Origin of the sequence: Pseudomonas sp. SAR267 (assembly GCF_052077595.1) — a bacterium.
GTDB lineage: Bacteria > Pseudomonadota > Gammaproteobacteria > Pseudomonadales > Pseudomonadaceae > Aquipseudomonas > Aquipseudomonas vlassakiae.
In genome coordinates this window covers 4,664,108-5,052,500 of the sequence record NZ_JBQIHU010000001.1, presented here as the reverse complement: position 1 = coordinate 5,052,500, position 388,393 = coordinate 4,664,108, and the positions used below count along the sequence as shown (strand labels likewise).

At 63.6% G+C, this 388,393-nt stretch carries 311 protein-coding genes, 6 tRNA genes, 1 rRNA gene, 1 other RNA gene and 2 pseudogenes (2 of these 321 cut by a window edge); 109 read left to right on the top strand and 212 right to left on the bottom strand.

Features of this window, described 5'->3' with window-relative positions:
• A 16S ribosomal RNA gene (locus tag ACTORR_RS23595) occupies positions 1 to 694 on the bottom strand; it reaches 843 nt to the left of the window's first position.
• Between the two features lie 586 nt (positions 695 to 1,280).
• On the opposite strand from ACTORR_RS23595, the gene rhtA reads away from it, so the two are divergent.
• Both rhtA and ACTORR_RS23585 read left to right on the top strand, forming a co-directional pair.
• Positions 1,281 to 2,168 carry a threonine/homoserine exporter RhtA gene (gene rhtA / locus ACTORR_RS23590; protein WP_054883984.1) on the top strand — a complete coding sequence of 296 codons (888 nt, stop codon included), beginning with the start codon at positions 1,281 to 1,283 and terminating at the stop codon, positions 2,166 to 2,168.
• A gap of 190 nt (positions 2,169 to 2,358) precedes the next feature.
• Positions 2,359 to 2,640: a hypothetical protein gene (locus ACTORR_RS23585; protein WP_054883985.1), complete on the top strand. Its 282-nt coding sequence runs from the start codon at positions 2,359 to 2,361 to the stop codon at positions 2,638 to 2,640.
• A 54-nt stretch (positions 2,641 to 2,694) separates the two neighbouring features.
• On the opposite strand, the gene ACTORR_RS23580 is transcribed toward ACTORR_RS23585, so the two are convergent.
• On the bottom strand, positions 2,695 to 4,503 hold the full coding sequence (locus ACTORR_RS23580; RefSeq protein ID WP_054883986.1) for an aminopeptidase P family protein: 1,809 nt from the start codon (positions 4,501 to 4,503) through the stop codon (positions 2,695 to 2,697).
• A 202-nt stretch (positions 4,504 to 4,705) separates the two neighbouring features.
• On the opposite strand from ACTORR_RS23580, the gene ACTORR_RS23575 reads away from it, so the two are divergent.
• On the top strand, positions 4,706 to 5,824 hold the full coding sequence (locus ACTORR_RS23575) for a DUF3182 family protein (protein WP_441343919.1): 1,119 nt from the start codon (positions 4,706 to 4,708) through the stop codon (positions 5,822 to 5,824).
• Entirely contained in the window at positions 5,808 to 6,578 is a 771-nt protein-coding gene (locus ACTORR_RS23570) for an alpha/beta hydrolase family protein (RefSeq protein WP_313364975.1), read from the top strand. Before ACTORR_RS23575 ends, ACTORR_RS23570 begins: the two co-directional genes overlap by 17 nt.
• On the opposite strand, the gene ACTORR_RS23565 is transcribed toward ACTORR_RS23570, so the two are convergent.
• A complete protein-coding gene (locus ACTORR_RS23565; protein ID WP_054883989.1) occupies positions 6,557 to 6,937 on the bottom strand; it encodes a hypothetical protein in 381 nt (126 codons plus the stop codon). The two genes, ACTORR_RS23570 and ACTORR_RS23565, sit on opposite strands and share 22 nt — an antisense overlap.
• Positions 6,938 to 7,023: 86 nt before the next feature.
• On the opposite strand from ACTORR_RS23565, the gene soxR reads away from it, so the two are divergent.
• Positions 7,024 to 7,476 (top strand): redox-sensitive transcriptional activator SoxR, encoded by a 453-nt coding sequence (gene soxR, locus ACTORR_RS23560; protein WP_054883990.1) that lies wholly within the window; start codon positions 7,024 to 7,026, stop codon positions 7,474 to 7,476.
• Here soxR and ACTORR_RS23555 read toward each other — a convergent pair.
• Positions 7,468 to 8,457 (bottom strand): GlxA family transcriptional regulator, encoded by a 990-nt coding sequence (locus ACTORR_RS23555; RefSeq protein WP_054883991.1) that lies wholly within the window; start codon positions 8,455 to 8,457, stop codon positions 7,468 to 7,470. The genes soxR and ACTORR_RS23555 overlap by 9 nt on opposite strands.
• 82 nt (positions 8,458 to 8,539) lie before the next feature.
• On the opposite strand from ACTORR_RS23555, the gene ACTORR_RS23550 reads away from it, so the two are divergent.
• Positions 8,540 to 9,088 carry a cysteine hydrolase family protein gene (locus ACTORR_RS23550; RefSeq protein ID WP_054883992.1) on the top strand — a complete coding sequence of 183 codons (549 nt, stop codon included), beginning with the start codon at positions 8,540 to 8,542 and terminating at the stop codon, positions 9,086 to 9,088.
• A gap of 12 nt (positions 9,089 to 9,100) precedes the next feature.
• On the opposite strand, the gene ACTORR_RS23545 is transcribed toward ACTORR_RS23550, so the two are convergent.
• Positions 9,101 to 9,664 (bottom strand): helix-turn-helix domain-containing protein, encoded by a 564-nt coding sequence (locus ACTORR_RS23545; protein WP_054883993.1) that lies wholly within the window; start codon positions 9,662 to 9,664, stop codon positions 9,101 to 9,103.
• Between the two features lie 84 nt (positions 9,665 to 9,748).
• Between ACTORR_RS23545 and ACTORR_RS23540 the strand changes: the two genes are divergently transcribed.
• The 7 genes from ACTORR_RS23540 to ACTORR_RS23510 all read left to right on the top strand — a co-directional run bounded on the left by ACTORR_RS23540 (position 9,749) and on the right by ACTORR_RS23510 (position 16,900).
• On the top strand, positions 9,749 to 10,699 hold the full coding sequence (locus tag ACTORR_RS23540) for a DMT family transporter (RefSeq protein ID WP_054883994.1): 951 nt from the start codon (positions 9,749 to 9,751) through the stop codon (positions 10,697 to 10,699).
• A gap of 149 nt (positions 10,700 to 10,848) precedes the next feature.
• Positions 10,849 to 13,758, top strand: a complete 2,910-nt coding sequence (locus tag ACTORR_RS23535; RefSeq protein ID WP_313364974.1) for a monovalent cation/H+ antiporter subunit A — start codon at positions 10,849 to 10,851, stop codon at positions 13,756 to 13,758.
• Positions 13,758 to 14,102, top strand: a complete 345-nt coding sequence (locus ACTORR_RS23530; protein ID WP_012315281.1) for a Na+/H+ antiporter subunit C — start codon at positions 13,758 to 13,760, stop codon at positions 14,100 to 14,102. The genes ACTORR_RS23535 and ACTORR_RS23530 overlap by 1 nt, the downstream gene beginning before the upstream one ends.
• Positions 14,099 to 15,778, top strand: a complete 1,680-nt coding sequence (locus ACTORR_RS23525; RefSeq protein WP_054883996.1) for a monovalent cation/H+ antiporter subunit D — start codon at positions 14,099 to 14,101, stop codon at positions 15,776 to 15,778. The genes ACTORR_RS23530 and ACTORR_RS23525 overlap by 4 nt, the downstream gene beginning before the upstream one ends.
• Positions 15,775 to 16,263: a Na+/H+ antiporter subunit E gene (locus ACTORR_RS23520; RefSeq protein WP_262110038.1), complete on the top strand. Its 489-nt coding sequence runs from the start codon at positions 15,775 to 15,777 to the stop codon at positions 16,261 to 16,263. The genes ACTORR_RS23525 and ACTORR_RS23520 overlap by 4 nt, the downstream gene beginning before the upstream one ends.
• Entirely contained in the window at positions 16,260 to 16,538 is a 279-nt protein-coding gene (locus tag ACTORR_RS23515) for a K+/H+ antiporter subunit F (RefSeq protein WP_054883998.1), read from the top strand. The genes ACTORR_RS23520 and ACTORR_RS23515 overlap by 4 nt, the downstream gene beginning before the upstream one ends.
• Entirely contained in the window at positions 16,535 to 16,900 is a 366-nt protein-coding gene (locus tag ACTORR_RS23510) for a Na+/H+ antiporter subunit G (RefSeq protein WP_054883999.1), read from the top strand. The genes ACTORR_RS23515 and ACTORR_RS23510 overlap by 4 nt, the downstream gene beginning before the upstream one ends.
• 11 nt (positions 16,901 to 16,911) lie before the next feature.
• Here ACTORR_RS23510 and ACTORR_RS23505 read toward each other — a convergent pair whose 3' ends face one another.
• Complete coding sequence (locus ACTORR_RS23505) at positions 16,912 to 17,124, bottom strand: hypothetical protein (RefSeq protein ID WP_054884000.1); 213 nt, start codon at positions 17,122 to 17,124, stop codon at positions 16,912 to 16,914.
• On the bottom strand, positions 17,121 to 17,591 hold the full coding sequence (locus ACTORR_RS23500) for a hypothetical protein (RefSeq protein WP_054884001.1): 471 nt from the start codon (positions 17,589 to 17,591) through the stop codon (positions 17,121 to 17,123). Before ACTORR_RS23500 ends, ACTORR_RS23505 begins: the two co-directional genes overlap by 4 nt.
• Before the next feature lie 308 nt (positions 17,592 to 17,899).
• On the opposite strand from ACTORR_RS23500, the gene ACTORR_RS23495 reads away from it, so the two are divergent.
• The gene (locus ACTORR_RS23495) at positions 17,900 to 18,097 is read left to right on the top strand and encodes a hypothetical protein (protein ID WP_082433444.1); all 198 of its coding nucleotides are present in this window, start codon (positions 17,900 to 17,902) and stop codon (positions 18,095 to 18,097) included.
• Between the two features lie 6 nt (positions 18,098 to 18,103).
• Here the strand turns inward: ACTORR_RS23495 and ACTORR_RS23490 are convergent, their stop codons facing one another.
• The 13 genes from ACTORR_RS23490 to ACTORR_RS23430 all read right to left on the bottom strand — a co-directional run bounded on the left by ACTORR_RS23490 (position 18,104) and on the right by ACTORR_RS23430 (position 35,864).
• Positions 18,104 to 18,298 carry a hypothetical protein gene (locus ACTORR_RS23490; protein WP_054884003.1) on the bottom strand — a complete coding sequence of 65 codons (195 nt, stop codon included), beginning with the start codon at positions 18,296 to 18,298 and terminating at the stop codon, positions 18,104 to 18,106.
• A gap of 186 nt (positions 18,299 to 18,484) precedes the next feature.
• A complete protein-coding gene (locus ACTORR_RS23485; protein WP_003259022.1) occupies positions 18,485 to 18,889 on the bottom strand; it encodes a TraR/DksA family transcriptional regulator in 405 nt (134 codons plus the stop codon).
• 288 nt (positions 18,890 to 19,177) lie between these two features.
• Positions 19,178 to 19,951: an enoyl-CoA hydratase gene (locus ACTORR_RS23480; protein WP_054884004.1), complete on the bottom strand. Its 774-nt coding sequence runs from the start codon at positions 19,949 to 19,951 to the stop codon at positions 19,178 to 19,180.
• A gap of 13 nt (positions 19,952 to 19,964) precedes the next feature.
• Positions 19,965 to 21,092, bottom strand: a complete 1,128-nt coding sequence (locus ACTORR_RS23475; RefSeq protein ID WP_054884005.1) for an acyl-CoA dehydrogenase — start codon at positions 21,090 to 21,092, stop codon at positions 19,965 to 19,967.
• 8 nt (positions 21,093 to 21,100) lie between these two features.
• On the bottom strand, positions 21,101 to 22,294 hold the full coding sequence (locus tag ACTORR_RS23470; RefSeq protein WP_054884006.1) for an acetyl-CoA C-acyltransferase: 1,194 nt from the start codon (positions 22,292 to 22,294) through the stop codon (positions 21,101 to 21,103).
• The gene (locus tag ACTORR_RS23465) at positions 22,291 to 23,073 is read right to left on the bottom strand and encodes an SDR family NAD(P)-dependent oxidoreductase (RefSeq protein ID WP_441343918.1); all 783 of its coding nucleotides are present in this window, start codon (positions 23,071 to 23,073) and stop codon (positions 22,291 to 22,293) included. The genes ACTORR_RS23470 and ACTORR_RS23465 overlap by 4 nt, the downstream gene beginning before the upstream one ends.
• An 11-nt stretch (positions 23,074 to 23,084) precedes the next feature.
• Positions 23,085 to 24,734, bottom strand: a complete 1,650-nt coding sequence (locus tag ACTORR_RS23460; protein ID WP_441343917.1) for an AMP-binding protein — start codon at positions 24,732 to 24,734, stop codon at positions 23,085 to 23,087.
• Positions 24,735 to 24,858: 124 nt separating this feature from the next.
• Positions 24,859 to 25,416 carry an NEL-type E3 ubiquitin ligase domain-containing protein gene (locus tag ACTORR_RS23455; RefSeq protein WP_313365822.1) on the bottom strand — a complete coding sequence of 186 codons (558 nt, stop codon included), beginning with the start codon at positions 25,414 to 25,416 and terminating at the stop codon, positions 24,859 to 24,861.
• A 53-nt stretch (positions 25,417 to 25,469) separates the two neighbouring features.
• Positions 25,470 to 26,318: an NEL-type E3 ubiquitin ligase domain-containing protein gene (locus tag ACTORR_RS23450; RefSeq protein ID WP_313365821.1), complete on the bottom strand. Its 849-nt coding sequence runs from the start codon at positions 26,316 to 26,318 to the stop codon at positions 25,470 to 25,472.
• A 17-nt stretch (positions 26,319 to 26,335) separates the two neighbouring features.
• Positions 26,336 to 29,344, bottom strand: a complete 3,009-nt coding sequence (locus ACTORR_RS23445) for a dermonecrotic toxin domain-containing protein (RefSeq protein ID WP_313365820.1) — start codon at positions 29,342 to 29,344, stop codon at positions 26,336 to 26,338.
• A complete protein-coding gene (locus ACTORR_RS23440) occupies positions 29,341 to 33,840 on the bottom strand; it encodes an NEL-type E3 ubiquitin ligase domain-containing protein (RefSeq protein WP_441343916.1) in 4,500 nt (1,499 codons plus the stop codon). The genes ACTORR_RS23445 and ACTORR_RS23440 overlap by 4 nt, the downstream gene beginning before the upstream one ends.
• A 47-nt stretch (positions 33,841 to 33,887) precedes the next feature.
• Positions 33,888 to 34,937: an AraC family transcriptional regulator gene (locus ACTORR_RS23435; RefSeq protein ID WP_054884011.1), complete on the bottom strand. Its 1,050-nt coding sequence runs from the start codon at positions 34,935 to 34,937 to the stop codon at positions 33,888 to 33,890.
• Positions 34,938 to 35,000: 63 nt separating this feature from the next.
• The gene (locus tag ACTORR_RS23430) at positions 35,001 to 35,864 is read right to left on the bottom strand and encodes a LysR substrate-binding domain-containing protein (protein WP_313364961.1); all 864 of its coding nucleotides are present in this window, start codon (positions 35,862 to 35,864) and stop codon (positions 35,001 to 35,003) included.
• A 112-nt stretch (positions 35,865 to 35,976) separates the two neighbouring features.
• Between ACTORR_RS23430 and ACTORR_RS23425 the strand changes: the two genes are divergently transcribed.
• Both ACTORR_RS23425 and phnX read left to right on the top strand, forming a co-directional pair.
• On the top strand, positions 35,977 to 37,083 hold the full coding sequence (locus tag ACTORR_RS23425; protein ID WP_054884013.1) for a 2-aminoethylphosphonate--pyruvate transaminase: 1,107 nt from the start codon (positions 35,977 to 35,979) through the stop codon (positions 37,081 to 37,083).
• Positions 37,084 to 37,117: 34 nt separating this feature from the next.
• Positions 37,118 to 37,945: a phosphonoacetaldehyde hydrolase gene (gene phnX, locus ACTORR_RS23420; protein WP_099814125.1), complete on the top strand. Its 828-nt coding sequence runs from the start codon at positions 37,118 to 37,120 to the stop codon at positions 37,943 to 37,945.
• A 107-nt stretch (positions 37,946 to 38,052) separates the two neighbouring features.
• On the opposite strand, the gene ACTORR_RS23415 is transcribed toward phnX, so the two are convergent.
• Complete coding sequence (locus ACTORR_RS23415; protein ID WP_054884015.1) at positions 38,053 to 38,613, bottom strand: NADPH-dependent FMN reductase; 561 nt, start codon at positions 38,611 to 38,613, stop codon at positions 38,053 to 38,055.
• A gap of 158 nt (positions 38,614 to 38,771) precedes the next feature.
• Between ACTORR_RS23415 and ACTORR_RS23410 the strand changes: the two genes are divergently transcribed.
• Positions 38,772 to 38,990 carry a hypothetical protein gene (locus ACTORR_RS23410; RefSeq protein ID WP_027919089.1) on the top strand — a complete coding sequence of 73 codons (219 nt, stop codon included), beginning with the start codon at positions 38,772 to 38,774 and terminating at the stop codon, positions 38,988 to 38,990.
• Here ACTORR_RS23410 and ACTORR_RS23405 read toward each other — a convergent pair.
• From ACTORR_RS23405 to ACTORR_RS23390, 4 genes are all read right to left on the bottom strand, one after another.
• Positions 38,974 to 41,223: an Orn/Lys/Arg decarboxylase N-terminal domain-containing protein gene (locus tag ACTORR_RS23405; RefSeq protein ID WP_313364959.1), complete on the bottom strand. Its 2,250-nt coding sequence runs from the start codon at positions 41,221 to 41,223 to the stop codon at positions 38,974 to 38,976. The two genes, ACTORR_RS23410 and ACTORR_RS23405, sit on opposite strands and share 17 nt — an antisense overlap.
• Positions 41,224 to 41,294: 71 nt before the next feature.
• The gene (gene dnaQ, locus ACTORR_RS23400) at positions 41,295 to 42,053 is read right to left on the bottom strand and encodes a DNA polymerase III subunit epsilon (RefSeq protein WP_262110024.1); all 759 of its coding nucleotides are present in this window, start codon (positions 42,051 to 42,053) and stop codon (positions 41,295 to 41,297) included.
• Positions 42,054 to 42,104: 51 nt separating this feature from the next.
• A complete protein-coding gene (gene rnhA / locus ACTORR_RS23395; RefSeq protein WP_054884018.1) occupies positions 42,105 to 42,551 on the bottom strand; it encodes a ribonuclease HI in 447 nt (148 codons plus the stop codon).
• A gap of 13 nt (positions 42,552 to 42,564) precedes the next feature.
• Positions 42,565 to 43,338 carry a class I SAM-dependent methyltransferase gene (locus tag ACTORR_RS23390; RefSeq protein ID WP_054884019.1) on the bottom strand — a complete coding sequence of 258 codons (774 nt, stop codon included), beginning with the start codon at positions 43,336 to 43,338 and terminating at the stop codon, positions 42,565 to 42,567.
• A gap of 85 nt (positions 43,339 to 43,423) precedes the next feature.
• Here ACTORR_RS23390 and gloB point away from each other — a divergent pair, with 85 nt between their 5' ends.
• The 7 genes from gloB to ACTORR_RS23355 all read left to right on the top strand — a co-directional run bounded on the left by gloB (position 43,424) and on the right by ACTORR_RS23355 (position 53,302).
• The gene (gloB, locus tag ACTORR_RS23385) at positions 43,424 to 44,203 is read left to right on the top strand and encodes a hydroxyacylglutathione hydrolase (protein ID WP_054884020.1); all 780 of its coding nucleotides are present in this window, start codon (positions 43,424 to 43,426) and stop codon (positions 44,201 to 44,203) included.
• Positions 44,204 to 44,303: 100 nt separating this feature from the next.
• Complete coding sequence (locus ACTORR_RS23380; RefSeq protein WP_054884021.1) at positions 44,304 to 45,728, top strand: lytic transglycosylase domain-containing protein; 1,425 nt, start codon at positions 44,304 to 44,306, stop codon at positions 45,726 to 45,728.
• A gap of 279 nt (positions 45,729 to 46,007) precedes the next feature.
• Entirely contained in the window at positions 46,008 to 47,780 is a 1,773-nt protein-coding gene (locus ACTORR_RS23375) for an extracellular solute-binding protein (protein WP_262110039.1), read from the top strand.
• Positions 47,777 to 49,603, top strand: a complete 1,827-nt coding sequence (locus ACTORR_RS23370; protein WP_313364958.1) for an extracellular solute-binding protein — start codon at positions 47,777 to 47,779, stop codon at positions 49,601 to 49,603. Before ACTORR_RS23375 ends, ACTORR_RS23370 begins: the two co-directional genes overlap by 4 nt.
• A 1-nt stretch (position 49,604) precedes the next feature.
• Entirely contained in the window at positions 49,605 to 50,678 is a 1,074-nt protein-coding gene (locus ACTORR_RS23365; protein ID WP_027919080.1) for a microcin C ABC transporter permease YejB, read from the top strand.
• Between the two features lies 1 nt (position 50,679).
• Positions 50,680 to 51,699, top strand: coding sequence for an ABC transporter permease (locus ACTORR_RS23360; RefSeq protein ID WP_054884024.1), 1,020 nt, complete (start codon positions 50,680 to 50,682; stop codon positions 51,697 to 51,699).
• A gap of 1 nt (position 51,700) precedes the next feature.
• Entirely contained in the window at positions 51,701 to 53,302 is a 1,602-nt protein-coding gene (locus ACTORR_RS23355; RefSeq protein ID WP_441343915.1) for an ABC transporter ATP-binding protein, read from the top strand.
• A 206-nt stretch (positions 53,303 to 53,508) separates the two neighbouring features.
• Here ACTORR_RS23355 and ACTORR_RS23350 read toward each other — a convergent pair whose 3' ends face one another.
• Positions 53,509 to 55,686, bottom strand: a complete 2,178-nt coding sequence (locus tag ACTORR_RS23350) for a TonB-dependent receptor (RefSeq protein ID WP_313365984.1) — start codon at positions 55,684 to 55,686, stop codon at positions 53,509 to 53,511.
• A gap of 192 nt (positions 55,687 to 55,878) precedes the next feature.
• Here ACTORR_RS23350 and ACTORR_RS23345 point away from each other — a divergent pair, with 192 nt between their 5' ends.
• Both ACTORR_RS23345 and ACTORR_RS23340 read left to right on the top strand, forming a co-directional pair.
• Positions 55,879 to 58,809 (top strand): aminotransferase, encoded by a 2,931-nt coding sequence (locus tag ACTORR_RS23345; protein WP_441343914.1) that lies wholly within the window; start codon positions 55,879 to 55,881, stop codon positions 58,807 to 58,809.
• 61 nt (positions 58,810 to 58,870) lie between these two features.
• On the top strand, positions 58,871 to 59,776 hold the full coding sequence (locus ACTORR_RS23340; protein ID WP_054884028.1) for a LysR family transcriptional regulator: 906 nt from the start codon (positions 58,871 to 58,873) through the stop codon (positions 59,774 to 59,776).
• 107 nt (positions 59,777 to 59,883) lie between these two features.
• On the opposite strand, the gene ACTORR_RS23335 is transcribed toward ACTORR_RS23340, so the two are convergent.
• From ACTORR_RS23335 to ACTORR_RS23270, 14 genes are all read right to left on the bottom strand, one after another.
• Positions 59,884 to 60,579 carry a response regulator gene (locus tag ACTORR_RS23335; protein WP_054884029.1) on the bottom strand — a complete coding sequence of 232 codons (696 nt, stop codon included), beginning with the start codon at positions 60,577 to 60,579 and terminating at the stop codon, positions 59,884 to 59,886.
• The gene (locus ACTORR_RS23330; RefSeq protein WP_313365068.1) at positions 60,576 to 63,230 is read right to left on the bottom strand and encodes a sensor histidine kinase KdpD; all 2,655 of its coding nucleotides are present in this window, start codon (positions 63,228 to 63,230) and stop codon (positions 60,576 to 60,578) included. The genes ACTORR_RS23335 and ACTORR_RS23330 overlap by 4 nt, the downstream gene beginning before the upstream one ends.
• A 158-nt stretch (positions 63,231 to 63,388) precedes the next feature.
• The gene (gene kdpC, locus ACTORR_RS23325; RefSeq protein WP_313365067.1) at positions 63,389 to 63,934 is read right to left on the bottom strand and encodes a potassium-transporting ATPase subunit KdpC; all 546 of its coding nucleotides are present in this window, start codon (positions 63,932 to 63,934) and stop codon (positions 63,389 to 63,391) included.
• Between the two features lie 10 nt (positions 63,935 to 63,944).
• Positions 63,945 to 65,999 (bottom strand): potassium-transporting ATPase subunit KdpB, encoded by a 2,055-nt coding sequence (gene kdpB, locus ACTORR_RS23320; RefSeq protein ID WP_441343913.1) that lies wholly within the window; start codon positions 65,997 to 65,999, stop codon positions 63,945 to 63,947.
• Between the two features lie 10 nt (positions 66,000 to 66,009).
• Entirely contained in the window at positions 66,010 to 67,704 is a 1,695-nt protein-coding gene (kdpA, locus tag ACTORR_RS23315; protein ID WP_099814134.1) for a potassium-transporting ATPase subunit KdpA, read from the bottom strand.
• Positions 67,705 to 67,713: 9 nt separating this feature from the next.
• The gene (gene kdpF, locus ACTORR_RS23310; RefSeq protein WP_033696222.1) at positions 67,714 to 67,803 is read right to left on the bottom strand and encodes a K(+)-transporting ATPase subunit F; all 90 of its coding nucleotides are present in this window, start codon (positions 67,801 to 67,803) and stop codon (positions 67,714 to 67,716) included.
• Between the two features lie 216 nt (positions 67,804 to 68,019).
• Positions 68,020 to 69,066 (bottom strand): AI-2E family transporter, encoded by a 1,047-nt coding sequence (locus tag ACTORR_RS23305; RefSeq protein ID WP_313365065.1) that lies wholly within the window; start codon positions 69,064 to 69,066, stop codon positions 68,020 to 68,022.
• Positions 69,067 to 69,078: 12 nt separating this feature from the next.
• Positions 69,079 to 69,873, bottom strand: coding sequence for a DUF4892 domain-containing protein (locus ACTORR_RS23300; protein WP_054884034.1), 795 nt, complete (start codon positions 69,871 to 69,873; stop codon positions 69,079 to 69,081).
• A gap of 109 nt (positions 69,874 to 69,982) precedes the next feature.
• Positions 69,983 to 70,837: an alpha/beta hydrolase gene (locus tag ACTORR_RS23295; RefSeq protein ID WP_313365064.1), complete on the bottom strand. Its 855-nt coding sequence runs from the start codon at positions 70,835 to 70,837 to the stop codon at positions 69,983 to 69,985.
• Complete coding sequence (locus ACTORR_RS23290) at positions 70,834 to 71,622, bottom strand: alpha/beta fold hydrolase (protein ID WP_054884036.1); 789 nt, start codon at positions 71,620 to 71,622, stop codon at positions 70,834 to 70,836. The genes ACTORR_RS23295 and ACTORR_RS23290 overlap by 4 nt, the downstream gene beginning before the upstream one ends.
• Positions 71,623 to 71,713: 91 nt before the next feature.
• Positions 71,714 to 72,088 carry a hypothetical protein gene (locus ACTORR_RS23285; protein WP_313365063.1) on the bottom strand — a complete coding sequence of 125 codons (375 nt, stop codon included), beginning with the start codon at positions 72,086 to 72,088 and terminating at the stop codon, positions 71,714 to 71,716.
• 110 nt (positions 72,089 to 72,198) lie between these two features.
• Positions 72,199 to 72,657 (bottom strand): phosphohistidine phosphatase SixA, encoded by a 459-nt coding sequence (gene sixA, locus ACTORR_RS23280; protein WP_313365062.1) that lies wholly within the window; start codon positions 72,655 to 72,657, stop codon positions 72,199 to 72,201.
• Positions 72,654 to 73,001, bottom strand: a complete 348-nt coding sequence (locus ACTORR_RS23275; RefSeq protein ID WP_313365061.1) for a DUF4389 domain-containing protein — start codon at positions 72,999 to 73,001, stop codon at positions 72,654 to 72,656. The genes sixA and ACTORR_RS23275 overlap by 4 nt, the downstream gene beginning before the upstream one ends.
• A gap of 15 nt (positions 73,002 to 73,016) precedes the next feature.
• Positions 73,017 to 74,042 carry an NAD(P)H-dependent glycerol-3-phosphate dehydrogenase gene (locus ACTORR_RS23270; RefSeq protein ID WP_054884039.1) on the bottom strand — a complete coding sequence of 342 codons (1,026 nt, stop codon included), beginning with the start codon at positions 74,040 to 74,042 and terminating at the stop codon, positions 73,017 to 73,019.
• 501 nt (positions 74,043 to 74,543) lie between these two features.
• Between ACTORR_RS23270 and ACTORR_RS23265 the strand changes: the two genes are divergently transcribed.
• From ACTORR_RS23265 to fabB, 5 genes are all read left to right on the top strand, one after another.
• Positions 74,544 to 76,691, top strand: a complete 2,148-nt coding sequence (locus ACTORR_RS23265; RefSeq protein WP_441343912.1) for a TonB-dependent receptor plug domain-containing protein — start codon at positions 74,544 to 74,546, stop codon at positions 76,689 to 76,691.
• The gene (locus ACTORR_RS23260) at positions 76,691 to 77,581 is read left to right on the top strand and encodes an ABC transporter substrate-binding protein (protein WP_262110060.1); all 891 of its coding nucleotides are present in this window, start codon (positions 76,691 to 76,693) and stop codon (positions 77,579 to 77,581) included. The genes ACTORR_RS23265 and ACTORR_RS23260 overlap by 1 nt, the downstream gene beginning before the upstream one ends.
• Positions 77,578 to 79,521, top strand: a complete 1,944-nt coding sequence (locus ACTORR_RS23255) for an ATP-binding protein (protein WP_313365166.1) — start codon at positions 77,578 to 77,580, stop codon at positions 79,519 to 79,521. The genes ACTORR_RS23260 and ACTORR_RS23255 overlap by 4 nt, the downstream gene beginning before the upstream one ends.
• A gap of 200 nt (positions 79,522 to 79,721) precedes the next feature.
• Positions 79,722 to 80,237: a 3-hydroxyacyl-[acyl-carrier-protein] dehydratase FabA gene (gene fabA, locus ACTORR_RS23250; protein WP_054884043.1), complete on the top strand. Its 516-nt coding sequence runs from the start codon at positions 79,722 to 79,724 to the stop codon at positions 80,235 to 80,237.
• 11 nt (positions 80,238 to 80,248) lie between these two features.
• Positions 80,249 to 81,466, top strand: coding sequence for a beta-ketoacyl-ACP synthase I (gene fabB / locus ACTORR_RS23245; protein ID WP_054884044.1), 1,218 nt, complete (start codon positions 80,249 to 80,251; stop codon positions 81,464 to 81,466).
• A 145-nt stretch (positions 81,467 to 81,611) separates the two neighbouring features.
• Here the strand turns inward: fabB and ACTORR_RS23240 are convergent, their stop codons facing one another.
• Positions 81,612 to 82,619, bottom strand: a complete 1,008-nt coding sequence (locus ACTORR_RS23240) for an amidohydrolase family protein (protein ID WP_054884045.1) — start codon at positions 82,617 to 82,619, stop codon at positions 81,612 to 81,614.
• Positions 82,620 to 82,734: 115 nt separating this feature from the next.
• Here ACTORR_RS23240 and ACTORR_RS23235 point away from each other — a divergent pair, with 115 nt between their 5' ends.
• Positions 82,735 to 83,598, top strand: a complete 864-nt coding sequence (locus ACTORR_RS23235; protein ID WP_313365165.1) for a pirin family protein — start codon at positions 82,735 to 82,737, stop codon at positions 83,596 to 83,598.
• A gap of 116 nt (positions 83,599 to 83,714) precedes the next feature.
• On the opposite strand, the gene ACTORR_RS23230 is transcribed toward ACTORR_RS23235, so the two are convergent.
• The 4 genes from ACTORR_RS23230 to ACTORR_RS23215 form a co-directional block, all read right to left on the bottom strand.
• Positions 83,715 to 84,440, bottom strand: a complete 726-nt coding sequence (locus ACTORR_RS23230; RefSeq protein WP_054884047.1) for a dienelactone hydrolase family protein — start codon at positions 84,438 to 84,440, stop codon at positions 83,715 to 83,717.
• Positions 84,441 to 84,503: 63 nt separating this feature from the next.
• The gene (gene htpG, locus ACTORR_RS23225) at positions 84,504 to 86,411 is read right to left on the bottom strand and encodes a molecular chaperone HtpG (protein ID WP_054884048.1); all 1,908 of its coding nucleotides are present in this window, start codon (positions 86,409 to 86,411) and stop codon (positions 84,504 to 84,506) included.
• Positions 86,412 to 86,480: 69 nt separating this feature from the next.
• The gene (locus tag ACTORR_RS23220; RefSeq protein WP_054884049.1) at positions 86,481 to 86,963 is read right to left on the bottom strand and encodes a PaaI family thioesterase; all 483 of its coding nucleotides are present in this window, start codon (positions 86,961 to 86,963) and stop codon (positions 86,481 to 86,483) included.
• Entirely contained in the window at positions 86,960 to 87,436 is a 477-nt protein-coding gene (locus tag ACTORR_RS23215; protein ID WP_054884050.1) for a PaaI family thioesterase, read from the bottom strand. Before ACTORR_RS23215 ends, ACTORR_RS23220 begins: the two co-directional genes overlap by 4 nt.
• A 153-nt stretch (positions 87,437 to 87,589) precedes the next feature.
• On the opposite strand from ACTORR_RS23215, the gene ACTORR_RS23210 reads away from it, so the two are divergent.
• Positions 87,590 to 87,865 carry a hypothetical protein gene (locus ACTORR_RS23210; protein ID WP_054884051.1) on the top strand — a complete coding sequence of 92 codons (276 nt, stop codon included), beginning with the start codon at positions 87,590 to 87,592 and terminating at the stop codon, positions 87,863 to 87,865.
• Positions 87,866 to 87,916: 51 nt separating this feature from the next.
• Here the strand turns inward: ACTORR_RS23210 and ACTORR_RS23205 are convergent, their stop codons facing one another.
• The 11 genes from ACTORR_RS23205 to sdhC form a co-directional block, all read right to left on the bottom strand.
• Positions 87,917 to 88,669 carry a DUF599 domain-containing protein gene (locus tag ACTORR_RS23205; RefSeq protein WP_054884052.1) on the bottom strand — a complete coding sequence of 251 codons (753 nt, stop codon included), beginning with the start codon at positions 88,667 to 88,669 and terminating at the stop codon, positions 87,917 to 87,919.
• A gap of 187 nt (positions 88,670 to 88,856) precedes the next feature.
• Positions 88,857 to 90,170, bottom strand: coding sequence for a branched-chain amino acid transport system II carrier protein (brnQ, locus tag ACTORR_RS23200; protein ID WP_054884053.1), 1,314 nt, complete (start codon positions 90,168 to 90,170; stop codon positions 88,857 to 88,859).
• 419 nt (positions 90,171 to 90,589) lie between these two features.
• Positions 90,590 to 91,474, bottom strand: coding sequence for a succinate--CoA ligase subunit alpha (sucD, locus tag ACTORR_RS23195; RefSeq protein WP_004376004.1), 885 nt, complete (start codon positions 91,472 to 91,474; stop codon positions 90,590 to 90,592).
• Positions 91,474 to 92,640, bottom strand: coding sequence for an ADP-forming succinate--CoA ligase subunit beta (gene sucC, locus ACTORR_RS23190; protein ID WP_054884054.1), 1,167 nt, complete (start codon positions 92,638 to 92,640; stop codon positions 91,474 to 91,476). The genes sucD and sucC overlap by 1 nt, the downstream gene beginning before the upstream one ends.
• A 172-nt stretch (positions 92,641 to 92,812) precedes the next feature.
• Positions 92,813 to 94,249, bottom strand: coding sequence for a dihydrolipoyl dehydrogenase (gene lpdA / locus ACTORR_RS23185; RefSeq protein ID WP_054884055.1), 1,437 nt, complete (start codon positions 94,247 to 94,249; stop codon positions 92,813 to 92,815).
• A gap of 93 nt (positions 94,250 to 94,342) precedes the next feature.
• Positions 94,343 to 95,569: a 2-oxoglutarate dehydrogenase complex dihydrolipoyllysine-residue succinyltransferase gene (gene odhB, locus ACTORR_RS23180; protein ID WP_441343911.1), complete on the bottom strand. Its 1,227-nt coding sequence runs from the start codon at positions 95,567 to 95,569 to the stop codon at positions 94,343 to 94,345.
• 42 nt (positions 95,570 to 95,611) lie between these two features.
• Positions 95,612 to 98,443: a 2-oxoglutarate dehydrogenase E1 component gene (locus ACTORR_RS23175; RefSeq protein ID WP_054884057.1), complete on the bottom strand. Its 2,832-nt coding sequence runs from the start codon at positions 98,441 to 98,443 to the stop codon at positions 95,612 to 95,614.
• 246 nt (positions 98,444 to 98,689) lie between these two features.
• A complete protein-coding gene (locus ACTORR_RS23170) occupies positions 98,690 to 99,394 on the bottom strand; it encodes a succinate dehydrogenase iron-sulfur subunit (RefSeq protein WP_012315348.1) in 705 nt (234 codons plus the stop codon).
• 11 nt (positions 99,395 to 99,405) lie between these two features.
• Positions 99,406 to 101,178: a succinate dehydrogenase flavoprotein subunit gene (gene sdhA / locus ACTORR_RS23165; protein ID WP_099814143.1), complete on the bottom strand. Its 1,773-nt coding sequence runs from the start codon at positions 101,176 to 101,178 to the stop codon at positions 99,406 to 99,408.
• A gap of 3 nt (positions 101,179 to 101,181) precedes the next feature.
• A complete protein-coding gene (sdhD, locus tag ACTORR_RS23160; RefSeq protein WP_027921320.1) occupies positions 101,182 to 101,550 on the bottom strand; it encodes a succinate dehydrogenase, hydrophobic membrane anchor protein in 369 nt (122 codons plus the stop codon).
• Complete coding sequence (gene sdhC, locus ACTORR_RS23155; protein WP_012315350.1) at positions 101,544 to 101,930, bottom strand: succinate dehydrogenase, cytochrome b556 subunit; 387 nt, start codon at positions 101,928 to 101,930, stop codon at positions 101,544 to 101,546. Before sdhC ends, sdhD begins: the two co-directional genes overlap by 7 nt.
• A gap of 350 nt (positions 101,931 to 102,280) precedes the next feature.
• On the opposite strand from sdhC, the gene gltA reads away from it, so the two are divergent.
• On the top strand, positions 102,281 to 103,570 hold the full coding sequence (gene gltA, locus ACTORR_RS23150; RefSeq protein ID WP_054884059.1) for a citrate synthase: 1,290 nt from the start codon (positions 102,281 to 102,283) through the stop codon (positions 103,568 to 103,570).
• 179 nt (positions 103,571 to 103,749) lie between these two features.
• On the opposite strand, the gene ACTORR_RS23145 is transcribed toward gltA, so the two are convergent.
• The 9 genes from ACTORR_RS23145 to ACTORR_RS23105 all read right to left on the bottom strand — a co-directional run bounded on the left by ACTORR_RS23145 (position 103,750) and on the right by ACTORR_RS23105 (position 110,696).
• Positions 103,750 to 104,355, bottom strand: a complete 606-nt coding sequence (locus tag ACTORR_RS23145; RefSeq protein WP_054884060.1) for an START domain-containing protein — start codon at positions 104,353 to 104,355, stop codon at positions 103,750 to 103,752.
• 33 nt (positions 104,356 to 104,388) lie between these two features.
• Positions 104,389 to 104,643 carry a YkgJ family cysteine cluster protein gene (locus tag ACTORR_RS23140; protein WP_054884061.1) on the bottom strand — a complete coding sequence of 85 codons (255 nt, stop codon included), beginning with the start codon at positions 104,641 to 104,643 and terminating at the stop codon, positions 104,389 to 104,391.
• Positions 104,644 to 104,767: 124 nt separating this feature from the next.
• Positions 104,768 to 105,232, bottom strand: a complete 465-nt coding sequence (locus ACTORR_RS23135; RefSeq protein WP_313365864.1) for a hypothetical protein — start codon at positions 105,230 to 105,232, stop codon at positions 104,768 to 104,770.
• A 67-nt stretch (positions 105,233 to 105,299) separates the two neighbouring features.
• On the bottom strand, positions 105,300 to 106,742 hold the full coding sequence (locus tag ACTORR_RS23130; RefSeq protein WP_054884063.1) for an aminotransferase-like domain-containing protein: 1,443 nt from the start codon (positions 106,740 to 106,742) through the stop codon (positions 105,300 to 105,302).
• A 201-nt stretch (positions 106,743 to 106,943) separates the two neighbouring features.
• Positions 106,944 to 107,756: an OmpA family protein gene (locus tag ACTORR_RS23125; RefSeq protein WP_054884064.1), complete on the bottom strand. Its 813-nt coding sequence runs from the start codon at positions 107,754 to 107,756 to the stop codon at positions 106,944 to 106,946.
• Positions 107,753 to 108,106, bottom strand: a complete 354-nt coding sequence (locus ACTORR_RS23120; RefSeq protein WP_054884065.1) for a DUF4398 domain-containing protein — start codon at positions 108,104 to 108,106, stop codon at positions 107,753 to 107,755. Before ACTORR_RS23120 ends, ACTORR_RS23125 begins: the two co-directional genes overlap by 4 nt.
• Positions 108,107 to 108,115: 9 nt before the next feature.
• Positions 108,116 to 108,937, bottom strand: coding sequence for a substrate-binding periplasmic protein (locus tag ACTORR_RS23115; protein ID WP_054884066.1), 822 nt, complete (start codon positions 108,935 to 108,937; stop codon positions 108,116 to 108,118).
• Between the two features lie 79 nt (positions 108,938 to 109,016).
• Complete coding sequence (locus ACTORR_RS23110) at positions 109,017 to 109,946, bottom strand: electron transfer flavoprotein subunit alpha/FixB family protein (RefSeq protein ID WP_054884067.1); 930 nt, start codon at positions 109,944 to 109,946, stop codon at positions 109,017 to 109,019.
• Positions 109,947 to 110,696, bottom strand: coding sequence for an electron transfer flavoprotein subunit beta/FixA family protein (locus ACTORR_RS23105; protein ID WP_054884068.1), 750 nt, complete (start codon positions 110,694 to 110,696; stop codon positions 109,947 to 109,949).
• A 531-nt stretch (positions 110,697 to 111,227) separates the two neighbouring features.
• Here ACTORR_RS23105 and ACTORR_RS23100 point away from each other — a divergent pair.
• Positions 111,228 to 112,910: an electron transfer flavoprotein-ubiquinone oxidoreductase gene (locus ACTORR_RS23100; RefSeq protein WP_099814148.1), complete on the top strand. Its 1,683-nt coding sequence runs from the start codon at positions 111,228 to 111,230 to the stop codon at positions 112,908 to 112,910.
• Positions 112,911 to 112,981: 71 nt separating this feature from the next.
• Here the strand turns inward: ACTORR_RS23100 and ACTORR_RS23095 are convergent, their stop codons facing one another.
• The 5 genes from ACTORR_RS23095 to ACTORR_RS23075 form a co-directional block, all read right to left on the bottom strand.
• The gene (locus ACTORR_RS23095; protein ID WP_054884070.1) at positions 112,982 to 113,383 is read right to left on the bottom strand and encodes a type II TA system antitoxin MqsA family protein; all 402 of its coding nucleotides are present in this window, start codon (positions 113,381 to 113,383) and stop codon (positions 112,982 to 112,984) included.
• Between the two features lies 1 nt (position 113,384).
• The gene (locus ACTORR_RS23090; protein WP_054884071.1) at positions 113,385 to 113,681 is read right to left on the bottom strand and encodes a type II toxin-antitoxin system MqsR family toxin; all 297 of its coding nucleotides are present in this window, start codon (positions 113,679 to 113,681) and stop codon (positions 113,385 to 113,387) included.
• A gap of 94 nt (positions 113,682 to 113,775) precedes the next feature.
• The gene (locus ACTORR_RS23085; RefSeq protein ID WP_313365204.1) at positions 113,776 to 115,101 is read right to left on the bottom strand and encodes an MFS transporter; all 1,326 of its coding nucleotides are present in this window, start codon (positions 115,099 to 115,101) and stop codon (positions 113,776 to 113,778) included.
• Positions 115,102 to 115,171: 70 nt separating this feature from the next.
• Positions 115,172 to 115,651, bottom strand: coding sequence for a response regulator (locus tag ACTORR_RS23080; RefSeq protein WP_054884073.1), 480 nt, complete (start codon positions 115,649 to 115,651; stop codon positions 115,172 to 115,174).
• A 171-nt stretch (positions 115,652 to 115,822) separates the two neighbouring features.
• Positions 115,823 to 116,299 carry a sigma-70 family RNA polymerase sigma factor gene (locus tag ACTORR_RS23075; protein ID WP_054884074.1) on the bottom strand — a complete coding sequence of 159 codons (477 nt, stop codon included), beginning with the start codon at positions 116,297 to 116,299 and terminating at the stop codon, positions 115,823 to 115,825.
• A 204-nt stretch (positions 116,300 to 116,503) separates the two neighbouring features.
• On the opposite strand from ACTORR_RS23075, the gene ACTORR_RS23070 reads away from it, so the two are divergent.
• Genes ACTORR_RS23070 through ACTORR_RS23060 form a run of 3 tightly spaced genes read left to right on the top strand, consistent with a single transcriptional unit; the run spans position 116,504 to position 121,045 of the window.
• Positions 116,504 to 117,661 carry an efflux RND transporter periplasmic adaptor subunit gene (locus ACTORR_RS23070; protein WP_054884075.1) on the top strand — a complete coding sequence of 386 codons (1,158 nt, stop codon included), beginning with the start codon at positions 116,504 to 116,506 and terminating at the stop codon, positions 117,659 to 117,661.
• Positions 117,662 to 119,626 (top strand): MacB family efflux pump subunit, encoded by a 1,965-nt coding sequence (locus ACTORR_RS23065; RefSeq protein ID WP_313365203.1) that lies wholly within the window; start codon positions 117,662 to 117,664, stop codon positions 119,624 to 119,626.
• A 3-nt stretch (positions 119,627 to 119,629) separates the two neighbouring features.
• Positions 119,630 to 121,045 carry an efflux transporter outer membrane subunit gene (locus ACTORR_RS23060; RefSeq protein ID WP_313365202.1) on the top strand — a complete coding sequence of 472 codons (1,416 nt, stop codon included), beginning with the start codon at positions 119,630 to 119,632 and terminating at the stop codon, positions 121,043 to 121,045.
• Between the two features lie 56 nt (positions 121,046 to 121,101).
• Here ACTORR_RS23060 and ACTORR_RS23055 read toward each other — a convergent pair whose 3' ends face one another.
• The 3 genes from ACTORR_RS23055 to ACTORR_RS23045 form a co-directional block, all read right to left on the bottom strand.
• Complete coding sequence (locus ACTORR_RS23055) at positions 121,102 to 122,493, bottom strand: aspartate aminotransferase family protein (RefSeq protein ID WP_441343910.1); 1,392 nt, start codon at positions 122,491 to 122,493, stop codon at positions 121,102 to 121,104.
• A gap of 216 nt (positions 122,494 to 122,709) precedes the next feature.
• Positions 122,710 to 124,032 (bottom strand): ATP-binding protein, encoded by a 1,323-nt coding sequence (locus tag ACTORR_RS23050; RefSeq protein WP_099814153.1) that lies wholly within the window; start codon positions 124,030 to 124,032, stop codon positions 122,710 to 122,712.
• Positions 124,029 to 124,724, bottom strand: a complete 696-nt coding sequence (locus ACTORR_RS23045) for a response regulator transcription factor (protein ID WP_313365200.1) — start codon at positions 124,722 to 124,724, stop codon at positions 124,029 to 124,031. Before ACTORR_RS23045 ends, ACTORR_RS23050 begins: the two co-directional genes overlap by 4 nt.
• Positions 124,725 to 124,997: 273 nt before the next feature.
• Between ACTORR_RS23045 and ACTORR_RS23040 the strand changes: the two are divergent.
• A pseudogene (locus tag ACTORR_RS23040) lies at positions 124,998 to 125,186 on the top strand (T6SS immunity protein Tdi1 domain-containing protein); the annotation flags it as partial.
• Positions 125,187 to 125,195: 9 nt separating this feature from the next.
• On the opposite strand, the gene ACTORR_RS23035 reads toward ACTORR_RS23040, so the two are convergent.
• From ACTORR_RS23035 to ACTORR_RS23015, 5 genes are read right to left on the bottom strand one after another with little or no spacing between them, the layout of a single operon-like run.
• The gene (locus ACTORR_RS23035; protein ID WP_313365747.1) at positions 125,196 to 125,762 is read right to left on the bottom strand and encodes a nucleotidyltransferase family protein; all 567 of its coding nucleotides are present in this window, start codon (positions 125,760 to 125,762) and stop codon (positions 125,196 to 125,198) included.
• The gene (locus ACTORR_RS23030; protein WP_313365748.1) at positions 125,759 to 126,730 is read right to left on the bottom strand and encodes an XdhC family protein; all 972 of its coding nucleotides are present in this window, start codon (positions 126,728 to 126,730) and stop codon (positions 125,759 to 125,761) included. The genes ACTORR_RS23035 and ACTORR_RS23030 overlap by 4 nt, the downstream gene beginning before the upstream one ends.
• Positions 126,731 to 126,733: 3 nt before the next feature.
• Positions 126,734 to 127,945: a cytochrome c gene (locus ACTORR_RS23025; protein WP_262110043.1), complete on the bottom strand. Its 1,212-nt coding sequence runs from the start codon at positions 127,943 to 127,945 to the stop codon at positions 126,734 to 126,736.
• 2 nt (positions 127,946 to 127,947) lie between these two features.
• On the bottom strand, positions 127,948 to 128,484 hold the full coding sequence (locus ACTORR_RS23020) for a (2Fe-2S)-binding protein (protein WP_013973477.1): 537 nt from the start codon (positions 128,482 to 128,484) through the stop codon (positions 127,948 to 127,950).
• Positions 128,477 to 131,308, bottom strand: a complete 2,832-nt coding sequence (locus ACTORR_RS23015; RefSeq protein WP_313365749.1) for a xanthine dehydrogenase family protein molybdopterin-binding subunit — start codon at positions 131,306 to 131,308, stop codon at positions 128,477 to 128,479. The genes ACTORR_RS23020 and ACTORR_RS23015 overlap by 8 nt, the downstream gene beginning before the upstream one ends.
• A gap of 623 nt (positions 131,309 to 131,931) precedes the next feature.
• Here ACTORR_RS23015 and dsbD point away from each other — a divergent pair.
• The 3 genes from dsbD to dsbG are packed head-to-tail and all read left to right on the top strand — an operon-like array spanning position 131,932 to position 135,240.
• The gene (gene dsbD, locus ACTORR_RS23010; RefSeq protein ID WP_313364679.1) at positions 131,932 to 133,644 is read left to right on the top strand and encodes a protein-disulfide reductase DsbD; all 1,713 of its coding nucleotides are present in this window, start codon (positions 131,932 to 131,934) and stop codon (positions 133,642 to 133,644) included.
• Positions 133,644 to 134,480, top strand: coding sequence for a prolipoprotein diacylglyceryl transferase family protein (locus ACTORR_RS23005; protein ID WP_313364680.1), 837 nt, complete (start codon positions 133,644 to 133,646; stop codon positions 134,478 to 134,480). Before dsbD ends, ACTORR_RS23005 begins: the two co-directional genes overlap by 1 nt.
• A gap of 1 nt (position 134,481) precedes the next feature.
• Positions 134,482 to 135,240 carry a thiol:disulfide interchange protein DsbG gene (gene dsbG, locus ACTORR_RS23000; RefSeq protein ID WP_054884085.1) on the top strand — a complete coding sequence of 253 codons (759 nt, stop codon included), beginning with the start codon at positions 134,482 to 134,484 and terminating at the stop codon, positions 135,238 to 135,240.
• A gap of 134 nt (positions 135,241 to 135,374) precedes the next feature.
• On the opposite strand, the gene ACTORR_RS22995 is transcribed toward dsbG, so the two are convergent.
• Entirely contained in the window at positions 135,375 to 148,316 is a 12,942-nt protein-coding gene (locus ACTORR_RS22995; protein ID WP_313364681.1) for a non-ribosomal peptide synthetase, read from the bottom strand.
• 289 nt (positions 148,317 to 148,605) lie between these two features.
• Here ACTORR_RS22995 and ACTORR_RS22990 point away from each other — a divergent pair, with 289 nt between their 5' ends.
• On the top strand, positions 148,606 to 149,136 hold the full coding sequence (locus tag ACTORR_RS22990) for an RNA polymerase factor sigma-70 (RefSeq protein WP_054884092.1): 531 nt from the start codon (positions 148,606 to 148,608) through the stop codon (positions 149,134 to 149,136).
• 128 nt (positions 149,137 to 149,264) lie between these two features.
• Here the strand turns inward: ACTORR_RS22990 and ACTORR_RS22985 are convergent, their stop codons facing one another.
• A complete protein-coding gene (locus ACTORR_RS22985; RefSeq protein ID WP_313364682.1) occupies positions 149,265 to 150,278 on the bottom strand; it encodes a GNAT family N-acetyltransferase in 1,014 nt (337 codons plus the stop codon).
• Positions 150,279 to 150,343: 65 nt separating this feature from the next.
• Positions 150,344 to 151,144: a substrate-binding periplasmic protein gene (locus ACTORR_RS22980; protein WP_441343909.1), complete on the bottom strand. Its 801-nt coding sequence runs from the start codon at positions 151,142 to 151,144 to the stop codon at positions 150,344 to 150,346.
• A 164-nt stretch (positions 151,145 to 151,308) separates the two neighbouring features.
• Here ACTORR_RS22980 and ACTORR_RS22975 point away from each other — a divergent pair, with 164 nt between their 5' ends.
• Positions 151,309 to 151,860 (top strand): exonuclease domain-containing protein, encoded by a 552-nt coding sequence (locus ACTORR_RS22975; protein WP_054884095.1) that lies wholly within the window; start codon positions 151,309 to 151,311, stop codon positions 151,858 to 151,860.
• Positions 151,861 to 151,934: 74 nt separating this feature from the next.
• A complete protein-coding gene (ppnP, locus tag ACTORR_RS22970) occupies positions 151,935 to 152,219 on the top strand; it encodes a pyrimidine/purine nucleoside phosphorylase (RefSeq protein ID WP_013973489.1) in 285 nt (94 codons plus the stop codon).
• A gap of 532 nt (positions 152,220 to 152,751) precedes the next feature.
• On the opposite strand, the gene ACTORR_RS22965 is transcribed toward ppnP, so the two are convergent.
• The 3 genes from ACTORR_RS22965 to ACTORR_RS22955 all read right to left on the bottom strand — a co-directional run bounded on the left by ACTORR_RS22965 (position 152,752) and on the right by ACTORR_RS22955 (position 157,279).
• Complete coding sequence (locus tag ACTORR_RS22965; RefSeq protein ID WP_082433454.1) at positions 152,752 to 153,798, bottom strand: formylglycine-generating enzyme family protein; 1,047 nt, start codon at positions 153,796 to 153,798, stop codon at positions 152,752 to 152,754.
• Positions 153,795 to 156,110: a hypothetical protein gene (locus ACTORR_RS22960; RefSeq protein ID WP_313364683.1), complete on the bottom strand. Its 2,316-nt coding sequence runs from the start codon at positions 156,108 to 156,110 to the stop codon at positions 153,795 to 153,797. The genes ACTORR_RS22965 and ACTORR_RS22960 overlap by 4 nt, the downstream gene beginning before the upstream one ends.
• A gap of 476 nt (positions 156,111 to 156,586) precedes the next feature.
• Complete coding sequence (locus ACTORR_RS22955) at positions 156,587 to 157,279, bottom strand: alpha/beta family hydrolase (protein ID WP_099814237.1); 693 nt, start codon at positions 157,277 to 157,279, stop codon at positions 156,587 to 156,589.
• Between the two features lie 49 nt (positions 157,280 to 157,328).
• Here ACTORR_RS22955 and ccoN (ACTORR_RS22950) point away from each other — a divergent pair, with 49 nt between their 5' ends.
• From ccoN (ACTORR_RS22950) to ACTORR_RS22875, 16 genes are all read left to right on the top strand, one after another.
• Positions 157,329 to 158,753 (top strand): cytochrome-c oxidase, cbb3-type subunit I, encoded by a 1,425-nt coding sequence (ccoN, locus tag ACTORR_RS22950; RefSeq protein WP_054884100.1) that lies wholly within the window; start codon positions 157,329 to 157,331, stop codon positions 158,751 to 158,753.
• A 13-nt stretch (positions 158,754 to 158,766) separates the two neighbouring features.
• Complete coding sequence (gene ccoO, locus ACTORR_RS22945) at positions 158,767 to 159,375, top strand: cytochrome-c oxidase, cbb3-type subunit II (RefSeq protein WP_054884101.1); 609 nt, start codon at positions 158,767 to 158,769, stop codon at positions 159,373 to 159,375.
• 6 nt (positions 159,376 to 159,381) lie between these two features.
• Entirely contained in the window at positions 159,382 to 159,588 is a 207-nt protein-coding gene (locus tag ACTORR_RS22940) for a cbb3-type cytochrome oxidase subunit 3 (protein ID WP_054884102.1), read from the top strand.
• Positions 159,585 to 160,526: a cytochrome-c oxidase, cbb3-type subunit III gene (gene ccoP / locus ACTORR_RS22935; RefSeq protein ID WP_054884103.1), complete on the top strand. Its 942-nt coding sequence runs from the start codon at positions 159,585 to 159,587 to the stop codon at positions 160,524 to 160,526. Before ACTORR_RS22940 ends, ccoP (ACTORR_RS22935) begins: the two co-directional genes overlap by 4 nt.
• Positions 160,527 to 160,970: 444 nt before the next feature.
• Positions 160,971 to 162,413: a cytochrome-c oxidase, cbb3-type subunit I gene (ccoN, locus tag ACTORR_RS22930; RefSeq protein ID WP_441343908.1), complete on the top strand. Its 1,443-nt coding sequence runs from the start codon at positions 160,971 to 160,973 to the stop codon at positions 162,411 to 162,413.
• Positions 162,413 to 163,021 (top strand): cytochrome-c oxidase, cbb3-type subunit II, encoded by a 609-nt coding sequence (gene ccoO, locus ACTORR_RS22925; protein WP_054884105.1) that lies wholly within the window; start codon positions 162,413 to 162,415, stop codon positions 163,019 to 163,021. The genes ccoN (ACTORR_RS22930) and ccoO (ACTORR_RS22925) overlap by 1 nt, the downstream gene beginning before the upstream one ends.
• 5 nt (positions 163,022 to 163,026) lie before the next feature.
• Positions 163,027 to 163,218 (top strand): CcoQ/FixQ family Cbb3-type cytochrome c oxidase assembly chaperone, encoded by a 192-nt coding sequence (locus ACTORR_RS22920; RefSeq protein ID WP_051101055.1) that lies wholly within the window; start codon positions 163,027 to 163,029, stop codon positions 163,216 to 163,218.
• A complete protein-coding gene (gene ccoP, locus ACTORR_RS22915) occupies positions 163,215 to 164,195 on the top strand; it encodes a cytochrome-c oxidase, cbb3-type subunit III (RefSeq protein WP_054884106.1) in 981 nt (326 codons plus the stop codon). Before ACTORR_RS22920 ends, ccoP (ACTORR_RS22915) begins: the two co-directional genes overlap by 4 nt.
• Before the next feature lie 309 nt (positions 164,196 to 164,504).
• Positions 164,505 to 165,920: a cytochrome c oxidase accessory protein CcoG gene (gene ccoG, locus ACTORR_RS22910; protein WP_313365408.1), complete on the top strand. Its 1,416-nt coding sequence runs from the start codon at positions 164,505 to 164,507 to the stop codon at positions 165,918 to 165,920.
• A gap of 17 nt (positions 165,921 to 165,937) precedes the next feature.
• A complete protein-coding gene (locus ACTORR_RS22905; protein WP_054884108.1) occupies positions 165,938 to 166,468 on the top strand; it encodes a FixH family protein in 531 nt (176 codons plus the stop codon).
• Between the two features lie 139 nt (positions 166,469 to 166,607).
• Complete coding sequence (locus ACTORR_RS22900) at positions 166,608 to 169,079, top strand: heavy metal translocating P-type ATPase (RefSeq protein WP_313365410.1); 2,472 nt, start codon at positions 166,608 to 166,610, stop codon at positions 169,077 to 169,079.
• Positions 169,061 to 169,276, top strand: coding sequence for a cbb3-type cytochrome oxidase assembly protein CcoS (gene ccoS, locus ACTORR_RS22895; protein ID WP_054884110.1), 216 nt, complete (start codon positions 169,061 to 169,063; stop codon positions 169,274 to 169,276). The genes ACTORR_RS22900 and ccoS overlap by 19 nt, the downstream gene beginning before the upstream one ends.
• The gene (locus tag ACTORR_RS22890) at positions 169,269 to 169,952 is read left to right on the top strand and encodes a sulfite exporter TauE/SafE family protein (protein WP_099814165.1); all 684 of its coding nucleotides are present in this window, start codon (positions 169,269 to 169,271) and stop codon (positions 169,950 to 169,952) included. Before ccoS ends, ACTORR_RS22890 begins: the two co-directional genes overlap by 8 nt.
• A gap of 82 nt (positions 169,953 to 170,034) precedes the next feature.
• Positions 170,035 to 171,417 (top strand): oxygen-independent coproporphyrinogen III oxidase, encoded by a 1,383-nt coding sequence (gene hemN, locus ACTORR_RS22885; protein WP_054884112.1) that lies wholly within the window; start codon positions 170,035 to 170,037, stop codon positions 171,415 to 171,417.
• Positions 171,418 to 171,603: 186 nt separating this feature from the next.
• The gene (fnrA, locus tag ACTORR_RS22880) at positions 171,604 to 172,338 is read left to right on the top strand and encodes a Crp/Fnr family transcriptional regulator FnrA (protein WP_054884113.1); all 735 of its coding nucleotides are present in this window, start codon (positions 171,604 to 171,606) and stop codon (positions 172,336 to 172,338) included.
• A gap of 55 nt (positions 172,339 to 172,393) precedes the next feature.
• Entirely contained in the window at positions 172,394 to 172,942 is a 549-nt protein-coding gene (locus ACTORR_RS22875; protein WP_054573138.1) for an adenine phosphoribosyltransferase, read from the top strand.
• A gap of 136 nt (positions 172,943 to 173,078) precedes the next feature.
• Here ACTORR_RS22875 and recR read toward each other — a convergent pair whose 3' ends face one another.
• The 3 genes from recR to dnaX form a co-directional block, all read right to left on the bottom strand.
• The gene (recR, locus tag ACTORR_RS22870) at positions 173,079 to 173,681 is read right to left on the bottom strand and encodes a recombination mediator RecR (protein WP_054884114.1); all 603 of its coding nucleotides are present in this window, start codon (positions 173,679 to 173,681) and stop codon (positions 173,079 to 173,081) included.
• Positions 173,682 to 173,829: 148 nt separating this feature from the next.
• On the bottom strand, positions 173,830 to 174,165 hold the full coding sequence (locus ACTORR_RS22865; protein ID WP_028692865.1) for a YbaB/EbfC family nucleoid-associated protein: 336 nt from the start codon (positions 174,163 to 174,165) through the stop codon (positions 173,830 to 173,832).
• Positions 174,166 to 174,228: 63 nt separating this feature from the next.
• Positions 174,229 to 176,250, bottom strand: a complete 2,022-nt coding sequence (dnaX, locus tag ACTORR_RS22860) for a DNA polymerase III subunit gamma/tau (RefSeq protein WP_313365970.1) — start codon at positions 176,248 to 176,250, stop codon at positions 174,229 to 174,231.
• A 123-nt stretch (positions 176,251 to 176,373) separates the two neighbouring features.
• On the opposite strand from dnaX, the gene ACTORR_RS22855 reads away from it, so the two are divergent.
• Both ACTORR_RS22855 and ACTORR_RS22850 read left to right on the top strand, forming a co-directional pair.
• Positions 176,374 to 177,141, top strand: a complete 768-nt coding sequence (locus ACTORR_RS22855) for a substrate-binding periplasmic protein (protein ID WP_099814169.1) — start codon at positions 176,374 to 176,376, stop codon at positions 177,139 to 177,141.
• Between the two features lie 367 nt (positions 177,142 to 177,508).
• Positions 177,509 to 178,863 (top strand): IS3 family transposase gene (locus ACTORR_RS22850; RefSeq protein WP_212632439.1). Its coding sequence is split into 2 segments (ribosomal slippage): positions 177,509 to 177,982 and positions 177,985 to 178,863, totalling 1,353 coding nucleotides; the frame shifts between segments, so codons are not numbered across the junction.
• A 162-nt stretch (positions 178,864 to 179,025) separates the two neighbouring features.
• Here ACTORR_RS22850 and ACTORR_RS22845 read toward each other — a convergent pair.
• The 6 genes from ACTORR_RS22845 to ACTORR_RS22820 all read right to left on the bottom strand — a co-directional run bounded on the left by ACTORR_RS22845 (position 179,026) and on the right by ACTORR_RS22820 (position 187,402).
• Entirely contained in the window at positions 179,026 to 179,205 is a 180-nt protein-coding gene (locus tag ACTORR_RS22845; protein WP_099814170.1) for a hypothetical protein, read from the bottom strand.
• Between the two features lie 167 nt (positions 179,206 to 179,372).
• An RNA gene (gene ffs / locus ACTORR_RS22840) (signal recognition particle sRNA small type) lies at positions 179,373 to 179,469 on the bottom strand.
• 262 nt (positions 179,470 to 179,731) lie between these two features.
• Positions 179,732 to 182,062 carry an NAD-dependent DNA ligase LigA gene (gene ligA / locus ACTORR_RS22835; protein ID WP_313365559.1) on the bottom strand — a complete coding sequence of 777 codons (2,331 nt, stop codon included), beginning with the start codon at positions 182,060 to 182,062 and terminating at the stop codon, positions 179,732 to 179,734.
• Positions 182,063 to 182,161: 99 nt separating this feature from the next.
• The gene (zipA, locus tag ACTORR_RS22830; protein ID WP_262109584.1) at positions 182,162 to 183,046 is read right to left on the bottom strand and encodes a cell division protein ZipA; all 885 of its coding nucleotides are present in this window, start codon (positions 183,044 to 183,046) and stop codon (positions 182,162 to 182,164) included.
• Positions 183,047 to 183,250: 204 nt separating this feature from the next.
• Entirely contained in the window at positions 183,251 to 186,739 is a 3,489-nt protein-coding gene (gene smc, locus ACTORR_RS22825) for a chromosome segregation protein SMC (RefSeq protein WP_441343907.1), read from the bottom strand.
• A gap of 3 nt (positions 186,740 to 186,742) precedes the next feature.
• Positions 186,743 to 187,402 (bottom strand): GntR family transcriptional regulator, encoded by a 660-nt coding sequence (locus ACTORR_RS22820; protein WP_054884122.1) that lies wholly within the window; start codon positions 187,400 to 187,402, stop codon positions 186,743 to 186,745.
• Positions 187,403 to 187,669: 267 nt separating this feature from the next.
• On the opposite strand from ACTORR_RS22820, the gene xdhA reads away from it, so the two are divergent.
• From xdhA to guaD, 4 genes are all read left to right on the top strand, one after another.
• Positions 187,670 to 189,124, top strand: coding sequence for a xanthine dehydrogenase small subunit (gene xdhA, locus ACTORR_RS22815; RefSeq protein ID WP_313365561.1), 1,455 nt, complete (start codon positions 187,670 to 187,672; stop codon positions 189,122 to 189,124).
• Positions 189,117 to 191,516 carry a xanthine dehydrogenase molybdopterin binding subunit gene (xdhB, locus tag ACTORR_RS22810; protein WP_441343906.1) on the top strand — a complete coding sequence of 800 codons (2,400 nt, stop codon included), beginning with the start codon at positions 189,117 to 189,119 and terminating at the stop codon, positions 191,514 to 191,516. The genes xdhA and xdhB overlap by 8 nt, the downstream gene beginning before the upstream one ends.
• Before the next feature lie 160 nt (positions 191,517 to 191,676).
• Positions 191,677 to 192,522 carry a xanthine dehydrogenase accessory protein XdhC gene (xdhC, locus tag ACTORR_RS22805; protein WP_262109588.1) on the top strand — a complete coding sequence of 282 codons (846 nt, stop codon included), beginning with the start codon at positions 191,677 to 191,679 and terminating at the stop codon, positions 192,520 to 192,522.
• Between the two features lie 10 nt (positions 192,523 to 192,532).
• Positions 192,533 to 193,837 (top strand): guanine deaminase, encoded by a 1,305-nt coding sequence (guaD, locus tag ACTORR_RS22800; protein ID WP_054884126.1) that lies wholly within the window; start codon positions 192,533 to 192,535, stop codon positions 193,835 to 193,837.
• Here guaD and aqpZ read toward each other — a convergent pair.
• Both aqpZ and ACTORR_RS22790 read right to left on the bottom strand, forming a co-directional pair.
• Positions 193,834 to 194,532 carry an aquaporin Z gene (gene aqpZ / locus ACTORR_RS22795; RefSeq protein WP_441343905.1) on the bottom strand — a complete coding sequence of 233 codons (699 nt, stop codon included), beginning with the start codon at positions 194,530 to 194,532 and terminating at the stop codon, positions 193,834 to 193,836. The genes guaD and aqpZ overlap by 4 nt on opposite strands.
• Positions 194,533 to 194,768: 236 nt before the next feature.
• Positions 194,769 to 195,524 carry a GntR family transcriptional regulator gene (locus tag ACTORR_RS22790; protein ID WP_054884128.1) on the bottom strand — a complete coding sequence of 252 codons (756 nt, stop codon included), beginning with the start codon at positions 195,522 to 195,524 and terminating at the stop codon, positions 194,769 to 194,771.
• Between the two features lie 285 nt (positions 195,525 to 195,809).
• On the opposite strand from ACTORR_RS22790, the gene ACTORR_RS22785 reads away from it, so the two are divergent.
• Positions 195,810 to 197,159 (top strand): NCS2 family permease, encoded by a 1,350-nt coding sequence (locus ACTORR_RS22785; protein ID WP_054884129.1) that lies wholly within the window; start codon positions 195,810 to 195,812, stop codon positions 197,157 to 197,159.
• A gap of 173 nt (positions 197,160 to 197,332) precedes the next feature.
• Here ACTORR_RS22785 and uraH read toward each other — a convergent pair whose 3' ends face one another.
• The gene (gene uraH, locus ACTORR_RS22780) at positions 197,333 to 197,686 is read right to left on the bottom strand and encodes a hydroxyisourate hydrolase (protein WP_054884130.1); all 354 of its coding nucleotides are present in this window, start codon (positions 197,684 to 197,686) and stop codon (positions 197,333 to 197,335) included.
• Positions 197,687 to 198,061: 375 nt separating this feature from the next.
• Between uraH and puuE the strand changes: the two genes are divergently transcribed.
• The 7 genes from puuE to ACTORR_RS22745 all read left to right on the top strand — a co-directional run bounded on the left by puuE (position 198,062) and on the right by ACTORR_RS22745 (position 205,045).
• Positions 198,062 to 198,988 carry an allantoinase PuuE gene (gene puuE / locus ACTORR_RS22775; RefSeq protein WP_054884131.1) on the top strand — a complete coding sequence of 309 codons (927 nt, stop codon included), beginning with the start codon at positions 198,062 to 198,064 and terminating at the stop codon, positions 198,986 to 198,988.
• Positions 198,988 to 199,503, top strand: coding sequence for a 2-oxo-4-hydroxy-4-carboxy-5-ureidoimidazoline decarboxylase (uraD, locus tag ACTORR_RS22770; protein WP_313365385.1), 516 nt, complete (start codon positions 198,988 to 198,990; stop codon positions 199,501 to 199,503). The genes puuE and uraD overlap by 1 nt, the downstream gene beginning before the upstream one ends.
• Before the next feature lie 50 nt (positions 199,504 to 199,553).
• The gene (locus ACTORR_RS22765; protein WP_054884133.1) at positions 199,554 to 200,057 is read left to right on the top strand and encodes an ureidoglycolate lyase; all 504 of its coding nucleotides are present in this window, start codon (positions 199,554 to 199,556) and stop codon (positions 200,055 to 200,057) included.
• A gap of 45 nt (positions 200,058 to 200,102) precedes the next feature.
• Complete coding sequence (locus ACTORR_RS22760; RefSeq protein WP_054884134.1) at positions 200,103 to 201,431, top strand: urate hydroxylase PuuD; 1,329 nt, start codon at positions 200,103 to 200,105, stop codon at positions 201,429 to 201,431.
• A gap of 195 nt (positions 201,432 to 201,626) precedes the next feature.
• Positions 201,627 to 202,982, top strand: coding sequence for a nucleobase:cation symporter-2 family protein (locus ACTORR_RS22755; protein WP_054884135.1), 1,356 nt, complete (start codon positions 201,627 to 201,629; stop codon positions 202,980 to 202,982).
• A 144-nt stretch (positions 202,983 to 203,126) separates the two neighbouring features.
• Positions 203,127 to 203,912: an outer membrane protein OmpK gene (locus tag ACTORR_RS22750; RefSeq protein ID WP_054884195.1), complete on the top strand. Its 786-nt coding sequence runs from the start codon at positions 203,127 to 203,129 to the stop codon at positions 203,910 to 203,912.
• A gap of 350 nt (positions 203,913 to 204,262) precedes the next feature.
• Complete coding sequence (locus ACTORR_RS22745) at positions 204,263 to 205,045, top strand: outer membrane protein OmpK (RefSeq protein WP_054884136.1); 783 nt, start codon at positions 204,263 to 204,265, stop codon at positions 205,043 to 205,045.
• Positions 205,046 to 205,133: 88 nt separating this feature from the next.
• On the opposite strand, the gene ACTORR_RS22740 is transcribed toward ACTORR_RS22745, so the two are convergent.
• Positions 205,134 to 205,424: a hypothetical protein gene (locus ACTORR_RS22740; RefSeq protein ID WP_313365382.1), complete on the bottom strand. Its 291-nt coding sequence runs from the start codon at positions 205,422 to 205,424 to the stop codon at positions 205,134 to 205,136.
• 149 nt (positions 205,425 to 205,573) lie between these two features.
• On the opposite strand from ACTORR_RS22740, the gene ACTORR_RS22735 reads away from it, so the two are divergent.
• Positions 205,574 to 207,517 carry an LTA synthase family protein gene (locus ACTORR_RS22735; protein WP_313365381.1) on the top strand — a complete coding sequence of 648 codons (1,944 nt, stop codon included), beginning with the start codon at positions 205,574 to 205,576 and terminating at the stop codon, positions 207,515 to 207,517.
• A gap of 139 nt (positions 207,518 to 207,656) precedes the next feature.
• Here the strand turns inward: ACTORR_RS22735 and ACTORR_RS22730 are convergent, their stop codons facing one another.
• The gene (locus ACTORR_RS22730) at positions 207,657 to 208,571 is read right to left on the bottom strand and encodes a DUF808 domain-containing protein (RefSeq protein WP_054884139.1); all 915 of its coding nucleotides are present in this window, start codon (positions 208,569 to 208,571) and stop codon (positions 207,657 to 207,659) included.
• Between the two features lie 132 nt (positions 208,572 to 208,703).
• On the opposite strand from ACTORR_RS22730, the gene ACTORR_RS22725 reads away from it, so the two are divergent.
• Positions 208,704 to 209,315: a TetR/AcrR family transcriptional regulator gene (locus ACTORR_RS22725; protein ID WP_054884140.1), complete on the top strand. Its 612-nt coding sequence runs from the start codon at positions 208,704 to 208,706 to the stop codon at positions 209,313 to 209,315.
• Positions 209,316 to 209,418: 103 nt separating this feature from the next.
• On the opposite strand, the gene ACTORR_RS22720 is transcribed toward ACTORR_RS22725, so the two are convergent.
• On the bottom strand, positions 209,419 to 209,859 hold the full coding sequence (locus tag ACTORR_RS22720) for a GlcG/HbpS family heme-binding protein (protein ID WP_054884141.1): 441 nt from the start codon (positions 209,857 to 209,859) through the stop codon (positions 209,419 to 209,421).
• Between the two features lie 257 nt (positions 209,860 to 210,116).
• On the opposite strand from ACTORR_RS22720, the pseudogene gcl reads away from it, so the two are divergent.
• From gcl to ACTORR_RS22690, 6 genes and pseudogenes are all read left to right on the top strand, one after another.
• Positions 210,117 to 211,893: pseudogene (gene gcl / locus ACTORR_RS22715) on the top strand (glyoxylate carboligase).
• A 54-nt stretch (positions 211,894 to 211,947) separates the two neighbouring features.
• Positions 211,948 to 212,730 carry a hydroxypyruvate isomerase gene (gene hyi / locus ACTORR_RS22710; RefSeq protein ID WP_313364519.1) on the top strand — a complete coding sequence of 261 codons (783 nt, stop codon included), beginning with the start codon at positions 211,948 to 211,950 and terminating at the stop codon, positions 212,728 to 212,730.
• 153 nt (positions 212,731 to 212,883) lie between these two features.
• Positions 212,884 to 213,777 carry a 2-hydroxy-3-oxopropionate reductase gene (locus ACTORR_RS22705; protein ID WP_099814181.1) on the top strand — a complete coding sequence of 298 codons (894 nt, stop codon included), beginning with the start codon at positions 212,884 to 212,886 and terminating at the stop codon, positions 213,775 to 213,777.
• A gap of 232 nt (positions 213,778 to 214,009) precedes the next feature.
• Positions 214,010 to 215,284: a glycerate kinase type-2 family protein gene (locus ACTORR_RS22700; RefSeq protein ID WP_313364517.1), complete on the top strand. Its 1,275-nt coding sequence runs from the start codon at positions 214,010 to 214,012 to the stop codon at positions 215,282 to 215,284.
• Positions 215,281 to 216,696: a pyruvate kinase gene (gene pyk, locus ACTORR_RS22695; protein WP_054884146.1), complete on the top strand. Its 1,416-nt coding sequence runs from the start codon at positions 215,281 to 215,283 to the stop codon at positions 216,694 to 216,696. Before ACTORR_RS22700 ends, pyk begins: the two co-directional genes overlap by 4 nt.
• 183 nt (positions 216,697 to 216,879) lie before the next feature.
• Entirely contained in the window at positions 216,880 to 217,755 is an 876-nt protein-coding gene (locus tag ACTORR_RS22690; RefSeq protein WP_054884147.1) for an urea transporter, read from the top strand.
• 7 nt (positions 217,756 to 217,762) lie between these two features.
• Here the strand turns inward: ACTORR_RS22690 and ACTORR_RS22685 are convergent, their stop codons facing one another.
• Positions 217,763 to 218,596, bottom strand: coding sequence for an RHS repeat-associated core domain-containing protein (locus ACTORR_RS22685; protein ID WP_262109594.1), 834 nt, complete (start codon positions 218,594 to 218,596; stop codon positions 217,763 to 217,765).
• 155 nt (positions 218,597 to 218,751) lie between these two features.
• On the opposite strand from ACTORR_RS22685, the gene ACTORR_RS22680 reads away from it, so the two are divergent.
• Complete coding sequence (locus ACTORR_RS22680; protein WP_313364516.1) at positions 218,752 to 219,573, top strand: ion transporter; 822 nt, start codon at positions 218,752 to 218,754, stop codon at positions 219,571 to 219,573.
• A gap of 208 nt (positions 219,574 to 219,781) precedes the next feature.
• Entirely contained in the window at positions 219,782 to 220,783 is a 1,002-nt protein-coding gene (locus tag ACTORR_RS22675) for a sulfate ABC transporter substrate-binding protein (RefSeq protein WP_186603284.1), read from the top strand.
• Between the two features lie 25 nt (positions 220,784 to 220,808).
• Here the strand turns inward: ACTORR_RS22675 and ACTORR_RS22670 are convergent, their stop codons facing one another.
• Positions 220,809 to 221,735 (bottom strand): class I SAM-dependent methyltransferase, encoded by a 927-nt coding sequence (locus ACTORR_RS22670; protein WP_313364515.1) that lies wholly within the window; start codon positions 221,733 to 221,735, stop codon positions 220,809 to 220,811.
• 33 nt (positions 221,736 to 221,768) lie between these two features.
• Complete coding sequence (locus ACTORR_RS22665) at positions 221,769 to 222,665, bottom strand: DMT family transporter (RefSeq protein WP_441343904.1); 897 nt, start codon at positions 222,663 to 222,665, stop codon at positions 221,769 to 221,771.
• 133 nt (positions 222,666 to 222,798) lie between these two features.
• Here ACTORR_RS22665 and ACTORR_RS22660 point away from each other — a divergent pair, with 133 nt between their 5' ends.
• From ACTORR_RS22660 to ACTORR_RS22650, 3 genes are all read left to right on the top strand, one after another.
• Entirely contained in the window at positions 222,799 to 223,236 is a 438-nt protein-coding gene (locus ACTORR_RS22660) for an Lrp/AsnC family transcriptional regulator (RefSeq protein ID WP_054884153.1), read from the top strand.
• A 457-nt stretch (positions 223,237 to 223,693) separates the two neighbouring features.
• Positions 223,694 to 225,226 (top strand): NCS1 family nucleobase:cation symporter-1, encoded by a 1,533-nt coding sequence (locus ACTORR_RS22655; RefSeq protein WP_313364514.1) that lies wholly within the window; start codon positions 223,694 to 223,696, stop codon positions 225,224 to 225,226.
• A 16-nt stretch (positions 225,227 to 225,242) separates the two neighbouring features.
• Positions 225,243 to 225,971 carry an aspartate/glutamate racemase family protein gene (locus tag ACTORR_RS22650; protein WP_054884155.1) on the top strand — a complete coding sequence of 243 codons (729 nt, stop codon included), beginning with the start codon at positions 225,243 to 225,245 and terminating at the stop codon, positions 225,969 to 225,971.
• 103 nt (positions 225,972 to 226,074) lie between these two features.
• On the opposite strand, the gene ACTORR_RS22645 is transcribed toward ACTORR_RS22650, so the two are convergent.
• From ACTORR_RS22645 to ccmA, 16 genes are all read right to left on the bottom strand, one after another.
• Positions 226,075 to 227,268: a D-amino acid dehydrogenase gene (locus ACTORR_RS22645; protein ID WP_313364513.1), complete on the bottom strand. Its 1,194-nt coding sequence runs from the start codon at positions 227,266 to 227,268 to the stop codon at positions 226,075 to 226,077.
• Positions 227,269 to 227,312: 44 nt separating this feature from the next.
• Entirely contained in the window at positions 227,313 to 227,975 is a 663-nt protein-coding gene (locus ACTORR_RS22640) for a histidine phosphatase family protein (RefSeq protein WP_099814188.1), read from the bottom strand.
• Between the two features lie 241 nt (positions 227,976 to 228,216).
• Positions 228,217 to 228,555, bottom strand: a complete 339-nt coding sequence (locus ACTORR_RS22635; protein ID WP_054884158.1) for an FKBP-type peptidyl-prolyl cis-trans isomerase — start codon at positions 228,553 to 228,555, stop codon at positions 228,217 to 228,219.
• Between the two features lie 80 nt (positions 228,556 to 228,635).
• Positions 228,636 to 229,043: a GFA family protein gene (locus ACTORR_RS22630; RefSeq protein ID WP_313364512.1), complete on the bottom strand. Its 408-nt coding sequence runs from the start codon at positions 229,041 to 229,043 to the stop codon at positions 228,636 to 228,638.
• A 76-nt stretch (positions 229,044 to 229,119) separates the two neighbouring features.
• Positions 229,120 to 229,908, bottom strand: a complete 789-nt coding sequence (locus ACTORR_RS22625; RefSeq protein WP_099814190.1) for a PhzF family phenazine biosynthesis protein — start codon at positions 229,906 to 229,908, stop codon at positions 229,120 to 229,122.
• A gap of 42 nt (positions 229,909 to 229,950) precedes the next feature.
• Positions 229,951 to 230,889, bottom strand: coding sequence for a 2-hydroxyacid dehydrogenase (locus ACTORR_RS22620; protein ID WP_054884161.1), 939 nt, complete (start codon positions 230,887 to 230,889; stop codon positions 229,951 to 229,953).
• 203 nt (positions 230,890 to 231,092) lie between these two features.
• Entirely contained in the window at positions 231,093 to 231,509 is a 417-nt protein-coding gene (locus ACTORR_RS22615) for a hypothetical protein (protein ID WP_313364511.1), read from the bottom strand.
• A gap of 12 nt (positions 231,510 to 231,521) precedes the next feature.
• On the bottom strand, positions 231,522 to 232,712 hold the full coding sequence (gene ccmI, locus ACTORR_RS22610) for a c-type cytochrome biogenesis protein CcmI (RefSeq protein WP_054884163.1): 1,191 nt from the start codon (positions 232,710 to 232,712) through the stop codon (positions 231,522 to 231,524).
• Positions 232,705 to 233,181 (bottom strand): cytochrome c-type biogenesis protein, encoded by a 477-nt coding sequence (locus ACTORR_RS22605; RefSeq protein ID WP_054884164.1) that lies wholly within the window; start codon positions 233,179 to 233,181, stop codon positions 232,705 to 232,707. The genes ccmI and ACTORR_RS22605 overlap by 8 nt, the downstream gene beginning before the upstream one ends.
• Complete coding sequence (locus ACTORR_RS22600) at positions 233,178 to 233,714, bottom strand: DsbE family thiol:disulfide interchange protein (protein WP_054884165.1); 537 nt, start codon at positions 233,712 to 233,714, stop codon at positions 233,178 to 233,180. The genes ACTORR_RS22605 and ACTORR_RS22600 overlap by 4 nt, the downstream gene beginning before the upstream one ends.
• Positions 233,711 to 235,684: a heme lyase CcmF/NrfE family subunit gene (locus ACTORR_RS22595; protein WP_313364520.1), complete on the bottom strand. Its 1,974-nt coding sequence runs from the start codon at positions 235,682 to 235,684 to the stop codon at positions 233,711 to 233,713. The genes ACTORR_RS22600 and ACTORR_RS22595 overlap by 4 nt, the downstream gene beginning before the upstream one ends.
• Before the next feature lie 11 nt (positions 235,685 to 235,695).
• Complete coding sequence (ccmE, locus tag ACTORR_RS22590; RefSeq protein WP_054884167.1) at positions 235,696 to 236,151, bottom strand: cytochrome c maturation protein CcmE; 456 nt, start codon at positions 236,149 to 236,151, stop codon at positions 235,696 to 235,698.
• A complete protein-coding gene (gene ccmD / locus ACTORR_RS22585; protein ID WP_054884168.1) occupies positions 236,148 to 236,324 on the bottom strand; it encodes a heme exporter protein CcmD in 177 nt (58 codons plus the stop codon). The genes ccmE and ccmD overlap by 4 nt, the downstream gene beginning before the upstream one ends.
• The gene (locus tag ACTORR_RS22580) at positions 236,321 to 237,088 is read right to left on the bottom strand and encodes a heme ABC transporter permease (RefSeq protein WP_054884196.1); all 768 of its coding nucleotides are present in this window, start codon (positions 237,086 to 237,088) and stop codon (positions 236,321 to 236,323) included. Before ACTORR_RS22580 ends, ccmD begins: the two co-directional genes overlap by 4 nt.
• A 45-nt stretch (positions 237,089 to 237,133) precedes the next feature.
• Positions 237,134 to 237,811 carry a heme exporter protein CcmB gene (gene ccmB / locus ACTORR_RS22575; RefSeq protein ID WP_371263234.1) on the bottom strand — a complete coding sequence of 226 codons (678 nt, stop codon included), beginning with the start codon at positions 237,809 to 237,811 and terminating at the stop codon, positions 237,134 to 237,136.
• A complete protein-coding gene (ccmA, locus tag ACTORR_RS22570) occupies positions 237,799 to 238,431 on the bottom strand; it encodes a cytochrome c biogenesis heme-transporting ATPase CcmA (protein ID WP_262109597.1) in 633 nt (210 codons plus the stop codon). The genes ccmB and ccmA overlap by 13 nt, the downstream gene beginning before the upstream one ends.
• A gap of 131 nt (positions 238,432 to 238,562) precedes the next feature.
• Between ccmA and fliK the strand changes: the two genes are divergently transcribed.
• The 3 genes from fliK to ACTORR_RS22555 are packed head-to-tail and all read left to right on the top strand — an operon-like array spanning position 238,563 to position 243,263.
• Positions 238,563 to 240,122 carry a flagellar hook-length control protein FliK gene (fliK, locus tag ACTORR_RS22565; protein ID WP_313364510.1) on the top strand — a complete coding sequence of 520 codons (1,560 nt, stop codon included), beginning with the start codon at positions 238,563 to 238,565 and terminating at the stop codon, positions 240,120 to 240,122.
• Positions 240,119 to 240,463, top strand: coding sequence for an EscU/YscU/HrcU family type III secretion system export apparatus switch protein (locus tag ACTORR_RS22560; RefSeq protein WP_054884171.1), 345 nt, complete (start codon positions 240,119 to 240,121; stop codon positions 240,461 to 240,463). Before fliK ends, ACTORR_RS22560 begins: the two co-directional genes overlap by 4 nt.
• Positions 240,464 to 240,521: 58 nt before the next feature.
• On the top strand, positions 240,522 to 243,263 hold the full coding sequence (locus tag ACTORR_RS22555) for a dermonecrotic toxin domain-containing protein (protein WP_313364509.1): 2,742 nt from the start codon (positions 240,522 to 240,524) through the stop codon (positions 243,261 to 243,263).
• A 97-nt stretch (positions 243,264 to 243,360) separates the two neighbouring features.
• Here the strand turns inward: ACTORR_RS22555 and ACTORR_RS22550 are convergent, their stop codons facing one another.
• The 64 genes from ACTORR_RS22550 to ACTORR_RS22235 form a co-directional block, all read right to left on the bottom strand.
• Entirely contained in the window at positions 243,361 to 243,756 is a 396-nt protein-coding gene (locus tag ACTORR_RS22550) for a DUF2802 domain-containing protein (RefSeq protein WP_054884173.1), read from the bottom strand.
• A 1-nt stretch (position 243,757) separates the two neighbouring features.
• Positions 243,758 to 244,237 carry a chemotaxis protein CheW gene (locus tag ACTORR_RS22545; protein ID WP_016393802.1) on the bottom strand — a complete coding sequence of 160 codons (480 nt, stop codon included), beginning with the start codon at positions 244,235 to 244,237 and terminating at the stop codon, positions 243,758 to 243,760.
• Between the two features lie 43 nt (positions 244,238 to 244,280).
• Complete coding sequence (locus ACTORR_RS22540) at positions 244,281 to 245,165, bottom strand: CheW domain-containing protein (RefSeq protein ID WP_262109599.1); 885 nt, start codon at positions 245,163 to 245,165, stop codon at positions 244,281 to 244,283.
• Positions 245,162 to 245,953: a ParA family protein gene (locus tag ACTORR_RS22535; protein ID WP_054884175.1), complete on the bottom strand. Its 792-nt coding sequence runs from the start codon at positions 245,951 to 245,953 to the stop codon at positions 245,162 to 245,164. Before ACTORR_RS22535 ends, ACTORR_RS22540 begins: the two co-directional genes overlap by 4 nt.
• 67 nt (positions 245,954 to 246,020) lie before the next feature.
• Complete coding sequence (motD, locus tag ACTORR_RS22530; protein ID WP_313365586.1) at positions 246,021 to 246,878, bottom strand: flagellar motor protein MotD; 858 nt, start codon at positions 246,876 to 246,878, stop codon at positions 246,021 to 246,023.
• Positions 246,879 to 246,881: 3 nt separating this feature from the next.
• Positions 246,882 to 247,622 (bottom strand): flagellar motor protein, encoded by a 741-nt coding sequence (locus ACTORR_RS22525; RefSeq protein ID WP_054884177.1) that lies wholly within the window; start codon positions 247,620 to 247,622, stop codon positions 246,882 to 246,884.
• Positions 247,622 to 248,752, bottom strand: a complete 1,131-nt coding sequence (locus tag ACTORR_RS22520) for a protein-glutamate methylesterase/protein-glutamine glutaminase (RefSeq protein WP_099814196.1) — start codon at positions 248,750 to 248,752, stop codon at positions 247,622 to 247,624. Before ACTORR_RS22520 ends, ACTORR_RS22525 begins: the two co-directional genes overlap by 1 nt.
• Before the next feature lie 47 nt (positions 248,753 to 248,799).
• Positions 248,800 to 251,019, bottom strand: a complete 2,220-nt coding sequence (locus ACTORR_RS22515; protein ID WP_054884179.1) for a chemotaxis protein CheA — start codon at positions 251,017 to 251,019, stop codon at positions 248,800 to 248,802.
• A gap of 12 nt (positions 251,020 to 251,031) precedes the next feature.
• The gene (locus ACTORR_RS22510; protein ID WP_313365583.1) at positions 251,032 to 251,820 is read right to left on the bottom strand and encodes a protein phosphatase CheZ; all 789 of its coding nucleotides are present in this window, start codon (positions 251,818 to 251,820) and stop codon (positions 251,032 to 251,034) included.
• Positions 251,821 to 251,839: 19 nt separating this feature from the next.
• On the bottom strand, positions 251,840 to 252,214 hold the full coding sequence (locus ACTORR_RS22505; protein WP_099814199.1) for a chemotaxis response regulator CheY: 375 nt from the start codon (positions 252,212 to 252,214) through the stop codon (positions 251,840 to 251,842).
• A gap of 107 nt (positions 252,215 to 252,321) precedes the next feature.
• Positions 252,322 to 253,062, bottom strand: a complete 741-nt coding sequence (gene fliA, locus ACTORR_RS22500; RefSeq protein ID WP_054884182.1) for an RNA polymerase sigma factor FliA — start codon at positions 253,060 to 253,062, stop codon at positions 252,322 to 252,324.
• A complete protein-coding gene (fleN, locus tag ACTORR_RS22495; RefSeq protein ID WP_054884183.1) occupies positions 253,059 to 253,892 on the bottom strand; it encodes a flagellar synthesis regulator FleN in 834 nt (277 codons plus the stop codon). The genes fliA and fleN overlap by 4 nt, the downstream gene beginning before the upstream one ends.
• Positions 253,893 to 253,985: 93 nt before the next feature.
• Complete coding sequence (gene flhF, locus ACTORR_RS22490; RefSeq protein ID WP_054884184.1) at positions 253,986 to 255,293, bottom strand: flagellar biosynthesis protein FlhF; 1,308 nt, start codon at positions 255,291 to 255,293, stop codon at positions 253,986 to 253,988.
• Between the two features lie 11 nt (positions 255,294 to 255,304).
• Positions 255,305 to 257,434 carry a flagellar biosynthesis protein FlhA gene (flhA, locus tag ACTORR_RS22485; RefSeq protein WP_054884185.1) on the bottom strand — a complete coding sequence of 710 codons (2,130 nt, stop codon included), beginning with the start codon at positions 257,432 to 257,434 and terminating at the stop codon, positions 255,305 to 255,307.
• Positions 257,435 to 257,647: 213 nt separating this feature from the next.
• On the bottom strand, positions 257,648 to 258,790 hold the full coding sequence (gene flhB / locus ACTORR_RS22480; RefSeq protein ID WP_054884186.1) for a flagellar biosynthesis protein FlhB: 1,143 nt from the start codon (positions 258,788 to 258,790) through the stop codon (positions 257,648 to 257,650).
• A gap of 2 nt (positions 258,791 to 258,792) precedes the next feature.
• Positions 258,793 to 259,569, bottom strand: coding sequence for a flagellar biosynthetic protein FliR (gene fliR / locus ACTORR_RS22475; RefSeq protein ID WP_313365924.1), 777 nt, complete (start codon positions 259,567 to 259,569; stop codon positions 258,793 to 258,795).
• A 7-nt stretch (positions 259,570 to 259,576) separates the two neighbouring features.
• Positions 259,577 to 259,846 carry a flagellar biosynthesis protein FliQ gene (fliQ, locus tag ACTORR_RS22470; protein WP_054884188.1) on the bottom strand — a complete coding sequence of 90 codons (270 nt, stop codon included), beginning with the start codon at positions 259,844 to 259,846 and terminating at the stop codon, positions 259,577 to 259,579.
• Positions 259,847 to 259,867: 21 nt separating this feature from the next.
• The gene (gene fliP, locus ACTORR_RS22465; RefSeq protein ID WP_054884189.1) at positions 259,868 to 260,635 is read right to left on the bottom strand and encodes a flagellar type III secretion system pore protein FliP; all 768 of its coding nucleotides are present in this window, start codon (positions 260,633 to 260,635) and stop codon (positions 259,868 to 259,870) included.
• Complete coding sequence (fliO, locus tag ACTORR_RS22460; protein WP_054884197.1) at positions 260,635 to 261,081, bottom strand: flagellar biosynthetic protein FliO; 447 nt, start codon at positions 261,079 to 261,081, stop codon at positions 260,635 to 260,637. Before fliO ends, fliP begins: the two co-directional genes overlap by 1 nt.
• Positions 261,082 to 261,093: 12 nt before the next feature.
• Entirely contained in the window at positions 261,094 to 261,558 is a 465-nt protein-coding gene (fliN, locus tag ACTORR_RS22455; protein ID WP_054884198.1) for a flagellar motor switch protein FliN, read from the bottom strand.
• A 47-nt stretch (positions 261,559 to 261,605) separates the two neighbouring features.
• Positions 261,606 to 262,574 carry a flagellar motor switch protein FliM gene (gene fliM / locus ACTORR_RS22450; protein WP_054884190.1) on the bottom strand — a complete coding sequence of 323 codons (969 nt, stop codon included), beginning with the start codon at positions 262,572 to 262,574 and terminating at the stop codon, positions 261,606 to 261,608.
• Between the two features lie 9 nt (positions 262,575 to 262,583).
• The gene (gene fliL / locus ACTORR_RS22445) at positions 262,584 to 263,081 is read right to left on the bottom strand and encodes a flagellar basal body-associated protein FliL (protein ID WP_054884191.1); all 498 of its coding nucleotides are present in this window, start codon (positions 263,079 to 263,081) and stop codon (positions 262,584 to 262,586) included.
• Positions 263,082 to 263,460: 379 nt separating this feature from the next.
• Positions 263,461 to 264,768, bottom strand: coding sequence for a flagellar hook-length control protein FliK (locus tag ACTORR_RS22440; RefSeq protein ID WP_099814202.1), 1,308 nt, complete (start codon positions 264,766 to 264,768; stop codon positions 263,461 to 263,463).
• Positions 264,769 to 264,839: 71 nt separating this feature from the next.
• Complete coding sequence (locus tag ACTORR_RS22435) at positions 264,840 to 265,187, bottom strand: Hpt domain-containing protein (RefSeq protein WP_054887150.1); 348 nt, start codon at positions 265,185 to 265,187, stop codon at positions 264,840 to 264,842.
• A gap of 60 nt (positions 265,188 to 265,247) precedes the next feature.
• On the bottom strand, positions 265,248 to 266,939 hold the full coding sequence (locus ACTORR_RS22430; RefSeq protein ID WP_099814203.1) for a fused response regulator/phosphatase: 1,692 nt from the start codon (positions 266,937 to 266,939) through the stop codon (positions 265,248 to 265,250).
• Positions 266,940 to 266,947: 8 nt separating this feature from the next.
• On the bottom strand, positions 266,948 to 267,253 hold the full coding sequence (locus ACTORR_RS22425) for an STAS domain-containing protein (RefSeq protein ID WP_054887152.1): 306 nt from the start codon (positions 267,251 to 267,253) through the stop codon (positions 266,948 to 266,950).
• Between the two features lie 122 nt (positions 267,254 to 267,375).
• Positions 267,376 to 267,828 carry a flagellar export protein FliJ gene (gene fliJ, locus ACTORR_RS22420; RefSeq protein WP_054887153.1) on the bottom strand — a complete coding sequence of 151 codons (453 nt, stop codon included), beginning with the start codon at positions 267,826 to 267,828 and terminating at the stop codon, positions 267,376 to 267,378.
• 6 nt (positions 267,829 to 267,834) lie between these two features.
• Entirely contained in the window at positions 267,835 to 269,193 is a 1,359-nt protein-coding gene (fliI, locus tag ACTORR_RS22415; protein ID WP_441343903.1) for a flagellar protein export ATPase FliI, read from the bottom strand.
• Positions 269,183 to 269,947 carry a flagellar assembly protein FliH gene (gene fliH, locus ACTORR_RS22410; RefSeq protein ID WP_054887155.1) on the bottom strand — a complete coding sequence of 255 codons (765 nt, stop codon included), beginning with the start codon at positions 269,945 to 269,947 and terminating at the stop codon, positions 269,183 to 269,185. The genes fliI and fliH overlap by 11 nt, the downstream gene beginning before the upstream one ends.
• Positions 269,948 to 270,080: 133 nt before the next feature.
• A complete protein-coding gene (fliG, locus tag ACTORR_RS22405) occupies positions 270,081 to 271,100 on the bottom strand; it encodes a flagellar motor switch protein FliG (RefSeq protein WP_054887156.1) in 1,020 nt (339 codons plus the stop codon).
• Positions 271,093 to 272,868 (bottom strand): flagellar basal-body MS-ring/collar protein FliF, encoded by a 1,776-nt coding sequence (fliF, locus tag ACTORR_RS22400; protein ID WP_313365816.1) that lies wholly within the window; start codon positions 272,866 to 272,868, stop codon positions 271,093 to 271,095. Before fliF ends, fliG begins: the two co-directional genes overlap by 8 nt.
• A 15-nt stretch (positions 272,869 to 272,883) precedes the next feature.
• A complete protein-coding gene (gene fliE / locus ACTORR_RS22395) occupies positions 272,884 to 273,216 on the bottom strand; it encodes a flagellar hook-basal body complex protein FliE (RefSeq protein ID WP_294335154.1) in 333 nt (110 codons plus the stop codon).
• A 106-nt stretch (positions 273,217 to 273,322) separates the two neighbouring features.
• Positions 273,323 to 274,699, bottom strand: a complete 1,377-nt coding sequence (locus tag ACTORR_RS22390; protein WP_313365815.1) for a sigma-54-dependent transcriptional regulator — start codon at positions 274,697 to 274,699, stop codon at positions 273,323 to 273,325.
• Positions 274,699 to 275,916, bottom strand: coding sequence for a sensor histidine kinase (locus ACTORR_RS22385; RefSeq protein WP_054887160.1), 1,218 nt, complete (start codon positions 275,914 to 275,916; stop codon positions 274,699 to 274,701). The genes ACTORR_RS22390 and ACTORR_RS22385 overlap by 1 nt, the downstream gene beginning before the upstream one ends.
• A gap of 413 nt (positions 275,917 to 276,329) precedes the next feature.
• Positions 276,330 to 277,805: a transcriptional regulator FleQ gene (gene fleQ / locus ACTORR_RS22380; protein ID WP_099814207.1), complete on the bottom strand. Its 1,476-nt coding sequence runs from the start codon at positions 277,803 to 277,805 to the stop codon at positions 276,330 to 276,332.
• A gap of 167 nt (positions 277,806 to 277,972) precedes the next feature.
• Entirely contained in the window at positions 277,973 to 278,269 is a 297-nt protein-coding gene (locus ACTORR_RS22375; RefSeq protein ID WP_054886303.1) for a flagellar protein FliT, read from the bottom strand.
• Positions 278,270 to 278,286: 17 nt separating this feature from the next.
• On the bottom strand, positions 278,287 to 278,682 hold the full coding sequence (gene fliS, locus ACTORR_RS22370) for a flagellar export chaperone FliS (RefSeq protein WP_054886304.1): 396 nt from the start codon (positions 278,680 to 278,682) through the stop codon (positions 278,287 to 278,289).
• 152 nt (positions 278,683 to 278,834) lie between these two features.
• Positions 278,835 to 280,244, bottom strand: coding sequence for a flagellar filament capping protein FliD (fliD, locus tag ACTORR_RS22365; protein WP_313364621.1), 1,410 nt, complete (start codon positions 280,242 to 280,244; stop codon positions 278,835 to 278,837).
• An 80-nt stretch (positions 280,245 to 280,324) separates the two neighbouring features.
• Positions 280,325 to 280,699, bottom strand: coding sequence for a flagellar protein FlaG (locus ACTORR_RS22360; RefSeq protein WP_054886306.1), 375 nt, complete (start codon positions 280,697 to 280,699; stop codon positions 280,325 to 280,327).
• Between the two features lie 72 nt (positions 280,700 to 280,771).
• A complete protein-coding gene (locus tag ACTORR_RS22355) occupies positions 280,772 to 281,623 on the bottom strand; it encodes a flagellin domain-containing protein (RefSeq protein ID WP_054886307.1) in 852 nt (283 codons plus the stop codon).
• A gap of 251 nt (positions 281,624 to 281,874) precedes the next feature.
• Positions 281,875 to 282,810: a ketoacyl-ACP synthase III gene (locus ACTORR_RS22350; protein ID WP_313364620.1), complete on the bottom strand. Its 936-nt coding sequence runs from the start codon at positions 282,808 to 282,810 to the stop codon at positions 281,875 to 281,877.
• Between the two features lie 260 nt (positions 282,811 to 283,070).
• Positions 283,071 to 285,968 carry a TIGR00180 family glycosyltransferase gene (locus ACTORR_RS22345; protein WP_313364619.1) on the bottom strand — a complete coding sequence of 966 codons (2,898 nt, stop codon included), beginning with the start codon at positions 285,966 to 285,968 and terminating at the stop codon, positions 283,071 to 283,073.
• A gap of 30 nt (positions 285,969 to 285,998) precedes the next feature.
• Positions 285,999 to 286,736: a cephalosporin hydroxylase family protein gene (locus ACTORR_RS22340; protein WP_054886344.1), complete on the bottom strand. Its 738-nt coding sequence runs from the start codon at positions 286,734 to 286,736 to the stop codon at positions 285,999 to 286,001.
• Between the two features lie 20 nt (positions 286,737 to 286,756).
• Positions 286,757 to 287,824, bottom strand: a complete 1,068-nt coding sequence (locus ACTORR_RS22335; RefSeq protein ID WP_054886310.1) for a class I SAM-dependent methyltransferase — start codon at positions 287,822 to 287,824, stop codon at positions 286,757 to 286,759.
• On the bottom strand, positions 287,814 to 288,692 hold the full coding sequence (locus ACTORR_RS22330) for an NAD-dependent epimerase/dehydratase family protein (RefSeq protein ID WP_262109873.1): 879 nt from the start codon (positions 288,690 to 288,692) through the stop codon (positions 287,814 to 287,816). Before ACTORR_RS22330 ends, ACTORR_RS22335 begins: the two co-directional genes overlap by 11 nt.
• On the bottom strand, positions 288,689 to 289,915 hold the full coding sequence (locus ACTORR_RS22325) for a class I SAM-dependent methyltransferase (RefSeq protein WP_054886312.1): 1,227 nt from the start codon (positions 289,913 to 289,915) through the stop codon (positions 288,689 to 288,691). The genes ACTORR_RS22330 and ACTORR_RS22325 overlap by 4 nt, the downstream gene beginning before the upstream one ends.
• Positions 289,912 to 290,472 (bottom strand): dTDP-4-dehydrorhamnose 3,5-epimerase family protein, encoded by a 561-nt coding sequence (locus ACTORR_RS22320; RefSeq protein ID WP_054886313.1) that lies wholly within the window; start codon positions 290,470 to 290,472, stop codon positions 289,912 to 289,914. Before ACTORR_RS22320 ends, ACTORR_RS22325 begins: the two co-directional genes overlap by 4 nt.
• On the bottom strand, positions 290,469 to 291,551 hold the full coding sequence (gene rfbG / locus ACTORR_RS22315) for a CDP-glucose 4,6-dehydratase (protein WP_313364618.1): 1,083 nt from the start codon (positions 291,549 to 291,551) through the stop codon (positions 290,469 to 290,471). The genes ACTORR_RS22320 and rfbG overlap by 4 nt, the downstream gene beginning before the upstream one ends.
• Positions 291,533 to 292,306 carry a glucose-1-phosphate cytidylyltransferase gene (gene rfbF / locus ACTORR_RS22310; RefSeq protein ID WP_313364617.1) on the bottom strand — a complete coding sequence of 258 codons (774 nt, stop codon included), beginning with the start codon at positions 292,304 to 292,306 and terminating at the stop codon, positions 291,533 to 291,535. The genes rfbG and rfbF overlap by 19 nt, the downstream gene beginning before the upstream one ends.
• Before the next feature lie 225 nt (positions 292,307 to 292,531).
• Positions 292,532 to 296,098, bottom strand: coding sequence for a glycosyltransferase (locus ACTORR_RS22305; RefSeq protein WP_313364616.1), 3,567 nt, complete (start codon positions 296,096 to 296,098; stop codon positions 292,532 to 292,534).
• A gap of 74 nt (positions 296,099 to 296,172) precedes the next feature.
• Positions 296,173 to 297,744 carry a flagellar hook-associated protein 3 gene (locus ACTORR_RS22300; protein ID WP_313364615.1) on the bottom strand — a complete coding sequence of 524 codons (1,572 nt, stop codon included), beginning with the start codon at positions 297,742 to 297,744 and terminating at the stop codon, positions 296,173 to 296,175.
• Between the two features lie 13 nt (positions 297,745 to 297,757).
• The gene (gene flgK / locus ACTORR_RS22295; RefSeq protein ID WP_054886318.1) at positions 297,758 to 299,806 is read right to left on the bottom strand and encodes a flagellar hook-associated protein FlgK; all 2,049 of its coding nucleotides are present in this window, start codon (positions 299,804 to 299,806) and stop codon (positions 297,758 to 297,760) included.
• A gap of 12 nt (positions 299,807 to 299,818) precedes the next feature.
• Entirely contained in the window at positions 299,819 to 300,985 is a 1,167-nt protein-coding gene (gene flgJ, locus ACTORR_RS22290) for a flagellar assembly peptidoglycan hydrolase FlgJ (protein WP_054886319.1), read from the bottom strand.
• An 11-nt stretch (positions 300,986 to 300,996) separates the two neighbouring features.
• Positions 300,997 to 302,106: a flagellar basal body P-ring protein FlgI gene (locus ACTORR_RS22285; protein ID WP_176508759.1), complete on the bottom strand. Its 1,110-nt coding sequence runs from the start codon at positions 302,104 to 302,106 to the stop codon at positions 300,997 to 300,999.
• Between the two features lie 12 nt (positions 302,107 to 302,118).
• Positions 302,119 to 302,814: a flagellar basal body L-ring protein FlgH gene (flgH, locus tag ACTORR_RS22280; RefSeq protein ID WP_027921149.1), complete on the bottom strand. Its 696-nt coding sequence runs from the start codon at positions 302,812 to 302,814 to the stop codon at positions 302,119 to 302,121.
• Between the two features lie 47 nt (positions 302,815 to 302,861).
• Positions 302,862 to 303,647, bottom strand: coding sequence for a flagellar basal-body rod protein FlgG (gene flgG, locus ACTORR_RS22275; protein WP_027921148.1), 786 nt, complete (start codon positions 303,645 to 303,647; stop codon positions 302,862 to 302,864).
• A gap of 47 nt (positions 303,648 to 303,694) precedes the next feature.
• Positions 303,695 to 304,435 (bottom strand): flagellar basal-body rod protein FlgF, encoded by a 741-nt coding sequence (gene flgF / locus ACTORR_RS22270; protein WP_085677753.1) that lies wholly within the window; start codon positions 304,433 to 304,435, stop codon positions 303,695 to 303,697.
• A 338-nt stretch (positions 304,436 to 304,773) separates the two neighbouring features.
• A complete protein-coding gene (locus tag ACTORR_RS22265; protein ID WP_054886321.1) occupies positions 304,774 to 304,959 on the bottom strand; it encodes a hypothetical protein in 186 nt (61 codons plus the stop codon).
• A 72-nt stretch (positions 304,960 to 305,031) separates the two neighbouring features.
• Positions 305,032 to 306,378, bottom strand: a complete 1,347-nt coding sequence (flgE, locus tag ACTORR_RS22260) for a flagellar hook protein FlgE (protein WP_054886322.1) — start codon at positions 306,376 to 306,378, stop codon at positions 305,032 to 305,034.
• Between the two features lie 27 nt (positions 306,379 to 306,405).
• On the bottom strand, positions 306,406 to 307,119 hold the full coding sequence (flgD, locus tag ACTORR_RS22255; protein WP_441343902.1) for a flagellar hook assembly protein FlgD: 714 nt from the start codon (positions 307,117 to 307,119) through the stop codon (positions 306,406 to 306,408).
• 15 nt (positions 307,120 to 307,134) lie between these two features.
• Complete coding sequence (gene flgC, locus ACTORR_RS22250; protein WP_027921143.1) at positions 307,135 to 307,578, bottom strand: flagellar basal body rod protein FlgC; 444 nt, start codon at positions 307,576 to 307,578, stop codon at positions 307,135 to 307,137.
• A gap of 3 nt (positions 307,579 to 307,581) precedes the next feature.
• Positions 307,582 to 307,989, bottom strand: a complete 408-nt coding sequence (flgB, locus tag ACTORR_RS22245; protein ID WP_441343901.1) for a flagellar basal body rod protein FlgB — start codon at positions 307,987 to 307,989, stop codon at positions 307,582 to 307,584.
• 360 nt (positions 307,990 to 308,349) lie between these two features.
• Positions 308,350 to 309,177: a protein-glutamate O-methyltransferase CheR gene (cheR, locus tag ACTORR_RS22240; RefSeq protein WP_441343900.1), complete on the bottom strand. Its 828-nt coding sequence runs from the start codon at positions 309,175 to 309,177 to the stop codon at positions 308,350 to 308,352.
• Positions 309,178 to 309,227: 50 nt separating this feature from the next.
• Positions 309,228 to 310,157, bottom strand: coding sequence for a chemotaxis protein CheV (locus ACTORR_RS22235; protein WP_441343899.1), 930 nt, complete (start codon positions 310,155 to 310,157; stop codon positions 309,228 to 309,230).
• Positions 310,158 to 310,235: 78 nt separating this feature from the next.
• On the opposite strand from ACTORR_RS22235, the gene flgA reads away from it, so the two are divergent.
• The 4 genes from flgA (at position 310,236) to ACTORR_RS22215 (ending at position 312,791) form a co-directional block, all read left to right on the top strand.
• Positions 310,236 to 310,988 (top strand): flagellar basal body P-ring formation chaperone FlgA, encoded by a 753-nt coding sequence (flgA, locus tag ACTORR_RS22230; RefSeq protein WP_054886327.1) that lies wholly within the window; start codon positions 310,236 to 310,238, stop codon positions 310,986 to 310,988.
• Between the two features lie 152 nt (positions 310,989 to 311,140).
• On the top strand, positions 311,141 to 311,449 hold the full coding sequence (gene flgM, locus ACTORR_RS22225) for a flagellar biosynthesis anti-sigma factor FlgM (protein WP_313365928.1): 309 nt from the start codon (positions 311,141 to 311,143) through the stop codon (positions 311,447 to 311,449).
• Between the two features lie 50 nt (positions 311,450 to 311,499).
• Positions 311,500 to 311,967, top strand: a complete 468-nt coding sequence (locus ACTORR_RS22220) for a flagella synthesis protein FlgN (RefSeq protein ID WP_054886329.1) — start codon at positions 311,500 to 311,502, stop codon at positions 311,965 to 311,967.
• Between the two features lie 80 nt (positions 311,968 to 312,047).
• Complete coding sequence (locus ACTORR_RS22215) at positions 312,048 to 312,791, top strand: flagellar brake protein (protein WP_054886330.1); 744 nt, start codon at positions 312,048 to 312,050, stop codon at positions 312,789 to 312,791.
• 170 nt (positions 312,792 to 312,961) lie between these two features.
• On the opposite strand, the gene ACTORR_RS22210 is transcribed toward ACTORR_RS22215, so the two are convergent.
• From ACTORR_RS22210 to bkdR, 3 genes are all read right to left on the bottom strand, one after another.
• Positions 312,962 to 314,305, bottom strand: coding sequence for an MFS transporter (locus ACTORR_RS22210; protein WP_054886331.1), 1,344 nt, complete (start codon positions 314,303 to 314,305; stop codon positions 312,962 to 312,964).
• Positions 314,306 to 314,435: 130 nt separating this feature from the next.
• Positions 314,436 to 315,677, bottom strand: coding sequence for a glutamine synthetase family protein (locus tag ACTORR_RS22205; RefSeq protein ID WP_178075559.1), 1,242 nt, complete (start codon positions 315,675 to 315,677; stop codon positions 314,436 to 314,438).
• Between the two features lie 294 nt (positions 315,678 to 315,971).
• Complete coding sequence (gene bkdR / locus ACTORR_RS22200; protein ID WP_012315571.1) at positions 315,972 to 316,457, bottom strand: Bkd operon transcriptional regulator BkdR; 486 nt, start codon at positions 316,455 to 316,457, stop codon at positions 315,972 to 315,974.
• A 197-nt stretch (positions 316,458 to 316,654) separates the two neighbouring features.
• On the opposite strand from bkdR, the gene ACTORR_RS22195 reads away from it, so the two are divergent.
• Genes ACTORR_RS22195 through lpdA (ACTORR_RS22180) form a run of 4 tightly spaced genes read left to right on the top strand, consistent with a single transcriptional unit; the run spans position 316,655 to position 321,607 of the window.
• Positions 316,655 to 317,887, top strand: coding sequence for a 3-methyl-2-oxobutanoate dehydrogenase (2-methylpropanoyl-transferring) subunit alpha (locus ACTORR_RS22195; RefSeq protein WP_054886333.1), 1,233 nt, complete (start codon positions 316,655 to 316,657; stop codon positions 317,885 to 317,887).
• Position 317,888: 1 nt separating this feature from the next.
• A complete protein-coding gene (locus tag ACTORR_RS22190; protein WP_313365398.1) occupies positions 317,889 to 318,947 on the top strand; it encodes an alpha-ketoacid dehydrogenase subunit beta in 1,059 nt (352 codons plus the stop codon).
• Positions 318,948 to 320,225, top strand: coding sequence for a dihydrolipoamide acetyltransferase family protein (locus tag ACTORR_RS22185; RefSeq protein WP_054886335.1), 1,278 nt, complete (start codon positions 318,948 to 318,950; stop codon positions 320,223 to 320,225).
• 2 nt (positions 320,226 to 320,227) lie between these two features.
• Positions 320,228 to 321,607 (top strand): dihydrolipoyl dehydrogenase, encoded by a 1,380-nt coding sequence (gene lpdA, locus ACTORR_RS22180; protein WP_099814223.1) that lies wholly within the window; start codon positions 320,228 to 320,230, stop codon positions 321,605 to 321,607.
• A 215-nt stretch (positions 321,608 to 321,822) separates the two neighbouring features.
• Here lpdA (ACTORR_RS22180) and ACTORR_RS22175 read toward each other — a convergent pair whose 3' ends face one another.
• On the bottom strand, positions 321,823 to 322,821 hold the full coding sequence (locus tag ACTORR_RS22175) for a sensor domain-containing diguanylate cyclase (protein ID WP_054886337.1): 999 nt from the start codon (positions 322,819 to 322,821) through the stop codon (positions 321,823 to 321,825).
• Positions 322,822 to 323,037: 216 nt separating this feature from the next.
• Between ACTORR_RS22175 and ACTORR_RS22170 the strand changes: the two genes are divergently transcribed.
• A complete protein-coding gene (locus ACTORR_RS22170) occupies positions 323,038 to 323,532 on the top strand; it encodes a hypothetical protein (RefSeq protein WP_313365399.1) in 495 nt (164 codons plus the stop codon).
• A gap of 33 nt (positions 323,533 to 323,565) precedes the next feature.
• Here the strand turns inward: ACTORR_RS22170 and ACTORR_RS22165 are convergent, their stop codons facing one another.
• Positions 323,566 to 324,444 carry a LysR family transcriptional regulator gene (locus ACTORR_RS22165; RefSeq protein ID WP_054886339.1) on the bottom strand — a complete coding sequence of 293 codons (879 nt, stop codon included), beginning with the start codon at positions 324,442 to 324,444 and terminating at the stop codon, positions 323,566 to 323,568.
• A 107-nt stretch (positions 324,445 to 324,551) separates the two neighbouring features.
• Here ACTORR_RS22165 and ACTORR_RS22160 point away from each other — a divergent pair, with 107 nt between their 5' ends.
• On the top strand, positions 324,552 to 325,271 hold the full coding sequence (locus ACTORR_RS22160; RefSeq protein WP_441343898.1) for an AzlC family ABC transporter permease: 720 nt from the start codon (positions 324,552 to 324,554) through the stop codon (positions 325,269 to 325,271).
• Entirely contained in the window at positions 325,268 to 325,594 is a 327-nt protein-coding gene (locus tag ACTORR_RS22155) for an AzlD domain-containing protein (RefSeq protein ID WP_054886341.1), read from the top strand. The genes ACTORR_RS22160 and ACTORR_RS22155 overlap by 4 nt, the downstream gene beginning before the upstream one ends.
• Before the next feature lie 395 nt (positions 325,595 to 325,989).
• Here the strand turns inward: ACTORR_RS22155 and ACTORR_RS22150 are convergent, their stop codons facing one another.
• A complete protein-coding gene (locus tag ACTORR_RS22150; RefSeq protein ID WP_313365974.1) occupies positions 325,990 to 327,828 on the bottom strand; it encodes a bifunctional diguanylate cyclase/phosphodiesterase in 1,839 nt (612 codons plus the stop codon).
• Positions 327,829 to 327,961: 133 nt separating this feature from the next.
• Here ACTORR_RS22150 and ACTORR_RS22145 point away from each other — a divergent pair, with 133 nt between their 5' ends.
• Positions 327,962 to 328,918 carry an endonuclease gene (locus ACTORR_RS22145; RefSeq protein ID WP_313365975.1) on the top strand — a complete coding sequence of 319 codons (957 nt, stop codon included), beginning with the start codon at positions 327,962 to 327,964 and terminating at the stop codon, positions 328,916 to 328,918.
• Positions 328,919 to 329,431: 513 nt separating this feature from the next.
• On the opposite strand, the gene pvdP is transcribed toward ACTORR_RS22145, so the two are convergent.
• A complete protein-coding gene (pvdP, locus tag ACTORR_RS22140; RefSeq protein ID WP_313364671.1) occupies positions 329,432 to 331,063 on the bottom strand; it encodes a pyoverdine maturation tyrosinase PvdP in 1,632 nt (543 codons plus the stop codon).
• A 177-nt stretch (positions 331,064 to 331,240) separates the two neighbouring features.
• Between pvdP and pvdM the strand changes: the two genes are divergently transcribed.
• The 5 genes from pvdM (at position 331,241) to ACTORR_RS22115 (ending at position 339,140) form a co-directional block, all read left to right on the top strand.
• Positions 331,241 to 332,599, top strand: a complete 1,359-nt coding sequence (gene pvdM, locus ACTORR_RS22135; RefSeq protein ID WP_441343897.1) for a pyoverdine-tailoring dipeptidase-like protein PvdM — start codon at positions 331,241 to 331,243, stop codon at positions 332,597 to 332,599.
• A complete protein-coding gene (gene pvdN / locus ACTORR_RS22130; protein ID WP_313364668.1) occupies positions 332,599 to 333,888 on the top strand; it encodes a pyoverdine-tailoring periplasmic protein PvdN in 1,290 nt (429 codons plus the stop codon). The genes pvdM and pvdN overlap by 1 nt, the downstream gene beginning before the upstream one ends.
• A gap of 25 nt (positions 333,889 to 333,913) precedes the next feature.
• Positions 333,914 to 334,768 (top strand): dihydropyoverdine dehydrogenase, encoded by an 855-nt coding sequence (gene pvdO, locus ACTORR_RS22125; protein ID WP_313364667.1) that lies wholly within the window; start codon positions 333,914 to 333,916, stop codon positions 334,766 to 334,768.
• A gap of 160 nt (positions 334,769 to 334,928) precedes the next feature.
• Complete coding sequence (locus ACTORR_RS22120; RefSeq protein WP_313364666.1) at positions 334,929 to 336,587, top strand: cyclic peptide export ABC transporter; 1,659 nt, start codon at positions 334,929 to 334,931, stop codon at positions 336,585 to 336,587.
• Positions 336,588 to 336,671: 84 nt separating this feature from the next.
• Entirely contained in the window at positions 336,672 to 339,140 is a 2,469-nt protein-coding gene (locus tag ACTORR_RS22115; RefSeq protein ID WP_313364665.1) for a TonB-dependent siderophore receptor, read from the top strand.
• Between the two features lie 163 nt (positions 339,141 to 339,303).
• Here ACTORR_RS22115 and ACTORR_RS22110 read toward each other — a convergent pair whose 3' ends face one another.
• The 9 genes from ACTORR_RS22110 to phnN all read right to left on the bottom strand — a co-directional run bounded on the left by ACTORR_RS22110 (position 339,304) and on the right by phnN (position 375,387).
• Positions 339,304 to 339,696, bottom strand: a complete 393-nt coding sequence (locus ACTORR_RS22110; protein ID WP_313364664.1) for a hypothetical protein — start codon at positions 339,694 to 339,696, stop codon at positions 339,304 to 339,306.
• 19 nt (positions 339,697 to 339,715) lie between these two features.
• Positions 339,716 to 356,122: a two-partner secretion domain-containing protein gene (locus ACTORR_RS22105; RefSeq protein WP_441343896.1), complete on the bottom strand. Its 16,407-nt coding sequence runs from the start codon at positions 356,120 to 356,122 to the stop codon at positions 339,716 to 339,718.
• Positions 356,123 to 356,152: 30 nt separating this feature from the next.
• Positions 356,153 to 357,856 (bottom strand): ShlB/FhaC/HecB family hemolysin secretion/activation protein, encoded by a 1,704-nt coding sequence (locus ACTORR_RS22100; protein WP_409521014.1) that lies wholly within the window; start codon positions 357,854 to 357,856, stop codon positions 356,153 to 356,155.
• 129 nt (positions 357,857 to 357,985) lie between these two features.
• Positions 357,986 to 362,113, bottom strand: a complete 4,128-nt coding sequence (locus ACTORR_RS22095; RefSeq protein WP_441343895.1) for an amino acid adenylation domain-containing protein — start codon at positions 362,111 to 362,113, stop codon at positions 357,986 to 357,988.
• Positions 362,106 to 369,872 carry a non-ribosomal peptide synthetase gene (locus tag ACTORR_RS22090; protein WP_313364880.1) on the bottom strand — a complete coding sequence of 2,589 codons (7,767 nt, stop codon included), beginning with the start codon at positions 369,870 to 369,872 and terminating at the stop codon, positions 362,106 to 362,108. Before ACTORR_RS22090 ends, ACTORR_RS22095 begins: the two co-directional genes overlap by 8 nt.
• A gap of 2 nt (positions 369,873 to 369,874) precedes the next feature.
• Positions 369,875 to 373,270 (bottom strand): amino acid adenylation domain-containing protein, encoded by a 3,396-nt coding sequence (locus tag ACTORR_RS22085; RefSeq protein WP_441343894.1) that lies wholly within the window; start codon positions 373,268 to 373,270, stop codon positions 369,875 to 369,877.
• Between the two features lie 144 nt (positions 373,271 to 373,414).
• Complete coding sequence (locus ACTORR_RS22080; protein WP_313364882.1) at positions 373,415 to 374,392, bottom strand: TauD/TfdA family dioxygenase; 978 nt, start codon at positions 374,390 to 374,392, stop codon at positions 373,415 to 373,417.
• A gap of 204 nt (positions 374,393 to 374,596) precedes the next feature.
• Positions 374,597 to 374,671: transfer RNA gene (locus ACTORR_RS22075), tRNA-Arg, on the bottom strand.
• Between the two features lie 128 nt (positions 374,672 to 374,799).
• Positions 374,800 to 375,387 (bottom strand): phosphonate metabolism protein/1,5-bisphosphokinase (PRPP-forming) PhnN, encoded by a 588-nt coding sequence (gene phnN, locus ACTORR_RS22070; RefSeq protein WP_054886202.1) that lies wholly within the window; start codon positions 375,385 to 375,387, stop codon positions 374,800 to 374,802.
• A 347-nt stretch (positions 375,388 to 375,734) separates the two neighbouring features.
• Here phnN and ACTORR_RS22065 point away from each other — a divergent pair, with 347 nt between their 5' ends.
• Positions 375,735 to 376,061 carry an Arc family DNA-binding protein gene (locus ACTORR_RS22065; RefSeq protein WP_003254499.1) on the top strand — a complete coding sequence of 109 codons (327 nt, stop codon included), beginning with the start codon at positions 375,735 to 375,737 and terminating at the stop codon, positions 376,059 to 376,061.
• Between the two features lie 92 nt (positions 376,062 to 376,153).
• Here ACTORR_RS22065 and mgtE read toward each other — a convergent pair whose 3' ends face one another.
• From mgtE to astA, 14 genes are all read right to left on the bottom strand, one after another.
• Positions 376,154 to 377,596, bottom strand: a complete 1,443-nt coding sequence (gene mgtE / locus ACTORR_RS22060) for a magnesium transporter (RefSeq protein ID WP_054886203.1) — start codon at positions 377,594 to 377,596, stop codon at positions 376,154 to 376,156.
• Positions 377,597 to 377,975: 379 nt separating this feature from the next.
• Positions 377,976 to 378,052, bottom strand: a tRNA-Arg gene (locus tag ACTORR_RS22055).
• A gap of 70 nt (positions 378,053 to 378,122) precedes the next feature.
• A tRNA-Arg gene (locus ACTORR_RS22050) sits at positions 378,123 to 378,199 on the bottom strand.
• Positions 378,200 to 378,271: 72 nt separating this feature from the next.
• A tRNA-Arg gene (locus ACTORR_RS22045) sits at positions 378,272 to 378,348 on the bottom strand.
• A 72-nt stretch (positions 378,349 to 378,420) separates the two neighbouring features.
• Positions 378,421 to 378,497: transfer RNA gene (locus ACTORR_RS22040), tRNA-Arg, on the bottom strand.
• Positions 378,498 to 378,603: 106 nt separating this feature from the next.
• Positions 378,604 to 378,694: transfer RNA gene (locus tag ACTORR_RS22035), tRNA-Ser, on the bottom strand.
• A 72-nt stretch (positions 378,695 to 378,766) separates the two neighbouring features.
• Positions 378,767 to 378,955, bottom strand: coding sequence for a carbon storage regulator CsrA (gene csrA, locus ACTORR_RS22030; protein ID WP_003254503.1), 189 nt, complete (start codon positions 378,953 to 378,955; stop codon positions 378,767 to 378,769).
• A 165-nt stretch (positions 378,956 to 379,120) separates the two neighbouring features.
• Positions 379,121 to 380,356: an aspartate kinase gene (locus tag ACTORR_RS22025; protein ID WP_099815407.1), complete on the bottom strand. Its 1,236-nt coding sequence runs from the start codon at positions 380,354 to 380,356 to the stop codon at positions 379,121 to 379,123.
• Between the two features lie 85 nt (positions 380,357 to 380,441).
• Positions 380,442 to 383,066, bottom strand: a complete 2,625-nt coding sequence (gene alaS, locus ACTORR_RS22020; protein WP_441343893.1) for an alanine--tRNA ligase — start codon at positions 383,064 to 383,066, stop codon at positions 380,442 to 380,444.
• Positions 383,067 to 383,372: 306 nt separating this feature from the next.
• Entirely contained in the window at positions 383,373 to 384,380 is a 1,008-nt protein-coding gene (gene astE, locus ACTORR_RS22015) for a succinylglutamate desuccinylase (RefSeq protein ID WP_054886206.1), read from the bottom strand.
• 10 nt (positions 384,381 to 384,390) lie between these two features.
• Positions 384,391 to 384,681 carry a hypothetical protein gene (locus ACTORR_RS22010; protein WP_054886207.1) on the bottom strand — a complete coding sequence of 97 codons (291 nt, stop codon included), beginning with the start codon at positions 384,679 to 384,681 and terminating at the stop codon, positions 384,391 to 384,393.
• A gap of 14 nt (positions 384,682 to 384,695) precedes the next feature.
• Positions 384,696 to 386,045 (bottom strand): N-succinylarginine dihydrolase, encoded by a 1,350-nt coding sequence (gene astB, locus ACTORR_RS22005; protein WP_054886208.1) that lies wholly within the window; start codon positions 386,043 to 386,045, stop codon positions 384,696 to 384,698.
• A 23-nt stretch (positions 386,046 to 386,068) separates the two neighbouring features.
• Positions 386,069 to 387,532 carry a succinylglutamate-semialdehyde dehydrogenase gene (gene astD / locus ACTORR_RS22000; RefSeq protein ID WP_313365810.1) on the bottom strand — a complete coding sequence of 488 codons (1,464 nt, stop codon included), beginning with the start codon at positions 387,530 to 387,532 and terminating at the stop codon, positions 386,069 to 386,071.
• Positions 387,533 to 388,393, bottom strand: the 3' portion of a protein-coding gene (gene astA / locus ACTORR_RS21995; RefSeq protein WP_313365811.1) for an arginine N-succinyltransferase. 168 nt of this gene lie beyond the right edge of the window; the window shows 861 of its 1,029 coding nt (coding positions 169-1,029); its start codon lies beyond the right edge, outside the window; it ends in the stop codon at positions 387,533 to 387,535. It abuts the gene before it with no gap.

The following is a 388,393-nucleotide window of genomic DNA, read 5'->3' as shown; positions in this document are numbered from 1 at the left end:
CGCATTTCACCGCTACACAGGAAATTCCACCACCCTCTACCGTACTCTAGCCTGCCAGTTTTGGATGCAGTTCCCAGGTTGAGCCCGGGGCTTTCACATCCAACTTAACAAACCACCTACGCGCGCTTTACGCCCAGTAATTCCGATTAACGCTTGCACCCTCTGTATTACCGCGGCTGCTGGCACAGAGTTAGCCGGTGCTTATTCTGTCGGTAACGTCAAAACAGCAAGGTATTAGCTTACTGCCCTTCCTCCCAACTTAAAGTGCTTTACAATCCGAAGACCTTCTTCACACACGCGGCATGGCTGGATCAGGCTTTCGCCCATTGTCCAATATTCCCCACTGCTGCCTCCCGTAGGAGTCTGGACCGTGTCTCAGTTCCAGTGTGACTGATCATCCTCTCAGACCAGTTACGGATCGTCGCCTTGGTGAGCCATTACCCCACCAACTAGCTAATCCGACCTAGGCTCATCTGATAGCGCAAGGCCCGAAGGTCCCCTGCTTTCTCCCGTAGGACGTATGCGGTATTAGCGTTCCTTTCGAAACGTTGTCCCCCACTACCAGGCAGATTCCTAGGCATTACTCACCCGTCCGCCGCTGAATCAAGGAGCAAGCTCCCGTCATCCGCTCGACTTGCATGTGTTAGGCCTGCCGCCAGCGTTCAATCTGAGCCATGATCAAACTCTTCAGTTCAATACTGCTTGGGTTTTTAAGAAACCCTAAACTTGGCTCAGCAATCTCAAATGACTATGTGATTTCTCGCATGGCCACTTGTGATGCTGATAATCTTTGTGACTATCAGTCCGTACTCACAAGCACCCACACGAATTGCTTGATTCGATTTGTTAAAGAACGTTTGGTCAAGAGCGTTTCGTCTCAACCGAGGCGCGCATTCTACGCTTTCCTCAAAGTCTGTCAAGCGTTTATTTTGAAGTTTTTTGCGAGAAACTCGTTTAGCTTCAAACACTTGGCTCGCTGCGATCTCTCGTAGCGGGAGGCGAATAATACAGCGTTTAAAACCGCTGTCAACCTTCATCTCAACCGCCATCGATCATTCGACCGAAGCGCCTCCAACCTCACCTCAACTACCTAACTCATTGAATTTCAAGGAGTTTGTCGTTCCGATGTCGCTGGAAGTGGGGCGCATTATAAGGGGATTCGAAACCCCGTCAAGCTAAATTTCAAGAAAAGCCGATCCCCTATCCCCTTGCACCCCACCCAAGCAATTGCGCACTATATTGCACACCCCCGTACACCTCCCAAGGATAGCCGCGCAGAAATGAACACCCAGCCCCGCAGCCTGGCCGCCACTCTCTTCCCGATCGGCCTGCTGCTGATTGCCATGGCCTCGATCCAGTCCGGCGCCTCATTGGCCAAAAGCATGTTCCCTATCATTGGCGCTCAAGGCACCACCACCCTGCGCCTGATCTTCGCCAGCATCATCATGCTGCTGATCCTGCGGCCATGGCGGGTCCGCCTGACCGCCAACACCCTGCGCAACGTGGTCATCTACGGCATGTCACTGGGCGGCATGAACTTCCTCTTCTATATGTCCCTGCAGACCACACCGCTGGGCATCGCTGTCGCCCTGGAGTTCACCGGCCCCCTGGCAGTAGCGCTGTTTGCCTCGCGGCGTGCGCTGGACTTCGTGTGGATTGCCCTGGCCGTCGCGGGTCTGTTGTTGCTGCTGCCGGTCGGGCACGGTGGTCAGCCGTTGGACCTGCAGGGTGCGGCCTATGCACTGGGCGCGGGTGTGTGCTGGGCACTGTATATTCTGTTTGGCCAACGTGCCGGCGCCGAGCATGGTATCCAGAGTGCGGCCCTCGGCGTGGTGGTCGCAGCGCTGTTTGTCGCGCCTGTCGGCATCGTACATGCCGGTAGTGCGCTGCTCACCCCCGCCGTTATCCCTCTGGCACTGGGTGTCGCCGTGCTTTCGACCGCCCTGCCCTACAGCCTGGAAATGGTCGCCCTGACCCGCATGCCGGCCCGCACCTTCGGCACGCTGATGAGTATCGAACCGGCGATTGGCGCGCTGTCAGGCCTGCTGTTCCTCGGCGAGGTACTCAGCACCACCCAGTGGCTGGCCATTCTTGCGATCATCGCAGCCTCCGTAGGCGCGACATTGTCCATGCGCCGTGAGACAAGTCCTGCAGTTGCAGCAGACTGATTTGAGAAGCATTTTCATTTGAGACAAGATTAATGATTGTCCCCGCTCGCCTCGCTGATTAAGCTGTCACAAAATCATAATCTTTACGCTATCTACTTGAGCGGACACGGAAGCCGAGGAAGGTTCAGGAAGACCGAAGCGATAACGACTGGGCCAGACAGCTGATCGGCCCGTGCATTTAAGGACAGGAATGAAACGTATTTTGCTCATCCTGGCCGTCTTGGCCATGGCCGGATGCGCCGCAACGGCCAAAACTGAGGTCAAAAAGGGGAAGAAAGGCCTGCATATCAATTGCTCTGGCCTGTCTTCGTCATGGGACAAGTGCTACAGCAAAGCGGCCACTTCCTGCAGCGCTCGCGGTTACAAGGTGATCGCCCGCTCCGGAGACACCGACGAGGAGCCCGGGGACTACCTGTTCGGCATCAACCCCGCCGGCTACACCAGCCGCAGCATGATCGTCATCTGTAAATAGAAAAGGGCAGCCTGCGAGCTGCCCTTCTTTATATGTACCGATTGCCAGCATCCGTCAAAGCGGCGCCGTGCGCGCCTTCAGCCAATCCAGCGCAGCACCTTGCAGCAAAGGAGCCAAGCGCTCGTGTACCGTGGCGTGATACTGGTTCAGCCAATCCCGCTCTTGCGTGGTCAGCATTTCGGGAAGCAAGCAGCGCGTATCGATAGGGCACAGCGTCAGCGTCTCGAAGCAGAGGAACTCGCCGAACGCGCTATTGCCCGCCTCGCGGTTCGCCACCAGGTTCTCGATGCGCACACCCCAGGCGCCCGGCCGGTAGGTCCCCGGCTCGATCGAGCTGATCATGCCCACCTGCATTGCCGTCTGAGGCGAGGTTGCCGCCTGGTAGGCAATCACCTGGGGACCTTCGTGCACGTTCATGAAGTAGCCAACACCATGCCCGGTACCGTGCCCATAGTCCACCTGGTCTGCCCAGATCGGCGCCCGTGCAATGGCATCGAGCAACGGTGACAGGATGCCGCGCGGGAAGCTGGCTCGCGACAAGGCAATCATGCCCTTGAGCACGCGCGTGCAGTCCTGCTTTTGCATGACGCTTGGCGTGCCTACCGGAACCATCCGCGTGATGTCGGTGGTGCCCCCCAGATACTGCCCACCGGAATCGATCAGCAGCAGGCCATCACCTTCGATGGTCGCGTGGGATTCCTCGGTAGCGCGGTAATGCGGCATCGCGCCATTGCCGTTGAACGCGGCAATGGTCGAAAAGCTCAGCGAGACGAAACCTGGTCGGCGAGCGCGCGCAGCGCTCAACTGCTCATCGACCGTCAGTTCGGTGATGGCCTCCTGGCCCTGATGCGCCTCAAACCAGGCGAAGAATTCGCACAAGGCCGCGCCATCCTGCTCCATGACCTGGCGGATGTGCACCAGCTCTTCTTCACCTTTGCGTGATTTGCTCAGGGTGGTCGGGTTCAGCCCTTCGATCAGCTGAACCTGGGCATCCAGATGCTTCAGCAAGCCGCAAGTCACGCGAGCCGGGTCGACCAGCAGTCGGCTATGCGGGGCCAGTTCAGCCAGCGCCTGCGCAACCTTGCTGTAATCGCGCACCTCGATGCCGTCGACCTCAAGTACATGGCGCAAGTGCTCATCAAGCTTTCCGGTGCCGACGAACAGGATCGCCTGGCCCTTGCCAACCAGTGCAAAGGACACGAAGACCGGGTTGTAGGACACATCACTGCCGCGCAGGTTGAACAGCCAGGCGATGTCGTCCAGCGTCGCGATGAAGTGCCAATCAGCGCCCCTCTCCTGCAGCGTTGCCCGCAGTTGGCGAAGCTTCTCGGCCCGGCTGACCGTGGCATAGGGCGGCAGGTGCTGATAGATCGGGTTGGCAGGCAGCGCCGGGCGGCCCTCCCACACCTCGGCGAGCAAGTCCCGATCGGTTGCCAAGTGCGCCTCGCGGGCCTTGAGTCGCTCCTCGAGCTGGCGGGCCGAAGCCAGCGCCATGACTGCACCATCTACGGCTACAGTACCTTTGAGCCGAACATTGTCACCCAGCCATTCCAGCGCACCCGGCTTGCCCGGCAGAAGCTTCATCAAGACGATGCCGCTACCGGCCAGCTCCTTCTCGGCTTGCTCCCAGTAACGGCTGTCGACCCACACCCCCGCGAAGTCTGCGGTCACCACCAATGTACCTACCGAACCGTCAAAGCCCGACAGCCACCGACGCCCTTGCCAATAGCCCGGCAGATACTCGGAGAGGTGTGGGTCGGCCGACGGCACCAACAGGGCATCGACCCCCTCCCGGGCCATGACTGCGCGCACGCGCGCCAAGCGCTCCGGCACACTTTGCTCAATCGTGGTCTGAACGTTCATGCGCACTCCTGCGGTCACATCGTGGTTGTTCCAGGGGGAGAATAATGGAACAGCTGCCACAGTCCCGCAATCGCGGCGGCCGACTCACGGCACGCTATGCCCATCCCGCCACCTGCAGCCGGGCCGGGACCGTCAGTCACATCCAGCTGAACTTACCGATGGCAGTGGCTTCACAACCTGTACATTCACTGCACACAGGCAGATGCCCATGCCCAGTGCCCGCCAGCCGAAGACCGCCGTGGTATTGCTCGACACTCGCGAGCACACCCCGGAACATGAACATGCCGTGCACATGAAACTGGCGGACCGCCTGGCCCGGCTGCTGGGTTGTCATGCCGTACTGCCGGGCGTGCCCGCAAAGGACGACCCGCACTACTATTACCTGCCTACCGAAACCCTGGTCGGCCCTGAGCGTTATGCCGCCATGGGCATTCGCAGCGAGCACGACCTGTTCGGCGGACTGGTCAGCCACCCTTACATGGCTACCAAGGCCATTTCCCACCCGATACCGGCCGATGCCCAATTCCCACCGGGCTGGACCGATGCCTTCGCCCGCCAGGCAAGCGATGCATTACTTCGCGGCTACACCGTTTTCAGCAAGACCGATGCCCGGCGCGCCACCCAATTGCTGCTGCTTGATGGTCCAGTCCGGGTCAAGCCGGTGCTGGCGAGTGCGGGCCGGGGCCAGCACGTCATCTTCGAGGCGGATCAGCTGGAACCGCTGTTGAGCAACATCGATGAACGGGACCTTGCCCTGTGGGGCCTGGTGCTGGAAGAAGACCTGAGCAGTGTCGAGACCTTCAGTGTCGGTCAGGTCCGCGTCGGCGGCTTGACCTGCAGTTATCACGGCACCCAGCAGCTGACCCGGGACCACCAAGGTACCGAAGTCTACGGCGGCTCCGAACTGGTCGTGGTGCGCGGTGACTACCTGGCCCTGCTGCAACGGCCTCTGGAAGACCACCTGCGCCTGGCAATTACCCAGGCCATGGCCTACGAGCAAGCCGCCGAGCAGCACTTCCCGGGCTTCATCGCATCGCGGCGCAACTACGATATCGCTCGCGGCATTACGGCCGACGGCCATGTGCGCAGCGGCGTGCTCGAACAATCGTGGCGTCTAGGGGGAGCCAGCAGCGCAGAGCTCCTGGCACTGCAGGCATTTGCCGACGACCCGGCACTACAGCAGGTATGCGCCTCAACCCATGAAGTGTTCGGCACGCCAGACTTGCCCGCTGACGCCACCCTCTTCTATCAAGGAAACGACAGTGAACTCGGACAACTCAGCAAATACGCACGGATTCGCCGGCATGAGCATTCAGAGTGAAACCGTGGAACTGCAGGTCGAGGATGACAGCATCGTCGGCACGCTGGTCAGCCCCGGCAGCAAGATGCCCGGCATTCTCTTCGTCCACGGCTGGGGCGGCAGCCAGCAGCGCGACCTGGCACGCGCACGGCACATTACGGGCCTGGGCTGCGTGTGCATGACCTTCGACCTGCGCGGCCACGCGAAAACCGAAAGCCAGCGCCTGACCGTCACGCGCGAGCAGAATCTCCAGGACCTGCTGGCTGCCTACGATCGGCTGGTCAGTCATCCGGCGGTGGACAGCAGCGCGATCGCCATCATTGGCAGCAGCTACGGTGGCTATCTGGCCACCTTGCTGACCTTGCAGCGGCCAGTGAAATGGCTGGCGTTGCGCGTGCCAGCGATGTACTGGGATGACGAATGGAACATGTCCAAACAGGCGCTCGACCGCCAGCGCCTGAACGATTACCGCTTGCGCCTGCTCGGCCCCTCCGACAACCGTGCGCTGGCGGCCTGTGCCGAGTTTTCCGGTGATGTGCTGCTGGTCGAATCGGAGCAGGATGACTACGTGCCCCACGCCACACTGATGAGCTACCGCTCGGCATTCGTCAGCGCTCATTCGCTGACCCATCGCATCGTCGACGGTGCCGATCACGCCCTATCGAGTGAGCAAAGCCAGAAGGCTTATAGCTCGATCCTGGCCGCATGGGTCAGCGAGATGGTGATCGGCGCACGCCTGGACCGCTACCCGCACTACGCACCCTGGTACGCCTGAAGGTCGGCAACCTGGCAATGCAGCCCGCCATCGGCCCCGCGTATCAGGCTGCGCATCGCCTGATACGCGGAAAAGTTGACACCACGCGCCTGATGGCGCCTAAGCAGTTCGAAAAAGGGCTCCTCGGCAAACAACTCCGCCGCTACCACCCAAGCCTGGCGTGATTGCCATTGCAGGTTTTGCAAGACCCGGCTGCCATCGTCACTGGTCTGGATGCTGACGCTTTGCAAACCTTGGCATCGCGCAGCCAACTCCTCGCTGCGCGCAACCAATGCCTCAGCCAGTGCCACCTGGCGGGAAGCGGGCACTTCATATTCGATCATCTGGGTGAACCACAGGGAATGCGTGGTGGCCGTCATCGCGTGTCTCCTTGCTGCGAGCGCTTGATTCGGAATCGCCAGAAGGGTAAAACCTCCAGTTAACTCAAGGTCAAGCGTTTTTTCCCATGCCCAAGCCATCCCCCACTGCCCCGGAAAAGCTGCTCAGCGTCGGCCAGTTGGCCGCGCGTAGCGGCGTGGCAGTGACTGCATTGCATTTCTACGAAACCAAGGGCCTGATCCAGAGCACCCGTAATGCGGGCAACCAAAGGCGCTACCCAAGGGCAATGCTGCGCCGGGTCGCGGTGATCAAGATGGCCCAGCGCCTGGGCATCGCGCTGGCCGAGATTGCCTCGGCGCTGGCCACTCTGCCCAACGACCAAACTCCGACCGCCGAAGACTGGCGGCGCCTATCGGCACGCTGGCGTGAGGATCTGAACCACAGGATCGACGAAATGGTCAGGCTGCGCGACCAGCTCGACGGCTGCATCGGCTGCGGTTGCATGTCGCTGAAGGAATGCCCGCTGCGCAATCGCCAGGATCATCTGGCGGATGAGGGGCCGGGGCCGCATCTACCCTGAGCCAGGCAAGGCCAAGCGCTGCCGATACTCGCTGGGAGTCAGCCCGGTAATGCGTTGGAACACCTTGCGAAACGCCCCCGGGTCCTGATAACCGACCCCCCAGGCAATCTGCTCGACCGTGCGCCGGGTGAACTCCAGCATTCGGCAGGCACGCCCCACCCTTACTTGCTGGCAGTACTCGGTAGGCTTGAGGCCGGTGGCCGCACGAAAGCGCCGGAGGAATGTGCGCACCTCTAGCCCGGCACAAGTGGCCATGCCGGCGAGGTCGGCGTCTTGCGCACCCGCTGCCTGCAACCAGTGCTGAACTTTCAGCACCGCCTCGTCGCCATGGTCCAGGCGCGGGCTGAACAGCGCCCCCGGCAATGGCCTGCTGACCGGCTCGACGGACAGGTAGCGCGCCGTCTCCCAGGCCACCGACGCGCCGAGATAGCGCTCCAGCAGGCGCAACCCCAGTTCGGTCCATGCCATCAGGCCAGCAGAAGTGATGATGTCGCCGTCATCCAGCAGCGGCAGATTGGCCTCCACATGGACCTTGGGGTAACGCTCGGCAAGGGTTTGCGCGTAATTCCAGTGAGAACTGGCTGCCCGCCCATCGAGCAGGCCACTGGCGGCAATGAAGAACACGCCGATACACACTGACGCCATCACCGTGCCTTGGCCATGCCATTGGCACAACGGCTGCCGGTGACGTTCGAGCAGATCCGGGGGCGGGGTCGCCTCCAGGCTCGGCGGGATGATCAACACACGCAGCGGCTGGCTCGCCGCGCCAAGGCCGTCCTCAATGCGCTGCAACAGCCCTGCCTCATCGAGCTGCCAGTGGCTGACCCGGATCTGCGGCAGCCCGACGGCGCCCAGCTCGGCGACCATGCGATTGGCCACGCTGAACACGTCGCTCAGGCCGTGCAACGCCGCGCGCTGCGCGCCCGGGTAGTGCAGCAGGCCGATCTCCAGGTTGCCGGGGCTGTCAGTTTTTGCCGCCATTGTGTCGATCGCGCCAATCCTCAAGTCGATGCCCACAGCCTATAACTATCGTCATCCAACTACTACTGCCACAGGAGGCAGCATGAGCAAGCAGGCCCTGATCATCATCGACATCCAGAACGACTATTTCCCCGGCGGCAAATGGACCCTCGAGGGGGCCGACCAGGCAGCTGACAACGCCGCACGCCTGCTCGCTGCAGCGCGCGCCAAGGGCGATCTGGTGGTGCATGTGAAGCATGAGTTCGAAAGCGCCGATGCGCCCTTCTTCGCGCCAGGCTCCGAGGGCGCAGCCATCCACGACAAGGTGGCCCCTGCAGCGGGCGAGCCGGTCGTGCTCAAGCACAAGGTCAACGCGTTCCTCGGGACCGATCTCAAGCAGACGCTGGACCGGCATCAGGTCAAGGCTGTGACCATCGTCGGCAGCATGAGCCACATGTGCATCGATGCCGCCTCCCGCGCCGCCGCCGACTTCGGCTTCGACGTCACCGTGGCCCACGATGCCTGCGCCACCTTGCCGCTGGAGTTCGAGGGCAAGCAGGTACCGGCCACCCATGTGCACGACTCGGCCATGGCGGCGTTGGCGTTCGCCTATGCCAAGGTGGTGAAGACCGACGAATTGCTCAACGATTGACCTTCAAAGGCATCAGATCACCACGTTACGCACAAAGCGCACGGGCACTGTCCCATCATTGCGATAGGCATAGCGGCAGTTGCTGGGAAATACATGGAACTGCCCGACCTGCAGGCAGTGCTCGGCGCCCTCGATAATAAGCGTCAACTGGCCTTCGGCCACATAGATCTGCTCACTCCAGCCCTCGGCATCAGCTTCGCTGGTGTAGTACTCGCCAGACGCGAGGGTCCATTCCCAGATTTCCACTTCGCGCCGGGCACTGCTGCTGGCCAGCAGCACGGCCTTGCTCTGCGGGTGCTTGCCCGTCCAGGCCAGTTCGTCGATGCGGCTGGGGTCGCGCTGACCGGGGGCCTGGATCAGGGTGCTGAAGGCGACACCCAGGGCTTCGGCAATCAGGTCGAGGGTCGTCAGGCTGACATTCTTCTCGCCCGCCTCGATCGCCACGAGCATTCGCCGGCTGACCCCGGAACGTTCGGCCAGGGCGCTCTGGCTCAGCCCGGTCGCATTGCGCAGGCTGCGGACATTAAGGCTGACATGCTGCAGCACCGAGGCACGGTGCGTCGAATCTTTGTGCACTATATTGCTCACTGGTAGGGATTTGCGCAGTATACTGCCCACTTTGCGGCGATTGTGCGCCGCTCCCTCCGAGTGCGCAAGACCATGAGCCGACCGACCAGCAGCCCACAAACCGCAGTCTCTTTTCGCCTGAGCAAGGCCGAAATGGTGCTGGTGTTCATCACCATGCTGTGGGGCGGTACCTTCCTGCTGGTGCACAACGTCATGACCGTGAGCGGCCCGATGTTCTTCGTCGGCCTGCGCTTCGCCGCAGCGGCGCTGTTTGTCGGCCTGGCATCGGCGCGTGCATTGCCCGGCCTGACCTTCACCGAATTGAAAGCCGGCGTGCTGATCGGCGTCTCCATCATGCTGGGCTACGGCCTGCAGACCATGGGCTTGCAAACCATCAGCAGCAGCCAGTCGGCCTTCATCACCGCGCTTTATGTGCCGTTCGTGCCATTGCTCCAGTGGCTGGTGCTGGGCCGCCGTCCAGGGCTGATGCCGAGCATCGGCATCTGCCTGGCGTTCGTCGGCCTGATGCTGCTGGCCGGCCCCGAAGGCGGCGCGCTGCACTTCAGCGAAGGTGAAGTGGTGACCCTGGTGAGCGCCGTGGCCATCGCCGCCGAGATCATCCTGATCAGCCGCTTCGCCGGCCAGGTCGATGTGCGCCGGGTCACCGTGGTGCAGTTGGCGACCGCTTCGCTGCTGGCGTTCCTGATGATCGTGCCTACCCAGGAGCGTCTGCCCGACTTTTCCTGGTTGCTGTTGCTCAGCGCGTTGGGCCTTGGCGCCATGAGCGCGGTGATCCAGGTGGCGATGAACTGGGCACAGAAGTCGGTTTCACCCACCCGCGCCACGCTGATCTACGCGGGCGAGCCGGTGTGGGCCGGCATCGTTGGGCGCATCGCTGGCGAGCGCTTGCCAGGCATCGCACTGATCGGCGGGTTGCTGATCGTCATTGCCGTGGTGGTGAGCGAACTGAAGATCCGGCGCAGCCGGGAAGGCAGCGATGCCCTCGAGGCACCAGCCGCGCGCGAAACTGAAGCCGGCCTGTGAAGCGCCCGGCAGCGTCTATGCTTTGTAAAAAACTGTTATAAAAAAACAGCTTGTCACAGCGCTTTTGTAGGATTCTGCGACAGCTTGCGTGTTGGTGATCAACGGCCCGGCACGTATGATCCTTGCAAACCTTTCCAGAATAGAACGCTATGTCATTGATAGTGCTACTGCTTCTGCCGTTCCTGGGCAGTTGCCTGGCAGCTGCGCTGCCGCACAACGCACGTAACGCAGAGTCCATCCTGGCTGGGCTCGTGGCCCTGGTCGGCACCGTCCAGGTAGCACTGCTGTACCCTCAGGTTGTCGATGGCGGGGTTATTCGCGAAGAACTGCTGTGGCTGCCCAGCCTGGGGCTGAACCTGGTCCTGCGCATGGACGGTTTCGCCTGGCTGTTCTCATTGCTGGTACTGGGTATCGGCGCGCTGGTGTCGCTGTATGCCCGGTACTACATGTCGCCGCAAGACCCGGTGCCACGCTTCTTCGCCTTTTTCCTGGCATTCATGGGTGCCATGCTCGGCCTGGTAATCTCCGGCAACCTGATCCAGCTGGTGTTCTTCTGGGAACTGACCAGCCTGTTCTCGTTCCTGCTGATCGGTTACTGGCATCACCGCGCCGACGCCCGCCGCGGCGCCTACATGGCCTTGATGGTCACCGGGGCCGGTGGCCTATGCCTGCTGGTCGGGGCCCTGCTGCTCGGCCATGTGGTCGGCAGCTACGACCTGGACAAGGTCCTGGCTGCCGGCGAAACCATACGCCAGCACGCCCTGTACCCGGTGTTGCTGCCCCTTGTCCTGATCGGCGCATTGAGCAAGAGTGCGCAATTCCCCTTCCAGTTCTGGCTGCCCCATGCCATGGCAGCACCCACTCCGGTTTCCGCCTACCTGCACTCGGCGACCATGGTCAAGGCCGGCGTGTTCCTGCTGGCACGCCTCTGGCCAGTGCTGTCGGGCACCGAAGAATGGTTCTGGATAGTGGGCGGCGCGGGTGCCATTACCCTGCTGCTGGGCGCCTTCGCCGCAATGTTCCAGAACGACCTCAAGGGCCTGCTGGCCTATTCGACCATCAGCCACCTGGGCCTGATCACGCTGCTGCTGGGCCTCAACAGTCCGCTGGCAGCGGTCGCCGCCGTGTTCCACATTCTCAATCACGCTACCTTCAAGGCCTCGTTGTTCATGGCCGCCGGCATCATCGACCATGAAAGCGGCACCCGTGACATCCGCCGCCTGAGCGGCCTGGTCCGCCTGGTGCCCTATACCGCGACCCTGGCCATGGTGGCCAGCGCCTCGATGGCCGGCGTGCCGCTGATGAACGGCTTCCTGTCCAAGGAAATGTTCTTCGCCGAAACCGTGTTCATCAGCTCAACCGCGTGGGTCGAAGCAATGCTGCCGGTGATCGCCACCCTCGCCGGGACCTTCAGCGTCGCCTATGCCCTGCGCTTCACTGTCGATGTATTTTTCGGGCCTACGGCAGAAGACCTGCCACACACGCCGCACGAACCACCTCGCTGGATGCGCGCACCGGTCGAACTGCTGGTCCTCACCTGCCTGGTAGTGGGCATATTCCCGGCCCAGTCGGTCGGCCCGCTGCTGGCCGCCGCTGCACTGCCGGTGGTGGGTGGCACGCTGCCAGAATACAGCCTGGCCATCTGGCACGGCTGGAATGCCCCGCTGATCATGAGCCTGATGGCCATGTGCGGCGGTATCGTGCTCTACCTGCTGTTGCGCAACCAGCTGCGTCTCGGGCGCTTCCCGTATCCACCGCTGATCGAGCGCCTCAACGGCAAGCGCCTGTTCGAGCACGGTCAGGTCCGGCTGATGCTGCTGGCACGGCGCATCGAGCGGTTGCTGACCAGCCGCCGCCTGCAGTCGCAACTGTTCATGCTGGTACTGGCCGCCTTCATCGCCGGCCTCTCGCCGATGCTGTACAGCGGCCTGAGCTGGGGTGACCGGCCGAAGATTCCGGGCTCCGGGGTGTTCGTCGCATTGTGGCTGATCGCTATCGCCTGTGCCATCGGGGCTGCCTATCAGGCCAAGTACCATCGCTTGGCCGCGCTGATCATGGTCGGTGTCTGCGGCCTGATGACCTGCATCACCTTCGTCTGGTTCTCCGCCCCTGATCTGGCCCTGACCCAACTCGTGGTCGAAGTGGTCACCACGGTACTGATCCTGCTTGGCCTGCGCTGGTTGCCACGGCGCATCGAAGGTGTGTCGCCGCTACCTGGCAGCCTCGACCGTGCCCGTGCCCGCCGCCTGCGCGACCTGCTGCTGGCGATACTGGTCGGCGGCGGCATGGCCGTGTTGTCCTACTCCATGCTGACCCGGCCGACACCCAACGACATCTCTTCGTTCTACCTCAGCCGCGCCCTGCCACAAGGCGGTGGCACCAATGTGGTCAACGTGATGCTGGTGGATTTCCGCGGCTTCGACACCCTCGGCGAGATCACCGTACTGGTGGCCGTGGCGCTGACTGTGTTCGCCCTGCTGCGGCGCTTCCGCCCGCCGAAAGAGAGCATGCAGTTACCCGCGCAGCAGCGTCAGCTGGCGCCGGACGTGGTCACCGACCTGATCAACCCGCGGCATGCCACCGACACCGCTCTGGGGTTCATGATGGTGCCGGCGGTGCTTGTGCGCCTGCTGCTGCCGATCGCCCTGCTGGTATCGATGTACCTGTTCATGCGTGGCCATAACCAGCCGGGCGGCGGTTTCGTCGCTGGCCTGGTGATGTCGGTGGCGTTCATCCTTCAGTACATGGTGGCCGGCACCCAGTGGGTCGAGGCGCAAATGAGCCTGCGGCCGCTGCGCTGGATGGGCACCGGGCTACTCTGTGCAACCCTGACCGGGGCTGGCGCCATGCTGCTCGGCTATCCGTTCCTCACCACCCATACCGCCCACCTGCCCCTGCTCGGCGATGTGCACGTGGCCAGCGCGCTGTTCTTCGACATCGGCGTGTTCACCGTGGTGGTCGGCTCGACGCTGCTGATCCTCACCGCCCTCGCGCACCAGTCGGTGCGCGCCTACCGCCCGGGCAGCCCATCGAAGCCCAGCCAAGCAGGAGCCGCCTGATGGAAGAAGTCATCGCAGTCGCCATCGGTGTACTGGCCGCCTCGGGGGTGTGGTTGATCCTGCGCCCTCGGACCTACCAGGTGATCATGGGCCTGTGCCTGCTGTCGTATGGGGTCAACCTGTTCATCTTCAGCATGGGCAGCCTGTTCATCGGCAAGGAGCCGATCATCAAGGAAGGCGTGACTCAGGACCTGCTGCACTACACCGATCCGCTGCCACAGGCGCTGGTGCTCACGGCCATTGTCATCAGCTTTGCCATGACCGCGCTGTTCCTGGTAGTGCTGCTGGCATCGCGTGGCCTGACCGGCACCGACCATGTGGATGGCCGGGAGCGTGACGAATGAGTGGCATGAGTCAACTGATCGTCGCCCCTATCCTGCTACCGCTGCTGACTGCCGCAGTGATGCTGCTGCTTGGCGAAAAGCATCGGCGGATCAAGGCGCGCCTGAACCTGCTGTCCACTTTCACCGGCCTGGCCATCGCCGTGAGCCTGCTGCTATGGGTACGCACCCAGGGGCAGGCCGAATCGATCGGCGTCTACCTCCCAGGCAACTGGCCCGCGCCCTTTGGCATCGTGCTGGTGGTGGATCATCTTTGCGCACTGCTGCTGACCCTGACGGGTGTCATCGGCATCAGCGCCCTGCTGTTCGCCCGCGCCCGCTGGGATGGTGCCGGCGCCAGCTTCCACGCGTTGTTCCAGATTCAGCTGATGGGCCTGTATGGCGCCTTCCTCACCGCCGACCTGTTCAATCTGTTCGTGTTCTTCGAAGTCTTGCTGGCCGCCTCCTACGGCCTGCTACTGCATGGCTCGGGCCGTGCCCGGGTGCGTGCCGGGCTGCATTACATAGCCATAAACCTGTTCGCCTCATCGCTGTTCCTCGTCGGGGCGGCGATGCTGTATGGCGTGACCGGCACCCTCAACATGGCCGACCTCGCCCTGAAGATCCCTCTGGTGCCGGAAGCCGACCGTGGCCTGTTGCATGCAGGTGCAGCGATCCTGGCCATGGCCTTCCTGGCCAAGGCCGGCATCTGGCCGCTGAATTTCTGGCTGGTGCCCGCCTACGCCTCGGCCAGTGCGCCAGTCGCAGCGCTGTTTGCGATCATGACCAAGGTCGGCCTGTACGCCGTACTGCGCCTGTGGACCCTGCTGTTCTCCGGGCAGGCAGGGGCCTCGGCGCACTTTGGCGGGCAATGGCTGATCTACGGCGGCCTGGCGACCCTCGCCGTGGCAGCGGTGTCGATACTGGCCGCACAGCGCCTGGAGCGCATGGCCGCACTGAGCATCCTGGTTTCCGCCGGCACCTTGCTCGGCGCGGTCGGTTTCGCCCAGCCGGCGCTTACCGGCGCCGCGCTGTTCTATCTGGTCAACTCGACCCTGGCGCTGTGCGCGCTGTTCCTGCTGGCCGAACTGGTCGAGCGCTCGCGCTCGGCCAACGAAGCGCCACTGGATGAAGAAGAAGATGCCATGCCTTCACCGCTCGAGTCGCTGCACCCACCCAAGGGCATCAACCTCGACGACGAGCAGAAAGTGGTCATCGGCCAGATCATCCCCTGGACCATGGCCTTCCTTGGCCTGAGCTTCATCGCCTGCGCCCTGCTGATCATCGGCATGCCGCCGCTATCCGGGTTCGTTGCCAAGCTCAACCTGATCAGCGCGCTGTTCAATCCACAAGGCCTGGGCATGCCCGCCGAACAACCGCTATCGGTGGCAGGCTGGGGGCTGGTGGCCTTGCTCATTCTCTCGGGCATGGCCTCGCTGATCGCCTTTGGTCGGGTCGGCATCCAGCGTTTCTGGAAGCCCGAAGAGCGCCCATCGCCCGTACTGCGCCGCTACGAGTGCCTGCCGATCGTGATCCTGCTCGGCCTGTGCATCATCCTCAGTTTCAGGGCCGAACCGCTGCTGCGCTATACCCAGGACACGGCGGCCAGCCTGCAGGCACCGCAAGCCTACATCGAAGCGGTGATGGCGGCCCGGCCCATTCCCGGCCCGACCACACTCGACGTACAGGTGCAGCCATGAGCCGACTGTTCCCCGCACCTCTGCTGTCCATGGCCTTGTTCGTGCTGTGGCTGCTGTTGAACCTGTCGGTCAGTCCCGGCAACCTGTTGCTGGGCGCAACGCTTGGCGTGCTGGCCCCGCTGCTGATGGCACCGTTGCGCCCGCAGTACGCGCATGTGCGCAAACCCTGGGTGGTGGCAAAGCTGATTGGCCGGGTCGGCATCGATGTCATCCACTCTAACCTGCTGGTGGCCATCGGCGTGCTGCGCGCCGGGCAACGCCCACCTCGCTCGGCATTCGTGCACATCCCACTGGACCTGCGCGACGCCCACGGCCTCGCAGCACTGTCGATGATCACCACGGTCGTACCCGGCACCGTATGGTCGGAGCTGGCCCTGGACCGCAGCGTACTGCTGCTGCATGTGTTCGACCTCGACGACGAAGCCGACTTCATCGAGCACTTCAAGCTCACCTACGAACGCCCGCTGATGGAGATTTTCGAATGACAGGCCTGCTCGCCAACGCAGTCCTCGCCAGCCTGTTCATCTTCGCCCTGGCCATGGGCCTGGCGTTGGTCCGGCTGTTCCGCGGCCCCTCCGCACAGGACCGGGTGCTGGCACTGGACTACCTGTACATCCTGGGCATGCTGACGATGCTGGTGCTGGGGATCCGCTATGCCAGTGACACCTATTTCGAAGGTGCACTGCTGATTGCCCTGTTCGGCTTTGTCGGGTCGTTCGCCTTGGCCAAGTTCCTGTTGCGTGGTGAGGTGATCGAATGACTGAAACCCTTGAACTGCCGTTCTGGCTTGAGCTGGTGACTGCCGCCCTGCTGCTGATCGGCAGCCTCTTCGCGCTGATCGGCGCCATTGGCCTGCTGCGCCTGAAAGACTACTTCCAGCGCATGCACCCACCGGCCCTGGCATCGACCATCGGCGCCTGGTGCGTGGCCCTGGCATCGATCATCTACTTTTCCTGGCTCAAGGATAGCCCGGTGCTCCACGCCTGGCTGATTCCGATCCTGCTGTCGATCACCGTGCCGGTCACTACCCTGTTGCTGGCCAGGGCGGCGCTGTTCCGCAAACGCATGGCGAACGAAGCCGTACCGGAAGAAGTCAGCAGCGGCCGGGATCGCGGCAACTGAAGCGGCTGTGCTCAGCCTTGGGTCAGGCGCTGCAACTCGCGCCGTACCATGGCGGCATAAGGCGCAGGGCTCAGCTGATACAACTGGGCCGCCACCCAGGTCAGCCAGCCCAAGCCCATCGCCTCTCGTTGCGCCAGCAGGCGCCGGGCCTCGGCCATGGCTTGCGCCTGGTATTGCCGATGAAACTCGGCACGCGTTCCTGGCGCTTCGTCACCTTCGTTCATTCACTGGCCTTGAAGGTGGTCAGCTCGCCTTTGCGCCACTTCGCGACCTTGCCGGTCACCGCCTTGAGCAGCTTGCCCAGCCCTTCCTGAACCTGTTGTTGCGCGGCGAACACCAGCATCACACCGTGGCCCTCGCGGAATACGATGCCCTCACCTTCCGGCACCGAAACAAATGCGTAGTCGCCTACACCGTAGACATTCAGCTTGATGTCGCGAAAGCGCATTTCCAGCTTGCCGCCTTCGCGGCTAGGCAACACTGCGGCACGAAAGTGATCGCCGACCTTCAGTTCCAGGCGTTGCTTGTCATCGACTACCAAGGCGCTCTCGGTATCGATCTCGGCCATGTAAAGGCCTTCGGGGTTCTGTTCGGTGACATAGATGAAACGGCCCTGAAACAGCTTGGCCAATTTGCCGCGCAAATCGCCCAGGGCAAACAAGGCGTGGGTATCCAGTGTACTGACTGCCAATGAAGTAATCCTCAAACCGGTGACATCCGCCCTCACTCGGAGTCGGTGAGGCGCGGCCATTTCAATTCGATAGGCGAAAAGAATAATAAAGTGATGCGCGAAACGTCTGTGCCTGCTGGCGATGTAGCTCGCAGGAAACTTTACTCCGGCTTGCCAGACGTGGCCTCAAAACGGGCTTTCGGCATATTCCCTGTCAGGGAAGCGTAATGTCTGACAACAAACCCGCCAGAAAAGATGCAATAGATAACTGCAAGCCCCTTGGCACAACGGGCTCAGCTATCCAATCAACGCATTACCGGGGAATGAATATGCACGAAAACACCGAAATCCGTCGAGAGGTAAAGAGCATTTCTTACCACGCATACGTCAGCAACAGGCCACGCTACGTCGTCATACCCGCAGGTATCGAATTCTTCCACGTGACCGAAAGTGCCACTGGCAGGGTCAAGGGTTTTCGCCGCCTGCACCGCGATGCCTGCGCACTGGCCCGCAGCCTGGAAGCCTGAATGACCTCAGGCGGCGTGGCCATCCTGCATGATCTGCAACCAGGCGGCTTGGCATTCCATGGCCTCGCGACGGGTGGCGAACGCGGTACCACGGCGCTCGCCATTGACCAGGACCACCCAACACACCCGCTTGCCTCGTGCCTGCAAACCTGCTGGCACACCTGAACCGATCATCACGGCGACATCGACTCGGCTGTTCATCATTTCCTCCGGCACTTTGATAGCACCCTAACGATGAGGTCATGATACGCCCGCCGACTGCCCTGAAACAGCACATCCCGGTACAGCAGTGTTACGTTCCGAGCAACAAAACCCGCAAGCGCCTTCGACGCAAAAAACGCAAAAAGCCCCAGGGATTACTCCATGGGGCTGGCGCAAGGCGGCCGGTCAGACCTGACGCTGGTGGCGGTCGAGCTGCTCGTGGCGCTCCTGGGCTTCGATGCAATACTTGGTGGTCGGGCTGATGAGCAGGCGCTTCAGGCCAATCGGCTCACCGCTATCATCACACCAGCCGAAGCTTTCGTCGGCGATGCGGTCCAGCGCCATTTCCAGCTGCGGCAGCAAGCGCTGATCGCGGTCGATGGCGTTCACCAGCCAGCTGCGCTCTTCCTCGACCGATGCCACGTCGGCAGGGTCCGACGGGGTGTCCAGGCCTTCGATGGTGGCACGGCTCAGCTCGATGCGCTCATGGGTTTCGACTTTCATCGCCTGCAGCAGGCCAGCAAAGAAAGCCAGCTGGTCAGCGTTCATGTAGTCATCGGCCGACATGGCCAGCAACTGTTCCTTGGTCATCGAATTCTCTATGAAAAAATGTGCATTTGGGCGATTCGGGTGCCGCCGACGCCTTCACATCGGCAGCGGAATTCTTCAAGCGCCAACCGGCACTCTTTTACAGGGGGCGGCAGTCTAAGGCGCCAAGCCGTCATGAGCAACAGCAATCAGGGGAGAAACGCCCGAAATGGCTTGGAATCCGCCCGCTGGCACCCTTGCCCGACATAAATACGAACGCGCCACGGTATCCCGAGGGACGCCGTGGCGACATGAAGCTCAACCTTGCAGCAGGACGATGCCCCGCCTCAGTCAACGGTCTTTGAACTGTGCCTCGCGTTTGGCGATGAAAGCCGCCATCCCTTCTTTCTGGTCTTCGGTGGCAAACGCAGCATGGAACACTCGACGTTCGAAGCGCACGCCTTCACTGAGGGTGACCTCGAAAGCTCGGTTGACGCTTTCCTTGACCATCATGCTGACCGGCACCGATTTGCTGGCGATGGTCGCTGCCACCTTCAATGCCTCGTCCACCAACTCGGCCTGCGGCACGATACGCGCCACCAAGCCGGCACGCTCGGCTTCCTCAGCCCCCATCAGGCGGCCGGTCAGGCACAGTTCCATGGCCTTGGCCTTGCCCACAGCCCGGGTCAGGCGCTGGGTGCCACCCATGCCTGGCAGCACGCCGAGGTTGATTTCCGGCTGGCCGAACTTGGCGTTGTCGGCTGCCAGGATGAAGTCACACATCATCGCCAGCTCACAGCCACCGCCCAAGGCAAACCCCGACACGGCAGCGATGATCGGCTTGCGACGGTTGGCGATGCGGTCCGAATCGCTGAACAGGTCCTCGACGTAAATCTGCGGATACTGCAGCTCGGCCATTTCCTTGATGTCGGCGCCAGCGGCAAAGGCCTTGGCGGAACCTGTCAGCACCACGCAGCCGATGTTCGGGTCGCGCTCGAGCTGGTCCAGGGCCTGGTTGATCTCGCTGACGATCTGCGCGTTGAGTGCGTTCAGCGCCTGCGGGCGGTTGAGGGTGATCAGGCCGACTTTGCCGTGGATGTCCAACAGGATGGTTTCGAATGCCATGCAGTCTGCTCCTTCAAAGATTACGCGCAATGACCATGCGCTGAATGTCGCTGGTGCCTTCGTAGATCTGGCAGACCCGAACGTCGCGGTAAATCCGCTCCAGCGGGAAGTCACTCAGATAGCCATATCCGCCCAGGGTCTGCAAGGCATCCGAACAGACCTTTTCGGCCATTTCCGAGGCGAAAAGCTTGGCCATCGACGCTTCCACCAGCGCCGGGCGCCCGGCATCGCGCAGTGCGGCGGCATGCAGCACCATCTGCCGGGCCACGGCAATCCTGGTCGCCATGTCGGCCAGGCGGAAGGCCACCGCCTGGTGTTCGATCAGCGGTTTGCCGAAGCTCTGTCGCTCATTGGCGTAGTCGCGTGCCACTTCGAAGGCCGCACGGGCCATGCCCACTGCCTGCGAAGCGATACCGATACGGCCACCTTCGAGGTTGGCCAGCGCGATCCTGTAGCCCTCGCCTTCGGCGCCCAGGCGGTTGGCCACCGGCACGCGCACGTTGTCGAAGACGATCTGGCAGGTGTCGGAGGCGTGCTGGCCGAGCTTGTCTTCGACCCTCGCCACCTGGTAGCCCGGCGAATCGGTAGGCACGATGAAGGCACTGATGCCGCGCTTGCCGGCATCCGGATCGGTCACGGCGAAGACGATCACGACACCGGCATTCTGCCCCGAGGTAATGAACTGCTTGCTGCCGTTGAGCACATAGTGCTCCCCCTCAAGCCTTGCCCGGGCCTTCAGGCTGCTGGCGTCGGAACCGGCTTGCGGTTCGGTCAGGGCGAAAGCGCCGAGCATCGAACCCATGGCCAGGGGCCTGAGGAACTGCTCCTTCTGCTGTTCGTTGCCAAAGCGCAGGATCGGCACGCAACCCACCGAGTTGTGCACGCTCATGATGGTCGAGCAAGCGCCATCACCCGCAGCGATCTCTTCCAGCGCCATGGCATACGCCACGTAACCGGTGTCACTGCCGCCCCACTGCTCCGGCACCAGCATGCCGAACAGACCGAGCCCGGCCATTTCCTCGATGGCCTCTTTCGGGAAACGGTGTTCCTTGTCCCATTGCTCGGCGAACGGCTTGAGGCGCTCCTGGGCAAAGGCGCGTACCGCATCGGCGATCTGTTGTTGCTCGTCAGTTACCAGCATGATTCACCTCAGTACAGGCATTCGACGGCCATGGCCGTGGCCTCGCCACCGCCGATGCAGATGGCCGCCACGCCGCGACGCAGGTTGTTCTGGCGCAAGGCCGACAGCAGGGTCACCAGGATGCGCGCGCCCGAAGCACCGATCGGATGGCCCAGGGCGCAGGCGCCGCCGTGGATGTTGACCTTGTCGTGCGCCAGGTCGAGGTGCTTCATGGCCGCCAGGGTAACCACGGCGAATGCTTCGTTGATCTCGAACAGGTCGACATCAGCAAGGTTCCAGCCCGTGCGCTTCATCAGCTTGTCGATGGCACCGATCGGCGCTGTCGGGAACAGCGCGGGAGTATCGGCGAAGGCAGCATGGCCGTGGATCACCGCCAGCGGCTTGAGGCCCCGCTTTTCAGCTTCGCAGCGGCGCATCAGCACCAGGGCTGCGGCACCGTCGGAGATGGAACTGGAGTTGGCGGCAGTCACCGTGCCACCCTCGCGGAAGGCCGGCTTGAGCTGCGCAATCTTGTCCAGGCGCGCCTTGGGCGGCTGCTCGTCGTCCTTGATGACGCGTTTCTCTTTGCCCTCGGTGACCTCCACCGGCACGATCTCGGCGGCGAAACGGCCGTTCTCGATCGCATCCTGGGCGCGGGTCAGCGAGGCGATGGCGAACTGGTCCTGCGCTTCGCGGCTGAAGGCGTTGGCCTGGGCGCAATCCTCGGCGAAGGTGCCCATTAGACGCCCCTTGTCGTAGGCGTCCTCCAGGCCATCCATGAACATATGGTCGATGATCTTGCCGTGGCCCATGCGGTAGCCGCCACGGGCCTTGTCCAGCAGGTAAGGCGCGTTGGTCATGCTTTCCATGCCGCCGGCCACTACCACGTCGGCAGAACCTGCCAGCAGCAGGTCATGGGCCATGATCGCCGCCTGCATGCCCGAGCCGCACATCTTGTTCAGGGTGGTGCAGGTGGTGTGCTTGTCCAGCCCGGCACCAAGTGCCGCCTGGCGGGCCGGGGCCTGGCCGAGGCCTGCGGGCAACACGCAGCCGAACAGCACCTGCTCGACACTGGCGGCATCGATCCCGGCACGCTCGACGGCAGCACGGATAGCGGCGCTGCCTAGCTGTGGCGCGGTCAGGCTCTTGAGGTCGCCCTGCAGGCCGCCCATGGGCGTGCGCACGGCGCTGACGATAACGATCGGGTCATTGGCGAGGGTCATGATCGGTCTCCTTTCTTGGCAGCCATGCGCAGTGCGCCGTCGAGGCGGATCACCTCGCCGTTGAGCATGCTGTTCTCGATAATGTGGCGGGCCAGAGCGGCATATTCCTGCGGACGACCCAGGCGCGGCGGAAACGGCACGCCAGCCGCCAGCGAGGCACGTACTTCTTCGGTCATGCCAGCCATCATCGGCGTTTCGAAAATGCCGGGGGCGATGGTCATCACACGGATACCGAAGCGCGCCAGTTCGCGGGCCGCCGGCAAGGTCAGGCTGGCGATGGCACCCTTGGAGGCGGCATAGGCAGCCTGGCCAATCTGGCCATCATAGGCGGCGATGGACGCGGTGTTGATGATCACCCCGCGCTCACCGCTGTCGTCCGCCTGGCCTTCGGCCATGGCCGCTGCCGCCAGCCGCAGCAGGTTGAAGCTGCCGATCAGGTTGACATTGATGACCTTGATGAAGCTGGCCAGCCCGTGCGGCCCCTGCTTGCCCAACACCTTCTCGGCACCGACGATGCCGGCACAGTTGACCAGGCCGTGGAGGCTGCCAAAGGCACTGACAGCAGCCTCGACCGCCGTCTGCGCGGCCTGTTCGTCGCTGATGTCAGCCACCGCGAAGCGGGCGTTGTCACCCAGTTCACGGGCCTTGGCCTCGACAGCCTGGGCATTGAGGTCAACCAGCATGACCTTGGCACCGGCCTCGATCAGCATCTGCGCGGTGGCAGCGCCCAGCCCGGAGGCACCGCCGCTGACGATGAAGTGTTTGTTGGCTATCTGCATGATCTCGTTCCTTAGCAGGCGCTGACAGGGGTGGCCTGTTGCGCATGTTGTCTGGCCACTTCCTGATTGCGCAGGATGAAGCGTTGCAGCTTGCCGCTCGGGGTCTTGGGCAGCTCGCTGACGAATTCGATTTCTCGGGGGTAGGCATGTGCGTAGAGGCGCTGACGCACGTGCTGACGCAGGGTTTCTTCCAGCTCGGCGCAGCCCTGGTAACCGCTGGCCAACACGACGAAGGCCTTGATCAGCTCGGTGCGCTCGGGGTCCGGCTTGCCGATCACCGCAGCTTCGATCACCGCCGGGTGTTCGATCAGGGCGCTTTCGACGTCGAAAGGCCCCACGCGGTAACCGGACGTGGTGATCACATCATCACTACGGCCGACAAAGCTGATACTGCCGTCCGGATTGAGTTCGACGGTGTCACCACTGAGGTAGTACTTGCCGACGAAGGCCTTGGTCGGCACGCCGTGGTAGCCGCCAAACCAGCACAGCGGCGATTGCTCGCGGTCCACCGCCAGGATGCCCGGCTGGCCAGCCGGCAATTCGTTGCCCTGCTCGCCCAGTACGACAATACGGTGACCGGGGATGGCGAAGCCGGCCGACCCCGGGTGCACAGGGTGCTGCAGGCCATGATGGTTGCACAGCACCATACCCAGTTCGGTCTGGCCGTAATGGTCGTGGATGGTGACCCCCAGTTCGTCGGCGAACCAGCGGATCACTTCCGGGTTGAGCGGCTCGCCAGCGCTGCTGACAACGCGCAGACGGCCTTTGATCGGTGTCGAGAAGTCTTTGCCAGCGGCGATCAGCAAACGGTACGCCGTGGGTGAACCGGCCAGATTGGTGATACCCAGCTTGTCGATTACCCGCGCGCAACTGTCGACGCTGAACGGGCCATCATAGAAGGTGGTGGCGTGGCCCAGGGCCAAGGGCCCGGTGACCGCGTAGTACAGACCGTAAGCCCAGCCCGGATCGGCCAGGTTCCAGAAGTGATCGCCAGGGCGCAAGTCAACGGCATCGCGCATGTAGCCCTGGAAGGCGACGATGGCACGCAGCGGCACTTCCAACGGTTTGGCCGGGCCGGTGGTGCCGGAGGTGAACATCAGCAGGAACGGGTCGTCCCCACAGCGCATCACCGGTTCGCAAACTTCGTCTGCTGCCTCCAGACACTGCCGAAAATCCAGTTCGCCACTGCGGGCCTCGACAGTGATGATCGTCGGGCAACCGTGCACTTCATCGAGCTTGGGGCGGTTTTGGGCGTCGGTGACCACCACACGAGCATGAGACTGTTCCAGACGATGCTCGATGGCCTTGGGGCCAAAGGCGGTGAACAACGGCTGGTATACCGCACCCACGCGCCAAGTGGCGAGGATCGTCACCAGCAGTTCGGCGGTGCGCGGCATCAGGCCGGCGACCCGATCTCCAGAACCCACGCCCTGCGCCTTGAGCACATTGGCGAAGCGGGCAGCCTGGCTCTTGAGCTGGTCAAAGCTGTAACGGGCTCCGTTGCCATCACGGTCTTCGTAGACCAGCGCCAGTTTACCGCCACCGGTATGGCGGTCACAGCATTCGACACAGGCATTGAGGGCAGCGAGATCGCCATGCAGCGCAGCAGCAGAGGCCTGGGCATGGTCGAAGGCACGAGCGGCCTCAGCGTAATCGCGCATCGTCGGACTCCTGGATTGTTGTTTTTGGAGTTGAACCATCGGTCCGAAGATGTTCGCGCTGCTCAAGGGCTCCGGCAATGGCCAAAGCTGTCAATCGCGATGACCGGTTTGGCCGCAGGCCGGTTTACCCTTGACCCCGTTCGCGCCCGAGCAGCAACTGCCGCGTCAGCTCCAGCGCCAGCATCTGGCGCTCCGCAGCCCGTTCGATGTCGAGGTTGTCAAGGTGATGCTGGTACTCGATGGCCGGCAGTTGCCCCTGTTGGGCCGCGAGCACCGCCCGGCGTTCGCTGATGAGCATTTCGAGCGCCGCAAATGCCTGCGGGTGACGTGCCTCGATAAATCGCTCCCAGAACACCCGCTGGCAAAGGCTGCGGGCCATCGCCTCGGGGGTCTCTGCGGCGCGTACGGCGCCAACGGCTGCTTCCAGCTGAGCATCGGTTACATTCGCCGCATCGGCGTAGCGCATCGTCCAGGCCTGGCAGGGCAAGCCCAGGCGCTGCCGAAGGTGCACGCGGTAGTACAGCCCCACGGCGATCTGGTCGACCCGATCGCGAGCAGCCAGGCGCCGCATGATGTCTTGCCGTGCGAAAAGTTCGACACGGTCCAGGCGGAAAAGCCCCTGGCCCAGCTGCAACAAGTCATTGCCCCGTTCCGGCGTGGCATTGCGTTCAGCGGCATCCATCGCTACCCGTAACTGCAATTCACTGAAACGATCCGCGACACTGTTGGCACAGCTCAGGGCAATTGCGCCAGGCTGTAGACACGTTGCCGCAGCCCGACGTTGCCACTGAGCGCGTCGAGCAGCGACCATACCCGGTCGGCCAGGTTGGCACTGGGCTCGTCGAAATCGCCAGTGTCCTCCAAGCGCCCAAGCAAGTTGAACAACCCCTGGCTTTCAGGCATTGCCGCCAGCCTGTCCCACAGCGCTTGCCGGCCTTCACGCGCCACCTCGTCGACTGTTGCGAGCCAGTGCTGACGGGTCGCTGTAGGGTCGGCCAGGCGGCGTGGTTCCGGCAGATGAAAATGCTCCTCAATGGTGTCCAGCGCATAAAGCCGCTGGATCTCCACGATGCCCATACGGTTGCGTTCGACCAGAAACCCACGCCGATAGACATGCGGCATCGCAAGAATTTCATCAGGAACCGGCCCCAGCTGGTTGTCACGCAGGTCGATACGCTCCAGACCCTCGCACAACTCCAGGCCCGACGGCCATTCACCCAGTTGGCAATGGCGCAGATTCAACTCGACCAGGTGCGGCAACTGGTTGTAGCGCAAATAGTAAGCGCCCAACGGGTTGTAGCTGAGGTCCAGGTGCCTGAGCCGGGGCAGGCCGTTCATGGCATTGAGCGCGCCCTCGTCCAGGCGGATGCGGTTGTGCGCCAGACGTATACTGCGAAGTTTGACCAGATGAGCAATACCTACAGGCACCTTAAGCAGGCGGTTGTTGCTCAGGCTCAGCTCTTGGAGGTTACTGAAACAGCGCAGGAAGTCAGTAGGCACGCCTGAGATAGGCAGGTCACGCAGTATCAGCTCCCGGATCTGGGGAAAGTCGATATGCGCCGGCAGCTCCGGCAGGCTGCTCACGTTCAGGTTGATCAGGCTCAGACGCTGCCCTCCCCCTCACCACCCAGCGGTTCACCCTGCAGGCGCCAGGCCCGACGCAAGCGTTCGGCCACCTGCTGGCGCAAGGCCAGGCGCGCGGGGTCGAACTCGAAGCTGGTCCAGCGGTTGAGATGCTGTTCCAGCTGGGCGAAATCGTCCTCGAGTTCCAGCAATGCGTCATAGGCCGAACCGGGTGCTGCCAACAGGCGTGCCAGTTGCGTGTTGATGGCTGCGTCGTCTAGCCCGGGGTACAGGTTTCGCAAGCGATCACGCAAGACGCTCTGCTGGCTACGCCGCCGCGGCAGCCGACCACTTAGGGGGTAGCCCACACGGCCATCGGCCATCCGTCGCCCAGGGTTGAACCAGCGTGCCTGCTGCGGCCAGCCGAGCAAGCGCCCGATCTCGCCATGCGTTGCCGGCAACTGCTCGACCACCCGCTTGCGCAGTAAGGCAGCCGGCTCACCGTCGTCGATGCCCAGCTCTCGGTATTCTGCGGGGTTGACCAACGTCAGCAGCGCCTCGAACAGATCGGCCGACTCGGCAATCATGGTGCTGACGCCATCGGCCGTCTCTTCACGGAGCTGGAAATAGCCATCATTGCGCACCAATTTCCACACAGGCGCTGCGTCATGCGGGAGGTCGAGAGACGCCAAACAACGCCCGCCATACGGCTCACTCCAGAGTTGCAGATTGATCGCTGGCCAGGCATGCAGACGAGACAACAACGCCAGGACCAGCTCACCGGTTTCATTGCAGTAAGCACTCTGCAGGTACAATCCACAAACCGCTCGGTTCAGCCGTGCCAGACGCAATAGAGAGGCCCCCTGCTGCAGGCAGCGCAAGGGCAATTTGCCCTCGCTCAAGGCCAGGCTACGCTCGATAGCGCCGGTATCGGCCGACAGCACCCGTGCGTAACGCTCGGGAAGCTCCGGAAAGTCGTGTCTGATCACCCTCAGCAACGGGTCGTCACCAGGCTCGGTATGGTTCAGGTGGTCGAACAGGCGCTCCCGCAGACGAGGGGCGTGATCAAGCAGATACTCGCGCATGGGCTCGCCCATTGGCGGCACCCCCGGTTGTGCCAGGCACCATTGCAGCACTGGTATGTCGTCGGACGGTATCGCGCCGGCGTCCAACCTGGCGAAGAACCTTTCGATACGCGCATCGGCCTGAAAACGTTCGAGAGCATCACGCAGACTGACCGGGACGGCACGGTTTTCAACGTCCAAACCGCGCAATGCCTCGCCATCGACATCCGCCGCCAACAACACCTGCGTGGTGCGTGCCGCATCCAAGGGAGGGTCGTGCGGCCACAAATCAGCAATCAGGGTCTGCAGGTCGTCAATTTCCAGCGGCCGGGCATCATACAGCCGCCAACCACGCTCGCCATTGAACTCAAGCCTTGGCGCGTAACCTTCCGGGCGCTGCGAATGGCGCAACCGCCAAGGACCATCGGCTTTTGGCCGTTGAACCGGGAAGTAGCGCTGCCCTGCACGCAACCAGCGCTGTCCTTCCCCGTGATAAAGCCCGTCCGCTGCCAATTGCGGGTTCTCGGGCACTGCCGCGTAGGCTGCAAGGTCATTGAACCACAGCCGCGCCCCCCGCTCACCCACTGCCACCGGTTCGAGGGCTTCGACAAAATCACTGGCTACAACCCCCCGGGCCACAACGCTGACACCCGCGCCAACGGCAACCGTGACTGCGAGGTTTTCGGCAACCCCCAGCATGTGCTCCAGCGCTTCGTGCTGATGACCATGAAACCAGTCCGCAGCACCCTCGAATACTTCCGCCAGCGTTTGCACCACAAGTGCCCCCAGCAGTATCGCCCCGACCCCAGGAATGAACAGCCCGGCCAGGTTTGCCAGGCCAAGCCCGACACTGCGCCAGCGCTGGCGTCGCTGCTCCGAAGCCTGCTGATCGACCCGCGCGGTTGGCACCAACAATACGCGTGCGTCTTCCTTGACCCGCTGTACCTGCAGGGCAACCCACTGCGCGTACAGGTCACCGGAATGGGTTACCCCTTCCAGTTGCAGATCCGGTTGCGGATCACTAAGCCGTTTGCCGAGCGTGTCGAGAAATGCTGCGCGCTCGTTCACGCCCACCAATTGGCTGAAGTAGTTACGGTAGTCCGCCTTTTGCAAGGCGCTCACCAGGTGCGCATTCATCTGTGCAGTCGACGCAAAGTAGCGCAACGCCCTGGCGGGTTCGCTAGGCAGATACAGAATAACCCCCTGATCGTTGCCTGAGGCATCGCGCAACTGAATCAACAACGCGTCGGACAACGCGTGGCCCAGGACATTCAGCATCCCCGGATAACCCTGCAATCCGAGACTCGCTTCAGTTCCAGGCATCGCTACCGCCAGCAGGGCAATCTGCTGATGTACCGAAATGTCGCCCCGCAGCGCAGCAATATCCGTGGCCAGGACGAGGCCGGCACGTTTGTCCTGCTTCAGGATTTCGCAGGTCGTATCGGTAAATACCTCTTCCAGCAGACGCTGGTAAATGCCACCTGCATCCCGGCGGCGGCAGGCTTCCACCAACGCTTCGAGGTCTGCGGTCAGCGGTACGCTGCTGCCCGACACCACCAGGCCGGTGCCTACGTAGAAGGTTGCGCCCTCATCAAAGTTCTGCATGAACCGCAACACGGCCGGTTCACGCTGTTCAATCACTTGGTCGCTAGGCAAACCACCGCCCGGCGGTACACGGAAGTCGCGGCGTATCTCCAACCACTGCAGATTGTCCAGCACCGGCGCACCGGGCAACTGATCGACCAACTGCTGAAAATGCAACTCGGCGAAGCGCTGCAGAGGCACCAGGCGCCTGGTCGCACTGCGCACCCGCTCCTGGCTCTGCTGGTGGGCCTTGAACCGGTCGCGCAAGTGGTTGATCTGGGCAACCGACGCCCGCTTCAACCAATCGGGAACGCGCGCGGCGATAAAGTCGTGGGTGGCCTGTGCCATTTTGGTCTCAGCAGCGCTGCCGAGAAGTGCGCCATTGCGGTTGTAAGTCATCGGCCCGACTCCGTCAGAGGGCTGGCGGCAAGCGCCTGTTCGGTAAGTTGCAGGATCAATGCCTGGGTCGCTGCCTCACGCTCGCTGGCCAGTTGCTGCATCTGCCGCAAGTAGGCGCCATCGCCCAATTCACCTCGGCGAAGGTCCAGTGCCTCCAGGCGTTGCCAGAATGGTTGCTCCAGCGCGTCGAAGCGCTGCGCCTCGCGTTGGCGCAAGCACTCGCGCCAAAAGTCGCGCTCGCTCACATAAGCTGCCAGCCCACCCGCTTCGGCCCGGTACACGGCCAGTTCAGCGGCATTCAGGTCGGCCTGGGTGACCCTGGCGATGGTCGGGAAACGCATACTGCGTGGTTGCCCTGGCAGACCCAGCGGCCCCGCCAGGCCAATGCGATAGGCCAGGCTGATTTCTATCTCGTCAACCACCCGTCCGGCCTGCGACTCGCGCAGGACGTGGTCACGGGCCAGAGCCTCGACCCGGTCGAGGCGAAACAACTGCCGCCCCAGTTCCAGGCGCGCGTGGGTTTCGCTGCCAGGTGGCGCCGCTTGCAGGGCCCGGACAACCATCGAGCGCACCTCCAGGGTACTGAAGCAGTGCGCAATGCTGTCAACGCAGGTTCGCGGGTGGCTGGCCAGTTCGAACAGCTCGTGGCGCAAGCGGCTGTCCGCAGCCATGGCTTGCAGCATCTGCACCACGCGTCGGCGCAGATCTTCCCAGGCTCGGCTATAGTCGCTGCTATCGACCAACGCATCGAGCAGCATGAAGAAGTCCGTGCTGCCTGGCTCACCGGCCAATGCGCGCCATTGCGTGGCCAATTGCTCCTCAGCGTCCATCGACAAACCATCGCTCCAGGCACGCCAACCGCGCGCCGCCGACGCTGCCGCCGGATGCCTGGGCTCAGACTGCGCCAGCCGGGTGAAGTCATCTGCCGACAGCGGATTACCCTCGAGCCGCAGACGACGGCGGAACGCCTGCGTTTCCTGCAGCATGAACCTTGGCAGGGTGGCGATCTGGTTGTCGCGCAGGTCTGCCAGTTCGAGCAGGCTGCACCACTGAATGCCGCCCGGTATCGCGCGAAGCTCGGCCCGTCTGAGGTACAACCGACGCAGGCGTGCCAAGCTACTGATCTGCAGATCGATTAGTCGCAACGGGTTATCGCTCAGGTCCAGCACATCGAGTTGCGACAAGCCGCGCAAAACTTCGAGTCCACCGGCATTCATGCGTATACGGTTGTTCCGCAGGTCAAGGGACTGCAAGCGCGACAGGCTTTGCAGCTCTGCAGGCAGGCCGGTCAAGCGGTTGTTCGACAGGGTCAGCGAGCGAACTTCGCGGAATGCCGTCAGGAAGCCTGCAGGCAACGCCTCCAGGCTCATGCCGACCAGCAGCAGTTCGCTCACATGCCCGAAGCTGACGCCGGGGGGCAAGGTCGGCAAGCCTCCCGGCACCAGGCCAATCAAGCTCAGGCGAGCACTCGAGGGCACTCCGTCGTCATCCGGTAGTTGCTCGCCCTCCCGCCGCCAGCAACGGCGCAATTGGCTCGCAATACGCTGGCGGGCCTGCCGAGCCTGGCCTGGCACAGGGCTTTGCTCGATCCAGGTCTGCAGGCAGTCATGCAGGCGGCGATAGGCTTGCTCCTCGGCCAGTAGATGGCTGTATGGCGAGCCGGGCAGGCTCAGCAACCGTTGCAGATGCTGCTCCAGCTGAGCGTCATCGAAACTTGGGTAGAGGCCACGCAAGCGCCAACGCAGCAATGAGTGAGCAGGCATCCTGCCGCTGCTGCGCCCGCTGAGGGCATAGCCAATGCGCCCGTCTGCACGCCGCCTGGCCGGGTTCAGCCAGGGTTTGATCTCACTCATGCCCAACTGCCGCATCAGGGCTTCGCGCGTGGCCGGCAACCAGCCTTGCAAGTCAGCGACAAGCCGCCCACTGGCATCGGCGCCATCCCAGCCCAGGCGTTGTCGGTGCGCCTGGGGCAAACAGGCCAGCAGCACTTCGGCCAGGCCAGCAGGCGCTTCGGGTTGCACTGACGTCGGGTATCCATCGTTGCGATGGATCTCGAACTGGCCTTCCCGGTGCACCAGTACCAATGCTTCATCTCCGGGATACAGGCGTGCCAACAGGGGCCCGGCATCGCTACCCCGACGCAGCTCGAGGTTGGCCGATTGCGGCCAGGCGGCATACCGGCGCAGCAGGTCGAAGACCAGTTCCAGTGCGTCTTCACGATGGCTGCCGGGCAGGTAGAAGGCTTCGCGTACCCGTGTCAGCCGCGCCACCTGCAACAGCGCCCGGGCCTGTTCGGCCACGGCCAGCGGCAGCCTGGCATGCTCACTCATGATTGCGCGCTGCGCATCACTGGCCTCGTCGAGCACGCGCAAGGCATAAGCCTTGGGCAGCCCTGGGAAGTCGCGCATGATCACGCCAAGCAGCGCCTGGTCAGCGCCCACATCGTGATCAAGGTCAGCCAGCAGTCCTTCACGCATCCGGGCCTGCGCCTGGTCGATGGCGGTGAACTGCGCATCGAGCGGCAGTTCGCCCACGGCCAGTTTGTCTACACACCAAACGAACCAGACACGATCTTCATCGAGTATCTGGCCCAGGGCGACTCGGCCAAGAAACCGCTCGATGCGCTCGGCCCTGGCGAAGCGTTCGAGGGTATCGCGCAGCTGCACCGGCAAACGGCGGTTTTCCACCAGCAGCCCACGCAACTGCGCCTCGTCGACATCCGCCACCCGCAAGATCTGCTGCACACGTTCGCTGTCCAGCTGCGCAGCCTCGGGCCACAGGTAACCCAGCATGCGCTGCGCCCCTTGCCACTCCAGCGGTCGCTGGCGCCACAGTCGCCAGCCCCGCTCGCCGTTGTGACGCAACACGGGGTGCACACCGCCCTGGCGCTGCGGATGCTTGAGCTGCCAATGATGGCCAACCTGATGGACCTCATAGGTGACATGCTCATCCTGCCACCACCAACGCCCATCAGCGATCAACAGACCATTGTCCTGCCACACCCCGTTGGCCGGTGGCGTGCTTACCCGGTAGGCCCCCAGCTCGACCGACTGCAGCCGTGGCTTGCCTGCCCCGCCGATGACCGGTTCCATGCCGTCCACCAGCGCGCTGCGCGGGAAGCCCCGCGCCACGGCGTGCATGCCCAGGACCAAGGCAGCAGTGACGGCAACCGTTTCGGCAACCCCCAGCATGTGCTCAAGGGCCTCATGGTCGCGTCCCCGGGCCCAATCTGCCGCGCCTTCGAAGACCTCGGCCAGGGTCTGGCCAATCAATTGCGTGAACAGCAACGCCCCCACCGTCGGTACAAACAGGCCGAGCACATTGAGCATGACCACCCCGACCTGCTCCAACGCCTCGATGCGCGACTGGCTGCGCGCATGGTCGACATCGGCGGTGGGCACGGCCAACCAGCGGGCGTCATCCTTGATGCGTTGGCAATGATGCCGGGCCAGGCCGAGACAGACATCGCCATCAAGGCGCTCACCGCCTGCGTCGACATCGACCTGGCTATCCCCCAGGCGCTTGCTCAGGGTAGCGATGAAGGCCGCCCGCTCGGCCAAGGCAACCCGCTGCAACAGACGCTTGCGAAACGCCAGCTGACGCACGCAGGTGCCCAGGTGCGCGGCAAGCTCTTGCCAGTCATCGAAGCGTTGCAGTGGCTGCGGCTCGCCAGGTAGGTAGAGCAACACCGCGGCCACCCCTGGCAATGTGATCGGCCCGCCGCCCGGCGACCAGTCATCGCGGATCTCGATCGCCAGCGCGCCGCCGATACGACAGCCCATCAGCGTCAGGCCCATGGCCCGGTGCCGCCCTCGATCATGCTGCACCGGCAAGCCCTGCGCCCATGCGCGCAGGAAGCGCACGTCGGCTTCGGGCAACTGGCGGCGCAGCACGGCAATCTCCAGTGCCACCTGCAACGACAACTGCTGTTCACGTGCCTGTTGCTCGATCACCAGAGGCGTGAACACCTGCTCCAGGTGCTCCTGATACAGGCGGCCAACGTCCAGGTTGCGGCATTGCGTCACAATGTCTGATACCTGCGCTTTGACAGGGGTGTCAGAGTCGCTGTCGACCAGGGCCGTGCCCTCGTAAAATGACGCGCCCGCCTCGAAATTCTGCAACAGGCGTTGCAGCGCCGGTTGGCGTACCTGAAACGGTTCGCTTTCGGGCAGCGCCAGTGACGGGTCACTGAACGGCGGCGGCGCAAAGCGCATCCGGGTTTCCCGCCAGGTCAGCATGTGCAGGGGCCGGGCCTGGGGCAACAGCCCGGTGACCCTGCGCTCGAGCCAGCGCGTAGCAAACGCTTCAAGAGGCTCAAGCTGGTCAAGGACAACGCGCAGCGACTGCTGCACGGCATGCAGTGGCGCGAAGCGCTCGCGCAAGCGGTTGATGGCCTGGGGCGAAGCGGTTTTCAGCCAGTCAGGCAATTGCTCAGCAATGAAATCGTCAAGCGCGCTGGCCAGCTTGGCATCGTGGGAGACAGGTTGAACAACCATGGGAGATTCCGAAGTCGTGAATGTCCCCCCGACTCTAGGGCTCGCCGTCAATCACCCGCAGCAGGAAAACCCACCTCACCGGTCAGCTCTACTCCCAACACCAAGCTGCGGTAATGCCCTGGATTGCAACCGAACCATTTACGAAAAGCCTTGTAGAACGAACTGCCGTCGGCGAAGCCCAGGCGCGCGGCAATTTCCAGCATGCCCAGGCGCTCTTCGGCCAGCCAGGCGATGGCCAGTTCGCGTCGCACGCTGTCCTTGAGCCCTTGGTAGCTCTGGCCCTCTTCCGCCAGGCGCCGACGTAGGGTCGACGGAGACAGGCACAACTGCCGGGCCAGGCCCTCGGCATCCGGCCACAAGGCCGGGTCCAGGCGCAGCAGGTCATGGCGGATGCGCCGAGCCAGGCTGGCGGGATCGCGGTACTTGACCAAAATGTTGCCCGGCGCTTCTGCGAGAAAGCGTTGCAACTCCTCGGGCGTGCGCCGCAGCGGGATGTCCAGGCAGTCGGCGGCGATGATCATGCGCGAACGCGGGCGGCCGAATTGCAGGTTTCCCGAGAACATCACCCGGTAGTCGTCGCAGAACGGTGGTTCGCTGCAGCGCAGGTCGATGGCCAGGATCGGGATGCGCCGGCCGGCCAGCCAGCAGGCCACGCCGTGCACGATCATCCAGAAGGTAAAGTAGGTGAAGGCGCGGCGCGGTTCGTCACGCGGCTCATTGATGACAATTTCGGCCAAGCTCTGCTGACGTACCAGGCTGGGTTGCAGGTCTTCGAGCATCAGCGAGAGAAACTCCAGGGCCGTCTCCAGGCCAGCGCCGAGGGTGGCGTGGGCCATGCTCGCACGGCACATGAAAGCCAGGCTACCGCTGCGCAGGCCACGCGGGTCCATGGCGAAGAACTCGTCATTGCAGCGCCGCGCCAGCAGGCGCCAGAGCCGTGCGTAGGCTTCGGCAGAGACCCGTGCCTCGGGCAACTCCAGCTGGCCGCAGTCGATGCCTGCCCGGGCCAGCAGGCCGCTATCGGGCTGCCCTGCCGGGCAAGTCTGCAACAGGGCTTCGCGCACCAGTTGCATGGAGATCGTGTCTTTCTCGCTCATCGATTGTCCCGGTTGCACTGTGCTGGCCATCTTAGGCCCACAGGTGGAAAACACCAGCCCTGCTCACAGGCTGCCCGCCAGCCCGAGAAAAGCCTGGATCAGGCGCAACTCGCGGCGCCGCTCCAGGCAGCCGAGCATGTGCTGGTTGAGCAGACCCTGGCCAGCCAGCGGACGTGCCACCACCCGCGGGTCGTTGGCCACCTCGGTCGATGACACCACGCCGATGCCCAGTTCAGACGCCACCGCCTCGGTCACCGCCTCACGGCTGTCCAGCTCCAGCAGCACCCGGGGCTGCACACCCGCCGAGCCGCAGGCCTTGTCGAACGTGCGCCGGGTGGTGGAACTGGGCTCGCGCAGCACCATGATCTGCTGGTGCAACTCGGTCAGTGGCAGTTCCTGCCGGGCCTGCGCCCAGGCGTGGCCCGCAGGCAGCAAGGCACACAGGCGTGACTCACAGAGGTTCTGCAGGTGCAGGCCCTTGCGTGGTTCTATCTCGGTCAGCACGGCGACGTCGGCGTGCTCGCTGAGCAAGGCCGCCAGGGTTTCCTGGGCATTGCCCAGACGCAGGTTGACGGTGATGCCCGGATAGCGCTCGCGCAGCAGTGCCAGCATCGGCATGACCCGATGCGGACCATCGGCGGCCACTTCCAGGCGCCCGGTGAGCAATTGGCGGTTGGCCTCGAGCATGGCTTGTGCCTCTTCAGCCAACCCGAACATGGCGCGGGTGATCGCCGCCAGGCGGGTGCCTTCCTCGGTCAACTCCACGCGCCGCGCAGTGCGCCGCAGCAAGGTGATCTGGTAATGCTCCTCCAGCGCCTTGACGTGCCCGGTCACCGCCGGCTGGCTGATGAACAGGCGCGCGGCGGCGCGGGTGAAGCTGCCTTCACGGGCGACGGCATCGAAGGCACGCAGCTGGAAGAGGTTCATATCTATCGGCCTGACTTATAGCTCGGATAACGACAAACAATTTGATTGATGGCAGTGCGAATTGCAACCTAGGCCTCGTAGTTTCAGCCCACCGCTTGCGAGGAATAACGGAATGAGCAACGCCCCAATCTTGCTGACCCCTGGCCCACTGACCACTTCAATCCGCACCCGCCAAGCCATGCTGGTGGACTGGGGCTCGTGGGACCGCGACTTCAACCAGCTGACCGCCAGTGTCTGCGAGCAACTGCTGGCGATCATCGACGGCAGCGCCAGCCACCACTGCGTGCCCCTGCAAGGCAGCGGCACCTTCGCCGTGGAGGCGGCCATCGGCACCCTCGTGCCGCGTGACGGCAAGGTCCTGGTATTGATCAACGGCGCTTATGGTCAACGCCTGGCGAAGATCTGCAAAGTGCTGGGCCGCGCCTGCAGTACCTTCGAGACCGCCGAGGACCAACCGACCACCGCCGCCGATGTAGACCGCCTGCTCGCCGCCGACCCGGCTGTCACCCACGTGGCGCTGATCCACTGTGAAACCAGCACCGGTATCCTCAACCCCCTGGCGGAAATCGCCCAGGTGGTCAAAGGCCACGGCAAGCGCCTGATCATCGATGCCATGAGTTCGTTCGGCGCACTGCCCATCGATGCCCGTGAGATTCCTTTCGAAGCGCTGATCGCTGCGTCCGGCAAATGTCTCGAAGGCGTGCCCGGCATGGGCTTCGTGTTTGCCGAGAAACGCGCTCTGGCCGCCGCCGAAGGCAACGCCCACTCGCTGGCCATGGACCTGCACGACCAGCACGCCTACATGGCCAAGACCGGCCAGTGGCGCTTCACCCCGCCGACCCACGTGGTCGCCGCCCTGCACGAAGCGCTGCAACAGTACGGTGAGGAAGGCGGCCTGCCCGCCCGCCACCAGCGCTACGCCGACAACTGCAAGACCCTGCTCGCCGGCATGGCCGCCATCGGCCTGCGCAGCTTCCTGCCGGCCGAAATCCAGGCGCCGATCATCGTCACTTTCCATGCGCCGAACGATGCCCGCTACCAGTTCAAGGACTTCTACGAGCGGGTCAAGGCCAAGGGCTTCATCCTTTACCCGGGCAAACTGACCCAGGTCGAAACGTTCCGCGTCGGCTGCATCGGCGTGGTCGGTGCCGACGGCATGCAAGCTGCCGTCAATGCCGTGGCCGAAGTGCTGCGGGAAATGGAAGTGCTGGACATCTAACCCTTTGCCCACCCAATTTCAGGAACCCGCTCACATGAACTACAGCAATCCTACCCAGCTGCAAGCCGCCATCCTCGACTGGGCTGGCACCGTGGTCGACTTCGGCTCCTTCGCCCCGACCCAGATCTTCGTCGAAGCCTTCGCCGAGTTCGATGTGCAGGTCTCCATCGAGGAAGCCCGTGGCCCGATGGGGATGGGCAAGTGGGACCACATCCGCACCCTGTGCGATGTGCCAGAGATCGCCGAGCGCTACCGCAAGGTGTTCGGCCGCCCCCCGACCGACGATGACGTTACCGCCATCTACAACCGCTTCATGCCGCTCCAGATCGAGAAAATCGCCGTGCACTCGGCATTGATCCCCGGCGCCCTGGACACCCTCAACAGCCTGCGCCAGGGCGGCCTGAAGATCGGTTCGTGCTCGGGCTACCCGAAGGTGGTGATGGACAAAGTGGTGGAACTGGCGGCGCAGAACGGCTACGTCGCCGACCACGTGGTGGCCACCGACGAAACCCCGAATGGCCGCCCATGGCCAGCCCAGGCCCTGGCCAACGTGATTGCCCTGGGGATTGATGATGTGGCGGCGTGTGTGAAGGTCGACGACACCGTGCCGGGCATTCTCGAAGGCCGCCGTGCCGGCATGTGGACCGTTGCCCTGGTGTGCTCGGGCAACGCTCTGGGGCTGACCTGGGAGGGTTATCAGGCGTTGAGCACAGCAAGACTGGAGAGCGAGCGCAAGCGCATTCACCAACTGTTTGCCGGCTCGCGGCCCCACTACCTGATCGACACCATCAACGAACTGCCGGAGGTGGTAGCCGACATCAACCGCCGCCTGGCCAAGGGCGAGATGCCGCAGGCCTTCTGACAAATCGGTGTTTAGCCATTCGCGGGCAGGCCCGCTCCCAGGGTTATGCATTCCTCTGTGGGAGCGGGCGTGCCCGCGAATGCGTCAGTTCAGGCAACAATGATGGATCAGACCACCCGGTTCAACTTCACCCAGGAAGCGAACTTGTCGATGAAGCCCTGCAGGAATGGCCTGGTCTTGTCACTGAGCTTGCCCGCCTCATCGAACAGGCTCGCCGCCCCGCCGATATACGCCTCGGGCATCTGCATGCACGGCATGTCGAGGAACACCAGCGACTGGCGCACCGCATGATTGGCACCAAACCCGCCAATGGCCCCGGGCGACACACTGGCCACCGCCGTCGGCTTGCCGCTCCACGCGCTTTGCCCATACGGCCGCGAACCAACGTCGATGGCATTCTTCAAACAGCCCGGCACCGAACGGTTGTATTCCGGAGTGACGAACAGCACCGCATCGCTGCGGCGAATCTCATCGCGAAACCGCTTCCACGCCTCGGGCACGCCCTCGGCCTCGACGTCCTCGTTGTACAGCGGCAGGTCGCCGATCTCGACAATCTTCAGGGCAAGGCTGGACGGTGCCAGCTCCGAAAGTGCGCGGGCAACCTTGCGGTTGTAGGAGTCCTTGCGCAAGCTGCCGACGACAACCGCTACCGAATACACCTGGCTCATGGCGTTATCCATCCGTTGCTGGAGAAAGGGACGTCTGTAGTTATAGATGACCGTTCCTCGGCGGCCCGGATTTTTTTCCTGGCTTCGAAAACTTCCAGGTACCTTTTAGGGTCTATCCCTGCAGACATTTCCTACGTAATTCAGAGGTTTTCACCCAAATGGCAGCAGTAATGGTCGGCCAGTTCCACGCCCGTGACGCCGAAGGCCGTATCTACCCCGTGCACGAGTTCCAGGAGTCCACCCTCCAGGCAGACGGCAGCGCACTGGGTGCCCCGATCACCACCTACCGCCTGGCGATCGGCGATCGCGTCAACCACTTGGGTGAAAACCGCTTCGAACTGGCACAGACCGGCGTCGAGATCATTCGCATTCCTTGATGCAGTCGACCGTGTATCGGCCGCTCTCATTCTGCAGGCCATGCACATCAGCGACGAACCCCGGGAAACCGCTGTTGAACGCCCGGGCAAACGCCAGGTAGTCGAGGATCGAGCGGGTTGCTTCGGTAAACCGCTCGCCTGGCATGATCAGCGCGATCCCCGGTGGGTACGGCACCAGCATCACTGCTGCCACACGACCCAGCAAGGCCTCTATCGGCACTGCCTCTACCTCTGCGCGCACCATCTGGTCATAAGCCCGCGCCGGGCTTACGGCCACCTCCGGCAACCGCGTGAACAACCGCTTGAGCTGCTTGGCCGTGGCATTGGCGCGGTAGCAGTCATGCAGCTGGTCGCACAGGTCGCGCAGGCCCAGCCCCTGGTAACGAGCGGCATCGACCGCAACGATGCTCGGCAGGCAGCTACTCAGCGCTGTGTTGCCGTCGTAATGGCGTTTGAACTCCAGCAGCTCGGTGAGCAACGTGCTCCACTTGCCCTTGGTGATTCCCATCGAGAACAGCACCAGGAAGCTGTACAGACCGGTCTTCTCCACCACCAGCCCGCGCTCCCAAAGAAACTTGCTGACCACCGCCGCCGGAATACCGTGCTCGCCCAATACGCCGTCCGCGCTCAGCCCGGGCATCACCAAGGTCACCTTCAGCGGGTCGAGCAGCACATAGTCGTCCGCCACGTCGCCAAAACCATGCCACTCGGCGCCCGGTTGCAGCAGCCAGTCCTGCGCCGACAGGCGCTGGATGCCCTCTGCCGCTGGCGGCTGCCAGATGCTGAACCACCAGTCTTCGGCGGCGATGTGCTCACGCAGATTGGCCAGCGCACGGCGGAAACTCAAGGCTTCGTCGAACATCTCCTGCAGCAGCGAGTGGCCGGCCGGACCCTCCATCATGGCCGAAGCCACATCCAGCGAGGCGAGCATGCTGTATTGCGGCGAGGTGGAGATATGCATCATGAACGCTTCGTTGAAGCGGTCGCGATCCAGCTGACGCTGGGCACCATCTTGCACGTGAATCATCGAGGCCTGGCTGAAGGCGGCCAGCAGCTTGTGAGTGGAATGGGTACTGAACACCAGCGGGCTGCCCTCGCCGCACACAGTACCCATGGCGTAGCGGCCCTCGAAGAATGTGTGAAACGCCGCATAGGCGAACCAGGCCTCGTCGAAATGCAGCACCTCGACGCTGGCGCCCAGTGCCAGCTTGATCAACCCGGCGTTGTAACACAGCCCGTCGTAGGTGGAGTTGGTCACCACCGCCAGCTTGATCCGCGGCTCACGCCCCTTGGCCAGGGGATTGGCCAGCACCTTGGCCTTGATCGACTCGGGGCTGAACTCGCTGAGCGGTATCGGGCCAATGATGCCCAGCTCGTTGCGTTCGGGGCACAGGTAGAGGGGGATGGCGCCGGTCATGATGATGGCGTGGACCACCGACTTGTGGCAGTTGCGGTCCACCAGCACGAGGTCATCGCGGCCGACCATCGCGTGCCAGACAATCTTGTTGGCGGTGGAAGTGCCATTGATGACGAAGAACGTGTGGTCGGCACCAAAGTTGCGCGCGGCACGCGCCTCGGCCTCGGCCAAGGGGCCAGTGTGGTCGAGCAGCGAGCCCAGCTCCGGCACCGACACGGACAAGTCCGAGCGCAGGGTATTTTCGCCGAAGAACTGGTGGAATGCCTGGCCTACCGGGCTCTTGCGGTAGGCCACGCCGCCGCCGTGGCCGGGGGTGTGCCAGGAATAGTTGGATTGTGCGGTGTGCTGCACCAGGGCCTTGAAGAACGGCGGCAGCAGGCCATCAAGATAGTTGTGTGCGGCACGCGCCACCTGACGGGCGAGAAACGGCACAGTGTCTTCGAATAGGTAGAGAATGCCGCGCAGCTGGTTGAGTTCGCTCATGGCCTCGGCCGGCGCGTTTTCCAGGGTGACCTGTTCACCCAGGGCGAAGATCGGCAAGTCAGGCGCACGCAACCGGGCCAGGCGTATCAGCTCGGCCATGTTCTGCAGCAAGTGGGTATTGTCGCCGACGCCCTCGGCGGCGATCAGCATGCAGGCCAGACCATGGTGGGTGGTGGCGACCAGCCGCGCTTCGGTGTGATCGGCAGCCTTGATGATGGCGAAACCGTCCTGGCTCAGTTCCTCGGCGATGCCGCGGATGCGCTCGCCGGCAACGCTGTCGGCTTTGACCGCACGGTGGACGATGAGGATCGGGAACTTGAGGTCCTTGTACATCCGGCAACTACCTCCGCAGGACTTGGTGTCCTATTGAGGGTAGTAGGCCTTGTGCTGTCTGTGCCGGCCTGTTAGCTGGCAGGTGCCTCGGTCAGCGTCTGCCACAGCGAAGGCCCGCCCGCCGACTTGGCCACCGCCGCCAGCCGTTCGGCGTGGGCTTCCAGTTCTGCGGCATTGGCCATGATCACCCGCCCCGGTGCCCGCCCGACGATGCGGCGGATCTCGCTGCCGCCAGCGCCATGTCCATCACCGTCACTGTCAGCGCCATGCCCGGCCAGCGACAGGCTGGTCTGGCCGCCGGTCATCGCCAGATAGACATCGGCCAGCAATTCGGCGTCGAGCAATGCGCCGTGCAGTTCACGGCCGGAGTTGTCAATGTCGTAGCGTTTGCACAACGCATCGAGGCTGTTGCGCTGCCCCGGGTGGCGGGCACGGGCCAACAGCAGGGTGTCGAGGACGGTGCAATGGTTGGCGATGTCGGCGCGGTCGCTCTGCCCCAGCAGCGCGAACTCGTTGTTGATGAAACCGACGTCGAACGCGGCGTTGTGGATGACCAGCGTGGCGCCCTGGATGAATTCGAAGAACTCTTCGGCCACATCGGCGAAGCGCGGTTTGCCCACCAGGAACGCATCGGTGATGCCGTGGACGTTGATCGCGCCCTCGTCACTTTCGCGGTCGGGCTGCAGGTAGACGTGGAAGTGACGCCCGGTCAGGCGCCGGCCAATGACCTCGACACAGCCGATCTCGATGATGCGGTGGCCTTCAGTGACCGGCATACCGGTGGTTTCGGTATCGAGAATGACCAGGCGGTTATCTTGCTGCTGCTCCACGCGGGGCGCTCCAACTTGCATCAGTTACAAAGGCGGCGATTGTACCGCAGCTCAACGCTTGGCGCGCACTTCCTCGACGCCACGGTTGGCCAGCTGGTCGGCGCGTTCGTTGCCGGGGTGGCCGATATGCCCGCGCACCCACTTCCAGGTGACCTTGTGGCGGTTGACCTGCTCGTCGAGCAGTTGCCACAGGTCGGCGTTCTTCACCGGTTCCTTGGCCGCCGTCTTCCAGCCGCGCTTCTTCCAGTTGGCCATCCACTCGTTGATGCCCTTCATCACATACTGCGAGTCGGTGGTCAGCACCACTTCGCACTCACGCTTGAGCGCCATCAGCCCTTGGATCGCAGCCATCAGTTCCATGCGATTGTTGGTGGTTTCGCGTTCGCCGCCCCACAGTTCCTTTTCGACGCCCTTGAAGACCAGCAGGACGCCCCAGCCACCTGGGCCAGGGTTGCCCTTGCAGGCGCCATCGGTATACATCTCGACGCTATCGCTCATGTACCACTCATGTTCAGTGCTTTTCGGTATCCGGCCTGGCGGCGGTGCGGTTGACCTTGGCCAGTGGCAGCGGCAGCAGCTTGCCCATCGGTTCGCGGCGCACCTGGCGCAACGGCCTCAGGCCAACCACCATCTTGCGCGCCACCAGCAGGTAGACCCCGCCGCCGACACTCTGCCAGCCTCCCGCCATCCGTTCCCAGCCTGCCAGGCGTTGCTGCCAGGCCGGCGAAGTGAGCGGCGGACGATAGCACCCGAAGCGGCGTTTCTCCAGCGCGAAGCCCAGCAGGTTGAGCCAGTCGCCGACCCGTGACGGCGAGATGCAGCGGGCCTTGCGCAGGGCACCCTGGCTGAAGAAATGGCGCAGGCCCCAACCGCTCCAGGGGTTGATGCCGACAATGAGCAGGTGCCCACCGGGGCGCACCGCACTGGCCGCCTCGCGCAGCAGGCCGTGGGGCGAAAGGCTGAAATCCAGCCCATGTTGCAGCACCACCACGTCGGCGGCGTGCTCGCCCAATGGCCAGGCCTGCTCCTCGCAGACGATCTCTACCCCCGGCAACGGCGCGCCAAGGCGCACGTTGCGCTGCACCTGCGGCGCGCTGGGCGGCGCCTCGGCACAAGGGCCATAGTGCACGAGGTAGCCACCGAAGAAGCGCCCGAGCTCTTCTTCCAGCAGTTTTTCCTCTTCCTTCAGCATCAGCTGGCCGAGTGGGCCGTTGAACCACTCACGGGCCAGGCTGATCAGTTCGACCCATTCCGGGTCGGCCTGAGCAAAGGCTTGGTCGGTCATTGCGCTCTCCCTCGAAGGTTTCCGCACCGCGCCATCGTGGCTAAGATGCCTTCATGTGCCACCCATGGCGATACGGATCCGCACCATGATACAGATCGACGCTCTCCCCGCTTTCTCCGACAACTACATCTGGTTGTTACAGGATACTGCCAAACGCCGCTGCGCGGTGGTCGACCCGGGTGATGCCGGCCCGGTGGAAGCCTGGCTGGCTGCCAACCCCGGCTGGACGCTGGACACCATCATGGTGACCCACCACCACCACGACCATGTCGGGGGTGTCGAACGCCTCAAGCAACAGACCGGTGCCCGCGTCTGCGGCCCGGCCCACGAGCAGATCCCCGGCCGCGACCTGGCGCTGGACGAGGGCGACCAGGTCAGCGTCCTGGGCGTGGCCTTCCGGGTTCTGGCCGTGCCCGGCCACACCCTGGGGCATATCGCCTACTTCAGTGACCAGCCAGCGACACCCCTTCTGTTCTGTGGCGACACCTTGTTCGCCGCCGGTTGCGGGCGCATGTTCGAAGGCACTCCGGAGCAGATGCAGCCTGCCCTCGCCCGCCTGGCAGCGCTGCCGGAGCAGACCGAAGTCTACTGTGCCCATGAATACACCCTCAGCAACCTGCGCTTCGCCAAGGCGGTGGAACCTGCCAATCCCCACGTTCTGCAGCGTTTCGAAGACGTTACCCGGTTGCGCGCCGAAAATCGCATCAGCCTGCCTTCAACGATCGGCCTCGAGCGCCTGACCAACCCATTCCTGCGTACTGCTGAAACATTAGTTAAACAAAAAGCAGACGAATGGAAGGGACATTCAAACGACTCGCAGGTCACTGTTTTTGCTGCCTTGAGGTCTTGGAAGGACCGCTTCTGATAACCTCAAGATATATCGCAGAGGGTTCGCAACGGTTGACCCAGGCGGGAGCGGTTTCTAGAATCGCCGAAATTTTTCGCTCGGAAACCTGTGTCAGCCGATGTCTTCACGTAGCCGCAGAACCGCTCATTCAGTCGCCCTGACGCGCCTGGCCCAAATCAGTGCGCTGGCGCTGGCCGCCACACTGGTGGGTTGCCAGAGTACCCGTCAGCTCGATGAAGCCGACAGCGTTCGCGCGCACAACTACCAGGCCCGGATCAAGCACAAGCCCTCGCCGCTGGCGGTCAAGCCTGCCGAACCGCCGCAGGATGTGTGGGAGCGCATGCGTCAGGGTTTCGCCCTGCAGGACAACATCGACGTCAACCCGCGCATCGAGCAGCAACGCCTGTGGTTCGCCAGCAACCCGACGTTCCTCGAGAGCGCCGGCGAGCGTGGCAGCCTGTACCTGCACTACATCGTCGAACGCCTCGAAGAACGCGACATGCCGCTGGAGCTCGCACTGCTGCCGGCGATCGAGAGCGCCTACAACCCCATGGCCTACTCGCGCGCCAGTGCAGCGGGCATGTGGCAGTTCATGCCCGCCACCGGTCGTCATTTCAACCTGCGCCAGACCAACTTCTATGACGGCCGTCGCGACATCACCGCGTCGACCAACGCCGCGCTGGACTACCTGACCCGTCTGCACGACATGTTCAACGGTGACTGGCTGCTGGCACTGGCGGCCTACAACGCCGGCGAAGGCACCGTCAGCCGCGCCATCGAGCGCAACGAGAAGCTTGGCCTGCCCACCGATTACTGGAACCTGCCATTACCGCAGGAAACCCGTGACTACGTGCCCAAGCTGCTGGCACTGTCGCAAGTGGTCTCCACACCTGAAGCCTATGGCGTGAACCTTACGCCGATCGCCAACGAGCCCTACTTCGAAGCCGTGGCGATCAACGACCGCCTCGACCTGTCGCGGGTCGCCGCCTTCGCCAACATCGACGAAGACGAACTGATCCAGCTCAACCCGGCCTTCAAGAAACGCATGACAGTCGATGGCCCCAAGCAGCTGCTGGTTCCGACCGCCAAGGCGCAACTGCTCAGCGACAGCCTGTCCAACCTCAAGCCCGAGCAGCTGGTCAGCCTGCAACCGAACAAGGCCGTGTTCGCCGCCGCCGTGGCCGAAGCCAACGCACCTGCCGCGCGCAGCTACCGGGTCAAGCGTGGCGACAGCCTGAGCAGCATCGCCAAGGCCAATCGCGTTGCGGTCAAGGACATCCAGCGCTGGAACAAATTGCCGGGCAACCGTGTGAAAGCCGGCCAGGTCCTGGCCCTGCGCGGCGGCAGCGCCCCGAGCGCTGCGGGCAACCGCGTGGCAGCCTCGGGGCAGCGCTCCACCCAGTACAAGGTGCGCAAGGGTGATTCGCTGTATCTTGTAGCCAAACGTTTCAATGTCGAGATGCAGCACCTCAAGCGCTGGAACCCACGCAGCGGGCATGCACTCAAGCCAGGCCAGACGCTGACCGTCTACCTGTCCCATTAAGGCGAGGCTGGGGCTGCCGTGCAGCCCATTCGTGGGTAAACCCGCTCCCACAGGTGCAGCGCAGGATTCGAAGCCAGTGCAATATCTGGAGGAGCGGGTCTACTCGCGAATGGACCTGAAAAAAAGCCCACGGTAATTCCCCTACTCCTTCTCTTTTTCCATACCCGGCAAGCTGTTACTGTACCCCGACCAAAGCCCAACGCCTCTGGATCGGATGCCGACTTGATACGTCCCCTCCTGCTGTCACTCAGCCTGGCCTTGAGCTTCCCCGCCGTCGCGATGGTGAGCGAAAGCCACGGATACGCGCAGTTCGGCACGCTCAAGTACCCAGCCACATTCACCCACTTCGACTGGGTCAACCCGCAAGCGCCCAAGGGCGGCACCTTGCGGGCCATGGCATTCGGCACCTTCGATACGCTCAACCCCTATACCTTCAAGGGCACCAGCCCGGTCACCACGCCGAACTTCCTGCAATACGGGGTCAGCGAGCTGAACGAAACGCTGATGGTCGGCACCGGCCAGTACGACCCGTCCGGTGACGAGCCCACCTCCAGCTATGGCCTGATCGCCCGCTCGGTGGAGTACAGCGAGGACCGCAGCTGGGTGGTGTTCAACCTGCGCCCGGAAGCACGCTGGCATGACGGCGCGCCGATCACCGCAGCCGACGTGGCCTTCTCGTACCGCACCCTGCTCAAGCAAGGCCACCCGATCTACCGCACCAACCTGCAGGAAGTGCAGCGGGTCGATATCCTCGGCCCGCTGCGCATCCGCTTCGTCTTCAAGCGTGCCGGCAACCCGCTGTTGATTCTGCGCCTGGGTGAGATGCCGGTATTGCCCAGGCACTACTGGCAAAAGCGTGACTTCGAGGCCACGACCTTTGAGCCGCCGCTGGGCAGCGGGCCCTATCGCATCACCCAGGTCGAGCCTGGCCGCCGCCTGGTGTTCGAGCGGGTGAAGAACTACTGGGGCAAGGACTTGGCGGTAAACCGCGGCAAGTACAACTTCAACCACGTCGAATTCGAGTTCTACCGCGATGCCACCGTGGCCTTCGAAGCATTCAAGGCCGGTGAGTTCGACATCTATATCGAGCACCAGGCCAAGAACTGGGCCAACGGTTACAACTTCCCGGCTGTGCGCCGTGGCGAAGTGATCAAGGCGCAGATCCCGCACCGCATCCCCACCCAGACCCAAGGCCTGTTCATGAACAGCCGCCGGGCTGCCTTCAGCGACCCCAGGGTGCGCCAGGCTCTGGGCCTGATGCTCGACTTCGAGTGGACCAACCGTGCGCTGTTCAGCAGCGCCTACCGCCGCGCCACCAGCTACTACCCCAATAGCGAGTTCGCGGCCAGCGGCGTACCCACCGGTAAGGAATGGCTGCTGCTGGCGCCGTTCCGCGACCAGTTGCCCGACAAGCTGTTCACCCAGCCCTTTCAGGTCAGCCACACCGATGGGCGCGGCATCGGTCGCCAGACATTGCGCCAGGCCTTGGGCCTGCTGAACCAGGCCGGCTGGAAGCTCGACGGCCAGCGCCTGGTCAACGCCAAGGGCCAGCCATTGCGCATGGAATTGCTGCTGGTGAACCCGAGCCTCGAACGCATCCTGCAACCCTATGTCGAAAACCTGGCCAGCATCGGCATCGAGGCGCGCTTGCGCACCGTGGACCGTGCCCAGTACAAACAACGCCTGGACCAGTTCGACTTCGACATGATCCTGATGACCCTGAACCAGACCTTGAGCCCGGGCCTTGAACAGTGGCTGTACTTCCATTCCAGCCAGGCCTCGACCAAGGGCAGCAAGAACTATGCGGGGGTCAAGGACCCGGTGGTCGACCACCTGCTCGACACCCTGCTGGCAGCGCGCACCCGGGATGACCAGGTCGCCGCCGCCCGCGCCTTGGACCGCGTGCTGTCATGGCAGTACTACATGATTCCCAACTGGTACCTCGACAATCACCGCCTGGCCTACCGTAACCGGTTCGCCTTCGTCACCACGCCGCCCTATACCCTCGGGCTGAATACCTGGTGGCTAAAGTCTTCGGAGAAAGCCCAATGAAGCCGACGCATCGCCTGGCCTGCAGCCTGCTGTTCGCCTGCCTGAGCCTGCCCGCGCTGGCGGCGCCGCAACACGCGCTGACCCTCTACGACGAGCCGCCGAAATACCCGGCCGACTTCAAGCACTTCGACTACGTCAACCCCGACGCGCCCAAAGGCGGCACCTTCCGCCAGTCCAGCTTCGGTGGCTTCGACAGCCTCAACCCGTTCATCAACAAAGGCGTGTCAGCCGAAAACATCAGCATCATCTACGACACCCTGATGCGTCAGAGCCAGGACGAGCCGTTCACCGAGTACGGCCTGGTCGCCGGCAAGATCGAGAAAGCCCCGGACAATAGCTGGGTGCGTTTCTACCTGCGCCCCGAAGCGCGCTTCCACGATGGCCACCCGATGCGCGCCGAGGATGTGGTGTTCACCTTCAATGCCCTGATCAAGGATGGCGCCCCTCTCTACCGCCAATACTACGGCGACGTCGCCGAAGTGGTTGCCGAAGACCCGCTGCGGGTGCTGTTCAGGTTCAAGCACAACAATAACCGCGAGCTGCCGTTGATCCTCGGCCAGCTGCCAGTGCTGCCCAAGCACTGGTACGAAAACCGCGAATTCAACCGCGGCAACCTGGAAATCCCGCTGGGCAGCGGGCCGTACAAGGTTGCCGAGGTCAAGGCCGGGCGCAGCATCCGTTACGAGCGGGTAAAGGACTACTGGGCCAAGGACCTGCCGATCAACCGCGGTTTCTATAACTTCGACGCCATGACTTTCGACGCCTACCGCGACACCGCCGTCGCCCTGGAAGCTTTGAAAGCCGGTGCCTTCGACTATGCCCTGGAAGTCAGCGCAAAAAACTGGGCCAGCGCCTACAACGTGCCGGCCGTTCGTGAAGGCCGCCTGATCAAGGAAGAGCTGCCCAACGGTAACCCCACCGGGATGCAGGGCTTCGTCTTCAACATCCGTCGCCCGCTGTTCCAGGACGTGCGCGTGCGCGAGGCGCTGAGCCAGTTGCTGGACTACGAATGGACCAACAAGCAGTTGTTCAACGGCGCCTACACCCGCACCGGCAGCTTCTTCGAGAACTCGGAAATGGCTGCCCGCGGCCTGCCCAGCGCCAATGAGCTGAAGATCCTCGAGCCGCTGCGCGGCAAGGTTCCTGATCAGGTCTTCAGCGAGGCCTTCCACAACCCGGTCAGCGATGGCAGCGGCATGATCCGCGAGCAACAGCGCAAGGCCTACAAGCTGTTGCAGGAAGCCGGCTGGAAGATCGTCGACGACAAGATGGTCGACGCCCAGGGCAAGCCGGTGGTGATCGAGTTCCTGCTCGCGCAGACCGAGTTCGAGCGCATCCTGCTGCCATTCAAGCGTAACCTTGCCGACCTGGGCATCGACCTCAACATTCGCCGCGTCGATGTCTCGCAGTACATCACCCGCCTGCGCTCGCGTGACTACGACATGATCGTCAGCGGCTTCGCGCAGTCCAACTCGCCGGGCAACGAGCAGCGCGAATACTGGAGCAGCAGCGCCGCCGACAACCCGGGCAGCCGCAACTTCATCGGGCTGCGCGACCCGGCCATCGACCAACTGGTGGAACAGCTGATCAACGCCGATTCGCGCCAGAGCCTGATCGACCATTGCCGGGCGCTGGACCGCGTGTTGCTGTGGGGTTACTACGTGATCCCCAACTGGCACATCAAGACCTGGCGCGTGGCCTACTGGAACCACATCGGCCATCCCAAGGTTTCGCCCAAGTACGACGTCGGCATCGACACCTGGTGGATCAAGCCCAACGTCACCCCTGCCGTGGGCGAAACCCCTGTAGACGAGGCCAACTGACATGCTGGCCTATATCCTGCGTCGCCTGCTGCTGATCATTCCGACCCTGTTCGGCATCCTCATCATCAACTTCATCATCGTCCAGGCTGCCCCCGGCGGCCCGGTGGAACAGATGATCGCCAAGCTCGAAGGCTTCGAGGGCGCCACCAGCCGCATTGCCGGCGGCGGCGCCGAGGTCTCGGTGGCCGGTTCCAACTACCGCGGCGCCCAGGGCCTGGACCCGGCGCTGATCGCCGAAATCGAGCACATGTATGGCTTCGACAAATCGGCGCCCGAACGCTTGTGGATCATGATCAAGAACTACGCCACGCTGGACTTCGGTGACAGCTTCTTCCGCGACGCCAAGGTCATCGACCTGATCGCCGAGAAGATGCCGGTGTCGATCTCGCTGGGGCTGTGGAGCACGCTGATCATGTACCTGGTGTCGATTCCGCTGGGCATCGCCAAGGCGGTACGCCACGGCAGCCACTTCGACGTCTGGACCAGCTCGGCGATCATCGTCGGCTACGCCATCCCTGCGTTCCTGTTCGCCATCCTGCTGATCGTGCTGTTCGCCGGCGGCAGCTATTTCGACTGGTTCCCGCTGCGCGGCCTGACCTCCAACAATTTCGACGAGCTGTCCACCACCGGCAAGGTGCTCGACTACTTCTGGCACCTGGTGTTGCCGATCACCGCCCTGGTGATTGGCAACTTCGCCACCATGACCTTGCTGACCAAGAACAGCTTCCTCGACGAGATCAACAAGCAGTACGTGGTCACCGCCAAGGCCAAGGGCCTGAGCCGGCCACGCGTGCTGTACGGGCATGTGTTCCGCAACGCCATGCTGCTGGTGATCGCCGGCTTCCCATCGGCATTCATTGGCATCTTCTTCACTGGCTCTCTGCTGATCGAGGTGATCTTCAGCCTCGATGGCCTGGGCCTGATGAGTTTCGAAGCGGCGATCAACCGCGACTACCCGGTGGTCTTCGGCACCCTGTTCATCTTCACCCTGCTCGGGTTGGTGGTGAAACTGATCGGCGACCTGACCTATACCCTGGTCGACCCACGCATCGACTTTGCCAGCCGGGAGCACTGACATGGCCCTGTCCCCCCTCAACCGCCGGCGCTTCGAGCGCTTCAAGGCCAACCGCCGAGGCTGGTGGTCGCTGTGGCTTTTCCTGATCCTGTTCGGCCTGAGCCTGGGTGCCGAGTTGATCGCCAACGACAAACCGATTGCCGTGCGCTATGAAGGCTCGTGGTACTTCCCGGCGTTCAAGCGCTACCCGGAAACCACCTTTGGCGGTGAATTCCCGCTGGAGGCCAACTACAAGAGCCCGTACATCCGCGACCTGCTGCAGAAGAAGGACAGCCTGGTGGTCTGGGCGCCGATCCCGTTCAGTTACCAGAGCATCAACTACGACCTGCGCGTACCGGCCCCGGCGCCACCCTCGGCCGACAACTGGCTGGGCACCGACGACCAGGGCCGCGACGTGCTGGCGCGGGTGATCTACGGCTTCCGCGTGTCGGTGCTGTTCGCCATCACGCTGACGGTGTTGAGTTCCATCGTCGGCGTCATTGCCGGTGCCCTGCAGGGCTTCTACGGCGGCTGGGTCGACCTGGCCGGGCAGCGCTTCCTGGAAATCTGGTCCGGCCTGCCAGTGCTGTACCTGTTGATCATCCTCGCCAGCTTCGTGCAGCCCAACTTCTGGTGGTTGCTGGGCATCATGCTGTTGTTCTCGTGGATGAGCCTGGTGGACGTGGTACGTGCCGAGTTCCTGCGTGGGCGCAACCTGGAATACGTGCGCGCGGCCCGCGCCCTGGGGATGCGCAACGGCGCGATCATGTATCGGCACATCCTGCCCAACGCGATGATCTCGACCATGACCTTCATGCCGTTCATCCTCACTGGTGCCATCGGCACCCTGACCGCGCTGGACTTCCTCGGCTTCGGCCTGCCCCCTGGCGCGCCGTCGCTGGGTGAATTGGTAGCGCAAGGCAAGTCCAACCTGCAAGCCCCGTGGCTTGGCATCAGCGCCTTTGCCGTGCTGGCGATCATGCTCAGCCTGCTGGTGTTCATCGGCGAATCCGCCCGCGATGCCTTCGACCCGAGGAAGTGAAATGAGTGAACAGAACCTGATCGAAGTGCGTGACCTGGCCGTGGAGTTCGTCACCGGCGAACACGTCAACCGAGTGGTCGACGGCATCAGCTTCGACATCCGCAAGGGCGAGACCTTGGCCTTGGTCGGCGAAAGCGGCTCGGGCAAATCCGTCACCGCACACTCGATTCTGCGGCTGCTGCCCTACCCACTGGCGCGCCACCCCAGTGGCAGCATCCGCTATGAGGGCAAAGATCTGCTGCAGCAGAACGAAAAGGCCCTGCAGGGCATTCGCGGCAACCGCATCGCGATGATCTTCCAGGAGCCGATGACCTCGCTGAACCCGTTGCACTGCATCGAGAAACAGATCAATGAAATCCTCCTGCTGCACAAGGGCCTGACTGGCAAGCAAGCCACTGCGCGAACCCTGGAGCTGCTGGAAATGGTCGGCATCCCCGAACCGCGCAAGCGCCTGAAGGCCCTGCCCCATGAGCTGTCCGGCGGCCAGCGCCAGCGGGTGATGATCGCCATGGCCCTGGCCAACGAGCCCGAGCTGTTGATCGCCGATGAGCCGACCACGGCGCTGGATGTGACCGTGCAGTTGAAGATCCTCGACCTGCTGAAAAAGCTGCAGGCGAAGTTAGGCATGGCCCTGCTGCTGATCAGTCACGACCTCAACCTGGTGCGCCGCATCGCCCACCGTGTGTGCGTGATGCAGCGCGGGCAGATCGTCGAACAGGCCGAGTGCACCACGCTGTTCAGCGCACCGCAGCATCACTACACGCAGATGCTGATCAACGCCGAGCCCAGCGGGTTGCCGGCGCATAACCCGGTAGGGGCGCCGCTGCTGGAGGTGAATGACCTGAAGGTGTGGTTCCCGATCAAGAAGGGGTTGCTGCGCAAGACGGTGGACCATGTGAAGGCGGTGGACGGCATCAACTTCAGCCTGCCCCAGGGGCAGACGCTGGGCATAGTCGGCGAGTCCGGGTCGGGCAAATCGACACTGGGCCTGGCGATTCTGCGGTTGATCTCCAGCCAGGGTGGGATCCGCTTTCATGGGCAACAGCTCGAAGGGATGAACCAGAAGCAAGTGCGGCCGCTGCGGCGGGAAATGCAGGTGGTGTTTCAGGACCCCTTCGGCAGCCTGAGCCCGCGCATGTGCGTGGCGGATATCGTTGGCGAGGGCTTGCGGATACACAAGATCGGCACGCCGGCGGAGCAGGAGGCAGCGATCATTGCGGCGCTGGAGGAAGTGGGGCTGGACCCGCGCACCCGCCATCGCTACCCGCACGAGTTTTCCGGTGGCCAGCGCCAGCGCATCGCCATTGCCCGGGCGTTGGTGCTGAAGCCGGCACTGATTCTGCTGGATGAACCGACCTCGGCGCTTGACCGCACGGTGCAGCGGCAGGTGGTGGAGTTGCTGCGCAATCTGCAGGCCAAGTACAACCTGACTTACCTGTTCATCAGCCATGACCTGGCGGTGGTGAAAGCACTGAGTCACCAGTTGATGGTGATCAAGCATGGGCATGTGGTGGAACAAGGGGAAGCGCGGGAGATCTTCCACGCGCCGCAACATGTTTATACGAAACAATTGTTGGAGGCAGCGTTTTTAGGGGATGTCTGAAGGCGTAGATCCGGAATGGCATCGCTGCGGACGGGCCTCTTTGCGGGCATGCCCGCTCCCGCAGGGATAACCATTAGCCTGAAGGCTTGCGCAGTACCTGTGGGAGCGGGTTAACCCGCGAACACCGGCAAAGCCGGTGCCATCCACCGCGTCGCCTTCTTCGCGGGCTTGCCCGCTCCCACACGGAACCGCGTAGGCCCGGATTATCAGAAATCGATGGTGCCAGAGAACTTGACCAGACGCGGATCACCCTGGGTCAGGTAGCCACCGTTGGCCGAAGCCCAGTAGTTCTTGTCGGTCAGGTTCTCGACGTTGACCCGCAGGGTCAGGTCCTTCTCCGCCACTTTCAGCTTGTAGCGTGCGCCGGCATCGAAGCGGTTCCAGGTCGGCAGGCTGACGTTGTTCGCCGCATCGACGAACTGGCCACCGGTGCGCAGCATCCGCGCATTGAGCGCCAACCCCGGCACGCCCGGCACATCCCAGTCGACGCTGGCATTGAGCTGGAAGGTCGGCACGCCGATGGCGTGGTTGCCATCGTTGGTGCCATTGGCGGTGTTCTTCTGCTCCGAAGTCATACGCGTGCCACCGGCCATCAGGCGCAGGCCTTCGACGGGCTCGCCGAACAGGCTCAGTTCCAGGCCCTTGTTCACCTGTTCGCCATCGCGGATGAAGACGTCGTTCAAGGTGTAGCCGTCTGACGGTTTCTCGATACGGAACACGGCCAGGTTCGCGCCATAGGTCAGGCGGTCGAACTTGATGCCGGCCTCGAGCTGCTTGGTGCGGCCAGGCGGGAACATCTCGTTGGCGTTCGATACATTGCTCGGCGCTGTCGCGCCCTGGGCCAGGCCTTCGATGCGGTTGGCGTACAACGAGATACTGTCAGTGGCTTTGAACACGATGCCGTACACCGGTGTGGTGATCGACTTGTCGTAAGGGTCGCCGTTACGGCTGCCATCCGCGCTCGGGAGCCTGGAGGTGCCGTCATAGAAGTAGTTTTCCACGCGCAATTGCTGGCGACGCAAGCCGTAGGTCAGCAGCAGGCGGTCGTCGAACAGGCCGACCGTGTCGGAAATCGCAATGCTGCGCGCACGCGTCTTGCCGGTCACACCCGGGTCGCCCATGTCACCGCCCCAGCTGGTGACGTTGCCAGGTTTTGGCCGCTGCACCGTGTCGTAGATGTTGGTGCTGATCGGCAAGTAGAAGGTGTAGGCGTTTGCGGCCTGGGTCCACATCGTGTTGGCGCCCACGGCGATCTGGTGGCTGATCGGGCCGGTCTGCACGCGACCATTCAGGCCAGTACTGAAGCTGGTGTTGTCCTCAACATGAACGATATCGGAGGGGGTCATGGTGGCCGCGCCACTGTTGCCGACCAGCACCGGGGTGCCATAGGTGCCGTGCTCGCGGCTGTGGCGGGCACCGCCGGCAAGGTAGGCGGTCCAGCTGTCGTTCAGGTCCCATTCGCCACGGGCCATGCCGAAGGTGTCCTCCGATTCGCTGTAGCTCCAGCTCTGCCCGTAGTTGTGGTCGGCATCTGGCGCGGTCGGGGCCTTGGTCGTGGTACCGCCCAGGCGCACCGAGTTGCGCAAGTGGTTGATGCGCTGCTTCTGGTATCCGATGTCGGTCGATACGCGGAAGTTGTCACCGCGGTAGTCCAGGCCTGCGGTGAACAGTTTGGTGCGCTGGTCCTGGTCGTCGATGGCGGTTTCACCTTCGCGCTGGCTGAGGTTCAGCCGGGCGCCGAAGCGGTTGTCTTCACCAAAACGCTGGCCAATATCCAGGTGCTCGCCCATACGGCCATCAGCACTGATGTCCTGGGTGTAGCGACGGGTCGGCTCATCGCCCGCACGCTTGGGCTGCAGGTTGACGTTGCCGCCAAGGCCGGTGCCGGTCGGGCTCACGCCGTTGAGAAAGGCATTGGGCCCCTTGAACACTTCGACCCGCTCGACACCGTCAGTTGACATGATCTGACGCGGCAGGATGCCGTACAGGCCGTTGAAGGAAATGTCGTCCCCCGCCAGCGGCAGGCCGCGGATGATGAAGACCTTGGACTGGTTGCCGAAACCGAACGACTCGCGCACCGAAGGGTCGTTGGCCAATACGTCGCCGATGTCCTCAGCCTGCTGGTCTTCGATCAGCTTGGAGGTATAGCTGGTCATGGTGAACGGCACATCCATGTAGTCCTGGTTGCCCAACACACCCATCTGGCCACCGCGGGCGACCTGGCCGCCAGCGAACGCCTCGGGCAACGCGCCGGGTTGGGCTTTCAAGGCATTGGCATTGACGTCCGTCGCTTCCAGCTGGATCGGCTCGGCAGCTTGCGCCATCAGGTTTAAGGAACAGCAAATCGCCAACAATGTTGGGCGTGACGGAAAACGGGACGACATGGTGTAAGTCCTGATGGCATTGGATTGAGAAGACAAGAGCAAATGGTAATGCTTCCCAAATTCAAACATCAACCCTAGCTACAAGGCCAAGTGCCATCATCCATCAGAAATTCTGATCACGATCATCTTTCATCATCAGCCATATCGGGAATAGATTCTCTTCCGTCAACCCCGGCAACAACGGTAGAGCTCATGTCCAGCCCACAAAAAAAACCCGCCTCCCCTGCCCTCGACACGCTGATCCAGCGCTCCGCCCTGCCCAGCCCTGCGCTTAGCGAAGCTCAGGCGCATGCGCTGCTGCGGACGCATTACGGCCTGGATGGCGACTTGACGGCGCTGGGCAGCCAGCAGGACCTGAACTTGCGCGTGGACGCCGCGCAAGGCCGCTTCGTGCTCAAGGCCTGTCACGGCAGCTACGCCGAGGTCGAACTGCAGGCGCAGCACGCCGCCCTCGCCTACCTGCGCGAGCAGGGCGTGCCGGTGCCCGCCGTGCAAGCGGCACAAAATGGTGACACCTTGCTGGCAGTGGCCATCGACGGGCAACCCCTGCGGGTGCGCTTGCTCGACTACATTGACGGCCAGCCAGTGACGCGCCTCAAGCACATGCCGGCGCGCCTGATAGCTGAACTGGGCAGGCTGTGCGCACGGCTCGACAAGGCCTTGATCGACTTCGACCATCCGGGCCTGGAGCGTACCCTGCAATGGGACCCGCAGCATGCCCAGGCGCTGATCACGCACCTGCTGCCGGTACTGCACGACCCCACGCAACGCGCCCGCATCGAACAGGCCACGCGCCTGGCCAGCGAGCGCCTCGCGCCCTTGGCAGAGCGGCTGCCAACCCAGGCCGTGCACCTGGACATCACCGACGACAACACCGTGTGGGCCCGCGACGACCAGCGCCAATGGCAACTGCAAGGTGTCATCGACTTCGGCGACCTGTCGCGCACCTGGCGCATCGCCGACCTCTCGGTGACCTGCGCTGCACTGCTGCACCATGCCGAAGGCGACCCGCTGCGCATCCTGCCGGCAGTCAGCGCCTACCAGGCCCTCAACCCGCTGACCGAAGCAGAACTGCGTGCCCTGTGGCCGCTGGTGCTGAACCGTGCGGCGGTGCTGGTGCTGAGTAGCGCGCAGCAACTGGCCGTGGACCCGGACAATCACTACACCCGTGACAACGTCGCCCATGAATGGGAAATCTTCGATACCGCTACGGCCGTGCCATTCGCCTTGATGGAGGCGGCCATTCTCCAGGCGGCCGGCCTGCCAGTCGACGCAGCCGCGCTGACGGGCTGTGCGCCGCTGCTACCGGAGTTGGCCGGGCTGGCGGTCAAGCGCGTCGACCTGGGTGTGCTCAGCGCGCATTGCGAAGCCGGCAACTGGGAACAGCCGGGCTTCGACCAGCACCTGCTGAGCGCACAACCGGCGCCAGCCTGCAGCCTGCATGGCCAGTACCGGCTGTCACAGACCCATATCGATCGCCCCGAAGAACCGGCAACCTGCGCGTTGGGCGTAGAGCTGCATGTGCCCAATGGCAGTGCGGTCCAGGCGCCCGACGCGGGCATCTGGCACGGTGACGGCGACGGTCGCGGCTGCCTGCGCACGCCCCACTGGGCCTTGTGGTTGCAAGGCCTGGAAGATGCCCCGGCCGATGGCCAGGCGTTGGCAAAAGGGCAATCCCTGGGCAGCAGCTGCGGCTACCTCAGTGTCCAGCTGTGCCTGGACACCCGCACCCAGCCGCCATTCTTCGCCACACCGTCCCAGGCTGCCGCCTGGCTGGCCCTGTGCCCGTCGCCTGCCGCGCTGCTGGGCTTTGACTGCGATGCCGAACCTTTGCCCGACCCGCAGGCCCTGCTGGCCCGTCGCGACGCCAGCTTCGCCCGCTCGCAGAAGCACTACTACACACAGCCGCCGCAGATCGAACGCGGCTGGCGCAACTACCTGATCGACCTGCAGGGCCGGTCATACCTGGACATGCTCAACAACGTCGCCGTGCTGGGCCACGGCCACCCGCGCATGGTCGCCGAATCGGCGCGCCAGTGGTCACTGCTCAACACCAACTCACGCTTCCATTATGCCGCCATCACCGAGTTCTCCGAGCGCCTGCTCGCCCTCGCGCCCGAAGGCTTCGACCGGGTGTTCATGGTCAACAGCGGCACCGAGGCCAACGACCTGGCGATCCGCCTGGCCTGGGCCTACAGCGGTGGCCGTGACCTGCTCAGCGTGCTGGAGGCCTACCACGGCTGGTCGGTGGCCACCGATGCCATTTCCACCTCCATCGCCGACAACCCGCAGGCCCTGGAAACCCGCCCGGACTGGGTGCACCCGGTGGAGGCACCGAACACCTTCCGCGGCCGCTTCCGCGGTGCCGACACGGCCGCCGATTACCTGCGCGACGTCGACACCAAGCTGGCCGACCTCGATGCCCGCGGGCGCCAGCTGGCCGGCATCATCTGCGAGCCGGTGTACGGCAACGCCGGGGGGATTTCGCTGCCGGCCGGTTACCTGCGCGAGGCGTATGCCAAGGTCCGTGCCCGCGGCGGCGTGTGCATCGCCGACGAGGTGCAGGTCGGTTACGGGCGCCTGGGCGAGTACTTCTGGGGCTTCGAGGAACAGGGCGTGGTGCCTGACATCATCACCATGGCCAAGGGCATGGGCAACGGCCAGCCGCTGGGGGTAGTGATCACCCGCCGCGAGATCGCCGAGGCCCTGGAGGCCGAGGGTTACTTCTTCTCCTCGGCCGGTGGCAGCCCGGTCAGCTGCCGCATCGGCATGGCGGTGCTGGACGTGATGCAGGAGGAAGGCCTGTGGGACAACGCCCGCGACACTGGGCGCTATTTCAAGGCGCGCCTGCAGGCGCTGGTCGACAAGTACCCGCTGGCTGGCGCGGCCCATGGCTCGGGCTTCTACCTGGGGCTGGAGCTGGTGCGCAACCGTGAAACCCTGGAGCCGGCCACCGAGGAAACCATGCTGCTGTGCGACCGCCTGCGCGAACTGGGAATTTTCATGCAGCCGACCGGCGACTACCTGAACATCCTCAAGATCAAGCCGCCGATGTGCACCACGCGGGCGAGCGTCGACTACTTCGTCGACAGCATTGACCGGGTGCTTGGCGAAGGCTTGTAAGGGCTATCAACCGGGCCGGCGAGTGTTCATACTTTCCGGCCTCTTCCTCAGGTTTGCGGACATGGCCTTCAGCAGCGACTCCCTGGCAATTTTCCTCGCAGTGCTGGAAGCGGGTTCGTTCTCTGCCGCCGCGCGCAAACTGGGGCGGGTGCCGTCGGCCGTGAGCATGGCCATCGCGCAACTGGAGGCAGAGCTGGACTTGGCCCTGTTCGACCGCGCTACACGTAAAGCCCTGCCTACCAGTGCTGCCTTGGCGCTGGAGCCGCAAGCCAGGCAGGTCATCTGCCAGCTCAACCTGCTCGACGCCCAGGCCCTGCAGTTGCACCAAGGGCTGGAAAAGCGCCTGAGCATCGCCATGGCCCCGGAGCTGCAGACCGGCCGCTGGAGCCAGCCGCTGGAAACCCTGGCGAAGGAATTTCCCAGCCTGGAGATCGAAGTGCGCTCGGCGACCCAGACCGAAGCGGTGCGCTTGCTGCATGAAGGCAGCGTGCAACTGGCGCTGGTGTTCGAACGCCCGGGGATCGATGAGCGCGAGTCCTTTCTCGAAGCGGGCAGCCAGTTGCTGGTGGCTGTCGCTTCACCGCGTCATCCGGCTGGCAGCAACAGTGGCACGCCGCTGCCTGAAGAAGCGTTTGCCGAACAGCGGCAGATCATCGTGGCTTCGGGCAAGGCCACCGGCTCGGACCCGCGCATGGTGCTGTCGCGGCGGATATGGTTGACCGACAGCTACCTGGCAACGCTCGATCTGGTGCAGTCCGGCCTGGGTTGGGCGTATTTGCCGCAGCCGCTGGTGGAACCGTTGATTGCTTCGGGGGCACTCGCCGAGGTGCGGTTTGACAACATGGCCAGCCGCTTGCGGCTGTGGGTGGACATCATCTGGCTGAAGCCGCGGCCGTTGGGCCTGGGTGCAAGGCGCTATCTGGAAGTCATGCGCCAGCTGTTCGAAAAGGAACCCCCCAGGGCCTGAAACACACGATCCTTGTGGGAACGGGCGTGCCCGCGAAGCAAGCACCGCGGAGTATGGCACCGGCTTTGCCGGTGTTCGCGGGCATGCCCGCTCCCACAGGGTTCACATCAGGTCTGAGGTGCCACCAGCCGATACCCCACCCCCGCTTCGGTAATGATAAAGCGTGGCGCCGTCGGGTCATCGCCGAGCTTCTGCCGCAAATGCCCCACCACGATCCGCAGGTAATGGGTGTCGTCGACATGGGTCGGCCCCCAGATGTCCTTGAGCAATTGCTGCTGGGTAATCACCCGGCCCGGATGCCCGGCCAGTTGCGCCAGCAGGGCATACTCCTTGCGCGTCAGCGCGATCTCCACTCCCTCCAGGGTCACTTTGCGAAAGGCGAAATCCACCACCAGCGGCCCGAAGATTGCCATCACTTCGCTACCACCGGACTGCGGCACCTGACGCAACAACGCGCGCACCCGGGCCAGGAACTCCTGGATGCCGAAAGGCTTGGTCACGTAGTCATTGGCGCCGCCATCCAGCGCGTCGACCTTCTGCACCTCACTGGCCCGCACCGACAGCACCAGCACCGGCACCGCGCTCCACTCGCGCAACTCGCGCAGCACCTGCTGGCCGTCCATGTCGGGCAGGCCCAGGTCGAGCACCACCAGGTCGGGCTTGGCCAGCGCGGCCTGGGCCAGGCCTTCGCTGCCGGTGGCGGCTTCGATCACCTTGTAGCCTTGGGAACTGAGGCTGATGCGCAGGAACTTGCGGATCTGTGGTTCATCGTCGATGACCAACAGGGTGGCGGACTGGCTCATGGGGTTTCGCTTTCGGCTTCTGGTTGCTGGGGCAGCGGCAAGCATAGAGTGATGCAGGTGCCGTGGCCATCGATGCCTTCACCGACCAGGATCTGCCCGCCGTGAGCACCGATCATGCCCTGGCAGATCGCCAGCCCCAGGCCGGTGCCCTGCCCGCCGCGATCGCCGCGGGCAGCGGTGTAGAACATATCGAAGATCTTTTCGCGTTCGGCCAGCGGGATGCCGGGGCCTTGGTCGCTGACGGCAAAGTGCAGCTGCTCGTCGTGCACCGAAACCTGCAGCTCCAGGCGGCCTTGCGCAGGCGAGAAGCGTGCGGCGTTTTCCAGCACATTGATCAGCGCCTGCTCGATCAACGCGGCGTGCACGAACAGCAACGGCAGCTCGCCGGGCACCTCGGTGTGCACGTGCAACGGTGCCAGCACTGCGCGCAGCCGGTTGAGGGCACTGCCGACAATGTCGGCCGGCGCCACCCAGTCGCGGGCAAGCTTGAGACCGCCGTGGCCGAGGCGGGTCATGTCGAGCAGGTTCTGGATGTAACGGTCCAGGCGTTCGGCCTCGTTGCGCGTGCCTTCGAGCAGCCCGCGGCGATCTTCGACGGGGATCGCCTCACCCAGCGCCAGCAGGCTGTCGATACTGCCGCGCATGGCCGTCAGCGGGGTGCGCAGGTCGTGGGACACCGAGGCGAGCAAGGCACTGCGCAGCTGTTCGGTTTCGCCGTGCAGGCGGGCGGCTTCAAGCTGTTCGGCCAGCCTGGCACGGGCCAGGGCCTGGGCCAGGGGTTGGCCGAGGGCCATCAGCAGGCGCCGACGCTGGGCACTCAACGGCTCGCCGGAACGCGGCCGCACACCGAGCAGCGCCAGGGGCTGATCGTCAACCGCCAGCGGCCACCACCACCAGCGCCCGTTGGGCAAGGTATCACTGCCGTGGCCAGCGGCCTGGCCATGCTGCCAGGCCCACTCGGCGGCGGCACGCTCGGTGTCGCTCAAGGCCTGGGCTTCGCCGCTCGCCAGGTGCAGCAGCCCTTCGCTGTTGCGCTCCAGCAGGCACACCTGCACATCCTTCCAGCCATTGAGGTGGCGACCGGCAGCGTTGAACACCGCCTGGCGGTCGGTGGCCACGGTCAGTCGACGCGACAGGTCGAGCAGCTGGTTGGTCTGCGCCTGGGTTTCGCGCAGGGCCTGCAACTGGCTGCGCTGGCGGGCCGCGAGGTTGCCGGTGAGGGCTGCCATGAGCAGGAAGAACACTAGCGTCAGCACGTCTTCCTCGCGCTGGATGCTGAACGAGAAGTTCGGCGGAATGAACAGGAAGTCATAGGTCAGGAATGACAGCGCCGCGCAGGCCAGCGCCGGCCCCAGGCTGCTGCGCACCGCCACCAGCAGCACGGCAGCGAGGAACACCAGCGAGATGTTGGGCAACGCCAATACGCTCGACACGCCCCAGGCCAGGCCGGCTGCCAGCGCCGTGGCCAGCAGCGCCAGCAGGTAGTGGCGCCAGACCCAAACCCGGCTGACCGCCGTGCGCGCCGGCCGTGCCTGGCTGTCGCGGTCAAGCACGTTGATCTCCAGGCCGTGGCTTTCCCGCAGCAGTCGGGTGGCGACGCCGGCGCCGAACAGGCGCCTGCGCAGGCGGTCACGGGATTGCCCGACCAGCACCAGGCTGGCGCGACGCTCGGCGGCGTGCTGAATCAAGGTCCGCGCCACTTCGCCGGCACGCAGCAACACCACCTCGCCGCCCAGGCGCTCGGCCAGTTGCTGGGCCGCCTGCAGGCGCTGGCGGGCGGCTTCGTCGCGCAGCCGGCCGTTGTCGACGTGCACCAGGCTCCACGGCAGGTGGCGGCGCTGGGCAACACGGCTGGCGTGGCGCACCAGGCGCTCGGCCTGCTCATCGCCATCGACGCCCACCAGCAGGCGCCCACGCAAGGCCGGCGCCGCTTCGCCGCGCAGGCGATAACCATGGGCAAGGTCGGCGTCGACCTGGGCGGCGGCGGTCTGCATGGCCAGCTCGCGCAGGGCAGTAAGGTTGGTTTGCGAGAAGTACGCATCGATGGCGGCCCGTGCCTGCTCCGGCACGTACACCTTGCCTTCGCGCAGGCGTTCGAGCAGCTCGCGCGGCGGCAGGTCGATCAACACCAGCTCGAAGGCTTCCTGCAGCACCCAGTCCGGCAGCGTTTCGCGCACCTGCACCCCGGTGATGCCGCGAACTTTGTCGTTGAGGCTTTCCAGGTGCTGGACGTTGACCGTGGTGTACACGTCGATGCCGGCGGCGAGCAGCTCCTGCACGTCCTGCCAGCGCTTGGCGTGACGGCTGCCGGGGGCATTGGTGTGGGCCAGTTCGTCGACCAGGGCCAAGGTCGGGGCAGCCTTGAGCAGGCCGTCCAGGTCCATTTCCTCGAGGGTGACGCCACGGTATTCGCTGCGCAGCAGGGGTTGCTGGAGCAGGCCGCCGAGCAGCGCTTCGGTTTCGCTGCGGCCGTGGGTTTCGACTACCCCGGCCAACACTTGCACGCCCTGGCGTTGCTGGGCGTGGGCGGCCTGGAGCATGGCGAAGGTCTTGCCCACGCCGGGGGCGGCGCCGAGGAAGACCTTGAGCCGGCCGCGACCGCTGTGTGGGAGGGTGGCCAACAGCGCGTCTGCGCGGGTGGAGTCACTCATGTTTCATCCTTCAGAATCTGCGCTATTGCGTATTACCTGGGCCTGCTCTGCAGGCCTTCGCGGGCTTGCCCGCTCCCACAGGGATCACCACAGCTTTCATGCCAGTGGTATCCCTGTGGGAGCGGGCAAGCCCGCGAAGGGCCGCAGCGCGGCCCCGGTCAAAGATGTTCCAGTGCCTGGTTCAGGGCCAGCACATTGACCACCGGTGGCCCGATCAATGGGTGGAGGGTGGCCTCTTCCAGCAAGGCTTGCAAGCGCTCTACGGGCACCTGCCGCGCTGCCGCTACCCGAGGAATCTGATAGGCCACGGCTTGCGGTGGCAAGTGCGGGTCCAGACCGCTGCCCGAGGTGGTCAGCAACGCCTGCGGCACCGGCCCCAGCTGCGCCTGGTACAGCACCGCCGCATCGCCCTTGACCCGTTCGGCCAGCGCCGGGTTGCTCGGTGCCAGGTTGCTCGCGCCACTGGCGACGGTGGCAAAGGCACCGGCCGAAGGCCTTGAATGGAACCAGCCATCACCCTGGAAATCCTGGGCGATCAAGGCCGAACCCCGCACCTGCCCGAGCTCATCGCGCACCAGGCTGCCATTGGCCTGCTCGGGGAACGCCAGTTGCGCAACCCCGGTCACCGCCAGCGGGTAAAGGGCGCCGGTGACCACGGTCATCAGCAGGATCAGGCTCAGCGCCGGGCGTACGTAACGATTCATGATGGCCTCCTCAGACCAGGTGCAGGGCGGTGAGCAGCAGGTCGATCAGCTTGATCCCGGCAAACGGCACCAGGATGCCGCCCAGCCCATAGATCAGCAGGTTGCGCCGCAGCAGGTGCGCCGCGCTCGCCGCCTGCACGCGCACGCCGCGCAGGGCCAGCGGGATGAGCGCGATGATGATCAGCGCGTTGAACACGATCGCCGAGAGGATCGCACTCTGCGGGCTGGCCAGGTGCATCAGGTTGAGCACGCCAAGCTGCGGGTAGATGGCGGCGAACAGCGCCGGCAGGATGGCGAAGTACTTGGCCACGTCGTTGGCGATGGAGAAGGTGGTCAGCGCACCGCGGGTCACCAGCAGTTCCTTGCCCACCTGTACCACGTCCAGCAGCTTGGTCGGGTCGCTGTCCAGGTCGACCATGTTGGCCGCCTCGCGCGCGGCCTGGGTGCCATCGTTCATGGCCATGCCGACGTCGGCCTGGGCCAGCGCCGGGGCATCGTTGGCGCCGTCGCCGCACATCGCCACCAGGCGGCCATCGTTCTGCTCCTGGCGGATACGTGCCAGCTTCTTCTCCGGCGTGGCTTCGGCGAGCACGTCGTCCACCCCGGCCTCGGCCGCGATGGCGGCGGCGGTCAGCGGGTTGTCACCGGTCACCATCACGGTGCGGATGCCCAGCTTGCGCAGCTCGGCGAAACGTTCGCGGATGCCCGGCTTGACCACGTCCTTGAGGTGGATCACGCCGAGCAGGCGTTTGTCCACGCACACCAGCAGCGGGGTGCCACCGCTCTGGGCGATGCGCTCCACTTCACGGGCCAGGGCGGCAGGCAAGTCCAGGCGCTGCATGCCGACGAAGGCCAACACGGCATCCACGGCACCCTTGCGGTAGCGGCGCTGCTGGAAGTCGATGCCCGACAGGCGGGTTTCGGCACTGAAGGCGATGGCCTGGTACTGCCCGGCTGACGGTTCGACGAAGTCGTGCAACTGGCGCAGGTACTCGACGATCGACTTGCCTTCGGCCGTGTCGTCGGCCAGTGAAGCAAGCAAGGCCCCCTCCCCCAGTTCCTTGGCGGTCACGCCCGGGGCCGCATGCAGGGCGCTGCAGCGGCGGTTGCCGAAGGTAATGGTGCCGGTCTTGTCGAGCATCAACGTGTGCACGTCGCCGGCCGCCTCGACCGCGCGGCCGGAGCGGGCGATCACATTCAGGCGCACCAGGCGGTCCATGCCGGCGATGCCGATGGCCGAGAGCAGGCCGCCGATGGTGGTGGGGATCAGCGTCACCAGCAGCGCAGCGAGGAAGATCAGCGGCAGGCTGCCTCCAGCAAAGTGGGCGAACGGCTGCAGGGTCACCACCACGATCAGGAAGATCAGGGTCAGGCCGATCAGCAGGATGTCGAGGGCGATTTCGTTGGGGGTCTTCTGCCGTTTGGCGCCTTCGACCAGGGCAATCATGCGGTCCAGGGTCGACTCGCCAGGGTTGCTGGTGATGCGGATCAGCAGCCAGTCCGAGACCAGCCGGGTGTTGCCGGTCACGGCCGAGCGGTCGCCGCCGGATTCGCGGATGACCGGTGCGGATTCGCCGGTGATGGCCGCTTCGTTGACCGCCGCGATGCCTTCGAGTACCTCGCCGTCGCCAGGGATCATCTCGCCAGCCACCACCCGCACCACATCGTCCTTGCGCAGCGCCGTGGCGGCGACGCTTTCGAAACTGCCATCGCGCTTGCGGCGCTGTGCCGTCAGCCCCTGGCTACCCGCCTTGAGGCTGTCGGCGCGGGCTTTGCCACGGCCTTCGGCAAGGGCTTCGGCGAAGTTGGCGAACAGCACGGTGAACCACAGCCACAGGGCAATCTGCGCGGCGACGCCGCTGCTGACACCATTGTCAGGCGCGAAACACAATGCGGTGGTGAGGATGGCGGTCAGGGCGACCACCAACATCACCGGTGCCCGCTTCAGCTGGCGCGGGTCGAGTTTGACGAAGGCCTGCACCAGCGCCGGGCGCCACAGGGCCGCGAAACGGGTCTGATCCTTGGCGCTGTGTGAGGCTTTCACTTCAGGAATGGGCATGTTCATGGATGATTCCTCAGAAACCCAGGCTCAGTTGTTCGGCGATCGGCCCGAGGGCCAGGGTCGGCAGGAAGGTCAGGCCACCGACCAGCAGGATGGTCACCAGCAACAGGCAGGCGAACAGCGGGCCGTGGGTGGGGAAACTGTTGCTGCTCTGCGGCGCGCTCTTCTTCGCCGCCAGGCTGCCGGCCAGGGCCAGGATCGGCAGGATGTAGCCGAAGCGGCCGATCAGCATGGCCAGGCCGATCATCACGTTGTGGAACACCGTGTTGGCACCAAACCCGGCGAACGCCGAGCCGTTGTTGGCAGTGGCCGAGGTATAGGCGTAAAGCAGCTGGCTGAAGCCATGGGCGCCTGGGTTGCTGACCGCGCTGGCAGGCCCTGGCAGGCTGGCGGCGATGGCGGCGAACACCAGCACGCCGACCGGCATCACCAGCAAGGTAGCCACCAGCAGCTGCACTTCCCGCGCCTGCAGTTTCTTGCCCAGGTATTCTGGCGTCCGGCCGATCATCAACCCGGCCAGGAACACAGCGATCAGCACGAACAGCAGCATGCCGTAGAGCCCGGCACCGACACCGCCGAAGATCACTTCACCGACCATCATGTTGACCATCGCGACCATGCCGGTCAGCGGGTTGAGGCTGTCGTGCATGGCGTTGACCGAGCCATTGGAGGCCGCCGTGGTGGTCACCGTCCACAACACCGAGCCGGTGGTGCCGAAACGGCTTTCCTTGCCCTCCATGGGCGCGCTCTGCTGCACCTGGGCGCTCTCCAGCGCCGGGTTCGGCTGGTATTCCGACCACAGCGCCGTGGCGCCGCCAAGCAGGAACAGGCCAAGCATGCAGGCGATGATGGCGCGGCTCTGGCGCAGGTCCTTGACGTAGTGGCCGAAGGTGAACACCAGCGCCACCGGGATCAGGATGATCGAGGCTACCTCGAACAGGTTGCTCCAGGCCGTAGGGTTTTCGAATGGGTGTGCCGAGTTGACGCCGAAGAAGCCACCGCCATTGGTGCCCAGCTGCTTGATGGCGATCTGGCTGGCGGCCGGGCCCAATGGGATGGTCTGGTCAGCGCCTTGCAGGGTCACGGCGTGGGCATAGTCGGCGAAGGTCTGCGGCACGCCCTGCCACACCAATAGCAGCGCCAGCAGCAGGCACAGCGGCAGCAGGCCGTAGAGAGTGGCGCGGGTCATGTCGACCCAGAAGTTGCCCAGGTGGGTGGCGGAGCGCCGGGCGATGCCCCGGCACAGCGCAACCAGCACGGCCAGGCCAGTGGCGGCACTGACGAAGTTCTGCACGGTCAGGCCGAGCATCTGGCTCAGGTAGCTGACCGAAGCCTCACCGCTGTAGGCCTGCCAGTTGGTGTTGGTGACGAAGCTTGCCGCCGTGTTGAATGCCAGCGACCATTCCTGGCCGGGCAGGTGCTGCGGGTTGAGTGGCAGGTAGCCCTGCAGCAGGAGCACGCTGAACAGCAGCAGGAAACCTGCCAGGTTGAAGGCCAGCAGGGCCAGGGTGTACTGCTTCCAGTTCTGCTCTTGATCGGCGCGCACGCCGGCCAGGCGGTAACAGCCACGCTCCACAGGCCCAAGCACGGGGGTCAGCCAGGTGCGCTGCCCTTCCATGACCTTGTAATAAAAGCGCCCGAGCCAGGGTGCCGGCAACAGCACGATGGCGAAGAAGGCCAACAGCAAAAGGTAATCGTAACTGTGCATGGCCGCTCCCTAGCTGCGATCGGCGCGCAGCAGCGCTACCAGCAGGTAAACCGCCAAGGCCACTGCCAGCAGCAGTGACAACCCGTCGAGCATGTACATGAGTGAGACTCCCCCGTAGTGCGGCCTGGGCCGCTTTGAGGGAATTGTCCGAGGGAGGGGCGTAAAGGGGCGAGATCGGGGGGTGGGGATGGCAATAAAGAATGCGTAAAAATCAAAGTACAGGGTTTTCTGTGCCGGCCTCTTCGCGGGCTCGCCCGCTCCCACAGGGTTCGCGTAACCCTGGTGGGGGCATGCCTGCGAAGAGGCCCGTACAGGTTATTGCGGGGCTTGCGCAGAGTTACGGCTCCAGTCCAGCAGCAGGCTGTAGCCGACCGCCAGCAGGGTCGGCCCGATGAACAGGCCGATGAAGCCAAAGGCGATCAACCCGCCGAATACGCCGAGCAACACGATCACCAGCGGCAAGTTGCCGCCGCGGCTGATGAGGTACGGTTTGAGCACGTTGTCCACGCCGCTGATGACGAAGGTGCCCCAGATCCCCAGGAACACGGCCATGCCGTACTCGCCCTTCCACACCAGCCAGCCGGTCGCCGGGATCCAGGCCAGCGGTGGCCCCATCGGGATCAGGCTGAGCATGAAGGTTACCAGCCCCAGCACGATCGCCCCGGGTACCCCGGCGATCAGGAAGCCGATCAGTGCCAGCAGGGCTTGGGCCGCCGCCGTGCCGATCACGCCGTTGACCACCCGTTGCACAGTACCTGCCACCAGTTCCAGGTAGTAATCGGCCCGCTCGCCCACCAGCCGGTTCAGCAGCCGCAGCACGAAGGCCGACAGGCGTGGCCCGTCGCGGTAGAAGAAGAACACGAATACCAGGCTCAGGGTCAGCTCCAGCACACCGCTGCCGATCTGCGCACTGCGAGCCAGCAACCAGTTGCCGACCTGCCCCAGATACGGCTTGACTGACGCCAGCAAGGCCGCGCCCTGTTGATCGAGGGATTGCCACCAATTGGCCAGGCGGTCGCCGACCAAGGGAATACCGCCGAGCCAGTCAGGTGCATCGGGCAGGCCATCGACCTGCACGTCACGCACAAAAGCGGTGGCGTCGCGGATGTGGTCGGCCAGGTTGAAGCCCAGCCACACCAGCGGCAAGGCCACGATCAGGATCCAGGCCGTGGTCAACAGGCTGGCGGCCAGGGTTTCACGCCCGCCCAGCACACGCGTCAACAAGCGCATCAGGGGCCAGCTGGCGAAGGCCAGGATGGCGCCCCACAGCAACGCGGATATGAACGGCGCCATGACCCACAGGGCAGCGCCCAGCAGCGTCAGCAGCAAAATCTGGATCAGCAGGCGGTCATTGTTGGCCATGGCGGCGCTCACTCAACGGATCAGTTCCAGGTGCAGGCCGTCGGTGGCTGCGTTGCCGAGTTCGAGCCGGCCATCTCGCACGCCAGCCTTGACCAGTTGCTCGCGCCACGCCTCGGCCTGGGCGCCACTCAGGCTTGCCCGCAAGGTGCTGTCGAGGTTCAGGCTGCGCGCCAGCAAGGTCACCCAGCCTGCCTGTGGCGCGGCCAGGTCTGGGTAGTCAAGCTTGCCGGTGTCGCGCATTTCACGCAGCACCGTGGCGGCCGTGGGCAGTATCTCGCCCAGCGGGCTGCTGGCGACGAATTCTTCCACATGCAGGTAGGCACGGCGGTTGCCACGGGTGACGCTGTACAGCGCCACCAGGGTGTCGGCCTCTTCGGCCGAGCGACGCAGCAGGATGAACGCCTGCTGTTCGTCGCCGCCGTTCAGCCGCGCATTGGCGAACACGTCGTTGGCCCACAGGCTGCCTTCGCCGCAATCGCGGCCCTGGCACCAGAACAACGGATAACCGCCATCGTGCTGCAGCGCTTCACGGGCGCTGGTGAAGGCTTCGCGGGCGCTACGCTCGACCGGCAGTTCATAGGTGACCGAGCTGACCTGGCCACGGCTTTCGATCTTGTCTTCGACGCGCAGGCGGCCACTGATCTTGCGCAGCGGGCCCATGGGGTAGACGCGCTCCTGCTCCACGGCCGGGCGCTGGTCGACCACCTTGGCGTCCACGGGTACAGGCAGGCTGCCGGCCCACAGCAAGGGGCTGGCCAGTGCAAGGCAGGCGGCAACGGCGGCACGGATGGAAACGGGCGCGCTCATCGGCGAACCAGAGGGCGCAGCGCGCCGGGTTGAAGCTCCAGGATGTCTGGCAGTTGCATGGTTGTCTCCCTGTTCAACCCGCCAAGCCTCGACACTTGTCCGGTGCAAGTCAAGTAAAGCCAAAGAAGCGATTGAAACAGTCTGCGACAAGGGCCGCGCCCTGTTCGTCGTTCAGGTGCAGGTGATGCCCGCCGGGCAGCACCGTCTGCTCAAAGGGTAGCTGCTCCAGCAGTTCGCCGTGACGCACCAGCATGCCGTCGGCCGCCACCACCAGGCTCGCCGGGCAGCTCACCCGTCGCACGTAGGCCATGGCCTGGGCCTGGCTCAGGCGCACGGGCGATGGCAAGGTCAGGCGACTGTCGCTGCGCCAGCTGTAACCGCCGGGCACTGGCATCAGGCCGCGCTGGGCCAGCCGCTCGGCAGCATCGCGGCTGACCGCAACCATGCCTTTCATACGCGCCTGCACGCCCTCCTCCAGGGTCGGGTAAACCGACTTGCGCTTGCCATCGAGGCGCAGCTGGGCCTGCAGGGCCATGCCCAGGCGCTCGGCGGCATCCTGCTCGGCGCCGGTCGGGGGAATGACACCGTCGATCAATGCCAGGTGGCTGACCCGATCGGGCAAGGCACCGGCCAGCTGCACCGAGATGATCGCGCCCAACGAATGCCCGAGCAGGGCAAACCGTTGCCAGCCCAGCTGTTCGGCCACCCGCAACACATCGTGCGCGTAATCGGCCAAGGCGTAACCCGCGCCCAACGGGCGGTGCTCGGAATAACCGTGCCCGGCCAGGTCGAGGGCAACGATGCGCAGCCCCTTCAACTGCGGGGCCAGGCGGGAGAAGCTGTTGGCGTTGTCCAGCCAGCCGTGCAGAGCAAGCACCGGCAGCCCATCGGCCGGGCCGAACAGGTGCGCAGCCAGCTCGATATGGCCCAGGCTCAGGCGGATTTCCTCGACCTGCGCGCTCATGCCTGGCTCCAGCGGTCGAACAGGCCCTTGATCAGGCTGGCCGTGTCGGTCGGCCGTTCCAGCGGGAACATATGCCCGCCCGGCACACTGTGGTATTCGCCCCGAGCCATGCCGCGCACCGCCAGTGCATGGTGCCGGCGGATGACATTGCTGCGTTCGCCGCGCACCATCGCCAAGGGCACCTGCAACTGGCGCGCAGGCGCCGGGCTGGCGTGCGGGATGCTGCGGTAGATGCTGATCTCGGTGGCCGGGTCGAAGCGCAGGCGCAAGCCCTGCTCGGCCGGCTGCAGGCCATGCTCGAGGTAGGCCTCCAGGCAATCGGGGTCGAAGTGACGGAACAGCGATTTGCTGGCGAAGTAGTCACGTGCACTGTCACGGTCGGTGAAGGCTTCACGCCGCCCGAGGGTCCGGCCAGCGGGGGTGATGCGGTCGATGAAGCCAAAGCGCTTGGCGGTACGCAGCAGCCACTGGTCAGCTCGGGTCAATACCGGCGAGTCGAGCATCACCACGCCGCGGTACAGTTCAGGCCGGCGCAAGGCGGCGTGCAGGTGCAGCACGCCGCCCAGCGAATGGCCGACACCCCACACCGGCGCCGCCTGCTGCGCCAGGTGGTGCAGCAGTTCGTCAACCAGGTTCTGCCAGTTGTCGTTGACCGGAAATCGCGGGTCATGGGCATGTTGGGCCAGGTGACTGACCTGATAATCCGGCGCCAGGGCGGCGAACAGCTTGCCGTAGGTGGCCGAGGGAAAACCGTTGGCATGGGCGAAGAAGATCTGCTGCGACATGGCGCCTGGTCCGGACGGGATGATGGCCCATTGTCGGCATCGCACCGGTTCTCGGCAACGTCTGTATATGTCATCGCCAAGGGCAATCAGGTCATGCCGACTCGTCGAAACTCGCCAGCGAGCGGCGCAGACAGGCTTGCATGTAGGCGATCTGGCTTTCCAACGCCTCACGGGCCAGGCGTTGGTCATGGACATCCAGTTGCAGCCGGCGCAAGGCCAGGCAGCTGGTTTGCAGCAACTGGGACATGCGCATGCACGACTGTTGCAGTTCAAGCAGATCCTGTTCGAGTACCAGCTTGTCTTGAGCAGGGGGCACTGTCTGGCTACGGATTTTGCCCTGCAGGTGCCGGAGCTTGGCGTCGGCGGCCTCGCGCAACAGGGCGTGCCGGGCGAAATCGAGTGGTTTGTCACGCTGTACGGCTTCAATCGTGGGTTGCAGATCCAGAGAGCGCAGAAGCTCGTGCATCAAACCACTCATCCAAAGCTCCCTGCCCTGTCACCTGTTCAACAATCTGGTGCCAAGCATCCGCCGGCGGCACATGGCTGGCAACTGGCAAAAATGCCAGTTGCTTTCGCTCACTCAGGGCAATTGAGGGCGCGCAATGTCATCAGCCCTGCCAGCGGCCAGTCGCCTTCCAGTTCCGCCAGGCTGGCAGTGCTCATGGGCGCCGGCTGCTGCAGGTGGCCATGCTCGAGCATGCCCACCAGCGAACCTACCAATGGCTGGTGGCTGACCAGCAACACATGCTCCAGGCCCAGGCGCTCGATCTCGCCGATCACCAGCCGCACCTCGCTGTCAGGTGTCAGCCACGGCACGGTGCGCACGGCTTCAGCGAAGCCCAGGGTGTCATGCACCAAGGCCGCTGTCTGTTGTGCCCTGACATATGGGCTGGCAATGATCGCCTGCAACGGTTGGCCAAGCAGCCGGGCTGCACTGTGCAGTACCTGCTCGCGGCCATGGCCGGTCAGGCGCCGCTCGGCATCGGTATTGGCGCGTGGCTCGGCCTCACCGTGGCGCAGCACCCACAGCTTCACAGCTTGGGCTCCTCGTCACGCACCGGGTGCGGCGCCGGGGCCACGACGTGGGGCGCCTCGCCTTCCGGGGCACGTGCAGTCGGCCAATCGGCGAACGGCCAAGGCTTCTGGTCAGTTTGGAAGGTCCCGAAGCGGCCGATCTGCGCCAGGTACTGGCTAAGGCTGTCACCGAAGTTCATCAGGCTGGCGCTCGGTGCGCCATAGACCAGGCGGTAGATCAGCTGCACCAGTACCAGGCCGCCGAGCAGCAGCTCGGCCAGTTGCCAAACCACCAGGAACACCAGCATCCACAGCACCCGCAGGATGATCGACTCGCGCTGGGCGCGTTCGGGGGTATCGTTCATGTGCTGCTCCTTGGCTTAATTGAAACCACTGATGGAAATGAAATCGACGTCGGTCTTTGGTTCGGCGCGCATCAGGTGCTCGATCACCTGGTTCAGCGTGCGCCCCTCGAAGAGGATGGCGTGCAGGCCGGCCACCAGCGGCATGTAGACCTGCACCTCCTGGGCCTTGGCCTTGAGCACCTTGAGCGTATTGACCCCTTCGGCCACCTCGCCCAGGCGGCTGACGGCCTGCTCCAGGCTAAGGCCCTGGCCCAGGGCGTGACCGACCTGGTAGTTGCGGCTCTTGGGCGAGGAGCAGGTGACGATCAGGTCACCGACACCGGCCAGGCCAAGGAAAGTCATGGGGTTGGCGCCCTGGCTCACAGCGAAGCGGGTCATCTCGGCCAGGGCGCGGGTGATGAGCATGCTCTTGGTGTTTTCACCCATCCCCAAGGCCACGGCCATGCCAGCGATGATCGCGTAGACGTTCTTCAGCGCACCACCCAGCTCGACACCGAAGCGATCACTGCTGGCGTAGACCCTGAAGGTGCGCCCATGCAACACGGCCTGCACCTGCTGGCACAACTGCTCGTCTTCACTGGCGACCACGGTTGCGGTCAGGGCGTGTTCGGCGATCTCGCGGGCCAGGTTGGGGCCGGAAAGCACGCCGATGCGGGCCTCGGGGGCGATTTCCTCGAGGATCTGGCTCATCAGCTTGAAGCTCTGCGCCTCGATGCCTTTGGTCAGGCTGACCAGGTATTTGCCGCGCAGCAGCTCGGCATGGGGCGCCAGCACACTGCGCAGGGCACTCGACGGCAGCGCGACGAAGATCAGGTCGCTGGTTTGCAAGGTGGCCAGCAGGTCGTTGACCGGTTCGACACCGTCCTGCAGGCGGATACCCTTGAGGTAGCGCGGGTTCTCGCGGTTGACCCGCATCGCCTCGGCCTGCTCGGGGTCGCGCATCCATTGGCGCACCGGCACGCCATTTTCGGCCAACAGGTTCGCCACGGCGGTGCCGAAGCTGCCGCCTCCCAGAACTGCAACAGGTTGCTGTTCAGTCATAATCAATCCGTTAAAGCCATTAAGTTAGTGGCGACCTGAACATTATACGGGTCGCCTGCTACAGAACCAGTGGTGGGTCGAGAGGTGCCTGCCTTGAGTCTTTCAGCGCCTGTGAGATCGAGCGCCGCCCGCGCGGCGCATCGCGGGCAAGCCCGCTCCCACATCTGTTTCGGGCCAATCTCTCCTGTGAGGCCAACAGGGACCGCCCTGTTCGTTCCTCTCGATATGGTGGGGGGCACTACTGCTTTTCATTGATCTATTGTCATGCACCAAGGCGGATCCTGTTGGCGGGACAGGAGTAACTGGCCCGAAACAGATGTGGGAGCGGGCTTGCCCGCGATGCGCCGCGCGGGCGGCGCTCGATCTCACAGGCGCAGGAACCCTCAAGGCATGCACTCCTACAAGCGCTAAAACCCTCAAGTCATGCCCCCCCACCGCAAACACCATCCCAAGCCGGTATATCCTCGCAGCCCACTGGCAAAACCCTCCCGGTCAGTTACCATGCCTGTTTCAATCCTGAGACAAGGCAGTCCTGTGTTCCCCGGCCCGCCCCCTTACCCTCGCCTGCTGTTGCTGACTGCCTTGCTCGGCGGCTCGGCCATGGCCGATGACTTGTTCATCGACAACACCGACCTGCCGCAGGTTCTGACCGCCACGCGGCTGAAACAATCCCCTGCTGCGGTACCGGGCAGCATGACCGTGCTCGACAACGAGCTGATCCGCGCCAGCGGCGCCCGCGATATTCCCGAACTGCTGCGCCTGGTGCCGGGCATGATGGTCGGCTATGGCGCCGGCAACCAGCCGACCGTCAATTACCACGGCAGCAACGTCAACGATGCGCGACGCATGCAGGTACTGATCGACGGCCGCTCGGTGTACCGGGCCGGCCTGGCCACGGTGGACTGGAGCGACATCCCGGTCGCCATCGAGGACATCGAGCGCATCGAGGTGTTCCGCGGCCCCAACACCGTCAGCTACGGCGCCAACGCATTGATGGCGGTGGTGAACATCCTTACCCGCAACCCGGCCGACAGCCACGGCACGCGAATGAAACTGACCCGCGGCCAGGATGGCATCAACGACTATTACCTCAGCCATGGTTTCGGCTGGGACGGCGGCGACCTGCGCCTGTCGGTGTCCGGCCAGCAGGACGATGGCTTCGACGAGAACCAGTTCGGCCAGGATTACCGCGACAGCCGCCGCCTGAACCGCTTCAACCTCAGTGTCAGCCACGTTCTTGCGCCAGACCAGACCCTGGAGTGGCAACTGGCAGCCAAGGAAGGGAGCAACCAGCGGCCGTATACCTATCAGCCGGTCTTCCCCTACGTCACCCAGACCGGCAACAACGCCGACGTCAACGCCAAGGACTATGCCGGCTCGGTACGCTGGAACATCGACTTCAACCCCGAGCACAGCCTGTATGTGCAGGGCTCTGCCCAACAATTCGACCGCCAGCAGGTCTGGCGCGCCTGCGACGCGGCGCTGTCGTTCAGCCCCGAGCTGACCCGCTTGTGGCAGATGAACCCCGACTTCGCCGAAAAGGTCGCCCGCGGGGCGAACAACCCACCAAGCAGCAGCAACCCCGAAGAACAGGCGCTGGTCGATGCGATCAAGGACCAGTGGAACAACCAGGGCGGCAAGAATGTGGTCTGCGGCGATGTCGACCAGAGCACCCGTGAGACCCGGTACGACCTGGAAGTCCAGGACACGCTCAGCCTGACCGACAGCCTGCGCCTGCTGAGCGGCATGAACTACCGCTATGATCGCGCCGATTCGCAGACCTACTTCAACGGCAGTATCGACGACCAGACCTGGCGCCTGTTCGGCCAGTTGGAATGGCGCGCCGACGAGCACTGGATTGTTCAGGGCGGCGCGATGTTCGAGAACTCGCAACTGTCCGGCAGCTCGCTGACTCCGCGCATGGCGATCAACTACCTGATCACCCCGCGCCACGGCCTGCGTGCGGTGTACTCCGAAGCCGTGCGTTCGCCAGACATGTTCGAGAACAACGTCAACTGGAGCTACACGGTCAAGAACCTCAGCCCGGCCGCTTTCGGCCAGCGCAACGCCGAATACTTCGTCAAGACCCGCGGCCCGGGAGACCTTGAGCAGGAACGCATGCGCTCGCGCGAGCTGGGCTATAACGGTTACTTCAGCGACTTCGACCTGAACATGGATGTGAAGCTGTTCTACGACGAGATCACCGGAATGATCAGCGAACCCCTGAAGAACAACCAGTACATCGCCAGCAATGCCAACAAGGCCCGCTTCAGCGGTAGCGAGGCGCAACTCGACTGGCGCCTGGCACCACGTGACCGCCTGCGCCTGACCTATGCCTATGTCGATGCCTGGGCCAGCAACCCTGCCGACCGTCGCCTCAGCGCACGCAACAGTGGCTCGGCCGGGTGGATGCGCGAATGGGGCGAGGGTTGGTCAAGCGCACTGTTCTATTACGGCGACGACGCCCTCAACCAGTATCGCTACGAACGCATCGACCTGCGCGTGGCCAAGCGCTTCCGCATCCAGGGCAGCACCCTGGAGCTGGCCGCACTGTGGCAGCAACGCCTTGACGACCAGCCCACCACGGTAGAACAGAACCGTTATGACAGCCGCCACCGCCTGAGCGTCAGCGCGGAGCTGGAGTTCTGATGGCCCGGCTGCTGCGCCTGCTGCTGTTCTGCCTGTGGCCACTGGGTACGCTGTCCGCCAGCGAAATCCTGCTGGTCGGCAGCGAAGAGCAGCCCGGCGTGCGCAGCTTCGTCGAAGCCTTGCAAGGCCGCCGCGGCCACGACCTGGTGCGTTTCCAGAGCACCGCCGCGTTGCCCCGCCCCGCTCAGCTCAAGGCTGACGTGCGCCTGGTGCTGCTCGACGCCAGCGCGCTGGACTGGCGCCTGAGCGAAAGCAGCGGGCCGCCTGCGCTGGCCATGCGTATCAGCCGGGTACAGGCTGAACAACGCCTGGGAAAGTCGCGCCCTGCTTATCTGACCCTGCTGTGGAGCGACCCGCCGCTGGCGCGGCAACTGCGCCTGGCCCGCTACCTGTTGCCACAGGCCCAGCGCATCGGCGTACTGTACGGTGAGCACAGCCACTTCCTGCTTGACGAGCTACGCCAGGCGGCGCGCCCACTGGGCCTTGAGATCGTCGCCCAGGACTGGCCAGACCAGCGCGACAGCCGGCCCTTGCAACATCTGCTGGCCAACAGCGACGTACTGTTAGGCCTCGATGACCCCGACCTGTACAACTCCAAGACCGCGAAGAACCTGTTGCTCAGCAGCTACGGCCGGCAGATGGCACTGATCGGCCCGAACGCCGGCTTCGTTCGCGCCGGCGCCCTGGCCAGTACCTACAGCGACCAGGACGACTGGCTGGCCGTGCTCGACCAGTTGCTCGACCAGCCGCCAGCACGTTGGCCACGCAGCCTGTATCCGGCACGCTATGGGGTCAGCGGCAACCAGCAGGTAGCGCGTGCCCTGGGCCTTGAACCGATCGATCCGAACGCCACTGCCAAGGCCCTGGCCGAAGGAGAACCCACCCCATGAGCAAACGCCTCAGCTGGGATATCCACACCCGCACCCAGATCATCAGCCTAGGCCCGGCACTGCTGCTGACCCTGCTGTTGATCAGTTTTTTCACCTTCGTGCGGATCCAGGATCTGCGCCAGGAGCTGAACCACACCGGGCAGCTGATTGCCAACCAACTGGCCCCGGCATCCGAATACGGCGTCATCTCCGGTAACAATGAAGTCCTCGAAGGCCTGATGCGCGCCACCCTGAGCATCCCGCACGTGCGCTTCCTCGAGGTGCAGGACAGCCGTAACCACATCCTGGTGTACGTCGAGCAGCAGGACGAGAGCAACAACCGGGCGCAGCAGGTGGAAGTGTTCCAGGCACCGATCCGCCTCCAGCAAATCCGCCTGGACAGCGACTTCCTGCAACAGGGCAAGGCGCCGACACCGGCCATCGGTGACGACTACCTGGGACGGGTGATCGTCGGCATGTCGGACGATGCCTTCAGCCAGCGCCAACAGGAAATCGTGATCAAGGCCGGCATTCTCGCGCTGTTCGCCCTGCTGTTCACCTTTCTCCTCGCTCGCCGCCTGGCCATGAGCCTGGCCAAGCCGATCAGTGACATGGGCCATGCGGTCAAGGCCATCCAGCAGGGCGAATACAACGCTCCGCTGCCGGTCGTCGATGACAGCGAACTCGGCCACCTGGCGCGCCATATCAACAACCTCGCCAACGCCCTGGAGCAGGCCAGCGCCGAGCAGAAACGGGCCATCGCCCAGCTGATCCAGGCGCGCGAGGAAGCCGAGCAGGCCAACGGCGCCAAGTCGGAGTTCCTGGCAATGATGAGCCATGAACTGCGCACCCCCATGAACGGCGTGCTGGGAATGCTGCAACTGCTGGAGACCACCCAGCTGACCAGCGAGCAGGCCGACTACACCGCCGTGGCCAGCGAGTCCACCGGGCACCTGCTGAAGGTCATCAACGACATCCTCGATTTCTCGCGGATCGAACGCACTGCGCTGGAACTGGAACACATCGCGTTCAACCTGGGTGAGCTTATCACCAGCAGCGTGCAGTCGTTCCAGCACAGCGCACAGCAGCGCGGCCTGGAACTGCGCCTGCAACTGCCGGCCGACGGCGCACAGCCACACGTGATCGGCGACCCTACGCGCATCCGCCAGATCCTCCTCAACCTGATCGGCAACGCCTTGAAGTTCACCGAGCGCGGCCAGGTCCAGGTCGAAGCGCGCTGGCAGTTGCTGGATCGGCAATCACTGTGGTTCACCTGCAGCGTGCGTGACACCGGCATCGGCATCGACAGCGAACGCCTGGAAATGATGTTCGTTGCCTTCCAGCAGGCCGACAGTTCGATTTCTCGGCGCTATGGCGGCACCGGCCTGGGCCTGTCGATCGCCCGCACCCTGGCCGAACGCATGGGCGGCAAGCTGCGCGGTGAAAGCCGCGAGGGGTTGGGTTCGACCTTTACCCTGGAAATGCCGCTGCCGCTGGCCAGCAGCGTGCCGGCAACGCTGCCCGGCAACTCGGCGGCCAGCGCGCCACTTCAGGTCGGCAAGCGGATCCTGTTGGTGGAGGACAATCCGGTCAATCAGAGCGTCATCGAAGCCATGTTGCGCAGCCTGGGGATGGAGGTCAGCGTGGCTCACGACGGGCTTCAAGCGGTGGAGCTGGTCAGCCAGCAGCCGTTCGCCGCCGTGCTGATGGATTGCCGCCTGCCGCAACTCGATGGCTACGAAGCGACGCGGCGTATCCGCCTGTTGCCTGCTTGCGCGCAGTTACCGATCATCGCCTTGACCGCCAATGCCCTGCAGGGTGACCGCGAGCGCTGCATGGCCGCCGGCATGAATGATTACCTGAGCAAACCGTTCCGCCGCACCGAGTTGCAGCGGGTATTGCAGCGCTGGTTGCCTGGACGGACAGCTGCAACTGGCGATGCGACTGGCGATAAATGCTAAATTGCGGCAGTCTTAAGTACTGGACAGGACCTTGTTCGGACCTGAAAATAGCGTTTCAGTGCACACCTGTACTTCTTTCACCAGGTGCGCTGTGACTTTCACCACAACGCAATAGTCTACCTGTAGGCTGCCGTCCCAGAAGCAGAAGGGTCGGCCGGGAAGATTCATCCCCTGCCACAGGGGGTTATTGAGGAGCTCGCATGACCAAACAACACGCCTTTACTCGGGAAGACCTGCTGCGCTGCAGTCGCGGTGAGCTGTTCGGCCCAGGTAATGCGCAACTGCCCGCGCCGAACATGCTGATGGTCGATCGCATCACCCACATCAGCGAAGAAGGCGGCAAGTACGGCAAAGGTGAATTGGTCGCCGAGCTGGATATCAACCCGGACCTGTGGTTCTTCGCCTGCCACTTCGAAGGCGACCCGGTGATGCCGGGCTGCCTGGGCCTTGACGCCATGTGGCAGCTGGTCGGTTTCTTCCTCGGCTGGCAGGGCCTGCCGGGCCGTGGCCGTGCGCTGGGTTCGGGCGAAGTGAAGTTCTTCGGCCAGGTGCTGCCTGCCGCCAAGAAAGTCACCTACAACATCCACATCAAGCGCGTCCTGAAGGGCAAGCTGAACATGGCCATCGCCGATGGTTCGGTCAGCGTCGATGGCCGCGAGATCTACACCGCCGAGGCCCTGCGGGTCGGCGTGTTCACCTCCACTGACAATTTCTAAGGGTTATTCGCATGCGCCGCGTCGTTATCACTGGTCTGGGCATCGTATCGTGCCTGGGCAATGACAAAGCTACCGTCACCGAAAACCTGCGCAACAGCCGTCCGGGTATCCGTTACAACCCGGAATACAAGGAAATGGGGCTGCGTAGCCAGGTTTCCGGTTCCATCGACCTCAACCTCGAAGAACTGATCGACCGCAAGGTCTACCGCTTCGTCGGCCACGCCGCTGCCTACGCCTACCTGGCGATGCAGGACGCGATCAAGGACGCCGGCCTGACCGAAGAGCAGATTTCCAACCCGCGTACCGGCCTGGTAGCCGGCTCGGGCGGCGCCTCGACCCTGAACCAGATGGAAGCGCTGGATACCCTGCGCGAAAAAGGCGTCAAGCGTGTCGGTCCGTATCGCGTCACCCGGACCATGGGCAGCACCGTTTCGGCGTGCCTTGCGACCCCGTTCAAGATCAAGGGTATCAACTACTCGATCTCGTCGGCCTGTGCCACTTCCGCACACTGCATCGGCACCGCCCTGGAGCAGATCCAGTGGGGCAAGCAGGACATCGTCTTCGCCGGCGGCGGTGAAGAAGAGCACTGGAGCCAGTCGTTCCTGTTCGATGCCATGGGCGCCCTGTCGACCAAACGCAACGAAACCCCGGAACTGGCATCGCGCGCCTACGACGCCGACCGTGACGGCTTCGTCATCGCTGGCGGCGGCGGCATGGTAGTGGTCGAGGAACTGGAGCACGCCCTGGCCCGTGGCGCCAAGATCTACGCGGAAATCGTCGGCTATGGCGCCACTTCCGACGGCTACGACATGGTTGCACCAAGCGGCGAAGGCGCCATCCGCTGCATGCAGCAGGCGCTGTCCACCGTCGACACCCCGATCGACTACCTGAACACCCACGGCACCTCGACCCCGGTCGGTGACGTGGCAGAAATGAAGGGTGTTCGTGAAGTGTTCGGCGACAAGGCGCCGAAGATCAGCTCGACCAAGAGCCTGTCGGGCCACTCGCTGGGTGCCGCAGGCGTACACGAGGCGATCTACTGCCTGCTGATGATGGAAAACAACTTCATCGCCGGCTCCGCCAACATCGACGAGCTGGACCCTGAAGTCGCGGACCTGCCGATCGTGCGCAAGACCGAAGACGCCAAGCTCACCACCGTGATGAGCAACAGCTTCGGCTTCGGTGGCACCAACGCCACCCTGGTGCTCAAGCGCTGGGAAGGCAAGTAAGACGGTCCTGCAACACGTTAAACGCCCCGACTGGTTCGGGGCGTTTTCATTTGAGTAGTCTTCGCGGGCAGCAATTTCGCAGCTGCCAAGGCTTGCGCGCCCCCTGTGGGAGCGGGTTCACCGGCGATGAGGGCCGTACAGGCAACTACTGCTTCCCCTTGGGCAATACCGCCAGGAAGTTATCCCGAGCCACCTTGCTGGCCACGTCTTCAGGCAACGCATCCAGGAACGGCCTGAAGCCATGCATCTGCTCGCCAAGGCTGCCAAACCGCCCCACCACATCCGACCCCAGCATGAACCGGTCCGGATAGCGCTCGACCAGCGCCACCCACTCCTGGCGCGGTACGCCCTGCTCGTCCAGCAGATAGGGTTCCAGCACACTCCACGACAAGTCCACATACAAATTCGCATAGTCCGCCAGCAATCGCGTCAACACAGGCAAGAGAAAGTCCATCCGGGTCTGATGCCGATGGATCTCCGCACTGCTACCCGCATGCGCCCAGATGAAGCGGGTATGCGGATGATTACGCAAGGGCTCTTCGAGTTCGGCCAGGTACAGCGGATTGCGCTCGCGCTTGGAGGTGATGTTCGAATGCAGCAACACCGGCATATCGCGTTCGGCCGCCAGGTGATAGATACGGGTCATCGCTTCATTGTTGGCGCGCGGTGTATCGCCACTGGTCAGCGCGGTCAGGTCGTCATGCCGGGTGAACACCTCACCGATCCCCTGCCACAACCCCGGGTTCAGTTCGAGCATGCGCTCGATATGGCTGACGGCATTCTTGTCCACCGGGTTGAAACCGGTCAGAAACGGATGGAAACGCTTTCGCTGTTCGACCGGTAGTTTTTCCAGCGCCGCAGCCACATAGGTATCGGTCGCGCTGTACCAATAAGCATCGGCGTCGTCGCCCGCGTAATAGCGTGGTCGCTTTGGCTCATCTTCGTGCCATTTCTTGGCCACCGGAATGCCGGATATCATCGAATGCTCGACACCGGCATCATCCATGGCCTTGATCAGCGCCGACATGCCCTCGGTCTCCTGGAAGAAGTCCACATAGTGCAGATGGGCATCGCTGTAGCGATATTCACGGGCCTGGGCCGCCTGGCACAGCCAGCCTGACAACAGCATGCAGGCCAGCGCTCTGGCAATCATGGGCAACCTCCTTATCCGGGCATCAGCAGGGTAGACCGGATAGCCAGCGCAACGGTTCAGCATTGCTCGGCAAACCGCTATGCTTGGGGCAATTCCACCTCGCCCGGAGCCCGCCATGAGCAGCCCCCTGATCATCCGCCCACGCGCCGAATCGGTCGAGGGCCAGCCGATCCTGCGCCCGCTGCCCTCGGCCCAATGCCGCAGCGTCGGCCCCTTCGTGTTCTTCGACCATATGCTCGAAACCGACTATGCGCCGGGCCATGGCATGGATATCCGCCAGCACCCGCATATTGGCCTTTCTACCCTCACCTACCTGTTCGAAGGCGCGATCCTGCACAAGGACAGCCTGGGCTCGGAGCAGCGCGTGCTGCCTGGAGACGTAAGCTGGATGACCGCCGGCAAAGGGGTGGCGCATGTCGAGCGCACGCCTGCGGACGCCCTGGCCCATGGCTCACGCTTGCACGGGCTGCAGGTGTGGCTGGCCGCGCCAAAGGCGCTGGAACAGGGCGAGCCGAGCTACAGCCACCATCCGGCGGCGAGCCTGCCGGTCAGCGACAACCTGGGCGTGCGCATCTGCATGATTGCCGGCAGCGGGTTCTGCCTGAAATCACCAGTGCCGGTCCTCTCCCCTACCCTTTATGCGCATGTGCAGATGCAGCCGGCTACCACGCTGGTGGTGCCTGACGAACATGCACAACGTGCGCTGTATCTGCTCGACGGCGAGCTGTTCATGGACGGTGAACAGGTCGAGGCCTGTAGCCTGGTCGTGCTGCCGGAGGGCGAAGAGGTGACGTTGTATGCCGAGGAGGAATGCCAGCTGGTGCTGATTGGCGGGGAGCGGTTGGATGGGCCACGGCGGATGAACTGGAATTTTGTGGCCAGTGATGGGGAGCTGATCGAGCGGGCCAGGGCCAAATGGGCTGTCGGGGATTGGCCGACGGTGCCTGGGGAAACTTCAAGAATCGAGTTGCCGCGATAATCTGGGGCTGCTTTGCAGCCCTTTCGCGACACAAGGCCGCTCCTACAGGGGGACTGCGCAATTCTGTAGTAGCGGCCTTGTGTCGCGAAAGGGCCGCATAGCGGCCCCCTGCAGTATCAGCGCTGGAACACTTCGCTGAGCAGGTTGTGCATCGAGCGGAACGCCCGCTCCGAAGTGCGACGGTCGTACTGCATCTTGCCCGGGACATTGGCGTTCGGATCGGTGAACGAATGCACCGCGCCGCCGTAGCTCAGCAGCTGCCAGTCCACCTTCGCGGCGTTCATTTCGTCTTCGAACGCCGGCAGTTGCTCCTTCGGCACCAGCGGGTCGGAAGCACCGTGCAGTACCAGCACCGAACCCTTGATACGCTTGGCATCTTCCGGGTTCGGGGTGTCCAGTGTGCCATGGAACGACACCGCCGCTTTCAGGTCGGCCCCGGTACGGGCCAGCTCCAGGGCACAGCAGCCACCGAAGCAGAAGCCGAAGGTGGCCACCTTGCCCGGCTCCAGCAGGGCCTTGGATTGGCCCAGCAGTTGCGCCAGGGCTTCCTGCATGCGCTTGCGCAGCTCGCCACGGTCATTCTTCAGCGGCATCATCGCCGCCCCTGCCTCATCGGCATTGGACGGCCGGACCGACTGCCCATACAGGTCGGCAATCAGCACCACATAACCCTTCTCGGCCACTTCCTTGGCGATACGTTCCGCGCCTTCGCCGATGCCCATCCAGTTCGGCGCCATCACCAGGCCCGGGCGACCCCGTGCACCTGGCTCGTAGACCAGGCGGCTTTCATAGGTCTTGCCGGACAGGTGATAGACCAGTGATTCGACGATTACCTTGCTCATCAAGCACTCCTTAGGCACTGACTATAAAAAAGCCCGCCGAAGCGGGCTTTCCTGTGCATCAACTCAAGCAGACAGCTCGACCAGTAGCTTGTTCAGGCGACGAACGTAAGCTGCCGGATCCTTCAGGCTGTCACCGGCCGCCAGCGCGGCCTGATCGAAGAGGATGTGCGACAGTTCGGCAAAGCGGTCTTCGCTCTGCTCGTTGTCCAGCTTCTCGATCAGCGGATGAGTCGGGTTGAATTCGAAGATCGGCTTCGATTCCGGCACCTTCTGGCCGCTGGCTTCGAGAATCTGGCGCATTTGCAGGCCCAGGTCCTGTTCGCCAATGGCAAGGATCGCCGGCGAGTCAGTCAGGCGGTGCGAGACGCGCACTTCGGCGACGCTGTCACCCAAGGCACCTTTCAGACGCTCGACCAGGCCCTCCTTGTCCTTGGCCACTTCTTCCTGGGCCTTCTTGTCCTCTTCCGAGTCCAGCTTGCCCAGGTCGAGATCGCCACGGGCGACGTCGACGAATGCTTTGCCATCGAACTCGTTGAGGTAGCTCATCAGCCACTCGTCGATACGGTCGGTCAGCAGCAGGACCTCGATGCCTTTCTTGCGGAAGACTTCCAGGTGAGGGCTGTTCTTGACCTGAGCGTAGGATTCGCCGGTGAGGTAGTAGATCTTGTCCTGACCTTCCTTGGCGCGTGCCAGATAATCGGCCAGGGCAACGCTCTGCTCGCCGCTGTCGTCCTGGGTGGAGGCAAAACGCAGCAGGCCGGCGATCTTTTCCTTGTTGGCGAAGTCTTCAGCCGGGCCTTCCTTCAGCACCTGGCCGAAGTTCTTCCAGAAGCTCTTGTACTGCTCAGGCTCGTTCTTGGCCAACTTCTCCAGCATGTCAAGCACGCGCTTGGTCAGCGCGGTTTTCATCGAGTCGATGATCGGGTCTTTCTGCAAGATCTCGCGGGACACGTTCAGCGACAGGTCGTTGGAATCCACCACACCCTTGATGAAGCGCAGGTACAGCGGCAGGAACGACTCGGCCTGGTCCATGATGAACACGCGCTGGACGTACAGCTTCAGGCCACGTGGCGCTTCGCGCTGGTACAGGTCGAACGGCGCACGGGCCGGCACGTACAGCAGCGAGTTGTACTCAAGCTTGCCTTCGACCTTGTTGTGGCTCCAGGCCAGCGGGTTCTCGAAGTCATGGCCGATGTGCTTGTAGAACTCCTGGTATTCCTCGTCCTTCACCTCGGAGCGCGAACGGGTCCACAGGGCGCTGGCGCGGTTGACGGTTTCCCATTCCTGCGCTGGCTTTTCTTCGCCTTCAGCGGCTTGAGCCTGCTCCTTGGGCAGTTCGATCGGCAGGGCAATATGGTCGGAGTACTTCTTGACCACATTGCGCAGGCGCCAGCCATCGGCGAACTCCAGCTCGCCCTTCTTCAGGTGCAGGACGATACGCGTGCCGCGCTGCGGCTTGTCGATGGTGGCAACTTCGAATTCACCTTCGCCCTTCGACGACCAGTGCACGCCTTCAGCGGCTGGCAGGCCAGCGCGGCGGCTATATACATCGACCTTGTCGGCAACGATGAAGGCCGAGTAGAAGCCGACACCGAACTGACCGATCAGGTGCGAGTCCTTCTTCTGGTCCCCGGTGAGGTTCTTCATGAAGTCGGCGGTGCCGGACTTGGCAATGGTACCCAGGTGGGCGATGACATCCTCGCGGCTCATACCGATGCCGTTGTCCTCGAGGGTCACGGTACCGGCGTCCTTGTCGAAGCTCAGGCGGATCTTCAGGTCGGCATCGTTCTCGAGCAGCTCTGGCTTGGCCAGGGCCTCGAAGCGCAGCTTGTCGGCGGCGTCGGAGGCGTTGGAGATCAGCTCACGCAGGAAGATCTCCTTGTTCGAGTACAGCGAATGGATCATGAGGTGCAGCAGCTGCTTTACCTCGGTCTGGAAGCCCAGCGTTTCTTTTTGAGTCTCCACACTCATGGTCTTCAAAACTCCGATCTGATGGCAGTGGCGCCCCGCGGCCGATATGGCCAACGTTTACGGCGGATGTCATGCAGATGGGGGCTGCCCAGGCGATTTCAAGGGCTTTTCCGGTTCGATCTTGAAGTGCGCGCGGGCGGTGGCGATCGGTGACTGGCGGTCAGCCTGCCAGGCAGTGATGGCGACGTTGGTGACCCGCCGCCCCTGACGCCAGAGCTGGCACTGGGCGTAGGTGTCGCGCAAGTGACCGGCGCGCAGGTAGTCGATGGAAAAATCGATGATCTTCGGAATGCTCGCGCTTTCGCTGTAGATCAGTAGGTAGAGCGCTGCGGACAATTCCATGAACCCGGCGATCACGCCGCCATGGATGGCCGGCAGCAAGGGGTTGCCGATGTTGTCCTGGTTGGCCGGCAGGCGAAACAGCAGGTCATCGCCTTCGCGCTCGCACTCGATGCCAATCAGGCCTGCATAAGGGATCAAGGCCAGTAACGGGCGGTAATCACCGACAGCGTGGGCCGCATTCAACTGCTGACGAATGCTCTCAGGAATCATGCCCCGCCCTCCTTCAGGTTGTTGCCGAAACCGATGCCGCCTCTGATCTGCTGGCCCAGGCGCATGAAGGTGCCGACCACTTGGCAGATCGGCTGATCCGGGTCGTCCTGGTAGGCGCTACCGCGGGTGAAGATCACATCGCGGGTGACCCGGTAGCATTGTGCATGTCCATAAATGGGCTTACCCGCTTCGGCCGGGTGCATGTAGTCGATGCGCAGGTCGAGGGTCGGGCACACCTCGAAGCGCGGTAGCACGCACAGCGTGGCCATGCCGCAGGTGGTGTCCATCAGCGTGGTCAGGGCGCCGCCATGCACCGCGCCGGTCTGCGGGTTGCCGACAATCGACGCTGACCAAGGCAGCATCAGGGTCATGCCGTCGCGGTCGGCATGGGCCACACTCATCTGTAACAACTGGCAATGCTTCAATGCTGAAAGAAAGCGTTCAGCCATGGCCTGCAAGCTTGATTCGTTCATATGCAGCTCCCAGGATCGCTGCCGTTACGGCACAAAAACAGTAAAAAGTCCATATAGAACACGGCGTTATATATCTGTAAAAAACGTGGAACTTATTCCACACCGCCGAACTCGAAGGAACAACTCAGTTATTCACCAAGAGGAAACACCCCCATGCGTAAACCTTTTGCTTTTGCTCTGATGCTGGCTGCTGCCATGGGCCTGGCTGCTTGCGATAAAGCGAGCGAAGACAAAGCCCAGGACGCACAAGAACACCGTGAACAAGCCCAGGAAAAGATGGGTGATGCTCAGGATAAGATGAACGACGCTGCCAAGGAAAACGCCGAAGCCGCCAAAGATCAGGCCGAAGCCGAGCAGAAGGCCGCCGAAGAGGCTGCCCCGACTACTCCGGCACCGGCCACCGCGCCTGCCGAACCTGCCAAGCAGTAAACGACAGGTACAAAAAAACCCGACATTGTCGGGTTTTTTTGTACCTGCAACTTACGAGTTAATCGTTTCAGTCCTGGTACTGAGCACCTCTGTCTGAACACTTTCGGTGGGGGTGAACACCATGACGTCCAATACGTCGGAATGGAATTCTCGGCGATACAGAATCAGCACTACACCGACACTCACGATCATGAACAGCCACGGGCTGATAAACCACGTGAGCATGGCCATGCCGAAGTAATAAGAGCGCAGGCCAAAGTTGAACTGGTTGGCCGCCAGCGAAAGCACCCGCGCCGCACGCGAGGCAAACGCCTTGCGTTCCAGTTCGTTGACCTGGCGTTCACCAATCATTGGTGCGGACCCCACCAATACCGCGGCAAAGTTGTACTGGCGCATGCACCAGCTGAAGGTAAAGAAGGCGTAGACGAAGACCATTGCCAGGCACAGCAGCTTGATTTCCGACATACCCTGGGACGCCTGCTGCACCAGCGGCAGGTCTGCAAGCAGCGACAGGGCGCGATCCGAAGCACCTAGCACGGTGAGAATACCGGCAAGGATGATCAGGGTGCTGGAGGCGAAAAAGGAGGCGTTGCGCTCCAGGTTACCAATCACGCTGGCATCGGCGATGCGGTTGTCGCGCAGCAGCATACGGCGCATCCAGTCTTCCCGGTATAGATGCAGCACGCTGGCCAGGCAGGCAGTGTCTCGGCCTTTCCAGATGGCATAGCGGGTGTAGCCGCCCCAGCAGAGGGCGAACCAGCAGACGGCCAGGAGGTTGTGTAGATTGCTTTGGATGAAGTTCATGCAGGATTCCCGAGGGCCAGGTGCACAAAGGATAGTGACCGGGTTTCGACGCCCACGAGCGGCAAAAGGCACAACCTGAAACGAAAAAGCCCCGCATCCATACGGATACGGGGCTTGCGGGTTTCGACCCATGGCCAGCACCCTGCGGCTCGTGACCGGTGCTGCCCTCAGGCTTCAACCTATGCCATCAGGCCAAGGCTTCGCGCGGCTTGCCGAGCAGGCGGTCGCAGGCCACTGCGCCAACCAGGGTTACCACCGAAGGCACCAGCCAGGCCAGGCCTTGATCGCTCAGCGGCAAATGCGCCAGAACGTCTGGCAGCACATGGGCAATCTCGCTGCCCTTGATCGCGTCGACGATACCGAACACCAGCGATACCAGCATCACCGGGGCCAGGATGCGGGTCGGCGAATGCCACAGCTCCTTCACGAAGCTCAGCCCCACCACCACGATGCAGGGCGGATAGATGGCGGTCAGGACCGGGATCGAGAACATGATCAACTTGGTCAGGCCCAGGTTGGAGATCAGCAACGAGAAGCCTGCCAGGATCACCACCAGAGCACGGTACGACAGCGGCAGGACCTGGCTGAAGTACTCGGCACAGGCACAGGTCAGGCCGACCGCAGTCACCAGGCATGCCAACGCGATCAGCACGGCGAGGAAACCACTGCCCAGCGAGCCGAAGGTGTGCTGCACATAGGCATGCAGGACAGCGGCACCGTTGGTGGCACCGGCGGCAATCTCGTGGCTGCCGGCACCCAGGCGGAACAGGCTGATGTACACCAGCGCCAGGCCAACACCAGCGATCAGGCCGGCGATGATGGCATACCGGGTGATCAACTTCGGCGACTCGACACCGCGCGAGCGGATGGCATTGACGATGACGATACCGAATACCAGGGCGCCGAGGGTGTCCATGGTCAGGTAGCCATCGGAGAACCCTTTGGAGAACGCAGCGGCGGCATAGGCCGGCTGAGCTTCACCGATGGTTCCGGCCGGCAGCGCGAAGGCAGCGATGCCCAGCACCGCCAGGGCAATGATCTTCAGTGGCGCGAGGAAGCGACCGACGGTGTCGAGCAGTTTGCCCGGATACATGGACACAGCCAGTACCACGGCGAAGTACACCAGGCTATAGATGAACAGCGCGGTCGGGCTTTCACCGGTCAGCGGCGCCACACCCACTTCGAACGACACGGTCGCGGTTCGCGGCGTCGCGAACAGCGGGCCGACCGACAGGTAGCACACGGCCGCCAGCAGGCCACCGAAGAACTTGCCGATCGGGCTGCTCAGGGCATCCATGCCGCCGCCGACCTTGGCCAGGGCGACCACGGTGATGACCGGCAGGCCCACGGCGGTGACCAGGAAGCCCAGGGCCGCCATCCAAACGTGCGGGCCAGACTGCAGACCAACGATAGGCGGGAAGATGATGTTGCCAGCGCCTACGAAAAGCGCAAACGTCATAAAGCCAAGCGCCAGGATATCCTGGCCTTTGAGAACTTTCATTTAAGGTAGTACCACACTGCTGAAATCGGGATTCGAGAGGGGATTTCCCTTTGGATGAGGGGAAATGCTGCCCGGCTTGGTAGGCCAGACCCGTTTAGCGTGTCGTTCCCTTGTGGGGTACGGGCACAGAGTGAACGCGTAGATTAACCGTTTTACCCGGTAAACGCACTGATACAGTGCTGCTTGTCCGATGTGCGTACATGTTTGTCGTCTGTGTGACCGGAGACAGTAGGAATTATCACCATATTGAAACTTTCGTCCGCACGAAAATCCCTATCAAACACATCGAAAATTCTTTATTGCCTGTTCCGGCCTCTTCGCGGGTAAACCCGCGAAGGCGGCACAGGAAAAATCCAAACCCAAAAACGACAAAGGCCACCCGAAGGTGGCCTCTGTGCGCGTGGGGGGTGTAGCAGGTATTACTTCTTGACTTCCCAGCCGGTCAGCTCGGCCAGGGCCTTACCGATGTCAGCCAGGGAACGCACGGTCTTCACACCAGCGTCCTGCAGCGCGGCGAACTTCTCGTCCGCAGTGCCTTTGCCGCCGGAAATGATGGCGCCAGCGTGGCCCATGCGCTTGCCCGCCGGGGCAGTAACACCGGCGATGTAGGAAACGACTGGCTTGGTGACGTTGGCCTTGATGTAGGCTGCCGCTTCTTCTTCAGCCGAACCGCCGATTTCACCGATCATGACGATCGCTTCGGTCTTCGGGTCTTCCTGGAACAGCTTCAGGATGTCGATGAAGTTGGAGCCCGGGATCGGGTCGCCACCAATACCTACGCAGGTCGACTGGCCAAAGCCGGCGTCGGTGGTCTGCTTGACCGCTTCGTAGGTCAGGGTGCCGGAACGCGAAACGATACCGACCTTGCCTGGCAGGTGGATGTGGCCTGGCATGATGCCGATCTTGCACTCGCCCGGAGTGATCACGCCTGGGCAGTTAGGGCCGATCAGGGTCACGCCCAGCTCGTCGCACTTGACCTTGGCATCCAGCATGTCCAGGGTAGGAATGCCTTCGGTGATGCAGACGATCAGCTTGATGCCGCCGAAGGCTGCTTCCAGGATCGAGTCCTTGCAGAAAGGAGCCGGAACGTAGATGACCGAAGCGTCAGCGCCGGTAGCTTCCACGGCTTCCTTGACGGTGTTGAACACCGGCAGGCCCAGGTGGGTGGTGCCACCCTTGCCTGGCGTAACGCCGCCGACCATCTTGGTGCCATAGGCGATGGCCTGTTCGGAGTGGAAAGTACCCTGCGAGCCGGTGAAGCCCTGGCAGATGACTTTGGTATCTTTATTGATCAGGACGCTCATTACTTGCCCTCCGCAGCTTTGACAACTTGTTGAGCAGCGTCGGTCAGGCTGGTGGCCGCAATGATGTTCAAACCGCTTTCTGCCAGTACTTTAGCGCCCAGTTCGGCGTTGTTGCCTTCAAGGCGAACGACAACCGGAACTTTAACGCCGACTTCTTTCACTGCACCGATGATGCCTTCGGCAATCATGTCGCAGCGAACGATGCCGCCGAAGATGTTGACCAGAACGGCCGCGACGTTGGTGTCGGACAGAATGATCTTGAACGCTTCGGTAACGCGTTCTTTGGTAGCGCCGCCGCCCACGTCGAGGAAGTTGGCTGGCTTGCCGCCGTGCAGGTTGACGATGTCCATGGTACCCATGGCCAGGCCGGCACCGTTGACCATGCAGCCGATGTTGCCTTCGAGGGCAACGTAGTTCAGTTCGAACTTGGCAGCGTGGGCTTCACGGGCGTCGTCCTGCGACGGGTCGTGGAAAGTCTTCAGCTTGGGCTGACGGTACATGGCGTTGGCGTCGATGTTGATCTTGGCATCGAGGCAGTGCAGGTCGCCATCGGCCTTGATCACCAGCGGGTTCACTTCCAGCAGGGCCAGATCGTGATCCTTGAACAGCTTGGCCAGACCCACGAAGATCTTGGCGAACTGTTGAACTTGCTTGCCTTCCAAGCCCAGCTGGAACGCCAGCTCACGACCCTGGAACGGCTGAGCGCCAACCAGTGGGTCGATGGTAGCCTTGAGGATCTTCTCAGGCGTGTCGTGCGCCACTTTCTCGATGTCCACGCCACCCTCGGTGGAAGCCATGAACACGATACGGCGGCTCGAACGATCCACTACAGCGCCCAGGTACAGCTCTTTGGCGATGTCAGTGCAGGATTCGACCAGAATCTTGGAGACGGGTTGACCGTTGGCATCAGTCTGGTAGGTAACCAGATTCTTGCCCAACCACTGTGCAGCGAACGCCTTGGCGTCTTCCTTGCTGCGAACCAGCTTGACGCCGCCCGCCTTGCCGCGACCACCTGCGTGAACCTGGGCTTTGACTACCCACTCGTTCCCGCCGATCTTGTCGCAGGCTTCTGCTGCAGCTTCAGGGGTGTCGACTGCGAAACCCTTGGAAACTGGCAGGCCGTACTCAGCGAACAGCTGCTTACCCTGATACTCGTGAAGATTCATGCTTTTTACCGTCTTCGTTAGGTACTGCGCTTCGGCGCTGCGCCATTGCTGGCGCCGCACCACCTGTGACCATTGACCCCGGGTTTTCCCGTGTTGTCCGGTCCGGCGGACGTTCCGCGGTGAGTCATGCACGCAAGACTCACGACGGGCAGCCCGCCGTGGTTTCTTATAATTAACGCTTCTTACGGTTGGCCACGTGAATGGCGCCGCCATTCACTGCCAGCGCTGCTTCATGCAGCGCTTCGGACAGGGTTGGATGGCTGAAGACCATCATGCCCAGATCCTCGGCACTGGTGCCGAATTCCATTGCGATCGCGCCCTGCTGTACCAGTTCGGCAGCCGATGGGCCAATCACATGAACACCCAGGACGCGGTCGGTCTTGGCGTCAGCGATGACCTTGACGAAACCACCGGTATCGTTGGCTGCCATTGCACGGCCGCTGGCCGCGAACGGGAAGGTGCCTACGTTAACCTCAACACCCTCGGCCTTCAAGGCTTGTTCGGTCTTGCCGACCCAGGCGATTTCCGGGTGGGTGTAGATGACCGAAGGGATCAGGTCGTAGTTCATCTGAGCCTTGTGGCCCTTGATGCGCTCGACGACCATGATGCCCTCTTCCGAAGCCTTGTGGGCCAGCATCAGGCCACGCACCACGTCACCAATGGCGTAGACGCCCGGTACGCTGGTAGCGCAGTAGTCATCGACATAGATGTAGCCACGCTCATCGATGGTCACGCCGCTGTCTGCAGCCAGCAGATCGGTGGTCACCGGGCGACGGCCGACCGCGACGATCAGCTTGTCGAAGGTGATCTTCTGCTCGCCTTCGGCGTTGGTGTAGGTCACCTCGACTTCGTTGCCATTGACTTTCGAGCCGGTGACGCGAGCGCCCAGCTTGATGTCCAGGCCTTGCTTGGTCAGTGTCTTCTGGGCTTCTTTCGACACCGCGGTGTCGGCAGCCATCAGGAAGGTGTCCAGGGCTTCCAGGACGGTGACTTCAGCACCCAGGCGAGCCCATACCGAGCCCAGCTCCAGGCCGATCACACCAGCACCGATCACGCCCAGGCGCTTCGGTACGGCCTGGAATTCCAGGGCGCCGGTGGAGTCGACGATGACGTTCTGGTCGACCGGAGCCGGCGGAATGTCGATCGGACGCGAGCCGGAAGCCAGAATCACGTTCTCGGCTTCGATGACTTCAGTGGTGCCGTCAGCTTTGGTGACTTCGACCTTTTTGCCAGCCAGCAGCTTGCCGTGGCCCTGGATCGAGGTCACGCCATTGGCCTTGAACAGGGTGGCGACGCCACCGGTCAGGTTTTTCACGATGCCGGCCTTGCGACCCACCATCGCGGCGACGTCCATCTTCACTTCACCAGTGGAGATACCGTGGACGTTGAAGCTCTCTTTGGCTTCCTTGTACTTCCAGGAGCTGTCCAGCAGCGCCTTGGACGGAATGCAGCCTACGTTCAGGCAGGTGCCGCCCAGGGCCAGCTTGCCCTCGGCGTCGGTGTACTTCTCGATACAGGCAGTCTTCAGACCAAGTTGTGCAGCCTTGATGGCAGCAACATAGCCGCCAGGACCTGCACCGATTACCACTACGTCGAATTTCTGGGTCATAAAAGATTCCTTATCAGCTACAAGCTACAGGCCGCGGACCGCGCGGCGCGGCTTCTTGCGAAGCCAGGGCCGGCACGGTACGCAGCCAGAGGGTTAGATGTCCAGCAGCAGGCGAGACGGATCTTCCAGCAGGTTCTTGATGGTGACCAGGAAGGTTACCGCTTCCTTGCCATCGATCAGGCGGTGATCGTAGGACAGTGCCAGGTACATCATCGGGCGGATGACCACTTGGCCGTTGATGGCCATCGGGCGCTGGATGATGTTGTGCATGCCCAGGATGGCAGCCTGCGGCGGGTTGACGATCGGGGTCGACATCATCGAGCCGAAGGTACCGCCGTTGGTGATGGTGAAGGTACCACCGGTCATCTCTTCGATCGACAGCTTGCCGTCACGGGCCTTCTTGCCGAAGGTGGCGATGCCGTTTTCGATTTCAGCCAGGCTCATCGACTCGGCGTTACGCAGAACCGGAACCACCAGGCCACGATCGCTCGACACGGCAACGCCGACGTCGGCGAAGCCGTGGTAGACGATGTCGTTGCCGTCGATCGAGGCGTTGACCGCCGGGAAGCGCTTCAGGGCTTCGGTGGCGGCCTTGACGAAGAACGACATGAAGCCCAGGCGTACGCCGTTATGGGTCTTCTCGAACAGGTCCTTGTACTTCGAACGCAGGGCCATGACTTCGGTCATGTCGACTTCGTTGAAGGTGGTCAGCATGGCCATGTTCGACTGGGCTTCGACCAGACGCTCGGCGATCTTGGCGCGCAGACGGGTCATCGGCACGCGCTTCTTGGTGCGGTCGCCAGCGGCAACGACAACCGGGGCAGCAGCGGCGGCGGCGGCAGCCGGCTTGGCCGCCGGGGCCGGGGCCGACTTCTTGTTGGCGACGGCGGCGACAACGTCTTCCTTGGTGATGCGCCCGCCTTTGCCGGTGCCGGCAACGGTAGCCAGGTCGATAGCGTTTTCTTCGGCCAGCTTGCGTGCGGCAGGTGCAGCGATCGGGTCATCTTCGCCAGCATCGGCAGTAGCAGCGGCAGCCGGGGCAGCGGCGGCCGGAGCAGCTGCTGGGGCAGCGGCAGCAGCACCACCTTCAACGATCGAACCCAGCACTTCGTCGGACAGGACGGTGTCGCCCTCGCCCTTGACGATGGCGCCCAGCACGCCATCGGCGGTGGCCAGCACTTCCAGAACGACCTTGTCGGTCTCGATGTCGACGATCAGCTCGTCACGCTTGACGGCATCGCCCGGCTGCTTGTGCCAGGTGGCAACGGTGCCATCGGCAACCGATTCCGGGAAGGTTGGGGCTTTGATCTCGATAGCCATTATCTGTGTTTCCTTAAATTCGGTTTCAGGTGCGCGAAGGCATTAAACAGTGAAGGCATCTTGCAGCAGTTTTTCTTGCTGCTCGGCGTGCTTCGATGCGTAACCACAGGCTGGCGCGGCGGAAGCGTCGCGGCCGGCGTATTCCAGGACCAGTGCCTTGTTATGGCGGCCCAGGATACGGCGCATGTGGTGCTGACTGCTGTACCAGGCGCCCTGGTTCATCGGTTCTTCCTGGCACCAGACCGCATGCTTGAGGTTGGTGTATTGCGCCAGGATTTCGACCAGGTCGTCCTCAGGGAACGGATACAGCTGCTCCAGACGCAGGATCGCGATGTCTTCGCGGCCTTCGGCACGGCGTTTTTCCAGCAGGTCGTAGTACACCTTGCCGCCGCACAGGATCAGACGTTCGACCTTGGCCGGATCGAGGCTGTCGATCTCCGGGATCACGGTCTGGAACGAGCCTTCGGCCAGGTCTTCCAGGGTCGAGACGGCCAGCTTGTGGCGCAGCAGCGACTTCGGCGTCAGCACGATCAGCGGCTTGCGCAGCGGACGGATGACCTGACGACGCAGCAGGTGGTAGATCTGTGCCGGGGTGGTCGGTACGCAGACCTGGATGTTGTGCTCGGCGCACAGCTGCAGGTAACGCTCCAGACGCGCGGAGGAGTGCTCCGGCCCCTGCCCTTCATAACCGTGTGGCAGCAGCATGGTCAGACCGCACAGGCGGCCCCACTTGTGCTCGCCGCTGGTGATGAACTGGTCGATCACCACCTGGGCACCGTTGGCGAAGTCGCCGAACTGAGCTTCCCAGATCACCAGCGCGTTCGGCGTGGTGGTCGAGTAGCCGTATTCGAACGCCAATACCGCCTCTTCCGACAGGAAGGAGTCGTACAGTTCGAAACGCGGCTGGCCCGGGAACAGGTTCTTCAGCGGTACGTAGGTGCTCGCGTCCTTCTGGTTGTGCAGCACCGCATGACGGTGCGAGAAGGTGCCACGACCGATGTCCTGGCCGGTCATGCGGATCGGGTGACCTTCGAACTGCAGGGTGGCGTAGGCCATGGTCTCTGCATAACCCCAGTTGATCGGCAAGCCGCCGGCCTGCATCTTCTGGCGATCTTCGTAGATCTTCGCGACCTGACGCTGGACGACGAAGCCTTCCGGCAGTTCCAGCAGCTTGGCCGACAGGTCCTGCAGGGTCTTGAGGTCGAAGCGGGTATCGTGACGTGCAGTCCAGGCATGGCCCAGGTATGGACGCCAGTCGACGAACAGCTCGCGGTTCGGCTCCTTGACCAGGCTCTTCACCACGTGCAGGCCGTTGTCCAGGGCGTTGCGGTACTCGTCGATCTTGGCCTGAGCGCGCTCAGCGTCGATGCGACCGGCCTGGATCAGCGAATCGGCATACAGCTCACGGGTGGTGCGCTGCTTGGAGATCTGCTGGTACATCAGCGGCTGGGTGCCGTTCGGCTCGTCGGCCTCGTTGTGGCCGCGACGACGGTAGCAGACCAGGTCGATGACCACGTCACGCTTGAACTGCATGCGGTAATCGATAGCCAGCTGGGTCACGAACAGCACGGCTTCCGGATCGTCACCGTTAACGTGCAGGATCGGCGCCTGAATCATCTTGGCGACATCGGTTGCATACTCGGTGGAACGTGCGTCCAGCGGGTTGCTGATGGTGAAACCGACCTGGTTGTTGATCACGATGTGCACGGTACCGCCGGTCTTGAAACCGCGGGTCTGCGACATCTGGAAGGTTTCCATGACCACGCCCTGGCCAGCGAACGCAGCGTCGCCGTGGATCGAGATCGGCAGAACCTTGTCACCCACGGTGTCGTTGCGACGGTCCTGACGGGCGCGCACCGAACCCTCCACCACTGGCGAGACGATTTCCAGGTGGGACGGGTTGAACGCCATGGCCAGGTGCACTTCGCCACCCGGGGTCATCACGTTGGAGGAGAAGCCCTGGTGATACTTCACGTCACCGGAGCCCAGCTCGTTCATCTTCTTGCCTTCGAACTCGTCGAACAGCTCGCGCGGGTTCTTGCCGAAGGTGTTGACCAAAACGTTCAGACGGCCGCGGTGGGCCATGCCGATCACGACTTCCTTGGTGCCGTAGGAGCCGGAGCGCTGGATCATCTCGTCCAGCATCGGGATCAGGCTTTCGCCGCCCTCGAGGCCGAAACGCTTGGTGCCCGGATACTTGGTACCCAGGTACTTTTCGAGACCTTCACCGGCGGTCACGCGCTCGAGCAGGTGCGTCTGCACGTCGACCGAGAACTCCGGACGGCCGCGCACGCTTTCCAGACGCTGCTGGAACCAGCTGCGCTGCTCGGAATCGACGATGTGGGTGAACTCGGCGCCAATGGTGCGACAATATGTCTTCTGGAGCGCCTCGAAGATCTCGCGTAGGCTCGCCTCCTCTTTGCCGATGAACAGGTCGCCGGCACGGAAGGTCGTATCAAGATCGGCATTGGTCAAGCCGTAGTGATTGATCGACAGGTCTACAGGCGCAGGTCGCTGCCACAACCCCAACGGGTCGAGCTTGGCAGCCTGATGGCCGCGCATACGATAGGCCTGGATCAGTCGCAGAACTTCAACCTGCTTCTTCTCGTGTTCTGTGCTCACGCTCCCGGCGGAAACCGGTTGTGCGCGGCGCTGGTTCTTTGCCAGCAGTACGAAATGGTCGCGGATCGTCGAGTGCGATACATCGGTAGCGGTGCTGCCGTCGGCTGGCAACTTCTGGAAGTAAGTGCGCCACTCTTCTGGCACAGCGTTAGGGTCGTGCAGGTAGAGCTCGTAGAGCTCTTCCACATATGCAGCGTTACCACCTGAAAGGTGGGCGCTATCCCACATGCGCTGCATCACGCTTTCTTGCATGCTTGGTCACCCTCGGTTAGGGGACTGATCGGCGAGAGCCACAGCAAACCTGGAAAAGTCCAAATAAAGCGACTGAACCACGCCACTTGGATCCTGCTGATTTTCCGGGTACCAGCCCGGAAAGCCCCTGCTGGTCTCATATCTTCATAGGTATCGAGCGCGGGCTTTTTGGGTCCTTGCTCAGGTTTTACCTCAGTGCGGGCTCAGCGCCCGCACCTCGGCTTACTGCAGTTACAACGCTTTGTATCAGGTGCCGCTTTGCAGCAGCATGTTACGTACGTGACCGATTGCCTTGGTCGGGTTCAGACCCTTCGGGCAAACGTTGACGCAGTTCATGATCCCGCGGCAGCGGAATACGCTGAACGGGTCATCCAGGGACGCCAGGCGCTCCTGGGTCTTGGTGTCACGGCTGTCGGCCAGGAAACGGTAGGCCTGCAGCAGAGCGGCCGGGCCCAGGAACTTGTCCGGGTTCCACCAGAACGACGGGCAGGAGGTCGAGCAGCAGGCGCACAGGATGCACTCGTACAGACCGTCCAGCTTGTCACGGTCTTCCGGCGACTGCAGACGCTCGATGGCCGGAGCCGGCGTATCGTTCTGCAGGAACGGCTTCACCTTCTCGTATTGCTTGTAGAAGATGCTCATGTCGACCACCAGGTCACGAATGACCGGCAGGCCTGGCAGTGGACGCAGAACCAGCTTGTTGCCCTTGACCACGCCCGACAGCGGGGTGATGCAGGCCAGGCCGTTCTTGCCGTTCATGTTCATGCCATCGGAACCGCAAACGCCTTCGCGGCAGGAGCGACGGTACGAGAAGCCCTCGTCCTTTTCCTTGATCAGCGCCAGCACGTCCAGCACCATCAGGTCCTTGCCACCGGTATCGACGTCGAACGACTCCATCTTGGGCGCCGAGTCGGTGTCCGGGTTGTAACGATAAACTTCGACTTTCAACATAGCAGCCACCCTTAGTAAGTCCGGACTTTTGGTTCGAAGGCTGGAACAGTCTTCGGCGCAAAGTTGACACCACGCTTGGCGACGCGCTTCTCACCCGGGTAGTACAGGGTGTGGCACAGCCAGTTTTCGTCGTCACGGTCTTCGAAGTCTTCACGGGCGTGAGCGCCGCGGGACTCTTTACGGGCTTCGGCCGCAATGGCGGTAGCTTCGGCGACTTCCAGCAGGTTCTGCAGCTCCAGCGCTTCGATACGCGCGGTGTTGAAGGCCTGGGACTTGTCGTTGATCTTGACGTTGGCGATGCGCTCACGCAGGCCAGCCAGCTGCTCGATACCCTTTTGCATGTATTCGCCAGTACGGAATACACCGAAGTAGTTCTGCATGCAGCTCTGCAGCTCACGCTTCAGGCTGGCAACGTCTTCACCGGAAGTACGCTCGTTGAGCTTGTTCAGGCGGTTCAGGGCCACATCGATATCGGTATCGCTGGCGTCGCGGTATTCCACGCCTTCGCTCAGCGACTTCTCCAGGTGCAGGCCGGCGGCACGGCCGAACACCACCAGGTCGAGCAGCGAGTTGCCGCCCAGGCGGTTGGCACCGTGTACCGATACGCACGCCACTTCACCTACGGCGAACAGGCCTGGAATGATCTGGTCCTTGCCTTCGGCGTCCATGGTGATGGCCTGGCCATGAATGTTGGTGGCAACGCCGCCCATCATGTAGTGGCAGGTCGGAACGACCGGGACCGGCGCGACGACCGGGTCGACGTGGGCGAAGGTCTTGGACAGTTCGCAGATGCCTGGCAGGCGGCTGTGCAGCACTTCCTCGCCCAGGTGGTCCAGCTTCAGCAGTACGTGGTCCTTGTTCGGGCCCACACCGTTGCCGGCGATGATTTCCTTGACCATGGAACGGGCGACCACGTCGCGGCCGGCCAGGTCCTTCGCGTTCGGCGCGTAACGCTCCATGAAGCGCTCGCCGTGGGCGTTGATCAGGTAGCCACCTTCACCGCGGCAACCTTCGGTGACCAGTACACCGGCGCCGGCGATGCCGGTCGGGTGGAACTGCCACATTTCGATGTCCTGTACCGGTACGCCTGCACGCAGGGCCATGCCGATACCGTCACCGGTGTTGATCAGGGCGTTGGTGGTGGAGGCGTAGATACGGCCGGCACCGCCAGTGGCCAGTACGGTGGCCTTGGACTTGATGTACAGGGTTTCGCCGGTTTCGATGCAGATCGCGATCACACCCACGAATGCGCCGTCCTGGTTCTTCACCAGGTCAACGGCGTAGTACTCGTTGAGGAAGGTGGTGCCGGCCTTGAGGTTGCCCTGGTACAGGGTGTGCAGCAGCGCGTGACCGGTACGGTCGGATGCAGCACAGGTACGGGCGGCCTGGCCACCTTTACCGAAGTCCTTGGACTGGCCACCGAACGGGCGCTGGTAGATGCGGCCGGTTTCGGTACGGGAGAACGGCAGGCCCATGTGGTCCAGCTCGAAGACCGCAGCCGGGCCTTCCTGACACATGTATTCGATAGCGTCCTGGTCACCGATGTAGTCGGAACCCTTGACGGTATCGTACATGTGCCAGCGCCAGTCGTCGTTCGGGTCGGCCGAAGCGATGGCGCAGGTGATGCCGCCCTGGGCGGATACAGTGTGCGAACGGGTCGGGAAGACCTTGGTGACTACGGCAGTCTTGTGACCGCCCTGGGCCAGCTGCAGCGCTGCGCGCATGCCGGCACCGCCGCCACCGATGATGATGGCGTCGAAGGAAATGGTTGGAATGCTAGCCATGGATCAGATACCCCAGAGAATCTGCACACCCCAGACGAAGTAAGCGAACATCGCAACGCCGCATACCGCCTGGAACAGGAAACGAATCGCAGTCGCCGACTTGCCGAACGACATCGGCGTCAGGTAGTCGGTGGCGATGGTCCACATGCCGACCCAGGCGTGAGCGCCAAGGGCAACCAGGGCCAGCAGACTGAAGATCCGCATCGCGTTATTGGAGAACAGACCATGCCACTGGGTGTAGTCGATGCCTGGGTGGCAGACCACGTAGCCGATCAGGAAAATGAAGTAAGCCGCGAGAACGACCGCCGATACGCGCTGCGCCATCCAGTCATAGAGGCCCGAACGCGACAGGTTCGTGACATTGGTTACCATACCCAAACTCCCACCAGAACGATCAGCACCACGGAGATGACGATCACGATTTTCGAGCCCAGCTTGCCGCCTTCCAGCGTCTCACCGATGCCCATGTCCATGATCAGGTGGCGTACACCTGCCACGAGGTGATAAAGCAGGGCGGACAGCAGGCCCCAGGTCACGAACTTGGCCAGCGGGCTGGTCAGACACGCCTTCACCTCACCGAAGCCTTCCTCGGAACCCAGCGACTTGCCCAGTGCATAAAGCATGATGGCAAGGCCGAGGAACAGGATGACGCCGGAGATACGGTGCAGAATGGACGTGTACGCAGTGACAGGAAGCTTGATGGTCCTTAGGTCTAGGTTTACAGGTCGTTGGCTTTTCACGGCTTTTTTCACACTGAAGAGCCCCTAGCGAATCAGGGCAAAGTTGTTGGTAAGTGTACTGGTCAGGTACCCACCACCCAGGGAACGGCGACCCCAGCAGTTCGGGCTTGCAAGCCCATGGGAGTCGGGTGCCGAGTATAGACAGTTAGGCTGCTTATGACAACGTGACGGGGTAGCCCAAATAGCGGATTGCCTTTAGCGAACAAAAGGCGTAAATGGGCGAGAATTTCGTGAAAAATCAGGCCTCGAAGGCCGTTTCAACCAGCCTTTAGGCAAATTGACATTCGAATTTACTTCTCTATAGTGGTGCGGGCCCTGCGTGGGGGGCTGTCTGATGATTTCAAGCATTAATAGGAGGCCACATGGCTGACAAAAAAGCGCAGTTGGTCATCGAGGGCGCTGCCCCCGTCGAGCTGCCCATTTTAACCGGCACCGTTGGTCCTGATGTAATCGACGTCCGCGGGTTGGGGGCCACTGGTCACTTCACCTTCGATCCTGGTTTCATGGCGACTGCCTCGTGCGAGTCGAAGATCACCTATATCGACGGCGACAAGGGCGTGCTGCTGCACCGCGGCTACCCGATCGAACAGCTCGCCGAGCAATCGGATTACCTGGAAACCTGCTACCTGCTGCTCAACGGCGAATTGCCGAATGCCGAGCAGAAGGCCCAGTTCGTCAGCACCGTCAAGAACCACACCATGGTTCACGAACAGCTGAAGTCCTTCTTCAACGGTTTCCGCCGTGACGCACACCCGATGGCGGTGATGTGCGGCGTGGTCGGCGCCCTCTCGGCGTTCTACCACGACTCCCTGGACATCAATAACCCGCAACACCGCGAAATCTCCGCGGTGCGCCTGGTCGCCAAGATGCCGACCCTGGCCGCAATGGTTTACAAGTACTCCATGGGCCAGCCGATGATGTACCCGCGCAACGACTTGTCGTACGCGGAAAACTTCCTGCACATGATGTTCAACACTCCGTGCGAGATCAAACCGATCAGCCCGGTACTGGCCAAGGCAATGGACCGGATCTTCATCCTCCACGCCGACCACGAGCAGAACGCCTCCACCTCGACCGTGCGCCTGGCAGGCTCCTCGGGTGCCAACCCGTTCGCCTGTATCGCTGCCGGCATCGCAGCACTGTGGGGCCCGGCCCACGGCGGCGCGAACGAAGCGGTGCTGACCATGCTCGATGAAATTGGCGATGTCTCGAACATCGACAAGTACATCGCCAAGGCCAAGGACAAGAACGACCCATTCAAGCTGATGGGCTTCGGTCACCGCGTTTACAAGAACCGTGACCCGCGCGCCACCGTGATGAAGAAGACCTGTGACGAAGTCCTGGGCGAGCTGGGCATCAAGAACGATCCGCAGCTGGAACTGGCCATGCGCCTGGAAGAGATCGCCCTGACCGATCCGTACTTCATCGAGCGCTCGTTGTACCCGAACGTCGACTTCTACTCGGGCATCATCCTGAAGGCGATCGGCATTCCGACCAGCATGTTCACCGTGATCTTCGCCCTGGCACGCACCGTGGGCTGGATCTCGCACTGGAAAGAAATGCTCTCCAGCCCGTACAAGATCGGCCGCCCTCGCCAGCTCTACACCGGCGAACTGCAGCGCGACATCGTCGAGCTGAAAGACCGCAAGTAAGCCTTACCAGCCGAACGCAAAAGGCTGCCCTCGGGCAGCCTTTTTTATTGTTCAAAATCTGAACGCTTTCGCAGACTCTGTGGGAGCGGGCGAGCCCGCGAACACCGGCAAAGCCGGTGCGAAGCACTGCATCGCCTGTTTCGCGGGCACGCCCGCTCCCACATGAACCGCGCCAGGCTTCAGTTCTTCTCGGCCCGCTCGCGCAGCGCCTTGAGGGTATTGAACGGCGAATCGACCACGAACTTGTTGGCGATCATCGACGGCACGCTGCCGCCCGGCTCGGTGTGCACCTGGTAAGTCACTTCGGTACTGTCACCCTTGGGCACCAGCTTCCAGAAACCTTCCACCTTCGCCACCCGCACAAAGCCCTTTTCTTCCGGGATATACGTTGGCTCTTCTTTGAGGTTTCGCGTCAAGCTGCCATCCGCACCCTTGACCGTGGTCACGTGCAACACCGAGTCCCGGGGCGTCACCGGCCACGGCGTATTGAACTGGGTATAGGTCCAGCTCTGGTCGCCTTCGTGCTTGAGCAGCTTTTGTGACTTGCATTCGTGAATCCACGAGCAAGCCCCTGCCGCATCCTCCTGCAGCGCCTGCACCTTGGCCAATGGCGCCTTGATGACGGTCACGCCCTGGTAGGCCTTGTACTTGGAGCCCGGCACCTCACTGAGCGAGACCTTGATACCCTCCTCGTCCTTGGCCACCTGCCAGTTCTCGGCCCAGGCAGCCGGCGCCATCAGGACACCCATGCCACACAGCAGTGCAATACGCTTGAACGATCTCATCATGTTTATCCTTGTTGTCGAAGATCCAGCCTCTCACGCCGCCGTTATCTGCTCCCACCAGCCCAGAATCCTGATTGCCTCGTCGCGGTTACTGCCGCACACCTCGATATCGGCCTTGAACCCACCGCACACCGCCGGCCGCTCGGGCTTGCCGAACAGGTCACAAAGGTTTTCAGGCGTCAGGTGCAGGCAGCGCTCGCCCGCCGGCTTGCCCTGAGGCATGCGCGGCATCGCCGAGCTGATGGATGGGGCGATGCAGCAGGCACCACAACCCTCACGACACTTCATGGCTGAATCAGGACTCCCTGGAACAAAACGGGACGAACGTCCCTGGATAGTAACCGCTCAAACATACGTTTGAAATTGCTGGCCCGATGAAATCTGCCGTGACCCAGCAGTCAGTTGCGCCTGATCAATTGCGGAACTGGAAATCGATTGCCGCACCTTCCACATCGTGGCGACTATCGTTGCGCAGCTGCAGCTGCATCTCGTTGCTGATCAAACGGCCATTGAGCTGGAACGGACTGTCGCTGGATTCCGGTTTTTCCGCGAACATGGCGGGTAGCAACGGCTTGCGACGAGTCGTTGGATCGCCGACTTCAGGCTCGAGATTGTTGACCATGTCGGTCGGCAGGCTCAAGTCCAGCCTGGCCTTGGGCAACGGCTGCGTGACCGCCTTGCTGACCGGCTTGGCTTTGACTTTGGCCTTGCTGGCGGCCGGCTTGGCCTTTGCTGCCGGCTTCGCTGGCACCTTGCCTGCTGCCTTGCCATGCCCCGCCTGCACCTGGCCAGCAGGCTGGGCAGCCTGAACCACACCACAAGGCAGGTAGAACGGGGCAATACAGATAAGCAGGGCAGCGCTACGCAACAGGTTCATGGAGATCGACAGGCAGACGGGGCTGGAAAAGTGCGTATGCTCCCCGTTCCGCCCGCCGCTGGCAAGCCTACAAAAGTGAGGACTGCGATTCTCTGCATAATTGCTGGGCCAACAGGCCAAGCGTGATAACCGCTCGCTCGGCCTCCTTGTTCCATGGAATGCCACAGTTGAGCCGGATGCAATGGTTGAACTGTTCGGTGTTACTGAAGATCAACCCGGGCGCGATACTGATGCCCTGCTCCAGCGCACGCACATGCAACTCTTGGGTATTGACCCGCCCCGGCAGGCTGACCCAGAGGATGAAACCGCCGGTTGGCCGGGTCATCTGGGTGCCCTCCGGGAAGTGCTGCTGCACCGCCAGCTGGTAGGCGCTGAGGTTCTTGCGGTACTCCTGGCGGATATAGCGCAGGTGCCGGTCGTAGCCACCGTTCTCCAGGTACGCCGCCACGCCCATCTGCGTCACGCTGCACGCAGAATGAGTGGTGAAGGTCTGCAGGCGCTGGATTTCATCCTGGTAACGCCCTGCCACCATCCAGCCAACCCGCACCCCGGGCGAAAGGGTCTTGGAAAAGCTCGAGCAATAGATGACCCGGTCCAGCCGGTCGAAGGCCTTGAGCGCCTTGGTCTTGCCCTGCTCGAACATCAACTCGCCATAGATGTCGTCTTCGACGATCTGGATATCGAAGTCCGACGCCAGGCGCAGCAACTGTTTCTGTCGCTCCTCAGGCACCGTACCACCCAGCGGATTGCTGAGGCGCGTGGTGAGCACCAAGGCCTTGATCGACCACTGGTTGGCGGCCAACTGCAATGCTTCAAGGCTGATGCCAGTGGACGGGTCACTGGGGATTTCGATGACCTTCAGCCCCAGCAGGTCCGCCAACTGCAACAGCCCGTAATAGGTAGGCGACTCGGCTGCGATCAGGTCCCCCGGGCGGGTCAGTACCCGCAGCGACATCTGCAAGGCATCGACACAACCATGTGTGACGATCACCTCACGCGGGTCGACCAGCACACCGGCATCGCGCATGCGGATTGCGATCTGCCTGCGCAGTGGCTCGAAGCCAGGGCTGAACATATAGCTGAAGGCACGAGGGCTGTGAAAGCGGGTGACCTTGGCGATCTGCTGATGCAGCGCACGCACCGGCAGGTAGTCGACGTGCGGCACGGCGGCACCGAACGGGAACACACCATCGCGACGCGCCTCGGTCAGCACCTGCTGAATGATGCTGGCCCGGGTAACCAGCCCAGGGCGTTCGACGCGAGCGATATCCGGGGTCTGCGCAGTCAGGGCGGGGGTCTGGTGCACATAGTAGCCCGACTGCGGCCGGGCCCGGATCAAACCCTGATCCTCGAGATTGGCGTAGGCCTGCAACACCGTGGCATGGCTGACGTTGAGCTGGGCACTCATCTTGCGCACGGACGGTACGCGCTCACCTGGCTGATAGACACCGCGACGGATGTCATCGGCCAGTTGCTGGGCGATGCGCTGGTACAGCAGCAGGTTGGTCATGGCGGTATCTCGATGCGCAGGCGGCCTGTTGTTCTTGTACGACTTACTGACGGTAGAGCATACCGTAACAGTTGCAAAGTGTACTGGGACAGATGGCAAGTAAGTCAACAATACAGTGTGTGACCACCATCTAAATGATTAACCTCAGGACCGACCCGCACTCGCAAAAAGGGCCGCTAAGCGGCCCTTGGTGTTTCGAAGTCAGCGTGCTGGCGCAAGCCTGCCCTTATCGTCAGAGAAGACGATTTCCACCCGGCGGTTCTGCGCCCTGCCCCGCTCCGACGCATTGGCCTCGATCGGGTATTGGTCGCCATAACCTTCGACCTGCATGCGCTTCTCATCGATCCCCAGGTCGACCAGCATGTCAGCCACCGACTGGGCACGATCGCGCGACAGCTTGAGGTTGTCCTCAGGCGCGCCAGTGCTGTCGGTATAGCCTTCGATCCGCACCACGCGGCGCGGATTGAGCTGGAGGAACTGCACCAGCTTGAGCACGGTGCGGCTGGCCGAGTTCTTCAGGTCGGCACTGCCGGTATCGAACAGCACATCGCTCAGGGTCATCACCAGACCTCGGTCGGCCTGCTCCGAGGCCAATGCGGCAATCTGGTTCTCCACCCACTTGCCCTGCTGCTGCACACTGGCCAATTTGGCTTCTCGCAAGGCAAGCTGGAGACGCTGGCGCTCAAGGTCGAGCTTGGCCCGACGCTCCTCGCTCAGCGCCAGCTTGGCATGCTCGCTGGCGATCTCACTGTAGCGCTGGCTCAGGTAGGCATAGTGGCGCACGTCGCTGCCCGTACCAATGTAGCCGGAGAGGCGCTCGGCGCGGGACAGCGATTCACCGGCACGAAGCACGTCACGCGGGGCGCTGCGCAGTACGTCGGCATCGTCCTTGACCTTCTGGAAGGCCACCGTCGCATCATCCAGCGCCGCCCCACTGCGCTGGCTGGCACAGCCCTGCAAGCCAGCCGACAGCACCAGCAGTGCCAGTACGGCTTTCGCATTGAGGTTGATCATGGCTGCACCTCCAACTGCTTGCGCAAGCGCTTGACCCGCGACTGCAGCAACTGAAGCTGCTCCTCGCTCTTCTGGTTCAGCACCTGAGCCTCGGCCAGGCGGGCGTCCAGTTCGGCCTGCTCGGCACGCATGCGTGCGTCACGGTAGTCTTCGGTCAGCATGTTGGTCTTGGCCCGGGCGAACTTGTCTTCGGCCAGCTTGAGCGCCTCGACCTGGTCGCTGGCACCAACTGCCTTGGCCTGCTCCAGCGCCTGCTCGGTAATGCGCATCTGCTCATTGGGCGCCGGGTCGTTGGCGCAGCCTGCCAGGCCGAGCATGGCCACGGCCAGGATAAGGGATTGGGTTCTCACACACTCTTCCTAATGTTTTGGGGCGTCCGCCTGCACTTGCATCTGCGCTTTCCAGCGCTCGACATTACGCTGCAGCACGGCTTCGGACGCACCGGAGACCGGCAATTCTGTCAGTTTTTTCGCCAATTGCCCACGCAGCCACGCATCATTGCAAGCCGAATTATGCGACACGGCCAGGTACAGGCCTGGGCGGTCGACCGGCAAGCCGCGGGCGATGAGGTTATTGCTCATGCCCAGGCTCTGGGTCATTGCCATGCCCGAGTAGCGCCCGGCCAGCACATAATCGACCTGGCCCAGCACCAGTTTCTGGAAGGCCTGGGTGAGGTTCTGCGCCGGATCCAGCTTCAACTGGGCCTTGGCGAAAGCGGTGAATGCCGGCGTCAGGCGCGCGCGTTCGGAGAGGCTGCCCTGATACCTGGCCAGGTCTGCCGGGCCGTCGAACTCCAGCGTGGCATCGTGGCGGGTCCAAACCAGGTATTCATTGAGCTGCAACGGCGGATGGATGTAGTCCAGCGCAGTCAACTGCTCCACTTGCATGGGGGTGTCGAGCAGCAAATCCATGCGCCCGCTGCGCACCTCCTCCAGCGCCTGATCGCGCCGACCGGCACTGAGCACCTCGACTTTCACGCCCAATTCGCCGAGGACCTGGCGCAACAGGTCGACATTGGCGCCAACCAGGTGTTTCGGGTCGAGCGGGTCCTGCCAGGAATAGGGTGGTGCGTCCGGGCTGCCAGTGGCCACCAGGCGCTCGCATTTGCCTGCCGCCATCACCGTCGGCGACAGCAGCGCCACCATGCATGCCAGCACCCTGCCCGCTTCGCGCAATACCATCCTTCACTCCTTGCCCTGCAACAAAAAAGCCCGGCCCTCAGTGCGAGGGCCGGGCTTCTTTATAAGTGAAGCAGGCGGATCAGACCAGCTTTTCCAGCTCTGGAACGGCCTCGAAGAGGTCGGCAACCAGGCCGTAATCGGCCACCTGGAAGATCGGTGCTTCTTCATCCTTGTTGATCGCGACGATCACCTTGGAGTCCTTCATGCCCGCCAGGTGCTGGATCGCGCCGGAAATACCAACGGCGATGTACAGCTGAGGTGCGACGATCTTGCCGGTCTGGCCGACCTGCATGTCGTTCGGCACGAAGCCTGCGTCGACCGCGGCGCGCGAGGCACCGACAGCAGCGCCGAGCTTGTCGGCCAGGCTGTACAGGTGCTTGAAGTTGTCACCGTTGCCCATGCCACGGCCGCCGGACACGACGATCTTGGCAGCGGTCAGCTCTGGGCGGTCGGACTTGGCCAGCTCTTCGCCAACGAAGGCCGAGATACCCGCGTTGTGCGCAGCGCTGACAGCCTCCACGGCAGCCGAACCACCTTCGGCGGCCACGGCGTCGAAACCAGTGGTACGCACAGTGATGACCTTGATGGCGGCGCTCGATTGCACGGTGGCAATGGCGTTACCGGCGTAGATCGGGCGCTTGAAGGTATCGGCGGACTCGACCGAGATGATCTCGGAGATCTGGTCCACGTCCAGCAGCGCAGCGACGCGTGGCAGGATGTTCTTGCCATTGGTGGTGGCCGGAGCCAGTACGTGGCTGTAACCCTTGGCCAGCTCGACGATCAGCGGCGCGACGTTTTCCGGCAGCACATGGGCGTAGGCGGCGTTATCGGCAACCAGCACCTTGGCAACGCCAGCGATCTTGGCGGCGGCTTCGGCGACGCCACCAACATTTGCGCCCGCGACCAGTACATGGATATCACCACCGATCTTGGCGGCAGCGGCGACGGTGTTCAGGGTGGCCGGGGCTACGGCACCGTTCTCGTATTCAGCGACAACCAGGATAGTCATTTAGATTACCTTCGCTTCGTTCTTCAGCTTCTCGACCAGTTCGGCCACCGATTTGACCTTGATGCCAGCGCTGCGTGCAGCCGGCGCTTCGACTTTCAGGGTCTTGTTGGTGGAGGCGAGGGAAACGCCCAGCGCGTCTGGAGTGAGGGTTTCCAGCGGTTTCTTCTTGGCCTTCATGATGTTCGGCAGCGACGCGTAGCGTGGCTCGTTCAGGCGCAGGTCGGTGGTGACGATGGCCGGCAGGTTCAGCGAAACGGTCTGCAGGCCGCCGTCGATTTCGCGAGTGACGTTCAGCTTGTCGCCAGCGACTTCGACCTTGGAGGCGAAGGTGCCCTGGGCGAAGCCGGTCAGCGCGGCCAGCATCTGGCCGGTCTGGTTGTTGTCACTGTCGATGGCTTGCTTGCCGAGGATGACCAGCTGAGGCTGCTCCTTGTCGACAACGGCTTTCAGCGCCTTGGCCACGGCCAGGGAATTCAGCTCGTCAGCGGCTTCGACCAGGATGGCGCGATCGGCACCCAGGGCCAGGGCGGTACGCAGTTGCTCCTGGGCGGTGGTCGGGCCAACGGAAACCACGACGATCTCGGTCGCCACGCCCTTTTCCTTCAGGCGGACGGCTTCTTCGACGGCGATTTCGCAGAAGGGGTTCATGGACATCTTGACGTTAGCAAGGTCGACGCCGGAGTTGTCCGCCTTGACGCGAACCTTGACGTTGTAGTCGACCACTCGTTTGACAGCTACAAGAACCTTCATGGATTCCTCGTTACTCTCCGGTGAATAGATAGTCGCCTGGGGCAGAGCCCGGCGATGCGCGTGGGTACAAGGGCACCTCTGAAAACGTACCGGGAGGGGCAAACTTCATGCTGACCGAACAGTCTTGTCGCGACTGTTGCGGCAAATACCCACGGGTCATTTTCTGTGGTGGCGTGTAAACTCCACTACAAACCGGCCAAAGGCCGCAAAACCCTGCTCCACACCTGGTCTTTAGAGGTGTACCTGCGCCCGGCTGCAAGCCTACGGCGAACGTAAAACCGCTCGTATCTTGACCGCAACACCCAATCCGGTCAATACGGCAAATCGGTCACCTTCCAGCCGCGTTCCAGTGATTTTACTGGGCTCCGGCAAATTCAAACAAACGTTTGTATTGGACCCGCCAAGTGGTGTAGATATAATGCGCGCCAAGACAAAACGGTGTAGTCCGCCCTTTGCGTAGCTACAGTTTCGCGCCAGTGAAGCGCCGCTGCACGCAAGCATCCATAAGACAAAGCAACAGCACGAGCCTTGATGAGTAGGAGAGAACCTGTGGAACGCGAATACATGGAATTCGACGTGGTCATCGTCGGCGCAGGCCCTGCGGGCTTGTCCGCCGCCTGCCGCCTGAAGCAGAAGGCCGCCGAAGCCGGTAGCGAGATCAGCGTCTGCGTGGTGGAAAAAGGCTCCGAAGTAGGTGCTCATATTCTCTCAGGCGCGGTGTTCGAACCCCGCGCCCTGAACGAGCTGTTCCCCGACTGGAAGGAACTTGGCGCGCCGCTCAACACCGAAGTGAAGCGCGACGATATCTATGTGCTGAAAAGTGCCGACAGCTCGACCAAGGTCCCCGACCTGTTCGTGCCCAAGACCATGCACAACCACGGCAACTACATCATTTCCCTGGGCAACCTGTGCCGCTGGCTGGCCCAGCAGGCCGAAAACCTGGGCGTGGAAATCTACCCGGGCTTCGCCGCCCAGGAAGCGCTGTTCGACGAAAACGGCGTGGTTCGCGGCATCGTCACCGGCGACCTGGGTGTCGACCGCGAAGGCAATCCCAAGGACGGCCTGTATACCCCGGGCATGGAACTGCGTGCCAAGTACACCCTGTTCGCCGAAGGCTGCCGCGGCCATATCGGCAAGCAGCTGATCAAGCGCTTCAACCTCGACAGCGAAGCCGACGTCCAGCACTACGGCATCGGCCTGAAGGAAATCTGGGAAATCGACCCGGCCAAGCACGAGCAAGGCCTGGTGGTGCACACTGCTGGCTGGCCGCTGGACGTGACCAGCAAGGACAACACCGGCGGTTCGTTCCTCTATCACCTGGAAAACAACCAGGTGGTGGTCGGCCTCATCGTCGACCTCTCCTACGCCAACCCGTACCTGTCGCCATTCGATGAATTCCAGCGCCTCAAGCACCACCCGGTGATGAGCCAGTACCTCGAAGGCGGCAAGCGCATCAGCTATGGTGCCCGCGCCATCTGCAAGGGCGGCCTGAACTCGCTGCCGAAAATGGTCTTCAACGGCGGCGCGCTGATCGGTTGCGACCTCGGCACCCTGAACTTCTCCAAGATCAAGGGCAGCCATACCGCGATGAAGTCCGGCATGCTCGCCGCCGAGGCAGTGGCTGACGCACTGGCTGCCGGCCGCGAAGGTGGCGACCTGCTCGATGGCTATGTCAGCGCGTTCAAGGCCAGCTGGCTGTACGAAGAACTGTTCGCCAGCCGCAACTTCGGCCCGGCACTGCACAAGTTCGGCCCGCTGCTCGGTGGCGCCTTCAACTATGTCGACCAGAACTGGTTCAACGGCAAGCTGCCGTTCACCCTGCACGACACCAAGCCAGACTACGCCTGCCTCAAGCTCGCCGCCGAGTCGAAGAAGATCGACTACCCGAAACCGGACGGCAAGCTCAGCTTCGACAAGCTCAGCTCGGTATTCCTCTCCAGCACCAACCACGAAGAGGAGCAACCCTGCCACCTGAAGCTGACCGACCCGAACGTACCGATCGCCAGCAACCTGCCGCTGTACGACGAACCCGCCCAGCGTTACTGCCCGGCAGGCGTGTACGAAGTGGTCAGCCAGGAAGACGGCAGCAAGCGCTTCCAGATCAACGCGCAGAACTGCGTACACTGCAAGACCTGCGACATCAAGGACCCGGCCCAGAACATCACTTGGGTCACCCCTGAAGGCGCTGGTGGGCCGAACTACCCGAACATGTAAGGCCGCTGCTTGCAGCAACAAAAAAAGCCCCCGGCTTTCACGAGCCGGGGGCTTTTTGTTGCCTGGCACCATCAGGCAGTGCGCACTTCCTCAAACAGCTCTGGGTGGCGATCCAGCAGCTTGAGCAGTTTCACCAGCGCCACAGGTGGTGTGGTCTTGCCGTTTTCATAACGAGAGAAGGCATTGACCCCGCCACCGAAGATTTCACCCGCCTCACGCTGGTCGAGGTCGAACTTTCTACGCATGGATGCGATGAACGAGGGATCGACAACGGCTGCATTGACTCTTCGCTCGAAGGCCGACATCAAGTCGCTGATCCGCTGCGCTTCTTCCATGCTCAAGACGGCCTCACCACAGGCCGGACAGTAATCACCGAAAACATCGGGGATGACGGTCGATTCGCCTTTGTAGCGATAGGGCATGCCTTGGGACTGAGCAACCAGCTCCGCTCCTCCGCACAGAGGACATTTCATATCACAGCTCCTTGAAAGACACGATGAGCAGATCGTCAACCACCATCAACTTGAGGTAGACCCTGCCAACCGTTGTTTGAGCACGGTAGACGTCCTGCCAAACACGGTGATCGGTGTAAGTCGTCATGCTCTTGTAAAAATCACTGGGCAAAAGCTTTCGTACGATGCTTAGCATTTCATAGGGGCCTACCCCTAGCGCCTGCGCCCCGCGAGTGGCAGCGCGAGTAGTACGTACCTTGCCCGCGCTCAAAAGCGCCTGTACGTGCTCCAGCGGGCAATGAGGCGTTCTCTTTTCCATGAGAAATTAACCTTCCAGGTTAAATTTGGCTAATAGGTTATTCCAATAACCACCGCCTGGAAGTCTGCCTCAACGCCCCGCCACCCCTACTGACTCATTTGTCACCGCACATGATCGGCATAGGCTCGGCAGCAAATGCCAATGGCTCACGACGCCCGAAATACAAGGCAGTCAACAGCCCCACCGTGCCCATGATCAGACAGAAACCGACACACACCCACGGGCTCCACGGCATCAGTGCAATCAACGCCAGCGGCGTGGTGCTGGCCCACAGGGCATAAGCCACGTTGTACGTGAAGGAAATCCCTGAAACGCGGATTTCGGCCGGGAACAGCCCGACCATCACCGACGGCACCACGCCCACCACACCGCAGGCCAGCCCAGCCAGCGCATAGGCCAGCCAGGTCACGCCCCACTGCCCCACCAGGCTGGCGTACAGCGCACCGATGCCCAACGGCAGCAACACGCTGTAGATCATCAGTGCGCGCCAGGCGCCCAGACGGTCGACCAGCAGCCCGGCCAGCACACAGCCGATATTGAGGAAGACGATGCCCACGCTGCTCAAGGCGAAGGTATGCCCCGCCGTCATGCCGAAGCGTTGCTGCATGACTGTCGGGGTAATCACTACCAGTACCACTACCGCGGAGGTCAGTACGCAGGTCAGCAGTGCCGCCGGGATCAACGCCGAGCGGTGCTCGCCCAGCACCCGCCGCAGCGGAAACCTGACGGGTTGCTCCTGGCGCTCACGCAAGGCCAGGAACACCGGGGTCTCGCTGAGCCAGCGGCGCAGCCACACACCGATCACGCCAAACACCCCACCGAGCAGGAATGGGTAACGCCAGGCGTAATCGAGAATCTCCTGCGGCGTGAACACTTGCGCCAGCGCTGTCGCCGTCAGCGCCCCCAGCAGGTAGCCAAAGGTCAGCCCCGCCTGCAGGAAGCCCAACGCATAACCACGACGTGCGTTTGGCGCATGCTCGGCGACGAAGGTCCACGCGCTCGGCACCTCACCCCCTACGGCGGCACCCTGCAGGATGCGCAGCGCCAACAAAATCAGCGGCGCCGCATAGCCAATGTCGGCATAGGTCGGCATCACCCCGATCAGCAGGCATGGCAAGGCCATCATCAGGATGCTCAGGCTGAACACCCGCTTGCGCCCGAGATGGTCGGCGAAGTGGGCCATCAGGATGCCGCCCAACGGCCTTGCCAGGTAACCGGTGACGAAGATGCCGAAGCTCTGCAGCAAGCGCAGCCACTCGGGCATCTGAGGCGGGAAGAACAGCTGGCTGAGGGTCAGGGCAAAGAACACGAAGATGATGAAATCGTAGATTTCCAGTGCGCCGCCCAGTGCCGCCAGGCCCAGGGTCCGGTGGTCGCTACGGCTGAACCGGGGCGGGCGAGCGGTATCGATGGCAGTCATGGCAGGGGTCCGCAGATCGGCAAAGGGCAAGAGGATAGCAAATGCTCGCCGCCTTGCCCCAGCAACGCCATCAACGGCTGAACACGGTGTGGCCGAAGTTCCTCGGCTTGCGCGGCGGTACCGGGCCACCCTTGAGCCCGGAAGGCAGGGCAATCTTGCCGACCAGCACGGGGCTGTCGATGATTGCCATGAAGGATTGCAGTGCCTCGTTATCCGGTACCTGGGGCAGGCTCACACTGACGGCCTGGCGCTCGGTCTGCGGCACGACAGGCACTTTCAGGTGTTGCGAATGGTAAAGCAAGGCATGCTGAATCTGCGCATTGACCCGGCAGAACCGTGCCAGGTCGACGCCGGCATGGCTGGCCAGCTCGATATTGCCCAGCAGCAGGTTGAACGGTTGCAAGGCGCACTGCACCAGCCGCTGCAACTCTTCAAAGGACTCGACCGGGGCAATCCGGTAGTAGCCAAGGCCATTGAGCAGTTTTTCCAGCTGCAGGCGCTGGTGCGGGTGCTCGTCGGCTATCAGGATGCGCAGGGTCTTGTTTGTCATTGTCGGACCTGGGCCGTCAGGTGAATGAGGGACAGCTCCCTGACCGAACTGCGCCAGCAACAGGCAACCACCAGGGCTGCGCCTGGAGGGGTCAATCTAGATAGTTGTCGGGAAACGGGGAGAAATCAAGTGGCCATCACACAGAATTTTCACCTGCCCTTCACTGCGGATTCAGGACTCCCACAGCCGCATGCGCACACGGCAGTGCTTCATGGCGTTGACGATGTGCTTCTCCACCAGGCTGCGGGAAATACCCAGGCGCTCGGCAATCTGCTGGTGAGAAAGACCATCGAGCTTGCGCAACAGAAAGCACTCCCGGCACACACTGCTCAGCTCATCGAGGGCCTTTTGCATCATGGCCAGGCGCTGGTCGAGCTGCAGGTCCTGCTGCAATTCCGCGCTGAGGAAGCGCCCATCGGTATCCAGCGCATCCAGGGATTCGGCCTGACGCACCTGGTGGCGCCGGTGCCGGTCGATCACCAGGTTGAGCGCGGTTCGGTAAAGGAACGCTCGCGGATGCTCGATCTGCCCGCTGTCGGTACGTTCCAGCACTCGCAGATAGGCATCGTGGGCAACGTCCTCCGCTGCCTGGCGATTGCCCAGGCGCGCACTCAGGAAGCTCACCAGTTCGCGATAATAATGTTCCACAACAGCACCTGAAATCGTCCTTGCAACCCATGTGCGGGACTGAGTGATACCGGGCTGTGATAGTACAAATTATAACTATTCTCAGCAACACACCCTCCACCCTCTCGTTCAGGTTAAATCCACCCGGCCAGCCTTCGTTTATCTGGGACTTCGGTGCGTGCCACGATTGGCAGCGCGTGACCACTACCCTGGCTGGAAGTCCGCATGAGCCGTTTAACCTCCACCCGCCGCCAGTTGATTCTCGCTGGCCTGGGCCTGCTTGGCCTGGGCTGCCTGCTGGCCTGGCAAACCCTGCCCATGGGGGCGCAACCGCTCGCTACCGTCACGGTCACCCGGGCAGACATCGAAAGCAGCGTCACGGCTCTGGGCACCTTGCAGCCCCGGCGTTATGTAGATGTGGGCGCCCAGGCCTCGGGGCAGATCCGCACCTTGCACGTGGAAGCCGGCGACCCGGTGCGCAAGGGGCAGCTGCTGGTCGAAATCGACCCGTCCACCCAGCAGGCGCGGCTGGACGCCGGGCGCTTCTCGATCGACAACCTCAAGGCCCAGCTCGCCGAACAGCGAGCGCAGTTCGAGCTGGCCGACCGACAGCTCAAGCGCCAGCGCGAGCTTGCCGCCGCCGGCGCTACCCGCGATGAGGACATCCAGGCCGCTGTTGCCCAGCTCAAGGTCACCCAGGCGCGAATCGACATGTTTCAGGCACAGATCCGCCAGGCTCAGGCCAGCCTGCGCAGCGCCGAGGCGGAACTGGGCTACACGCGTATCTATGCGCCGATGGATGGCACGGTGGTCGCCGTCGACGCCCGCGAAGGCCAGACCCTCAACGCCCAGCAACAGACACCCTTGATCCTGCGCATCGCCAAGTTGTCGCCCATGACCGTGTGGGCGCAAGTCTCGGAAGCGGATATCGGCAAGGTAAAACCCGGCATGACCGCCTACTTCACCACGCTGTCCGGAGGCAGACGCCGCTGGAACAGCAAGGTGCGGCAAATCCTGCCGATCCCACCCAAACCACTGGAACAGACCAGTCAGGGTGGCGGCAGCCCGGTCAATGCTGCCAATCAAGTGGTGCAGTACACCGTGTTGCTCGATGTCGACAACCCGGATGGCGCGCTGATGGCCAACATGACCACCCAGGTATTCTTCGTCGCCGGCCAGGCCAGCCAGGTCCTGACCGTGCCACTGGCCGCGCTGGATGACAACGGCGGCCTGTCCATCGCGCGCGTGCTCGACCCGCACGGCAAGGTGGTGCAGCGCCAGGTGCGCACCGGTCTCAGCGACCGCCTGCGCGTTCAAGTGCTGGACGGGCTCAGCGAAGGTGAGCAACTGCTGATGGGCGCCCCCAGCGCCAGCGGAGGCTGAATGACTGCGCCGCTGATCGAGCTGGTCGATATCCGCAAATCCTACGGCGGCCAGGACAGCCCCAAGGTCGATGTGCTGCGCGGCATCAGCCTTAGCATCCAGCCCGGCGAGTTCGTCGCCATCGTGGGTGCGTCCGGGTCCGGGAAGTCGACCTTGATGAACATACTCGGCTGCCTCGATCGCCCGACGTCGGGCATTTACCGCTTCGCTGGCAAGCACGTGGCCGAGCTGGGCAACGACGAACTGGCCTGGTTGCGCCGCGAGGCGTTCGGCTTCGTGTTCCAGGGCTACCACCTGATCCCCTCCGGCTCGGCCCAAGAAAACGTCGAGATGCCGGCCATCTATGCCGGCACGCCCGCCAGCGAGCGGCACGCCCGTGCCGCCGCCCTGCTCGCCCGCCTGGGCCTGGCCAGCCGCAGCGCCAACCGCCCGCACCAGCTCTCGGGCGGCCAGCAGCAACGGGTGTCGATCGCCCGGGCACTGATGAACGGCGGCCATATCATCCTCGCCGACGAACCCACGGGGGCGCTCGACAGCCACAGCGGCACCGAAGTCATGGCGCTGCTCGACGAACTGGCCAGCCAGGGCCATGTGATCATCCTGATCACCCACGACCACAAGGTGGCGGCGCGTGCCCAGCGGGTGATCGAGATCCGCGACGGCCAGATGATCAGCGACAGCGCGACCGACCAGGCGCCTTGCCCTGCCCGCCAGACATTGCAAGCCGACGACCTGCGTCAGCGCCTCGACCGTGGCGCGACCCTGCGCGGGGCCTGGAAAGGCGAGGTGCTCGAAGCCTTGCAGGCTGCCTGGAGGGTCATGTGGGTGAATCGCTTTCGCACCGCCCTGACCCTGCTCGGTATCGTCATCGGGGTCGCGTCGGTGGTGGTCATGCTGGCCGTCGGCGAAGGCAGCAAGCGCCAGGTGATGGCGCAGATGGCCGCCTTCGGCTCGAACATCCTCTACCTCAACAGCAAGCCCGCCACACCGGGCGAACCTGCCGGCACGATTACCCTCGACGACGTCGCCGCCATTGGCCAGCTACCGCAGGTCCGGCAGATCATGCCGGTGCTGGGCGAAAAGGTGATGGTGCGCCATGGCAACAACAGCCAGCATTTCTACGTGGGCGGCAACAATAACCAGTTCCCGCTGATCTTCAACTGGCCGGCGGTGGCAGGGGCGTTCTTCACTGATGCCGACGAAGCCAGTGGCGCAGCGGTGGCTGTGATCGGTCAGAAAGTCCGGGAAAAAATGCTCGCGCCAGACCGCGACCCGCTTGGCCAGTACCTGCTGATAGGCAACGTGCCCTTCCAGGTCATTGGCATACTCGCCGGCAAAGGCGCGAGTTCCGGCGACCAGGATGCCGACGGACGCATCGTGGTGCCCTACTCGGCCGCGGCGATCCGCCTGTTCGGCCAGCGCGACCCCGACTACATCACCGTCGCCGCGGTCGACGCGGCGCGGGTCGATGAAACCGAGGCTGCCGTCGACCGCCTGCTGCGCCAGCGTCACCAGGGCCGTCACGATTTCGAACTGACCAACTCGGCCGCGCTGATCCAGGCCGAGGCACGTACCCAGAACAGCCTGTCGCTGATGCTCGGGGCGATTGCCGCGATTTCGCTGCTGGTCGGTGGCATCGGGGTGATGAACATCATGCTCATGACCGTGCGCGAACGCACCCGCGAGATCGGCATCCGCATGGCCACCGGCGCACGCCAGCACGACATCCTGCGCCAGTTCCTCAGCGAAGCGGTGATGCTGTCGATGGTCGGCGGCATGGCCGGCATCGGCCTGGCCCTGCTGATCGGCGGCGCCTTGATGCTGGGCCAGGTTGCCGTGGCCTTCACCCTGCCCGCCATGCTCGGTGCGTTCTCCTGCGCCGTTCTCACCGGCATCGTGTTCGGCTTCATGCCGGCCCGCAAAGCCGCCCGACTCGACCCTGTCAAAGCCCTCACCAGCGAATGACCCATGACCCTGCCAAGCCGCATCAGCCTGTTGTCCCTGTGCCTGGGCCTCGCCGCCTGCAGCCTGCCGCCCACGCCATCCAGCGGCATCGCTGCACCCACCGCCTGGCAAGGCGAAGCCCTCCAGCCTTCTGCCAGCCTGCCGTCGGCGCAGTGGTGGCAGGCCTTCGACAGCGCCGAACTGGACCGCCTGGTCGAACGCGCCCGGTCCAATGCCCATGACCTTGCCGCCGCCACCGCCCGCGTGCGCCAGGCCCAGGCCAAGGCGGTCATCGCCGGAGCGCCGCTATTGCCGGAGCTCAGCTTCGCCCTCGACGGCAGCCGCCAGCGCCTGTTGCATGGCGAGGGCTATGACCAGCTCGATGTCAGCAAGTACGAGCGAACCAGTACGTCGTTCGGCATGCAGTTGGTCGCCAGCTACGAGATCGACTTCTGGGGAGGCCTGCGCGCTGCACGTTCGAGCGCCCTGCACAGCCTCGACGCCAGCCGCTTCGATCGCCAGACGGTCGAACTGACACTGGTCAGCAGCGTGGCCAGCAGCTATCTGCAGGGCCTGGCCCTGGAAGAACAACTGCGCATTGCCCGCCTCAACCTGCGTAACGCCCGTGATGTCCTGGCGCTGGTCGAGGCACGTCAGCGCGCCGGCTCCGCGACACGCCTGGAACTGGCCCAGCAGCGCAGCCTGGTGGCCGCTCAGGCACGACAAGTGCCGCTGCTCGAACAGCAGTGGCAGGACAACCGCGTTACCCTGGCCACACTGCTGGGCGACCCGGTCCAGGCCCTGCCCACCACCGGAGAAGCGCTGGCAACCGTGAACTGGCCGCGCATTGGCAGCGGCGTACCCAGCGAACTGCTCGCCCGCCGCCCGGACATCGCCGCCGCCGAAGCACGCCTGGCCGCCGCCCACGCCAATGTGCAGGTGGCCAGGGTCGCCCTGCTGCCAAAAATGACCCTGGGCGCCAACATTGGCACCGGCGCACGCACCCTGCCCGAGGTCTTCGACAGCTCTTATTACACCCTGACCGCCGGCCTGGTCGCGCCGATCTTCAACAATGGCCGGCTGCGAGCGGGGCAACAGCTGGCCCAGGCCGAGCAGGACGAGCTGCTGGAAAGCTATCGCAGCAGCATCCTGGCCGGCTTCGCCGATGTCGAGAAGGCCCTCAATGCCATTCACGGCGTTGAACAACAGCGCCAGTGGCAGGACCAGGAAGTCGAACAGGCGCGCCTGGCCTTCGACCTGGCTCAACGGCGCTACGCGGCCGGCGCCGAGACCCTGCTGAGCGTGCTCGAAACCCAGCGCACGCTTTATCTCGCCCAGGACCAGCAAGCGCGGCTGCGCCTGGCTCGCCTGCAGGGCAGCGTGGCGTTGTACAAGGCACTAGGGGGTGGTTGGCAGTTGACGCATGGGGGAAAGGGCTGATTCACCCTGGGCATGAACAGGCCTGACAGGAGGGCCGCAACGCGGCCCTTCCGGGTTCACACAGCGGCGGCCACTGCCTCGGCAAAGCGCTGCGCCACCTCGTCAACCTGCTGGGCGCTGATGATCAGTGGCGGCAGGAAGCGCACCACGGCGCCATGGCGCCCGCCCAGCTCGAGGATCAGCCCACGCTTGAGGCATTCGCGCTGGACCTTCGGTGCCAGCACCCGATTGGCAGGAGAGTGGCCAAGCGTATCCGGCTGACCTTGAGGATCGACCAACTCCACCCCAAGCATCAGGCCACGGCCACGGATATCACCCAGTTGCGGATAATCCCGTTGCAGCCGCTGCAGATGCTCACGCAAACGCAGGCCCATGGCCTCGGCGTGTTCGGCCAGGCGGTGCTCGACCAGGTAGTTGATCACCGCCGAACCGGCGGCCATGGCCATCTGATTGCCGCGGAACGTGCCGGCATGGGCGCCTGGCTTCCAGGTATCCAGCCAGTCGCGGTACACCACCACCGCCAGCGGCAGGCTGCCACCAATGGCCTTGGACAGCGTGACCACATCCGGCACGATGCCGGCGTGCTCGAAGGCGAACATCCGCCCGGTTCGGGCGAAGCCGCTCTGGATCTCATCGACGATCAGCGCCACGCCAGCCTGTTCGGTGATACGCCGCACACCCTTGAGCCACTCGATGTCGGCCGGGATTACCCCGCCCTCACCTTGCACCACTTCAAGGATCACCGCCGCCGGCAGCGGCACACCGCTTTCCGGGTCCAGCAATAGGTTTTCCAGGTAATGCAGGTTGGCCTTGATCCCGGCTTCACCGCCCAGGCCGAACGGGCAACGGTAGTCGTAGGGGTAAGCCATGAACTGCACGCCATTGCTCAGCAGCGCGCCCAGTGGCTGCTTGGGACCGTGGCTGCCCATCAGGCTCAGCGCCCCTTGGCTCATGCCGTGATAGGCACCCTGGAAGGCCAGCACGATGCTGCGCCCGGTGGCACCGCGCACCAGCTTGAGCGCCGCTTCCACCGCGTCGGTGCCGGTCGGCCCGCAGAACTGCACCTTGGCCTCGCGACGCAAGGCCTCGGGCAGGATACCGAACAGGTCCTGGACAAAGCGGTCCTTGACCGGCGTGGTCAGGTCCAGGGTGTGCAGCGGCAGTTCGTCGGCCAGCACGCGCTGGATAGCCTCGATCACCACCGGGTGGTTGTGGCCCAGGGCCAGGGTGCCGGCGCCGGCCAGGCAGTCGATGAACTGGCGGCCTTCGACGTCCTCGACGTGGATGCCACGGGCGCGCTTGAGCGCCAGCGGGATGCGCCGGGGGTAGCTGCGGGCGTTGGATTCCTGTTGCTGCTGGCGCAGCAGCAGGGGCGAGTCACTGAATTCGTACAAAGGTTGCGGCGCGCTGGCCGGCGGGACCTGGGCAAGGCTGGTAGCGGTGGACATGGGTGAATCCTCGCAAGCAAGCGAATGGGCAGTTATCGCTTGGAAAACGCTTGAGTGCGGGGAGGATTTAGCGGTTGTTGCGGGATTTTGCTTTGCCTGTGCCGGCCCTTTCGCGGGGCAAGCCCGCTCCTACAGGCACTGTACAGGGCTGGAGGTGCGTGCCGTACCTGTAGGAGCGGGCTTGTCCCGCGAAAGGGCCGGCACAGGCAATGAGGATCAGTTGGCCGAACGCGCCGGCACCTGCAGCAGGACTCGCAAGCCATCTTGGCGACTGTCGAACCTGAGGCTGCCAGCACAGCGCTGCACGATCGCCTGAACGATCGCCAACCCCAGCCCACACCCCCCGCTCTGCCCGTTGCGCCAGAAGCGTTCGGTCAGGTGCTGCAGATCGCCATCGGCAATGCCCGGCCCATGGTCACGCACCATGAACCCCACCTGCCCGTCGGCCATCTGCACTTCCAGCTCTACCTCGGTGTCACCGCCATGGCGCAGGGCGTTGTCCAGCAGGTTGCGCAAGGCCGCCACCGCCAGCGGCGCAGGCATGCCCAGGTAGATCTGCGTAGCCTCCTGCGGCAGGTGCAATACGATGCGTCGATTGTCACCGCCACCCGCATCCTGCACCGCCTGGCGGGCGACCTGCTCGGCGCTGCACTGCACCCCGTCCTCGAACGACAGGCTGCCCTCGACCCGCGCCAGCATCAGTAGCTGCTCCAGGGTCCGGTGCATGCGGTCGGCGCCTTGCTCGGCATGCTCCAGCGCCTGCTCGCGCACCGCGCCGTCGGTCATGCGCGCCACCTGCAGGTGGGTCTTGATCGCCGTCAGCGGGCTGCGCAGCTCGTGGGCGGCATCGTCGGTCAGGCGCCGTTCGCGCTCGATGGTCTGGGCGATGCGCAGGAACAGCTGGTTCTGGGTGTCGAGCAAGGGTTGCAGCTCGCTGGGCAAGCCGGCCACCTGCAATGGCTCGACACTGTCGGCGCGCCGCCGGCGCAGGGCGTCGCGCATGCGATTGAGCGGCTCCAGGCCTTTGCCCAGGCCGATCCACAGCAGCCCGAGGCTGCCGAGCAAGGCCATCAGCACCGGCGCAGAGGCGGCCAGCAGGATCGACTGGTTCAACGCCTCGCGCTCCATGTGCCGGTCGGCGGTGGTGATGCGTACGTCACCGTGGTTGTAAGTGAAGGTGCGCCACGACGCACCGTCGATGGTCTGGTCACGAAAGCCGCTGCGCTGGTCGTCCATGGCGCCGTCATGCTTGTGGTTGCTGGCGAGGATCTCGCCGCGCAGGGAACTCACCTGGCAGGCCATGCCGTCGGGCACGCTCAACTGGTCGGCGGAAAAATGCGCATCTTCGCCCTTGGCCGCCAGCGGTTGCGGCAGCTGATCGACGAGGCCGGCGACCATGCGCGCCGAAGCCACCAGGCGCTGGTCGAGGGAGAACATCATCTGCTGGCGCAGGTCGCGCAGCATCCACGCGGCGGCCAGTGCCCAGATGATGATGAAGGCGGTGCCGAGGATAAGGCTGAGGCGTACCCGCAGGCTCATGAGGCGCTTCTCTCGGAGCGTTGCTCCGGCGCCTGTGCCGGCCCCAGGCGATAACCCAGGCCGCGCACGGTCTCGACGATACTGTTGCCGAGCTTGCGCCGCAGGTGATGGATATGCACGTTCAGCGCGTTGCTCTCGACTTCGTCGCTGAAGCCGTACACACAGTCCTTGAGCTGTTCGCTGGACAGCACCCGGCCGGGGTTCTGCATCAACGCCTGGAGCAGCGCCTGTTCGCGCCGCGACAGGTCAACCGGCTGGCCGGCAAGGGTGGCTTCGCAGCTGCTCGGGTCATAGTGAAGCGGGCCATGCTCTATCACGTTGACAGCCCGCCCCGCCACCCGACGCAACAGGGTGTGCAGGCGTGCAGCCAGTTCGCGCAGGTCGAAGGGTTTGAGCAGATAGTCGTCGGCACCGGCCTGCAGGCCGTCGACGCGGTCGGTGACGGCGTCACGGGCGGTCAGCACCAGCACGGGCAGGTCCACACCCTGCTGGCGCAGGCGACGCAGCAGTTTCAAGCCGTCTTCGTCGGGCAGGCCGAGGTCGAGGATCATCACGTCGAACTGCGCCGCTTGCAGCAACGCCCGAGCGCTGGCGGCGTTGGCCACGCGGTCGACGGTCAGGCCCTGGGCGGTGAGGCCGGCGCAGATGCCGCTGGCGATCAGGTCGTCGTCCTCGCAGAGCAGAACGTGCATGGTGGGGCTCCCGGAGTGGTGTGGGTGGGATTGCACTATGGGGGGATTAAGGGGGGATTATGGACCTTTTTTGCGTTCGCCTTGATGCTTTCAGCGCCTGTGATATCGAGCGCCGCACGGGCGGCGCTCGATATCACAGGCGCCAAATCCCCCCCGGCCGTACCCCCGCAGCAACACCTCCAATACACCCTGATCTTAGTGCAGGTGGACGAGGTTAATTCAAGTATTGGTCCTCAGTGGAAAAGCAGGATAGGAGGGCTCCGACAGGCTGCCGAAGAAATGGCCGAAATGGGAGGCACATTGGCGCCAAACAAGATATATGGTTTCGTCCCGGCGTTGATGCTGGGCGGGCCTGCGAGCCTGGCCAATCTCCAGCGGCTCAAGGCCGACGTGCATCTGATTCTGCTTTCCCAGCTTGCCGAACTGGAGCCTTGTGCATTCGATGATGAAGAAGATGAGTAGAACCAACGCTCATTGGCGCAGTGCATCGGGTGTATCGACATCCCGCAGCACACCGGCATCCTCGACTGCCAGCCTGACGCAACGGTCCGGATGGGCCCTCACGACCGAACGCGCCCCCTCATCGCCCGCCAGCCGCACCAGCTCGGGCCAGAAATCACGCCCGAACAGCACCGGATGGCCCTGCTGCCCGTCATGACAAGGCAGAACAATCGTCGACCCACCGGCCTCGCGTGCAAGCAAGCCCAGGGTCTCGGGCGCCACCCAGGGCATGTCACCCAGCAGAATCGCCACCGCCTGTGCCTCGCTGTCGACCAGCGAAGCGGCGCCAGCCGCCAGACTATGGCCCAAGCCCTGCGTGAAATCGGCACTGCCGATGACCCGGCACGCCGACGGCAGCCCCAGCTCCTCGCCCCGCTCGCCGTCACGCAACACCACCCGCACGTCATCGAACACCGCGCAGGCCCGCTCGACACTGTGCACCAGCAAGCTGCGACCATCGGCCATCAGCGCCCGCCGCTTGTCAGCACCGAAACGCACGCTGCTGCCAGCCGCCAACACCAGCGCCACCACACTCACAGCGCCGCCCGCCCGATGCCGTTGCGCAGGCGCAGGATATCGGCGAGCACCGCCAGGGCGATTTCGGCCGGGGTCTTGCTGCCCAGGTTGAGGCCGATTGGCGCGTGGATCCGCGCCAGCTCGTCGTAGCCCAGGCCGCCGATGCGGTGCAAGCGTTCGCGACGCTTGTCGGAGGTGGCCTTCGAGCCCATCACGCCGATGTAGAACGCTTCGGTACGCACTGCTTCCATCATGGCGAGGTCATCGATTTTCGGATCATGGGTCAATGCAACCACCGCCGTGTCGGCATGGCAACCGCCATTGGCGATGAACTCCGACGGCAGCTCGCGGCGCACCTCGATGCCGTCCAGCACCACGCCTTCGAGCACCTCATCACGCGGGTCGCAGAGGATGACTTCAAAGCCCATGCCTTTACCGAACTCGGCGCAGAAATGCGCGACGCTGGAGTAGCCAGCCAGCAGCAGGCGCTGGGCAGCGCCGACACGCAAGCGCACACGGCCGCTTTCGCGTTCCACACGCGGCCCCTGGCTGTGGTCGTCGACAACGATGCGCTCACCTTGCGGCAGGCTCACCTCACGCAACAACCGGCGCTGGCCGCGCAGCGCGCCTTCCAGCTCACGCAGGTGGGCCTGCACCTCACAGTCGGCCGACAGGTTCTCGACCAGCACCTCGAGCACGCCGCCACAAGGCAGGCGAATGCTCGAACGCGGGTCGCTGCCATCGCCATAGCGCACGATGGCAATCGGCTCGGGGAATTCGCCCCGTGCCACGCGTTCGAGGAAGTCATCTTCGACGCAACCACCCGACAGCGAACCCAGCCACTGGCCGCTGGCGTTGACCGCCAGCAGCGAGCCCGGCGCGCGCGGCGCCGAGCCGTAGGTGGCGAGCACCGTGCACAACCACACCCGCTGGCCATCGCACGACCATTGCAGCGCCTGGCTGATCACCTGGAGATCGAGATGCTGCACGGTTTATTCCGCCTTCAGCTCGGCGAGCTGCTGTACGGTCAGGTCGCCGGGCAATCCACCCCAGGCCTGGCGCAGGTAGTTGACCATGTCTGTCACCTGCTGGTCGTCGAGCTTGTCGGCGAAGCCCGGCATTGGCTGCATGCGTTCGAAACCAGTGAACTGTTGCTCACGGATGCCGTCGCGGATGGCCTTGACCAGATTGCGCGAGTCGCCCTGGCGCAGCACCGTGTTACCGCGCATGGCCACCGCGATGTGCGGCTTGCCCTCGCCTTCGACGCCGTGGCAACCGGCGCAGACGTTGAGGTATTGCTGCTGGCCGCGCTTGGCACTATCGCTCATCTGCTCCAGAGCAACCGGCTTGATCGCCTTGGCGGGCGGCGGCTGGTCGCCGAGCAGGTAGGTGGCCATGGCCGCCAGGTCGGCATCTTCCAGGTGCTGGGTGCTGTGGTGCACCACCGGGAACATCTCGTTGAACATGCTGCCCTGGGCACTGATGCCGTGCTTGAGGAAGGTGGTCAGGTCCGGCTGGGTCCAGCCGCGGTCGGCCAGGTCCTGAGCCAGCAGGCTCGGTGCCAGGTAGCCGCCGAGCAGGCCACCGCTCAGGCGCTGGTCCTGTTGCAGTGCACCGATAGGGTTGCGCGGCGTGTGGCACTCGCCACAGTGGCCCATGACCTCGACCATGTACTGCCCGCGCTGCCAGGCCGGGCTTTTGCCCTCGGTCGGCTGCAGCTGCACGCTCTTGCCATAGAGCATGTTCCAGCCGGTCAGCCCCAGGCGCACGTTGAACGGGAAGCTCAACGCCGTCTGCGGTGCCGGGCGGTTGATCGGCGGCACGGTCATCAGGTAGGCGAGGATCGCATCGGAATCCTCGCGCTTGATCAGGTGGTACGAGGTGTACGGCATCGCCGGGTAGAGGTTGGCGCCGTCCTTGCGCTTGCCCTCGGTGACGGCGGCGAAGAATTCGTCGGCCGTATAGTTGCCGATACCGTACTGCTTGTCCGGGGTGATGTTGCTGCCATAGATGGTGCCGAACGGCGAATGGATCGGCAGGCCACCGGCGAACGGGGCACCGCCTTCGGCCGTGTGGCAGGCCATGCAGTCGGCCGCACGGGCCAGGTATTCACCGCGCTTGACCTGCGACTCATCGGCCGCCTGGGCCAGCGAAACGACGGCAAGGCCCAGGGCCAGCGCGAGAGCGCTACGAACAAAGCCCATGCTCAACCCTCCTTGACCAGGCCGAGGTCATTGAGCACCGTGCGGGTGGCGTCGTAGTAACGCACGTACCCGGTGCAACGGCAGATGTGGTGGCCGAGGCTGGCTTCGATACGGTCTTCCACTTCACTCTTTTTCAATGGCTGGCGCTGGGCGGTTTCCACCAGCACCGTGGCGGCATTGACGAAGCCTGGCGCGCAGTAGCTGCACTGGAAGGCGAACAGGTCGACGAACTTCTGCTGGATCGGGTTCAGCGTCAGGTTGCCGGCCTCGTCCTGCTTGGCATGGCCTTCGATGGTGCGGACCTTCTTGCCCTCGAAGTAATGCGCGCCGGTGATGCAGGTGCGCACTTCTTCGCTGGTGCCGTCGGGGTTGTCGACGATCACCACGCAGGCATGGCAGATGCCCTGGCCGCAGCCCAGGCGCGAACCTGTGAGGTTCTGGTGTTCGTGCAGGTAGTCGATCATCGCCAGGTCATCAGGGACCTCGACCGGGCCGACCGGTTGACCGTTGAGGGTCAGTTGCAGTGGACGGTTAGCCATTGAGGGCCTCCTTGATACGGGCTGGGGTGATGGGGAGATCGCGCACGCGCTTGCCAATGGCATGCGCCACGGCGTTGCCGATGGCACCGACGACCGGGATCATCACCACTTCGGCAATGCCCTTGGACGGGTCGGTCGGTGACAGCGGCGGGAGGATTTCGCTGGTCTGCTTCCACACCGCCACATCGCGTGCGTGCGGCAGGCGGTAGCGGTTGAAGTTCCAGTCGCCCTCCCCGGGCCCGCCCTCGTACAACGGCATTTCTTCGGTCAGTGCATGGCCGATGCCCATGGCGATACCGCCTTCGAGCTGGCCCTTGACCAGTTCCGGCACCAGCACACGGCCGCACTCGACCCAGCTGTGGTGGTTGAGCACCTCAACCTCGTGGGTGCCCTTGTTGACCTTGACCTCGACGATGGTCGCCACCGGGCTGTAGTAGGTGACCATGGCGTTGTTCAGCTGGGTATCCGGGTAGGCGGCGTTCTGCCGGTCGAGCAGGTGGTAGCCATGGCTGCTCATCTGCGCTTTCTTGGCATTCACCGCGCCATCGCCGTACTTCACCGCCACGGCATCGAGCGGCAAGCGCTCGCGCACGCCGTCGATGACGAAGTCGGCCTCGGCCCAGCTCCAGCGGTTGAAACCGTGCACGCTGACGCCCGTGACCAGGCCCATCTGGTGAGCCTTCTGCGCCAACTGGGCGAACGGGATCGGCGCCAGGCCGTTGCCGGTCAGCTCACCGTTGACCCACACCGCGTTCTCGCGGCGCACCACCAGCGGGTTGGCCTGGCCGCCGTGCGGACCCTGGCTCCAGATGGCCATGGCTGCCGGCCACAGGCCGTGGTTGAACAGCACACGTGCCGCTTCGCGGGTGGCGTGGCTGAAGTAGAACGCCGAGTTGGTCGCCGACGACGGCGAGGCCAGCTTGCCGACCCAGCGCGGGTTGCGCAGTGCGGCGTCCTGCTCGGGCTGGCTGATCAGGTACGGGTTGCCGCTGGTGGTCAGCTGCAATTCCGGCCATTCGGTGACGGCGGTCTTCACCTCGTCGGCCGAGCGGCCGAGGAAATCGCTGACCACCAGCGCCTGGGACGTGGACATGCCAGTGCCCAGCTCGGTGCCGATGTGGCGCAGGCTGATGCGGCCATCCGCGGTGAACTCGACGCTGGCCATCGGCGCCTCGGAGCCGGTGCCGAAGTCCTTCTGGCAGATGGCGAAGCCGACGCCATACCAGTGGTCCGGGTCCTTGGCGTCCATCTGCTGCTTGCGCGCATCGCGGTTACGCCACCAGTCGTGCACGGCGGCTTTGTCGAGGATCTCGTACAAGCGCAGGGCTCCGGCCGGGACCGCACCCTGGGTGTTCTTCATGCCCGACTTCAGGGCGTTGGCGCGGCGCAGGTCGATGGCGTCTACACCCAGGCGACCGGCGATTTCATCCACCATCATCTCAGTGGCGGCCATGCTCTGCAGGGTGCCGTAACCGCGCATGGAGCCAGCCTCGACGCCGCGCGAGTAGTAGGCGGTCACCGACAGGTCGTTCTGCGGCATGTAGTAGATCGACTGCGCCGCGGTGGCGCCCACCGCAGCCACCGACGGGCTGTAGTTGATGCGCCCGCCGCCGTCGCAGCTCATGTCGGCGCGGAAGATCTTGAAGCTGTTGTCCTTCTTGTCCACGGCCAGCTGGTAGCGGATGTCGAAGGCATGGCGCTTGATGCCGCTCTGGAACTGCTCGTAGCGGTCGTTGGCCAGGCGGATCGGCACACCAGCGCCATACAGGGCCGCCACGGCCGCGTAGAAGACGAAGATGTTGTTGTCTTTCGAGCCGTAGCCCACGGTGTAGCCCGGGTGCATGTTCAGCGTGTTCAGGGCGAAGCGCGAGGGCTTGATCATGTGCACGCATTCCTGCGCCACTTCGAACGGGCACTGGGTGGCGACCACGAAGTGCAGCGTGCCGGTCGCCGGGTCGTACCAGCCGTTGCCGTTGTCCGGCTCCAGTGCGGCAGGCTCGATCGATGGCGTCTTGTAGCGCTCGTCGAACACCAGCCAGTCCTCAGGCGGATTATCCAGCTGTTCAGCCATGCGCTTGGCGTAGAAAAGGCCCTGCTCGGTCAGGTCGCCGTGCTGGTTGGGCTGCTTGGACCACACCGGTTTGCGGTTGAGGATGGTCGGGAACAGCATGGAATTCTTCAGGCTGGAGAATTCATCGTCGTCGAACGGCGTGGCGCCGCCCACCCGCACGAAGCGGAAGCTGCCATAGGGGTCACGCTGGTACAGCGGAGCCTGGGCGCCGTACTGGATCGCCTTGTCGTTGAACTGCAACTTGCGCTTGGCCTGGCGGAAGCGCTCGAAGTCATGCCAGATCAGGATCGCCACCGGGTGGCCGATGAACATCGGCACCTGGCCGGGCGGCAACAGTGGGTCGGGCGAATGGGCCTCGGGCCAGGCGATACCGTCCTGGGCCAGGTCGGCGGCGGTGACGATACGGTCCGGCTGCAGGTCGGCGCCGAGCAGGCTGAGGTCATGGCCGTCATAGATCCGGTCGACCTTGGTCACCTTGAGCAGCAGCGCGTGGCCTTGCCGGGTCGGCCAGCCGGGCATGTCCTTGGCGCGGATGTCGCGGGCGAAAACCTTGTTGCCGCAGACCTTGGAGAGTGCGTCGTTACGAAAACGCGCCTTGCCGTCATGGTTCATCCACTTTTGCGGCGAGGTGGTGACGCGCTCCTCCATCAGGGCGGCGAACGCCTGGCTGCCGAGCGGCGCCATGGTCACGCCGACACCAGCGATCAGGCCGCCTTGCAAGAAGGCGCGCCGGGAAATATCACGGTTGGACATGCTTGATCCTCTGGGCAGCAGGGGTTCTGCCCAACTTTTCTGATTCTAGTGCGGGGAACTCGGAGGGATGAGAACCTTGTCACGCAAGTCAGGAAAAACTGACTTATGCGTCAACTTTACACCAATGGGAGGGGGATAGGCAAAGTCAAGTTGACAGTATGTCGCGGTGTGTCTGGAGGCTGTGGTGGGGCTTACAGGTGCATGCCGGGAGATTTGTAGCGCCTATGAGATCGAGCGCCGCCCGCGCGGCGCATCGCGGGCAAGCCCGCTCCCACATCTGTTTCGGGCCAATCACTCCTATGAAGCCAACAGGGACCGCCTTGTTGGCATGTCGATGCATCTCGGTGGGCGCTGATGTCGCTCCACTTGTCTCCAGTCATGCACCAAGGCGGATCCTGTTGGCGGTACAGGAGTAACTGGCCCGAAACAGATGTGGGAGCGGGCTTGCCCGCGATGCGCCGCGCGGGCGGCGCTCGATCTCACAGGCGCCAATAATGCTGTGGCGAGCACCTTTCGGCCCTGACGCAATTCCAAATGGCCCAAACCGACCATCGCTACGGTTAACCTTGGGTTAATCGACCCCAGCCAGCATGGCCACCATTCCGTACTGCCAAGGCGAAGACATGCGCATCCTTCTGCTCTTCCTGACGTTCCTGCTGGCCGGCCCATTGCAGGCCAACCCGTTCGACGCCAAACCCGACTTCCTGCCGGTCAACCAGGCGTTCGTGCTGACTCACGACCGTCAGGCCGATGGCCAGATGCGCCTGTACTTCCAGATCAAGCAGGGTTACTACCTGTACCAGAAGCGCCTGAAGTTCGACGGCTTGCCTGCCGAACAACAGCCGCAACTCCCCCCCGCGCTGAATCACCATGACGAGTTCTTCGGTGACAGTGCGGTGTACCGCGACCAGCTCGAACTGCTGATTCCGGCCAACGCCCAGGGCCAGTTGCGCCTGGGCTGGCAGGGCTGTGCCGATGCCGGCCTGTGCTACCCACCGCAGACCACCGCCATCGACCTGGGCGGCAGCGCGCCGCCGGCCGCCGAACAAGCCAGCGACCAGGCACTGGCCAGCGGCCTGCAAAGCGCCAGCCTGGCCTGGAGCCTGCTGGCATTCTTCGGCCTCGGCCTGCTGCTGGCGTTCACCCCCTGCTCGCTGCCGATGCTGCCGATCCTCGCCGGCCTGGTCCTGGGCAACGGCGCCAGCGCCCGGCGCGGCTGGCTGCTGGCCGGGGTGTATGTGCTGAGCATGGCGCTGGTGTATGCGGCCCTGGGCGTGGTCGCGGCGCTGCTGGGGGCCAGCTTGCAGGCGTGGCTACAGCAACCTTGGCTGCTGGGCAGCCTGGCCGGCTTGTTCATCGTCCTCGCCCTGCCCATGTTCGGAGCCTTCGAGCTGCAACTGCCGGCCGCCCTGCGTGATCGCCTCGACCGCGCCGGCCAGGGCACCCGTGGTGGCAACCTGTACGGCGCAGCGCTGCTGGGCGCCCTCTCCGGCCTGCTGCTCGGCCCGTGCATGACCGCGCCGCTGGCCGGTGCGCTGCTGTTCATCGCGCAAAGCGGCGATGTGCTGCAAGGTGCGCTGGTGCTGTTCAGCCTCGGCCTGGGCATGGGCGTGCCACTGCTGTTGCTGGTGACCCTGGGCAACCGCTACCTGCCGCGCCCAGGGGCGTGGATGAACCGGGTCAAGGGCGTGTTCGGCTTCGTGTTCCTGGCCATGGCCCTCTACACCGTGCGCAGCCTGCTCGCCGCCCCGGTATTGCTGGCACTGAGCGGTGCCTGGCTGATTGCCCTGGGCTGGGCCATGTGGCCAGCCCTGCAGCGCTTGCCGGCGCTGCGTGCGGTACCGCTGCTGGGCGCCTTGTGGGGTGGCCTGCTACTGGTCGGCGCTGCTGCGGGGGGCGACGACCTGTGGCAACCGCTGCGGCCGTTCGCCGGCGGCAGCGCAGCCGCCACCGTACAAAAGGCCGACGCGCACTTCGTCACGGTCAGCAGCCCTGAAGCCCTGCAACGCGAGCTGGACGCCGCCAAGGCCCGCGGCCAGTGGGTCATGGTCGACTACTACGCCGACTGGTGCGTGTCGTGCAAGGTCATGGAGAAACAAGTGTTCAGCCGCCCCGACGTGCAAACCAGCCTGGCCGGCGTGCACCTGCTGCGCCTGGACGTGACCGCCGACTCCGCCGCCAGCCACGCCCTGTTGCAGCGCTACCAGGTGCCCGGCCCGCCCAGCATCATCTGGCTCGGCCCGGAAGGCGAAGAGCGCCGCGCACGGCGCATCACTGGTGAGGTGGATGCCGCCGCGTTCCTGCAACACTGGACCCAGACCCGGAGCCAAGGCTGATGCTGACGGTAACCCTCGGGCCGCTGACCATGGCCCTCAACCACCTGCTGATGCTCGCCGCCCTCGGCGTGGCCTGCCTGGTCGGCTGTTGGGTCGCCCGGCGTGGCGGCGAAAGCCCGGAATCGGCGCTGTTCAACCTGTTCCTGGTCGGCCTGCTGTGCGCCCGCCTGGGTTTCGTGCTGGCCTACTGGCCGATGTACCGCGATGACCTGGTGCAAGTCATCGATATCCGTGACGGCGGCTTCCTGCTCTGGTCGGGCCTGGTCGGCATCGTCCTCGCCACCCTCTGGCAGGGCTGGCGCCAGCCTGGCCTGCGGCGCCCGCTGGGCTGGGCACTGTTCAGCGGTGCGTTGTTCTGGGCCCTGACCAGCCTGGGCAGCCACCTGTACAGCAAGGGCACCGCTCTGCCCGACCTGAGCCTGCGCAACGCCACTGGCCAGTCGGTGGCCCTGCACAGTTACCGGGGCAAGCCGCTGGTGATCAATATCTGGGCCACCTGGTGCCCGCCATGCCGCCGGGAAATGCCAGTGCTGCAACAGGCTCAGGGCGAATACCCGCACGTGACCTTCATCTTCGTCAACCAGGGCGAGACACCGGAAAACGTCACGACCTTCCTCGCCACCACCGGGCTGAGCCTGACCCATGTGCTGTTCGACGGCACTGGCGTGCTGGCTCAGCGGGTCGGTTCGATGGCCCTGCCCACCACCCTGTTCTACGACGCCGACGGCCGCCTGATCGGCAGCCACCTCGGCGAGCTGTCGCGGGCCAGCCTGCGCCATGCCCTGGAACCTTTCGAGCGGGCCAAGGCGCCCGCCCCTGCCGCACAAGGAAACTGACATGCGATTGACTGCCCTGTTGCCCCTGTCCCTGGCCCTGCTGGCCGCCCCGCTGGTGCAGGCCGAAGACCTGCCCAAGGCGATCCAGCAACTGCAAGCCAAAGGCGCCGAGATCAAGGGCAGCTTCGATGCGCCCAACGGCCTGCGCGGCTATGCCGCCGAGTACCAGAACAACGCCTTGGCCCTGTACCTGACCCCGGACGGCAAGCATGTACTGGTCGGCAGCCTGTTCGACGAACAAGGCAAGGACCTCAGCGCCGAGCCCCTGCAAAAGCTGGTGTACGCGCCGATGAGCAAGGAGATCTGGGCGAAGATGGAGAAAACCGCCTGGATCGCCGACGGCAAGGACAGTGCGCCACGCAAGGTGTACCTGTTCAGCGACCCCAACTGCCCGTACTGCAACATGTTCTGGGAGCAGGCACGGCCGTGGGTCGACTCGGGCAAGGTGCAGTTGCGCCATATCATGGTCGGCATCATCCGCGAGGACAGTCCGGGCAAGTCGGCGGCATTGTTGGCAGCCAAGGACCCGGCCAAGGCCCTGCATGAGCACGAAAAAGCAGGCAAGGCGAGCAGCCTGAAGCCGCTGGACAAGGTGCCCGATGCCGTGCAACAGAAGCTGGCAGCGAACATGGCGCTGATGGAAGAGATGGGGCTGCAGGCGACCCCGGCGATTTTCTATCAGGATGAGCAGGGCAACCTGCAGAGCCAGCAAGGGGCACCGCGGCCGGAGTTGCTCGGCAAGATTCTCGGCAAGCGCTGATAGTGGCTTTGCCTGATCTAGCCCCTTCGCGGGCACGCCCGCTCCCACAGGTACATCACTGCTTTCAAGGCCGGTGACATCCCTGTGGGAGCGGGCGTGCCCGCGAAGAGGCCAGCACAGGCTAGCCAATCAACTTAAAGCCCTTCAAGCTCAGCCATCAGGTCGCTAAGCCGATCAGCCTTCGCCTCATCCACCACGCTCCCCTGCAACCCACGCACGTAATCGGCCAACGCCTCCACCGTGCTGCACTCGAACATCGCCCGCAGCGGCACGTTCAGCTGCAACTGCTTCTGCACCCGCGACGCGATCTGCGTGGCCAGCAGCGAATGCCCGCCCAGTTCGAAGAAGTTGTCATGCACCCCGACCCGCTCGGCCTTGAGTACATCGGCCCAGATAGCCGCCAGCACCGCTTCCAGCTCATCCCGCGGCGCCAGGTAGGCCTGGCTGTGCTGCCCGCCGATCTCGATGGCCGGCAATGCCTTGCGGTCAAGCTTGCCGTTGGCGTTGTGCGGCAGGCTGGCGAACCAGCCCCAGTGCAGCGGCACCATGTACTCGGGAAGCTGCGCACGCAAGCGCTGCTTGACCTGCTCCAGCAGCGCGGCATCGGCGGGTACACCCTGGTGTGCCACCAGGTAGCCAACCAGATGCTTGCCACTGGCACCCTCCTGCACCCCCACCGCCGCATCGCGTAGCTCGGCCTGCTCGTGGAGACGCGCCTCAATCTCGCCCAGTTCGATACGGTAGCCGCGAATCTTCACCTGATGGTCGATACGCCCGACATACTCGAACACCCCGTCCGGGCGCTGCCGCGCCAGATCACCGGTACGGTACAGGCGTTCGCCTGGCGCTCCGTGCGGGTGCGGGATGAACGCCAGTGCCGTGCGCACCGGGTCGCCGACATAGCCACGGCCGACGCCAGTACCTGCCACGCACAACTCACCCACCGCCCCCAGCGGTACCAGCGCCTGGTCCTCGCCATACAGGTACAGCCGGTTGTTGTCGGTCGGCGTGCCAATCGGCAGGTAGCTGCCACGGGTCGAGGCCATGTCGACGCGGAAGAAGGCCACGTCATCCGAGCACTCCGCCGGCCCGTAGGCATTGACCAGGCCGATCTGCGGATAGCGCAGCAGCCATTGCGCAGCCAGTTCCGGCGGCATCGCCTCGCCGGTCGGCAGCATCCAGCGCAGGCCATCGAGCGCCTGATGATCGTTGGCCAGCATGCCCTGGATCAGCGATGGCACGCTTTCCAGCACCGTGATACCGGTGGCCTGCACATGCGCCAGCAAACCTTGCGGGTCATGGGCGATGGCGTTCGGCACGATCTCCACCCGGGCGCCGAACAACGGCGCGGCAAGGAACTGCCAGACCGAAATGTCGAAGCTCTGCGAGGCGGTCTGGGCGATCACGTCATGCTCGCTCAAGGCCAGGTACGGCACCTTGCTCAGCTGGTTGTTGAGCATCCCGCGCTGCTCGACCATCACGCCCTTGGGCAGCCCGGTGGAGCCGGAGGTGTAGATCACGTAGGCCAGGTTGTCCGGCCCGCTGTGGATGCCTGGGTTATGGCTGGCGACGCTGCTGCCCTGCACCTCTTCCCACACCAGCAGCTGCGGCCGCGTCACACCCTCAAGTTGATCCAGCAACTGGCGCGCCTGCTCGGCGCAGGCTGCGCTGCACACCAGCACTGGCGTGCGGCTCAGTTCGACGATACGTTGCAGGCGCGCCGACGGCAGGCCTGGGTCCAGCGGCAGGTAGCCGGCGCCGGCCTTGAAGCTGCCGACGATCATGCCCAGCAGCGGCAAGCCCCGCTCGGCCAGCAGGGCAACCGGCTGGTCGATGGCCACGCCCGCACCAACCAGGGCATGGCCCAGGCGGTTGGCCGCGAGATTCAGCCCGGCGTAGTCATAAGACGCATCGAAGCAGCGGGCAACGGTGCGCTCAGGGTGGGCAGCCACCTGCGCTTCGAACAGTGCCACGTAGCTCTGCTCCAGCGGGTAGGCGTGCCCGGTGCGGTTGCAGTCGTCGAGCAGGAAGCGCTGCTCCTCCTCGCCCAGCAACGGCAATTCACTCACATCCCCTTCAAAGCCCTGCACCAGCGCCAACAGCAGGCGCTTGAACTCGGCCAGCAGGCGCTCGACGGTCGGGTAGTCGAAGTAGCGCTGGTCGAATGACAGGTGCAGGCCCAGGTCATCGCCCGGGTAGCACACCGCCGTCAACGGGAAGTTGGTGTGGGTGCGGCCCGAATCGGAGCTGGCGTTGAGGTGCTGGGCATGGTCGAGCACCGCCGTTTCCACCGGGGCGTTCTCGAACACGAACAAGCTGTTGAACAGCGGCTGGCCCTTGGGCAGTTCACTGCAGTCCTGGATCGTCACCAGCGGCAGGTACTCGTACTCGCGCAGCTCCATGTTGCGCTCCAGCACGCCCTGCAGCCACTGGCGCACGCTGCGGCGCTGGCCCGGCTCGGGCAGTTGCACGCGCAGGGCGATACTGTTGATGAACAGGCCGACCGTGCGCTGCATCTGCGGCAGGCTCACCGGGCGCCCAGCCACGGTAACGCCGAAGGCCACGTCGCGGTCACCGCTGTAGCGCGCCAACACCAGCGCCCAGGCCGCCTGGGCGAAGGTGTTGATGGTCAGCTGATGGGCCTGAGCCAGTTCGCGCAGGCGCACGCCATCACTCACCTCCAGGCGGGTGTAGCAGTCGCCCACCACCATGCCGTCACCGGCGTGGTCGTTGCGCAGCGGGCGGTCGCTGGGGAGGGCCGTGGCGCGCTCGAAGCCGGCCAGGTTGGCCTGCCACCAGTTGCGCGCTTCGTCCATGTCCTGGCGTTGCAGCCAGCCGATGTAGTCGCGGTAGCGCGGCGGCACCGGCAACTGGGCCTGGCGGCCTTCGCCGAGGGCCTGGTAGAGCACGAAGAAATCGTTCATCAGCAGCGAGCGGCACCAGGCATCGATGAGGATGTGGTGGTTGCTCATCATGAACCAGTAGCGCTGGTCATCGACCCGCACCAGGCGCAGGTGGAACGGCGCTTCCTGCAGCAGGGCAAAGCCCGCTTCCCGCTCCTGTTTGTGCAGGGCTTGCAGGCGCGCTTCCTGGGCCGCCTCATCAAGGCCGCGCCAGTCCTGATAGTCCACCGACGTGTTGCCCGGCTTGTGGATGATCTGCAGCATCGTCTCGCCAGCATTCCAGCTGAACGATGCACGCAGGGCTTCGTGACGCGCCACCACCGCCTGCCAGGCCTGGGCGAAACGTTGCGGGTCGAGGGCGCTGTTGATGCGGTAGCGGTCCTGCATGTAGTACAGGCCGGTGCCCGGTTCAAGCAGGGTGTGCAAGAGCATGCCCTCCTGCATCGGCGTCAGCGGGTAGACGTCTTCGATCTGCGCGGCGGGCACCGGCAGCGCGTCGATCTGCTGCTGGCTCAGGTGCGCCAACGGGAAGTCCGAGGGCGTAAAGCTGCCGTTGCCATCGGCCAGGCAGTGGCTGACCAGTGCCAGCAGCTCCTGGCGATAGGCCTCGGCCATCTGCGCGATGGTGCGCGCGTCGTAGCGTTCACGGCTGTAGGTCCAGCGCAGTTGCAAGGCACCGGCATAGACCTGGCCGTCGATGCTCAGCCAGTTCGGCAGCGGTGCATCCAGATCATGAGCAAGGCCTGCCGGTGCATCCAAAGGCTGGAACAAGGCGGCCTCGTCGAACTGCTGGTCGAACTGGCCCAGGTAATTGAAGGTGATGCGCGCCTGGGGCAGCGCCGCCATGCTTTCGCGGCTGACCTCATCGCCCAGATAGCGCAGCACGCCGTAGCCCAGCCCCTTGTGCGGCACCTGCCGCAGCTGTTCCTTGATGCACTTGATCGAGGTGGCACGCGCAGCATCATCTTCGCCGGCCTGCGGGTTCAGGCGCAGCGGGTAGGCGTTGGTGAACCAGCCGACGCTGCGGGTCAGGTCCATGTCCTCGAACAGGCCGTCACGGCCGTGGCCTTCGAGCTGCACCAGCACTTCCTGGTCACCGCTCCAGCGGCACAGGGTGCGGGCCAGCGCGGTCAGCAGCAGGTCGTTGACCTGGGTGTGGTAGGCCGCCGGTGCCTGTTGCAGCAACTGCCGGGTCTGTTCTGCGTCCAGGCCGATGGCCAGGGTGTCGGCATGCCGGTGCAGGTTGCCACCCTGCGGGTGATCGCACGGCAGCTCATGGCGCACGCTGCCAAGCTGGCCTTGCCACCAGTCCAGCTCGTCGCGCAGCGAATCGCTGCCGGCATAGCTGGCCAGGCGCGCAGCCCAGTCGGCCATGGCGTGGGTCTTGGCCGCCAGTGGCTGGCCGCGATACAGCGCCTGCAGGTCTTCGAGCAGCACACGCCAGGACACACCGTCGACCACCAGGTGGTGGATCGCCAGCAGCAGGCGCTGGGCGCCCTGCCCGTCACTGACCAGCAAGGCGCGCAACAGCGGGCCCCGTTCCAGGTCGAGGCTGCGCTGCACGTCGGTATACAGCGCCTGGCAGTCGGCGAAGTCGGCGACCGTGGCGGTCCACAGCAGCTGCTCGGCAGACACCGCCGCGAAGGCCGCCTGCCCCTGGGTGAAGCGCAGACGCAGGCTGTCGTGGTGCGCAACCAACGCAGCCAGGGCCTGCTCCAGGGTGTCGCGGTCCAAGGATTGGCGCGCCTCCAGCAGCACCGCCTGGTTCCAGTGCTGCGGCTGGGCGACGTCACTGTCGAAGAACCAGTGCTGAATCGGCGTGAGGCCGCTGCGCCCTTCGCGCGGGCCCTGCTCGATGCTGCTCGGCGCCGCACTGCGGCTGACCACGGCAGCCAGGGTCTGGATGGTCTGGTGCTGGAACAGGTCACGCGGGGTGAACTGCAGGCCCAGCTGGCGTGCACGGCTGACCACCTGAATCGACAGGATCGAGTCGCCACCCAGCTCGAAGAAGTTGTCCTGCACACCTACGCGGGACGTGTTGAGCACTTCGCGCCAGACGTGCGCCAGTTGCTCCTCCAGCTCATTGGCCGGCGCCTGGTAATGCTGGCGGGCCTGCTCCAGATCCGGCGCTGGCAATGCGTGACGGTCGAGCTTGCCGTTGCCCATCAGCGGCAGGCGCTCAAGCAGCACCAGGTGTGCGGGCACCATGTAATCCGGCAGGTGCTGACGCGCATCGGCCTTGACCGCTTCGCGCAGTCTGGCCTGCGCTTCGCTGTCGGCAGTGGCCTGCTTGCACACCAGGTAACCTACAAGCTGCTTGCCACCCGGCAGGTCGAGGGCCAGCACCACGGCCTCCTCGACATCGGTATGTTCCTGCAAGCGGCTTTCGATTTCGCCCAGCTCGATTCGGAAGCCGCGGATCTTCACCTGTTGGTCGGCACGGCCGACGTATTCCACCAGGCCATCGGCACGCAGGCGCACGAGGTCGCCGGTGCGGTACAGGCGCCCGCCATCGCGGCTGAACGGGTCGGCGACAAAGCGCTCGGCGCTGAGGCCCGGGCGGTCGTGGTAACCCTGGGCCAGGCCGGCACCGCCGACGTAAAGCTCGCCAATACCCCCTTGCGGCAGCAGGGCCAGGTCCTCGTCGAGGATGTAGGCGGTGCGGGCACCGATCACCCGGCCGATCGGCACGCTGCCAGCGTCGGCGGGCATCACCTCCGGCGCCAGGCAGGCCAGCGGCATGACCACGGTTTCGGTGGGGCCGTAAGCGTTGAAGAACTGCTGCGGGGCAAAGGCCTGGCGAATGCGTTGCAGGTGCTCGCCAGTCAGCGCTTCGCCGCCGGTGATCACCAGCCGCACCGGCAGTTGTTCACCCTGCCCGGCCAGGTGCTGGGCCAGTTGGCTGCCATAGCTCGGGGTGAAGCCGAGCACGCTCACCCGCTGCTCGCGCACCAACTGGCAGATGTCCTCGACGCCCCATTGGCCCTGGGCGCGCAGCACCACACGGGCGCCGCACAGCAGCGGCACAAGCAAGCGCTCGCTGGCCGCGTCGAAGTTGATCGAGTAGAAGTGCAGTTCGCAGTCATCGCTGCGCATGCCGAAGGCGTCGATCACCGCCTGGCAGTGCATGGCGATTTCGCCATGGCTGACCACCACGCCCTTGGGCTTGCCGGTGGAGCCGGAGGTGTAGATCAAATAGGCCTGATGCTGCGGCAGGTTTAAGTCATGCAGAGGCGCATCGCTGTAGGCCGAGAGGCTCGCGGCATCGTCCTCCAGGCTCCAGCGAGCTACCCCGCCGGGCAGTCCACCGAGGCTTTCGAGCAGTGCCCGCTGGCTTAGCAGCAGGCCGATGCGGCTGTCCTCGATCATGTAGCGCAGGCGGTCGAGCGGATATTCCGGGTCGAGCGGCACATAGGCGCCACCGGCCTTGAGAATGGCCAGCAGGCCGACCACCATCTCCAGCGAGCGCTCCAGCGCCAGGCCCACCCGCACCTGCGGGCCGACCCCGCGATCACGCAGGGCACGGGCCAGGCGATTGGCCTGTTGGTCGAGCTCAGCGTAGGTCATGTGCAGGCCGGCGAAGGTCAATGCAACCGCATCTGGCGTACGCGCAGCCTGGGCGGCGAACAAGCCGTGAATCGTCTGGTCGAGGGCGTAGTCCTGCTCGCCCTGCAACTGGCCAATCAGCATTTGCTGCTCGGCAGTGGCCAGCATCGGCAGCTCGCACAGGCGCTGTTGCGGGTTGTCGAGCAGGCCGACCAGCAGCTGCTGCCAGTGCTCGGCCATGCGTGCGATGCGCGGCTCGTCGAACAGGTCGCGGCTGTAGGTCAGGCAGCAGCCCAGGCGGCCGTCGAGGTCGGTGACCTCCAGGTACAGGTCGAACTTGGTGGCGCTGGCATCGTTGACCAGGTAATCCACCTGCATGCCCGCGAGTGTGCGGCTCTGCTGGAAGGCCCAGCGCTGCACGTTGCACATCACCTGGAACAGCGGGTTGTAGGCGCTACTGCGCGGCGGCTGCAGGGCCTCGACCAACTGGTCGAACGGCAGGTCCTGGTGCGACTGGCCTTCGATGGCGGCCTGGCGGACCTGCTCGAGCAAGGCGGCGGCGGTCATTTGCCCGTCCAGCTCGCAACGTAGCACCTGGGTATTGAGGAAAGCGCCGATCAGGCCTTCGCTTTCCGGGCGGATACGGTTTGCCACCGGCGCGCCGATGCGCAGGTCTCGCTGGCCGCTGTAGCGGTGCAGCAACGTGGCCAGGGTGGCGGTCATGGTCATGAACAGGGTCAGGCCACGCTGCTTGTTGAAGGCGTGCACGCGGGCGACCAGTGCCGGGTCGAGTTCGAAGCGGTAGAGCTCGCCACGGTGGCTCTGCACGGCAGGGCGCGGGCGGTCGGCGGGCAGCGCCAGTACCGGGTGCTCATCGCCGAGGCGGTCTTTCCAGTAGGCAAGCTGGCGTGCGCCTTCACCGCCTTCCAGCCATTGCCGCTGCCACACGCTGTAGTCCAGGTACTGCACCGGCAGCGGCACCAGTGGCGACTCGCGCTCATCGACGAAGGCTTCATAGAGCTCGCCCAGTTCGCGGGCGAAGATGTCCATGGCCCAGCCTTCGGTGACGATGTGGTGCAGGGTCAGCACGAAGTAGTGTTCACGGTCCTCGGTCTTGGCCAGACAGGCGCGCAGCAGCGGCCCGCGCTCCAGGTCGAATGGCTGGTGGGCCTGCTCGTCAGCCAGTTGTTGCAGGCGCTGCTGACGGATGTCGGCTGGCAAGGCCGTGAAGTCCTGCCAGTCCAGTTGCAGCCCGCTGTCGTCGGCCACGCACTGGTATGGCACGCCATCGATGCTGGGGAAGGTGGTGCGCAGGGTCTCGTGGCGCACGATCAGCGCCTGCAGGGCGCGTTCGAAGGCATCCACATGCAGCGCCCCGCGTAGACGCGCCATGCCGCCAACGTTGTAGGCCGGGCTGCCCGGCTCCATCTGCCAGAGGAACCACATGCGCTGCTGCGAGTAGGACAGCGGCACGGCCTGGCGGCGGTCGACCCGGGCGATTGCACCTTGCTGGTTGCGCGCACCGGCAGCGCGGACCTGGGCAATTACCTCGCAGAACGCAACCAGCTCGCTGGCCTCGAACAGCGTCTTGAGCGGCAGCTCGACATCACACACCTGACGGGTACGCGAGACGATCTGGGTGGCCAGCAGCGAATGGCCGCCGAGGGCGAAGAAATCGTCGTGCAGGCCGACCTGCGGCAGGTTAAGCACCTCGCGCCAGATGGCCGCTACCTGCTGCTGCAATGCGGTCTGCGGCTCGACATGGGCGCGCTGCTGCCAGACCGGTGCAGGCAGTGCCTTGCGGTCGACCTTGCCACTCGGGCCCAGCGGCAAGTGCTCCAGACCGATCAACTGAGCCGGCACCATGTATGCCGGCAATTGCCTTGCCAGTGTGGCCAGCAACACCTCGGCCGTTGCGTTTCCGCTGTAGTAACCCACCAGTTGCGCACCGACCGCGTCCTGCTGAATCAGCACCAGCGCCTGTTCGACACCCGCCTGAGCCAACAGGCACGCCTGCACTTCTTCAGGCTCGACGCGGAAGCCACGCACCTTGACCTGCTGATCGAGGCGACCGAGGTATTCCAGAGCCTCGCTTTGCACCTGCCAGCGGGCACGGTCACCGCTGCGGTACAGGCGCGCGCCGTTGCCGCCAGCCTGGGGCACGAAACGTTCGGCAGTCAGGCCCGGGCGGCCCAGGTAACCGCGGGCCAGGCCGGCACCGCCCAGATACAGCTCGCCCGGCACGCCAGGCGCAGCCAGTTCGAGTTCATCGTCCAGCACCCGACAGAGGACGTTACCCAGCGGGCGGCCGATCGGCGAACGCTCGCCATCGGCTGCCTGGCAATGCCAGTGTGTGACGTTGATGGCGGTTTCGGTCGGGCCGTAGCGATTGTGCAACTGCACCTGTGGCAACAGCTGCAGCACACGGTCACGCAACTGCGCAGGCAGCGCTTCACCACCGGAAAACACCCGGGGCAGGCTGTTGCAGCCGGCGGCCAGTGGCTCTTGCACGAACACCTGCAGCAGCGGCGGTACGAAGTGCAGCGTGGTCACGCCATGCTGCTGCACCAGCGTGGCAATGCGCTGCGGGTCGCGGTGCTCGGCAGGGCCGGCCAGGACCAGTTTGCAGCCAGTGATCAGCGGCCAGAAGCACTCCCACACCGAGACGTCGAAGCTGATCGGTGCCTTTTGCATCAGCACATCGCTTTCATCCAGCGCATAGCGGGCCTGCATCCACTGCAGGCGCTCGGCCAGCGCCGCATGGGTATTGCCCACGCCCTTCGGCTGGCCGGTAGAACCGGAGGTGTAGATCACGTAGGCCAGGTTGTCGCCATGCAAGTGCAGGCCCGGTGCCTGGCTGGGCCAGCTGTCGAGGTGCAGTTGATCAACGGCGATGGCGCTGACGCCATCGACCTGCGGCAACGTACCCAGCAGGCTGCTGTGGCTGAGCAGCAGGCTAGCCTGGCAATCGCCGAGCATGTAGGCCAGGCGCTCGGCCGGGTAGTCGACGTCCAGCGGCACATAGGCGCCGCCCGCCTTGAGGATCGCCAGCAGGCCGACCAGCAGCTGCGGCGAACGCTCCAGCGCGATGGCTACACACGTGTCGGGGCCGACGCCTTTGTCGCGCAGATAGTGCGCCAGCCGGTTGGCCTGCTGATGCAGTTCGGCATAGCCGAGGCTGCCACCGTCCCAGACCAGGGCGGTACGTTCCGGAGTCAGGCGCGCCTGCTCGTTGAGCTGCTCGACCAGCAAGCGCTGCGCGGCTGGCATAGGCGCCTCACCCCAGGCCAGCAGTTGTTCACGCCCCTGCTCGTCCAGCAGTTGCACATCGCCCAGCGGCAGTAGCGGTTGCGCGCAGACTTGCTCGAGCAGTGCCAGCAGGTGCTGGGCAAGACGCTTGACGGTGCTGACATCGAACAGCTCGGCAGCGTAGTCGAAGGCCAGGCTCAGGCGGCCCTGGTGGTCTTCTTCGCTGTGCAGTTGCAGGTCGAACTTGGCTTCGCGGCTGTGCCACGGCAGTTCTTCGGCGAGCAAACCCGGCAGGCGGCGCAACGCTGACAGGTCACGCTGCTGGTGGTTGAACATGACCTGGAACAGGCCCTGCTGGCGAGCGTCGGGCAGGGCTTCGAGCAATTGCTCGAACGGCAGGTCCTGGTTGGCCTGGGCGTCGAGGGTCGCGCCGCGCACCTGGGCCAGCAACCGGGCGAACGGCAGGCGGCCATCCAGCTGCGCACGCAGCACCAGGGTGTTGATGAAGAAGCCGACCATTCCTTGGGTTTCCTGGCGCGGGCGGTTGGCGTTGGGTACGCCGACGCGGATGTCGCCCTGGCCGGTATAGCGGTGCAGCAGCCCTTGCCAGGCGGCCAGCAGGACCATGAACAGGCTGGCCTGCTGTTCGCGGGCCAGGGCCTTGAGGGCGTCGGTCAGCCTGGCCGGCACTTTCACGCTCACGCGGGCAGCGCGGTTGTGCTGCTGGCTGGAGCGCGGCTGGTCCGGGTACAGGTCGAGCACTGGCAAGGCGTCGCCCAATGCGGCTTTCCAGTACGCCAGCTGACGTGCGCTTTCGCCCTCGGCCAGCCACTGCCGCTGCCAGCTGCCGTAGTCGGCGTAACCCAATGTCAGCGCCGGCAGCTGGGCGTCCAGGCCCTGGCAACGGGCGGCGTACAGTTTGGCGAATTCGTCGAGCAGGACATTCAGCGACCAGCCATCGGCGACGATGTGGTGCAAGGTCACCCACAGCTGATGGTCTTCGTCAGCAAGGCGCACCAGGGTCACGCGCAGCAATGGGCCTTGGGTCAGGTCGAATGGCTGCTGCGCCTCTTGCTCGCGGCGTGACACCACATGCTCGGGCGCCAGCCCTTCCAGGCCCAGGCGCCGAAGGGTGAACGGCTGCTCCGGCAGGACACGCTGCAAGGCCTGCCCGTCGGCTTCGCTGAACACTGTGCGCAGCGATTCGTGGCGCGCGACCAGCGCCTGGAACGCGGCTTCAAGTGCGGCTTCGTCCAGCTCGCCGCGCAGGTGCAGGCCGGCAGGAATGTTGTAGGCCGCAGACTGCGGCTCAAGCTGCCAGGTCAGCCACAGGCGGTTCTGTGCCAGCGACTGCGGCAAGGCCTGGCCACGCGCCAGCGCCGTGATAGCGGTGGGCCCACCAGCACCATCAGCCAGCATGGTGGCCACCTCAGCGCAGTACTCGGCCAGCGTTGGCGTCTCGAACAGGGTGCGCAGGCTCAGCGGGATACCTAGCTCCTCGGCCAGCCGTGCAGTGACCTGGGTGGCGGCGATGGAGTTGCCGCCCAGCAGCAAGAAGTGATCGTCAGCGGCAATCGCCTCGACCTTGAGTATTTCGCGCCAGATACCGGCGATACGTGCCTGCAGGTCATCGTCGCTTGCTGTGCCTGCAACCGGGGTGGCGGCCCGCGGGAAACGCGCATAGCAATCCAGGCTGCCATCATCCATGCGCAGGCGGCAGGCCGAACGCTGCAGCTTGCCGCTGGAGGTCTTCGGCAATGCACCCGGATTGAGCAGCAGGACCACGGCCGGCGCCTGGCGACAGGCATCGGCGACCACCTGGCGCAGGGCCTTGATCAGCGCCTCGGGTTTGACTGCCTTCTGCACGTTGCGGCTGATTTCCACCGCCACGCCGATGCCCTCCTCGCCCTGATCGTCGACCGCGAACACGGCTACCCGCCCCTTGCGCAGCCCTTCGACCTCGCGTTCCAGGGTCTTTTCCAGGTCTTGCGGGTAAAGGTTCTGGCCGCGAACTATCAGCATGTCCTTCAGACGCCCGGTGACGAATACTTCGCCGTCGCGCATGAAGCCCAGGTCGCCGGTGCGCAGCCAGGTCTGGCCGTCCATTTCGACGAAGGTGCGCGCAGTGGCTTCTGGGTTGCGCCAGTAACCCAGGGCGATGCTCGGGCCGCTGGCCCAGATTTCGCCTACCTGATTGTCGCCCAACACCTCCAGGCGCTGAGGCTCGACGATACGCACCGCATGGCCAGGCTGCGGGTAGCCGCAGCTCATCAGCACACTGCCCTGGCCGGCTTCGACACGGTTGGCAGCGAAGGCTTCGGCGTCCAGCTCCAGCGCACCGATGCCTTGGCCACGGCGGCTGCCGCTGACGAACAAGGTGGCTTCGGCCAGGCCATAGCTGGCAAAGAAGCTGCTCGGCTGGAAGCCGCAGGCGGCGAACGTGTCGGCAAAGGTGGCGAGGCTGTCCTGGCGAATCGGCTCGGAGCCGGAATAGGCCACGCGCCAGCGGCTCAGGTCGAGGCCTGCCAGGGCCGCCTCGCTGACCCGTTCGCTGCACAGCCGGTAGGCGAAATCCGGCCCGCCGCTGATGGTGCCGCCATACTCGCTGATCGCCTGCAGCCAGCGCAGCGGCCGAGCGAGGAAGTAGCCCGGCGACATCAGCACGCACGGCACGCCACTGAAGATCGGCTGCAGCAGCCCGCCGATCAAACCCATGTCGTGGTACAGCGGCAGCCAACTGACGATCACATCGTCCGGGTTGAGGTCGATGCCGAAGCCTGCGCGGATCAATTGCTCATTGGCCACCAAATTGCCGTGGCTGACCTGCACGCCCTTGGGCAGGGCGGTGGAACCGGAAGTGTACTGCAGGAAGGCGATGTCGCTCGCGCTCAATACCGGCGCGTACCATCGCTCGGCCAGCGCCGGGTCAAGCGCATCTACCGCGAGCAATTCCGGCGCGTTGTCGCCGCTCAGAGCTTCGAGATCCTGCAGGCTGCCGTGCAGCGCACCAACGGTCAGCAGCAGGCGCGGTTCGGCGTCGTCGATGATCGACAGCAGGCGCTCCTGGTGATGGCGGCGTGACGACTCCGGAGGATAGGCCGGCACGGCAATGACCCCGGCGTACAGGCAACCGAAGAACGCCGCCACGTAGTCCGGGCCACTGGGGAACAGCAGCACCGCCCGCTCGCCGACCCTGGCGCGGGCCTGCAGCGCCGCAGCGATGGTGCGCGCACGGGCATCCAGGTCGCGATAGCTGAGCACGGCCTGCTCGCCAGGGGCATCGGCCAGAAAGCGCAGGGCGATGCGGTCCGGGGTCTGCGCAGCGCGTTGCGCCAGGGCCTGGACCAGCGAGAGCGGGAGTTCGAAGGCGTCCGTCATGGGGGGTTCCTGCCAGTGTCTGGTTAAGTCGGGCTGGCTGCAGCGCACGAAGTTGGCGGGCAGCGGCCGGATGTACACAGGGGAACGGATGGGCGCGGCGGGAAATTAGCAGCGTCAGCGGGGGTACAAGGTGAACTGCATCACGTCGCTCGCTTTAGAACTGAAACGAATAGAAACTCATTAACTTTCGTATTTGACAATCATTATCATTATGAATAGCTTGTCGCACGTCGTAGGAAGCTTCCCCTCAAGGGGTGCTCCCTCCCCCCTTCGAGACAAGGTGATTTCCATGGCGGAACAACTATCCACAAGTAAGTGCGATTCACCATTACTCCAGGCATTCGTCGACAACCGCAGCATCCTGGTCAAGATTGCGGCGCGCATCACCGGCTGCCGCTCGCGCGCCGAGGACGTGGTGCAGGATGCCTTCTTCCGGCTCAGCGCCGCCCCGCAGATCACCTCGTCGTTCAAGGCGCAGCTCAGCTACCTGTTCCAGATCGTGCGCAACCTGGCCATCGACCACTACCGCAAGCAGGCGATGGAGCTGAAGTACTCCGGCAGCGAAGAGGAAGGCCTGAACGTGGTCATCCCGAACGCTTCGCCCGAAGCCACGCACATCAACCTGGCGGCGCTCGAACACATCGCCGAGGCACTCAACGAACTGCCCCAGCGCACCCGCTATGCCTTCGAGATGTACCGCCTGCACGGCGTGCCGCAGAAGGACATTGCCAAGGAACTGGGGGTTTCACCGACCCTGGTCAACTTCATGATCCGCGATGCCCTGGTGCACTGCCGCAAGACGGCCAGCCGGCAGGCCTGAGTACTGTTTGGGATTGCCGGGGGCGCTTCGCACCCCTTTCGCGACACAAGGCCGCTCCTACAGGAATCGCGCATTTCTGTAGGAGCGGCCTTGTGTCGCGAAAGGGCCGCAAAGCGGCCCCGGCGATCTCAAACCAGTTTGCAGCGATCGAAGAACCGCTCCCGCCCCAGAATCATCAGCGCCGCGCGCTTGTGCGGGAAGTCGAATTCCTTGTCGCAATGGAAGCACTGATCGTGCATGTAGCCGATCATCTTGCCGTTGTCGGCACGGGGCTCAGCCACCACCCGCTGGGTGCGCGGGTCGTCCAGGAACAGGTAGTGCACCAGCGCCGAAAGCCAGCTGGCGACCTTGTGCGGGCCCCGGTGCGCCTCTTCACCCACCAGCATGTGGATGCCACGGTCGTAATCATCGGCCGGATAGAACGGCGCAATGCGATCCTCCTTGGCCCAGTACGCTTCGAAGTAGGCGAACGGCTGGTCATCGAAGCAGCCGATCAGGGTCAGGGTATGCGGGTCGGCCTCAAGCTTCGTCAGGTATTCGCGGTGCTGCTCCAACGAGCCCGCCTCCTGCCAGAATTTTTCCACCCGCGGGTTGTTCTGCCAGCGGTTGAAGCGTTCGAGGTCCTGGTCGACTTCCAGGGTGCGCAACGACACCCAGGCACCCAGCCGCGCATCGAAGCGGCGATACACCTCGCCACGCGGCTTGGGTGCCCGGCGCGGGTGGCGCTTGCCGTTGCTGAACTGCATCTGCTGCGGGTAGACATCGCCGCTCGAACTACCCAGCCATGGCTGCGGCAACTGCCAGAACAAGGCGCGCTCGCACAAGTAGACGCCGGCGACTTCGCCGGCCACCAGCAAGCCGCTGGCCAAAGCTTGCGCAATACTCGTGGGCAAATGTACAGCCAGGCGCTGGCGAGCCGGATCGCGCGACAACAGCCAATAGCTGGCAGCCCATAACGCCTGCTGTGGGCGCTCCGGACACAGGCTCTGCACATGCACGTGCAGCGGATCACCCGGCTCCAGACGCAGCTGGATCAATGGGCGCCCTTCAAGGGACAGGCTCAACCGGCAGTCATCCTCCTCGGCATCGAGGCTGCGCCAGCGTGGGAGGTACAGGGGCTGCGAAGCGGCATCGAACGGCATGGTCTTGGCTCACGAAATAACGAAAGAAAGGCTCACTTGTCAGGACGTGGCCATGACCGGGGAATTTAGTCGTTCGGCGCGGCGACGGTGATCCGGTAGGGCAGGAAGATGCGCGTCAGTTCGCCGCTGTCGCGCAAACGACGCAGCAATTCGGCGAACTTCTGATCAGTGATCGGAGCACCAGGACGCAGCAACGCATAGTGGTGGTAGACCTGGTCGATGCGCTGGGAGGCGACCAGCTGGTCGAGGCTGTCGGGGTTGCGGGCCAGAAAGTCGCTCAGGTAGGAGCGTGTCACCAGGGCAATGTCGGAGCGGCCGGCCTGGACCATCAGCAGGTTGCTGTCGTGGGAATAGGTCAGCGTTGCGTTGTAGGCCTTGCGCAGATAGTTGGGGTCGGAATTGAAGTTGGCAAATGCGTAGTGATAGCCGTTGAACAGCGCCAGACGCTTGCCGCTCAGATTGTCGAAATAATGCTGGTCGCGGCCGTTGGTCTTCCTGGCGACGAACACTTCGGCATCCTCCAGGCCCATGTCCACCGTCTGGTGAGGGATCTGCTGCCAGCCCCATTCGGGGTTCTCGAAGATCGCCATGTCTGTGCGGCCTTGCTGGAAATCACCAAAGCGCCGCTGGATAGAGGTGGGCACCAGGACGAAGTGATAGTCCGGTTGCAAGCGGTTCAAGGCCTCCACCAGATGGGGCAGCAAGCCGGTATCGGCGCCTTGCTCGGGGCGCACGGTATAAGGCGGGAAATGCGCAGCGCCGATCTTCACCTCAATGGCATCGTCGGCCCACGCCGGCGCCGCCAGCCAAGCCGCAGCCAGCATCATCAAGGTGGAGAGCAACTTCAGGCCGGACGCTGGAGTCAAAACGGACGCTCATTACGGTTCATACCTAGGTTGCGCTTAAGCTAGGCGTTTTCCCGACGAGGCACAACTGCCGGTTATGCCAAAGTGAGGGCATTTTGCCAGGGGATGCCGTGTGGCCAGACATTGGCTACGCTGCTTTGGCACGTATGGCGAGGGAGCCTGGTATGGGCCACTGGTTGGTGATCGACCTGGAAGCCACCACCGATGACGGTGGCTGGCCGGTCACAGAGATGGAAATCATTGAAATCGGCGCCAGCCTGGTGACCCGCGAAGGCCGCGAAGTGGACCACTTCCAGCGCTTCGTGCGGCCCCGGCGTCGGCCGCAGCTGACACCGTTCTGCCGCGAGCTTACGCACATCAGCCAGGCCAGTGTCGACAGCGCCGCAGCATTCCCGGAGGTGTGGGAGCGTTTCGAGCGCTGGCTGGGGCACCACCGCGAGCAGTTGCAGGCCTGGGTCAGCTGGGGCGACTACGACCGCCAACAGCTGTTGCAGGAATGGCGCCAGCATGAGGTCGACAGCCTGCTGCGCGAGCTGCCGCACATCAACCTCAAGCAGCGCTTCGCCAAGGCTCGCCACCTGCAGCGCCCGGCCGGGCTCAATGGGGCGCTGCAACTGGCGGGCATGCACTTTTGCGGGCAGCAGCACCGGGCCCTGGAGGATGCCCGCAACACCGCACGCCTGCTGCCCTTGAGCCTGCCTGCGAACGGCACCTGAAAGCAGATGACGGGGCGAATGGGCTTGGGCATACTGGCCAGCCCTTTTTCACCCCCATTGTTCAGGAGTCGCCCATGTTCCAGGTCAACGAGTACTTCAACGGCACCGTCAAGTCGATCGCCTTCGCAGGCGAAGAAGGCCCTGCCACTGTGGGCGTGATGGCCCCGGGCGAATACGAGTTCGGCACCGCCAAGCGCGAGATCATGCATGTGGTGTCCGGCGCCCTGACCGTGAAACTGCCGGGTAGCGACAACTGGGAAACCTTCAACGCTGGCGACAAGTTCAACGTGCCGGCCGACAGCAAGTTCCAGCTGCAGGTGAAGGTAGATACCGCTTACCTGTGCGAGTACCGCGACTAATCTGCCCAAGCAGGGTGAGAGTGTTCAGGGTCAATCGGCCCTGCCGGCTTCAACCCCTGCTAACTATCTTCAGGTAAATCAGTTAAGCAATTTGGGGCTGCCTAGCGGCCCCAATGTGCCTTTACTGACTGGAATTACCCTTCAGGATGCCTTACATTCAAGCGCCAGCAAAAGCCTCACCAGCAAGACTCAGCGCCTCGGCCTGCGATTCCAACTGTTGATAAAATACCGCAACTCAACAAACCGACCGTGTGCGCCTGGACAAGCTGCACGTTTGCACATCCACTCGGGTTTTATGTTGGACTGGCAGGCACAGGGTATTCACGACGCAAAGAGCAGTTATATCGGTAATCACGAGAATATCTCTCTTCTGCTAAAAACTCTGCCTCATTGCACCTGGAGTACAATACCGACACCGAGCATCAAACCCTGCCCCACTTTACATTGGCGGAATCAACACCGCTCATCACCTTGGCGCATTTATCACTTATATTACGCGTTTTCGTCCTGAAACATCTGCAAGCCTGACGACCTAACCTCGACTAACAGGAACAGGGCTGTTTACAACGCAGCGAGCAGTTTTGTCGGTAATTACACGGCGATCTTTATCTATAAACATATTTTTCGTGATTGCATCAGGTGGATTGTACCGGCGCCGAACATTAAAGCCTCCACCCCATTGCGCGTTGGCGTAATCAACACCCCGCAGGACCTTGGCATACTTATTATCCGTATCTTCTCCTTTATAAACGGGCGCAGGTGGACCCTGTGGATTCAGGACAGGAGAGGTGTGGTAATAATCAGGATCATACCAGTCACTCACCCATTCAAATCCATTATCAGACATTGCATACAGCCCTAAAGGGTTGGGTGGAAAACGATCAACCGGGAGCGATGTCAAACTTTGAACTTTCCATCCCATAGCCTTGGAAAACTCCTCTCGATCTCTGATCGTAGAAATATTAATACCTCGTGGACCGCCACTCCCATCGCGATTGTAGAACTCATCAGTTACCTTATAAGTACCATCATCCGTGGCGACGGCAATAAATTGCCCTCTGCTCCGAGCGGCGTATTCCCACTGGGCTTCAGTGGGCAGTGAGAATGGAAGACCACTGACCACGCCAAGCCAATTGCAGTATTTTTCAGCCTCGTACCAGTCGATATGTGCAGGCAACTGCGGATGACTGCGCATGCGCTTGGAGTTTGTATACTCTGCAATTTTATCCTCCACACCATCAAAAGGCAGCTGATTTGCCAGCAGGTAAAAATCATACTCCTCATTCGTCACCTTGAACTTCGACATGGAAAAACTACTAAGCTTTACCTCATGAAGCGGCTTACTGTTCACATCAGCATCATATTGAATTTTTTCCAAACCATACTCAGCACCGAAATCCCCCATCAGGTATTTGCCACCTTCAACGTACACCAGCCGCTCGACTACCTTCTCAACAAAAGCCTCAACCCTTTCAGGATCCACTTGCGGAGCACTAGCTACATTGCTGCTGACTTCCTGGCCGCACCCACCAATAGCTGAAGCGACCAAAACTAGACTAATATTCAGATACGCCCTCATACTTCCCCCCACCTAAAATCAAATTCTCCGCAACCAGGGCCAAAACTACAGCGCTCAGGGAAGTTGGGGTTATCACCGTAATTCAGCCTGTAGTATTCGGTGTTATTCATAGTAAGCGCATACCCCCAACTGCTTCCCAACCTTATAACCTTTCGAATGGCGTATAATTCGTCCTTCGCCCTGCGAAGATCATCATCGCGATCGAACCCAATTTGCAGGAACTCTATCAAGCTCTGTTCTTGCCGTTTTTCTACAATTGCCTCATCTCCCTCGCCGGCTTGGCTACCACCATCAACTGTTACGCGGCACAGCACCTTTCGCCACTCGACAAGGGTTTGAATACTTCTCAAAACCCAAACCACCGCTTCTTTTCGCTGCTGAAAGAAATCAGGCACGAGATTCTCCCCCATATTATTCGGGTCCTGATAATCCAGCTTGCCATGCCTAGTCAGCAGATAAATCAAGATACCTTTAGATTCCGGAGTATAGGTAAGCAACTCAAAGCGACGAGAAATAGTATTTTTTGCCAACATATTTCTCCGACGAGATGCGGCAATCTGGCCTTTAGCACTTCCAGCAAATTCAATCAACGCATGTGATAAATCACCAGCCACCTTCGACAAGTCTTTACCAAACTGCGTATAGCGCGCGTAAAGTTCAAAACCCACACCAATGAGCCCAACCACACATGCCCTGCTATAGATAGCAAACGCGTCTTTATCGACAACAGAAAAGAACCCATAATCCAATCGATGAAGCTGATACACCAACCACGCCCCAAACTCCGCAATCGAATTAGTACCCACCTCAAAAATAAGCCCGCCCTTGGCCCCGTAGCCCCAACACAGGCTGGCAGCAACATGAAAGCAAAACTTGCCGTTAATGAACGTGCAGTGAAATTTTCCACTCGCGCCAACGCCTGCCAATCCGCCTATGTTCGGCGCAATCGTGCAAAAGTCCGTGAACTCGCCACTGGACATCAGCATGCCCGCGGTCCAGTACTCCGGGTCGATCGGCCCCGCCGGTTTCAACCACTGCAAGCTGCCTTTCAGGCTGCCCTCTGCCCGAGCCCCTGCAAATGCCTGACCGGTAAGCTTCAGTCCCTCGTCTTCGGCGTCCATCTGCTGGTGAAACACAGCTGCTTTGGTGCGCCGCGTTTCGAAGCGCGGCAGCCGCCCACCCGGTTGGCCGGCCAGCATCTGTTTGTCGCCTTTGACCACGACCTGCAACTGGCCTTCCAGCACTACCGAGCCGCCGATGAAGCCGGTCAGCTCCGGTTCGATCAACAGGCGCATCCGGCCCATGTCGAAGGTTTGGCCATCACCGTGGGCATAGGCCAGCGACCAGCCCAGGCGATCCGGTACGTAGGCCTGAGTGCCAACCGTTGCCGAGGCAATGGAGAAGCTGGCCTTGGCACCGACATTGACCGCTGCCTGGCCCTTGGCGGGGTCGAAATCGGCACTGGCGCCCACATTGGAAACCAGGCGCATGAACTGGGCACCGGCCGAAAAATCGATATTCTCGCTACCAAGCACCGCGCCGCTGGTCGTTGCACTTTCGTTCCAGCTTTCCGCCCAGTCGAACAGCGTGCGGTCGTTTTGCAAGTCCTCCGGGTTGAAGTCAGTACCGGCCCACTTCAGCACGTCGGCCAGCTCGAGCTTCAGCTTTGGCCACTCCAGGTTCTGCAACTGTTGCCGTAACAGCTGCGTGTCAATGCGGGTATTGCCGCGTTTGTCCTTGCGGATAAAACTTTGCTGGCCGGTTTTCTTGTCCTTGGCCTTGAGCGACTTGCTGCTCAGCTTTCCTCCCTGTTTGTTTTCGTCGTAATAACTCTTTTTGACATAGGCATAGCGAATGGGCTTCTTGCCCCGCTTGCCCTTGCTGTTCTGGCCTATGATCGGCAGCAGTTCGACCACATCCTCGTAGGCCATGCCGCTTTGCGAGAATGTGCCCAGCTTCTCGTGTATCGCCTTGCGGTGTTCATCCACATTGTCTTCGGCAGCGGCAATTGCGATTTCGTGTTGGTCCCGCGCCAGCGCCGAAAGGCCTTTCAGCGAACCGGCCATGTAGGCCTCAAGCACTTCCTGATACCTGGCTTGCGCCTCGTGGAAGTTGCTGATGCTGGCCTGCATGCCACGCCAGTGCGTTTCAAACCTGCCGGCCTCCATGCCGGCAAGGAATACCAGCTCTTCGGTGTCGGGGCGGAAGTAGCACTGCGCGGCTTTCTGGTAGGCAACCACTACAGTGCCCTCTCTACTGGTCACCCCTTCTGCGGGCGGTGCTTCTGCCTGGCTATCGTTGGTGGACTCCATGTTCACTCCATCCTCAGTTTGAGAGCCTGTGAATCAAGCTCGTAACGAGTAGCCCTCGCTACCATCTTCTGCCAACAGGCGGGGGCTGGTAGATGCAGTACTGCTTGCCACACCCGAGCAGGGCCAGGTGTGGTTCCAGGGTGGTTTCATCGCAGGAAGCGGACAGACGCATGAGCCCAGTTATCACCCCATACGAAGTCCGCAGAGGCATCACCATGGATGTGTTGGCTATGGTTGAAGATCAAGCGTACGGTTTCAGACATAACGACCCCTGAACGGAAACTGCATTTCCCAACTCATCTGCGACAACTTGGCGCCGAAAGGAGAAGAATTTCCGTTTACATTGGCCTGTAATTTGTTGATAGTCCATGCGAGGCAGGCGATTAGGAAGGTTCCCACATAGCAGGGTAGTTTTTCCTACAAGTAAGCCCGGATTTGATTAGATTCGGCGGCGATCAATGTACGAAATCCCACCGCTATTTTTGTAAAAAAGCCACAACCCGCTCCGCCGCCGCCTGCAAGTGCTGCTCATGGCTGAACCCCGAAGCCTTCAGCGGCTTCAGGTCATGATCCCCCGCCACCAGCCAGCTCACCTCGATCGCCGGTGACAGCGCATACCCCTGCACCGCCTCCCGATTGCCCAGCGCATCGCGCTCCCCCTGAACAATCAGCGTGCGTGTCTTCAGCTCGGCCAGGTGCTCGACCCGGGGCTTCTCCGGCTTGCCCACCGCATAGAACGGATACCCCAGGCACACCAGCGCATCCGCTTCCAGTTCGTCGGCCAGCAGACTGGCCATGCGCCCCCCCATCGACTTGCCGCCAATGGCCAACCTGCCCGCGACCAAAGGTCGCACCTGCCGGTACACCTCGCGCCAGCATTCCAGCAGCACCTTCTGCGGATTGGGCGGCCGTTTGCCGCCGCCGTTGCGCCGCTCGGCCATGTAGGGGAACTCGAAGCGAACCACCCCGACCCCAAGCGCCGCCAGCCTTTGCGCCATCTCAGTCATGAACTCGCTGTCCATCGGCGCACCTGCGCCATGGGCCAGGATCAGGCACGCGGACGCACGCCCTTCCCCCCCGTTTCGCGGAGGATCGCAGCGCAAGCCTGGGACATTTCCGACTTGCGCCCATTGATCCCCGTCAATACCGGCACTTTGCCCATTACTCATGCTTGCCTCGCTGTAAAGCCTGCCAATAACCGTGGATGGGAACCCATACATGAACACAACCAGCAGTACCGCCTATAACTACAAGGTGGTCCGCCAATTCGCCATCATGACGGTGGTGTGGGGAATAGTCGGGATGGGGCTCGGCGTCTTCATCGCCGCCCAGCTCGCCTGGCCTTCCCTCAACTTCGACCTCCCCTGGACCAGCTTCGGCCGCCTGCGACCGCTGCATACCAATGCGGTGATCTTTGCCTTCGGCGGCTGCGCGCTGTTCGCCACCTCCTATTATTCGGTGCAACGCACCTGCCAGACCACCCTGTTCGCGCCAAAACTGGCGGCGTTCAGCTTCTGGGGCTGGCAGCTGGTGATCCTGCTGGCGGCCATCACCCTGCCGCTGGGCTACACCAGCTCCAAGGAGTACGCCGAGCTGGAATGGCCGATCGACATCCTCATCACCGTCGTCTGGGTCAGCTACGCCATCGTGTTCTTCGGCACGCTGATGAAACGCACCACCAAGCACATCTACGTCGGCAACTGGTTCTTCGGCGCCTTCATCCTCACCGTGGCGCTGCTGCACATCGTCAACAACCTGGAACTGCCGGTCAGCCTGACCAAGTCGTACTCGGTCTACGCCGGTGCCACCGACGCCATGGTGCAATGGTGGTACGGCCACAACGCGGTAGGCTTCTTCCTCACCGCCGGCTTCCTCGGGATGATGTACTACTACGTGCCCAAGCAGGCCGAGCGCCCGGTGTATTCCTATCGCCTGTCGATCGTTCACTTCTGGGCACTGATCACCCTGTACATCTGGGCAGGCCCCCACCACCTGCACTACACCGCCCTGCCGGACTGGGCGCAGTCGCTGGGCATGGTGATGTCGCTGATCCTCCTGGCGCCGAGCTGGGGCGGCATGATCAACGGCATGATGACCCTGTCGGGGGCCTGGCACAAACTGCGCAGCGACCCGATCCTGCGTTTCCTGGTGGTGTCGCTGGCGTTCTACGGCATGTCCACCTTCGAAGGCCCGATGATGGCCATCAAGACGGTCAACGCCTTGTCCCACTACACCGACTGGACCATCGGCCACGTGCACGCCGGCGCTCTCGGCTGGGTGGCGATGATTTCGATCGGCGCGCTGTACCACACCATCCCGAAAGTGTTCGGCAAGCAGCAGATGCACAGCCTGGGCCTGATCAACGCGCACTTCTGGCTGGCGACCATCGGCACCGTGCTGTACATCGCCTCGATGTGGGTCAACGGCATCGCCCAAGGCCTGATGTGGCGCGCAGTCAACAGCGACGGCACGCTCACCTACTCGTTCGTGGAAACCCTGGTGGCCAGCCACCCAGGCTTCATCGTGCGCTTCGTCGGCGGCGCGATCTTCCTCAGCGGCATGTTCCTGATGGCCTGGAACACCTGGCGCACCGTGCGTTCGCCGGCGCTCGACGCCGCCCCTGCGAATGCCCAGCTGGCTTGAGGAGACCTGACTGATGAAACATGAAGTCATCGAGAAAAACGTAGGCCTCCTGGCCTTGCTGATGGTGTTTGCCGTGAGCATCGGCGGCCTGACCCAGATCGTCCCGCTGTTCTTCCAGGACGTGACCAACAAGCCGGTCGAAGGCATGAAGCCCTACACCGCACTGCAACTGGAAGGCCGCGACATCTACATCCGTGAAGGCTGCGTGGGCTGCCACTCGCAGATGATCCGCCCGTTCCGCGCCGAAACCGAACGCTACGGCCACTACTCGGTCGCTGGCGAAAGCGTGTGGGACCACCCGTTCCTGTGGGGCTCCAAGCGCACCGGCCCGGACCTGGCCCGCGTCGGTGGCCGCTACTCCGATGACTGGCACCGCGCGCACCTGTACAACCCGCGCAACGTGGTGCCGGAATCGAAGATGCCGTCCTACCCGTGGCTGGTCGCCGAAAAGGTCGACAACAGCCATACCGACACCAAGATGCGCACCCTGCGCACCCTGGGCGTGCCGTATACCGACGAGGACATTGCCGGCGCCCGTGACGCGGTCAAGGGCAAGACCGAGATGGACGCGCTGGTCGCCTACCTGCAGGTGCTTGGCACCGCCATCAAGAACAAGAGGTAAACCACCATGGAAATGGACATCGGCATGATCCGTGGCCTGGGCACCCTGGTGGTGATGATCGCCTTCATCGGCCTCTCACTGTGGGTGTTCAACCGACGCCGCGACCATGATTTCGCCGAAGCGCGCCTGCTGCCCTTCGTCGACGACCGCCTGCCCCCCGCCGGGCAGGAACCTGCTGCCATGACTGCGGCTGTGAGGAGCAAAGCGCAATGACCACCTTCTGGAGTACCTACATCAGCGTACTGACCATTGGTAGCCTGATCGGCCTGGCGTGGCTGTTGCTGTCGACCCGCAAGGGCCAGAGCAACAGCACCACCGACCAGACCATGGGGCATAGCTTCGACGGCATCGAGGAGTACGACAACCCGCTGCCCAAGTGGTGGTTCTGGCTGTTCGTCGGCACCCTGGTGTTCGGTGCCGGTTACCTGGTGCTGTACCCGGGCCTGGGCAACTGGAAAGGCATCCTGCCGGGCTACGAGAATGGCTGGACCGGTGCCAACGAGTGGCAGAAGGAGATGGAAAAGGCCGACGCCAAGTTCGGCCCGATCTTCGCCAAGTACGCGGCCATGCCGGTCGAGGAAGTTGCCAAGGACCCACAGGCGCTGAAAATGGGCAGCCGCCTGTTCGCCTCCAACTGCTCGGTGTGCCACGGCTCGGATGCCAAGGGCGCCTACGGCTTCCCCAACCTGACCGACAACGACTGGCGCTGGGGCGGCGAGCCGGAGACCATCAAGGCTTCGATCATGAATGGCCGCCATGGCGTGATGCCGGCGTGGGCCGAGGTGATCGGCGAACAGGGTGTGGCGGATGTCGCCGCCTTCGTGCTGACCAACCTCGACGGCCGCAGCCTCCCGGAAGGGGTCAAGGCCGACCCGGTCAAGGGCAAGGAAATCTTCGCCGGCAACTGCGTGGCCTGCCACGGGCCTGAAGGCAAAGGCACCCCAGCCATGGGCGCGCCGAACCTGACCCATCCGCAGGCGTTCATCTATGGATCGAGCTTTGCCCAGTTGCAGCAGACCATTCGCTATGGGCGCCAGGGGCAGATGCCGGCCCAGGCGGAGATCCAGGGCAATGACAAGGTGCATTTGCTGGCAGCCTATGTGTACAGCCTGTCGCAGAATCAAGCTTCGCCAGACCTGACAGCCAAGTAACACCCCTTCGCGGGCTCGTCCGCTCCCACAGGTTCTGCGCCACACTTGAAGGCAGCGCCGTACCTGTGGGAGCGGGCGAGCCCGCGAAGGGGCTGCACAGCAGGCCCTCTCCCCGCTCCACCCCTCCCTTGCACCCCCTCCGAACAGAACTAAGCTTGTTGCCACAGCGGCTTCGCTCCGAAAGGTCCGAAGCAGACGCGGCGCACAGCCTGATGCCGCCCGCAGAAAAAGCTTGACCAATCGATCAGAAAAAGGTGAAAAACGGTACACATTACAAATATTTATTTGTGTACAATCGTCCCGACCCTATCGCCGCGGGACACCGGCGAAAGGGCATGGACACGGGTCGGCGCATGGATCCTTGCGTTGCATAACCCACGCGGTTATCGATACTGGCGCCGATTTTTTCGACCAACAAGAACACCAAAACCGTGGAACCTTAGCATGAGCACAGCAATCAGTCCGACTGCTTATAACTATAAGGTCGTCCGCCAGTTCGCCATCATGACGGTGGTCTGGGGGATCCTTGGCATGGGCCTGGGCGTCTTCATCGCCTCGCAGCTGGTGTGGCCACAACTGAACCTGGACCTGCCCTGGACCAGCTTCGGCCGCCTGCGCCCGCTGCACACCAACCTGGTCATCTTCGCCTTCGGTGGCTGTGCGCTGTTCGGCACCAGTTACTACGTGGTGCAGCGGACCTGCCAGACCCGGCTGATCTCCGACAGCATGGCCGCCTTCACCTTCTGGGGTTGGCAGGCGGTGATCGTCGGCGCGCTGATCACCCTGCCGATGGGCTTCACCACCACCAAGGAATACGCCGAGCTCGAATGGCCGCTGGCGATCCTCCTGGCCATCGTCTGGGTCACCTACGGGCTGGTGTTCTTCGGCACCATCGTCAAGCGCAAGACCAAGCACATCTATGTCGGCAACTGGTTCTACGGCGCCTTCATCGTGGTCACCGCGATGCTGCACATCGTCAACCATGTCTCGCTGCCGGTGAGCCTGTTCAAGTCGTACTCGGCCTATGCCGGTGCCACCGACGCGATGATCCAGTGGTGGTACGGCCACAACGCGGTGGGCTTCTTCCTCACCACCGGCTTCCTCGGGATGATGTACTACTTCGTGCCCAAGCAGGCTGAACGGCCGATCTACTCCTATCGCCTGTCGATCGTCCACTTCTGGGCACTGATCACCCTGTACATCTGGGCGGGCCCGCACCACCTGCACTACACCGCGCTGCCGGACTGGGCGCAATCGCTGGGCATGGTGATGTCGATCATCCTGCTGGCACCGAGCTGGGGCGGCATGATCAACGGCATGATGACCCTGTCGGGCGCCTGGCACAAACTGCGCACCGACCCGATCCTGCGCTTTTTGGTGGTGTCGCTGGCGTTCTACGGCATGTCCACCTTCGAAGGCCCGATGATGGCCATCAAGACCGTCAACTCGCTGTCGCACTACACCGACTGGACCATCGGCCACGTGCATGCCGGTGCGCTCGGCTGGGTGGCGATGATCTCGATCGGCGCGGTCTACCACATGATCCCGAAACTCTACGGCCGCGAGCAGATGCACAGCGTCGGCCTGATCAACGCGCACTTCTGGCTGGCGACCATCGGTACCGTGCTGTACATCGCCTCGATGTGGGTCAACGGCATCACCCAGGGCCTGATGTGGCGCGCCATCAACGATGACGGCACGCTCACCTACTCGTTCGTCGAAGCCCTGCAGGCCAGCCACCCTGGCTATATCGTCCGTGCCCTGGGCGGTGCGTTCTTCGCCACCGGCATGCTGCTGATGGCCTACAACGTGTTGCGTACCGTACGTGCCGCCAACCCGGTACAGGCCGAGGAAGCCGCCAAGATCGTCGTCGTGGGAGCGCACTGATGAAGCATGAAGCCGTCGAGAAGAACATAGGCCTGCTGGCCTTCTTCATGGTCATCGCCGTGAGCGTCGGTGGCCTGACCCAGATCGTCCCGCTGTTTTTCCAGGACGTCACCAACAAGCCGGTCGAAGGCATGAAGCCGCGCACCGCGCTGGAAGTCGAAGGCCGCGACATCTACATCCGTGAAGGCTGCGTTGGCTGCCACTCGCAGATGATCCGCCCGTTCCGCGCCGAAACCGAACGCTATGGCCACTACTCGGTCGCTGGCGAAAGCGTCTGGGACCACCCGTTCCTGTGGGGTTCCAAGCGCACCGGCCCGGACCTGGCCCGCGTCGGTGGCCGCTACTCCGATGACTGGCACCGCGCGCACCTATACAACCCGCGCAACGTGGTGCCGGAATCGAAGATGCCGGCCTACCCGTGGCTGGTCGAGAACAAGCTCGATGGCAAGGACACCGCGAAGAAGCTGGAAGTGCTGCGTACCTTGGGCACGCCCTACAGCGACGCCGACATCGCCGGCGCCCGCGACGCGGTCAAGGGCAAGACCGAAATGGACGCATTGGTCGCGTACCTGCAGGGTCTTGGCACCATCATCAAAAGCAAACGGTGACGCTGATGGATATCGGGATGATTCGCGGCCTGGGCACCGTCGTGGTGATGGTGGCCTTCGTGGGCCTGGCGCTGTGGGTGTTCAACCCACGGCGCAAGAAGGACTTCGACGAAGCGACCCAGCTGCCCTTCGCGGATGATCCCGAGGCCAGCAAGCACGTCGAGCAAGCAAAAGCTTCTGGGAGCAAACAACAATGACAACCTTCTGGAGTCTGTACGTTACCGTCCTGACCCTGGGCACCATCTTCTCGCTGACCTGGCTGCTGCTGTCGACCCGCAAGGGCCAGCGCGAAGAGGTCACCGACGAAACCGTCGGGCATGCCTTCGATGGCATCGAGGAGTACGACAACCCGCTGCCGAAATGGTGGTTCTGGCTTTTCGTCGGCACCATCGTCTTCGCCCTCGGCTACCTGGTGCTGTACCCGGGCCTGGGCAACTGGAAAGGCATCCTGCCGGGCTATTCGTACCTGGACAACGACAAGCAGACCGAATTCTCCAACGGCCAGCCGGGGTGGACCGGCGTGCACGAGTGGGAAAAGGAAATGGCCAAGGCCAACGCACGCTTCGGGCCGATCTTCGCCAAGTTCGCGGCGATGCCGATCGAAGAGGTCGCCAAGGACCCGCAAGCGCTGAAGATGGGCGCACGCCTGTTCGCCTCGAACTGCTCGGTGTGCCACGGCTCCGATGCCAAGGGCGCCTATGGCTTCCCCAACCTGACCGACAACGACTGGCGCTGGGGCGGCGAGCCGGAAACCATCAAGACCACCATCATGGGCGGCCGCCACGGCGTGATGCCAGCCTGGGGTGACGTGCTGGGCGAACAGGGCGTTGCCGATGTCGCCGCGTTCGTCACCAGCAAGCTCGATGGCCGCAGCCTTCCGGAAGGCGCCAAGGCCGATGCCGACAACGGCCAGAAGCTGTTCGCCGCCAACTGCGTGGCCTGCCACGGGCCTGAGGGCAAGGGCACCCCGGCCATGGGCGCGCCGAACCTGACCCACCCGCAGGCGTTCATCTACGGTTCGAGCTTTGCCCAGCTGCAGCAGACCATTCGCTATGGCCGCCAGGGGCAGATGCCGGCGCAGGAACAGCTGCAGGGCAATGACAAGGTGCACTTGCTGGCAGCTTATGTGTACAGCCTGTCGCACCAGCCGGAGGCGGCTCAACAGGCCGAGTAAGGCAGGCCAGGCCAGTCCGCGGGCTTGCCCGCTCCCACAGGTACAGCACAAGCCTGCAGCTGCGTGCGATCCCTGTGGGAGCGGGCAAGCCCGCGAAGAGGCCGGCAAAAGCAGCACAAGATGACCTGGATCAATTGACACCCGCCCTATCACGATTCATACCACGAACCCAACGCGACTAAAGGTCGCAGCGCGATCCCATACCGCCACCAGCGGCGTATCATGGATCGCATAGCGCTAGCAGCATGCGCGAGACCGCGGCCGGCACGCACTGGCCGCGGCGTTTCTCCACTGCCGTGGGACTTGATGATGAGCAAGCAAATTCCGGTACATGACGTCACCCCGCCTGCCAACAAAGGGAAGGATTCCGTCGACCTCTACGCCTCTCGCGAAAAAATCTATACCCGCGCCTTCACCGGCATCTTCCGCAGGCTGCGGATGGTCGGCGGGGCCGTGCTGTTCCTGCTCTATTTCGGCACCGTGTGGTTGAACTGGGGTGGTCACCAGGCCGTGTGGTGGAACCTGCCGGAACGCAAGTTCTACATCTTCGGCGCCACCATCTGGCCCCAGGACTTCATCCTGCTGTCAGGCATTCTCATCGTCGCCGCCTTCGGCCTGTTCTTCATCACTGTATTCGCCGGCCGCGTGTGGTGCGGCTACACCTGCCCGCAAAGCGTGTGGACGTGGATCTTCATGTGGTGCGAAAAAGTCACCGAGGGTGACCGCAACCAGCGCATGAAGCTCGACCGCTCGCCCATGAGCGGCAACAAGTTCCTGCGCAAGTTCGCCAAGCACAGCCTGTGGCTGCTGATCGGCTTCGTCACCGGCATGACCTTCGTCGGCTACTTCTCGCCGATCCGCGAACTGCTCACCGAATTCTTCACCGGCGAAGCCGATGGCTGGGCCTACTTCTGGGTCGGCTTCTTCACCCTGGCCACCTACGGCAACGCCGGCTGGCTGCGCGAGCAGGTGTGCGTGTACATGTGCCCCTATGCGCGCTTCCAGAGCGTGATGTTCGACAAGGACACCCTGATCGTCTCCTACGACCCGCGCCGTGGCGAAACCCGCGGCCCGCGCAAGAAAGGCATCGACTACAAGGCCAAGGGCCTGGGCGACTGCATCGACTGCACCCTGTGCGTGCAGGTCTGCCCCACCGGCATCGACATCCGCGACGGCCTGCAGATCGAATGCATCGGCTGCGCGGCGTGCATCGATGCCTGCGACAGCATCATGGACAAGATGAACTACCCCAAAGGCCTGATCAGCTACACCACCGAGCACAACCTCTCGGGCCAGAAGACCCACCTGCTGCGCCCTCGCCTGATCGGCTATGCCGTGGTGCTGCTGGTGATGATCATTGCCCTGGGCACGGCTTTCGCCACCCGTTCGCTGGTCGGTTTCGACGTCAGCAAGGACCGCGTGCTGTACCGCGAGAACGGCCAAGGCCGGATCGAGAACGTATACAGCCTCAAGGTCATGAACAAGGACCAGCGCGACCACGTCTACGTGCTGGACGCCACCGGCCTGCCTGACCTGCGCCTGGAAGGCCAGCGCGAGATCCGCGTGGCCGCCGGCGATATCGTCAGCCTGCCGGTACAGCTGTCGATTGCGCCTGAGAAGCTGCCATCCACCACCAACGAAATCACCTTCATCCTCCACAGCGCCGACGACAGTGCTGCCAAGGTTGAAGCCAAGAGCCGCTTCATCGGCCCACAGATCCGCTGACAGAGAGAACACTGACAATGCCTGCCGCCACCGCCGCCAGCCCTTGGTACAAGCACCTCTGGCCCTGGATCATCATCGGCATCCTGACCACCTCGGTGTGCCTGAGCCTGACCATGGTCAGCATCGCCGTACGCAACCCGGACAACCTGGTCAACGACAACTACTACGAAGCGGGCAAAGGCATCAACCGTTCGCTGGACCGCGAGCTGCTGGCCCAGACCCTCAACCTCAAGGCCAGCGTGCACCTGGATGAGCTGACCGGCGAGGTGGAGGTGCGCCTGAGCGGCAACAGCGACCCGCAAAGCCTGGAGCTCAACCTGATTTCGCCGACCCAGCCGGACAAGGACCGCAAGGTGCTGCTCAGCAAGGTAGCGAGCGGGCGTTACGTAGGGCAGCTGGAAGACAAGGTCGACGGGCGGCGGTTCGTCGAATTGCTGGGCAGCCAGGATGAACATGTATGGCGGTTGTTCGAGGAAGAGAAGGTCGAGCATGGCGTGACCTTGCAGCTAGGCGATGAAGCGCTCCAGGGAGCCGAACACCAGCAATAGCCACATCATCATTCCCTGTGGGAGCGGGCTTGCCCGCGAATGCGCCAGACCTGAAAACATCATTGCCTGATCAACCGCATTCGCGGGCAAGCCCGCTCCCACAGGGTATATCATCTGCCCCACCAGCCGTGTTCGCCTTATGACCCAACCCACCCCCTGCTACCACTGCGCCCTGCCCGTCCCCGCCGGCAGCCGCTTCACCGCCGTGGTCCTCGGCGAGCCCCGGCAGTTCTGCTGCCCCGGCTGTCAGGCGGTGGCCGAGTCGATCGTCGCCAGCGGCCTTGCACACTATTACCAACACCGCAGCGACAGCAGCGCCAACCCCGAGGCACTGCCGAAGCAACTGCAAGATGAGCTGGCCCTGTACGACCGCAGCGATGTGCAGCAGCATTTCGTCCGCCATACGGGCGACCTGGCCGAGGCGACCTTGCTGGTCGAAGGCATCAGTTGCGCCGCCTGCGGCTGGCTGATCGAAAAGCACCTGCGCAATCTGCCCGGCGTCGCCGAAGCCCGCCTGAACCTGTCCAACCACCGCCTGCTGCTCAACTGGGACGACCACCAGCTGCCGCTGTCGCGGCTGCTCGCCGAACTGCGCCAGATCGGCTACGCCGCCCACCCGTACCAGCCCGACCAGGCCGCCGAACAGCTTGCCATGGACAACCGCAGCGCCCTGCGCCGGCTGGGCGTGGCCGGCCTGCTGTGGTTCCAGGCGATGATGGCAACCATGGCCACCTGGCCGGAGTTCAACATCGACCTGTCGCCGGAAATGCACACCATCCTGCGCTGGGTTGCACTGTTCCTCACCATTCCCATCGTGTTCTATAGCTGCGCGCCATTCTTCAAAGGCGCCGCGCGCGACCTGCGCACCCGCCACCTGACCATGGACGTGTCGGTGTCGCTGGCTATCGGCCTGGCCTTCGGCGCGGGTATCTGGACGGCCGTGACCGGCAGCGGCGAGTTGTATTTCGATACCGTCGGCATGTTCGCACTGTTCCTGCTTACCGGCCGCTACCTCGAGCGCCGCGCCCGCGAGCGCACGGCCGCAGCCACCGCGCAGCTGGTCAACCTGCTACCGGCCTCGTGCCTGCGCCTGGACAGCTGCGGGCAGGCCGAACGCATCCTGCTCGGCGAATTGCAGCATGGCGACACCGTGCAGGTGTTGCCCGGCGCAGTGATCCCGGCCGATGGGCGCATCGTCGCCGGCCGCTCAAGCGTCGACGAATCGCTGCTGACCGGCGAGTACCTGCCGCAACCACGGCGCGTCGGCGAGCGCGTCACCGGCGGCACGCTGAACGTCGAGAGCACACTGAACGTTGAGGTCGAAGCGCTAGGCCATGACTCGCGGCTGTCGGCCATCGTCCGCCTGCTTGAGCGTGCACAGACGGAAAAGCCACGGCTGGCGGAAATTGCCGACCGCGCCTCGCAGTATTTCCTGCTGTTCTCGCTGCTGGCCGCTGCAGCCATCGGCCTGTGGTGGTGGTACCTGGACCCGGGGCGGGCCTTCTGGATCGTCCTGGCCATGCTGGTGGCGACCTGCCCGTGCGCGCTCTCGCTGGCCACCCCGACCGCGCTTACTGCCGCCACCGGAACGCTGCACAAGCTCGGCCTGTTGGTAACCCGCGGCCATGTACTCGAGGGCCTGAACCAGATCGACACGGTGATTTTCGACAAGACTGGCACCCTGACCGAGGGCCGCCTGACCCTGCGCAGTATCCGCCCATTGGCAACGCTGCCGGCCGACCGTTGCCTGGCCCTTGCCGCCGCCCTCGAAAACCGCTCCGAGCACCCGATTGCGCGCGCCTTCGGCCGCACCGCCGCCGCCGCCGATGATGTGCAGACAGTTGCCGGGCTCGGCCTTGAAGGCCGGGTCGACGGCCAACCGTTGCGCATCGGCCAGGCCACGTTCGTCTGCGCCTTGAGCGGCGCCGAGATCCCCAGCGTGCCGGAACCGCGTGGCCAATGGCTGCTACTGGGCGACCGCCAAGGGCCACTCGCCTGGTTCGGCCTCGATGATCGCCTGCGCGAGGACGCCCCCGCCCTGCTCGCTGCCTGCCAGGCGAGAGGCTGGCGTACCCTGCTGCTGTCCGGTGACAGCTCGCCGATGGTTGCCGAGGTGGCCGCCCAATTGGGCATCGACCAGGCTATCGGTGGCCTGCGCCCGGATGACAAGCTCGATCGGCTCAAGGCACTGCAGGCCTCCGGGCGCAAGGTGCTGATGCTCGGTGACGGGGTCAACGACGTGCCGGTGCTGGCAGCTGCCGACATCAGCATCGCCATGGGCAGCGCCACGGACCTTGCCAAGACCTGCGCCGATGCGGTGCTGCTGTCCAACCGCCTGCAGGCACTGGTGCAGGCCTTCGACCTGGCCCGCCGAACCCGCCGCAACATCCTCGAGAACCTGCTCTGGGCAACCCTGTATAATGGCCTGATGTTGCCGTTCGCGGCGCTTGGCTGGATCACCCCGGTCTGGGCGGCCATCGGCATGTCGGTCAGTTCGCTGATCGTGGTGCTCAATGCCCTGCGCCTGACCCGCCTGCCGGCGGTGGCAGGCCTGGCGGCGAACGACACAGCCGCTTACGGAAGGAAGTCGCCATGCCCGCCCTCTATGTGATGATCCCTGCTGCCCTGCTGTTGGTTGGCGTGGCCGTCTACATCTTCTTCTGGGCGGTGGACAGCGGCCAGTACGACGACCTCGAAAGCCCGGCCCACAGCATCCTGTTCGATGAACAGGACCCGCGCCACCAGGCGGCCGTCAAACCCGAAGAAAGCGCAACGCCAGACGACAAGGAAACACCACCCCGTGCCTGACCTGCTTCCCCTGCTCGGCTCGGCACTGGTGCTCGGCCTGCTCGGCGGCGGGCACTGCCTGGGCATGTGCGGCGGCCTGATGGGCGCACTGACCCTGGCCATTCCCCCCGAGCAACGCGGCCGGCGCCTGCGCCTGCTGATGGCCTACAACCTGGGGCGTATCCTCAGCTATGCCTGCGCCGGCCTGCTGCTCGGCCTGGCTGGCTGGGCACTGGCCAGCAGCCCGGCGGCCATGGCCTTGCGCGTGGTGGCAGCGCTGCTGCTGATCGCCATGGGGCTGTACCTGGCCGGCTGGTGGAGCGGCCTGACCCGTATCGAAGCACTGGGCCGTGGGCTGTGGCGGCACATCCAGCCAGCTGCTTCGCGCCTGATGCCGGTCTCCAGCGTGCCCCGTGCACTGCTGTTGGGGGCACTGTGGGGCTGGTTGCCGTGCGGCTTGGTCTACAGCACCTTGCTGTGGGCGGCCAGCCAGGGCAACGCCGGCTACAGCGCAGCGTTGATGCTGGCATTCGGGCTGGGCACATGGCCCATCTTGCTCGCCACCGGCTTGGCGGCGGAGCGGGTAAACGCCGTGTTGAGACGGCGTAGTGTGCGCGTGGCCGGTGGTGTATTGGTGGTGCTGTTTGGTATCTGGACCTTGCCCGGCCCGCACCAGCATTTGCTCATGGGCCACTGATGGACGCTTGATACAAATCAACACACATTCCTACAGACAGCCATAGACTCCGGACACTGCTGCATCATCCGGGGACTCCCACATGCTCGCCGACCTAAGCTGGGATGCCGACCTGATCCGCCGCTACGATCTCGCCGGCCCACGCTACACCTCCTACCCGACCGCCGTGCAACTGCACAGCGAGGTAGGTTCGTTCGACCTGCTCCACGCCCTGCGCGAGAGCCGCCGGGCCGTGCGCCCGCTGTCGCTGTACGTGCACGTGCCGTTCTGCGCCAACATCTGCTATTACTGCGCCTGCAACAAGGTCATTACCAAGGACCGCGGCCGCGCTGCGCCTTACCTGCAACGCCTGGAGCAGGAGATCCAGCTGATCGCCTGCCACCTGGCCCCTAAACAGCGTGTTGAGCAGCTGCATTTCGGCGGCGGCACGCCGACCTTCCTCAGCCACGTCGAACTGCGCCAGCTGATGGCCACCCTGCGCCAGCACTTCAACCTGCTGGATGACGACTCCGGCGACTATGGCATCGAGATCGACCCGCGCGAAGCCGACTGGTCGACCATGGGCCTGCTCCGCGAACTGGGCTTCAACCGTGTCAGCCTTGGCGTGCAGGACCTCGACCCGGCCGTTCAGCGTGCGGTCAACCGCCTGCAGAGCCTGGAGCAGACCCGCACCCTGATCGAGGCCGCCCGCACCCTGCAGTTTCGCTCGGTCAACCTCGACCTGATCTACGGCTTGCCGAAACAAACCGTGGAAGGCTTCGCCCGCACCGTCGACGAGGTGATCCGCCTGCAACCCGACCGTCTTTCGGTGTTCAACTACGCCCACCTGCCCGAGCGCTTCATGCCGCAGCGGCGCATCGACGGCAACGACCTGCCGGCACCGTCAGTCAAACTCGAGATGCTGCGCAACACCATCGAACAGCTGACAGCCGCCGGCTACCGCTACATCGGCATGGACCACTTCGCCCTGCCCGACGACGAACTGGCGATTGCCCAGGAAGAAGGCACCCTGCAGCGCAACTTCCAGGGTTACACCACCCACGGTCATTGTGACCTGATCGGCCTGGGCGTTTCGGCGATCAGCCAGATTGGCGACCTTTACTGCCAGAACAGCAGCGACCTCAATACCTACCAGGACACCCTGTCCAATGCCCAGCTGGCTACCCAGCGCGGGTTGGTCTGCAACCACGACGACCGCCTGCGGCGGGCCGTGATCCAGCAGCTGATCTGCCATTTCGAACTGGACTTCGCACCGATCGAGGAAGCCTTTACCATCGATTTTCGCGGCTATTTCGACGACCTCTGGCCAGAACTGCAGGCTCTACAGCGCGATGGCCTGATCAGCCTGGACGACAAGGGCATCCGTATCCTTCCGGCCGGGCGCCTGCTGGCGCGCTCGGTGTGCATGGTGTTCGATGCCTACCTGGCGATGCACAACCGCCAGCGCTTCTCACGGGTAATCTGATCACGGAGTCAATCGACCACATGGACAAGCCCTCCAGGGCAGGCACACTATGGGCTGACAAGGACTCCCGGCAGTTTTCCGCCGGGGTTTCGCCAGTTCGCTTCAAAGTAGCGCAGGCTGGCCTACACCCTCGGTCGTGAGTTACCCTTACGACTTATGTGTGTTTTCCCACAAGGATCGATTCAAATGTCCGAGCCAGTCAAACTGCGCGCCCACAACCAGGCCCACTGCAAGGACTGCAGCCTGGCCCCCCTGTGCCTGCCTCTTTCGCTCAACCTCGAAGACATGGATGCACTGGATGAGATCGTCAAACGCGGACGCCCGCTGAAAAAAGGCGAGTTTCTGTTCCGCCAGGGTGACAATTTCGGCTCGGTTTATGCCGTACGCTCCGGCGCCCTCAAGACCTTCAGCCTGAGCGACAGCGGTGAAGAACAGATCACCGGTTTCCACCTGCCCAGCGAGCTGGTCGGCCTGTCCGGCATGGACACCGAGGCCTACCCGGTGTCGGCCCAGGCCCAGGAAACCACCTCGGTTTGCGAGATCCCCTTCGAGCGCCTCGATGAGCTCTCCGTTCAACTGCCGCAGCTGCGTCGCCAGCTGATGCGGGTGATGAGCCGTGAAATTCGCGACGACCAGCAGATGATGCTGTTGTTGTCGAAGAAGACCGCCGACGAACGCATCGCAACGTTCCTGGTCAACCTGTCCGCACGCTTCCGCGCCCGCGGGTACTCGGCCAACCAGTTCCGCCTGAGCATGTCGCGCAACGAAATCGGCAACTACCTCGGCCTGGCGGTGGAAACCGTGTCGCGGGTATTCACCCGCTTCCAGCAGAACGGCCTGATTCGCGCCGAAGGCAAGGAAGTGCACATCCTCGACCCGATCCAGCTGTGCGCGCTGGCCGGCGGTGCAATGGAGGCCTGAGACCAGCGTTTAGCGGGTATACTTGGGCATTCGTTTTCCCAGGATACCCGCAACAATGCACAGCGACGCCTTCGACCTCAAAGCCCTGATCCGCCCGGTAGTGGACTTCCCCAAGCCCGGCGTGATCTTTCGCGACATCACCCCGCTGTTCCAGTCGCCGCGCGGGCTGCGTTACGTGGCCGACCAGTTCATCGAGCGTTATGTCGAGGCTGAGTTCAGCCACATCGGCGCCATGGATGCACGCGGCTTCCTGATCGGCTCGATCATCGCCCACCAACTGAACAAGCCGCTGATCCTGTTCCGCAAACAGGGCAAGCTGCCGGCTGACGTATTGAGCGAGGGCTACCAGACCGAATACGGCGAAGCGTTCCTGGAAGTGCATGCCGACAGCCTGTGCGAAGGTGATTCGGTGCTGATCTTCGATGACCTGATTGCCACCGGCGGCACCCTGCTGGCGGCCGCCAACCTGGTGCGTCGTACCGGGGCGCAGGTGTTCGAGGCGGCGGCGATCATCGACCTGCCAGAGCTGGAGGGCTCGCGCCGGCTGCAGGCGGCCGGGGTGCCGACCTTCTGCCTGACCGAGTTTTCCCTGAGCGAATACTGAGGTTCTGATTTGGGGGCGCTTTGCGCCCCATTCGCGGGCTCGCCCGCTCCCACAGGATTACCGCAGGCCTGAGGGCAACACTGCACCTGTGGGAGCGGGCGTGCCCGCGAATGGGCTGCGACGCAGCCCCGCGAAATTACAGCGAAATCGGCTTGCGCCCGGCAAAGGCATGGGCCAGGGTGCCACCGTCTACCAGCTCCAGCTCCCCGCCCAGCGGCACACCATGAGCAATCCGTGACGCCACCAGCCCCTTCTCGTTCAGCAACTGGGCAATGTAATGCGCCGTCGCCTCACCTTCCACGGTCGGGTTGGTCGCCAGGATCACCTCGGTAAAGCTGCCCTGCTCTTCGATCCGCGCCATCAGCTGCGGCACTCCGATCGCCTCAGGCCCCAGGCCATCGAGCGGCGACAAATGCCCCTTGAGCACGAAGTAACGCCCGCGATAGCCGGTCTGCTCCACCGCATAGACATCCATCGGCCCCTCCACCACGCACAGCTGCGTGTCGTCACGGCGCGGGTCACTGCACTGCGGGCACAGCTCCTGCTCGGTCAGGGTGCGGCACTGGCGGCAATGCCCTACCCCTTCCATGGCCTGGCTCAACGCCTGGGCCAGGCGCAGGCCGCCGCTGCGGTCACGCTCGAGCAGCTGCAGGGCCATGCGCTGGGCGGTTTTCTGGCCGACGCCCGGGAGGGTGCGCAGGGCATCGATCAGTTGGCGGATCAGGGGGCTGAAGCTCATGGGAAATGCCTGATAAATCAATGAGAGGCGGTTTATACCCAGCGCAGGCATGGGGCGTCAAATCAGTAGACCCTTTGAGCGGGCCATTTGCACGGGCAAAAAAAAGCCGCCGCGGTTACCCAGCGGCGGCTCTGTGCAACGCGATGCCTTAGAATGGCATCTTGAAGCCCGGCGGCAGTTGCATGCCAGCAGTCATGCTGCCCATCTTGTCCTGGCTGTTTTGCTCGATCTTGCGCACGGCGTCGTTCAGCGCTGCGGCGATCAGGTCTTCCAGGACTTCCTTGTCGTCCTCGTCGGTCGACATCAGGCTCTGGTCGATGCTGACACGCTTGACGTCATGACGGCCGGTCATCACCACGCTCACCAGGCCACCACCGGACTGGCCGGTGACTTCGGCGTTGGCCAGCTCTTCCTGCATCTTCTGCATCTTTTCCTGCATCTGCTGGGCCTGCTTCATCAGGCCGGCCATGCCACCTTTCATCATGGGGTATACCTCGATTGGGTCATGTGATGCGGCCCGGCGAGGGGCCGGCCGCATGGTTATCGATTACTGGCCCTGGCTGACCAGGGCTTCTACAGGCTCAATAGTATCCTGTCGCACCGTGGCACCGAACTGCTTGATCATCTGCTGGATCAACGGATCCTGCTCAATCGACAGCACGGCGTCCTGCTGGCGCTCGGCACGCTTGCGCGAGGCCGCCTGGGCCGGGGTTTCCTGCTCGGGGCGGATCAGTTCGATCCGCAGGTTCAAGGTGCGCCCCAGATGCTGGTTGAGCGCCTCGTTCAACCGGCGTTGCTGGGTGGCATTGAACAGCGCACCCTGGCCAGGGTCCAGGTGCAGCAGCCAGTCGTCACCGTCGACAGCCATGAGCGTACAGTTTGCAGCGATGTTGCCTGTCATCCCGGACACAGGCAACTGTGGGAACAATTCCAGCCATTGCAGGGCCAGGCCGGTCGCCGGCCGGGCAGCTGGCAGCGGCTCGGGTGCGACTGCCGGGGTATCTTCCTGAACGTGTTCCGCCAGCTCGTCCAGGTAGCTGAAGCCTACCGGGTCACTTTCGCCACCGTAATAGTCCTCATCCATCGGCGGCTCGTCGTCACGCTCCATACCCGCCGAAGCGTAGGCGGATGGGTCGAACGGTGGCTCGTCGTACGAGGGCTGGGCGTTTTGCGCGGTAACTACCGGGGCTGGGGCCGGAGCGGCGACAGGGGCGGGCGGCGCAGCGGGCTCTTCCCAGGGTAGATCGATGACCTCCTCGACCGCCGGCGGCTCAGGCGCTACAACCTCAGGCTCAGGTTCAGGAGCCGGCTCCACGACCGGCGCGACTTCGGCCTGCGGGGCCGACGCCACGGGCGCAGGTTGCGCCGGCGCTACGGCAGGCGCCGCGACAGCAACGGCTGGCGCTGCCACCGTGGTTGCCGGATCAGCTGTGGCCTGGCTGATCCCCACTGGCTTTAGCACCGGCTTCGGCGCGTCGTCGCTATCTGCCGGGCGGAACGCCAGCATGCGTAGCAGGACCATTTCGAAACCGCCCCGCGGGTCCGGCGCCAACGGCAGGTCGCGACGGCCGATCAGGCCCATCTGATAGTAGAACTGCACATCTTCGGCCGGCAACGCCGAGGCCAGTGCCAGCACCCGCTCGCGATCGCCCTGGCCGTTATCCACCGCCTCGGGCAGCGCCTGGGCGATGGCAACGCGGTGCAGCACATTGAGCATTTCGGCGAGTACGCCGCCCCAGTCCGGCCCCTGTTCGGCAAGGTTGCGTACGGCTTCGAGCAGCGCACGCGCATCACCTTCGAGCAGCGCCTGCAGCACACCATAGACCTGGCCGTGATCGAGGCTGCCGAGCATGGCACGCACATCGGCCGCCAGCACCTTGCCTTCGCCAAAGGCAATGGCCTGGTCAGTCAGGCTCATGGCATCACGCATCGAGCCGTCGGCAGCACGGCCGAGCAACCACAGGGCATCTGGCTCGAACGGCACGTTCTCGGCCTGCAGCACATGGCTCAGGTGCTCGACCACCCGCTCCGGGCTCATGTTCTTCAACGAGAACTGCAGGCAGCGCGACAGAATGGTCGCAGGCAACTTCTGCGGGTCGGTGGTGGCAAGGATGAACTTGACGTAGGGCGGCGGCTCTTCCAGCGTCTTGAGCAAGGCGTTGAACGAGTGGGTGGAGAGCATGTGCACTTCGTCGATCAGGTAGACCTTGAAGCGACCACGGCTTGGCGCGTACTGCACGTTATCGAGCAGTTCGCGGGTATCTTCGACCTTGGTGCGGCTCGCGGCGTCGATCTCGATCAGGTCGACGAAGCGGCCCTCGTCGATCTCCCGGCATACCGAACACGTGCCGCAGGGCGTGGACGTGATACCGGTCTCGCAGTTGAGGCATTTGGCTATGATTCGTGCAATGGTGGTCTTGCCCACGCCCCGCGTGCCGGTGAACAGATAGGCGTGGTGCAGACGCTGGTTGTCCAAGGCATTGATCAAGGCCTTGAGCACATGGGCCTGGCCGACCATTTCGCGGAACGAGCGCGGACGCCATTTACGTGCAAGAACCTGATAACTCATCGAAAAACCATCGTAGCCTGATCGAGCGGAAGATCGCTAATGCTAGCGGAGCGGGGGCAAAATTGCACCCTGCGCGGCTCGTCTAAGCTAAGCACCTGGCGCACTGTTCAAGGAGGATATGCATTGCGACGACTGCTGGCTCTGCTCATGCTCTGGACCACGCACAGCCTGGCGGACTTGCCGGTGCTGCGTTTTTCCGTGGCCGAGAGCTGGAGTATGCCGTTGGTGCGGATCGAAGGCGACAAGCCGGTGGAGGGCCTGGTATTCGACCTGATCCAGGCATTGGCCCGGGAGGCCGGCGTGCGCCCCGAGTACCACGTGCTGGCCCGCTTGCGCATGCAACAGGCGATGGACGCGGGCGACATCGATGTGCGCTGCTATGTAAGCAGCCAGTGGTTCAATGATCGACCGGGCAATTTCGTCTGGAGCATTCCGCTGATTCATCAACGCGATGTGCTGGTCGGGCGCCCGGGCGACGCCGCCCCTGCCCGCCCCGAACAACTGCCGCCCCAGGCGATCGGCACGGTGCTGGGCTATGCCTACGGCACGCTGGAGCCATTGTTTGCCCAGGGGCGCCTGCAGCGGGAGGACAGCCGCAGCCAGCAACTGGCGCTGCAGAAGCTACAGGCTGGCCGGTATCAGCATGCGGTGAGCAATGAGCTGTCGGTGGCATGGTTCAACCAGGGCTTACCGCCCGGGCAGCGGCTGCAGGTGCAGGCAGTGCTGGAGGAACAGGCGCTGGGGTGCATGGTGAGGGATGATCCGGCGATACCGACCCAGGGGGTTTTACGGGCACTGGTACGGATGAAGGAGTCCGGGGAGATTGAGCGGATTGTGCGGCGGTATGGGGCGACAGGGTATTCAGGGGAAATTTCGGCGGTCCAGCCTTGAGTTTAGCCCGGACCGCTGGGCGCCTGCCTGGATAGAGCATCTGGGCCTCTAGGTGCCCGCCACAAAAGCTTCAGTGCCTGTGAGATCGAGCGCCGCCCGCGCGGCGCATCGCGGGCAAGCCCGCTCCCACATTTGTTTCGGGCCAGTCTCTCCTGTGCCGCCAACAGGGACCGCCTTGTTGGCATGGCGATGCATCTCGGTTGACGCTGATGCCGCTTCACCTATTTCCAGTCATGCGCATAACTGCTTATCATCGGTCTCCAGTTATGAACCAAGGCGGATCCTGTTGGCGGCACAGGAGTAACTGGCCCGAAACAGATGGACTGCCCCCAAGAAGTTGGACACCAATCCAACCCTTGGGGGATTCATGGCCAAGTACACTGAGCAGTTCAAGCTCACAGCAATCACTGCCTATTTGGATGGCAGCAACGGTTTCCGTACGGTAGCTCGAAACTTTGGCATCGATTTCAGCCTGCTGCGACGCTGGGTTGCCAGCTACCAGTTGAGACGCAGCATCAGCCCAGGCTCGCATGCACGGCGCTATACCGAGGACTTCAAGCGGCAGGTGCTGAGTTACATGCATGAGCATCGCCTTTCCCTGCGCCAAACTGCTGCGCACTTTGACCTGGGACAATCATCTCAGATAGGCATTTGGCAGCGGCAGTACTACAGTGGCAGTCCTGTCTCGCCTACTGTCATCAAGCAAAGAAAGCCAATCAACGTGTCGAAGAAAATCAAGCCAGCCAAGCCCACCAATACCGACGATGCGCAAAAGCCTCGAGAGCAGCTGATGGCTGAGCTTGAGTACCTGCGCATGGAGAACGCTGTCCTAAAGGAGCTCAAGGCCATGCGGGAGGAACAGGAGCGAACACGGACGAAAAAGTCTTAATCGTCGCCAAACTCAAGCGCAGATTTCCTTTGCCTGACCTACTGCGGGTAGTCGGGCTGGCGCGCAGCACCTTCTACTATCAGCTCAAGGCTCAGCAGAAGCCGGACAGGCATGCGGCGCTCAAAGAACTGGTACATCGTGTCTATCACGAGCACAAAGGGCTGTACGGCTATCGCCGCGTTGCGCTCGTGATAAGAAAGGACAAGCTGGTTAACAAGAAGGTCGTTGAACGACTGATGGCTGAGCAAGGGTTGAAGTCAGTGGTACGGCCTAAGAAATACCGTTCCTATCGTGGTGTTGTCGGCAAGGTGGCGGCGAATTTGCTGGAGCGAAATTTTGTTGCCCAACGACCTAATCAGAAGTGGGTGACCGACGTGACTGAATTCAAGGTGGCGCAACAGAAGCTCTATCTCTCGCCGGTGATGGATTTGTACAACGGTGAAATCGTGGCGTACGAAACGGCCAAACGTCCTTGCTACAGCCTGGTTGGGAACATGCTCGACAAGGCCCTCGACTGCTTGGGAGAGAAGCCGAAGCTTGTGCTGCATTCAGATCAGGGATGGCATTACCAGCAGGCTCAGTATCGTCACAAGCTCCGTGGGCGAGGCGTGAAACAGAGCATGTCGCGCAAGGGCAATTGCCTGGACAACGCGGCCATGGAAAGCTTCTTCGGTACGCTCAAATCTGAATTTTTCTACCTGAAGCGCTTTGAGAGTGTCGATGAGTTGAAAGCGGGCCTGGACGAGTACATCCGCTACTACAACCATGACCGCATCAAACTGAAGCTCAATGGCCTGAGCCCTGTTGAGTACAGGGCTCAGGCTGCAGCATAGAACTGTCCAACTTTTAGGGGGCAGTCCACAGATGTGGGAGCGGGCTTGCCCGCGATGCGCCGCGCGGGCGGCGCTCGATCTCACAGGCACTGAAGCTTTTGTGGCGGGCACATGGCGGCCCTGACGCGAAAGCCCGCCAAGCACTTGCCAGCCCTCACACGATCACTTCCGCTCCAAAGCCGCCACCAGCGCATCCGCCTGCCCACAGGCAATCTGCATCGCTCGCAGCCCCTGCTGGAGCAACTGTCGCGCCTCCTCACCCTCGATCCGTTCAAGCGCCCGGCGGCTATCGCTGTCGGCGAACATCAAATAATGGGAAACATTCATCAGCCCATATTCCATCGGAACGATTGCCTGGCTTCAGGTCAAGGGCCTGGGCGCGGGATTCACTTTGACCTTGATAGTTGCCGGCACATCGATCATGCGACACCTGTAGCCCAGTGATACCGAGGGGGATGAATCTGGATGCCGGGCCGAATGCAATTCTCCGACCCCGGAAATGGAGGCGGCCCCACCAGCCACACCCCGGCACTCGATGTTCCCGCTATGGCTGCTCCCTTCCGGGCCTGACCAGGTTAACGGGTAATCAATGCGGGGGGACCGATGGGGCCACCACTACGCGACTCGCCAAACAGCGAGCCGCGCCATTGTACCGGTCTGGGGCGAAGATACAACCTCTGTGGAAGAAAAAGTCATCATTTCTCAATGACTTGACCGACCAGAACTTGGCACGCGACTCGTGTAGGAGCGGCCTTGTGTCGCGAAAGGGCTGCGAAGCAGCCCCGGCAATATAGCGTCATGGCACCAATTGGGGCTGCTTTGCAGCCCTTTCGCGACACAAGGCCGCTCCTACAGGGACCGCAGAACGTCAGACAGTGATGCCGTGCTCTGCCAGGAAGGTTACAAAGGCCTCTTCATCCAGCACCTTCACCCCAAGCTCACTGGCCTTGGCCAGTTTGGAACCCGCACCAGGGCCAGCCACCACGCAGTGGGTCTTGCCCGACACCGAGCCGGCCACCTTGGCCCCCAGCCCTTCCAGCTTCTCCTTGGCGATGTCGCGACTGAAGCGCTCTAGAGAACCCGTCAGCACCCACGTCTGGCCAGCAAGCGGCAGGCCTTCGGCCACTTTCTTCTCGCTGCTCCAGTGCATGCCGAACGCCAACAGCTGGGCCTCGATATCACGGGCCAGCTTCTGATTAGCCTCGTCCTTGAAGAACTCGCGCACCGCTTCGGCCTGCTTCGCCGCCAGGGCCTGGCGCAGGTCGATGCCGTCAGCGGCGATGATCTTGTCCAGGCTATCGAGCTTGGCCACCAGCTTCTCGGCGCCGGTCGGGCCAACCGAGGCGATGTCCAGCTTGGCGATCATGCCGGCAAGGGTCGTGCTGGCGGCGAACTCGGCAGCTAGCTCACCCTCATCCTGCAGCTGCATGCCGCAGGCCAGCAACTGCTCGATGACCATGCGATTGTGTTCGTCCTCGAAGAAGTTGTGGATCTCGTAGGCGACTTCCAGGCCGATGTCCGGCAGGTAGGTCAGCACCTGCGGCAGCGCCTGCTGCACGCGGGCCAGGCTGCCCAGCGAGCGGGCCAGGACCTTGGCGGTCTCCTCGCCGACATCCGGAATGCCCAAGGCGTAGATGAAGCGCGCCAGGCTCGGGCGCTTGCTGGCTTCGATGGCGTCCAGCAGCTTCTTGCTGGAGACCTCGGCAAAGCCCTCGAGGCCGACGATCTGATCGAATTCCAGCCTGTACAAGTCTGCCGGCGAGCTGATCAGGCCTTCATCCACCAGCTGCTCGACGCTTTTCTCGCCCAGGCCATCGATGTCCATGGCGCGGCGCGAAACGTAATGAATGATCGCCTGCTTGAGCTGGGCGGCGCAGGCCAGGCGGCCGACGCAGCGATACACCGCACCTTCACTGGTGGTTTCCTTGCCCTTGCTGCGCTTGACCAGCTGAGTGCGCTCGACCTGCGAGCCACAGACCGGGCATTCGCTCGGCACCTGTACCGGGCGCGCATCTTCCGGACGGCGCTCGAGCACCACCTGCATGACCTGCGGGATCACGTCACCGGCACGGCGGATGATCACCGTGTCACCGATGCGCAGCCCCAGGCGGGCAATTTCGTCCATGTTGTGCAGGGTGGCGTTGGACACCGTCACACCGGCTACCTTGACCGGTTTCAGGCGCGCCACGGGCGTGACCGCGCCGGTACGGCCGACCTGGAACTCGACGTCGAGCACTTCGGTGAGTTCTTCCATGGCCGGGAACTTGTGGGCAATGGCCCAGCGTGGCTCACGCGCGCGGAAGCCCAGCTCGCGCTGGGCAGCCAGGCTGTTGACCTTGAATACCACGCCGTCGATTTCGTACGGCAGGCTGTTGCGGCGCTCGCCGATGTCGCGGTAGTAGGCCAGGCATTCTTCGATACCGGCCGCATGCCTGAGCTCGCGGCTGATCGGCAGGCCCCACTGCTTGAGCTGTTCAAGGATGGCGATGTGGCTCTCGCCGATGCTCGCGGAAACCTGCCCGACGCCGTAGCAGCAGAACTCCAGCGGGCGCCCGGCAGTGATTTTCGAATCGAGCTGGCGCAGGCTGCCGGCAGCGGCGTTGCGCGGGTTGGCGAAGGTCTTGCCGCCAGCTTGCGCCTGGGCAGCATTGAGGCGGTCAAAGCCAGCCTTGCTCATGTATACCTCGCCACGCACTTCGAGCACGGAAGGCCAGCCCTTGCCCTGCAGCCTGAGCGGAATGTTGCGCACGGTGCGCACGTTGGCGCTGATGTCCTCGCCGGTGGTGCCGTCACCACGGGTGGCACCCTGCACCAACTGGCCGTCACGGTAGAGCAGGCTCACCGCCAGGCCATCGAGCTTCGGCTCGCAACTGAAGTCCACCGTGCCGGGCTGGTCGAGCCCGTCCACCACGCGGCGACCGAACTCGCGCAGGTCGGCCTCTTCGAAAGCATTACCGAGGCTGAGCATCGGCACTTCGTGACGAACCTGGCTGAAGGCAGCCAGGGCGGCTCCACCGACACGTTGGGTAGGCGAGTCAGGGGTTACCAGATGCGGGTGCTCGGCCTCGAGCGCCTTGAGCTCATTGAACAGGCGGTCGTACTCGGCATCGGGCACGCTCGGCTCGTCGAGCACGTAGTAGCGATAGTTGTGCTGGTCCAGCTCGGCGCGCAGTTCGTGGATTCGGGTTTCGGCGGTCATTTTCAGGTTCTCTTGCAAAGCAAAAGAGCAGCCCAGGGCTGCTCTTGCACTTGAAACAGGGTGGGCGAGACCGAGGCCAGGCCTGCCCACTTGGGCATATCAGCGCTTCTGGGTCAGCGCACGGCGCTCGAATTCGACGATGCGCTGGCGGTAGTGCTCGATGGTCTGGGCGGTCAGCACGCTGCGTTGGTCGTCCTTCAGTTCGCCGTTGAGCTCGTGGGCCAGCTTGCGCGCTGCCGCCACCATCACGTCGAAGGCTTGCTTCGGATGACGCGGGCCTGGCAGGCCGAGGAAGAAGCTCACCGCACGGGTGCTGAAATGGTCGATGTCGTCCAGGTCGAAGATGCCCGGCTTGACCGCGTTGGCCATGGAGAACAGGACTTCACCATGACCGGCCATGCTTTCGTGACGATGGAAGATATCCATTTCGCCAAAACGCAGGCCGCTTTCAAGGATGTTCTGCAGCAGGGCCGGGCCTTTGAAACCACCTTCGTCGCGGGAAATCACGCTGATCACCAGCACTTCCTCGACCGGTGGCAGCTCCTTGGCTGCGTTGCCGGTGGCAGCGAAACCGTTGTTGCGGGTGGTGTCGGCGGCGAGATCTTCGTCGGCATCGGCGAACAGGTCGGGCTCGCGAGGTTCGGCGGCCAGGTTCAAGTCACCCTGCTGCTGCGCTTCTGTCACACGTTTGCCGCGCTTGCTGGCCTTGGCCGGCTTGGGCTCACGCTCACGCTCGCGTGCTGGCGCACTGACCGAAGGCAGGTCGGTTTCGTCCAGTTCAGGCTCCTTCTGGGTCTCCAGCACCCGCGACGGGCCGAGCACTTCGGCGCTGCCTTCTTCGTCCGGCAGGTTGGAATAACTGCGATCCAGACGGAATTTCAGCTTGCCTTTTCCGCCGCGCATGCGGCGCCAGCCGTCGAAAAGAATACCGGCGATGACAATGACGCCGATGACGATCAGCCACTCGCGCAGACCGATTTCCATGTAATCCCGTGCCTCTATAAAAATATGCTTGAAAACAAAGGGTTCAAAGCCCTTTAACACGTGGCGCCAACTCTATGTTCTGACAGGCGTTTTACCCACGCAAAAAACGAGTGACATTAAGCTAGCACGACCAAAGGCAACTTTACACCGTCTGTCGCACATGACAGGGGCATTTGCCTACAGATTTCGCCCTATCTTCGCTCATCAGGCGTCCACCATGGCCAGGGCCTCCTCCACATCAACTGCAACAAGACGTGAGCAACCGGGCTCGTGCATGGTCACCCCCATCAATTGATCCGCCATCTCCATGGCAATCTTGTTATGGGTGATGTAGATGAACTGCACGCTTTCACTCATTTCCTTGACCAGGCGGGCGTACCGCCCGACGTTGGCATCGTCCAGCGGCGCATCGACCTCGTCGAGCATGCAGAACGGTGCGGGGTTCAACTTGAAGATGGCAAACACCAGCGCCAATGCGGTCAGTGCCTTCTCGCCGCCGGACAGCAGATGGATGGTGCTGTTCTTCTTGCCCGGCGGGCGCGCCATGATCGTCACCCCTGTATCGAGTAGATCTTCGCCCGTCAGTTCCAGATAAGCGCTGCCACCACCGAAAACTTTTGGAAAAAGTGCCTGTAATCCAGCATTTATCTGATCAAAGGTATCCTTGAAGCGGTTGCGGGTTTCCTTGTCGATCTTGCGGATGACGTTTTCCAGGGTGTCCAGGGCCTCGACCAGATCGGCGTCCTGGGCGTCGAGGTAACGCTTGCGCTCGGACTGCTGCTCGTACTCCTCGATGGCCGCCAGGTTGATTGCACCCAGGCGCTGGATGCGGCTTTCCATCTGCTCCAGTTCCTGCTCGGTGCCCTGCTCGCTGGCATCGACCTCGACAGTGGCGAGCACACCCTGCAAATCGTAGCCGTCGGCCAGCAATTGTTCCTGCAAGGTCTTGCGGCGAATGTCCAGGCCCTGGTTTTCCAGGCGCATCTGCTCCAGTTGGCCGCGCAGCGACTGGGCTTGCTGCTCGGCCTGGGTGCGGCGCTTTTCGGCATCGCGCAGTGCGCGGTCGGCTTCATCCATGTGCAGGCGCGCCAGGCGCATTTCCTCATCGACGCTCATGCGTCGCTCCAGCAGCTCCTCGAGCTTCAGGCGCAGTTCTTCGAGCGGCGCCTGACCTTCTTCGAGGTTCAGGCTCAGCTGCTCCTGGCGCTCGCTCAGGCGCGCAGCTTGTTGCTCCAGGCGCTCCAGGGCCTGGCGGGTGGAGTCGTGCTGAGCGCGCAGCGAGCCCAGGCGCACGGCCAGCTGATGGGCGTGGTCCTTGTGTTGACGAGCTTCCTGGCGGATACGATCAAGGCCTTCGCGCAGGGTGTCACGGCGCGCCATCAGCTGTTCGCGCTGCTCGGTGTCCTGAGCCATCAGGTCCAGTGCTTCCTGCAGCACCAGGCGCGCCTCGCCCAACTGTTCTTGCTCCAGGGCACGCTGCTCCTGAAGCTCAATCAGCTCTTCCTGCAGGCGGCGACGGCGCAGCTCTACCTGCTCGGCGCGCGCACGGCCGGCAGAAAGGCTGGCCTTGAGCTCACCGTGCTGGCGGCTTTCTTCCTGGCTGCGCCGGCGCAGCTGCTCCCGCTGTTCTTCCAGGCCCAGCTGCTGCTCGCGGGCGGCCTCAAGCTGCTGCTCCAGCTGCTCCAGCGCGGCCTCAAGCTCCAGTTGCTGCTGCCCAAGGCGTTCGATTTCCTGGCCACGGGCCAGCACCCCTCCCTGCGCCTCGCCACCGCGGCTGACGCGCAGGAAATGGCGGCCAACCCAGTAGCCATCGCGGCTGACCAGGCTCTGCCCTTCGCCCAGTGCGGCGCGCCGCACCAAGGCCTCGGCGAGGTCTTCGACCGGCTGCACCCGGCCCAGCCACGGACTCAGATCGGTACTCCCCTCGACCTTGTCGAGCAAGCTGCCGGGGTGACGCTCACGACCATCAGCCGCCAGCAACAGGCGTAGCTCGCCCTGCTCCAGGCCGGCGAAGTCCAGCCCGGCAAAATCGTCCAGCAGCACAGCCTGCAAGTCGGCACCCAGCACGGTTTCCACTGCCAGCTCCCAACCCGGCTCCACGCGCAGTCCCTCAGCCAGGCGCGGGCGTTGCTGCAGGCCTTGCTCGCGCAACCAGTCGGCGGCACCGCCCCCCGGCTCCAGCGCGGCCTGCTGCAGCGCCTCCAACGAGGCCAGGCGACCGCCGAGGCGCTGCAGGTCGCCCTGCTGCTGTTGCTGGGCACTGGTCGCCTGCTGCAGTTGCTCACGCACGCTTTCCAGGCGCTCGACCACCTGCCCCTCCGATGACTGCAACTCTTCCATCAGCATCTCGCTGCTGGCCAGTTGCTCGGAGAGTTCGAGCAGGGAGGCATCCTGTGGTTGCGCCTCCAACTGCTCGCCCTCCTCGACCAGCTTGCGCTGGCGCTCGGCAATGCGTTCCAGGCTGGCCTCCAGCTGCAGCAGGCGCGCCTGCTGCACCTCGGCCTGGCGCCGCGGCTCGGCAGAGCGGGTATTGAAACTGTCCCATTGCTCTTGCCAGCCGTGCATGCCCAGCTCGGCCTCTTCGAGGGTGGCGGCAGCCTCTTCAGCGGCGGCCAGGGTCAACGCCTGCTCCGGTTCGAGCATGGCCAGCTCTTCACCCAGGGTGGCCAGCAGCGTGCGGTCATGACCCAGGTGCGACTCGGTTTCCTGGCGCGTGCGCTCGGCTTCCATGAGGTCGTCCTGCAACTGGCGCAGGCGCTGCTGACCGTGCTGGATACTCTGCTCTACCCGAGCGATGTCACCCGCCACCGAATAGAAGCGGCCCTGCACCTGGTTGAAGCGCTCGGACAATTCATGATGGCCATCGCGCAACCGCTCGATGCTGGCATCGGCATTGCGCTGCTCGGCAACCAGCGCCTCATGAGCGATATCCTGATCGCCGATCACGGTCTCGCGCTGGCGCACACGCTCGTCCAGGTCACGCCAGCGCAAGGCCGACAGGCGCGCCTTGAGCTGGCGTTCCTGGGCCTTGTATTCGCGATACTTCTCGGCGGCCTGGGCCTGGCGGTGCAGGCGCTCGAGCTGGCGCTCCAGCTCTTCGCGCAGGTCGGTCAGACGCGCCAGGTTCTCCTGGGTGCGGCGGATGCGGCTTTCGGTCTCGCGGCGGCGCTCTTTGTACTTGGAGATGCCGGCCGCCTCTTCGATGAAGTTGCGCAGCTCTTCGGGCTTGGCCTCGATCAGCTTGGAGATCATGCCCTGCTCGATGATCGAGTAGCTGCGCGGGCCCAGGCCGGTGCCGAGGAAAATGTCGGTGATGTCCCGACGGCGGCATTTGGTGCCGTTCAGGTAATAGCTGTTCTGCCCGTCGCGGGTGACCTTGCGGCGGATGGATATTTCGGCATAAGCGGCGTATTCACCCAGCAAGGTGGTTTCGCTGTTGTCGAACACCAGCTCGATACTGGCCTGGCTCACCGGTTTGCGGCTGGTGGAGCCGTTGAAGATGACGTCGGTCATCGACTCGCCACGCAGGTTCTTCGCCGAACTTTCGCCCATCACCCAACGCACTGCATCGATGATGTTGGACTTGCCGCAGCCGTTGGGGCCGACCACGGCCGCCATGTTGCTGGGGAAGTTGACCGTGGTCGGGTCGACGAACGACTTGAACCCGGCCAGGCGAATGCACTTCAGGCGCATCGGTCAGCCTCGGGCCAACGCCGCCAGCACCAATTCGCAGCTGCGCTGGCCATAGGCGGTGAGCACCTCGCGGATGCGCGGCAGGTCACGCGCCACCACGGCTTCGAGCAGGCGGGCGAACAGGTCGAGGTAGTCGTCCATGCTGGCCTGGCGCTGATCAAGGGCCAGGTAGTAGGCACGGCTCATGGCCGGCTGAAGGTTTTCTACGGTTTCCTGCAGATAGGGGTTGTCAGCAAAAGGATAGGCAGCGCGCATCACCGCGAAGCTCTCGGCGACGAACACCTTGATGTCCTGGCGCTCGCGAGCCTGTTGCAGGCGTTGCTGGATGTCCAGAAACGGGCGCAGGTCGGCTTCCAGGCGCCATTGCTGGGCAACAGCGTTGCCCAGCAAGATGTAGAACTCGCCCATCAAGGTGCACAGGCTGCGCACGCTGCGCTCGTCCAGCTCAGTGACATGAGCACCACGTCGCGGCAGGATCGCCACCAGATGGCGACGTTCGAGGATCAACAACGCTTCGCGCACCGAACCGCGGCTGACGCTCAGGGCCTGGGTGACCTTCTGCTCCTGGATACGCTCACCCGGCGCAAGTTCGCCGCGGATGATGCGTTCGGCCAGGTAGTCGGCAATCTGCTCGGAGAGGCTGTCCGGCGCCTTGAACGTCATGGTTTTCCTTCAAAATCATTGAACTGGGCACAAGGGAGCGATTGTAGCGCACTTGCCCAGCGCACGCGCAGAGGGGCGCGGCGCTTTATTTACCCTGCCAAACCGTCAGCCACACGGCGCGATCTATGCTTGTGATATGGGCGCTGCGTTCGGCTGGGCGTTGACATACGCAATTTCCTGACCTTTTAGTCAGAAAAATATTGACCACTGCGACAGGTCTGCTTATTGTCCGCTCAACAACAATAAAACCATTGCGAGGCCATCCCCGTGATCCAGTTTCTCGTCAACCAGGAGCTGCGTAGTGAGCATGCCCTGGACCCGAACATGACGGTGCTGCAGTACCTGCGTGAGCACTTGGGCAAACCCGGCACCAAGGAGGGCTGCGCCAGTGGCGACTGCGGCGCCTGCACCGTGGTGGTCGGCGAGCTTGTCCAGGATGAACAGGGCGAGGACAGCCTGCGCTACCGCAGCCTGAACTCCTGCCTGACGTTCGTTTCCTCCTTGCACGGCAAGCAACTGATCAGCGTCGAAGGCCTCAAGCACAACGGCCAACTGCACAGCGTGCAACAGGCCATGGCCGATTGCCATGGCTCGCAATGTGGCTTCTGCACCCCCGGTTTCGTCATGTCGTTGTTCGCCCTGCAGAAGAACAGCCAGGGCGCCAACCGGCATCAGGCCCAGGAAGCCCTGGCCGGCAACCTGTGTCGCTGCACCGGCTATCGGCCGATCCTCGACGCCGCCGAGCAAAGCTGCCGCCAGCCCTGCCGCGACCAGTTCGACGCCCAGCAAGAGCAGACCATCGCCCGTCTCAAGGCTATTGCGCCTACCCAGACCGGCGAACTCAACAGTGGCGACAAGCGCTGCCTGGTGCCGCTGACCGTGGCCGACCTGGCCGACCTGTACAGCTCGCACCCGGAAGCCCGCCTGCTGGCCGGTGGTACCGACCTGGCGCTGGAAGTCACCCAGTTCCACAAGACCTTGCCGGTGATGATCTATGTCGGCCACGTCGCCGAACTCAAGCGCATCGACAAGACCGCCAGCCACCTGGAAATCGGTGCCGCGACCCCGCTCACCGACTGCTACGGCGCACTCAACGAGGAATACCCGGACTTCGGCGACCTGCTGCACCGCTTCGCCTCGCTGCAGATCCGCAACCAGGGCACCCTCGGCGGCAACATCGGCAACGCCTCGCCGATCGGCGATTCGCCGCCCCTGCTGATCGCCCTGGATGCGCAGGTGGTGCTGCGCCAGGGCGAGCGCCAGCGGGTCATGCCGCTGGAAGACTACTTCATCGACTACCGCATCACGGCCCGCCAGGACAGTGAATTCATCGAGAAGATCATCGTGCCTCGCGCCAGCAACGACTGGGCCTTCCGCGCCTATAAAGTGTCCAAACGCCTGGACGACGACATTTCCGCCGTATGCGGCGCCTTCAACCTGAGCATCGAAGACGGTGTGGTCAGCGGCGTGCGCATTGCCTTCGGCGGCATGGCGGCCATCCCGAAGCGCGCCCGCGCCTGCGAAGCCGCCTTGCGCGGCAAGCCGTGGAACCAGGCCAGCGTCGAGCGCGCCTGCCAGGCCCTGGCTGAAGACTTCACCCCGCTCAGCGACTTCCGCGCCAGCAAGGAATACCGCCTGCTGACCGCGCAGAACCTGTTGCGCAAGTACTTCATCGAACAGCAAACGCCCTACATCGAGACCCGGGTGACCGACTATGTCTAACCATCACGCAGCCAAGAGCCAGGCCGAGATGGCCGAACTGTTCAGCCAGGACCTGACCACCGGGGTCGGCCGCAGCGTCAAGCACGACAGTGCCGACAAGCATGTGTCGGGCGAAGCGCTGTACATCGACGACCGCCTGGAATTCCCCAATCAATTGCACGTCTATGCGCGCACCGCAGACCGTGCCCATGCGCGCATCCTGCGCATCGACACCTCGCCGTGCTACGCCTTCGAAGGCGTGCGCATCGCCATTACCCACGAAGACATTCCAGGGCTGAAGGACATCGGCCCGGTGGTGGCCGGCGACCCGCTGCTGGCCATCGACAAGGTCGAGTTCTTCGGCCAGCCGGTACTCGCCGTGGCGGCCCGCGATCTCGACACTGCCCGCCGAGCGGCCATGGCCGCCATCGTCGAATACGAAGACCTGGAGCCGGTACTGGACGTGGTCGATGCCTTGCGCAAGAAACACTTCGTGCTCGATAGCCATACCCACCAGCGCGGCGATTCGGCCGCGGCCTTGGCCCGCGCCCCGCACCGCCTGCAAGGCACCCTGCACATCGGCGGCCAGGAGCACTTCTACCTGGAAACCCAGATTTCCTCGGTGATGCCCACCGAGGACGGCGGCATGATCGTCTACTGCTCTACGCAGAACCCCACCGAAGTGCAGAAGCTGGTCGCCGAAGTGCTCGACGTGCCGATGAACAAGGTAGTACTGGACATGCGCCGCATGGGCGGCGGCTTCGGCGGCAAGGAAACCCAGGCTGCCAGCCCGGCCTGCCTGTGCGCGGTGATCGCCCGCCTGACTGGTCAACCGACCAAGATGCGCCTGCCCCGGGTCGAAGACATGACCATGACCGGCAAGCGCCACCCGTTCTACGTGGAATACGACGTCGGCTTCGACGACGACGGCCGCCTGCACGGCATCAACCTCGATCTGGCGGGCAATTGCGGTTACTCGCCCGACCTGTCCGGTTCGATCGTCGACCGCGCCATGTTCCACTCCGACAACGCCTACTACCTGGGCGATGCCACCGTGCACGGCCACCGCTGCAAGACCAACACCGCCTCCAACACCGCCTACCGGGGCTTCGGTGGCCCGCAGGGGATGGTCGCCATCGAGCAGGTGATGGACCACATCGCCCGCCACCTCGGCCGCGACCCGCTGGCCGTGCGCAAGGCCAACTATTACGGCAAGACCGAGCGCAACGTCACCCACTACTACCAGACCGTCGAGCACAACATGCTCGAAGAGATGACTGCCGAACTCGAAGCCAGCAGCGACTACGCCGAGCGCCGCGAGTCGATCCGCCGCTTCAATGCCAACAGTCCGGTCCTGAAGAAGGGCCTGGCGCTGACCCCGGTCAAGTTCGGTATTTCCTTCACCGCCACGTTCCTCAACCAGGCCGGTGCGCTGATCCACGTCTATACCGACGGCAGCATTCACCTGAACCACGGTGGCACCGAGATGGGCCAGGGCCTTAACACCAAGGTGGCACAGGTGGTGGCGCAAGTGTTCCAGGTCGACTTCAGCCGCATCCAGATCACCGCCACCAATACCGACAAGGTACCCAATACCTCGCCAACCGCAGCTTCGAGTGGCGCCGACCTGAATGGCAAGGCCGCCCAGAACGCCGCCGAAATCCTCAAGAAGCGCCTCACCGAATTTGCTGCGCGGCACTACCAGGTGACCGAGGAAGATGTCGAGTTCCGCAACGGCCACGTCCGCGTGCGCGACCAGATCGTCAGCTTCGAGCAACTGGTGCAGCAGGCATACTTCGCCCAGGTATCGCTGTCGTCCACAGGCTTCTACCGCACGCCGAAGATCTACTACGACCGCAGCCAGGCACGCGGCCGGCCGTTCTACTACTTCGCCTTCGGCGCTGCCTGCGTGGAAGTGATCGTCGACACCCTGACCGGCGAGTACAAGATGCTGCGCGCCGACATCCTGCATGACGTGGGCGACTCGCTGAACCCAGCCATCGACATCGGCCAGGTCGAAGGCGGCTTCATCCAGGGCATGGGCTGGCTGACCACCGAAGAGCTGGTGTGGAACGCCAAGGGCAAGCTGATGACCAACGGCCCTGCCAGCTACAAGATCCCGGCAGTAGCCGACATGCCGCTGGACCTGCGGGTGAAACTGGTCGAAAACCGCAAGAACCCGGAAGACACCGTGTTCCATTCCAAGGCCGTGGGCGAGCCGCCGTTCATGCTCGGCATTGCCGCCTGGTGCGCGCTCAAGGACGCCGTGGCCAGCATTGCCGACTACCGTGTGCAGCCCCAGGTGGATGCGCCGGCGACGCCGGAGCGGGTGTTGTGGGGTTGTGAACAGATGCGCAAGGCGGTGGCCCAGCAGCAACCGACTGTACAGGAACTGGAAACCGTCACCCACTGACAACGCAAGGCCCTGTAGGAGCGGCCTTGTGTCGCGAAAGGGTCGCGAAGCGGCCCCAGGATCTGTGCAGCAATGAAGATAGCTGGGGCTGCTTCGCAGCCCTTTCGCGACACAAGGCCGCTCCTACAGGGACCGCGTCGCTCTTGAGAGAGGTTGAATCATGCACCAATGGATCAACGCCCTCGCCGACCACCAGTCTCGCGGCGAAGCCTGCGTGCTGGTGACCATTATCGAGGAGCGCGGCTCGACCCCGCGCAACGCCGGTTCGAAGATGGTCGTCAGCGCCACCGGCCTGTTCGACACCATCGGCGGCGGCCACCTGGAATACAAGGCCCTGCACATCGCCCGGCAGATGCTCGAGGAACACCGCTACACCCCGCACCTGGAGCGCTTCAGCCTCGGCGCCAGCCTCGGCCAGTGCTGTGGCGGTGCCACCGTGCTGCTGTTCGAGCCGATGGCTGCGGTGCAGGCGCACATCGCCGTGTTCGGTGCGGGCCATGTCGGCCGTGCTCTGGTACCCTTGCTCGCCGCGCTGCCCTGCCGGGTGCGCTGGATCGACTCGCGTGAACAGGAATTCCCCGAATTTATCCCCAACGGGGTGAGCAAGGTCGTCAGTGAAGAACCGGTCGACGAAGTCGCGGACCTGCCGCAGGGCAGCTACTGCATCGTCATGACCCACAATCACCAGCTCGACCTGGAACTGACCGCCGCCATTCTCAAGCGCAACGACTTCACCTGGTTCGGCCTGATCGGCTCGAAGACCAAGCGGGTCAAGTTCGAGCACCGCCTGCGCGAGCGCGGCTTTGATGATGCCGTGCTGGCACGCATGCGCTGCCCGATGGGCCTGCCCGAGGTCAAGGGCAAGCTGCCGATCGAGATTGCCGTGTCCATCGCTGGCGAAATCATTGCCACCTACAACGCCTGCTTCGGCCAGCACGACGCTGCCGCCAATGCCGGCCCCATTGCCCAGTTGCTGCCGCCCTCCCGGCGCAGCCAAGCCATTTGACGAGTGTGTTATGACCGTTACCCGCAAAGCCTACCGTGCCGCCATCCTGCACAGCATCGCCGACCCGGCCGAGGTAGGCCTGGACGCTTCCCATGAGTATTTCGAGGACGGCCTGCTGGTGATCGACGATGGCCGCATCAGCGCCGTCGGCCCAGCCAGCGAGCTGCTGCCGAGCCTGGCGGCCGACATTGAAGTGGTGCATTACCAGGATGCTCTGATCACCCCGGGTTTCATCGATACCCATATCCACTTCCCGCAGACCGGCATGATCGGCTCCTACGGCGAGCAACTGCTGGACTGGCTCAATACCTACACCTTCCCTTGCGAAAAACAGTTCGCCGACAAGGATCACGCCGACAAGGTGGCGAAGATCTTCCTCAAGGAGCTGCTGCGCAACGGCACCACCACTGCCCTGGTGTTTGGCAGCGTGCATCCGCAGTCGGTCAATGCCCTGTTCGAAGAAGCCGAACGCCTGGACCTGCGGATGATTGCCGGCAAGGTGATGATGGACCGCAACGCCCCGGACTACCTGACCGACACCGCCGAGTCCGGCTACATCGAGAGCAAGCAGCTGATCGAGCGCTGGCACGGCAAGGGCCGCCTGCACTATGCCGTGACCCCACGCTTCGCCCCGACCAGCACGCCGGAGCAGCTGACCCTGGCCGGCCAGTTGCTCAAGGAGTACCCGGGCCTGTACATGCACACCCACCTGTCCGAGAACCTCAAGGAAATCGACTGGGTGAAAGCGCTATTCCCCGAGCAGAACGGCTATCTGGACGTCTACGACCACTTCGAGCTGCTCAGCGAGCGCTCGGTGTTCGCCCATGGCGTGCACCTGTGCGACAGCGAATGCCAGCGCCTGGCCGAAACCGGTTCGGCCGTGGCTTTCTGTCCGACCTCCAACCTGTTCCTCGGCAGCGGCCTGTTCAACCTGCCCCAGGCTGAGCGTTTCAAGGTCAACGTGGGCCTGGGCACCGATGTTGGCGCCGGCACCAGCTTCTCGCTGCTAAACACCTTGAACGAGGCCTACAAAGTGATGCAGCTGCAAGGCGCGCGCCTGCACCCGTACAAATCGCTGTACCTGGCCACCCTCGGTGGCGCTCGCGCCTTGCGCCTGGACGACCGTATCGGCAGCCTGCGCCCAGGCAACGATGCCGACTTCGTGGTGCTCGACTACAAGGCCACGCCGCTGCTGGACTACCGCATTCAGCAGTCCAGCAGTATCGAGGAAACCCTGTTCGTGCTGACCACCCTGGGCGACGACCGCACCGTACGCGAAACCTACGCCGCCGGGCGTTGCGTGCATCAGCGCTAAGGCTCTTTCGCCAGGCCCCGGTACAGCGCGCCGCCGATCGCAGCCCCGATCAGCGGCGCCACCCAGAACAGCCACAGCTGCTGCAGGGCCCAACCACCGACGAACAAGGCCGGCCCCGTGCTGCGCGCGGGGTTGACCGAGGTATTGGTCACCGGGATCGAGATCAGGTGGATCAGGGTCAGGGCCAGGCCGATGGCAATCGGCGCGAAGCCTGCCGGGGCGCGCGCATCGGTGGCGCCCATGATCACCACCAGGAACATGGCGGTCATCACCACTTCACTGATGAAGCCCGCGCCCAGTGTGTAGCCGCCGGGCGAATGGTCGGCGTAACCGTTGGAGGCAAGGCCCGAGGACAGCTCGAAGCCGGCCTTGCCGCTGGCGATCAGATAGATGACGCCCGCAGCAAGGATGGCACCGATCACTTGGGCAATCACGTAGGGCAACAGCTCTTTGGCCGGGAAGCGGCCGCCGACCACCAGCCCGAACGAGACGGCGGGGTTGAGATGACAACCGGAGATATGACCGATGGGGAAGGCCATGGTCAGTACGGTGAGACCGAAGGCGAAGGCGACACCGAGCACACCGATGCCGACCGGAGAACTGGCTGCGAGTACGGCACTGCCACAACCACCCAGAACCAACCAGAAGGTGCCGACCAGTTCGGCCCCCATCCGTGTACCCAGAGACATGGTCATCGACCTATCCTCAAGAAGTGGAACGCAATGGATGCGCAAGCCCAACTGCTTGATGAAGGTTTGCTCACAAGAATTTAGCAGACGTTTGGTTTATGACCACTAACGACTGTCATTCGCAATCCTTGTGGGAGCGGGTTTACCCGCGAAACAGGCACCGCGGTGGATGGCACCGGCGTTGCCGGTGTTCGCGGCTGAAGCCGCTCCCACAGGGCAATGACGCAAGGCTTTGCAAACGATCAACCCTTAACGGACGCCTTGGGCTTTTTCAGCAGGTGCGAGAACACCGCATGCAGATCGTCCGAAGCGCTTTCCTCGTCCAGGTTCAGCTTGCTGTCGATATGGTCCATGTGGTGCATCATCAGGCTCACCGCTTGTTCGGCATCACGCGCCTCGATCGCATCGATCAGCTGCATGTGCTCGTCGTATGAGCAGTGTGAGCGCGTGCCGGTCTCATACTGGGCAATGATCAGTGAAGTCTGCGACACCAGGCTGCGCTGGAAGCTGACCAGCGGGGCGTTGCCTGCGGCCTCGGCCAGCTTCAGGTGGAACTCGCCGGAAAGCCTGATACCGGCACCGCGGTCGCCACGGGAGAAGCTGTCACGCTCCTCGCGCACCATCTGGCGCAGTTCGTTGAGCTGCTCCAGGGTGGCATGCTGCACCGCCAGCTCGGTGATGGCGCGTTCGACCATGCGCCGCGAGAAGAACACCTGGCGGGCCTCTTCCACCGTCGGGCTGGCCACCACGGCACCGCGGTTCGGCCGCAGCAGCACCACGCTTTCGTGGGCCAGGCGCGACAGGGCGCGGCGGATGATGGTGCGGCTGACGCCAAAGATCTCGCCCAGCGCTTCCTCGCTCAACTTGGTGCCCGGCGCCAATCGCTGCTCGAGGATCGCCTCGAAGATATGCGCGTAGACGATGTCGTCCTGGGTACCACTGCGGCCGGCCTTGCCAGTGCGCGCAGGTTTTTTCAGAGGTTGCAGCTGTTCGTTCATGGGCTCTCGAGGCACGAAGAGAAAGTATGGCGCCATTGTACACAGGCTGAGGCGATTCCGCAGGGGGCGTTTTGCCTATATAGCCGTTGTACGACGCATTGCGCGCACAAAACATAAAACATTATTTGTATTCTTTGTACACAAAAGCATAATCCACCGAGCAACTTCTTGACCCGTAAGTCAACAAAACGCGTCAGACGTCTGCCTTCCCTCGAGGAGCCACCAAGTGCATTGCTCAGGAACCTGGCTCCCACAACAACAAGAAAGACTTGAGGAGTACTCGCTGTGGAAAGCCGCAAATCCGAAGCCCCTACGCTGGATCTCGCGCCACCGCTCGAAACGAGTTGGCTGGAGCGGATTTTCAAACTCAAGCAACACGGCAGCACCGTCAAAACCGAACTGATCGCCGGGGTGACCACCTTCATCACCATGGCCTACATCATCTTCGTCAACCCCAACATCATGGCCGACGCCGGCATCGACCACGGTGCCGCCTTCGTCGCCACCTGCATCGCCGCCGCGCTGGGCTGCCTGCTGATGGGCCTGTACGCCAACTGGCCGGTGGGCCTGGCACCAGGCATGGGGCTCAACGCCTTCTTTACCTACACCGTGGTCGGCACCATGGGCTACAACTGGGAAACCGCGCTGGGGGCCGTGTTCGTCTCCGGTGTGCTGTTCATGTTCCTGACCTTGTCCCGCGTGCGCGAGTGGCTGCTCAACAGCATCCCGGTGAGCCTGCGCCATGCCATGGGGGCCGGCGTCGGGTTGTTTCTCGGGCTGATCGGCCTGAAGACGGCCGGCATCATCGTTGATAGCCCGGCCACCCTGATCAAGCTGGGCTCGCTGCATGAACCAGGGCCGCTGCTGGCCGCGCTGTGCTTCCTGCTGATTGCCATCCTCAGCTACAAGCGGGTATTCGGTGCGATCCTGATCAGCATCATCGGCGTCACCCTGGCGGGCTGGGGCCTGGGCCTGGTCAAGTTCGGCGGGGTGATGTCGATGCCGCCGAGCCTGGCACCGACCTGGATGGCCATGGACGTAGCCGGCGTGTTCAACGTCAGCATGATCAGCGTGGTGCTGGCTTTCCTGTTCGTGCACATGTTCGACACCGCCGGCACGTTGATGGGTGTGGCCCAGCGGGCCAACCTGGTGGCGCCGGACGGGCGCATCGAGAACCTGTCGCGGGCATTGAAGGCGGACAGTGCTTCGAGCGTGTTTGGCGCGGTGGTCGGCGTACCACCGGTAACGAGCTATGTAGAAAGCGCTGCTGGTGTGGCTGCGGGTGGCCGAACCGGCTTGACGGCTGTGGTGGTGGGCGTTCTGTTCGTGGCGGCGATGTTCTTCGCGCCACTGGCCGGCATGATCCCGGCTTACGCAACTGCCGGTGCGCTGATCTATGTGGCGATGCTGATGATGGGCAGCATGGCGCACATCCACTGGGACGAAGCCACCGACAGCATTCCGGCGATCGTCACGGTGATCATGATGCCGCTGACCTTCTCGGTCGCCGATGGTATTGCCCTGGGCTTCATCAGCTATGTGGCGTTGAAGGCAGGTACCGGCAAGTACAAGGAAATCTCCGCCAGCCTTTGGGTGCTGTGCGCGATCTTCATTGCCAAGTTCGTGTTCCTCTGACCGAGGGAGCCTGGCTTCAGATTTTCAGCAGTCCCGAGATCGAGCCCCGCCCGCGCGGCGCTCGATCTCATGAATACCGCAGAATCCGCGCCTGTCACCTTCCTGCAGACGAAAAAAAGCCCGCCAGTGTGAGAGCGGGCCAAAGGACCTACGAAGATTCTTCTAGCGACCAACTAGCTTCCGCGATAGGTCGAATAGCTGTACGGCGAGATCAGCAGCGGCACGTGGTAATGCTCCTGCTTTTCATCGATGCCGAAGCGCAGCACGACAACATCCAAAAACGCCGTATCCGGCAGCTGTACGCCGCGGGCACGGTAGTAGGCGCCAGCGCTGAACTGCAGCTGGTAGACGCCGGTACGGTAATCGTCCCCTTGCAGCAGCGGCGCGTCGACGCGGCCATCGCTGTTGGTCAAGGCAGTGTTCACCAGCTCCAGCTGCTGGCCTTCGACGCGGTACAGCTCGACCTTGATCGAGCTGCCTGGGCAGCCATGCGCGGCATCCAGTACGTGTGTGGTCAAACGTCCCATCTGCTTGTCGCCTCTTGTTCACTCTATGGGCAAAAAATACACAGCTGCCCCGGGATGGGGCCCGCACTGTGCGGGGAATGAAGGCCATTAAGACATTTCAGCGCCAGATTGTACACAATTTTTTGATCCATTCCGCCTCAGCCCCGGTAAACCGGCCATCAGTCGCAACTACAGGCACCGTGCAGAGCCCAACAGAATTAACTGACCAAACAGGCAGGTTTCTTGCAACGGATTCTCAAGCGACAAAAGGGAAGAAATGCGGAAAAACAGGCTTACAAAAGATTTCAGAAGTTGTATACAATCAGCCCATCCGGTGGTGCGACATCCCGACGCGGCCCGCCCACCCCGCACTAACACACAAGAAGGAAGACTGCAGTGAGCGCTGACTATCCTCGCGACCTGATCGGTTACGGCAACAACCCTCCTCACCCGCAATGGCCGGGCAACGCTCGCATCGCGCTGTCTTTCGTCCTCAACTACGAGGAAGGTGGCGAACGCAACATCCTGCACGGTGACAAAGAGTCCGAAGCCTTCCTCTCCGAGATGGTCGCTGCCCAGCCACTGCAGGGCCAGCGCAACATGAGCATGGAGTCGCTGTACGAGTATGGCAGCCGCGCCGGCGTCTGGCGCCTGCTCAAGCTGTTCAAGGACAGCGGTGTACCGCTGACCATCTTCGCCGTGGCCATGGCCGCCCAGCGCCATCCCGATGTGATCCGCGCCATGGCCGAAGCCGGCCACGAGATCTGCAGCCACGGCTACCGCTGGATCGACTACCAGAACATGGACGAGGCCCAGGAACGCGAGCATATGCTCGAAGCCATCCGCATCCTCACCGAAATCACCGGCGAGCGCCCTCTGGGCTGGTACACCGGGCGCACCGGCCCGAACACCCGCCGCCTGGTCATGGAGGAAGGTGGCTTCCTTTATGACAGCGACACCTATGACGACGACCTGCCGTACTGGGAGCCGAACAATCCGACCGGCAAGCCGCACCTGGTGATCCCGTACACCCTCGACACCAATGACATGCGCTTCACTCAGGTGCAGGGCTTCAACTGCGGCGAACAGTTCTTCCAGTACCTCAAAGACGCGTTCGACGTGCTGTACGCCGAAGGCGCCGAAGCGCCGAAGATGCTGTCCATCGGCCTGCACTGCCGGCTGGTCGGCCGCCCGGCGCGCCTGGCTGCACTCAAGCGCTTCGTCGACTACGCCAAGAGCCACGACCAGGTCTGGTTCGCCCGCCGCGTGGACATCGCCCGCCACTGGCACGCCACCCACCCGTACAAGAAAGAGAACGCCTGATGACCGCCTTCAAGACCCTCAAGCCATCCGCCCTGGACCGTGACGCCTTCGTCAAGGTGTTCGCCGACATCTACGAGTACTCGCCGTGGGTCGCCGAAAAAGCCTACGACCTGGGCCAGCTGGGCGAACTGGACGAGATCGAGGCGCTGCACCAGCGCATGAGCGACATCCTGCTCAGCGCCAACCATGCCGACCAGCTGGCGCTGATCAACGCTCACCCGGACCTGGCCGGCAAGGCCGCCATCCAGGGCGAGCTGACCGAATCGAGCACCAACGAGCAGGCCGGCGCCGGTATCCACCAGTGCACCGCCGAAGAGTTCGCCCGTTTCACCGAGCTGAATGACGCCTACAAAGCCAAGTTCCAGTTCCCGTTCATCATGGCGGTAAAAGGCAGCAACCGGCACCAGATCCTCGCCTCCTTCGAAAAACGCATCCATAACGATGCCGATGCCGAATTCAAGGAAGCCCTGGCGCAGATCAACCTGATCGCCCTGTTCCGCCTGTTGCAGCTGTAAGCAACAGCCGAACCTTATTCAGCACATCGAACAATAGAAGAGATATCCGCATGCGCACCCTGATGATCGAGCCCCTGACCAAAGAAGCCTTCGCCGAATTCGGAGACGTGATCGAAACCGATGGCAGCGATCACTTCATGATCAACAACGGCTCGACCATGCGCTTCCACAAGCTCGCCACGGTCGAGACCGCAGAGCCCGAAGACAAGGCGATCATCAGCATCTTCCGCGCCGACGCGCAGGACATGCCGCTGACCGTGCGCATGCTGGAACGCCATCCGCTGGGCAGCCAGGCTTTCATCCCGCTGCTCGGCAACCCCTTTCTGATCGTGGTCGCGCCCGTTGGCGATGCACCTGTATCAGGCTTGGTCCGTGCCTTCCGTAGTAACGGCAGGCAGGGCGTTAATTACCATCGCGGCGTCTGGCACCACCCGGTGCTGACGATCGAAAAGCGGGATGACTTCCTGGTGGTTGATCGCAGCGGTTCTGGCAATAACTGCGATGAGCATTACTTCACCGAGGAACAGATGCTGATCCTCAATCCCCACCAATAAGAAAAGGTCGGTCATCGTTCACGGTGATCGGCAGAGGTACATACTGTGGAAGCACACCTTCACGAATGGCTGAACCTGAGCATTCGCTGGGTTCACATGATCACCGGCGTGGCCTGGATCGGTGCATCGTTCTACTTCGTCTGGCTGGAGAACCACCTGAACCGAAGCAACCCGCGCGATGGGTTGTCGGGTGATCTCTGGGCGATTCACGGCGGTGGTATCTACCACCTGGAGAAATACAAGCTCGCCCCCCCGAAAATGCCCGAGAACCTGCACTGGTTCAAATGGGAAGCCTACTTCACCTGGATGTCCGGTATCGCCTTGCTGTGCGTGGTGTTCTACTGGAACCCGAGCCTGTACCTGCTGGCACCCGGCAGCACCCTGAGCGGTGCCGAAGGCGTGGCCATCGGTATCGGTTCGCTGGTCGCCGGCTGGTTCATCTACGACTTCCTGTGCGACTCGCCGCTGGGCAAGCACCCTGCCCTGCTCGGCGCCGTGCTGTTCGTCCTGATCATTGCTGCCTGCTTCGGCTTCAGCCTGGTGTTCAGCGGCCGTGGTGCGTACCTGCACACCGGCGCGATCATCGGCACCATCATGGTCGGCAACGTGTTCCGCATCATCATGCCGGCACAGCGCCAGCTGGTAGCGGCGATCGAGAACAACCAGACACCGGACCCGGTACTGCCGGCCAAGGGCCTGCTGCGCTCGCGTCACAACAACTACTTCACCCTGCCGGTGCTGTTCATCATGATCAGCAACCACTTCCCGAGCACCTACGGTAGCCAGTACAACTGGCTGATCCTGGCCGGTATCGCAGTAGCCGCGGTTCTGATCCGCCACTACTTCAACACCCGCCACGACAGCAACAAGTACGCCTGGACCCTGCCGGTCGGTGCCCTGGCGATGATCTGCCTGGCCTACGTCACCGGTCCCAAGCCGATGGCTGTCAGCCCTGAGCAGGCCGCAGCGAAGGTCGAGTACCAGCCACTGCCAGCCACCGCCGTCGGGGGCAAGACCGCAGCCGAACTGCGCGCTGAAGAAGCCGCCAAGGCCGCCGAAGCACCAGCCGCACCCGCCGAGGCCCCGGCCCAGGCAACGGCTCAAGCCGCCGGTGGCGACTTCGAGAAGATCCATAAAGTCATCCAGGAACGCTGCAGCGTGTGCCACTCGTCGAAACCGACCAGCCCACTGTTCAGCGCAGCACCGGCCGGCGTGATGTTCGACACCCCGCAGCAGATCCAGGCCCAGGCCGCGCGCATTCAGGCGCAAGCGGTCGCCAGCCAGATCATGCCGCTGGGCAACATCACCCAGATGACCGCCGAAGAGCGCAAGCTCGTCGGTGACTGGATCGCCAAAGGCGCCCAGGTCAACTGATCCATCGGGCACCCCGCTCTCGTTGTGGGAGTGGCTTGCCCGCGAAGAGGCCGGTAAATCCGGCCTCCGCTTCAAGACATACGCAACAAGCAAGCATCGAGCGTTCGACTGCTGGCGGGAAAACCGGGCTGCCTTGGCCCGCCGCTTGCGACCGGCGCTTGGATCCGAGAATAAAAACAAAACTCGAGGTGCTGCATGTCCGAGTCACGCAAGGCGTACATCCCAGTTGCGCCGCCGCGACAGCCTCTGCCCCTGTTCCAACTGATCCTGGTTGGCCTGCAACATGTGTTGCTGATGTACGGGGGGGCGATCGCCGTCCCTCTGATCATCGGCCAGGCCGCGGGTTTGTCCCGTGAAGAAGTCGCTTTCCTGATCAACGCCGACCTGTTGGTGGCCGGTGTCGCTACCATCATCCAGTCGTTCGGTATCGGCCCGGTCGGGATCCGCATGCCGGTGATGATGGGTGCCAGTTTTGCTGCCGTCGGCAGCATGGTGGCCATGGCCGGCATGCCGGGCGTAGGCCTGCAGGGGATCTTCGGCGCGACCATCGCTGCCGGGTTCTTCGGCATGCTGATCGCGCCGTTCATGTCCAAGGTCGTACGCTTCTTCCCGCCCCTGGTCACCGGTACGGTGATCACCTCGATTGGCCTGTCGCTGTTCCCCGTAGCGGTCAACTGGGCGGGTGGCGGCCAGGACGCCACCACCTTCGGTTCGCCGATCTACCTGCTGGTGGCTGGCCTGGTGCTGGCAGTCATCCTGTTGATCAACCGCTTCATGCGCGGCTTCTGGGTCAACGTGTCGGTGCTGGTGGGCATGGGCCTTGGCTACATCCTGGCCGGCTCCATCGGCATGGTCGACCTGTCGGGCCTGGGCGACACGCCGTGGCTGCAAGTGGTCACGCCACTGCACTTCGGCATGCCGACCTTCAGCCTGGCGCCGATCCTGTCGATGTGCCTGGTGGTGGTGATCATCTTCGTCGAGTCGACGGGCATGTTCCTCGCCCTGGGCAAGGTGACAGACCGCGAAGTGACACCAGGGATGTTGCGTCGCGGCCTGTTGTGCGATGCCGGTGCGTCGTTCGTCGCCGGCTTCTTCAACACCTTCACCCACTCATCGTTCGCCCAGAACATCGGCCTGGTGCAGATGACTGGCGTGCGTTGCCGTTACGTCACAGTAATGGCCGGTGCCCTGCTGATCATGCTCAGCCTGCTGCCCAAGGCGGCCTTCCTGATCGCCTCGATCCCGCCTGCGGTGCTGGGCGGCGCGTCCATCGCCATGTTCGGCATGGTCACCGCCACCGGGATCAAGATCCTCCAGGAAGCCGACATCGGCGACCGCCGCAACCAGTTGCTGGTGGCGGTGAGCGTCGGCTTTGGCCTGATCCCCGTGGTCAAGCCGGAGTTCTTCGCGCAAATGCCGCAGTGGATGGAACCCATCACCCACAGCGGGATCGCCATGGCCACGGTCAGTGCCCTGGTGCTCAACGTGCTGTTCAACATCCTGGGTGGTGCCGAGCGCGCCGTGCATAACGACGCCTGCCACCAGCATTGAGCCCTGAGCGGGGCGGCGCAGCGTGCCGCCCCTGCTCACATTCCGTAGTAACCGTTTCACCGTCGGCCCGCCGGAATGGGCCGCTCGGGGCGCCTGCGCGCCGAAAAAACCGCCAACAAAAACAATAAGTCCGGGAATCACAACATGAAGCGCATCGCATCAAGCCTGCTGCTGGGCAGCAGCCTGCTGGCCACCCTCCCCGCCCATGCAGGCGATTGGCTGCTGTGGCACGGCGAAAGCCTGACCTACCTGTATGGCAAGGATTTCAAGGTCAACCCGAGCATCCAGCAGACCGTCACCTTCGAGCATGCCAACAAATGGAAGTACGGCGACACGTTCATGTTCGTCGACAAGATCTTCTACAACGGCAAACCCGATCCCGGCAAAGGCGTGACCACCTACTACGGTGAGTTCAGCCCGCGCCTATCGTTCGGCAAGATCTTCGACCAGAAGCTCGCCTTTGGCCCGGTCAAGGACGTGCTGCTGGCCATGACCTACGAACGCGGCGAAGGCGACAACGAGGCCTACCTGATCGGCCCCGGCTTCGACCTGGACATTCCCGGCTTCAACTACTTCACCCTGAACTTCTATGTGCGCAACACCGAGGGCAGCCGCCCCGGTGACAACGTCTGGCAGATTACCCCCGGCTGGTCCTACACCATCCCTGTGGGCAAATCCGACATTCTGATCGACGGTTACATGGACTGGGTCACCGACAACGACCAGAACAAACGTGGCACCTACCATGCCAACCTGCACTTCAACCCGCAGGTCAAGTATGACCTGGGCAAGGCCCTGAATATCGGTGCCAAACAGCTCTACGTCGGCTTCGAATACAGCTACTGGAAAGACAAGTACGGCATCGACAGCCGCGGCAATCTGGACAGTAATCAAAGTGTCGCCAGCGCGCTGATCAAAGTACACTTCTGAAAATCTGACCAAACGCCCAAGTTTGAATCACCGTGCTCCAGGACGGAGCACTTGAGGCGCGGCGCGCAAGCCAGTAATCTGCGCGCCCCCTCGATCACGGCACAATGGATTCTGCCGGCGTTTACTGACCGCTCAGTCAATGAATTCGGGCGGTTGGCCGACGTGTTGCCAGCCTGAAATACCCATTTTCATCCGTTCAGAACGAGTCGAGCAGGAAGGTAGCAGCTAACCCCGAAAAGTTGGCGCAGCTCTTGCCAAACAGTTGTGGCCAATCGAAAAAAGCTGACTCAAAAGACAAAAAAGCGCCAACGAGCGCTGACAACAGATCAATCAAGGGAGCGACACTCGCAATGCGTACCATCAACAGCCTGATTCTCGCGGGCGGCCTGCTGGCCTGCGGCACCACCTTCGCCGGCGACCTGCTGCAGTGGCAGAACAACAGCCTGACCTACCTGTGGGGCAAGAACTTCAAGGTCAACCCAGAGATCCAGCAAACCTTCACCTTCGAACATGCCGATGGCTGGAAGTACGGCGACAATTTCTTCTTCGTCGACAAGATTTTCTACCAGGGCAAGAAGGACGCCAACAACGGCCCCAACAGCTACTACGGCGAATTCAGCCCGCGCCTGTCGTTTGGCAAGATTTTCGACCAGAAGCTTGAGTTTGGCCCGGTCAAGGACGTGCTGCTGGCCGCGACCTACGAGTTTGGCGAGGGTGACGTCGAGTCGTACCTGATCGGCCCGGGCTTCGACCTGAACATTCCTGGCTTCGACTACTTCCAGCTCAACTTCTACAACCGCATGCCTGAAGGCAGCCGCGCGGGTAACAATGTCTGGCAGATCACTCCGGTCTGGTCCTACACCATTCCGGTCGGTGACTCCGATGTGCTGATCGACGGCTTCATGGACTGGGTCGTTGACAACGACGAGAACCGTCACGGTACTTACCACGCCAACCTGCACTTCAACCCGCAAATCAAGTACGACCTGGGCAAGGCCCTGCACCTGGGCGAGAAGCAGCTGTATGTCGGTGTCGAGTACGATTACTGGAAAGACAAGTACGGCATCAAGGACAGTGATGGTTTCACCACCGACCAGAACACCATGAGTTTCCTGGTGAAAGTGCACTTCTGATCGGCTGAAACGTGACAGCGCCGTTACCTGGCGGCGCCGTCATAGTTCTCACTTGTAAGCTTTAACTTACAACATTTTCAGCGCTGTCTTACTTATAAATAGAAGTTGCCTTACAGGTCAGAAAAATGCTCGCCGGCAGCACGATTCCAAATACCAGCAATACCCACTCCACTTGGTGGTGCGGTATGACCCTTAAGATATCCAGCTCCAGCACTACCGACTTGATCGCCAAGACCAAGCCGAGCATCGCGCAACACTTCCAAAGCGCCTGAAAGTGCGCACCGCGCAGCACGAGGCCAAGCCCCAGAGCCCACCAGGCAAGCGCCGTGAGCAGGTACAGGGCCAAGTGACAGGCGTCGTGAGTCAGCACACCAAACATGTGTTTTCCTTCCGATCAAATCTGAAATCGCAAGTTAGGACTATAAAGCCATCGCCTTCGCACGAACGGCGAATTTTTGACAATATTTTTGCAACTTTTCTACTAGACTGTCGGCCTCGCACACCCAAGAAAGAAAACAGGCCAACTAGATGCGTACTCCCCTACCTGCGCCCTGGCGCTATCTGCTGTTGCTTTGCTCAACCTGGTTCGGCATCTTCCTGCTGACACGATTGTTATTGCTGTTCACTCATATGAATGAGTTCAGCGGCAACTATTTTTCGATCTTCTTTGACGGGGCGATCTACGACCTGAGCTTCCTCATCTACACGGCCTTGCCGCTGGGCCTGTACCTGGCGCTGTGCCCAAACAGATTGTGGCGCTCGCGTGCCCACCATTGGCTGCTTGGCGGCTTGCTGGTGGTCAGCCTGTTCGTGATGCTGTTCGTTGCCGTGGCCGAGTGGCTGTTCTGGGACGAATTCGGCGTACGCTTCAACTTCATCGCCGTCGACTACCTGGTCTATTCCAAGGAAGTGCTGGACAACATCCGCGAATCCTACCCACTGCCCGCATTGCTCAGCGGCATCGCGGTGGCTGCGGTCCTGCTTGCCCTGGTGTTGCGCAAGCCATTGGTCCAGGCCCTCGCCGGCCCTGCCGCCACCTCGCGTCAGCGCGTGTCCGGGCTGGCTGTGCTGGCCGTACTGGTCGGCCTGAACAGCGTAGTGATCGACCAGCAGTTCCCACGCGGCCAGGGCGGCAATGCCTATCAGCGCGAGCTGGCCAGCAACGGCCCGTACCAGTTCTTCGCCGCCTTCCGTAACAACGAACTGGACTACACCCAGTTCTACGCCAGCCTCGGCGCCGGCGAAGTCGGCGCGCAGATGCATCAGGAGCTGGCCGAACCCAATGCACAGTTCCAGGGCCAGGAACCCCAGGACATCCGCCGCCACATCAGTGCAAACGGTGAGCAGCGCACGCCCAACATCATCCTGGTGACCATCGAAAGCTTCAGCGCCAAGTACATGGGCAGTAACGGCGATGCGCGCAACCTCACGCCGAACCTCGATGCCCTGCGCCGCGAGAGCCTGTACTTCAACAATTTCTATGCCACCGGCACCCGTACCGACCGCGGCCTGGAAGCCATCACCCTGTCGATCCCGCCTACCCCGGGCCGCTCGATCGTCAAGCGCATCGGCCGCGAAAGCGGCTACGCCAGTCTCGGCCAGCAACTGACCGCCAAAGGCTATGACGCGGTATTCGTCTACGGCGGGCGCGGCTACTTCGACAACATGAATGCGTTTTTCAGCGGCAACGGCTACCGCATCGTCGACCAGAGCAGCGTCGATGAAAGCGAAATCAGTTTCAAGAATGCCTGGGGCATGGCCGACGAGGACCTGTACCGGCAGACCCTCAAGCTGGCCGATGCCGATTACGCCCGGCAGAAGCCGTTCTTCCTGCAGCTGATGACCACTTCGAACCACCGCCCCTACACCTACCCGGACGGCCGCATCGACATTCCGTCAGGCGACGGCCGCGAAGGCGCGGTGAAGTACACCGACCATGCCATCGCTCAGTTCCTCAAGGAAGCCAAGGGCAAGCCATGGTTCGACAACACCTTGTTCGTGTTTGTCGCCGACCACACGGCCGGCAGTGCCGGGGTCGAGGACCTGCCGGTTAACAACTACCAGATTCCGCTGTGGATCTACGCGCCAAAAATGATCGAGCCCCGCGAAGACAGCAAGCTGGCCAGCCAGATCGACCTGGCACCGACCCTGCTGGGCCTGCTCAACTTCGACTACACCTCGACCTTCTTCGGCCGCGACCTGCTCAAGAAAGACGACCTGCCGCCACGCGTGCTGATCGGCAACTACCAGCACCTGGGGCTGTTCGACGGCAACGACCTGGCCATTCTCAGCCCACGTGGCGGCATGCGTGTGCATGAGGATGCCCTGGGCAAGAGCCACGAAACCACGGTCGCCAGCGACAACCCGCTGATCCGCCGGGCGATCGCCTACTACCAGAGCGCGGCCTACGGCTTCAGCCAGGGCCTGCTGGCCTGGAAGCCCGAGCTGCAGGGCGCCACGACCGAAAACTGATCGCGATGCATGGCACCGGCTCCGCCGGTGTTCGCGGGCTTGCCCGCTCCCACAGGTTGAGCGCCAGCTTCAGGGCATGCGCGATTCCTGTGGGAGCGGGCGAGCCCGCGAACCGGGGCGAAGCCCCGGCCATACAGCCTTAGCGGACCGGGCGAACCATCCGCCACAGTTTCCCCGCAACCGCCACCACTGCCAGTACCACGGCCCCGGCCAGCACACCGGCCACGCCATTGAGCAGGCCGTTGGTCAGCGCCCCTCCGCGCCCTTCGCTGAACGCCTCTATTGCGTGATGCAGCGGCGCCACCCCATGTACCAGAATCCCGCCACCGACCAGGAACATCGCCGCGGTGCCGATCACCGACAGGCTTTTCATCATGTAGGGCGCGGCCCGCAGGATGCCGTTGCCGATCGAACGGGCCAGCGCTGAAGACTTCTGGGTCATCCACAGCCCCAGGTCGTCAAGCTTGACGATCCCCCCCACCAGGCCATACACACCGATGGTCATGACCACCGCGATGCCCGAGAGCACGATGATTTGCTGTGTCAGCGGCGTGTCGGCGACGATGCCCAGGGTAATGGCGATGATTTCGGCGGAGAGGATGAAGTCGGTACGCACCGCGCCCTTGACCTTGGCTTTCTCGAACGCTACGAGGTCGACAGCGGCATCGGCCACAGCCTCCTTGCGTGCCTCGTGATGCAGCTCGTCCTCTTCCTTGCTGTGCAGAAACTTGTGCGCCAGCTTCTCGAAGCCTTCGAAGCACAGGTAGGCGCCGCCAAGCATCAGCAGCGGCGTCACCGCCCAAGGGATGAACGCGCTGATCAACAGCGCCGCCGGCACCAGAATCGCCTTGTTCACCAACGAGCCCTTGGCCACCGCCCAAACCACCGGAAGCTCGCGATCGGCGCGCACACCGGTAACCTGCTGGGCATTGAGCGCCAGGTCGTCGCCCAGCACACCTGCGGTCTTTTTCGCCGCAACCTTGGTCATCACCGACACATCGTCGAGCACCGTGGCGATATCGTCGATCAGTACCAGTAAACTGCTTCCTGCCATGTCTGTTTGCATCCGAATGAGTCGATTTGCCGGATTCTAGCCCAAAGCCCCTGCCTTGAGCGCCCGTCGGGCGCGGTGCTACCATGCCCGATCCCTCTTAGAGGTGGCCAGACACGAGGAAGATCCCTGACCATGAGCACCATTCGCGAGCGCAACAAGGAGCTGATCCTGCGCGCAGCCAGTGAAGAATTCGCCGACAAGGGCTTCGCCGCCACCAAGACCAGTGACATCGCCGCCAAGGCCGGCCTGCCCAAGCCGAACGTGTATTACTACTTCAAATCCAAGGACAACCTCTACCGCGAGGTCCTGGAGAGCATCATCGCGCCGATCATGCAGGCATCGACGCCGTTCAATGCCGACGGTGATCCGAAAGAAGTATTGAGTGCTTACATCCGCTCGAAGATCCGCATTTCGCGTGACCTGCCCCATGCCTCGAAGGTGTTCGCCAGCGAAATCATGCATGGCGCACCGCACCTCTCGCCAAGCCAGGTGGAACAGCTGAACGAGCAAGCCCGGCACAACATCGAGTGCATCCAGCGCTGGATCGACCGCGGGCAGATCGCCCATGTCGATGCCCACCACCTGATGTTCAGCATCTGGGCGGCGACCCAGACCTATGCCGATTTCGATTGGCAGATTTCGGCGGTGACCGGCAAGGCCAGGCTGGCCGACAGCGATTACGATGCTGCGGCCGACACCATCATTCGCATGGTGCTCAAGGGCTGTGAGCCCGAGGCGGCCTGAGCCACCTATAAGCCATTCGCGGGCACGCCCGCTCCCACAGGGATAGCGCTGTACCTGTGGGAGCGGGCGTGCCCGCGAATAGGCCAGAACAGGCAGTAGAGAATTAAGCCGCTACACCCGCATCAGCCTTCAACCCCACCTCTTCGATCGCACTGATCGCACATTGCTCGTCGATATCCGACGTATCGCCGCTGATCCCCACAGCGCCCAACACCTTGCCATCCTGATCACGAATCAGCACGCCACCCGGCGCTGGCACCACCGGCCGCTCGCCCAGGCCGTTCAACGCCGCGAAAAACGCCGGCCGTTGCTGCGCATCCAGCGCCAGCAGGCGCGAGCCCTTGCCCAGGGCAATCGCACCCCAGGCCTTGCCGGTGGCCACTTCCGGGCGAATCAAGCTGGCGCCGTCCTCGCGCTGCAAGGCCAGCAAGTGCCCGCCGGCATCCAGCACGGCCACGGTCAGGGGTGCGGCATTGATCGCGCGGCCCGCCGCCAACGCGGCGTTCACCAGGCTGACAGCGACTTTCAGGTTCAAAGCGTTCATGGAAAGGTCCTCTTCTTGTTGTGAGAAGCCCTGAGGGCAGGTGAAAAATCGATGAACCAATAGAACACAACTGAATTAATTTTTGTATACAATAAATTGAAACGATCGTATGCGATACCGCAAACCACCGTTTTCACGGGCGCTCGAACGAAAGGGATCGTGTCCGACGAAAACCCGTTGACCTGAGCGGCCAGCCATGAATACACTCTGGCACAAAGCAAGTTGTATACAATTACAAAATCAATGAGGCACAAACCATGAGCAAAATGAGAGCAATCGATGCAGCCGTTCTGGTCATGCGCCGTGAAGGTGTAGATACCGCGTTCGGCATCCCGGGGGCTGCCATCAACCCGCTGTATTCGGCCCTGAAGAAAGTCGGTGGCATCGATCACGTCCTCGCTCGTCACGTCGAAGGCGCCTCGCACATGGCCGAGGGCTACACCCGGGCCAACCCAGGCAACATCGGCGTGTGCATCGGTACCTCCGGCCCAGCCGGCACCGACATGGTCACCGGCCTGTACAGCGCCTCGGCCGACTCCATCCCGATCCTTTGCATCACTGGCCAGGCACCCCGTGCCCGCCTGCACAAGGAAGACTTCCAGGCTGTCGATATCACCAATATCGTCAAGCCAGTCACCAAATGGGCCACCACCGTTCTGGAGCCGGGCCAAGTGCCCTACGCCTTCCCAGAAGGCCTTCTATGAAATGCGCACCGGCCGCCCAGGCCCGGTGCTGATCGACCTGCCGTTCGACGTGCAGATGGCCGAAATCGAATTCGACATCGACGCCTACGAGCCACTGGCAATCAACAAGCCGTCCGCCACCCGCGTACAGGCCGAAAAAGCCCTGGCCCTGCTCAATGACGCCGAGCGCCCGCTGCTGGTAGCCGGTGGCGGCATCATCAACGCCGACGCCAGCGACAAGCTGGTCGAGTTCGCCGAACTGACCGGCGTACCGGTAATCCCGACCCTGATGGGCTGGGGCACCATCCCGGACGACCACGCACAGATGGTCGGCATGGTCGGCCTGCAGACCTCGCACCGCTACGGCAACGCCACCCTGCTGAAATCCGACCTGGTGTTCGGTATCGGTAACCGCTGGGCCAACCGCCACACCGGTTCCGTCGACGTCTACACCGAAGGCCGCAAGTTCGTGCACGTGGACATCGAACCGACCCAGATCGGCCGCGTATTCACCCCGGACCTGGGTATCGTTTCCGACGCTGGCAAGGCGCTGGACGTGTTCCTCGAAGTGGCCCGCGAGTGGAAAGCCGCAGGCAAGCTGAAGTGCCGCAAGGCCTGGCTGGAAGATTGCCAGCAGCGCAAGGCGAGCCTGCAGCGCAAGACTCACTTCGACAACGTGCCGGTCAAGCCGCAGCGCGTGTACGAAGAGATGAACCAGGTGTTCGGCAAGGACACCTGCTATGTCAGCACCATCGGCCTGTCGCAGATCGCCGGTGCGCAGTTCCTGCACGTGTACAAGCCACGCCACTGGATCAACTGCGGCCAGGCCGGCCCGCTGGGCTGGACCATCCCAGCCGCGCTGGGTGTTGTCAAAGCCGATCCGAAGCGCAAGGTCGTCGCGCTGTCGGGTGACTACGACTTCCAGTTCATGATCGAAGAACTGGCCGTCGGTGCGCAGTTCAACCTGCCGTACGTCCACGTGCTGGTGAACAACGCCTACCTGGGCCTGATCCGTCAGGCACAGCGTGGCTTCGACATGGATTACTGTGTACAACTGGCGTTCGAGAACATCAACTCGACCGACGCTGCCACCTACGGTGTCGACCACGTTGCTGTGGTCGAAGGCCTGGGCTGCAAGGCCATCCGCGTGTTCGAGCCGGCCGAGATCGCCCCTGCCCTGCTCAAGGCACAGAAGATGGCAGAAGAGTTCCGCGTACCGGTCGTGGTCGAAGTGATCCTCGAACGTGTGACCAACATTTCCATGGGCACCGAGATCAACGCGGTCAACGAGTTCGAAGACCTGGCCCTGGTCGGTAACGACGCGCCAACCGCCATCTCGCTGCTGGACTGATCGCCTGACGCCCCCAGGCTTGCCCTGGGGGCCTTCATCGCAAGGAGACAACCCATGCCTCGCTTCGCTGCCAACCTGTCCATGCTGTTCACCGAACAGGACTTCCTGGCCCGCTTCAAGGCTGCCGCCGACGCTGGTTTCAGCGGTGTCGAATACCTCTTCCCATACGATTTCAGTGCTGCCGAAATCAAGCAGCAACTGGACGCCAATGGCCTGACTCAGGTGCTGTTCAACCTTCCTGCCGGCGATTGGTCGAAAGGTGAGCGCGGTATCACCTGCCACCCAGACCGCGTCGAAGAGTTCCGCGCCGGCGTAGACAAGGCCATCGAATACGCCAAGGTCCTGGGCAACACCCAGGTCAACGCCCTGGCCGGCATCCGTCCACAAGGCCTGCAGTGCGCCGACGTGCGCAAGACCTTCGTGGAAAACCTGCGCTACGCTGCCGACAAGCTCAAGGCTGCGGGGATCCGTCTGGTCATGGAAATGATCAACACCCGCGACATCCCTGGCTTCTACCTGAATACCACCAAACAGGCGCTGGAAATCCAGGCCGAAGTCGGCAGTGACAACCTGTTCCTGCAGTACGACATCTACCACATGCAGATCATGGAAGGAGACCTGGCTCGCACCATGGAAACCAACCTGAAACTGATCAACCACATCCAGCTGGCCGACAACCCGGGCCGCAACGAACCAGGCACTGGCGAGATCAACTATCGCTTCCTGTTCGAACACCTGGACCGCATCGGCTACCAGGGCTGGGTGGGCGCGGAATACAAGCCGCTGACCACCACCGAAGCGGGCCTGGGCTGGCTGAAGGCCCACAACGTCATTTAACGGCTGAATACAGATCTCTGTGGGAGCGGGCTTGCCCGCGAACACCGGCGAAGCCGGTGCCATCCACCGAGTTGTCTGCTTCGCGGGCAAGCCCGCTCCCACAGGGGGCCAATGCTTGCTTGAGATATCACAATTACAAAGAGGTAATTTCTCATGGCTAAAATCGGTTTCCTCGGCACTGGCATCATGGGCAAGCCCATGGCGCAGAACCTGCAGAAAGCAGGCCACAGCATCTTCGTTTCCACCCACCACGATGCGGCACCGGCCGACCTGATCGCCGCTGGCGCCGTGGCTCTGGCCAACCCGAAGGAAGTGGCCCAGGAAGCCGAGTTCATCATCATCATGGTGCCGGATACCCCACAGGTCGAAAGCGTCCTGTTCGGTGAAAACGGCGTCGCCGAAGGCGTGGGCCCGAACAAGGTGGTGATCGACATGAGCTCGATCTCCCCTACCGCCACCAAAGCCTTCGCCGAGAAGATCAAAGCCACTGGCGCTGCCTACCTGGACGCCCCGGTGTCCGGCGGTGAAGTCGGGGCCAAGGCCGCGACCCTGAGCATCATGGTCGGTGGCTGCCCGAAAGCCTTCGAGCGCGCCCAGCCGCTGTTCGAAGCCATGGGCAAGAACATCACCCGCGTCGGTGGCAACGGTGACGGCCAGACCGCCAAGGTTGCCAACCAGATCATCGTCGCCCTGAACATCCAGGCCGTTGCCGAAGCCCTGCTGTTCGCCGCCAAGAACGGCGCTGACCCAGCCAAGGTACGTGAAGCGCTGATGGGCGGCTTCGCGTCGTCGAAGATCCTTGAAGTGCACGCCGAGCGCATGATCAAAGGCACCTTCGACCCAGGCTTCCGCATCAACCTGCACCAGAAGGACCTTAACCTGGCCCTGCAAGGTGCCAAGGAACTGGGCATCAACCTGCCGAACACCTCCAATGCCCAGCAAGTGTTCAACACCTGCCAGGCCCTGGGCGGCGGCAACTGGGACCACTCGGCGCTGATCAAAGGCCTGGAGCACATGGCCAACTTCTCGATCCGCGACGATAAATAAGACCTTTCTGGCCTCTTCGCGGGCTCGCCCGCTCCCACAGGTACTGCGCAAGCCTGTGGGCCACGATATTCCTGTGGGAGCGGGCAAGCCCGCGAAGAAGCCAACACCTATGAACCTGCGACCACAGGTCCATAGGTGACCCCGAGCAACACCCGCCCCTGGTTCGGCCTGCACGGAGGCAGTTCCAGGGGCGTTTTCGATTCTGCAGAACAACAATAAATGGGAGCCTGCCATGTCGGTCGATCCGCAAAAACTTCTCCGCGACCTGTTCGACACAGCCATCGCCGCCGCCCACCCACGCCAGGTGCTCGAACCCTACCTGCCCGCCGACCGTAGCGGCCGGGTCATCGTCATCGGCGCCGGCAAGGCCGCAGCCGCCATGGCCGAAGTGGTCGAAAAAAGCTGGCAGGGCGAAGTCTCCGGGCTGGTCGTGACCCGCTATGGTCACGGCGCCAACTGCCAGAAGATCGAGGTGGTCGAAGCCGCTCACCCGGTCCCCGACGCCGCCGGCCTGGCCGTGGCCAAACGCGTGCTGGAGATGGTCTGCAACCTCAACGAAGAAGACCGCGTCATCTTCCTGCTGTCTGGCGGTGGGTCCGCCCTGCTGGCACTGCCAGCCGAAGGCCTGACCCTGGCGGACAAGCAACAGATCAACAAGGCGCTGCTCAAATCCGGCGCCACCATCGGCGAGATGAACTGCGTGCGCAAGCACCTCTCGGCGATCAAGGGCGGCCGCCTGGCCAAGGCCTGCTGGCCAGCCACCGTCTACACCTATGCCATTTCCGACGTGCCTGGCGACCTGGCCACCGTCATCGCCTCGGGCCCGACCGTGGCCGACCCGAGCACCTCGGCCGATGCCCTGGCAATCCTCAAGCGCTACAACATCGACGCGCCGAAAGCCGTCATCGACTGGCTCAACAACCCGGCCTCGGAAACCGTCAAGGCCGATGACCCGGCCCTGGCCCGCAGCCACTTCCAGCTGATCGCCAAACCGCAGCAATCGCTCGAAGCCGCGGCGGTCAAAGCCCGCCAGGCCGGCTTCAGCCCGCTGATCCTCGGTGACCTGGAAGGTGAATCGCGCGAAGTGGCCAAGGTGCACGCCGGCATTGCCCGGCAGATCGTGCTGCACGGCCAGCCGCTGAAGGCGCCCTGCGTGATCCTCTCGGGCGGTGAAACCACCGTCACCGTGCGCGGCAATGGCCGTGGCGGGCGTAATGCCGAGTTCCTGCTCAGCCTCACCGAAAGCCTCAAGGGCCTGCCCGGGGTGTATGCCCTGGCCGGTGACACCGACGGCATCGACGGTTCGGAAGAAAATGCCGGCGCCTTCATGACCCCGAGCAGCTACGCCCGCGCCGAAGCGCTGGGCCTGTCGGCCAGCGATGAGCTGGACAACAACAACGGCTATGGCTACTTCGCCGCGCTCGATGCCCTGATCGTCACCGAGCCGACCCGTACCAACGTCAACGACTTCCGCGCCATCCTGATCCTCGAGACTGCCCAATCATGACGCCTGATAAAAAAGTAAAGATCCTCGCCACCCTCGGCCCTGCGATCAAAGGCATCGACGACATCCGCCAGCTGGTCGAAGCCGGGGTGAACATCTTCCGCCTCAACTTCAGCCACGGTGAGCACGCCGACCACGCCCTGCGCTACCAGTGGATCCGCGAAGTCGAGCAGCAGCTGAACTACCCGCTGGGCATCCTCATGGACCTGCAAGGGCCAAAGCTGCGCGTCGGCCGCTTCGCCGAGGGCAAGGTCCAGCTGCAACGCGGCCAGGCCCTGCGCCTGGACCTGGACAAGACCCCGGGCGACAGCCGCCGGGTCAACCTGCCGCACCCCGAGATCATCGCGGCACTGGAGCCAGGCATGGACCTGCTGCTCGACGACGGCAAGCTGCGCCTGCGGGTGACCGCCAAGCACAATGACGCCATCGACACCGAAGTGCTGAACGGTGGCGAGCTGTCCGACCGCAAGGGCGTCAACGTGCCACAAGCGGTGCTCGACCTCTCCCCGCTCACCGAGAAAGACCGCCGCGACCTGGCTTTCGGCCTGGAGCTGGGTGTTGACTGGGTAGCCCTGTCGTTCGTGCAGCGCCCGGAAGACATCGTCGAAGCGCGCCAGCTGATCGGTGACCGCGCCTACCTGATGGCCAAGATCGAAAAACCATCGGCAGTCGAACAACTGCAAGCCATTGCGGAACTGGCCGATGCGATCATGGTGGCCCGTGGCGACCTGGGCGTGGAAGTGCCGGCCGAAAGCGTGCCGCAGATCCAGAAGCGCATCATCGGCACCTGCCGCCAGTTGGGCAAACCCGTGGTGGTGGCCACCCAGATGCTCGAATCGATGCGCTTCTCGCCAGCACCGACCCGTGCCGAAGTGACTGACGTGGCCAACGCCGTGGCCGAAGGCGCCGACGCGGTGATGCTGTCGGCCGAGACCGCCTCCGGTGACTACCCGCTGGAAGCCGTGCAGATGATGAGCAAGATCATCCGCCAGGTGGAGAACGGCCCGGATTACCAGGCCCAACTCGACGTCGGCCGGCCAAAGGCCGAGGCCACCGTGTCGGACGCCATCAGCTGCGCGATCCGCCGTATCAGCGGCATCCTGCCGGTGGCGGTGCTAGTCAACTACAGCGAGTCGGGTGCTTCGACCCTGCGTGCCGCCCGCGAGCGGCCACGGGCGCCGATCCTCAACCTGACGCCGAACCTGGCCACTGCCCGCCGCCTGAGCGTGGCCTGGGGTGTTCACTCGGTGGTCAACGACCGCCTGCGCCAGGTCGACGAGGTGGTCTCCACCGCACTGGAGATCGCCCAGGCGCAAGGCATGGCCAGCCGTGGCGACACGCTGCTGATCACCGCCGGCGTGCCTTTCGGCAAGCCGGGTTCGACTAATACCTTGCGGATCGAGACTCTGGTCTGAGATCGCCGGGGGCGCTTTGCGCCCCTTTCGCGACACAAGGCCGCTCCTACAAGAGACCGCGATCCCTTGTAGGAGCGGCCTTGTGTCGCGAAAGGAGGGCAACGCCCTCCCCATACACCGAACCTGCGGAAAACCGAGGCCCAAAGAGGCCCACCGCTTCCCCATCAACCTTGCTGACTGCCCATGTACACCAAGAATTTCGTCAACCCGTGCCCCGACTGGGCCACGGCGCTGCTCAACGGCTTCAGCCAGGTGCTGCTGCTGCGCAACCCCCTGTGCGGCCTGTGCTGCCTGCTGGCCATCCTGCTGACCGCCCCCGACCTGGTCGGCGGCGCCCTGCTGGGCGCCCTCGCCGGCCTGCTCACCGCCCAACGCCGCGGCTACGACCGCGCCGACCGCCAGGCCGGGCTGTACTGCTACAACGGCGTGCTGATCGGCATCCTGACCAGCGCCGTGCTGCCCTGGTCGGCGATCCTGCCGCCGCTGATCATTGCCGCCGGCGGCCTGTCCAGCATCATCACCCACCAGTGGCGCAAGCGCGGCGGCAAGCTGTTGGTTGCCTATACCGCGCCGTTCGTGCTGCTCGGCTGGGTTGCCCTGTTGTTCGCAAGCCCCGCGCCCAGCGGCTTCGTCGAAGCAGAACCGGCGTATGCCCTGGCGCGTGGCGTGGGGCAGATCTTTTTGCTCGACCAGCCGCTGGCCGGGTTGCTGATCATTATCGGGATGTTCATTGCCAACCCCTATGCCGCAATGTGGGCCGTGCTCGGTTCGGCCATTGGCGGCGGTGTGGCACTGCTCGCCGACCAGGCGCAAGCTGCTTGGCTGGGTTTGTTCGGCTTCAATGCCGCGTTGGCAGCGCTGGCGTTCAGCAGGCAAGGTGAAAAACCTTGGGTGACGTTGCTGGCAATCACCTTGGCCCTGCTACTGCAACCGCTGTTCAAGCTAATGCCGGTGGCCGGCCTGACCGCGCCCTTCGTTGTCGCTTGCTGGATCCTTGGCACCGTTCTGGCTCAGATAGAAGCACATCGCTCACATCGAGACGTGGCACAACGTAGCTGAAGACCACTTAGTTCGGCGGCATAGTTCTAGTGCGGACCATTGCAGCAACCGGATCTTCGGTGTAGGGGTTGTTCCGGCTACGCGGGGCAGGATGGGCAATCCCCCCCGCTTGGGCGCTCGCTTCTCCAAGGAAGAGGGTGTCTACAAGGTAGTCCGTATTGAACCGGATTTGTTCAAAGCCAGCGCTCAGAAGCCCATCGACTGCTCCTTGGGGAACTGTCGAGTGAGGAATATACAACTCGCCAGACCGATAAAAAGTCTCGGAGTTGAGGGAAACTGACAGGGCTGAACGATCTTCACGTTTTGCTCCGATGATCTTATTCCCCGCTCCCATGAACTCGAAACGTTCAAAGTTATCGCCATTCAGTCGATATACCCATCGCGTTTTCCTGAAATTATCGAATTTACCCAGTGGCTTGAGATAGCCTCGCAGCTGCGGCTTCGGCAGCTCGAAGTTTTGCAACAACTGGGTGAGACCCGTTTTGGTACCGATCCGGCCCGAAGGATCGTGCAAATTGACAGGATCGCCAGAACAGTACGCGTAAACATTAATTCCGCCCGCACCAAATGGGCTCAAGCTGTCGGGGCTGAGGAACCGCATGATGGCCGGGCTATACAACCTATGCCCATGGCCCAGTAGATAACCCCGCACTACAGGGTCGAACCATTGCCCCGCGAACCGCAGCGCACCGACGACCCACCGTGAGGGAAGCTGTCCATAGGGCGGGAACGACCATTCCCCCTGACGCAAACCGCGCTCGGCCACAATACTACCGAGACCATCCACCTGCAGAAGAACAATATCGCGGTCGCGGTGTGGCGAAGTCAGGATTTCAGGCATGGTATCGACTCCATTTTCAATTGGTCTGGCGCCAATGATGGCCCCTGCCATTGCAAAGGATAACTGTCAGTTTTATCAGGTCGGGCATCTGCCCCTTCCCGTTACCGACCAAGACGCTCTAGGCTTGCTATTTCCTGTTCGCGGAAGCTGAGTCCATGTCCACCCCGCAATCTCTTCGCGAAAGCCTCTACATCGTCGTCTTCCAGACCGACACCGTAGCCGGTCGGCGCTTCGACAAGATCCTGCTGCTGATCATCCTGGCCAGCCTGGTCACGGTGATCCTCGACAGCATCGACGAGGTCCACCAGGGCTACGCCGGCCTGCTGGCCGCCATCGAGTGGGGCTTCACCGCGATATTCCTGGCCGAATACCTCACCCGCCTGTACTGCTCGCCCAAGCCCTTGCGCTATGCCTTCAGCTTCTACGGCCTGGTCGACCTGCTGGCGATCGTGCCGGGGATCATCGCCCTGTATTACAGCGACGCCCAGTACCTGCTGATCATCCGGGTGATCCGGATGCTGCGGATCTTCCGCGTGCTCAAGCTCAGCCCCTACCTCAAGCAGGCGCACTACCTGATGGACGCGCTGCGTGGCAGCAAGCAGAAGATCATCGTGTTTCTGGTGACGGTATCCACGCTGGTGACGGTGTTCGGCACGCTGATGTATGTGATCGAAGGGCCGGAGCATGGCTTTACCAGCATCCCGAAAGGCATCTATTGGGCCATCGTCACGCTGACGACGGTGGGCTTTGGCGATATCGTGCCGAAGACGCCGCTGGGCCAGGTGCTGTCGTCTTTGGTGATGATCACCGGTTATTCGATCATTGCCGTGCCGACGGGAATCTTTACTGCAGAATTGGCCAATGCCATGCGCGGGGAGCAGTTGCAGCATGACTGCCCGACTTGCAGCAAGAAGACCCACGAACATGGCGCCGCTTTCTGCTCGCGCTGCGGTAACTTGCTGTTTCCCAAGCAATGATGCTGCCTGAACCGGCCTCTTCGCGGGCACGCCCGCTCCCACAGGGACCGCGCATAATTCAGGCCTGTGGTGATTATGTGGGAGCGGGCGTGCCCGCGAAGAGGCCAGTACAGACAGAGGCATAACCAAAGTGTTTTTTGTTATTTAGCCCGCATTAACCCACCCGCTATAGTCGCAGGCAAACTGCCATCGATAACAAGGACGCAACGTGAAAAAGCTCTTCACCGCCTCACTGCTCGCCGCCGGCCTGGCCCTCGGCAACCTGGCCCAGGCTGCCCCGACCCTGCTGAACGTTTCCTATGACGTGATGCGCGACTTCTACAAGGACTACAACCCGGCCTTCCAGAAGCACTGGGAAGCCGAGCACAACGAGAAGGTCAATGTGCAGATGTCCTTTGGCGGCTCGAGCAAGCAGGCGCGTGCGGTGATCGATGGCCTGCCGGCCGATGTAATCACCATGAACATGGCCACCGACATCAACGCCCTGGCCGACAATGGCAAGCTGGTGCCAGACAACTGGGTGACCCGCCTGCCGAACAACAGCGCGCCGTTCACCTCCGCCACCGTGTTCATCGTGCGCAAGGGCAACCCCAAGGCCTTGAAGGACTGGCCCGACTTGCTCAAGGACGGCGTGCAGGTGATCGTGCCCAACCCCAAGACCTCGGGTAACGGCCGCTACACCTACCTGTCGGCCTGGGGCTATGTGCTCAAGCAAGGTGGCGATGAAACCAAGGCCCGTGAATTCGTCGGCAAACTGTTCAAGCAGGCGCCAGTGCTCGACACCGGTGGCCGTGCCGCCACCACCACCTTCATGACCAACCAGATCGGCGACGTGCTGGTCACCTTCGAGAACGAAGCCGAGATGATCGCCCGCGAGTTTGGCCGCGATCAGTTCGAAGTGGTCTACCCGAGCGTGTCGGCCGAGGCCGAGCCGCCGGTGAGCGTGGTCGACAAAGTGGTGGCCAAAAAAGGCACCCAGGCCGTGGCAGAGGAATACCTGAAGTACCTGTGGTCGCCAGCGGCCCAGGAAATCGCCGCGCAAAACTACCTGCGCCCGCGTGATGCGACGGTACTGGCCAAATACACCGACCGCTTCCCGAAAGTCGACTTCCTGTCGGTGGAGAAGACCTTTGGTGACTGGCGCACCGTGCAGAAGACCCACTTCAATGACGGTGGCGTGTTTGACCAGATCTATACCAATCAGCAGTAATTGATGTAGGCCGGTACAGGCAAAATCAAACCTGGCGGAATATCAGGGCCTTCAGCCCCCCCGCCGGGTCTACATCCGGAAACTCCGGCGGATTCTCCAGGCGCTCGACGAAGGCCAGCGAAGGCGCCTGCTCCGCCATCCCCTCGATCAGAAACTCCGGCCCGATCCCCGGGTCATTGACGCAGGCCAGCACCGTTCCACCCTCACTCAGCAGTTCCGGCAAGCGCCGCAGGATCTTGGCGTAATCCTGGGTCAGCACGAAGCTGCCACGCTGGAAGGTCGGTGGGTCGATGATGATCAGGTCGTAAGGCCCGTACTTGCGCACCTTGCCCCAGGACTTGAACAGTTCATGCCCCAGGTAGGCGACCCGCGACGCATCGTGCCCGTTCAGGCGATGGTTATCGCGTCCCCGCGACAGCGCCGACTTGGCCATGTCCAGGTTCACCACCTGCTCGGCACCGCCAGCGATCGCCGCCACCGAGAAACCACAGGTGTAGGCGAACAGGTTGAGTACCCGCTTGCCCGCCGCCTGCTCGCGCACCCAGCGACGACCGTAGCGCATGTCGAGGAACAGGCCGTTGTTCTGCCGTACACCCAGGTCGAGCAGGTAGGTCAGGCCATCCTCGACCACCTCGCGCTGCTGACAGGGCTCGCCCAGCAACCACTGGCCCGGGCTGTCAGGCAGGTAACGGTGCTGGATGAGGATCGCCTGGCCAGTCCATTGCGGGCGTTCGGCCAGGTTGCGCAGCATGGCTTCCAGTTCCGCCAGCTGACCCTCTGGCGGTTCGCGGAACAGCGCCACCGACAGCACACCCTGCAGCCAGTCCACCGTGACCTGCTCCAGGCCCTCCCAGCAGCGGCCGCGGCCGTGGAACAAGCGGCGGGTTTCGGCAGGAGCAGGGTCAAGGGCAGCGAGCAGGTGCTGTTCGAGGGTGTGCATCGGCGAGGTCATGGCGGGTCGCAAGCAAGTGAAAAGGCCGCCATTCTACCCCTTGGCCGGTACTTGTGCAGATCGGAACCACCAGCCTTGCTGCATGCCTGCTGCCGCCAGCAGGATCAACACTACCCCCAGCCACTGCAACGGCGCCAGGCGGTGCCCGAAGGCCACCCAGTCAACCAGGATCGCAGCAATCGGGTAGATGAACGACAACGCACCGGTCAATGCCGTCGGCAGGCGCTGGATGGCGCTGTACAGCAGCACATACATCAACCCGGTGTGGACCATGCCCAGCGTGACCAGGCTGGCCAGCGCCGAGGGCTGGCCAGGCAGCCCGCCCAGGTTCACCCAAGGCGCCAGCAGCAGCACCCCGGTGGCGACCTGGATCAAAGCGATTAGGTGCGGCGGCGTACCTTTGAGCCGTTTGATGATCAGCGCGGCGATCGCGTACAGCAACGCCGCACCCAGCGCCAGGGCAATGCCCAACAGGTAGTCCTCGCCACTGGCCTGCCCCGCGCCATGGGCGCTGACGATCGCCAGCATGCCCAGGAATGCCACGCTCAGCCAGGTGACCTTGGCGGCGGTGATCTTCTCGCCCAGAAACAGCGCCGCCAGCCCCACCAGCATGAACGGCTGGACGTTGTACACCGCCGTGCCGATGGCAATCGAAGCCCGCGAGTAGGAGGCGAACAGCAGCACCCAGTTGCCGACGATGGCCACGCCACTGGCGATGGCCAGCAGGAATGCCGTCCGGGTAATCACGCCAGGCTTGAGAAAGCCGAATGCCGCGCAGGTCGCCAGCAAGGTGCCGGTCCCGAACACGCAGCGCCAGAACACCACTTCCAGCACCGGCTGCCCTGACACCAGCACGAACCAGCCGATGGTCCCGGAAATCAGCATGGCAGCGACCATTTCCAGCGAGCCGCGGCGTAATGAACTGTCCATCTCACACCTCCCTTGGATGATGGCCATAGTATGCGGAGGGTCACCGTGCACCTTCCAGCGGATATCCAAGGCGTATCAGCCTTTTCACCTTTACTATCAAGGCAACTTTCAAGATTTGCCTGACGAGGTACGCATGACCGACGCCATCGACCAGCTGCTGATCAACGCCTTGATGGAAGACTCCCGCCGCTCGCTCAAGGCGCTGGCGCAGATCAGCGGCCTTTCAGCCCCCAGCGTCAGCGAACGCCTTCGGCGCCTGGAGGAACGCGGTGTGTTGCGCGGCTACACGGTGGAGATCGATCCGCGCAGCTTCGGCTACCAGCTGCAGGCGATCGTGCGCATTCGCCCGCTGCCAGGGCAGTTGCAGGAAGTGGAGCGACAGATCATCGCCATCCCTGAGTTCACCGAATGCGACAAGGTCACGGGCGAGGACTGTTTCATCGCGCGGCTGCATGTGCGCTCGATGGAGCAACTCGACACTTTGCTCGACCGGATCAATGTGCTGGCCGAAACCAACACCGCAATCATCAAGAAAAGTCCGGTGAAGCGGCGGTTGCCGCCGATGGACTGAATGTATCCACTCACACGGCTAATTGGCTATTTTTTGTACACAAGAATGTCACCTTAGGTGCCATTTTTGTGTGCACTTTTCCAGATAATGCCCCAATACGTTACACATCTCGCGCCACTAATTCTGACCATATGATCAACTAATCATTCAACTAAAAAATTAAACCTGTTCAATTGGTCAACTTATATTCCCTTCATTTCATAAACTTAATTTTCAACTGCTTAGATTCAAATTAGTGGCTCCCGGAATTTCGTTTTTCTCTGGCATGGAACTCGCTTTTGTGTGTTCGTGTTTTGTATACAAATCATACGAAACATAAATACACAAGAACTCGCGAAGCCGGCCCAACGCCGGCCACCGCGCCCAGAACCCAGTGATGCCAAGCTGCACCGACGAGATGGCGAGCCCGTGCGCATGCCCGCTCATCGCAGTCCACGTGCATCAGGAGCCTGCCGGAATGAGTACCAGCCTCGACCTTGCCCCTGAACTATCCGTCGCCAGCACCAGCCCGTCTTCCACCATTGCAGGCGATATGCCGCCACTGGGCCTCAGCCCACGCCTGCATAACCGCGACCTCGCGCCCACCCGTATCGAAGGCCGCCGCTGGGGCCGCTACAGCATCTTTGCGCTGTGGACCAACGATGTGCACAACATTGCCAACTACTCCTTCGCCATGGGCTTGTTCGCCCTTGGCCTGGGTGGCTGGCAGATCCTGCTGTCGCTGGCAATCGGCGCGGCACTGGTGTACTTCTTCATGAACCTGTCCGGCTACATGGGGCAGAAGACCGGCGTGCCATTCCCGGTCATCAGCCGCATCGCCTTCGGCATCCATGGTGCACAGATTCCGGCGTTGATCCGCGCGGTGATCGCCATCGCCTGGTTCGGTATCCAGACCTACCTGGCATCGGTGGTACTGCGCGTGCTGCTCACCGCGGTGTGGCCGCAAGTGGCCGGCTACGACCACGACAGCATCCTCGGCCTGTCGAGCCTGGGCTGGGTGTGCTTCGTGGCGATCTGGCAGGTGCAGTTGGTGATCCTCGCCTACGGCATGGAGATGGTGCGCCGCTACGAGGCCTTCGCCGGCCCGGTGATCCTGCTGACCGTGGCCAGCCTGGCAGTGTTCATGTTCGTCCAGGCCGACGCACGCATCGCCTGGTCGGTGACCGAGCCGCTGTCCGGCTATGAGATGTGGCGCAACATCTTCGCCGGTGGCGCCCTGTGGCTGGCGATCTACGGCACCCTGGTGCTGAACTTTTGCGACTTCGCCCGCTCCTCGCCGTGCCGCAAGACCATCCGCGTCGGCAACTTCTGGGGCCTGCCGGTGAACATCCTGGTGTTCGCCATGATCACCGTGGTGCTGTGCGGTGCGCAGTTCCAGATCAACGGCCAGATCATCGACAGCCCGACCCAGATCGTCGCCAGCATCCCCAGCAAGCCATTCCTGGTGCTCGGCTGCCTGGCGTTCCTGATCGTCACCGTGGCGGTGAACATCATGGCCAATTTCGTCGCGCCCGCCTTCGTGCTCAGCAACCTGGCGCCACGCCACCTCAACTTCCGCCGCGCCGGCCTGATCAGCGCGACCCTGGCGGTGCTGATCCTGCCGTGGAACCTCTACAACAGCCCGCTGGTGATCGTGTACTTCCTGTCTGGCCTGGGCGCCCTGCTCGGCCCGCTGTACGGGGTGATCATGGCCGACTACTGGTTGCTGCGCAAAGGCCGGATCAACGTGCCGGAGCTGTACACCGAGAACCCGGCCGGCGCCTACCACTACAGCAAAGGCATCAACCTGCGTGCCGTGGCCGCCTTCGTACCGGCAGCACTGCTGGCCAGCATCCTGGCCTTGGTGCCGAACTTCCACGGCATTGCGCCGTTTTCCTGGCTGATCGGCGCCGGCATCGCGGCCGCGGTGTACCTGCTGATCGCCCCGCGTAACCGCCAATACCACGATATCAGCGGCGAGTGCATCGCCGTCGACCACAGCAGCCATTGATCAAGGAGGATTGCCCATGCGTATTCTGATTGCCAACGTCAATACCACCGAAGCCATCACCGAGGCCATTGCCGAACAGGCGCGCAGCGTCGCCGCGCCGGGCACGCAAATCATCGGCCTGACCCCTTGGTTCGGCGCCGAGTCGGTGGAGGGCAATTTCGAGAGCTACCTGGCCGCCATCGCCGTGATGGACCGCGTGCTGGCCTATGACGGCCCGTACGATGCGGTGATACAGGCCGGCTACGGCGAACATGGCCGCGAAGGCCTGCAGGAGCTGCTCGACGTGCCGGTAATCGATATCACCGATGCCGCCGCCAGTACCGCCATGTACCTGGGCCACGCCTATTCGGTAGTGACCACCCTGGACCGCACCGTGCCGCTGATCGAAGACCGCCTGAAGCTGTCCGGGCTGTATGACCGTTGTGCCTCGGTGCGCGCCAGTGGCCTGGCCGTGCTGGAGCTGGAAGCAGACCCGCAACGTGCCGTTGCGGCGATCGTCGAGCAGGCCGAACGTGCCGTGCGTGACGACAAGGCCGAGGTGATCTGCCTGGGCTGTGGCGGCATGGCCGGGCTGGATGAACAGATCCGCCAGCGCACCGGGGTGCCAGTGGTCGATGGGGTGAGCGCGGCGGTGACCATTGCCGAGTCGCTGGTGCGGATGGGGCTCAGCACGTCCAAGGTGCGAACCTATGCCACACCAAGGACGAAGAAAGTAGTGGGCTGGCCGATGAAGTTCGGACGCTAGACTGTACCGGCCTCTTCGCGGGCACGCCCGCGCCCACAGGGACTGCACAGCCCTCAAGACCTGTGCGATACCTGAGGGTTTACCCGCGAAGAGGCCGGACCAGTCAACACAGCATCCGGGCCAGTCGCTCCCCGCTGCCACACGCCAAAGTAAAGCCCAAGGCCCCATGCCCGAGGTTCAGCAACAGGTTGCGATAGGCTGAAGCCCCGACGATGGGCACCCCGGTCGGCGTCGCCGGCCGCATTCCCGCCCACTCCACCGCCTTGGTGTAGTCCGCTGCCTGTGGCAAGGTCTCCAGCGCCTGGCGCCGCATGCTGTCGAGCCGGCGCGCATCCACTGTTTCGTCATAGCCAACGATATCTACCATCGCCGCCACCCGCAGCCTCTGATCAAGCCGTGCATAGACGATCTTGCGCTCGTAATCCGTGATGCTGATCTCCGGCGCCCGGTGCACCGTGGCGATCGGTGCCGTCAGGCTGTAGCCCTTGAGCGGGTAGACCGGCAGCCGCAACCCAGGTAGCGCCAACCCGGCACTTCGATGGCCGGCGCACAGTACCAGGCGCTCGACGTCCACCTGCTCACGCCCCAGTTGCATTGCCACCACCTGGTCATCACGGCTGATCAGGCGGGTGACTGGGCTGCCGAGCAGGAACCGGCACTGCCCGGATGCGCGCAGACGCTCTGCCAGCCGCTCGCAGAAGCGATGACAGTCGGCGACTTCTTCATCCGCAGTCAGCACGGCGCCAACAAAGGGCGCGTCGGCCAACGCCGGCTCCAGCGCCCTGACCTCGCTGGCACCGAGCACCCGTTGACGATCGGGGTCGAGCAGATGGGCCCGGCCATGGGCGAACGCCCGCTCACTGCGAAATGCCACCAGCTTGCCGTTCTGCCGCCAGGCGAAGTCACTCAGCCCGTCGTCTTCACGCCAGCGTTCCAGGGTGGCCTGGCTGTGCAAGGCCAAGTCCAGCAGCTGCGCCGCGTTACGCCGATTGACACTGCTGCGGCAAGCCATCACGAACTGCAGCAACCAGCGCCATTGGGCAGGGTCCAGGCGCAAGCGCAGGCGCAGCGGCGAGTCGCCGCGCAAGAGCCAGCCAAGTGCCTGCCACGGGACACCGGCATCAGCCAACGGCGCTACATACCGATAGGAAAGCTGCCCGCCATTGGCGAAGCTGGTCGCCGAGGCCAACTGGTCTCGCGCCTCGACCAGCACCACCGACAAGCCTTCGCGCACCAGCGCATAAGCCGTCGCCAGGCCGACCACGCCACCGCCAATCACCGTCACCCGCTGGGTCATTGTTCATCCCTGTCTGACTGCCCTGCCACGACAGTAACAGCGGATCAGGTCGGGCAGCTATGGGCACCGCCATCCAGGCCCTGACGAACGTTACGGCTGAGCAGGCTGGCCTTGCCGTCGTGCCAGGTCAGAGTCAGGACGTAGAGGGTGTCGAAATCGTCGCCATTCCAGTCTTCGGTGATCACCCGCTCATCGCCCAACGCCTTGCCGGCCACGGTGTTGATCAACTCCGGCAGGTAGCCGTGGGACCAGGCGGTATAAACCGTGGCATTGCGGTACTTGTCGCTGAGCAGTTCATCGGCAAGTTCGTCGGTGTCGTTGGCAGCGAAGTCGATGTTGACTGGCAAACCCAGGCGGATGGCGCTCGGGGTGATGGTCATCAGCGGGCGAATGTAGCTGTAGCTCTGGTCCTGGCTGCCTTCCTCGACATGCCGCGAGGGGTTGGCCGCAAACACGTAATCCGCCTTGCCGAACCGCTCTGGCAACAAGGTGGCCAGGTCCAGCGCGCGGTTGAGCCCCTGGCAGTTCAATTGCCCCAGGCCTTCACCTGGCTTCTCGGCATGGCGCAGGAATACCAGCGTCTGGGTGCCATCGACCGGTTGCGCGCGGCTTTCGACCACTTCCAGTGCCAGCGGCACAGCGGCGGCGACGAGGGCCAGGCTGAGCATCAGGCGGCGGCGACGTCGAATGAAAGATGGCAACTTCATGAGGGCAGGCTCTTGTGGCAAAAGGTATCTGGGTACCCGCCACATTGCCCCGCGGCCCATGCCGCAGGGCATCCGTGTTGGTGATTGCCATCCCTGGCAACGAGCAGGACTCAGAGTGTCCTCAACCCGTTTGGTTCCTCCCTGAGTGTGGATGCCGTTCCCTAGGCAAGGATTACGTTAGAGCAGGCGTGTTGCGGAAATATGTACGCCTTGGGTTTTGCACCTCCCAGCCCCACCGCAATCAATCATCCCGCGTCAGCACTTCCAGCAACTCGATCTCGAAGGTCAGATCCGAATTCGGCGGTATCGCCCCCACGCTGCGCTCGCCATACCCTAGATGCGCCGGCACCTGAAGCTTGCGCTTGCCACCCACGCGCATGCCCATCAGGCCCTGGTCCCAGCCTTTGATGACACGCCCGGTACCAATCACGCACTGGAAGGGTTTGCCGCGCGACCACGACGAGTCGAACTCGCTGCCGTCGGCCAGCCAGCCGGTGTACTGGGTGGTGATCAGGGCGCCTTTGACGGCGGCCTTGCCGTCGCCTTCGACGAGGTCGATGATCTGCAGTTCACTGCTCATGCGCATGCTCCAACGCTGAAATTCAAGGGCGCCCTTTTCTCAGGAATGCACGTGTTTGGCAAGTTCGCATGAGCAATGGCTCAGCCAAGCTGCTCGAACGCTTGCTCGCCGGTCAGCTCCTTGGTCTGGTTGGCGAAGCAATACCAGGCGGGCTTCTGCTCGACGAAAATCTGCAAGTCGAAATCCCAGGCCTCGTCGCCATCGAGCAGGCCTACCGGGACCGCATAATGGTCCTTGTCCTTGAGGCGGTAATACAGGTGCGTGCCGCAACCGCTGCAAAAACCACGCTGGGCCCAGTCGGACGAGTCGTAGACCGCCGGTGGCCGCCCTTCGAAGACCGGCGCCTGGCTGCAATCCACGACCAGCAGCGGACCGCCGGTCCACTTGCGGCACATGCTGCAATGGCAAGCGCTGATGTGGGTATTGTCGACTGTGGCGCGCAGGCGGGTTTCACCGCACAGGCAGCTGCCGCTTTTTTCCAGGGCCATGATCGGGCTCCTTGCTGGCTGGGCCAGCAAGTATAGATCGGGCCCTGCCACACAGCCGCCAGCCCCACCGGTTCGATCAGATGAACACGCTGCCGCGCAGGTACAAGGCCGCACGCCCACTGATGATCACCCGGCCATTACCAGGAACGTCACAGTGCAATTGCCCCTTGCGCGCCCCGCCCTGCTCGCAGCTCAGCGACGACTTGCCCAGACGCTCGGCCCACAACGGTGCAAGCGAGGTATGCGCCGAGCCGGTTACCGGGTCTTCATTGACCCCGACCCGCGGGCCGAACCAGCGGGTGACGAAGTCGAAACCACGCCCAGCGGCCGTGACCGCGATGCCTCGCACGTCGAATGCCGACAGGGCGACGAAATCGGGCTTCAGCGGCGCGAGCAGCGCAGCGTCATCGACCACCACCACATAGTCGTCGGAGCGATACACCGCCTTGGCCGCACTCAGGCCAAGCGCCTCCAGCAACCCGGCTGGAACGTCCACGGCTTGCGGCTGCTTGGCCGGGAAGTCCATGGCCAGCAGGCCATCGGCGCTCCGGCTGACCCGCAGTTCGCCACTGCGGGTGTTGAAGCGCAGCACTTCGGCTTGCTCACCCAGCTGCTCGAACAGTACGTAGGCCGCGGCCAGTGTGGCATGGCCGCACAGGTCGACTTCGACGCTGGGGGTGAACCAGCGCAGGTCGAAGGTTGCGCCATTGCGTACGAAGTAGGCTGTTTCAGACAGGTTGTTTTCTTCGGCGATGCGTTGCAGCACATCGTCTGGCAACCAGCTTTGCAACGGGATCACCGCCGCCGGGTTGCCACCAAAGGGCTCGGCGGAAAAGGCATCGACCTGGAAAATTTCGAGTTGCATCAAACGCTCCTTGTGATCCGGCCATGCCGGGGTATTGAAGGGTTATGCGCGGACTGGCGTGAGTACCGGTTCGCCGGCAAAGAAGGCCTGCAGGTTGCGCAACACCAAGGTCACGGTGTCGCGTGCGGCCTCGGGCGACTGGCCGGCCACATGAGGCGTGAGCACGGTATTGCCGAGGGCCTTGAGGGCATCTGGCACGGCCGGCTCGTCATCGAACACATCGAGCGCGGCGCCCGCCAGGCGGCCTTGTTCAAGGGCTGATACCAGGGCCTGGGTGTCGACTACGCTGGCCCGGGCGATATTCACCAGATACCCCTGCGGGCCCAGCGCCTGGAGCACCGGGGCATCGACCAGATGGCGGGTGTTGGCGCCACCGGGGGTGGCCACGACCAGGATGTCGATGGCCTGCGCCAGGTGCAACGGGCTGTCGTACCAGGTGTAAGGGACGTCAGTACGTGGGGTGCGGCTGTGGTAGCTGATGGTCATGTCGAAGCCCAGGCTGGCGCGCCTGGCGATGGCCTGGCCCACCGCGCCGAGGCCCAGCAGGCCCAGGCGCTTGCCGCTGACCGAAGGGCTGATCACCCGGTTCCACTCGCCACGACGAGTGCTGGCGTCGGCGCGAGGAATATCGCGCAACAGCGCCAGCAGCATGGCCATGGTGTGGTCGGCAACAGCCGCGGCATTGGCGCCAGCGCCATTGGTGACGGTGATGCCACGGGCGGCAGCGGCGACCAGGTCGACCTGCTCGTAACCAGCACCGATCACGCAGATGATCTGCAGCTTGGGCAAGGCGGCGATTTCAGCGGCGGTCAGGCCCAACGGCCCGCGGGTCAGCACGGCGTCAATCTCGCCGGCATGGCGCTGGATGGCGTCGCTGCGCATCTGCGGGGACGGGGCACGAATCAGGCGGTAGCCGGCCTGTTCCAGCAACGGCAGATAATCGTCGACGGTTTCTACCAGTACCAGGACAGTCTTGCGCATGCCACCTCCTTCAATATCAGAGGGGCATTATGCGGAGTAACTGGCCGGTACAGTCAATGGGGAAAACAGCGGGGAACTGTACTGTATGGGTGGTCCGGGTCATAGGGCGTGTCAGGACTTCCATGTGCCTGCCACAACATTTTCAGCGCCTGTGAGATCGAGCGCCGGACCTCTAAAGGCGAACACCCGCAGCCCCCAGAAAACTACTGCCCGTAGGCGCGCCCCAATCCACCCGGCACACCACTGCTGTCAGTTGCCTGCCATGGCCCATCCGGGTTCAGCGACCAGCTCCAGCCATTGTCATAGCGGTAGTAGGTACGCTGCCGGTAAAAGACATTGGTCTTGTTCTCCAGCACATACACCCCGAGCTTCGGGTCCCAGTGGCTGGCGCCACCCGGCGGTGGTGCGAAGCTGGCGGAGGTCCGTGGCATCGGCTTGGGAATCGCCGCTGGCTTGCTCGGCTTCGACGGCTGGCCACCCGGCAGCGGCTTTACCGCTGGCCCCTGGTGCGGTGGCACAGTCTCGGCCGGCGGCGACGGCTGTTCGTACGGCTGCTGCACCGTACACGCGGACAAACCCAGGGCCAGGGTGATCAGGGTCAGGCGGACGGTGCTATGCATGGTGTTGTTCTCTTACTGGTCGGGGCTGTCGATGGTCAAGTGCTGGGTGGCCTGGGTGGTATTGGCCAGGGGTGCGCCCTGGCCGACCCATTCGCCGCGGGTCGGCTGGCCAGCGCGGGATACACGTGCGACCAGTTGGACTTCGGCGAACTGTGACAGTTTCATCTGCGGCAGCATAGCGTCAGCGTCGGACAATTCCACTTCCAGCGGCAATTGCGCCACGGTGACCCGCTTGGCCGCCAGCGGCATGGGCGGGCCGTTGCTGGCACGGGCGAAGATGAACACGGTGTCGTCAGGCTTGACCTTGTCCTTGAGCGCCGCCGCCAACTCCACCCGCACCTTCAACCGGGCTGGCGCTGTGGCCTGCGGTTTGCCGCCGGTGCTGCCCAGGCGCTCCGCCGCACGGTCGATGCCGCCTTGCAGTGCCGTCCGCGAGGCATCGCCCTCTGGCAGCTGCGCCAGCAGGCGGTTCCAGTAGTCGATGGCGGCCTGGTAGCGCTCGCCTTCGAAGGCGGCGATGCCCCGCAGGCCAAGGCTGGTGACTTCATTCGGGTCGGCCTTGAGTGCTTCGTCGGTCAGCGCCTGCACCTGCGGGCTCCATTTCTTGTCTGCCGCGAAATACAGTGCCTGGGCCCACTGGCCCAGCAGCTCGGGCTGGCGACCGGCCAGGGCGACAGCGCGCTCGTAGGCGCGTGCCGCGTCGGCCGGACGTTGCTGGGCCATATAGGCCCGGCCAAGGAAATACAGACCTTCGGCCGAATCCGGCTGGGCTTGCACGGCACGTTCGAGGCGCGTGGTCATTTCGTCCAGGGTCTTCGGTGCGGCGGCGAATTCCTGGGTCAGCTCGACCTTGTCCGCCGCACCGAAGTGCAGGTACAGCCCCAGTGCCAGCAAAGGCACCAGCACTGCCGCCAGCAATGGCAGGGCCCTGCCCTGGTGGCCCTGACGCACGGGTTCCGCACCCTCTGTGTCAGCCAGCAGCTCACGGGCCGCCTCATCGCGGCCCTTGGCCATCTGCCTGTCGTCAAGCACGCCGGCCGCCTGCTGGGCAGCCAGCTCTGCGACGCGTTCCTGATACAGCGCGACATTCAATGCGGTGCGGTCTTCTTCCTGCTGCTGGCGACGGACGCGCAGGATCGGGATCAGCAAAAAGCCGAGGGCGGCGAGCAGCAGCAGGCCCGCGCTAAGCCAGAATTCAGTCATGGGTCTGTTCTTTTTCCAGCAGTTTGGCGAGACGCTCGCGTTCTTCGACGGACAGTTCCTCGGCAGCCTGGGTCGCCGGGCCACGGCGACGGCGGACAATCACCGCCAGCACCACGAAACCACCGGCCAACAAGATGCCCGGGCCGAACCACAGCAGCCAGGTGCGGCCACTGAGCGCCGGCTTGTAGCGCACGAAGTCGCCATAGCGGTCGACCATGAAATCGACGATCTGCTGGTTGCTCTTGCCTTCGCCGAGCATGCGGAAGATCTCGCGGCGCAGGTCGGCGGCGATCGGTGCGTTGGAATCGGCGATGTCCTGGTTCTGGCACTTGGGGCAGCGCAGTTCCTTGGTCAGTTGCTGGTAACGTTCGCGCTCGGCGTCATCACGGAACTGGTAGGTATCGATAGCCGCCTTGGCCACACCGGCCAGGCTCATGCCCAGCACGGCGGCTGCCAGCCAGCGCCTCATGGCGTGGCCTCGTCGACCAGCCCCTGGTAAAGCGGCGCCAGCTGCTGGCGCCAGACGTCGGCGTCGACGATGCCGACGTGCTTGTAGCGGATGATGCCCTTGGCGTCGATGAGGAAGGTTTCCGGCGCACCGTACACGCCCAAATCCAGCCCCAGGCTGCCCTGCTCGTCACGGATATCCAGCTGGTAGGGGTTGTGGAACTCGGCCAGCCACTTCTGCGCGGCCGCGTTGTCATCCTTGTAGTTGATGCCGTGGATCACCACGCCCTGCTGGGCCAGCTGGTTGAGATACGGGTGCTCGATCTTGCACGACGGGCACCAGGTGGCCCACACGTTGACCAACGCCGGCCGGCCATGCAGGTCTGCCTGGGTCAGGTTGCGGTCACCCTGGGTCGACGCCAGGGCGAACGCCGGGAACGGTTTGCCGATCATTGCCGACGGCAGCTCGTCGGGCTTGAGGAACAGCCCCTTGTAGAGAAAAACCGCCATCAGCAGGAATACCGCCAGTGGCACGACCATGATCCAACGCTTCATGCAGCAGCTCCAGACACGCCCAGGGCTTCACGCACCCGGGTCTTGACCTTGACGCGGTAGCGCCGGTCGAAGGCCGCCAGCAACCCACCCAGGCCGGTCAGCAGACCGCCCAGCCAGATCCAGCGGACGTAAGGCTTGATGTGTACGCGCACTGCCCAGGCGCCGTTTTCCAGCGGCTCGCCCAAGGCAACGTACAGGTCACGGGTGAAGCCGGCATCGATGCCGGCCTCGGTCATCATCGACTGCTGCACGGTGTACAGGCGTTTCTCCGGGTGCAACGTCGTCACTTCACGGCCATCGCGGGTGACGACGATGGTGCCCTTGTCAGAAATGAAGTTCGGCCCTTCGAAGTGCTTGGCGCCCTCGAACAGGAAGTGATAACCACCCAGCTCGACGCTCTCGCCTGGCGCCATGCGCAGGTCACGCTCGGCGCTGTTGTTGCTCGACAGCACCACGCCCAGGGCACACACCGCCAGGCCCAGGTGCGCCAGCTGCATGCCCCAGTAGCTGCGGGTCAGGCCACGCACACCCTTGGCCAGGCCCTTGTGGCGGGTCTTGTCGACGATGTCGCGCAGCCCGCCCAGCACCACCCAGGCCGCCAGGGCGAAGGCGCTCAGGACCGGCCAGTCGAGATCGTCGACGATCAAGCCAGCGATCGGCGCCAGCAACGCGCTGCCGATCAACACCGGGGTCATCATGTTCGCCAGCCATTTGCCGGGGGTGTCCTTCCAGCGCACCACCACACCCACGCTCAGCACGCCCATCAGCAGCGCCATCAGCGGCAGGAACAGGGCATCGAAGTACGGTGGGCCGACCGACAGCTTGGCACCGGTCAGGGCATCGAGCACCAGCGGATACAAGGTGCCCAGCAGGATCATCGAAGCGGCCACCACCAGGATCAGGTTGTTGGCCAGCAGCAGCGTCTCGCGCGACCACAGGGCAAAGCCGACCTGGCTCTTGACCACCGGGGCGCGCAGGGCGAACAGGGTCAGCGAGCCACCGACCACGAACAGCAGGAAGATCAGGATGAACACGCCACGCGCAGGGTCGGCAGCGAACGCATGCACCGAGGTCAGCACCCCGGAACGCACCAGGAAGGTCCCCAGCAGGCTCAGCGAGAACGCGGCAATCGCCAGCAGCACGGTCCAGCTCTTGAACACCCCGCGTTTTTCCGTCACCGCCAGCGAGTGGATCAGCGCGGTACCCACCAGCCAGGGCATGAACGAGGCGTTCTCCACCGGGTCCCAGAACCACCAGCCACCCCAGCCCAGTTCGTAATAGGCCCACCACGAACCCAGGGTGATACCCACGCCCAGGAAGGCCCAGGCGACGATGGTCCAGGGCCGCGACCAGCGCGCCCAGGCTGCGTCCAGCCGCCCGCCGAGCAGCGCGGCAATGGCAAAGGCGAAGGCCACCGAGAAGCCCACATAACCCATGTACAGCATCGGCGGGTGGACGATCAAGCCGAAGTCCTGCAACAACGGGTTGAGGTCACGGCCATCGGTCGGCACCTGCGGCAGCAGGCGCTGGAACGGGTTGGAAGTGATGATCAGGAAGCTCAGGAAACCGACGCTGATCATGCCCATAACCGCCAGCACGCGGGCCAGCATCACCTGCGGCAACTGCCGCGAGAAGATTGACACGGCAAAGGTCCAGCCACCGAGGATCAGTGCCCACAGCAGCAGCGAGCCTTCGTGGGCACCCCACACCGCACTGAACTTGTAGTACCACGGCAAGGCGCTGTTGGAGTTGCTGGCCACGTAGGCGACCGAGAAGTTGTCGGTCATGAACGCATGGGTCAGGCAGGCAAAGGCAAAGGCCAGGAAGCTGAACTGGCCCCAGGCGGCCGGGCGGGCCAGGCTCATCCACAGGCTGTCACCACGCCAGGCACCGAGCAGCGGCACCGTGGCCTGCACGGCAGCAAAGCAGATTGCCAGAATCATCGCCAGCTGGCCGAGCTCGGGGATCACCAGTGCTGCATTCATGGCTTGGCCTCCGCACCGCTGGCCGCCTGGCCGCTTTCCTTCAAGGCCTTGGTGACCTCCGGTGGCATGTACTTCTCGTCGTGCTTGGCCAGCACTTCGTCGGCCACTACCACACCGTCGCCGTTGAGCTTGCCGAGGGCGACGATGCCCTGCCCTTCACGGAACAGGTCAGGCAGGATGCCGCGGTAAGTGATTGGCACCGACTTGTTGAAATCAGTGACCACGAAACGCACGTCGAGCGAATCGGAGGAACGCTGCACCGACCCCTTCTCGACCATGCCACCGGCACGAATGCGCGTGTCCAGCGGCGCTTCGCCGTTGGCGATCTGGGTCGGTGTGTAGAACAGGTTGATGTTCTGCTGCAGCGCGCTCAAGGCAAAGCCGACGGCAACCGCTACCCCGGCCAGCAGGCCGAGGATGATGAACAGGCGTTTCTTGCGCTGCGGATTCACTGGTTGTTCTCCCGGCGCAAACGGCGCGCCTCATCTTGCAGGTAGCGACGGCGGGCCAGCACCGGTGCAACGACATTCAGCGCCAGCACCGCCAGGCAGATGCCGTAGGCCGACCAGACGTACAGGGCATGGTGGCCCATGGCGAGAAAATCGCCGAAGGAAGCGAAATTCATCGCGTGGCCCTCCGTCCCAGGCTGTTCAACACTTCATCCTTGACCCAACTGGCGCGTGCCTCGCGCTTGAGCACTTCAAGGCGCATGCGCAGCAGCAGCACGGCACCGAAGAAACAGTAGAAGCCCAGCGCCGTGCATAGCAGCGGCAGCCACATCTCGGCCGGCATCGCCGGTTTTTCGGTGAGGGTGAAGGTCGCGCCCTGATGCAGCGTGTTCCACCACTCCACCGAATACTTGATGATCGGGATGTTGATCACGCCGACGATGGCCAGCACCGCGCAGGCCTTGGCCGCGCTGTCGCGGTTACTGATGGCCTGGCCCAGGGCAATGATGCCGAAGTACAGGAACAGCAGGATCAGCATCGACGTCAGCCGTGCATCCCAGACCCACCAGCTGCCCCAGGTCGGCTTGCCCCAGATGGCCCCGGTGACCAGCGCCACGGCGGTCATCCAGGCGCCGATGGGCGCTGCGCATTGCAGGGCGACATCGGCCAGCTTCATCTTCCACACCAGCCCCACCACACCGGCCACCGCCAGCAGCACATAGCAGGACTGCGCCAGCATCGCTGCCGGCACGTGGATATAGATGATGCGGAAGCTATTGCCCTGCTGGTAGTCCTCAGGGGCGAAGGCCAGGCCCCAGACCACGCCGGTCACCAGCAGCAGCACGGCGGAAACGGCCAGCCATGGCAGCATGCGGCCGCTGATGGCGTAGAACCATTTCGGCGAACCCAGTTTGTGGAACCACGTCCAGCTCATTTTCATCAGGTACATCCAGGGTATTAGCCGGGCTTGAGAGCCCGGGACTCGTTATTCGCCGACGCTGATCTTCAGCCCGGCGGCTATCGCAAAGGGTGCCAGGGTAACCGCCAGGGCTGTCAGGCTGGCGAGCCAGAGCAAATGACCGGTGGCAGGCATATTCTGCAATGCTGCCTGCAACGCGCCACTGCCCAGGATCAATACAGGGATATACAACGGCAGAATCAGCAGCGCCAGTAACAAACCACCGCGCTTGAGGCCGACCGTCAGCGCAGCGCCAACAGCGCCCAGCAGGCTCAACACCGGCGTGCCCAACAGCAGTGAACCGAGCAGCACCGGCAGGCAGTGGCTGGGCAAGCCCAGCATCAGCGCCAGCAACGGCGCCAACAATACCAGCGCCAGCCCGGAAAAGATCCAGTGTGCCAGGACCTTGGCCAGCACCAGCATGGCCAGCGGGTGCGGTGATAGCACCCACTGCTCCAGCGAACCGTCCTCGAAATCGCTGCGAAACAGGCCGTCCAGCGACAGCAGCACGGCGAGCAAGGCTGCGACCCAGACCAGGCCAGGCGACAAGGTTTGCAACAATTGGCTTTCCGGACCAACCGCCAGCGGGAACAGCGCCACGACGATGGCGAAGAACACCAGCGGGTTGGCCAGCTCCGCCGGGCGGCGGAACAGCAGGCGTGCTTCACGGCGCAGCAACAGGATGAATACGCTCATGCCGCCCATTGCCCCAGGTTGAGTTCCCGGTAGCCGGACGGCTTGCGTTCCAGGGTGTGGTGCGTTGTCAGCACCACCGTGCCGCCCTGTTCACAGTGAGCCGCCAGGTGCGCTTCGAGCTGGGCCACGCCCTGCTTGTCGAGGGCAGTGAAGGGTTCGTCGAGGATCCACAGTGGCGGGCTGCCCAGGTACAGCCGGGCCAGGGCCACGCGGCGCTGCTGACCAGCGGACAGGGTATGGCAGGGAACGTCTTCGAAACCGCGCAAGCCGACCGCTTCGAGTGCCGACCAGATGGCATCAGGGGTAGCCGGTTGGTGCAAGGCACAGAGCCAGGTGAGATTTTCCTCCGCCGTGAGCAGGTCCTTGATACCCGCAGCGTGGCCGACCCACAGCAGGATGCTGGCCAGGGCATGGCGCTGGTCGCCAAGCGGCTGGCCACCCAGCAGGATCTGCCCGGCAGTCGGCTGCATCAGCCCGGCCAACAGGCGCAGCAGGCTGGTCTTGCCACTGCCGTTGGGGCCGCTGATCTGCAGCATGTCGCCGGGGCGCAGCTGGAAATCGAGGTGCTCGAACAGCAGGCGCCAGTCGCGCTCGCAGGCCAGGCCCACGGCTTGGAGGTGAAGGGTCACGGGTTCGCCTTATCTATAGCTTCTCAAGTCGCCCACCTCGCTGCCGTTATACTGGCAGTGACAGGCGGCAGGCATTATTACATGTGCTGCCACGCTGCCAAGAGGGCGGGCTCCACAGGTTGTATACAATCATGACTGAAATCAATAGTCTCGGCGCACAAACCGCGATCAATCCGCAAGCGATCAAGGCCCAGCTGACCGGTGAACTGCTCAACCTGACCCAGGCGCAGCCGGGCCTGCTCAAGCCAGGCGAAACCGCTCAGGCCGAAGTGCTGACGATGCGCCAGAATGGCAGTACCTTCCAGCTGGTGCTGCAAGTGTTCCAGGGCAGTGGCAGCCGCACCCAGGTCCAGGCCACTGCCAACCAGCCGATCCCGCCAGGCAGCCAGTTAACCGTCAGCCAGCCGGAGAGCAATCGCCTGGCCGTCATGGTGCAACAAGCCAATGCCAGCAACATCGCCACCCTCACCCAACTGGACACCGGCAAGGTGCCGGTCGGTACCCTGCTGCAGGGCAAGGTCCTGACCAACCAGGCGCTGCCCCAGACCGTGGGTGAAGCGGCCACCTTCCGCTCGCTGGTCAGCCTGCTCAATACCGCTCAGGCCGGCGCTACGTTGGCCATCGACAGCCCGCGCCCGTTGCCGATCGGCAGCCTGCTCAGCGCCCTGGTGCAAGGCGACCAGTCGCTGCGGTTCGTGCCGCTCAGCGGGCGCCAGGAGCAATTGAACATCGCCCAGCAGTTGCTTGCCCAGCAAGGCCGCCAGGCTTCCTTGCCCGGCCTGCTAAGCGCGCTGCAGCAGATTGCCAACAGTCCGGTCAGCGACAGCGAGCTGCGCAACACCGCCAACAGCCTGCTGGCCAACCTGCCGGATGCCCGCCAACTCAGTGACGGCAAAGCCCTCGCCCAGGCCCTGAACAACAGTGGGGCGTTCCTGGAGGCCAAGCTGCTCGGCGGCCTTGGCGCCAACGTGGCCACCGACCTCAAAGCGCAGCTGGTCAGGCTGGTGGCACAGGCGTCGAGCAACGCCCCCAGCGGCCCGATGACCGCCTCCGCCACCCTGGCCCAAGCACTACCGGCCATGGCCCGCAGTGCCCTGGGCATGCTTGACCGGGTCAGCCCAAGGACACCGCCAGGGGCCTTTCCCCTGCCCTCGAGGCTGTTGCAGGCCATGGAAAACGAAGGCGACCTGCAACAGCTGCTGCGCCTGGCCGCCGCCGCGATCTCGCGCTTGCAGAGCCACGCCCTGAGCAGCCTGCAGCAATCCGGCACGCTGGAAAACGGCAACCTGCAGACCACCTGGCAGACAGAAGTACCGATCCGCCACGGCCAGGAGTTCATTCCCCTGCAAGTCAAACTGCAGCGCGAGGAAACCCCGGAACAGCAAGCCGAACGCCAGCAGCACGAACCGCACGACCCGCTGCAGGCGCTATGGCGGATCGAGATGGCATTCGACCTGGCACCCTTGGGGCCTTTGCAGGTGCAGGCGCAACTGCTCCAGGGGCGGCTGTCCGGCCAGCTCTGGGCCGAGCGTGAACAGACCGCACGACTGGTCGACAGCCAGCTCGGCAACCTGCGCGAACGCCTGTTGGCCCGCGGCCTCGACGTCGGCGACCTGGAATGCCACCCTGGCATTGCGCCACAGGGCCCGCGCACGCGGGTGGAGCAACGCTGGGTGGACGAAACCGCATGAGCAACAAGCAACCACGCCAGGCCATCGCCCTGAGCTACGACGGCCAGCAGGCTCCGACACTGACCGCCAAAGGTGATGACGAGCTGGCCGACGCGATCCTGGCCCTGGCCCGCGAATACGAAGTACCAATCTACGAGAACGCCGAACTCGTTCGCCTGCTGGCGCGCCTGGAGCTGGGCGAGCAGATCCCCGAAGCGTTGTACCTGACCATCGCCGAGATCATCGCCTTCGCCTGGCAATTGCGCGGCAAGGTGCCGCCAGGGTTCGACGATGCTCCCGTGCAACCGCGCGATATCTCACCCGCGATTCTCGGGCTGCCGCCAGCCGATAGCACTATCTAGCGCCCGGCACCGTCCGCGCTTCGCACACTGGGCCCTCTTCGATCATGAGGGCTTCATCATGCTTCCCCTACCTGCACCCCACCTCGACCTGGTGCGCCAGGCCTTGCACGACCTGCCGCGCCCTGACCAGCTGGCACGCAGCAAGCTGGCCGGCTGGCTCGCCACCCAAGGCTTCAGCGACTCTCCACTGGATGTCGATGTGGTGAGCCTCCACTACCAGAGCGAACCGCTCGGCGAGGGCCGCGCATACACCAGGCAGAACGCCGTGATCACCCAGCGCCTGAACCTGGTCGAGGCACTGTTGAACAACTGGCAGGGCGAGAGCGCCGAAGGCTATGGTGGCTTTCACTATGGTGATTGGGCAGGCCTGGCGCCCAGCACCGAGCTGCACATTGTCGAGCGACTGGAGCCACCTGGGCTATTTTCCAACGCCCCGTCGTATCTGGTGTTCAATGGGCTCTACCGGCGCACCCAACCGCCCCGCTACGCACCGGACACACGCCTGGCCATACGTGCGGAGGACTTCCAGATCTACATCTGGAGCCTGCATTTTCACAACGACTTCAAGGCCCAGCTCGACGCCTACTGGCTCAAGCGCCAGGCGCATTACCAGCGGGCCATCCGCATCGCCTTCATCGCCGCCTGCAATCAGCAAATCCTGCACGGCAGCCTGACCCCGGCCAGCCGCCTGATGATCTGGCGTGCCGCAGGGCTGGTGCCACGCGAGGACGTGCGCTCGAGCATGCTCAATATCTATGGCTACAGGTCATCGAGCATCGTCTTGCTCAGCCATGTATCGGCACCTGAGGTAGTGCTGTACATTCCCGGAAACGCGGCCCCCTTCCACGAGTTCGCCAACCTTGCCGCGCTGCAGCAGTGGATCGCCGCGCAGTGCCGGGACGAAGCGAGCCGGCTCGCCCTGCGCAGTCACTTCAACCGTGCCGACTGGCCGGACGGCCTGGACTTCAGCGGGCTGGACACGGCGCTCAAGGGGCTCGGCCTGTATCCCCGGCCGCACCGCCTGTCGGTCAACCATCCAGGGTTCACCACCAGTGGTGTGTGGACACCAGGCGAGGTCATCAACTATCGGCCCGACAAGTACAGCCCGCCGATCCAGGGCGAGCTCTTCGAGGCTTTGACCCTGCTGCAAAAGCAGCGCACCTACGCCGACGCCGACAGCCAGATCACCAGCAACCACGACATCAACAAGGCGCACTGGGCCGGTTACCTCGGCCTGGTCACCACCCTGCTCGCGCCGCTGGTCATCGTGCTGCCCGAACTGACCCCGCTGCTGGTCGTCGGCGGCCTTGCTCAGTTCGGTCTGGGTCTGGATGCCGCGATCAATGGCAAGAGCCTGCGGCAAAAAGAGCAAAGCGTCAGCACACAGGTATTCGGCCTGCTCAATGCGCTGCCTGCCGGCGGCAACCTGTTGGGGCGGCCGGCTGAGGTGTTTCGCTTCACCCGCCCGGGCTTTTTCAGCAGCCAGCGCCTTGGCGAACTGCTCGGCGCGCCAATCGGCGCTGCGCCACAAGTTCAAGCGGTGGAGCTCGAACCGGCCGAGTTGGCCTTTCGCGAGCAGGCGCACATTTCCTCGGGAGCCATCTCAGCGCTGGTCACCCGCATCGACGAGAACCTGGGTCATCGTTTCGCTGCCTGGATACAGCACAACGGCCAGGTAACCAGCGAATGGGTACACTACGAGTTCGCCAGTGACAGCTTCATCCGCTTGCGGGATATCAAACTGATCAACCCACCGCGCTGGATCATCGAGGCCGAAGGCGATCCGGCCCTCGTGCTGTCCACGCAACGGCGTATCGCCAGCGAGGCGCAGCGCAAGGCCACGTTGCATGCCCTGGGCATCAACCTGCAACTGCCGGTCGACTATGCGCCGTACGCGCAGCTCAAACGCACGCCGATTCCGCAAATCGTCAGCAGTGTCTGGTTGGGGGACAAGGTACTCGAAGGTGAGTTCCTGCAGGCACTGGTCCACAACGCCCACGCCTTGCGCGGTTCGCCCTATCGGTTTCAGATTTTCCTGTCACGGCAGAACCGCCCGGCCTACCTGACCAACCTGCGTCTATTACGCGAGCACCGAGTTGACCAGGCCCTGCTGATGCCATTGGAGGACCAGGACTTCTTCCAGGCATTTTCCCAATCGCCCTATTTCCCGCAGTATCAGGCAGCGCTCGATGGCAATGGCGGCGTGGCACGCAACTTCAGCTCGGCCTGCGACATCCTGCGCTACCGCTTGCTTTCACATTACGGGGGGCTGTACCTGGATGCCGATGATCGGCTGCTGCTGGCAACCGGGACCCGGACCGAGCTACCGCTGCAACGCCTTGAACTGAAGACCACCGCAGATGGCCTGCTGCTCTCACCTCCGGTGTCCAACGACCAGATGGGCATGTATATCAAGTACAACAGCAGCATGATCGGCAGCCACCCGGCCAACCCCACACTCGACGCAATATCCGAACGGATACTAGAGCGCTTTCACATGGCGCCCGACTTCTACCTGAGCCGTCCCGACCCCCTGTTGCAACCTTTGCCATTCCAGGCTTACGCCCGGCGGCTGAGCCTGATCAGCGGGCCAGGCGTGCTGAACGACGTCATCGACGATCAGTTGCCGTGGCTCAAGCAACTGCGCGAGCTGTGCAACCTCTTGGTGTCGCCCATCTACGACATCCATGCCACCCTCAATATCAACCTGTTCAATGCCGTGCTGCGTGAACACGTACCACTGGACCAGGTAGCCCAGATGGGCCAGGCGCACAGCTGGGCAGCACCCGGTAGCCGATGAGCAACGAGGCGATATCTGCTGGCGTTGGACCGCATTGCCAGGATTGGCGCGAACCAATCCTGGGTGCACTGACGGCATCCGAAACCCTTTGTCACCTTCACTCGCCGCGGTGCAGCTTGCTCATCAGCTCCGCCTCGGCCTGGGTCAGGCCACAGGTTTCGGTAAGCTCCGCCACGCTGGCACCCATGCCCACCAGCCTGGCGGCCTGGGTGAAGGTCACGCTGTTGGGGTCGCGCTGCTCCAGTTGCTGGAGCCTCTCGGGCAGCGGTGCCACGGTCGCGCGCAGTTCATGGAGTGCCTCACCCATGCGCACGGTGCCGTTCTGGTAGTCATCCAGGCGCTTGGCCAGGTCCTTGATGCGCTGGTCGCGCAGGGCATCGCCCACGGCCTGCTGCGCCGCCAGTTCGCGCTGGCGCTTGCTGTAGTTCAGGAAGAACCACAGGCTCAGGGCCCACAGCAACGCCAGCAAGATTACCGCCACCTCGAAGATCAACTCAGATGTTCTCCAGCTCGGACCACTCTTCCTCGGTCATCATCTTGTCCAGCTCGACCAGGATCAGCAGTTCGCCGTTCTTGTTGCACACGCCCTGGATGAACTTGGCCGACTCCTCGTTGCCCACGTTCGGCGCCGTTTCGATTTCCGACTGGCGCAGGTACACCACCTCGGCGACGCTGTCGACCAGGATGCCGACCACTTGCTTGTCAGCCTCGATGATGACGATACGGGTGTTATCGGTCACATCCGACGGCATCAGGCCAAAGCGCTGGCGGGTGTCGATTACCGTCACCACGTTGCCACGCAGGTTGATGATGCCCAGCACGTAGCTTGGCGCGCCCGGTACCGGAGCGATCTCGGTGTAGCGCAGCACCTCCTGCACCTGCATGACATTGATGCCGTAGGACTCGTTGTCCAGACGGAAGGTTACCCACTGCAGGATCGGATCTTCAGAACCTTGCGCAGACGACTTTTTCATTCCCCTAGCCCTCTAAATCCGCTGTTGGCGGTTGTGTTCGGTGTTATTTCTGTTTGCCATGCAACTGCTTGACCGCACCGCTGGCGATCAGCTCGGCCAGTTCGGCGACGTCGAGCAGTGCACACATGTGTTCGATGACCGTGCCGGCCAACCAGGGGCGCTGGCCACGCTGGCTGCGCCACTTGATCTCGGCCGGGTCCAGGCGCAGCGAGCGGCTGACCTGATGGACCGCCAGGCCCCATTCGTAGCCTTGGACGGAAATCACGTAGTTCAAGCCCTGGCGGAAGTCGTCGCGGTAGCGGTCGGGCATCACCCAGCGCGCGGTGTCCAGCACCTTGAGGTTGCCGGCCTGGCAGGTGAGGATGCCGAGGAACCAGTCCGGCTGACCGAACAGCGGCGTCAACTCCTGGCCCTCCAGACTGTAGATCGAGCCCAGGCATACCAGCGGCACTGCCAAGGTCAACCCGGCAACGTCGAACAGCAGGCACTCGAACGGCTCGGCCGCCCAGGCCGGGCGGCCATCGACGCTGGCCGGAGGTGTCGGTATGTCAGCCATACCGGCCGCTGGCAGGTGCACGTCCACCAGCGGTGCTACCGGCTCCGGCGTGGGCACTTCGGTCAGCACCGGGATGCTGGCTTCAGCCACCACTTGCGCCTCGACCACCGCCACCACAGGCTGCTCGACCGGCAGCACGGCGGGCAGCACCTTCACCTGCGGCTCGGCAAAAGGCTTGGCGGCAAGTGTCGGCGGATTCGCGTCGCGTGCCTGCTCTTCACGCACGGCGGCGGCGAACTCATCATCCGCTGCGGGCTGTGCAACCGAGCTTGGCAATTCGAGGATATCCTCGGCCTCGGTGGCCTCCTGCAGCAACCCATCAAGGTAGGACTGCAGGGCCAGTTGCGGCTTGGTGCCGACAGGTCGATTCATGAGGCCACCTGCGCGGCGGGCTTGTAGGTCAGCATATGTTTGAGCAGTGCCCGATAGGCGATCACGCCGCGGCTCTTGCCATCGAACTGCGACGGCGTGACGCCATTGCGGCTGGCATCGCGCAGGCGCGTGTCGACCGGGATGTAGCCCTGCCACACCTGATGCTCGTAGGTATCGCGCAGCACCTTCAGGGTGCCGAGCGAGGCCTGGGTGCGACGGTCGAACAGGGTCGGCACGATCTGGTACGGCAACGCCTGCTTGCGCGAACGGTTGACCATGGCCAAGGTGCCGATCATGCGTTCCAGGCCCTTCACTGCAAGAAACTCGGTTTGCACCGGAATCACCAGCTGCTGGCTCGCAGCCAGGGCGTTGACCATCAGCACGCCCAGCAATGGCGGGCTGTCGATCAGCGCAAAGTCGAAATCCTGCCACAACTGCGCCAGACTCTTGGCGATCACCAGCCCCAAGCCACTCTGCCCTGGCGACTGACGCTCCAGCACCGCCAGCGCCGTGCTCGAAGGCAGCAGCGAAATACGCTCATCGCTGGTCGGCAACAGCAACTGCCCCGGCAGGCCCTCGGGCACGCTGCCCTTGTGCAGGAACAGGTCGTAGCAGCTGTGCTCCAGGGCATCCGGGTTGTGCCCAAAATAGCTGGTCATCGAGCCATGCGGGTCGAGATCGACGACGACCACGCGCTTGCCCGCCTCGGCCAGCAGGCCGGCCAGGGCGATAGTGGTGGTGGTCTTGCCCACGCCACCTTTTTGATTGGCTACTGCCCAGACTCTCATAGGACAACTCTTGTCTCATTGGTGTCGCCGGCTGCCCCAGGGCATGCGGTGACGGAGAATTGACGGCTCATCTCGCCGTCGTCGCTGCTGGAGCTGGCGGTGCACTTTGTGTGCCAGCACGACGCAGCGCAGCATCCGCAGTGGCGTTGGCACTGCCCGAGCCGGTCAGGCTGCGGCGCACTTCGAGGTTACGGGAAATAACCAGCACCACCCGACGATTGCGTGCACGCCCTTCGGCGCTGTCGTTGCTGGCCACCGGTTGGTACTCGCCATAGCCCACCGAGGCCATGCGCGCCGGGTTGACCCCTTCCATGGCCAGCAGCCGCACGATGCTCGCTGCCCGCGCTGCCGACAGCTCCCAGTTGGTCGGGTACTGCGCCGTGCGGATCGGCAGGTTGTCGGTGAAGCCCTCGACATGCACCGGGTTGGCGAACGGCTTGAGGATCTTGCCGACCTTCTCGATGATGGCGAACGCCTGGTCGCTGGGCATGGCATCGCCACTGCCGAACAGCAGCGATGAATTAAGCTCGATCTCCACCCACAGCTCATTGCCGCGCACGGTCATCTGGTCGGACTTGATCAAATCGCCGAAGGCATCGCGCACATCGTCGCTGATGGTTTTCAAGGGGTCGACGCTGGTCTGCGCCAGGCCGGCATCGGTCTGCTCGCTGTCCTTGATCAGCGGCTGCGCCGGTTTCACGCTGAGCGGCTGTTCATCCCCGATCGGAATCGGCCTCATGCTGCGTTCAGGGTCGTTGAACACCCCGAGCAGCGCTTGCGAAATGACCTTGTACTTGCCCTCGTTGATCGAGGAGATCGAATACATGACCACGAAAAAGGCGAACAGCAAGGTGATGAAGTCGGCGTACGACACCAGCCAGCGTTCGTGATTCTCGTGCTCCTCGGTATGACGGCGACGGCGCATGGCTTACTCCATGAAGCCTTGTAGCTTCAGCTCGATCGAGCGCGGGTTTTCACCCTCGGCAATCGACAGCAGGCCTTCGAGCAGCATCTCGCGGTAGCGCGACTGGCGCAGGACGATGGCCTTGAGCTTGTTGGCGATCGGCAGCAGGATCAGGTTGGCACTGGCCACGCCGTAGATGGTGGCGACGAAGGCCACGGCGATGCCGTTGCCCAGCTGCGACGGGTCAGCCAGGTTGCCCATGACGTGGATCAGGCCCATGACCGCACCGATGATACCAATGGTCGGGGCATAGCCGCCCATGCTCTCGAACACCTTGGCGGCCTGGATATCACGGCTTTCCTGGGTCAGGAAGTCGACTTCGAGGATGCTGCGGATCGATTCCGGCTCGGCACCGTCGACCAACAATTGCAGGCCCTTGCGGGCGTATGGGTCAGGTTCGGCATCGGCCACGCCTTCCAGGCCGAGCAGGCCTTCCTTGCGCGCCGTCAGGCTCCAGTTGACCACACGGTCGATACCACCGGCGAGATCGACCCGCGGCGGGAAGAAAATCCAGCGCAAGATCTGCAAAGCGCGCTTGAATGCCGGCAACGGCGACTGCAGCAAGGCCGCCGCCAGGGTGCCACCGAGCACGATCAGGCCGGCCGGGCCATTGAGCAAGGCCCCCACGTGGCCACCTTCGAGGAAGTTGCCACCGACGATGGCGACAAACGCCAGGATCAGGCCAATCAGGCTGAGCACATCCATCAGACGCAAGCCTCGACCAGGTGTTTGCCGATTTCATCCAGGCTGTACACCGCGTCGGCCAGGTTGGCTTTGACGATGGCCATGGGCATGCCATAGATCACGCAACTGGCTTCATCCTGGGCCCACACGGTGCTGCCGCCCTGCTTGAGCAGGCGTGCGCCTTCACGGCCATCGGCGCCCATGCCGGTGAGCACCACCGACAGCACCTTGTCACCATAGGACTTGGCGGCCGAGCCGAAGGTAATGTCCACGCACGGCTTGTAGTTCAGGCGCTCGTCGCCTGGCAGGATCTTCACCGTGCCACGGCCGTCGATCATCATCTGCTTGCCGCCGGGGGCCAGCAGCGCCAGGCCCGGGCGCAGCACGTCGCCGTCCTCGGCTTCCTTGACGCTGATCTTGCACAGCTTGTCGAGGCGTTCGGCGAACGCCTTGGTGAAGGCAGCGGGCATGTGCTGGATCAGCACGATCGGCGCCGGGAAGCTGGCCGGCAACTGGGTCAGCACCCGCTGCAGGGCCACCGGGCCGCCAGTGGAAGTCCCGATCGCCACCAGCTTGTAAGGCTTGCGCTTGGGTGCCGGGGAATGTGATGCAGCCGGTGCCGGCGTCGGCACACGGGCAGGTGCAGCAGCACGCACCGGCGCGGCGCTGGCCAGACTGCTGGCGGGTGCATGGCTGCTGGCCGGCGCAGGTGCGCTGACCGGCGCGTGGCTGGCGTAGCTTCCAAAACGGCGGTTGCTGCGCGAGATGGTGTGCACCTTCTCGCACAGCAGCTGCTTGACCTTCTCTGGGTTGCGCGAGATGTCTTCGAAGTTCTTCGGCAGGTAATCCACTGCACCGGCATCCAGAGCGTCGAGGGTGACGCGGGCGCCTTCATGGGTCAGCGAGGAGAACATCAAAACGGGCGTCGGGCAGCGCTGCATGATATGCCGCACTGCAGTGATGCCATCCATCATGGGCATTTCGTAGTCCATGGTGATGACATCGGGCTTGAGCGCCAGTGCCTGGTCGATCGCTTCCCTGCCGTTGGTCGCGGTGCCAACCACCTGGATCGTCGGGTCCGCCGAGAGGATTTCCGAAACGCGGCGGCGGAAGAAACCGGAATCATCCACCACCAGGACCTTGACTGCCATAAACACTCCATTAGGCGGCGCAACCCGCCAGGGTGCGCCGCCGAAAATCAGATACGCCGTGCCGCGTAACGCTTGAGCATGCTCGGCACGTCGAGAATCAGCGCGATGCGGCCGTCACCGGTGATGGTGGCGCCAGACATGCCCGGGGTGCCCTGCAGCATCTTGCCCAGCGGCTTGATCACCACCTCTTCCTGGCCGACCAGCTGGTCGACCACGAAACCGATGCGCTGGGTGCCGACCGAGAGGATCACCACATGGCCCTCATGCTGCTCCTCGTGCACCTGGCCCTGAACCAGCCAGCGCTTGAGGTAGAACAGCGGCAGCGCCTTGTCGCGCACGATCACCACTTCCTGGCCGTCGACCACGTTGGTGCGCGACAGGTCGAGGTGGAAGATCTCGTTGACGTTGACCAGCGGGAAGGCGAACGCCTGGTTGCCCAGCATCACCATCAGGGTGGGCATGATCGCCAGGGTCAGCGGCACCTTGATGACGATCTTCGAACCCTGGCCCTTGGCCGAGAAAATGTTGATCGAGCCGTTGAGCTGGGAAATCTTGGTCTTCACCACGTCCATGCCGACGCCGCGGCCAGACACGTCGGAGATCTCGGTCTTGGTCGAGAAGCCCGGGGCGAAGATCAGGTTGTAGCAGTCCGACTCGCTGAGGCGGTCGGCAGCGTCCTTGTCCATCAGGCCCTTTTCCACGGCCTTGGCGCGCAGGATGCTCGGGTCCATGCCCTTGCCATCATCGGAGATCGACAGCAGGATGTGGTCACCTTCCTGCTCGGCCGAGAGCACCACGCGGCCGGTGCGGGCCTTGCCGGCGGCTTCACGCTCGTCCGGCATCTCGACACCGTGGTCGACGGCGTTGCGCACCAGGTGCACCAGCGGGTCGGCCAAGGCCTCGACGAGGTTCTTGTCGAGGTCGGTCTCTTCACCGACCAGCTCCAGGTTGATCTCTTTCTTCAACTGCCGAGCCAGGTCGCGGACCAGGCGCGGGAAGCGGCCGAACACCTTCTTGATCGGCTGCATGCGGGTTTTCATCACCGCGGTCTGCAGGTCGGCGGTGACCACATCGAGGTTGGACACCGCCTTGGACATGGCCTCGTCGCCGCTGTTCAGGCCCAGGCGCACCAGACGGTTACGCACCAGCACCAGTTCGCCGACCATGTTCATGATCTCGTCCAGGCGCGCAGTATCGACGCGCACGGTGGTTTCCGCTTCGCTGGCCGGCTTTTCCGCGGCCGGGGCCGGAGTACGGGCTGGCGCTGCTGGCCTGGCAGCCGCAGCCGGTGCAGCGGCTGCCGGTGCTGCTGCAGGCTTGGCGATCGGTTTGCTTTCGGCCACCGCCGCAACTGGCTCTGCCGCGGCAACCGGCGCTTCGCTGGCAGCGCTGTCACCGGTGAACTTGCCCTTGCCGTGCAACTGGTCGAGCAACGCTTCGAACTCGTGTTCGGTGATCTCGTCACTGCTGGCGGGTGCGACCACGTTTTGCGCAGTAGCGGCGGCAGCCGGCAAGGCGTCGGCCTGGAAGGTGCCTTTGCCATGCAACTGGTCGAGCAGCGACTCGAATTCTTCGTCGGTGATCTCGTCGCTCACCGGCGCACTGGCATCGCCCCCCGCTTCGGCGGCGGCGACTTCGGGCGAGAATTGGCCCTTGCCATGCAACTGGTCGAGCAACGATTCGAACTCGGCGTCGGTGATGTCGTCACCCGAGCCGCTCAGGGTCTCGCCCTGCATTTGCGCTTGGGCAGCGGCAGCTTCGGCCTTGACCGCATCGAGCGAGTCGAGCAGCTGTTCGAACTCGGTGTCGGTGATGTCCGCCTCGGCCGCCACAGGCTCGGGCGCTGCCTCGACCACCGGCGCAGGGGCATCGGCGCTGGCAGGCTCTGCCAGGCGCGACAGGGCCGCCAGCAGCTCCGGGGTGGCCGGTGTGACTGCACTGCGCTCACGCACCTGGCCGAACATGCTGTTGACCGTGTCCAGTGCTTCGAGCACCACGTCCATCAGTTCCGCGTCGACCCGGCGCTCACCTTTGCGCAGGATGTCGAACACGTTCTCGGCGATGTGGCAGCACTCCACCAGCTCATTCAGCTGAAGGAAGCCGGCGCCCCCTTTTACAGTGTGGAAACCGCGAAAGATCGCATTGAGCAGGTCGGCATCGTCAGGCCGGCTTTCCAGCTCGACCAGTTGCTCGGACAGTTGCTCAAGAATTTCGCCGGCTTCTACCAGGAAATCCTGAAGGATTTCTTCATCGGCGCCGAAGCTCATTAAACGTGCTCCTTAAAAACCCAGGCTGGACAGCAGATCGTCGACGTCGTCCTGACCGGACACAACGTCTTCACGCTTATCGGCATGAATCTGCGGACCTTCACCCCGAGTCGGATGTTTTTCTTGATCTTTTTCAGCGCGCAGCTGCTGGTGGTCATGTTCGATACCGGCAAAACGGTCGACCTGACTGGCCATCAGCACGAGCTTGAGCAGATTGCTTTCCACTTCGGTCACCAGCGCAGTGACGCGCTTGATCACCTGGCCGGTCAGGTCTTGGTAGTCCTGAGCCAGCAGTATGTCGTTGAGGTGGCCGGCGACCTTGCGGTTGCCCCCGGCGCTGTGCGTCAGGAAACTGTCGACACGCTTGACCAGTTCGCGAAACTCCGGCGCTGCGACTTCGCGGCGCATGAAGCGCTGCCAGTCGACGCTCAGCCCTTGCGCCTCGGCTGCCAGCTCGTTGAGCACCGGGGTGCTCTCCTCCACCAGATCCATGGTGCGGTTGGCCGCACCCTCGGTGAGCTTGACCACATAGGACAGGCGCTCGGTGGCATCGGTGATCTGCGAGACTTCCTCGGCCTGCGGCATGCGCGGGTCGATCTGGAAGCTGACGATCGCGCTGTGCAGCTCACGGGTGAGCTTGCCGACCTCCTGGTACAGGCCACGGTCTCGGGTCTGGTTGAGCTGGTGGATCAGTTGCACGGCATCGCCGAAGTGGCCTTTCTCCAGGCTCGAGACCAATTCTTGCGCGTGCTTCTTGAGGGTCGACTCGAACTCCCCCAATGACGTATTTGATGATTCCATGGCGCCCCCCTGACGTGACTCAGCCGTTGACGCGCTCGAAGATCTTCTCGATCTTTTCTTTCAGCACCTGGGCGGTGAACGGCTTGACCACGTAACCATTCACGCCGGCCTGGGCCGCTTCGATGATCTGGTCGCGCTTGGCTTCGGCGGTCACCATCAGTACCGGCATGGTTTTCAGCCGATCGTGGGCACGCACCTTGCGCAGCAGGTCGATACCGGACATGCCCGGCATGTTCCAGTCGGTCACCAGGAAGTCGTAGTGGCCGCTTTCGAGCATCGGCAGCGCGGTGGTGCCGTCGTCGGCTTCTTCGGTGTTGGTGAAGCCCAGGTCACGCAACAGGTTCTTGATGATCCGCCGCATCGTCGAAAAGTCGTCAACGATGAGGATTTTCATGTCTTTGTTCAAGTAGACCTCCAAGCAGTCTCAAACGCGCTCGGCCCCGAGCACGCGTATTCATTCAATTCGGTACAACGTGGAAAACGACTGCAACGACCCTCGGCTCAACGCGCCCGCCATTCCCCCAGGCGGCTGCGCAGGCGCGCGGCACACTGGCTGTGCAACTGACTGACACGCGATTCGCTGACCCCCAGCACCTCACCGATCTCCTTGAGGTTCAGCTCTTCGTCGTAGTAAAGCGCCAGCACCAGGCGCTCACGCTCCGGCAGGTTGGCGATCGCATCGGTCAGGGCAGCCTGGAAGCGCTCGTCCTCCAGATCGCGTGACGGCTCGACCTGGCTACTGGCGCCGTCCTCGTGCAGCCCTTCGTGCTCGCCGTCCTGCAGCAGGTCGTCGAAACTGAACAGGCGGCTGCCCAAGGTATCGTTCAAGATCCCGTAGTAATCATCGAGACTCAATTGGAGTTCGGCAGCAACTTCATGATCTTTAGCGTCGCGGCCAGTTCTTGCTTCCACGGCGCGCATCGCGTCACTGACCATGCGCGTATTGCGGTGCACCGAACGCGGTGCCCAATCGCCCTTGCGGACCTCGTCGAGCATCGCCCCGCGGATGCGGATACCCGCGTAGGTTTCAAAGCTGGCGCCCTTGCTGGCGTCGTATTTGTTGGCCACTTCCAGCAGGCCGATCATGCCAGCCTGGATCAGGTCTTCGACCTGGACATTGGCCGGCAGGCGCGCCAGCAAGTGGTAGGCAATGCGCTTGACCAGCGGCGCATAGCGCTCCACCAGCTCGAACTGGGCGTCTTTCGACGCTTTGCTGTACATCTTGAAGCCGCTCGCGTTCATAGCACGGGCCCTGCGCTGGTGGGTTGCACCAGGCGCTCGACGAAGAACTCAAGGTGGCCGCGCGGGTTGGCAGGCAGCGGCCAGCTGTCAACCTTCTGCGCAATGGCCTTGAATGCCAGGGCGCACTTGGAGCGGGGGAAGGCCTCGTACACCGCGCGCTGCTTCTGCACCGCCTTGCGCACGCTTTCGTCGTAAGGCACGGCACCGACGTATTGCAGGGCGACGTCGAGGAAGCGGTCGGTGACCTTGGTCAACTTGGCGAACAGGTTGCGCCCTTCCTGCGGGCTTTGCGCCATGTTGGCCAGCACGCGGAAACGGTTCATCCCGTAGTCACGGTTGAGCAGCTTGATCAGCGCGTAGGCGTCGGTGATCGAGGTCGGCTCGTCGCACACCACGAGCAGCACTTCCTGGGCGGCGCGCACGAAGCTGACTACCGAGTCACCAATGCCTGCAGCGGTGTCGATCACCAGCACATCGAGGTTGTCGCCGATCTCGCTGAAGGCCTGGATCAACCCGGCATGCTGCGCCGGGGCCAGGTGCACCATGCTCTGGGTGCCGGAGGCGGCCGGCACGATGCGCACACCGCCAGGCCCCTGCAACAGCACGTCGCGCAGCTCGCAGCGCCCTTCGATGACATCGGCCAGGGTGCGCTTCGGGGTGAGGCCCAGCAATACGTCGACATTGGCCAGGCCAAGGTCGGCGTCCAGCAACATCACCCGGCGGCCGAGTTCAGCCAGCGCCAGGGACAAGTTCACTGACACGTTAGTCTTGCCGACGCCACCTTTGCCACCGGTGACGGCGATCACCTGTACGGGATGCATGCTACCCATGTTCGTTGTTTACCTTGTCTCGCTTGGACCCAAGCCACACGCGGGGCAAGACTGCCAACCCCGAAATGTAGGTACTTTGCATACGCTTCATCCTCAACCCGCGCGCCGCGGGTTGTGGTAGAGATCAGCGAACATGTCGGCCATCGCCTCTTCGCTGGGCTCGTCCTGCAACTGCACATTGACCGCGCGGGTCACCAGTTGGTGCGGGCGTGGCAGGTGCAGGTCGTCAGGAATACGCGGGCCATCGGTGAGGTAGGCCACGGGCAGTTCATGACTGATGGCCAGGCTCAGCACATCGCCGAGGCTCGCCGTTTCATCGAGTTTGGTCAGGATGCAGCCGGCCAGGCCGCAGCGCTTGTAGCTATGGTAGGCGGCGGTCAGCACCTGCTTCTGGCTGGTGGTGGCCAGTACCAGGTAGTTCTTCGCGGCGATGCCACGCCCGGCCAGGGTTTCCAGTTGCATGCGCAGGGCCGGGTCGCTGGCCTGCAGGCCGGCGGTGTCGATCAGTACCACACGCTTGCGCAGCAGCGGTTCCAGCGCTGCTGCCAGCGATTGGCCAGGGTCGACGTAGGTCACCGGCACATTGAGGATGCGCCCCAGGGTCTTGAGCTGTTCCTGGGCACCGATGCGGAAGCTGTCCATGCTCACCAGGGCCAGGTTCTGCGGGCCGTACTTGAGCACATAGCGTGCCGCCAGCTTGGCCAGGGTGGTGGTCTTGCCCATGCCGGCAGGGCCGACCATGGCGATGACCCCGCCCTCTTCGATCGGCTCGATCTGCGGCACTTCGATCATCCGCGCCAGGTGCGCCAGCAGCATGCGCCAGGCCTGACGCGGCTCTTCGATCTCCTGGGTGAGGTCGAGCAGCTCGCGGGCGATCGGGCCGGACAGGCCGATGCGCTGTAGGCGACGCCACAGGTTGGCCTGAGCCGGTTTGCTGCCCTGCAGCTGGTTCCAGGCCAGCGAGCCGAGCTGCACTTCGAGCAGTTCGCGCAGGCCCGAGAGCTCCGAGCGCATGGCGTCGAACAGGCGCGGGTCGACCGGCGCCGGGGTGGGCGCGGCAGCGGGTGCCGGCGCCTCCACGTGCGGCTCGATCAACGGCTCGGCCGCGGTCAACGACTGGCCGGCGAACAATTGGCGGTTGCCTTCGCTGGCTTCGGCGCGGTTGTCCAGCTCGGCCTGGGCTGTGGCGATGCGCGACTGGGTCTTGCGCAGCTCTTCTTCCAGCGCGACGTTAGGCACGCGGGGGGCCAGCGCGGACAGCTTGTAGTCCAGCGCGGCGGTCAGCTCGACACCTCCGGCGATGCGGCGGTTGCCAATGATGGCGGCATCGGAGCCCAGCTCATCACGGACCAGCTTCATGGCCTGACGCATATCGGCGGCGAAAAAACGCTTGACTTGCATAACCCACTACCTCAGCCGTTGGGGCCCACTGTGGCAACGATGGTGACTTGCTTGTTATCCGGTATTTCCTGATACGCCAGAACATGCAAATTCGGTACAGCCAGGCGGCCGAAGCGCGACAGCATGGCACGGATCGGGCCAGCGACCAGGAGAATGGCCGGCTGGCCTTGCATCTCCTGGCGCTGGCAGGCGTCGATCAACGAGCGCTGCAGCTTTTCGGCCATGCTCGGCTCAAGAAGAACACCGTCTTCCTGGCCCTGCCCGGCCCTTTGCAAACTATTGAGCAAAATTTGTTCCAACCTTGGCTCAAGGGTGATCACGGGAAGCTCGGACTCAACGCCGACAATGCTTTGGACGATGGCGCGACACAATCCGACGCGCACTGCTGCCACCAGCGCGGCGGTATCTTGACTCTTGCTGGCATTGTTGGCGATGGCCTCGGCAATACTGCGGATGTCACGCACCGGCACTTGCTCGGACAACAATGCCTGCAGGACCTTGAGCAGCCCCGACAAGGAAATGACACCCGGCACCAACTCTTCCGCAAGTTTAGGCGATGCCTTGGACAAGACCTGCAACAGTTGCTGGACCTCCTCATGGCCGATCAGCTCGTGGCAGTGCTTCTGCAGGATCTGGTTGAGGTGGGTGGCCACCACGGTACTGGCGTCGACCACGGTGTACCCCAGCGATTGCGCCTGCGCGCGCTGGCCGATGTCGATCCATACCGCCTCAAGGCCGAATGCCGGGTCGCGCGCGGCGATACCGTTGAGCGTGCCGAACACCTGGCCGGGGTTGATCGCCAGTTCGCGGTCCGGATAGATCTCGGCCTCCGCCAGGATCACCCCCATCAGCGTCAGGCGATAAGCGCTGGGTTGCAGGTCGAGGTTATCGCGGATGTGTACGGTCGGCATGAGAAAACCCAGGTCCTGCGACAGTTTCTTGCGCACCCCCTTGATCCGCGCCAGCAGTTGCCCACCCTGGTTGCGGTCGACCAGCGGAATCAGGCGGTAGCCCACTTCCAGGCCGATCATGTCGATCGGCGTCACGTCGTCCCAGCCCAGCTCCTTGGTCTCCAGCGCGCGCTGCGGCGACGGCAGCAGGTCCTGCTGGCGCTGCGCCTCCTTCTGCGCCTCGAGTTTGGCCTTCTGCTGCTTTTTCCATACCAGGTAGGCGCCGCCACCGGCCAGCAGGCCGAGGCTGAGGAAGGCAATGTGTGGCATGCCCGGCACCAGGCCCATGATGATCATCAGCGCCGCCGACACCCCCAGCGCCTTGGGCGAATCGAACATCTGGCGGTTGATCAGCTTGCCCATGTCCTCGGAGCCGGAGGCACGGGTCACCATGATCGCGGCGGCGGTGGACAGCAGCAGTGATGGCAATTGCGCCACCAAACCGTCACCGATGGTCAGCAAGGCGTAGACCTTGCCCGCATCGCTGAACGACATGTTGTGTTGCAGCATACCGATCAGCATGCCGCCGATGAGGTTGATGAACAGGATCAGCAGGCCGGCGATGGCGTCACCACGGACGAACTTGCTGGCACCGTCCATCGAGCCGTAGAACTCGGCCTCCTGGGCCACCTCGGCACGACGCGCCTTGGCCTGGGCCTGGTCGATCAGGCCGGCATTGAGGTCGGCGTCGATGGCCATCTGCTTGCCCGGCATGGCGTCGAGGGTGAAGCGTGCGCTCACCTCGGAAATACGCCCGGCACCTTTGGTCACCACCACGAAGTTGATGATCATGAGGATGGCGAACACCACCGCACCCACGACGTAATTGCCGCCGATCACCACCTCACCAAAGGCCTGGATCACTTTACCGGCAGCGCCATGGCCCTCCTGGCCATGGAGCATCACCACCCGCGTGGAGGCCACGTTCAACGCCAGGCGCAGCAAGGTTGCCACCAGCAGGATGGTCGGGAACGCGGCGAAGTCCAGCGGGCGCAGGGCGTACACGCAGACCAGCAGGACCACGATCGACAGGGCGATGTTGAAGGTGAAGAACACGTCGAGCAGGAACGGCGGTATCGGCAACATCATCATTGCCAACATCACCAGCAGCAGCAACGGCACGCCCAGATTGCCCCGGCCGAGCCCGGCCAGGTTGTTGCGGGCGTTGCTGATTAACTGAGTGCGATCCACCGCGAGTCCTCTTGATGCAAAACTTTGACGCCCAAGGGGCGCTTGGGCGTGGCTTTGCAAGAAGCCTTCCAACTTTGCTCGGCTATGGATTTATGTTGCCTGAACAGGCCTCTTCGCGGGCACGCCCGCTTCCACAAGTACCGCGCACACTCAGCCCTTGTGATATTCCTGTGGGAGCGGGCATGCCCGCGAAGAGGCCGGTACAGGCTAGAATCAGTTGTCGCGACGAAGGTCCGGCGGAATCGGCAGGTCTGGCTTCAGCGGCTCTGGCCGCTTGCCCTTGCCGGAGCGGTATTGGCGAATCTGGAACACATAGGCCAGCACCTGCGCCACCGCCAGGTACAGCCCCGCCGGAATCTCCCCCTCGACCTCGGTGGAGTAGTAGATCGCCCGCGCCAGGGCCGGCGATTCGAGGATCTGCACCTTGTGCTCGACGCCGATCTCGCGAATCTTCAAGGCAATGAAGTCAGTTCCCTTGGCCACCAGCAACGGCGCTACCCCGCCCTTCTCCGGGTCGTACTGCAGGGCCACGGCATAGTGCGTCGGGTTGGTGATGATCACGTCGGCCTCGGGCACAGCCGCCATCATGCGCCGCTGCGACACCTCGCGCTGCAACTGGCGGATGCGCTGCTTGACCTCAGGCTTGCCTTCGCTGTCCTTGTACTCGTCCTTGACCTCCTGCTTGGTCATCTTCAGCTTCTTGTGCGTCTGCCAGAGCTGGAACGGCACGTCCGCCGCCGCGATCAACAGCAACCCGGCCGCCATCCACAAGGCACTCCAGCCGACCACCTGGACGCTGTGGATGATCGCCTGCTCCAGCGGCTCGTTGGCGATGGCCAACAACGCCTGGCGATCATTGCCCAGCACCACCAGCGCAACGATCAGGATCACGAAGAACTTGGCCATCGCCTTGAGCAACTCGGTCAGCGAGTTGAGCGAAAACATCCGCTTGATACCTGACAACGGGTTCATCCGGCTGAACTTGGGCTGCAACAGGCTTCCGGAAAAGATGAACCCGCCAAGGGCGATGGGTGACACGAAGGCGATCACGAACAGCAGCATGAGCACCGGCTGCACCGCCCATATGGCCATCTTGCCGGACGCCAGCAGGAACATGCCCATCGAGCGCTCGTCGGTCAGCACCTCCCGGGGCAGGGAAAAGTTCATCCGCATCAGCGTCATCAAGGTTTCCGCCAGGTTGCCGCCAAAGGCCAGCAGCGCGCCGGCACCGGCCAGGGTGGAGGCTACGGTGTTGAGCTCCTTGGAACGGGCAATCTCACCTTTCTCGCGCGCATCGCGCTTGCGTTTGTCGGTGGGGTCTTCCGTCTTGTCCTGCCCACTCTCGCTTTCAGCCATGCTCAGCGCGCCCTTGCCAGGTCACGCAGCCACTGCAACGCGTCACTGGCCAACGCCTGGTAGTGGGAGAGAATGTCGGCCAACCCGACCCAGAAGATGCCCATGCCCAGTACCAGCGTCAGTGGAAAACCGATGGAAAAGATGTTCAGCTGGGGCGCTGCGCGGGTCATCACGCCAAACGCGATGTTCACCACCAGCAGCGCAGTGATGGCCGGCAGGATCAACAGCAATCCGGCACCGAACACCCAGCTCAGGCGCCCGACCAGCTCCCAGAAGTGACTGACAACCAGGGCGTTGCCTACCGGCAAGGTGGTAAAGCTTTCGGTCAGCACTTCGAACGCCACCAGGTGGCCGTTCATCAGCAGGAAAAGCACGCTGACCAGCATGGTCATGAACTGGCTGATGACGGCCACGTTGACCCCGTTGGCCGGGTCGACCATGGAGGCAAAGGCCATGCCCATCTGCACGGCGACAATCTGCCCGGCGATGACGAAGACCTGGAACAGCAGCTGCAGGGAGAACCCGAACAACGCGCCAACGATCACCTGCTCGCCACACAGCAGCAGGCCGCGCAGGCTCAGCGGGTCGAATTCCGGCAGGGCCGGCAAGGCCGGCACGATCACCACGGTAATCGCCACCGCCACATACAGGCGAATGCGCGCCGGCAGCATGCGGGTGCCGAAGATCGGCATGGTCATCAGCACCGCCGTCACCCTGAACAGCGGCAGGATGAAGGTGGCGACCCAGGTGCCGATCTGCGCGTCGGTCAGCTCCAGCATGGCAGGCTCAACCGATCAGCTGCGGGATGCTGGTGTACAGGCCGGTGATGTACTCCATGAACTTCTGTACCAGCCATGGCCCGGCGACGATCAGCGTGACCAGCATCACCAGCAGGCGCGGCAAGAAGCTCAGGGTCTGTTCGTTGATCTGCGTGGCAGCCTGGAACATCGCCACGACCAGGCCAACCAGCAGACTCGGTATCACCAGGATGGCAACCATCAGGGTGGTCAGCCACAGTGCGTCACGGAACAGGTCGACAGCGACTTCAGGTGTCATGCGTAGGCTCTCCTGGCAGCGTCACACGCCGCCGAAACTGCCGGCCAAGGTGCCCATGATCAGCGCCCAGCCATCGACCAGGACAAACAGCATGATCTTGAACGGCAGCGAGATGATCAGCGGCGACAGCATCATCATGCCCATGGCCATCAGCACACTGGCCACGACCATGTCGATGATCAGGAACGGGATGAAGATCATGAAGCCGATCTGGAACGCGGTCTTCAATTCCGAGGTAACGAATGCCGGTACCAGGATCGTCAGCGGGACCTGGTCGGGGCCGGCGATGTCGGTGCGCTTGGACAGGCGCATGAACAGGTCGAGATCGCTTTGCCGGGTCTGCGCCAGCATGAAGTCCTTGAGCGGGCCCTGGGCCTTGTCGATGGCTTGCTGGGCGGTCATCTTCTCGCTCAGGTACGGCTGCAGGGCATCCTGGTTAACCCGGTCGAACACCGGCGCCATGATGAACATCGTCAGGAACAGGGCCATGCCGGTCAGCACTTGGTTCGACGGCGTCTGCTGCAGGCCCAGGGCCTGGCGCAGGATCGAGAACACGATGATGATGCGGGTGAAGCTGGTCATCAGGATGACGAACGCCGGGATGAAGCTCAGCGCCGTCATGATCAGCAGGATCTGCAGGCTGACCGAATACTCCTGCTGCCCGTCCGCAGTGTTGGACAGGGTGATGGCCGGGATCGACAGCGGGTCCGCGCCCTGGGCCAGCGGCGCTGCCAGCAGCAGGGCGATTGGCAACAAGGTGCTCAACAAAATGCGCAACGCGCCATTCATCACTTCTTGTCCTTCTGATCCTTGCCCATCAGCTCCATCAGCCGCTGGGCAAACTCTGGCGTCGCCTGGCGGGCGCTGACGGGCACTTCGACCGGTTCGGCCATGACATGCAGGGCTTCGATGCTGCCTGGCGTGTGACCGATGAGGATCTGCTCCTTGCCGACCTGCACCAGCAGCAGCCGGTCACGCGGGCCGATGGCGCGGCTGCCGACGATCTCGATCACCTGCCCGCCCTTGGGCGTGGCACCCTGCATGCGGCGCAGCGCCCAGGCCAGGAAGAAGATCAGCCCCACCACCAGCAACAGGCCGAACACCATCTGCGCCAGCTGCCCGCCCAAGCTGCCGGGCGCAGTGGCCGGCACCGCAGCCGGCGAGGCAGCAGGCGTGGCAGCGGCGATGGCCAGGTCGCTGACCAGCAGCGTGGCCAGGGCCAACACGGCCCGCATCGTGCGCTTCACTCAGCGCAGCTTCTTGATACGTTCGCTGGGGCTGATCACGTCAGTCAGGCGGATGCCGAACTTCTCGTTGACCACTACCACTTCACCGTGGGCGATCAGCGTGCCGTTGACCAGCACATCGAGCGGCTCACCGGCCAGCCGGTCAAGTTCGATCACCGAGCCCTGGTTGAGCTGCAGCAGGTTGCGGATGTTGATTTCGGTACTGCCCACTTCCATGGAAATGCTCACCGGAATATCCAGGATCACATCCAGGTTCGGGCCTTCGAGGCTGACGTTCTCGTTCGGCCGCGGCGAGCTGGCGAACTCCTCCATCGGCAGGCGACCGGCACTGGGCTTGCCGCTGTCAGCGGCGAGCAGTGCATCGATGTCGGACTGGCCGGCATCACCGGTTTCTTCCAGGGCCGCAGCCCACTCATCGGCCAAAGCCTGGTCTTCAGGGGAAGTGATCTCGTTTTCGTTAGCCATGATGTCCTCGACAGGCATTCAATTCGTTGAGAGCGATCGGCACGCGTTCAGCGGCGTTCGATCGGGTCGATGATCTGCAGGGCCAGGTTGCCCTTGTGCGAACCCAGGCGCGCCTTGAACGACGGCACGCCATTGGCGCGCAGCACCAGGTGCTCGGGCAGCTCGACCGGAATCACGTCGCCGGCCTGCATGTGCAGGATGTCGCGCAGCTTCAGCTGGCGGCGGGCAACCGTGGCGGTCAGCGGCACGGAGACATCCAGCACGTCCTCGCGCAGGGCCTTGACCCAGCGCTCGTCCTGGTCGTCGAGGTCGGACTGGAAGCCGGCGTCGAGCATTTCCCGCACCGGCTCGATCATCGAATACGGCATGGTTACATGCAGGTCACCGCCACCGCCGTCCAGTTCGATGTGGAAGGTCGACACCACCACCGCTTCGCTCGGGCCGACGATGTTGGCCATGGCCGGGTTGACCTCTGAGTTCATGTACTCGAAGTTGACCGGCATGATCGCCTGCCATGCCTCCTTGAGGTCGACGAAGCACTGGTCCAGCACCATGCGCACCACGCGCAACTCGGTGGGAGTGAATTCGCGGCCTTCGATCTTGGCGTGACGGCCGTCCCCGCCGAAGAAGTTGTCCACCAGCTTGAACACCAGCTTGGCGTCGAGTATGAACAGCGCGGTACCACGCAGTGGCTTGATCTTGACCAGGTTGAGGCTGGTCGGCACGTACAGCGAATGCACGTACTCGCCAAACTTCATCACCTGCACGCCGCCGACAGCCACGTCGGCCGAGCGGCGCAGCAGGTTGAACATGCTGATGCGGGTGTAGCGGGCGAAACGCTCGTTGATCATTTCCAGGGTCGGCATGCGACCCCGCACGATCCGATCCTGGCTGGTCAGGTCGTAGCTTTTGATGCTGCCAGGCTCGGCAGCGCTCTCGGTCTGTACCAGCCCATCGTCGACGCCATGCAACAGGGCATCGATCTCATCCTGGGACAGCAGGTCCTGTACGGCCATTGCGGACTCCTACTGCAATACGAAATTGGTGAACAGCAACTGGTCGACCACCGGCCTGCCGACTTCCTTCTGCGCCACTTCCTGAACCACTGCGGTGGCTTTCTGACGCAGCATCTCCTGGCCCACCGAACTGGCCGCCAGAGTGTCGAACCCCTGCCCGGAGAACATCATCACCAGGTTGTTGCGGATCACCGGCATGTGCACCGTGAGCGCGTCCAGGTCGGCCTGGCTACGGCCTTGCATCGTGATGCTCAGCTGCATGTAGCGCTGGCGGCCGTTCTGGTTGAAGTTGACCACGAAGGCTGGCGCCAGCGGCACGTAGATCGCTGGGGCCTTGGCGTTGGTGGCAGCTGCTTCCGGGGCGGGTGCCGATTCAGTCTTGTGCATGATGAACCAGGTGGCGCCCACCGACAGGCCGACTGCCAGCAACAGGGCCAGCACCAGCAGCAGGATCAGCTTGAGTTTGCCTTTTGCGGCGGGGTCTTTCACTGCGTCGCTCTTCGCCATGCCAATAATCCGTCGTCCATCGGGGTTTCAAAGAAGGATGACGTGGCTTGAGCAAGTGTTATGCCATGTTTGGCTTGAGAGGTGTGTCGCCTGTGAGATCGAGCGCCGCCCGCGCGGCGCATCGCGGGCAAGCCCGCTCCCACATCTGTTTCGGGCCAGTCATTCCTGTGCCGCCAACAGGGACCGCCTTGTTGGCATGTCGATGCATCTCGGTGGGCGCTGATGCCGCTCCACCTGTCTCCAGTCATGCACCAAGGCGGATCCTGTTGGCGGCACAGGAGATATTGGCCCGAAACAGATGTGGGAGCGGGCTTGCCCGCGATGCGCCGCGCGGGCGGCGCTCGATCTCAAAGGCGCTGAAAATCTCAAGGCAGACACATCAGGCGTAATAATCGACAGCACTGTCACCAATGACCACCTGCTGCTCGACAGCCCGGGAGACCTCGCCCGCCCCACTCTGTTCGCCCTCGCCGCCCTGAGCCCGGCGCGCAGCCACCCCGGACAGCTGCGAGCCGTCCTGCTGCGCCTGTTGCTGCTGCTGACGCGACTGGTCGGCAACGTTGACGTCCGGCTGCGCCAACCCCTGCTGGGCAAACAGCTCGCGCAGGCGATACACCTGGCTGTCCAGCGCATCGCGTACGCCGGCATGACCACTGACAAAGGTGATTTGCGTGGACTGGTCAGTCGCCACATTGACGCGAATATCGAGGCGGCCGAGCTCAGCCGGCTCCAGCTGAATATCCGCCGACTTGAGGTTCTGGCTGGACAGGTACATGACCCGGTTGACCAGGCCTTCGGCCCATGCACCCTGGTTCATGTGCAGCGGCTGATGCAACGGATTGGCATTGACCGGCACGGCATTGGCGGTCTTGGCAGTCACCGCCTGGGTCAGGCTGGCCAGGCGATTGGCAAAGTCATCGACGCGGGTGTCGCTGCTGGCGCTCTTGGTGTCCTTGAGCCCGTCTTCGAGCAAGGTACCGAAGGCCTTGTCGCCGGTCTCGGACTTGCCGGCCTCGCCCTCGACCTTGTCGATCAGGGTCGCCAATGGATTGACGGCCGCCTGATTGTCATCGGACTGGGTTTTGCCTGGCTCCGCAGCGTGCGTCGACGTCGTGCCTTTGGCCTGGGCGCTCTGCTCCAGGGCCAGACGCAACGTCGGCAGATTGGCCAACGGGTCGGCATCCGGGTCAAACGCATCGGTCTCGGGCTGTTCCGGCACTGGCTTGGCAACCTCGGCCACGGGCGGCTGCTGGATAGCCGCCTGCAACACCGGCGCCACGGCTTCAGCCTGAGCCTGCAGCAACTGCGCGCCGGGCTGCGCGTCGGTCACCTGGCCCGCCACCAGGCTGGCATCGAGCGACCCCACGTCACTGGGCACGGTAGCGTCGACAGTGGCAGGCGGCGCATCGTCTGCTGGCAATATGTTGCCGTCATCGGCAACCGCCGGTTTGTCGGCGGCCTCCTTCTTGCCGCCCTGGGCAACGTCAGGCTTGTCCTTCGCGACCGGCGGGGCCGCCTTGTCGTTGCGTGCAGGTGCCTTGTCACGCCCCTGCCCAGCCATGACCTGATCGAAGCCGGCGCCTTGCCCGCCCGCCGCCTGCAGCGGCTTGTCCACCCGCGAGGAGCCCGCGCTCGACGGCTTGCTCAGGGTGTTGGCTTGCAACAAAGGGTTGGATGCGACAGGCATTGAGCGGTCTCCGCGCCAGAAACTGGAATATCATCTGGACACTGAGAGGCAAAAGTCGCGCCAACTTTCCATCAACTCGCCGAAACGCGCTCACGCTCGCCACGATAGAAGCCTTTCACCTCCAGGTATTCCTGGTCGATCCGGTTGATCAGGTCTTCGATGCCATACAGCGGCCGCTCTTTGACCCGCTCCTCCAACTGCTGGCACAAGCGGGAAAGGCCAACGGCCCCCATGTTGCTGCTGCTGCCCTTGAAGCTGTGCGCGGCCATGCCGAGCTCATCGGCACTCTTGGCCTCATGCAGCTGGTTCAAACGCTGTTCGGAGTCTTCCAGGAAAGTGTCCAGCAACTGCAGGTAGCCATCTTCCATGACCTCCTGCAGGTCGCTGAGTACCTTGTGGTCAATATGCATGTCAGTCACTTGCTCACTCCTTGATCAAGCCGGATTATGCCTGAGCCGCCCTGCGGCCCTCCAGACACATCACCAATCAAACCGCACGCGGGCGCAGCGGCCACCTTCGCACCACTCGGCATGGCTGCCAAGCCGCCGCACCAGGTGTAGCCCGCGGCCACTCAACTCCTGCTCCACCGACGGACGCGACAGCACACGCTGCACATCGAACCCCGCGCCACTGTCGCGGACCTCGATGGTGAGACGCCCGCCCGACCCAGAGGGTTCAACCTTCAGGTCGATACGCACGAACCCGTCGGCCAGTGTCACCAGGCGCCGGGCGCGCTCCTCATAGTAGTCGGCAAAACCTTGCACATCCCGTTTGAGCTGCGAATCCAGGCCCAATACACCATGTTCCAGGGCATTGGTGAACAGCTCACTGAGCACGTTGTGCAAAGCGCCAGTGCGCGGCCGCAGGCCATGAATCTCCTGCAACAACTGCACCAGGTAAGGCACCGGGTTGAATCGCTTGAGGCTTTCACCGCGCAATTCGAACGCCAACGCCCAGTCCAGCGGACTGGAGCGCCCACTGTCGGAATACAGGGTCGGCGCGGGCACCCGGTCCTCGCCACTGAACATGCGTATGTCGCACAGGCTGATGTCATCCCGGGGGCTGCCGCCAAAACGCGCCAAGGCCTGCATTACCTCATCGAACAGCTGCGCCGGGTCACGATTGGCGGCCAGCACCTCGCGCAAGCGCTCCACACCGAACAGGCGCTCGTGCTCGTCTGCGGTATCGACCACGCCATCGGACAGCAACAACAGCCGCTCCCCCGCCGCCATCGGCAGCACTTCGGTGCTGTCATCGAAGCGCTCCGGCGCGAGGATGCCCAGCGGCAGATGACGCGACCCGAGCCTGCCGAGCACTTCGCCGTCTACCGACAGCCGGTAGCCATCCGGCATGCCGCCATTCCACACTTCCACCGCCCCGCGCTGCACACTCAGGTTGAGCAGCAGCGCACAGCAAAACATGTCCACCGGCAGGATGCGCTTGAGCTTGGCATTCATCTCGCGCAGCATCTGCGCCAAGCCATAGCCCTTCGCGGTCATCCCGTAGAACACTTCCGCCAGCGGCATTGCCCCCACTGCCGCCGGCAAGCCATGGCCGGTGAAATCCCCCAGCAGCACATGCATGTCACCGGCCGGGGTAAACGCAGCCAGCAGCAGGTCACCATTGAACAGCGCATAGGGAGACTGCAGGTAACGGATGTTCGGCGCCGTGATGCAGCCGGAATGCGCGACCTTGTCGAACACCGCCTTGGCCACCCGCTGCTCGTTGAGCAAGTGATGATGGTGGCGGGTGATCTGGTCACGCTGCTCGAGCACGGTCGCCTGCAAACGGCGCAGGCGGTCCATGGCGCGGATCTTGGCCGCGAGGATCACCGCACTGTAGGGCTTGGCCATGAAGTCGTCACCGCCGGCCTCCAGACATCGCACCAGGGCATCCTCTTCGCTCAGCGAGGTCAGGAAGATGATCGGCACCAGCGCCTCGCCGGCCAGTGTCTTGATCTGCCGCGCCGCCTCGAAACCATCCATCACCGGCATCAAGGCGTCGAGCAACACCAGTTGCGGACGCTGTTCGGCAAACAGCGCCACGGCCTGCTCGCCATTTTCCGCAGTGAACACCCGGTGGCCCTGGCGACGCACAATCTGCGCCAGCAACACGCGGTCTACCGCACTGTCCTCCGCCACCAGTACGGTCAACGCATGCTCGGCCGGCATCTGGGCACTCAACTGATATCGAACAGTTTTTCGAAATTGGAAATGGCCAGGATCTTGCGCACGTCGGAGTTGGCGTGCACCACGCGCACGTCCGAATCGTCACCCCCGGCATGGTCCCGCAACAGCAGCAGCATGCCCAGCGCAGAGCTGTCCAGGTAGGTAGCCTCCTTCAGGTCGACCACTACCGAATCAGGCTTGTTCTCTTGGCGCTCGTAGGCATCACGGAATTCCTGATGCTTGCCAAAATCGAAGCGCCCCTTGACCTTGATCGTGAGTTTTTTCTCGTCCTGCGAAAAATCAGTCTCGACTGCCATGCTAGCGATCCCTTCGATGATGGCGAATGCAACTCTTCAAGGTTTAGCAGCCCGATGCCGGAGTGGCAAGGTAGCCTGTGCCGGCCTCTTCGCGGGTAAACCCGCGAAGAGGCCGGCGCAGGTTACAGATGACCTTGCCTTGGCAAGCGCTGCGATAGCTCATCCAGCAAACGCTGCTCACGCTTGTCTTCGGCCCGCCGTGCCTCGTCCATGTAGCGCTGCACCAGCTTGCGTAGCCCTTCCACCCGGGCATAGGCTTGCTGCCAGGTGCCGCGGGCATTCTTCAGGTTGTTCTCATGCCAGGCCAGGCTCTGCCGCTGTTGGGTCATGGCCGTTTCCAGCTGGGCCAGGAAGCGCTGATAGTTCAGCAACCAGCTGCCATTCACGCCCTGCCCGCCACGATTGATCCACTGCGCCTGGTACCCTTCGCGGAACGATTCCAGCTCGGCCAGCTTGGCCTGGGCCTGGACCACCTGCTGCTGGAAGTGCCCCACCCGCTGGGCAGCCTTGCGCTCAGCCTCTTCGGCCATGTCGACCACCGGGGCCAGACGCGCAGCACGACCGGGCAGGCTCATGCGCTATCAGCCCTTGGCCGGCGGCGTGAAGATCGCCCCCAGCTCGTCGCGGCTCTGGCCCATGCTGACATTCTCGTCCAGGCCCTGGCGCTGGAAGTCCACCAGCTTGGGCTGCAAGGCAATGGCCAGGTCGGTTTCCGGATCGCCACCGGCGACATAGGCACCCACACTGATCAGGTCACGGCTCTGCGACAGGCGCGACCACAGCTGCTTGAATTTCTGGGCCTGGCGCAAGTGGTCGGCATCGACCACCTGCGGCATGACCCGGCTGATCGAGGCCTCGATGTCGATGGCCGGATAATGGCCTTCCTCGGCCAGGCGCCGGGACAGCACGAAGTGGCCGTCGAGCACACCCCGCGCCGAGTCGGCGATTGGATCCTGCTGGTCGTCACCCTCGGACAGCACGGTGTAGAACGCCGTGATCGAGCCGCCGCCGGGCTCGCCGTTACCCGCACGCTCGACCAGTTTGGGCAGCTTGGCGAACACCGACGGCGGATAGCCACGGGTGGCCGGCGGTTCGCCGATGGCCAGGGCAATTTCGCGCTGGGCCTGGGCGAAACGGGTCAGCGAGTCCATCAGCAGCAGGACGTTCTTGCCCTTGTCACGGAAGTACTCGGCAATGCGTGTGCAGTACATGGCGGCACGCAAACGCATCAGTGGCGCATCGTCAGCAGGCGATGCCACCACCACCGAGCGCTTGAGCCCTTCCTCGCCGAGGATGTGTTCGATGAACTCCTTGACCTCGCGCCCCCGCTCGCCAATCAGCCCGACCACGATGATGTCCGCCTCGGTGAAGCGGGTCATCATGCCCAGCAACACCGATTTACCCACGCCGGTACCGGCGAACAGGCCCAGGCGCTGGCCACGACCGACGGTGAGCAAGCCGTTGATGCTGCGAATGCCCACGTCCAGCGGCTTGCTGATCGGGTCACGGTTGAGTGGGTTGATGACCGGGCCGTCCATCGGCACCCAATCCTCGGCGCGCATGCCACCCTTGCCATCGAGGGCACGGCCGGCACCATCAAGCACCCGGCCGAGCATGCTCATGCCCATGGGCAGGCGGCCGCTGTCGTCCAGCGGCACCACGCGGGCACCCGGCGCGATGCCGGCAATGCTGCCCACCGGCATCAGGAACACCTTGTTGCCGGCAAAGCCCATCACCTCGGCTTCTACCTGCACCGGGTGGTAGCTGTCGTCGTTGATCACCAGGCAGCGCCCGCCCACCGCAGCGCGCAAACCTTCGGCTTCAAGGGTGAGGCCGACCATGCGCAACAGGCGGCCTTCGACCACCGGTTGCACCGGCAGCCCGATCGCCTCGGCGTAGCCACCCAGGCGCTTGCCGAAGCTGGTGCGGTCAAGGCGCATCGCGGGCGTCCAGTTCGATCGACAGGTCTGGTGTCGCCGGGTGCAGGGCCTGGTCGTGCAGTTGGTCGAACAGTTGCGCAACGGCTTTCTCGATGCGTGTTTCCATGGTCGCGTCGATGCGGCTGTGCAAGGTCTCGATACGGCAGCCGCCCGGCAGCAGAGCCTCGTCCTCGAGCAGCTTCCAGCGCTCCTCATGACGCTCGCGCAGCGCCTTGGCCTGCTCGAAGTCCTGCGGGTTGAGGTGAATGCGAATGTTGTCGGCGCCCATCGGCAGCAGCTTCAGCGCCTCGCGCAGCACTTGCGTGATCTGGCTGGAGTCGCTGCGCAGTTCGCGGCCGATCACCTGCCGCGCCATGTGCGCAACCAGATGCACCATGCTGCGTTCAATCTGCGTGTCCTGCTCGGCGATCGGCTCCAGCAAATGCCCCATCAGCTGCTCCAGGCTGGCCAGCTTGACGGCAAGCGCTTCCTCGGCCTCCTGGCGCACCTTCAGTTGCGTGCTGTGGAAGCCCTCGCGCTCGCCGGTGGCGAAGCCTTCGTTGTAGGCCTCCTGGCGGATCGCTTCGAGTTCTTCGAGGGTCAGTGGCTGGACTTCTTCCAGCGGTACTTCCTCGACTTCTTCCTCGACGACTTCCGGCTCTGGCTCGGGCTCCGGCTCAGGCTCCGGATCGAAGCTGGGCAACGCCCAGACATCGAACCCCTCGAGGTCGCGGGCGCGGATCAGGTCGCTGGGATGGGATTCTTTGGTGGGCATGTTCTCAGCTACTCATCAACGGTCCCTGTGGGAGCGGGCTTGCCCGCGAACACCGGCGAAGCCGGTGCCATACACCGCGCTGCCTGCTTCGCGGGCAAGCCCGCTCCCACGAGGAACCATGCTGCCTGCAGGATCAGATCATTTCCTCGGCACCCTTGCCGCCGAGTACGATCTCGCCGGCCTCGGCCATGCGGCGGGCGATGGTGAGGATTTCCTTCTGCGCCGTTTCCACGTCGCTCACGCGCACCGGGCCCTTGGCCTCGAGGTCGTCGCGCAGCAGCTCGGAGGCACGCTTGGACATGTTCTTGAAGATCTTGTCCTTGACCCGCTCGTCGGCACCCTTGAGCGACACCACCAGCACGTCGGAAGAGACCTCGCGCAGCAGTGCCTGGATGCCACGGTCGTCGACGTCGGCCAGGTTGTTGAAGACGAACATCAGGTCTTCGATCTGCTCCGACAGGTCGCTGTCGATCTCGCGGATCGCGTCCATCAGCGCACCTTCCACCGAACTGTCGAGGAAGTTCATGATGTCGGCGGCGCGCTTGATGCCACCCAGGGTGGTGCGCGCAGCGTTGGAATTGCCCGAGAACTGCTTCTCGAGGATCTGGTTCAGCTCCTTGAGCGCCGCCGGCTGCACGGTATTGAGCGACGATACGCGCAGGACGATGTCCAGGCGCACCTTGTGGTCGAAGTTGCTCAGCACTTCACCGGCCTGGTCGGGGTCGAGATAGGCGACCACGATGGCCTGGATTTGCGGGTGCTCGTAGCGGATCACATCGGCCACGGCACGCGGCTCCATCCACTTGAGGCTGTCCAGGCCGCTGGTGTTGCCACCGAGCAGGATGCGGTCGACCAGGCCGTTGGCCTTGTCCTCGCCCAGGGCCTGGTTGAGCATCTTGCGGATATAGGCGTCAGAGCCCACGCCCAGGCTGGTCTGGTCGCCGACGATCTCGACGAACTCGCTCATCACCTGCTCGACCTGCTCGCGGTGCACGGTGCCCATCTGCGCCATCGCCACACCGACCCGCTGCACTTCCTTCGGGCCCATGTGTCGCAGCACTTGTGCTGCATCGGTCTCACCGAGCGACAGCAGCAGGATGGCTGCCTTGTCGACACGGCTCAGCTTGGCGGTAATGGCTCGATTGTCACTCATCGGCGTTGATCCACTCTTTGACGACCTGGGCTACACGGCCCGGGTCTTCGGCCACCAGGCCTTTGATTGCGTTGAGCTGTGCTTCGTAACCCTCGGTCGGGCTCGGCAACAGAATGCTTGACGGGCCACCGAGGCTGACACGGTCGTTGGCCAGTTCGCCATCCAGACCGATCATCCCGCCCAGTTCCATGTCGCTGTCCGCAGCAGCCTGCTTGCCGCCACCGGTGATGTTGTTGAGCACAGGACGCAGCACGCCGAACACCAGCACCAGGATGAACAGCACGCCCAGCACCTGCTTGACGATGTCCCAGAACCACGGCTGCTGGTAGAACGCGATATCGGCGATCTCTTCGCCACGGTCGGCGGCGAACGGCACGTTGATCACGGTCACACTGTCGCCACGGCTGGCATCGAAGCCCACCGCGTCCTGCACCAGGCGCGTGAAGCGCGCCAGGTCTTCGGCTCCCCATGGCGCACGCGTGGTTTCGCCATTGGCACCGACCTTGACCTGGTCGTCGACCACCACCGCCACCGACAGGCGGGTCAGGCGACCCTGCTGCTGACGGGTGTGGCTGATCGAACGGTCCAGCTCGAAGTTCTTGGTGGTCTGCTCACGCTTGTCCGACGGGTACGGCGCCAGCATCGGCTGGCCGGTGGCCGGGTCCATGATCTGTTGACCGTTGGCATCCACCAGCGGCTGGCCAGGCTGGATGGCAGCGGCCGCCCCGGCTGTACCCCCGGTGGTTTGCGGCGCCGACGCCGGCCCTGGCGGCTGGTTGCTCAGCGCGCCCGGCACGCCCTGCGGGCCTTGGCTGCTGGCGCGCTGTTCATTGACTGCCTGCTCGCTGCGCAGCGCCGGCTGGTCCGGATTGAACTGTTCGGAGGTCGACTCGACCGCACTGAAGTCCAGGTCGGCGGAGACTTCGGCCTTGTAACGGTCATTGCCCAGCACCGGCTGCAGGATGTTGTGCACACGCTGGGTCAGCATGCCTTCCATGCGGCGGCTGTAGTCGAACTGCTTGCCGGCCATGGTCAGTGCGGTGTCCTGCAACTGCTCGGAGAGCAGGTTGCCGCGCTGGTCGACCACGGTCACTTGCGACTTGTCCAGCTCGGGCACACTGGTAGCGACCAGGTTGACGATAGCCATGACCTGGCCCGCTTCCAGCGAACGGCCCGGGTACAGCTCGACCAGCACCGAGGCGCTGGGCTTGCGCTCGTCACGCACGAATACCGAGCTTTTCGGGATCGCCAGGTGCACGCGGGCGGCCTTGACGTTGTTCAGGCTGGAAACGGTTCGCGCCAGTTCACCTTCCAGGCCGCGGCGATACCGGGTGGTTTCCATGAACTGGCTGGTGCCCAGCCCCTGCTCCTTGTCGAGCAGTTCGAAGCCGACAGTGCCATCGCTCGGCGCGACGCCGGCAGCCGCCAGCTTCAGGCGCGCACGGGAGAGGTCGTCGGCCTTGACCAGCAGAGCACCGGAGTTGGGCTCGACGTGATAGGGGATGTCTGCAGAGGCCAGGGTATCCATGACCTGCTTGGTGTCCATGCCAGCCAGGCTGCCGTACAGCGGCCGGTAATCCGGTTGTTGCGACCACAGCACCACGGCGAAGCCGATCGCCACGCTGGCTGCCAAACCGACCAGCAGGCCGACCTGACGCAGCATGGGCATCTGCGAGATGTTCTCCAGGAACGCCATGTTCAGGAACGGTGGCTTGGAACCTGGCGCACCGCTCTTGGCGGGGGCGTTTTCGACGACTGCTTCAGCCATGACTTACTTCCGCCCTCAAACCGGCATCTGCATGATGTCCTGGTACGCCTGGACCAGCTTGTTGCGTACCTGGGTCAATGCCTGCATGGACACACTGGCTTTCTGCGAGGCAATCATCACGTCGGTCAGGTCGACGCCGCTCTTGCCGATCTCGAAGGCATTGGCGAGCTGGGTCGACGCCTGCTGGGTCTCGTTGACCTTGCCGATGGCCTGGCCGAGCATGTCGGCAAAGGTGCTTTGGCCAGGCGCAAGCTCAGGGGCAGCGGTGGCTTTGGGCAACGACATGGCATCGGCCTGCATGGCCCGCATGTCCAACATCAGACGATTGAATTCAACACCTTGGCTCATGACCTTCTCTCTCCGGCGGCCGCATTTTTTTGACACTCATGCGGCGGATAGCGCTGAACTAGCAACTCATGTGCCAGCCCGCCCCGCAAACCTATAAATGACTGTTTCAGCCAAACAGGCTGGCTTCCACATCGAGCCCGGCATCCCGCATCTGCGCCAGCTTGTAGCGCAAGGTACGCGGGCTGATGCCCAGTTTTTCGGCAGCTTCCTTGCGCCGCCCACGCTCGGCGCGCAGGGTGTCGATGATCATCTGAAATTCATGGCGACGCATGTCGTCACCCAGGCCACCGGAGTCCAGCGCCACCTGTGCAGGCGATGGCGATTCAGCGGCGCCCACTGCAGCCGACAATGGAATGGCGCCTGCCAGACAGAAATCTGCCGCCTCGATCACCCCGCCCTGCTGCAGGATCAACGCCCGCTGCAGAGCATTGTCCAGCTCGCGCACGTTGCCCGGCCAGGCATGCGCCTGCAGGCAGGCACGCGCGCCGGCAGACAGCCGCACCGGCGCATGCTGCATCTTCGCCACGTGGCGAGCGAGCAAGCGCTCGGCCAGCGGCAGGATATCACCAGCACGCTCGCGCAGTGGCTGCCAGGCCAGCGGGAACACCGAAAGGCGGTAGTACAGGTCTTCGCGGAAGCGCCCCGCCGCCACTTCGCCCGCCATGTCGCGGTTGCTGGTAGCCAGCACGCGGATGTTCAGGGCGATCGGCTTGCGCCCACCGACCCGCTCCACCTCGCGCTCCTGCAGCACACGCAACAACTTGGCCTGCAGGCCAAGGGGCATCTCGGAAATCTCGTCGAGCAGCAAGGTGCCGCCCTCGGCCTGCTCGAACTTGCCGGCCTGGGCAGCGATGGCCCCTGTGAAGGCACCTTTCTCGTGGCCGAACAGCGTGGCCTCGAGCATGTTGTCCGGGATCGCCGCGCAGTTGATCGCAACGAAGGGCCGGGCCGCCCGCGGCGACTGCTGATGGATGTAGCGCGCCAATACTTCCTTGCCGGTGCCCGACTCGCCGGAAATGAGCACGGTCGAGTCGCTGCGGGCCACACGCGCTGCCAGCTCCAGCAACTGCCGGCTGGCGGCCTCGCACGCCACCGGCCCCTCGCTGTCGGCTGCAGTCAGGCGCCCGGCGGCATGCCGCTCGACCAGGCTCAGCAACGCCTTGGGCTCGAACGGCTTGACCAGGTAATCCGCAGCCCCCTCACGCATGGCCTGCACCGCGCGTTCGACGGCCGCGTGGGCGGTCATCAGCAACACCGGCAACTGTGGATGCTGCCGTCGCAGCCTGGCCAGCAACTGATGACCGTCCATGCCCGGCATGTTCACGTCGCTGACCACCAGGCTGTAAGCCTCGCCCGCCACCGCCTCCAGCGCCTCTTCGGCGCTGCCGACCGCATCGAAGGCAAACCCGCCGATTTCCAGGGTATCGCCCAGCGCCTGGCGCAAGACGCGGTCGTCCTCGACCAGCAGCACTTTGATTGCCATCACACGACCTCCGCTGCCTGCCCGCTTATCAACGGCAGCTCCACCTTTACACAGGTGCCACGCCCGACTTTCGAACGCAGCGCAAGCGTGCCCTGGTGCGCACGCACCACGGCGTTGACCACCGCCAAACCGAGCCCGGTACCGGTGGCCTTGGTGGTCAGGAACGGTTCACCCAGGCGCCCCAGCAGCTGCGCATCGATACCGCTGCCGGCATCGCTGACAGTCAAATGCAGGGTGTGCTGGCGACGGAACAGGTGCACCTTGAGCCGCGCCGGGCTGTCGCTGGCCTGTAAAGCGTTCTCGATCAGGTTGAGCAAGGCGCCTACCAGGGTGTCGCGATTGCACAGCAACTCACCCAGATGGCAGTCGCACTGCCAGCGCACCGCGTGCCCTTGCACATGGGCCTGGGCCGCTTGTTGCAGGGCCTGGAACAGGCCCTTCGGGGTCACCCGATCACCCAGTGGCAGCTCGCCGCGGGCAAACACCAGCATGTCACGCACCTGGTGCTCCAGTTCGTGCAAGCGCTCCTTGAGGCTACCGGCGAAGCGCTGGCGGGTTTCTGGCGCAAGTTCACGCTCGCTGTCGGCCAGATGGCTGGCATAGAGCATGGCCGCCGACAACGGCGTACGGATCTGATGCGCCAGCGAGGCGACCATGCGCCCCAGCGACGACAGGCGCTCATGGCGCGCCAGCTGATCCTGCAGGCGACGGGTTTCAGTCAGGTCGTTGAGCAACACCAGTTGGCCGGGCTCAGCGTCCAGCGAGCGAGTGGCAATGGACAGGCGCCGACCATCACGCAGCGAGACCTCATGGCCATCATCCTTGCGCGGGGCGAAGCTGCGGGCAATCACCTGGCGCCACAGCTGGCCGACCAGGGGCTCGCCGAGCAATTGACAGGCTGCCGGGTTGGCTTCTCGCACCAGGCCCTGGTCGTCGATCACGATCACCCCGCCCGGCAGCAGGTCGAGCAGGTTCTGCAGGCGGTTGGCCAGGCGTTCTTTCTCGTTCAGCTCGGCCATGCGCTGCTGGCCGACTACCGCCAGCTCGCCCTTGAGCTCGCTGACGCGGGCTTCGAGCATGCTGTAGGACTGGTTGAGCTGGGTAGACACCTGATCGAACAGGGCGAATGCCTGATCCAGCCCCTGTCGACTCTCCTGTTCGACCGGGGTACGCCCTTGCGGATCAGGGACTCGGGAAAAGTGGGCGGCCTGGGGCATCGTGCTCTCTCGCGTGGCTGACCGTCATAAAAACGGTGTGTTGCCAGCGGTGTAGCAATAGCCGTGCCGGGGATGGGGGATTGGCTGAGAGTGGATGGCTTGAGGACTGTGTTGGGGCGTAGATCGAGCGCCGCCCGCGCGGCGCATCGCGGGCAAGCCCGCTCCCACATTTGTTTCGGGCCAATCACTTCTGTGCCGCCAACAGGAGCCGCCTTTGTGCATGACTGGAAACAGATGGAGCGGCATCAGCGCCAACCGAGATGCATCGCCATGCCAACAAGGAGGTCCCTGTTGGCTTAGCAGGAGTGACTGGCCCGAAACAAATGTGGGAGCGGGCTTGCCCGCGATGCGCCGCGCGGGCGGCGCTCGATCTACACCCGAACATCCAACTCAAGCCATGCACCCAAAGCGAATCAGTCTTCCGCCTGATCCTCGCCGCCCTGGCGGCTCATGCCGTATTTGCGCATCTTCTCGACCAGGGTGGTGCGGCGAATGCGCAAACGTTCAGCCGCGCGAGCAACGATACCGTTGGCATCGTCCAGCGCCTGCTGGATCAGGCCCTGCTCGAGGCTACCGAGGTAATCCTTCAGGTCCAGGCCCTCCGGCGGCAACATCGCATGATTGCTGAAGTTCGGCGCATGGCCATTGATTGCCACGCGCTCTTCCAGGTCGCTGCGCAGGCTGTCGACCAGTTGCTCGTCCTCGTCATCGATGTAACGGAACTTCTTCGGCAGCTCCGACACCCCGATCACCCCATACGGATGCATGATCGCCATGCGCTCGACCAGGTTGGCCAGCTCCCGCACGTTGCCCGGCCAGCCATGCCGGCACAGCGACATGATCGAGGCGGAGTTGAAGCGGATCGAACCGCGCTTCTCGTGCTCCATGCGCGAGATCAGCTCGTTCATCAGCAACGGGATGTCTTCCACGCGCTCGCGCAGTGGCGCCATCTCGATCGGGAACACATTGAGGCGGTAGTACAGGTCTTCGCGGAACGTCCCACCCTCGATCATGGTTTCGAGGTTCTTGTGCGTCGCCGCAATGATGCGCACGTCGATGCTCTGGGTCTTGTTGCTGCCCACGCGCTCGAAGGTACGTTCCTGCAGCACACGCAGCAGCTTGACCTGCATCGGCAACGGCATGTCGCCGATCTCGTCGAGGAACAGCGTACCGCCATTGGCCAGCTCGAAGCGCCCGGCACGGCTGGTGATCGCGCCGGTGAAGGCGCCCTTCTCATGGCCGAACAGTTCGCTTTCCAGCAATTCGGCAGGGATCGCCCCGCAGTTGACCGGCACGAACGGCGCTTCGCGGCGCTTGGAGTGGTAGTGCAGGTTGCGCGCGACCACCTCCTTGCCAGTGCCGGACTCGCCAAGGATCAACACGCTGGCGTCGGTATCGGCCACCTGCTGCATCATCTGCCGCACGTGCTGGATGGCACGGCTGGTGCCGACCAGGCTGCGGAACAGGTTGGGCTCGCGCTGCCGACCGCGCTCCCGCGCCTGGTCGTACATCTCGCGATAGACCTGGGCGCGGTGCAGCGAATCGAGCAACTGGCTGTAGCTCGGCGGCATTTCAAGGTTGGACAGGACCCGACGGCGCAACTCTTCCGGGAACTCCACAGAAGAAATTTCACCAATCAGCAAAACCGGAAGGAACTCATCCCACCCAGCCACTGTCTTAAGCAGCCCAAGGACACTGCCCGGGGCATTGACGGTACCGATCAGCACGCAGAGCACTTCACGACTCGAAGACAGGCTCCCTACGACTTGCTGCCAGTCCTGGCTGGAGCAAGGGAGGTTTTCTTCGCCGAGAAAGTTCAGGACCACCGCCAGATCGCGGCGGCGTGCACTGTCGTCATCGATCAGGAGAATCTTGGTTTCACGCCACATGCAATAGCAACTTCCCTAGTCATATCGGCGCCCTTTTCAGGGCATGCTCGACATCTCCGACTGAATGGTCAGTGTTCGGACGTCTGGAATTCGAAAACAGCCACTAGTAAAGTCAAAAAAGCCGATGCAGTCAAATTAATGGCGCCCGGCTTTTTGCACATCTGTGGTCAGCTGAACAGATGGTATACCTTAGCGGCATTTTTCGCCTGACGGATTTGTGTCATCTCGTCGACTATTGATTGACGCTCACCACTTGCAACTTCAATCAGTTGCCGGTAAACGACCAGCAATTGCTCAAGACTGTCGCGAACGTCGGCTTCCTGGCCGTGCGCCTCGCCCAGCACATCGTTGATGCGCAGGCGGCAATCCAGATCCAGTTCACCCACCGCATCCCAGTCGCGCTTCTCCAGTGCCGTCAGCAACAACTGGCGGGTCTGTTCGATTCGGGCGATTACATCGCTCATGGCACCCTCCTCCTGGCTCAGGAAGCCGACGACTGCTCGCCGATGGCGTCCCAACCTTCCTTGACGGTAATCAGCAGCCGCGCCACTTCATCGATGATGGCCGGGTCGCTCTTGGCGTTGGCTTCGATCAGGCGGCGGCTCATGTAGGTGTACAGGCTGTCCAGTTCGGCCAGGCTGTCGGCGTGGTTTTCCAGATCCAGGCCCTCGCGCAGGCCGCCGATGATGTCGATGGCCTTGCCGATCAGGATGCCTTTCTGGGCGATATCGTTGCGCGCAATCGCACCCTTGGCCTGCGCCATGCGGTCCAGCCCGCCCTGCATGAGCATCTGCACCAGGCGGTGAGGACTGGCTTCGGATGTCTGGGCCACGCCGTTGACTTTCTGGTATTGCCGAAGGGCCAACATCGGGTTCATGGATCTACCTCGTTGCTGCAAAAAAGGTTGCTTGTACCCTGTGTATCGCCGAGACGTCAAAAAACTTTAGCGGCAAAACGAAAAGCCCGGCGCGCTTGCTGGCGCTGCCGGGCTTTTGTCGCTTTGCTGGTGTCTTCGCGTCGCGATGCCGATCAGGAGTTCTTCGCCTGGGCGTTCAGCGCATCGAACACCGACTTGATCTGATTGGCCTGGGCATTGAGCTTGGCCACCGCAGTGTCCATTGCCACGAACTTCTTGGTCAGCGACTCGGTCAGCGACTCGGTGCGACGGTCCAATGCCAACTGCTGGTCAGCCAGGTTCTTGGCGACCTTGTCCAGGCTGGCCTTGCGCGTGGCAAGGCTGCCATCGCTGGAGTTGTAGGGATCGATGGCCTTGTTCATGCGATCGAAGATGCCATTGGTGCCAGTGAACAACTCCTGCACTTGCGAACCCAGCTTCTTGTCGCTCATCGCAGCCGTGAACTTGGTGGAGTTGAACTCCAGGGTTCCATCCTTGGTGGTATTGATACCCAACTGGCTCAGAGTGGTCAGTTGGCTGCCCGCCCCCACTTCCGAGAGCACCTTGCGGATATCGTTGACCAAAGAACGGGTGGTAGGGTCGTTGGTCAGCGGGCCGAGCACCAGGTTGTCGTTGTCATCCTTGGAAGTCGAGGTCAGCGAAGTGATCGCCTTCTGCAAGGTGTTGTAGGCATCGACGAACGACTGGATCGACTTCTGCAGACCATCGTTGTCCGCCGACACCGTGACACTGGTCCCGGTGGTGCTGCCAGCCGGCGTGGTACCGGTGAGCTCCAGGGTCATGCCACTGATGGCATTGTCCACGGTGTTCTTGGCACTGGTCACCTTCAGCCCGTCGATGGTCAGCTCGGCATCCTGAGCCAGGGCGGTGATGTAGCCCGCGCCACCGGCCGCGGTCATCTGCGTGGTGCCATCGATCTCAAGCTCGGGGATCCCGGTGAGTGACAGGTCGGAGCCAGCACCAGTGGTGGTCGAGCTCAGCACCAGGCGCGCACCACCCTCGCCGTTGACGATGTTGGCCGAGATACCTTGGACGCCAAGCTCTTTGTTGATCTGGTCGCGCACGCTTTCCAGGGTCGCACCACTGGCAATGTCGAGCTTCCAGGTGTTGCCACCCTGGCTGACACTGAGCTGGCCGGCGCTGATGGCCGAGGTCGAGCCCCCGGCGAACGACTGGCTGGCCACCTTGGAGCCAGTGGCCAACTTGTTGACCATGATGTCGTAGCTACCGGCGACTGCCGTGTTGCCTGCGGTGACCTTGACCACCGACTCGTTGGCCGACTTCGCTGCATAAGCATTGAACGATGGCGCTTTCGGGTCGTTGAGCTTCTTCATCGCGTCCTGATACGCGGTGAGGGCACTGCGCAGCGAGCCCACACCCGAGATCATGGCCGAGTTGTTGCTGGTCTGCCGGGTGATCTGCGCCTTTTTGGCGGCAGTATCAGCGGTGACCAATGCATTGACCATGTCAGTGATGTTCAGACCAGTACCTTGACCGATACTGGAAACGAGTGTGCTCGCCATAACGTTATCCCTCTTTTCGAAGCGTCAGTCCTGCTCCTGCAAGACTGACATGAATCTCGCCTTCCGGCATTCGCCGCCGGTCAGGCCTTGGCGTCGAACAAAAGACTGTTTACATCGCTCAGGCTGTGGGCGATTCGCAGGGCCTCTTCCGAAGGCAACTGGCGAATCAGCTCTCCAGTCTCGCTGGCGATGACTTTGACCACGATCTTGCCGGATTCCTCATCAGTGGAGAACTCCAGGTTGCGTCGGGTCGAACTGAGAAACTTCTCGATTTCCGAAACGGCGTTTTTCACCTTTTCGGCATCGTGTGCCTGCTCGGCAGCCGTGACTGCCTTGTCCTCCAGCATACCACTGCCACGCGGCGCTTCAGCCGTGCGGGCAACCGGCTTGTCGGCGGCCGGTTCGGCCGGACGAGCAGTCGGGTAGGACAGGTTCAGCTTGACGCTCATGTCCATGACTTACCACCTCGCAATGAAAAGGCGGGGAAGCGCCTCAACGTGCACTCCCCCGCCGGTCGCCATCAGCGATTACTGAAGCAGTTTCAGTACAGCGGAAGGCAGCTGGTTGGCCTGGGCCAGAACCGAAGTCGAAGCTTGCTGCAGGGTCTGCTGCTTGGTCAGCTGAGCAGTTTCGGCAGCGAAGTCGGTGTCCTGAACACGGCTACGAGCGGCTTCGGCGTTCTCGTTGATGTTCTGCAGGTTGTTGACGGTAGAGGTCAGACGGTTCTGCGAAGCACCCAGGTCGGCACGGGTGGTGTTGATGGTCTGCAGAGCCTTGTCGATCGCGTCCAGCGCAGCGTTCATGCTGGCTTCAGCTTCGGCGCTGGTCGAACCGGTGATGGCGATGGCGGCCGAGTCGACGCTCAGGGTCTGGGCATCGAAACCGCTGTCCAGACGGATGCTGATCTGGTTGTTGGCACCGGAGTTGGAACCGACCTGGAAGGTCAGTACGCCAGCGCTGCCGTCCAGCAGGTTCTTGCCGTTCAGCTGGGTGGACTTGGCGATACGGCTCAGTTCGTCGGACATCTGGGCGAACTCTTTGTTCAGAGCGTCGCGGTCGTCCTTGCTGTTGGTGTCGTTACGCGACTGGACGGCCAGTTCACGCATACGCTGCAGGATGTTGGTCTGCTCTTGCATCGCGCCTTCAGCGGTCTGGGCAACCGAGATACCGTCGTTGGCGTTTTTGATTGCCATGGTCTGACCGCGGATCTGCGAGGTCATACGGGTAGCGATCTGCAGGCCGGCGGCGTCGTCTTTGGCGCTGTTGATTTTCAGGCCGGAAGACAGACGGGTCATCGAGGTGCTCAGAGCATCGGAAGCACGGTTCAGGTTTTTCTGAACGCCCAGAGAGGTGGTGTTGGTGTTAACGGTCAAAGCCATGACGAATTCCTCGTTGGATTGGGTACTACGGCTTCCGGCCTTGGCAATTCGCCGGGTGTGGCACAGAGAACCTTCGTAATAGTTATCTTCGTCAGGGCGGGTTTCTTTAGCGGATTTTCGAAAAAATTTGCTGGCATCCTGCCAGCTCAATGAAATCAAGGTCTTGACGCCAGAATGCAGGCACTGGCGGCAGCCACGCAGAAAAGAAAACGCCGCCTGGAAACGGCGGCGTCTGCTTCAGCACTGTTCGCTCAATCGCGGCGCTCGATGATTGCCGAGCCCCAGGACAGACCGACGCCGAAACCGCTCAGGGCCACGCGCTTGTGCTGGGAGCCGAGCACGTGCTTTTCCAGCAGCAGCGGAATGCTCGACGACACGGTATTGCCGGTCTCGACCATGTCCTTGACGAACTTCTGCTTGTGCTCGCCTTCGATGAAGCGCGCCGACACCGCATCGACGATCGCCGCGCTGCCCTGATGCAGGCAGTACAGGTCGATGTCGCCGGCCTCCAGCTCGCTGGTTTCGAGCAGTTGCTGCAGGTGCGCCGGTACCTTGACCAGGGCGAAGTTGTAGACCTGGCGACCATTCATGAAGAACTTGCCATCGGTGGTACGCAGATGCTCGGCACCACCACCGTCGCTGCCGAACAGCGACTTGCCCAGTTGCCAGGCTGCGCCCTCGCCCATCCAGGTGGCGGTGGCGGCATCACCGAACAGCATGGTGGTGTTGCGGTCCTCGGGGTCGACGATCTTCGAATAGGGGTCGGCGGTGATCAGCAGGCCGTTCTTCAGGCCAGCGGCTTCCATGAAGCCCTTCATGGCATACAAGCCATACACGTAGCCCGAGCAACCCAGGGAAATATCGAAAGCGGCGACGGCCGTCGACAGGCCCAGCTTGTGCTGGACGATCGCCGCAGTGTGCGGCAGCCCTTCGGCATCCCCGTTCTGGGTGACCACGATCACCGCATCGATGCTTGCCGGGTCCAGCGACGGATTGGCGGCGAACAGGTTGTTCACGGCCTCTACGCAGAGGTCGGAGGTTTCCTGCGCGGCTTCCTTGCGTGGCAAGAAGGTCGAACCGATCTTGCCAAAGATGAAATCCTGGTCCTTGCCGAATTTCGCGCCTTGGGCGTAGTTGTCCACGCCTTCGACCGGCACGTAACTGGCGATGCTTTTAATGCCAATCATATGGCTTCCCAATTCAGTAACAGCGAAATACCCGCCTGGGCCGAACGGCAAAACGCCAAGCGATACGGTTGATCCGATCCTTGGCGGTTTGTCCGGGGGCGACGCGGCGGTTCCCGGTTTCGACAATATACAGTGAAGATGCGCGTTCTGACTCTCAAGTCACGCTCTTTTTGTCGAATGGGCAAAGCGCCTGGCTGATGCAAACGAAAACGCCATGGGCGCGGGGGCGCCCATGGCGTTCATCGCTCAGCAGGCAGCGTTCAGCTGCACAGCGCCTGCCACTCCACCCGGCTGTGCGGATCCAGGGTGAACAACGCCGCGCAGCGGCTGTGGGCGGCGTTATAGAACGGATCCTGCGCATGCGCCGGGGCCACCAGTTGCTCCACGTCACCATGGCGCACCACCTGAGCCTGCGGGGTCCAGACCACCAGCAGGCCCGCCCCGGCAACCTGCAGGCACAGGTCCACCTGCGCGGCGCGGAGGGTGGCCAGCTGCTCATCCAGGCCATCCAGAGCGTGCAGCACCTGCGTGCGCACCATCAGGCAGCCGGAGACCGCCGCCACGTTGTGCTCCACCTGCAGGCGTTGCAAGTAACCCGGCGCATCCTTGGCCGCGCCCTGGAACGCCGGGCGGATGCCCGCCTGTCCCGCCAGCACCAGCCCGGCCTCGACCACCTTGCCATCGGCCCCCAGCAGCTTGCCGCCGACCACCCCGACCTCGGGGCGCTGAGCCTGGTTTAGCAGGCCTTCCAGCCAATTGGCGTTGAGCACCTCGGCCGCGCTGTCGAGCAGGACCAGGTACTCGCCCCGGGCCTCACGGCTGGCGAGGTTGAGCATGGCCACAGGCGCCAGCGGCTGTTCGCTGCGGACCACCCGCACGCGGCTGCCAGCGGCCGCCAGGCTGGCCAGCCACTCGCGCAGCGGTGGCGATTGGCTGGCGTTGTCGGCAATGACGATCTCGTGGTTCTGGTAACGGGTGCGCTGCAGGACGCTGACCAGGCAGCGCTGCAGCTCATCGGCATTGTCCTGGCAGTGCAACAGCACCGACACCACGGGGCGCTCAGGATGACGGTAGTCGATCTGGTGAGTTCCCGGATGCACCGAGCCGACGGTGGCGGTATAGCCGCGCTCGGCCAGGCGCCGGGTCAGCACCGCGCGCTCCTGGTCCTGGCTGTCGGCGCTTGGCGCGGCGCAGATCAGCAGCGGTTCGGCAAGGTGCGCCAGGCCGGCAAGGCCCTCATCGCCGATCAGACGCAGCAGCAGGTCGAACTCCAGTGCCAATGGATACTGGCTGTCGAACCCGCCGGCGGCCAGCACCAGATCACGACGCAGCAGCCAGTGCCGCGCCATCGCCCCTGGCACGCTCTGCAACAGGTCGAGGCTGGTACCCGGACGCAGCACTTCGCGCAGGCGGCCATCGGCCTGTACCTGCACCTCATCCATGGCCACCGCACGAATACCCTCCACCTCCAGCAGCTCCAGGCTGGCTCGCAGCAGCCCGCTGGCGGTAAAGCGATCGCCGGCCTCGGCGAGGATGACCCAGTCGCTGCCCAGCTCGGCAACCGCCTGGTTGATGATGCGCACGTGATCCTTGCCGTCGGCCTTGACGAAATGCACGGTCTGCCCTGCATGGGTGGCCATCGGCAGGTCGCCGCTGGTCAGCACCACGACCTTGAAATTACGGCATGGCCCGGCCATCAGGCTGTCGAAAGTAGCCTGCAGCTTGTCCATCTGCGCCTCCAGGTCGAGCAGCACGATGCCGAAGCTCGGCCCGCCGTTGGCGGCGGCCAGGCGTTGCCTGGCCAGGTTCAGCTGAGCGCCATCCGGGGCACGTGCCGCCAGCCAGGTCAGCAGCTGGCCGGACGGCAGCGCATCGAGCAACGCCTGGCTGTCGTAGCTCGGCAGGGCCTCCAGACGCGCCAGCCAAGGGCGCAAGGGCGCGGCCTCGGCCTCGTCACCGGCGGCCTCGAGCGAGGCCAGCAGACGCTGCACCACCACCCGGTTGAACGGGCTCAGCGCCAGCGCCTGCCAGAGCCGTGCGCGCAGCGTGCGGTCGTTGTCATTGTCGTTGACCTGCAGCAGCGCCTGCTGGCGCACCAGAATGGCCTCCAGCTCACGCAGCTGCAGGCGCCCGCACGGCATGGCATGGATAAGAAATTCCAGCTCTGCCAGCAGGTCGAACATCGGCTGGTTGTAGAACGGCATCTCGACGAACTGCTGCTTGCCGAAGATCCGCTGCGGCTCAGGGCTCGGCACATGCCAGCGCGAGGTGACGATCATGCAACCGTGCAGGGCACGGCCGCTGAGCAGGCCTTCGCTCATGGCCTGGAAACCGGCCAGGGCCACCTGCCTGGCCTGTTCGACGCCCAGCGCGCCGATTGCACTGGGAACCGAGGCGAGGAATTCGGCAAACTGCTCGCGCTCCTGGCAGCTGCGCTCATCGCGGTTGGCCAGCACGGTGAGCACATTGGTGTTGTGGTCCGAGCCGCCCAGGTTGGCCTCCCGCACCGCGTAGGGGATCGGCAGGATGCGCGCCTTGGCGTTGGCCAGCAGATAGAAGGTGTGGCCAATCTCCTGCCATTCGAAGCTGGTGCCCGGCGGCAACAGCGCATACCACTGCTGCAGCAGGTCGGTACGGGTGACCGCGTAGAACGGTGGCAGGAACTGGCCCATGAACTCGACCAGGCGCTGGGCCGGATCGTCGCTGCAATAATCCTCCTGCACACGCTTGTCCCGACGATAGAAATGCACCTCGGTACCGTGCGCCACGTACATCATGCCGTAACCATGGCAGACGCCGTAGTCCGGATTCTGCGTCAGAAACTCCACCGACTGCGCCATGGCATCGAACAACAGGAAATCGTCGTCCGCGGCAAAGGTCATGAACGGCGTGCGCACTTCGTTCACGCCATAGCTGAGCTTTTCCTGCAGGCCGCGGTAGGTGTACTGCGGCAGGTGGCGGTAATCCACCTGCGGGTAGTCCGCCTGCAGCGTGGCATCGGCCTGGTTCGACGAGTCGAGCACCAGGATGCTCGCCGGGAAGTCGCGGTAGTAATGCAAGGTCCGGCGCAGGAACGCCGGGCGGTTATGGGTGATCAACACCAGCGTGAAGCGCTCGCGCAGGCCGCTGTCGATGGGCGTGTTCTTTTCAAGCTGCATAAGGGTGTTCCTGGGGACCTTGAGGAAGAATCAGCGCACGCGGCGCAGATAGCCGTCCGGCGCGACGGTCAGCAACAGCTTGTCCTGCACCTGGCGGTCGATCTCGAAGTCGCTGTTCTCTTTCAGGTATTGCCACACGGCAGTCTTGGGGTTGTCGCCATGGCCCCAGGGGCGGTCCGGGAAGAAGTCGGCCGGCATGTCCTCGACCACGGTATCCATTACCACGCAATAGCTGTCCACCGATACCAGCGGCGCATAGGCCCGCAGCTCGTCGAGCACGTGCTGGTGGGTATGGTTGGAGTCGAGCACGACGATGACCTTCTTGCCTTCGGCCAACTGGCGCACCTTGGCGACCATCTCCGGCGCGATGCTCGAGCCTTCGAGCATGCTGATGCGGTGCGCCATCGGGTGCTCCTCGATAGCCTTGCGGTTGTGCGGACGGATGTCGACGTCGATGCCGAGCACCTCACCATGGCCCAGCAGCTGCAGCAGCGAGGCGTAGTAGATGATCGAACCGCCGTGGGCGATGCCGCACTCGATGATCAGGTCCGGCTTGATGCGCCACACCAGTTCCTGCATGGCGACCATGTCCTGCGGCAGCTGGATGATCGGCCGGCCCATCCACGAGAAGTGGTAGCTGTACTTGTGCTTGGCCGATTCGTTGAACAGGTCGCGTGCCAGGCCCTGGAGCTTCTGGTCCTGGCCCTGGGCGGCGATCTGCTCGTTGCACTCGGCGACGAAGGCCTGGTGGACGTTGGTATCAGTCATGGAGGCGGTCTCTGCAAAGGTCATTGGAACGCGGCGTCATCGACCGCGTGGTAGACGAAACGGTTGCCGGTGTCACGGCGGATCTCGTCCAGGTAGTTGGAATTCATCACGAACACCTGCGCACCATCGGGCATGCTGGCCAGCGCTTCTTCAGGCGAGGACACGCGCAGGCCGCTCAGCGGCAGATAGCGGCCTTGCTTGGCCGGGTTGATATCGATCACATGGTCGACCTGCACGCCAGCGCGCTGCAGGTACAGCGAATAGATCACCCCTTTGGACGAGGCGCCCCAGATCGCCGCGCCGCGCCCGGCGTGTTCGCGCACCAGGGCCTGGCCACGTTCGAGGCTGGCGCTGAAACCAGACGGCAGTTGCAGGCGCTGGCCATCGAAGGCTGGCTCGCGCAGGCTGGCCAGGTCGGCGACGATGTACAGGTACTGGCCGTTGAACAGGTGCCCGGATTCCAGCACCTTGCCGAAGCAGCGGCGCAGGTCGTCCAGGCGGAAGTAGTTGACGTGCTCGTAGAACAGGTCGAACCAGGCACGGTGCTCGAGGATCCAGTCCAGGCATGGCACTTCGATGTAGATCAGCCCGCCCTGGTTGGCGTCGGCGATAGCCCCGAGGAAGGCCAGCGGGTCGGCGATATGCTCCAGCACGTGACGCAGCACCACCGCATCGGCGGCCAGCCCCAGGGCGCGGGTGAACGGCGCCTTGATCACGTCCGGGTTGTCGCCCTCGTAGGCCGGGTCGATGCCGGTCACCTGGTGGCCACGCTGGCGCAGCAGTTCGAGAAAGTAGCCCTTGCCACACCCCACCTCGATCAGGCGCTGACCGGCGAAGTGCCGGGCCACCAGGCCCTCCACCGCGTCCAGGTGACGCTGGAACGCCGGCGACAGGGCCTGTTCGTTCTGGTAGTCGCTGTCGTAGCTGAGCAGGGAGGCGTCGAAGGCCTGGTTGTAGACCAGACCGGTACGCTCGTCCTGAACCAGGCACAGATCGCCGCTGGCGGATGCCTGCGCGCTGGCGGCATCGGCGAAGGTGCGATTCTGCAGTACGGGCAGGCCGACCGCACGATACAGTTCATAGGCCATCAGGTTCTCCTTGGGCAGCCAGCAGTTGCGTGAGTCGCTCGGTCACGGCCCAGAACGCCATCGGCTCGTGGCTTGGATAGGGGTAATGGCCGAGGTTGAGCGCCACCTTGGCGCCGCGCTCGCGCAGGCGCTGCTCGACCAGGCTGCGCACCGCCAGCGGCTGGCCGCTGGCACAGTTGACCACGCCGGAGAACGCCCGGCAGTGCAGCAGCCCGGCCAGCTGCCGCGCGGCCTCGGTGACGGGCTGGAAATCGCGCAGCTGCTCGCCGGCAGACATGTCGAAGGCCGTCGCACCGCTGTCGATGGCACGGTCGAGGGCGGCCAGCAGGCTGTTGGGGTTCTGCCCCTGGCCATGCAGGTAGAACAGCCGCGCCCATTGCAGAACAAACGGCGTGTGCAACTGCAACGCCTGGAGGAACTGATGCAGGCTGTGCTTGGCCAGCCCGTAGGGATTGCCCGGGCGAGCCGGGCACTGCTCGTCCAGCGGGCCATTCTGCATGCCGTACTCGAAGCAGGTGCCGGTGACCAGCACCTGGCGCACGCCAGCTTCGACCGCGTACTTGATGAAGCGGTAGTCGGCCATCAGGTTCTGCTCCAGATGGAACAACGCCTGATAGTTGGGCAACCCTGGCCAGGCCAGGTGGGCAAGCGCATCGATGCCCTCGACCCAGCGCCCCACCTGCTCGGCATCGGCCTGGTGCAGGTCGCCGCCGACGAACTGCACCTGGTCGAACCACGGCATGCTGCGTGCGCGCTGCACGTCGCGGGCAATGGCGCGCACCCGGCAGCCACGGGCCAGCAGTTCGGTAACCAGGTGGCGGCCAACGAACCCGGTGGCGCCTGTCACCAGCACATGCAGACCGGTCATAGCACGGTCAGCTCAGGCACGGCGATCACGAACTTGCCGCCCCACTCGCGGATGCCGGCCTGCTGCTCGCTGACCTCGCGCAGCAGGTTCCACGGCAGCACCAGCACATAGTCCGGCTGCTCCTCGGCCAGGCGCGCCGGCGCCACCACGGGTATACGGCTGCCCGGCAGGAACTTGCCCTGTTTGTGCGGGTTGGCATCGGCCACCCAAGCCAGCAGGTCAGCCTTGACGCCGGCATAGTTGAGCAAGGTGTTACCCTTGGCGGCCGCCCCATAGCCGACCACACGCTTGCCTGCGGCCTTGGCATCGAGCAGGAATCGCAACAGCTGCAGCTTGATGCGCTCGGCGGCCGGCGCCAGGCTCGAATAGAACCCGGCGCTGCGCACGCCCACATCCTCTTCCAGGGCCAGCAGGCTGGCGACGGCCGCTTGCGCAGGCCGGCGCTGGCCGTCGGCGCGCTGCACGAATACCCGCAGCGAACCGCCATGAGTAGGCAGTTCCTGCACGTCGAAAATCTCCAGGCCATTGCGCTGGCAAAGGCCCTGCACAGCGGTCAGGGACAGGTAGGAGTAATGCTCGTGGTACAGGGTGTCGAACTGGTGTTCGGCAATCAGCGACAGCAGGTGGGGGAATTCGAAGGTGGCGACGCCGGCTGGCTTGAGCAAGGTCGCGAAGCCCCCGAGGAAATCGTTGATGTCCGGCACATGGGCGAGCACGTTGTTGGCCGCCATCAGGTCGGCGCTCCAGCCTTCGGCGGCCAGCTGCGCGGCCACCTCACGGCCAAAGAACACTTCACGGATCTCCAGGCCCTTGGCCCGCGCCGCCGCAGCGGTGCTGCGGGTCGGCTCGACGCCCAGGCACGGGATGCCACGTGCCGCCACGTACTGCAGCAGATAACCGTCATTGGCAGCGATCTCGACCACGCGGCTATCCTGGCCCAGCGCGAAGCGCTCGACCATGCCCGCCACGTAGGTTTCGGCATGCGCCAGCCAGGAACTGGAGTAGGAGCTGAAATAAGCATAATCGGCGTCGAACAGCTGCTCGGCGCGCGTGTAGTCTTCGGTCTGCACCAGCCAGCACTGTTCGCACACCGCCACCTTCAGCGGCACCCACTGTTCAGCCTCGGCCAGTTGCTCGGGACGCAGGTAGGCGTTCGAAGGCGGCGAGGTTCCCAGGTCGATCAATGGCAGGTGCAAGGCGCTGCCACAACCACGGCAATTCATACGGTCACTCCGGTAAAGCAGTCGTCCAGCCAAGGATGCAGCTCATCCCGGGCCGAGAGGTTGATCACGGGCAACGGCCAGGCGATCGCCAGGCGCGGGTCGAACACCGACAGCCCGCCCTCATGCTCGGGGGCATAGTCGGCGCTGTGCAGGTACAGCAGCTCGGCATCGTCGCTCAGGGCCTGGAAGCCGTGGGCGAAGCCTGCCGGCACCAGCAGGCTGCTCGCGTCGCCGGCCTGCAGATGCTCGGCGTGCCAGTGCAGGAACGTCGGCGAATCGGCGCGCAGGTCGACTACCACGTCCCATACCTCACCGCGCATGCAGGTGATGTACTTGCTCTCCGGCTGCGGTCCGGCCTGGTAGTGCAGGCCACGCACACTGCCACGCTGGCGAGTCAGCGAACGGTTGATCTGGCGGATGTGGAACGGCGCGCCGAAGCGCTCCAGGCTGTCTTCGCAGTACAACCGCGAGAAGGCGCCACGGGCGTCTTCAGCGCGGCGGTGCTCGATACGGGCAAGGCCCGACAGCGGCAAGGCATGCAAGCTGTACTGACTCACAGCGACTCCTGGTAAAGGCTCAGCTGGGTCAGGCAGACCGCGCGCATGTCCATGCCCTTGCGCCAGGCCAGGTGCCAGTTCAGGGTTTGCTCCAGGCATTCGCCGAGTGTCCAGCGCGGGCGCCAGCCAAGCAGTTGGCGTGCGCGCGAGCTGTCCAGGCGCAGCAGCCCGGCTTCGTGCATCTCGCTTTTCTGCAGTTCCACCCCCGGCGCCTGCGGCCATTGCCCGGCGAGCAACTGTACGACCTCGCCGACACTGCACATGTCGTCGTCACCGGGGCCGAAATTCCACGCGCCGGCAAAGCGCGGGCCTTGCTGATACAGGCCAGCCGCCAGCGCCAGGTAGCCAGCCAGCGGCTCCAGGGCGTGCTGCCAGGGGCGTACCGCCTGGGGCAGGCGCAGCGTCACCGGCTCCCCCGCTGACCAGGCCTTGAGCACATCGGGGATCAGCCGCTCAGGGGAAAAGTCGCCCCCGCCCAGCACATTGCCGGCGCGGGCGGTGGCCAGGCTCAGGCCGTGCTCGGCATGCTTATCGAGTGGAAAGAACGATGCCGCGTAGGACTGGGCCAGCAGCTCGCAGCAGGCCTTGCTGCTGCTATAGGGGTCGTGCCCGCCCAACGCTTCGTTCTCGCGATAGGGCCAGGCCCATTCCTGGTTGGCGTAGACCTTGTCGGTGGTGACCACCACACAGGCACGCACGCCCCCGACCTGGCGGATCGCCTCCAGCAGGTTGAGCGTGCCCATGACATTGGTGGAGTAAGTCCCCAGCGGGTCCCGGTAGCCCTCCCGGACCAGCGGCTGGGCCGCCAGGTGCAGGACGATTTCCGGCTGCACCTCGGCGATCAGTTCCAGCAATACGCCGAGATCGCGTACGTCGCCACGGCGGTCATCGATGCCCTCGCCGACCCGGGCCAGTTCGAACAGGCTCGGCTCGGTCGCCGGATCCAGGGCGAAGCCGGTCACCTTGGCACCCAGGCTCTGCAGCCAGAGCACCAGCCAGCTGCCCTTGAAACCGGTGTGGCCCGTGACCAGGACGCGCTTGCCAGCCCAGAACGCAGGGCTCAGGCCCACTGCTTCCATGGTGCCTCCCCGCTGCTCCACAGCTGTTCGAGGTGATTCTTGTCGCGCAGGGTGTCCATCGGATGCCAGAAACCTTCATGGGCGAAGGCATGCAATTGCCCCTCGCTGGCCAACCGCGAAAGCGGCTCGGCTTCCCAGGAGGTGGCGTCGCCGTCGATATAGGGCAGCACCTCAGGGGACAGCACGAAGAACCCGCCGTTGATCCAGCCGCCATCGCCGCGTGGTTTTTCGGTAAAGCCCAGCACCTGGTCGCCGTCGCGCTGCAGGGCGCCATAACGCCCCGGCGGCTGCACGGCGGTGACCGTGGCGAACCGGCCGTGGGCATGGTGGAAGTCGACCAGCGCACCGATGTCGATGTCGGAAACCCCGTCGCCGTAGGTGAAGCAGAACGCCTTTTCACCTTCCAGGTAACGGGCCGCACGGCGCAGCCGGCCGCCGGTCATGGTTTCCTCGCCGGTGTCGACCAGTGTCACGCGCCATGGCTCGCTGTAGTTCTGATGGACATCCATGCGGTTGGCGCGCATGTCGAAGGTGACGTCGGAGGTGTGCAGGAAGTAGTTGGCGAAGAAATCCTTGATCGCGTAGCCCTTGTAGCCCAGGCAGATCACGAAGTCGTGGATACCGTGCGCCGAATACTGCTTCATGATGTGCCAAAGAATTGGCTTGCCACCGATTTCGATCATCGGTTTGGGCTTCAGATGCGACTCTTCGCTGATCCGCGTGCCGAGCCCACCCGCCAGAATGACTGCCTTCATCGATTTCCTCATGTACTTCGCGCCGCCGGCACCGCCAGGGCGAAGGATTTATGGCGATATCGAGGGCTACTGCAGGAAATGCGCCAATCTGGCTCCAGGCGAAACGCAATTTCTGTGGGAGCGGGTTTACCCGCGAATCAGCCTACGCGATGCCTGGCACCGCCTTTGCCGGTGTTCGCGGGTGAACCCTCTCCCACAGGGTTTGCGGATTGTTCGAGATGGATCTCAGTCGGCCAACCAGCCCCATTCCCAATGGCGCAGGTTGTCGTCGCGCAACACGAAGTCGCGCATCACCGCCTCACGCAGCTCGTCGCCCATGCGGTAGCTGGCTACCGGGTCGGCCAGGTGCGAACGGATCGCCCGCAGCCATTCCTCGGTGCCATTGCCATAGACCCGCGTGCAGGGCAGGTAGCCACGGTAGGCCTCGGTGTCGGTGCAGATGGTCGGATAGCCGCAGGCACCGTATTCCAGCAAGCGCAGATTGCTCTTGCAGTCGTTGAAGATGTGGAATTCCAGCGGCGCCAGGGCCAGGTCGAGGTTGAGGCTGGCCAGCTTGGCCGGGTAAAGCGCCAGCGGCACGCCCGGGTGGTATTCGTGGATATACGGCCTGAGCACATCCGGGCACATACCGAAGAACACCCACTCCACCTCGTCGGCCAGCTCGCGCACCACGTCGGCGATGATTTCCAGGTCGCCACTGTGGCTGGTGCCCCCTCCCCAGCCCACCCGCGGCTTGCTGGAGGTGCCCCGGCGACTGGGCGGCAGCTGCGTCCACAGGTGCGGGGCGAGCATGTTCGGTACCACGCGGATGTCGTGGTGCATGTCCGACAGCGCGTTGGCGAGCGCCTGGGTGGTCACCACGACACGGTCGCACAGGCTGATGCCGCGGCGCAGGTGCTGCTCGATGTCGGCCGGTTTGTTGCGCGCATGGGTGTTCTTCTTCGGCGCGCTGAGCACGTAGTCGTCGATCTCGAAGATGCGTCGGGCATTGGAAAAACGGGCGATGCGCTCGATGTCGCGGACCGAGTCATCGTTGTGCCGCAATTGCAGAATGATCACATCCGGGTCCATGCGTGCCAACTGGACCACGGTCGGCGATTCGTAGACTACCCGTCCGACCACACGCCCGGCCGCTTCCAGCTGCTTGAACGGCTGCTCGACACGGTAGTGGCCAACGGCGCTGTCGTTGATCGGCAAGCCCAGCACCGACGGCAGGGCACGGGCGCACAGCGGACTCCAGCTGCCGCGCAGGCTCGGTTCGAGGCTGAAGTCGGCGGCAGCCAGCCCAAGGTTCGGGTTGTAGGCCGGGTCACGGATCACCTTGCTCAGCCAGCGCTCGCAGAACACCTGTTGCTGTTCCAGCAGCACTTGCCGGTCGAGACCGTCGGACTCGGCCGGCACCTCGCGCTTGAGCAGGGTGGCATACGGCGTGCCCACCACCAGATAGCCCTGGGCGCCGGCACGCAGGCACAGGTCGAGCTCAGCCATGCCCTGGCCGAGCGGCTGCGCAGCCAAGCCACCGAGGTCGTCGAAGACGCGCTTGCGCACCATCAGGCAGGCACCGCCGACGGCGCTCCAGTTCTGTACCACCTGCAAACGCTGCAGGTAGCCGCGCGACTGCATATCCTCGCCGGCAAACGCCGGGCCGGCCACGCTGGACGCCCCCAGCACCCAGCCCGCCTCGACCACCCGCCCCTGGCCATCGACCAGCCGGGCACCGACCACCGCCACTTCCGGGCGCTGGGCGTGCTGCAGCATCTCGTCCAGCCAATGGCCGTCGAGCACCTGCACGCCAGGGTCGAGCAACAGCAGGTAGTCACCACGCGCCTGCGCGGCGGCAGCGTCAATCAACTGGATGCGGGAGTCGCCAGGGCTGCGGATCACTCGCAGCATGTCGGCACCCAGCTCGTCCATGGCCTGCAGCCAGGCTGCCATGTCACCCTCGGCGGCAGCCCCCGCCACCATGAGCACTTCGTATCGCCCCTGGGCGGTACGCTCGATCAGGCCTTCGACACACGACTGCAAGCTGACCAAGTCGCGGCCCACCGGGACGATGATCGAGGTCAAAGGGGTGTCGCCGTGCAGGTAGTGGACGCGATTGAGCAGCGCCAGGTCGTCGTGCCGGATGCTGTGCGCCACACCCAGGCGCCGCAGGTGTGCGGCAAGCACCGCCTCGCTCTGGGCGATCACCTCAGGCAGCGACAACCACTGCGCAAAGCTCAAGCTCGACTGCACCTGGATTTCGGCAATATGTTCGATGACCTGCGGGCCGCGGGTCTCGACCAGGCGCCAGAGCAGGTCATGCGGTGCCAGCTCGGTGAAGCCGGCATCGAAGCCGCCCAGGTCGACGATCGCCTCGCGGGCAAAGGCCAGGGTACGGCCAACGTAGGGGTAGCTGCGCAGCAGGTCGAGGTTGAAGTCCGGCTTGAAGACCGGCTCACCCGGCAAGCCATCCAGCCAGGCCCCTTCGTCACTGTAGGCACAGGCCAGGCTCGGGAACACGGCCGCACGCTCGGCCAGCAGCAACGTGGCCGACTCGCTCAGGCGGTCGCCAGCGCGCAGCAGGTAGACCCAGTCGGCATCCTGCAGCGAGGCCAGCAGCTGGTTGAGCTGCTGCGGCCAGTCGGCCTGCAGCGGTTGCTGCACCAGCGCTAGCGTGCTGACGGGCGCGGCATCGCTCAGGACCACACAGGCATGCACCGGGTACAGCTGCCGTGCCAGGCTTTGCAGGGTCTGCTCCAGCGCCCCGGCATCGCCTGCGACATCCAGCACCAGCGGCACGATGCGCGGTTGCTGCGGCCAGGCGGCGATCGCCTGCGGCAGCAGGCCGCGCTGCACGTCACTGAAGCGGCGCGCCGCCAGCCATTGCTGGTACAGCTCGGCATAGCTCTCGCAGTCACTGCCGACCCGGCCGCCCAGGCGGGTCTGCCAGTTGCTGATGATCCGCGCCACGCATAGTTCCTGCCACTGGCGCGGCTGCTCCTGCGCCTCGGTCAGCGGTACATAGCGCACCCAGCCGCTGGCCGGTGCCGCTTCACCGCTGCGTGCGGCGAGCATCTGCATCATCCAGCGCCACTCCTGCGGCGCCCCTTGCACCACCGCATCCTGCTTGCTCAGGCGCTGCGGATGCAGGCGCTCGATCAGGCCGGGCTCGCTGAGCATGATCATGTTGCCACGGCGCATCAGGCAGGCGAACAGCGCCAGGTCAAGCAGCGCGACAAAGCTCAGGCCATCGCCGGTCAGTGCCTGCAGCCACTGCAGGGCCTGCTCGCGGCGCATCAGCGCGGCCGAGAAGTTGCCGAGGAAGTTCACCGGCCGGCCGTCGAGCATCGCCAACATGTCTTCGCCCTTGAACAGGCTGTCGACGTTGGCGAAGCGCGCATTGGCAATGCGCATCGGCAGGATGAAATTGTTCTCGTCGCACAGCACGCGCTGGGACAGCACCAGGCCGACTTCCTCATGCTGCTGCAGGGCCTGGGCCTGGTGTGCCACGCATTGCGGGAACAGCCGGTCGTCGTCGCACAGCACCTTGACCAGCTCGCCACGGGCCAGCTCCACGCCGCGCAGCAGGTTGCCGACAAAGCCCAGGTGCCGGGCATTGCGCACATAGCGCACACGGGGCTCATCGTCGAGGGCGTTGACGATCGCCTCGATCTCCTCGCTTTCGCTGTCGTCGCAGACCAGCACCTCCAGTGCATCGTAGGTCTGGCCCAGTGCGCTTTGCAGGGCCATGGCGAAGAACCGCGAGCTGTAGGCGGGGATGACGATACTGACGAGAGGCTTTTCGTTCACGTTGACGACCTTGCAAAAAAAAGTGCGCCGCACCTGACGGTGACAGCGCACGATTGACTACGCACGCAGCGTTATCAGATGTAGTTGACCAGCGACAGGCCGGCGACCTTGGCGTATGCCTGCAGCGAGGCTTGCAGCATGTTGGTCTGCATGGTCAGGCGGATCATCACTTCGGCCGGATCGCTTTCGCGGATCGACGTCTGGGTCTTGGTGTTCTCCGCGCTCAGCGCCGAATTGGTCTCGGCCTGCACGTCCAGCGCCTGGCCCCGGCCACCGATCGAGGCGATCGACGAAGTCACCTGATTGGTGGCGCTGGCGATGTTGCCGATGGCCGAGTCCAGCGCTGCCTTGAAGGTTTGCGCAGCCGCCGGATCACCGTCGATCGGGGTGTTCAGCGCGGCGCGCAGCTGGCTGATGGTGTCGAGGATGTTCTGAGTCTGATGGGTGTCGACCTTGACCGAGAACGAGTCGCCGGCGCTCGGCGCCCCCGACAGCTCGAACTGCACGCCCATGGCCGTTGCGGTGGAACCGCTCAATGTACCCGTGGAGATCGGCTTGCTGTTGGCACTGACCGGTGCCGCATACAGCTCGAAATCGGTGGCGCTGGTGAACTTGAGTACCGCGCCTTCCGGGAACGCGGCCTTGTAGGCGGCCTGGTCGACCACGCTGGCGCCGGTAATCTGCGCCGACGAGGCGTTGCCCGGGCTGCGAGTGCCGCTGATCTGGTCAGGCTTGGAGGCAAGGCTGAAGGTGTGGCCGGCAATGGCCGCATCCGGGTCGGCGGAATCACCGGCCTTGAAGCTGATTTCCAGGCGCAGGTCGACACCGCGGAAGGTGATCTGGGTATTTTCGCCGTTGGGGTCGAACTTGCCACCCTGGGTCGCCTCAAGGGTGACATCGGTGCCGCTGGCGTCGGTGATCTTGAATTCGGTACTGCTGGTGAATTCGATGCTGTAAGGCTCGCCACTGCGGAAACGGTCGTTGTAGGTGGCGCTGCCGGAGACCTGGCCGTTGGACAGGCTGACGCGGCCATCATCGGTAGCCGGCGCGGTCAGCGTGGTCTGGCTGCGGCTGGTGTTCAGCGCCTGCTCGAAGGCGTCGTAGCCGGTCTCGTTGGCGGCCAGGCTGAGCATGTCGCCCACCTGCAGCTTCAGCTGCGACTGGTCGCCCTGGTAGGTGTAGGTACCATCAGCGTTGCGCACGTAGGGCTGGGTGTCACCCTTGGAGCCGGAGAAGATGTACTTGCCGTTCTCGTCCTTGCTGTTCATCAGGCTGAACAGCTGCTGCTCCAGCGAGTCCAGCTCGGCGGCGTTGGCCTTGCGATCGGCGTCGGCGAAACCGGCGTTACCGGAGCTGACCGCCAGTTCGTTGACCCGCTGCAGGATGGTGCCGATCGAGTTCAGGGTGCTTTCGGCGGTGCCCAGGGCATTGCGCACGTTGGTGGTGTTGCCGTTGTACTGGGCGAGCAGGTTCTGTTGCTGCTCAAGCTGCAGCAGACGCGCGGCGCCCACCGGGTCGTCCTTGGCTGAACGCACGCGAATATTGTCGCTGGCGTCCTGCTGGCTCTTCGCCGCATTGGCGAAGTTCTTCTGATAGTTGGACTGGGTGGTGTTGTAGAACTGCGAAGTAGAGATGCGTACGCTCACGATCTACGGCTCCTTAAAGACTGTTGATCAGGGTGGCGAAGGTTTCCTGGGCCGCCTTGATGATCTGCGACGACGCGGTGTAGTACTGCTGGAACTTGATCAGGTTGCCGGTTTCTTCATCGATCGATACCCCGGACAAGCCATTGCGCCCTTCCAGGGCCGAGGTGTGCAGCGCGTTGGTGGCGTCGCTGTCCATCTGTGCCTGGCCGGCCTTGCCGCCCACGTTTGACACCAGCTTGGCATAGGCATCGGTGAAGCTGATGCCCTTGCCGTCGGCACCGACTTCGACGGTACCCTTGGTCTGCAGGTCCAGCACCGATTGGGCGTTGCGATTGTCGGCCGAACCCGACGCGGTCATTGCCACGGTGAAGCTGTCACCGTTCTTCGGTGTGCCGGAGACGGTCATCTCGAAGCTGAAGGTCTTCTGCGTGGCGCCATCCATGATCGGGTTGCCACTGGCATCGACCATCGGCACCGACAACTGCAGCTTGTTGTCCTGGCCCGGCACGATGGTGCCGCTGCCAATGGCATTGCCCTTGGAGTCGTACATCGTGTACGCCTGCGGCGAGGCAGTGTCGTCACCGAACACCAGCTTGACCGGCGTCGAATACTTGATGCCGGTCTGCAGGTCGGCACGCTGGGCTGCATCGTAGATATCCAGCTCGGAAGTCAGGGTCGGCTGGGTGATGGCGCCGGTGCCCTTGTTGCCCGAACCACTGGTGCCGGTCAAAGGCGCGGCCATGGCCAGGCGCTTGGGATCGGTCAGGGTCGCTTCGATGTTGGCAGCAGCGTTGCGCGTCGGGGTGATCTTGAAGCTGTCACCCGCGCTCAGGGCGCCACCATTGAGCGCCAGGCTGAAACCATCGATGACCGGCGCCGGGTCGTCGTCCAGGCTGTAGGTGCCCATGTCGGTACCATCGGGCAACTTGCGCACGGTGTACTGTTTGTCGCTGGTGAAGGTGACCTGGTAATCGCTGGTGGTCAGCTTGCCGGTGTCCTTGATGGTGACATCGAGGTTGCCGGAGCCTGCGCTGTTGCCCGCCTTGGCGATACTGCGCTGGCTGATGGCTGCGGCGCTGTTGATGTCGGCAAACATCGCCGCACCAAACTCGCCATTCTTGTCGATCCCCTGCGCCAGCTGGCTGTTGATGGCATCGGCCACCACCAGGGCCACACGGCCAAGCTCATTCATCGCCGGGTCGAGGGTTTCCTTGCGGTAGCGGATCAGGCCGCCCAGCTCACCACCTGTGGTGCTGTTGGTGATGTCCATCTTGGTCGAGCCGCGATTGAGGATCAGGCTCATGCGGGTCGGGTCGGTGGCGCTCGGCTCGACGCCGATGGTCTGAGTGGTGTTGCCCAGCACCAGGGCCTGGCCGTTTTTCAGGTAGACGTCATAGTTGCCGTTCTTCTGCTCAACCACGTCGGCACCGATCAGCGCCGACAACTCGCGCACCGCGCCATCGCGCTGGTCGAGCAGGTCGTTGGGCTGGCCGTTGACCGCCGTCATCTTGGAGATCTGGCCGTTGAGGTCGGCAATCGACTTGGTCAATGCATTGACCTTGTCGGCGATCGACGCCATGTTGGAATTGATGTCGCTGTTCTGCTGGTTGAACTGGGACGACAGGGTATTGAAGCGCTTGGCCAGGGATTGAGCACTGGTCAGCAGCAGCTGGCGCGAGGCATCTTCGGTCGGTTTGGCCGAGGCGTCCTGCAACGCGGTGAAAAAGCTCTGCAGCGCGGCGGTGATGCCGGTGTCGCTGCTCGACAGGGCGGTGTCCAGCGGGGTGATCTGATTCAGGTACGAGGTGGCGTCGCTGCTCAGCGAGGTGGTGGTGCGCAGCTGGTTCTCGAGGAACGCGTTGTACACCCGACGCACGTCGGCCAGGGTGGTGCCGCTGCCGATGAACACCTGGCCGACCTGCTGGCCGCCCTTGGTCTTCTGCACGTTCTGCTGGCGCGAGTAGCTCTCGACATCGGCGTTGGCAATGTTGTTACCGAGGGTGTACATCCCCGACTGCGCGGCGCCAAGCCCCGACATACCAATATTGATCAGACTCGCCATGGTTCCATACCCTTAAAGTTTCGTTGTGGTACCGAGCATTGCGTAGCTCTCGTACGACTTCATCTGTCTTGCGATCTGCGAGATCTTGCTGGCGTAGTTCGGGTCGGTGGCGTAACCGGCCTTTTGCAGCTCTCGCACGAATTGTTCTGGGTTATCGGCCGACTTCACCGCATCTTGATAGCGCGAATTGCTCTGCAACAGGCTCACCAGGTCGTGGAAACTGTCCTGGTACGAGTCATAGGAACGGAACGCTGCGGTCTCCTTGACGAACTGGCCGTCGCGGAATTCGCTGGTGATCGCCCGCGCCGAATCACCTTGCCAGTTACTGCTGGCCTTGATGCCGAACAGGTTGTGGCTGCTGCTGCCATCGCTGTTGCGCATCACCGACTTGCCCCAACCGGTTTCCAGGGCGGCCTGGGCCACCAGGTAACGCGGATCGACACCAATGCGCTTGGCGGCCTGCTCGGCCATCGGCAGCATGGTGGCGACGAATTCGTCGCTGTCGGCAAAAGCTTTCTTCGGCGCCAGTGGCGGCTGCGCCACGGCACGGCCGGTGATGCGCAGGCCGTTGTCCGGGATGGCGATAGCCTTGGCCACCTGCTGCCCGTCACGGGCCGGCACGGCGGCGGTATGGGTGGTTGCGGCCGGGCTGGTGGCCGAAGGCACGATGCCGGCCAGCAGGCGATCGGTGAGCTTGCCCGGCAGCGCCAGGCGCCGCGAGTTGAGCGCGGCGACATCGTTGCGCGTGGCCGTGGACTGGGTAGCCTGCACCGGGTCGGCCACCTTGTTGCCCCACAGCGTCGGCGCGCTGCCGTCGACGCGTGGGAACGGGCTGGTGTTGACCGGGGTGCTCTTGTGCTTCGACAGCTGGCGCACCAGCACGTCCTGCAGGCCGATACCGCCACCCTCGCGGGACATGCTCACGGCCAGCTGCTGGTCGTACATGTCGCGGTACTGCTTGACCGTCTCGCTGTTCATCGGGTTGTCATCGGCCAGCACATCGCTGGCCTTGCGCGAGGCCTTGAGCATCTCGCTGATGAACAGCGACTCGAACTCCTGGGCTACCTTGCGCACGTTGGCATCGCTGTCGCGATCACCGTGCTTGAGCGAGCTCAGGCGATTGAGGTCGGTGTAGGCACCGCTGTCGGCGTGGCTGGAGACCAGGCTTTTCGAATTCATCCGCGGCGTCCTCAGATCACGATCAGGTCGGCCTGCAAGGCGCCGGCCTGTTTCAGTGCTTCGAGGATGGCCATCAGGTCGCCCGGTGCCGCGCCGACCTGGTTGACCGCGCGGACGATCTCATCCAGCGTGGTCCCCGGACCGAACTTGAACATCGGCTTGGCTTCCTGCTCGGCATTGACCCGCGAACGCGGAACCACCGCGGTCTGGCCGTTGGAGAACGGCCCCGGCTGGCTGACGATCGGGTCTTCGGTGATGGTCACGGTCAGGCTGCCGTGGGTCACCGCCGCCGGCGAGACCTTGACGTTCTGGCCGATGACGATGGTACCGGTACGCGAGTTGATGATGACCTTGGCCACCGCCTGGCCCGGGTCGATCTCGAGATTCTCGAGGATCGACAGGTAGTCGACCCGCTGGCTCGGGTCCATCGGCGCGGTGACCCGCACCGAGCCGCCATCAACGGCCTGGGCCACACCTGGGCCGAGCAGGTCGTTGACTTTGTCGACGATGCGCTTGGCGGTGGTGAAGTCAGGGCGGTTGAGGTTCAGGGTCAGGCTGTTGCCCTGGTTGAAGCCGCTCGGCACGGCACGTTCGACCGAGGCACCGCCAGGAATACGGCCGGCCGACGGAACGTTGACGGTGATCTTCGAGCCGTCACGGCCCTCGGCATCAAAGCCGCCGACCACCAGGTTGCCTTGCGCGATCGCGTAGACGTTGCCGTCGATCCCCTTGAGCGGAGTCATCAGCAGGCTGCCCCCGCGCAGGCTCTTGGAGTTGCCGATCGACGAAACGGTGATATCCACCACCTGGCCCGGCTTGGCGAACGCCGGCAGGTCGGCATGCACCGACACCGCCGCGACGTTCTTCAGCTGCACGTTGCCGGAGCCGGCCGGGACCTTGATGCCGAACTGCGACAGCATGTTGTTGAAGGTCTGCAGGGTGAACGGGGTCTGGGTGGTCTGGTCACCCGTGCCGTTGAGCCCCACCACCAGGCCATAGCCGATCAACTGGTTGGAACGCACGCCGGAGATGCTGGCAATGTCCTTGAGGCGTTCGGCATGGGCACCGAACGCGCAGGACAGGAGCAGGGTCGCGGCTATCAGCTGCCTAACGTTGAACATGTTCATCCGTACTCAGAAGGGCCAAAGCGGGCTCATGAAGAAGCGGTCCAGCCAGCCGGGCTGACTGGCATCGGCGAACGAACCGGTGCCCGAATAGGTGATGCGCGCATCGGCCACGCGGGTGGACGGCACGGTGTTGTCGGTGGCGATGTCGTCGGCACGGATCAGGCCGGCGATACGCACCAGCTCTTCACCGGTGTTGAGGGTCATCCACTTTTCACCGCGCACGGCGATGATGCCGTTGGGCAGCACCTCGGCCACGGTGACGGTGATCGAACCGGTCAGGGTGTTGCCCTGGGTGGCCTTGCTGTCGCCCTTGGTGGTGCGGTCACCGCTGTAGCCGGCTTCCAGCGACAGGTCGCCGCTGCCGAACGGGTTGTTGGTGTTCGGGTTGGAGCCGAACAGCGAGGTCAGGCCAATGTCGGCCTTGCTGTTCTTCTGGATCTGGGAACCTGCGTTCTTGCTCGCCGAGGTGCGTTCGTTGAGGGTGATGGTGATGATGTCACCCACGCGGAACGCCTTGCGGTCGGTGTACAGGCCCTGCTCGAAACCGGCCTGGTAGATCGAACCGTTGTTGGCTGCAGCCGGCAGCGGGGTACGCGGCAGAACCGGCGCGTAATACGGGTCGTTCGGCTTGGGCGTCGGCGCGACGCAACCAGCCAGCACAACCGCCCCCCCCAGGGCGAATACAGACAACAGACGCTTCATGACACTTACCTCACGGTGTAACGGGAGTAGAACCTGGACTTGGGCTTTTACAGCTGCTGAGTCACGAACGACAGCATCTGGTCGGCGGTGGAGATGACCTTGGAGTTCATCTCGTAGGCACGCTGGGTGGTGATCATGTTCACCAGCTCTTCCACGGTGCTGACGTTGGAGTTTTCCAGGGTCTGCTGCAGGGTGGTGCCGAAGCCGTTCAGGCCTGGAGTACCAACCTGTGGCGCGCCGCTGGCGGCGGTCTCCAGGAACAGGTTGTCGCCGATCGCCTGCAGGCCGGCCGGGTTGATGAAGTCGGCGGTCTGCAGGTTGCCGATCACCTGTGCAGCCGGGTTGCCGGCGGTGGTGATCGACACAGTGCCATCCTGGCCGACAGTGAAGGTCTGGGCATCGTTCGGCACCACGATCGCCGGTTCCAGGGCAAAACCCTGGGCGGTGACGATCTGGCCGTCGGAGTTCAGGTGGAAGGTACCGTCACGGGTGTACGAGACGGTGCCGTCCGGCTGCAGTACCTGGAAGAAGCCACGGCCATTGACCGCCATGTCCAGCGGGTTCTCGGTGGTCTGCAGGCTGCCGGTCTGGAAGTTCTTCTGGGTGCCGACGATGCGCACACCGGTACCGACCTGCAGGCCCGACGGCAGCTCGCTGTCCTGGGTCGACTGCGCGCCTGGCTGACGCTTGATCTGGTACAGCAGGTCGGCGAACTCGGCACGATCACGCTTGAAGCCGGTGGTCGAGACGTTGGCCAGGTTGTTGGAAATGACAGTCAGGTTGGTGTCCTGGGCGGACAGGCCGGTTTTAGCGACCCAAAGAGCCGGAAGCATCAGTATTCTCCTCGTGCGCCTGTTTTACGGCACCCGTTCACAGTTGGTTAGCCGATTTGCAAAACACGCGCCATGGCTTCATCGCCTTCCTTGGCCGCGTTCATCATTTTCACGTGCAGCTCGAACTGGCGGGACAACGCCAGCACCGAGGTCATTTCTTCAACGGCGTTGACGTTGCTGCCTTCGAGGAAGCCCGACACCACCCGCACATTGACGTCGGCAGCAGCCGGTTGGCCGTTCTGGGTGTGGATCAGCCCGTCCAGGCCCTTGGTCATGCTCTTGATGTCCGGGTTGACCAGCTTGATGCGATCGACCTCGGCCATCACCCGCGGGTCTTCACCCATCGAGCGGATGCTGATGGTACCGTCGGCACCCACTTCAACCTTCTGCTCAGGCGGAATGGCGATCGGGCCACCGTTGCCGATCACCGGCATGCCGTTGCCGGCACGCAGCACGCCGAGGGCGTCGATGTTCAGGCTGCCGGTGCGCACGTAGGCTTCGCTGCCATCCGGCGCCTGCACGGCAATGAAGCCCTGCCCGGACACGGCCACGTCCAGGTCACGCCCGGTCTCGACCATCGGCCCTTCGCTGAAATCGGTAGCCGGGCGTTCAGTCATGGCAAACGCCCGCGACGGAAAGCTGTCACCGAACACCGGCATCGAGCGCGCCTGCTCCAGGTCGCGCTGGAAACCATTGGTGGAAACGTTCGCCAGGTTGTTGGCGTGGGCCTTCTGCGCCAGCGCGTTCTGGCTGGCGCCGGTCATGGCCACGTAAAGCATCTTGTCCACAGTCATCCTCCGCTGCACTGACGATCGTTTGCCGCTCGCCGTTGCTGTGCAGGCTCTAAAGCAAGTTCCGAACCAACTTTTTCAAATGCTGAAAAAGCCCGTGAATACGGGCTTTTTCGGGGTTCTGCCACTCAGGCGCCGCCGGTTATCCGGCGCCGGATTGCCGATCGCGGCAATCCTGTACCGGCCCTTTCGCGGGCAAGCCCGCTCCCACAGGAATCGCGCCAGCTTTTAACATCTGAGCAAGACAGTTGCTTCCACAGGTACAGCACAGCCCCTGAAATCAGTGCAAACCCTGTGGGAGCGGGCGCGCCCGCGAAGAGGCCGGCACAGGCCAATCAAGGCTCGCGGCATCCGCCATTGCTGAATGGGCCGGCAAACTTCTTCCAGCCCTCCCCCGGCGGCCATTGCGAGCACACCAGCCGGCCATCCGCCTGGCTTTCCCAGCGCCACCACGGCGCGGTGCCGGCCTGGGCCTGATACAGGCAGAAAGCGGCAATCAATGCGACAACCAGCCTTTTCATATTCCCTCCCGCAAATACGACGAACCCCTTCACGGGAAAGGGGCTCGTCCAGACACGCTCAGCCAGCGACCATCAGGTCATCTGGATGATGGTCTGCATGATGGTGCTTTCGGTGGAGATGGTCTTGGCGTTCGCCTGGTAGTTGCTCTGCGCCTTGATCAACTCGACCAGCTCCTGGGTCAGGTTGACGTTGGAGTTTTCCAGCGAGTTGGACTCGACGCTGCCCAGGGTGCCGGTCTTCGGCGCATCGATGCCCGGGATGCCCGAGGAGTAGGTCTCGGTCCAGCGGGTGCCGCCAATCTGCTGCAGGCCCTGGTCGTTGGCGAAGCTGGCCAGTGCCACCTGACCGATGGCGCGCGACTGCTGGTTGCTGAAGCTGGCGAACATCACCCCCGTGGAGTCGATGCTCAGGCTCGACAGGATACCGGTGGCGTAACCATCCTGGGACTGCGACATGCGCGCGGTCTCGGTGTTGTACGAAGTGGTGCTGTTCATCGACATGCGCAAGCCGCTGGTGTTCTCGGTAGAACCGTTGGCGATCCAGTTGCCGCTGGCATCCTGGGTAGCCGGGATCCAGCCCTTGAGCGTGAAGGTGTTGTTGGTCACGCTCCATTCGGCGCCGGCCGGCACGCCGGTGGTGTCGGTGGCCATCGAGGCGACGCTGCCATCGCTGTTGAAGGCGATGGTGCCGGTCAGCGGGGCAGTGCTGGTCGGGTCCATCGGGTTGCGGCCGTCGACCAGGGTGTACATGGTCCACTGGTTCGTATCGGTCTTGCGATAGAACTGCTCCATGGTGTGCTCGTTGCCCTGGCTGTCGTAGATCTTGGTCGAGAACGACTTGGTGTACGACGTTTCGTCAGTCGGGTCGAAGACGATGTCACCGGCAACGGGCGGAACCGACGGCAACGGGATCGACTTGGCCGAGGAGTTCAGGTTGATGCCCTGGTCGATCAGGCTGGTAGCCTTGGGTTCCAGGGCCGAGGTATCGATCTTCAGGTCGGTCAGGACACCCTTCTTGATATTGCCGTTGGCATCAGCGGCATAGCCCTGCAGGCGCAGGCCATCGGAGGTAACGACATAGTTGTCCTTGCTGGTCTGGAAGGCACCGGCACGGGTGTAGACCATCGAGCCGTTGTCCGACAGCACGAAGTAACCCTGACCCTGGATACCCATGTCCAGCACGTTGCCGGTGTTGTTCACGTCACCCTGGGTGAACTGCTGGGAAACCGCAGCCAGGCGCACACCGTTGCCGACCTGGTTCTTGCCTACGCCCAGGCGGTTGGCGCCGGCATAGACGTCGGCGAACTCGGCACGCGACGACTTGAAACCGGTGGTGTTGACGTTGGCAATGTTGTTGCCGGTAACATCCAGCTGCTTGTTGGCAGCGTACAGACCGCTAAGGCCGATATTGAAAGACATGCTGTTGCTCCTTGTGCCGTTCCGGCCTCAGATTCCGATGGTTTGTACGTCGGACAGGGAAACCTTGCCGACCCCGGCGAGGTTGAGCACCATCTCGCCCGTGGTGTTGAAGCTGACGCTGGTGACCTTGGCCGGCAACAGGGTGTTCATCTGCACCGACTTGCCGTCCACCGTGGTGCTGGCCGTGAAGGTATAGGTACCCGGGTCGACCTTCTCGCCGCTCGCGTTGGTACAATCCCAGATGAAGTCGGCATAGCCGGCCTTCTGCTCACCCACTTCGATGGTCTTGACGGTGTTGCCGTCCTTGTCCTTGACGGTGATCTTCGCCCCGTCGATGGCCTGCGGCACGACGAACTGGCCATTGAAGCTTTCGGCGGTATCGACCACCGCCTTGTCGTTCTGCACGATCACCGAGCGACCAACCAGCGACGAGGCCTGCAGCGCCTGGGACGAGGCCATGGCGCTGGTGATGTTGGTGACCGACTCGTTCAGCGAGGTGATGCCTTCCAGGCTGCTGAACTGGGCCAGCTGGGCCACGAACTCGCCGTTGTCCTGCGGGTCGAGTGGGTTCTGGTGCTGCATCTGGGTCACCAGCAACTGCAGGAACGCATCCTTGCCCAGTGTGCTGTTGCCGGTCTGGGACGCGGTATCGGTGGTGGTCTTCTTGGTGCCAGTGTTGACACCGGACGCCGCGAGGACGTCGTTGAGATTGACACCGGTAGTGGAGGTATCGATGGCCATGGTCCGGCTTCCTTATCACTGACCCAGGGTCAGCACTTTCTGCATCATGTTCTTGGCGGTGTTCATCAGCTCGGCGTTGGTCTGGAACGCGCGGCTGGCGGAGATCATGTCAGCCATCTCCTCGACCACATTGACGTTCGGGTAGTAGACGTAGCCGTCCTTGTTCGCCGCCGGGTGATTCGGCTCGTAGCGCGCCTCCAGGTTGCTCTGGTCTTCGACGATGCCCTTGACCTGCACGCCCTGCCCCGCCTCGCCCTGATCCTCGAACAGCGACTGGCTGACGCCGCTTTGCGCGTTCTGGAAGGTGGTGGCGAACACCGGGTGGCGCGCACGGTAGGTCTGGTCGATGCTCGACGACACGGTCTCGGCGTTGGCGATGTTCGAGGCGACGGTGTTGAGGCGGGTGTTCTGCGCGCTCATGCCACTGCCGGCAATGTTGAAAACACTGGAAAGGGACATGAATTACTCTCCGCGCAGGGCCGAAACCAGCCCTTTGAATTTACTGTTGAGCAAGGTGAAGCTGGCCTGGAAACCGATGGCGTTCTCCGTGTAGTTCGATTGCTCGATCTGGGCGTCCACGGTGTTCTGGTCGATCGATGGCTGGGTCGGCACGCGGTACTGCAGGGTGTCGTCGGCCATTGCCAGGCCTTCGGCCTCGATGTGGCGGCTGTGGGTGCGGTCCATGGCGAAGCGGCCGCTTTGCTGCTTCTGGCTCTCGGCGGCGAGCACCGAGGAGAAGTCCATGTCACGCGCCTTGTAGTTGGGCGTATCGGCGTTGGCGATGTTGTTGGCCAGCACTTCGGCGCGCTGGGCGCGGAAGCCCAGTGCCTTTTCGTGAATGCCAAGCGCCTTGTCGAAACTGATGCTCATGTCGGGAAAACCTTCGAAGGTTGGCCGGAATTTCGTTGAGCAAGGTATAGCAAGGGCTGTGCCACATTCCCGAAAGCCCGGAAATGCTGGGGTGTGGCATTGAAGGCTGATGGCGTGATGCCAGAAAAGCGGCAAACTGCTTCCGCCTGGCGAAGCGAAAGCGGCAATTGCCGGGTGGCAAAAGCGGCAAATCAAAAAATTGACGTCAAACCGCGTTGCCTGCTTCGCGGGCTCGCCCGCTCCCACAAGTACTGCGCTATCCTGGAGACTTGTGATGACCCTGTGGGAGCGGGCATGCCCGCGAAGAGGCCGGCGCAGGCAAACAAAAAGGCCGGCAACTTGAGTTGCCGGCCTTTTCGCTTACTTGGCCTGGTAGATGATCCCCGGGCTGCACTGGACCATCTGGTAGTGGTCCGGTAACCCGTTCAGCGCCTCCGAGGCACCGAGGAACAGGTAGCCCCCAGGCTTCAGGGTGCTGTGGATACGCATCAGGATGTCCTTCTTCACCTGTGCCGAGAAGTAGATCAGCACATTGCGACAGAACACGATGTCGAACTTGCCCAGGCTCGCATAGCTGTCGAGCAGGTTGAACGAGCGGAACTCGACGCGGCTACGGATTGCCGGCTTGACCGCCCAGCGCCCCGGCCCCTTGGCGTCGAAGTAACGTTGCAGGCGCTCCTGGGACAGGCCACGGGCGATGGCCAGGCTGTCGTACTCACCGGTCTTGCAGTTGGTCAGCATCGAGCCGGACAGGTCGGTGGCCACGATCTGAGCCCCCATCTTCAACTGGCCCAGGTTGCTGCGCTCGAACTCGTCGATGGCCATCGAGATCGAGTACGGCTCCTGCCCCGAGGAGCAAGCCGCCGACCACATGCGCAGGCGCTGCCCGGGGTTGTTCCTGATGAACTCGGGAATGACCTTGTTCTTCAACACTTCGAACGGGTAGGTATCGCGAAACCACAGGGTTTCGTTGGTGGTCATCGCATCCACCACCTGTTCGCGCAGGCCACCCCGCGGCTGGGTCTGGATCCGCTGCACCAGCTCGCCCAGGCTCTTGATGCCCTGCTGTTCCATCAACTTGTTGAGACGGCTGGAAACCAGGTACTGCTTATTCTCGCCCAGCAGGATGCCACAGGCTTTTTCCAGGAAGACCCTGAACTGTTCGAACTCCAAATTACCCGCAGACACTACTGCCGCCTCTTTTAAATCACTGGTGCCGGAAACATGCCCCGGCTGCTTCAATTCGCTGCCTTGATCCGGTCGACCACGCGCTGGGCCAGGTCGTCCGGCTTGAACTTGGCCAGGAAATCATCCGCCCCGACCTTCTTGACCATCGCCTGGTTGAATACCCCGGACAGCGAAGTATGCAGGCAGATGTGCAATTTTTGCATGCTCGGATCGCTGCGGATCTCTGCGGTAAGCGTATAGCCATCCATTTCCGGCATTTCAATGTCGGAGATCATCATCAGGAACTCTTCTTCAGGCTTTTTGCCCTCCTCCACCAGCTTGCGCAGGTAGTCGAGCGCCTGTCGGCCATCGTTGAGCGCCACCACGTCCACCCCCACCGTCTGCAGGCAGCGGCTGACCTGCTTGCGCGCCACCGACGAATCGTCGACGGTCAGCACCCGCAGCAGCGTGGCCTTGTCCTGCACCTCGGCATCGACCACGCCGGCAGACACCGACTCGGAGGATGGCGCCACTTCGGCCAGCACCTTTTCCACATCGATGATCTCGACCATGCGGTTGTCGACCCGGGTGACGGCGGTCAGGTAGTGGTCGCGGCCCGTGCCCTTGGGTGGCGGATGGATCTCTTCCCAGTTCATGTTGACGATGCGCTCGACCGAGTGCACCAAAAAGCCCTGGGTCTTGGTGTTGTACTCGGTGATGATCACGAAGCTGTTGCGCGTGTCTTCCTGCAACCCCGGCAGGCCGGTCGCCATCGACAGGTCGAGGATCGGGATGGTCGCCCCGCGAATGTTGGCCACGCCGCGCACCACCGGGTGCGACTTGGGCAGCACGGTCAGCTCCGGACACTGCAGCACTTCGCGAACCTTGAACACGTTGATGCCGTACAGCTGCGCCCCGTTGAGACGGAACAGCAGCAATTCCAGGCGATTCTGCCCAACCAGCTGCGTACGCTGGTTGACTGAATCCATTACCCCCGCCATGCCTGACTCCTTATGCGTTCTGCCTTTTTGGTGCTACATGACCACCAAGTCGGCACGGGCTTTGCTTTTTTGAGCGCCATGTACACGAAAACGACAAATTTCCGACGACTGACGCGCCTGCTGAGCGGCACGCTCGCCGTGCTGTGCCTGCTGGCACCCGGCGTTCGCACGCTGGCGGATGCGGTTACCTTGCCTGAACAGCTTATCGGTGTCACCCAAGGGTTTCTTGAATTCAGTGTCGAGGATTACCTGGCCACCACCCAGACGCCCGGGCGCTACGAAATCCAGGTCAACCCGCTCGATCCGCGTCTGCGCATGCCACTGTGCAGCCAGCAGCTGGACGCCTCGCTGGAGAGCCCGGCGCAACCGCTTGGCCGGGTCACCGTGCGGGTCCGCTGTGACGGCAGCGCGCCGTGGACCATCTTCGTGCCGGCAACCGTGAAGCTGTTCCGCGATGTGGTGGTGGTGACCCGCCCGCTCAAGCGCGACAACGTCGTTGGCGAAGCTGACGTGGCCCTGCGCGAGCGTGACGTCGGCACGCTGCCCCAGGGCTTTCTCACCGACCTCGACCAGGCGGTAGGCATGAAGATGCTGCGCCCGACCGTACTCGACCAGGTCCTCACGCCGCAGCACCTGGAGCAAGCCGAAGTGGTGCGTAAAGGCGATCATGTGGTGATTACCGCGCGCAGCGGCACCTTGAGCGTGCGCATGCCTGGCGAAGCCTTGGCCAAGGGCGGCCAGGGCGAACAGATCCGCGTACGCAACCTCAATTCGCAGCGCGTGGTAAAAGCCCGTGTCACCGGCCCCGGGCAGGTCGAGGTCGCCATGTAGATTGCGCTGGCGGTGAGGAACCGCTTTTCCTAAACTGTGTCAGAACACGGGTTCGCGAGCTTGCTGACAGGCGGCTATGCATTTACGCCTAAAGTTTCTTTCGGGTTGGCCGAAAACAAGGCAAGCGTCCAAATACCCAGAGGTTTCTGATCATGGTCATCGACTTCAGTCGTTTGAATAATTCTCCGTCCATCACAGGCGGCGTTCGTGGCAACGCCACGTCCGGCAACGCCGATAAAACCGGCGAAACCCAAGAAGCGCCAAAAAGCGCCAGCGGAGAAGCGGTACACCTCAGCCAAGAGGCACAGCAGTTGCAAAAGGTCAGCGACAAGCTGCGCGACCAGCCCGTCGTCAACAGTGCCCGCGTGGCTCAGTTGAAGCAGGCGATCGCAGACGGCAGCTATCAGGTCGATGCCGGCCGCGTCGCCAGCAAACTGCTCGATTTCGAAGCCCAGCGCTGACCGTTCGGCGCGCTGACTTCACGGACGCTATGTAAAGCCAAGAGTTAGCCATGCACGACATCACTTTGCTGCAACTGATCGAAGACGACATCGCTCCGACCCAGGAACTGCTCGACCTGCTCCAGCAGGAGTCAGTGGCCTTGCACGGTCGCGACATGGCGCCGCTGGAGGGCATCCTCGCCCGCAAGCAGTCGCTGATCGTCCTGCTCGAGCAGCAAGGCACGCGCCGCAACAACCTGCTTGCCAGCCTTGGCCTGAGCGCCAACCGTGCCGGCGTGCAGGCATTGGCGGCACAATCGGACAACGGCGAGCTGATCATGCAGCAGCTCGATGTGCTGACCCAGCTGATGGATGCCTGCCAGAAGGTCAACGAGACCAATGGCCGGATCATCCAGGTGCAACAACACGTCACGGCCAACCAGATCAGAATCCTTCAGGGTGGCGAAGCACCGTCGCTCTATGACAGCCGTGGCGCCACTTCTCCACTTGCCAAGCCCCGGGCGCTCAGCCAAGTGTGATTACTTCTATCAAGGCACGGAACATACTGGCAAAATGCCGTTACTTGCGTGTGTCGTTTTTGCCTGGAGATTGAAAACCCGTGTTCAATGAAACCGATGCCCCGCAACCGCCGAAGGTGCTGAACACGCCCTTGGAGATCGCGGCCAACCTGCGCCAGCTGCAAGACAGCCATGATCCGCTGATCATCACTTTCCATGAGCGCAGCCAGCGGTTCCAGAGCTACGTGGTACACGTGGACCGTGACAGCAATATCCTCGCGCTGGACGAAATGATCCCGCGCGACGGCGAGAAATTCATCGAAAACGGCGAACCGTTTCGCGTCGAAGGCTTCCATGACGGTGTGCGCATCGCCTGGGAGTGCAATCATGAATTGAAGATCAGCGAAGTGGACGGCCACCGCTGCTACCGTGGCGCGATGCCCGAAGAGATGACCTACCACCAGCGTCGCAATGCCTTCCGCGCCGCGCTGAAGCTGTCGCAACTGGTCGACATCATTCTCGACGGCAGCTACCTCAAGGGTAACGGAGCCTTGCGCGGCAAGCTGCTGGACATCTCTGCCACCGGCTGCAAGCTGCGCTTCGAGGGCAATGTCGAGGACCGCCTGCAATTGGGCCAGGTATACGAGCGCTTCAAGGCCAGCAACCCGCTAGGCCTGGTAGACACCATGGTCGAGCTGCGCCACCTGCACTATGAAGAGCGGATCAACACCACCTTCGCCGGTGTGCGTTTCCATAACCTCAATGGCCAGGCACAGCGCAAGGTCGAAAGTTTTGTCTACCAGCTGCAGCGTGAGGCGCGGCGGTTCGACAAGGACGACTACTGAGTCGCCTGCCGATACGAGAACGCCACCCATTGGGTGGCGTTTCTGTTTCTATGTTTGCAGGACAGGCCTCTTCGCGGGCTCGCCCGCTCCCACAGGGACTGCACCGGTCTCGAAACCTTTGCAGTACCTGTGGGAGCAGGCAAGCCCGCGAAGAGGCCGGCACAGCAGGCTTAAACCGACTTGCTGACCTCATCCTCTGCCCGAGCCTCGGCAACCGGCTCGGCCTTCTGATCATCCTCTGTATCCTCAGCCGCCACCGGCGCCTGCATCACCTCCTGCACGGTCTGCTCATCCACCCGCGGGTCGAGCGCCGCCGACAGCGGCGAACCGGCCGCCGGCATCGCCACGTGCCCCAGCGGAGCATCCTGCACCTGGTGCAGCCCGGTGACCGCCTTCGGCCGGATGCGCCACACTAGTACCAAAGCGAAGAACGCGAAGAACGCATAGAGCATCTGCGCCCCCAGCACCTTCATCAGTACCCCCGCCGCCAGCGGCCCGATACAGGCACCGACGCCATAGGTGACCAGCAGCATGGCCGTCAGCGACACCCGCCGCTCGCTCTCCACATGGTCATTGGAAAACGCCACGGCCAGCGGGTACAGGCAGAACTGCAACAATGAAATCACGAAGCCTATGCTGAACAACACCTCCAGCGGCACACTCGGCAGCAATGCCAGCGGCACCGAAGCCAGCGCCAGGCCTATTGCAACGCTGCGGATCAGCACCGCCCGGTCGTAGCGGTCGGACAACCAGCCCAAGGGCCATTGCACCAGCAGCCCGGCAAAGATGCAGCAACCCATGAACAGACCGATCTGCTCGGTCGACAAGCCCTGGCTGGAGGCGTAGAGCGGCGCCAGGCCATAGAACGAACCGACGATCAGGCCTGACCCCAGCACCGTACTGAGCGACTGCGGTACCCGCTTGATGAAGAACTTGGGCTCCATCGGTGCCGGGCGCAGGGGTGCCGGGTGGATGCGCCGGGTCATCGCCACCGGCACCAGGCACAGGGCGAAGCACATGGCCACCAGCATCAACAGTTCCGGGCCCAGTTGCGGGTGCACCACCAGGATCAGCTGGCCAAGCACCAGGCCAAGGTAGGACGCGATCATGTAGCCACTGAACACCGCCCCTCGGTGCTTGGCCTCGGCCTGCTCATTGAGCCAGCTTTCGATGACCATGTACTGGCACATCATCCCCAGGCCGACGATCATCCGCAGCCCGACCCACACCGGCAACCAGCTGGTCATCCCATGCCCCAGCACGGCCGCGCAGACGATGCCAGCGCACGTGGCGTAGGCCCTGATGTGCCCTACCCGGCCGATCAGGCGGTGGCCGACCTTGCCGCCCACGGCCAGGCCGAAGTAGTTGGCGGCCATCAAGGCACCGACCCACAGGCTGTCGACATGATCGGCCGCCAGGCGCAGCGCCAGGTAGGTACTGAGCAGGCCCGAGCCGATCAACATCATCAAGGCGGCGAAATACAACGACTGAAAGGGCTTCCAGATGTTTCGCATACGTCCCGTCGAGCTCCGTGGTCAGGTGGCGTTGGCTTGCTGGCAAGCATAAAAGCAAAATGGCCACGGCGCAGTCCCCTGCCCGCCAAATAAGCGGACAGGGGCGCGTCCAGTGCCGATTGTGTCGCGATCAGGCCTGTGCTGCCAGCACGCGCCGTTCCCAGGGGGTGATCTCGTTGAAGAAGTCCGTCAGTTCCAGGGTCTTGCTGGCAATGTAGCCTTCGATGAACTCGCTGCCGAACAGTTCCCGCGCCAGGGCGCTGCGCTTGAGACGCTCAAGCGCCGCATGCAGGGTGCACGGCAGGCTCAGGGGTTCCGGCACCTCGAACTCGCCCTGGATCGCCGGGGCAGGCTGCAGGCGCTGCTCGATACCGTGCAGGCCGGCGGCCAGGCTGGCCGCAATGGCCAGGTAGGGGTTGGCGTCGGCACCCGGCAGGCGGTTCTCGACCCGCCGCGCCACCGGGGCACTGGCCGGAATGCGCAGGCCGGCCGCGCGGTTGTCCTCGGACCAGCAGGCATTGTTCGGCGAAGCGTAGGGATGGCAGAGCCGCTGGTAGGAGTTGACGTTGGGCGCGAACAGCGCGGTGAAGTCGGCCATGCACGCCTGCTGCCCACCAATGAAGTGGTAGAAGGCCTCGGTCGGCTGGCCTTGCTCGTCGCTGAACACATTACGCCCACTGGCGATCTCCACGACGCTCTGGTGAATGTGCATGGAGCTGCCCGGAGTGTGCGCCAATGGCTTGGCCATGCATACCACGCTCAGACCGTGCTTGAGTGCCACCTCCTTGAGCAGGTGCTTGAACAGGAAAGTCTGGTCGGCCAGCAACAGGGGGTCGCCGTGCAGTAAATTGATCTCGAACTGGCTCACGCCCATTTCGTGCATGAAGGTGTCACGCGGCAGGCCCAAGGCCGCCATGCACTGGTAGACCTCCTGGAAGAACGGACGCAGGCCGTTGTTGGAGCTGACGCTGAACGCCGAATGGCCAAGCTCGCGGCGGCCATCCTTGCCCATGGGTGGCAAGAAGGGTTGCTGCGGGTCGGTGTTGGGGGCGAAGACGAAGAACTCCAGCTCGGTCGCCACAACCGGTGCCAGGCCCAAGGCGGCGTAGCGGGCGATCACCGCCTTGAGCTGACCACGGGTGGACAGCGCCGAGGGCCGGCCATCCAGTTCATTGGCGTCACAGATGGCCAGCGCCAGCCCTTCTTCGCTCCAGGGTAGCCGGTGAATCTGCGAGGGCTCCGCCACCAGGGCCAGGTCGCCGTCATCGCTGCCATAGAAACGCGCCGGCGGGTAGCCGCCCATGATGCATTGCAGCATCACTCCCCGGGCCATCTGCAGGCGGCGGCCTTCGAGGAAGCCCTCGGCGGTCATTACTTTGCCGCGGGGAACGCCGTTGAGGTCGGGGGTGACGCATTCGATCTGGTCGATGCCCTGGAGGTGCTCGGCCAGCGAGCGGTGGGCGGCGGTGGTCATGACGCTTGTCCTTGTTGTTATAGGCTGACAACAACATAGGCTTGGGGTGTTTAAAATATCAAGCACCCCCTGTGTTGCCTGTTCCGGCCTCTTCGCGGGCTTGCCCGCTCCTACAGGGATCACACAATGCCTGAGGCTCGTGCTGTCCTGTGGGAGCGGGCGAGCCCGCGAAGAGGCCAGTAAAGGTGAAAATTATTCGCGCAAAGTCATGCCATTGGAAGGCAACGGTAACGCCGTCTTGTACCGCACCTGCTTGAGGGCAAAGCTCGAACGGATATTGGCCACCCCCGGCAACCGCGTCAGGTAATCGAGAAACCGCTCCAGCGCCTGGATGCTCGGCAACAGCACGCGCAACAGGTAATCCGGGTCTCCGGTCATCAGGTAGCACTCCATCACCTCGGGCCGTTCGGCGATCTCTTCCTCGAAGCGGTGCAACGCCTGCTCCACCTGCTTCTCCAGGCTGACATGAATGAACACATTCACATCCAGCCCCAGCACTTCCGGCGACAGCAAGGTCACCTGCTGGCGGATCACCCCCAACTCTTCCATGGCCTTGACCCGGTTGAAACAGGGCGTCGGCGACAGGTTCACCGAGCGCGCCAGTTCTGCGTTGGTGATGCGGGCATTGTCCTGGAGGCTGTTGAGAATGCCGATATCGGTACGATCGAGCTTGCGCATGAGACAAATTCACCGGTTTTTTGTGTTTATCCGGAATGTTTATCTCCACCGTCAGGCAAAGGCAATCAACTTGAGAGAAAAATTCTCCTGCCCTGCCACTAAGATGTAGATGACGCTGACCTACCAGTCACAAGCCGGTACTCAGCGGCGGCCGCTTCAGAGCTCACAAAAACAACATCCGAGCGAGCGTAAAAAGCATGAACGAGTACGCCCCCCTGCGTTTGCATGTGCCCGAGCCCACCGGCCGGCCAGGCTGCCAGACCGATTTCTCCTACCTGCGCCTGAACGACGCAGGGCAAGTCCGTAAACCGCCGATCGATGTCGACGCTGCCGACACTGCCGACCTGTCCTACAGCCTGGTCCGCGTGCTCGACGAGCAAGGCAACGCCCAAGGCCCATGGGCCGAGGACATCGACCCGCAAATCCTCCGCCAAGGCATGCGCGCAATGCTCAAGACGCGCATCTTCGACAGCCGCATGGTGGTTGCCCAGCGCCAGAAGAAGATGTCCTTCTACATGCAGAGCCTGGGCGAAGAAGCCATCGGCAGCGCCCAGGCGCTGGCGCTCAACCGCACCGACATGTGCTTCCCCACCTATCGCCAACAGAGCATCCTCATGGCCCGCGACGTGTCGCTGGTCGAGATGATCTGCCAACTGCTGTCCAACGAGCGCGACCCGCTCAAGGGCCGCCAGCTGCCCATCATGTACTCGGTGCGCGAAGCCGGTTTCTTCACCATCAGCGGCAACCTGGCGACCCAGTTCGTACAGGCGGTCGGCTGGGCCATGGCTTCGGCGATCAAGGGCGATACCAAGATCGCCTCGGCCTGGATCGGCGACGGCGCCACCGCCGAGTCGGACTTCCACACCGCCCTCACCTTCGCCCACGTCTACCGCGCCCCGGTGATCCTCAACGTGGTCAACAACCAGTGGGCGATCTCCACCTTCCAGGCCATCGCCGGTGGCGAGCAGACCACCTTTGCCGGCCGTGGCGTGGGTTGCGGCATCGCTTCGCTGCGGGTCGACGGCAACGATTTCGTCGCCGTCTACGCCGCCTCGCGCTGGGCCGCCGAACGCGCCCGCCGCGGCCTGGGCCCCTCGCTGATCGAGTGGGTCACCTACCGCGCCGGCCCGCACTCGACCTCGGACGACCCCTCCAAGTACCGCCCGGCCGATGACTGGAGCCACTTCCCGCTGGGCGACCCGATCGCCCGCCTGAAGCAGCACCTGATCAAGATCGGTCACTGGTCCGAGGAAGAACACCAGGCCACCACTGCCGAGTTCGAAGCCGCGGTCATCGCTGCGCAGAAGGAAGCGGAACAGTACGGCACCCTGGCCAACGGCCACATCCCGAGCGCGGCTTCGATGTTCGAGGACGTGTACAAGGAAATGCCTGACCACCTGCGCCGTCAGCGCCAGGAACTGGGGGTCTGAGATGAACGATCACAACAACAGCATCAACCCGGAAACCGCCATGGCCACCAGCACACTGACCATGATCCAGGCCCTGCGCTCAGCCATGGATGTCATGCTCGAGCGAGACGACAATGTGGTGATCTACGGCCAGGACGTCGGTTACTTCGGCGGCGTGTTCCGTTGCACCGAAGGCCTGCAGAACAAGTACGGCAAATCGCGGGTGTTCGACGCGCCGATCTCGGAAAGCGGTATCGTCGGCACTGCCGTGGGCATGGGTGCCTACGGCCTGCGCCCGGTGGTGGAAATCCAGTTCGCCGATTACTTCTACCCGGCCTCGGACCAGATCGTCTCGGAGATGGCCCGCCTGCGCTACCGTTCGGCCGGCGAGTTCATCGCCCCGCTGACCTTGCGCATGCCCTGCGGCGGCGGCATCTATGGCGGCCAGACCCACAGCCAGAGCCCGGAAGCGATGTTCACCCAGGTCTGCGGCCTGCGCACGGTGATGCCATCCAACCCGTATGACGCCAAAGGCCTGTTGATCGCCTCGATCGAATGCGACGACCCGGTGATCTTCCTCGAGCCAAAGCGCCTGTACAACGGCCCGTTCGACGGCCACCACGACCGCCCTGTCACGCCCTGGTCGAGGCACCCGCAAAGCGCCGTGCCGGACGGCTACTACACCGTGCCGCTGGACAAGGCGGCGATCACCCGCCCGGGCAACGATGTCACCGTGCTGACCTACGGCACCACGGTCTACGTGGCCCAGGTGGCCGCCGAGGAGACCGGCGTCGACGCCGAAGTGATCGACCTGCGCAGCCTCTGGCCGCTGGACCTGGAGACCATCGTCGCGTCGGTGAAGAAGACCGGCCGCTGCGTGGTCGTGCATGAAGCGACCCGCACCTGCGGCTTCGGCGCCGAACTGGTGTCGCTGGTGCAAGAGCACTGCTTCCATCACCTCGAAGCGCCGATCGAGCGCGTCACCGGCTGGGACACCCCCTACCCCCACGCACAGGAATGGGCCTACTTCCCAGGCCCTTCGCGGGTAGGCGCGGCATTGAAACGGGTCATGGAGGTCTGAATGGGCACGCACGTCATCAAGATGCCGGACATTGGCGAAGGCATCGCGCAGGTCGAGTTGGTGGAATGGTTCGTCAAGGTCGGCGACGTGATCGCCGAAGACCAAGTGGTGGCCGATGTCATGACGGACAAGGCCACCGTGGAAATCCCTTCGCCGGTCAGCGGCAAGGTGCTGGCCCTGGGTGGCCAGCCAGGTGAGGTGATGGCGGTCGGCAGCGAGCTGATCCGCATCGAAGTGGAAGGCAGCGGCAACCATGTGGATGTGCCGCAGGCCAAACCTGTGGAAGCGCACAGCGCGCCCGTGCCGCCTGTTGCCCCCAAGCCAGAAGCGAAAGTGCCGCAGCCGGCAGCCTTGCAGGCACCCGAGCAGCACGTTGAAGCAGCGATCGTGCCGCGCCAGCCGGGCGACAAGCCGCTGGCCTCGCCGGCGGTGCGCAAGCGCGCCCTGGATGCCGGTATCGAGCTGCGCTACGTGCATGGCAGCGGCCCGGCCGGGCGCATCCTGCACGAAGACCTCGACGCCTTCATGAGCAAGCCGCACAGCGCTGCCGGCCAGGCGCCGAGTGGCTATGCCAAGCGCACCGACAGCGAGCAGGTGCAGGTGATCGGCCTGCGCCGCAAGATCGCCCAGCGCATGCAGGACGCCAAGCGTCGCGTCGCGCACTTCAGCTACGTGGAAGAGATCGACGTCACCGCCGTGGAAGCCCTGCGCCAGCAGCTCAATGCCAAGCACGGCAACACGCGTGGCAAGCTCACCCTGCTGCCGTTCCTGGTCCGCGCCATGGTCGTGGCGTTGCGCGACTTCCCGCAGATCAACGCCACCTATGACGACGAAGCTCAGGTCATCACCCGCCATGGTGCTGTGCATGTGGGCATCGCCACTCAGGGCGACAACGGCCTGATGGTGCCGGTGCTGCGCCATGCCGAGGCTGGCAGCCTGTGGGCCAATGCCGGCGAAATCTCGCGCCTGGCCAACGCCGCACGCAGCAACAAGGCAAGCCGTGAAGAACTGAGCGGCTCGACCATCACCCTGACCAGCCTCGGCGCACTGGGCGGCATCGTCAGCACCCCGGTGGTCAACACCCCGGAAGTGGCGATCGTCGGCGTCAACCGCATCGTCGAGCGCCCGGTGGTGATCGACGGCCAGATCGTCGTGCGCAAGATGATGAACCTGTCCAGCTCGTTCGACCACCGGGTGGTCGATGGCATGGATGCCGCGCAGTTCATCCAGGCCGTGCGTGGCCTGCTTGAACAACCTGCCTGTCTGTTCCTGGAGTGAGCATGTCCCAGATCATCGACACCACCCTGCTGATCATCGGTGGCGGCCCCGGCGGCTATGTGGCCGCCATCCGCGCCGGGCAACTGGGCATCCCTACCGTGCTGGTCGAAGGCCAGGCCCTGGGCGGCACTTGCCTGAACATCGGCTGCATCCCGTCCAAGGCGCTGATCCACGTGGCCGAGCAGTTCCACCAGACCGCACGTTTCGCCGGGCAGTCGCCGCTGGGCATCAGCGTCGATAGCCCGCGCCTGGACCTCGGCCAGAGCGTGGCCTGGAAGGACGGCATCGTCGACCGCCTGACCACCGGCGTGGCCGCCTTGCTGAAAAAGCATGGGGTCAAGGTGATTCACGGTTGGGCGAAGATCCTCGACGGCAAACAGGTCGAGGTCGACGGCCAGCGCATCCAGTGCGAACACCTGCTGCTGGCCACCGGCTCGAACAGCGTCGAACTGCCGATGCTGCCGCTCGGCGGGCCGATCATCTCCTCCACCGAAGCCCTGGCGCCCAAGGCCCTGCCCAAGCACCTGGTGGTGGTGGGCGGCGGTTACATCGGCCTGGAGCTGGGCATCGCCTATCGCAAGCTGGGCGCGCAGGTCAGCGTGGTGGAAGCGCGTGAGCGCATTCTACCTACCTACGACAGCGAACTGACTGCGCCGGTGGCCGAATCGTTGAGGAAGCTGGGCATCGCCCTGCACCTGGGCCACAGCGTCGAAGGCTACGAAAACGGCTGCTTGCTGGCCAGCGATGGCCAGGGCGGGCAACTGCGCCTGGAGGCCGACCGGGTATTGGTGGCCGTCGGCCGGCGGCCACGGACCAAAGGCTTCAACCTGGAATGCCTGGACCTGAAAATGAACGGCGCCGCCATCGCCATCGACGAGCGCTGCCACACCAGCATGCGCAACGTCTGGGCCATCGGTGACGTGGCCGGCGAGCCGATGCTCGCCCACCGCGCCATGGCCCAAGGCGAGATGGTTGCCGAAATCATTGCCGGCAAGACCCGGCGTTTCGAACCTGCAGCGATTGCCGCGGTGTGCTTCACCGACCCGGAGGTCGTGGTGGCGGGCAAGACGCCGGAGCAAGCCAGCCAGCAGGGGCTGGACTGCATCGTCGCGCAGTTCCCGTTCGCCGCCAATGGCCGGGCCATGAGCCTGGAATCGAAAAGCGGTTTCGTACGGGTGGTGGCGCGGCGTGACAACCACCTGATCGTGGGCTGGCAGGCGGTTGGCGTGGCGGTTTCGGAACTGTCCACGGCGTTTGCCCAGTCGCTGGAGATGGGCGCACGGCTGGAAGATGTGGCCGGCACCATCCATGCTCACCCGACGCTGGGAGAGGCGGTGCAGGAAGCAGCACTGCGCGCGCTAGGCCACGCACTGCATATCTGACACTGAAGCGGCCCAGGCCGATTTGACCCGCTGCGCCCCTGGCGCCGCGGGTCTTTTTTATCCAGGCACTGCACGAACGCTGTGGAAGCGGGCGCGCCCGCGAACACGGGCGAAGCCCGTGCCATCCATCGCGGTGCCTGCTTCGCGGGCACGCCCGCTCCCACAGGGATTGCGCCAGCATTTGAGAATCAAGCGAGACAGACAATGACCGCGACTCACTCGGAAATCGTGTTCTTGCCCGCCTCCTTGGCCCGGTACAAGGCCTTGTCAGCCCGGGCCAGCAGCGCTTCCTGGCCTTCCCCTTCCTGCCATTGCACCACGCCATAACTCATGGTCAGCCGGTAATCACCCACCGGTTCAAGCCGCTCCATCGCCCGGCGCAACAGCCCCGCCAGGTCCAGTGCCTCGCCCAGCGTGGTCTGCGGCAGCACCATGACGAACTCGTCGCCGCCCCAGCGCGCCAGCAGGTCAAGTTCACGCAGGCTGGTGCTCAGGTTTTCGACGACGCGGATCAACGCCGCATCGCCACGGGCGTGGCCATAGCGGTCATTGATCGGCTTGAAATCATCCAGGTCCATGGCCACCAGCGCCAGCGGCTGGCGGAAGCGCTTGGCCCGCTCGCACTCCTGCTGCAGGGTCTTCTCCAACCGGTAGCGATTGGCTATCCGCGTCAGCGCGTCGCGCTCGGCCAAAATGCGGTTCTCGTCCAGCTGGCGCTGCAATTGCTGGTTGACCCACGACAGCTCGCGGGTGCGCTCGGCCACCTGGGTTTCCAGCGAATGATTCTTCTGCTCCAGCTGCGCCACCAGGCGCTTGCCCGCATCGATATTGCGGTGCGCGCCGAGCATGCGCGCCACCGAGCCATCCTCGTTGCGGTCGATGATATGGCCGCTGTCCTCGACCCACAGGTAGCTGCCATCGTGGCAGCGGCAGCGGTACTCGATGAGATAGCGCTCGTTGCGCTGGTTGATATAGGCCTCGAAGTGCGCCATCACCCGGGGGTAGTCCTCGGGGTGGATCACGCTTTCCCAGGTCAGTACGGTGTTGGCCATGGAATGGCTTTCGTAGCCGAGCATGGCGTACCAGCCAGGGTTGCGGTAGACGTAGCCGGTATTGGCATTCCAGTCCCAGATGCCATCGCTGATCAACGCGAAAAGGGTGGCCAGCTGCTGTTCACTGAAGCCGGCAGGTGCCGGCATCGCTTCCTGACTCATGGACGCTCTCCCTGGTGTCCAGCAACTGCGCCCCGATGAAGGGGCTGCCGACAGTGCTTGTGTTTGCCGCAGGCGGCAACTTGTTTCCTGTGACAGGCAAGCATATGCCTGGCGACCAACGATCGAAATAGCCTGAACGTCCTATTTTCGCGGCCTGCACGGCTGGCATGGGACTTGCCCTGCCTTTCTGGCTTTGCAACGTCCAAGGAGGAGAACATGTCAATCACCCTCAATGGCCTGGGTTGGCAGGCCACCGTGCACCAGCAGCAGCGCATCAACCACGACCAGGCGCAGGCCGAGCTGGTACCGTTCCGTGCGCCGCTGGCCACCAGCAATGCGTCTGCGCAGCAGAACAGCCAGGGCAGCACTTCGCAGCAGACTGCCGACGATGCCCGCGAAGAAGCCTTCGCCAAGCTCAAGGTGATGCTGCAGAACCCCGACCTCGCCGCCCGCCAGCAGGCCAGCGCCAGCACCCAGGCAACCAGCGATGCAGTGCAGGATTTCCGCGACTACATGGCCAAATCGCCGGAAGAGAAGATCAAGGAAAAGATCCTCCAGGAACTGGGCATGACCGAGGACGACTACAACGCCCTGCCACCTGAGCAACAGGCCAAGGTCGATGACCAGATCGCCCAGCGCATGAAGGAAGACATCGAGCTCAAGACCCAGGCCAAGGTGGCCGAGCAGACAGCGCAAACCGAGCAGGTCTGAAGCCTGGGTGTGGCCAGCGCAACGTTGGCCACTTCAGGCCAGCCGCTTCAAGGCCTCTTCCACCGCTGCCACGCGTGGGTTGCCCGTGGCACCCGGCAAGCGCCATGCCGCGATGGTCAACCCCAATGGCACCGAACGGGCCAAGGGGGCGACCAGTTCGCCGCTGTCGAGATACGGCTGGATCAGGCTCCTGCGCCCGATCAGCACACCGGCGCCCAGCAAGGCTTGCTGCACCGCGATCGAATAAAGGGAAAAACCCGGGCCTCGGGCCACGAAGTGCTGTTCAGGCATGATCGCCGCCGACCAGACATCCCAGTCCTGCCAACCGACATCCTTGATGCAGCGCGCATTGGCCAGGTCTGCCGGCGCGGTAATCTGCGCGGCCAGCGCGGGGCTGCACACCGGCAGGATATCTTCATCGGCCAGCTTGCACTGGCCACGCTCGACCTGCTCGACGTAGAACAGGCAAAGGTCGAACGGGCTGCGCTTGAGGTTGGGCGGTTCATCGACCGCCGTCACGGAGACCTCGATGGGGGCGAGCATTTCGGTCAGGCGCGGCAGCCGCGGCCCGATCCACAACTGGGCCAAAGCCGGCGAGGTGACGATATGCACCCGCTGCGGCGCGGCCAGCCGGCGCAAGGTACGGGCAGCCTCCTCCACCGCATCGAAGGCCTCGGTGAACTGCGTCTTCACGCTTTCGCCCAGCGGGGTCAGGCGTACGCCCTTGGCATGGCGCTCGAACAGAGCGGCGCCGTATTGGGCTTCCAGGGTCTTGATCAGCGCCGCAATCGCCCCGGGCGTTACCTTCAATTCGTGGGCAGCCCGGGCAAAGCCACCGAGCCGTGCCGAGGCTTCGAACGCGCGCAGGGCATTGAGCTGCAGGGTGTGCCGGGTGGGTGAATCGAGTGACATGGTTTCAGGCCTAGTTTTTTTAGGCCTAATATTCCAGAAATCTGCGTTGTGACCAAGCTGTGCGGGTTTTACCTTGAGCGAGCCTGATGAATTTCCAAGGAACTCCCATGCATTACAAAAGCGCGATGCACGCATTCACCGAGGGTGTCCGCGCAGTTCTGCCACTCATGACCGGCATGGTGCCGTTCGGTCTGATTACCGGGGTCACGGCCATCGGTATCGGCATGTCGCCGCTCGACGCCATGGGCATGACCCTGCTGTTCTATTCCGGCTCCGCGCAGATGGTGGTGCTGCAGCTGATGCAGAGCGGCGCGCTGCCACTGACCATGGTGGTGACTGCGTTGGTGATCAACCTGCGCTTCCTGATGTACAGCGCTGCCCTGGCCCCGCACCTGAGCGATCTGCCGCGGCGCAAGAGCTGGTCGTTGTCCTACCTGCTGTCCGACCAGTCGTTCGCCCTGTGCAGCCTGAAATTCGGTACCAACGGCCTCGGGCGATTTGCCTTCCCCTACTACCTGGGCACCGCCTTGCCGATGTGGTTCGGCTGGAACCTGGCGGTGCTGGCCGGGGTGTACTTGGGGACGGGCATTCCGGAGTCCTGGTCGCTGGGCTTTGCCATTCCGCTGTCGTTCCTGGCATTGCTGGTACCGGGTATCCGTAACCCGGCGATGCTGGGCGCTGCGGCGGTGGGTGGCGCGCTGGCGGTGCTGGCACACGACCAGCCCTACAACCTGGGCTTGCTGGTCGCCTCGCTGGGCGGCGTGCTCTGTGGGCTGTGCATCGAACAGCTGCGCAAGGGCGCAGCCGTGGCAACGGAGGCGCCATGACCGACATCAACCCATGGATCACCTTTGCCCTGATTGGCCTGGGCACCTTCGCGATACGGCTGTCGTTCATCGAGTTCTACGGTACGTTGCGCATTCCACCGATGTTGCGCCGTGCGCTGGTGTATGTGCCGGCCAGCGTGTTGGCGGCACTGGTGCTGCCGGCCGTGGTGTTCAAGGCCGGGCAGCCGGGTATCGACTGGAGCAACCCGCAGATACCGGCGGCTGTGGTGGCCGGATTGGTTGCCTGGCGTACGCGCAGTACGCTCCTGACCTTGGCGGTGGGTATGGGGGTGTTGTGGGGGTTGCGGTATTTGGGGGTGTGATTGGCCGAGGATGGCATCAGGGCCTCCATGTGCCTGCCACAACAGTTGTAGCGCCTGTGAGATCGAGCGCCGCCCGCGCGGCGCATCGCGGGCAAGTCGGATCGCCGCACCGCCGCTCCCACATCTGTTTCGGGCCAGTCCCTCCAGTGAAGCCAACAGGGACCGCCTTGGTGCATGACAGGAGACAGGTGGAGCCACCGAGATGTATCGCCATGCGAACAAGGCGGATCCTGTTGGCGGCACAGGAATAACTGGCCCGAAACAGATGTGGGAGCGGCGGTGCGGCGATCCGACTTGCCCGCGATGCGCCGCACGGGCGGCGCTCGATCTCACAGGCGCTACAACTGTTGTGGCAGGCACATGGAGGCCCTGATGCCCTCTTCAGGCGATCTCCCTCAATCCCCCACCAGCCTAAACCTGTTCCGCCCCCCTCGCTTGGCCTCATACATCGCCTTGTCCGCCAACGCCAAAGCCTCCTCGGCACTCTGCGGGTCATGCCCGGACAAGTTCAGATAAACTCCGATACTGGCCCCCACAACCACTTCAACCCCCTCCACCGCAACCGGCGCCGACAGCACATCGCACAGCTTGCGCGCGATATCCCGGGCTGACGCCTGATTGGCGACGGCCTGGGCGATCACCACGAACTCATCTCCGGCCAGCCTGGCCACCATGTCATCGGCACGCATGATCGCCAGCATGCGCCCCGCAGCAGCCTGCAGCACGGCATCGCCCGCTTCGTGGCCATGCTGGTCGTTGACTTGCTTGAAGCCATCCAGGTCGATGAAGAACAAGGCAAACGCCGCCCGCTGTTTCAAGGCGAAGTCCAGTTCCTCATGCAACGCCGCGCGGTTGGGGAGCCCGGTCAGCGGGTCGAGCGTGGCCTGGTCGAGCAGGGTCTTTTCCTTGCGCTTGCGTTCGGTCACATCCAGCGACATGACGAAAAAGCCCTCGACCTTGCCGTTGCGGATATCGGGCACATACGTCGCGTGCCAGATCCGCGGGTCGTCGAGGCTGTAACGCACGTTGTCAGCCTCCACCCGCTCGCCGGCCAGCGCTTTCTGGAAGCAAGGCAACAGCTGCTCATACACATCCGCCGGCAGCACATCCCGCACCTTGCGGCCTTTGAGCTGGGTCGGCTCGACGCCGAAAATCTGCCGGTACACGGCGTTGTTGAAGCGGTATTCGAGGTGGGTGCCGATATGCGCGATCAGCACCGGGATATTGTCGGCGATGGCTTGCAGGGTTTCCTGGCTGCGGGCCAGCTCTTCGGTGCGCTGCGCCACCTGCTGCTCCAGGGTCGCCTGGTAGCGTTGCAGTTGCTGCTGGCGGCGCCTGCGCTCGGTGATGTCGCGCACGAACACCACCAACTGCTCGGTAACGCCGCGCTCGTTGCGCAGCGCCGAAACACTCAGCTCGCTCCACAAGGCGCCATTGCCAGGGGTCACCAGCCGTACTTCGATGACCAGCGCATCCTGCTCACCGGCAACGATCCGCTGCCAGGGCTCGTCCAGCTTGGCCAGGTCCTGAGGGTCGATCAACTCACCCAAGCGGGTCAGCACCAGCCACTCCTTGGCCCTGCCCAGCAACTGGCAAAATTCCCGGTTGGGCTCAAGGATGCGCCCATCAAGGCCCACCAGCGCCTTGCTCGTTGGGCTGTTGGCGAACACCCGGTGAAAACGCGCCTCGGAAGAGGCCAGGGCGCCCTGCTCCGCGTGCTGCACCGCGCTGCCCGAGTCGATGGCCAGGCTACGGTGCAGCATCTCGCGCTCGACGATCCGCGCCAGGTCGCGCAAGTGCGCCAACTCGGTTTCCGACACCTGGCGGGGCCGGGTGTCCAGCACACAGAGAGTGCCCACGGTCAGCTCGCCGGCAAAGCGCAGCGGCACACCGGCGTAGAAGCGGATGCCTGGCCCACCGGTCACCAGCGGGTTGTTTTCGAAACGCGGATCGGCGCTGGCATCCGGGATCACCAGAACATCTTCGGCATGCAGGGCATGGGCACAGAACGCCACATCGCGCGTCGTCTCGGCGACATCGATGCCCTGGCGCGACTTGAACCACTGGCGGTTCATGTCGACCAGCGACACCAGGGCCATAGGCACCGCGAGCAGCACACTGGCCAACCGGGTAATTCGGTCGAAGGTTTCCTCGGCCGGGGTATCGAGAATGTTCAGGCTCTCGAGGAAACACAGGCGGGCTGCCTCGTTGAGAGGCGACGGGGCGATTTGCATGACAACGCGCTCGACTGGATCACGACCCGCAAACGATAGCGCCGCAGCGCTCAAGTGCAAGCCTTTCATCTCTCTTCTATCAAAGCGTTCAAGCCGTATAATCGCGTTTTTTTGTAAGCCTAAGACGTATTTCATGAAGAAACTGCTTTGCGCCGTCGCCCTCGCCTTCGCCGCCATCCCCGCCGCCTTCGCCACCCCGCCCGCCACCTTCACCGAAGCCAAGGTGGTCGCCAAACAGAAGATCTACCAGGACCAGGGCAACAGTGCCATGGGCGAGCTGTACTGTGGCTGCAAGTGGACCTGGGTGGGCAAGTCCGGCGGCCGGGTCGACCTGAAATCCTGTGGTTATGAAACCCGCAAGCTGCAGACCCGCGCCGAGCGTACCGAGTGGGAGCACATCGTCCCGGCCTGGACCTTCGGCCACCAGCGCCAGTGCTGGCAGAACGGCGGGCGCGAGCAGTGCGTCGACAGCGACCCGACCTTCCGCGCCATGGAGGCCGACCTGTTCAACCTCTACCCGTCCGTGGGCGAAGTGAACGGAGACCGCAGCAACTTCAACTACGGCATGGTCTCTGGCGTTGCGCCGCAGTACGGCCAGTGCACCACCAGGATCGACTTCCAGCAGAAAACCGCCGAGCCACGCGACGAGGTGAAGGGGCTGGTGGCACGCACCACGTTCTACATGTTCGATCGCTACAAGCTGAACATGTCGCGCCAGCAACAGCAGGTGCTCATGGCCTGGGACAAGCAGCACCCGGTGACAGCATGGGAAAAGCAGCGTGACCAGCGCATTGCCGCGATCATGGGGCACAACAACCCGTTCGTGACCGGTGAGCGCAAGTGGGCGCTCGGGTACACGCCGCAGGGCGCGGCTGTGGTGCCGGCTACGGCGGTGAAGGAGGCGGCCAAGCCGACGCTGGCCAGTACGGCGGCAAGTGGTGCGGTGGTGGGTAACCGCAATAGCCATGTGTATCACCTGGCCAGTGGGTGCCCGGGGTACAGCCAGGTTTCGCAGAAGAACCAGGTGGCGTTTGGTAGTGAGGCCGAGGCGCAGGCGGCGGGGTATCGCAAGGCGGGGAATTGCAAGTAAGGCGTGAGGGTTGTGTGAGGTTGTGTGAGGGCTGACAGGTGTTCGCCATGACAGGTTCAGCGCCTGTGAGATCGAGCGCCGCCCGCGCGGCGCATCGCGGGCAAGCCCGCTCCCACATCTGTTTCGGGCCAGTCACTCCTGTGAAGCCAACAGGGACCGCCTTGGTGCATGACTGGAGACCGATTAAAAGCAGTGGTGCATGGCTGGAGATTGATTAAAAGCAGTGGTGCATGGCTGGAGATTGATTAAAAGCAGTGGTGCATGGCTGGAGATTGATTAAAAGCAATGGTGCATGGCTGAAGGCTGATGATAAACAGTGATGCCCACCTTGATATTGAAGGGGACAAACAAGACGGTCCCTGTTGGCTTCACAGGAGAGATTGGCCCGAAACAGATGTGAGAGCGGGCTTGCCCGCGATGCGCCGCGCGGGCGGCGCTCGATTTCAAAGGCGCTGAAAATGTTGTGGCGAACACCTGTAAGCCACTACACAACTCTCCCGCGCAAAAGCCATATCACACCCCCTCCGGCAACTTCATATGCCGCGCATACCAAGGCCTGCGCGGCGTCCGCCGCAGCAGGTCGCCAACATCGCGCTCACCACTGAAGGCAATACGCAGCGCCAGCTTCATCGCTTCGACCTCCATCTCCCCCGCCCCGCCTCCGGCATCGGAAATCCCCCCACACCCATGGGTCATCGGCCCAAGCCAAGGGTCGCCAACCTGCACCCAACGCCCCGGCGCAAACCACGACACACCATTGACCTCACGCCGCTGCACTTCCCCCGGGTGGGCGCGCTCGTGGGCCCGGTACCAGTCCTCGATGCGGTCGTCGATCCAGCCATGGAAACGCCAGAACACCGGGTTCACATGGGAAGAGAACGGGTCGCCGAGGAAGTCGCTTTCCTCACGGAACCAGCGTGCCGCGTAGTCCGTCTGCTCGCGGTCACCCAGCACCGGCATGCCGTTGGACGGGTCGCGGGTGACCGTGGCCCAACGAATGTGCAGCCAGTCGTGAATGTTCATCTCCACTTCCGAACCGAACTGCCCCAGGGTCAGGCGGCTGAGGTAGTCCGGGTCCTGGTATTGCGATTCCCAGACCTGGAAATTGCTGAAGAAAGTCTCCGCCGCCTTGACGCCGTGCAGCCACTGGCTCAGCTCCTCGTCATCCGCTGCGATCCACGCCGGCGGCACCGAATTGCCGTCATGGTTCTCCTGATAACGGATGAAGCCCAGCCGGTCGCTTTCGACATAAGGTGACGGCAGCGGCAGCTTCGTCCAGTTCGGCAGGTCGGGCTGCAGCTTGCGGGCGTGCGCCAGCATGTGCCGGTGCATGAAGAAAAAGTCTTCACCCGAACCGTTGAGGTGCTTGCGCCGCCCGCGCGCGCCTCGCTCGGCGTCACGCGGGCCGGGCTGCCAGCCGGCGCCGCGCAGGCCGTCGCGCTTGTCTTCGTCGAGCCGATGCCACTTGTCTCGGGTGGCGTGCCACACCTGGTGGAACAGGCGGTGCTCGGGCGATACCAGCCAGGCCAACAGCGCTGGCGCCAACGGCGTGACCTGGCGTGCTTCGGGGAAGGCACGCTTGCTGGCGACGAAATGGTTGTCCGGTTCAGTGCTCAGCAGTGGCCGATCAATACGGCGGATACGCCCGCTCAGGGTGCCGGCTCCTGCTTCGCCCCAACTTGCCCAGACCTCGTCGAGGGTGGCTTCCAGTTCATGGCTGGGCGCCGAGCTATCCGCCGGTACCAGGCGCCAGCGGACCTTGCCCGCATCAGCGCTCACCAGCTCGCCCAGCACCCGATAGCGCGGTTCGTCAGCGCCGCGCAGGCGTTCACCGAGGTCAGCAAAACCGCGCAGCGAGCGCCCGGTCGGGCCGACATCGAGGAGCATCTGCACACCCTCAAGAGGCAGGCCATCGAGGCCAGCCTCGGTACCCGTAAAGCGCAGGTCCCAGATGCCGCGTAGCTTGTCAGCAGTGCGCACGCCCATACCTGCGGCGGCCTCTACCGTGGCTTCGCCGGGGGTCTCGACCTCATCTTTGTTGAGCTTTTCATCATGGTCGCGCGGCTGGCGTGCATACCACGCTGCCGAACCCGCCGCCCCGGCGACTGCCAGCCCCACCATGAACCCACGCCTGGAAAACCTCATCACCACATCCGTATCCGTGTCAGCCACGCCTATCGAGCTAGAACGAGACGCCGCCCGGCAAATTTACCGGCAGCACGTCGCTAAATTTCCCGCTGTCGCTCTCGTCCCTCCGTGACAGGCAAGCCCCGTGATCGCGGCTGCCGCAACCGCATCGACCCTGCAACCAACGGGATGGCAATGAACACGACACGCTTGCGCAAGGCCCCCTACCTCGCTGCCCTGGCGCTGATCCTCGCGCTTGCGGGCGCCGCGGCCTGGTACTTCTTCATCTACCTGCCGGCCGGTTACCCGCGTGAGGTGATGAAACATGCCGAAGAACTCCAGGAGCGCATCATCTCCTTCGACAGCCACATCACCGTGCCGCTGAACTTCGGCACCGAAGGCAAGGAGGCCGACAAGGATGGCAGCGGCCAGTTCGACCTGGTCAAGGCCGGCCGCGGTCGCCTCTCGGGCGCTGCGCTGACGATCTTCGGCTGGCCGGAAATCTGGAATGGCCCGAACGCCCCCCATCGCCCGACCGCCGCCTTCGTCGACGAAGCGCGCCAACAGCAGGAGATGCGCTACAAGATCCTCACCGGCATGGTCCGCGACTACCCCAACCAGGTTGCCATCGCCTACACCCCCGCCGACTTCCGCCGCCTGCATGGCGAAGGCAAGTTCGCGATCTTCCTCAGCATGCTCAATGCCTACCCGCTGGGCCGCGACCTCGATGCCCTGGACACCTGGGCCGCTCGCGGCATGCGCATGTTCGGCTTCAGCTACGTGGGCAACAACGCCTGGGCCGACTCCTCGCGCCCGCTGCCGTTCCTCAACGACACCCCCGATGCCCTCGGTGGCCTGTCGCCGCTGGGCGAGCAGGCAGTAGGCCGGCTCAACGACCTTGGCGTGATCATCGATGTGTCGCAGATGTCCACCCTGGCCCTGGAAGACGTTGCCCGCCTGAGCCGCGCGCCGATGGTCGCTTCCCACTCCGCACCGCGTGCGCTGGTGGACATTCCGCGCAACCTCAGCGACCACGAACTGCAAGCGATCAAGCACAGCGGCGGCGTGGTGCAGGTGGTGGGCTTCCCGGCCTACCTCAAGCCCCTGAGCCAGGGCACCCTGGACAAGCTCAATGCCCTGCGCAAGCGCTTCGACCTGCAGCCGCTCAATGGCCTGGCCAACGCCCTGATGCCGGGTGACGCGATCATCTCCATCTGGCCCGAGAAGAAGTTCGGCGAGTACGCCAGCGCGCTGTACGCCATCCTCGACGAAGAGCCCCGCGCCACGGTCAAGGACATGGTCGACGCCATCGACTACACGGTGCGCAAGATCGGCATCGATCATGTCGGCATCGCCTCCGACTTCAACGACGGTGGCGGCGTCACTGGCTGGATGAATGTCGGCGAGTCGCGCAATGTCACCGCCGAACTGATCCAGCGCGGCTACTCCGATGCTGATATCGCCAAGCTGTGGGGCGGCAACTTCCTGCGTGTGTGGGAAGAAGTACAGCGCCTGGCCAAGCCCGCTGCCAACACTCAAGCGGAGCGTGGCTGATGAACGACCGTCGCCGCTTTCTCAAGCAGGCCGGCCTGCTCGCCGCCGCCCTGCCCTTGACCGGCAACTTTGCCCAGACCGCACTGGCAGCCGCGCCTGCGGCAAAAACCGGCCAGGACAAATGGCAGGCCCTGCGCCAGCAGTTCGACCTGGACCCGGCCTACCTGCACTTCTGCAATTTCCTGCTGGCCTCGCACCCCCGCGTGGTCAGCGAGGCCATCGCCCGCTTCCGTGCGCGGCTGGACCAGAACCCGGGCGAAATGGTCGACTGGGACCGCGAAGAGCTCTGGGGCTATGAAAATGACGTGCGCGCCTGGGCCGGTCGCTACTTCGGCGTGCAACCAGGCCAGGTGGCCCTGACCGGCAGCACCACCGAAGGTTTGTCGATGATCTACGGCGGCCTGCAGGTGGCGCCGGGCAAGGAGATCCTGGTCAGCGCCCACGAGCACTATTCCACCAACACCCGCCTGGCCTACCGCGAGCAACTGATGGGTACCCATGTGCGCCGCGTGAAGCTGTTCAAGGAGCCGCAACTGGCCTCGGTGGACGAAATGCTCGGCAATATTCGCCGGGCCATCCGCCCGGAAACCCGCGTGCTGGGCATGACCTGGGTGCAGTCCGGCAGTGGCGTCAAGCTGCCGATCCGCGAAGTCGGCGAACTGGTGAAAACCCTCAACCAGAGCCGCGACGAGCAGGACCGGATCATCTACGTGGTCGACGGCGTGCACGGCTTCGGCATCGAAGACGTGACCTTCGCCGACTTCAATTGCGACTACTTCATCGCCGGCACCCACAAGTGGCTGTTCGGCCCACGCGGCACCGGCGTGATCATCGCCCGCGAAGAAAAGCCGCAGCCGTACCTGGTGCCCAGCCTGCCGACCTTCACCAAGGGTGAGAACTTCGGCACCTTGATGACCCCCGGTGGCTACCACGCCTTCGACCATCGCCTGGCCCTGGGCAAGGCGTTCGAACTGCACCTGCAACTGGGCAAGGCCGATGTCCAGGCCCGCGTGCACCAGCTCAACGACTACCTCAAGCAGCGCCTCGCCGAGCACGCCAAGGTGCAGCTGGTGACGCCACGCAGCAGCCAGCTGTCCGCAGGCTTCACCTTCTTCCGCGTCGAGAGTCGCGCGTGTGACGCCGTCGCCCGCCACCTGATGGCCAACAAGGTAATCAGCGACGCCGTGGACCGTGACGTCGGCCCGGTGGTGCGCCTGGCTCCGAGCCTGCTCAACGACGAAGCCGAGATCGACCGGGTGATGGCCATCCTCGCCCCGCAACTCGCCTGACCTTTTGCCTTTCAAGAGAACCGCCATGCACATGTTCAAGCCCCTGGCCCTGGTGGCCGCCCTGCTCGCCAGCGCCCCGGCCTTCGCCGCCGACGCGCACGCACCTGGCAAGACGTTCAAGGACTGCAAGGATTGCCCTCAGATGGTCGTGCTGCCGGCCGGCAGTTTCACCATGGGCGTACCCGATGACGAAGTCGGCCGCCAGCCCGACGAAGGCCCGATGCACACCGTGACCTTCGCCAAGCCCTTCGCCATCAGCCAGTTCCAGGTGCAGGCCAAGCAGCTGCAGGCCTGGCAGCGCGACGCCAAGGTCACCCTTCCCGACGGCGACGACCGCCCAGGCCGGCGTTGTACCAACGGCAAGCCCAGCTACCCGCAAGGCCCCGACCAGCCGGCGGTGTGCATCAGCTATGACGAGGTCAAGGCCTACGTCGCCTGGCTGTCGAAGAAGACCGGCAAGCACTACCGCATGCTCAGCGAAGCCGAGCGCGAATACGGTGCTCGCGCAGGCACCAGCGGCCCGTTCCCGTTCCCCTTCGATGAAGGCAAGGAATACAGCATCGCCAAGCATGCCAACACCTATGGCGCCGCCGACGGCTACAACTACACCTCGCCTGCCGGCAGCTTCCCGGCCAACGCCTTCGGTCTGTACGACATGCATGGCAACGTCTACGAGTGGGTTGCCGACTGCATGCATGACAGTTACGTCGGCGCCCCCAGCGACGGCAGCGCCTGGATGGAAGCGAGCTGCGAGTACAACCACATCCGTGGCAATGACTACAGCGAAGCGCCGGTGTTCTCCCGCTCCGGCAACCGCAACTACCGCGAACCCTACGTGCGCGGCGACTGGCTGGGCTTTCGGGTAGCGCGCGAGCTCTGAGCGACACCCCTCTGCGCACTACCTGACTGGCCCGGGCACGCGGCCTGGGCCGGCTAAATCACAGCCCCCCTCACACGTCTTTTCACTGGGCAACCCGCCCACACGGTGCTCGCCGCGCGCAGCGCCAGAACCGCATCCGCGTACCCACCAGGAACTCACCATGAACCGATCGACCCCTGGCGCACTCCGCGAACTCCTCGGCCTGCTCAAGCCTTACCGACTGATCGTCTCCCTGGCCGTCGTGCTGGGGATCGTCGGCGGCCTGTGCATCACCTTGCTGCTCGCCAACATCAACAACCTGCTGCATGCCCCCGGCACCATCACCTGGGGCGTGGTGCTTGCGTTCGCCGGCATCTGCCTGCTCGCCCTGTGCGCCTCCATCGCCTCGGACATCGGCACCAACCATGTCGGCCAGCATGTGATCGCCAAGCTGCGTCGCGACCTCGGCGAAAAGGTGCTGAGCGCCCCCATAGAACAGATTGAACGCTACCGCAGCCACCGCCTGATCCCGGTACTGACCCACGATGTCGACACCATCAGCGACTTCGCCTTCGCCTTCGCACCGCTGGCGATTTCCCTGTCGGTGACCCTGGGCTGCCTCGGCTACCTGGCCCAGTTGTCCTGGCCGATGTTCCTGATCACTGCCTGCGCCATCCTGATCGGCACCGCCGTGCAATACATCGCCCGCGTGCGCGGCATCCGCGGCTTCCATGCCGCCCGCGAGGCCGAAGACGAAATGCAGCGGCACTACAGCGGTGTCGCCTCCGGGGCCAAGGAGCTGCGCATCAGCCGCCCACGTCGCCAGCGCATGTTCGACGAGCGCATCAGCCGCACCGCCAATTTCATTCGCGACACTCATATCCGCTCGATCAACATCTTCGTGGTCGCCAAGAGCCTTGGCTCGATGCTGTTCTTCGTGGTCATCGGCCTGGTACTGGCCCTGCAACAAGCCGGGCTGATCACCGACCCCAAGGTCACCAGCGGTTTCGTACTGGTGCTGCTGTTCATGAAAGGGCCGCTGGAACACCTGGTCTCGACGCTGCCCATTGTCAGCCGCGCACAAATCGCCTTCCGCCGCATTGCCGAGCTGTCGACGCAGTTCTCGTCGCCCGAGCCGCACCTGCTGCTCGACGCCCCTGAAGTCCCTGACCGGCAGATCCGCAGCCTCGAACTGCGCAATGTGCGCTTCGCTTTCCCGCCGGTGGACGGTGCCGCGCCGTTCGCCCTGGGGCCGATCAACCTGCGCGTCGAGCAGGGCGACATCCTGTTCATCGTCGGTGAGAACGGCTGCGGCAAGACCACGCTGATCAAGCTGCTGCTGGGCCTGTACGCCCCCCATGACGGCGAGATCGTGCTCGATGGCGCACCTGTCACCGCCAGCAACCGCGACGACTACCGCCAGTTGTTCACTACGGTGTTCGCCGACTACTACCTGTTCGATGACCTGCTGCAGGACGGCCAGGCCTTGCCCGAGGATGCCGGCAAGTACCTGCAACGGCTGGAGATCGCCCACAAGGTGCAGATCCGCGATGGCGCCTTCACCACCACTGACCTGTCCACTGGCCAGCGCAAGCGCCTGGCGCTGGTCAACGCCTGGCTGGAGAAGCGCCCGGTGCTGGTGTTCGACGAATGGGCCGCCGACCAGGATCCGACCTTCCGGCGCATTTTCTACACCGAACTGCTGCCGGAACTGAAGCGCCTGGGCAAGACCATCATCGTCATCAGCCACGACGACCGCTACTTCGATGTGGCCGATCACCTGCTGCGCCTGCATGACGGCAAGCGGGTGGAACAAGAAATTGCAGAATTTTCACTGTGATCTTTCCGGTTCTGGGCGGCCGACACGTTACATAAATGCAAATAAATCTCATAAGTAATCTATCTGCTAACACTGAGTAGCCGCATGACCATTATCACGCTTACGCCGCTCGCCCGGGCGGTTCGCAGGAAGACACTGGCCATTCTCCCAACGTCGCTGCTGGCCTGTGTCCTGGCGGCGTCCATGGCAGCGCACGCCGAGCCGGTCGCGCTGGATATCCCTTCGCAAGGGCTGGTGGGGGCACTGACTACCCTGGCCAAGCAGGCCAATCTGCAGCTGCTGTACAGCCCGGACGCGGTGCACAACACCCCGGCACCGGCGGTCAGGGGCAACATGGAGCCCGAGCAGGCCCTGCGCCTGCTGCTGCGCGACAGCGGCCTGACCTACCAGCTCGATGGCCACACCATCACCTTGAGCGGGCCAGCAGACACTTCCGCCTTGAACCTGGAGCCGGTGAACATTTCCGGGCGCCAGTTCGATGCCACCACCGAGGACTCGGGGAGCTACACGTCCAATGCGGTGACCATCGGCAAGGGCACCCACCGCCTCAAGGACATCCCGCAGTCGGTCAGCGTGGTCACCCGCAAGGCGATGGACGACCAGCGCCTCGACACCCTCGACCAGGTGCTGGAGAAGACCACCGGCATCACCACCTACCAGAGCCCGTCTGGCGGCAAGTACATCTATTCGCGCGGCTTCGAGGTGGAGACCATCCAGTACGACGGCGTGCCGCTGGACCGCCGCTACTATGGCATCGGTAGCAGTTTCACCTCCGACACCCTGCTGTACGACCGCGTCGAGATCCTGCGCGGCGCCAACGGCCTGCTGCAAGGCAGCGGCAACCCCGGTGCGGCGATCAACCTGGTGCGCAAACGTCCGAAAGCCGAGCCGTCCCTGTCGATCACCGCCAGCGCCGGCTCCTGGGACACCTATCGCCAGACTCTCGACGCCAGCGGCCCGCTGACTGCCGATGGCCGGCTGCGCGGGCGCCTGGTCGCCGGCCATGAAGACCGCGACTACTTCTACGACACGGCAGAAAGCCGCAAGAACGTGCTGTACGGGATTCTTGAATACGACCTCAGCGACTCCACCACGGTCGCCGCCGGCGCCAGTGTCGAAGACCTGCACTCGACGCCCTACTTCGGCGGCCTGCCGCGCAACAAGGATGGCAGTGCGGTGAACGTCAGCCGCTCCACCTTCACCGGTGCCGACTGGAACAAGTGGAACAACAAGCAGACCACCTACTTTGCCGATATCACCCACGACTTCAACGAAGACTGGCGCTTGAAAGCCTCCGGCAGCTACATCCGCGAGACCAACGACATTTTCTACAGCTTCGGCCGTGGCGCCGTCGACCCGGCCACCGGCAGCGGCATGCAGTCGCGTGCCTACCTGTACGACTTCGAGAACATCAACCAGGGCGCCGATATCAACCTGACCGGCAAATGGCGCGCCTTCGGCCTGGAGCACGAGGTGGTGGTGGGTGCCAACGCCAGCGACCTGCGCACCGACGACCTGCAAGGCGGCCTGCTCAACCTCGGCCCGATGAACATCCACGACCCGGTCTCGCCTCGCGAACCCACCCTGGATGAAATGCTCAGCACCACCTATGCCGGTGTTTCCAAGGCCAAGATTCGCCAGAACGGCGTGTACGGCGTGATGCGCTACAAGCTGATCGACCCGCTGACCGTGGTGCTCGGCGCACGGGTCAGCAACTACAAGTACGACTATGAACTGACGCGCTTCACCACGGCATCGCCGGACCCGTCACATGCCAAGGAAACCGGCGAAGTCACCCCGTACGGCGGCCTGATCTACGCACTGAACGATCAATGGTCGGCCTACGTCAGCTATGCCGACATCTTCAAGCCGCAGACCGAACTGACCGAAGACCTCGCCCCACTCAAGCCGATCGAAGGCTCCAACTATGAGATCGGCCTGAAAGGCGAGCTGATGGATGGCCGGGTCAACACCAGCTTCGCGGTGTTCCGCGTCGACCAGAAAAACCGCGCCCAGTACGACTATTCGTCGGTGTGCGGACAGGACGGTGAAACCAACTGCTACGTGGCAGGCGGCAAGGTACGCGCCGAAGGCTTCGATGCGGAAATCAGCGGCGAAGTGCTGGCCGGCCTGCAATTGTTTGCCGGCTACACCTACACTTCGACAAAGTTTCTCAACGACCCGGGTGATGGCAGCTCGTCTTCCGGCGCCACCTTCAACAGCTACACGCCACGCCACCTGCTGCGCTTCTGGAGTGACTACAACCTGCCTGGCGAGCTGAACCAGTGGACCGTCGGTGCCGGTGCCAGCATCCAGAGCAAGAACCACAACACCAACCAGGGTGGCACGAACGGCATCGACAAGATCGAGCAGGCCGGCTACGCCATCTGGAACGCCCGCGTGGCGTACCAGATCAACCAGAACTTCAGCGTCGCACTTAACGGCAACAACCTGTTCGACAAGAAGTACTACTCCTCCATCGGCTGGTTGAACGCGAGCAACGTGTATGGCGAACCGCGCAACTACACCGTGACGCTCAAAGCCGATTTCTGAAGCTGACGGCAAGAAAAAGCCCCTTGGCGTGATGCGCCCAGGGGCCTTTTTTTATACGGTTGCGACATGACTTTCCGTGAGGAATTTAATGACTACTGAGATGCCGCCATAAAACTATTGCGAATCACCGCCGTTATCGTGAATCACCCAGCGAATCGGCATACTAAACAACAATAACCTCACCAGAATTCAAATAGATCGAATAGGACTCAAAGTCGCCATCGCAGTCGGCCTCAATTACAATTTTATCGCCCGAACTGAATGACACCTGAAGCGTAGACAGCTCGATTTTCTCAACCAAAACAACATCTCTCAACAAAAGATCCAACAAGGGCGCTATGGTAGAGGAGTTTGTGAACTCTCGCCTCCCCTGGACCTCACCAACTTGATACGCCAATCCTGCTTCAACACAGATGGAAATCTTATATGGCGTGACACCAGGGGCAGTTTGTGGACGTGAAAAATCCAGTCTTGTGACATGCACACCACAACAAACCATTTCCAAATAACATCCCGAAAGCAGCTGAAAATCAAAATCATCTGGTAATGCGTACATATTAATTCAATCCCTATTTTCAACGACGAATAGGTGGTAAAGCGTCTGGCGGAAGTGGAACATGTGTATCTCCCTGCCCTATACCCGGTTTACCTGTGGCCGGATTCATAGGTTGCTTGCCGGCGTTCTGCCAACGCCAGTATCCATTCTCATATCCTGGAACAGGTGATGAGCCAGGTGGCATAACCCTAATGTGCTCCCCTTTCGCAGGATCCGTACCAACCGGAAAGTAGATCTCACCACCATTTCGCCCCGGTCGACTGACCCACCCTGACGGAATTACCGGTGACTGTGGGGGATTTGATATTTCCTCTACCTTTTGTGGCGTTTTCGCCCCGCCTTTTGGACCAACGGAGCTACCACCCATGGTCGCACTCAACAACGTCGAGCCTAGCATGGAAAGGAACCGACTCCCATCGCCCCCTTCGAGCGCGCTCAGTTCACTGGCAATGATATTTTGCGCGTCTTGATTACTGCTGCTAATCACATAGCCGATGACAACTGATGCGCCCAATTCACCTCGAGCAGATGCTTCTTTAGCTAACGCTCTGAGTTTCGGATCGTCGGCACTGAGCTTCGCGGAAATAGCCTCGCACTGCCCAGGATTATTACGACACAGGTCGGCCAACCCTTTATTGCGAGTCTCATCCAGCCGTGCATATTTCTCTCTTACATCCCGGACGCACCCATCATCCTTACAGGCTTGTTCTTCCTCGCCCTGTTTCTGAACTTCTTCATGTGTAAGGTAATTGTATTGCGTCGAGTAGCTCGCCACCCACGCTCCCATCTGTGAGCTGTCGCCATCGCCGTTGACCGCAGCAGCAGCCAAAACACCCAACAATTGTGAGTTCATTATCAGCAACTGCTGCTTTTTCTCAGGCTGCATTTCGGCATAGTGCTGTGCAAGCGTATCCACTAGCGCCTCATTGAGCCCGGCTGCAACTGCGCCAGTTTTGAAATCGCCTCCAGCCGCCTCCGCTGCCAGCCCGCCCATCACTGCATGCAGCGTAACTTTGGCGGCGCCTCCCTCCTGTAGGTCGAAACGATTACCCAAGTCGCCAACCAAGTTGAACCCAGCAGCTGCGAATGTACTGGCGAGGCTGCTACGCAGCGCATCACTCAACGCACTGTCACCACCGAGGGCGCGGTCCAGCACGGTCGAAGTACCATTCTGAAGCAGCTGGTTGCCTGCAAAGCGACCAATGCCGTCCCAGGTGGATAGCCCTCCCGCTGGCAATACGGCGCCACTATTAGGCAGCGTGCTTGAAGTTCCCGTTTCGGTCGCTGTCCAGTCATCGAACACGCCGGTGGTCAAACCTGCGGTGAGCCCCGTAACCACATAGCCACGAAGCGCATCAGAGGACGTGACATCCTTAAGCACCAGGCTCAAGTTGCCACGGTTGTTGATCGCGCTGATGGTCGCCCCGCTTGCCGCACTGGCGGCGATCGAGGAAAGCGCCACATTCGCCCATCCTGCCGCAACGGTCGAGCCCGCTGCCGCGCCGCCGGCCACGGCACTGGCCGTCGCCGTGCCACTGGCCGCCATGGCAGTCCCGGAACCTGCGGTCGCACCTGCTGCGGACCCCAAGGCAGCACTGGCAGCACCTGCCGTGAGGTAGGTGACGATGATCGCGATGATCAATTGCGCCGCAACACCCAGCCCCGAGCTGCTGTATTTGAAGGAGTCGTGCACCTCCTTCACCTGACGCCAGTCAACATCACCCCGCGCCTCGGCCTCCTTGAGCCAAGCCAGCTGTGGGTCTTGCTGGACCATCAGATCGATGGTCTCGCTGACGCTATTCTGATCGACCTGCCTGATATCGATCTTCAAGCCATCGGCCGCCTTGATCAGCACGTCACCGCTGGCCAGCAACTGGCTCTGGCGCAGTGTCTCATCGGTGTTGCCTCGGCCTTTGGCGCTGTTCCAGGCAAGACTGGTCTTGCTCTTGACGTGACTTTCCTGGTGAAGGTCCTTGACCGCTTCGAAGGTGATTTCACCACCACTGCTCAGCACCAGGTCTGCGCCACTGTCGAGCTTGGCCGCCTGGTACAGCTGGTCGCCACCGCTGACCAGCATCAGGTCGCCACCTGTGCTGATCGCACTGCCAACGTTGGTGACCTGGGTGACTTCATCACGCTTGGTGTACTTGCTGCCGAAGCTGCCCTTCTTTTTCTTGTCGTACAGCGAGTAGTCCAGATCCTCCGCCGCCAGCAAGGCAAGCTGGCCGCCGGCCACCAGGTAGGCTTCATCGCCAGCACTGATGCGGCTGGCACTCAGGGCCAGGTCCTGGCCGGCGCTGATGGAGACATCGGCACCGGAGGTCAGCACGGTGGACACCTGGCTGACATGGTCTTCCTGGGTCTTGAGCTTCTTCGAGGTGTACGCCGAATGGGTCTCGTCTGCCGCCGACATCAAGGTCACGTCACCGCTGGCGCTGATATCGATGGCGCGCTGCGCCTCGATCTGGCTGGCCACTGCGGTGAGGTCGCGCCCCGCCACGGCGGTGAGGTCGCGCCCGGCACTGACGCTGGAGCCGTTCTGCGTCACCGTCTGGGTAGTGGTGCGCCCATAGGCGGCGCTGTCGATGGCCTCGGCGGAACCCAGCAGGATGTCGCGACCGGCCTCGATCGAGGTGTCGCGCCCGCTCTGCAGTACTCCGCCGGCGCTGACGAAATCTCGCCCGGCGTTGATGCTCAGGTCGTTGGCGGCCTCGATGCGCGCGGCGCTGTCGACGTAATCGGTACGCATGTGCAGGCGGGCGGCGTCGGTGACCTGGCTGGTCACCGAACGCTCGTTGATCACATCGCCCTTCAGGGTGGTCATGCTGATGTCGCGGCCGGAAATGATGCCACCGGCCTTGTTGACGATGTCGTTGCCAGCCAGCAGGTCGACCCGGTTGCCTGCCTGGATCAAGCCACTGTTGACGATGTCGTTGCCGGCTGCGGCCGACAGGTTGTTGCTGGCGCGCAGGGTGCCGACGTTGAGCAGGTCCTGCCCGGCCACCAGGTTGACGTCATTGCCCGCCATCAACGCGCCATTGGGCGCCAGGCGGTTGTTGGCATTGGCCATGTACAGCACCGGCACCAGCACCTTCTCGCCATTGACCGTGACCTCCTCCAGCCAGACGATATCGTGGGTCAGCGCCGCCACCTGCTCCGAGGTCAGGCCCACGCCGACCGCCAGGTTCAGCTGCTGCTTGCTGGCGATGGCGTTGTCCATCAGGTACTTGAACATCTGCTCGTCGCTGGTCTGGCCGGCCAGGAAGCGCTGCCCGGTGGCGGCCACCACGGCCTGCTGGAGCAGGCGCTGCTCGTAGAAGCCGTCGCCGAGGCGCTTGGCGCTTTCGTCAGGGTTGTAGCCCAGGCCTGCCAGCAGATAGTCGGAGCTCATGAACTGCTTGAGGTCAGTGAGCAGCGGGTTGGTCTCGACCAGGTACTTGTGCGGCTGGGACGTGACGGTGCGGTCCGGCAGGCCGGTGACCCGATTGATACTCTGCCCGGCCGCGGCCGTCGGTTGCGCGCTGCCTGGCGAGGTGACGGTCGAGCGGCCGTCGGCACTTGGCATGCCTGGGCGAACGGCTGCGGAAACTATCGCTTGGCTAGCCGGCGACAAGGGGTCCACAGTGGTCACCCGTGCAGGTTGCACAGTGGCCACACCGGTCAGCCCGTCGCGGGCCTGCGGCGCCAGGTCGGCGCGACCAGCGGACTGGCCGGCCACCGTGGTGTCGCGGCTGCCGGAAGCAAGCCCCGGCACGTTCGCCGGGCCTGTCGCAATGCCCGGCGTGCTAACGCCTACCTGGGTGTCGCGGTTCGTCTCGATACCGGCAAGGTCGACAGCCTGCCCGGTGGCGCTGAGTGAACCAGCGGCAGCGCCGGAAGGCGCCTGGCTGCCGAGGCCATCATTGCGGGTGACTTCACCCGCTTGGCTGCGGCCCGACTGCCAGTTGCCGTTGTTGACGCTGCCAACGGGAGACACATCGACCGCACTCGCGGTGGCGCGCACCGTACCGGCTTCGCGCGCAGCGACCGAGAGTTGCTGCGTGCTGGCCCAGAGCTGGGCGTTGTCACCGACTTGCAAGGTGCGCCCGGTGGTGCCCGGCAGCGCCTGCTCGCGCTGTGCCAGGTCAATGCTGGCAGCCCCCAGGGTCCAGTTGCCGGCGCCGCTGCCGGCCTGGCTGGCCTGCCCCGCACTGGCCGCCTGGTCGCTCAGGCGGAACAGGCCGTTGGGGTTGGTCGGCAGGCTGAAGCCCGGCAGGCTCAACGGGTTGATCTGCTGCTGGGCAAGGTTGGGCGGCAACTGCCGGTTCAGGACGATCACCGGCGCCATGCCCGTGCCCGTGGCACCGGTATTCAGGCCCCTTGCAGCCCCGCTGGTCGCTGGGCTGTAGGCCCGCTCGACGCCGTTGGAAATGTTGCTGGACGCGGTGATGCCAAGCGCGCCACCGGCTTGAACCACTGAAGGCAGGTAGTTGGAGCCGGCATTTTCCACGCGTTGTGTCAGGAACGGCGTTGCTGCCTGAATGGCCGCTGGAGCGCTGCTGGGCTGTCCACTTCCGTAGTTGGCCGGGAAAATGTACTGAGCGTATTTGTATTTACTGCTGCCGCTCGTTTCGGTGGTGTTCAGCCTAAAGCTGGCGAAATTCACCCACGAGATCGTGTTGCCATTGCCTACGGAGCGGCTCCCACTGTTGAGCGTCGCCATCGATTCGTGACCCGCTGCGTTCCAGAAGCGGATACCCCCCGTGTAGCCCGCGTCGTTGTCCGCATTGTAGTGGGCGATAAGCTTCCACAACCCCGAGCTGGGCTGGCCGATGTCGATGTACTTGAGCTCCGAGTAACCGTTCAGCGATGTCGCAGTATTGGCAAACGAGCCGGTATTGATCGTGATGTTACCGGCGGCGGAAACCGTGGAGTTGGAGTTGGCGAACACATCGCTGGCCACGTTCAGGTTACGCCCCGACACCAGGCTGGCCTGTTGCTCGACCGCCCCCACGGCCTCATAGGTATAGGTCTGCCCCCACACCAGGTGCGAGCTCGGCGAAATCTGTACGCTGCCATCCATGTAGCTGGAGCAGCTGTAGCAGCGCACGCCGATGTAACCGGACTGCACCGTCGGCGTGAGGCTGAAGTCGACGCGCTTGTTGCTGACGGTGCTGGCCGCGATGGTGAAGTCGCCAACGCTTTCCATCGTCCCGGAAATGTTTTCCAGCAGGGCCGAACGATTGCCCTGGGCGTCCCGGGCTACCCGGATCGCGCCCAGGCTGTAGATATCGCCCTGGCGGCTGGTCAGGCTCTGGGCGTACAGCGCCATGTCCGTGCCGCTGTAGATGAAACCGCCCTGGTTCGACAGATTGCCGGTGCTCAGGGTCAGGGCCTGGCCGCTGCCCAGCGAACCGTAGTTGTCGATGCCGCCCGCCTGGACCGCGAGACTGGACGCCGATGTCAGGCGCCCGGCATTGCTCAGCAGGCCACCGACATTGAGCGTGCCTGCAGCGCCGGAAGCGAGGCTGCCGCTGCCAGCCAGGCTCAGCTGGCCGAGGCCGGCGTTCATGGCGCCAAGGCTGCTGATGCGCCCGCTGACGTTCAGGCTGCCGGCAAGGCTGAGGTCGAGCCCGCCATCACTGGCGATCAACCCTGCCGTGCTCCAGTTGTTGCCGCTGCCGCTGAAACGTTCGGAGGCCAGCAGTTGCCCACCGGCGGTCTGGTTCAGTTCGCCGACGTTGACGGTCAGGCGCCCGGCCTGGATCACACTGCTGTTGGTCCAGCTGGCCGCTGTCAGGGTCAGCCCGCCACGGGTGACCAGGGTGCCGTCACTGTTGGTGATGTTGGCCGTGGCAATGTCGAAAATGCCGCTGCCGCCGTGCAGCACGGTGCCACCAAGGTTGCTCAGGCCGCTGGTGTTGAGGGTCAAGTCGGTGTTGGCCACCTCGACCCTGCCGTTGCGGTTGTCGAAGCCACCGCCAATCTGGAACTCGCTCTTGCCAGCCGTGCCCAGGGCCCGCAGCTGGCCACCCTGGTTGTCCACGGCGGCCGCTGACACCAGCAATTGCGTGTCGCTTTCGATTACCCCCGAACGGTTGACCAGGGTGTTACCGAGCGCCAGTTCGACGCGGTTACCCGCCAACTGCCCGGCACTGTTGTCCAGGCTGCTGCCATCGATCCGCACCAAGCCTTTGGCATACAGACCACCGCCAGCATTTACCAGGCCCGCGCTGCGGATGCGGGCATCGCCCGACTGGGCGGCAACCCGGCCGCCACTGTTGTCGACGTTGCCGGCCACCAGCAGCAATTGCTGGCCCTGCACCACACCGCCATTGCCGGCGATGTCGCGCCGGTTGTCGAGCAGGCCGCTGACGTTCACGTCCAGCAGCCCGGCAACGCTGGCCAGGATCCCACCCTGGTTACCCAGGCTGCCGGCCCGTTGCACCACCAAGTTGCCGCCCTGGGCCAGCAGCTTGCCGCCGCGGTTCTCCAGCGCCCCGGCGATGTCCAGCAGCACGCTGCTGCGCCCCTGCACTTCGCCCTGCTGGTTGAGCAGTTCGCCCGCCTGCAACGCGACATCGGCATTTTCGCTGTAGATCAGCCCCTGGCTGTCGTTGCGCAGGGTCGATGCGACATTGACCTTGACCTGCTCCTTGGCCGCCAAGGTACCCAGCTGGCCGTTGTCGAGGCTGCCGGCATTGAGCGTCAGCCCGCTGCGGCTGATGATCTTGCCGCCATGGTTGAGCACCTGCCGGGCCTGCACCAGCTGCAGCGCCTCGGCGCCGACCAGGGTGCCGCCGCTGTTGTCGAGGTTGCCACGCAGGTCGAGCAGCAGGCTGCCATTACCGGCGATGCGGCCACCACGGTTGTCCAGGTCACTGCCGTTGACACTCAGCAACTGCTGGGCATCGATGCTGCCGCCCAGGTTGGCCAGGGTGGCCGTGTTCAGTTGCAAGGCTGCGCCACTGGACAGCACACCGCCGCTGTTATCGAGGCTAGCCGCATCGACGTCCATGCGCCCCTGGCTTACCAGGGCACCGTCCCCGCCATTGAGCAAGGCACCGGTGAGTTGCACATCCAGGGCACCCTGGCGACTGGAGAGTGTGCCGAGGTTACGGTTGTCGAGGCTGCCGCCTTTGAGGCTCAGCCCCTGCCAACCGGACAACAGGCCGCCCTGGTTGTTGACGCTGGCGGCGGAAAGCACCAGCTGCCGTGCGCCAATCAGTTTGCCGCTGGCGTTGATCAGGTTACTGGCGGTCAGCGCCAGGTCCTGTGTGGCAGAGATCTCGCCCCCACTGTTGTCGACACTGTCGGCGTTGATGCTCACACCCGTCTGGCCGTTGATCAGGCCAGCCGCGCTGTTGTTCACGGCGCGCGATGTCAGCGACAGGCCTTGGCCCGCCAGAAGCGCCCCGCCCTGATTGCTCAGCCTGTCGCTGTTCAGGGTCAGCAGGCCTGCCGCGCTGATGAGGCCCTGCTGACCGTTGTCGAGCAGGCCACTGCTGCCCAGCAACAAGTCGCTGCGGCTGTTGAAGGTTCCCCCACGGTTGTCCACCGCGCCTGCGCTGACGCCCAGGCTGGCGGCACCGACCAGGCCCTTGAGGTTGCTCAGGGTCTGAGCGATGACCAGGTTCAGGCCCTGGCTGGCGAGTACACGACCGCCATCGTTGTCCAGGCTACGGGCAGCGAGGGTGAAGGCCTGGGCGCTGGAGATCTCGCCCGCGCGGTTACTGACATCGGCCAGGTTGCTCAGTTGCAATGGGCCGGCGCTGTTGATCAGGCCACCCTGGTTGTCCAGCTTGCCGCCCTGGAGGTCGAGGCTGAGGCTGGTATTGCCCGACAGTTTGCCACCCTGCTGATCGAGCCCGGTGACCGTGGCGGTCAGCGCGCCGAGGCTGCCGATGCTGCCACCGTTGATCACCTGCCCGGCGTTCAGGTCGAGGGTCTGCGCGCTGTTGAGCTTGCCGCCCCGATTGCTCACCGCACCGGTCCCCACACTGACCGCGCCTTTGGCACTGATGCTACCCTGGTCGTTGACCAGGCTGGCACTGCGCAGGTGCAGGCGAGCATCGGTAAGCAGTTCGCCGTCGCTGTTGTCGAGCGCCCCGGCCACGGTCAAAGTCAGATCGTCGGCACTGCCCAGGCTGCCGCCCTGGTTGTCGAGGCTGTTCGCGCTGACCACCAGCGTCGACTCACTGCTCAGCGTGCCCTGTCGGTTGCTCAGTTCGCCGCTGAAATTCAGCACCAGTGGCCGCTGCGAGAAGATCGCCCCACCGCTGTTGTCCAGGCTGGCACCGCTCAAGTCCACGGCCTGCCCGTGCAGTTGGCCACGGGTACGGTTGAGCACCTGCAGCATCGCCAGCGTCAGCTTGCCGCCTGCGAACAGAACACCATCGTCACTGTTGTCCAGATACTGCCCGGTGAGGGTGAGGTCGCTGTTGCTGGTCAGCTCGCCTGCACGGTTGTCCAGGGTGTCGACGGCGAGGTCCAGCGCCTGGGTAGCGCCGATCAACCCACTGCGGTTGTCCAGGCGGCTCGCGGCGACGCTGACGCGATCGGTGCCGACCAGTTGGCCACCCTGATTGTCGAGGGTACCGGCCTTCAGCTCGACCAGTGCCTTGCCGGCGATCTGGCCTTGGCCGTTGTCGAGGTTGTCGCTGTCGAGCGTGAGCACATTATCGGCAATCAGGGTGCCGCGGCGGTTCAGCAACGACTCGCCAGCATGGACTGACAACGCACCACGGGTGCTGATCAGGCCGTCGCTGTTGTCCAGGCGCTGGCTGCCCAGCGCCAGTTGCGCACCGCTGATGCGACCATTGCGATTGCCCAGCGCCTGGTCGACGCGCAAGGCCAAGTGCTGGTTGCTGACCAGCTTGCCATCACTGTTGTCGAAGCTGCGGGCGGCAAGGTCGAGCGCGCCCTGGCTGGAGATTTCGCCACCCTGATTGGTCACCGTACCCAGGTTCTTAAGGGTCAGGGTCGGAGCGTTGATCAAGCCACCATTGATCAGCGCGCCTTGGTTCAGGTCCAAGGTCAGTTGGCGATTGCTGAACAGCTCGCCCTGGTCCTGGACCAGGCCGGTGACGCGGGCGTCGAGCACGCCGTTGCTGGCTATGCGCCCACCATTACTGACCTGGCCGGCGTTCAGGATCAGGTCCGCACTGCTGAGGAGCCGGCCGCCCTGGTTGTTATCCAGGCGCCCGGTAACCACGGTGGTATTGCCCTGGCCTTTGATCAGGCCCTCGCTGTTGTCCAGGCTGGCACTGGTGAGGCTAAGCCCCTGCCCACTCTCCAGCACGCCGCCCTGGTTGAGCAACCCGGCCGCACCGTTCAGCACCAGCTGGCCGGCGCTTGAGATACTGCCCGCGCGGTTGTCCAGCAGCTGCCCGTCGAGACTCAGGGTGCCCTCGCTGCTGAGGTGACCCTGGCGGTTGTCGAGGCCAGCCTCAAGCGCCCCAGCCCCTTGTACGGCAAGGCGAACCTGCAACGATTGCTGCGCAGCGAGGGTACCCTGGGCGTTGTCCAGGCGGGCAGCGGCCAGGTTGATGTCGCGGGCGAACACCAGGCCACGGGCCTGGTTGACCAGCCGAGCCACGGTCATTTCCAGCGAAGTGCCCGCCAGCAGCTTGCCCGCGCTGTTGTCCAGTTGTGTGACGCCGAGCGTGACCTGCTGCTGGCTGGAGATTTCCCCGCTCTGGTTGTTCACCGACTGCACCTGCAGGCGCAGTGCCTTGCGGCTGCCGACCAAGCCACCCGCGCTGTTGTCCAGCTGGTCGCCGGTCAGGCTCAGTTCGCCCTCGGCCACCAGCTCGCCGCCCTGCTGCTCAAGCAAGCCAATACTCGCCAACAGGTCACCCTGGCTGGCGATACGCCCCTTGCCGTTGCCGACCGAATCGGCCCTGAGCCCCAGCCCACCGCTGGCGCTGACCAGGCCGCCCTGATTGAGCAGCTCACCGATATCGAGGTCCAGCGCCTGCACGCCGCTGATCAGGCCTGTGCGGTTGTCCAGCTGCGCCAGGTGCAACTGCATGTTCTGGTTGGCGCGCACGACCCCGCCACGGTTATCCAGCGACGTGCCCCTGAAGGTCAGGGCGTTCTGCCCGGCGAGCCGGCCGCCACGGTTGTCGAGGCGCTCGACTTGCAGCGCCATGGCGCCCTTGGCGAGCACGCTGCCACCGTTCTGGTTATCAAGCAGGCCTGAAACGCTCAGCCCCAGTCTGCCGTCGCTGACCAGGCTGCCATTGCCACTGTTGTCCAGGCTGCCGGCAGTGACCTGCAGCTCGCGCCCGGCACCCAAGGTACCGCCCTGGTTGGACAGTGCGCCGCCCACCTGCAGGTCGAGGGCAACATCGCCCATGACCTGGCCACGGTCGTTGCTCAGGGACTGGACTACGACCTTGTTGCCGCCAGCGGCGGAGATTTCGCCGGCCGCGTTGAGCAAGGCGCCGGTGATCGCTAGATCGAGGTTGGCGCCACTGCTTAACAGGCCATTGCTGTTGTCCAGGTTGGCGGCCTTGGCCGTCAGGCCGTTGGCGGTGATCTGGCCGCCGACGTTGAGCAACGCCTGACGGATGTCCAGATCGATGGCCTGGTCGCTGAGCAGGCCGCCGTCACTGTTGTCGAGGCTGTCGGCCAGCAGGCCGAAACCCCGCTCGCTGGAGATCTCGCCGCCTCGGTTGATGACTGTGGAAAGGTTGCGCAGCACCAATGGCCCCGGCGCGTTGATCAGGCCACCACTGTTGTTCAGCAGGCCCTGGTTCAGGTCCAGGGTCAGGGCGCTGTTGCTGTACAGCTCGCCGCCACCGCGTTGGTCCAGGCCGTGCAACGAAGCCATAAGCGTCTTGACGCTGGCAATCGTGCCGCCCAGGTTATCTACTTGCCCGGCTTTCAGGTCGAGCTGATCGAGGCTGATGAGGCGCCCGGCCTGGTTGTTGAAAGCACCAGTGCCCAACGTCATCGAGCCATTGGCGGCGATGCGCCCGGCCGTGTTGTCGAGGCTGAGGCTGGAAAGCGCCAGGGCACCGGCAGCAAGCAGCTCGCCCCCCTGGTTGCCGATGCCCTGTGCCGTAGTGAGGCGCAGGTCGGCATCGCTGCGAATCGCGCCCTGGCGGTTGTTCAGTTGCCCACTCGAACCACCACCCTGCAGCAGCAGTGAAACGCCGCTCTTGCCATACAGGCTGCCTTGGGCGCTGTTGTCCATCTGCCCGGCAACGAGGGTGACGGCCCGTTGACCGGAGATGATGCCCTTGGCCTGGTTGTCCAGACGCGACAGGGTCAGTTGCAGGTTGCCGTTGGCGACGACCTGGCCAGCGCCACTGTTGTCCAGGGACTCGCCGTTGATGTCCAGGTCGGCAACACTGGCGATCTGGCCCGCACGGTTGTCGAGCCGCTCGACCGAGAGTGTCATGCCGTTGCCGGCATTGAGCAGGCCGGCCTGACGGTTGTCCAGCGCGTGGCTTTGCACCCGCAATTGCCCGGTAGCGACCACGTTGCCAACGCGGTTATCGAACTGGCGGGCTTCGACGTCGATGTCATGCTTGCCGGTGATTCGCCCGGCAGCGTTGTTGAACAAGCTGTCGGCGCGCAATTGCAGGGCCCCGACGGCACCCAGCACTCCCCCCTGGTTCAGCAACTGCCCGCTAACGGCCAGCGCCATCGAGCCATCGCTGGCAGCACGCCCCTGACCGTTATCGAGGCTGGCTGCCTCCAGGCTCAGCGCTTCGCCGGCCAGCAACTGGCCTGTACGGTTGCTGACCGCACCGGTCTGGCGCAGGTTCAGGCGCGTGTCGGCCTGGACCAGGCCGGCGCTGTTGTTCAGCTCGACGCTGGTCAGCGCAACGTCGCCACCCAGAACGCGCCCTTGCTGGTTGTTCAGCAGGCTATCCACGGCCAGCTCAAGACCCTCGCGGGCCTCCAGGCTGCCTTCGCGGTTCACCAAGCTGCTCGCGCGAACATCCAGTGAAGCGGCCTTGACCTGCCCCAGGGTGTTGTCCAAGGCCTGGGCGATACGCAGGGTCAGGCCCTGCTCGCTGAGGACCTTGCCGCCGTTGAGCAGCTCGGTGGCGGCCAATTCGAAAGCCTGGCTACTGGAAATTTCGCCGCCCTGGTTGCTGACGCTGGCGAGCTGCTTCAGCAGCAACTGGCCTGGCGCGTTGATCAGCCCACCCTGGTTGTTCAAGTAGCCATTGTTCAAGTCGAGGGTGACACCCGCCTGACCATAGAGCCGGCCACCATCATGCTGGTCCAGGCTGGCGACCGAAGCCTCCAGCTGCCCGCTGCTATGAATGCTGCCACCCAGGCTGTTGTCGGTGACGCCCGCGCTGAGGAGCAGGCCGCCCGCGCTGTCGATCAGGCCGGCCTGGTTGAGCAGTTGGGCGCTGATGCGTGCGGCCAGGCGGCTGTCACTGCTGAGTTTGCCTGCGCGGTTATCCAGGCTGGCGGCGTCGAGTTCGGCCGCTTGCCTGGCGTAGAGCGCACCTTGGCGGTTATCCACGGCGCCGAGGCTGTTGAGGGTCAGCTGATGGTCGCTCTGGACTAGGCCTTGGCGGTTGTCCAGCGCGCCGACGCTGATCACCGCCTCACCGGCCAGCAGCTGGCCGCCCTGGTTGTCAACGCCACCCTCTGCTTGCAGCGCAAGCGCGCCACTGCTGCTGATGCTACCGGCCTGGTTGAACAAGGCACCCGCGCGGATATCCAGCCGGGCTGCCGAAACCAGGCCTTTGGTGTTTTCCAGTACACGGGCGATACGTAAGGTCAGCCCCTGCTCGCTGAGCAGCTTGCCACCGCCGTTGTCCAGTGCACCGGTGACCAGCAAGAAACCGAGGTTGCTGGAAATTTCGCCACCGCGGTTATCGACCGACGCGACATTGTTCAGCAGCAGGCGACCGGTTGCATTCAACCGCCCACCCTGATTGTCGAGGTGCCCCTGGTTCAGGTCGAGGGTGAGTGCGCCCTGGCTGAGCAATTGCCCGTCACCGTGCTGGTCAAGAGCGCCCAGCCTGGCATCGAGCTGTTCGCCACTGCTGACCAGGCCGCCGCTACTGTTATCCAATACCCCGGCTTGCAGGTCGAGGCTGCGCTCGCCGCGAAGCGTGCCGTTGGCGTTGCTCAGCGTGCCGTCGAGCATTAGCCCGAGATGGTTGCCTGCGAACACCGCACCCTGCTGGTTATCCAGTTGTGCGCCCCGCAGGGAAAGCTGGTCCCCGGCACTGAGATGACCTGTCCCGTTGTGCACCTCTCCTGCGCTGGTGAGTTTCAAATTTCGGTCTGCCTGGATTCGACCGTTGCGGTTGTCCAGCGTGGCAGCGGTAATCAGGCCTTCTGCGGCCTGCAGTTCGCCATCGGCGTTGCTCAGCGTACCCTCAACGGCCAGTGTCACGTCATCGCGTATGTTCAGCTTGCCTCGGCTGTTGCCGAGGCTACCCAGCTGTGCGTCCAGCCGCGCCGCAGAAACCAGCCCGGCCGCGTTGTCCATGGCCCTGGCGATACGCAGGGTCAGCAGTTGCTCGCCGAGCAATTTGCCGCCCCGGTTGTCCAGGCTGCTGGCCTCCACGGTGAAGGTTTGGCGGCTGGAGATCTCGCCGCCCTGGTTATCGACACTGTTCAGGTTGCGCAGCAGCAACTGCCCCGGGGCGTTGAGCAGGCCGCCTTGATTGTTCAAGTGACCGTGATTCAAGTCCAGGACCAGGTCGTTCTGGCTGTAGAGCTGCCCGCCACCGGCCTGCGCCAGCCCGCTGACGCTGGCTTGCACATTCTGGCCGTGGACACGCCCGGCGTTGCGGTTATCCAGGTGCGCGGCACGCAGTTGCAAAGTAGCCCCGGCGGCCAACTCGCCCTGCTGGTTGACCAGGTTGGCGCCGCTCAGTTGCAGATTGGCACCGGCGCTGAACAGGCCACTCTGGTTGAGCAGGTCGCCTGCCAAGGCCGCTGTCAGGTCGCCGCCGCTGGTGAGTTTGCCGAAACGGTTATCGAGCTCACCGGCGGTCAGCGCCACGTTTACGCCGCTGGCCAGGATGCCGCTACGGTTATCGACACGGGCGGCGTTCAGCTGCAAGCGGTCGGTGGCCTGGATCCGGCCGCCTTGGTTATCCAGCGCCCCCACGTCGAGGCCGAGGTTTGTGCCCACCACCTCACCGCCACGGTTATCCAGCCCAGCTGTGGCTACAAGGCCCAGGTCACCCTCGCTTTTGAGCTTGCCAGCGCGGTTGTCCAGTTGGGCGGCTCGCAGTTCGAAACTGCGCACGCTGGAGACTTCGCCGCCCTGGTTGTTCACCGAGGCGAGGTTGAGCAGTTGCAGCGAGCCCGGTGCGGTGACAAGGCCGCCCTGGTTGTTCCAGCTGCCATGGTTGAGGTCCAGGCTGACACCGGCCTGGCCGTGCAGGCGGCCGGCACTGTTGTCCAGGCTGCCGACCGCGATCCGCATGTCACCCTGCGCGGTCAGGTTGCCGTCGTGGTTGTTCAGGGCGCCACTGACACGGGCATCCAAGCCTGCCTGGCTACTGATCATGCCTTGCTGGTCGTTGAGCAAGCTGGCGGTGTCGAGCCACAAGCCACTGGCGGCGATCAGCCCCGCGCTGTTGCTGAGGGTGCGGGCAATGCTCAGGGTCAGGCTCTGGTCACTCAACAGTTTGCCAGCACCGTTGTCGAGGCTGCTTGCCCTGACGTTGAAGGCACGCTGGCTGGCGATTTCACCCTGACGGTTATCGACGTCATCGAGGTTGCTCAGGGTCAGCTGCCCGCTGGCGTTGATCACACCACCGCGGTTGTCCAACAGTCCGCGGCGCAGGTCGAGGCTTAGGTCACCCTCGCTGACCAGGCGCCCGCCGCCCTGCTGATCAAGGCTGCCGACGCTGGCCGTCAGGCGCTGTTTGCTGGTGAGCTGGCCAGCGCTGCGGTTGTCGAGCAGGCCTGCGGCATACAGGTCGAGCGCTTGCCCGGCTGCCACCAGGCCGGCGACATTGTCCAGCGTTGCCACGTGCAGGGTGACTTGCCCCAGGCCCGACAATTCGCCATTGCGGTTGATCAGGCTGGTGCTGCTGACACTTAATGCACCACTGCTGCTCAACAGCCCGCCCTGCCCGTTGAGCAGGCTCTGGCTGTTGACGCCAAGGTTGGCGCCAGCAAGCACACGCCCGTGGTTCTGGTTGTCGACCCGGGTGACCTCAAGCTGGGCATTGCGCCCGGCGCTCAGGGTGCCCCCCTGGTTGGCCAGTTCGCTGGCCGTGACCGCAACGTCCCGGCTGGCGACCAGGGTATGGCCAGTGTTGTCCAGCGACTGGGCACTAATGCGCACATCACCTTGGCTGTTGCGGCTGTTGTCGGCGTTGATCCCGGCTTCGATGACGCCCTGGTTGAGCACCCGCCCCGTGCTGTCGAGGCGCACGCTGTCACGCGCGGCCAGATTGCGCTGGGTGCGCAGCTCGCCCTGGGCGCTGATGGCCAGGTCCTTGCCCGCATACACCGTCCCCTGGGCATCGACACCCTGTGCCTTGGCAGCGAGCGAGCCGCCGGCGGACACCTGGCCGAGGTTCAACTGGCCATTGGCATCGATCTGGATATCACCCCCGGCAATCATGTCGCCAGCCAGTTTCACCCCTACGCCGGCCTCGGTGCCGACCAGGCGAATGGTATCGACGTACATGCCGCCAAGGGCCGATGAGTCGATCGCCAGCTGCGGCGCCGTGCTGCTATCGGCCGCCCGCGCGGTGGCCGTCAGCGTGCGGGCATCGACATCGTTGCGCCCGGCGACGATAGCCAGTTTCTTCGCCTGGATCTGCGCATTGACCTGCGCCGCCCGGGTGATGATTTCGAACTGGTCGACATTGCTCGCGTTGAGCCCCGCGCCCTGAATCGCGATAGCCCCCTGATCGACCTGGTAACGGCTCAGCTGACCGTTCTCGATCACCGGCTTGCCAGTACTCAGGGTCACTTTTGGGGTATTGATGAAGCCGCAGCCATCGCAGCTGATGCCATGGGGGTTGGCAACGATGACGTGCGCGGACTTGCCTGCCACTTCGGTGTAACCGCGCAGCTGACTGGGGTTGGCGCCATTGACCTCATTGAGGATGATATCGGCGGCACGACCGGACAGATTCGGGTTGCCGACGATGATGCCTCCCAGCTGGGTACTCTGCGTGCGCTCCGTCGCGTTATTGAGGATCAGGCCCTGGGTACCGACGTTGTAGTCCTTGAACTGGTTGTGCGACAGGCCGTTGCCATTGGGTGCGGCGATGTTGACGATCGGTACGCCATTGCCTGCCTGCGCCAGTCCGGTGCCTGGCGCGCTGACCGCGATACCTTCGGCCTGGGCCCACAGCGGCTGCCAGAACATGACGTTGGCCAGCAGCAACGCCAGCGCACGCTTAGGTATGCCACAGAACGTGTCGCGTGCTTGCACGGCGGCAGAGGGCAGGCGAACCAGGAAGGCGAATTGGCGTACGTCCATGTAACAACCTCAGGTCAGCAGCGGCGGTGCTTACAGCAGCAGGTCCAGCCGGAAGTAGATGGGTGACTCGTGCTCGGTGATCGCATCCGGGCGTTCGAGTGAATGGGCAAAGGTGACGCTGGCGGCCAGGTGCTGGCCGCGGGCGAACAGCTCCAGGGAATGGCTGGAGACGCGGCCGTGCTGGTCGCCACTGAAGCGGTCGTGGCGAATCACGCCTTGGTCGTAACCGACGCTGGCGCCATACTCGGCGAGCAGCGGGCGCAACCACTCAAGCTGTATCGGGCGGCTCCAGCGCAGGTCGTTGCGCCAATAGCCACCACTGTCACCGGTCAGGAACTGGTCCTTGTAGCCACGCACCGAAGACAGCCCGCCCAGGCTCATGCGCTGCGGGCTGAACAGCGGGTCCTCGCTGCGCTGCCCGGTGAACAGGCTGCTGAAGCTCAGGCGTTCATTCCACAATGCAAACGGCTGCAGGTAGCTGAGGGTGAGGGTGTATTTGCGGTAGCGCGCGTCTGGGTCGCCGGGGGCGTCCGTCTGCCGGGGCTGGGCACCGAAGGCACCGATGCCTTGCTGCATCCCCAGGTCGAGGTTGACGAACGCAGTCCCGATGCGCCGGCCATGGTTGATGCCGAACTGCGCTTCGCTGAGCCGGTTACTGCTGTTCTTCAGGCGGCTGTCTTCGATGAAGTTGTTCGAGCGCAAGTAGGCCAGGCCGGTATTCAATGCGGTCTTCGAAACGCTGTCTCGGTAGATCACCCGCTCGGCGCGAAACTGATGGTTCTGGGTATCACCGGTCTGTTTGAAGGCAAAGTTGTTGGCCATGGCCTGGGAACGGTAGGCGCTCTGGCTGTAGGCATAGTTGAAGTTCCACCAGCCCCAGGGCAGGTTGTAGTTGAGCATCTCGCTGTGGGAGGTGTGCTGATGGTCGCTCACGGCGTCATGGCCACCACGGACCAGCAACTGGTCGGCCAGGCCCAGCGGGCTGTCCCACTCCAGGCCATAACCCCATTGCTGTTCGCCGGTGGCGCGCTGCCCTTCGTTGTTACGTGACAGATTGGCGCGCCAAGGCTTGGCCGGGGTGTTACGTACATCGACGGTGCTGCCGCCTACGGTATTTCCAGGCATCAATTCCATCTTCGCCTGGTTGGACGGCAGGCGGTTGAGCTGATCGACCATCTGCTCGATGTCCCGCAGGTTGAGCCGCTCACCGACCGTGCCAAGAAAGGTCATGGCCAATTCGCGTGCCGAGAGCCCACTGCCATCGCTACTCTTCAGGCTTTCCAGGCGCCCTTCCACTACCTGTACTAGAAGGTGGCGGGTGGTCAGATCCTGTTGCGGCAGGTAGGCACGGCTGGTGACCTGGCCGATTGACAGATACTGATCGGTGATGGCCTTGAGCAAGGCGTTGAGCTGCACAACGCCCAGGCACTGGCCGACCCAAGGCTGTACCAGGCGCTCGCGCTCGGCCTGGGACAGGCTGTCGGCACCTTTGACCTGAATCGTATCGACGGGGAAACAGCGTGAATCAGCGGCCGCCGGCGCGGAGGGCTGCGACGTTTGGCGGCCTGGCAGGTCGCGCAGTTCATCGAGGCGACGCTGCTGCTCTTGCAGCAGACGGTCCTGACGATCGCGAATCAGATCTTGTTCGCCCGGCGTAGCCGCAAAGGTGCTTTCAGCTGCGCACAGCCCCAGGGCCATCAAGCACAACCTCATCGCGAGGTGGTGAAACCGCATGTAACTTCCTTGTATGTGTCATTTTGCCATCATTGATAGCGGATCTTAGGGAGATGGGAAAATGGCGTCAAGAAAATTGCATTCAGCGGTCGTGCCTGGGATAGCAGTGCGCAATACCACGTAACTTACTCAGACTTCTAAGAGTGCCGCCTGGCGTACGACGCCGATACTCTCCAGCTGCCCGGCCACCGTCTCGATCAACTGCGCATCCTGCGGCAGGTCAAAATGGCCACGATCGCTGTTCAGGTGCCGCAGCATCGTGCCGTAGTGAACATCAAGGCTCGCCTGCGCCGTCGCTTCGCGCCCTGCCGCCCACCAGCAGGTCGGCTTCATCCGAGTGACTGGCAAACCCTTCATGGCCATCGCGACCCGGTCCAGCTGCAGCGTGGTACGCACGAAGGCCACCCGCTCGCCAATGGCGAGATCGGCCACCACGGTTGCCGACAAGTTGCCCAGCACCGCCTCCATTGGCTCACTTGACAGCAGCCGCTCATCCTTTTCAGGCCCTTGCCATCCGCTACACAGCGCGCGGCTGGCGTCCTCATCGGCCCCCAGCGACAGCAGCAGGCTCAGCAAGCGCTCATCCCATTGCTGTTGTTGATCGGCCTGTGGCAAGTAGCTGTCCAGGAGCCCGACGAAGGCCACCACCTGCCCCTGGGCCTCCAGCTCGCTGGCCACCTGCAACGCCAAGGCGCCACCCAGCGACCAACCGAGCAGGAAATACGGCCCCTGCGGCTGCACGGCGCGGATGTAATCACAGTAGTCGGCGGCCATGGATTCGACATCCACGTCGACCCAGGCGGCATTGAACAGCATCCGGCACTGGATCCCATGCACCGCCCACTGCGGCTGCAGCCGCCTGGCCAGCGGCAGGTAATCGAACACCGAGCCATGCACGCCGTGCAGGCAGAACAGCGGTGTGGCGCCCTGCGCCGGGGTGTTCAGCAAGAGTACCGGGGCCTGGCTGGCAGCGCTTTGCAGGCGCCCGACCAATTCGCCAATACGCGGCGTGGTCATCAGATCGCGAAGGGTCATGGTGAAGCCGTCCAACGCTGCCAACCGCACCCGGCGCACCAGCTCCATGGCCAGCAGCGAGTTGCCGCCCAGTTCGAAGAAACTGTCATCGAGCCCGACCTCTTCCACTTCCAGCAGCTCACCCCAGAGCTTCGCCAGGCTCACTTCCAGCGGCGTGACCGGCGCCCGATAGTGCTCGGAACGGTCCAGCACCGGGGCTGGCAAGGCATGCCGGTCGAGCTTGCCGTTGGGGTTCAATGGCATGGCCGGCAGCACCAGCAAATGCGCGGGCACCATGTACTCGGGCAAGGCCTGGCGCAGCCGGGCGAGCACCTGGCCACGCAACGCGGCATCCCACTGCATCTCCGGCGCCAGCACCAGGTAGGCCGCCAGGCGCGAACCTCGCCCTTCGCCTGCCACGGCGACCACCGCCTCGCGCACTTCCCCCATGCCCATCAGGCACGATTCCACCTCGCCCAGTTCGATGCGGAAGCCACGCACCTTGACCTGGTGATCGACCCGGCCAAGGTATTCGACCACGCCATCTTGGCGCAGGCGCACCAGGTCGCCGGTTCGATAAAGGCGGCCACCCGGTGGCCCGAACGGGTCGGCGACGAAGCGCTCGGCGGTCAAGCCCGGGCGCTGGTGATAGCCGCGTGCCAGCCCCTCACCGCCGATATACAGCTCGCCGGGCACGCCCGCCGGCAACAGTTGCAGATCGCTGCCCAGCACATAGGCCGAGCGCGCACCGACCGGAGTGCCCACCGGCATGTACTGCGCATCGAAGCTGCTGTCCAGGTGGGCCGCCCACAGCAGCGGCGTAATCACGGTCTCGGTCGGGCCATAGCCATTGATGATGCGCGGCGGGCGCAACACCTGCTGGATTTGCTGGAAGGTGGCGCGGCTGGTGCCTTCCCCGCCCACGGTGTAGGAACGGATGGGCAAGCCTGCCCCATCATCGCCCAGATGCTCGGCCAATTGCTGCAGGTAGCTTGGGGTGAAGCAGGTGATGGTGATGCCATGCTCGGCAATCTCGCGTGCGCTGCGCTCGACATCCCAGGCATCGTTGTCGCGTAGCATCAGCATCGAACCGGAAACCAGCGGCACCAGCCAGCGCTCGTGGGCGCCGTCGAAGTTGATCGAGGCAAACTGCAGCTCGCGATCTTCAGGCGTCATGCCGTAGCGTTCGGCAATCGCCAGGCAGTGCATGGCCAGCGGGCCATGGGTGACCGCCACCCCCTTTGGCCGGCCGGTAGAGCCAGAGGTGTAGATCAGATAGGCCAGGTTGTCCGCTGCCACCGGGAAGTGGGCATCGTGCGCGGGGTAGCCTTGCAATTCGGCGCCATCAGCGCTCACCGACAAGACCTCGACGCCCGCCGGTAGCGGCAATTCGGCCAGCAGATGTGGCTGGACCAGCACCAGGGCAACGCCGCTGTCCTCGAGCATGTAGCGTAACCGCTCATGCGGGTGGGTCGGGTCCAGCGGCACATAGGCACCGCCCGCCTTGAGCACGGCCAGCAACCCGACCAGCATTTCGACGGAGCGCTCCAGCGCGATCCCCACGCGCACTTCCGGGCCTACGCCCGCTTCATGCAGGCGCGCCGCCAGCCGGTTGGCCCACTGGTTGAGCTGCTGGTAGTCAAGCTGCCTGCCTGCCACGATCAGGGCCGGGGCGGTCGGGCGCAGTTGGGCCTGTTGCTGGATCAGGCTATGCACGGTGCGCGTTTCGGCCGGCTGGCCGAGGCCTGGATTCAAGGCCACAAGCTGCCAATGGCGCTCGTCTTCGCTGAGCATGCACAACTCGGCGATCGGCTTGGCGGGCTCGGTGCTCATGCGCCGCAACAGGTTCTGCCAGTGCGCGAACATCTTCTCGGCGGTAGCGGTATCGAACAGGTCGGTGGCGTAGCTGAGGCTGGCACTGAGCTGGCCGCCATGCTCCTGGGTGTCCAGCGCCAGGTCGAACTTGGCCTGTGAGGTCGGTGCCGGCAGTAGGCTCAGCGACAGGCCGGCAAGCGCCGTGGCGCCCAGGCCATCGCCCATCACCTGGTGGTTGAACATGACCTGGAACAACGGGTTGTGGCTGAGGTCGCGGTGCGCCACCAGGCTATCGACCAGCGCTTCGAACGGCAGGTCCTGGTTGGACTGGGCGGCAAGCAAGGTGGTGCGGGTGTGCTGCAGTAACTGCGCGGTGCTCAGGTCATCTTCAAGCCGGCCGCGCAACACCAGGGTGTTGACGAAGAAGCCGGTCAGGGGCTCCACCTCCGGCCGGTTGCGCCCCGCCGACGGCATGCCTAAGCACACATCGCTCTGGCCGCTGTAGCGGCGCAGCAGCAGCTGAAACGACGCCAGCAGCACCATCGACAATGTGCAGCCGTGCGCCTGTGCCAGGGCCACCAGGCGTTGGCGCAACGGCGCGTCCAGCGTGCCGGTCACTGCCTGGCCACGCTGGCTGGGTACGCCCGGACGTGGCCGGTCGGTGGGCAGCTCCAGCACCGCAGGGGCATTGTTCAGCTGCTCGGTCCAGTAGGACAGCTGACGCGGCCCCTCGCCCGCCTCAAGCAGTTGGCGCTGCCAGGCGGCGAAGTCGGCGTACTGGATGGCCAATGCCGGGAGCCTGGCCTCGCGACCTTCGCAGGCAGCCTGATAGAGCTGGATCAGTTCGGCGATCATGACCTGCATTGACCAGCCATCGGAGACGATGTGGTGCTGGGTGATGACCAGCACCCGGTCCGCCGCACCGATTTCCAGCAGCAGCACCCGCAGCAACGGGCCACGCTGCAGGTCGAAGGGGCGCACCACTTCACGACTCACTGCCTCGGCAATGGCCAGGTCGTCGGCACCCGGCAAGGCCACGCGCTCGATGGCCACCGGGCCTGCTGGGTGGATTCGCTGCAGGGGCTCACCTGTACCTGCCTCGAAGGTAGTGCGCAGCGGCGGGTGCCGCGCCACCAGGGCATCGAAGCTGCTCTGCAACGCGGCAAGGTTCAGCGTGCCTTGCAGGCGCAGCGCTGCCGGCATGTTGTAGGCGGCACTCTGCGGGTCCAACTGCCAGAGGAACCACTGACGCTGCTGGGCATGGGAAAGGCGCGGCACTTCGCCTTCAGCCATTGGCACGATGGGCAACCGGCCCGGATCGACGCCTTTCTCCAGCAGGCGCTTGAACAGGGCCACGCGCTTGTCGTGGTTCAGCCCGCTGATCCGCTGGACCAGCTCATTGCCCTGTTGGGTCCCTTGCTTAAGCATCAAATGCCTCCAGTTCGTCCAAGGCGTCAAAAATGGCGTCGTAGTCTTGTTCAGCCGGGCTCGCGTTACGCGTCACCAGGGCGGCCAGGGCAGCGAGGTCGTCGGCGAGGTAGGCGTCCTGAATCGGCAATTCCACGGAAAACTCGGTCTTGAGTCGGGACACCAGGCGCACCAGCAGCAGCGAGTGCCCGCCCAGTTCGAAGAAGTTGTCAGTGAGGCCGACCCGCTCGACCTGCAGCACCTCCTGCCAGATCGCGGCCAGGCGTTGCTCCAGTTCGTTCTGCGGCGCCACGTACTCGCGCCGCGACTGGCCCAGCTCCGGTTTCGGCAGGGCCTTGCGGTCGAGCTTGCCGTTGGGCGACAACGGCATCTGTTCGAGCAAAACCCACTGCGCTGGCACCATGTAGTCCGGTAGTACAGCGGCCAGATGTGCCTTGATCGCCGCCAGGCTGTCGGCCTGCTCAGCTACCAGATACGCCACCAGCTGACCTTCGCCGGCTACCACCACGGCTTCGCGTACCGCCTCCAGCTCTTGCAGGCGGGCTTCGATCTCGCCCAGTTCGATGCGCAGGCCGCGGATCTTCACCTGGTGGTCGATGCGCCCGGCATACTCGATCACGCCATCTTCGCGCTGGCGTGCCAGGTCGCCGGTGCGGTACAGCCGCAGGCCTGCGCCGAACGGGCTGGTGACGAAGCGCTCGGCGGTCAGCGATGGGCGACGGTGGTAGCCACGGGCCAGGCCGATGCCGCCCAGGTACAGCTCGCCGGTCACGCCGGGGCTGACCGGGTTCAGTTCGCCGTCCAGCACGTAGGTCTGCAGGTTGGCGATCGGCTGACCGATCGGCACCGCATCCTTGCCTTCCTCGACGCAGGTCCAGTGGGTGACGTCGATGGCCGCTTCGGTCGGGCCGTACAGGTTGTACAGACCGCTCTGCGGCAGCAGCGCCAGGGTCTGGCGTTGCAGTTCCACCGGCAGTGCTTCGCCGGAGCAGATGATGCGTTGCAGCGAAGTGCAGCGGGCGGCGTTTTCGTCGCCGACGAAGGCTTGCAGCATCGACGGCACGAAGTGCAGCGTGCTGATCCGTTCGCGGGTGATCAGCTCGGCCAGGCGCGCCGGGTCGCGGTGGTCACCAGGCAGCGCCATGACCAAGCGTGCGCCTTCCATCAGCGGCCAGAAGAACTCCCACACCGAGACGTCGAAGCTGAATGGCGTTTTCTGCAGCACGCTGTCAGTGGCCGTGAGCTGATAGGCCTCCTGCATCCAGGCCAGGCGGTTGTGCAAGGCGATATGGCGGTTGCCGGCGCCCTTCGGCTTGCCGGTGGAGCCGGAGGTGTAGATGACGTAGGCCAGGTTTTCCGGGTGCAGTGCCACCTCCGGGTTGTGCGCGCCCAGCGCGTCCCAGGCTTCGGCTCGGTCCAGATCGAGCACCGCCAGCCCGGCCGGGATCGGCAGGCCATCGCGCAGGTGCGACTGGGTCAGCAGCAAAGTGATGCCGCTGTCTTCGAACATGTAGGCGAGGCGGTCCTGCGGGTATTCCGGGTCCAGCGGCACATAGGCGCCACCGGCCTTGAGGATCGCCAGCAGGCCGACGACCATTTCCACCGAGCGCTCGGCGGCGATGCCCACCAGCACGTCCGGGCCGACACCCTGACCGCGCAGATACTGCGCCAGGCGGTTGGCCTCGGCATTGAGTTCGGCATAGCTCAAGGTGCGGTCGGCGAAGGTCAGTGCCGGCGCTTGCGGTTGGCGGGCGGCTTGCTGTTCGAACAGCTGGTGTACATAAGGCGTGCCCGGGTAGTCCCGTGCCGTGTCATTCCAACCCTTCACGATTCGCGAATGAGCCTCTGCGTCGACCAGCCCGAAGCTGCCCAGCAAGGCGTGCGGCGCATTGGCGAAGCCTTGCAGCAAGTGGCGCAGCTCGGCCGCTATTTGCTGCACCTGCGCATCGCCTAAGACCTGGCGCTGGTAGGCGAAGGTCAGCTGCATCTGATCCCGCGCTTCGGCAATCAGGGTCAGCGGGTAGCCGCTGTATTCCTGATAGTCCAGGCCAGACAGACGCAACCCGGCACTGCTGTCGGACAGGCTCTGGGCCAGCGGGTAGTTCTCGAACACCAGCAGGCTGTCGAACAACGCCTCGCCATGGCGCCCGGCCGCTGCCTGGATGGCGTAAAGCGGCAGGTACTCGTACTCGCGCAGGCGCAGGTTGAGCGCCTGCACTTCACGCACCCAGTCGGCGACCGGCATCTGCCCTTGCGGCTCGGCGGCCACCGGCAGGGTGTTGATGAACAGGCCCAGTTGCTGCTCGATCCCCGGCAACTCCGCCGGGCGCCCGGACACGGTGGCGCCGAAGCACGGCCGCCGCTGGCCGGTGCGGCGCTGCAACAGCAGTGCCCAGGCAGCCTGCAGCACGCTGTTGAGGGTGACTTGCTGAGCCTGCGCAAAGTGCTTCAGTGCCTGGCTCAAGGCCTCGCCCAGCTCCAGCACTACGGCGCCCTGCCCGGCTTCACTGGCATCGCGTGTGCCGCCGAGCAGTGTCGGGCCGTCCAGGTCGAGCAGTTGGGCTTTCCAGAACGCATCGGCAGCGGCGCGATCCTGCTGCTGCAACCAGCCGAGGTAGTTGCTGCGGGTGGCCTGCGCCAGCGCGGCAGGCTGCCCCGAATAAGCCTGCATCACGGCGGCAAAGAGCAACGAATTGCTCCAGCCGTCCATCAGGATGTGGTGGCTGGTGTAGATCAGGTGATGGCGCTGCGGCCCGGTGCGCACCAGTACCAGGCGCAGCAGCGGCGCCTGGCCAAGGTCGAAGGCACGAGCCTGCTCGGCCTGCGCCAGCGCTTCCAGGCGGGCGCCGATATCGGCCTCGCCAGCCCAGTCGAAGCGTTCGACCGGCAGCTGGACGTGGCGCAGAACCACTTGGCGTGGCGCTTCCAGGCCCTGCTCCCAGGCAAACCCGGCACGCAGCGATTCGTGCTGGTCCAGCGCCTGCTGCCAGGCCTGGATGAAGCGCTCGGAATCAAGCTCGTCGAGGTCCAGACGCAGGCGGTTGACGTAGCTGCTGGCTTGGCCGTCGTACAGGCTGTGGAACAGCATGCCTTCCTGCATCGGTGCCAGCGGGTAGATGTTCTCGACCTGGCGCAGGTCGACCGGCAACGCATCAAGCTGCGCCTGGGTCAGGCCAGCCAGCGGGAAGTCAGCCGGGGTGGCGCCGCCGGCCTGGCGGTCGAGGCAGTGGGCGACCAGCGCGGCCAGCTCACCGGCGTAGTCATCGGCCAGGCTGGCGATCACCGGCTCGTCGAACATCGCCTGGCTGAAGGTGAAGCCCAGCTCCAGTTCGCCGCCCAGCACCTGGCCGTTGACGCTCAGCCAGTTGCCCAATGGCGCATCGGCCGCCTGGGTAGCGCCAACGCTTTCCAGGGCGGGCGCGAACAGCCGGTCTTCGCCGAAGCCCTGGTCGAACTGGCCGAGGTAGTTGAAGGTCACCCGCGCTTGCGGCAGCGCTTGCAACGCCGCCTGCTGCGCCGGGCTGCCGAGGTAACGCAGCACGCCATGGCCGATGCCGCGCCCGGGCACGCCACGCAATTGTTCCTTGATGGCCTTGAGCGAACCGCTCAGGTCGTCGGTCGGGGTCAGCGCCACCGGGAACAGGCTGGTGAACCAACCCACGGTGCGGCTCAGGTCCACGCCGTCGAACAGGTCCTCACGGCCGTGACCTTCCAGCTGGACCAGCGCACTGCCCTGCCCGGTCCAGCGGCACAGCACCCGCGCCAGGGCAGTCAGCAGCAGGTCGTTGACCTGTGTGCGATAGGCGGCTGGAGCCTGCTGCAGCAGGCTCTGCGTGGTGTCGGCATCCAGCCGGCAGCGCACGGTGCGTGCGTGACGCACCTGCAGCCCGGCGTCGCGGCGTGCTGCCGGCAGGTCGCCGGTCTGCCCCGCGAGAGTCACTTGCCAGTAGGCCAGCTCTGCATCACGGGCAGGCGCCTGGGCCCAGCCCACCAAGCGCTCGGCCCAGGCCTTGAATGCCATGCCCTTCTCCGCCAGTGCGGGTGTGCGCCCGGCCAACAGGGCGACGCAGGCCTGCTCCAGGTCTTCCAGCAGCACCCGCCAGGACACACCGTCGACCACGAGGTGATGAATCACCAGCAGCAGGCGCTGCCCACCGTCGGCAAGGTCGCACAGCACGGCGCGCAGCAGCGGCCCCTGGACGAGATCGAGACTGCCCTGCGCCTCTTCGGCGATGGCCAGCAGCTGCGCGGCATCGGCCGCCTGGCGGTGCCAGAGCAGCCCACCAGGCGCGCCGGTGCGGTGCTCGGCATGCCAGCTGCCGTCCACCTTGCTGAAGGCCAGGCGCAGTGCGTCGTGCTGGTTGACCAGCAACGCCAGGGCCTGTTCGACGATGCTCGCCGTCAGCGCCTGGCGTGGCTGCAGCATGACCGCCTGGTTGTAATGCCCAGGCTGATCCAGGCCCAGCTCGAAGAAGCGCGCCTGCACCGGCAGCAGCGGCATGCCACCACTGACCTGCGCAACAGCGGCAGGCTTGGCCGCTGCAGTAATCACCTTGGCGACCTGGGCCAGCTGGGCGATGGTCTGCTTCTCGAACAGCTGGCGCGGGCTCAGCCTGATGCCCTGGCGCTTGGCCCGGGCGATGATCTGCAGGCTGAGGATGGAGTCACCGCCGAGTTCGAAGAAGTTGTCTTCGACGCCGATGTCGTCACGCTTGAGCACCGCTTGCCAGATGGCCAGAAGTTGCTCTTCCAGCGGTGTGATGGCGGCGACATGGCGCTTGAGCTGCACCTGCGGCTGCGGCAGGGCGCGGCGGTCCAGCTTGCCGTTGGCGGTCAGCGGCAGGCGCCCCAGCAACAGCAGATGGGCCGGTACCAGGTAGTCCGGCAGCAGCGCCTGCAACTGCTCGCGCAGGGCCTCGACGCTCAGCTGAGGTGTGCCCGGCACACACCAGCCGACCAGTTGCAGCTGCGCGGCGTCATCCCCTTGCGGGACGGCCAGCACCACGGCGTCATGCACGCCCGCCAGGCCACGCAGCACGCGGCCGACCTCTCCTGGCTCGACACGATAGCCACGGATCTTCACCTGATCGTCGGCACGCCCGAGGAAGTGCAGCAAGCCCGCGCTGTCGCGACGCACGCGGTCACCGCTGCGGTACAGGCGCGTGCCCGGCGCGCCAAACGGGTCGGGCACGAAACGCTCGGCGGTCAGAGCCGCCTGGCCCAGGTAGCCTTGCGCCAGGCTGTCGCCGCCAATGTACAGCTCGCCAGCGACCCGCGCCGGCACCCCGTTGAGCACATCGTCCAGCACCCGCACGCTGGCCCCCGGCAGCACAGTGCCCAACGGCACCGCCTGGGTCACTGCACCTTGCAGCTCATGGGTCAGTACACCGACCGTGGTTTCGCTGGGGCCGTAATGGTTGATGAAGCGGCAGCCTGGCTTGAGCTCGCGCACTTTCTGGTACAACGCTGGTGAGCAGGCCTCGCCACCGACGATCAGCGCATGTTCGGGCAACACGTCGCCAGCATTGGCCGCCTGCAGCAAGCCGTTAAGGTGGCTGGGGACGATCTTCAGCACGCCGATGCGCTGCTCGGCCATGTAGGCGGCGAAGGCATCCGGGTCGAAGCCCAGCGTCTCTGGCAACACATGCAGCGTGCGCCCGGAGCACAGGGCGCCGAACACTACCGTGTGACCAAGGTCGGCGGCGATGGTGGAGACCAGCGCCATGCTCGCGTCCGTGGCCAGATCCAGGCGTTGCAGCAGGCCGTCGACATAGCTGGCCAGCGCGCCATGGCTGACCACCACCCCCTTCGGTTGGCCGGTGGAGCCGGAAGTGTGGATCACGTAGGCTGGCGCACCTGCCAGTGTCCCGGTTTCTGGCGCATCACCCGGCAGCGAGGCCCAGCGCTCTGGCGCATAGGGCTGTACCTGGCAACCAGACGCTGCCAACGCCTGCTGACGCAGTTCAGCAGCATCACACAGCAGTACCTGCGCGCCGCTGCGCTGCAGCATGCCTTGCAGGCGTTCGGCCGGCGCCTTGATGTCCAGCGGCAGGTACACGCCACCGGCCTTGAGAACGCCCAACAGGCACACCAGCCAGTCCAGCGAGCGCTCCATCAGCACCGCGACCGGTGCTCCCGTGGCGACCCCCAGGTCGCGCAGCTGATGGGCCAGGCGATTGGCTTGGCTGTCCAGTTCGGCATGGCTGAGCTGCTGCCCCGCACACGCGGCCGCGATGCCTTCGGGCTGGCGGCGCACCTGCTCGTCCCAACGCTGCAGAACCAGGGCCGGCTGCTCACGGTGGCTGGCAACCTCTGCGACAGGCGCCTTGACCAGGGTATGCAGCGGCGTGTCTGGCGCAGTCAGCAACGTGTCGAACAGCTCACGCAACGCAGCGATGAACCCTTCGATGGTGGAACGCTGGTAGAGATCGCTGGCATAGGTCATCTCGCCGTGCACCAGGCTGCCGTCGTCGGTGATGTCCAGGGCAAGGTCGAAGTGGGTGCCTTCCTTGCGCAGCGGATACTCGCTGACGGCCAGCCCTGGCAGTTGCAGCGCGGTCTGCTTCTGCACGCCGACGTTCTGGTTGAACTTGGCCTGGAACAACGGGTTGTGGCCAAGACTGCGCTCGGGCGCGAGCACTTCCACCAACTGCTCGAAGGGCAGCTCCTGATTGGCCTGGGCGGCCAAGTTCGCTTCGCGCACCTGCACCAGCAGTTCACTCAGCGACAGGCGCTCGTCGACCACGCAGCGCAACACTTGGGTGTTGACGAAGAAGCCGATCAGCCCTTCCACCTCTTCGCGCCCGCGGTTGGCGTTGGGCACGCCGATGCGGATGTCGCGCTGGCCGGAATGGCGCGAGAGGAACACGGCGTAACCGGTCAGCATCAGCATGAACAGCGTCACCCCCTGCGCCCGGGCTGCGTCGCGCAGGCGCTGTGACAGCGGCCCGCCGAAATCGAACTTGAGCGTCTCGCCCTGCAGGCTCTGCACCGGCGGGCGTGGGAAATCGGCCGCCACGTCGAGCAGCTGGTGTTCGTCGCCCAGCTGCTCGCGCCAGTGCTGCAACTGCCGCTCGCCCTCGCCCGCTTCCAACCAGCGACGCTGCCACACGGCATAGTCGGCATACTGCAACGGCAGCGCTGGCAAGCCCTGGGCGCCGCCCTGGTAGCACTGGACGAATTCGCGGACCATCACGTCCATCGACCAACCGTCGCAAACGATGTGATGCATGCACACCACCAGCACGTGTTCATCCTGGCCCAGGCGGAACAGGCTGGCCCGCAGCAGCGGGCCATTGAGCAGGTCGAACGGGCGACCGACTTCGTCTTCCACCTGGCGGGCCAGCTCGGCCTCGTCGGCCGTGCCGAGGTCGACATGTCGCAGGGCCAGGGGCTCGGCCGCGAGCACCCGTTGCAGCGGCTGTTCACCATCGACCTGGAACACGGTGCGCAGCGCTTCGTGGCGCTCGATCAGAGCGTCGAAGGCGCCCTGCAAACGGCTCTGGTCCAGCTCTCCCTCCAGACGCAGGCCGGCCGCCATGTTGTAGGCCGCGCTCTGCGGATCGAGCTGCCAGAGGAACAGCAGGCGCTGCTGGGCGTAGGACAGTGGAATGGCCTCAAGGCCATGGCGGCTGACCGGGACCGGCAGCAGGCCGAAGTCCTTGCCATCCTGGCGCAGCCTGGCGAGGAACTGGCGGCGTTGTTCGAGCGGCAACCCGATGAACTTCTCGGCGATACGCAGCGTCGTGTTGCGGGTCATGCTCAAACCTCCTCCAGTGAATTCATGAACGCTTCCATGTCAGCCCAGTCCTCGTCGGCGCTACCGCCCAGGGTCTCCAGCTCTTCGGCCAGCGCAGCCAGGTGTGGGCGTTCGAACAGGCTGCGCATGGGCAGCGCGACGCCCAGTTCGGACTTGATCCGGGCAATGACCTGGGCTGCCAGCAGCGAATGCCCGCCCAGGTCGAAGAAACTGTCGTCGAGGCCGACGCGGGGCACCTGCAAGACTTCCATCCAGATTGCCGCCAGGCGTTGCTGCGGCTCGCTGACTGGCGCACGGAAGCCGGCCTGCAACTGGCTCGGGTCTGGCGCGGGCAGGGCCTTGCGGTCGAGTTTGCCGCTAGGGGTCAGCGGCAGGCGGTCCAGCAGCACCAGATGCGACGGCACCATGTAGTCCGGCAGCGTCGCACGCAGGCCTTGGCGGATCGCCTGGCGCTGTGCCTCGGCATCGCTGCCGTCGGCGTCGGTGACCGCATAGGCCACCAGCTGCCGCCCACCTGCCATGTCCAGGGCCAGCACCGCCGCTTCGCGAACGCCGGGGCATTGCTGCAGGCGCATCTCGATCTCGCCAAGCTCGATACGGAAGCCGCGCACCTTCACCTGATCATCGACCCGGCCGATGTACTCGATGGCGCCATTGGCGTCGAAACGGGCACGGTCGCCCGTGCGGTACAAGCGTGTGCCGGGCATGTCGGGGTCGGGCAGGAAGCGTTCGGCGCTGAGTGCGGGCTGGCCGTGGTAACCGCGCGCCAGGCCCGGGCCACCGATATACAGCTCGCCAATGGCGCCAACCGGTACGGGCTGCATCTCGCCGTCGAGGATGCACAGGCGCCGGCCGGCCAGCCCCTGGCCGATGGGGATACCGCGCCAGGACACATCCCGCGAGGTAAGCGCCGTGCAGTCGTGGATGCTGGACACTACCGTGGCCTCGGTCGGGCCATAGGTATTGAGCAGGCGCACACCGGCCAGGCCGGCGCGGCGCCACAGGTCGAGCCCGTCCACCGCCATGGCTTCGCCGCCAACATGCACTTGGCGCAATGCGGCAAATGCCGGTGGCGTGTCGCGCGCGTAGTCCTGCACCAGCATGTGCCAGTAGGCAGCCGGCAGGTCGGCGACAGTGATGCCGTGCTGTTGCAGTGCGTGCAGGAAGCGGGTGCTGTCCCACAGGTGGCGGTCGCGCAGCACCACACAGGCACCGACGCACAGCGGTGGGTAGAACTGCTCGACGAAACCGTCGAAGCTGCAGGTGGCGAACTGCAGCACGCGATCATCGGCGGTCAGGCGCGAATAGTCGCTGGCCAGTTCGCAGAACTCGGCCAGCGCGCCGTGACTGATGGCGACGCCCTTGGGACGGCCGGTGGAGCCGGAGGTGTAGATCACATAGGCCAGGTTGCCCGGCTGCAGTGATACCTGTGGTGCATGCTCAGGTTGCTCGCCCTGTGCCTGGTCCAGGCACAGAACCTCGATACCCTCAGCCACTGGCAATTGGCTCAGCAGGGTCGATTGGGTCAACAGCAGACGCAGGCCGCTGTCGGCGAACATCTGGGCGATGCGTTCGCCGGGCGCTTGCGGGTCCAGCGGGACATAAGCACCGCCGGCCTTGAGCACCGCCAGCAGGGCAACCCCCATGTCCAGCGAACGCTCAAGCGCCACACCGACCAGTACCTCGGGGCCGACACCCGCCCGCACCAGGCACTGGGCCAGGCGGTTGCTGCGACGCTCCAGCTCGGCATAGCTCAGGCTGGCGCCCTGCCCTTCGCCAGCCAGCACCAGCGCGACCGCCTCGGGCGTACGCGCTGCCTGGGCCTGAAAGCGCTGGTGGGCCAACGCCGCTGCCTGAGGTGCAGGTGCTCGCAGTGCCCAAGCCTGCAGTTGGCGGGATTCAGCCGCATCGAGCAATTCCAGCTCGCCGATTCGACATTGCGGGTTGGCCAGCACGCTGCGCAGCAGGTTGCGCCAGTGGCCGGCCATGCGCTCGACGGTGGCGGCATCGAACAGATCCGTGGCGTAGGTGAAGGCCGCCAGCAGGCGTTCGCCTTCCTCGCGGGTTTCCAGCATCAGGTCGCTGGCAGCGGCATGGCTGCGGGCGCCGGCCACGCTCTGTTCGGCGTCCAGATGCGCCAGTTGCAAGCCGCAACCCAGGCGCATGCCCTGGATGTCGGTGACCAGCGGCTGATGGTTGTACATGACCTGGAACAACGCGTTGTGGCTCTGGCTGCGGTTGGGCTGCAGCGCCTCCAGTAGCGCATCGAATGGCAGCTCCTGGTGGGCCTGGGCGCCGAGGGCAGTCTGACGCAGCGCTGTCAGTAGCTGCTCGAACGTCTGCTGCCCATCCAGCTGACTGCGCAGCACCTGGGTATTGACGAAGAAGCCGATCAGTCCCTCGACCTCACCGCGGTTGCGGTTGGCGATCAGGCCTCCGACGCGGATATCACCCTGCCCGCTGTAGCGGTACAACAGGGTTTTGAAGGCTGCCAGCAGCACCACGAACAAGGTCGTACCCTGACGTTGGGCCAGCGCCTTCAGGCCGCTGCGCAGCTCGGCGTCGATGGCGAATTCAAGGCGCGCACCGGCATGGCTCGGCTGTGCCGGGCGTGGCCGGTCGGTGGGCAATTCCAGGGGTTCATGCTCCTCGCCCAGCTGAGCTCGCCAGTAGTCGAGCTGACGGGCCTGCTCACCGGCTTCCATCCAGCTGCGCTGCCACAGGGCGTAGTCACGGTAATGCACGGCCAGCGCCGGTAATTGGGCCTGGTTTCCGGCGCTGCGGGCGTCCAGGCAGCGCATGAACTCGTCGATCAGGATGTTCATCGACCAGCCGTCGGCAATGATGTGGTGCATGGTCAGCAGCAGCACATGTTCATCCGCAGCCAGTTGCAGCAGCGCGGCTCGCAGCAGCGGGCCTTGTCGCAAGTCGAACGGCTGGCCGGCTTCGCGGGCGACTTCTTCACGGGTTCGCTGCAGGCGCTGATCCGCATCAAGGGCGGACAGGTCGACATGGCGGACCTGCACCTGCGCACCGTCACCGACACGCTGCAACACCTGCCCGTCAACTTCCTCGAAGGTGGTACGCAGGCACTCGTGGCGCTGCACCAGGTCGGCAAAGGCCAGGTCAAGCGCCTGATGATCAAGCCTGCCGAGCAGGCGCACGGCCCCTGGCAGGTTGTAGGCAGCGCTGCCCGGCTCCAGCTGCCAGAGGAACCACATGCGCTGCTGGGCATAGGAGAGCTGGTCGCGGCCGGCGATGCCGCTGCAGTCGGGGATGGGGTAGCTGGTGAAATCGACCTGCTCGTCGCGCAGGGCGGCGAAGAAGACACGGCGTTTTTCCAGCGGCAGTTCAATGAAGCGGCGCGCCAGCTTCAGGGATTGATCGAGGGTGCTCATAGGTCGTCCGAACCGGTGATGGGAGCCGCCCTGGGCTCCGCGATACCTGTTGAACGAATGATTACGGCTCGCATTTAGGTGCTATATGTAAAACCCGCCGGTACGCCCGAAGGTGTGCCGGCGGACTCCGCCCTGCCGCCTGATTCAGCCCGCAGCGTGGCCTTCAGCCATGGCCACGATCACCTTGCGCTTGCCGGTGAAGGTGCTGCGGGCGTGGGCGGCGAGCATGTTGTCGAGCATCAGCACATCGCCTTCCTGCCACGGGAAAGCGATGGTGCACTCATCCAGCACACCGCGCACCTCGTCGAGGATCGAGTCTTCGATGGGCGAACCGTCGCCGTAGTAGACATTGCGTGGCAGGTCTTCCTCGTCGACGACCTCCAGCAGGCTCTCGCGCACCTCGGGCGGCAGGTTGGACACATGGAACAGGTGCGCCTGGTTGAACCACACATCCTCGCCGGTTCGCGGGTGGCGGGCCACGGCCTGACAGATCTGGCGGGTGCGCAACTCGCCGTCGTCCTTCCAGTCGCAGGTGATCGCATGGCGCTGACAGTAGGCTTCCACCACTGCCGGGTCGTCACTGTTGAACACCTGCTCCCAAGGCACATCCAGGCCATTGCCGAAGTTGCGCACATACATCAGCCCATGGCGGTTGAAACGTTCGTGGATGCGCGGGTCGATCCGGCGGAACACTTCGCGGCTGTCGGCGATGGGTGTTTCCCCTCCACTCTCGGCGGCGATCATGCTGTAGAACCAGATCTTCATCGGCCATTCACGGGTGTAGGCCTGTTCGTTGTGCAGCGGGATCTTCTGGTGCGGCGGGTACTCGGTGGAGGTGTACACGCCTTGGGTAACGTTGCTGCGCGGGGTAGAGCCGAATTCGTAATTGAGCAGCGGGTGGCCGAAGCCGCCGGCGAAGCTACGGAAAGCCTCGGCGCCGCCCACATTGAAGCCGCGAAAGAGGATGCCGCCGGCGTCGAGCAAGTGGCGGTCGACCAGCTCGCGGATCGGCTCCAGCGCCTCGTTGAGGTCCAGGCCGGCGTGGGGCGCCTCGACCAGCAAGGGCAGGCTGCGCTGGCCAGGCAGCAGAGGCCGGGCCAGCAGTTCCAGTATGGCGCTCATGATCTCCCCCTTGCGGCAACCGGCCGCAGCGGGCTGAGCAGCAATTGATAGGCAACAGGCAGCGCCTGGCTGGCCTTGAAGCAGGTGGCGGCAAGCATCCTTCGACCCTCGATGAAATGACAGCAAGCTCCGGTTCGGGCGCGCGCAGCGCACGTCGGCCTTGTGCAAAGGAAACGAGGGGAAGAGGGAGGGATTTAGCGTGGATGGCGTCCCCGGCAGGAATCGAACCTGCACCAGAGTCTTAGGAGGACCCCGTTCTATCCATTAAACTACAGGGACTGAAACCCGCCAGCCATGTGTGCTGCCTGAATGCAGCAACAGCGGGACGGCGAGCATGTTAACCAGCGCGCCACCGTTTGTCATGCCTGAATCGGGCTTTTTGCACGCAGGTTTTTTCTGAGTGCCGTTCAGGCAATCAATTTTTCCTGACGCAGCAGACCGAGCAGGGCCACAACTGCCGTTGCCAGGTCACCTGAATTGTCGAGGTGGTGGATCGACGGTGCAGCTTCCAATTTCAGCCGGGCATTGCGCGCCAGGCGCTGGTCGACCTGCCCCGGCGTTTCCCGCCCACGGGCGAGCAAGCGTTCACGCAGCACCTCGGGTTGCACTTCCAGGCACACGGCCAAAAGATCAGGGTAGCGCGTCTGCGCTTCAGGCAGATAAGCCCGCGAACCATTGACCAGCACCGAGTGCCCTTGCGCCAGCCACTGATCCACCTGGGCCGGGATCCCGTACTCCAGGCCATTGGCCCGCCAGTGCATGGCGAAGGCGCCCTCCTCGCGCATCTGCGCGAACCGCTCCGCGCTTACGCCATGGGCTGCTTCACCCTTGGCCTCGGCGGAACGCGTGATAACGCGACGGGCAATTTCCACCCCTGCGGCGGACAATTGCGCGCGAGAAGCATCGATCAGGGAATCTTTTCCCGAACCTGAGGGTCCTATCAGGAATATCAGGCGGCCTGAGGCTCCATCTCGGGCGCTTGCGTCATGTTGCATAGCCACTATTCTCTATGGAAGGAAACCCGCGCATTCTAGGTGTTTTCTGTGTCCTTTGCTGCGTTTTGCAGGTTTTTGGCGGCAAAAGGCTGACGGTGCGACGGGCCGGATGATGTAAAACTTTTCAAACCAGTACTCATTTCTGATAATTGGTACTGGCAAAAAGCCTTTATCCGGCTCACTATTTGTCACAGAATTGACGCCAAGGAAACGGCGACCATGAGGCAAGATGACCTTCCAAATATTCATGACGGTTGAACATTTTGTCGTCGCCACGGTCGTACTTCCACCCCGTGCGGCCAATTTGAGAACCGCTTCCCCTGAACCAGTAAATCCGGTCAATTTATATGCGCCCAATGAAACAGGCTATTTATTCGAGCCGCACCGCTGACAAGTTCGTCGTCCGCCTGCCAGACGGGATGCGTGAGCGCATTGCCGAGGTAGCGCGCAACCATCACCGCAGCATGAACTCCGAGATCATCGCGCGCCTGGAGCAGAGCCTTATCCAGGAAGGTGCGCTGGGCGACGAGCTGAGCATGCGCCTGGACAGCCCGGAGCTGTCGCTGCATGAGCGCGAGCTCCTGCAACGTTTCCGCCAGCTGTCACACCGCCAGCAGAATGCGCTGGTGGCCCTCATCGCTCACGATGTGGAAATGGCCGCCGACGCCTCCTGAGGCCGGCAGCGAGCAGACACGAAAAAGCCAGCGTATGCTGGCTTTTTTGGTTGCGTCTTAAAAGCGACACGGCCGCTCCTGCATGATCCGTCTCAGAGCAGGAACAGTGTCGCCAGGCCCAGGAAGATGAAGAAGCCGCCACTGTCGGTCACGGCGGTGATCATCACGCTCGAACCCATGGCCGGATCGCGCCCCAGGCGCGTCAGGGTCATGGGAATCAGCACGCCCATGAAGGCCGCCAGCAACAGGTTCAGCGTCATGGCGGCGGTCATCACCACGCCAAGAGACCAGCTGCCATAGAGCCAGAAGGCCACCGCGCCGATGACCCCACCCCAGACCAGGCCATTGAGCAGCCCCACCGCCAGCTCCTTGCGCATCAGCCGGCTGGTATTGCCCGGCGACACCTGGTCCAGCGCCATGGCACGGACGATCATGGTGATGGTCTGGTTGCCCGAGTTGCCACCAATACCGGCAACGATTGGCATCAGCGCAGCCAGCGCCACCAGCTTCTCGATCGATCCTTCGAACAAACCGATCACCCGTGAGGCGACAAAGGCGGTAATCAGGTTGATCGCCAGCCAGGCCCAACGGTTGCGCAGCGAACGCCAGACCGAGGCGAAGATGTCTTCCTCTTCACGCAAACCGGCCATGTTGAGGACTTCGCTTTCGCTCTCCTCACGGATCAGGTCGACCATTTCGTCAATCGTCAGACGGCCGATCAGACGATCACCCTTGTCGACCACTGGCGCCGAAACCAGGTCATAACGCTCGAAGGCCTGAGCCGCGTCGTAGGCATCTTCCTCAGGATGGAAAGACACGGGGTCGGTCGCCATGACCTCCGCCACTTTCTTCTCTGGGTCGTTGACCAACAGGCGCTTGATTGGCAATACGCCCTTGAGAATGCCTTCATAATCGACCACGAACAGCTTGTCGGTATGGTTGGGCAGCTCTTTCAGGCGGCGCAGGTAACGCAGCACCACTTCCAGGCTGACGTCTTCGCGGATGGTGACCATCTCGAAGTCCATCAGCGCACCGACCTGCTCCTCGTCGTAACTCAGTGCCGAGCGCACCCGCTCGCGCTGCTGGGCATCGAGGCTTTCCATCAGTTCGTGAACCACGTCACGCGGCAGCTCTGGCGCCAGGTCGGCCAGTTCGTCGGCGTCCATTTCCTTGGCGGCAGCCAGGATTTCGTGATCGTCCATGTCGGCGATCAGCGACTGACGAACAGAGTCGGAAACCTCGAGGAGGATGTCGCCGTCGCGGTCCGAGCGCACCAGCTGCCAGACCGTCAGACGGTCTTGCAAGGGCAAGGCTTCGAGGATGTAGGCGATGTCGGCAGGGTGCAGGTCGTCCAGCTTGCGCTGCAGGTCGACCAGATTCTGACGGTGGACGAGGTTTTCAACCAGGTCGTTGTGCTGACCTTCCTGACGGTGGGTCAGGTCTTCCACCACACGTTGGCGCTGCAGCAGTTCGACCACCTGGGCCAGGCGATCCTGCAGGCTCTCTTGAGCTTTCTTTACTTCTACTTCAGTCATAGGCGAACTCCACTCCCAGCAGCGGAGCACGCCGGGAGAATCAATCAGTCAGATCTAGCTGTAAGAAACTTGTTAGGGAGTAACTACTGGGTAAGTCCATGGTGGTTTTCCACAAGCCCCGGCGGGGCTGACGGGCGCAATCATACACTGCCTGAGCTGTCAGATCGCTTAAAATTTCGGCCAGAACAATCGTTTGCGAGATAAAGCTGGGACAACGCTCGATGCCACCTGTGCGACGGCATGCGCGTGATAAAGAACACATCTACCGCGCAAAAGTCAGTCGGGCTGGTTACTGTGCAGTCTAGTCAGGCATCACTGACAAAACAGTGAAAGAGAAAAACAAAAAGCCCGCTCAAGTGAGCGGGCTTCTTATCGTGTATGGCGGACTCAGCAGGATTCGAACCTGCGACCGCTCGGTTCGTAGCCGAGTACTCTATCCAGCTGAGCTATGAGTCCGTGGGTGGCAGTTTCAAACCAGATACCGCTGGTGAATGAAGCGACTTTGCAAGCAGAGCCACTTCAAAAGTGGCGGACTCAGCAGGATTCGAACCTGCGACCGCTCGGTTCGTAGCCGAGTACTCTATCCAGCTGAGCTATGAGTCCGTGGTTGGCAGTTTCAAACCAGATACCGCTGGCGCATGAAGCGACTTTGCAAGCAGAGCCACTTCAAAAAAGTGGCGGACTCAGCAGGATTCGAACCTGCGACCGCTCGGTTCGTAGCCGAGTACTCTATCCAGCTGAGCTATGAGTCCGCGTTTGGTAATTTTAGACCAGGTTACCACTGGTGATTTGAAGCAGCCTTGCATGCAAAGCCACTTCAAAAGTGGCGGACTCAGCAGGATTCGAACCTGCGACCGCTCGGTTCGTAGCCGAGTACTCTATCCAGCTGAGCTATGAGTCCGTGTCTTGCCGCGCATGATAGTTCGCTGAAACATTTTTGCAAGAACTTTTTCGTTTAACTTCAACGACTTAGCGTTCTTACCGTTTACAGCGCCCTACGCAAATAATGGCGGTGAAGGGGGGATTCGAACCCCCGATACCCTTATGAGGTATACTCCCTTAGCAGGGGAGCGCCTTCGGCCACTCGGCCACCTCACCGCAACACGAGGCGAATATTAAACAGGCTCTTCCTCGTTTGCAACCCTTTTTTTGAAAAAAACTTCAAAAAAATTAAAGGCTTGGCTCCTCGTCCTTCTCTTTCTTGATCCGCAGGTAGATTTCTTCGCGGTGAACGGCCACTTCTTTAGGGGCGCTGACACCAATACGCACCTGGTTGCCTTTCACGCCAAGCACCGTCACGGTGATCTCGCCGTCTCCAATGATCAGGCTCTCGGCGCACCGACGAGTCAGAATCAACATAGCTTTCTCCTTACGCAAAACATTCAGGGATTACAGTCTTGGGATGTCAGGCCTGAGCGCGGACGACGCACATGGCCTGGATGATCGCCCCGCTGGCAGGCCAACGCCTGCGTGGCGACCAGAAACGCGAAGGGCGCGGCCAAGCCGCGCCCTCCAGGCAAGGCGTTACTCGCCCTGTCGGGCCGGAGCGTCAAGTTCGAACGCGGTGTGCAGCGCGCGTACGGCCAGCTCCAGGTACTTCTCTTCAATGACCACCGAGACCTTGATTTCGGAGGTGGAGATCATCTGGATGTTGATGCTCTCCTTGGCCAGGGCTTCGAACATGCGGCTGGCAACGCCCGCGTGGGAGCGCATGCCAACGCCGACGATCGACACCTTGGCGATCTTGGTGTCGCCTATCACTTCACGGGCACCGATCTCACGCGCGGTGTTTTCCAGCACGCTGTAGGCCTTCTCGTACTCGTTGCGGTGCACGGTGAAGGTGAAGTCGGTGGTGTTATCGTGGGAAACGTTCTGCACGATCATGTCCACCTCGATGTTCGAAGCGCTGATCGGGCCGAGGATCTTGAAGGCAACGCCCGGGGTGTCCGGTACGCCACGAATGGTCAGCTTGGCCTCATCACGGTTGAAGGCGATACCGGAAATGATCGGCTGTTCCATGGATTCCTCTTCATCAATGGTAATGAGGGTACCTGGACCCTCCTTGAAGCTGTGCAGCACGCGCAGCGGAACGTTGTACTTGCCGGCGAACTCCACCGAGCGGATCTGCAACACCTTGGAACCAAGGCTGGCCATTTCCAGCATCTCTTCGAAGGTGATCTTCTCCAGGCGCTGCGCCTGCGGCACAACACGCGGGTCGGTGGTGTAGACGCCATCGACGTCGGTGTAGATCTGGCACTCGTCTGCCTTCAGCGCAGCCGCCAGGGCCACGCCGGTGGTGTCGGAGCCACCACGGCCGAGGGTGGTGATGCTGCCGTGCTCGTCGACACCCTGGAAACCGGCCACCACGACCACGCGGCCTTCCTTGAGGTCGGCACGGATCTTCTGGTCGTCGATCTGCAGGATGCGCGCCTTGTTGTGCGCGCTGTCGGTGAGGATGCGCACCTGGTTGCCGGTGTAGGACACCGCTGGCACACCACGCTTGATCAAGGCCATGGTCAACAGGGCAATGGTGACCTGCTCACCGGTCGACACGATCACATCCAGCTCACGCGGAACCGGCTGATCGGTGATCTGCTTGGCCAGATCGATCAGGCGATTGGTTTCACCGCTCATGGCCGACAGCACAACCACCAGGTCGTCGCCCGCTTCACGGTGTTTCTTGACCTTTTCGGCTACCTGCTCGATCCGCTCGATGGAACCGACAGAGGTGCCGCCAAATTTCTGTACGATCAACGCCATTTCAATGGTGCCTCAGCCCGTACCGGGCCTCAAAAAAACCATCCAACATGAAGGAGCAGATGACTAGACCACCCGCCCCTTCATCTCAAAGTCCCTGCTCTGCGAACGGCACGGCCAGCGCCAGCGCCTGGTCCAGCGCAGCGACGTCGACGCCACCACCCTGGGCCATGTCCGGACGGCCACCGCCCTTGCCACCCACTGCCGCAGCGGCTTGTTTCATCAGGTCACCAGCCTTGAGTTGGCTGGAGAGGTCCTTGGTCACGCCGGCCACCAGCACGACCTTGCCCTCATGCTCGCTGCCCAGCAGGATCACTGCGTGGCCGAGCTTGTTCTTCAGCTGATCGACCAGCGCCAGGAGTGCCTTGCCATCCTGCCCATCCAGGCGGGCGGCAAGCACCTTGACACCTTTGACCTCAACGGCCGCATTGGAGAGATCGTCCCCGGCGGCGCTGGCGGCCTTGGCCTGCAGCTGCTCGAGCTGCTTTTCCAGCTGGCGGTTGCGCTCGAGCACAGCCGACAGCTTGTCGATCAGGTTGTCACGGTTGCCCTTGACCAGCTGCGCGGCTTCCTTGACCTGCTCTTCGGCAGCGTTCAGGTAGTCCAGCGCAGCGGCACCGGTAACCGCTTCGATACGGCGCACACCCGAGGCCACGCCGCCTTCGCTGATGATCTTGAACAGGCTGATATCGCCGGTGCGCTTGGCGTGGATACCGCCGCACAGCTCGACGGAGAAATCGCCGCCCATGCTCAGAACGCGCACGGTGTCACCGTACTTCTCGCCGAACAGGGCCATGGCGCCCTTGGCCTTGGCGGTTTCGATATCGGTCAGCTCGGTTTCAACCGGGGTGTTCTTGCGCACTTCACGGTTGACGATGTCTTCCAGGGCCTTGATCTGCGCAGGCGATACCGCCTCGAAGTGGCTGAAGTCGAAACGCAGGCGCTGGCTGTCGACCAGCGAGCCCTTCTGCTGTACGTGCTCGCCCAGCACCTGGCGCAGCGCTTCGTGCAGCAGGTGAGTGGCCGAGTGGTTCAGCGAGGTGGCGTGCTGCACGTCGGCATCGACCTTGGCCTCGACAGGCGAGCCGATGACCAGCGCACCGCTGGCGACCACACCGTGGTGCAGGAAAGCACCGCCGGTCTTGGTGGTGTCGCGCACGTCGAAGCGTGCGGCGCCGGCCTGCAGGAAGCCGCTGTCGCCGACCTGGCCACCGGATTCGGCATAGAACGGGGTGCGGTCGAGCACCACGACGCCCTGCTCGCCTTCACCCAACTGGTCGACAGACTGGCCGTCCTTGTACAGGGCGATGATCTTGCCCTGGCCTTCGGTGGCGTCATAGCCGAGGAACTCGGTGGCGCTGTCGATCTTGACCAGGCTGTTGTAGTCCATGCCGAAGCTGCTGGCAGAGCGGGCACGCTCGCGCTGGGCTTCCATTTCACGCTCGAAGCCGGCTTCGTCGATGGTCAGCTCGCGCTCGCGAGCGATGTCGGCGGTCAGGTCCATCGGGAAACCGTAGGTGTCGTACAGCTTGAACACCACGTCGCCCGGGACCACGTCGCCCTTGAGCTGAGCCAGGTCCTGCTCGAGGATGCGCAGGCCCTGCTCCAGGGTCTTGGCGAACTGTTCTTCCTCGGCCTTGAGCACGCGCTCGATGTGCGCCTGCTGGCTCTTCAGCTCGGGGAAGGCCTCGCCCATCTCGGCGGCCAGCGCAGCGACGATCTGGTAGAAGAAGCTGCCCTTGGCGCCCAGCTTGTTGCCGTGACGGCAAGCGCGGCGAATGATGCGGCGCAGCACGTAGCCACGGCCTTCGTTGGACGGCAGTACGCCGTCGGCAATCAGGAAGCCGCAGGAACGGATGTGGTCGGCAACCACTTTCAGCGAAGCCTGGCCGTCGTTGCTGCAGCCGATGGCCTTGGCCGCGGCAGACAGCAGGTTCTGGAAGAGGTCGATCTCGTAGTTCGAGTGCACGTGCTGCATGACCGCACTGATGCGCTCCAGGCCCATGCCGGTATCCACCGACGGCGCTGGCAGCGGGTGCAGCACGCCGTCGGCGGTGCGGTTGAACTGCATGAAGACGTTGTTCCAGATCTCGATGTAGCGGTCGCCGTCTTCTTCCGGCGAGCCGGGTGGGCCACCCCAGATGTCGGCGCCGTGGTCGTAGAAGATCTCGGTGCAAGGGCCGCACGGGCCGGTGTCACCCATGGTCCAGAAGTTGTCGGAGGCGTATGGGGCGCCTTTGTTGTCGCCGATGCGCACCATGCGCTCGGCCGGCACGCCGACTTCCTTGGTCCAGATGTCGTAGGCTTCGTCATCGGAGGCGTAGACGGTGACCCAGAGCTTTTCCTTGGGCAGGTTCAGCCACTTGTCGGAGGTCAGGAAGGTCCAGGCGAAGGTGATCGCATCGCGCTTGAAATAGTCGCCGAAGCTGAAGTTGCCCAGCATTTCGAAGAAGGTGTGGTGACGCGCGGTGTAGCCGACGTTTTCCAGATCGTTGTGCTTGCCACCGGCACGCACGCACTTCTGGCTGCTGACAGCGCGGGTGTAGGCACGCTTCTCGGCACCGAGGAAGCAGTCCTTGAACTGGTTCATGCCAGCGTTGGTGAACAGCAGGGTCGGGTCGTTGTTCGGGATCAGCGAACTGGAGGCGACTCGGGTATGGCCCTGCTCTTCGAAGAAGCGGAGGAAGGCTTCACGGATTTCTGCGCTTTTCATAGGTTCTTCCACGGAAACGGCGGCCCTAGGGGGCAAACACGTCGACGAAACGACGGCAAAGGGCCGCATTATATCGGTCCTGCAAGCAAGGTGCAGTGTGTTTATGCGATAGAAAGCGTCGATTGGACGGCTTTCAAGGCGCTTGCAAACGAAAATGACATGCCCGGATGCTAAATGCAGCCTTTCGCCACTGGCAAGCCAATTACCGCGCAAGGGAAGGGAAAATGGAACAGGCGGTGAATTAAAAGGTTTTCATCAGCGATCGGATCCGACAACCTGCCGCCGTTTTCAGCGGCGGCCACGGCCTCAGCCCAGGCGCTGCCCCGAATCAGGCACGATCAGGATGCCGGCGCGCAGGCCATTCTTGACCCTGGGATTGGGAAAAATGATCCGCGCCCCCTCCTCCTCGACCACCCAGCGCATCTCCGCCAGGTCCTCGGCCAACAAGTACCCTTTGCTCAGCTCGGAGAAGTTTTCGATGTCCGCCGGCAGGTGCAGGTGGAAGTTGTCGCTGTGCTTGATGATCTCGCGGGCGACGCTGAACAGCTTGAGGCCGTCCAGCGAGCCGTCGATTTCAGGCTCGGTATCCTCGATGATATGAATCAACCGTTCTTCAAGCCTGTCGAGGTTGACGAGCTCGTTCTGCCCGAACGGCCGCGCCTTGCCCAGCTCCAGAGTGAACGCCTCGGCATCCAGTTGCTCGTAGGTGAAGGCACTGAAGGTGATGGATGACTTGCTTTGCAACAGCACCGCCTCCATGCCGGCAGCAGCCAGGCGGGCCAGCTCGCGACGGGAATGCTTGCGCCCCTCCTTGTAAGGGTAAAGGGCGAACTGCTCGATCTTCGAACCACGGATGGCGGTATGCAGGTCGTAATGCAGGCGGGTACGCCCAGGCTTGCTGAAGAACACCCGGGCGAACTGTTCCAGCTCGGCAGCACGCAATGCCTCGAACCCACTGGAGAGCTCATGACGACCGTTGAACAGCCGGTTGATATCCTGCTCGATAAAACGCTCGCCCTTGCGGATGGCGACCGGGTTGCCGAACAGGAACAGAATCCGTGCTCGCGGCTTGATCTTGCCATTGGCCACGCCATGCAGGAGCCTTTCGAGCAGTTCGATCGGTGCTGTTTCGTTACCGTGAATACCGGCCGACAGCAGCAGATCGAGCCCACAATCCTCGTTTTCGGGCGGACGCACTTCCAGTGCGCCCTCCCCCAACCAGCGCAAGCGCACGCCCTTGGTTGTCACTTGGGTCTTCTCGGCCGGTTCGTGATCGGTCAGGGTCAGCTCGAGCAATTTGCCAAGGGCGAGCATAGGCGCTTCCTTAGTGGTGGTGGCCGCAGTCAGGGCCATGGACATGATCGTCCTCTTCGCCGACTTCCGCCGGCTCCATTTCCAGCTGCAGGCTGACCAGGTTGGTGGCCATCGGACGCAGCAGCAGGTTGGCGTATTCGACATCGCCTTCCTCGACATCCACGCCGATCAGCAGCTGGCCACGGCCGTCCTGCTGGACCCACACTTCCTTGCCTTGCCAGACAATGGCAAAACGGGTGCAGGAGGTTTCCAGCTGGGTGCCGTCTACATCTTCGAGGATCAGGCGCAGGGCGTCGGTCATTGCAAATTCTCTCTTCAAGGTTGGCGTTGGAACGGGTACACCGAGCCCAACTTCAGGATCTGGGTCAATTCATCCAGCGCGGTGCGGCACTCCAGCAGCAGCTGCGGGTCGGCAAGGTCGGCTTCGCCAAGGCGATCGCGGTAGTGCTTGTCGACCCACTGCAGCAGAGTGTCGTACAGCGGGGCGGTCATGATAACGCCTGGATTGACCGCTGCCAGTTCCGATTCCTTCAATGCCACGCGCAACCGCAGGCAAGCCGGGCCACCGCCGTTCTGCATGCTCTGCTTGAGGTCGAACACCTTGACCTCCTTCACCGCACCGCCTTGGGCGGTCAACTGCCCCAGATAGGCCCAGACCCGCTCATTGTTGCGGCACTCTTCCGGCACCACCAGCAGCATCGAGCCATCGTCACGGCTGAGCAGCTGGCTGTTGAACAGGTAGGAGCGCACGGCATCTTCTACCGTCACCGCCGCACGCGGCACACGGATGGCCTGGAAGTTGCCACCCTTGCTGGCCAGTTTAGCCTGCAGCTGGCCAAGTACCGCGTCGGTCTCGAGGAAAGCGTCCTCATGATAGAAAAGCACTTCACCGTTACCGACCGAAATCACATCGTTGTGAAACACGCCCTGGTCGATCACCGCCGGGTTCTGTTGAGCGTAGACCACACCGTCCTCGTTCAGGCCGTGCAGCCGCGCCACAGCCTGGGAGGCCTCCAGCGTTTGCCGCGCCGGATACTTCTGCGGCGCGGGGTAGCGGCTATCGAAGGCACTGCGGCCATAGACGAAGAACTCCACCCCGGCTTCACCGTATTCGCGGCAGAAGCGCGTATGGTTGGCCGCGCCTTCATCGCCGAACTGCGCCACGGCGGGCAGCGCTTCGTGGTGGGCGAAGTGCTTGTCGTCGTTGAACATCGCCGCCAGCACACGGCTGGTGGTCGGGTGCTCGATACTGCGGTGGTACTTGCAGTTGAGGTTGGCAGCCGTGAAGTGCACGCGACCATCGGCCGTGTCGGCGCTCGGGCTGACGGTGGCGGCGTTGGCCACCCACATGCTTGAGGCCGAGCAGCTGGCGACCAGCAGTGGCATGGCCTCCTTGGCGGCACGCCGAATCACCTCGGCATCGCTGCCGCTGAAGCCCAGGCGGCGCAGGGCGGCCACGTCCGGGCGTTCCTGCGGCGCCAGCACGCCCTGCTTGAAGCCCAGGTCGGCCAGCGCTTTCATCTTGGCCAGGCCCTGGCGCGCCGCTTCCCGCGGGTTTGACCCTTGCTGGCTGTTGCTCTGCGAAGCCACGTTACCGTAGGACAGGCCGCCGTAGTTGTGGGTTGGCCCCACCAGGCCATCAAAATTCACTTCATAGGATTTCATCGGCTAGGCTCCGTGACCTGTTGTTATAGGGTGACGCCCGGCGTCAGGGTCGCCGGCAGGGCAAGGCTGGCGGTCTCCAGCGAAGCCACGGGGTAAGCGCAGTAATCGGCTGCGTAGTAGGCACTGGCGCGGTGGTTGCCACTGGCACCGACCCCACCGAATGGCGCACTGCTGGCGGCGCCGGTCAGCTGTTTGTTCCAGTTGACGATACCGGCGCGGCTGCGCAGCCAGAAATACTGGTAACGCGCCCGTGAATCGGACAGCAGGCCGGCGGCCAGCCCGTACTGGGTGTTGTTGGCCTCGTCGATGGCGGCATCGAAGTCGGCGTAGCGGATAACCTGCAGCAACGGGCCGAAGAACTCTTCGTCCGGGCGCTCGGCCAGCGCAGTCACATCCACGATACCCGGAGTGAGCAGCGCGGCGTGGGCCTGGGGCTGGGTCATTGCCAGCAGCTCCAGCGCACCTTTGGCCAGCAGTTCGGCCTGGGCCGTCATCAATGCCTGCGCGGCCTGCAACGAGATCACCGAGCCCATGAAAGGTGCCGGCTGTTGGTCGAAGGCGCCGACGGTAATGCTGCGGCACACCTCGACCAGCCTCGCGATCAGCGCATCGCCCCAGGCGCCCTGCGGCACCAGCAGACGGCGCGCACAGGTGCAGCGCTGGCCGGCAGAAATGAATGCCGACTGGATGATGGTGTACACCGCGGCATCAAGGTCCTTGACCTCATCCACCACCAGCGGGTTGTTACCGCCCATTTCCAGGGCGAGGATCTTCTCCGGCCTGCCGGCGAACTGCTGGTGCAGCAGGTTGCCGGTGCGGCTGGAGCCGGTGAAGAACAGGCCATCGATACCCGGGTTGGCGGCCAGCGCCACACCGGTTTCACGGGCGCCCTGCACCAGGTTGAGCACACCGGCCGGCAGGCCAGCGGCGATCCAGCAGTTGACCGTCAGTTCGGCGACCTTGGGGGTCAGCTCGCTGGGTTTGAACACCACGCAATTGCCCGCCAACAGTGCCGGCACGATGTGGCCATTGGGCAAATGGCCGGGGAAGTTGTACGGGCCGAACACCGCCACCACGCCGTGGGGCTTGTGCCGCAGCACGGCGGTGGCGTCGGCCAGCGGGCCACTCTTCTCGCCGGTACGTTCGCGGTAGCTCTGCACGGAGATCGCCACCTTGTTGACCATGCTGGTCACTTCCGTGGCCGATTCCCACAGCGGCTTGCCGGTTTCCTCACCGATGCAATGTGCCAATGCCTCGGCATGCTGCTTCAGCTGCTCGGCGAACTTCTCCAGCACCTCGATGCGGGCCTCCAGGCTCAGTTGCGCCCAGGCCGGGAACGCCTGGCGAGCCGCCTTGACGGCTGCGTCGACCTGGCCGGCATCGGCCCCCTGCCCTTGCCAGACGACCGCCTGGGTCACCGGGTTGAGCGACTGCAGGGCTTCGCCCTGGCCTGCCAGCCAGTTGCCTGCGATGTAATGCGTAGTCATTTACTGGGCCTCCCGGCTTGCCGACAGCGGCACGGCGCGTACGTTGTCGCCGGCGCCCATGCGCAGGCGCTTGGCGGTCAGCGGGTCGACCACCAGGGTGCCCGCGGCGAGGCGCGCGGGGGCTGCGGTGATGCGGCAGTCGTCGCGCTTGCGGTTGTGAATGATGTAAGGGGTCGCGTCATCACCCGGCGTGCCCACGGCCAGCACAAGGGTCTCGCTGTCGCGCACGGCGCGGATCTTCGACGTCTCGCATTCGATGGCCGGGCCGGCATCGAAGATATCGACATAGCCCTGGTAGCTGAAGCCTTCCTGCTTGAGCATCGCCAGCGCAGGTTCGGTGTCGGTGTGCACACGGCCGATGACATTGCGCGCAGCTTCGGACAGGAAGCAGGTGTACAGCGGGAACTTGGGCATCAGCTCGGCAATGAACGACTTGTTGCCCACGCCAGTGAGGTAGTCAGCCTGGCTGAATTCCATCTTGAAGAAGTGCCGGCCCAGGCTTTCCCAGAATGGCGAACGTCCTTGCTCGTCGGACATGCCGCGCATTTCAGCGATGATCTTGTTGCCGAACAGTTCAGGGAACTCGGCAATGAACAGCATGCGCGAACGCGACAGCAGGCGGCCGTTGAGCCCGGAGCGGTGATCGCTGCGCAGGAACAGCGAGCACAGCTCGGAGTTGCCGGTCAGGTCGTTGGCCAGGAACAGCGTGGGGATTTCGCGGTAGATCTTCAGCTCCTGGGAGGCGCTGACCGTGAGGCCGACCCGGTAGTTGTACCAAGGCTCACGCAGGCCCACGGCGCCGGCGACGGCGCTGATGCCAACCACCAGGCCCTCATCGTTCTCCAGCACGAACAGGTAGTC

Bases quoted from the DNA above. Each gene is read 5' to 3' on its own strand.
- ccoO (WP_054884101.1), top strand. From the start codon at position 158,767: ATGAAACATGAAGTCATCGAGAAAAACGTAGGCCTCCTGGCCTTGCTG.
- ccoN (WP_054884100.1), top strand. From the start codon at position 157,329: ATGAACACAACCAGCAGTACCGCCTATAACTACAAGGTGGTCCGCCAA.
- ACTORR_RS23345 (WP_441343914.1), top strand. From the start codon at position 55,879: ATGTCCAGCCCACAAAAAAAACCCGCCTCCCCTGCCCTCGACACGCTG.
- ACTORR_RS22820 (WP_054884122.1), bottom strand. From the start codon at position 187,402: ATGACGTTCAAGGCGCCGGACAGCCTCTCCGAGCAGATTGCCGACTAC.
- ACTORR_RS22170 (WP_313365399.1), top strand. From the start codon at position 323,038: ATGTCAATCACCCTCAATGGCCTGGGTTGGCAGGCCACCGTGCACCAG.
- ACTORR_RS23260 (WP_262110060.1), top strand. From the start codon at position 76,691: ATGGCCCGGCTGCTGCGCCTGCTGCTGTTCTGCCTGTGGCCACTGGGT.
- sdhA (WP_099814143.1), bottom strand. From the start codon at position 101,178: ATGGCTAGCATTCCAACCATTTCCTTCGACGCCATCATCATCGGTGGC.
- ACTORR_RS22080 (WP_313364882.1), bottom strand. From the start codon at position 374,392: ATGAGCGCCATACTGGAACTGCTGGCCCGGCCTCTGCTGCCTGGCCAG.
- ccoG (WP_313365408.1), top strand. From the start codon at position 164,505: ATGAGCAAGCAAATTCCGGTACATGACGTCACCCCGCCTGCCAACAAA.
- sdhD (WP_027921320.1), bottom strand. From the start codon at position 101,550: ATGGTAACCAATGTCACGAACCTGTCGCGTTCGGGCCTCTATGACTGG.
- ccmI (WP_054884163.1), bottom strand. From the start codon at position 232,712: ATGACTGAATTCTGGCTTAGCGCGGGCCTGCTGCTGCTCGCCGCCCTC.
- ACTORR_RS23515 (WP_054883998.1), top strand. From the start codon at position 16,260: ATGACAGGCCTGCTCGCCAACGCAGTCCTCGCCAGCCTGTTCATCTTC.
- ACTORR_RS22505 (WP_099814199.1), bottom strand. From the start codon at position 252,214: ATGAAAATCCTCATCGTTGACGACTTTTCGACGATGCGGCGGATCATC.
- ACTORR_RS23540 (WP_054883994.1), top strand. From the start codon at position 9,749: ATGAGCCGACCGACCAGCAGCCCACAAACCGCAGTCTCTTTTCGCCTG.
- ACTORR_RS23570 (WP_313364975.1), top strand. From the start codon at position 5,808: ATGAGCATTCAGAGTGAAACCGTGGAACTGCAGGTCGAGGATGACAGC.
- kdpF (WP_033696222.1), bottom strand. From the start codon at position 67,803: ATGTACATGCTCGACGGGTTGTCACTGCTGCTGGCAGTGGCCTTGGCG.
- fliD (WP_313364621.1), bottom strand. From the start codon at position 280,244: ATGGCGAGCACACTCGTTTCCAGTATCGGTCAAGGTACTGGTCTGAAC.
- ACTORR_RS23495 (WP_082433444.1), top strand. From the start codon at position 17,900: ATGCACGAAAACACCGAAATCCGTCGAGAGGTAAAGAGCATTTCTTAC.
- ACTORR_RS22790 (WP_054884128.1), bottom strand. From the start codon at position 195,524: ATGAACGAACAGCTGCAACCTCTGAAAAAACCTGCGCGCACTGGCAAG.
- ACTORR_RS22510 (WP_313365583.1), bottom strand. From the start codon at position 251,820: ATGGAATCATCAAATACGTCATTGGGGGAGTTCGAGTCGACCCTCAAG.
- dsbG (WP_054884085.1), top strand. From the start codon at position 134,482: ATGCGATTGACTGCCCTGTTGCCCCTGTCCCTGGCCCTGCTGGCCGCC.
- ACTORR_RS22655 (WP_313364514.1), top strand. From the start codon at position 223,694: ATGAGTACCAGCCTCGACCTTGCCCCTGAACTATCCGTCGCCAGCACC.
- ACTORR_RS23070 (WP_054884075.1), top strand. From the start codon at position 116,504: ATGAGCCGTTTAACCTCCACCCGCCGCCAGTTGATTCTCGCTGGCCTG.
- ACTORR_RS22285 (WP_176508759.1), bottom strand. From the start codon at position 302,106: ATGTTCAACGTTAGGCAGCTGATAGCCGCGACCCTGCTCCTGTCCTGC.
- ACTORR_RS22335 (WP_054886310.1), bottom strand. From the start codon at position 287,824: ATGGCCTATGAACTGTATCGTGCGGTCGGCCTGCCCGTACTGCAGAAT.
- pvdM (WP_441343897.1), top strand. From the start codon at position 331,241: ATGAACACGACACGCTTGCGCAAGGCCCCCTACCTCGCTGCCCTGGCG.
- ACTORR_RS23550 (WP_054883992.1), top strand. From the start codon at position 8,540: ATGAGCAAGCAGGCCCTGATCATCATCGACATCCAGAACGACTATTTC.
- ACTORR_RS22105 (WP_441343896.1), bottom strand. From the start codon at position 356,122: ATGGACGTACGCCAATTCGCCTTCCTGGTTCGCCTGCCCTCTGCCGCC.
- ACTORR_RS23170 (WP_012315348.1), bottom strand. From the start codon at position 99,394: ATGTTGAAAGTCGAAGTTTATCGTTACAACCCGGACACCGACTCGGCG.
- fliK (WP_313364510.1), top strand. From the start codon at position 238,563: ATGACTGAAATCAATAGTCTCGGCGCACAAACCGCGATCAATCCGCAA.
- ACTORR_RS23005 (WP_313364680.1), top strand. From the start codon at position 133,644: ATGCTGACGGTAACCCTCGGGCCGCTGACCATGGCCCTCAACCACCTG.
- ACTORR_RS23430 (WP_313364961.1), bottom strand. From the start codon at position 35,864: ATGAACCTCTTCCAGCTGCGTGCCTTCGATGCCGTCGCCCGTGAAGGC.
- ACTORR_RS22195 (WP_054886333.1), top strand. From the start codon at position 316,655: ATGAACGAGTACGCCCCCCTGCGTTTGCATGTGCCCGAGCCCACCGGC.
- fliN (WP_054884198.1), bottom strand. From the start codon at position 261,558: ATGGCTAACGAAAACGAGATCACTTCCCCTGAAGACCAGGCTTTGGCC.
- ACTORR_RS22340 (WP_054886344.1), bottom strand. From the start codon at position 286,736: ATGACTGATACCAACGTCCACCAGGCCTTCGTCGCCGAGTGCAACGAG.
- ACTORR_RS23105 (WP_054884068.1), bottom strand. From the start codon at position 110,696: ATGAAGGTTCTTGTAGCTGTCAAACGAGTGGTCGACTACAACGTCAAG.
- ACTORR_RS23555 (WP_054883991.1), bottom strand. From the start codon at position 8,457: ATGGCGGCAAAAACTGACAGCCCCGGCAACCTGGAGATCGGCCTGCTG.
- flgG (WP_027921148.1), bottom strand. From the start codon at position 303,647: ATGCTTCCGGCTCTTTGGGTCGCTAAAACCGGCCTGTCCGCCCAGGAC.
- ACTORR_RS23525 (WP_054883996.1), top strand. From the start codon at position 14,099: ATGAGTGGCATGAGTCAACTGATCGTCGCCCCTATCCTGCTACCGCTG.
- ACTORR_RS23455 (WP_313365822.1), bottom strand. From the start codon at position 25,416: ATGGATGCCGCTGAACGCAATGCCACGCCGGAACGGGGCAATGACTTG.
- ACTORR_RS23490 (WP_054884003.1), bottom strand. From the start codon at position 18,298: ATGAACAGCCGAGTCGATGTCGCCGTGATGATCGGTTCAGGTGTGCCA.
- ACTORR_RS22540 (WP_262109599.1), bottom strand. From the start codon at position 245,165: ATGAATCGACCTGTCGGCACCAAGCCGCAACTGGCCCTGCAGTCCTAC.
- ACTORR_RS23130 (WP_054884063.1), bottom strand. From the start codon at position 106,742: ATGACCAACCTGCTGCTGTACCAGCGCATCGCCCAGCAACTGGCCGAT.
- fliS (WP_054886304.1), bottom strand. From the start codon at position 278,682: ATGAACCCGATGTTGGCCCTTCGGCAATACCAGAAAGTCAACGGCGTG.
- ACTORR_RS22265 (WP_054886321.1), bottom strand. From the start codon at position 304,959: ATGAAAAGGCTGGTTGTCGCATTGATTGCCGCTTTCTGCCTGTATCAG.
- ACTORR_RS22350 (WP_313364620.1), bottom strand. From the start codon at position 282,810: ATGATTGGCATTAAAAGCATCGCCAGTTACGTGCCGGTCGAAGGCGTG.
- ACTORR_RS22210 (WP_054886331.1), bottom strand. From the start codon at position 314,305: ATGCGAAACATCTGGAAGCCCTTTCAGTCGTTGTATTTCGCCGCCTTG.
- ACTORR_RS23530 (WP_012315281.1), top strand. From the start codon at position 13,758: ATGGAAGAAGTCATCGCAGTCGCCATCGGTGTACTGGCCGCCTCGGGG.
- ACTORR_RS23090 (WP_054884071.1), bottom strand. From the start codon at position 113,681: ATGGAAAAGAGAACGCCTCATTGCCCGCTGGAGCACGTACAGGCGCTT.
- ACTORR_RS23270 (WP_054884039.1), bottom strand. From the start codon at position 74,042: ATGACTGAACAGCAACCTGTTGCAGTTCTGGGAGGCGGCAGCTTCGGC.
- ACTORR_RS22535 (WP_054884175.1), bottom strand. From the start codon at position 245,953: ATGAGAGTCTGGGCAGTAGCCAATCAAAAAGGTGGCGTGGGCAAGACC.
- ACTORR_RS22630 (WP_313364512.1), bottom strand. From the start codon at position 229,043: ATGGCCCTGGAAAAAAGCGGCAGCTGCCTGTGCGGTGAAACCCGCCTG.
- fleQ (WP_099814207.1), bottom strand. From the start codon at position 277,805: ATGTGGCGTGAAACCAAGATTCTCCTGATCGATGACGACAGTGCACGC.
- ACTORR_RS22665 (WP_441343904.1), bottom strand. From the start codon at position 222,665: ATGGACAGTTCATTACGCCGCGGCTCGCTGGAAATGGTCGCTGCCATG.
- ACTORR_RS23305 (WP_313365065.1), bottom strand. From the start codon at position 69,066: ATGGCCAACAATGACCGCCTGCTGATCCAGATTTTGCTGCTGACGCTG.
- ACTORR_RS23115 (WP_054884066.1), bottom strand. From the start codon at position 108,937: ATGGTATTGCGCGAAGCGGGCAGGGTGCTGGCATGCATGGTGGCGCTG.
- ACTORR_RS22425 (WP_054887152.1), bottom strand. From the start codon at position 267,253: ATGGCAGTCGAGACTGATTTTTCGCAGGACGAGAAAAAACTCACGATC.
- ACTORR_RS22700 (WP_313364517.1), top strand. From the start codon at position 214,010: ATGTCGGTCGATCCGCAAAAACTTCTCCGCGACCTGTTCGACACAGCC.
- dnaX (WP_313365970.1), bottom strand. From the start codon at position 176,250: ATGAGTTATCAGGTTCTTGCACGTAAATGGCGTCCGCGCTCGTTCCGC.
- fliG (WP_054887156.1), bottom strand. From the start codon at position 271,100: ATGAGTGACAATCGAGCCATTACCGCCAAGCTGAGCCGTGTCGACAAG.
- ACTORR_RS22670 (WP_313364515.1), bottom strand. From the start codon at position 221,735: ATGACCTCGCCGATGCACACCCTCGAACAGCACCTGCTCGCTGCCCTT.
- ACTORR_RS23365 (WP_027919080.1), top strand. From the start codon at position 49,605: ATGCTGGCCTATATCCTGCGTCGCCTGCTGCTGATCATTCCGACCCTG.
- aqpZ (WP_441343905.1), bottom strand. From the start codon at position 194,532: ATGACCATGTCTCTGGGTACACGGATGGGGGCCGAACTGGTCGGCACC.
- ACTORR_RS22685 (WP_262109594.1), bottom strand. From the start codon at position 218,596: ATGCCTGAAATCCTGACTTCGCCACACCGCGACCGCGATATTGTTCTT.
- ACTORR_RS22330 (WP_262109873.1), bottom strand. From the start codon at position 288,692: ATGACCGGTCTGCATGTGCTGGTGACAGGCGCCACCGGGTTCGTTGGC.
- ACTORR_RS23460 (WP_441343917.1), bottom strand. From the start codon at position 24,734: ATGCGCGATTACGCTGAGGCCGCTCGTGCCTTCGACCATGCCCAGGCC.
- rhtA (WP_054883984.1), top strand. From the start codon at position 1,281: ATGAACACCCAGCCCCGCAGCCTGGCCGCCACTCTCTTCCCGATCGGC.
- htpG (WP_054884048.1), bottom strand. From the start codon at position 86,411: ATGAGTGTGGAGACTCAAAAAGAAACGCTGGGCTTCCAGACCGAGGTA.
- fliO (WP_054884197.1), bottom strand. From the start codon at position 261,081: ATGCGGGCCGTGTTGGCCCTGGCCACGCTGCTGGTCAGCGACCTGGCC.
- ACTORR_RS22660 (WP_054884153.1), top strand. From the start codon at position 222,799: ATGACCGACGCCATCGACCAGCTGCTGATCAACGCCTTGATGGAAGAC.
- pvdO (WP_313364667.1), top strand. From the start codon at position 333,914: ATGCACATGTTCAAGCCCCTGGCCCTGGTGGCCGCCCTGCTCGCCAGC.
- ACTORR_RS23205 (WP_054884052.1), bottom strand. From the start codon at position 88,669: ATGAACTTCATCCAAAGCAATCTACACAACCTCCTGGCCGTCTGCTGG.
- ACTORR_RS23405 (WP_313364959.1), bottom strand. From the start codon at position 41,223: ATGTACAAGGACCTCAAGTTCCCGATCCTCATCGTCCACCGTGCGGTC.
- csrA (WP_003254503.1), bottom strand. From the start codon at position 378,955: ATGTTGATTCTGACTCGTCGGTGCGCCGAGAGCCTGATCATTGGAGAC.
- fabB (WP_054884044.1), top strand. From the start codon at position 80,249: ATGCGCCGCGTCGTTATCACTGGTCTGGGCATCGTATCGTGCCTGGGC.
- ACTORR_RS23335 (WP_054884029.1), bottom strand. From the start codon at position 60,579: ATGAGCCAGTCCGCCACCCTGTTGGTCATCGACGATGAACCACAGATC.
- ACTORR_RS22220 (WP_054886329.1), top strand. From the start codon at position 311,500: ATGCACGACATCACTTTGCTGCAACTGATCGAAGACGACATCGCTCCG.
- ACTORR_RS22560 (WP_054884171.1), top strand. From the start codon at position 240,119: ATGAGCAACAAGCAACCACGCCAGGCCATCGCCCTGAGCTACGACGGC.
- ccoP (WP_054884106.1), top strand. From the start codon at position 163,215: ATGACAACCTTCTGGAGTCTGTACGTTACCGTCCTGACCCTGGGCACC.
- fabA (WP_054884043.1), top strand. From the start codon at position 79,722: ATGACCAAACAACACGCCTTTACTCGGGAAGACCTGCTGCGCTGCAGT.
- ccoS (WP_054884110.1), top strand. From the start codon at position 169,061: ATGCCCGCCCTCTATGTGATGATCCCTGCTGCCCTGCTGTTGGTTGGC.
- ACTORR_RS22175 (WP_054886337.1), bottom strand. From the start codon at position 322,821: ATGAGTCAGGAAGCGATGCCGGCACCTGCCGGCTTCAGTGAACAGCAG.
- kdpB (WP_441343913.1), bottom strand. From the start codon at position 65,999: ATGAACATGCCCATTCCTGAAGTGAAAGCCTCACACAGCGCCAAGGAT.
- ACTORR_RS23445 (WP_313365820.1), bottom strand. From the start codon at position 29,344: ATGACTTACAACCGCAATGGCGCACTTCTCGGCAGCGCTGCTGAGACC.
- ACTORR_RS23080 (WP_054884073.1), bottom strand. From the start codon at position 115,651: ATGACAAACAAGACCCTGCGCATCCTGATAGCCGACGAGCACCCGCAC.
- ACTORR_RS22745 (WP_054884136.1), top strand. From the start codon at position 204,263: ATGCGTACCATCAACAGCCTGATTCTCGCGGGCGGCCTGCTGGCCTGC.
- ACTORR_RS23575 (WP_441343919.1), top strand. From the start codon at position 4,706: ATGCCCATGCCCAGTGCCCGCCAGCCGAAGACCGCCGTGGTATTGCTC.
- ACTORR_RS22940 (WP_054884102.1), top strand. From the start codon at position 159,382: ATGGAAATGGACATCGGCATGATCCGTGGCCTGGGCACCCTGGTGGTG.
- ACTORR_RS22360 (WP_054886306.1), bottom strand. From the start codon at position 280,699: ATGGACATGAGCGTCAAGCTGAACCTGTCCTACCCGACTGCTCGTCCG.
- fliI (WP_441343903.1), bottom strand. From the start codon at position 269,193: ATGCGCCTTGACCGCACCAGCTTCGGCAAGCGCCTGGGTGGCTACGCC.
- ACTORR_RS22680 (WP_313364516.1), top strand. From the start codon at position 218,752: ATGTCCACCCCGCAATCTCTTCGCGAAAGCCTCTACATCGTCGTCTTC.
- ACTORR_RS23275 (WP_313365061.1), bottom strand. From the start codon at position 73,001: ATGAACGATACCCCCGAACGCGCCCAGCGCGAGTCGATCATCCTGCGG.
- pvdP (WP_313364671.1), bottom strand. From the start codon at position 331,063: ATGAGGTTTTCCAGGCGTGGGTTCATGGTGGGGCTGGCAGTCGCCGGG.
- ACTORR_RS22765 (WP_054884133.1), top strand. From the start codon at position 199,554: ATGCGCACCCTGATGATCGAGCCCCTGACCAAAGAAGCCTTCGCCGAA.
- ACTORR_RS22150 (WP_313365974.1), bottom strand. From the start codon at position 327,828: ATGCAAATCGCCCCGTCGCCTCTCAACGAGGCAGCCCGCCTGTGTTTC.
- ccoN (WP_441343908.1), top strand. From the start codon at position 160,971: ATGAGCACAGCAATCAGTCCGACTGCTTATAACTATAAGGTCGTCCGC.
- ACTORR_RS23340 (WP_054884028.1), top strand. From the start codon at position 58,871: ATGGCCTTCAGCAGCGACTCCCTGGCAATTTTCCTCGCAGTGCTGGAA.
- ACTORR_RS22875 (WP_054573138.1), top strand. From the start codon at position 172,394: ATGCACAGCGACGCCTTCGACCTCAAAGCCCTGATCCGCCCGGTAGTG.
- ppnP (WP_013973489.1), top strand. From the start codon at position 151,935: ATGTTCCAGGTCAACGAGTACTTCAACGGCACCGTCAAGTCGATCGCC.
- ACTORR_RS22905 (WP_054884108.1), top strand. From the start codon at position 165,938: ATGCCTGCCGCCACCGCCGCCAGCCCTTGGTACAAGCACCTCTGGCCC.
- rfbG (WP_313364618.1), bottom strand. From the start codon at position 291,551: ATGGAAGCAGTGGGCCTGAGCCCTGCGTTCTGGGCTGGCAAGCGCGTC.
- flgD (WP_441343902.1), bottom strand. From the start codon at position 307,119: ATGGCCATCGATACCTCCACTACCGGTGTCAATCTCAACGACGTCCTC.
- ACTORR_RS22085 (WP_441343894.1), bottom strand. From the start codon at position 373,270: ATGAGCACCCTCGATCAATCCCTGAAGCTGGCGCGCCGCTTCATTGAA.
- ACTORR_RS22145 (WP_313365975.1), top strand. From the start codon at position 327,962: ATGAAGAAACTGCTTTGCGCCGTCGCCCTCGCCTTCGCCGCCATCCCC.
- ACTORR_RS22645 (WP_313364513.1), bottom strand. From the start codon at position 227,268: ATGACCCAGCGGGTGACGGTGATTGGCGGTGGCGTGGTCGGCCTGGCG.
- ACTORR_RS22205 (WP_178075559.1), bottom strand. From the start codon at position 315,677: ATGACCGCCGAGGGCTTCCTCGAAGGCCGCCGCCTGCAGATGGCCCGG.
- soxR (WP_054883990.1), top strand. From the start codon at position 7,024: ATGCCCAAGCCATCCCCCACTGCCCCGGAAAAGCTGCTCAGCGTCGGC.
- gloB (WP_054884020.1), top strand. From the start codon at position 43,424: ATGATACAGATCGACGCTCTCCCCGCTTTCTCCGACAACTACATCTGG.
- ACTORR_RS23140 (WP_054884061.1), bottom strand. From the start codon at position 104,643: ATGAAGTGTCGTGAGGGTTGTGGTGCCTGCTGCATCGCCCCATCCATC.
- ACTORR_RS22440 (WP_099814202.1), bottom strand. From the start codon at position 264,768: ATGCCTGTCGCATCCAACCCTTTGTTGCAAGCCAACACCCTGAGCAAG.
- ACTORR_RS23230 (WP_054884047.1), bottom strand. From the start codon at position 84,440: ATGAGCAAGGTAATCGTCGAATCACTGGTCTATCACCTGTCCGGCAAG.
- ACTORR_RS23255 (WP_313365166.1), top strand. From the start codon at position 77,578: ATGAGCAAACGCCTCAGCTGGGATATCCACACCCGCACCCAGATCATC.
- ACTORR_RS22735 (WP_313365381.1), top strand. From the start codon at position 205,574: ATGCGTACTCCCCTACCTGCGCCCTGGCGCTATCTGCTGTTGCTTTGC.
- flgB (WP_441343901.1), bottom strand. From the start codon at position 307,989: ATGAGCATCAGTTTCGACAAGGCGCTTGGCATTCACGAAAAGGCACTG.
- mgtE (WP_054886203.1), bottom strand. From the start codon at position 377,596: ATGACTGAAGTAGAAGTAAAGAAAGCTCAAGAGAGCCTGCAGGATCGC.
- sucC (WP_054884054.1), bottom strand. From the start codon at position 92,640: ATGAATCTTCACGAGTATCAGGGTAAGCAGCTGTTCGCTGAGTACGGC.
- motD (WP_313365586.1), bottom strand. From the start codon at position 246,878: ATGCGCCGTCGCCGTCATACCGAGGAGCACGAGAATCACGAACGCTGG.
- ACTORR_RS23565 (WP_054883989.1), bottom strand. From the start codon at position 6,937: ATGACGGCCACCACGCATTCCCTGTGGTTCACCCAGATGATCGAATAT.
- ACTORR_RS23585 (WP_054883985.1), top strand. From the start codon at position 2,359: ATGAAACGTATTTTGCTCATCCTGGCCGTCTTGGCCATGGCCGGATGC.
- ACTORR_RS22705 (WP_099814181.1), top strand. From the start codon at position 212,884: ATGGCTAAAATCGGTTTCCTCGGCACTGGCATCATGGGCAAGCCCATG.
- ACTORR_RS22620 (WP_054884161.1), bottom strand. From the start codon at position 230,889: ATGCGCAAGACTGTCCTGGTACTGGTAGAAACCGTCGACGATTATCTG.
- ACTORR_RS23350 (WP_313365984.1), bottom strand. From the start codon at position 55,686: ATGTCGTCCCGTTTTCCGTCACGCCCAACATTGTTGGCGATTTGCTGT.
- ACTORR_RS23330 (WP_313365068.1), bottom strand. From the start codon at position 63,230: ATGAGTGACTCCACCCGCGCAGACGCGCTGTTGGCCACCCTCCCACAC.
- ACTORR_RS23510 (WP_054883999.1), top strand. From the start codon at position 16,535: ATGACTGAAACCCTTGAACTGCCGTTCTGGCTTGAGCTGGTGACTGCC.
- ccmB (WP_371263234.1), bottom strand. From the start codon at position 237,811: ATGGGCGGCATGAGCGTATTCATCCTGTTGCTGCGCCGTGAAGCACGC.
- sucD (WP_004376004.1), bottom strand. From the start codon at position 91,474: ATGAGCGTCCTGATCAATAAAGATACCAAAGTCATCTGCCAGGGCTTC.
- ACTORR_RS23425 (WP_054884013.1), top strand. From the start codon at position 35,977: ATGAGCAACGCCCCAATCTTGCTGACCCCTGGCCCACTGACCACTTCA.
- ACTORR_RS22115 (WP_313364665.1), top strand. From the start codon at position 336,672: ATGACCATTATCACGCTTACGCCGCTCGCCCGGGCGGTTCGCAGGAAG.
- ACTORR_RS23520 (WP_262110038.1), top strand. From the start codon at position 15,775: ATGAGCCGACTGTTCCCCGCACCTCTGCTGTCCATGGCCTTGTTCGTG.
- ccoO (WP_054884105.1), top strand. From the start codon at position 162,413: ATGAAGCATGAAGCCGTCGAGAAGAACATAGGCCTGCTGGCCTTCTTC.
- ACTORR_RS22990 (WP_054884092.1), top strand. From the start codon at position 148,606: ATGGCGGAACAACTATCCACAAGTAAGTGCGATTCACCATTACTCCAG.
- ACTORR_RS22975 (WP_054884095.1), top strand. From the start codon at position 151,309: ATGGGCCACTGGTTGGTGATCGACCTGGAAGCCACCACCGATGACGGT.
- hyi (WP_313364519.1), top strand. From the start codon at position 211,948: ATGCCTCGCTTCGCTGCCAACCTGTCCATGCTGTTCACCGAACAGGAC.
- uraH (WP_054884130.1), bottom strand. From the start codon at position 197,686: ATGGGACGTTTGACCACACACGTACTGGATGCCGCGCATGGCTGCCCA.
- ACTORR_RS22600 (WP_054884165.1), bottom strand. From the start codon at position 233,714: ATGAAGCGTTGGATCATGGTCGTGCCACTGGCGGTATTCCTGCTGATG.
- ACTORR_RS23440 (WP_441343916.1), bottom strand. From the start codon at position 33,840: ATGGTTGTTCAACCTGTCTCCCACGATGCCAAGCTGGCCAGCGCGCTT.
- ACTORR_RS22390 (WP_313365815.1), bottom strand. From the start codon at position 274,699: ATGGCAATCAAAGTGCTGCTGGTCGAGGACGACCGCGTCTTGCGCCAG.
- ACTORR_RS22635 (WP_054884158.1), bottom strand. From the start codon at position 228,555: ATGAGCAGTGAACTGCAGATCATCGACCTCGTCGAAGGCGACGGCAAG.
- ACTORR_RS22955 (WP_099814237.1), bottom strand. From the start codon at position 157,279: ATGAGTAATGGGCAAAGTGCCGGTATTGACGGGGATCAATGGGCGCAA.
- ACTORR_RS23535 (WP_313364974.1), top strand. From the start codon at position 10,849: ATGTCATTGATAGTGCTACTGCTTCTGCCGTTCCTGGGCAGTTGCCTG.
- ACTORR_RS22165 (WP_054886339.1), bottom strand. From the start codon at position 324,444: ATGTCACTCGATTCACCCACCCGGCACACCCTGCAGCTCAATGCCCTG.
- ACTORR_RS23435 (WP_054884011.1), bottom strand. From the start codon at position 34,937: ATGAGCGAGAAAGACACGATCTCCATGCAACTGGTGCGCGAAGCCCTG.
- phnX (WP_099814125.1), top strand. From the start codon at position 37,118: ATGAACTACAGCAATCCTACCCAGCTGCAAGCCGCCATCCTCGACTGG.
- flgK (WP_054886318.1), bottom strand. From the start codon at position 299,806: ATGGCGAGTCTGATCAATATTGGTATGTCGGGGCTTGGCGCCGCGCAG.
- ACTORR_RS23485 (WP_003259022.1), bottom strand. From the start codon at position 18,889: ATGACCAAGGAACAGTTGCTGGCCATGTCGGCCGATGACTACATGAAC.
- ACTORR_RS22520 (WP_099814196.1), bottom strand. From the start codon at position 248,752: ATGGCAGTCAAGGTCCTGGTGGTGGATGATTCCGGTTTCTTCCGCCGC.
- ACTORR_RS22110 (WP_313364664.1), bottom strand. From the start codon at position 339,696: ATGTACGCATTACCAGATGATTTTGATTTTCAGCTGCTTTCGGGATGT.
- ACTORR_RS22185 (WP_054886335.1), top strand. From the start codon at position 318,948: ATGGGCACGCACGTCATCAAGATGCCGGACATTGGCGAAGGCATCGCG.
- ACTORR_RS23465 (WP_441343918.1), bottom strand. From the start codon at position 23,073: ATGCAGATAGCCAACAAACACTTCATCGTCAGCGGCGGTGCCTCCGGG.
- ACTORR_RS22750 (WP_054884195.1), top strand. From the start codon at position 203,127: ATGAAGCGCATCGCATCAAGCCTGCTGCTGGGCAGCAGCCTGCTGGCC.
- ACTORR_RS23235 (WP_313365165.1), top strand. From the start codon at position 82,735: ATGAGCAGCCCCCTGATCATCCGCCCACGCGCCGAATCGGTCGAGGGC.
- ACTORR_RS22385 (WP_054887160.1), bottom strand. From the start codon at position 275,916: ATGCCCCAGGCCGCCCACTTTTCCCGAGTCCCTGATCCGCAAGGGCGT.
- ACTORR_RS23110 (WP_054884067.1), bottom strand. From the start codon at position 109,946: ATGACTATCCTGGTTGTCGCTGAATACGAGAACGGTGCCGTAGCCCCG.
- fliL (WP_054884191.1), bottom strand. From the start codon at position 263,081: ATGGCGAAGAGCGACGCAGTGAAAGACCCCGCCGCAAAAGGCAAACTC.
- ACTORR_RS23360 (WP_054884024.1), top strand. From the start codon at position 50,680: ATGGCCCTGTCCCCCCTCAACCGCCGGCGCTTCGAGCGCTTCAAGGCC.
- ACTORR_RS22845 (WP_099814170.1), bottom strand. From the start codon at position 179,205: ATGGAATATGGGCTGATGAATGTTTCCCATTATTTGATGTTCGCCGAC.
- recR (WP_054884114.1), bottom strand. From the start codon at position 173,681: ATGAGCTTCAGCCCCCTGATCCGCCAACTGATCGATGCCCTGCGCACC.
- ACTORR_RS22580 (WP_054884196.1), bottom strand. From the start codon at position 237,088: ATGAAAATGAGCTGGACGTGGTTCCACAAACTGGGTTCGCCGAAATGG.
- fliP (WP_054884189.1), bottom strand. From the start codon at position 260,635: ATGAATGGCGCGTTGCGCATTTTGTTGAGCACCTTGTTGCCAATCGCC.
- flgA (WP_054886327.1), top strand. From the start codon at position 310,236: ATGTACACGAAAACGACAAATTTCCGACGACTGACGCGCCTGCTGAGC.
- bkdR (WP_012315571.1), bottom strand. From the start codon at position 316,457: ATGCGCAAGCTCGATCGTACCGATATCGGCATTCTCAACAGCCTCCAG.
- ACTORR_RS22555 (WP_313364509.1), top strand. From the start codon at position 240,522: ATGCTTCCCCTACCTGCACCCCACCTCGACCTGGTGCGCCAGGCCTTG.
- ACTORR_RS22640 (WP_099814188.1), bottom strand. From the start codon at position 227,975: ATGAAGTTGCCATCTTTCATTCGACGTCGCCGCCGCCTGATGCTCAGC.
- ACTORR_RS22650 (WP_054884155.1), top strand. From the start codon at position 225,243: ATGCGTATTCTGATTGCCAACGTCAATACCACCGAAGCCATCACCGAG.
- ACTORR_RS22120 (WP_313364666.1), top strand. From the start codon at position 334,929: ATGAACCGATCGACCCCTGGCGCACTCCGCGAACTCCTCGGCCTGCTC.
- lpdA (WP_054884055.1), bottom strand. From the start codon at position 94,249: ATGACCCAGAAATTCGACGTAGTGGTAATCGGTGCAGGTCCTGGCGGC.
- ACTORR_RS22375 (WP_054886303.1), bottom strand. From the start codon at position 278,269: ATGAGCGATGTAATCGCCCGAATCGAACAGACCCGCCAGTTGTTGCTG.
- ACTORR_RS23475 (WP_054884005.1), bottom strand. From the start codon at position 21,092: ATGCTGGTAACTGACGAGCAACAACAGATCGCCGATGCGGTACGCGCC.
- ACTORR_RS22900 (WP_313365410.1), top strand. From the start codon at position 166,608: ATGACCCAACCCACCCCCTGCTACCACTGCGCCCTGCCCGTCCCCGCC.
- ACTORR_RS23580 (WP_054883986.1), bottom strand. From the start codon at position 4,503: ATGAACGTTCAGACCACGATTGAGCAAAGTGTGCCGGAGCGCTTGGCG.
- ACTORR_RS23295 (WP_313365064.1), bottom strand. From the start codon at position 70,837: ATGAGCGCGCAGGTCGAGGAAATCCGCCTGAGCCTGGGCCATATCGAG.
- fliF (WP_313365816.1), bottom strand. From the start codon at position 272,868: ATGGCTGAAGCAGTCGTCGAAAACGCCCCCGCCAAGAGCGGTGCGCCA.
- ACTORR_RS23410 (WP_027919089.1), top strand. From the start codon at position 38,772: ATGGCAGCAGTAATGGTCGGCCAGTTCCACGCCCGTGACGCCGAAGGC.
- ACTORR_RS22965 (WP_082433454.1), bottom strand. From the start codon at position 153,798: ATGAGGGCGTATCTGAATATTAGTCTAGTTTTGGTCGCTTCAGCTATT.
- ACTORR_RS22235 (WP_441343899.1), bottom strand. From the start codon at position 310,157: ATGGCGGGGGTAATGGATTCAGTCAACCAGCGTACGCAGCTGGTTGGG.
- fliA (WP_054884182.1), bottom strand. From the start codon at position 253,062: ATGAACGCGAGCGGCTTCAAGATGTACAGCAAAGCGTCGAAAGACGCC.
- ACTORR_RS23095 (WP_054884070.1), bottom strand. From the start codon at position 113,383: ATGAAATGTCCTCTGTGCGGAGGAGCGGAGCTGGTTGCTCAGTCCCAA.
- brnQ (WP_054884053.1), bottom strand. From the start codon at position 90,170: ATGAAAGTTCTCAAAGGCCAGGATATCCTGGCGCTTGGCTTTATGACG.
- ligA (WP_313365559.1), bottom strand. From the start codon at position 182,062: ATGACCGCCGAAACCCGAATCCACGAACTGCGCGCCGAGCTGGACCAG.
- ACTORR_RS22155 (WP_054886341.1), top strand. From the start codon at position 325,268: ATGACCGACATCAACCCATGGATCACCTTTGCCCTGATTGGCCTGGGC.
- smc (WP_441343907.1), bottom strand. From the start codon at position 186,739: ATGCGCCTGAAGTGCATTCGCCTGGCCGGGTTCAAGTCGTTCGTCGAC.
- ACTORR_RS23215 (WP_054884050.1), bottom strand. From the start codon at position 87,436: ATGAACGAATCAAGCTTGCAGGCCATGGCTGAACGCTTTCTTTCAGCA.
- kdpC (WP_313365067.1), bottom strand. From the start codon at position 63,934: ATGAATCGTTACGTACGCCCGGCGCTGAGCCTGATCCTGCTGATGACC.
- flgM (WP_313365928.1), top strand. From the start codon at position 311,141: ATGGTCATCGACTTCAGTCGTTTGAATAATTCTCCGTCCATCACAGGC.
- ACTORR_RS23240 (WP_054884045.1), bottom strand. From the start codon at position 82,619: ATGATTGCCAGAGCGCTGGCCTGCATGCTGTTGTCAGGCTGGCTGTGC.
- ACTORR_RS22995 (WP_313364681.1), bottom strand. From the start codon at position 148,316: ATGACGGACGCCTTCGAACTCCCGCTCTCGCTGGTCCAGGCCCTGGCG.
- ACTORR_RS23220 (WP_054884049.1), bottom strand. From the start codon at position 86,963: ATGATTCCTGAGAGCATTCGTCAGCAGTTGAATGCGGCCCACGCTGTC.
- ACTORR_RS23380 (WP_054884021.1), top strand. From the start codon at position 44,304: ATGTCTTCACGTAGCCGCAGAACCGCTCATTCAGTCGCCCTGACGCGC.
- ACTORR_RS23045 (WP_313365200.1), bottom strand. From the start codon at position 124,724: ATGCACGTTCTGCTCTGCGAGGACGACGACCTGATCGCCAGCGGCATC.
- ACTORR_RS22755 (WP_054884135.1), top strand. From the start codon at position 201,627: ATGTCCGAGTCACGCAAGGCGTACATCCCAGTTGCGCCGCCGCGACAG.
- ACTORR_RS22625 (WP_099814190.1), bottom strand. From the start codon at position 229,908: ATGCAACTCGAAATTTTCCAGGTCGATGCCTTTTCCGCCGAGCCCTTT.
- ACTORR_RS23015 (WP_313365749.1), bottom strand. From the start codon at position 131,308: ATGTCCAACCGTGATATTTCCCGGCGCGCCTTCTTGCAAGGCGGCCTG.
- ACTORR_RS22865 (WP_028692865.1), bottom strand. From the start codon at position 174,165: ATGATGAAAGGTGGCATGGCCGGCCTGATGAAGCAGGCCCAGCAGATG.
- fliE (WP_294335154.1), bottom strand. From the start codon at position 273,216: ATGAGCCAAGGTGTTGAATTCAATCGTCTGATGTTGGACATGCGGGCC.
- ACTORR_RS23300 (WP_054884034.1), bottom strand. From the start codon at position 69,873: ATGAGCGCGCCCGTTTCCATCCGTGCCGCCGTTGCCGCCTGCCTTGCA.
- ACTORR_RS22355 (WP_054886307.1), bottom strand. From the start codon at position 281,623: ATGGCTTTGACCGTTAACACCAACACCACCTCTCTGGGCGTTCAGAAA.
- fnrA (WP_054884113.1), top strand. From the start codon at position 171,604: ATGTCCGAGCCAGTCAAACTGCGCGCCCACAACCAGGCCCACTGCAAG.
- odhB (WP_441343911.1), bottom strand. From the start codon at position 95,569: ATGGCTATCGAGATCAAAGCCCCAACCTTCCCGGAATCGGTTGCCGAT.
- rnhA (WP_054884018.1), bottom strand. From the start codon at position 42,551: ATGAGCGATAGCGTCGAGATGTATACCGATGGCGCCTGCAAGGGCAAC.
- ACTORR_RS22065 (WP_003254499.1), top strand. From the start codon at position 375,735: ATGCGCCCAATGAAACAGGCTATTTATTCGAGCCGCACCGCTGACAAG.
- ACTORR_RS23505 (WP_054884000.1), bottom strand. From the start codon at position 17,124: ATGAACGAAGGTGACGAAGCGCCAGGAACGCGTGCCGAGTTTCATCGG.
- pyk (WP_054884146.1), top strand. From the start codon at position 215,281: ATGACGCCTGATAAAAAAGTAAAGATCCTCGCCACCCTCGGCCCTGCG.
- ACTORR_RS22605 (WP_054884164.1), bottom strand. From the start codon at position 233,181: ATGAGGCGCTGGCTGGCAGCCGCCGTGCTGGGCATGAGCCTGGCCGGT.
- ccmD (WP_054884168.1), bottom strand. From the start codon at position 236,324: ATGAATTTCGCTTCCTTCGGCGATTTTCTCGCCATGGGCCACCATGCC.
- ACTORR_RS23025 (WP_262110043.1), bottom strand. From the start codon at position 127,945: ATGGGCTTTGTTCGTAGCGCTCTCGCGCTGGCCCTGGGCCTTGCCGTC.
- zipA (WP_262109584.1), bottom strand. From the start codon at position 183,046: ATGGAAATCGGTCTGCGCGAGTGGCTGATCGTCATCGGCGTCATTGTC.
- flgE (WP_054886322.1), bottom strand. From the start codon at position 306,378: ATGTCTTTCAATATCGGCCTTAGCGGTCTGTACGCTGCCAACAAGCAG.
- phnN (WP_054886202.1), bottom strand. From the start codon at position 375,387: ATGCAACATGACGCAAGCGCCCGAGATGGAGCCTCAGGCCGCCTGATA.
- hemN (WP_054884112.1), top strand. From the start codon at position 170,035: ATGCTCGCCGACCTAAGCTGGGATGCCGACCTGATCCGCCGCTACGAT.
- ACTORR_RS22985 (WP_313364682.1), bottom strand. From the start codon at position 150,278: ATGCCGTTCGATGCCGCTTCGCAGCCCCTGTACCTCCCACGCTGGCGC.
- ACTORR_RS22545 (WP_016393802.1), bottom strand. From the start codon at position 244,237: ATGAAAAAGTCGTCTGCGCAAGGTTCTGAAGATCCGATCCTGCAGTGG.
- ACTORR_RS23125 (WP_054884064.1), bottom strand. From the start codon at position 107,756: ATGATCAACCTCAATGCGAAAGCCGTACTGGCACTGCTGGTGCTGTCG.
- ACTORR_RS22730 (WP_054884139.1), bottom strand. From the start codon at position 208,571: ATGGCAGGAAGCAGTTTACTGGTACTGATCGACGATATCGCCACGGTG.
- flgJ (WP_054886319.1), bottom strand. From the start codon at position 300,985: ATGAATTCGAAAAGCCTGGTCTCCAGCCACGCCGACAGCGGTGCCTAC.
- flhF (WP_054884184.1), bottom strand. From the start codon at position 255,293: ATGCAAGTCAAGCGTTTTTTCGCCGCCGATATGCGTCAGGCCATGAAG.
- ACTORR_RS22690 (WP_054884147.1), top strand. From the start codon at position 216,880: ATGTACACCAAGAATTTCGTCAACCCGTGCCCCGACTGGGCCACGGCG.
- ACTORR_RS23355 (WP_441343915.1), top strand. From the start codon at position 51,701: ATGAGTGAACAGAACCTGATCGAAGTGCGTGACCTGGCCGTGGAGTTC.
- ACTORR_RS23470 (WP_054884006.1), bottom strand. From the start codon at position 22,294: ATGACCCTCGCCAATGACCCGATCGTTATCGTCAGCGCCGTGCGCACG.
- fliH (WP_054887155.1), bottom strand. From the start codon at position 269,947: ATGCCCACCAAAGAATCCCATCCCAGCGACCTGATCCGCGCCCGCGAC.
- ACTORR_RS23415 (WP_054884015.1), bottom strand. From the start codon at position 38,613: ATGAGCCAGGTGTATTCGGTAGCGGTTGTCGTCGGCAGCTTGCGCAAG.
- ACTORR_RS23390 (WP_054884019.1), bottom strand. From the start codon at position 43,338: ATGACCGACCAAGCCTTTGCTCAGGCCGACCCGGAATGGGTCGAACTG.
- ACTORR_RS23480 (WP_054884004.1), bottom strand. From the start codon at position 19,951: ATGGCATTCGAAACCATCCTGTTGGACATCCACGGCAAAGTCGGCCTG.
- ACTORR_RS23085 (WP_313365204.1), bottom strand. From the start codon at position 115,101: ATGACTGCCATCGATACCGCTCGCCCGCCCCGGTTCAGCCGTAGCGAC.
- ACTORR_RS23210 (WP_054884051.1), top strand. From the start codon at position 87,590: ATGCGTAAACCTTTTGCTTTTGCTCTGATGCTGGCTGCTGCCATGGGC.
- ACTORR_RS23375 (WP_262110039.1), top strand. From the start codon at position 46,008: ATGGTGAGCGAAAGCCACGGATACGCGCAGTTCGGCACGCTCAAGTAC.
- ACTORR_RS22095 (WP_441343895.1), bottom strand. From the start codon at position 362,113: ATGCTTAAGCAAGGGACCCAACAGGGCAATGAGCTGGTCCAGCGGATC.
- ACTORR_RS22920 (WP_051101055.1), top strand. From the start codon at position 163,027: ATGGATATCGGGATGATTCGCGGCCTGGGCACCGTCGTGGTGATGGTG.
- astB (WP_054886208.1), bottom strand. From the start codon at position 386,045: ATGAAATCCTATGAAGTGAATTTTGATGGCCTGGTGGGGCCAACCCAC.
- flgH (WP_027921149.1), bottom strand. From the start codon at position 302,814: ATGAAGCGTCTGTTGTCTGTATTCGCCCTGGGGGGGGCGGTTGTGCTG.
- rfbF (WP_313364617.1), bottom strand. From the start codon at position 292,306: ATGAAGGCAGTCATTCTGGCGGGTGGGCTCGGCACGCGGATCAGCGAA.
- dsbD (WP_313364679.1), top strand. From the start codon at position 131,932: ATGCGCATCCTTCTGCTCTTCCTGACGTTCCTGCTGGCCGGCCCATTG.
- ACTORR_RS23050 (WP_099814153.1), bottom strand. From the start codon at position 124,032: ATGAGCCTGCGGGTACGCCTCAGCCTTATCCTCGGCACCGCCTTCATC.
- ACTORR_RS23100 (WP_099814148.1), top strand. From the start codon at position 111,228: ATGAGTAGGAGAGAACCTGTGGAACGCGAATACATGGAATTCGACGTG.
- ACTORR_RS22025 (WP_099815407.1), bottom strand. From the start codon at position 380,356: ATGGCGTTGATCGTACAGAAATTTGGCGGCACCTCTGTCGGTTCCATC.
- ACTORR_RS23055 (WP_441343910.1), bottom strand. From the start codon at position 122,493: ATGTCCACCGCTACCAGCCTTGCCCAGGTCCCGCCGGCCAGCGCGCCG.
- ACTORR_RS22430 (WP_099814203.1), bottom strand. From the start codon at position 266,939: ATGCCGGCCGAGCATGCGTTGACCGTACTGGTGGCGGAGGACAGTGCG.
- lpdA (WP_099814223.1), top strand. From the start codon at position 320,228: ATGTCCCAGATCATCGACACCACCCTGCTGATCATCGGTGGCGGCCCC.
- ACTORR_RS23145 (WP_054884060.1), bottom strand. From the start codon at position 104,355: ATGAGATCGTTCAAGCGTATTGCACTGCTGTGTGGCATGGGTGTCCTG.
- ACTORR_RS22615 (WP_313364511.1), bottom strand. From the start codon at position 231,509: ATGCATAGCACCGTCCGCCTGACCCTGATCACCCTGGCCCTGGGTTTG.
- flgC (WP_027921143.1), bottom strand. From the start codon at position 307,578: ATGTCCCTTTCCAGTGTTTTCAACATTGCCGGCAGTGGCATGAGCGCG.
- ACTORR_RS23290 (WP_054884036.1), bottom strand. From the start codon at position 71,622: ATGTCGCAGCAGATCTTCTTCGCCCATGCCAACGGTTTTCCCTCGGCC.
- fliJ (WP_054887153.1), bottom strand. From the start codon at position 267,828: ATGAGCCTGCCCGGTCGTGCTGCGCGTCTGGCCCCGGTGGTCGACATG.
- uraD (WP_313365385.1), top strand. From the start codon at position 198,988: ATGACCGCCTTCAAGACCCTCAAGCCATCCGCCCTGGACCGTGACGCC.
- ccoP (WP_054884103.1), top strand. From the start codon at position 159,585: ATGACCACCTTCTGGAGTACCTACATCAGCGTACTGACCATTGGTAGC.
- ACTORR_RS22345 (WP_313364619.1), bottom strand. From the start codon at position 285,968: ATGCAGCTTGAAAAGAACACGCCCATCGACAGCGGCCTGCGCGAGCGC.
- ACTORR_RS23060 (WP_313365202.1), top strand. From the start codon at position 119,630: ATGACCCTGCCAAGCCGCATCAGCCTGTTGTCCCTGTGCCTGGGCCTC.
- astE (WP_054886206.1), bottom strand. From the start codon at position 384,380: ATGCTCGCCCTTGGCAAATTGCTCGAGCTGACCCTGACCGATCACGAA.
- ACTORR_RS23265 (WP_441343912.1), top strand. From the start codon at position 74,544: ATGCCTGTTTCAATCCTGAGACAAGGCAGTCCTGTGTTCCCCGGCCCG.
- ACTORR_RS22325 (WP_054886312.1), bottom strand. From the start codon at position 289,915: ATGAATTGCCGTGGTTGTGGCAGCGCCTTGCACCTGCCATTGATCGAC.
- ACTORR_RS22720 (WP_054884141.1), bottom strand. From the start codon at position 209,859: ATGAACGCTTTGAACCTGAAAGTCGCTGTCAGCCTGGTGAACGCCGCG.
- fliM (WP_054884190.1), bottom strand. From the start codon at position 262,574: ATGGCCGTACAGGACCTGCTGTCCCAGGATGAGATCGATGCCCTGTTG.
- ACTORR_RS23370 (WP_313364958.1), top strand. From the start codon at position 47,777: ATGAAGCCGACGCATCGCCTGGCCTGCAGCCTGCTGTTCGCCTGCCTG.
- ACTORR_RS22740 (WP_313365382.1), bottom strand. From the start codon at position 205,424: ATGTTTGGTGTGCTGACTCACGACGCCTGTCACTTGGCCCTGTACCTG.
- fleN (WP_054884183.1), bottom strand. From the start codon at position 253,892: ATGGGTAGCATGCATCCCGTACAGGTGATCGCCGTCACCGGTGGCAAA.
- ACTORR_RS22010 (WP_054886207.1), bottom strand. From the start codon at position 384,681: ATGACCGACGCCCTGCGCCTGATCCTCGAAGATGTAGACGGCACCCAG.
- ACTORR_RS22960 (WP_313364683.1), bottom strand. From the start codon at position 156,110: ATGGAGTCCACCAACGATAGCCAGGCAGAAGCACCGCCCGCAGAAGGG.
- gltA (WP_054884059.1), top strand. From the start codon at position 102,281: ATGGCTGACAAAAAAGCGCAGTTGGTCATCGAGGGCGCTGCCCCCGTC.
- ACTORR_RS23285 (WP_313365063.1), bottom strand. From the start codon at position 72,088: ATGCACGAGCTTCTGCGCTCTCTGGATCTGCAACCCACGATTGAAGCC.
- ACTORR_RS22725 (WP_054884140.1), top strand. From the start codon at position 208,704: ATGAGCACCATTCGCGAGCGCAACAAGGAGCTGATCCTGCGCGCAGCC.
- ACTORR_RS23020 (WP_013973477.1), bottom strand. From the start codon at position 128,484: ATGGCTAACCGTCCACTGCAACTGACCCTCAACGGTCAACCGGTCGGC.
- ACTORR_RS23065 (WP_313365203.1), top strand. From the start codon at position 117,662: ATGACTGCGCCGCTGATCGAGCTGGTCGATATCCGCAAATCCTACGGC.
- flhB (WP_054884186.1), bottom strand. From the start codon at position 258,790: ATGGCTGAAAGCGAGAGTGGGCAGGACAAGACGGAAGACCCCACCGAC.
- xdhB (WP_441343906.1), top strand. From the start codon at position 189,117: ATGTCTAACCATCACGCAGCCAAGAGCCAGGCCGAGATGGCCGAACTG.
- fliQ (WP_054884188.1), bottom strand. From the start codon at position 259,846: ATGACACCTGAAGTCGCTGTCGACCTGTTCCGTGACGCACTGTGGCTG.
- astD (WP_313365810.1), bottom strand. From the start codon at position 387,532: ATGACTACGCATTACATCGCAGGCAACTGGCTGGCAGGCCAGGGCGAA.
- fliR (WP_313365924.1), bottom strand. From the start codon at position 259,569: ATGCTGGAGCTGACCGACGCGCAGATCGGCACCTGGGTCGCCACCTTC.
- ACTORR_RS22160 (WP_441343898.1), top strand. From the start codon at position 324,552: ATGCATTACAAAAGCGCGATGCACGCATTCACCGAGGGTGTCCGCGCA.
- ACTORR_RS22525 (WP_054884177.1), bottom strand. From the start codon at position 247,622: ATGGATGTGCTCAGCCTGATTGGCCTGATCCTGGCGTTTGTCGCCATC.
- kdpA (WP_099814134.1), bottom strand. From the start codon at position 67,704: ATGCACAGTTACGATTACCTTTTGCTGTTGGCCTTCTTCGCCATCGTG.
- alaS (WP_441343893.1), bottom strand. From the start codon at position 383,066: ATGAAAAGCGCAGAAATCCGTGAAGCCTTCCTCCGCTTCTTCGAAGAG.
- ACTORR_RS22515 (WP_054884179.1), bottom strand. From the start codon at position 251,019: ATGAGCTTCGGCGCCGATGAAGAAATCCTTCAGGATTTCCTGGTAGAA.
- ACTORR_RS23175 (WP_054884057.1), bottom strand. From the start codon at position 98,443: ATGCAAGAAAGCGTGATGCAGCGCATGTGGGATAGCGCCCACCTTTCA.
- ACTORR_RS22090 (WP_313364880.1), bottom strand. From the start codon at position 369,872: ATGACCCGCAACACGACGCTGCGTATCGCCGAGAAGTTCATCGGGTTG.
- pvdN (WP_313364668.1), top strand. From the start codon at position 332,599: ATGAACGACCGTCGCCGCTTTCTCAAGCAGGCCGGCCTGCTCGCCGCC.
- xdhC (WP_262109588.1), top strand. From the start codon at position 191,677: ATGCACCAATGGATCAACGCCCTCGCCGACCACCAGTCTCGCGGCGAA.
- guaD (WP_054884126.1), top strand. From the start codon at position 192,533: ATGACCGTTACCCGCAAAGCCTACCGTGCCGCCATCCTGCACAGCATC.
- ACTORR_RS22100 (WP_409521014.1), bottom strand. From the start codon at position 357,856: ATGCGGTTTCACCACCTCGCGATGAGGTTGTGCTTGATGGCCCTGGGG.
- ACTORR_RS23135 (WP_313365864.1), bottom strand. From the start codon at position 105,232: ATGAACCTGTTGCGTAGCGCTGCCCTGCTTATCTGTATTGCCCCGTTC.
- ACTORR_RS22190 (WP_313365398.1), top strand. From the start codon at position 317,889: ATGAACGATCACAACAACAGCATCAACCCGGAAACCGCCATGGCCACC.